Here is a 459983-nt window from a genome sequence, read left to right as displayed (position 1 = left end):
CTTCCCGGGCGTACGGCCCAATCTCTGGCAGATGCAGGCGCTGGGCGACTTGATGTTCGTCGGCAGCTTTTTCGTGCTGGGCGGCAATTTCTGGGACAAGGTCCATGCGCTGTTCGTGCGCAAGGCGCGGGTGGTGGCGGAGTGAACGCAGGTAGAGGACTGATTTGAAGGGTGGTGAATGTCTGGATACGGCGCCGTATCCACACATTCACCCCGCCTCGAACAGTGACACGTCTGGGTAGGGCCCGTGGCCCAAGCGATCGCGCTTCAGCGCAAGCATCAAAGATATGCCGGTCTTCCCCGCAATCGATTCGCCGATAACGGCAAGGTCGTGATGAAACGCCTCGGTTATCGAGTCGATATTGTCTATCGTCAGCTTCCGAACGGGTTGGCGCATGTTGATCTCTGCAAAGCATCTGGAGCCGACAACGCCAGATTTTTGCTTTGCGGGTGTCTAGAGAAATCATCGCTGGCAAAAGTCTGAGCCCAGCGCAGGATTAGTCCTTGATCAGGCGTGCCCGAGCGCGATGGCAAACGACACGACGACCATGCAGGCAAAAGCGAAATTGAGGTTCATGGGGTGTTCATCCTGGTCCTTTTGAAAGTGGGGCCATTCTGCCGGGGTCGGGTCAAAAGAAAAAATTCGGCTTCGTGATTCCAATGATCGAAGCCATTGATACCGGCGTTGTGTTTGCAAGTTTGCTTGGCTAAGCTCGCACAAACCTGCAATGACAAGCATAAACAGGCAAAACCATGCACGATCATTCCGCTTCAGAGCTTCCCTCCCTGCGCCGGCAGAAAATTCTTTTGATCCTCGAACGTGACGGCAAGGTCATGGCGTCCGAGTTGAGCCAGCACTTTGCAGTGTCCGAAGACACCATCCGCCGCGATCTCGCCGAACTCGACAGCGCCGGGCTGGTGCAGCGGGTGCATGGCGGGGCATTGCCGCGGCCGAAAGACACCGGCAAGGATTATTTCACGCGGCTGGAGGAATCCGATGAGGTCAAGGTGCGTCTGGCACAGTTGGCGGCGCAGAAGGTCGAGGACGGGCAGATTGTGCTGTTCGACTCCGGCTCCACCACGTTGCAGGTGGCGCGCTCGTTGCGTGCGGATATCCGCATCACGGCGGTGACGGCGGCGCCGATGACGGCGATTGCCTTGGCCGAATACAAGGACGTCAAAGTGATCCTCGCCGGTGGGCAGTTGAACCCGCGCACGATGTCGGCCGGCGGCCATGAAGCGGTGCGGCTGTTGGCCGGGATCAAGGCGGATCTGGCCTTCACCGGGGTGTGTGCGATTCACCCGGAAGTGGGGATTACCTCGCTGCATTTCGATGAAGTGCCGGTGAAGCAGGCATTGCTGGACAGTGCGGCGCGAGTGATTGCGGTGACCACGGCGGACAAGCTCGGCGCGGTGGAGCCGTTTGTGGTGGCGTCGTGTACGCGCCTGCATACGCTGATTACCGAGCGGCATGTGGCGTCGGGGAGTGTCGAGGATTATCGGCGGCTGGGGATTGCGGTGGAGCAGTTGCCGGACTGAGGTTTGTGCTGGAGCTGCTGGCCTCATCGCTGGCAAGCCAGCTCCCACAATGCCCGTGGCGTACCCAAATTTCATGTACACCGCAAAACCTGTGGGAGCTGGCTTGCCAGCGATGGGGCCAGTCCCGTCAACGCAACTTTTCAAGCATCTGGTAGTACCACATCCCCGCCGCCAACAACGGATTGCCCAGCAAATCCCCCATGGGCACGCGAATGTGCTGGCACTGGGCAAAAGTGTCGAACTGCTCCAGCTGCCCGGTGATCGCCCGGCTCATGATCTCGCCCATGATGTGGGTGGTGGCGATGCCGTGCCCCGAGTAGCCCTGGCAATACCAGACGTTGTCCGACAGCTTGCCCAGTTGCGGGATGCGGTTGATCACGATGCCCATCGCGCAGCTCCACTGGTAGTCGATCTTCACGCCTTTGAGCGCCGGGAAGGTTTGTTCGATGCACGGGCGCAACTCGGCGGCGATGTCTCGCGAGTCCTTGCCGCTGTAGTTGGCGCCGCCGCCGAACAGCAGGCGCCCGTCGGCGGTGAGGCGGTAGTAGTCGAGGACGAAACGGCAGTCGTACACCGCGAGGTCTTCGGGGTTGATCTGCCGCGCCAGATCGCCCAGCGGCGCGGTGGTGACGATGCCGCCCATGGCCGGGAAGATCTTGCCCTTGAGCTGACCCGGTTCGAGCTTGTGATAGACGTCACCGGCGAGCATCACTTGATTGGCGTCGATCTGGCCGTGAGCCGTCCTGACCCCAGGCGTCGCGCCATGGATGATTTCCAGCACTTCACTGTTTTCGAAGATCAGCGTACCGAGACTCTCCGCCGCCCGTGCTTCGCCGATGCACAGATTGAGCGGGTGCAGGTGCATGTTGCGGGTGTTCTTGATCGCGCCGTGGTAGAGGTCGCTTTGCAGCAGGTCACGCACTTGGCTTCGGTCGAGCAGACTGACTTCATCGCCCAGGCCGCGGCGCACGGCTTCCTCGTAATCGTTGCGCAAATCCGTCATGTGACTGGGCTTGTAGGCAGCGTGTAAATGACCGTGTTTGAGGTCGCACTGAATGCCATATTTCGCCACGCGCTGCTGGATGATTTGATGCCCGCGCCAGCGTAGGTGCCAGATGAAATCGTCAACCGCATCACCGAGTTTCGGGCGCATCTGTTTACGCATCGCGCCATCGCCGGAGAGGCTGCCGGTGACCTGGCCGCCATTGCGCCCGGTGGCGCCCCAGCCGATCTTGTTGCTCTCGACGATGGCAACCTTCAAACCTTTTTCGGCGAGTTCGACGGCGGTGGCAACGCCGGTGAAACCGCCGCCGATGATCACCACGTCGACTCGGTGTCGGCCGCGCAGGGTCGGGTAGTCGGTGTCCTGATTGAGGGTGGCGGTGTAGTAGGAATTGCAGCGTTGGCTCATGTCAGTGTCCACACAAAATTCAAATCGGTACGCGATCCCCTGTAGGCGCGAGCAGGCTCACTCCTACAGGGGGATCAGTGGTGAGTCTTCAGGCTTCGGTCAAATACCAGCGCCAATCCTGTTCACCCACCTCGGCCATGAACTGCCGGTACTCGGCGCGTTTCACCGCCAGGTACACGCCGAGAAATTCCTGGCCCAGGGCATCCCGCGCCCACGCAGAATTCTCCAGCGCTTGCAGTGACGTCAGCCAATCGGTCGGCAGAAACTCCTTCGCCTGCGCGTAGCCGTTGCCCTCGACCGGTGCGCCCGGATCGAGATTTTCACGAATGCCGCGATGGATGCCGGCCAGGATCGCCGCTGCGGCCAGGTACGGGTTGGCGTCGGCGCCGCAGATGCGGTGTTCGATGTGTCGGGTATTGGCCGGGCCACCGGGTACGCGCAGGCTGACGGTGCGGTTGTCGACGCCCCAGGTCGGCGCCAGTGGCGCGTAGCTGTTGGCCTGAAAGCGCCGGTAGGAGTTGGCGTTGGGGCAGAACAGCAGCAGCGAATCGAGCAGCGAGGCGAGCATGCCGCCAATCGCCGTGCGCAGCAGCGGGGTGCCGGCCGGGTCCTCGGAGGCGAACAGGTTGCGCCCCTCGCCATCGGCCAGGCTGACGTGCATGTGCATGCCGGTGCCGGCCAGATCATCGAACGGCTTGGCCATGAACGTCGCCTGCATGCCGTGCTTGTGCGCCACGGCTTTGACCAGGCGCTTGTAGCGCACTGCCTGATCCATCGCCTGCAGTGCATCGCCGTGTTCGAGGGTGATTTCCACCTGGCCCGGTGCGTATTCGGAGATCGCCGTGCGCGCCGGAATGCCGTGCAGTTTGCAGGCGCTGTAGAGGTCGGCGAGGAACGGTTCGATCTGCTCCAGTTCGCGCAAACCGTAGACCTGCGTGTGTCGCGGTCGGCCACCGTCGGCATCCAGCGCCGGTTGCGGGCGACCGTTGTGATCGCGTTTGGCGTCGAGCAGATAGAACTCCAGTTCGCAGGCCATCACCGGGTGATAACCCTCGGCCTTGAGACCGTCGATGATCCTGATCAGCAAATGGCGCGGGTCGGCGATGCTGGCGGGCATGCCCTCGGTCGGGTGCATGCTGACTTGCACCGCAGCGGTTGGAATCTGCCGCCACGGCAGGCGCACCAGACTGCCTGCGAGCGGGTAGGCGCGGCAGTCGATGTCGCCGACGTCCCAGACCAGACCGGAGTTTTCCACGTCCTCGCCCTGTACGGTCAGGCCGAGAATGGTGCTTGGCAGCGGGCGGCCGCTTTCATAGACGGCGAGCAATTCCTCGCGGTGCAACAGCTTGCCGCGCGGCACGCCGTTGGCGTCGAGGATAAACAGCTCGATCATGTCGATATCAGGGTTTTGGTCGAGAAACAGGCGTGCGTCTTCAATGGCTGCGAATTTCATGGTCAATCACTCACGAGGGCGCCGCACAGGCGCGCAGATTCGGGCCGGACGCAGGGAGGGCGTCCTGGCAGGGATTTCAAATGCAGATCAGTCAGAGGTGACACAGAACCTGTGGCGAGGGCGCTTGCTCGCGCTGAGGCGCGAAGCGGCTCTCGCTTTTCGATTCAAAGGCAGGGGACTGCTAAGCAGTCCAGCGGGAGCAGGCTCCCTCGCCACAATGCGGATCTTGACTGACTGGCGGAATCAGCAGGCGATATCCGGCGGGCGTGCGGAGTGACGCAGCTTGGAACGGCGCAGGGCCATGGGCAGATTGACGATGCGATTCATGCGCGGCCCCTGTGACAGAGGGCGCACACTGCGGAGACGTTCAACGATTTTAGTTGTTGTGGTGACGTACTCATAACGCGTGTTTCCGTTGGCGGAAAGCGTCGGTGGCGGGGCAATCCCGTCGACCGGTGTGCCCGGATAGTAAGGGGGAACCTCGGGAGCTGTAAACGATGAATGTGAAATATCTTGAACGCCCCGATCATCCGGCATCACCGTCTGGATCGGTCACTCAAACAACCGGCGCTTCAATCCCGAACATCTTGCGCGCCTCGGCAAAACACTTCTCGGCAATCGCCGAACGCGGTTCGGTCTTGCGCATCACCAGCCCCAGCGGGGCCAGCACACTGGCATCCGGCAGGTTCATGAATGACAGGTGTTCGATCGGTGCTTCCAGGCCACTGTCCAGCGGCATGATCGAGCAGCAAAAACCCTGGTGAATCGCCTGCAACAGCTGATAGGTCGAATCGCTTTCCAGGATCGGCTGCGGATTGAGGCCACGGCTACGGAAGCTCAGGTCAATGGATTTGCGGTAATGCATGCCGGTGGTGATCATCCCCAGTGGCAGTTCCGCTGCATCCTCCCAGCTCATTTCATTGCCTTCGAACTGGAAGTGACGGTTGTCGTACAGCAGGCCGACGCGGGTTTCGCCGATCTCGAAAAACTCGAAATAGCTCGGGTTGACGTGGTCGAGATAACACACGCCGAGGTCGAGTTGATTGTTGCCAAGACCGGCGATGATCTCGTCGGAACTCAGCGAGGACAGGCTGAATTTCAGTTCCGGATACGTGCCGGACAACGCCTGAATGTAATTGACTGGATTGAAGTTGCTCAGTGGCACCAGGCCCAGGCGCAAGCTACCGACCAGTTGCCCGCGACACGCCGCCGCTTCGGCGAACAGCCCATCATGTGCCGCCAGCAGCGTGCGCGCCCAGGCCAGCACACGTTCGCCGGCCTGAGTGAAACCTTCGAAGCGCTGGCCCCGATTGACCAACACCAGATCCAGCTCGTCTTCCAGGTTGCGCAGGCGCATCGACAGGGTCGGCTGGGTGATATGGCAGCGGGCGGCGGCCTGGCCGAAGTGACGGGTTTCGTCCAGTGCGATCAGGAACTTGAGTTGTTTGATGTCCACGATGGCACCTGCTCGACGGGAATTTGGATTGAGTATTGACGCAGAGGCGCAAGGCGCGTGAAACGCGCAGGGTGCGACGATCTCATCTGATGGCGCATTCGTCCAATCGCAAGCGTTCAAAGGGCGATGGATCGGCTCTGTCACTCACGGTTCAAGGGGCTCTCAGCGCGGTGAGGTTCCGCGACAGAGCCGCTCGAAAATGTGGTGGCGAGAGTGAAGCGGCAGGTAACCTGTGGCAGCTGGCAAGTCAGCTCGCACAGGTTCTTGGGTGTCATGGGCGCAGGATTCAGCTCAGTACATAGTCCACTGGCAGCAGCATTGGCGGCAGGTCGGTCACGCCCAGTTCGCTGAGGATGTCGCGCTCGATGGTGCGCACCAGCGAGTCGGTCGCGAGGTCGTTTTCGTCGCGGCCGAACGGGTCTTCCAGTTCATCGGCAATCGCGTCGAGGCCAAAGAACGTGTAGCTGACAATCGCCGTGAACAGCGGCGTCAGCCAGCCCAGCGGCTCGGCCATGGCGAACGGCAGCAGGATGCAGAACAGGTAGATCGTGCGGTGCAGCAGCAGGGTGTAGGGGAAGGGCAACGGGGTGTTCTTGATCCGTTCGCAGACCGCTTGCGCCTGGGTCAGGCTGGTCAGGTGGTTGGCCAGCAGCATGTAGCGCCACTCGCTCAGTTCGCCGTTCTGATGCAGGTCGGAGCATTGCTGGCCGACCTGCTGCAGAATCCGCCCGCTGTAATCCGGCACCTGCGCATCGTGTTTCGGTGTGATCCAGGCACTGCTGGCCGCGGCCTCGCTTTCCCGGCGCAACCGCGCATTCAGCGCGTGGGCAAACCCGCAGAGGTTGAGCAGTAACGGTTTGCGCTCGGCGGACTCGCGGATGACATGGGTTTCGCGAATCACCGAGCGAATGTGCACCAGCACATCGCCCCAGGCCTTGCGCGCCTCATACCAGCGGTCGTAGCAGGCGTTGTTGCGAAAACTCATGAAGATCGACAGCGACAGCCCGAGCAAGGTGAACGGCGTGGCGTTGACCTTGGTGAAGTTGCTTGGGTGGAGTATTTCAATCAGGACGATGGCCGACGCCAGCAGGGTGACCATCAGCGTGCGCAGGGCGATGCGTTTGGCAATCGACCCCTTGAGGGTGAAGAGAATGGCGAACTGGTTGACCTTGGGTCGGATGATCATGCTGGACGGTCCCGGTGACGCAGGGTGAGGGCGGTTTCAACCGCCGGTCATGTTCATGAAGCGCACGACCTGGACGTCGTCGTTCACTTCGAAGTTATGCCGGTATGGCTTGAGCTTCATCGCCTCGATGATGGCGTTCTCCAGCCGTTGCGGTTGCCCCGGATGGGCGCGCAGCACCGCTTTCAAGTCCACTGAATGCTCGTTACCCAGACACAGTAGCAGGCGCCCCTCAACGGTCAGTCGCACGCGGTTGCAGGTGCCGCAGAAATTGTGGCTGTGTGGCGAGATAAACCCCAGGCGTATCTGCGGCGCCTCGGCCAGTCGCCAGTAGCGCAACGGGCCCTGGGTCGATTCGGCCGAGTCGATCAGGGTGTAGCGCTCGGCAATCTTCTGGCGTACCTGCGCACTGGAAAAAAACGACTCGGCGCGGCTGTGTTCGCTGATGATCCCCAGCGGCATTTCCTCGATGAAGGCGATGTCGAGCTGGTGGTCGATGGCGAAGCTCACCAGGTCGTTGACCTCTTGATCGTTGCGCCCCTGCATTACCACGACGTTGAGTTTAGTGCGGGTGAAACCGGCCTTGCGCGCGGCATTGATGCCGTTGATCACCTGCGCCAGATCGCCGGTGCGGGTCATTTGTCTGAAGCGCTCGGGGTCGAGGCTGTCGAGGCTGATGTTCAAGCGCTTGACCCCGGCGTCGAACAGCGGCGCGGCGAGTTTGCCCAACTGCGAGCCGTTGGTGGTCATGCACAGTTCGCGCAGGCCGGGCAGGGCGGCGATCTGCTCGCACAGTTTGACCACGCCCGGACGGATCAGCGGCTCGCCGCCAGTCAGGCGAATCTTGCGCGTGCCCAGTGCGACGAAGCTTTGCGCCAGTTGATAGATTTCCTCCAGGGTCAGCACTTGCTGACGTGGCAGAAACTGCATGTCCTCGGCCATGCAATACACGCAGCGGAAATCGCAGCGGTCGGTGACTGACATGCGCAGATAGTCGACGCGGCGGTTGTAACCATCGATCAAGACGCGTTCTGACATGACAGCCTCGCAAGAGTGGAAACCCCTGTCGAAGGGGATTGGCCCGCGCAGGTTAGGGGCTGCGTTGAGTAGCGTCCAATCACTGTTTCTGAACGGCTGATTGATCCCGTCGATGATGAAATGTTTTTCGCCGAATTGGCGTCGTCAGGTTTACAAGGATTGGTGATGAAGGGTTTTTGGCGCTTGAGATACCGGGCTGCATCTTGAGGTGAAGCCCTCCGGTGCGAGCCTGCTCAGGTGCTGTGAACCCCCCCTGAGCAGACTCGCTCCTGCGGCAATGATGGTGCGCCAAAGAGTTACTGCGCGCCAAACATCGCGGTCCAGTAAATCCCCGCACTGCTCTTCGGATCGGTCGCATAGGCCGCGCCGAGCTCCTTGTATTGCGGGTTCATCAGGTTGGCGCAATGGCCAGGGCTGGCCAGCCAGCCCTCGACGACTTTGCCCACGGTGTCCTGGCCGGCGGCGATGTTTTCGCCGACCAGTTGGCCGCTGTACCCGGCGAGTTCCGCGCGATCGCCGGGGGTGCGGCCGTCGCGGTCCTTGTGGTCGAAGTAATTGTTGTTGGCCATGTCACGGCTGTGATCCTGGGAAATCGTGCCCAACGTCGCGTTCCACGCCAGCGGTGTGGCAGCGCTAAAGGCCTGACCACCACACTGACGGGCCTTGCTGCGGGCGGCGTTGAGTTCGCTCAGCAACTTCTGCCCCTCACTCTGCGCATCCCCCAGCCTGGCCGACAGCAACGGCCGCGCCAGCACAATGCGCCAGTCGCGGTCGGCACGGCTGACGCCGACATCGACGAACTGCGGATCGAGCACCACCTGACAGAAACTCTCCTGAATCGCCTTCATCGCCGACGCCGCATCGCGCGGGCCGTTGAGCGTGATTGCCTGGACATTGACCATCGGGTAACTGGCGCTGGCCATGGCCTGTTGCAGATCGACCATGCCCGTGGCCGGCAAACGCAGTCGCGGATCGGCCGACAGCGGCGGCAGTTCAGTGGACGCCTGGCTGCCGCAGCGCTGCGGTTGGCTGCGGTAGCTGTTGATCGACTCGATCAATTGCGACTCATCGGCGGCCATGGCCGGAATGGCCAGCACCAGGCCGACGGACAACGCGGCGAAACGCAAAACGGATGGCATGAAGCGCATGGAAATCTCCCTTGAGCTGAGTGCGCCCATGATGCGCGAAAGGCCCCCGGTGGACGCAATGTCTTTTTCTTCATCCGGCGCTTTTTTCTACGCAACTTTGTCGAAGTATTTGCCGTCTACACTCTCCGAAGACCCCGGAATCCGGGTGTCTCCCCGACGTAACACCTTGCCCGGACCGGGCGCTGCCGGAAGAACTGACATGGGATTGAAAGCGTTGGCTGGCTGTTTCGCGTTAATGCTGTTGACTGGCGTGGCGGGGGCCACCGATCAGGCACCGATCAAGGCGAAGGCTGAAGAAAAAGCCCAGGTGCTCGAAGAGAAAGCCGCCGACCAAGTCAGTGCGGCCCCGGCACCCAGATCCGAGGCCATCACCCCGACCGAAGCCCAGGCGGTTGACCCGGCCGGCGCGGCGCCGCTGGACGATCCGCTCACCTGCCTGGCGCGCAGTATCTATTGGGAAGCCAAGGGCAAGGACACCCCGGAAATGGAAGCGGTGGCGAGTGTGGTGATGAACCGCCTCGGCCACGAAGGGTTTCCCGACACGGTGTGTGCCGTGGTCAAACAAGGCTCGGAAACCAAGAGCTGCCAGTTTTCCTGGTGGTGCGATGGCAAGCCGGATCAAGTCAAGGAAGATAGCGAATACGCCTTGGCCAAGGAAATCGCCGGCAAGGCCCTCAATCGTCAGCTCAAGGATCGCACCCACGGCGCGTTGTATTTCCATGATCGCAACGTCCATCCGAGTTGGGCCAAGGAATACCGCAAGACGGCCGAGACCGGCAAATTCCTGTTCTATAAACCCGCTGGCGGTGATGCGCGTTAGGCACAGACTTCGCGCACGCAATGGCGCAGCCAGCGGTGCGCCGGGTCAGCGTCCATGCGCGGGTGCCAGAGCATGGACACGCTGATCGGCGGCATCTCGAAGGGCAGGGCGAAACTGTGCAGGCCGCTGCGCAGCTTGCTCGTGTGACGTTCCGGCACTGTGGCGATCAGGTCTGATTCACGCACCAGCGTCAGCGCTGCGGAGAATCCACCGAACGAGGTGACGATGTCCCGTGTCAGGCCAAAGGCGAGTAATGCTTCGTCCACCGGGCCGCTGCTGCGCCCGCGTCGCGAGATCAGAATGTGTTCGCCACCGGCAAAGCGTTTGCTGTTGATCTTGCCCGCGCTCAACGGATGCCCCTCACGCACCACCCCGATCCAGTGATCCTGAAACAGAATGCGGCTGTGCAACGTCGGATCCGTGGTGTCGTCGACCACACCCGTCTCCAGGTCCACCCGGCCTTCGCGCAGCGGCGTGCTGTCCTTGTCGGCTTTTTGCACAAAGCGCAGGCGCACCCCGGGCGCCTCTTCGCCAATGCGGGCGAGCAGGGCAGCGGCAAAGGTTTCCACAAAACCGTCGGTGTTGCGCAAGGTGAACGTGCGTTGCAACCGGCCAGGGTCGAGTGTCTCGGCGGGGCGCAAAACCGCCTCGGCGGCCTGCACCAGATGACCGACCCGCTCGCGCAATTCGAGCGCCCGCGGCGTTGGCACCAGGCCACGACCGGCGCGTACCAGCAACGGGTCGCCGGTGGTTTCGCGCAGACGGGCGAGGGCGCGGCTCATGGCTGACGGGCTCAACCGCAGGCATCTCGCGGCGCGGGCGACGCTGCCTTCGCGCAGCAAGACGTCGAGGGTGATCAACAGGTTCAGATCCGGAGCGGTCATGACATGGCGTTCCATGCAGGTATTGAGTGCAAAGCATGCGTCTTGCGCCGTGTATTGTCGAGGCTCAGGCTACGGCGTATCACCCTTGCGCTGCGAGCACGCCATGCCCCGAGAACCCCTGAACCCCACAGCCCGCTGGGCGCTGACCAGCCTGGCACTGTCGATGTTGATGCCGTCTCTGGACACCAGCATTGCCAATGCCGGATTGCCGACATTGGCGGCGGCGTTCGATGCGACGTTTCAACAGGTGCAATGGATCGTACTGGCCTACCTGCTGGCGGTGACCACCTTGATTGTCAGCGTCGGGCGTCTGGGCGATGGCGTTGGACGCCGGCGCTTGCTGTTGGTCGGGATCGGCCTGTTCACCGCCGCGTCGTTGGCCTGCGCACTCGCCCCTGGATGGATCTGGTTGATCGGCGCACGAGCAGTGCAAGGCGTCGGCGCGGCAATCATGTTCGCGTTGACGGTTGCACTGGTCGCCGATGCGGTGCCCAAGGCGCGGGCGGGCAGTGCAATGGGCTTGCTGGCGACGATGTCCGCCACCGGCACCAGCCTCGGGCCGTCGCTGGGTGGGCTGTTGATGGAGCATGTCGGCTGGCCGTCGATCTTTCTGCTCAACGTGCCGTTGGGGTTGCTCAATGCGTGGCTGGTGTATCGCTATTTGCCGGCCGATCGCACTGCCCGCACGCCCGTGACGTTTGATTATGTCGGCTCGGGAGTACTGGTGTTGACGCTGGCGGCCTATGCGCTGGCGATGACGCTCGAAGGTTTCACCCTCGGATTGCTAGTGGTCAGCCTGTGCGGCGCGGGGTTGTTCATCGTGGTCGAGAAGCAAGCCAGGGCGCCGCTGATACGCCTGTCTCTGTTCGCCGACCCGCGACTGAGCAGCAGCCTGGCGCTGACTTTGCTGGTGACGACAGTCATGATGACCACGCTGGTGGTCGGGCCGTTTTACCTGAGTCGCGGGTTGGGCCTGAGCAGTGCCATGGTCGGATTGGCGTTGTCGGTCGGGCCGTTGCTGGCGGCGTTTGGTGGCGTGGCGGCCGGGCGGCTGGTGGATCGCTTCGGCGCGCGGCGCATGGTGCCGCGCGCGTTGCTGGGGCTGGCCGGCGGTTGCGCACTGCTGGCGCTGTTGCCGACGCATCTGGGTCTGCCGGGGTATTTGCTGCCGATGACGCTGGTCGCCGGGAGCTATGCGCTGTTCCAGGCGGCCAACAATACCGGATTGATGGCGGGTGTCAGTCAGGATCAGCGCGGTGTGGTGTCGGCCCTGCTCGGGCTGGCGCGCAATCTCGGATTGATCACCGGGGCGGCGGTGATGGGGGCGGTGTTTGCCCTGGCCACGGGTGGCCCGACCCAGGCACCTGCCGAGGTCATCGGCCGCGGCTTGCACATCACTTTCGCCGTCGCCACAGCGCTGATGCTCATAGCCCTGATCCTCAGTCGCGCCAAGATCAAATGTGGCAGCGGGCTTGCTCGCGAAGAGGCCGGTACAGCCGACATCTCCAGCGACTGAGCCACTGCTTTCGCGAGCAAACCCGTTCCCACAGAAGCACCGCGTGGCGGCAAAAACTGCAACCGCTGTGGTGCTTTGTCAGCTGGCGTGGGTACTGAGAATGCTCGCCACCTGTTGCGGCTGACAATTGAGGTACGGCGACGAGCGCAGCCAGCGCTGGTCGGGGTACCACGAGAACATGAACTGGCCGTTCTTGAGTTTATCGATCACTTGTCGGGCGATCTGCGGCCGTACCGCCGGGCAGCCCTGGCTGCGGCCGATGCGCCCCTGGCGCTTGCTCCACAACGGATTCACGTAACTGGCGGCGTGGATCACGATGGCACGATCGCGGGCCAGGTCGTTGAAGCCCGGTTCGAGGCCGTCCATGCGCAGCGAGTAACCGTGGGTGCCTTCGTAGCTTTCCTGGGTGCGGAACAGGCCGAGACTGGATTGATAACTGCCTTCACGGTTGGAAAACTGCGTGGCGAAGTTTTCCCCGGAGTTGGAGCCGTGGGCGACCAGATCGCGCAGTACCAGTTTTTTCCGGTTCAGGTCGAAAATCCACAAGCGGCGCTCGGTGGACGGTTGCGAATAGTCGATGATGGCCAGATGGCGGGACGGTTTCGCACCGTTGTTGACCGCGCATTGCATGGCGTTCAAGGCACCTTTCAGCGCTTGGGGATTGAGTTCTGGCGCGGCGTGCGCGAGGCTGGTAAAGAGCACCGGCGATGGTTTGCCGGCGGCAAAAACTGGACTGGTCACGGCGACAAGGGTCGCGGTGGTCAACAGAAGTCGGCGCAAAAACGTCAACATTTATAAAGTGTCCTCACTGTCTACATATTTGGCACTTTGGCTCCTGACTCCCAGTCATACCCGACAGACCCCGGATTCGGGCCTGACTGTTCAGCGCACCTGATGTAAGGTTGACCGTCATTGAGACGGCTACGGATTGGAGTAAAGCAGTTGTTCAAAAAGTACGCATGCTACTTGAGCATTTGTTTGCTCGCAGCGCCGTTTGTCGCTTGTGCCGATGAGCCGTTGCCGCCGCTGGAGACATTGCCGACGCCGCCTGCTGAAAGGCCGGTCGAGCCGCAAAGTCCGCTGCAGGCGGTGCTGATCAGTTTGCCGCAGTCGTGCGCGGCGATTGCCGCGCAGCTCAATGGCCCGGCGCTCACGCAATTGCAGGCCTTCTACGAACAGCAGGACTGGATGCCGGTGTGGGCCAGTGACTCCGCACGATTGCCGGCCTTGCACGCGCAATTGCAACTGTTGGCCGACGATGGGCTGAATCCCAAGCGCTACCCGCTTCCGAGCACAGCGCCGCAGGATGGCGAGTTGTGCGCCGACATCGACATCAGCCGCAACTACCTCCAGGCCCTGCAGGATTTGCATTACGGTCGCCTGCTGCAATCGCATTTCGAACCGCTGTGGCATGCCGACGACACCCCGCGCGACCGTCAGGCGGAATTGCTGGCCATCGCCGTACCCGGCATGCACGACATCGCCGGCGCGTTCGATCTGGCCCGTCCGCGTCTGGCGCAGTATCAAAGCCTGCGCCAGCTCTACGCCGTGCAACGGCTCAAAGCGTTGCCGCAATGGCAGTCCGTGGGCAACGGGCCGCTGCTGCGCCCGTCGATGGAAGATAAACGCGTGCCGGAACTGGCGCAGCGGCTGTTCAGCGAAGGCTATCTGACCCACGCCTTAGGCGCGCCGGGCAATGCCTATGACGGCGTGCTGGTCGATGCCGTGAAAAGTTTTCAGGCCAGCCATTCCTTGCAGGCCGACGGGGTGGTCGGGCCGGGGACGATTGCCGAGCTCAACATCAGTTCGCTGAACCGCCGTGAACAGTTGCGGGTCAACCTCGAACGCTTCCGCTGGCTGGCCCAGGACATGGAACCCAATGGCCTGCTGGTCAACGTTGCCGCCGCCGAACTGACTCTGTATCAGGGCGGTCAAGCCGTGTGGCAGACCCGCACTCAGGTTGGCCGCGCCGAGCGCCAGACACCGTTGTTGAAGTCTCGCGTCACGCGCCTGACCCTCAACCCGACCTGGACCGTGCCGCCGACTATCTGGAAAGAAGACAAGCTGCCGGAAATCCGCAAGGACCAGACCTTCCTCAGCCGGCAGAACCTGCAAGTGCTCGATGCCAATGGGCAACCGCTGGCAGCGGCGGACATCGACTGGGACAACCCCGGCAACATCCTCCTGCGTCAGGATGCCGGGCCGCGTAATCCGTTGGGGCAGATGGTCATCCGCTTCCCCAACCCGTTCTCCGTGTACCTGCACGACACGCCGAGCAAGGCGCTGTTCGAGAAAGGGCCGCGTGCCTTCAGCTCCGGCTGCGTGCGGGTCGAGCACCCGATGCAGCTGCGCGACCTGCTCCTGACCCCGGCGGAAAAGGCCCGCACCGACACCTTGCTCGCCACCGGCACCACTCACGAATTTCGCTTGTCGGCGCCGGTGCCGATCCTGATGACCTACTGGACCGCGCAGGTCGATAATGCCGGTCGGGTGCGCTACGCGCCGGACATCTACAGCCGTGACAGCGCGTTGCTGGCGGGGCTGGACCGGGCGCATTGAGCCTCAGCGGGTGTGGCGTTGCCAGAACACCCGCGCCAGCCACGCATCGACGCTCAGCTTGCCGGCACCGGCGAACAGCAGTGGCAGCAGCGCAGCCAGATAAATCGCCGGCAGCTTGAAGTTGCCGAAGCCCTTGTTGGTGATCGCGTAACCCTGCGCCAGTTCGCTCAGCGTCGACCAGTCGGCGGGCCAGTGCACGGCGGCGGTGGCGACCACGGTCACCACGATCAACGCAAGGGCCGAAATCCGTGTGCCGAAACCGCACAGAATCGCCAGCGCGCCGATCAGCTCGGCCCACATCGACAGCTCCCAGTTCAGCGACGCCGGCAGGTGATCGAAGGGAAACGGGAAGCGCGCCTGGATGTCTTCGAACCAGTTCTGCCCGTTGAATTTCTCCAGCCCCGACTCGAAAAACTCCCAGGCGATAAACAGCCGCAGCGTCAGGGGGGCGAGCCAGGTGCCGGCGCGGTCGAGGTTCAGGTGCAGCCCTTTGATGGCGGTTGAGAGGGTTGTGGTCATGATGCATCTCCGGTGAGTCGGGCCAGTTGAATCGACCGGGGTATTTCAGCCTTGAGGTGTATCGGGGATGTGTCGGCGGGGTGGGGGATTTTGCGTGGGGTGTGTCTGCGGCTTCGGGGTATACAGTGCGATACAGTCAAAAGCCCCTCACCCCAGCCCTCTCCCGGAGGGAGAGGGAGCTGACCGGGTTGTCTTGCGTCCTCCATCGACCTGAAAAAACCAGTCGATGATGGATTCACCGAAGCAGATTCAGGTCGGCGTACATCCTCAATATCTCCCGTGTGTGTAGCGGAGGGAGAGGGCGCTGACCGGGTTGTCTTGCGTTCTCCATCGACCTGAAAAAACCAGTCGATCATGGATTCATCCACGCACATTCAGGTCGGCGTGCATCCTCAATATCTCCCGTGTGTATGGCGGAGGGAGAGGGCGCTGACCGGGTTGTCTTGCGTTCTCCATCGACCTGAAAAAACCAGTCGATCATGGATTCACCCACGCACATTCAGGTCGGCGTACATCCTCAATATCTCGCGATCGGCTCCCTCTCCCTCTGGGAGAGGGCTGGGGTGAGGGCATAAGGGCTGGACGCGCACCTCCGGCCCCGTCAGCATGACCTACAAAAAACGGACCAGCCCCATGCGAAGACTTCCCTCACTGGCCGCCCTGCGCACTTTCGAATGCGCCGCCCGTCACGCGCATTTCGGCCGGGCGGCGGCGGAATTGTGTGTCACCGACAGCGCCGTCAGCCATCAAATCCGCCAGCTCGAAGAGCAACTCGGCGTCGCGCTGTTCATCCGCGAAGGCCGGCAGATTCGCCCGACCATCGCTGCCGGACGCCTGATGCAAAGCCTGCAGCAGGCCTTCGAACTGATCGGCGACGCTTGTGATGAATTGCGCGACCCATCCTCGCTCGCGGTGTTGCGTCTGGCCGTCACCGCGGAGCTCGCGCAGAAATGGTTGATGAGCCGTCTCACCGATTTCTATGCGCGTTACCCGCACATCACCTTGCACCTCTATGAACAACCGATCGACGCTGCGGCGCCCGGGGAAGACATTGATCTGGCGATCACCTACGGCACCGGTCCGGTGGACAGCAGTGCGTATTTCGTCCGGCCGCTGCCCGACCTGCAATTTTTCCCGGTGTGCAGCCCCGGACTGTTCAACCAGGGCAACCTGAAAACGCCAAGGGATCTGGCCCGTCACTGCCTGCTGCACGATGATCAGGACGGCAAGACCTGGACCGCCTGGCTGACTAGCCACGCCGGCGATCAGCGGCCGCAACGCCAGTTGTATTTCGCCCATGCCGGGCTGGCCCTGGAAGCGGCGGCGCAAGGGCAGGGCGTGGCGATGGGCGACAACCTCACCGCCCAGGAGGATTTGCAGAGCGGGCGACTGGTGCGACCCTTCGCGTCGAGCATGACCGCCCTCGGTCAATACGCGCTGGTCTGCGAACGGGTGCGTCTGGAGCGTCCGGCGGTGGCGCAGATGCTCGAATGGTTCAACGATCAACTGGCCGATTGATGAGTTGAATTCAACTGTTCCGTAATAATCATCGTTGGCGAGCGCAGCGCCTGCGCCCTTAGCCTGTGGTCATTCCCAACCCGAAGACGAGGTTTGACCATGGCACGTTTGCTCGACTCCACCCCCAAACAGGACGGCTTCCGTCTGCCCGGCGAATTCGAAGCGAAGTCTGGCTGCTGGCTCGGCTGGCCGGAGCGCACCGACGTCTGGCGCAACGGCGCCAAGCCGGCGCAGAAAGTCTGGGTGCAGATCGTCAGCGCCATCTCGCAGAGTGAGCCGGTCACCGTGTGCGCCTCTGCCGCGCAATTCGCCACCGCCCGCCGGCAGTTGCCGCCGCAGGTACGCGTGGTCGAGATGACCTGCAATGACACCTGGTTCCGCGACAGCGGTCCGTGCTTTGTCGTCAACGATCAGAGCGGCGAAGTGCGCGGCGTCGACTTCGAGTTCAACGCCTACGGCGGCCTCGACGGTGGCTTGTATTACCCCTGGGACAAGGACGACCAGATCGCCAGCAAGATCCTCGAAATCGAGCGCTTCGACCGTTACCGCGCGCCGTTGATTGCCGAACTGGGCGGTATCCAGAGCGACGGCCAGGGCAGCATCCTCACCACCGAGCAATGCCTGCTCAACCGCAATCGCAACCAGCACCTGGGCAAGGACGAAGTCACCCGACGCCTCACCGATTACCTCGGTGCCGAACAGGTGATCTGGCTGCCACGGGGCTGCAAGTTCGACGAAACCGACGGCCATGTCGACGACCTCGCCTGCTTCGTGCGTCCCGGCGAAGTGGTGTTGCAATGGACCGACAACCGCGATGACCCGCAGTGGGAAATCTATCAGGAGGCCTACGACATCCTGCGCCGCACCCGTGACAGCCGGGGCCGCGAGTTGATCGTGCACAAACTGCCGCAACCGGACGTACTGGAGTGGACCGCCGAAGAAGCCGAAGGCCTCGATCAGCAGGACAGTACCCACACTCGACAGGCCGGCACCCAAATCTGTGCGTCATACATCAACTACTACGCCGGCAACCGCTCGATCGTGGTGCCGCTGTTCGGTGACCGCAACGATCAGGTGGCACTGGCGACACTCGCCGAACTGTTCCCGCAGCACAAGATCGTCGGCATCGAAAATTCCCGGGAAATCCTGCTCGGTGGTGGCAACGTCGCCTGCATCACCATGCCGCAATACGCCGGCAAGGGGGTGTGATGATGGGCCTGCACAAACTGACTCAAGCGTTAATGCTGGTGCTTGCACCCCTGTGTGTGCAGGCCGCCGATTCCGCCAAACCGGTGGTTAACCTGTACATCTGGGGCGAGTACCTGGCACCGGACACACTGAAGAATTTTGAAGCGAAAACCGGCATTCATGTGGTCGCCGATCACTTTGACTCGCTGGAAACCGTCGAGACCAAACTGCTCACCGGGCGCAGTGGTTACGACCTGGTGCTGACTGCCGGCCAGCACTTGTCGCGGGCCATCGAGAGCGGCGCAATCCAGCCGTTGGACAAGGCGCGGGTGCCGCACTTTGCCGGGGTCGGTGATGAGTTTCGCCAGCACATGGCGGTGTTCGATCCGGGCAATCGCTATGCGGGGATCTACGCCTGGGGCACCACCGGCGTCGGTTACCAGGACGAGGCGATCAAGCAGCGCCTGCCGAATGCGCCGACCGACAGTTGGGCGATGCTGTTCGATCCGGCCGTGGTGGCAAAATTTGCCGATTGCGGAGTCAGTCTGCTCAATGATCCTAACGAAGTGTTCGCCGCCGTGATGAAGTACATGGGCCTGGACATCAACCGGCAGAACCTCGACGACTTGAAACTCGCCGAGCAGCAACTGGCGAAGATCCGTCCGTACATCCGCTACTTCGACAACGACCTGAACATCAGCGACCTGGCCAATGGCAACACCTGCGTGGCGATGTCGTGGAACGGCAATGTGGCGATTGCGGCAGGGCAGGCGGAGGCGGCGAACAAACCGTTCAAACTGAGTTACCACATCCCGAAAGAAGGCACGTTGATCTGGTTTGACGCGATGGTCATTCCCAAGGACGCGCCGCACCCGCAGGCCGGGCTCGCGTTGATGGATTATCTGATGACGCCGGAGGTGATCGCGCCGATTACCGACACCATTCATTACGCCAATGCGATCACGGCGGCGGACGGCCTGGTCAATGCGTCGATTCGCAATGATCCGGGGACGTATCCCCCGGCCGACGTCAGGGCCACGCTGTACAGCAAAAACGACAACGGCAAAGCCTTCAATCGGGCGTTGATCCGGGCGTTCAGTCGGTTGAAGTCCGGGCTGTGAACAGATGACCCTCAACCCGGCCTTCTCCCGGGAGGAGAGGGGGCCGACCGCGATGTCTTGCGTTATCCATCGACCTGAAAAACCGGGTCGATTATGGATTGCCCCATCAAGTCCTGGCGATCATGTATTCAGAGGCGCTATTTCAGGTCGGCGTAAATCTCCAATATCCCCCCCATCAGTTCCCTCTCCCTCAGGGCGAGGGCAGCGGTTTCGGCACCCGCCACAAATACCACGCCGCCACCGTCCGATAGGGGCTCCATGCCAGGCCGGTCTCGATCATCTGCCTGCGCGTCGGCTGCACTTCCAGTCCCTTCAGTCGCCGATAACCCTCGCGCACACCAAAGTCATCTGCCGGCAGCACGTCCATGCGCCCCAGGCCGTAGATCAACAACATCTCCACGGTCCAGCGGCCGACGCCGCGCAAACTGACCAGGCGCTCGATCAGCGCTTCATCCTCCATCACCAGCGCCGTGCTGTAATCCGGTACCACGCCGTCCAGTGTTGCCTGGGCGATCCCTTGAATCGTCGCGATCTTGCCGGCGGAAAACCCGCAACTGCGCAGGCGTTCGAAATCGGTCGCCAGGATCTGCTCAGGTCGCGCAAACGTCTGCCCGGGAAACAACCCCACCAGCCGCCCGACAATCGCGTCCCCGGCCTTGGCATGCAGTTGCTGATAGGCAATCGCCCGCACCAGCGATTCATAGGGATCGCGTGTCGGGTGCGGTTGGTGCAGGCACGGGCCGATGGCCGCGATATGTCGGTGCCAGTCCGGGTCGAGCGCGGCCAGCAACGCGCTGGCCGCCTGGTAGGTGTCGGGCATGCTATTTCAGCAGGCCGTTGACTTCGCCATAGCTCAACGCCATGAGACCGTGGGTGTCGAGCTGGCCTGTGGCGAGAAAGCTTTTCACCAGCCCGCCCATTGCGCCGTAGAGGAACTCGGCGATGCCGGAACCGGCGCTCAAGCGGCGCACGCCGAGTGCCTGCAACTCCGAGGGCGACGGCAGGCCAGCGAAGCCGAGCACGTTGACCGGCAATGGCGTGCCCTTGCAGATCGCCTCGATTTCATAAGCTGCCGTCACCCCCGCCGCAAACAAGCCATCGGCGCCCGCCGCTTGATACATTGCGGCGCGCCGCAGGGTTTCGGCAACGCGGTCTTCGGCCGGTACAAGGTTTTTCAGATAAACATCGGTGCGGGCATTGATGAACAGCTGCACATTGCGTGTGTCGGCAACCTGGCGCGCCCGTTCGATCTTGCGTGCCAGCAGCTCGGGCGCTGCCGAACCGTCTTCGATATTGATGCCCACGGCACCCGCCGCGATCACCGCATCGAGCACTTCGGCGACACGGCCGAGGTCATCGGAATAACCGGCTTCGACATCGACGGTCAACGGCACGCTGATCACCCGGACGATGGATTCCACGGTCGACACCAGGCGGTCGAGGGGCAGGGTGTTGCCGTCCGGGTAACCGTGGGCCCAGGCCACCGCCGCACTGCTGGTGGCGATGGCTTTGCCGCCGAGGTGTTCGACCAGTCGTGCGCCGGTGGCGTCAGCGACGTTGGTCAATATCAGCAGCCCTTGCTGGTGCAACTGGTGAAACGGCGTCGCGAGCGCGTTCATCAAAAATCCTTCTTGTCAGTTGATTCGGTTCGTCACAGTGCCAGTTGTTGCGTGAGCTGTACGGCAGCGTTTTCCAGCCTGAGCAGGAACGCCTTGCGCGGCTGCCCTCCACCATAGCCGGTCAGCGAGCCGTCCGCGCCGATCACCCGATGACACGGCACGACAATCGACAGCCGATTGTGCCCGTTGGCCAGACCGACTGCCCGGCTGGCACCGGGTTTGCCCAAACCTGCGGCGATGGCGCCGTAAGTGCTGGTCTGGCCGTAGGGGATTTGTTGCAGTGCCGCCCACACTTGCCGGGCAAAGTCGCTGCCGGGCGCGTGCAGTGGCACGCTGAAGGCGCTCAGCTTGCCGGCGAAATATGCCGCCAGTTGCTCTTCGATCTGCTGCAAATGCGCATTGTGCCCCGGTGCAACCGCGTAGCCATAACGGTGCTGCAGGTCTTCCACTTCACGGGTCAGCGCCGGGCGGTCGAGAAACTCCAGCAACACCAGCCCACGACGCTCGGCCATGGCGATCATTGGCCCCAGCGGCGTGGTCAGCCGGGTGAACAGCAGCGGTTCACTCTGGGCGGCGCGGCCGGGGGTGATGTGGAATGACTTCTGGAAGGCATCGCGAAAACCACTGAGTGATTCATAACCGGAATCGAACGCCGCGTGATCAATCGACGTGCCCTGACGGATTCCGCCCAGTGCCACGCCCAGCCGGCGTGTGCGCAACCAGGCGTGGAAGGTCATGCCGAAATGCTGTTTGAACCAGCGCCGCAGTTTCAGCGGCTCGATGCTGTGCGCGAGCAGTTGCGCATCGCTCCAGCGCCGCTCCGGATCGGCGTCCACCGCCTTGAGCAAGCGCTGCACCCAGTCCGGCGCGATGGCTGCCGCGTCCAGCGGTTTGCAGCGCAGGCAGGCGCGGTAGCCGGCCGACAGGCACTCATCGGCATGAGCGAAGAATTCGACATTCTCCGGTTTCGGCTTGCGCGCGGTGCAACTGGGGCGGCAGAAGATCCCGGTGGTTTTCACGGCCGTGAAGAACACGCCTTCATAGGCGGTATCGCGTTCGAGCATGGCACGAACCATTTCGGCGTGGGGGGGCAGGACAACGGTCGGTATGTTCATGGCTCGAGAGTAAAACCAGTTTGTCGATGGCTCCACCGAAAAATCGACAGTGAATTTTTTCGATTCTGCACCACAATGACCGGGTCGCTGAATGTGAGGAGCCCAGCCCATGCAGCCGTTTTCGATTCAACATATTGATCACATCGTCCTGCGCGTTGCGGATCTGCCGCGCAGCATCGCGTTTTATGGCCAGGTCTTTGGCGCCGACGTGGTCAAGCGCAACGAGCCGCTGGGCCTGGTGCACCTGCGCGCCGGCACCTCGATGATCGACCTCGTCGACCTGGCCGGCGAGATTGGCCGCAAGGGCGGCGGGGCGGCCGGTGCCGAGCGGCGCAACGTTGACCATTTCTGCCTGCGCATCGAGCCGTTCGATGAAGCGGTGCTGATCGCGCACTTGCAATCTTTCGGCCTGACCGTGGCGAAAGCCGAATCACGCTTTGGTGCCGAAGGCAAAGGCCTGTCGCTGTACTGCTTCGACCCGGATGGCAATCAGGTCGAACTCAAAGGACCGTCCGTGGCTTAAGCCCGTTTCGCCATCAACAGCGCCGAGGCCGCAGCCGACAACAACCCCGCGCAGCAACGATTGAAGATACGTTTGCCGCGCGGCTCGGCGAACCAGCGGCGCATGTGCAGGCCCATGTACGCGTAGGCGCTGATGGCAATCCATTCCAGTAACAGAAACAGCACGCCGAGCACCGCAAATTGCGCCGGCACCGGGCGGGTCGGGTCGACGAACTGCGGCAGAAAGGCCGTGAACAGCAGAATGGCCTTGGGATTGCCCGCTGCCACCAGAAACTCCTGCCGCGCCAACGCGAAGAAGCCCGCTGCTGCACCGGTCACCTGTTGCCCGGCGTCGGGGTTGGCCCGCCACAATTGCCAGGCCAGGTACAGCAGATACGCCGCGCCAGTGATCTTGATCGCCTGGAACAGCCATTGCGACGTCTGCAACACCACCGACAACCCGGCGCCGGCCAGCGCAATCATGCCGGCGAACGCCAGAATCCGCCCGATCCCGGCCGTGCAGGCACGGCGAAAGCCGTAATGGGTGGCATTGCTGACCGACAGCAGATTGTTCGGGCCGGGTGCCATGTTCAGGGCGAAACAGGCGGGCAGAAACAGTGACAGCGTGGCGAGGTCCATGGGCGCGGGCTCCAGAAGCGATTGCGGTTTTTTATCACAGGCTGCAAGCGCGCTACCCCATACAGTCAGGCGCGAGAGTCACGGTACAGCGCCCGACGCTCAGTGAATCTTGTCGAACTTTTGTGAATCGTCTGAACTCTGAAAGGTCGGAGCGTGATGGTTTTCGCAGAAAAAACTGCCTGTCCGGTCAGAAAGGGCGATTGCCGTGTAAGCTTTCGTCCCCAGATGCACACACCCCGCACGGCCCCAGGTGGCCCCACCAAGAGCGATTTACATGCAAGCAAAGGCCCGTGAAGTTTATGTGCCACCGGTGCTGCAAGATCTGCGGGCCGGCACTGCCGAGCTGCACATCGCACTGGAAAAGCGTCTGCCGTTTTTTTCCGATAGCCTCGATATACCTGCGTTCAAGCGCCTGATGGCGGCGTATTACGGCTTTTATGAGCCACTGGAAAGCCTGTTGCAGATCAACGGTTGCGTCCCCGCCGATTTCGATCTCGGCCCACGACGCAAAACCCCGACGCTGCGCGCCGATCTGCAAGCGCTGGGGTGCACTGCCGAAGCGCTCGAACAACTGCCGATGTGCGCTCAATTGCCGGTGATCGACTCCAGCGCCGCCGGCCTCGGCGTGCTCTATGTGCTCGAAGGTGCGACGCTCGGCGGGCAGATCCTGCGCCGGGAAATCGCTACGCGACTGGGCCTGGATGCCTCCAACGGTGCGGCCTTTCTCGATATCTACGGCGCCGCCACCGGTCGCCGCTGGCGGGAGTTCATCGAATACCTGGGCAATCGCCCGATGTGCGCCGAGGAGCGCGCAGCTGTCGTCACGGCGGCACAAACCACATTCAGCTGTTTCGAGCGCTGGCTCGAGCGCCGGGAGGTACTGGCATGACCCCGCAAGACAAAGAAACGTTTGAAGAATTGCTGGCCAACTGCGCCGACGAGCCGATTCGATTCCCCGGCGCGATCCAGCCCCACGGCGTGCTGCTGACCCTCAGCGAGCCGGCGCTGGAGATCATTCAGGTCAGCGCCAACGTTGAATCCATGCTGGCCCGTGCGCCGCAGAGCCTGATCGGCCAGCCACTCGAAAGCCTGATCGGCGCCGCCGAAGCGACGCAAGTGCGCGAGGCCCTGCTGCATCCGGCACTGTCCGACGGACCGCCGCTGCGCTTCAGCGTCAATGGCACCGCGTTCGAAGGTTTGCTGCACCGTCACCAAGGGGTGCTGATTCTGGAACTGGAAATCCACGTCGAAAACTTCCAGCCCCGTAACGTCGCCGGCAAACAGACCCATCTGGGGCGCATGCTTCAGCGCCTACAAGCGGCCACCACGTTGCAGGCGCTGTATGACATCAGCGTCACTGAAATCCAGGCCATGACCGGTTACGACCGGGTGCTGATCTACCGTTTCGAAGAGGAAGGGCACGGCCAGGTCATCGCCGAAGCCTCCGATCCGTCGATGGAGGTGTTCAACGGCCTGTTCTTCCCGGCTTCGGACATTCCCGAGCAGGCGCGTGAGTTGTACCGCACCAACTGGCTGCGGATCATCCCCAACGCCGATTACCAACCGGTGCCGCTGGTGCCGAAGCTGCGCCCGGATACCGGCACGCCGCTGGACCTGAGTTTCGCCACCCTGCGCAGCGTGTCGCCGATTCACTGCCAGTACATGAAGAACATGGGCGTGCTGTCGTCGATGAGCATTTCCCTGCTCAAGGGCGACCGGCTCTGGGGCCTGATCAGTTGCGGCAATCGCGAGCCGCTGCACGTGCCTCACGAATTGCGTGCGGCGTGCCAGACCATTGGCCAGGTGCTGTCGCTGCAGATCAGCGCCATGGAAGCGCTGGAGATCAGCCGCCAGCGTGACGAAAAACTCGAGGCGTTGGCGCTGCTCAATCAGGCGATGATCGATTCGCCGCAGAACGTCTTCGACGGTCTGGCCAATCAGCCGCAGGCATTGATGGCGCTGACCAACGCCGGCGGTATTGCGATCATCGAAGACAAACAGTTGCACCGCTACGGCAACTGCCCGGAACCGGACGACATCCGCGCCTTGCACAAATGGTTGCAGGCGTCCGGTGAGCCAGTGTTTGCCAGTCATCACCTGGCCAGCGTTTATCCGCCGGCGGCGCAGTATCAGCAGGTGGCCAGTGGCATGCTCGCCATGAGCCTGCCGAAACCGGTGGACAACGGCGTGCTGTGGTTCCGCCCCGAGGTCAAGGAAAACATCAACTGGAGCGGTGACCCGCGCAAGCCGCTGGATCTGGAAAACTCCGACGCCGGGTTGCGTCTGCGCCCGCGCACTTCGTTCGAAATCTGGAAAGTCGAGATGGCCGGGATCTCCACCAAGTGGAGCCACGGCGATGTGTTCGCCGCCAACGATCTGCGCCGCTCGGCGCTGGAGAACGATCTGGCCCGGCAAGTGCGCCGAGAGCAGGAAGCAGTGCGCGCTCGCGACGACCTGGTTGCGGTGGTGTCCCACGACCTGCGCAATCCGATGACCGTGATCTCGATGCTCTGCGGCATGATGCAGAAGGCGTTCAGCTCCGACGGTCCGCATACTTCACGGCGGATCTCCACGGCCATCGACACCATGCAGCAGGCTGCCGGACGCATGAACACGTTGCTGGAAGACTTGCTCGATACCTCAAAAATCGACGCCGGGCGCTACTCCATCACCCCGCAGAAACTCGACGTCGGGCAGATGTTCGAGGAAGCGCAGGCGTTGCTTGCGCCGTTGGCGCTGGACAAGGACATCAGCATTTCCTTTGCGGCGGACCCTGATCTGCGCATCCACGCCGACCCGGAGCGACTGTTTCAGGTGCTGTCCAATCTGGTCGGCAACGCGATCAAGTTCACCCCGCGCCTGGGCACGGTGGGCGTACACGCCACCTCCGTTGGCAATCAGATCGTCTTTACGGTGCGAGACAGCGGCGAGGGCATTCCCAAGGAACATCTGCCGCACGTGTTCGACCGCTACTGGACGATGAAGGAAGGCAACCCGACCGGCACCGGCCTGGGTTTGTACATCACCCAGGGCATCGTCGAAGCCCACGGCGGACAAATCGTCGCCGAAAGCGAACCAGGGCAGGGCAGCGAATTCCGCTTCACCGTGCCGCGCCTGGACTGAACACAGCTTTTATGTGGGAGCGAGCTTGCTCGCGAATGGGGTCGTCCTGGCAATGCAGTGTTGAATGACCCTCCGCTTTCTCGAGCAAGCTCGCTCCCACAAGGGATATGTGTGGTCAGGGGCATTTTCTTCAATACCGGGAGCAGGGCGCTGGCTAGGGTGTGCACCTTGTTCCTCGATTTGAAGCAGGTGTGCGATGAGTCTGATTGTATCCATGGCGGCGTTTGCGCTGGCGGCGTCCATCACGCCGGGGCCGGTGAATATTGTGGCGTTGAGTTCCGGGGCGCAGTTCGGTTTTCGTGCCAGTCAGCGGCATGTTGCCGGAGCGACGCTGGGGTTTGTGCTGTTGCTGGTGCTGATGGGCCTGGGTTTGCACGAGGTGCTGAAACTCTGGCCATTCCTGACCCGCGTGGTGCAACTGGCCGGCGTGGCGTTTTTGCTGTTCATGGCGTGGAAACTGGCTGTGGATGATGGACAGTTGAACGCCAAGGATTCCGGGCGAGCGCCATCGCTGCTCTATGGCGCGGTGATGCAATGGCTCAACCCGAAAGCCTGGCTGGCGTGTGTCGCGGGCATGGGAGCGTTTGTCGCCGATGGCGAGGCGCGGCTGGTGTGGCAGTTTGCGGCGGTGTATCTGGTGATCTGTTATCTATCGGTGGGCTGCTGGGCGTATGCCGGGACGTTTTTGCGTGGGTATCTGAGCAACGCGGCGGGGATTCGCGGGTTCAATCGGGTAATGGCGGGGCTGTTGGCACTGAGCGCAATCTACCTATTGCTACCGTAGACCTTGTAGGCGCGAGCAGGCTCGCTCCCTCAGGAGAAGTGTTGAGTTTTAGAGGCAGCGTCAGCCGCGATATTGGCCGGGCGTCGCCGCCAGATGCTGCTTGAACGCGCGCTGAAAATGCGCCTGATCGGCAAACCCCGCTTCCAGCGCCACATCGGCAATCAACTGCCCGCTGCGCAGGCGCTCGCGGGCGAACTGGATGCGCTGGTTGACCACAAAGGCGTGGGGCGTCATGCCGTAATGCTGTTTAAAGGCGCGGATCAGGTATGACGGGGACAGTTGTGCTGCCGCACAGATATCGTCGAGGTTGAGCACCTCGGTGCAGTGTTCGCGGATGAAATCCGCAGCACGTTCCAGTTTGAAGTTCGGCTCGCGCAGAGAGGGGCCGACGGGGTTCAAACGCAGTTGCAGATCACTGAAAAACTCTACCGCTGCGCTCTGTTTGCGCAGCACATCCTGGTGCGGGTCGATCAACGTTTCATAAAGTCCATTCAGCTCATTGAACAGTGCAGCATCGTCGAGGTGAGTGGTGGAAAAACGCCGAAACTCAAGATCACTGGCAAACCCCAACTGATGCTGCAAATCCGTCAGCCACGGTGTTTCGACGTACAGCATCACGTACGACCACGGCTGATCTTCGATCGGATTGCACGCATGCACATCGCCCGGATTCATCAACACCACCGTGCCTGCCGCCACGTCGAACTGCGCCTGCTCGTGCACATACGTGCTGCGCCCGGCGGTGATCGCGCCGATGGAAAAGTGCGCGTGAGAATGCCGCGCATAACAGACCTCGCGGCCATCGGCGATGGCCCGCGCTTCAATGAAGGGCAGGGCTTCGTCGCGCCAGAAACGCGGGGCTTTTTCAGGGTGTTTGGCGGCAGCGTGTTTCATCGTTGTTATTCCCGGCAGGCCAGGGCGCCAGTGTATTAGCTCTGGCCGGCAAAGGCCCGTTCGAGTTCGGCAATGTCGAGTTTTTTCATCTGGAACATGGCCTGCATCGCGCGCTGCGACTTGGCGGTGTCCGGGTCCAGCATCATGTGCATAAAGGCCACTGGCACGATCTGCCACGACACGCCGAACTTGTCCTTGAGCCAGCCGCATTGCTGGGCTTCGACGGGGCCACCTTCGGACAGGTTGCCCCAGAAATGGTCGACTTCTTCCTGATTCTGGCAGTTGACCTGAAACGAAATCGCCTCGCTGAATTTGAACATCGGCCCACCGTTGAGCCCGGTGAAGGTCTGGCCATCGAGCTCGAAACTGACGGTCATCACCGCACCTTCCGGCTTGCCGTGAAATTCCTGGCCGACCTTGCTGTAGTGGGTCAGACCGGTGATTTTCGAATGATCGAAGATCGAGCAGTAAAACTTCGCGGCGGCTTCGGCCTGATCGTCGAACCACAGGCAGGGCGTGAGTTTTTGAAAGCGTTGCATGGCAGTCATCCTCGGCAGGTTAGACACGCAGGATTTACAGCGTAGTCAGTCCTTGGTCGATTGGCGGTGCCGTAGATCGACAATTGCCGAGCATTGGAAATCCCGACGACGGAGACATCGAGCTGCAGACCGGACTTTCTTATCGTGTCTTTCTGTAGTCGTAATGACAAAGTGTTGGGTCGAATTGACTATGTTCGGCTTGTGTCAAATTGACTCGTTATCGTGCAACAAACTGATTCTATTGAATTAAAAATATGGCACGAGACTTGATGTACTCAACTTACCTAAACGAACCGCTCAGGAGTACGCCACCATGCTCACGTTCTTCGAAAGCCCGCTGAACGTTCTGCATCTTTCGAGCAAAATCCTCGTCGCTGGTCTGCTCATGTTGCTGGCCGGCATCTACGGCGCGTATCTCTACAACGGCCACATGCCGATTGCACTGCTGGTGGCGATGCATTCGCTGACCATCCTCGGCCCGACCCTGATCAAGATCGGCTACGTCATGCGCCTGCTGGCGCAGTACCGCGTCCGTGGTCCGCAGATGATCCGGCAAACTGCATAGATCCCACAGGTTTCTGTGGTGCCCACGAATTCCGGGAACAACTGAAATCACTGTGGGAGCTGGCTTGCCAGCGATGGCGGTGGGTCTGGCAGCATTGATGTTGAAAGTTACGGCCTCATCGCTGGCAAGCCAGCTCCCACAATGATGGGTGGTGTTTCTGAAATTTCAGCGGCGCTCGGCAACCATCAGCAACGACTGCGGCAGCTGACTTTGCGGGTGTTGTGGCTCTTGCAGGCTGACGAGTTGGAACCCGGCCATATCAAGTGCATTCAACCAGCTCGACAACGTGCGGAAATACCACGGCATCGGCTGCCACTGGCCCTTGAACCCGGCGAAGGATTCTTCGCGCCAGCCATCCTGATAATCCCCAGCCGCCACAGCCCACGGATGCAGTGTCTGAATGACCAAAACCCCGCCGGGAACAAGCAGCGTATTCATCGCCGCAAGCAGCGGAATAATGTCCTGATGCAGCAATGAAAAATTGGCGCAGATCAGGTCATAGTCGCGACCGATATCGACCTTCCCATCGACCAGCGCTTCGTAGCTCGCAACATGCGCCCGCGCCGCCCGCGCCGCCCTCGCCAAACGCGCCGCTTCAATAAGCCGCGCATCGCCATCCACACCCACCGCATCAATCCCGCGATCCGCCAGCGCCCGCAACAGCCAGCCTTCACCACAGCCGAGGTCGAGCACACGCTGCGGCTGCCGGCCCATGATCGCCAGCAGAATCGCTTGATCGGTAACCTGCTGGCGGCTTTCGATGGCGCCGCTGCGGATCACTTCGATCCAGGCATCAGCGTTGTCGTGCCAGCTCTGCAAAAGGCTGGATTCGGGGGAGGGCATGGCGGTGTCCCAACTGGGAAAAAAATGAGTATGGACGCTGTAGTGTGCGCTTGTGCATTTTGATCTCCCGTCAGGTGGGAGAACAGCAAGAGAGCTGACTAGTGGGGGCTAGACGGGTAAATCGGGATGGCTTGATGAGTTCTGCTCATCAAACGACCGAGGGGCAGAGTGAAAGTGAGGGGGAGAGGACCCCTCACTCATTCCGTGTGTTGGCTACTGCGGGATGCGCAGCTTGTCCAGCAGGCGATTGACCAACAGCTCGTTCAGCATGATCACCTGTTGCAGCGCCAGCAGCGGTTTACGCTCCGGGCCGCCTATCGAGTTGGCGATGTTGCCGGCCATGGAGTGGGCGTAGGAAAGCGACTCACAGGCTTCGACCAACAGGGTTTCTTCATCCAGCGTGGGGTCGACCAGATAGACCGGGCGAAACTTGGGTGAGCTTGGTGGGGCGCCCAGTGCTTCGGGTCGCAGGTAGTAGTCGAGGGCGCGGTCGGTGGCTTCTTTGACCTTTTGCGGGTCAAGCGCGGGGTCGTGAGGGATTGGATCGGTGTCTGGAGGATTGGGGGTGATTTTGAACATGGATGAAACTCCCACTTAGCAATTTAAGGAGCCATCGCACTCGCTACCAAACGAGGGTGGTGGCCATGCGCAGGTTGGTAGACCGGTCTAAGCGGGAAAACCCGGCGCTCCCGAAGGAGCCCCACGCATGGCCACCATATAATTCGAGTTCCCAAAAGGGACCGAACAAGGTGTAGCCATGACGCTTAGAGACGGGCTACCAAACCCGATCACTGTTTTGCAGTGACAGGCAAACGATATAGCCCGGCCCATAGCCGTGTAAGCCGGCGGATTCTGGCGTACGCGTAGGTAACGGCGCAAGGTGTTGTAGGGTGGATGGCGTAACGGTTTGTGTGATTTAAACGCGATAACCGGATGACGTTTACACATGTGCAATGTCGGTTTGTGGCGGCTTTCGGTTTTGCGTGAGTCTGTGAGATTTTTCCCCCTCACCCCAGCCCTCTCCCCCAAGGGGGCGAGGGGGAAAGGGAGCCGATCTTTGTGCTCTTCAAACCTGAGTTCGACGCGGTATTTCAAGTCGGTGCAACTTGCACATTCAGCGCGGTCAGTTCCCTCTCCGCCAAAGGGGCCGAGGGGGAAGGGAGCGGATCTCCATGTAATCCAGAGCCCGAGTTCAACTCGATATTTCAGGTCGGCGTATTCCGAGCAAACAACTCGGTCAGTTCCCTCTCCCTCCGGGAGAGGGTTAGGGTGAGGGCTGTCGGTAATTTCAAATTCTGAAGCGGAGGTGTGACATGAATCGATTGACTGGCGGTTGCCTATGCGGCGATGTCCGTTTCGAAGTGACAGGCCAGCCCTACCGCGTCGGCATTTGCCACTGCCTCGACTGCCGCAAGCGCCACGGCGCACTATTCGGCACCTCGGCCATATTCCCCGAGGATGCGTTGACGGTCACCGGCGAAACCCGCGACTACAACGGGCGCTTTTTCTGCCCGCGCTGCGGTTCTCCGGTGTTCGCGCGTTCGGCAGATGAAGTAGAGGTCAACGTCGGATCGCTCGATGAGCCTAATCAGTTCAAACCTACTTACGAACTCTGGACCATTCGCCGCGAGTCGTGGCTACCGGCGCTGCCACTGGCTCACCACTACGAGCGTGATCGCGAGAGCACAGAGCGTACAGAGGATTAGAGGGGGCAGAAAACTTCTGGGACTTGGAATGGAGTGAGGATTCTTGGCATGTCACATAGTCCCTGTGGGAGCGAGCTTGCTCGCGAAGGCGTCGTATCAGTCGACATCAATATTGAAAGTAATGACGCTTTCGCGAGCAAGCTCGCTCCCACAGGGTGCAGTACATAAACTTACAGATCTTCACCGCGAATAAACGCCAGCAGATCCGCGTTAATCGTTTCGGCCTCGGTCGTCGGCATCCCGTGCGGAAACCCCGGATACGATTTCAGCGTGCCATTGGGCAGCAACTTCGCCGACAACGGCCCCGAGTCCGCATACGGCACAATCTGATCATCCTCACCATGCATCACCAGCACCGGCACCGTGACCTTCTTCAAGTCCTCGGTGAAATCCGTCTGCGAAAACGCCACGATCCCGTCGTAATGCGCCTTCGCCCCACCAATCATGCCCTGACGCCACCAGTTGGCAATAATCCCCTCCGAAGGTGTGGCGCCCGGCCGGTTGTAGCCATAAAACGGCCCGGTCGGAATGTCCCGATAGAACTGCGCCCGGTTCGCCGCCAGTTGTGCCTGGAAATCATCGAACACCGATTTCGGCAAACCACCCGGATTGCTCTCGGTTTGCACCATCAGCGGCGGCACCGCACTGATCAGCACACCTTTGGCAACGTTGGCCTGACCATGCCGGGCGATGTAATGAATCACCTCACCGCCACCGGTCGAGTGACCGACATGCACGACGTTCTTCAGGCCCAGATGATTAACCACAGCCAGCGTATCGTCGGCGTAATGATCCATGTCGTGCCCGTCCCAGACCTGACTGGAACGCCCGTGCCCTCGGCGATCATGGGCAACCACCCGGAAGCCTTTGCCCAGGAAGAACAGCATCTGCGCATCCCAGTCATCGGAACTGAGCGGCCAGCCGTGATGGAAGTGGATCACCGGCGCATCTTTTGGGCCCCAGTCCTTGTAGAAGATTTCGACGCCGTCTTTGCTGGTGACAAATCCCATGTTCGCTACTCCAGACCAATGTGATGGATAACCCGCTCGATGTTCGCGGACCGGTTTCGCGGGTGATGATGGTTGTGCGCTGGCTCAGTGCGAGCCGTTATCAACTGTAGGATCAAAGTCGACCGTTGCATGACCGGTGGTCGCAACATCTGGCTTCACGCGCAAATTAGGCTTTGCTGAAAGGGAAAAGCCGAGGCGTGCGTAGGCATCTGCTGCCACAGCGACGCCCCTTCAGAACACCGTGAGTCTGAGGAAATCCCCCGATGCTGACCCTGAATATCAATGGCAAGGATCAGGAGCTCGATGTCCCGGCGGACATGCCGTTGCTCTGGGTCCTGCGCGATGTCGCGCACCTGACCGGTACCAAATTCGGCTGTGGCATGGCCCAGTGCGGCGCGTGCACCGTGCACGTCGATGGGGCGCCGTTGCGCGCCTGCATTACGCCCGCCACCGCCGTGGCCCACGGCCAGAAAATCCTCACCATCGAAGGCCTGTCCACCGACGGTTCGCACCCGGTGCAACAAGCCTGGGCCGAACTCGACGTGGTGCAGTGCGGTTACTGCCAGTCGGGGCAGATCATGTCTGCGGCGGCTCTGTTGGCGAAGATCCCCAAACCCACCGACAGCGATATCGATCAGGCGCTCTCCGGCAATATCTGCCGCTGCGGCACCTATCCGCGAATCCGAGCGGCCGTGAAACGTGCGTCCGAGATTGGCTGATTGGGAGAGAGACGATGAACAGTCCTGTATCGCGTCGGGGTTTTCTCAAGGGCAGCGCCATGTTGGGCGGTGGCCTGGTGGTAGCGTTTGTCGTGCCCGGCGCCCATAAGTTTGCTTTCGCGGCAGAGAATGAAGGCAAGGTCTTCGCGCCCAATGCGTTCTTGCGCATTGCCGCAGACAACAGCGTCACCGTGTTGCTCGGCCATTCGGAAATGGGCCAGGGCATCTGGACCGGCCTGACCATGTTGATTGCCGAAGAGCTGGACGCCGACTGGTCGACAATCCGCGTCGAACATTCACCGGCCTCGGCGGCGGATTACGGCATGCCGGCGTTTGGCGGCATGCAGATTACCGGTGGCTCGACATCGACGTGGATGGAGTTCGACCGCTATCGTCTGGCCGGCGCCACGGCGCGGCAGATGTTGGTCGAGGCGGCGGCCAAGCGTTTCGACGTCGCGCCTTCAGCGATTCGCACCGAATCGGGTGTGGTCATCGCTGGCGATAAACGCGCGACGTACGGCGAGCTGGCTGACGCGGCCGGGCAACTGCCGGTGCCGGACCCGAAGTCGATCACCTTCAAGGACGCCAAGGACTGGAAGGTCATCGGCAAACCGACCAAACGCCTCGACACCCCGGAGAAAATCACCGGCCGCGCCAAATTCGGCATGGACGTGCAGTTCGAAGGCTTGATGACGGCGATGGTTGCCCGTGCGCCAGTATTCGGCGCGACGGTCAAATCCTTCGAAGGCGCTGAAGCGTTGGCCGTGCCGGGCGTGCACAAAGTGGTGCAGGTGCCCACCGGCGTGGCAGTGATTGCCGAGCATTACTGGGCGGCGAAACTCGGGCGGGACGCGTTGAAGGTCGACTGGAACCTGGGGCCGCACACCGACCTGAGCAGCGCAACCCTGCTGGAGAGTTTCCGCAAACTGGCCGCCACGCCGGGGACTTCGGCGGCTCAGGCCGGAGACGCCAAGGGCCGTTTCGGCAAGGCGGTGAAGAAGATCGACGTTGAGTACAGCGTGCCGTATCTGGCCCACGCGCCGATGGAGCCGTTGAACTGTACGGTGAAGATCAGCGCCGAGAAGTGCGAGATCTGGACTGGAACGCAGTTTCAGACGCTCGATCAAATGGTCGCCGGCAAGATCACCGGACTGAAGCCCGAGCAGGTGGAGATCCACACCGAATTCCTGGGGGGTGGTTTCGGGCGCCGGGCCAACCCAACGTCTGACTTCGTCGCCGAAGCGGTGCAAGTGGCGAAAGCCGCCGCCATGCCGGTGAAAACCGTGTGGTCGCGGGAGGATGATATTCGCGGTGGTTACTACCGTTCGATGTTCCTGCATCAGGCACGGATCGGCCTCGGCGCCGATGGCCTGCCGTCGAGCTGGCAGCATGTGCTGGTCGGGCAGTCGATCATGGCCGGCACCCTGCTGGAAGCGACGATGGTCAAGAATGGCATCGACGCGACCTCGGTCGAAGGCGTGGCCGACAGTCCCTATATCAAAGGTCTGGCCGATCATCAGGTCGATCTGCATTCGCCGCAGACTGGCATCAACGTGCTCTGGCTACGATCGGTGGGGCATAGCCACACCGCGTTTGTCATGGAATCGCTGATTGATGAAATGGCCACAGCGGCGGGCAAGGATCCGGTCGAGTACCGGCGCACATTACTCAAGGAACACCCTCGGCATCTTGGCGTGTTGAACCTGGCGGTGGAGAAGGCCAACTGGAAAGCGCCGTTGCCGGACGGTCACGCGCTGGGCGTCGCGGTGCATGAGTCATTCGGCAGTTACGTGGCGCAGGTCGCGGAGGTGTCCCAGGACAATCTGGCGATTCGCGTGCATCGCGTAGTTTGTGCGGTGGACTGTGGGATTGCGGTGAATCCGCAGAGCATCGCCGCGCAGATGGAGTCGTGCATCACCTTCGGCCTGGGCATGGCGCTGCACAGCAAACTGACGCTCAAGGACGGCGCGGTCGTGCAATCCAACTATCACGATTATCAGGTGCTGCGGCTCAACGAGATGCCGGTCGTCGAGGTGCACATCGTGCCCAGCAGTGACAAACCCGGCGGCATCGGCGAGGCCGGTGTGCCGCCGACCGCGCCAGCGGTGGCCAACGCGGTGTTCGCCCTGACCGGGCAACGCCTGCGCGAGTTGCCGCTGCAACTGTCGGGGGTGTGAGATGAAACGACATCTGTTGTTGGGCTCGGTGATCCTGTTGGGGCTGGGTGGTTATGCCTCTGAGCTGTTCGCCGACGATCAGGAAGCACTGAAGGCGTTCGGCACCGTGCAGAAAGTCTTTCAGAGCCCGCGTTGCCAGAACTGCCACATCCCCGGCGATTCGCCATTGCAGTTCGACGCCGGCATTCCCCATGCGATGAACGTGGTGCGCGGCATGGACGGCAAGGGTGCGGCTGGTTTGCCTTGCGCCACCTGTCACGCGGAAAACAATCCGCCGGCCAGTTACGGCCCGCATGCGCCACCGGGGGCACCGCACTGGAGCCTGCCGCCGGCGGCGCACAAAATGGCCTGGATCGGCCTGCCGCCGGACAAGCTCTGCGCGATGATCAAGGACCGTTCGAGCAATGGCGATCGCGACTTTGCTGCGCTGATCAAGCATGTCAGCGAAGACAAACTGGTGCTGTGGGGCTGGAATCCCGGAGCAGGGCGCGCGCCGGTGCCGGTGCCGCACGATATTTTTGTCACGCAATTCAAGCTGTGGGCCGATGCGGGCGGGCCTTGTCCGGTGGCGGGGATCTGATGAAGTGAACCCCTCGGCGAATTAGCGCTACGCTTAAAAGCATTGTTGCCAATGGAGTGTGCTGATGCTGGTTCCAGGAAAACCTGCGAATGAAACGGCGCGAGTTCAGGCGCTGCACGGTCTTGAACTGCTCGATTCCGCCCCTGAAGAGCGTTTCGATCGACTGACACGGTTGGCAAAACGCTTGTTCAATGTGCCGATTGCACTGGTGACGCTGGTCGACACCAATCGGCAGTGGTTCAAATCGTGTGTGGGGCTGGATGTCAGCGAGACGCCGAGGGATGTTTCATTCTGCGGCCATGCGATTCTTAACGACGGCCTGTTGTTGGTGCCGGACGCCCGCGAAGATGTGCGCTTCCATGACAACCCGCTGGTGACGGGCGCGCCGCACATTCGCTTCTACGCCGGTTACCCTTTGACCGTGCCCAACGGCAATAAAATGGGCACGCTGTGCCTGATCGACACCAAGCCCCGCGACCTCGACGAGGAAGAGCGCGCGTTGTTGCGGGATCTGGCGGAAATGGCCGAGCAAGAGCTGGCCGCTGTGCAGGTCGCGAGCATGGATGAATTGACGTTGTTGTCCAATCGCCGTGGTTTCAAGCAACTGGCGCAGCATGCGCTGGACGCCTGCGCGCGGATAAAGCGCCCGGCGACCTTGCTGTTTTTCGACCTTAATGACTTCAAACAGATCAACGATCTGTATGGGCATGCCGAGGGTGACAGTGCGCTGAAGACCTTTGCCGACGTGCTGCGCATCGCCTTTCGCGAGAGTGATGTGGTCGGGCGTTTGGGCGGGGATGAGTTTGTCGCGCTGCTGACCGGCTCCAGCCATATCGAAACCACGGCGATCATGGCGCGGCTCAAGGATATTCTCGAAGAGCGTAATGCCACGTTGCACCGGGGCTATGCGATTCGCTTCAGTGTCGGGCAGATCGAATACGACGCTGAGCGCCATGAGACCGTGGATCGGCTGCTGGCGGATGCTGATAGTGCGATGTATGTGCACAAGCAGGCCTTGAAGCGTTGTTGATTCGGGCCTCATCGCTGGCAAGCCAGCTCCCACAGGGATCTGCAGTGAACCGGGATTTTGTGAGCACCCGAGAAACCTGTGGGAGCTGGCTTGCCAGCGATGGCGTCCGCACATTCAACATCGTCATCGGCTGACCCACCGCCATCGCGAGCAGGCTCACTCCTACAATAGCGTCGGGTGTTCTCAAAGTCCCGGTTCACCACAAATCCATGTGAGAGCGAGCTTGCTCGCGAAGGCGTCCGGTCAGGCACATCTCTGTTGAATGTGCTGGCCTCTTCGTGAGCAAGCTCACTCCCACAGGTACCTTCGGTGTTCAGAAAATCCCGGTGCACCGTAGATCCGGTGGGCGCTAGCCTGCTAGCGAATGCGTCAGCCCGAACAATACAAATCTATTTGGCAAACAACTGCCCAATATCCTTGAACGCCTTGAACTCCAGCGCATTGCCGCACGGGTCAAACAAAAACATCGTCGCCTGTTCCCCCACCAAACCCTGAAAGCGAATCCCCGGTTCAATCACAAACTTGGTTTCGAGCGACTGCAAACGCTCGGCCAGCGCCTCCCATTCCTGCATACCCAACACCACACCAAAATGCGGCACCGGCACGTCATGCCCGTCGACGGCGTTGGTGTGCGCGGCTTCCTGCGAGGCGTTTTTCGGCGCCAGGTGAATCACCAGTTGATGACCAAAGAAGTTGAAATCGACCCAGTGCTCACTGGAGCGACCTTCTTCCAGACCAAACACCTCGCGGTAAAAGTGCCGTGCGGCGTCAAGGTCATACACCGGAATGGCCAGATGAAAAGGGCTGAGCTGCATAGTGGGATTCTCGATCAGGTTCGGTTGACTGAGTTTAGTGCTGTGAAATGTGATTGAAAGACGATAGTTTTTGTGTCGAGCTCAAATTATTTCGATCAATCGAGGTGTGCATGCTGCGCGAACTCAAAACCTTTCTCGCGGTGGCACGCCACGGCACGTTTGCGGCCGCGGGTTTGCATATTGGCCTGACGCAGTCGGCGGTCAGTGCGCAGATCCGCAACCTCGAAAACGCCTTGGGCATTCGCCTGTTCGATCGCACCGGTCGGCAGGCGACGCTCAATGCGGCGGGGCAGCGGGCGTTGCCGATGGCGCAGGAAATGCTCGCGATCTTCAGCCGCATGGCGGTGGACGACGCGGTCAGCGAGTTTCGCGGCGAGCTGAAAATCGGTGCAGTGGCCACCGCGCAAACCGGCCTGTTGCCGCAAGCCTTGTTGCGTTTGCGCCAGCAGGCACCGGGGCTGGAGCCAAAACTGGTGCCGGGGGTGTCGTTGAATCTGTTGAGTCAGGTCGATGCCGGCGAAGTTGATTTGGCGATCATGATCAAGCCACCGTTCGAGTTGCCCAAGGAGTTGTCGGCGCAGGTGATCCGGCGTGAGCCGTTTGTGTTGATCGTGCCGCCGCAGGTCGAGGGCGACGATCCGCTGCGGTTGCTCGCCGAACGGCCGCATGTGCGCTACGACCGCAATTCTTTCGGTGGGCGATTGGTGACGCGGTTTCTGCGGGAGCAGCGCATAGAGGTCAACGTAGCGCTGGAGCTGGATGAGCTGGAGGCGATCGTGAAAATGGTCGAGTCGGGGCTGGGCGTTTCGTTGTTGCCCAGGGCCGGACTGTGGCTGGAGCATCCGCTGAAGGTCAGGGTAATCGAGTTGGGTGAGCTGACGTTCTACCGCGAGATGGTCCTGCTGCAGCGCTATAGCCAGCGCAATCAACCGATTCAAAAGCTGTTCGCCCAGTGCCTGGAATAACCCCCCAATCCTCCCTGTGGGAGCGGGAGCGCACAAAAAAGCCGGGGCTGCCGAGACACTGATTTGGCTCGTAAAGACTATGGCACTGTCATTTCTGACAGGTGTTTCGCGGTAGGGCGGCGTGTGACAGTAGCTCGCGCGTTTCGAACTGCTGCCTCAAGACTTTCAGATACGCCATTCGCGCAAAGCATTACAGGCAGCGTCTTTCTCAAAGGATGAACCACATGAACAGTCAAGATGGCGCTTCTTCTGTCAACAATGCCGGCGATCTCGATCCAACATTCGGCGTGGACGGTGTTGTAAACGTTCCCATTGCTTCAGGCACCCTCCGGTGCATGGTGGAGGATAACCAGGGCTCTATTGTCCATGGCCTGTGGGTCGGTAACGAAATGTGGTTTTACCGGATTTTCGCCAACGGCAGCCAGGATCTGCAGTTTGGCAGCGACGGGGTCACCCGGTGGGAGTTTGCGCCCGGCAAGCTATCGGTCCCCGTTCAGTTACTCCAACAGGCGGATGGAAAATATGTGGTGATCGGAGCGCTTCGCGACGATCGCTCTGATCAACGACCCAAAGTTGCCATTACCCGATTCAACAGCAATGGAACCCCGGATCTGGTCTTCGGTAACAAGATTCTGCCGTTGCCGGCACAAAACAATCTGTTCACCGAGTTCCCTTCGTACGGATGTTTACAGGCCGACGGGAAAATCCTGGTTGCGGCGTCGTATACCTTGGTCGATGGACAAGACCAATTGGTGCTCAGGGGCAGCCGACTTTATCGACTTCAGGCCAATGGCGAGGCCGATCTGGAATTTGGCGGTGGGCGCGGCTTTGTCGAGGTGCTCATGAACGGGCAGAACACTGAAGTTAAAAGCGTGGTCGTGACCCGCGACGGGAAGATTGTTGTGGGCGGAACCACCGAGCGGGTGCGGGTGGGTTCATATGATCGAAAACAATCAGTCGCCCGGTTTTTGTCAAATGGTGCACTCGACGATACCTTTGGCAGGAACGGCTACTGGGAAGCCGATGGCGACAACGTGATGGGGCGTGTCATTTTTCTTGAAGACAAGCTCATTGTGGTGGGACATGAAGTTGTCAAGCCCAGCGGGTATCGGGTATGTGTCTCCAGGCTGACAGCCGATGGTGAATTTGATCCGACGTTCAATAACGGGATCAGACTGTTGACTGATGTGCCCATGGATGTTCCGGGCTATGTCCTCATATGCAATGCAGTTGCCTTGCAGGCGGATGGAAAAATCATTGCTGCCGGTTACGCCGGGTTCGCCGCACGTGCCTACTGGTTGCGGGTCCAGACCAATGGCCAGCTTGATCCGGACTTCGGAGATCAAGGCTTGCATGTGCATGAGCCTTCTAACCTGATGGGTGGGGTGCTGGTTCAAACCACTACGGGAAGAATCCTCGCCGCCATCGACTCAGCTGTTGCTCCCGCTCCGAGAATCCTCGGCATTCTTGCTTGAAGTTCTTTTGCTTCAACCCATAAAAAACCCGCCAGCAAATGGCGGGTTTTTATGGGACAGGCGAAGATTACTCTTCGATGTTGCCCATGGCGGTGGTGTTGAAGCCGCCGTCGACGTACATGATTTCACCGCTGATGCCCGACGCCAGGTCGGAGCACAGGAAGGCGCCGGCGTTGCCGACTTCTTCGATGGTGACGTTACGGCGCAGCGGGGTTTGCGCTTCGTTGGCGGCCAGCATCTTGCGGAAGTTCTTGATGCCCGAGGCTGCCAGAGTACGGATCGGGCCAGCCGATACGCAGTTGACGCGGGTGCCGTCCGGGCCCAGGGAGCCGGCCAGGTAACGTACGCCAGCTTCCAGCGAAGCCTTGGCCATGCCCATTACGTTGTAGTTCGGCATGGTGCGCTCGGCGCCCAGGTACGACAGGGTCAGCAGGCTGCCGTTGCGGCCTTTCATCATTTCGCGGCCAGCTTTGGCCAGGGCCACGAAGCTGTAGGCGCTGATGTCGTGAGCGATACGGAAACCTTCACGGGTGGTGGCTTCGGTGAAGTCGCCGTCCAGTTGGTCGCCCGGGGCGAAGCCGACGGAATGCACGATGCAGTCCAGGCCGTCCCACTTCTTGCTCAGCTCTTCGAAGACCTTGGCGATTTCTTCATCGCTGGCCACGTCGCACGGGAAGCACAGCTCCGGGCTCGAACCCCAGCCCTGTGCGAATTCTTCAACACGACCTTTCAGTTTGTCGTTCTGATAAGTGAAGGCAAGCTCAGCGCCCTCGCGATGCATGGCGGCAGCGATGCCGGATGCGATGGACAGCTTGCTGGCGACACCGACGATCAGTACGCGCTTACCGGCGAGAAAACCCATGTGTTGCTCCTCTTTCAGGTTATTGCGCAGTGGCTGGTGCCAGAAAAGCGGCTTCCAGCAACTGCTGTGTATACGGATGTTGGGGGGCGGCAAAGATACTTTGCGCGTCTCCCTGTTCGACCACTTGGCCATGCTTGACCACCATCAACTGGTGGCTCAGCGCTTTGACGACAGCCAAATCATGGCTGATAAACAAATACGTCAGGTTGTACTTGGCTTGCAGTGAACGCAACAGCTCCACCACTTGCCGCTGCACCGTCCGGTCGAGCGCCGACGTCGGCTCGTCCAGCAGGATCAGCGCCGGTTTCAGCACCAAAGCCCGGGCAATGGCGATTCGCTGCCGCTGCCCACCGGAAAATTCGTGGGGGTAGCGGTGCCGGGCTTCCGGATCCAGACCTACCTCCTTCAATGCCGCAATAATCGCCGCCTCTTGTTCTTCGGCGGTGCCCATCTTGTGAATCCGCAAGCCTTCGCCAACGATGTCGCTGACGCACATGCGCGGGCTCAGGCTGCCGAACGGGTCCTGAAACACCACCTGCATCTCCCGACGCAACGGGCGAACCTCGTTCTGCGTCAGGCAGTCTAGCTGCTTGCCTTCAAAGCGAATGGCGCCTTTGCTGGCGATCAGCCGCAAAATCGCCAGACCTAGGGTGGATTTGCCGGAACCGCTTTCCCCCACGATCCCCAGGGTCTGACCCTGAGGCAGGCTGAAATTGATGCCGTCCACTGCCTTGACGTAATCCACCGTGCGCTTGAGCAGGCCTTTCTTGATCGGGAACCAGACTTTCAGGTCCTCGACTTCAAGCAGCGGCGCGCCGATTTTATTGCTCGCCGGGCCTCCGCTGGGCTCCGCGCCGAGCAATTCCCGAGTGTACGGATGCTGCGGCGAACGGAACAGCTCTTCGCACGATGCCTGTTCGACGATGCAACCGCGCTGCATGACACATACGCGATGCGCAATTCTTCGCACCAGGTTCAAATCGTGACTGATCAGTAACAGCGACATGCCCAATCGAGCCTGCAATTCCTTGAGCAAATCGAGGATTTTCAGCTGAACGGTCACATCCAGGGCGGTGGTCGGCTCGTCGGCAATCAGCAGTTCCGGCTCGTTGGCCAGGGCCATGGCAATCATCACCCGCTGGCGCTGGCCGCCGGACAATTCGTGGGGCAGGGCCTTGAGGCGCTTGTGCGGCTCGGGGATGCCGACCATCTCCAGCAGCTCCAGGGTGCGCTGGGTCGCGACTTTGCCGGTCAGGCCCTTGTGGATGCCCAGCACCTCGTTGATCTGCTTCTCGATCGAGTGCAGCGGGTTCAGCGAGGTCATCGGCTCCTGAAAGATCATTGCGATGCGGTTGCCGCGAATGTGGCGAATGGTCTTTTCTTTCAGTGCCAGCAGATTCTGTCCGGCGTAATTGATGCTGCCGGCCGGGTGACGGGCGATCGGGTAGGGCAGCAGGCGCAGGATCGAGTGCGCCGTCACCGATTTGCCCGAGCCGGATTCACCGACCAGCGCCAGGGTTTCGCCGCGCTTGATGTCGAAGCTCACACCTTCGACCACGCGGTGGACGCGCTCGCCAAGGCCAAATTCGACGGCGAGGTCGCGCACTTCGATCAGATTGTCCTGATTCATTTCACTTCCTCGGGTCGAAGGCATCGCGAGCGGACTCGCCGATAAACACCAGCAAACTCAACATCAACGCCAGCACGGCAAATGCGCTCATGCCCAGCCACGGCGCTTGCAGGTTGGATTTACCCTGGGCCACCAGCTCACCCAGCGACGGACTGCCGGCCGGCAAGCCGAAACCGAGGAAGTCCAACGCGGTGAGGGTGCCAATGGCGCCGGTGAGGATGAACGGCATGAAGGTCATGGTCGAGACCATCGCGTTGGGCAGGATGTGGCGGAACATGATCGCGCCGTTCTGCATGCCCAGCGCCCGCGCGGCGCGCACGTATTCAAGGTTGCGGCCACGGAGGAACTCGGCGCGCACCACGTCGACCAGGCTCATCCACGAGAACAGCAGCATGATCCCCAGCAGCCACCAGAAATTCGGCTGGACGAAACTGGCGAGAATGATCAGCAGGTACAGCACCGGCAACCCCGACCAGATCTCCAGAAAACGCTGCCCGGCCAAGTCGACCCAGCCGCCATAGAAGCCCTGCAGCGCGCCGGCGATCACGCCGATGATCGAACTCAACACGGTCAACGTCAGGGCAAACAGCACCGAGATGCGGAAGCCGTAGATCACCCGCGCCAGCACATCGCGGCCCTGGTCGTCGGTGCCCAGCAGGTTGTCCGCCGAGGGCGGGGCCGGGGCCGGGACTTTCAGGTCGTAATTGATGCTCTGGTAGCTGTAGGGGATCGGCGCCCACAACACCCACGCATCCTTGGCCTTGAGCAGTTCGCGGATGTACGGGCTCTTGTAGTTGGCCTCCAACGGAAACTCGCCGCCGAAAGTGGTTTCCGGGTAGCGCTTGATCGCCGGGAAGTACCAATTGTTGTCGTAATGCACCACCAGCGGCTTGTCGTTGGCGATCAGCTCGGCGCCGAGGCTCAGGCCGAACAGGATCAGGAACAGCCACAGCGACCACCAGCCACGCTTGTTGGCCTTGAACAGTTCGAACCGGCGGCGGTTGAGAGGGGACAGGTTCATCTCAATGCTCCCGGCTTTCGAAGTCGATGCGCGGATCGACCAGGGTGTAGGTGAGGTCGCCGATCAGTTTCACCACCAACCCCAGCAGGGTGAAGATGAACAGGGTGCCGAACACCACCGGGTAATCGCGGTTGATCGCCGCTTCGAAACTCATCAGCCCCAGACCGTCGAGGGAGAAGATCACTTCCACCAGCAAGGATCCTGTGAAGAAGATGCCGATGAACGCCGACGGGAACCCGGCGATCACCAGCAGCATGGCGTTGCGGAACACGTGGCCGTAGAGCACGCGGTGGCGGGTCAGGCCTTTGGCCTTGGCGGTGACCACGTACTGTTTGTTGATCTCGTCGAGAAAGCTGTTTTTGGTCAGCAGGGTCATGGTCGCGAAGTTGCCGATCACCAGCGCGGTCACTGGCAGCGCCAGGTGCCAGAAGTAGTCGAGGATCTTGCCGCCGACACTCAACTCATCGAAGTTGTTCGAGGTCAGGCCGCGTAGCGGGAACCAGTCCAGGTAACTGCCGCCGGCAAACACCACGATCAGCAGGATCGCAAACAGGAACGCCGGAATCGCATAGCCGACGATGATTGCCGAACTGGTCCACACATCGAAGTGGCTGCCGTGCCGCGTGGCCTTGGCGATCCCCAGCGGGATCGACACCAGGTACATGATCAGCGTGCTCCACAGCCCCAGCGAGATCGACACCGGCATCTTTTCCTTGATCAGGTCGATGACCTTGGCGTCGCGGAAGAAACTGTCGCCGAAATCCAGCTTCGCGTAGTTCTTGACCATGATCCACAGGCGTTCCGGGGCCGATTTGTCGAACCCGTACATGTGCTCGATTTCCTTGATCAGCGCCGGGTCCAGGCCTTGTGCGCCACGATAGGACGAGCCAGCCACCGACACCTCGGCACCGCCGCCGGCAATGCGGCTGGTGGCGCCCTCGAAGCCCTCGAGTTTGGCGATCATCTGTTCCACCGGGCCGCCGGGCGCGGCCTGGATGATCACGAAGTTGATCAGCAGGATGCCGAACAGGGTCGGGATGATCAGCAGCAGTCGCCGAAAAATATACGCCAGCATCTGATTACTCCGTGCCCACAGGGTCGGCTTGCAGTTTGGTTTCGACTTCTATGGCGGGTTTCGCGTCAGGCTTGACCCACCAGGTGTTAATCCCGATGTCGTACTTGGGCGAGACTTTCGGGTGGCCGATGTGGTTCCAGTAGGCCACGCGCCAGGTCTTGATGTGCCAGTTGGGGACCACGTAGTAACCCCATTGCAATACCCGGTCCAGTGCACGGGCATGAGCCACCAGGCTGCTGCGTGAATCGGCGTTGATCAGGGTCTCCACCAATTGATCGACGATCGGGTCTTTCAGGCCCATGGTGTTGCGGCTGCTCGGTTTGTCGGCGGCGGCGCTCATCCAGAATTCGCGCTGCTCGTTACCCGGCGAGTTGGACTGTGGGAAACTGCCAACCACCATGTCGAAGTCCCGCGAACGCACGCGGTTGATGTACTGCGAGACGTCCACGCGACGGATCACCAGGTCGATGCCGAGGTCAGCGAGGTTGCGTTTGAACGGCAGCAGCACCCGTTCGAATTCGGTCTGCGCGAGGAGAAATTCGATGACCACCGGTTTGCCGGTGGCGTCGACCATTTTGTCATCGACGATCTTCCAACCAGCCTCTTGCAGCAATTGATAGGCCTCGCGCTGCTGAGCGCGGATCATGCCGCTGGCATCGGTCTTCGGGTTCTCGAAGGCCTCACTGAACACTTGCGCCGGGAGTTTGCTGCGGAACGGCTCGAGGATCGCCCGTTGCTCGGCGTCAGGCAGGCCAGTGGCAGCCATTTCCGAGTTCTCGAAATAGCTGCGGGTGCGGAAGTAGGCGCCGTTGAACAGTTGTTTGTTGGTCCATTCGAAGTCGAAGAGCAGGCCGAGCGCCTGACGCACCCGCACATCCTGAAACACCGGGCGGCGCAGGTTGAAGACAAAGCCCTGCATGCCGGTCGGGTTGCTGTTGGCGATCTGTTCCTTGATCAAGCGACCTTCGGTAACCGCCGGGATGTTGTAGGCGTTGGCCCAGTTCTTTGCAGTCATTTCCAGCCAGTAATCGAACTGCCCGGCCTTCAGCGCTTCGAGGGCAACGGTGTTGTCGCGGTAGTAATCGGTGGTCATCGTGTCGAAATTGTAGAAACCACGGTTGACCGGCAAGTCCTTGCCCCAGTAATCCTTGACCCGCTCATAGCGCACCGAGCGCCCGGCCTTCACTTCGGCGACCTTGTACGGGCCGCTGCCCAGCGGGATTTCCAGGTTGCCCTTGGTGAAATCGCGACTGGCCCACCAGTGTTTCGGCAGCACCGGCAACTGGCCGAGAATCAGCGGCAACTCGCGGTTGTTGGTGTGCTTGAACTTGAACAGCACTTTCAGCGGATCTTCGGCGATCACTTCGGAAACGTCGCTGTAGTAGCCGCGAAACAGCGGTGAACCTTCCTTGGTCAGCGTGTTGAAGCTGAACACCACGTCCTCGGCACGTACCGGGTGGCCGTCGTGGAAGCGCGCTTCGGGGCGCAGGTAGAAGCGCACCCAGCTGTTGTCCGGAGCCTTTTCGATCTTGCTGGCGATCAGGCCGTATTCGGTGAACGGCTCATCGAGGCTGTGCTTGGTCAGGGTGTCGTAGATTTGCCCGACGTCGTCGGCCGGCACCCCTTTGCTGATGAACGGGTTGAGGCTGTCGAAGCCGCCGAAACCGGCCTGACGGAAGATGCCACCCTTGGGCGCGTCGGGATTCACGTAATCGAAATGCTTGAAATCGGCCGGGTATTTCGGCGGCTCGTTGTACAGGGTCACAGCGTGTTGCGGGGCGGCACAGGCCAGCCCGGCGAACAGCAGACCGCTGGCCTGCACGAGCAGGGCGCGGAACGGTTTCATTGATCTTTCTCCGAAGCACTTCAGCCACCACGCGCTCAGGCCCAGGGTGTAAGGCGGCGTGGTGACAAAGGCCAACCGGTTGCGGTAGGCCAGACGGTGATAATTGAGGTACCAGTTGGGAATGCTGTAGTGCTGCCACAGCAGCACGCGGTCCAGCGCCTTGCCGGCGGCGACCTGTTCGTCGCGGGTGCGTGCGGCGAGCAATTGCTCGAGCAGGTGATCGACCACCGGATTGGCGATACCCGCGTAATTCTTGCTGCCCTTGACCCCGACCTGACTGGAATGGAAGTACTGCCATTGCTCCAGACCCGGGCTGAGCGTCTGGTTGAGCGTCATCAGGATCATGTCGAAATCGAACTGATCCAGACGTTGTTTGTACTGGGCGCGATCCACCGTGCGCAGGCGCGCATCTATGCCGATGCTGTTGAGGTTTTCGATGTACGGCTGCAGGATGCGCTCAAGGTTCGGGTTGACCAGCAGCAGTTCGAAGCTCAGTGGCTGGCCATTGGCGTTTTGCAAGCGTTGACCGTTCGAGCTTCCAGCCGGCCCCGGCGAGCAGGGCCAGGGCCTTGCGCATGGTCTCCCGGGGGATGCCGCGGCCATCGGTCTGCGGCAGGCTGAACGGTGCGGTGAACAGCCGGGCCGGGAGTTGCTCCTTGTACGGCTTGAGCATCAGCCATTCATGGCCGACCGGCAGCCCCGTCGCGGAAAACTCGCTGTTGGGGTAGTAGCTGGTCGTGCGCTTGTAGGCGTCGCTGAACAGCGCGCGGTTGGTCCACTCGAAGTCGAACATCAGGCCCAGCGCTTCACGCACCTTGACGTCGGCAATCGTCGGACGCCGGGTGTTCATGAACAGGCCCTGGCTCGGGGTCGGGATCTGATGCGGGATCTGCGCCTTGATAACATCGCCACGGCGCACGGCCGGGAAGTTGTAGCCGTTGGCCCAGTTCTTCGCCTGGTGCTCGATATAGATGTCGAACTCGCCGGCCTTGAACGCTTCGAAGGCGACGTCGCTGTCGCGGTAGAACTCGACTTCCATGCGATCGAAGTTGTACTTGCCGCGATTGACCGGCAAATCCTTGCCCCAGTAGTCCTTGACCCGTTCGAATGTCAACTGCCGCCCCGGTGTGACGGACGTGATGCGGTATGGCCCGCTGCCCAGCGGCGGCTCGAAGGTGGTGGCCTTGAAGTCGCGGTCTTTCCAGTAATGCTGCGGCAGCACCGGCAGTTCGCCGAGACGCAGGATCAACAACGGATTACCGGAGCGCTTGAGCACGAAACGGATGCGCTGCTTGTTGAGGATGTCGACGCGCAACACTTCCTGCAACGCCGTTCGGTACAGCGGATGACCTTCCTTGAGCAGCAGACGGTAGGAGAACGCCACGTCGTAGGCGGTGATCGGCGTGCCATCGTGAAAACGTGCTTCGGGGCGCAGATTGAACACCACCCAGCTGCGATCTTCGCTGTACTCCACCGATTGCGCGATCAAGCCGTAACTGGATGCGGGTTCGTCACCGGACGGCGAATACTGGCCGGTGCCGACCATCAGCGGCTCGTTCAGCTCGTTGATGCCGTACTGCAGGAAATTCGGCGTGGTGACCGGGCTGGTGCCCTTGAACGTGTAGGGATTGACCGTATCGAAGGTGCCGAATGCCATCACCCGCAACGTACCGCCCTTGGGCGCTTGCGGGTTGACCCAGTCGAAGTGGGTAAATCTGGCCGGGTACTTGAGCGTGCCGAACTGCGCATAACCGTGACTTTCGGTAATCGTCGCGCTTGCGGTTGAGCTCAAGGCCAGGCTGATCAGGAGCAGGAGGAGGGGACGCTTCAAGTCAGATCCGATCCAGGCGGCTTGGGCTTAGTGGGCCGTACAGTAACAGCTTGTCTGGACAGGAAAAAGATGCGGGTTAATGCAGGGTTAATCGTTTGCGCGAAGAGCCCCTCACCCTGACCCTCTCCCGGAGGGAGAGGGGACTGACTGTGGTGTCTGGACGAATTACACCGACGTGCTGCACCGAGTCGAACTCAAGTTCTCAAAAGCCCCTAACCCTCTCCCGGGGGGAGAGGGGACTGATCGTGGTGTTTGGACGAATTACACCGACGTGCTGCACCGAGTCGAACTCAAGTTCTCAAAAGCCCCTCACCCTAACCCTCTCCCGGAGGGAGAGGGGACTGACTGTGGTGTCTGGGCGAATTGCACCGACGTGCGATACCGAGTCGAACTCAAGTTCTCAAAAGCCCCTCACCCTGACCCTCTCCCGGAGGGAGAGGGGACTGACTGTGGTGTCTGGGCGAATTGCACCGACGTGCGATACCGAGTCGAACTCGGATTTTGAACAGCACGGAGATCGGCTCCCTTTCCCCCTCGCCCCCCGTGGGGGAGAGGGCTGGGGTGAGGGGGAACGATCTAAAGCACACCACAAAAACCTGATCCAAAAAAAAGCCCCCGAAAACTCAGGGGCTCTTCTGTCAGTGCGGTTGATAAACCGTGAGCATCTGCCCCGGCTTCAACGCTTTACCCGCACCCGGATTCCAGCGCTTGAGATGCTGCATCTCAACGTTGAAGCGCTTGGCCACGACGTACAGCGTGTCGCCGCGCTTGACCTTGTACTGGGTCTGCTGCGCGCTGTCGTCCTTGCCTTTGCTCTTGCTGTTGGCCGCAATCACGGTATTGACGCGCCCCGACTTGCGAGCCGGCGTGCGCTTGGTGGTGTCTTGCATCACCAGCGTCTGGCCGACCTTGAGGTTCTTGCCGGTCAGCTTGTTCCAGCGCTGCAGATCCTTGACTTCAACCTTGTTGGCCTTGGCGATGGAGCCAAGGTTGTCGCCACGCTTCACGCGATAGGCACGCTTGAGCTGTGCCACTTCCGACGGATCGGCGCCTTCGAACACCGGTTTCAGCGAGCGCGGGCTGATCAGCTCTTCCGGCCGCATGGTCTGCAGGCTGGCGGTCAGCAGTTGCGCCTTCGATGTCGGCACCAGCAGGTGCTGAGGGCCGTCGATGGTGGTGCGCTGCTTGAACGCCGGGTTGAGCTGGAACAGTTCGTCTTCGTCGATGTTGGCCACTGCCGCGACCTTCGACAGGTCCATGCGCTGGTTGATTTCGACGACCTGGAAATACGGTTCGTTGGCGATCGGGTTGAGGTTCACCCCGTAGGCTTCCGGCGCCAGCACCACTTGCGACAGCGCCAGCAGTTTCGGCACGTAGGCCTGGGTTTCCGCCGGCAACGAAGACAGGTTCCAGTAGTCGGTCGGCAAGCCTAGCTTCTCGTTCCGCTCAATGGCGCGGCTGACGGTGCCTTCACCGGCGTTGTAGGCGGCCAGGGCCAGCAGCCAGTCACCGTTGAACATGTCGTGCAGGCGGGTCAGGTAATCCATCGCTGCGGTGGTCGAGGCGGTGATGTCGCGACGGCCATCATAAAAGCGGGTCTGGCGCAGGTTGTAGTAGCGGCCCGTGGACGGGATGAACTGCCACAGCCCCGACGCGTCGGAGCGGGAGTAGGCCATCGGGTTGTAGGCGCTCTCGATCACTGGCAGCAGGGCCAGTTCCAGCGGCATGTTGCGCTCTTCGAGACGCTCGACGATGTAATGAATATAGAGACTGCCGCGTTCGCCGGCATTCTCGAGGAAAGAGGGGTTACTGGCGAACCACAGGCGCTGCTGCTCGATGCGCGGGTTCACGCCCAGGCCTTCTTGCAGCTGGAAACCGCCGCGCATACGCTCCCAGATGTCCTGGGGCACCTGCGGGCTGGGCTTTTCACTCAGCCAGATGGGCTTCTGCTTGGCTCGCGCAGCAATGTTCGGCGTATGGGTCGCTTCAGTCTGCGGAGCATGGCTGGAACAGCCCGCCAGCGTGGCGGACACAGCCACCGCGATGGCTTGCGCCAGGCGGGTCAATGCGTCTGAATTGACGGACTTACGTATGGATGACGACATTGGCTGGAAGTAAGTTCCGGGCAAAAATGTCGGGCGATTCTAGAAAGCGCACCCCCTGCGGTCAACCATTCAGAATTTTTGTACCAGCTGGTGAGTCACTTAGAATTTATCTTTCCAGGCTCGCAGCGCAGCAAATACCTCACTCGGCGCCCGGTTTTGAGCGCCTGCCCGTTCGTCCACTTTTTGTGTAACTAATGTTTCAGTGGTCCGCAAAAACGGGTTGGTGAGCTTTTCCAGAGCCAGGGTCGAGGGCAGGGTCATGACCCCGTTTTGCCGTTGCTGGCTGACTTTTTCCAGACGAGCGGCGATGTCCGGGTTGGTCGGTTCCACCGCAGCCGCAAACTTGAGATTGCTCAGGGTGTATTCATGGGTGCAGTAGACCAGCGTATCTTCGGGCAACGCGGCGAGACGGCTCAGGGAATGGTGCATCTGCTCCGGCGTGCCTTCGAACAAGCGGCCACAACCGGCGGCAAACAAGGTGTCGCCGCAAAACAGCAGACCGTGGTGGTAATAGGCAATGTGTCCCAAGGTGTGACCGGGCACCGCATAGACCGCGAAGTCCCAGCCGAGCACACTGACGCTATCGTTGTCCTTGAGCGCCACGTCACGCGCCGGGATGTTTTCGCTGGCCGGCCCATAGACCGTGGCGCCACTGGCCTGCTTGAGGCGCTCGACGCCGCCGACGTGGTCATGATGGTGGTGGGTGATCAGGATGTCGCTCAGCACCCAGCCCGGATGGGCGTCGAGCCACGCCAGCACCGGCGTGGCGTCGCCCGGATCGACCACCGCACAGCGTTGGGAGCGGTGATCCTGTAACAACCAGATGTAGTTGTCGGTGAACGCGGGCAGGGCACTGATCTGTATCATTGTCGGAATTCGCCAAGCGGAAAACATTGGCGCATCTTAGTAGTTCCTGGCGCGTTGGAGAATGACATGACCGATAAAGCGTTCGCTCAGGCCGATCCGGACTGGCTGGCATTGATCAGCGCCGCACGTGAATGGCTGTCGGGGCCGCTCGGGCAATTTCTGCTCGACGAAGAGCGGCGCATGCTTGAAGACGAGCTGGGTCGCTTCTTCGGTGGTTATCTGGTGCATTACGGCCCGTCCGCGCAAACCCCGCCCTCGGCACCGCAGGTTCAGCGCAACGTGCGCCTTGGCGCGCCGCTGCCCGGGGTCGAGATCGTCTGCGAAGAACAGGCCTGGCCGCTGAGCGAGCATGCCGCCGACGTGGTGGTGATGCAGCACGGCCTCGATTTCTGTCTGTCGCCCCACGGCCTGTTGCGCGAAGCCGCGAGCAGCGTGCGCCCCGGCGGGCATTTGCTGATCGTCGGCATCAACCCCTGGAGCACCTGGGGATTGCGGCATGTCTTCGCCCATGACGCCTTGCGTCAGGCCCGTTGCATCTCGCCTTCGCGAGTGGCCGACTGGCTCAATCTGCTGGGCTTTGCGCTGGAGAAACGCCGCTTCGGGTGCTATCGTCCGCCGCTCGCGTCAGCCAAGTGGCAGGCCCGTCTGGCCGGCTGGGAACGCAAGGCCGGTGACTGGCAACTGTCGGGCGGCGGTTTCTATTTATTGGTGGCACGCAAGATTGTGGTCGGCCTGCGACCGGTGCGTCAGGAACGTCGCGAGCCGATGGGCAAGCTGATTCCGCTGCCGATGGCCAAGGTCAACCGCCGCCGTATCGAACCGTAAACCTTCTTTTTATAAGTGGCCGGACATGCTCCGGCTGCGGCCATCGTCGATCCGTGATTGACGAGGCAGGCATTTATTCTGGATAGACTGGCATGAGCGAAAGCGTCGATAGCGTAGAACTGTTCACCGACGGCGCCTGTAAGGGCAACCCCGGTCCGGGCGGCTGGGGCGCCTTGCTGGTGTGCAAGGGCGTCGAAAAGGAACTGTGGGGCGGCGAGGCCAATACCACCAACAACCGCATGGAACTGCTCGGCGCCATCCGTGGCCTCGAAGCCTTGAAGCGGCCCTGCGAAGTGTTGCTGGTGACCGACTCGCAGTACGTGATGAAAGGCATCAACGAGTGGATGGCCAACTGGAAGAAGCGCGGCTGGAAGACGGCGGCGAAAGAACCGGTGAAAAATGCTGATCTGTGGAAAGAACTCGACGAGCAGGTCAATCGTCACAAGGTCACCTGGAAGTGGGTGCGCGGGCACATCGGGCATCACGGCAACGAGCGGGCTGACCAGTTGGCCAACCGTGGCGTGGACGAAGTGCGCGGCTACAAGCAAAGCTGATTTCGCTTCTGAACCGTGGTGCGGCCATTCGCGAGCAAGCTCGCTCCCACAGGGAAATGCATTCCAGATCTGATGCCCCTTCCCTGAATTGGAATGCATTCCAATGTGGGAGCGAGCTTGCTCGCGAAGGGCGCGCCACGGTCTGACTGAAACACCCCGCCGAGCGTGTTAACATCCGCTTTTTTGCACGATTGACCCCGTTGAGAATTGAACACTGATGGCCACCAGATCCGTTGTACTCGATACCGAAACCACCGGCATGCCGGTGACCGATGGTCACCGGATCATTGAAATCGGCTGTGTCGAACTGATCGGTCGGCGCCTCACGGGCCGGCACTTTCACGTCTATCTGCAACCGGATCGCGAGAGTGACGAAGGCGCGATCGGCGTTCACGGCATCACCAACGAATTCCTCGTCGGCAAACCGCGTTTCGCCGAGGTGGCCGACGAGTTTTTCGAGTTCATCAACGGCGCGCAGCTGATCATCCATAATGCGGCGTTCGACGTTGGCTTCATCAACAACGAATTCGCCTTGATGGGCCAGCACGATCGCGCTGACATCACCCGACACTGCTCGATCCTCGACACCCTGATGATGGCCCGGGAACGTCACCCGGGGCAGCGCAACAGCCTCGATGCGTTGTGCAAACGTTATGGCGTCGACAACTCCGGCCGTGAACTGCACGGCGCCTTGCTCGACTCGGAGATTCTCGCCGACGTCTACCTGACCATGACCGGTGGCCAGACCAGTCTGTCGCTGGCCGGTAACGCTTCCGACGGCAATGGCACAGGAGAGGGTGCGGACAACTCCGCCACCGAGATCCGGCGTCTGCCGGCCGATCGCCAGCCCGCGCGGATCATTCGGGCGACGGAAGAAGAGCTGGCGGCGCATATGGCGCGGCTGGAGATCATTGCCAAATCCGCCGGTGGTCCGGCATTGTGGACGCAGATCGCCGAGGCTGACGCGCAGGCTTGACCCTGTCCCTGTGGTGAGGGAGCAAGCTCTCTCGCCACAAAAGTCAGGTCAGGTGTCATGAAGCCAACTGGCCACCCTCGCCACTTTCGCTGCAACCCTCTACCCTGAGTGCATTGGCAGACATTGATCCGCCGCCTCGGGACACTGAGCCTCATGTACAAAGATTTGAAGTTTCCGGTGTTGATCGTCCACCGCGACATCAAGGCCGACACGGTCGCCGGTGACCGTATCCGTGGCATCGCCCGCGAGTTGGAGCAGGAAGGTTTCAATATCGTTTCGGCCACCGATTACACCGAAGGGCGGTTGGTGGCTTCGACCCATCATGGTCTGGCGTGCATGCTGATCGCTGCCGAAGACGCCAGCACGAACTCCCATTTATTGCAGAACATGGCCGAACTGATCGGCCTGGCGCGGGTGCGCGCACCGGATCTGCCGATCTTTGCCCTGGGCGAACAGGTCACCCTGGAAAACGCCCCGGCCGATGCCATGGCCGAGCTCAATCAACTGCGCGGCATCCTGTATCTGTTCGAAGACACCGTGCCGTTCCTTGCCCGGCAAGTGGCGCGGGCGGCGCGCAAGTATCTGGATGGTTTGCTGCCGCCATTTTTCAAGGCGCTGGTACAGCACACAGCCGACTCCAATTATTCCTGGCACACCCCAGGCCACGGCGGCGGTGTGGCGTATCACAAGAGTCCGGTGGGGCAGGCGTTTCATCAGTTCTTCGGGGAAAATACCCTGCGTTCGGATTTGTCGGTGTCCGTACCGGAGCTCGGTTCGCTGCTCGACCACACTGGCCCCCTCGCTGAAGCGGAAGCCCGCGCGGCGCGCAACTTCGGCGCCGACCACACCTTTTTCGTGATCAATGGCACCTCGACCGCCAACAAGATTGTCTGGCACTCGATGGTCGGTCGCGACGACCTGGTACTGGTTGATCGCAACTGTCACAAATCGGTGCTGCACGCGATCATCATGACCGGCGCAATCCCGCTGTACCTGTGTCCGGAGCGCAATGAACTGGGGATCATCGGCCCGATTCCGCTGAGTGAATTCAGTCGCGAATCGATTCAGGCCAAGATCGAGGCCAGCCCGTTGACCAAGGGGCGTGAGCCGAAAGTCAAACTGGCGGTGGTCACCAACTCAACCTACGACGGCTTGTGCTACAACGCCGAGCTGATCAAGCAGAACCTGGGCAACAGCGTCGAAGTGCTGCATTTCGACGAAGCCTGGTACGCCTACGCGGCGTTTCACGAGTTCTTCGCCGGTCGCTACGGCATGGCCACCTCGCGCAGCGAAACCAGCCCGCTGGTGTTCACCACCCATTCCACGCACAAACTGCTCGCCGCGTTCAGTCAGGCTTCGATGATTCACGTGCAGGACGGCGGGGCGCGGCAACTGGACCGTGATCGTTTCAACGAAGCGTTCATGATGCACATCTCGACCTCGCCGCAGTACAGCATCATTGCTTCGCTGGACGTGGCATCGGCGATGATGGAAGGCCCGGCCGGGCGCTCGCTGTTGCAGGAAACCTTCGACGAAGCCCTGAGCTTCCGCCGGGCGTTGGCTAATCTGCGGCAGCACATTGCCGCCGATGACTGGTGGTTCTCGATCTGGCAACCGCCGGGGGTCGAAGGTATCGACCGCGTGCAGACCGAAGACTGGTTGTTGCAGCCGGAGGCCGAATGGCACGGGTTTGGTGAAGTCAGTGACGACTACGTGCTGCTCGACCCCATCAAAGTCACCCTGGTGATGCCGGGGGTGAACGCCGGCGGTGCGTTGAGCGAGAAGGGCATCCCGGCGGCGGTGGTCAGCAAGTTCCTCTGGGAGCGTGGGCTGGTGGTGGAAAAGACCGGTCTGTATTCGTTTCTGGTGCTGTTTTCGATGGGCATCACCAAAGGCAAATGGAGCACGCTGCTCACTGAATTGCTGGAATTCAAGCGCAGTTACGATGCCAACGTCCGTCTCGAAACCTGCCTGCCGTGCGTTGCGCAACAAGACAGCACGCGTTATCGCGGCATGGGCCTGCGCGATCTGTGCGATCAATTGCATGCCTGCTATCGCAGCAATGCCACGGCCAGACACCTTAAACGCATGTACACGGTACTGCCGGAAATCGCCATGAAACCGGCCCACGCCTATGATCATCTGGTGCGTGGCGAAGTCGAAGCGGTGCCGATAGATGAGCTGGAGGGGCGGATCGCGGCGGTGATGCTGGTGCCGTATCCGCCGGGTATTCCGTTGATCATGCCCGGCGAGCGCTTCACCGAAGCCACCCGCTCGATCATCGACTACCTGAAGTTTGCCCGCACGTTCGATAGCAGCTTTCCCGGTTTTGTCGCTGATGTGCATGGACTGCAACATGAAGATGAAGGCAATGGGCGGTTCTACACCGTCGATTGCGTCAAGGAATGAGGACTTTCCCGAGTATGCAACCGGTCATGAATCCGAAATACCCAGGGCTGTCGGTGCGGGTCGCCGATGAGGGCTTTGCGCCTTATATCTGGGGCAGCGACTTCAGTTTTGAGGTGGTTGCGTATGGGGCCGCGGTGGTCGGCGCACCGGTCGAGCAGTGGCAGGTGACGCCGATCGTGCCGTACCGCAAGTGCTACGGCATCGATCCGGAGGAGTTCAGCGCCTTTCACAATGCACCCGACAGCGCGATCTTCATGGCGTATCTGGATGACGAGCCGGTCGGTCATCTGGTGATCAGTACCAACTGGAACGGCTTCGCCCATATCGACGAGCTGGCGGTGCACGCCCCGGCCCGTCGGCACGGTGTGGCCAAGGCGTTGCTGGATGTCGCGCAGTTCTGGAGCCGCAAAAAGAAGCTGCCGGGGATCATGCTGGAAACCCAGAACAACAACCTCGGCGCCTGTCGGCTGTATGAGCGTTGCGGTTATGTGATTGGCGGTATCGACCATTTGCGTTATCGCGGCATCGATCCGAACACCGCCGAAGTGGCGCTGTTCTGGTATCGATTGTTCGATAATCCGCTGGAGCGCCCGCTCAGCTCGACAGCATCGCCTCGGCTTGTTCCGTGACGATTGCCAGCAGGGTCTGAATCGCAGAAGGCGTGGCCGCGTGTTTGCAGGTCAGCGCGTACAGGCTGATCGGCACTGCCGGTGACAACGGGCACACGTCCAGCCCGCCGGCCCTTGCGCCAAGGGCGGTGAACGGGTCGACGATGGCCAGCCCTTCGCCGGCCTCGACCATGCTGCGCATCATCTGGTGGGTTTGCACCCGGGTCTGGATGCTCGGCACAGGCCGCAGGGCCTGGAGCTTGTTTTCCAGTGCCGGGCTCAGCGGGTCGTGGCCTTCGAGGCCGACCATCGCCTGACCGGCGAGGTCCTGCAGGGAAATGTACTTTTGCTTTGGTTGCAGCCAGCCGTGGGGAGCGAGCAATTGCAGCTTGCCGTGGGCCAGTGGCCGGGCGTGGATGTCGGGGTGTTCGGGGGCGTGCAGGCTCAGGCCCAGATCGCTTTCGCGCAGCAACAGGCTGCGGACGATGTCGCGGGTTGATGCGCCAAGCAAGGTGCACGGTGCGTCAGGCAGGCGCCGGCGCAGGGCGGCGAGGCTTTGTGGCAGTAATTGTTGCGCCAGCGGCGGGGTGCCGATGATGCGCAGGGGCGGGGCGAGGTATTGCTTGAGGCTGCTGGCCAGACGCTGCACTGGCTCCAGCGCTTCATAGACGTGGGCGATTTCCACCTGCAATGCCCGGGCTTCGGGCGTTGCCTGCAAGCGTCCGCGCACGCTGGCGAACAGCATGAACCCCAACTCACTCTCGGCTTCACGCAAGCGCGCTTCAACGTCGGTCAGCGGCAATTGCAGCCATTCGGCGGCCGTGCCCAGGTGACCGGTCTGCAAGAGCGCCTGAATCACTTCGATATGACGTAAACGCATGCGTGAAGTCCATGTTCAGCAGGTGGGGTCAGAGGCTGAATCCTACCCCAACTCTGCGCATATGACTTCTGCTCATAACGAGGTGTTATTGAGCGACGGTTGGCTCGGGTTCGCGGATCAGGGTGATGTCCGACTGAACCAGCAAAAACTCATTGTCACTGAGCTTTTTGACGCGATCGCCAATCGCCAGTTTGTAGGTGGTGACAGGCTCCATGCCGGTGAGACCGTCTGCCGACGGGGTGGATTCCTGGAACTCATGCACGGAATAAACGCGGCCTTCCGCATCTCTTGCATGGAACTGACCGACGAGTACTGCTGCCATCTGCTTAGAACCTCTGGAGATAAAACGCTTGATTTGCGGCTTGGTAGACCTTCATCAAGCCCTGTAAGTTTTCCTACAGAAAAAAAATAATCAGTGCGGAGGAATTTCCCTTGCGCGCTGGTGAAACTGTCATCGAATCATCTATAACTACAGGCTCTTCCCACGGACAGTCGAGAGTCTTCCATGAGCAATGTCTACAACGTCGCTGTAGTCGTCGGCAGCCTGCGCAAAGCATCGATCAACCGCAAAGTCGCACTGGCGCTGGCCGAGCTGGCACCGGCGAACCTCAAACTGAAGATTGTCGAAATTGGCGACCTGCCACTCTATAACGAAGACATTGACGGCGATTCACCGCCGGCAGCCTACAGCACTTTCCGCCAAGAAGTAGGCTCTTCCGACGCGGTGCTGTTTGTCACCCCGGAATATAACCGCTCGGTGCCGGCACCGTTGAAGAATGCGATTGACGTGGGTTCACGGCCGTATGGCAAAAGCGTCTGGAGCGGTAAGCCGGGTGCGGTAATCAGCGTGTCGCCGGGGGCGATTGGCGGTTTTGGCGCCAACCAGCATCTGCGCCAGTCCTTCGTGTTTCTCAATGTGCCGTGCATGCAGCAGCCGGAAGCGTATCTGGGTGGCGCGGGTTCGGCATTTGACGAGGCGGGCAAGTTGAGCGACTCGGTGAAACCATTCCTGCAGAATTTCATCAATGCGTATGGGCAGTTCGTGGAGCAACACAAGAAATAATCTGGTCAGATCGGCGGTAAAACAGAGATCATGTGGGAGCGAGCTTGCTCGCGAAAGGGCCATCAGCCACACCTTTGGTGACTGACAGTTCGCTTTCGCGAGCAAGCTCGTTCCCACATTTTTGTGGTTTGGCTTATTTTCCATTTATTAAGGCTGTCGCGGATGCTCGCTGCGTCACTGATTTTCCTGCTGACCATTACCCTTGTCATCTGGCAACCCAAAGGCCTCGGCGTCGGCTGGAGTGCGACGCTTGGCGCCGTACTGGCGCTGATCTTCGGTGTCGTTCACCTGAGCGATATCCCGCTGGTGTGGCAGATCATCTGGAACGCCACCGGCACGTTCGTCGCGCTGATCATCATCAGCCTGTTGCTCGACGAAGCCGGGTTCTTTGCCTGGGCCGCGTTGCATGTGGCGCGCTGGGGGCGGGGCAGCGGACGCAAGCTGTTTGCCTTTATGGTGTTGCTCGGTGCGCTGGTGTCGGCGCTGTTCGCCAATGACGGCGCGGCACTGATCCTGACGCCCATCGTCATCTCCATGCTGCTGGCGCTGCGTTTTTCACCGGCGGCAACCCTGGCGTTTGTGATGGGGGCCGGTTTTATCGCCGACACCGCGAGCCTGCCGCTGGTGGTATCGAACCTGGTCAATATTGTCTCGGCAGACTTCTTTCACATCGGCTTCAACCGCTATGCGGCGGTGATGGTGCCGGTCAACTTTGTCAGCGTTGCGGCGACGCTGGGCATGTTGCTGTGGTTTTTTCGCCGCGACATTCCGGCGGCTTACGACCCTGAACAACTCGAACACCCAGAAACTGCGATTCACGATAAAGCCACGTTCTACGCCGGTTGGGCAGTGTTGGTAATCCTCCTCATTGGTTGTTTTGCGCTGGAGCCACTGGGCATTCCGATCAGTGCGATTTCCGCGGTGTGCGCCGCGCTGTTGCTGGGCATCGCTGCCCGCGGCCACAAGATTTCCACGCGCAAGGTGATGAAAGAAGCGCCGTGGCAGATCGTGATTTTCTCGCTGGGCATGTACCTGGTGGTCTATGGCCTGCGTAATGCCGGGCTGACCGGGTATCTGGCCGGTTGGCTGGATGTGTTCGGCGAGCATGGCGTGTGGGGGGCGGCGCTGGGCACCGGTGTGCTGACGGCGTTGCTGTCGTCGATCATGAACAACTTGCCGACGGTGTTGATCGGGTTGTTGTCGATTGATGCCAGTCAGGCGAGCGGGGTGGTCAAGGAAGCGATGATTTACGCCAACGTGATTGGCAGTGACCTGGGGCCGAAGATTACGCCGATCGGCAGCCTGGCCACGTTGTTGTGGCTGCATGTGCTGGAGCGCAAGGGGATCCACATTGGTTGGGGGTATTACTTCAAGGTGGGGATTGTGCTGACGGTGCCGGTGCTGTTGATTACCTTGGCGGCATTGGCTCTGCGGTTATCCCTTTAGACCGTGTTGAGCCCTATCGCTGGCAAGCCAGCTCCCACAGGTTTTTTGGTGTGGCTTCGTTAGTGAGCACACAGAAGCCCCCTGTGGGAGCTGGCTTGCCAGCGATGAGGCAGTACAAGCACTACAAAATTTCAGGCTAGCCCCGGCACATTCGGCCAAAGATCCGACACCAGAAACAATCGCTCCGCCTCTTCCCATTCGCCCCGTGCATTCTCGATCAGGCGCACCATCAGTTGCGCCGGGGCCAGGGGTTCCAGGTCATCCAGCCACATCTGCAAGTGTGCGTGGCTCCAGGTCTGGTCCGCCGGATAATGCGCCGGTGCCAGCCAGGCGTGGCGTGGCAGCGGTTGCCAGCGTCCGGCCGGGCGCTGATCGACAAAGGCCGGCCAGTCTTTTTGATGCAGCCAACTGCCACGCAGGTGTTGCGGATGTGCGCCTTTTGGCGGTGCGGCCTCACCGGGCCACGGGTACAGCAGGTATCCGCCCAGCCACAGCTGCGCACTGAACACCCCGATGCCCAGCGTCGCCAACGCCTCGCGGCTTTCCGGACGGGCCGATATCGGCAATTGATGCTCGGCCAGATGTGCCAGTTTGCGGTCCAGCCGGTCATGGCATCCGGGCCCCAGCCACTGCGCCGGATCCCGTCCGTCACCGTGCTGCGGCCCGAGGTACAACTTGATCGCCAGCTCGAGATGATGCACGCCGTCGCGGTCTCGCAGCAGCATGTCCAGTTCGCCGAGGGTGTGGCCTTCGCGGCGGATCGGCAGGTTGGCGGCGATCAATTCGATGCCCGGCGCGTGCTCCACCGCAAACTGCCACAACCGTTCGTAATACAGGCCCAGGCGCCGGGTGCGCGCCTGCGACAGCCAGTGCAGCAAGCCATAACTGTCGCGGTCGAGCTCGCGCAACCAGTGTTCCAGTCGCTGCGGATCATGCACCCAATCGCTGCCGGCCAGCGGATGACGCTGCGGCCACGGCGTGGCGGCGAGCATCGGCGGCGCCAGAATTACCCACGCCAGATCCCGCACTTCCGGATGGCGTAATTGGTGCGGCAGCTGGAGCAAATCGGGAAACAGGATCATCTTGCGAGCATAGCCTGAAACACGAGCACACCCTTGAGGCTGAAAGGATTTTGTCTATCGCAGGCTTTCGCCCATAATCGTGCTTTTCGCGTTTTCGATTGTCCGCAGAGGTCCCATGGAGCAATTTCGCAATATCGGCATCATCGGTCGCCTGGGCAGTTCCCAGGTGCTGGATACCGTCCGCCGACTGAAACGCTTTCTGCTCGATCGTCACCTGCACGTGATTCTCGAAGACACCATCGCCGAAGTCCTGCCGGGCCACGGCCTGCAGACCTCGTCGCGCAAGATGCTCGGCGAAGTCTGCGACATGGTCATCGTCGTCGGCGGTGACGGCAGCCTGCTCGGCGCCGCTCGCGCCTTGGCCAAGCACAATATTCCGGTACTCGGGATCAACCGTGGCAGCCTCGGTTTTCTCACCGACATTCGCCCCGATGAGCTGGAAGTCGAAGTGGCCAAGGTGCTCGACGGCCATTACCTGGTGGAAAACCGCTTCCTGCTGCAAGCCGAAGTCCGCCGGCATGCCGAGGCCATCGGCCAGGGCGATGCACTCAACGACGTGGTGCTGCACCCGGGCAAATCGACGCGGATGATCGAGTTCGAGCTGTACATCGACGGCCAGTTCGTTTGCAGCCAGAAGGCCGACGGCCTGATCGTCGCCACTCCTACCGGCTCCACGGCCTACGCGCTGTCCGCCGGCGGGCCGATCATGCATCCCAAGCTCGACGCCATTGTGATTGTGCCGATGTACCCCCATATGTTGTCGAGCCGGCCAATTGTGGTCGATGGCAACAGTGAGCTGAAAATCGTCGTGTCGAAAAACATGCAGATCTATCCGCAGGTCTCCTGCGACGGGCAGAACCACTTCACCTGCGCGCCGGGCGACACCATCACCGTCAGCAAGAAAGCCCAGAAGCTGCGGCTGATTCACCCGCTCGACCACAACTATTACGAAGTCTGCCGGACCAAGCTCGGCTGGGGCAGCAAGTTGGGTGGTGGAGGCGACTGATGCTCGATCCCGCGCGCAGTTATGACCTGATTGGTGACGTGCACGGATGCGCCCTGACCCTCGAACACCTGCTTGACCGTCTCGGTTACCACAAGCAGGGCGGGATCTGGCGGCATCCATCGCGCATGGCCGTGTTCGTCGGCGACATCATTGACCGTGGCCCGCGAATCCGCGAGGCACTGCACATCGTCCACGACATGGTCGAGGCCGGCCAGGCCTTGTGCATCATGGGCAACCACGAATTCAACGCGCTCGGCTGGAGCACGCCGGCGCCACCGGGCAGCGGCAAGCAGTTCGTCCGCGAACACACACCGCGCCATGCGCGCCTGCTGCACGAAACCCTGAGCCAGTTCGAAGACCATCCGGGGGACTGGCACGACTTCCTCAACTGGTTCTACGAGCTGCCGCTGGTGGTGGATGCCGGGCGCTTCCGCGTGGTGCACGCCTGTTGGGATGCCAGCCTGATCGAACCGTTACGCGGGCTGTTCGCCGATGCGCGCATTGATGAACACTTTCTCCAGGCCTCGGCCGTGCCCGGCAGCTTCGCCTGCACCGTGTTCGATCGCCTGCTGCGCGGCACCGACATGCGCCTGCCGGATGGCTTGACCATGACCAGCGGCGACGGCCTGGTGCGTTCGTTCTTCCGCACCAAATTCTGGGAAGACGACCCGAAAACCTACGGCGACATCGTCTTCCAGCCGGATGCATTGCCAGAGCCGGTGGCGCAGAAGCCGCTGAGCTCCAGCGAAAAAAACAACCTGCTGCGCTACGGCGTCGACGAGCCGTTGCTGTTCGTCGGCCACTACTGGCGCAGCGGCCAACCGGCGCCGATCCGCCCGAACCTCGCGTGTCTCGATTACAGCGCGGTGCTCTACGGCAAACTGGTGGCCTATCGTCTGGATCAGGAAACCCGCCTCGATCCGCATAAATTTGTCTGGGTCGATGTCGAGCGGCCGGAGGTGCTGCAATGAGTGCGGTAGCGGTATTGCGTCTGCCGTTGGCAGTGGACCTGAGCGGTTTCGTCAAACTGCTGCAACGCATGCAGGTGCCGCATCGGGTCAGCGAAGAGGCGGGCGAGCAGGTGCTGTGGGCACCGGCGGAAATCAGCGAGGACGTGCGTTCGCTGTACGAGCGCTTCCCGGCGGGCGATCCCGATCAGCAACTGGAGATCCCGGTGGCGCCGACCTTCAAGCGTCCGAGCTTCGCCGAACAACTCAAACACGCCAAGGCCACCGGATTTATCCTGCTGCTGAGCCTGCTGGTCGGTGGCCTGACCTACCTGGGCGACAACCTCGACACCATCCGCCTGCTGACCTTCCTCGACTTCCGCGTGGTCGGCGAGTACATCCAGTTCACGCCGCTGGCCGACAGTCTGGCGGCGGGGCAGTGGTGGCGCCTGTTCACGCCGATGCTGCTGCACTTTGGCATCCTGCACCTGGCCATGAACGGCATGTGGTACTGGGAGCTGGGACGGCGCATCGAGTCACGTCAGGGCAGCATCAATCTGCTCGGTCTGACCCTGCTGTTCAGCCTGGTGTCGAACTACGCGCAGTTCGCCTGGAGTGGCCCGAGCCTGTTTGGCGGCTTGTCCGGCGTGCTCTACGGATTGCTCGGCCACTGCTGGATTTTCCAGTTGCTGGCGCCGAACCCGGCGTATCGCCTGCCGCGTGGCGTGCTGGTGATGATGCTGGTGTGGCTGGTGATCTGCATGTCCGGGCTGGTCTCGATGATCGGTTTCGGCCAGATCGCCAACGCCGCGCACGTTAGTGGGTTACTCATCGGATGCTTCACCGGTTTGTTGGGCGGTTTGTATAACCGCCGTAAACTGGCCGCCTAAAATTTTCAGTGAATAAAGAGCACGGAGACCCTGATGTCCTCTTTTAACGAAATGATCAACAACATCACCCCGGACATCTACGAGAGCCTGAAACTGGCCGTGGAAATCGGCAAGTGGTCCGACGGCGGCAAACTCACCGCCGAACAGCGCGAGCTGTCGTTGCAGGCGATGATCGCCTGGGAAATCCAGAACCTGCCTGAAGAGCAGCGCACCGGTTACATGGGCCCGCAGGAATGTGCATCGAAGTCGATCGAAGTGCCGAACATCCTGTTCAAGTCGGATGCCATCCATTGATCGAGATTGGCCGCGGTGCAATCAGCAAAATGTCGGCGCGCCTCGACGGGCCGAACGTGCAATATGCGTTTCGCCTGGATGACGTCGAGGTGCCGGTCAATCCCATGATCGGTACCACGGTGCGTCTGGAGTACCTGGGGGCGATTCATTGCACCCATTGCGGACGCAAGACCAAAACCAGTTTCAGTCAGGGTTACTGCTACCCGTGCATGACCAAACTGGCGCAGTGCGACCTGTGCATCATGAGCCCGGAGCGCTGCCACTTCGAGGCCGGCACCTGCCGTGAGCCGGAGTGGGGCCAGAAGTTTTGCATGACCGACCATGTGGTGTATCTGGCCAACTCGTCGGGCATCAAGGTTGGCATCACCCGCGCTACGCAATTGCCGACCCGCTGGCTTGATCAGGGCGCCAGTCAGGCGTTGCCGATCATGCGCGTCGCCACGCGCCAGCAGTCCGGCTTCGTCGAAGACCTGTTCCGCAGCCAGGTGGCGGACAAAACCAACTGGCGCGCGTTGCTCAAGGGCGATGCGGCGGCGGTGGACCTGGCGCAAGTTCGCGATCAGCTGTTTGAAAGCTGCGCCGAGGGCTTGCAAGGTCTGCAACAGCGATTCGGCCTACAGGCAATTCAGACGATTGCCGATGTCGAACCGCTCGAAATCCGCTATCCGGTCGAGCAATACCCGGCCAAAATCGTCAGCTTCAACCTGGACAAGAACCCGATTGCCGAAGGCACGCTGCTGGGGATCAAGGGCCAGTACCTGATTTTCGACACCGGCGTGATCAACATTCGTAAGTACACGGCCTATCAGCTCGCCGTGCATCAATAAGGATTCCAGCATGCGCACCGAACAACCGAAGATGATTTACCTGAAGGACTATCAGGCACCCGAGTACCTGATCGACGAGACGCACCTGACCTTCGAGTTGTTCGAGGATCACAGTCTGGTCCACGCGCAACTGGTGATGCGTCGCAACCCTGAGCGTGGCCCGGGCCTGCCGCCGCTGGTGCTCGACGGCCAGCAACTGGAGTTGCTGTCGGTGACCCTGGCCGACCAGGAACTCGGCGCCGACGACTATCAGCTGACGGAAAACACCCTGACCCTGCAGCCCGCCAGCGCCAGCTTCACCGTCGACACCAGCGTAAAGATCCACCCGGAAACCAACACCGCGCTGGAAGGCCTGTACAAGTCCGGCACGATGTTCTGCACCCAGTGCGAGGCCGAAGGCTTCCGCAAGATCACCTATTACCTCGACCGCCCGGACGTGATGAGCAAGTTCACCACCACCGTGGTCGCCGAGCAGCACAGCTACCCGGTGTTGCTCTCCAACGGCAACCCGATCGCCTCGGGCCCCGGCGAAGACGGCCGGCACTGGGCGACCTGGGAAGACCCGTTCATGAAGCCGGCGTACCTGTTTGCGCTGGTGGCCGGTGATTTGTGGTGCGTCGAAGACACCTTCACCACCATGACCAATCGCAATGTCGCGCTGCGCATCTACGTCGAGCCGGAAAACATCGACAAGTGCCAGCACGCGATGAACAGCCTGAAGAAGTCGATGCGCTGGGACGAAGAGGTCTACGGTCGCGAGTACGATCTGGACATCTTCATGATCGTCGCGGTGAATGACTTCAACATGGGCGCGATGGAGAACAAGGGCCTCAACATCTTCAACTCCAGCGCAGTGCTGGCCCGCGCCGAAACCGCCACCGACGCCGCGCACCAGCGGGTCGAGGCGATCGTCGCCCACGAATATTTCCATAACTGGTCGGGCAACCGCGTGACCTGCCGCGACTGGTTCCAGCTGTCGCTCAAGGAAGGTTTCACTGTGTTCCGTGACGCCGGGTTCTCCTCGGACATGAACTCGGCCACGGTCAAGCGCATTCAGGACGTGGCGTACCTGCGTACCCACCAGTTCGCCGAAGATGCAGGTCCCATGGCCCACGCGGTGCGGCCGGACAGCTTCATCGAGATTTCCAACTTCTACACCCTGACCGTGTACGAAAAGGGCTCGGAAGTGGTCGGCATGATCCACACCCTGCTCGGCGCCGAAGGCTTCCGCAAGGGCAGCGACCTGTATTTCGAACGCCACGACGGTCAGGCCGTGACCTGCGACGATTTCATCAAGGCCATGGAAGATGCCAACGGCGTCGACTTCAGCCAGTTCAAGCGCTGGTACAGCCAGGCGGGTACACCGCGTCTGGCGGTGAGCGAGTCCTATGACGCCGCAGCGAAGACCTACAGCCTGACCTTCCGCCAGAGCTGCCCGGCAACCCCGGACAAGGTCGAAAAACTGCCGTTCGTGATTCCGGTCGAACTCGGCCTGCTCGACAGCAATGGCAATGAGATAGCCCTGCGTCTGGCTGGCGAAGCGTCGGCGCAAGGCACCACTCGCGTGATCTCGGTGACCGAAGCCGAACAGACTTTCACCTTCGTCGACGTCGCCGAACATCCGCTGCCGTCCTTGCTGCGTGGTTTCTCGGCCCCGGTGAAACTGAGCTTCCCGTACAGCCGCGACCAGTTGATGTTCCTGATGCAGCATGACAGCGACGGCTTCAACCGCTGGGACGCCGGGCAGCAGTTGTCGGTGCAGGTGCTGCAAGAGCTGATCGGCCAGCAGCAAAAGGGCGAGAGTCTGGTACTCGATTCGCGGTTGATCACGGCGCTGCGTACCGTGCTGTCCGATGAGTCGCTGGATCAGGCGATGGTCGCCGAAATGCTCTCGCTGCCGGGTGAGGCCTATCTCACCGAAATCAGCGAAGTGGCTGACGTCGAAGCCATCCACACCGCACGCGAATTTGCCCGCAAGCAACTGGCGGACAATCTGTTTGAAGCGCTGTGGCTGCGTTATCAGGCCAACCGCGACCTGTCGAAGCAGACGCCGTACGTGGCCGAGGCCGAGCACTTCGCCCGTCGTGCGCTGCAGAATATTGCGCTGTCGTACCTGATGCTCAGCGGCAAGCCTGAAGTACTGGCCGCCGCACTGGAGCAGTTCGAAAACAGCGACAACATGACCGAGCGCCTGACCGCGCTGGCCGTGCTGGTCAACTCGCCGTTCGAGGAGCAGAAAGCCCTGGCGTTGGCGAGTTTCGCCGAGCACTTCAAGGACAACCCGCTGGTCATGGATCAGTGGTTCAGCGTGCAGGCCGGCAGCACCCTGCCGGGCGGTCTGGAGCGCGTGAAAGCGTTGATGCAGCACCCGGCGTTCACGATCAAGAACCCGAACAAGGTGCGTGCACTGGTGGGTGCGTTTGCCGGACAGAACCTGATCAACTTCCACGCGGCGGATGGTTCGGGCTACCGTTTCCTCGCCGATCTGGTGATCGAACTGAACGGCTTCAACCCACAGATCGCCTCGCGCCAACTGGCGCCGCTGACCCGCTGGCGCAAATATGACAGCGCGCGGCAGGCGTTGATGAAGGCCGAGCTGGAGCGGATTCTGGCTTCCGGTCAGCTGTCCAGCGACGTGTACGAAGTGGTGAGCAAGAGCCTGGCGTAAGCCGGGTTACACCAGACACTGTGGGAGCGGGCTTGCCCGCGATGGCGGCATTAGATTCAACGTCGATGTTGAATGATCTGCCGCTATCGCTGGCAAGCCAGCTCCCACAGTTTTTTGCGTTTGCGTTATTTCAGATCGAAGCGATCCAGCTCCATCACCTTGGCCCACGCCGCCACGAAGTCCTTCACGAACTGTTCCTTCGCGTCAGAGCTCGCATACACCTCGGCCAGCGCCCGCAGGATCGCGTTCGAACCGAACACCAGATCAACCCGCGTTGCCGTCCATTTCACGCTCCCTGTATTACGGTCGCGACCTTCGAACTCGTCCGCCGCCCGTGAGGTCGGCTTCCACTCCACGCCCATGTCCAGCAGGTTGGTGAAGAAGTCGTTGCTCAAGGTTTCCGTGCGGGTGGTGAAGACGCCGTGACGACTCTGCCCGGTGTTGGCGCCCAAGACGCGCAGGCCGCCGACCAGCACGGTCATTTCCGGCGCGGAGAGGGTCAGCAGTTGAGCCTTGTCGATCAGCAGGGCTTCCGCCGAAACGGTGTATTTGCCCTTGCTGTAGTTGCGGAAACCATCGGCGATCGGTTCGAGGAAACCAAACGATTCGACGTCGGTTTGCTCCTGGGTGGCATCGGTGCGTCCTGGGGTGAACGGCACGGAAACCGAGTGCCCGGCGTTTTTCGCCGCTTGCTCGACCCCGGCATTACCGGCCAGCACAATCAGGTCCGCCAGCGAGACTTTCTTTCCGGAAGCTCCGGCATTGAACTCGTTCTGAATGCCTTCGAGGGTTTTCAGCACCTTGTCCAGTTGCTCCGGCTGATTGGCCTGCCAGAACTTCTGTGGGGCCAGACGCAGACGACCGCCATTGGCGCCGCCACGCTTGTCGGAACCGCGGAACGTCGATGCTGCGGCCCACGCGGTGGAGACCAGTTGCGACACCGACAGACCGGACGCCAGCACTTTGCTTTTCAGCGCCGCCGCGTCATTGCTGTCGATCAGCGGGTGAGTCGCGTCCGGAATCGGGTCTTGCCACAGCAGCTCTTCATTGGGCAGTTCCGGGCCGAGGTAGCGCGAGAGCGGGCCCATATCGCGGTGGATCAGCTTGTACCAGGCGCGGGCGAAGGCGTCGGCCAGTTGCTCCGGGTTGGCCAGGAAACGGCGGGCGATCGGCTCGTAGATCGGGTCGAAGCGCAGCGCCAGGTCAGACGTGAGCATGGTCGGGGAGAGTTTCTTGCTCGGATCGTGAGCATGCGGAACGGTGCCGGCGCCAGCGCCGTTTTTTGGTTTCCACTGGTGCGCACCCGCCGGGCTTTTGAACAGCTCCCACTCGAAGCCGAACAGGTTTTCCAGGTAGTTGTTGCTCCACTGGGTCGGCGTGGTAGTCCAGGTCACTTCCAGGCCGCTGGTGATGGTGTCGGCGCCTTTGCCGGTGCCGAAGGCGTTGCGCCAGCCGAGGCCTTGTTCTTCCAGCCCGGCGGCTTCCGGCTCCGGCCCGACATTGTCGGCGGGGCCGGCGCCGTGGGTCTTGCCGAAGGCGTGACCGCCGGCGATCAGCGCCACGGTTTCTTCATCGTTCATGGCCATGCGGGCGAAGGTTTCACGGATGTCGCGCCCGGAGGCGACTGGATCGGGATTGCCTTCCGGGCCTTCCGGGTTCACGTAGATCAGGCCCATCTGCACCGCGGCGAGAGGGTTTTCCAGATTGCGCTCGCCCTGATCGGTGCGGCTTTCCTCTTTGCCGTGCAGATCGGGTTCGGCCACGAGCGTGCCGTCACCGGGTTCCTGCATGGCCGATTTGTCTTTGCCGTAGCGACTGTCGCCGCCGAGCCATTCGCGTTCCGAGCCCCAGTACACGTCCTCATCCGGCTCCCACACATCGGGACGGCCACCGGAGAAACCGAAGGTCTTGAAGCCCATCGACTCCAGCGCGACGTTGCCGGTGAGGACAATCAAGTCAGCCCAGGAAATGTTGCGGCCATATTTCTGTTTGATCGGCCACAGCAGGCGCCGGGCCTTGTCCAGGCTGACGTTGTCCGGCCAGCTGTTGAGCGGGGCAAAACGCTGTTGCCCGGAGCCGGCGCCGCCGCGGCCATCGGCGGTGCGATAGGTGCCGGCGCTGTGCCAGGCCATGCGGATGAACAGCGGGCCGTAGTGGCCGAAGTCGGCGGGCCACCAGTCCTGCGAGTCGGTCATCAGCGCGCGCAGGTCTTGTTTCAGCGCCTGGAAGTCCAGGCTTTTGAAGGCTTTGGCGTAGTCGAAGTCCTTGCCCAGCGGATCGGACTTGGGCGAATGCTGGCTGAGGATCTTCAGGTTAAGTTGATTCGGCCACCAGTCACGGTTCGTCGTACCACCACCGGCGGCGTGGTTGAACGGGCATTTCGATTCGTTTGCCATGTTCGGGTCCTTATCAGGTCTTCTACGGCCGGCTCGTGCCGACTTCGGACTAGTAAGGCTAGACCCGACTGGCGCAGTCAGCTAATAGGCCGACTATTGGGTGTTGATAGTCAGAACCTTTTAGTGCGTGCGCCATGCAGGAGTTGTCGCAGGACGTTGTGCTCAGCTCGATTGTGCGGCTTCGTCGTCCGGCACGTCGTCGAGGATGTCTTCCTGCCCCAGTACTTCAGTGATCACGCTGAAATCCGTCACTTCCACCGCACCAAGCCCATATCCCAATAAGTGGAAGGAGAAGGCCTTGCGCGGCAGCGGGTTGTCGAAGCTGAAATCCATCTCCAGCGGCTGATCCGCAGTGGCGACCATCTCCGACGGCAGCCCCAGTTGCACGTCCTGCTCGAACTCCTTGGCCTTGAGCTGAATGTACGCTGCCTGCTGCGGATCGACCGAGCGCACCGTCAGGCGTACGCGGGTGTGCGAGCCCTTGGGCATTTCCAGGTATTGCGCGCCGATCAGGTTATCGGCCCAGTCATCCTTGATCTGCGCCTGCAGCGGGATGACGTTGTTGCTGCCGAACTGATAGCGATGATTGAGCGGGGTGCGCAGCAACGACAGGTCCAGCGCATCGGCCCGGGCGGCGATCTGCCGGGCCGGGTGACCGCTGTAGTTGCCCTTGAACTTCGCGCTTTCGGCGATGAAGCCGGTGCTTTCGTAATAGCGGCAGCGGCGCGGCATGTCGCATTCGGAGAAAATGCCGTGACCATCGTGATAGCGCAGCTTGCCGTTGGTGAACGACATGATTTCGCGGCCGCTGTCGTAGTCGCGGAACAACGAGCGACCGCTCAGCGCGGACGGCACCGGCAGGTCGAAATAGTCGAGGATCGAAGCGCTCAGATCGACGTGGCCATAGACCCCGGCATTCAGTCGCGGCAGCTGTTCATGCTCCGGCGCCAGGGTCAGGTTGAATCCCCAGGAGGAGGCCAGGCGCACGCCGTCGATGCCGTGGGATTCATCCGACGTGATCATCACCAGGGTGTCCTTGAGCACGCCTTGGCGTTCCAGGCCGCTGAGGAACTGTTCCAGGGCATCGTCGAGATAACCGACGGCGGCCTGTTTCGGCGTTTCGTAACGCTCAAGGTAATCGTCCGGCGCGGAGTAGGGCTGGTGGGTGCCGACGGTCAGCAGCGTCAGCATCCACGGTTGTTTTTGCGTCTTCAGTTGGCCGACATAATCCAGCGCACCTTCGAAGAAGGCCCTGTCGTCCTTGCCCCACGGGAATTCCAGATAGTTGGCGTTGCTGAACCACTCCAGACCATGCGTGGCAGCGAAACCGATGTGCGGCATGATCTTGTCTTTGGCCATGAAACGCAGGCCGGCACCTTGCAGATAATGCGTGCTGAAGCCGTTCTGACGCAGCTGCGCCGGCAGGCACGCCTTATTGCGCTCGTGCTGGGTCAGCATTTCCACGCCTTTGGGCGTACCGTTGTTGAGCTTGTCGTAATCGCCGCAAAGCATCGCGTACAGGCCACGAATGGTCTGGTGGGTGTGCAATACGTAATCCGGCGTGTTCATGCCGCGCTCGGCCCAACGGCTGAGGTTGGGCATGAGGTCTTCCTGATAGTGGCTGCCGATGGCTTCGCGGTTGGCACGGATGTAGGCACCGGGGATGCCTTCCAGGGCGATGATCAATACGTTGCGTGCCTGGCCCGGTGCACTCAGCAGTTTGTGCCCGTTGAGGTCGACATCGGTGAGCCCGGCCATGACCGGCGCGGCTTCTTCGACATCACCGTCGAGCCATTCCTCGGCCTGGATTTGCAGATCGGCGACCTGACTGGCGAGCAACTGATGCGGCAGGTTGTACTGCCGCCACGGATCGTCTTCGTTCGGCCACAGGTTCTGCGCAGCCCAGTGTGCGGCGAACAGCACCACCGGGGCGGCCCAGATGGCGCGAGGCAGAGCCGTGCGCTTCACTGCGCGGCTGCCGAACTGTGTCAGCAGCCAGAACAGCAGCGCCACCAGCAAGGTCACCGCCAATGCCGGATGCGCCATCCCGCCGCCGGTGGAGTTCTCGACGAATTGCGGGTCGATCAGGTAATGCAGATCCGCCGGCGTCGGCAGGCGCCCGACGGCGCTGACCAGTTCCGCCGTGGCCACCGCCAGCAAACCCCAGAACAACAGCACCGGCAATGCCAGCCACCACGCCCGCCGATGCAGCACCACCAGCAGCAGACTGCCGATGGCCAGGTCCGACAGATAACCCAGCGGCGTCGACCAGCCCAGCGCCGCGCGCAGACACACCGGGACGATCAGCACCAGCACAATCAGCGAAAAGAGGCGGGCATGCGGCCGCCGCAGCCAGTGAAAAAAAGCGCTCACAAAAAAAGACCTTCCACGTCATCAAACCGTCAAAAAAGTGTGGGCGATGATACCAAGGGTGGGCGGTCTGATTGCCTTTTTAAACGCACGGCTGATTCGGTGGCGGGGCCGCTCTTGAAGGGTGGGCGGCAGGTCCGAAGCCTTGATGGGCGCGCCTGTCGGAGCGCGTTCGGCTGGTTTGTCGCTGCAGATGTGCGACGGTTTTATTGTTTCAGGCTGTTTACTGGCGGTGATTTCGCTGTAGGTGCTGCGATCTTTTGACTTTGATTTCTTAACGCAAGATCAAAAGATCGCAGTCTCGTTTAGCTCGACAGCGCCGACAGGAATTGCTTTATGCCGGCCCGACAATCGCGTGCTATCCATATGCAATAAAGGTATTTAATTTCTGTTTTTTATAGCGATAAAGTCATGCCTTTCAGCACACCACCCCCTGCTGCGAGGTAGTCATGGCCACACCGTTCAAACGTTCCGCGCTGACTCTGTTGGCCGCTTCCCTGGCAGCGGGCGCGCTGTTCAGCAGCGGCGCCCAGGCTGAAGGCAAGATCAGCATTGCCCAGCAATTCGGCATCGGTTACCTGATTCTCGATGTGGTGCGCGATCAGCAACTGATCGAAAAGCACGGTAAGGCACAGGGCCTCGATATCAAGGTCGACTGGAACAGCATCTCTGGCGCGACTGCGATGAATGAAGCGCTGCTCACCGGTTCACTGGATGTAGTGTCTGCGGGCGTGCCCCCCATGCTGACCGTGTGGGATCGCACCAAGGGCAAACAGAACGTCAAGGCCATCGCCGCCCTCGGCTCAATGCCCAACTACCTGCTGACCAACAACCCGAACATCAAGACCCTCAAGGACTTCAGCGACAAGGACCGCATTGCCGTGCCCGCTGCCGGCGTCGGCTTCCAGTCGCGTACCTTGCAGATCGAAACCGCCAGGGAGTTCGGTGACGATCAGTACAAGAAATTCGACGACATCTCGGTCAGCCTGCCGCACCCGGACGCTACGGCGGCGCTGATTGCCGGCGGTTCGGAAATCAACGCGCATTTCTCCAGCCCGCCATTCCAGTACCAGGCCCTGCAACACCCCAACGTGCACAAAGTGCTGAGTTCCTATGACGTACTCGGCGGCCAGGCCACGTTCAACGTGTTGTACACCACCGAAAAATTCCACGACGAAAACCCGAAAACCTACAAGGCGTTTTACGACGCACTGGCGGAAGCGGAGACGATCATCAAGGCCGACAAACCTGCCGCGGCCCAGGCGTACATCCGCGTCGAGCAATCGAAGCTGCCGCTGGCGTTGGTCGAACAAATCGTCAAGGACCCGGAAATCGACTTCACCGTGGTCCCGCAGCGCACCTTTATCTACGCCGAGAAACTGCAAGAGCTGGGCGTGCTGAAGAACAAGGCGGGGAGCTGGAAGGATTACTTCTTTGAAGAGGCGCATGCTGGCGCGGGGAGCTAAGTGAACGATGAACAATGAGGGGGGCGGGGCTTTCTGGACAGAGTAATGGCCACTCAGTAGCATTCGCGCCCAACGGACTTTCCCTTCGCACGTCGTCCGACGTGGAATGCTCAAGGAATCGACATGCGCGACACCCCCGATGGTCAACGAACGGTCGTGACCCTGGTCAACGGCGAGATTCGCTGTGAAACCCAGATCAGTTTCAGCTCCGTGTCGCTCGTCGATGGCGAGGTGCGGGTGCATACCGCTCAAGGCAATCAACTGGACGTTGCGGTGCCCGGGGCGGACTTTGTTTTGCGTTTTGATCAGGAGGGGGTGCAGCAGATTCCGCTGGCGCAACAGGCGCCGGTTGAAGCGGTGCCTGTCGATGACAGTGTGAAATTGTTTACCTCGAAAACCGTGTGGATCACTCTCGCACTGTTGTTCTTCGTCGGTTCGGTCTTCGGTTGGCTGGGGTTGGTGGTTGCAGGCGGATACTTCGGTTACCAGTGGCGTCAGGTGGCCAGGCGCAAGAAACAGTTGGCCAAGGCAACCGCAGGTGAAACCGTGACCCGTTCCGGCACGGGGATGTCACGGCAAAGCGTGCGCAACGCCTTGGCCCGCAAGCGTTAAGGCGACGCGCACCGGCAACAAAAAAGGGGCGGTCTGATCAACGATCAGGTCGCCCCTTTTTTGTGAACGCGATGTCAGATCAATGCATCTTGCTGTGATCGTGACCTTCCATGTTGGTCAGTGCGCGAACCGGCGCTTTAACTTCAACGGTTTCTTTCTCGCCCTTGGCGTTTTCCACGGTCAGGGTCAGCGGCACTGTTTCGCCTTCTTTCAACTGACCGTTCAAGCCCATCAGCATCACGTGGTAGCCATTCGGATCAAGCTTGACGGCTTTGCCGGCCGGCAGTTCGATGAATTTCACCGGGCCCATGCTCATGACGTCGTTCTTCATGGTCATTTCGTGGATCTGCACATCCTTGGCCACTGGGGTGGCTACGCTGAGCAGCTTGCTGTCGCTGTCGGCGGTGAGGGTCATGAACGCGCCGCTGGCGGACTGGGTCGGTACGGTCGCACGGACCCAGGCGTCGCTGACGGTGGTCTGTGCCGATGCCTGGAAAGCCAGGCCCAGCAGGGACAGACCGAGTACCGCGCGTTTGATGTGATTCATAACAGGTTGCATCAGCAAACCTCCATAACAGTGAGCAAATCTTCTGTGCATTCTTCTGCCGAAAGCGAGGTGGACAGACCCAGGCGCAAGCCGCCATTGGAGTCGTAAACATAGCTGGTGGCCGTGTGCGAGATGGTATAGGTGTCGCCGGCCGGGACTTTCTCGTAGAACACGTCGAATTCCTTGGCCGTGGCCGCGGTTTCCTCAAGCGTGCCGTACAGCGCAACGAAGGTCGGGTCGAAGGCTTTCATGTAGGCGTCGAGGATTTCCGGGGTGTCGCGCTCGGGATCGAGGGTGATGAAGATCACCTGCAAGCGGTCGCCGTCCTTGCCCATCAGCTTCTTGATTTTCGCCGCACGGGCGAGGGTGGTCGGGCAGACTGCCGGGCACTGGGTGAAGCCGAAGAACACCATCGGCATCATGCCGCGAAAGCTCGACAGCGTCATGGTTTCGCCGTCGGTGTTCTTCAGTTTGAAGGTGCGCCCCATGATCTTGTTACTCAAATCCTTGCCGTACTTGTACGACAGTTGGCCGCGGGTGTCGCAGCCGGCGAGCAGGCCGAGCCCGAGCACGCCCATTCCCGCAAGCACCTTGCGGCGAGTCAACAAAGCCGTCATCTAATACCGCCTTTTGCAGCCCGTCAGTCGGCAGGACCGGCGGGGGGTTAACCTTAAAAGCGGCGCATGATACCAAACTGAGGGCAGGCGCCGGCCATGGATCGCCGCACCGCATAGGATCGGGCGACAAAAGGTGTAAGAAAAAGTGACGGGTACTTATTGAATCGTCGCTTCCGAAGCCTGCCAGCCACCGCCCAGCGCGGTGTACAGATTGACCTCCGCCACCAGCTGCGCCAGCCGATCGGTGATCAGGCCTTGTTGCGAACTGAACAGCGAACGCTGGGCATCGAGGAACGTCAGGCTGCTGTCGACACCATTCTGATAACGGTTCTGCGCCAGGTTGTAATAGGTCTGCGTAGCCTCGACCAGATCGCGCTGCGCCTGTAATTGCTGCTGATACGTCGTGCGCGCGGCGAGGCCATCGGCGACTTCCTGAAACGCGGTCTGGATCGACTTTTCGTATTCGGCCACCGCCACGTCTTTCTGCAGTTTCGAATAATCCAGGCTCGCGCGCAGGCTGCCGGCATTGAAAATCGGCAGGCTGATCTGTGGCTGAAAGGTCCAGGCGCCGGAGCCGCTGCCGAACAGTCCGGACAGATCGCGACTCGAGGTGCCGGCATTGGCCGTCAGACTGACGCTGGGGAAAAACGCCGCCCGCGCTGCGCCAATGTTAGCGTTGGCCGCCTTGAGTTTGTATTCGGCCTGAAGAATGTCCGGGCGCCGTTGCAGCAGATCCGACGGCAATCCCGCCGGCACTTGCTGCACCAGTTCGCTGGCCAGCGGCCGGGCGGGCAACGACGCCGGCACGGGCGCACCGACCAGCAGCGTCAGGCTGTTCAGGTCCTGCGCCACCTGCCGCTGATAACGCGCCAGATTGGCCCGCGAACTGTCGACGCTGGTTTTCGCCTGCGCCTGTTCCAGCGCCGACGACTTGCCGGCCTCGCGGTTACGGGTGGTCAGGTGCAGGCTCTGTTCGTCGGCGGCAAGGGTGTCGCGGGTCAGTTCGAGCAACTCCTGATCGGCGCGCCAGGTCAGGTAAGCATTGGCGACGTTGGCCACCAGACTCAACTGCGCACTGCGTCGCGCTTCTTCCGTCGCCAGCCAGCTCTGCAGCGCTTGCTCGCTGAGGCTGCGCACGCGGCCGAAGAAATCCAGTTCATAGGCGCTGATGCCGAGGTTGACCGCGTAGGTCGAGTTAATCAGCGCTTTGCCTTTGGTCACGCTGGAGGGCATACGTTGGCGTGACTCGCTGGCATTGGCCGACACCGCCGGCAGCAGGTCGGCGCGCTGGATGCGGTATTGCGCCTGGAAGGCTTCGACGTTCAGCGCGGCCACGCGCAGGTCCCGGTTGTTGACCAGTGCCGACTCGATCAGCTGTTGCAGGGCCGGGTCGTTGAACAGCGTGCGCCAGTCTTCGTTGGGTGTTGCCGGTTGTGTGGCGGTGGGGTATTGCGCGGCGCTCGGCGATGCCGGGCGCTGGTACTCGGGAATCAGGGAACAGCCGCCCAGCAGCATGGCCATGGACAGCAGGGAAAGTCGCAAGGTAGACATCGAACAGCCTCGTGCATGAAAGAGGGGAGATGCTTGCAAGGAAAACGGGGGGTGATGGGCTTGTGTGTTGAGAAAGATCCTGTGCTGAGAACACCCTGTGACGAGGGGATCTATCACCGTCGGGGCGCGTAGCAGCCCCTCTTTTGGACGATAAAAAGCGCGGCCTGCTTTGCCGTCCAGCGGGGATAAATCCCCTCGCCACCAAGGTACTCACGCAGTTCGAAGTCAGGCCCCGGCCATCCATCGCGCCAGCCCATGCCGGCCACTGACCCCGAGTTTGGCCGCCGCCCGTTTGAGGTACGTCTCGATCGAGCTGTTTTTCACCCGCAGTTTCTCGGCGATTTGCGGCACCGTGCCGCCGGTCAGCAAGCCCAGGCAGACTTCCTTTTCGCGTGCCGAAAGGACGACGCCACTCATCGCCAGGCGCTCATCGAACACCAGCGCCAGCGGTGCCTGATCGAGTTCGGCCTGGGGCAGGCGTGGCTGGCGGGCGAGGGTTTGCCGACTGATGTGCGCATGGCGTTCGATCAGTGGCAGCAGGGTGTCCGAAAGACTTTTGAGAAACGACAGCTCCGGCAGTGAAAACACCCGCCGGGTATGCGGTCGGTAAAACGAAATGACGCAGCGGCGGTTGGACATGCGCGACACCAGATTGCACTGATGCGCATTGTGTTGCGGGTAGCGAGGTTGCAGCGAGGCTCTGAGCTGGATCAGCAGCGAGTCATTCATCTCGATCATCTTCGGCAACAACGGATGGTCATCGGCCCGTTCGAGCGGGTCGGCCGGCGCACAGGTCTGCGGTAAACCGGCACTGCCCAGCGGCTTGATCTCGACCACGCTGGCCTGACGCTCATCCAGCGTCCACTCGCTGAGGTCGACGCCGTCGACCGGCACCAGCGTGTCGACCAGCTGAAACATGTTCGCGGCAAAGTGATCGTCCCCGGTGCTGGCAATCAGCTCACCCAGTTGCCAGTAGAAATGCGGGTTTTCCATATTGCGAATACTGCCGGTCAGATTCATATCCTTGTCATCCCTGGTTCAGAGCCATCACTGAATCGTCTGCCGTCTAAGTAAAAGCCGCCCACGCAGTCATTTCTCCTTGAACATGATCTGGAGCGGGATTTAAGCCTATGGATTTGTCCTACGTCTGTAGGGGAAAACAGGGACACAAAGTGCCATCATTTCGGAAAGTTGGCGCCGGGCTTCTGACGTTATCCGGTACAGATGCCACGCCTTTCGTGACTGTTCGGTCACTGCAAAGCCTTGAAAGCCGGGACTATTAAGCTGCGGTGCGAGCATTGCGCTGGCCGATGGCTGCGCTGGCTTGTGGCATTTTTCCTACAAGTATTTCAGCGTTTCCTCTCCGAACTTTTAGAAGCTTCCTGTCGGATCAGCGGCAACCGGGGCTGACAGGCCTTGGGAGGGTGCTGGGTTGTCCGGGTTTCACGTGTCATGTCGGCGTCGGGGCCGATGCTTGAATAGGCGCAAAATTTCATGAGAAGGACTTTATGCCGCCTATTTCTGCCCCAGCGGTGGACACGCCGTCCGCATCGACCCAGACGTGTCCCCTGACCGCAGCGCAGCTGGACATCTGGCTGGATCAGCTGAGTCGCGGCGATTCGCCGCTGTACAACATCGGCGGGTACCTGGAGCTGAGCGGTCCGCTGGATCCGGCACGGATGCAGGCAGCGCTCGAAGGCCTGGTGGCCCGGCATGACGCCCTGCGCACGGTGCTACTGCCGGGCGCCGGCGTCGATGGCTTGCCGTTGCAGCGGTTTGCCCGCGCATGGCCGGTGCCGATGCCGATTCACGATGTGTCGGCGCAGGCCGACCCGGAGTCGGCGGCGCGGGCATTGGTTCAGGCGCGTATTGATCAGCCCTTCGTGCTGGGCGGCGGCTGCCTGTTCCGTTTTCTGTTGATCCGCCTGGATGATGAGCGCCACTGGCTGTCCGTTCAGGCCCATCACCTGATCATTGATGGCTGGAGCTTCGGCGAAATGTTCAAGTCGCTGGACGATATCTATAACGCGCTGGCGAACGGCCAACCGGCGCCGGCCTCGGCACCGTCCTACCTCGACTTCATCGCCGACGATACGCGCTATCGCGCGTCGCCCCGTTACGCGCTGGACCGCAGGTACTGGCTGGACAAATACCGGCAATTGCCCGAGCCGCTGTTGCTGCCACGCCACCAACCGAGCCGCGCCGGCAAAACCGTTCAGACCCAAGTGTTCACGCAACCCTTGCCGGCGTTGTTGCACGAGCGCATGAAGCAGGTGGCTCGAGGCGTTGGCGCTTCGGCGTTCCATGTGTTGCTGGCGGCGCTGCACGTGTATTTCAGCCGTACGGCGCAGCGTGACGAATGGGTGGTCGGCCTGCCGATTCTCAATCGCGGCGGTGCACGGTTCAAATCCACCCTCGGGCTGTTCGCGCAGATCAGTGCGGTCCACATGGCGTTTGGTCGCCAGCGCACGTTCGGTGAACTGGTCAGGGCGATCCGCGATGAGCTCAGAAAGGATTTTCGCCATCAGCGTTTCCCGGTCAGTGAGATGAACCGCGCCCTGGGCCTGCTGCGTGAGGAGCGCTCGCAGTTGTTCGAGGTGACGGTGTCCTACGAGCAGGGCGCTCACGATTATCGCTACGGTGAGGCGTCGGGGCGGATGATCAAGGCCTCCAACATGGAGGAGGCCACGCCGCTGGCGGTGCACCTGCTGAGCAATCAGGTCAACGACGACGCGCATTTGTACCTGGTTTACAGCGAGGCGTATTTCAGCGCCGAGGAGATCACGGCCCTGGCCGCACGCTGGCTGTTGATTCTGGAACAAGGGCTGGAGGCGGTGAACTTGCCGGTGGCGGATTTCAGTCTGAGCACGCCTGAGGAAGAGGCGCTGCTGCAACAGTGGAATGCGACGCGAGTGAGCTACCCGGCGGTGAGCACGATCCATCAGCGTTTCCAGGCGCAGGTGGCGCAACGGCCGCAGGCGCTGGCGGCGGTGCAGCAAGGGCAATCGCTGACCTATGCCGAGCTTGATCAACGGGCCAACGCGCTGGCTCATCATTTGCTCGACCTTGGTGTGCGCCCGGATGACCGGGTGGCGATCGTCGCCCGGCGCGGTCTCGACACGTTGGTCGGGTTGCTGGCGATTCTCAAGGCCGGCGCCGCCTATGTGCCGCTCGACCCGGCGCATCCGGCCGAGCGCCTGAGCTATCTGCTGGAGGACAGCGCGCCGCGGGCGGTGCTGACCCAGCGTGGTTTGCGCGGGCATCTGCCGGCGTTGTCGGTGTCGGTGATCGAACTCGATCGCCCGAGCTGGCCGGCCACTGATAGTGACGCGCCAAAGGTGCCCGGACTGACCCCGGCACATCTCGCCTATGTCATTTACACCTCCGGCTCCACCGGCCTGCCCAAAGGGGTGATGGTCGAGCACCGGACCCTGTGCAATCTGGTGGATTGGCATGCTGACGCGTTCGATCTGCAGGCCGGCAGCCAGACCTCGAGCCTCGCCGGGTTCGGTTTCGATGCGATGGCCTGGGAAGTCTGGCCGGCGCTGTGCGTGGGCGCGACCTTGCACCTGGCACCCGCCAGCGAGGGCAGCGAAGACATTGGTGCGCTGCTCGACTGGTGGCGGGCGCAACCACTCGAGGTGAGTTTTCTGCCGACCCCGATCGCCGAATACGCCTTCAGCCGCCAGCTCGATCATCCGACCTTGCGCACGCTGCTGATCGGTGGCGATCGCCTGCGCCAGCTCCCGCGCCCGCAATCGTTCGCGGTGATCAACAACTACGGCCCGACCGAAGCCACGGTGGTGGCGACCTCGGGGCGCCTCGCCGCCGGGCAGGCGCTGCACATCGGCAAGCCGGTGAGCAACGCCACGGTGTATGTGCTCGATGATCAGCAACAACCGCTGCCGCCAGGCGTGGCCGGCGAGTTGTACGTCGGTGGGGCCGGCGTGGCTCGCGGTTACCTGAACCGTGCGGACCTGAGCGCCGAACGCTTCCTGCGCGATCCGTTCAGCCGCGAAGCGGATGCGCGGATGTATCGCACCGGCGATCTGGCGCGCTGGCGCAACGACGGCACGCTGGAGTATCTGGGGCGTAACGACGATCAGGTGAAAATCCGTGGCGTACGCATCGAACCGGGAGAAATCGAGAGCGCACTCGCCAGCCATGCGGCGGTGCGCGAAGCCGTGGTGCTGGTGCGCGACGGGCAGTTGTGGGCGTGGTTCACCGAGCAGGCGCCGCTGGACATCAACCAGTTGCACGCGCACCTGAAAAGTCGCCTGAGCAGTGCCATGCTGCCGAGCGCCTACGTGCGTCTACCGGCATTGCCCCTGACCGCCAATGGCAAGGTCGACCGCAAGGCGCTGCCGGCGCCCGGGCCTGAGGACCTGATCCGCCGCGAATATGAAGCGCCGCAAGGCGAGGTTGAAATCGCTCTGGCGCTAATCTGGACGGAAGTGTTGCAAGTCGAACGGGTCGGGCGTCACGACCATTTCTTCGAGTTGGGCGGGCATTCTTTGCTGGCGGTGATACTGATCGAGCGCATGCGTCAGCTCGACTTGAGCAGTGACGTGCGCGTGTTGTTCAGTCAGCCGACCCTCGCCGCATTGGCGGCCTCGGTCGGCAGCGGGCGTGAAGTCGAGGTGCCGGCCAACCGCATCGCTGCCGACTGCACGCACATCACCCCGGCGCTGCTGCCGCTGGTGCAACTGGCGCAGGCGGACATCGAGCGCATCGTCGCCACGGTGCCCGGCGGGGCGGCCAATGTGCAGGACATTTATCCGCTGGCGCCGCTGCAGGAAGGCATCCTCTATCACCACATCACCGCCGCCCAGGGCGATCCGTACCTGCTGCAATCGCAACTGGCGTTCGACAGCCTTGAGCGCGTCGAGGCTTTCGCCGCAGCGCTGCGCGAGGTCATGGCGCGCCACGACATTCTGCGCACGGCGGTGCTCTGGGAGGGCCTGAGCACGCCGGTGCAAGTGGTCTGGCGCGAGGCGATTCTGCCGTTGCAGGAAGTCGAATTCGACCCGGCCAACGGCCCGGTCCTCGAGCAGTTGCATGCGCGCTTCAACGCCCGGCGTTACCGCCTCGACGTCAGTCAGGCGCCGCTGATGCGTCTGGTGTACGCCAAGGATCCGGCGTTGGGTCGGGTAGTGGGGATTCTGCTGTTTCATCACCTGGCGATGGACCACATTGCCCTCGAAGTGATGCGCGGCGAGTTGCAGGCCAGCCTCTGCGGGCAGGTCGTGGAACTGGCGCCGCCGGTGCCGTATCGCAACTACGTGGCGCAGGCGCGCCTGGGTGTCAGCGAGCAGGAGCACGAGACGTTTTTCCGCGAACAACTGGCGGATATCGACGCGCCGACCCTGCCGTTCGGCCTGCAGCAAGTGCAGGGCGATGGTTGCGGCATCGACGAGGCGCAGCAGGCGCTGCCGGCAGAGGTCTATCAGCGTTTGCGCCATCAGGCGCGTCAGGCCGGGGTCAGCGTCGCGAGCCTGATCCATCTGGCGTGGGCGCGGGTGCTGGCGGCGACGTCCGGCCAGTCCAATGTGGTATTCGGCACCGTGCTGATGGGGCGGATGCAGGGCGGCGAGGGCGCCGACCGGGCGTTGGGGGTGTTCATCAACACATTGCCGCTGCGTATCGACGTCGACGCCGGGGTGCTCGACGCTGTGCGCGCTACCCATGCACGACTGACCGCACTGCTCGGGCACGAACATGCGTCGCTGGCGCTGGCCCAGCGTTGCAGCGGAGTCGCCTCACCGGCGCCGCTGTTCAGCGCGCTGCTCAACTACCGGCACAGCGATGAATCGCAACTGCTGGAACCGTCGCGGCAAGCCTGGCAAGGCATCGAAACCCTGGCCAACGAAGAACGCACCAACTATCCGCTGACCCTGAGCGTGGATGATTACGGCAACGGTTTGCGCCTCACCGGCAGGGCCGTGGCGCAGATCGGCGCGCAGCGGATCTGCGGTTATATGCAAGCCGCGCTGAGCGGCCTGGTGCAGGCGTTGGAACAGGCACCGCAACAGCCGCTGAACCGTTTGCCGATCCTGCAGGCCGAGGAGTTGCAACGCTTGCTGATCGCGTTCAACGCCACCGAGGTCGATTGCCCGCTGGAACAGCCGCTGCACGTTTTGTTCGAAGCGCAGGTGCGGTGCAAACCGAACGCTATTGCGCTGCAGAGCGGTGAACGCAGCCTGACTTATCGCCAGCTCAATGAGCACGCCAACCGCCTGGCCCACCACTTGCGCGAACTCGGCGTACAGTCGGATGCGCGGGTGGCGATCTGTGTCGAGCGCGGGCTGGATCTGGTGGTCGGTTTGCTCGGCATCCTCAAGGCGGGGGGCGCCTATGTGCCGCTGGACCCGGACTATCCGCTGGAGCGTCTGAATTACATGTTGCAGGACAGCGCGCCGGTTGCCCTGCTGGTGCATGGCGCCACGCGGCAACTGTTGGGCGAGCCGGGGGTGCCGCTGCTCGACCTCGACCGCCGCACGTGGGACCAGCAACCCGCGAGCAATCTGCAGGTGCCCGGCCTCGGCGCCGCGAACCTCGCCTATATGATCTACACCTCGGGTTCTACAGGCCTGCCCAAAGGCGTGATGATCGAACACCGCAGCGCCTGCAACATGGTGCACTGGGGCTCGGTCATTTCGCCGCCAACCGGGCACGGTGCGCTGCTGCAAAAAGCGCCGTTCAGCTTCGACAGTTCGGTGTGGGAGATCTTCTGGCCGCTGTGTTCCGGCATGCGTCTGGTATTGGCCCGACCGGATGGCAACCGTGATTCGGCGTACGTGGTGCAGACCATTCGCCAGCATCAAGTGACGGTGGTCAAGTTCGTCCCGGCGTTGCTGCAGCAGTTCATCGAACAGGACGACGTCGAGCAGTGCACCAGCCTCACTGATGTCCTCAACGGTGGCGGCGAACTCAGCGCGGCACTGGCGCGGCAGGTGCGTGCCCGGTTGCCATGGGTGCGTTTGCACAACGTCTACGGCCCGACCGAAACCACGGTGGACAGCACCGGATGGACGCTGGAGCCGCACCTGCCGGTGCCGGAGAATCTGGTGCCGATCGGCAAGGCGCTGAGCAACACCCGTCTGTACGTACTCGACGCTTACGATCAACCGGTGCCGCAAGGCGTCAGCGGTCAGTTGCACATCGGCGGGGTCGGCGTGGCGCGCGGTTATCACCGATTGCCCGAGATGCAGGCCGAGCGCTTCATCGACAGCCCGTTTGTGCCAGGCGACCGGCTGTACCGCACGGGCGATCTGGTGCGCTACAACCCGCATGGCGAGCTGGAGTTCCTCGGCCGCAACGACTTCCAGATCAAGCTGCGGGGCTTGCGCCTGGAGCCGGGGGAAATCGAGGCGCGGCTGATCGAACATCCAGCGATCCGTGAAGCGCTGGTGATGGTGCGCGACGAGCGTCTGGTGGCCTGGTACACCGTGCGCTGCGGTGCAGAAGCACCGGGGCTGGAGACCTTGCGCACCCATGTGCTGGCGCGGCTGCCCGAATACATGGTGCCCGGAGCCTTTGTGCGGCTCGACACTTTACCACTGACGCCCAACGACAAGATCGACCGGAAAGCCTTGCCGGAACCGGGGGCGGACGCGCTGATCAACCGGCCTTACGTGGCGCCCGAGGGTGAAGTCGAAACCACGCTGGCACGGATTTGGGGCGAGGTGCTCGGCGTCCATCAGATCGGGCGGCATGACAACTTCTTCGAGCTCGGCGGGCATTCGTTACTCGCTGTAAGCCTGGTGGCGCGCATGCGCCAGAACGGTTTGCACACCGATGCCCGGGCGCTGTTCAGTCAGCCGACGCTGGCTGCGCTGGCGCTCAGCACCACGCGAGAGGCGCAGCAAGTGGTCATCCCGAAAACCACCATCCCGAGCCTCAACCGCAAACGCCGGCTCTAGTCCGGCGCCGTCCACTACGGCTGACATCGAACCTGTGGCGAGGGCGCTTGCTCCCTCGCCACAGGTATTCGGCAACTCGTCGGCAGGGAAGGTGGCTTGTCCCCGCTTCCCATGTCAGCCCCCCATGCCCCGATGTTTTAGTTTTTCCAGGCTGCGCGCAGTTCGCACGGACTCGCGGCTGCGCGCTCATTTTTCTCGTATTTACAGCAGGTTATCCCATGCAATTCAGCGAACTGATGGCTGTTATTTCCACCCATGCGATCCGCCTTCAACAGGAAGATGAAGACCTGGTCATTCTGGGCAGCGACGACGCGCTGGATGATGCGGTGTGGGACAGTCTCGCCGCGCACAAGGCGCAACTGCTGGAACTGGTCGCCCGTCACGGCGGCGACTGGTTGAGCCCGGCGTTTCGCATCACCCCGGACATGCTGCCGCTGGTGACGCTGGATCAGCCGACCATCGACCGTATCGTCGCCAGCGTGCCGGGCGGCGCTGCCAATTTGCAGGATATCTACCCGCTGGCGCCGTTGCAGGAAGGCATGCTGTACCTGCACCTGTCGGCGCCTGCTGGCGACCCCTACGTGTCGCAGGCGCGCTTCGCCTTCGCCAGTCGTGAGCGTCTGGAAGCTTTCGCCGAGGCGCTGCAGTGGATGATCGAACGCCACGACATCCTGCGCACCTCGTTCGTCTGGGAACGCCTGGATGAACCGCTGCAAGTGGTGCAACGCCATGCGTCGCTGCATTGCGAAGAAGTCCGGCTCGATCCGGGTGTCGACGTGCTGACGCAACTGCTCGAACGTCACGATCCGCGCACCTTCCGTCTTGACGTGCAGCAGGCGCCGCTGCTGCGTCTGGTGTATGCGGCGGACCCGGCGAACGGGCGTGTGGTTGCGCTGTTGCTGTTTCATCACCTGATCATGGACCACGTCGCCCTCGATGTGGTGCGTCGGGAAACCCGTGCGCACCTGCTCGGCCAGGCCGCGCAGGTCGGGCCGGCGGTGCCGTATCGCGATCACCTGGCCAAGGCGCGCCTGGGCCTCGACCAACAGTTCCATGAGGCGTTCTTCCGCGAGATGCTCGCCGACATTGACGAGCCGACCTTGCCCTGCGGTTTGCAGGATGTGCAAGGCGATGGCCAGGCCATCGAAGAAGCCTTGCTGATGCTTGAGCCCGAGTTGAGTCGACAACTGCGCGGCCAGGCGCGCCAGCTCGGGGTCAGTGTCGCCAGCCTGATGCACCTGGCGCTGGGCCGGGTGCTCGGCCAGTTGTCCGGGCGCACGGCGGTGGTGTTCGGCACCGTGCTGCTGGGGCGGATGGAGGCAGGCGAGGGCGGCGAGCAAGCGCTGGGCATGTTCATCAACACGTTGCCGCTGCGCGTGGATGTCGGGCAGGACGGGGCGCGCGAGGCGGTGCTGGCGACCCATCGGCGCCTGACTGCATTGCTCGCCCATGAGCAGACGTCACTGGCACTGGCCCAGCGCTGCAGCGCCGTCGCGGTGCCGACACCGCTGTTCAGCGCGATTCTCAACTACCGGCACAGCAGCGCGGAAGACGTCGCCGAGGTCAGCGATCTGGCCCCTGGCGTGCAGGTGTTGGGCGCCCGTGAGCGCACCAACTACCCGTTGACCGTCAATATTGATGATCTCGGTGAAGACTTGCGCATTACCGCGCTGGCGGACGCGGTCCTCGGTGCCGAGCGCATCGCCCGTTACCTGAACACCGCGCTGCACAGTCTGGTGCACGCTCTGCAATCGGCGCCGAATACGCCGCTGCACAGCCTCGATATCCTGCCGGCAGCCGAGCGTGAAAAACTCCTGCATGGCGACCGTTCATTGGCGCCGCGCTTCCCCGAATCACCGCTGATCCACCAACAGTTCGAAGCCCATGCACGGGCCCGGCCCGAAGCGCCGGCGCTGATGTTCGGCGGGCACACCCTGAGCTACGGCGAACTCAATCGCCGCGCCAACCAGCTCGCGCATCACTTGCTGGCGCGCGGTGTCCGCCCGGATGACCGGGTGGCGATTTGCGTCGAGCGCGGCCCGCAGATGATCGTCGGCCTGCTCGGCGTGCTCAAGGCCGGCGCCGCTTACGTGCCGATCGACCCGGCGTATCCGCTGGAACGCATCGCCTACACCCTTGAGGACAGCACCCCGGTGGCGCTGTTGATGCAGGCCGACACCGCCGAGCGCGTGGCCGGTGCCGAGGTTGTGCAAATCGACCTCGACAGTGTGCAACTGCACGCCGAACTGACCAGCAATCCGTACATCCCTGAACTGCTGCCGAGCCATCTGGCCTATGTGATCTATACCTCCGGTTCCACCGGTCTGCCCAAAGGCGTAATGGTCGAGCACCGCAACGTGGTGCGGTTGTTCGCGGCGACCCAGCCGTGGTTCAACTTCAACCCGCAAGATGTCGGGGCACTGTTCCATTCCTTTGCCTTCGACTTTTCGGTGTGGGAAATCTGGGCCGCGCTGGCCTTCGGTGGCCAGTTGCTGCTGGTGCCGCAAGCGGTCAGCCGTTCCCCGGACGACTGCTACGCGTTGCTGTGCCGCAGCGGCGTCACCGTGCTCAATCAGACCCCGAGTGCCTTCCGCCAGTTGATCGCCGCGCAGGGGCGCAGCCCGTTACAGCACTCGTTGCGCGAAGTGGTGTTCGGCGGCGAAGCCCTGGAACCGGGCCTGCTCAAGCCGTGGTATGCGCGGGTCGGCAATGCCGGCACGCGCCTGGTGAACATGTACGGCATCACCGAAACCACCGTGCACGTGACCTATCGGCCATTGGCCGCGGCGGATGCGCATCTGGTCGGGCGCAGCCCGATTGGTGTGGGCATTCCCGACCTGCAACTGTACGTGCTCGACGCCCAACGCGAACCGGTACCCGCCGGCGTCATCGGTGAGCTGTACGTCGGCGGTGCCGGGGTTGCCCGTGGCTACCTCAATCGCCAGGCGCTGACCGCCGAGCGCTTTATTGCCGACCCGTTCAGCGGCCGCACCGACGCCCGTTTGTACAAGACCGGTGACCTCGCACGCTGGACCGCAGACGGCAGCCTCGAATACCTGGGGCGCAATGACGATCAGGTGAAAATTCGCGGTTTCCGCATCGAACTGGGCGAAATCGAAGCGCGTCTTGCGGCCTGCCACGGTGTGCGTGAAGCGGTGGTCATCGCCCGCGAAGACAGCCCCGGTGATCAGCGGCTGGTGGCTTACTGGCTGGCCGCAGAAGACGCCGCGCCGAGTGCCGCGCAATTGCGCGACGCGTTGCTGCTGTCGCTGGCCGACTACATGGTGCCGAGCGCCTTCGTACGCCTCGATGCGTTGCCGCTGACCACCAACGGCAAGCTGGATCGCAAGGCCTTGCCGCAGCCTGAGAGCGATGCGTTCGCCCGGCGCGGTTTTGAAGCACCGTCGGGTGGCGTGGAAACGCTGATTGCCGGCCTCTGGCAGACCCTGCTCGGTGTCGAACAGGTCGGCCGTCACGACAATTTCTTCGAACTCGGCGGCCATTCGCTGCTGGCGGTAAAACTGATCGAGCGCATGCGTCAGCACGATCTGCACTGCGACGTACGCGTGCTGTTCGGCCAGCCAAGCGTGGCGGCACTGGCGGCGACGCTCGGCAGCGGCCATCGCCTCGTGGTGCCGGACAATCGGATCAGCGCCGATTGCACACGGATCACCCCGGACTTGCTGCCACTGGTCTCACTGGATCAAGCCGCCATCGACCGCGTCGTGGCCACGGTGCCCGGCGGCGTCGCCAATGTGCAGGACATTTACGGTCTGGCACCGTTGCAGGCGGGGATTCTCTATCACCACCTGGCGACCAGCGCCGGCGACCCGTACGTGCTGCAGGCGCAGTTCGCCTTCGCGGGTCTGCCACAGATCGAGGCCTTCGTTCGCGCACTGAATGCAGTGATCGCCCGGCACGACATTCTGCGCACCGGCGTGGTCTGGGAAGGCCTGGAAGAACCGCTGCAGGTGGTCTGGCGCGAAGCGCCGCTGGCGCTGGAGCGCGTCGATGCCGACCTGCTCGAAGGCGACGTGCTGGAGCAGATGCAGGCGCGTTTCGATCCGCGTCACTACCGCCTCGACCTGCGCCGTGCGCCTTTGATGCGCCTGGCTTATAGCGAAGACCGCGAACACCAGCGCTGGGTCGGCATCCTGTTGCTGCACCACATCGTCCTCGACCACACCGCACTCGAGGTGTTGCTGGCAGAAATGAGCGACAGCCTGCAACCAGGCGCTCGCGAACTGCCGGCGCCGGTGCAGTACCGCAACTACGTGGCGCAGGCGCAACTGGACGCCAGTGCTCAGGCGCATGAAGCGTTTTTCCGCGACATGCTCGGCGACATCGAAGAACCGACCGTGGCCTTCGGTCTGCAAGACGTGCATGGCGACGGCAGCAGCATTGTCGATACAGTGCAGGCGCTGGACGCCGGCGTTGCCCGGCGCTTGCGCGAACAGGCGCGCCGGCTCGGGATCAGCGCCGCCAGCCTGGTGCACCAGGCCTGGGGGCAGGTGCTGGCGCAAATGTCGGGCCGCGACGAGGTGGTGTTCGGCACGGTCTTGCTCGGGCGCATGCAGGGCGGCGAGGGCGCCGACCGCGCCTTGGGCATGTTCATCAACACCTTGCCGCTGCGGGTCAGCGTCGGGGCGATGGCGGTGCAGGACGGTGTGCGCGCCACCCACGAGCGGCTGGCGCAACTGCTGGGCCACGAACAGGCCTCGCTGGCGCTGGCCCAGCGTTGCAGCGGTGTATCGGCGGCGCTGCCGCTGTTCAGCACCTTGCTCAACTATCGCCACAGCGCGGCACAATCGGCGAGCGTGGCGTGGGATGGCATCGAGGTGCTGAGTTCCCGCGAGCGCAGCAACTATCCATTGGTGATCAGCGTTGACGATCTCGGTGAAGGCTTTGGCCTGACTGTGCAAGCCGTCCCGCAAGTGAATGGCGTGCGGGTCTGCGATTACCTGCAAACCGCGCTGCACAACCTGCTGACAGCACTGGAGCACGCTCCGGCCACTGCGCTGCAGCAGATTTCGGTGATGTCGCCCAGCGAGCGGCAGCGGGTTCTGGTCGGGTTCAACATCACCGGGCGTGAATACCCGCCTGCGCAAACCGTACAGCGTCTTTTTGAAGCGCAAGCGGTGGCCCATCCCGAGGCCCTGGCGGCGGTGCAAGGTACGCAGCAATTGAGCTATGGCGAACTCAACCAGCGCGCCAATCGCCTCGCGCATCACCTGATCGGCCTTGGCGTGCAGCCCGACGACCGGATCGCCCTGTGTGCCCGGCGCAGCCCCGACATGCTGGTCGCACTGTTGGCGATCCTCAAGGCCGGCGCCGCTTATGTACCGGTCGATCCGGCGTACCCGCCGGAGCGCATTGCCTACCTGTTGCAGGACTGTGCGCCGGTGGCGATCCTGGCCCAGGCCTCGACCCGCGACCTGCTCGGTGGCGTACCGCTGATCAATCTCGACAGCGAACGCTGGCAACACCTGTCAGATGCCAATCCGCGGATACCGGCGCTGACGCCGAACCATTTGGCCTATGTGATCTACACCTCCGGTTCCACCGGCCAGCCGAAAGGGGTGATGGTCGAACATGCGACCCTGGAAAACCTCGTGCACTGGCACGTCGAAGCCTTCGACCTGCAGGCCGGCAGTCATACCGCGAGTGTCGCCGGGTTCGGTTTCGACGCCATGGCCTGGGAAGTGTGGCCAGCGCTGTGCGTCGGTGCGACCTTGCACCTGCCGCCGCAGTCGATCGGTAACGAGCACCTGGACGAGTTGCTCGACTGGTGGTGCGCGCAGCCGTTGCAGGTGAGCTTCCTGCCGACACCGGTGGCCGAATATGCCTTCAGCCGTCAGTTGCAGCACCCGACCTTGCGCACGCTGTTGATCGGTGGCGATCGCCTGCGCCAGTTCACGCGCCTGCAAAGCTTCGAGGTGATCAACAACTATGGTCCGACCGAAGCGACGGTGGTCGCGACTTCCGGGCGGGTAGAGTGTGGCCAGCCGTTGCACATTGGCCGGCCGATCGCCAATGCCAAGGTGTACTTGCTGGACGCCGAGCAGCGTCCGGTGCCGGTGGGCGTGGCGGGCGAGTTGTATGTCGGCGGCGCGGGCGTGGCGCGTGGCTATTTGAATCGCCCCGAATTGAGCGCTGCGCAGTTCCTCTTTGACCCGTTCAGCGATGACCCGCAGGCGCGCATGTACCGCACCGGCGATCAGGCGCGCTGGCTGGCCGACGGCAATATCGAGTACCTGGGGCGCAACGACGATCAGGTCAAATTGCGCGGCGTGCGCATCGAACTCGGTGAAATCGAAGCCGCGCTCGGCAGTCACGCGGCGTTGCAGGAAGCTGTGGTCCTGGTGCGCGATGGGCGCCTGATCGCCTGGTTCACCGAGCGCTCGGCGGTTGACATCGAACAGTTGCGCAATCACTTGCAGGCGCGCCTGCCCGACGCTTTTTTGCCCGCGGCTTACGTGCGGCTGGCGGCCTTGCCGTTGACCGCCAACGGCAAGATTGATCGCAAGGCCTTGCCGGAACCGGAGCACGGTGCGTGGCTCAGCCGCGAATACGAGGCGCCACACGGTGCGGTGGAAATCGCGCTGGCGCAGATCTGGATCGACGTGCTGAAGGTCGAGCAGGTCGGGCGCCACGACAACTTCTTCGAACTGGGCGGGCATTCGTTGTTGGCGGTGAGCCTGATCGAACGCATGCGCCAGATCGACCTCGCCGCCGACGTGCGTGTGTTATTCAACCAGCCGACTCTGGCAGCACTGGCCGCCGCTGTGGGCAGCGGTCGTGAAATTGCAGTCCCGGCCAACCGGATCCCGCCAGGCTGCACGCACATCACCCCGGACATGCTGAGCCTGACCGAACTCGATCAGCCGAGCATCGCACGCATCGTCGCCACGGTGCCCGGTGGCGCGGCCAACGTGCAGGACATCTACCCCTTGGCGCCGCTGCAGGAAGGCATTCTTTATCACCACCTGAGCGCCGAACAGGGTGATCCATACCTGCTGCAATCGCGACTGGCGTTCGACAGTGTCGAGCGTCTGCGCACGTTCGGTAATGCCTTGCAGCAGGTCATCGCACGCCACGACATCCTGCGCACCAGCGTGGTCTGGGAGGGACTGTCGAGTCCGCACCAGGTGGTGTGGCGCGAGGCTCCGCTGGTGGTGCAAGCGGTGGCGCTGGACCCGGCGCAAGGTGACATTCTCGAACAGTTGCACGCACGCTTCGATGCGCGCTATCACCGCCTCGACCTCAGCCAGGCGCCGCTGATGCGCATCGTCTATGCCGAGGACCCGACGCAGCAGCGGGTGGTGGCGATTATCCTGTTCCAGCACTTGATCCTCGACCACACCGCGATGGCAGTGGTGGGCGAGGAAATGCGTGCGTTCATGTTCGATCAGGCCGACAGCCTCGGCGCGCCGATGCCGTATCGCAACTACGTGGCGCAGGCGCGGCTGGGCGCCAATGAGCAGGAGCACGAAGCGTTCTTCCGCGACATGCTTGGCGATATCGACGAGCCGACCCTGCCGTTCGGCCTGCACGACGTGCAAGGCGATGGCGGCGACATCGAGGAGGCGCAGCAAACCGTCGATGCCGGGCTGGCACGGCGTCTGCGCGAGCAGGCCCGGCAACTGGGCGTCAGTCCGGCGAGCCTGATGCACGTGGCCTGGGCGCAGGTATTGGGCGTGCTTGCCAACCGCCGCGACGTGGTGTTCGGCACGGTGCTGCTGGGCCGTCTGCAGGGCGGCGAGGGCGCCGACCGCACGCTGGGCGTGTTCATTAACACCTTGCCGTTACGCGTGGACGTCAGCGCAGGCGTGCAAGGCGCGGTCAAGGCCACACACGCACGCTTGACCGCGCTGTTGGCCCATGAACATGCGCCACTCGCGCTGGCCCAACGCTGCAGCGCGGTGTCCGGGGCGCCGCTGTTCAGCGCCATTCTCAACTACCGGCACAGTGCGGCCGAGGCGCAGCCGCGTGACGGTCAGGGTATCTGGGAAGGTGTGCAGTTACTCGGCGGCGAAGAGCGCAGCAACTACCCGCTGACCCTCAGCGTCGACGACCTGGGCGAAGGCTTCGCCCTCGCGGTGCTGGCGCTGACGCAGATCGGCGCGCAGCGCATTTGCGGCTACATGCACACCGCGCTGGAGCATCTGGTGAACGCGCTGGAACAGGCGCCGCAACGTCCGCTCAACCGCTTGCCGATTCTTCCGGTGGAGGAATACGAGCGCTTGCTGGTCGGCTTCAACCCGACAGCGACGGCGTACCCGCGCGGGGCAACGATTCAGGCGCTGGTGCAAGTGCAGGCCGCGCAACAACCAGAGGCTCTGGCGGTGGTGCAGGGCGCGCAGCAACTGACCTATGCGCAACTCAATCAGCAGGCCAATCGCCTGGCCCATCACTTGCTCGGCCTCGGCGTGCAACCGGACGACCGGATCGCCGTGTGCCTGCAACGCAGCCCGCAAATGCTGGTGGCGCTGCTGGCGATCCTCAAGGCCGGCGCCGGTTACGTGCCGGTCGATCCGGCGTACCCGGCGGAACGCATCGCTTACCTGTTGCAGGACAGCGATCCGGTGGCGGTGCTGGCACAGGCCTCGACCCGTGAGCTGTTGGGCCGGGTGCCGGTGATCGACCTCGACCAGGACATCTGGCAGCACCTGTCCGACGCCAATCCGCAACTGCCGACGTTGACCCCGGCGCATCTGGCCTACGTGATCTACACCTCGGGTTCGACCGGCCAGCCGAAAGGCGTGATGGTCGAACATGCGACCCTGGAAAACCTCGTGCACTGGCACTGCGAGGCGTTCGACCTGCGTGCGGGCAGCCACACCGCGAGTGTCGCCGGTTGCGGTTTTGACGCGATGGCCTGGGAAGTCTGGCCGGCGCTGTGCGTCGGTGCGACCCTGCATTTGCCGCCGCAGTTGATCGGCAACGAACACCTCGACGACTTGCTCGACTGGTGGTGCGCGCAACCGTTGCAGGTCAGCTTCCTGCCGACTCCGATCGCCGAATACGCCTTCAGTCGCGAGCTGCAGCACCCGACGCTGCGCACGTTGTTGATTGGCGGCGATCGCCTGCGCCAGTTCCCCCGCGAACACAGCTTTGCGGTGATCAACAACTACGGTCCGACCGAGGCCACGGTGGTCGCGACCTCCGGCCAGATCAATGCCGGCCGGCTGCTGCACATCGGCCGGCCCGTCAGCAACGCCAAAGTCTACCTGCTCGATGATCAGCAACGGCCGGTGCCGGTGGGCGTGACGGGTGAGTTGTACGTCGGTGGCGCGGGGGTGGCCCGGGGTTATCTGAACCGCCGCGACCTGAGCGCCGAACGCTTCCTCGAAGACCCGTTCAGCGACGAACCGCAGGCGCGCATGTACCGCACCGGCGACCTCGCGCGCTGGTTGGCCGATGGCAATATCGAGTACCTGGGGCGTAACGACGATCAGGTCAAACTGCGCGGCGTGCGCGTGGAACTGGGGGAAATCGACACCGCGCTGTCGAGTCATCCGGCGGTGCAGGACGCGGTGGTGCTGGTGCGCGAGGCGCGTTTGATCGCCTGGTTCACGGCGCGCACGGCAGTCGACATCGAGAACCTGCGCCTGCATCTGCAGGCACGCTTGCCGCAGGCCTTGGTGCCCGCCGCTTATGTGCGCCTGTCGGCGCTGCCGTTGACCGCCAACGGCAAACTCGACCGCAAGGCCTTGCCCGAACCGGATCAGGACGCCTGGCTCAGCCGCGAATACGCTGCACCGCAAGGTTCAGTGGAAACCGCGCTGGCGCAGGTCTGGGCCGAGGTGTTGCAGGTCGAGCAGGTCGGGCGTCACGACAACTTTTTCGAACTGGGCGGCCATTCGCTGCTGGCGGTGAGCCTGATCGAACGTATGCGTCAGCTCGGCCTGAGCACCGACGTGCGCGTGCTGTTCAGCCAGCCGACCCTCGCCGCGCTGGCCGCCGCCGTGGGCAGCGGCCGCGAAGTCGAAGTGCCGGCCAACCTGATTCCGAGCGGATGCACGCACATCACCCCGCAGATGCTGACGTTGCTGCAACTGGATCAGCCGAGCATCGAGCGGGTGGTCGCGACGGTGCCGGGTGGCGCGGCCAACGTGCAGGATATTTACCCGTTGGCGCCGCTGCAGGAAGGCATTCTTTATCACCACTTGAGCGCCGCGCAGGGCGATCCGTACCTGCTGCAATCGCGCCTTGCATTCGACAGCCTCGAACGCTTGCAAGCCTTCGCCGCCGCGCTGCGTCAGGTCATGGCCCGTCACGACATCCTGCGCAGCGGGGTGGTCTGGGAGGGCTTGGCGACGCCGGTGCAAGTGGTCTGGCGTGAGGCGCAACTGCCGGTGCAGGAGGTCATCCTCGACCCGGCGGCCGGCGATGTTCTGGCGCAGTTGTACGAGCGTTTCGACGCGCGGCATTACCGCATCGAGCTCAGTCAGGCACCGTTGATTCGTCTGGTCCATGCGCACGACCCGGCCAATGAGCGGGTGGTCGCGATGCTGCTGTTCCATCACATCGCCATGGACCACACGGCGCTGGCCGTGGTGCAGGAAGAAATGCAGGTGATCCTTTTCGGCCACGGCCAGCCACCGCTGCCGGCGGTGCCATACCGCAACTACGTGGCGCAGACGCGCCTGGGCGTCAGTGAGCAGGAACATGAAGCGTTCTTCCGCACGATGCTCGGTGACATTGACGAGCCGACACTGCCGTTCGGTCTGCTTGACGTACACGGCGACGGCAGTGACATCGAAGAAGTGCGCCAGAGCGTGCCCGAAGCCCTGGCCTTGCGCTTGCGTGGCCAGGCGCGGCAACTGGGGGTGAGTGTCGCCAGCCTGTTCCACCTGGCGTGGGCGCAAGTCCTGGCCGCGACTTCCGGGCAGGAGCACGTGGTGTTCGGCACCGTGCTGTTGGGCCGGATGCAGGGCGGCAGCGGTGCCGATCGCGGCCTGGGCATGTTCATCAACACCTTGCCGTTGCGCGTCGATCTGGGCGACACCCCGGTGCGTGCCGGCGTCCGTGCGACCCACGCCCGACTGACCGCGTTGCTCGGCCACGAACATGCGTCACTGGCGCTGGCCCAGCGTTGCAGCGGTGTGGCAGCGCCGGCGCCGCTGTTCAGCGCCATGCTCAACTACCGCCACAGCGTCAGCGAGGAACAGCAGCAGGCCGCTCGCCTGAGCTGGCAAGGCATCCATAATCTTTCCAGCGAAGAGCGCACCAACTATCCGCTGAGCCTGAACGTCGATGACCTCGGCCAGGGCTTTTACCTCACGGCGATGATCCCTTCGCGCATTGGCGCGGCGCGGGTCTGTGGCTACCTGCAACAGGCGTTGTCGGGGCTGGTCGAGGCGCTGGAGCAGACACCGCAGCAGGCGTTGAACCGTCTTCCGGTGTTGCCGGATGGCGAACGTCGGCAACTGCTGTTCGGCCTCAATGCCACTGACGTCGATTACGATCTGGAGCAGACGATTCATGGGCTGTTCGAGGCGCAAGTGCAGCGCTCGCCGCAGGCGCCGGCGGTGGTGGCCGCTGAGCAGTCGCTGACCTTCGCCGAACTCAATGCGCGGGCCAATCAACTGGCGCGGCATTTGCGCGGGGTGGGGGTGCAGGCCGATTCGCGGGTGGCGATCTGCGTCGAACGCAGTCTGGATATGGTGGTCGGGCTGCTGGCGATTCTCAAGGCCGGCGGCGGTTACGTGCCTCTGGACCCGGCTTACCCGTTGGAGCGTCTGGCCTACATGCTGGAGGACAGTGCGCCACTGGCGGTGTTGGTGCAGGGTTCGACTCGCTCGTTGCTCGGTAACGTCACGGTGCCGCTGATCGATCTGGATCAGCCGCACTGGCAATCGCAACCGGCGGACAATCTGTCAGCACCGGAATTGACCCCGCACCACACGGCTTACGTGATTTACACCTCGGGTTCCACCGGGCAACCCAAAGGTGTGATCAACGAACACGCCGGGGTGGTCAACCGCTTGTTGTGGATGCAGGACGCTTATCAGCTGACGGCAGCCGATTCCGTACTTCAGAAGACGCCGTTCAGTTTCGACGTGTCGGTGTGGGAGTTCTTCTGGCCGTTGATGACCGGCGCCCGACTGGTCATGGCAAGGCCCGAGGGGCACAAGGATCCGCAGTACCTCAGCGAAGTGATCGAGCGCGAGCACATCACCACGCTGCACTTTGTGCCGTCGATGCTCGACGTGTTCCTCACCCACGGCGACACCACGCGTTGCAGCGGATTGCGTCAGGTCATGTGCAGTGGCGAAGCCTTGCCGGGCAGCATCGTTCGGCGTTTCAAACAGCAAGTGCCGGGCAGCAAATTGCACAACCTGTACGGCCCGACCGAAGCGGCGGTGGACGTCACCGCGTGGGATTGCGCCGGGCCGCTGGAGCAAACTCCGGACAATACGCCGATCGGCAAACCGATCGCCAACACCCGGATGTACATCCTCGATGCGCAACAACAGCCCGTGCCCCAAGGCGTGGTCGGCGAGTTGTATATCGGCGGCGTGCAAGTGGCCCGTGGTTATCTGAATCGCCCGGAGCTGAGCGCCGAACGCTTCCTCGACGATCCATTTCAAGCAAAAGGACGCATGTACCGCACCGGCGACGTCGCGCGCTATCTGGCCGACGGCAATATCGAATACCTCGGCCGCAACGACGATCAGGTGAAGATCCGCGGCTTGCGCATCGAACTCGGTGAAATCCAGGCCCGCCTGACTCAGGTCGATGGTGTGCAGGAAGCCGCCGTGCTGGCTCGCGAAGACGTACCTGGCGACAAGCGTCTGGTCGCGTATTACACCGGCGCCCGCCTCGAAATCGACGTTCTGCGCAGTCACCTGCTGGAGCATTTGCCGGACTACATGGTGCCTGCCGTGTTCGTGCATCTCGACACGTTGCCGCTCAGCCCCAACGGCAAACTCGACCGCAAGGCGCTGCCGGCGCCGGATCAAGGCGCGTTGCCAACCCGCGAATATGAAGCCCCGGTCGGCGAAGTGGAAGTCACCCTCGCACGCCTGTGGGCCGAACTGCTCAACGTCGAGCGGGTAGGGCGTCACGACCATTTCTTTGAACTGGGTGGTCACTCGCTGCTGGCGGTCAGTCTGATCGGCCGGCTGCGTCAGGAAGGCATGGAAGCCGATGTCAGGTCGTTGTTCGAACATCCGACCCTGGCCGGTTACGCCGCAATTACGGAAAGAATGGAGATCGTCCTGTGAACGTGATCGAACTGTTGGCCACATTGAAGGCTAAAGATATTCAGCTGGCGGTCACGGATGACCAGTTGCGGGTCAACGGCAACAAACAGGCCTTGAGCGATCCGGCATTGCTGGCGCTGTTGCGCGAGCACAAACCGGCGCTGATCGAACTGATCAAGGCCGGGCAATACTCGGCCACCCGACACGGGCAGGTCGAGGTGCCGGCCAATGGCATTGTTCCGGGGACGACACGCATCACACCGGCGATGCTGACCCTGGTCGAACTCGACCAGGCCACCATCGACCGTCTCGTTGAGCAAGTGCCCGGCGGCGCGGCCAACGTGCAGGACATCTATCCGCTGGCGCCGCTGCAGGAAGGCATTCTCTATCACCACGCCAGTGGCGGCGAGGGCGATCCGTATGTCATGCAGTCGCACTTCGCCTTTGCCAGCCGTGAACGCTTTCAGGCGTTCGCCAACGCCCTGCAAAGCGTGATTGAACGCCACGACATCCTGCGCACTGCGGTGTTCTGGGAAGGGCTGGATGCACCGGTGCAAGTGGTCTGGCGTCGGGCCGAACTGCCGATGGAGGAAGTGCTGCCCCCGACAGCCGACAGCGACGTGCTGGCGTACCTGCACGAACGTTTTGACGCCCGGCATTTTCGCCTCGACGTCAGCCGCGCACCGTTGATGCGCCTGGCCCATGCCTGGGACGAAGCCGGGCAGCGGGTGATCGCCACGTTGCTGTTCCATCACATGGCCCTCGATCACTCGGCCCTCGACGTGGTGCGTCATGAAATGCGCGCCTGCCTCACCGGACAATCTGAATCACTCGGGCGCCCGGTGCCGTTTCGCAATTACGTGGCCCAGGCGCGACTGGGCGTCAGCGAAGCCGAGCACGAGGCGTTCTTCCGCGACATGCTCGGCGATGTCGACGAGCCGACGCTGCCCTATGGTCTGCAAGACGTGCAGGGTGACGGCAGCCAGATCGAAGAGTTGAGCGTGCCGGTCGAGGCGCTGCTGGGGCAGCGTTTGCGTGCTCAGGCGCGCACGCTCGGGGTGAGTGCCGCGAGCCTGTTTCACCTCGGCTGGGCGCAAGTGCTGGCGGCGCTCACCGGCAAGCAACAGGTGGTGTTCGGCACGGTGCTGATGGGGCGCATGCAGGGCGCCGAAGCGATTGACCGGGCGCTGGGGATTTTCATCAACACCTTGCCGCTGCGGGTGGATATCGACGGCGAGGACGTGCGTGCGGCGGTCAACGCCACGCACGCTCGGCTGACCACGCTGATGCGCCACGAATACGCGCCGCTGGCCCTGGCCCAGCGGTGCAGTCACGTGGTGGCGCCGACCCCGTTGTTCAGCACGCTGCTCAATTATCGCCACAGCCACGACGTCGCCACGGCCAGTGCGCAAACCCTTGCAGCATGGGAGGGCATCACCACCCTGAGTTCCGAGGAACGCACCAACTACCCGTTGACCCTGAGCGTCGATGACCTCGGTGAGCGTTTCCATCTGACCTTGCTGGCCAGTACGCAAACCCATCCGCAGCGGGTCTGCGACTACATGCTCTGCGCGCTGGAAAACCTTGTGCTGGCGCTGGAGCAGGCGCCGCAGACGCCGGTCAATCAACTGCCGATCCTGCCGGCGGCGGAGCGGGCGCAGGTGCTGCTTGGCTTCAATGCCACGCAGGCGCAAGGCCTGACCGGGTTGACCCTTCACCAGCGTTTCGAGGCACAGGTGGCCGAGCGGCCTGAGGCGTTGGCGGCGGTGTTTGGCGATGCGCAAATGACCTACGCCGAACTCAACCGCGAGGCCAACGTCCTGGCGCATCACTTGATCGACCTGGGGGTAAAACCTGACGACCGTGTGGCCATCGCCGCCCGCCGTGGCCTCGAGACGCTGGTCGGGCTGGTCGCGATTCTCAAGGCCGGCGCCGGTTACGTGCCGGTTGATCCCGCACATCCGGCCGAGCGTTTGCATTATTTGCTCGATGACAGTGCGCCAGTGGCGGTTCTGACCCAGAGCCGTCTGCGTGAGCGCCTGCCGGCTCTGAGCGTGCCGGTGATCGACCTCGACCGCCGCACCTGGCCGCAGTGCGCTACCCATGACCCACAAGTGCCGGGCCTGAGCACTGCGCACCTGGCCTACGTGATTTACACCTCCGGCTCCACCGGTCTGCCCAAAGGCGTGATGGTCGAACACCACACCTTGAGCAATCTGGTCGATTGGCATTGCGCAGCGTTCGACCTGTGCGCGGGTCGCCACACTTCAAGCCTCGCCGGGTTCGGTTTCGATGCGATGGCCTGGGAAGTCTGGCCGGCGCTGTGCGCCGGCGCGACCCTGCATCTGGCACCGACCCATGAGGGCGGCGAAGACATCGACGCGTTGCTTGAATGGTGGCGCGCGCAACCGCTGGACGTGAGCTTCCTGCCGACACCGGTGGCCGAATACGCCTTCAGCCAGAACCTCGAACACCCGACCCTGCGCACGCTGCTGATAGGTGGTGACCGCTTGCGTCAGTTCAACCGCAACCAGCATTTCGACGTGATCAACAACTACGGCCCGACCGAGGCCACGGTGGTCGCGACCTCCGGTCTGGTGCAAAGCGGCGACGCGCTGCACATCGGCAAACCAGTGAGCAACGCCACGGTGTACCTGCTCGATGAACAGCAACGCCCGGTGCCGATTGGCGTTGTCGGCGAGTTGTATGTCGGCGGTGCCGGCGTCGCCCGGGGCTACCTGAATCGCCCGCAGATGACTGCCGAGCGTTTCCTGCGTGACCCGTTCAGCAGTGCGCCGAATGCTCGGATGTACCGCACTGGCGATCTTGCGCGCTGGCGCGAGGACGGCACCATCGAATACCTGGGGCGCAATGACGATCAGGTGAAAATTCGCGGCGTGCGCATCGAACTGGGGGAAATCGAAACCTGCCTCAACCAGTTGCCGGGGATTCAGGAAGCGGTGCTGCTGGCCCGCGAAGACCAGCCCGGCCAGCCACGGCTGGTGGCGTACTTCACCGAACAGGCCCAGGTCGAAGCCTTGCCGGTGGGCGAGTTGCGTGCGCAGTTGCTCAGCCGTTTGCCGGAGTACATGGTGCCGACGGCGTTCGTCCGGCTCGGCGCACTGCCGCTGACCGCCAACGGCAAGGTCGACCGCAAGGCTCTGCCGGCACCGGAGCTGACGGCGCTGTTCACCCGCGAATACGTGGCACCCGAAGGCGAGGTGGAAACCGCACTGGCGCGCATCTGGGTCGACGTGCTGCAGGTCGAGCGGGTCGGGCGTCAGGATCACTTTTTCGAACTAGGCGGCCACTCGCTGCTGGCGATGCGCATGGTTGCGCAGGTGCGTCAGCGGCTGGGGGTCGAACTGGCGCTGAGCGATCTGTTCGCCAATGCCGAACTGGCGGCGGTGGCTGCCGTCCTCAGTGAGGCCGGGCGGTGCACCCAGCCGCAGATGCTGCCGGTGCCGCGCGACGGCGCCTTGCCGCTGTCGTTCGCCCAGCAGCGCCTGTGGTTTCTGGCGCAAATGGAAGGCGCCAACACCGCCTACAACATTCCCGTGGCCCTGCGCCTGCGCGGGCGCTTGCATGACGATGCGCTGCAACGCGCACTGGCGCGGATCGTCGCCCGCCACGAAACCTTGCGCAGCCGCTTCACTCAGTACAACGACGAAGCGCAGGTGCTGATTGCGCCGGTGGATACCGGTCTGTTGCTGCGCGTCGAAGATCTGCGCCAGCACCGGCAACCCGACGAAGCCTTGCAGGCGCTGATTCAGGGCGAAGCGTCGGGGCCGTTCGACTTGCAGGACGATCCGCTGATTCGCGGACGTCTGGTGCGGCTGGCCGACGATCACCATGTGCTGTTGCTGACCCTGCACCACATCATCTCCGATGGCTGGTCGATGGGCGTACTGACCCGCGAATTGATGACGCTGTACCAGGCGTTCAGTCACGGTCAGCCGGATCCATTGCCGCCGCTGACGCTGCAATACACCGATTACGCAATCTGGCAGCGGCGCTGGCTCAGCGGTGAAGTGCTGCAGCGCCAGAGTGAGTTCTGGCAACAGACGCTGGCCGGGGCACCGGCGTTGCTGATGCTGCCGAGCGACCGTCCGCGTCCGGCGCAGCAGGACTACGCCGGCAGCAGTGTCGCGGTGGTACTCGACGAACGCCTCAGCGCCGGGCTCAAGGCGTTGGGGCAGCGGCATGGCGTGACCCTGTACATGACGCTGATGAGTGCCTGGGCAATGTTGCTCAGTCGTTTGTCCGGTCAGGCGGAGGTGGTGATCGGTTCGCCGGTGGCCAACCGCAACCGCGCCGAGATCGAAGGGCTGATCGGCATGTTCGTCAACACGTTGGCCCTGCGCATCGACACGTCGGGTGAACTCAGCGTCGAAGGGCTGCTGGCGCGGGTCAAGGCGCTGACGCTGGCGGCCCAGGCGCATCAGGATCTGCCGTTCGAGCAGGTGGTGGAAATCGTCCGGCCGGTGCGCAGTCTGGCGCACAGTCCGTTGTTCCAGACCTTGCTCAGTTGGGACGGTCTGGAAAGCCCGGCGCTGGCTCTAGGTGACCTGAGCCTGGAAGGTGTGGCCGAACCGAGCCACTTTGCCAAGTTCGATTTGTCGTTGAGTCTGAGTGACGCCGGCGGGGCGATTCGCGGGTCGCTGGAGTACGCCACGGCGCTGTTCGATGAAGCCACAGTGCAGCGCTTTGTCGGGTACTTCGAGCGCTTGTTGCAGGCGATGGTTGCCAACGATCAGGCGGTGCTGGAGCACGCACCGCTGTTGCTGCAGCAAGAGCAGCAGCGCTTGCTGGTCGAGTTCAATGCCACTGACGTCGATTACGATCCGGAGCAGACAATTCATGGGCTGTTCGAGGCGCAAGTGCAGCGCTCGCCGCAGGCGCCGGCGGTGGTGGCCGCTGAGCAGTCACTGACCTTCGCCGAACTCAATGCGCGGGCCAATCAACTGGCGCGGCACTTGCGCGGGGTGGGGGTGCAGGCCGATTCGCGGGTGGCGATCTGCGTCGAACGCAGTCTGGACATGGTGGTCGGGCTGCTGGCGATTCTCAAGGCCGGCGGCGGTTATGTGCCGCTGGACCCGGCGTACCCGCTGGAGCGTCTGGCCTACATGCTGGAGGACAGTGCACCGCAGGCGGTGCTGGTGCAGGGTTCGACGCGCTCGTTGCTCGGTAACGTCACGGTGCCGCTGATCGATCTGGATCAGCCGCACTGGCAATCGCAACCGGCGGACAATTTGTCAGCACCGGAATTGACTCCGCACCACACGGCTTACGTGATTTACACCTCGGGTTCCACCGGGCAACCCAAAGGCGTGATCAACGAACACGCCGCGGTGGTCAACCGCTTGCTGTGGATGCAGGACGCTTATCAGCTGACGGCAGCCGATTCCGTACTTCAGAAGACGCCGTTCAGCTTCGACGTGTCGGTGTGGGAGTTCTTCTGGCCGTTGATGACCGGCGCCCGACTGGTCATGGCAAGGCCCGAGGGGCATAAGGATCCGCATTATCTCAGCGAAGTGATCGAGCGCGAGCACATCACCACGCTGCACTTTGTGCCGTCGATGCTCGACGTGTTCCTCACCCATGCTGAAACTGCACGTTGCGGCGGATTGCGTCAGGTCATGTGCAGTGGCGAAGCCTTGCCGGGCAGCATCGTTCGGCGTTTCAAACAGCAAGTGCCAGGCAGCAAATTGCATAACCTGTACGGCCCGACCGAAGCGGCGGTAGACGTCACCGCGTGGGATTGCGCCGGGCCGCTGGAGCAAACTCCGGACAACACGCCGATCGGCAAACCGATCGCCAACACCCGGATGTACATCCTCGATGCGCAACAACAGCCCGTGCCCCAAGGCGTGGTCGGCGAGTTGTACATCGGCGGCGTGCAGGTGGCCCGTGGTTATCTGAACCGCCCGGAACTGAGCGCCGAACGCTTCCTCGACGATCCGTTCAGCGAACAGCCGAACGCACGGATGTACCGCACCGGCGACGTCGCGCGCTATCTGGCCGACGGCAATATCGAATACCTCGGCCGCAACGACGATCAGGTGAAGATCCGTGGCTTGCGCATCGAACTCGGTGAAATCCAGGCCCGCCTGACTCAGGTCGATGGAGTGCAGGAAGCCGCCGTGCTGGCTCGCGAAGACGTACCTGGCGACAAGCGTCTGGTCGCGTATTACACCGGCGCGGCGCTGGACATCGAGGCACTGCGCCGGCAATTGCTGGAGCATTTGCCGGACTACATGGTGCCTGCCGTGTTCGTGCATCTCGACACATTGCCGCTTAGCCCCAACGGCAAACTTGACCGCAAGGCGCTACCGGCACCGGATCTGAGCGCGTTGACCTCGCGCGAATACCAAGCCCCGGTCGGCGAAGTGGAAATCGCGCTGGCGCAACTCTGGGCCGAATTGCTTAACGTCGAGCGGGTAGGGCGTCACGACCATTTCTTTGAACTGGGTGGTCACTCGCTGCTGGCGGTCAACCTGGTGGCGAAAATGCGCCGCGCCGGCCTGAGCGCCGACATTCGTGTGCTGTTCAACCAGCCGACGCTGGCCGCACTCGCCGCTGCAGTCGGTGGCGAGCCGGACGCGGAAGTGCCGGCCAACCGCATCCCTGCGGATTGCACGCAGATCACCCCGGATCTGCTGCCGCTGGTGACGCTCGACCAGCCAACCCTTGACCGTATTGTCGCCAGCATCCCCGGCGGTGCGGCCAACGTGCAGGATATCTACCCTCTGGCGCCGTTGCAGACCGGCATCCTGTTCCATCATTTGTCTGCCGCTCAGGGCGATCCGTATGTGTTGCAGGCGCAGTTCGCGTTTGCCGATGAACAACGTCTGAACAGCTTTACCCAAGCCTTGCAGCAGGTGATCCAGCGTCATGACATTCTGCGCACCTCGCTGTTCTGGGACGGCCTGCCAGACCCGGTGCAAGTGGTCTGGCGGCAGGCATCGCTGCTCTGTGAAAACGTCGCGCTGGAAGCGGCGGACGTTGATGCTCTGGCGCAGTTGCGCTGCCACTTTGACGCCGGGCATTACCGCATGGCCGTCGATCAGGCACCGCTGATGCGCGTGGTCCACACCTGGGACGCGGCCAATCAACGTGTCGTTGCGTTGCTGCTGTTCCATCACCTGGTGATGGATCACGTGGCGCTGGAGGTGCTGCAACAGGAAATGCAGGCCTTCCTCGTTGGCCAGCCGCAACGCCTGCCCGAGCCGGTGCCGTACCGCAATTACGTGGCGCACACTCTGGCCGGGCTGAGCGATGAGCAGCACGAAGGCTTCTTCCGCGAGATGCTCGGCGACGTCGACGAACCGACCCTGCCATACGGCCAGAACCCGGCCCTGGAAGAACAGGCGCAGAAGGCTCAGCTGACTCTCGATGCCACGCTGAACCACGAGATCCGCCGTCAGGCCCGGCGCCTCGGTGTCAGTGCTGCGAGTCTGATGCACCTGGCCTGGGCGCAGGTGCTGGGGCAATTGTCGGGGCGCGACGACGTGGTGTTCGGCACGGTGTTGCTCGGGCGCTTGCAGGGCGGCGAGGGGGCGGAACGGGCACTCGGGGTGTTCATCAACACCTTGCCGCTGCGCCTTGATTTGCGCGCGCACAGCGTCAAGGGCGCGGCGCTGGCCACGCACCAACGCCTGAGCCAGTTGCTGCAGCACGAACACGCGCAACTGGCGCGCATCCAGCATTGCAGCGCGATGGCGCCGACCACGCCGCTGTTCAGTACGCTGTTCAATTACCGTCACGGCGCCTCGTCGGGCGCGTCTTCTGCCGAAGCCACAGCGGCGTGGCACGGCATGCAATTGCTCGAGGCCGAAGAGCACAGCAACTATCGCCTGACCCTCAGCGTCGATGACTTCGGCGAAGGTTTCAGCCTGACCGCACTGGCCGGTGCCGGCCTCGATGCACGGCGCATTTGCAGCTATTTGCAGTGCGCCTTGCACGCCTTGCTGGAGGCGCTGGAACACGCGCCGCATCAGGGTTTTGAGCACGTGTCGATTTTGCCGGCCGATGAACGCGCACAGCTATTGATCGACTTCAACGCCACCCGCGCCGATTACCCGCAAGGGCTGACGATCGCTCAGCGCTTCGAACAGCAAGTGGCCGAGCGGCCGGACGCGCCGGCAGCGGTGTTTGCCGAGGCCCCCCTGAGTTATGCCGGGTTGAACCGACAGGCCAACGCACTGGCGCATCATCTGATTGCGTCGGGGGTGAAGCCCGACGACCGCGTGGCCATCGTCGCCCGTCGTGGCCTCGATACGCTGGTCGGACTGGTGGCGATTCTCAAGGCTGGCGCCGGTTATGTGCCAATCGATCCGGCGCATCCGGCCGAGCGCTTGAACTACCTGTTGGCGGACAGTGCGCCAGTCGCCGTGCTTACCCAAAGTACGTTGCGCGAACGTCTGCCAGCATTGGCAGTGCCGGTGATCGACCTTGACCGGCACCTGTGGCCAAGCGACCACAGCGACAATCCTGTTCTGCCGGGCCTGACCCCGCAGCATCTGGCGTATGTGATCTACACCTCCGGCTCCACCGGCCTGCCCAAAGGCGTGATGGTCGAACACCATACGCTGAGCAATCTGGTCGATTGGCATTGCGAGGCATTCGAGTTGTGCGCCGGCGGCCAAACGTCAAGCCTGGCCGGGTTCGGCTTCGACGCGATGGCCTGGGAGGTCTGGCCGGCGTTGTGCGTTGGTGCGACCCTGCACCTGGCGCCCACCCATGACGGCAATGAAGACATCGACGCCTTGCTCCACTGGTGGCGCGCACAGCCATTGGACGTCAGCTTCCTGCCGACCCCGGTGGCCGAATACGCCTTCAGCCAGAATCTGCCGCATCCGACCCTGAAAACCCTGTTGATTGGTGGTGATCGTCTGCGCCGGTTCAACGCCAACCAGCCGTTCCGGGTGATCAACAACTACGGCCCGACCGAGGCCACGGTGGTGGCGACCTCCGGAACGGTCGAAGCCGGGCAGGCGTTGCATATCGGCAAACCGGTGAGCAACGCCACGGTGTATCTGCTCGATGAACAGCAACGACCCGTGCCGCTGGGAGTGATGGGCGAGTTGTACGTCGGTGGTGCCGGCGTGGCCCGGGGTTACCTGAATCGTCCGGAACTGACGGCGGAACGCTTCCTGCACGACCCGTTCAGCACGGCGCCGAATGCGCGCATGTACCGCAGCGGCGACCTGGCGCGCTGGCGCGAGGACGGCACCCTGGAATACCTCGGGCGCAACGATGATCAGGTCAAGATCCGTGGCGTACGCATCGAACCGGGCGAAATCGAAACCTGCCTCAACCAGCTCGACGCAATCAGGGACGCGGTGTTGCTGGCCCGTGAGGATGAGCCCGGCCAGCCACGGCTGGTGGCGTATTACACCGAACAGGGCGAGTCGCTGAGCGTTGGCCAGTTGCGCGCACACCTGCTGGCGCAACTGCCGGAGTACATGGTGCCTGCCGCTTTTGTCAGGCTCGATGCATGGCCGTTGACCGCCAACGGCAAGGTCGACCGCAAGGCCTTGCCGGCACCGGATCTGGCCGCGCTGTTGACCCGCGAGTACGCCGCGCCGCAAGGCGAGCCGGAAACCACCCTGGCGCAGATCTGGGCCGAGGTGCTGCAGGTAGAGCGGGTCGGACGCCATGATCATTTCTTCGAACTCGGCGGTCACTCGCTGCTGGCGATGCGCATGGTCGCTCAGGTGCGCCAGCAACTGGGCCTGGAACTGGCCCTGGCCGACCTGTTCGCCAACCCTGAACTGGCGGCCGTTGCCCGGTGCCTGTGCGCAGCGGACGTCAGCAGCCGGGCGCAAATCCTGCCGGTCACGCGTGACGGCACCTTGTCCTTCGCCCAGCAGCGCCTGTGGTTCCTGGCGCAGATGGCGGGCGGTAACTCGGCGTACAACATTCCGATTGGCCTGCATTTGCGCGGGCGGCTCGACGGTGACGCCCTGCAACGTTCGCTGGCGCAGATCGTGGCGCGTCACGAAACCTTGCGCAGCCGTTTCCTGAGCATTGACGATGCAGCGCAGGTCGCTATCGCCCCGGTCGGCAGCGGCATGGTGTTGCAGGTCGAAGACCTGCGCCGGCACCCGCAGGCCGAAGCGACCTTGCAAACGTTGACAGCACAGGAAGCCGCGACAGCGTTCGATCTGCAGAACGATCCGCCGATTCGCGGGCGTCTGGTACGAATGGCCGACGAGCATCACGTGCTGTTGCTGACCGTGCATCACATCGTCGCCGACGGCTGGTCGATGGGCGTGCTGACCCGCGAACTGATGGCGCTGTATCAGGCGTTCAGCCACGGACAGCCCGATCCATTGCCGCCGCTGGCGTTGCAATACGGCGACTACGCGGTCTGGCAACGGCGCTGGCTCAGTGGCGAGGTGTTGCAGCGCCAGAGCGATTACTGGCAGCAGACCCTCGACGGCGCGCCGGCCCTGTTGACCTTGCCCACCGACCGGCCGCGTCCGGCGCAGCAGGATTACGCCGGGCGTCGCGTCGAAGTGCTGCTGGATGCGCGCCTGAGTGCCGGGCTCAAGGCCTTGAGTCAGCGGCATGGCGTCACCTTGTTCATGACCGTGCTCAGTGCCTGGTCGCTGTTGATGAGTCGGTTGTCCGGGCAGGCCGACGTGGTGATCGGCGCGCCAGTGGCCAACCGCACCCGTGCCGAGATCGAAGGCTTGATCGGCATGTTCGTCAACACCCTGGCCTTGCGCATCGTCACCTCCGGCGCACCGAGCGTCGAAGCGCTGCTGGCGCGGGTCAAGGCGGTGACGCTGGCCGCGCAGGCCCATCAGGATCTGCCGTTCGAGCAGGTGGTGGAAATCGTCAGGCCGGTGCGCAGTCTGGCCCACAGTCCGTTGTTCCAGACCACCTTGAGCTGGGACAGCAGCGTCGGGCCGGATCTGGCGCTGGGCGAACTGACCCTGCAAGCGCTGGCCAGCGCCGGCGATGTTGCCAAGTTCGACCTGACCTTGACCCTGGGCGAAGTCGGCGAGGGGATTCGCGGTTCACTCGAATACGCCACGGCGTTGTTCGATGAAGCGACGATCCTGCGTTATGTCGGCTACTTCCAGCGGCTATTGACGGCCATGGTCGGCGATGATCACGCGGTACTGGAGCAGGTGCCGTTGCTGGCGGCGGACGAGCGTCAGCGCTTGCTGCACGACTTCAACGCCACCGCCCGTGACTACCCGCAGGCGCTGACCGTGCACGGGGTGTTCCAGCAACAGGCGGCGGCGCATCCCAAAGCGGTGGCGGCGGTGCATGGTGCGCAGTCGCTGAGCTACTTCGAGCTGAATGCACGGGCCAATCGTCTGGCCCATCACTTGATCGGCCACTGCGTGCAACCGGGGGATCGCGTGGCGATCCTGCTGCCGCGATCGCTGGAATTGCTGGTCGCGCAACTGGCGATTGCCAAGTGTGCGGCAGCTTACGTGCCGCTGGATATCCATGCACCGAGCGAACGTCAGGCATTCATGGTCGAGGACTGTCAGGCCGTGGCGTTGCTGACCCTCAGCAGCGAAGCGATCGACTTTAGCGTGGCGCGCATCGACCTGGATCGCCTGACGCTCAGCGACCAGCCGACGCACAACCCGAATCGGCTGCAGTCCTCGGAATCGCTGGCGTACGTCATGTACACCTCGGGCTCCACGGGCACCCCGAAAGGTGTGATGGTGCCGCACCGTGGCATCGGCCGCCTGGTGCTGAACAACGGCTATGCCGATTTCAATGCGCAGGACCGCGTGGTGTTCGCCTCGAACCCGGCGTTCGATGCCAGCACCATGGACATCTGGGGGCCGCTGCTCAATGGCGGGCGCGTGGTGGTCATCGACCATCAGACCCTGCTCGACCCGCACGCCTTTGGCCGGGAACTGAGCGCCAGCGGGGCGACGATCCTGTTCGTCACCACGGCGCTGTTCAACCAGTACGTGCAACTGATTCCGCAGGCGCTCAAAGACCTGCGCATTCTGTTGTGCGGGGGCGAGCGCGGCGATCCGGCGGCGTTCCGCACGTTGCTGGCCGAGGCGCCGGCGCTGCGCCTCGTGCATTGCTACGGCCCGACTGAAACCACCACCTACGCGACGACCTTCGAAGTGCAGCAGGTGGCGGAAAACGCCGAGAGCGTGCCGATTGGCGGGCCGATTGCCAACACGCAGGTCTACGTGCTCGATGCCCATCAGCAACTGGTGCCCCAGGGCGTGACCGGCGAGTTGTACATCGGCGGGCAGGGCGTGGCACTGGGGTATCTCAACCGTGCGGATCTGACCGCCGAGAAATTCCTCCGTGATCCGTTCAGCGACCAGCCCGGCGCGCTGCTGTATCGCACTGGCGACCTCGTGCGGTGGCTGGCGCCGGGGCAACTGGAGTGCATCGGGCGTAACGATGATCAAGTGAAAATTCGCGGCTTCCGCATCGAACTCGGGGAAATCGAAAGTCGCTTGCTCAGCTGCGCCGGGATCAAGGAAGCGGTGGTGCTGGCGCGCCGCGACGGCCAGGAAAACGCACGTCTGGTGGCGTACTACACCGTCCACGATCAATCCGTAGACAGTGCCGACCTGCATGCGCAATTGCAGGCACGGCTGCCGGAATACATGGTGCCGAGCGCCTGGGTGCAACTTGAGGCTCTGCCACTGAACAACAACGGCAAGATCGACCGCAAGGCCCTGCCGGCACCGACGCAGGCGGCACTGCTCAGCCGGGTCTATGTGGCCCCGGCGGCGCCTTTGGAACAGCGCCTGGCCCAGGTCTGGGCCGAGGTGTTGCAGGTTGCCCAGGTCGGGCGTCACGACAACTTCTTTGAACTGGGCGGGCACTCGCTGTTGGCGATGCGCATGCTGTCGCAGGTACGCCAGCAACTGGGCGTGGAGCTGACATTGGCCGAGCTGTTTGCCAATCCGGAGCTGGCGGCCGTGGCCGAGGTGCTCAGCCGCGCCGGGCGCAGCACGTTGCCGGACATTCTGCCGGCGCCGCGTGATCAAGCGTTGCCGCTATCGTTTGCCCAACAGCGTCTGTGGTTCCTGGCACAAATGGGCGGTGGCCACTCGGCGTACAACATCCCGGTCGGCCTGCGCCTGCGCGGGCGCCTCGATGAAGTGGCCCTGCAACGGGCACTGGCGCGGATCGTCGCACGCCATGAAACCCTGCGCAGCCGCTTCATCCAGCGCGACGACGAGGCGCAGGTGCTGATCCGCGAGGAGCAGAGCGGTTTGCTGCTGCAGGTCGAAGACTTGCGTGAGCACCCGCAGGCCGATGACGCCTTGCGTCGCTTGAGCGAGGCCGAAGCGTCGGCGCCGTTCAATCTGCAACATGATTCGCTGATCCGTGGCCGTCTGGTGCGGCTGGCCGACGATCACCACGTGCTGTTGCTGACGCTGCACCACATCATCTCCGACGGCTGGTCGATGGGCGTGCTGACCCGCGAGCTGGCGGCGCTGTATCAGGCGTTCAGCCACGGCGAAGCCGATCCGCTGCCGCCACTGCTGCTGCAATACACCGATTACGCGGTGTGGCAGCGGCGCTGGCTGAGTGGCGAGGTGCTGCAACGCCAGAGCGATTACTGGCAACAGACCCTGGCCGGTGCGCCGGCCTTGCTGACCTTGCCCACCGACCGGCCGCGTCCGGCGCAACAGGACCACAGCGGCGGCAGCGTCGAGGTGGTGTTGGGCGAGCCGGTCAGTGCCGGGCTCACGGCGCTGTGCCAGCGTCGCGCAGTGACGCCGTACATGGTGATCATGAGCGCCTGGGCGATGACCCTCAGTCGCCTGTCCGGCCAGGCCGATGTGGTCATCGGTTCGCCGGTGGCCAACCGCACCCGCGCCGAGATCGAAGGCTTGATCGGCATGTTCGTCAACACCCTGGCCTTGCGCATCGACACCTCCGGCGAGCCGAGTGGCGAAGCCTTGCTGGCGCGGGTCAAGGCGCAAACCCTGCAGGCGCAGGCGCATCAGGACCTGCCGTTCGAGCAGGTGGTGGACATTTGCAAACCGCTGCGCAGCCTGTCCCATAGCGCGCTGTTCCAGACCCTGTTGAGCTGGGACAACAACGATGGGCCGAGTGTGAAACTGGGTGACCTGACTCTCGAAGGCGTGGCCGGGGCAGGGCACTTCGTCAAGTTCGACCTGTCGCTGACCCTGGGCGCGCACGCAGACGGGATTCGCGGTGCGCTGAACTACGCCACGGCGTTGTTCGACGAGTCGACGATCCGCCGCTTTGTCGGTTATTTCCAGCAACTGCTGACGGCGCTGGTCAGCGATGATCAGACGGTGCTGGCGCAGGTGCCGTTGCTCGACGCGCAGGAACGTCAGCGCTTGTTGATCGACTACAACGCGACCGAGGCCGATTGCCCGCTGGAGCAACCGCTGCACCGTTTGTTCGAGGAACAGGCACGGCTCAAACCGCAGGCGCTGGCGGTGCAGTCCGACGCTGGCAGTCTGACGTACCGCGAGCTTGATCAGCGCGCCAATCAGCTGGCTCATCACCTGCGTGCGCAAGGCGTGCAGCCGGAGGCGCGAGTGGCGATCTGCGTCGAGCGCGGGCTGGATCTGGTGGTCGGCCTGCTCGGGATTCTGAAAGCGGGCGGGGCGTATGTGCCGCTGGACCCGGGTTATCCGGCGGAACGACTGGCCTACATGCTCAAGGACAGCGCGCCGGTGGCGGTGCTGGTGCAGGCGGCGACGCGTTCGTTGTTCGCCGAGTCGGCGGCCGGGCTGATCGAGCTTGATCGCAGCACCTGGCAGCAGCTGCCGGATCATGCTCCGCAGGTGCCGGGCCTGAGTGCTGCGAACCTTGCGTACATGATCTACACCTCGGGTTCCACGGGGCTGCCGAAGGGCGTGATGATCGAACACCGCAGCGCCTGCAACATGGTGCATTGGGGCTCGCAGATCAGTTCGCCAACCGCGCACGGCGCGTTGTTGCAAAAGGCGCCGTTCAGCTTCGACAGCTCCGTGTGGGAAATCTTCTGGCCGCTGTGTACCGGGTTGCGCCTGGTGCTTGCACGGCCCGACGGCAACCGTGATTCGGCGTATGTGGTGCGGGCCATTCGCGAGCACAACGTGACGGTGGTGAAGTTCGTACCGGCGCTGCTGCAAGACTTTATCGAGCAGGACGATGTCAGCCAGTGCACCAGCCTCACCGATGTGCTGAATGGTGGCGGCGAGCTCAGTGCTGCGCTGGTTCGGCAAGTGCGCCAGCGCCTGCCGTGGGTGCGTTTGCACAACGTCTATGGCCCGACTGAAACCACCGTCGACAGCACCGGCTGGACGCTGGAACCGGGCATGTCGCTGCCGGACAGCGTGGTGCCGATCGGCAAGGCGCTGAGCAACACTCGCCTGTACGTCCTCGATGACCATGATCAACCGGTGCCGCAAGGCGTCAGCGGTCAGTTGCACATCGGCGGCGTGGGGGTGGCGCGGGGTTATCACGGCTTGCCGCAGATGCAGGCCGAGCGCTTTATCGACAGTCCGTTCGTGCCGGGGGACCGGCTGTATCGCACTGGCGATCTGGCGCGCTATTGCCATGACGGCAACCTCGAATTCCTCGGCCGCAACGACTTCCAGATCAAGCTGCGCGGGTTACGTCTGGAACCCGGCGAGATCGAAGCGCGGCTGATTGAGCATCCGGCGCTCCGCGACGCGGTGGTGATGGTGCGCGACGAACGTCTGGTGGCCTGGTACACCGTGCGTGCCGGGATCGAGGCGCCAGGTCTGGAAGCCTTGCGCGCGCATGTGCTGGAACGCTTGCCGGAATACATGGTGCCCGGCGCCTTCGTGCTGCTCGATGCGTTGCCGCTGACACCGAACGACAAGGTCGACCGCAAGGCTCTGCCGGAACCGGGTGTGGACGCGTTGATCAGCCGCCCTTACGTGGCGCCGCAAGGTGAAACCGAAACCACCATGGCGCGGGTCTGGGCCGAGGTGCTGGGTGTCGAACAGGTCGGTCGTCACGACAACTTCTTTGAGTTGGGCGGGCATTCGTTGCTCGCGGTGCGGTTGGTCAATCAGCTGCAACGGGCCGGTCTGCAAGTGTCGCTGGCCGAGCTGTTCCAGCACCCGAGCGTCGAGTCCGCCGCTGCGTTGCTGGGGCAGGGCGAGAGCGCGGGGGAACCGGACGGACTGGTCGTGGTGCGCGCCGGGGATCACGGTACGCCGCTGTTCCTGCTGCATGAGTTCAGTGGCCGCGACGTGTACTTCCCGACGCTGGCGCAGCACATTGGCGGGACGTTCCCGATTTACGGCCTGCCCGGTGTGCCGCTTGGACAGCCGCAGTTGCGCACCCTCGAGTGCATGGCTCGGCGCATGGCCGGGATCATCCGTTCGGTGCAGGCGCAGGGGCCGTATCGGCTGGCGGGCTGGTCGTTCGGTGGCGTGCTGGCCCATGAGGTCGCCCAGCAGTTGCTCGGTCAGGATCAGGTGGTGGACTTCATCGGCCTGCTCGACAGCTACGCGCCCAACTCGCTGGCGCAGGACAAGGCGCTGTGGAGTGGCGAGGGGCTGGACAAGCGCCAGTTGCTTGGCCATTGCCGTGGCCGTTCGCTGATGCTCGGTGCCGACGGCGCCAGCGCACTGGCGGCGGTGCAGGCTCTGGAAGACGCCGCCGGCGCAATGGATTTCGATCAGTTGTTCCAGCGGTGCCTGGCGCAGCACTTGACCGATCCGGAGCTGGCCACGGTCAGCGCCGCGGATGCCCGGCATTACTTTGATCGCGAAGCGGCGCATCGCCTGGCACTGGCGCATTACCGGGTCAGCCCGGCGAGCCAGACGATCCATCTGTTCCGCGCTCAGGAGCTGATGGACGGGCAGTCTCTGCCCAGCCCGACGCGGGGTTGGGAAGCGCGGTTCGCCAGCCATTGGCTGCACTGCATCGACATCCCCGGCGATCACCGCACCATGATGAAGGCGCCGCATATCCAGGCGTTGGGGCAGGCCATCACGCAGGCGCTGGACGCCGTGCAACCCCCTGAGCCTGCGCAGTACCAGCCGCTCCTGACGATCCAGAGCGGACACTTGGGACATGCGCCGATTTTCTGTGTGCCGGGGGCCGGTGACAGCGTCACGGGGTTTATTCACCTGACCGAAGCCATTGGCCCGGAATGGCCGATCATCGGCCTGCAACCGCGGGGGCTGGACGGCATCGGCGTGCCGCACAGTCAGGTCGAGGCGGCTGCGGCGTTCTATCTGCAAGCCATCGAGCAGCTATACCCGCAGGGCCCGGTGCACCTGATCGGCCATTCGTTCGGCGGTTGGGTCGCGCATGCCATGGCTGCGCAGTTGCAAGCGCAGGGACGTGAAGTGGCGTCGCTGACGTTGATCGACAGCGAGGCGCCGGGCGGCAACGGCACGGCAGGCAAGCCGTATACCGGCACGGCGGCGCTGCAGCGCTTGATCGACACGCTGCAACTGTCCAGCGGCAAGTCGCTGGGCATTGATCCGCAGGCCTTCGTCAACGCCGATGACGCCACGCAACTGCGCCTGCTGCATGCCGGCATGGTCCGCGCCGGCGTGTTGTCGGAGCGCGCGGCGCCGGATGCGATGCACGGCCCGGTGCGCACCTTCGCCACGGCGCTGCGCACGGTCTATCAACCGCCACTGACCTACACCGGGCCGGTGCGGCTGGTGCTGGTCGATGATCCGACCCTGGACGCGTGGGGCAATCAGCGCGAGCAGGCGGCGATGCTTGAAGGCTGGCAGCGTCATGTCAACGACCTCGCCGTGTGGTACGGGCCGGGCAACCATTTCACGATTCTCAAGGCGCCCAACGTCTTCAGCTTCGCGGCGTGGTGGCATGACGGCTTGGCGGTGCCGGTGGGCAAAGTGTTGTCCTGAATATTGTTTTTTATAAAGGAGCCCGGCCGCCGGCCGGGCTCACCCCTGAACGGACTTGTGGTCATTTATGGAAAAGTCGAAGTTGCGCAAAGTCGGTATGGGATTGGCACTGGCGGCAGTGGCCGGGTTGGTGTTCTACACGGTGCAGGCACCGGCCGAGGCACCGCAGTACCTGACCGCCACGGTCGAGCGGGTTGATATCGAGAACGCGGTGCTGGCCACTGGCGTGCTCGAAGGGATCAAACAGGTGGATGTCGGCGCGCAGGTCTCCGGCCAGTTGAAGTCGCTCAAGGTCAAGGTCGGCGACAAAGTGAAAAAGGGCCAGTGGCTGGCGGAAATCGATCCGCTGGTGCTGCAGAACACCCTGCGTCAGGCCCAGGTCGATGAAGAGAACCTGCAAGCGCAAAAACGCGCGACCCAGGCCCAGCTCAAGCAGACCAAGGCGATTTACGAGCGCTATCAGAACCTGCAGGAGGATGCTTCGATCTCGCGCCAGGATTTTGAAACCGCCGAGTCGAACTATCAGGTGCAGCAGGCCAACCTGATGTCGCTGGAGGCGCAGATCAAAAGCGCACACATCCAGATCGACACGGCCAAGGTCAACCTGGCCTACACGCGGATTGTCGCGCCGATCGACGGCGATGTAGTCGGCATCGTCACCCAGGAAGGCCAGACGGTGATTGCCAACCAGTTGGCGCCGGTGCTGTTGAAACTGGCGGATCTGGACACCATGACGGTCAAGGCGCAGGTTTCGGAAGCCGATGTGATTCACATCGCGCCGGGGCAGGAGGTGTATTTCACCATTCTCGGTGAGGACAAACGCTATTACGCCAAACTGCGCGGCACCGAACCGGCCCCGCAGAATTTCCTTGAGACCCCGGCGGCCGGTACACCCAAGCAAAGCAGCGCGGTGTTCTACAACGCCTTGTTCGAGGTGCCTAATCTCGATCACCGTTTGCGCATCTCGATGACGGCGCAGGTGCGGGTGGTGCTCGATACCGCCAAATCGGTATTGACCATTCCCGTGGCGGCCCTCGGTCCGCGCAACGCCGACGGCAGTTTCCCGGTGCGCGTGCTCGACGCCAAGGGCCACGCCCAGTCGCGCAATGTGCAGACCGGGATCAACAACAACGTCAAGGTGCAGGTCAATGCCGGTCTGGCCGAAGGCGACCGTGTGGTGATCGGTGATCCGGTGACGAATGTGGCGGGGGCCTGAGCATGACGCAGCCACTGCTCCAGCTCAGCGGCATCACCCGCAGTTTCACCGCCGGTGACCGCGAATTCCTCGCCCTGAAGAACATCGACCTGACGATCAACGCCGGGGAAATGGTCGCGATCATCGGCGCCTCGGGCTCTGGCAAATCGACCTTGATGAACATCCTCGGGTGCCTCGATTACGCCACGGCCGGCAGCTACAAAATCAACGGCCAGGAAACCCGCGACCTCGACAATCAGGCCCTCGCCGAACTGCGTCGTGACTATTTCGGTTTCATCTTCCAGCGCTACCACTTGCTGCCGCACCTGAGCGCCATGCACAACGTCGAGATGCCGGCGATTTATGCCGGCACGCCACAGCTGCAGCGCCACGCCCGCGCCCGCGAGCTGTTGGCGCGGCTGGGCCTGGAAGAGCACCTGAGCCACCGGCCGAGCCAGCTCTCCGGCGGCCAGCAGCAGCGCGTGAGTATCGCCCGGGCGTTGATGAACGGCGGCGAAGTGATCCTCGCCGACGAACCCACCGGCGCCCTCGACACCACCAGCGGCAAGGAAGTGATGCGCATCCTGCTGGAATTGCACGCGGCCGGGCACACGGTGATTCTGGTGACCCACGACCCGAAAGTCGCAGCCAACGCCGAGCGCATCATCGAAGTCAGCGACGGCGAAATCCTCAGCGACCGCACGAACGAACGTGACACCACACACCTGCTCAGTGAAGAACCAGTGACCCCCAAAGCCACCGCCACGCGCCGTCTGGTGGCCAGCCTTGGCCTGTTCAAGGAAGCCTTCAGCATGGCCTGGATCGCGCTGGTGTCGCACCGCATGCGCACGTTGCTGACCATGCTCGGCATCGTCATCGGCATCACCTCGGTGGTGTCGATCTCGGCGGTCGGCGAGGGAGCCAAGCGCTACGTGCTCAAGGACATCGCGGCCATCGGCAGTAATACCATCGACGTGTTTCCCGGTCGAAGTTACGGCGACAAGCGCGCCGCCTCCATTGAAACCCTGGTGCCCGCCGACGTCACGGCGCTGAATCAGCTGTACTACGTCGACAGCGCCACGCCGATGATTGGCCGTAGCCTGTTGCTGCGCTATCGCAATATCGACGTGGATGCGCAGGTCAACGGCGTCAGCGACCAGTATTTCAAAGTGCGCGGGATCAGGATGGCCGAGGGCATCGCGTTCAGCGAAAGCGATGCGCGGCGTCAGGCCCAAGTGGTGGTGATCGATCACAACACCCGCCAGCGGTTGTTCGGTGAGGGAGTCGATCCGTTGGGGCAGGTGATTTTGATCGGCAACCTGCCGTGCACGGTGATCGGGGTTGCTGCGGAAAACAAAAACCTGTTCGCTTCAGGCAAGACCCTCAACGTCTGGGTGCCCTATGAAACCGCCGCCGGCCGGGTGCTGGGCCAGCGTTATCTGGACAGCATCAGCGTGCGCATGAAGGACGGACAGCCGAGCAAAGTGGTGGAAGAGCACGTCATCCAGTTGTTGCAGCAGCGCCACGGCACCAAGGATTTCTTCACCAACAACCTCGACAGCGTCTTGCAGACCGTGCAGAAAACCAGCCGCTCGCTGGCCTTGCTGCTGTCGTTGATCGCGGTGATTTCGCTGGTGGTCGGTGGTATCGGAGTGATGAACATCATGCTGGTGTCAGTCACCGAACGCACCCGCGAGATCGGCATCCGCATGGCGGTGGGGGCGCGGCAGTCGGACATTCGTCAGCAGTTTCTGGTGGAGGCCGTGATGGTCTGTCTGTTGGGCGGGGCGATCGGGATTTCGCTGTCCTACGGCATCGGCCATTTGTTTTCGGTGTTCATCAAGGAATGGGAAATGGTCTTCTCCCTCGCTTCGGTGCTCACAGCGGTGATCTGCTCGACCCTGATCGGCATCGTCTTCGGCTTCGTCCCGGCCCGCAACGCCTCGCGGCTCGATCCAATCGAAGCACTGGCCCGTGACTGAATAGCTGATTGCCCCAAGGAGTTGCCGCAGGCTGCGGCAACTCCTTGGGGGATTGCGGATGGGATCAGGCTGCGGTGGAGGCCGAGGTGTCCTGAGGTGAATACATCCAGCGCATCAACGAATGGCGTCCGCTGATCCCCAGCTTGATCGCCGCGCGTTTGAGATAGCTTTCCACGGTGTTGACCTTCAACTGCAACAGCTCCGCCAGTTCCGGGGCGGTACGCCCGGCCAGCAGGCCGACGCACACCTCGGTTTCGCGGTTCGACAGGCTCAGTCCCAATTGCTCCAGACGCTCGGTGAAACGCAGGCGCAGGGTTTGCAGGCCGCTGCCTTCAGACACCTCGGCGGGCGTCGCCGTGTCATGGTTCGTCGGCTGCAGGGCGCTGATGTGTTTTTCCACCATCGGCAGCAGCACCGGCGAGATGTCCTGCAACAAGCTGCGTTCCTGCGCCGAAAACCGCTGCGACTGCGCATTGCGGTACACCGAAATCACGTAGCGAAAACCGTCCTTACGGCGGGTCAGGTGCAGTTGCGAGGCATCGGCCACGCTCGAAGAATCCGCTGCGTGCGGCGCATGGGCCGCCGCGGCGCTGTGTTCGGAGAACAGCGTCTCTGCCAGTTGCGCCGAGTCTTTGACCGGCCCCGGCTCACCACGACTGGCGGCGCGGCTCACCGGTTCGACGCGCATCTGCCGGATGTGCGTGGCGTCCACTGCCAACTGGGTGAGGATCAGGTCATGCAGCATGCGCGGGAAGTGCCGGCTGCCGGTGCTGGCGATCACTTTGCCGATGTGGGGAAACAGGTGTGAATTCATATGCGTCATCCATGAATGTACGTAGAGACAGACTTCCAGCCGCGCCGCCGACGATCTCCCTGAACGGCAAACACGCGCTGCATTGGATCCTATCCTAGTACAACGTTTTAGCGACCGTTTAATGAAGGTGTTATTAGCTCATAACGAGCATCCGTCGCCATTCTTCAAGCGAGCGTGGATTTATCCGCCAGGGTTCGCCTGGATTGTCCTGTTTGAGTTGACGGTGAAACGCTTTTCAACGGATTTATCCTTTTTCGAGCCCCCAGTAATCTGTGCCCAACTTGAACGCAACAACAATTTCCAACATTGAAAAGGGACGCGCAGATGAACACTCCAACCTACAACCGCCTGAACAAAGACGACGCCGTGGTACTGCTGGTCGATCACCAGACCGGCCTGATCTCCCTGGTCCAGGACTTCTCGCCTAACGAGTTCAAGAACAACGTGCTGGCGCTGGCCGATCTGGCGAAGTTCTTCAACTTGCCGACCATCCTCACCACCAGCTTCGAACAAGGCCCGAACGGCCCGCTGGTGCCGGAACTGAAAGAAATGTTCCCCGACGCGCCGTACATTGCCCGCCCGGGTCAGATCAACGCCTGGGACAACGAAGACTTCGTCAAGGCTATCAAGGCCACCGGCCGCAAACAGATCATCATCGCCGGCGTGGTAACCGATGTGTGCGTTGCGTTCCCGACCCTGTCGGCCCTGGCCGAAGGCTTCGACGTGTTCGTCGTCACCGATGCCTCCGGCACCTTCAACACCACCGTGCAACAAGCCGCGTGGAACCGCATGACCCAGGCCGGCGCACAGATGATGAACTGGTTCTCGGTGGCCTGCGAACTGCACCGCGACTGGCGCAACGACATCGAAGGGCTGGGTAACCTGCTGTCGCAACGGATTCCGAACTATCGCAACTTGATGAATGGTTATGTGGCGTTGACGGCTCAGCAGAAGTAAGCCGACACGGTTCAAAGGAAAAGCCTGCTTTGAAAAGCAGGCTTTTTTGTCAGCGGTTGTTGCCGCGCGTCCATAAACCACTAGCGGTCAGTTATGGGAAGGGTGACCTTGGGGTTGCTCGCCCTATCAAAAGCCTGTCTGAACAGTGGGCTTTTGATTCTATTTCGGTTTCAGAAGCACGGGTGAGGCGATTCAAGGCAAGGGGTTGATCATCACTCGAGCGGCTTTACCCGATACGTTTTGTAGAGGCGTTCAACCTCGGGATCATCCAGACTCTCATACGTGATGCCTTCTTTATCCAGGCCATCCAGCCCCTTTATACCGCCAATCATTTCCGGCCACTCCTCACGACTGGAAATGTCGATTACAAACGGCGACAAGTAGCCATCCAGATGGCCTTGAAACGGATCTCGAATCTCGTCGCTGAGTGCCCGCAAATAGTCATCCTTGCTGGTTTTTGCCCAATTGATGGCGAATTTGGTCCGAAAGCACAGCTCCATGTAGACAAGCAGGATCGTACGGCCGTTACCGTCCAGAAAGGGGTGAGCAGAAGCCAGTTGGCCCATTACCTCGCCAGGCCTGGCTCGGAAGCGTTTCTTGTTTGCTGCGAGCTCAAGGGCATATTCGACGGACCTTTTGATAAGGTCGGGACGCTCAAATATCGTGTGATGAGGATCATCCTTCGATCCCTTGAAAACGGCCAGATGGGGGACCAGTTCATTCCTGTCTTTACCCGCCCAAGGGTAAAATCCGGAGAACAGTATTTCGTGTGTTTTGAGGACAGCTTGGTAGTCGATGGGCTTTTTCCTGGCGAGGTAGGCGAGAGCGTCGTCGATACTGGCTTCAAAGGAGAGATGCTCAGATTCCTTTACTTCAATGGGATCTTTGAGTTTGAGCGAGTTTTGAAGATAACCTTCAGTTTCGAAATCGCCGAAGGGATCGAAAGTCATGCGGTGGGCTGCTGTTTACCACGCCTTTTTTCCTGCAGGTAGCGTCCTTGCAGGGCCATGATCTCTGTCTTGCTCAACACGCCTTTTCTTTTGAGGTTAACAAGCAATTGCTCAACACCGTCCAGCTCCACCATGTCACCCGCCAGGCGTGTAATGGTCACTGCCATGCAGCTCAGGTTGTCGCGATCGGCGCTGACCTTGTGTTCTTTGGCGAGCAGGCGAACTTCAGTCGCAACGCTCTCAGTGGCTGATCTAGTCATTTGGAAACCCCTTGTTTTCTCTTTCAGAGCATAGCATGGCGTCATTTCTACAGGCTTGTCAGCCAGTGCTTTACCTGCCCACCAGACTCTGATCGACACCGCAGTTTCATGACCATCGCAAAATCTGTGGGAGCGGGCAACGCAATGCTACCTGCCAAGCGCCACATCGGTCGGCGCATTTTCGACACCCGGCTCGCCCCGCAACGTCTCCGGAACTCCCGCCCAAAGCACCGCCACCGCCAAGCCCGCAATCCCTGCCAGTGTCAGAAACGCAGCACTGTAACCGGCGTCTTGCACGACGAATCCGGCCAGGCCGTTGCTCAGTGCAGCGCCCAGGCCGAAGACGGTGGTCAGGGCGCCGAGGCTGATGTTGAAGTGGCCGGTGCCTTGGGTGAGGTCTTTGACCATGATCGGGAACAGCGCGCCGAACAGACCTGCACCAACGCCGTCGAGCATCTGCACGGCCACCAGCCAGTAAGGGTCGTCGGACAAGGTGTAGAGCACGCCGCGCAGCGGCAGAATCAGGAAACCGGCGAGCAGCAATGGCTTGCGCCCCCAGACGTCGGCTTTCGCGCCGACCAGCATGGCCGCCGGAACCATGACCAGTTGTGCCGCGACGATACAGGCGGAGGTCAGTGGCGTGGCCATTTGCAGATTGGTCAGCGACAGTTTTTGACTGACCAGCGGCAGCATCGCGGCGTTGGCCAGGTGGAACAGCGCGCAGCAAATGGCAAATAACAGCAGCGGTCGGTTGGTCAGCAGCACCGACCAGCCAGAAGGTTGGTGCCGGCCGGCCTCGGCTGGGTCGAGGCCGCGTGCGACGTCATGGTCGATGGCGTCTGCCGCAACGAAGTGAATGGCAATCACGCTGGCGAGTGCCATCGCGGCCATCAGGTAGAACACGGCGACAGGGCCGAACAGGTAGGCGAACAGGCCGGCGAGTAATGCCGCGCAGGCATTGCCGGCATGGTTGAACGTTTCGTTGCGCCCGGTTCGCCGGGTGAATGCGCGCGGCCCGGTCATGCCCAGGGTGATGGCGCAAATGGCCGGGGCGAAGACCGAGGCAGCCGCGGCACTCAGGGCCTGGGTCAACGCGACGAGACTGAAGGAGGTCACGAACGGCAGCAACAGGCAGCTGCCAGTCACCAGCAGCGCGGCGATAGCGATCAATGCACGTTTGGCGCGGGTGTCGTCGACCAGTGCGCCGGCGGGCGTTTGCGTGATCAGCGCGGCGATCCCGGCAATGGTCATGACCACGCCGATGCTGGCCGGGTCCCAGTGATGCACGGCCAACAGGTAGATCGCCAGGTACGGTCCGAGGCCGTCGCGTACGTCAGCGAGGAAAAAATTGAGGCTGTCGAGTGACAGGTTATTGCGCCGATCCAGTTGATTGCTCACGACAGCCTCATTCCCCAGGGTTCGAAATCAGGTTGCTGACCCGCGCCACTAACGTGTCGACGGCGAACGGTTTGGTCAGAACCTGCATGCCCGGGCCGAGTTGACCATTGCCGAGCACGGCGTTTTCAGCGTAGCCAGTAATGAACAAGGTCTTCAGTTTCGGCCGGATTTCCAGGCCCGCGTCGGCCATTTGCCGGCCGTTCATGCCTCCCGGCAAACCGACATCGGTGATCAGCAGGTCGATGTGTGCACTGGAACGCAACGTCTCCAGTCCTTCGACACTGTCGGCCGCCACCAGCACGACGTAGCCGAGTTCACTGAGCACGTCCCGCAGCAGCATGCGCACCGTCGGTTCGTCGTCGACGATGAGGATCGTTTCCCCGGCTTTTGCCAGCGGGGTTGTCATGTTGTGCGTGGCATCGTGATTTTGCTGGGTCTCGCCGCAATAGCGTGGCAGGTAAATGCACATGGTCGTGCCTTGGCCCACTTGCGAGTGCACGCGCACCTGGCCGCCCGATTGTTTGGTAAAGCCGTAGATCATCGACAGCCCCAGACCGGTGCCCTGGCCCAGTGGCTTGGTGGTGAAAAACGGGTCGAAGGCTTTCGCGACGATATCGGCGCTCATGCCGGTGCCGGTGTCCTTCACGCACAGGCACAGGTACTGGCCTTGAGGAATATCGAGGGTACGCGCCGACTCCACTGTCACGGAGCGATTTGAGGTTTCCACGGTGATGCAGCCGCCGTCGGGCATGGCGTCGCGGGCATTGATGCACAGGTTGAGCAGGGCGTTTTCCAGTTGACTGGCGTCGACCAGGGCAGGCCACAGGTCGGCGGCCGCCAGTGTCTTCAGGCGAATACTCGGGCCGACCGTGCGCTGGATCAGTTCGGTCATGCCGACAATCAGCGTGTTGACGTCCGTCGGGCGCGGATCGAGGGTCTGGCGTCGGGAGAATGCCAAGAGTCGATGGGTCAGGGCAGCGGCGCGTTTGGTGGCGCCTTGGGCGGTCACCAGGTACTTGTCGACGTCCTTCAGGCGGCCCTGTGCGATGCGCTTTTCCATCAGCTCCAGCGCTGCCGAAATGCCGGCCAGCAGGTTATTGAAGTCATGGGCCAGGCCGCCGGTCAGTTGCCCGACGGCTTCCATTTTTTGCGACTGGCGCAGTTTTTCTTCGGCCTGCATAAGATCGGCGGTGCGTGCCGTCACGCGTTGTTCCAGGGTGTCGTTGAGCGCTCGCAGTGCGGCGTTGGCGCGGTCTCGCTCGGCTTCGACGTTGCGTCGTTCCTCGACGTCGATGAGCACGCCGGGGAAACGCAGCGGGGTGCCGTCCTCGGCGCACTCGACGCGGCCGTTGGCCTCGATCCAGTTGTATTTGCCATCGGCGCCGCGCACCCGGTATTGATGGGAATAGGCGCCGCCGCGGGCAATTGCCTCGTCGATCGCGCTGATGAGCGCGGCCTGGTCGTCGGGGTGAACGGTCATCGCCACTTGTTCCAGGCTGAGGCCATCGCGACCCAAAGCCGGATCAAGGTTGAACACCCGGGCGAAGGCTTCGTCAACGGTGAAGCAATCGGTCGGCAGGTCCCAATGCCAGGTGCCGATAATGGCGCCGGCGGCGAGGGCCAGTTGCACGCGCTCGATGTTTTCCCGGGCCACCGCTTCGCTGACCCGCAAGCGCTCTTCGGCATCACGGCGCTGGGTGACGTCGCTGAAAAAGATTGCGATCTGGCGATCGGCCGGGGCGCCGACGCGCACCGCGCGCACGTCGAACCAGCGTTCAAAGGTGTTGGCGTAATTTTCGAAATTCGCCGGTTCGCCGGTTTTGGCGACGTGCCCGTAAGTTTCGAACCAGAAGCTTTCCAGATTGGGCGCGAACTCGGTCACCCATTTGCCGCGCAGATTGACCCCGGCCTGACGCTCGAAGGCCGGGTTGGCTTCGACGAAAAAGTAGTCCACCGGGCGATCGTCAGCGTCGAATTTGACCTTGACGATGGCAAACGCCGCTTCGATGGTTTCCAGAATGGTGCTGAAGCGTTCTTCGCTCAGGCGCAGCGCGGTTTCGGCACTGCGCGAACGGGTCAGGTCGAGCATCGCGCCGATCATGCGTTCGGCCTGGCCGTCGGCATTGCGAATCATGTGGCCGCGATCAAGCACCTCGGCGTAAGAACCGTCCTGGCAGCGAAAGCGATATTCGGCGCTCCAGGTCGAGCCGCTGCCGTTGATGGCTGAGCGGATCGAGGCCTCGACGCTTTGGCGATCCTGCGGGTGGATCTGCGCGAACCGCCAGTCAGCGGTCGAGTCGATGGCGGCCGGGGCAATTCCATACGCCTGTTGCAGGGCTTCGTTCCAGATGATCTGGTTGGTGCGCAGATCCCAGTCCCATACCGCGTCGCGGGTGGCCTTGACCGCCAGGCGATAACGCTCCTGGGTTTCGAACAGCGAGCGGCCGGCCAGATGCTCACTGGTGCGGTCGCGCAGGATTTTGACGAAGCCGCCATGGCAATGGTTGTCGTCGTAAAGCGGCATCAACTCGCCCGATGCCCAGAACAGCTGGCCGTCCTTGCGCACATGCCAGCGTTCATCGGAGGCGCGTCCTTCCTGCAGGGCGCGCTGCATCTCCAGCTCGACACGGCCGGCTGCGCGGTCCTCGGGGGTGAAAAAGCGCTCGACACTCTGGCCGAGCATTTCTTCGGCGGTCCAGCCCATGACGTTGACGGCCCCGGTGTTCCACTCGGTGATTTTGCCCAACGGGTCGGTGACGACCATCGCGAAGTCGATCGCGCACTCGAAGATCGCGCGCAGGCGCGCCTCACTGCTGGCCAGTGCTGTGCGGCTCGCGGCCAGTTGCGCGGCGATATCGGGCGGGGCACCGACACCGGCTGCTCCCGAGCCGGTGTCGAGTGCCTGGCGCAGACGCATGACCTCTGCCTCCAGCGCCTCACGGGTAAGAAGTTTCAAAGTGTCCACTGCTCATGCCTTATTGAGGTCAAGGTCTGGGTTCATTCAACGTTCTGCGAACGAGTACGGATCACCCATTGACACGGCGCCTCATGGTTAAGTTGCACCCGTGAAGTTGCGCGTCGGCTGACCTCAGAGCGACTGCCCGTTGTCGAGCCTGTCGAGCAAGGCCTGGCCGCGTTGCCAGAGTGCCTGTTGTTTGGCTGACGGCATGCGATCGAGGTTTTTGTAGAGCATGGCCATGCGCTGATTGCTGCGCAGCCTGTCGCCGTGGCGCATCAGGAAATGCCAGTACAAGGCATTGAACGGACAGGCGTTGTCGGCGGTGCTTTCGCTCACCTTGTACGCGCAATTGGCGCAGTAGTCGGACATCCGCTTGATGTATTGACCGCTGGCGCAGTAAGGCTTGGAACCGAGGTAGCCGCCATCGGCGTGCATGACCATGCCCAGGGTATTGGGCAATTCGACCCAGTCGAACGCGTCCATGTAGATCGCCAGGTACCACTCGCAGATCTGGCTCGGAACGATGCCGGCCAGCAAGGCAAAATTGCCGGTGACCATCAGCCGCTGAATGTGATGGGCATAGGCATGTTTCAGGCTTTGCCCGATGGCCTGGCGCATGCAGTTCATTTGCGTGTCGCCGGTCCAGTAGAACTCGGGCAATGGCCGGCTGTTGCCGAAGACGTTGCCCGCGGCGTAATCGGGCATTTTCAGCCAGTACACACCGCGCACGTATTCGCGCCAGCCAATCAGTTGGCGGATGAAGCCTTCGGCGGCATTCAGGGCTACGCGGCCTGACCAATAAGCTGCCTCGACGTCGCTGCACACCTGGCGCACATCGAGCAGTCCGATATTCAGCGCAGCACTGATGCGAGCATGGAACAGAAACGGTTCGTCGCTGGCCATCGCATCCTGATAGTCGCCGAAACCGGCCAGCCCGAAATCGAGAAAATACTCCCACAACGCCTGGGCATCGGCGTGGGTCACCGGGTAGTTGAAGTCTTCCAGAGAGCCGTAGTGTCCGGTGAAACGTGCTTTCACCAGTGCGCACACTTGCTCGGTGATGGCGTCCGCCGAGAAGCTGAGGGGGTAGGGCGGCTTGACCTGTTTGGGCAGTGATTTACGGTTGTCCGCGTCGAAGTTCCAGGCTCCGCCGACCGGCGTGCCATCGCCATTGAGCAACAGCCCGCTTTTACGGCGCATCTCGCGGTAGAAATACTCCATGCGCAGCTGTTTTTTTCCGGCAGCCCACGCCGAGAATTCGCCGCGAGTGCAGAGAAAACGCCGGTCGCTGTGCCAATGGATCGGCACGCCACAGTCTTTGAGGGATTGCTCCAGACGCCAGTCGCCGGTTTCGGTCAGGTGCACTTCATCCGCGTTCAGGCGCGCCTGCCAGCGCTGCAATTCGCCCGGCACGCTGCCGCTGTTTTGCGCGTCGTCGAGGGTGACGTACTGCACGCGAAAGCCCTGGTTGGCCAACGCCTGCGCGAAGTGGCGCATGGCACTGAACACCAGAACAATTTTCTGCGGGTGATGGGGGACGTGGCTGGCTTCCTCCATCACCTCGACCAGCAGAACGGTATCGCGTTCGCGATCGAGCCCCTGCAACGAGGCGAGATCGAACGATAACTGGTCGCCGAGGACCAGGCACAGCCGGTGGATTGCTTTCATTCGAACGGATTCAGCCTGTTGAGCGGCGATAAAGTTGCCAGCAGTCGATAAAACCTCTGCTCAGATAGTTGTACGAAATTATGTGTTTGTATAGGTTTTTCTGATTAACCGGGATAAACCGGGTAATCGACGTAACCTTGCGCATCGCCGCCATAGACCGTGGCCGGGTTCAGCGCATTGAGTGGCCAGCCATTGGCGATTCGCGCAGGCAGGTCCGGATTGGCCATGAACGGCCGACCGAAGGCCACCAGGTCAGCGAGGCCGGAATCGAGCAACTGCGCCCCGGACTCGGGGGTGTAGCGCCCGGCGTAAATGATTGCGCCGCTGAACGTTTCGCGCACCGCCCGGCGGAAGGTTTCCGGCATGGCCGGGGCATTGTCCCAATCGGCTTCTGCAATGGACAAGTAGGCGATGCCGACGTCTTCGAGCACTTTGATCGCTTCGATATAGGTGCGGTGCGGATCGTCCTCGACCATGCCCAGGTAGGTGCGCGCCTCATCGGTGGTGGTGAACAGCGGGGCGAAACGCACGCCGACTTTTTCCTTGCCGATGCATTCGGCGACACCCGCCACCACTTCGCGCAGAAAACGCAGGCGATTGTGCAGCGAGCCGCCGTACTGATCGGTGCGCAGGTTGCTGTGGACGGAAATGAACTGGTTGACCAGATAACCATTGGCGCAGTGCAGTTCGATGCCGTCGAAACCGGCGTCGATCGCATTGCGCGCCGCCTGGATATACAGCTGAACCAGCTCCTGAACTTCGTCAGTGCTCAGTGCCCGAGGTGCGGAGGGCGGTACCAGTTCGCCACGGCCAGGCGCCGTTTCGATGAACACACTGACCCGGTCGGTGGCCACGGCAGACGCCGACACCGGTGCCGCCCCGTCAGGCTGCAACGCGGTGTGGGAGACACGACCGACGTGCCAGAGCTGGGCGAAGATCACGCCGTCGACGGCATGCACGGCCTCGGTGACTGTGCGCCATCCGGCGATCTGCTCGGCACTGTGGATGCCGGGCGTCCACGCATAACCCTGGCCACGCGGCTCGATTTGCGTACCTTCGGTCACCAGCAAACCGGCACCGGCGCGCTGCCGGTAATACTCGGCCATCAATGCATTGGCGATGTTGCCCGGTTGGCTGCTGCGCTGGCGGGTGAGGGGGGGGCAGGACAATGCGGTTTTTCAGGGTGTGCAGGCCCAATTTGGCGGGTGTGAAGTAAGCGTGGTGGTTCATGGGTTACCTTTCAAGGATTTATTAGACCAGTCAACTATTGGTCGAGCGTAAAAAAAACGCCGTGCATCACGCGCACGGCGTCTGGATCGGTCAGTCATCAGCCGAGCATGTTCAACAGCTTCTCGGCGACGGCAGCGGAGCTGGCAGGGTTCTGACCGGTCACGAGTTGGCCGTCAGCCACCACGTGTACCTGCCAGTCGGCGACCTTGGAATAGTGGCCGCCCAGACGCTGGAATTCGTCTTCGATCAAGAATGGCACGACCTCGGTCAGGCCCACCGCAGCCTCTTCGGAATTAGTGAAACCGGTGACTTCGCGGCCCTGAACCAGCGGCTTGCCATCTGCCTTGACCACGTGACGCAGCACGCCCGGCGCATGGCAGACAAAACCGTGAGGCTTGTTGCTGCGGTCGAAGGCTTCGATCAGGGCGATCGACTGCTTGTCCTCGGCCAGATCCCACAGCGGGCCGTGGCCACCTGGATAGAACACGGCATCGAAATCGTCGGCGCGTACATCGGCCAGACGGCCAGTGTTGGCGAGGGCCTGTTGTGCCGCCGGATCGTTGCGGAAACGGTCGGTTTCGGCGGTCTGGGCGTCGGGCTCATCGCTTTTCGGATCGAGCGGCGGCTGGCCACCGGCCGGAGAAACCAGAGTGACATCGGCGCCGGCGTCCTTGAAGGCGTAGTACGGGGCGGCGAACTCTTCCAGCCAGAAGCCGGTTTTCTTGCCAGTGTTGCCGAGTTGATCGTGCGAAGTCAGAACCATCAAGATTTTCATAGAGCACCCTGGGGTTGATCGGGTGGCGTCGCGGCGCAACGGATTTGCGCAGCGGCGACACCGGGAAATGAGTTGTCGGAGCGCAGCATAGATTCCAATTAGACCAGTCGTCTAGTAATTTTTTCTACGCAGGCTTTTCAATGACAGGTGTGGCAAACTCCCGTTCCATCGAATTAAACGACTGGTCTATTGTTTGGTACTGCACGCCCCATGAAACCGACCTACGACGACACCCGCCAACGTTTGCTCGACACCGGCCACCGAATGATGGCCGAGAAAGGCTTCACCAGTGTCGGCCTCAACGAAATCCTGCAAACCGCCGGCGTGCCGAAAGGCTCGTTCTATCACTACTTCAAATCCAAGGAGTTGTACGGCCAGGCGTTGCTTGAGGATTACTTCGTCGACTATCTCGCCGACATGGAGCGACGCCTGACGCTGCCCGGCCTCAACGCCTACGAGCGGCTGATGGATTACTGGCAGGGCTGGCAGAACCGTTGCACCCTGGAAGGGCATGGCGACGAATGTCTGGTGGTGAAACTCAGTGCCGAGGTCGCCGACTTGTCCGAATCCATGCGCCTCACCTTGCGTGACGGCGCCGAACGCGTGGTCGCGCGCATTGCCCTGTGCATCGAGCAGGGCCAGGCCGACCACTGCCTCCCCGAGGGCGACGCCCGGCATTTGGCCGAGACCCTGTATCAGCTGTGGTTGGGGGCGAGCCTGCTGAACAAATTGCAGCGCACCGGGCAATCGCTGAAGACGTCGATGGCGACCACGCAAACATTGCTCAGCGTTTGACGCTTGCAGGGGCGTGAGCCCTGCCTCGTTACGCGTGAGCGCGAACATGAGGTTGCGCTTGCGCGTCTCTGCAGCTGATGCGGCGAGCCACAGAATTCCAGACCTGTGTCGGTCAGTCCCGAGCGTCCGTCAGGTGCCGGACCTTCAGGTCAGCAGTTCGCTGATCCATCGCGTCTGGCGGTTCAGTTCCTGCACCCTGCCTTCAGGCAATGTTTGCCGGGCCTGGCTGAGTTGGCTCAACGTCTTCTGCTTATGCCGCAGCTTGTGTCGCCACTTGCTCATGAACGCCGGGCTGCGTGCCTGCAGGTGCAAGGGGCCGAAGTACAGCTCTTTGGCGCTGTAGCTCACCGCATCGGCACGTTCGGCGACGATGATTTCGTAGTCGAAGCGGTTCTCGCGCAGCACTTCTTCACTGTGGATCCGGTAGCCGTTGTCCATCAACCATTGGCGCAAGGGCTGCTCGCCGCCGTTGGGTTGCAGGATCAGCCGTTCCTTGCCGCTCAAATGAGTTTTGCCGCGGTCGAGAATGTCGCGGATGGTTTCGCCACCCATGCCGCACAGGCTGACGGCGGTAATCGCGTCTGCAGGCGTGATCGCCGCCAGACCATTGGCCAGGCGTACGCTGATGCGCTGGTGCAGATCGTTGTCGCGCACGGTGCGTTGCGCTGCCTGGAAAGGTGTCGTGGCGACTTCGCCCGCCACGGCGTACGCGATGGCTCCGCGCCGCAGCAACGCCACCGGCAGATAGCCGTGGTCCGAGCCGATATCGGCCAGGTGCGCACCGGCCGGAATGTGTGCGGCCACGCGCTCAAGGCGCATGGACAATGTCTGTTCGTTCAACGGCAACCCCTGTTTACCACGCGCCTGCTGCTGGCTGGCAGGCAAAGGGGTGCGACTCTGGCGAGCAACGCCGAGGCTGTCAAATCCTGCCGACAGAATTGAAGAGCCCCCGACAGCATGGCCGGGGGCTCACACGTCAGCCCGCCAGGGTGGCGTTGTCGATCACGAAGCGATATTTCACATCGCCCTCGAGCATGCGCTCGTAGGCGTCATTGATCTGATCGGCGCGAATCAGTTCGATGTCGGAGACGATGCCGTGTTCGGCACAGAAATCCAGCATCTCCTGGGTTTCAGGAATGCCGCCGATCATCGAACCGGCGATCGTGCGGCGCTTCATGATCAGGTTGAACACGTTCGGCGACGGGTGTGGCGAGGCAGGCGCGCCGACCAGCGTCAACGCACCATCGCGCTTGAGCAGGACGAGGAAGGCGTCGAGATCGTGCGGCGCGGCGACGGTATTGAGGATGAAGTCGAAGCTCTTGGTGTGGGCGGCCATTTCCTCGGCATTACGCGACACCACCACCTCATCGGCACCCAGCTGCCTGGCCGCTTCGCGCTTGGATTCGGAGGTGGTGAAGGCAACCACGTGCGCGCCCATTGCATGAGCCAGTTTGATGCCCATGTGGCCGAGGCCGCCAATGCCGACCACCCCCACTTTCTTGCCTGGCCCGACATTCCAGTGACGCAGTGGCGAGTAAGTGGTGATGCCCGCACACAGCAGCGGTGCGACGGCCGCCAGTTGCGCTTGCGGATGTCGAATGCGCAACACATAGCGCTCGTGCACGACGATGTTCTGTGAGTAGCCGCCGAGCGTCCAGCCCGGCGCGTCCGGCGTCGGGAAGTTATAGGTGCCGATCATGCCGTCGCAGTAGTTTTCCAGACCGCTTTCGCAGTCATCGCAGCGCTTGCAGCTGTCGACGATGCAGCCGACGCCGACCAGATCGCCGACCTTGAAATCCGCGACATGCGCACCGACAGCGGCAACCCGCCCGACGATTTCATGCCCCGGTACACAGGGAAACTGCGTGCCGGCCCACTCGGCGCGCACCTGATGCAGGTCCGAGTGGCAGATGCCGCAGAACGCGATGTCGATCTGCACATCATGGGCTGCAGGCGCGCGGCGGTTGATCTGCATCGGCTCAAGAGGTTTGTCGCCCGCATGGGCGCCGTAGGCTTGTACAAGCATGGGAACATCCTCGATCGGTTGGTCGTATCGGCATTCTTCACGTTCTGGTCGACCGGGCAGTAGTGCATTCCTGTGTAATCCTTGCCTGATCCTGTGCGTGTTTGTGACGTTGCACTGACAGACGATCGCGGTGTTTGCAGGTAACCTGCCGGTTCACTGACTAAAACAAAAGCAAAGCAGGAGTCACTGATGCAACCAATCCGTCTCGGTCTGGTGGGCTACGGCAAGATTGCCCAGGATCAGCACGTCCCGGCGATCAACGCCAACCCCGGATTCCAGCTGGTGTCTGTCGCCACGCAGGGCCAGCCGTGCCCTGGTGTGGAGAATTTTCACACCTTGAGCGAGTTACTGGAACACGGCCCGGAGGTCGATGCCATCGCGTTCTGCACCCCGCCCCAAGGGCGCTTCGCGCTGGTGCAACAGGCGCTCGCCGCCGGCAAACATGTGCTGGTGGAAAAGCCGCCCTGCGCCACGTTGGGCGAGGCCCTGGCGCTGGTCGATCAAGCTGCGGCGAAGGGCGTCAGTGCCTTGTTCGCCTGGCATTCGCGCTATGCGCCCGGCATTGAAGCGGCCCGCGACTGGCTGGCCTCGCGCACCCTGCAAAGCGTGCAGATCGACTGGAAGGAAGACGTGCGCAAGTGGCATCCCGGCCAGACGTGGATCTGGCAACCCGGCGGCCTCGGCGTATTCGATCCGGGCATCAATGCCTTGTCGATCGTGACCCACTTGTTGCCGCACCCATTGTTCGTTGAATCTGCCGAGCTGCGCGTGCCGGACAACTGCCAGTCGCCGATTGCCGCGTCGATCAAAATGGCAGACGCACGGCGGCTCGATGTGCGCGCGGAATTCGATTTCGACCACGGTCACGATGAGTTGTGGAGCATCGAGATTCGCTGTGCCGAAGGCGTTCTGCGCCTGGACAACGGTGGCGCACTGTTGAGCATCGACGGCGTGCGCCAGACCGTGTCGGAAGAGGGTGAGTATGCGGCGGTGTATCGGCATTTCCAGCAGTTGATTGCTGATAAGGCCAGTGATGTGGATGTGCAGCCATTGCGCTTGGTGGCAGACAGTTTCTTTGTGGGGAGTCGGGTGGCGGTCGAGGCGTTTTACGACGCCTGAAGTCAGCGCCGTCAATCGAAAGCCTGCCCGAGGGCAGGCTTTCGTGTTTCCGGGCGCTAGAACTTGATTTTCGTTGCCGGTCCCAGGGATCCCCCCTTGCGTTCGAAAAAGTTTACATCGACCCCTTTAAGACTGCTTTCCAGCCTGGCGAAGTTATCGTCGGAGTACACGTCCGAGAGCAAACGCGTGACAAAGTTGCCGCCCGGTATCCCGGTAAGCTGGGTGTTGAAGGCGAATTCGGTTTTACTCATGTGCGGGTACGGCCAGAAGAACGACGATGAAACCACGCTGTGGACACTGAAGCTCGGGTCGCTGTCCAGGGTCAGCTTGCTGACGAAAGAGCAATGCACGTCGCCGGAAACGAAGATCACCTTGCTGATCTTATTGTTGCGGATGTGTTCGATGATCAAGCGACGCTGTTCGGCAAACGCGCCCCATTTATCGCCGGCATCATTCAACAGATCAGGAAACAACGGGACTGAAGTCACGACGAACTTCACCAATTGGCTACCGTTGCCCAGCCAGTCCAGGAGCGCCTTGAGTTGCGTCTCGCTGACCATGGTTGGAGGCGTTGCGGACAAGTCTCGCTCTGTGCGTGAGTCCATGACGAACCACTCCGAGCAGCCGTCGACGAAGCTGTACCAGAAGTGTGAAAGGGTGCCTTCGATCCGGCCTGCGCCGTCCGCGCTAAAGAGCGGGCTGTGGCTGCTCTGGTAGATTTGATAGGCGTGGATGGCATGGGGATAAAGCGTCACGCGATCCTGCTTGTCGGCATTGGCTGGCCAGTTATCTTCGATTTCATGGTCGTCCAGAATCATGTACGTCGGCACGCGAGCCATCAATTGCTGGATGTAGGTCTGTGAAAACACCGTGCGATAGCGCTCCAGAAACTGATCGAGGCGGGTATCGGGGGCAACGAAGTTGAGGTCATCGGCGTAGATCTGGTCGCCAATCATCAGCAGCGCGTCGACGGGTTTTTTCTTGTCAATCTGTTCGAGTACAGAGCGAAAGACCTTGTCGCCCCGGTCGTCATACCAGAGACCGCCAAACAGGCGCAGCAGGTAGCGACACGAGCCGACCACATAGCTTCGCGACCCCGTGGTGCTGGTGGTGCTGGTTTTGAATGACATGGTGAAGTCAGCGTCCGGTGTCGGCCACTCCAGCAGGCTTGCATTGATCTGTTCAATTTTTTCCAGTTCGGCGTCGGCAAAAAACCAGCCCGCCTGATACTCGTAAACGGTCGACGGGGTCAGGCTGGAGATGGCGAACACACCGGTCATGTCGAAGTTCGGCGACAGTTTGTTGAAGAGCGGATCCGACCATTTCTGGCCGCCGAGCTTGCGCCAGCGTACAACGCCGAAAGCGCGCCGCAGACCGTGCGCGTCCCGCTCGAGTTCGCCACGCAGAAACAAACGTGTCTGATTGGGGTCGGTGAATCCGACGATAGGCCCCACGGTGGGCAGGTTGATTTTCATTTTTCACGCTCGCTGATAGTGATTGTCGAGAGTTCAATCAGGCACAGGAAATCGCGGGGGAACCCCAAAACGTTGGCAGCAGGGCTGAGGGCGATAGGGAACAGTGGTTCCAGCAAAGGCGTCCATGGGTGCTGCGCTCCAGTGAGCTGACTGGCGGGTTTTGCGCACACACTCTCATCCTTGCAACGCTGTGAAGAGCATTATTCCGGACTGCTGACGACCACGGAGAATGGGGAGAGGTACGGTTTAAGCTAGCCCGGATTCCTGCCGTTGCCAGTTGCAAGGGCAGAAAATTTCATCGCTGGCCGGTACCTCTCGCTGATTCAGAAACGCGCAAGCCTGTAGGGCGAGAGGGCGGGTAAATCATTCACCTGATTCAGCGCTGTCGATAACGCCATCTCGACGACCATCTCCGCCGTCACCGCCGCCTGCGTCAGCCCCAAATGCTGATGCCCGAACGCAAGCAACACTTTGCCATCGCAGACCTGGTCAATTACCGGCAGCGAATCCGGCAGCGACGGTCGAAAGCCCATCCACGGCGTGGCGGCTTCAGCGCTCAGATCCTTGCGAAACAAGCCCTGACTCAAGCGATGCAACTGCCACGCACGGGCCATGCTCGGCGAGCGTTCCAGGCCGGCGAACTCGACGGTGCCGGCCAGCCGCAAGCCTTCGGACATCGGCGTCATGATGAACTTGCGTTCCAGCGAGGTGACTGCGAAGGGCAGTCGATTGTGCTCCGTCGGCAGCATCAGGTGGTAGCCGCGCTCGGTGTCCAGTGGCACTGTCCTGCCTGTCAACGCGGCGGTGAGTTTCGCCGAGTGTGCACCGCAGGCAATTAATACGCGGCGCGCGCTCAGGCTACCCGATGCGGTGGCCAGCGATACACCGTGTTCCAGCACAGCGCCGCCCTGTACCTGTTGTTTGACGAAACTCACGCCGCAGGCTTTCGCTGCTTCGACCAGTTCGCCCACCACCCGATACGGATCGATAAAGTGACCGGTGCGCGGGAAGAATAAACCGCCCTGAATCTGTTCGCTAAGCTGAGGCGCCGCGTCCCGGATTACGCTGGCGTGCCAGAAATCCACCGGCACGTGCTGCTGACGCAGGCGCGCCTGAAGCGCTTCGATGGCCTGGCGTGATTCACCTCGTTCGAACACCAGCAAGGAACCGTCGACTTTCAGCAGGTCGGGGCGCTCGATCTCCGTGAGCAAGCGTTGCCAGGCATCGAGGCTGGACTCATTGAGCGCGCGTAATCCAGCGACGGTTCGCCGAAACGGCTCCGGGCGCAGATTCAGCAGCAGTCGCGTGAACCACGGCAGCGCACGCGGCAGGTATTTCCAGTCCAGCCGCAGCGGCCCCATCGGGTCCATCAACATGGCCGGCAAGCGTTTGAGGATCGACACATCGGCAATCGGAAACACCTGCTCGGTGGCCAGATGCCCGGCATTGCCGAACGAGGCACCGTGACCGGGTTCCTGTTGGTCGATGACCACCACGCGCTGGCCCTGGCGCGCCAGACGCAGGGCGCAGGCGACGCCAATGATGCCGGCGCCGACCACGGCGATGTCATGGGAGACGTTATTCGGCATGGATTGACGCTTCCCTTTGGCCATCGAACAGCCGACGCAGATGCAGCGGATTGGCCTGTTTCAATGCGCTCGGCAACAGGCTGTCGGGGAAGTCCTGGTAACACACCGGACGCAGGAAACGCAGGATTGCCGCGCTGCCCACCGAGGTTGTGCGCGCGTCGGAGGTGGCCGGAAACGGGCCGCCATGCACCATCGCATCGCAGACTTCCACGCCGGTCGGCCAGCCGTTGACCAGCAGGCGGCCGGCCTTGCGTTCCAGGGCCGGCAGCAGTGAACGGGCGAGTTCAAGGTCGTCGTCATCCAGCTGCAGGGTCGTTGTCAATTGACCTTCCAGATGCTCGATCACTTGGCGAATTTCAGCGTCACTGGCGCACTGCACAATCAACGACGCCGCGCCGAACACTTCCGCTTGCAGACTGTGATCGGTGAGGAAATCGGCAGCATCGGTGGCAAATACATGGGCCTGACACGCGTTCGGGCCACCGGCGATCTGACCGCTGGCGGCGATCCGGGCGCGACTGTTTTGCGCCAGTGCATTCACGCCAGCCTTGTACGCACTGCAGATGCCCGGCGTGAGCATGGTCTGTGCCGGGCTGTGCTGAAGGCGCTCGGCAACGCGGCCAACGAAGGCATCCAGCGCCGGCCCCTGGCGCGCAATCACCAGCCCGGGGTTGGTGCAGAACTGTCCGGCACCCAGGGTCAGCGAGGCGACAAAGCCTTCGGCCAAGGCCTGCGTGCGTTGGTGCAAGGCCGCCGGAAACAGCAGCACCGGGTTGATCGAACTCATTTCCGCATACACCGGAATCGGCTCGGGCCGTGCCTGCGCGGCCTGAATCAAGGCCAGACCGCCGCTGCGCGAACCGGTGAAGCCGACTGCTTTGATTCGTCGATCACTGACCAGCGCAATGCCCAATTCGCGACCAGAGCCGTATACCAACGAAAACACGCCTTCGGGCAGATCACAGGCTTTAACCGCCCGAGCCACGGCGCGGCCAACCAGTTCGCTGGTGCCGGGATGCGCGCCGTGCGCCTTCACAATTACCGGGCAACCGGCCGCCAGCGCCGACGCCGTGTCCCCGCCGGCTACCGAGAATGCCAGCGGGAAGTTGCTCGCGCCGAACACCGCCACCGGTCCCAACGGGATCTGGCGCTGGCGCAGGTCCGAACGCGGCAACGGTTGACGCTGCGGCTGAGCCGGATCGACCCGCACATCGAGCCATTCACCGGCACGTACGGTGCGGGCGAACATCCGCAACTGCTGACAGGTGCGACCGCGTTCGCCCAGCAACCGTGCACGCGGCAGACCGGTTTCGCTGGTGGCGCGGTCGATCAGTTCATCGCCCAGGCCTTCGATTTCCTCGGCGATGCGCTCAAGAAATTCGCCACGGGCACTCAGGTTCGTCTCGCGATAACGGTCCAGTGCGGCCCAGGCCAGTGCGCAAGCCTGTTCGACATGCTCGGCTGAACCGCCGAAATATGCCGGTTCCAGCGCGGTATCGGTGGCCGGGTCGAGGCCGCGAATGGCGTCGCGATTGCCCGCGACGGTGTGTTGTCCGATCAACATGTGGCCCGTCAGAGTCATGGTGTCTTCCTGATGAATAAGGTGAGGCCTGCCGTGAGGCGCAAGGCGTCACGGCAGGCGAGGGCGCCAGGTCAGGCGAAGTGCTGCTCGGCCGACCAGTTCTCGTACCAGTGGCGGAACAGCGAATACTGGTTTTCCGCGTAACGCCGTTGGGCGTCGCTCAACGTGTCGGTCTCGTTAAAGTGCAGGGTGTATTCCTTGTCACCGTTGAGCACCATCAGGTGTTTGTAATACAGCACCAGATCGCAGCCCTCGTCGAACGAGGACAGCACCGCCAGTGCCGATTCCAGCTCGCGTGCCTGGCGCCGCGCCTTGGCGTCACCCTTGGCCGCTTGCTTGCTCAGGGCGACCAGTTGCAGCACTTCACGGGGCAAGGCGTTGCCGATACCGGTGATCGCGCCGGTGGCGTTGCAGTTGACGAAACCGTGCACCACCTGGGTGTCGACACCGACCATCAGGGTTACGTCGTCATCCTTGGAGGTGATGTTTTCGGCGGCATACCGCAGGTCGGCACCACCGCCGAACTCTTTGAAGCCGATCAGGTTCGGGTACTCGCGGCGCAGTTCGAAGAACAGCTCGGCGCGGGTGGCGAAGCCGTAGTAAGGGCTGTTGTAGATCACCGCCGGCAGGTTTGGCGCAGCTTGCAGGATTGCCGCGAAGTGGGCCTTTTGCGCCGCAGCCGAAGCACCACGGGACAGCACCCGCGGAATCACCATCAAGCCTTGTGCGCCGACGTTCGCCGCGTGTGCGGCGTGGGACACCGCTTCGCGAGTGTTCACCGCACCGGTGCCGACGATGGTCGGAATTCCTGCCGCGACCAGGCGTGCCACGCCCTCCTGACGCTCGGCTTCGGTGAGCAGCGGCCAGTCGCCCATCGAACCGCAATAGACCACGGCGCTCATGCCGATATCGATCAGCTCGCGACCTTTGGCCACCAGCTTGTCGAAGTCCGGTTTGCGCTGGGCGGTGCACGGGGTCATCAGGGCCGGCATGCAACCGGTGAAGATGTTGTCACTCATTGTTTTAACTCCTTGGCACATCATTCAAAGGGAGGTGAATAGTCAACGCGGCGGCTTAGATGCCCCACGCGAACGGGTCTTGTTCGTCGATCAGCAGGGTGCTGTCAGCGGTTATAAAAGCGCGGCCGGTGATGAACGGGCGGATGCGTTCGCCTTCCCATTCGAAGCGGCCTTCGAACTGGCTGCCGGTGATGCTGGCCTGCACCCAGCGCGCACCAGGTTGCAGCTTGTCGTCGGCGGCCAGGCAGGCGAGTTTGGCGCTGGTGCCGGTACCGCAGGGCGAACGGTCGTAGGCCTTGCCCGGGCACATGACAAAGTTGCGGCTGTCGGCGTGGGCATCGTCAGCGAACAGTTCGATGTGGTCGATGACCGCACCGTCTTCGCCGTGAATGCCTTGTTCTTCGAGGGCTTTGAGCATCGCCCAGGTGTAGGCGGTGAGGTGCTCGACGTTGTCCATGCTCAGGGGCTGGCCGTGCTCGGAGACGAGGAAGAACCAGTTGCCGCCATAGGCAATATCACCGCACACGCGGCCGAAACCGGGCACGTCCACCGATACCTGTTTGCGGTAGCGGTAGGCGGGCACGTTGCCCAGGGTCACGTTGCCGTCGTCATGCAACGTGGCGCTGACCGGGCCGACCGGTGTGTCGATCTTGTGCACGCCAGGCTTGATGTGCCCCAGAAACTGCAACGAGTTGATCAGGCCGATGGTGCCGTGGCCGCACATGCCGAGGTAACCGGCGTTGTTGAAGAAAATCACTCCGCACGTGGCGTCCGCCGACACCGGCTCGCAATACAGTGCGCCGACCAGCACGTCGTTGCCGCGCGGTTCTAGCAGGCAGGCGCGGCGCCAGGCATCGTGCTGAGTGCGCAGAGCCTCGCGTTTCTCCACCATGGTGTCGCCGGACAGGGCGGGAAAACCGTGCATCACCAGACGCGTGGGCTCACCGCCGGTGTGGGAATCAATGACGTGTATGCGTTTCATGAAGGTGTCCCGTTGAGTGATTTCAGTAGGCGCCGGCAGGGCGCGCATGCACGGTGGAAGCGGTGTCGGCGACCTCACTTTCCTCGTCGTCCGCTTCAAGGCGCAGCAGGTGCGCCGGTACGCCGGTGGCGGCGCCCCAGTAGTAAATGCCGGTGGCGCAAGCGGCGACGACGAGGGTGTCGAAAGGGTGGGCGAGGATGCCCAGGCCGCCGAAGGTGCCGAGTTTCGACAGCACGATGGTCACCGCGTAGAAGGCGATCAGCCACGCCGACGAGCGCACCTGACGGCTCAGGCTCAGGTGCGCGGTTGGCACGAAACGAGCGCACAGCAAGTAGACGACGAACATCAGAATCTGCAGGCCGAGCAGCCACGACACGGTGTTCCAGCCGGACCAGTAGACGATCAGCGCGGCGATGATGAACGACACCGGCCCGAGCACGCCCATGCACTTGACCCGGAAGGGACGCGGCAGGTCCGGCGCGCTGCGGCGCAACGCGGCGACCGACACCGGGGCCACGGCGTAGCTCAACACCAGGGCAGCGGAAACCACGTTGATCAGCGCTTCCCACGACGGGAACGGCAGGGTCCAGAACACCGACAGGGCGAAGGTCAGCCACAGCGCCGGACGCGGGATGCCGGACTTCTCGTCGATGTGGGTGAAGACCTTGAAGAAGGTGCCGGTCTGCGCCCAGCCGTAGATCACGCGCGGGGTAGCGTTCATATAAATGTTGCCGCAACCGCTCGGCGAGATCACCGCGTCGGCCACCACCAGATACGCCAGCCAGCCCACACCCAGTGCCAGGGCGATGTCGCGGTATGGCAGGGCGAATGCCTTGTTGATGCCGGCCCAGCCGTCGGCGAGCATTTCCGTTGGAATGCCGCCGAGGAACGCGGTTTGCAGCAATACGTAAATGGCGGTCGACAACAGCACCGAGAGGATCAGCGCAATCGGAATGGTGCGCTGGGGATTCTTCACTTCGCTGGCCACCGAGATGATCGGTGTCAGGCCCAGGTAAGCAAAGATCACCCCGCCTGCCGACACCGCCATCTCGATGCCCGACAGGCCGAACGGCGCGAAACCCTGAATCTGAAAGTTTTCCGGTTTGAAGAAGGTGAACAGCACCCCGATCACCAGCAGCGGCACGATGAACTTGAACACGCTGACCAGGTTGTTGGCCTTGGCGAAGGTCTTCACGCTGCGGTAGTTGAGCAGGAAAAACACGCAGAGCAGGGCGAACTGCACCAGCCAGCCGAGGATTGTCGGATCGCCGCTGCCCGCTTTGGTCAGGCCGGGAAACCACGCCGCGGCGTATTGGCGCGAGGCAACCACTTCAATCGCCACCAGACTGGAAAACGCGATCAGGGTGATGAAACCCATCAGGTAACCGAGCAGTGGCCCGTGGGAGTAAACCGGGTAGCGCACCACACCGCCGGCACGGGGCAATGCCGCGCCCAATTCGCAGTAAACGATGCCCAGCAACAATACGGCGAACCCGCCCAGCAGCCAGGAAAAAATCCCCGCCGGGCCGGCAATGGCCGACACATGACTGGCCGCGAACAACCAGCCGGAACCGAAGATCGCACCGAGCCCGATAAATGTGAGGTCGATCAATGAAAGCTGTTTTTTGAACTTGCCTTGGCCTGACATGGCATCGCCTTCTTGTGAGTTATTGGATAGGCAGTTGTGTCACTGGGACGGCCAGACTTTGAACTGATCGACCTTGCGGCGATTGATGTTTTGCACCGGGTTGGATGACGAAATCGGCACAGTCGCGCAGAGCAACGCTGCTGCTCGACAGGCTTTCGGCGATGCTGCAATCTGCGTGCGAACGCCTTGGGCGAGCACTGGCCTGAAGCACCAACGGGGGAGAACTCTTCGATGCAGAGTGCGTTTTCGATGTTGTCGCAAGGCCGCCCGCAAACCCTGGAAGAACTGGTAGCCGGCGCCGCGCTGCTGTTGCCGATGCTCGACGTGATCCCCAGTGCGGCGATTTTCATCAAGGATCTGCAGGCGCGTTATGTCCTCGCCAATCGCACATTGGTGCAGCGCTGTGGCTTGAAGGATTTACGCCCGTTGCTGGGGAAAACCAGCGCGCAGGTGTTCCCCGCGCAACTCGGGCCGGGGTACACCGAGCAGGATCGCAAGGTGCTGGAGGAGGGCTTTGTACTGGAGGATCAGCTGGAACTGCACCTGTACGGCAGTCGTGAACCGGGTTGGTGCCTGACCCACAAGCACCCGTTGTACAACCGCGACGGGCTGATCATCGGGCTGGCGGGGATCTCGGTCGATCTGCAATCGGCCAGTGAAACGCATCCGGCATTCGAGCGCCTGGCCGCAGTCGACGAGCATATTCGCAGCCACTTCAATCGCCGCGTCACGTTGGGCGAACTGACGCGAATCGCCGGTATTTCGGTGGCGCAACTGGAGCGCTACTGCAAGCGCGTCTTTCACCTGACGCCACGACAGATGATTCAAAAGGTGCGTCTGGAACACGCCCATCGCTTGCTGCACACCGATTTGCCGATCACCGACGTGGCGCTGCAATGCGGTTACACCGACCACAGTGCCTTCACCCGCCAGTTCAAGGCCTCTACCGGCTTCACCCCCCGCGAATATCGCCAGGCGACATCGCGCTGAAATCACCGCCTGCATTCCCATGCAGCCCCAACCGTAAGAAATCCAACCTGTGGCCCCGCTGGGCTGCGCAGCAGCCCCAAAACCTGCCCACTCATTCCTTCAGGCATACCGAGTATTCAGATTTACGACTGCTGCGCAGCCGAACGGGGATAAATCCCCTCGCCACAGGTGCTTGCCTGACTTCAGGTCAGCCCGCTCAGAGCAGGACCGTCAGCCAGGCGGAAAGCAGCAGCAACAGCGCCAATACCGCATTCATGCGCTTGAACGCCTGTGGGCTGCCGAACAGCCGTGCACTGCCGACGCCAAGCAGCGCCCAGAACGTCATGCACGGCAACGACACCAGCAGAAATGCCAGCGACAGCACCAGCAAGCGCACGGTCTTGTCACCACCACCGACAAACACACTGACCACTGCCACGGCCATCATCCACACCTTGGGATTGACCAGTTGCAACATCGCCGCACCGAGTACGCTGAACCCTTCATCCTGTGCTTCGGTCGAGTCCAGGGCCGGGGGCGCACTGCGGAAGATCTGCCACGCCAGCCAGCTCAACCAGAGCACGCCCGCCCAGGCCATGGCTTGTTGGACGCGGGGCAAACGCGACAGGGTTTCGCCGGCGCCGAGCCCGACCACCAACACGATCAATGCCGCCGCCGCGCAGGCCCCGAAAATGATCGGCAATGTCGCGCCCAGTCCCCGACGCGAACTGTGGCTCAACACCAGAATATTGGTCGGCCCCGGAGTGATCGAAGCCACGAAAGCAAACAGTAGAAAGGGCAGCAATGACGCCATGATTCGGATTCCTGAATGTGAACACAGGTCTCCATGATCGTCAGCTGGCGTGCGTCAGTCTGGAAGGTTTGAGCAGCGCTTGCGGTAGTCCGCTGGCGTCAGTTGGTAGGCGCGCTTGAACCAGCGGCCCAGGTGGCTTTGATCGGCAAAGCCGAGCACGCTGGCGACCTGCGCCGGCGACTCGCCACGGGCCAGCAACTGACGCGCCTTGGCCAGGCGCAACTGGATCAGATAAGCGTGGGGCGCCAGCCCAAAAGCGGCCTTGAAGGCGCGGGTCAAACGGAAGCGATCGACCTTGCAGGCGTCGGCCAGTTGATCCAGGCCGATGTCATCAAAGGCGTGGGCATGCAGGTAATCCCGGGCCACTTGGGCCACCAGCGGCAGGCGCGGATCGAAATCCTGGCGCTTGCGCCAGTCGAGATGGCGAGTGAGCGAAGCCAACAGGCTGTCGATGGCTGTCTGGCGGACGATGCGCAAGTCGCCGTCATGCAGGGCGTGGAAGGCCTGATTGATCGCCGTGGAGAGGCGCGGGTCCTGGCTCAAGGTATCGGCAAAACCGGGTTGAGTGTTGGCCGGGGCGTCTTCGAACAACGCGTGCAGTTCGCGCTCCAGCCAGTGCGGATCAAGGTACAGCATCGAATAGGTGAACCCGTCGTCCGTGGGGGCCTGACCGTCGTGGATTTCCCCCGGTTCCAGCAAAAAGACCTGGCCCGGCGTACTGCGGTGGCGCACGCGGCGGCAATTGAATTGCTGCACACCTTGCTCGGTCACGCCGACCAGAAAACTGTCATGCCAGTGCGGGTCATAGGCATGCCCCTGAAAATGGGCACGAATCGATTCAATCCCGGTGTCGACATCCTGGGACAGCTCGATCCAGTTGCGTTTATCCACGGCAGGCTCCAGAGATCAGCATGAACGGTGCGGCCCGATAAAATACCGCGCAATGACGACCGGCGTTTAGAAGATTTGTGCAGGTCGACAACGGCGAACGGCTAGACTCGGCAGACTGACGACCTCCTTGCGACAGGTAAAACGCAATGCGCAAAACACGTTTGCCCCGATGCCGCGGGTGGGTCTTGCCGACCCTGATCATCGTCAGCCTGGCGCTGGGCACGGGGTGTTCCAGCCGCAAACACTATCCACCTTCGGGCATTGGCGACAGTTGCTACGCCAAAGCGGTGCCGACGGTGGGCGAAGGCGGTCTGGCGTGGGGTTCGAGCCTGAATATGGCGCGGCAGAAGTCGATGAACAATTGCATCCGGTATGCCGGGCGTTCCGGTGGCACACCGGACACCTGTCAGGTGGTGCTGGCCAAGTGCAGGTAGGGCATTGACATGATTGCTAAAGGCAAATATATAGTTGCCTTAGGCAATCATTCGAGCATGGGTCATGTCCAGCACCGATCTGTTCCAGCACGCCGACATCGTGCGCAGTTTCAACCGCTTCTATACCCAGCAGATCGGCGTGCTGCAGGAGCATCTGCTGCAGAGCGAATACTCGCTGACCGAGCTGCGCATCCTTTATGAACTGGCTTCGCGTGGTGACCTGACCAGCGCCGACCTGCGCCAGATGCTGAGCCTGGATGCCGGCTACATGAGCCGCCTGATCAGCGGTTTCGAGAAAAAGGGCCTGATCCAGAAGGTCCCTTCGCCCACCGATGCCCGCGCAGCTCTACTGCACCTCACCGAGCTGGGCCGGGAAATCCTCGTCCCCCTTGAACAAGCCTCCCGCGAACAAGTGGTCGCCATGCTTGAGCGCCTGACCGAGCCGCAGCAACAACAATTGCTCGGCGCCATGACACTGATCCAGACGCTTTTGCAGAACCACCCGGACTCGACCTACGTGCTACGTGATCCGCAACCCGGGGACATGGGCACGGTGATGCAGCAGCAGGCCGCCCTCTATAGCCGTGAGTACGGCTGGAACTCGGAATTCGAAGCGTTGGTGGCCGAGGTCATCGCGAAATACCTGCGTGACTTCGACCCGGCTTGCGAGCGCTGCTGGATCGCCGAGAAGGACGGCAAGGTTATCGGCTCGGTATTCGTCGTGCGACAGGATGAAACCACCGCGAAACTGCGCATGCTCTACGTTGACGCCAGTGCCCGGGGACTGGGCATCGGCCGTCGCCTGGTTGATGAGTGCCTGCGCTTTGCCCGGCAGATCGGTTACACACGAATGACCCTGTGGACCACCAGCAACCTGACGGCGGCGCGCCAGATTTATCAGAAGGCGGGGTTTGAATTGGTGGAAGAGGAGGCGGTCAACCGTTTCGGCAAGGCACTGGTCAGCCAGACGTGGGCACGTGATTTGTAGGGGCCGATGGCAAACAGCCTGACCGTTCAGGTCGCTTGCGCGACGATGGCCATGTCCGGTTTCAAGCGACGATGGCCGTACAGCGCAACGCCGAGCACGATCAGGCCGGCGACCAGCGCGACGATCGCCCCCTGGCGGGCGCCGAATTCATCCACGACTTGACCTGTTGCCGCTGCGCCCAGCGCGACGCCCACGCCAAGCCCTGAAATCAACCAGGTCAATGCTTCGGTCAGACGCTCGGGCGCAACCATCTGTTCGGCAAGGGTCATTGCCACGATCAGGGTCGGGGCAAAAAACACCCCCGCAACCAGTACGGCCAGTGACAACCCGAGCACATTGCTGGCCCATAACAACGGCACAGTCGTGATGGCCGTCGCCAGCCCGCACAGTAGAAACAGGCGCGATAAAGGCACTTGCAGTTTCATCGCCCCGAACGTCAGGCCGGCGACGCAGGAACCCAGGGCATATGCCGACAACACGATACTGGCGGCGACGGGCTGGCCTTGAGACTGGGCAAAGGCCACGCTGACCACATCAATGGTGCCGACAATCATGCCCATGGCCACCATCAACAGTGCAAGGATGCGAATGCCACCCACGCGAATCATCGACGTCTGTGGCACCCCGGAGGTCGCCCGAACGGGTGGTTCGCTACCCCGCTGACTGACGAAGGCATATACCCCGATGGCCAGCAACAACGCTGTCACCAGTGGTCCAGCCTCGGGAAACAGCGCCACACTCAGACCCACCGCCAGTGGCGGGCCGACAATAAAAGTGACTTCGTCCAGCACCGATTCCAGGGCGTAGGCAGTGTTCAGTTTCGCTGTGCCGCGGTAAATCAGTGTCCAGCGCGCCCGGGACATCGCGGACATGCTGGGCATGAATCCCGACATTACGGCACCCACGAACAGGGTCCAGTCCGGCAACTGCCAGTAGGCACAGGCCGGCAGTGCAAGCAGGCCGGTGCAACTGATTGCCGCAGCGCCCGGGAGTACCTGGCGTTGCCCGAGGCGGTCGACCAGCCGCGAGATCTGTGGCGCCAGCACCGCGAGCGTCAGGGCGAACGTGGCCGCCACGGCGCCGGCCAGCGCGTAATTGTCCCGCATCATCGCCAGCATGGTGATGATGCCGATACCGGCCATGGCCAGCGGAAAACGGGCCACCAGACCCGCCAGGGCAAAACCGTGAGTGCCAGGTTGGGTGAACAGTTCACGGTAAGACTTGACCATCAGCGCACACTCTCCTGGGCCGATTGACTTGCCTGCAATGGCTTCAGCGCTGAAAATGCATACGCTGCGTATGTGAGGGAATTTATTGACGTACGCGACGTATGTCAAATGATTTGAGGAGTGCCTGATGGTTCGTCGAAACCGTGCCGAAATGATCGAAGATACCCGTGCCAGGTTGCTTGCGGCCGGCCGCGAGGCCTTTACGCGGCTGGGTTACGCCCAGGCGTCGATGGACGATTTCACGGCTGGAGCCGGACTGACGCGGGGGGCGCTTTATCACCACTTCGGTGACAAAAAAGGCTTGCTGGCGGCGGTGGTGGAGCAGATCGACGCCGAGATGGAGGCGCGCCTCTCGGCGATTTCCGATGCCGCGCCCGATCAATGGGAAGGTTTTTGGGGACGCTGCCGGGCGTTTCTGCAAATGGCCCAGGAAAAAGATATTCAGCGCATCGTCTTACAGGAAGCGCCCGCCGTGCTTGGGGCGGTGTCGGTGGAAGAGCAACAGCATTGCATCGCTTCGATGCGCGACATTCTGCGACGCTTGCAACTCAAGGGCGTGGTGCGCGAGTTGGACGCGGAGGCGTTGGCACGCCTGGTTTACGGTGCGCTGACCGAGGCTTCGCTGTGGATTGCGAGGGCCGAAGAGGGGACCGAACGCCTGACCCAGTCACTGCAGACACTGGAGTTGATGTTGCAAGGGGTTCGTGTCGATCCCGACCGCTAACGGGCGGTACTGCCAGAACCGATCCTCTCGATGTGACGCAAGGTCACTCGAGAGAGAAAACACTTCCCTGACCTCCGTCATCAGGCTGACAAGTCTGTCGGCCCTTCGCCAAACCCTTCGCTCATTTGCCTGACGGCCGTCACTGCCGAGTACGACTGTGGGTGAGTCGATAGAGCAATTGCGCTGCTGCACCCCGAGGGGTGATTGTTTTAACGAAAGTTCTGGAGTTTATTCGGCGGGCGAAGTATGAGCGCGCGCGAACATTATTGGGCGAGTGCGGAAACAAATTTAGTTACATATTGGAAATAAAAAGAAATATTTGTTTTTTAGCGAAAATGAGATTTTGTGCTTCTGCGTAATGTAATAATTTGAAATAACTACAGATTGGACAATAATCCTGCTCGCCATTAACTTCGCCGCGACTTCGAAGTTCACTAAGTTGTATGAAAAGTGTGGAAATCACGATGTCGATGCCGCGGGCTTTAATGCTCGATTTTGTACCGAATAGTTAAACTAGCCGCTTCGTTAATCGAGCGTTTTGTTGCAGTAAATATTTGGTCGATAGCCTCGTTGTTAAAGGTGGCAGGACAATTTAGTTGCTCTCTTAGTCTTTTGCGTCGAACTTTGATAAGGAATATCAGGCATGACGAAAGCTCCCATCCAAGGTGTCCTACCGGTCGCCATTCTTCCCTACAACATTGACCTTTCTCTGGACACTTCGGCCCTGCGTCTGCAAATCGAACACATCTTGCACACGGGGTGCGACGGCGTGGTCATCGGGCAGATTTCCGAGGTCTCGCGCCTGACGGCCGGCGAGCGTTTCAAACTCGCAGAATTGATCGCTGAACAAACCGGTGATAAGGGCCTGGCAATCATGAGCACGGGGGGTGAAAGTATCGCCCAGGCCGTGGAATATTCGCGCCAGGCCGAGCAGGCTGGTTGTGATGCACTGCTGGTCATGCACCCGTCAATGTGGGCGCTCGATGACGAACAGATGTATGTGTATTTCGCCAATGTGATCGAAAGCGTGCGCATTCCGGTGCTGGTGCATCATGCCAAGTCGCTGGCCAAACGGCCGATGTCGATCGCGGTTCAGGCGCGCTTGCTCGAGACCTTCGGCCCGCAAAAAGTGCAGTTCAAGCCGGAGTCTGCACCAACCGCCCCGAAAGTGTCGCTGCTGCGTGACGCGACTGCGGGTCAGGCACGTATTTTCGAAGGCGACGGCGGCATGATGCTCGTCGACACCTATCAACGCGGGCTGGCGGGCGTGATTCCGGCCACGGAAATCGCCGAGATCACCGTGGCGCTGTGGAACGCATTGAAAGTTGGCGATGACAAACTCGCCAGAGCCATCGGCTACCCGCTGTCCTATTTGATGTGCCATATGATGGCCAGTATCGACTGTTACTTGCAGTTGTCGAAGCACCTGCTCAAACGTCGTCGATTGATGAGTAACACATTGATCCGCCCACCAGTGGATTTCAGCATGGACCCGGAAACCCTTCGCGAAGTCGAAAAGGTTTATGACCAATTACTTGAATTCGTCACCCAGTAATAAGGAAGTTACTCATGAAGCGTTTTGGTTTTTCCATTCAGTTGACCAGTAAAGAAGCCGTTGAGTTGTATAAGAAGTTGCATCGTCAAGTGCCGGAGCAAATTGCCGGCGACCACGGTGTACTTCGCGAAATTGGTCTGCAACGCATGTCGATTTACCTGTTGCCGCCGAACACATTGTTCATGCAGGTTGAAGCCCACGAGCAATTCGACCCGCTGCGTGACTTCAGCCATGCCTTGTCTTTCCACCCGGCGGTGCAGGCATGGGATGACCAGATGCACGGCGAACAGAATCCGCTGTTGAAGCGTATTGCCGGTAACGACACCGAACTCAACTGGTGGCGTCTGGAGCAGGTCTACGACTGGACCGTCGATACGGCAGGCAACCAAAAATGACCGATCGGAGACAGTCATTCGCGTTAATGGATTGCACCTTCCGTGACGGCGGGTTCCAGACCGACTGGCGGTTTTCCGATGCCATGGCCCGGCAGTACTTCGGTACTTGCCTGGCCACCGGCGTGGACATCGTCGAACTGGGTTACCTGAACCTCGATCCGGGTGCCACTACCTCATATACCGGTTCTTACAAGGCGTTGCCCGAGTCTCTGACGGCGCAGCAACGCGAACTGATCAACCCCGGCGCGATGAAAGTGACGGTGATGATCGACGCCGGGCAAATCGTCGGACAATCGCCACAGGCGGCTGCCCGGCTGATAGTGGCGGCCGTTCGGCGCACACCGTTCCGCATTGATATTTTGCGCATCGCCGCCAAGAGCAATGAGGTGCAAGCGAGTCTGGCGCTGGCGCAGGCGCTGGCCGGGCATGGACTGGAAGTGATGCTCAATCTGATGCAGATCGGTGAGTTGCCGGCGGATGAGCTGGCGCGGATCCTGCGCCGTCTCGACGGCGAGCCGCTTGCCGCGCTGTATTTTGCCGACAGTTTCGGGCGCCTGTTGCCGGATCAGGTTCACCGCTTGTTCCGGCAGGCGGCAGAGATGACGGCTTTGCCACTGGGCTTTCACGCCCATGACAACTACGGGCTGGCCGTGGCGAACACGCACGCAGCGCTCGGGGCAGGGGCCAGGTTTGCCGACGGCACCTTCGCCGGTTTGGGCCGGGGTGCAGGGAACGCGCCTACCGAGACCCTGGCACTGCTCAAGTCTGAAGCGCACGCAATGGACGCCTGCGAGCGTTTTCTGGCCGAGCATATCGAGCCGTTGCGAGCGGTGGCGAACTGGGGGTATTCACCGACCTATCGCTGCCAGGCGCGCCACAATGTTCATCCGACTTATGCGCAGAAACTGTTCGAAGGCGCGCCACTGACGTGCCTCGAACGCAACGACATCATCGGCAGGATTGCCGGGCATGTCGGCTCGCACAAATTCGATCTGAACATTCTCAACCAATACACGTGAGCACAGGACAGGCTTATGACCACGTTCAAGCTTGGCGATGTGATGGCGGGCAAGAAGCTGGTGTTCTTCGATTGCGACGGCGTATTGCTCGACTCCAATGGCGTGAAGCTGGCGGCTGTCGATCATGCGCTGGCGCATTATCCGCAGGCGCTGCGCGACCGCTGCAAGGAAAGCTTCAGGCTCAACTTCGGGCGTGCGCGACACTGGCACTTCGAGGCGTTCGAGCGCCTGATCGCCCCTCGCGGGCCGGCCGCCAGAGACTTCGTGGCCGCGAGCATTGCACGTTATGAAGACTACTTGCGCAGCCATTACCGCTGTTCTGCGGTGGTCGCCGGAGCACCGCAGTTATTGGCGTTGCTGCAAGAGCAGGGCGTGACCTGTTTCGTAGTGAGCGGCGGCAAGGAAGAGGAAATTACCGAGGCGTTGGGTGTCAGTGGGATTGATCGCTACATGGCGCGCATTATCGGTTCGCCGACCGCCAAGATAGCCGCGATCAACGCCTTGCTCGAACAGCATGATTGCGCGGCAGCGCAGGCAGTGTTTCTCGGCGACGCGATCGCTGATGCCGAGGCCGCCATCGCCTGCAAAGTGCCTTTCATCTTTGTCAGCGGTCATGCCCTGGTTGACCGTTCTACCCTGAGTGCCCGATGGCCTGCGGGTCATTGGGCGGTTGAGGTGCCTGATCTGCGGCCGGACAACCCGGTTGTGCATTTCGGTGCAGCCTGTCAGACAGTCAAGGAGGATTATTGAATATGAACACCCGCAAACCGTTAAGGATCGCCATCACTGGCGTCAGTCGAGGATTGGGCAAAGCCCTGAGTCATGCGCTGGCTTCGCGCGGGCATCAGGTCTACGGATGCCAGTTGGCCGTTGACGCAACAACCGGCGCACAGGGCAATCCGGTGCTGTTCAACGCGTCGGTCACCGAGCCAGGCGAGATGCAGCAGTTCGCCCACGCGGTCGGTCGCGAAGGCCCGGTGGACATCGTTGTCTGCAACGCCGGCGTGATCACCGAGCGCAAGCCGGCATGGGAAATCGCCGTGGAAGACTGGCAGCGCGTAATGGACGTCAACGTGCTCGGCGTGGTGAATACCCTGCACGCGTTCCTGCCTGCGATGCTCGACCGCCGGCAGGGTCTGTTTATCGCCATCAGTTCGGGCTGGGGACGCTCGGCCTCCTGGGGCCTGGGCCCGTACTGTGCCAGCAAATTCGCGGTTGAAGGGCTGATCGGCTCGCTCATCGCCGACATGCCCGAAGGGGTGGGCGCCGTTGCCCTCGATCCGGGCAATGGGGTGAACACCCAGATGCTGTCCATGTGTCTGCCGGATGAACACGAGCAATACATCTCGCCAGAAAACTGGGCAGAACATGCGGCCGATTACATCGTCGAGCATCTGTATCGGAAGAACATTTCCGGCAGCTGCACGGTTCCGCATCCAGGCCTCTGACGGCCGGCTTCTTACAGGTACGTAGATCATGCTGAACAAAAAACGGGTTGTTGTAACCGGTGGCGGTCGCGATTTCGGCCAGGCCGTGTCGGTCTGGCTGGCGCGTGAAGGTGCTCATGTCGATCTGTGTGCGCGCCAATTGGCCAGCGCCCAGGCAACGTGCGAGATCATTCAGGGCGAGGGCGGTTCTGCCCGCGCCTACCAGTGTGATATCGCCGACGCGGCATCGGTACGCGCCTTCGCCCAGAGCCTGCAGGCAGACGAGCGTCCGATCGACATCCTTGTGCTCAGTGCGGCGCAGTGGCTCGAAGGGATGCTGGGCGAGGCTGACAGCGACGAAGAAATCACCTCGACCATCAACTCCGGCCTGACCGGCTCGATCACCCTGACCCGGGCGCTGTTACCGAGCCTGCGGCGCTCGGATGCAGCTGACATCATGGCAATGGTGTCGGTCTGTGGCGTCCCGCAATTCACCCAGTCCATCGCCCACCCGGCGTTCTTTGCCGCCAAGCATGGCCTGAGCGGTTTTTGCCAGAACATGGCGCATCATCTGGCCAGCGAGCAGATCCGCGTTACCGGGTTCTATCCGCCGGATTTTGAAGTGACCGGGCTGGATGAAACGGTCGACCCTCGCGGCAAGTTGCTCAACGGCCGTTCGATCTGGGAAACCATGCGCTTCGTGCTGACCCAGCCGCGCAGCTGTCACATCGACGCGGTGCATTTCCGCGGCCCGACCCGAGAGAGCCTGCAATGATGCGCATGGCCCCAGCGCGCAGGCAGGCAGCGACGGGTTATCGCCTGGCCGTCGATGACGCGCAACTGCAGCAGACGATGCCAGCCAACATCGCCGCCGGCTTTTTTGCAGCGCACTGCCACCCGGCGGCGTTCTACGATAAATGCGTGCAGCATCTGGCGGTCAGCAGCCTGGCCCCGGATCTGGCGTTCGATGGACGGCAACTGGCTTCACTCAATCAGTTGCCGGCCGACGACGGGCGCGGCTGGGTGGTGCGCCCGGCAGTGTCGCCGTGCTCGCGGGGCTCGGCGGTGCTGGTGTGGGGCGAGGGCATCAGTGCCAGCGAGGCGGCTGCACTGTTGCGCGAGTCGCCGGGGCCGTTCCAGATTCATGTGCACGAACAGGGTTACCCGGTATTCATCAACGGTGTGTTCGACGCTGGCCGGTTCGAGGTCAGTGATGTCTGGCGCTGCCACACCCAGGACCTGGACGGGCGACGGCACCTCACCGCCGTCACCAGCCTGAGCCTGGCGGCATTACCCGTCGAGCTGGTACCGCGCCTGGCAACGCTGGCCAGTCAATTGGGTCTGGTGCACGGGCCGTTGCACGCCGAAGTGCTGATCACACCCGCCGGCCCGCGCCTGGTCAAGCTGTCGCCACGCCTGGCGAGCACCCCCTTGCCAGAGCTGTGCCGTCTGGGTGGCTGGCCCAGCCAGGAGGAGGTGTGGCAACAATGGCCGGGGCATCGGCAGGCAACTCAGTCGCCGGCAGCGGCGGTGGCGGATTACTCGTTTCTGATTACCCGCCCAGGGCGCATCAAGGCCCTGCGCTTCGATCACGAAGTCCGTGCGCTGGCGAGTTTCAGTCACTACTTCGCCGAGCCGGTGCTGGGGCAGGACGTGGCGATGACCACCGACGGCACCACTTACGGCTGTACGGTGTTTTTACGCAATCCTGACGCCGCCGCGCTCGACGAAGACATCGCCAGGCTTCAGGCGCTCAACCGCCAGGGTGCCTTTGAGTTCGAGTAACGCTTAGCCGAACCGGCAATACCTATAAAAAACGCCCAGGGGCTGTCGTCGTGCGATGACCTTCCTGCGGCCTCGCTCAGCCTGAAATTCTGTAGAAAGGGAGTTCACATGAGTTTTGCAACCGATTTGACCAGAAGCCCTTGCAAGCAAAAAATCCATGACGTGGTGGGCATCGGTTTCGGCCCCTCGAACATTTCACTCGCCATTGCCTTGCTGGAAATGGCCCCTGAACTGGAGGTCGCTTTCGTCGACAGTGCGCCCGGCTTCGGTTGGCACAAGGGCATGCTGTTCAAGAACGCGACCATGCAGGTGTCCTTTCTCAAGGATCTTGCCAGTTTTCGCAATCCGCGCAGCCATTTCACCTTCGTCAATTACTTGCACACCAAGGGGCGTATCGCTGCGTTCTCGAATAAAAAAGACTTCTTTCCGGGGCGCCTGGAGTTCCACGATTACCTGAGCTGGTGCGCGGCAGAGTTCAGCGATCAGGTGTTCTACGGCCACCGAGTGGTCAATATCAGTGAAGGTGGTGTGGACGGCGACGGTTCACCGTTGTTCAGGGTCGAGATGCAGGTCGGCGACACCACGACTTCGCTACTCGCGCGTTCGCTGGTGCATTCGCTGGGCCTTGAGCCACAGTTGCCGGGTAACGTTCAGGCCGGTGAGCGCATCACCCACGTTCATCACTTGCTGGCGCACCTGCAAGACACACCGCTGAAACCCGACGGCCACTGCGTTGTGGTGGGCGGAGGGCAGAGCGCGGCTGAAGCGGTGGAATATCTGCTGGAGACGCATCCGGCAATGCGCGTGACGGCGATCATGGCGCGCTACGGTTATACGCCGGCCGATGACAGCCCGTTCGTCAACGAAATCTTCAATGCCGACGTGGTCGATGATTTCCATGCGGCCGCGCCGCATGTACGCAAACATATTCTGCGCACGCACGCATCCACCAATTACTCCGCGGTGGACATGGCGCTGATCGAAAAGCTCTACCGCAACTGGTATGACGATGAGGTCAGCGGCCAGCAGCGCCTGGTGCTCGAACGCATGAGCCGGCTGCAGTCGGCGCAGGTCCAGGACACGCAGGTGCAGGTGACGTTTGCCCGGCAGATGAGTAACGAGGTGCAGACCCTCGCTTGCGATTACCTGGTGTGCGCCACGGGGTTTCGGCCACGTAGCATTGCCAGCGTGTTGAGCCCGGCACTGGCGGCCCGGTTGATCCGCGATGAGGGCATGACCCGCGTTTCGCGTCATTACCGCCTGGCCTTTCAGGGCGACGCCGCGCCGCTGCTGTACTCCACCGGCGTTGCCGAGGATTCCCATGGGCTGAGCGCCACGCTGATTTCCAACATGGCCATTCGGGCCGGAGAGATCGTTGACGACCTCAAAGTCGCGCTGAAGCGGAGGCACTATGAGCAAGCCATTTGATGTGATCATCGTCGGTGCCGGCATCATCGGGGCGACGTGCTTCCAGGTCCTGAGCCAGGCCGGCCAGCGCTGTCTGTTGCTTGATGACAGGCAACTGGGCAGCGGCGTGACAGGGGCGTCCGGTTGCATCGTGCGGGTGGCGCACGCCTCGTTGCAGGCGACCCGTGCTGCAGCGCAGGGTTACCACTTTTACCGGCGTCTGGCACAGGACTCCCAAGGCCAGGTGCCCTTTGCGCAGACCGGTTATCTGCACTTCGCCGAGCCGCATGCCCTGGCGCAAATGCAAGGCTGGCTCGAGCAGGAAGACATTGAAGCGCAACTGCTCGATGCTGCGGCCCTGGCAAAGCGTTATCCGGACTTGCCGATCGCCGCCGGGCAGGCCTTGTTCGAACCCCGGTCTGGCTATATGGAAGCCAGGCCAACGCTGCACTATCTGGTGCGCTCGGCCATCGAGCAGGGCGGCGTGTACCACGATGCGGTGCAGGTTCAGGCGATCCGCGTCGACGCTGCGAGCCGGCGGGCTGTCGGTGTACTGACCTCCAATGGCAATTACGACGCGACCCGGGTCATCGTCGCGATGGGCAATGGCACCAGCGAGTTTCTCATCCGCCAGTTCGGTCATTCGTTCGGCCTCTGGAACCAGCACATCCAGGTCACCCGCTTCAAGGGCGCGGCCGCGCTGCCGACGGCGCCCTGTTTCATCGACGACACCCACCAGCTCAACGGGCGCTGGTGCCCGCTGACCGGGGGCTTCTATGTCGGTTACCCCACCGGGCAGCGAGTGCCGGCCAGTCAGGGCTATGCGGCGCTGGACCAGCGTCACGCGCAATTGACCCGCGAGCTGGGCCAATCCCGGTTCCCCTGGTTGCAGACGGCGTCGGTGGCCGGCGCGTTATGTCACAGCGACTGCTACAGCGAACAACCGATCGGATTGATTGGCGAGCAACCCGGCCTGCCAGGCGGCGTACTGGTGGCCTCCGGCTTCAGTGGCGGTGGTTTCAAGATGGCCCCTTACGTCGCCATGCAACTGGCCGACGCCATTACTCAGGGATAGAGAGACAGCACAATGAAAAAGATCAATATGTTTTCCCCGGCCAAGCGTTTCTACAACGTTGATTCGCGCGTCGTCGAGTTGCCGGGAACCGCGCTCAATCTGATGGGCTGCACATTGGCCCCGGGCCAGGAAAGCCAGCCGCACAACCATTTCGAAGATGAACTGTTCATCTTCACCGAAGGGCACGGTCTGGTCCGGACCGCGCAGGAAACCCTTGAGGTCAACGCCGGCGATGCGGTGCATTGCGCGCGATTCGAGTCGCACACCATCCGCAACCTGAGTGATCGCCAGCCGCTGCACTTTCACTCGCTGTATTGGGACGCGGGACAGTTGCAACCGAGCGAAGCGGAGCCACCTGTGGACACCCTGATTTTTTCCACGCCGCCCACGCCCAACGGGGATTTGCATCTGGGCCACCTGTCGGGGCCCTACATCGCCGGCGATGTGCTCAAGCGCGTGCTGAGCAACAGCGACGCCAAGGTCTTTTATGGCAGTGGCCGTGACGACAATCAGACGTACGTGCTGACGTGCGCAGCCAAGGAAAACACCTCGCCCAAGGCCTGCGCCGACCATTATGCCCAGGCGATTCGCGAGACCTGGCAGGGCTTTGGCATCGACATGGACCTGTTCATCACACCGGACAACCAAGGCGAATACGCTGACTTTGCGCATCATTACTTGCAGCGCCTGCACGATCAGGGCCTGATTTACGCCAAGGACACCCCGGTGTTCGTCGATGACCAGGGCAATGCGCTGCACGAAGCCTTTCTCAACGGCGGCTGCCCGCACTGTGGCGAAAGCAGCGACGGTAATGCCTGCGAAGCCTGCGGCCAGCCGAACCAATGCACCGACCTGACCCAGCCACGGGTCAAACGCGACGGTCGCCAGCCACAGTTGCGCATTGAGACACGCTTGTTTTTCCGCCTGAGTGCCTTTGCTGACGATCTGTCCAAGTACGTGCAGACAGCGAACATGCCGGCGCACGTCTATCAGCTCTGTCACACCATGTTGACCCAGGGGCTGCCGGATATCTGCATCAGCCATCGCAGTGACTGGGGCATTCGCCACCGCTTGCCGTCGATGCAGGATCAGGTGATGTACGTCTGGTTCGAAATGGCCTTCGGGTATCTTTGGGGAGCCAGTGATCTGCCGGTCGCCGGTGCCGATCGCTTCGCCAGAGCGGCCCATTGCTATTCGGGCAGCATGGACATCGTTCACTGCTATGGCTTCGACAACGCTTACTACCACACGCTGTTGTTCCCGGCGGTCTATCTGGCGCTGGGCCTGACGCCACCGCGCCACCATGTGGTCAACGAACTGCTGGACCTCGACGGAAGCAAATTTTCCACCAGCCGTCGCCACCTCATCTGGGGCAAGGATTTTCTCGCCGAAACCGGCAGCGACTACGCGCGCATGGCCTTGATGCTTACCCGTCCTGAAGGCATGCGCAGCAATTTCACCGTGACCCGGATCTGCGCCCGGATCAATGAGTTGTTCCCGGAAAAACTGAGTGCCTGGATGCAGCGTCTGCAAGCACGCCTGGCCGAGCACGGCGGCAAGATCCCCGAGCCTGGTGCCTGGCTGAGTGACCAGAAAAACTACCATGACGAGCTGCGCCAATGGATCGAGGGCTACCGGCAAGCAGCCTCGACGTCGACCTTTTCGCCACTGCGGATGGCCGAGCAGGTCGCGCAGGTCATCGACCGGGTCTCGCGTTTCAGTGCCGCGCAGGATTATCTGCTGAGTGCACCCGGGCAACCGCTGTCCAACCATGCCCGCACGTCGTTGGCATTGCAGGCGCTGACCGCACGTTGGCTGGCCTATGCCACCCATCCGTTGATGCCGGGCCTCAGCGAGCAATTGACTGACCTGCTCAATCTGGCCGAGCGCGAGTGCGATCCACAACAGGCGAGTGCATTCTTCGCCGCAGGCCATGCGCCGGCGCTGCATCTACGGCTTGAACTGCCGCGATTGTCGGCAGAAGCCTTGGCGCGACTGATGCCGGGCCAGACTGGATGAGCCGCGTCATTGCACCACGGCCGGTCGGTATCGTCGGCCCGCTCACCGGGCCGCGTGCGGCCTACGGCGAGTGGTTGCGCCGGGCGGCGCAGGGTAGTGCGCTGCCATTGGTGTGGGCGGACGATGCGGCCGATCCGGTTGCTGCGGTCGATGCGGCGCATCGTCTGTTGGCCGCCGGTGCCGAGGTGGTCATCGGCCATTTCAACAGCGAATGTGCCCGGGCGGCGGGGGCGCTTTACCGCGCCGCCGGGGTTCCATTGCTGCTGCCGGCAGCCACTGCCGCTGATCTGTGCCAGAGCGTGGGGGCATTCCGCCTGTGCGCCAGCGAGGCGCGCCAGGTGATCGTCATGCGCGATTATCTGATGCGCCATTCTCTGCGCATCGCCGACATCTGGAGCGACGGTTCGGCCTACGGCGAACGTCTGGCGGCGGCGTTACGCCCGCACTCGACGCCCGCCACAGCAGAGGTGGCCATCTGCGCGTTGATGGGCTCGCATGTCGCGGTCGCAGGCGAGATCCGTCGACGTGCACGGCCGGGAGCGCTTTACCTGGTGCCCGACGATTGCGTGGTCGACGAGTTCGACGCACTGCTTGCCGGCACCGGGGCGAGCACCTTGTGCCCGCATGCCACCCCGGATTTTGGCCAGTGCGTGGGCCTGGCGCTGGAGCTTGTCGCGGCTGCCTTTTCACGTGGCGAGCCAGTGGCCGCGTACCTGGACAGGCACGCCGATTTTGTTCACCGACAATACCGACCCGCCGACTACACGCTGGTCCGGCGTCAATACCCCGCACTCTGCGAAAACGATACAAGGACGTAATCATGGCTCTGCAATTTTCTGGCGCTGCGCCTGGACTGCCCGGCATCGGCGAGGGCGCTATGGCCCCCGACGATCTCGACCTCATGTTGGCGGCATTGCGCCAGGCCTTGACCCGACCACGGGGAGCGCTGGCCGCGCCCGCCGAGGCGGAACAGATTGCCGAGGCCGCCGAACGAGCGATGGGGCAGTCGATCTGTGAGGCCGGGATTGGTCTGTCTCAAGCGCTTGATGTGTATGCCGGTCTGCTCAGCCAGCAAGGCGTTGCCACTGACCATCCGGGTTATCTGGCCTACATCGGGGCTGCGCCGACCCCGGCCGCCGCGTTGATGGACGGCTTGCTGTCGGCCAGCGGCATGATCGGTTCGGGATGGCTCGGCGGGGCGGGGCTGATCTGGGCGGAAAACCAGGCATTGCGCTGGCTGTCCGATCTGGCCGGTCTGCCGGCCGCCGCCTCAGGCTGTTTTGTCAGCGGCGGCACCGCCGGCAATTTTTCCGCATTGGTGGCGGCGCGGCAGCGTTATCGAGATCGCGTGGGCATGCGTCCGGGGCTGTTGCTGGTGGCGGACGGTGCCCACTCGTCAATCATCGTCAGTGCCCGCTTACTCGATCTGCACGTCGTGGTTGTCGCCTCCGATGAGACGGGCCGTCTGACGGCGACGGCGTTGGCGCGCACGTTGGCAGAGCTTGAAGCCGACGGTCGACTGCAACAGGTGGTGGCGGTGGTGGCGGTGGCCGGTTCGACCAATGCGGGGCTGATCGACGACCTGGCCGGGGTCGGCCAACTCGCCCGACGGCACGGCATCTGGTTCCATGTCGATGCGGCCTACGGCGGCGCGTTTCTGTGCGTCCCGAGTGTGCGAGCGACATTTGCCGGCATCGAACTGGCCGACTCGCTGATCATCGACCCACACAAGGGCCTGTTCGTGCCGTATGACTGTTGTGCGCTGCTCTATGCCAATCCGGGCCCGGTCACAGCGGCGTTTACCCAGGACGCGTCGTATCTGGAGCAGATCAACCAATCGCAGCAATGCAATCCGATGCACTACGCCTTTCACCTGTCGCGCCGGGCGCGGGGCGTGCCGCTGTGGTTTTCGCTGGCGGTGTATGGCAGCGGCGCCTACCGGCACACCCTGGAGCAAATACTCGACCTGAGTGACCGTCTGCGCACGCGAATTGCCTGTCATCCAAGGCTGACGCTGATTCCGGCGTGCGGGTTGAGTGTGATCCTGTTCCGGCGCGAGGGCTGGCAGGCGCGCGATTACGATGACTGGGCGCAGCGCTGTCTGCGTGATGGCATTGCGCTGGTGGTGCCTTCAAGCTGGCAAGGCGAAACGGTGATGCGCCTCTGCATCATGAACACCCGGCTGGATGAGCAACGCTGCGAGGCGTTACTCGCCGACCTGTGAAAGCGGTCGAGGTGAACAGGTCGAACATTGCATTGATGGCGTCAATAACAACCATTAACTCAATGAAGTTCTCATATGAAGAGCGCAGCGTAAGATCGGCTCCACACCCAACCACTGCAACGGAGCACATGATCATGAAACGGCAAACCCTGCTTGGCATCGCTTTCTCGCTTTTCGCACTGAACGCGTTCGCCGCTACCGAAACCGATCCACTGTTCAGCGATGCGGTAGCCGCTGCGACACAAACCGACCCGCTGTTCAGCGATGCCGTCGCCGCCGATGGTTCGGATCATCTGCAGGGCAACCGGGTAGCGGAAGGTGGCGCAGACCGTCTGCTCGAACGCCGCTCGAATGTCTGAGTCGATCGCTGTAACCAACAAAACCCGGCCTCAACAACCGGGTTTTTTTACGCCTGCTCGCGCCACCTATGGCTTCTAGCGGGGAACGTGTCTTAAACAGCAGGCGACGGGACGCCCGTGCGGGTCTGATGGCGCCGTCCGGTTAATCGCTGGTGTCCATGTTGACCATGGTAGCCATGAGCGTCGGGTATTGGCCGGCCTGCTGTTTGCCGATGTACTTCATGGCTGAGCGCAGGTCCTTGTTGCCTTCGACCCGACCCTCTCGTGTGTGATCCTTCATCGACTGCCCGTAAGTCTTGTCGCGTGACATCGCCATCAAGCCATTGACGACAATGTCATTGTCGTCGTGCTTGTGCTTTGACGTCTCTTGACTGGGGTAAGGGAAGTGCCAGAACACCGGTGTGTTATCCAACAGAATGTCGTTCAAAAACGGACTGCAGGTGCCGCACGGTTGCCGCTCGGTATAAACCGCGTGGATCACGGTGCCATCGAGTGCCTGGGCCTGTGCGGGGGTCAGCCGGGCCAATCCCGCTGCGTTGCCCTGGCCGACCATCCAGTTGGGGATACTGAAGCGGTTTAACGACTGAACGCCGCGTATCGCGATCCACACTTGTTTTTCCGAGTGGCACGCGGCGCTCGGCTGCGTGATGATGAACGGGCCCGGAATGCCGCCGTTAAAGGGGTTGGGGACAGTAAAAAAGAAGGTCGCGTAATTGACCAGGGTGAAGTCGGCATTCGCCCCGCGCATGGCGCGCGCGGCCGCCGACCAAGGACTGTTGAGATACGCCTGCACCAGACTTGGGTATCCGTCATAACCGAGCCAAACCGAGTTGAAGGCCAAGGTGAATTCCTTTTCACTAACGGGTAACAGGGCACCATCGCTCCGCTCCAGCTAAGTCGAGGAATCTTGAGCTGTCAATCAGGCCCCTTCATTGCGAAAGGGTTGCCGACGTTTTCATTCGCCCACCGGTTGCCTAGGTACTCTCCGCCGGCTTCGCCAGCGCAATCCCCGCCGCCCCCAGTCGCTTGAGCACCTCGAACAGCAGATCGCTTTTGGTCACCCCGACAATCCTCGGGCTGGCGACGTACCCGGTCACCGTCAAGGTGATGCCGTCCGGCGTCAGCTTGCTGAAGCGCACAAACGGCGCCGGTTTTTCGAGGACGGTTTCGTTCTCGCAGTAGGCGTTGAGCAGCAGGTCCTTCACCTCTTCCGGGTCGATATCCAGCGGAAACACCAACTCCAGAGACGCCACGCCCTGGGCACTGCCACCGAGCGTGACGTTACGCAGGTTCTGCGAGATCAGTTGCGAGTTCGGCACGATCACGATCGAGCGGTCACTGAGCTGGATTTCCGTGGCGCGCACGTTGATGCGGCGGATATCGCCCTCGACGCCGCTGATGCTGATCAGATCGCCGACCTTCACCGGCCGCTCGGTCAGCAGAATCAGGCCCGACACGAAGTTCTTCACGATCTCCTGCAAACCGAAACCGATGCCCACCGACAGCGCACTGACGATCCACGCCAGGTTGGTCCACTTCACGCCCAGCGACGACAGGGTCAGCAGGATCACGAAGGCATAACCGATGTTGGAAAACAGCGTGCTCAGCGACGCACACATGCCGGGGTCCATGTCGGTCTTGGGCAGAAACTCGTTGTCGAGCCAGCGGCGCAGGGCGCGGATCAGCCAGATGCCGATCATCAGCGCCAGCACCGCGTTGAGCAAATGGCCGGGAACGATGTTCAGCTTGCGCAACCCGGCGCCGCCGAGAATCGCCATGATATTGCTCGCCAACTGCCCCAGCGTGGTGCCGATGCCGCCGACAAACAGCGCGATCACTGCCAGCAGCAACAGCCCGGCACGACTGAAACCGGACAACAGAATCGACATCTGATCGAGGCGTCGATCACCCACCCCGAGCAACTGTTTCAGCGCTTTGCCGCTGGCGTGTCTGGGCGAAAATACATGCTCGCAGGCGTCCTTGATCACCTGGATCAACAGGTAGAACCCGGACAGGACGATATACGACCACACCAATTCATAGGTGATGAACCGCGCCAGCGACACGTACCCGGTGAGCAGCGCCATCGCCGCCACGAAAATCGACAGACTGGCGACGGTGAATATCACACCGGAGAACGTGCTGCCCGCCGCCGATGCATCATTGGCGGCGATCATCGCCTTGCGTGCCTTGCTCACCTGCAACAGCATCGTCACCACAATCGCCAGCACCACCATGGCAATCACGCCGCGCCCGGCGAGCACAATCTGACTGCTCATGCCCGTGGCATTGCTGACTTGCACCAGCGTCACCAGCACCAGCAACGCGCAGGACAGAATCCGTGGGAACGGCTTCAGCGCCAGCGCCACCGGATCGGCAATCGCCGGCAGGCGCCACGACGGATGTTGCGTCGACAGCAAGGCTCGGCTCAGCCCGGTGATCAGCACGCAGGCATACACCACTTTTTCGAACTCATCGGAAAACGTCGCCAGCACCGGCGTCAGCGGCGCGTGGCGGGTGAGGGCGTAAAACAGCACATGCAGGGCGATGGCGGTGGTGGCAATGGTCGCAAGGGCTGAAGCGAACGCCAGCGCGCTGCGGCGCAGACGCCCCTCCGGCATGCGATGAATGCAGACCCAGGTCAGCCCGCGTTCGGCCAACCGCCTTCCGTACGTCCAGATCAGCAGCGCCAGCAACACCAACAGCACCGTATAAACGTGCTGCCCTGGCGCCCACACCCTGGCCCAGGTTTCTTCGATCTGCTGCACGAAAAAGCGCAGCCTTTGGCGATCATCCGGCGAAGGGTTGATCAGCGGCGACCAGAAATCCGGGTTCAGCACACTGTCCGTACCCAGGGTCAGCTCGCTCTCCAGCAGCGTGCGCCGGATACCGGCAATCTGCGTGATCAGATCCGCCGCACTCTGCTTCAACGCCGCGAGGCTCTTGAGCGTCGCATCGACCTTGTTCTTCTGCTCCGTCAGCGACGCCCGCTGCGCGATGATATCCGCCTGCTCCGAGGCGATTCCGGTATCCGGCGCCGCCCCCAACACCCCCAGTTGCACCGTCAGTTGCGCCTGCTGCGGCAACAACGCCGTCGACAACTTATCGACATCCAGAATGAATGCCTGCACGCGATCCTGCGGGCCCTCGAGCTGGTTGTAATTGTTCGCGGCAGAAATCTGCTGTTTCAGTGCATCAAGGCGTTGTTGCAGAGCTTGCAGATCACTCTGGGAAATCACCGGCAGCGGCGCGGCGGCGGTCGCCGACGGCGCCGGTAACTCTGCCGCCCACAGCCACGGACTGCCGGGGATGAGCAGGATCAGTACGGTCAACCACAAACACTGCAATGCGTTGCGCATGGGGGCGACGGGCTCGAATGGAACACACAGCCTATGAGGTTAGGTGATTGGGGGAGATGGGGAGGAAAAGTTTCACGGCAGAAGGTGGATCAGCTCGGGTTCAAGCGTGGTGCGGCTCGCGTCGAGCAAGGCAAGCGTGACCGGGAGTTTGAAGCGGCGGCGTCCGGCACTGCCGGGGTTCAGGTAGAGACAGTTTTCGCGCCATTCGATCAGCGGCTTGTGGGAGTGGCCGGTGATCACCAGTTTGATGGCGCTGGTGAGCAGGGCGGGCACGTCGGCGATGTCGTGGGTCAGCAGGGTTGGCCAGCCGTTGAGGTCGAAACTGAGGTGGTCGGGCAGGGCGGCGGCCCAGGGCAGGTCGAGGTCGTTGTTGCCGCGCACGGCGTGCAGTGGGGCAATGGCGGCGAGCTGGCTGAGGATTTCCGGGGCGCCGATGTCGCCGGCGTGGATGATCAGGTCGCTGCCCTCAAGGACGGCGAGGGCTTCGGGGCGCAGCAGGCCGTGGGTGTCGGAAATAATGGCGGTTTTCATGAGGGGGAGCGTAGCAGGCGCGGTTCGGTTTGGGTTGAGGGCCTGCGTTCGGGCAGACACACCGTGTTGCGCTGCGCTGACGATCTTTGGCGTCAGATCGACTCCGGCAGGCCTTGCTGCGCTTTGGCCCGGGCGATGGAAAACGCCTTCGGCAGGCTGGCGCCATTCTTCGCTGCAAGAATCTCGGCCATCACACTGACGGCGATTTCTGCCGGCGTCTTGCTGCCGATGTAGAGGCCGATCGGCCCGTGCAGACGTTCAAGTGACGCTTGAGTCTCACCAAAATGCTCGATCAGCCGTTCGCGGCGCAGCTGGCTGTTGCGCCGCGAGCCGATGGCGCCGATGTAGAACGCCGGGCTGTGGAGCGCTTCGAGCAGAGCCAGATCGTCGAGTTTGGGGTCATGGCTCAAGGCGACGATGCAGGTGCGCAGATCGACCGCGAAGTCGCGGACCACGTCATCGGGCATGCCGACGATACGTTCCACGCCGTCCACCGCCCAGGTCTCGATGTACTCGGGACGCGGATCGCACACCGCCACCTTGAACCCGTTGAACAACGCCATGGTTGCGAGGTACTCGGCCAGCGCCCCGGCACCGATCATGAGCATTCGATAGCCCGGCCCCAGGGTGTTGAGCATCTGCGCACCATCGAAGCTGAATTGTTCGGGCGTCGCCGTGGCTTCGAGCCTGACCTGGCCGGAGGCCAACGTCAGGCGCCGGCGAACCAGTTGCCCGGCGTCCAGTTGCACCAGCAATGCATCGAGTGACTGCCACGCCGGGTTGAATTCGAGGATCAGCTCAAGTGTGCCACCGCAGGGCAAGCCGAAGCGATGCGCCTCGTCGGCGCTGACGCCATAGCGCACCACTTGCGCTGCGCTGTCATTGAAAGCGTTGCCGCCGTGGGCCGTGGTATAGCGGTGGATCAGGTCATCCTCGATGCAGCCGCCGGACACGCTGCCCACCACACGACCGTCGTCGCGCAGGGCCATCATCGAACCTGTCGGGCGCGGTGAAGAACCCCAGGTGCGCGCCACCGTGGCGAGCAACACCCGCTCGCCGGCGGCGAGCCAGTCCCGCGCGGTGCGCAGGACCAGCAAGTCGATGCTTTCCATCAGCGTCTCCTCTTAGCGCATCTGCAGGATGATCGGGCTGCTGCTGGCCGGGTCGGTGTGCTCACGCAGTTTGCCAACTGCTTGCGCATCCACGGCACCGCCCTGATTGCCCCAAGTGGTGCGCATGAAGGTCAGCACGTCGGCGATCTGCTGATCCGACAATTGCTCACGGAAGGCCGGCATGCGATAGGCGTCCGGGACACCGGCCGCCACGACCCGCTGCGAACCGTTGAGGGTGATGTTGATCGCCGAGGCGCTTTCCCTGGCCAGTGCGGAGGTGGCACCGGCCAGTGGCGGCATCCATTCGGCCTGGCCCTTGCCGTCCAGGCCGTGGCACGAGGCGCAGCGTGTCACGTAGGTATGCGCACCGGGTGCGTCCAGACGCGTCGCAGCCGAAACCGCTTGATACTGCCAGGGCTGGCCGTCGCGCTGGGGATCGCCCGGCAACGACTTGAGGTAACGGGCAATCGCCGTCAGATCGTCGTCGGTCATGAACTGCGTGGAGTTGTTGAAGGCCTCGGTCATCGAACCGTAGACCACCGCGTGTTTATTGCGACCTGTCTTGAGGAACTGCACGATTTCCGCTTCGCTCCAGCGCCCAAGCCCAGTGTTGTGGTCATCGCGCAGGCTCGGTGCGTACCAGCCGTCGAGCAAGGCGCCGGCGAGGTACGGCTTGCCGGTCTCATCCAGTGCCTTCTCGTTGAACGCCAAGCCTCGGGGTGAATGGCAACTGCCGCAGTGCCCGGCGCCCTGGACGAGATACGCGCCGCGGTTCCACACCTCATCCTGCGAGGCTTTGGCCGCGTAAGGTTCGGCGTCGACAAACACACCGTTCCACAGTGCAATCGGCCAGCGCAGATTCAACGGAAAGGGAATTGCACTCGGGATGTTCGCCTGTTTCACCGGCGCCACGCCTTTCATGAAAAACGCATACAGCGCACGCACGTCGTCATCACTGAGCTTGGCGTAAGACGGGTAGGGCATCGCCGGATACAGACGGCGACTGTCGGGTGCCACGCCGTGGCGCACCGCTCGGTCGAAGTCTGCAAGGCTGTAGTGGCCGATGCCGGTTTCGGTGTCCGGGGTGATATTGGTTGCGTGGATTGAGCCCAGCGGCGTGGCCATTTCCAGGCCGCCGGCGAACGGCGCGCCGCCCGGCACGCTGTGACAGGCCACGCAATCGCTGAGCCGGGCGACGTATTCACCACGGGCGACCAGCGCCGGGTCGATGTCGGCCACGGCGATTTGATGGGTTTCAAGGCGCGAGACGGGCTCGCGTGTGACATACCAGGCCAGCAGGCCTGCCGCGACCAGGCACGGCACTGCCAGCCAGCCAGCGGTTCTTGCGAATCGGCTGTTATTCATGGACGCTCCGGCGCTGATCAAGTGAAGGTGTGTCGGCTCATGGGCAGGCTGCGCACCCGTTGTCCGGTCAGCGTTGCCACTGCATTGGCGACGGCCGGCGCGACGGCGGGCAGCGGCGGTTCACCGATGCCGCCCATTTTTTCTCCGCTCTCGATGACACGCACGTGAACCCGTGCCATCCGCGCCGGCGGCAGGATCTGATACAGGTCGTAGTTGCGCGCCCGGGGCTTGCCATCCACCCACACAGCCTCTTCCACCAGCGTCTGCGACAGCCCCAGCGCCACCGCGCCATTGACCTGAGCCTCGACGATTGCCGGGTTGACGATGCTGCCCGGGTCAATCGCCTGCCAAATGTCGTGGACCTTGACCTGGCCGTGCTCGATGGACACCTCGGCGATCACCGCCGTCTCGGTGCCGAACGGCGAAGCCATGGCCACGCCGCGCGCACGCTTGCTGCCGTCCTCGGCGGTAAACGGCCCGCGCTTCCAGCCGCCCGAGAGTTCACCCACCGCCTGCAGCAGCGTGGTCAGCCGTTGATTGTCGCGCAGCAGATGCAGGCGCAATTCGAACGGGTCCTTGCCACCCTTGTCCGCCAGTTCGTCGAGGAACGATTCATAGAAAAAATCGTTGAGCGAATTGCCCACTGAACGCCAGTAACCGAGCATCGCCGGACCTTTGGCGTAGATCTGCGCGATCCGCTTGTTGGCGATCGCGTAGGACTTGCCCGACAACCCTTCAAGCGCCGTCGGGTCGAGTTTCTCGCCTTGCTTGCCGGCGAGGGCTTCGGTCGGGCCTTCGGTGGCACTGACCGCTTCGATTGCCAGCGGCCAGCCGTCGTTGTCCAGCGCCGCGCGGAAATTCACCGCCGCCACCGGACGCAGCACGTCACGCAGGAACTCCTCCTCACGACTCCAGATCAATTTGACCGGGCGGCCAACCGCTTTGGCCAGCGCGATTGCCTGGGGATACGGACTGGCCGAGTCGTAGAGGAAGTGCCGACCGAAGAACCCGCCCAGCAATGGCGAATGCAGCGTGATGCGCGACGGATCCAGCCCTGTGCGTTTGGCGATGTCCGCGCGGAACATGTCCGGCGCCTGGTTCGGCAGCCAGACCTCCAGCGAACCGTCCGGATTGAATCGGGCCAGCGCAGAAGGTGGCTCGAGTTGCCCGTGGTTCAGGTATTGGTTGTGGTAGGTGGCGTCGATCCGGGTTTTCGCACTCGCCAGAATGCCGGCCACGTCCCCTTGGTTTTCATCATCCCTGGCGGGGCCTTTGTCTTCAGCCAGTCGCTTGAACCAGGCATCGCTGGAAAAGTCGGCGGGCATCGGCCGCACCTGGCTGTCTGCGGCAGGTTCCTGCCAGTCGACCTGGATGGCTTCCACTGCACGTTTTGCGTGCCACCAACGTTCGGCGACCACCGCCACGGCACCCGGCAGGCGATGCACGGAATGCACGCCTTTCATGGCCTTGACCTGATCCTCGTTGCGCAGGTTGCCCACGGTCATCCCCAGGCGCGGTGCATGCTGGACGGCGGCATGCAGCATGTCGTCGACCTTCAGATCAATGCTGTAGAGCGCTTTGCCCGTGGACTTGTCATAGGCATCGAGGCGCTTCACGGGTTTGCCGATCCAGCGGAACTGACTCGGGTCACGCAGCTTCACAGAGGCCGGATCGGGAACCGGCAGATCCATCGCCTGCCCGGCCAGTTCACCGTAGGCCAGCGAGCGGCCCGACTTGGCGTGCACAACCTTGCCAGGCTCGGTGCTCAATTCGCTCACCGGCACCCCCAGCTTTTGTGCGCCGGCCTGCAACAGCATGGCGCGGGCGAGGGCGCCTAGGCGGCGCATGACCGGGTAACTCAGGCGCACCGACATGCTGCCGCCGGTGATGCGCATGCCGTTTTCCAACACCACGTAGGCTTCGCCGGGCGGTGCGGCTTCGACCAGGAAGGTCGACGGGTCGGCATCCAGCTCTTCACCGACAATCTGTGCCATCGCGGTGAACGTACCTTGCCCGCCCTCCATGAACGGGCAGAGCAGGCGCACGCGATTGTCCGGGCGGATTTCGAGAAACGCCGGGACCTGCGTGCCGCGTTCGGCGGTCGCCGCCGCTGCCGCCGCTTGCACGCGGGTGGCACCCAGCGGCAGACCGAAGCCGAGCACCAGGGCACCGACGGCGGTGCCGGTGAGGAAACGTCGGCGCGACAGATTGACCGGATCGTGCAGAGCCAGGGCCGATGCTTCCAGGGACGGATCAATACGAACGGTCATCAGGCGTCTCCCTTGCCGGCCAGCTCATGCACGGCGGCATGAATAGCGTTGTAGGTGCCGCAACGGCACAGATTGACCATCGCCGCTTCGATCTGTGCGTCACTCGGCCTGGGGTTCTGTTTGAGCAGAGCGGTGGCGGCCATCACCTGCCCGGACTGGCAATAGCCGCACTGGGCGACCTGCAGATCGACCCAGGTCGAGACAACCCGTTTGCCCACTTCATCGGCCTCGATGGCCTCAATGGTGGTGACCTCGCGGCCGACCACACCGGCCACTGGTGTGACGCAAGAGCGCACCACATTGCCGTCCACCAGCACCGAACAGGCGCCGCATTGCGCCAGGCCGCAGCCGTACTTGGTGCCGGTCATGCCCAGGTCATCGCGGATCACCCACAGCAAGGGCGTATCGGCGTCGGCATCGACCTGATAGGTCTTCTGGTTGATTCGTAGTTCCATGGCTCACCCGCTTGATCATCGGTTGACGTGCGTTGTTATAAGCAGTGACACGCAGCGAGGCGTATCACCGGAAAAGTGTGTCGTTCGCTCAACTCGCCGCACTGCCGAGCGTCTCAGCCTCGAAAGGCTGGCCACGCAGCAACGAGATGTCACGGCTGGGCGCGGTGCCGAACAAGCGGCCGTATTCGCGGCTGAACTGCGAGGGGCTTTCATACCCGACGGCAAACGCCGCGCGCGACACGTCCAGACGCTCCATCAACATCAGCCGCCGGGCCTCGTTGAGCCGCAGCCATTTCTGGTATTGCAGTGGACTCATACCGGTGAGCTGGCGGAAATGGTGGTGAAAGGTGGGTGCGCTCATTTGCACCCGCGCCGCCAGTTCATCAATGCGCAGGGCAGCGCTGAAGTTGACCTTGAGCCAGTCGATGGCCTTGGCAATGCGATAACCCTGGCCATCGACGGCGGTGATCTGCCGAAGCCGTGCGCCTTGATCGGTGTGGAGCAGCCGATAGTGGATCTCCCGCAGGATCAGTGGCGCCAGCACCGGGATCGCCTCGGGTTCATCGAGCAATGCCAGCAAGCGATCGAGCGCACCTTCCAGGGTGGATGACATGTTGCCAATCGCGGCGCCTGACGCGGTGGAGGGCTGCCGCTTCGCCGGCAAGCCCACTTTGGTGATGACCTCGGCGAGCATGCTGACATCCAGTTTCAGCACCAGCCCGACGCAGGGCTGTGCAGGGCTGGCACGCAGCACTTCGGAGTTGGCGGGCAAGTCCAGCGAGGTGACCAGAAACCGCGAATGGTCGTAGCGATAGCCCTCGCCACCGACCCACAAACGCTTTTCCCCGCGACCCACCAGAATCAGGCTCGGTTCGACCATGCACACGACCGGGGGCGCCGGTTGATCGCGACGAAACAGCGACAGCCCGGGGATGGCCGTGGCGAAGTCGCCCGGTGCGCTCACGCGCGGGTCAATGTTCAACGCCAATGGAGATTCATGGCGCAGCGGTGTGTCGATCATGGCGGCTCACTCCTGTTGAGCGAACTGTAATCCGCTGCCGAGGTGTTTCCTATCCATCACCCTGCATCCTCAGAGGATCAGGCAAGCATTCAAGAGGAATGCACTAGGGCAGAGGTGGATCGACCGGGAGAATGTGTCGAACTGTTACGGGGGAAGTGCTCATGTGAGCAATCAATTGCTCGCCCCCTGCGCATCACCCCCTCATGTTTTTTGCACCACAGGTAGTTCCCATGACTGTTCTCTCTACAGAAAAACGCGGCTGGAGCGCCGTGCTGGCGATGTCGCTGGCCGCATTCGCCCTGGTCGCTTCCGAGTTCATGCCCGTCAGCCTGCTAACGCCGATTGCCGCTGAACTGCACATCACGGAAGGCCAGGCCGGGCAGGGTATTTCCGTATCCGGAGCATTCGCCCTGATCACCAGCCTGGTGATTGCCGCGGTCGCCGCGCGTGTCGAGCGCAAGAAGCTGTTGCTGTCCCTGACCTTGTTGATGATCGTCTCGGGGACGATCGTCGCGTTCGCGCCGGGCTACCCCTCATTCATGTTCGGGCGTGCCTTGATCGGCATCGCCATCGGCGGTTTCTGGTCACTGTCGGCGGCGACCGCGATGCGCCTGGTGCCGTCCGATCAGGTGTCCCGCGCGCTGGCCATTGTCAATGGCGGTAACGCGCTGGCGACGGTCATCGCCGCACCTGCCGGCAGCTTCCTCGGCTCGTTGATAGGCTGGCGCGGCGCATTTTTCTGCGTGGTTCCGGTCGCCGCGCTGGCGGCCGTGTGGCTGCTGATCAGCCTTCCGTCTTTCAAGGCCGAGCGCCAGGCCGGCAGCGGTAACGCCCTGCGCCTGATGACACGGTTGCCGGTGGCGCTGGGAATGATCGCCGTCAGCGTATTTTTCATGGGCCAGTTCATGCTGTTCACTTACCTGCGTCCGTTTCTTGAAGGAGTCACCGGCGTCAGTGTTTCAACCTTGTCGTTGATGCTGTTGGGGCTGGGACTGGCGGGCTTCATCGGGACCTTTGTGATCGAAAGGTTCATCGGCAACGGCCTCTATCGCACACTGACGATCATCCCGCTGATCATGGCGGCCATCGCACTGGCGCTGGTGAACTTCGGCGCATCGCCGTTGCTGACCGCCGTCCTCCTCGGACTGTGGGGGCTGGTCGCGACTGCCGCGCCGGTTGGATGGTGGACATGGCTGGCGCAAACACTCCCGGATGATGCCGAAGCCGGCGGCGGCTTGCTCGTGGCCATCGTGCAACTGGCGATCGCCGCCGGGGCAATCATCGGCGGCCTGGCCTTTGATCTGAGCGGCTACAAAGCCACCTTCGAACTCAGCGCTACCGTATTGGTCGCCGCCGCCGTACTCGCCTGGCTGGCGGGGCGCAGCGCCACTGAAGTGCACCTGCCCGAATCGAACGCGACAGCCTGAGGCGATCAGCCTCCGCTCAGCGGATCTGCCCGAAGCCGCCGTGTGCGGTTTCGCGCTGTATGCGCAACGGGGCAATCCGGTGGTGTACTACCGAAACTTCCGGCGCTCAGGGGAGCTTGTTCACTCGCGGCGGTTTGTTTCAGAGAGCGAGCGACGGGCGGCGGTGGAAGGGGAGGTTGAGGCGTCTGCAGGCAAGCGAGTGATGGTGCGACACCGCCCTTATTGAGCCAATGAGCGAAGCTTGTACGATCAGCTAATCTTTGAGCACTGTCGGCGCTTATGGCGATTCAAGTGAATGAAAATGAGCTTCAGGGATGACCTCGTCTGTTCAATGGTTTTGGTGGCGCTTGTTCTGGCATACGCCTCGGGTGCCGGGAACACGCTCCACTTAGGCTACTGGTACCTCACGCTGGTACCAGTGGTGACCTTGCTTCCAGGCCTGATTCTACGTGCTCGGGCCCTGTTCCTAACGGGAGCGACAGCCGCAGCGGCTGTTACGCTTCTGGTCTATATGGCGATCATATCCAGCTCGGGCCGTGATGGCGGCCTCGTTGGGCTGGGGCATTTGTTTTCTGTCCCGGGCATGGTCGTTGGCACCAGTGTGTCTGCTTGGTTATTGAGATTCCGTGTGAATGCGACATTGCCGTGGGTCGTCGCGGGCATCGCATTTTTGGGAGCCGGCTTCGGTTTCATCATTGCCCAAACTATTGTGTGCACCACCGCTGTGGACTGCGGTGCATTGTCGATGAGGGTGTGGAATTAGGAAGAGGGCTCCAAAGAGTGGCTTTCAGAGAGCGAAGATTTTGCACTCTCGGCCTGTTTAGATCCTCATTTCCCGGGTTTGGTGTTCTTGCGCGTCTACTTGGGTTCAACGTCAGATGACGACTGCGACTGGCAAATAAATGGATCTTTGTTGGTCCTCCCTAGCCAGGTTGAGCGCTTTGCAAAAGACTTGTCCGCAATTTAACGGTGCGGTCGGACTCAAGTCTTTGAACCGCAAATGTACAAACTGGCGTGTGGGTTGCTAGCGTTTTTAGCGGCAGCTTTCGGCCAAAAGCGGTCGTTGGAGATGTTCACAAAACCGCGGGTAATTCAAAACTTTGATATTGAATGTCTTCAGCGTTATGTAAATTTGCTTTGACGAAGAAAGAATAGGTTTAAGGCCACCCCTGAAAGCCAGCGCTTTCTGGCAAATTTGTAAATGCTTGCACTAGGGGGGATAGGCTCGAGATGGGATTTTTAGATTTTTTTAAATGTTGGCGTTGAAGTACTTGCGCGCCAAGAGCGTGGTAACGTTGATTCATACGAAATTCAGCAACAGTGTTTGTCCAGCCTGCCGATTTTTTACCATTACTCCAACACTTAGCATCGTCTCCAACCCGTGAACAAACACGGTCCTCAACGAGACGGTGAACATCATGAGCCTGAAGAAAATCGCGCTGGTTTTAATGCTTGGCAGTTTCGGTGCACACGCATTCGCCGATAACGCGGACGCGGCGAACATCCCGATCGAGATGTACAGTTCTTCGACAAATCTCGACATTGAGCACGTCATCTCCATCACCGAACCGGCGAACGAATGCGCCCCGGTGCCGGTGCAGATGACCTACGAAGATTCCCATGGCGAGCGCCACGTTCTGCAATATCAAGTGATGGGCACTGGCTGTTCCAGTTGAGTCCGTTGCAGAGAATGGAGGGTCGACACTCCCTATCTGCCGCGCTCAGAGGTTTTTCGCTCCGACGATGTCTTCATCCGATGCCAGCAATTGCGGGATCGACTGCTTAAGAAACTCCACCCAGGTCTTGATCTTCGCATCGACGAACTTGCGCGACGGATAGATAGCGAACAGGTTCAACTCCTCCAGCCGGTATTCCGGCAACACCCGCACCAGGGTTCCCGCCCTCAAACCATCCACGGCCGAAGCAATCGGCTGAATGCCGATGCCCATGCCTTTTCTGATCGCGATGGTCATGCCGTCAGCGGTGTTGATGTGGAAGGGCGATACGGGAATGGTGATGGTTTCCATGCCTTCGGGCCCTTCGAATGTCCAGTTTTCCACCGGCATCACCGTGTTGACGATGCGCAGGCACTCGTGTTCGCAGAGTTCGCCGGGTGTTTGCAGCAGGCCGCGTTTGGCTACGTAGGCGGGCGAGGCGCAGAGGATGCTGTAGGTGATGCCCAGACGTTGCGCGACGAAGCCGGAATCCGGCAGGTCGCGAGCCAGCACGATGGACATGTCGAAGCCTTCTTCGAGCAGATCCGGGACGCGGTTGGTCAGGGTCAGGTCGAACATCACCGTAGGGTGGATTTCGCGATAGCGAGCGATGGCGTCGATCACGTAGTGGTTGCCGATGGCCGACATTGCGTGGATCTTCAAGCGGCCGACGGGCAGGGTCTGGGCGGTGCCGGCTTCTTCGTCGGCTTCGCGCACGTCGTCGAGAATTTTTTCGCAGCGCTCCAGATAGCGTACGCCGGCTTCGGTCAGAGCCAGACGCCGGGTGGTGCGGTTAATCAGCCGTGTGTGCAGACGCGCTTCAAGGGCGGAGATGGCTTTGGAGACGTTGGTGGTGTTGGTGTCCAGCAGCTCGGCAGCGGCAGTGAAGCTGCCGCTTTGGGCGACGGCGATGAAGAAGCGCATGCTTTGAAAGACGTCCATCGGTGTCGTCTCAACAGTCAGTTGGAAAGAGTATAGGGGCGACCTCACAGGAGGCCGCCCCTTTGCCATGTGTCACTTCTTGCGGGGGATGAAACCGGGTACGCCGGTCTCGACCACCGAGTTGAAGCGGATTCGCGTCGTGATCTCTTCCTTGATCTCGCGCATCGCCCGGTGCGGCAAGGTCGCGATATCGAAGTTTTCCTGAATCCGGCTCGGGTTCGCCGAGGTCGTCAGAAACGCCGTGCCCCTCTGCACCGCCCAGGCCAGGGCCACTTGCGCCGGGGTTTTCTGTACGTGCCGGGCGATACCAGTGAGCACGGAATCCTCGAGCACATTCGGCTCCATGCCATGCCCCAGCGGGGCGAAGGCGAGCAGGATGATGCCGTGTTCCTTGCAGAACTCCAGCATCTCCCACTCGGGCAAGTACGGGTGGGATTCGATCTGCACCACCGCCGGTTTGATCCGTGCGGCGGCGACGATGTCCTTGAGCGCATCGAGGGTGATGTCGGAAAGGCCGATGGACCTGCAGCGACCTTCATCCACCAGCGCTTCGAGCGCACGCCAGGTGTCGATCAAATGGGTTTCGCCATCGTAGATCACGTGCCCGAACACGTCCCGTGGGTCCTGATCGTCGCCGGGCTGAAAGGCGAACGGCGTGTGGATCAGGTAGCAGTCGATGTAATCGACCTGCAGACGCTGGCAACTGGCTTCAAACGCTGGTTTCACCCGCTCGGGGCGATGGTTGGTGTTCCACAGTTTGGTAGTGACAAACACGTCTTCGCGGCGGATCTGGCCCGTCGCAAACACCTGCGCAAAGGCCTCGCCGATCTGTGTTTCGTTGCGATAGCGCTCGGCGCAGTCGAAGTGGCGAAAGCCCACTTCCAGCGCGCATTTGACCGCTTCGGTGGTGGTGCTCAAGTCGCGAAACAACGTGCCGAATCCCACGGCCGGCATCAAGCCTGCGCCGTTGTTCAGCGGTAGGCGGGTGTCGCGAAGTTCATCGTGAAAGGCTTCGTAGGTCATGTCGTGTCTCGGGTATCTGCCGTTAAAGAAGGGATGAGGTCTTGCGGGTGGCGAGCTTCTGGTCGAGCACACGCACCGAGTTGCCGCCGAGCGCCACGAACAGGCGCACCGAGTCGAGATAACGCGCGGTCTTCACCTGAATCTGCCCGAGCAGCGCTTGTTGGTAGGCGCGTTCGGCTTCCAGCACTTGCAACAGGCTGGTTTCACCCTGGGTGTAGGCCTGGCGATTGAGCCGCAGGCTGGTGTCGGCGGCGCGCAAGGCGTCGTCCTGCGCCACGTTTTGTTCGGCGCCGTGGTTGAGCGCCTGCAAGGTGTCCGCGACCTGGCCGAAGGACTGAATCACCGTCTGTTGATAGCGGGCGAGTGACGCGTTGTAGCCTTCGACGGCGCCTTCGCGTTCAGCCTTCAAGGTGCCGCCATTGAAGATCGGCGCCGTCAGGCCGGCGGCAAATCCCCAGAGTGCGGCGCCGCCATTGCCCGACGCGGCTTGCATCAGCGAGGCCGACAGCTCGACATGCGGGTAAAGATTGGCGGTCGCGACACCCACCGCAGCGCTGGCGATGTGCAGTTCGGATTCAGCCTGGAGAATGTCCGGGCGGGTACGGGCCATTTCCGAAGGTAGGCTGACCGGGATGTTTGACGGCAGGGCGAATTCGTCGAGGCTGAAGTCCGGCGCAATCCAGTCCGCCGGGCCCTTGCCGGCCAGAATCGATAATGCATGACGCGCCGCATCGCGCTGCTGGGCGAGGGGCGGCAGCAGCGTGCGATCCTGGGCGAGCCGGGTTTCGGCCAGCGAGACTTCGATTTGTGTGGTGCTGCCGCTCGCCTGGGCCCGGCGCACCAGATCGAGGTTTTTCGCATCGTTGGCCAGCAGGGTTTCCACGGCCTGGATCTGCGCGTTGGCCGACGCCAGCAGCAATGCCTGGCTGGCGACGTCGCCGGTCAAGGTCAGCCACGCAGCTTCGTAGCGATGCTTTTGCAGATCGGTCAGCGCTTGCTGCTGTTCGACCGCGCGTTTGTTGCCACCAAAAACATCCAGATCGAAAGCGACCCGTGGCCCTATCCCATAGAAATTCGAGACCACCGGTTGCGGCCCATTGTGGGTGCGCTGGCGCCCGGCCGAGGCAGCGAAATCCACCTGCGGATAAAGCACACCTTCCGCCGCCGCGACTGAAGCGGCGGCCTGACGAAGGGTGGCGTCAGCGGCGGCCAGTTCGAGGTTGCCGTCGATGGCGCGGCGCACAACCTGATCGAGTTTTGGCGAGCGAAACGCCGACCACCAGTCTCCGTTGATCCGCCGGCCCATCGCAAAATGCTGTTCGGCCGCTTGATCGTAATGCTGCGACGGGCTCTCGGCAGGCCGCTTAAAATCAGGGCCGACGGTGCAGGCGGACAACATCACCAACATCGCCAGCGGGGTGAAACGCATAGAAGCTTTCATGGTTCAGACTCCACGTTATCAGTTGGCCGCGACCGGCTTGCGCAGGAACATCACCAGCGGACTCACCACGAGCATCGCCAGCATCAGAATCTTGAATTGGCCCATCACCGCGACGAACGCCGCCTGGTGGGTGATCAGATGGTTGAGGCCTTCGAGCGCCGGCAACGACGTCGGCATGGCCACGCGATAAGGCGTCAGCTGACTGACCAGCGCCGAGTGCATCGCCTGGGTGTTGTTGAAGAAAAAGATCTGCACCACGGCCACGCCGAGGGTGCTGCCGTAGACCCGCATCAGGTTGAAGAAACCGGTGGCTTCCGGGCGCAATTTCGGGTCGATGGTGCTGAACGCGGTCTTGCTCAGCGCCGGCATCAGGATGCCCAGACCGACGCCCTGGATGAACCCGGTGACGGCCACGGGCGTCCAGTCCATCAGCGGCGAATAACCGAGCATCAGCCAGTTGGCGTACACCACCAGCGCGATGCCGGCGGCAACAAACAGCCGAGCGTCGATCCACGCTGCCGCGCGCATCATCAGCAAAAATGCGCCCACCAGTCCGATGCCGCGCGGGACGGTCAGCAACCCGGTAGTGTCCGGCGGATAACCGAGGATTTCATCGAGCATCGGCGAAGTCAGGGCCATGGTCGACAGCAACACGAAGCCCAAGGCGAAAAACATCACCGTCGACAGCATGAAGTTGCGGTCGCCGAACAAACCCTTGCTGAGAAAGTGGGTCTTGCGGGTCAGCGCATGGACGACGAACAAGTACAGGCCGAGGGCGCTGGCCAGCGCTTCGATCCAGATTTCCGGCGAGTCGAACCAATCCAGCCGTTCGCCGCGATCGAGCAACATCTGCAGGCCGATCATGCCGACCGTGAAACTGGCGAAACCGAAGAAATCGAACGTCGGACGCGGGTCTGCTTTCTTCTCGGCGAGCAGCAATGTCACCACCATCAGGATGTACGCAGTCAGCGGCAGGCTGAGGTAGAACATCGGGCGCCAGTCGAAGTACTCGCAGATCAAGCCGCCGATGCTCGGGGCACTCACGATGCCGAACAGCACCAGCGCCGTCCATTTCGGGCCGAAGGCGGGGCGCTTTTCTGCTGGCAACGTCTCCAGGGCGATGGCCATCGACAGCGGTGCAATCACGCCGCTGGCCAGACCTTGCAGGATGCGTGCGCCGATGAATTCCAGCGGTGTGCCGGCCAATGTGCCGAGCCACAGACCGAGGGCGAACAGCACCAGTGCCGTCTGGTAAACCCGCTTCAACCCAAGGCGTCCGGCGAGCCATTGCGCGACCGGCATCGTGATCGCGCTCGCGGCCAGATAAGACGTGAAAATCCACCCGGCCTGATCGTCGGTCATCGACAGACTGCCCTGAATCAACCGCAGCGCGGCGTTCGGCAACGGCAGGTTGGCTGACTGCATGTAGGTGGCGAGCAGTGCGACAAACCGCAGTGCCCGCGCATCGGCTGCTGAGCTGTTCATCACGAATTACCCGCAGACAACAACGACTTGAGCGGATGCCACCAGGGCGAGCGATGCCCGGTGTCGACTTTGACCGTGGCGCTGGTGCCGGAGAACAGCGGCAGGGCAGGGTCGCTATCGTCCAGTTCCAGACGCACCGGCACCCGCTGCACCACCTTCACCCAGTTGCCGGTGGCGTTCTCCGGCGGCAGCAGGGCGAAGTCGGCACCGGCGCCGGGGCTCATGCTGATCACGTGCGCCTTGAGCGGGCGATCCGGGTAGGTAGCGAGGGTGACGGTCGCGGTCTGACCGGGGCGCATGTGGGTCAACTGGGTCTCGCGAAAGTTGGCCTCGACCCAGATTTCCCGGTCGGAAATCAGCGCAAACGCCGGCGCGCCGTTGTTCACGTAATTGCCCACCTGCAAATCATCGACCTTGGCGACGATCCCGTCGTCCGGCGCCGTGACCGTGGCGTAAGACAGATACAGCTGCGCTTCATTGAGCTGAGCCTTGGCCTCGCGCACGGTCGGGTGATTGTCGAGGGCGATGTCCGGATTCCCGTTCAACGCGACGACGGTGTTGGCAATCTGTTGCTCGATGGACGCGATGCGCTGGCGCGAGACCTTCAGGTCGGTTTCGGCGCGCTCGTAGAGGGCCTTCGACACGAACTCGGTGGCGATCAAGGCTTTCTTGCGGGCGAACTCCTTCTGGTCGTATTCCGCCGAGGCTTTCGCCGATTGCAGCTCGGCTTGCTGCTGGCGATAACTGGCCTTGAGCCCGTCGATGCGCAGGCGTGCGTTGGCCAGTTGCGCTTCGGCCCGGTCGACGGCGATCTGCAACGGCTTGGGATCGATTCGAAACAGCACCTGGCCTTTGCGTACTGGCTGGTTGTCGTCGACCGCGATCTCGACCACTTGCCCGGAAATCCGTGCGTTGATCGAGGCCTTGGCCACACGGGCATAGGCGTTATCAGTGGAGACGAAGGGCTCGTTGGCAACGTACTGGCCGTAGCCAATCGCGGCGAGAAGCGCCGGGACGCCGAACATCAACACGGGTCGCAGCTGCTGCTTGAGCGATTTTTTCGGCGGCGCGTCGACGGGGTGAGCGCGGGCTTGTTCTGCGGTGAGATCTAATGGCTGATTCATGAACGGCTCTCTCCAAAGTGCTGGGCGGCGTTGAATGCGGTGCGTCATCAAGTCAGTGCGCGGTGCAGGAGGGGTGCTCTGTTGCCGCTGTTTCGTCGTCGCCAGCCTCGGTTCGAGCGCTGTTACAACAAACCTGCCGATCAAGGAATTTCTGATTCCTTAATTTTGTGCGATGGTGTAAGAATATGAGCGAGTTCATTTCCCCGCAAGGAATTTGTACAACATGGCACAAAATAAACCGACAGAAGGGAAAGGCCGTGGCCGTCCACGGGCCTATGACCCGCAAACCGCGCTGCAACAGGCGCTGGGCGTGTTCTGGAACACCGGCTATTCCGGCGCGTCACTGGACAGCATCGCCAGCGCCGCCGGCATGAACCGCCCCAGTCTGTACGCCGCGTTCGGCGACAAACACGCGCTCTACATCAAGGCTCTCGACCAATACTGGGCCACCGCCCACGCCGCCATGCAGGCCGCGCTGAACGACAGCAGCCTGACCCTGGAACAGGCCCTGACCGGTTTCTACGAAGGGCAACTGGCGATCTATTTTTCCGGCGACGGCCAGCCACGCGGCTGCTTCGCCATCGGCACCGCTACCACCGAAGCGGTCGAGGACCCGGAAATCCGCAACGTGCTGTCCCAGCGCTTGAGCCAGCTCGATGCCGATCTCGAAGCTCGTCTGCAACGAGCGATCGAGTCTGGCGAGCTGAACGGTGATGTGGATGCAGCCGCGCGGGCCATGCTTGCGTCATCGCTGCTGCACAGCATCTCGATCCGCGCCCGTGCCGGTAAATCCCGCGAAGAACTGGCCGGGCAGGCGCGCGATGCGGTAAAGGTGATCTGCAGTTGAAAGGGCTTGAGGACATCCTCACGCAAGGCCTGTCCGTGGTGTTCTGCGGAATCAATCCGGGTTTATTGGCGGCAGCGCAGGGGCATCACTTCGCCGGACGCAGCAACCGCTTCTGGCGCACGCTGCACCTGGCCGGCTTCACGCCCCACGAGTTACTGCCGGAAGAGGACCGCTCGATCCTGCAATTCCACTGCGGCCTGACCGCCGTGGTCGAGCGGCCGACGGCGAGTGCGGATCAATTGTCGGCAGAGGAATTCACCGCAGCCGCCGTCAGCTTGGAGCGTAAGATCGCCCGATACGCGCCGGGCTTCGTGGCGTTTCTTGGTAAGGCGGCGTATACCGGTTTATCCGGCAAGAAGTCGATTGAGTGGGGGTTGCAAGAGGAGACGTTCGGTGGCGCTAAAGTCTGGATTCTACCCAACCCCAGCGGCCGCAACCTTGCATTCAATCAAGCGCAACTGGTGGCGGCGTATCAGCAGCTTCAACGGGTGGCGAGCGTCACGATATAGGCGTTGAACATGTCCGACATCCCCTCGGCGCGAGCGATGAATTCTCTTAGGTGCGCGGTCTGATTAAAAAATCCCTTCCCACTTAATTTAGCGTGTGCAGGCTTGCGTTCGAGCGGACCTGCGGCCCCTGGCGGCGGCTTGACCGTGTTAGGACTGTTATCGAATTGGCACAAATGATTTTACGTGCGGGTGCAAAACGCCTAACTGCAATAGGCTTGAATTGGTCTTTCCTGAACGTCTACTTTGGCCCATAGCTGTCGATCACGAATGGCCGCTATTGGCCGAGGCTGTGTAAAAACGTTTTTCAGCGCGACAGGTACTCAAGCCCGGACTGAGAATCGCGCTTCTACGTAAAATCCGCACCTGCTGACGTGCCGATAAATTTCAGATTCGACGTAAACGCGCACACTCCAATTTTGGCGAAGCGTTTTTACACACTCTGGGCCGAAAGCAGTCACTCGCAAGTGCCTTCCTGCTCATGCTGAAACCTTTTTGATTAGCACCTGCCGCAGATAATGGGCAATCACCACAACGGTGGCCAGGCCCTCTTAAGCATCAGTCATGCACGGGCGTTCCCTGTTCGAAGAAGTGGTTCGAATGCATCGACCAGAGAGTCAGGCAATGGTAGACAGATCCGGGGGGCTTAGTTTAGACGCCGCGAAAAAAGCCCCCACACCGTGGCCAGGTGTGGGAGCCGATTGAACATAGGCTGAAAATTGCCGCACAGATACTGGCGGTTTGCTTCAATGACCGGCGCTTTGGCCTCCATCGACGTGCAGGATTTCGCCAGTGACGAAGTTGGCGCTGTCCAAGTACAGCACCGCTGCGACGATGTCTTGCACTTCGCCCATGTGGCCGACCGGATGCAGGCTGCCTAGAGCGGCGTGGCTTTCCTCTCCATGCATCGGGGTCTTGATGATGCCTGGCGATACAGCGTTAACGCGAATACCGCGCTTGGCGTACTCGATCGCCAGGGATTTGGTCGCGGCGTTCATGCCGCCTTTGGTCAGCGATGCGAGCACCGATGGCACGCCCTCGATAGCGTGATCGACCAGCGTAGTGGTGATGCTGACCACATGCCCACCCTCACCTTGTTTCTCCATCTGGGCAATCGCCTGTTGCGACATATGGAAGAAGCTGCCCATGTTGGTGGCCACGGTGTTTACATACTCTTCACGGGTATAGGCCGTGAAAGGTTTGGCCAGGAAGATCCCGGCGTTGTTCACCAGAGTGTCAATGCGGCCGAAACGCGCTACGCCTTCGCGGATGATTTTTTCGGCAGTAGCCGGATCGGCAATGTCACCTGCGACGGTCAGGATGTCCGGGTCCGATGACGGTTTGATGGAGCGAGAAGTCGCAACCACTTGATAGCCGAGTTTACGAAAACCTTCGACGATTCCTGCGCCCAGACCTTGGGATGCGCCAGTAACCACAACGACTTTTTTTGAATGGCTCATGATAATTCCTCGATAGTTTATGAAAGTTGTTTCAATGGATAAGTAGGGCCATCAGGCTGGCGCCGACTCTCGCGCCATTTGTCTGAGGATCTGTTCGTATTCCTCGACTGACTGCGATCCGGACACCAGATGACCACCGTTCAGCACCATGGCCGGGACCGAGTTGATACCGCGTTGAAGGTAAAAATCTTCTAGCTCACGGATTTCCGTGGCGAACTCGTCGGTGTCCAGTATCTGCCGGGCGCGAGCGGTGCAAAGTCCCGCTTCACCGGCCAGGCGCACCAGGGTTTCGGGGGCACTGGGGTTCTGGCCGTCGGTGAAATACGCCTTGAGCAGGATGTTCTTCAGCGCGAGCTGTTGACCGTCTTGCGCCGCCCAGAACAGCAGCCTGTGAGCATCGAAGGTGTTGTAGAAATGGCTGCGTTTTGCCAGGTCAAACTCAAAACCGATGGCTTTGCCACGGGCGATCACTGAGTCATTGCGCGAGGCAATTTGCTCGGCGCTGCGGCCATACTTGCGCATCATGTGCCTGACTGCGTGTTCACCCTCGGCGGGCATGCCCGGGTTGAGTTCGAAGGGTTTGAACGTCAGCACGACGACAACTTCGCCGGTCAGATTGGCAATGGCCTGTTGCAAGGCCGTGGCGCCAAGCGCACACCAGGGGCACACGACATCCGACACAAAGTCGACTCTGATGAGCCTCATTACTTGGGCTCCACCAGCGACTTGCGGTACTCGGTTGTGGTTATTCCAGCGTAGCCCCAGTTATCGGTATCCACTTCCTCGATCACGATATGCGTCAGGTGCGGATCCTTGTTGAGCACCGTCTCCATGGTTTTGGTGATCTCGGCGATGACCTGAGCTTTCTGTTCTTTGGTAACACCGTCACGGGTAATACGAACGCTGATGAAAGGCATGGGAGAGTCTCCAGTTCGCTCCCCATCGATATGATGAGGCGGCAAGTGGAATGAACTCTAGAAGGTTGCCTTGGATGAATAAATGCGGGTCTGGTCACTTCATTTATGACACAGTGTAATGAATTGAGTCGTTGCCAACCCTTGCAGGCCATGACTCGGGCATTCCACTGTTCAGAGGCTGATTCACTAGCATCCACCTCTGCTTCATAAAACGATGCCGGTGGAACAGCTTCCTGAAATCAACTGCTCGCCACTGCATGATCGACATCGGTATGCTTTCGCGACGTTGCCCAATACTCAGTGTGATTAATATGAAGCGCCATTTTGATGACCTGCAGCTAGGAAGCATCGAGCTATTTTGCCTCGCCTCGGAAACGGGCAGTTTTACTGCAGCAGCGCAAGTAGCAGGTGTGACGCCTGCGGCAGTAAGCCGCTCGATTTTGCGACTTGAGGAGCGTTTGGGATCACGCCTGTTCGTGAGAACCACGCGCAGCATCCGGATGACTGAGCCGGGGCGAGTGTTCTACGAACAATGCCGACAAGCCCTGACTCAACTGGTGGAAGCGCAGCAAGAAGTCATGGGCGCTCAATCGACACCTTCAGGGCGGCTGCGTATCAGTCTTCCGACCACCTACGGGCATCACCGGATCTTGCCGCTTCTGCCGAAGTTTCGAGCGCTTTATCCAGACGTCAGCGTGGATATCCACTTGGGTAACCGAAATATCGACTTTGTAGCGGAGGGCTATGATCTGGCGATTCGGGTCCGGGCTCAACCTGACTCGACGCTGATTGCCCGCTTGCTCGAAGACGCACAACTGGTCGTGGTCGCGACACCTGAATACCTGACCAAAGCCGGCACCCCAACGACGCTGGATGACCTTGTCGCTCACGAGTGCATTCAATTTGAACTGCCCAGCAGCGGTCGAAGCATCTCATGGCTGTTCGACGTCGAGGGGAAACACCGTGAGATCTTCACTGAGGGTAGATATTGCTGTTCGGATGATGTGCTGGGCGGCGTTACCCTGGCCAAACACAGTGCTGGTCTGTTCCAGACTTACAAATTCATTGTCGAGCGCGAATTGGCCGATGGAAGCCTCGTCGAGGTGCTCCAGCCCTACAACGGACGCTCCAGGCCCTACACCCTTCTGTACCCCCATGGACGCTACGTTCCCCAGCGGGTCAGGGCATTCGTCGACTTTCTGCTGCAGTATCGAGCCGACTGGGCGGCGAATTGAACGAGGGAGTGTCAGCCTGCGCTGCCGATTGATCGACCATCTGGCTTGACCACTGGTGATATCGAGGGGTTCAAGCAAACCGAATTTCAAACGCGTGATTCCTGGCGGATCGCCCAAATTGATTGCGAGGATCGTTGTTTGCCGGGATGTTCATCACCTGCTCGGACAGCCGTGTTGTGCCCGAACTCCTGACGCAGCGCGAACCCGGCGAACTGTTCGTGATTCGCAACGCCGGCAACATTGTGCCGGCGTAAGGCCCTGAACCGGGCGGCGTCTCGGCCAGCGTCGAATATGCGGTCGCAGTGTTCGGCGTATAGGACATCGTGATCTGCGGTCACTCGGACTGCGAGGCGATGGGCGCGATTTCACGCTGCACCTGCTTGGATCATCTTCGGCGGTAGCCAGTTGGCTACGGCACTCAGACGCCGCGAAAGAGATTAACGCCGCCCACAATTTCGACGCGCCCCGCGCAAAGCGCGACGGCCTGGTGCGCGAAAACGTGATTGCGCAACTAGCGAACCTGCGAACGCATCCTTCCGTGCACCTCGCGCTCGCAGGTTCGCCTGAATCCGCACAACTGGGTCTACGACATCGAGGCGGGGTGCATCGCTGGTGACGATATTTCTCGCTGTGAAAAAAATCTTAGAAATGCAGGTATAAAAAAGCCCGTCAAGGGGGGACGGGCTGTGAAAAGTCATGAGATACGGTAAAAAGTTTATACCACCACAAGCATTCTGCTTGGAAACCGACACCAAAATTCACGCATAACGGGCTTCAGTTAAAGGAGCGTTTGGTCGGTACTCTTCAGATAACGAATTACCAACTCAGACTCAACTGGGACAGCCGGTGCCCATGACTTGATATTGCAGAACGTGGCGCTCGCCATGGGAATCTTCGTAGATCATCTGCACCGGTACAGGGGCACATTCGTTGGCCAGTTCGGTGATAAAGGTAACGTGTTCGATATCCATATTTGTCGAAGAGCTGTAGGTCTCGACCGGGAGATTCGCCGCGTCCGATTTATCGGCATAAGCGTGCGCACCGAAACTGCCCAACAGTAAATCCGGTGCAATTTTCTTAAAGTTCAGAATGTTCACCGTCTCGTTGAAAACCGTGTTTGTTCACGGGTTGGAGACGATGCTAAGGGTAGGAGCGGCGAGGAAATATCGGCGGGCTGGACAAATACTGTTGATTAATCTCGTATGAATCAGAGTAATGGATGTCCTTGGCGCTTAACGATGCGTATCCCACACCAGGTTCTCATTCCCTACAGGAATGTAGCCTATAAAATTACGCCATTTTCCTTATCTCTGCCCCCGGGGTAGCGTGCTCCCAAGACAAGGAGAATCGCCATGCCCTCGACCCCGACCCGATCCGCAGACAAGTTCGACACTTCCCGCGCCAACGAATACGCCAGACAAAGTTGCATCGCCCTGGCCGGTTACGATGCCTGTCACGATCTGGCTGCGTGCATGTTGGCGGCCACTTTGGGGCCGGTGCGTGGCGCCAAGGTGTTGGTGGTTGGCGCGGGCGGTACGGCGCAGGAAATCATCGCAATGGCCGCGCTTGAGCCGGACTGGTGTTTCACTGCGGTCGATCCTTCGGCACCGATGTTGGAGGCTGCGACGCAGCAGTTGCAGGCCAATGATTTGCTCGGCAGGACGGACGTGCATCTCGGGCATGTCGAGGACTTGCCGGCGCAGGCATCGTTCGACGCGGCCACATTGATCGGTGTGCTGCACCACTTGAATGGCGATGACGCCAAGCGACAGATCCTGCGCTCGGTTCAGGCCCGGCTGAAACCGGGTGCGCCGCTGATTGTGGCGGGCAATCACTACGCCTATGCCAGCCAGCCGTTATTGCTGCAAGCCTGGGGGCAGCGTTGGCGGCAGCAGGGCGCGAGTGCCGAGGAGGTGAGGGCGAAACTCGGGAAGATTTTGCAGGGCGCCGATCCGCCGCATTCCGAGGCGGCGGTTCAGGCGTTGTTGCACGAGGCCGGATTTGGTGAGGCGACGCGGTTCTTCAGCAGCCTTTTCTGGGGCGCGTGGCTGGCGTGTAAAACGCGCTGAGCGGATTGTGTTCGATCCGGTGAACGTCTTGCAAAACCTGCGATCAGGGCTTGTCAGTCGAACTTGACCAGGTCCTTGAAGATCAGTGGCCCCCAGCTTTTTTCTCGCGCCGGCACCAGCCCACACAAATCCAACTACGATCAAGCAACGACAGGTAAGGCGGTCGCTTTTCATCATGGCGAAGTCACTGGAGCGTTAGTGTTATGGGCTTCATCGCTGACGTCTTGATCAACGAGCTGGCTCATCGGATCGGTGTTTGCGTGCTGCGCCTGCTCAGTGGCGGCCGCTTCAAGGGCGAAAGCGGTTTTGCCTGGGGCTGGGCCGTCGCCGTCGGTGGCCTGGTGCTGTTCGCCCCTGTTGTGGCTTTCATCGCCTGGTTGATCTACTCCGGGGGCTGATGAGGGGCGGGCGCTTATGAAGATACCTCTGCGGCAGACCCGACAGGGATCGTAATGTCAGCGATTTAATGTACCCATGACAATTCTTTGATTGTATTGATTTGCCAGTCCTACGATGAGCCTCGACCATCCGCACCGAGGCTCATCATGCACATCGCCATCCTGACCTTTGAAGGGTTCAACGAACTCGATTCGCTCATCGCCTTCGGCATCCTCAATCGGGTACCCGGCTGGCGCGTGTCGATTGCCAGCCCCACGGACAAGGTACGGTCAATGAACGGGCTGACCGTCGAGGCGCAGATGTCGCTGGAGGAGGCCGGTGTGGCGGTGCTCAATCAACCGTTCGTGGCCAACGGCAATGTCGCCACCGCCGGCGGATGTCTGGCTTCGCAGTATCTGGCAGTCTGGTTCATCGCGCGCCTTGCTGGTGTGGACACCGCGTGCGATGCGTTGCGGTACGTGGTGCCGGTGGGGGAGCAGGAGCTCTACATCACGCGGGCGCTGGCGAACATTTCGCCATTTCTATAAAACTGGCCGGGATCAGCTCTCGGTAGTTTCAACCGGTTCTACCGGCGCCTCGGCGGCCATCTTCAAGCGATCGGCCTTGCTGATGTACTTAGGCTTTTTCGGCGCCAGTTTGGCGCTGGCCTTTTTGGCCTTTTCCTTGAACAACTGCTGAAGTTTCTTTTGACGATTCATGGGGCTACCCGGCCTGTAGGTTTAAATATCGACTAGCGAAGGACGTAGACGTGCCACGTTTGCCCTTGCGCTGAAAAAGGGTGGGATCCTGACGTATACGGCGGGTTCAGGCAATGTCGAATCCTCACCGAATCCAATCGTGTGTCAATCACCCCCGGCAAAGCAGTGGCTTGCAGAATCAAACCACTCGAAAGGATCCATCCGCACATTGCGCAGGCCCACTGTTTCCAGGTGCGCGGCGTACAGCGGTTCGGCAAAGTAATTGATCAGGATGGAACGTCGGCGCAAGCCCGCCACGTTGCGGCTGCCGGCATGCAGCAGGTCCACGTCGAACAGCAGAATATCGCCGGCGCTGCCGGAAAGCTGCACGGCTTTCGACTCATCGTGAGCGTCGAGTGGCGGTTCTCCAGGCAGGGGGCGATGGCTGGCGGGGACGATGCGCGTAGCACCGTTCTGTGGGCCGTAATCGTCGAAAAACGCCAGGGCAACCACGCTGTCGCCGGGTCGTTGCGCCGACAGGTCACGGTGCAAGGGTTGATGACCGCCACCCGGAAGGGGTTCACGACCTTCCACCTGCGCAAGGAAGAAGCGTTCGCCGATCAGTTCGCCTACCACTTCCAGCACCTGTGGCAAACGGCACACCGCGCGCACCGTCGGGTCATCATCGAGCAGCGAGTGACGCCAGTCCTGACCGCGGGGCACCGGCCACTGATCGGACGGCAGGACACCTGCATCGAACACACGGCGCAACTCATCCAGCCATTCGGCGGGTATGGCGTGGCGGAGCAGGGCGTAGCCATTAAACAGGGATGCCTGTGCAGGCGGCGATCTTTTGCTCTGAACACGGCGGCGGTCGGTCATGGCGTCCTCGATGCTGTGCAATCGTCCGGGGTGGTACCAATGTGGATCATGGCGGCACTTACCGTGTGGTCGTTGCCATAAGCCCAATCAAGGGGCCCGCCATACGCCACCAGATCATAGATCTCGCTCTCACCCAGTACGCGGCCATTACGAAGGTCATACAGGCGAAAAAACGCCGGGCTCTCCCAGGAGACAAACCAGCTGCGCTCCATCGCATCGTCCGGCGGCGTCTGTGGATGAAGAAAATCCGGCAACACCCAGAACGGCCGAAACATCTGGACCTGAAAGCAACCGTCGGGGCTGATGCTAGCGGTGCCGTAGGGCTTGGCCAGCGCTTTTTCCCACCACTCGGAGGCTGTCCATAGTGCTACGTAGAAAACCAGCAGTCCGAGGACAATCGAGACGATTCGCTGTTGACGTGTCATGACAAGCGCATACCCATTTCTACCGCACGGCGCTCGAAACCAAACTCCGCGTACATCCGCGCCGCCCGTTCATTGAACGGCCAGACCGTCAGGCGCAAGTCCTGCGCATCGTGCGCAAGGGCCCAGTCCTTGATGCGCTGGATCAGTGCGCGGCCAATGCCTTTACCCCAGAACCGTTCGGCGACACACACGGAGCCGATGCGCACGACATTCTGCGGCTGCATTAACGGCCCGACGCTGGCCGACAGGCTGGCGGTAATGAACGCCACGGCCCGGTCGCCCGCGCTGGCGAGCCACACGACCTGGCCCGGCTTCTCGAAAACGCCGGACCAGTGCGGCAAGTCGCGAGAGAAATCTTCGGTCGCAGCCGCGTAAATGTCCGGGCGGGCGGCGTGGTGCACGGCGTTGAGCAGTTGGCCCAGTTCGCACATCGCCAGGGCATCGTCAGCCGTGGCGGTGCGGTAGGTGATGGTTGCTTCCATGATGGTTGAACGCTCCTTGTGTGGGGGACGTGTAGTGCTGATGACTTCCGTTTCGAGTTGCGAATGCTGAAAGCTGAAAATGAATGCCTGGACAATTGGACTGCCGCGCCCATCAGAATCGGCCGGGGCGGCAGTTGCCAAGGTCGACTGAGGCAATGCCGCTGACAATCTCTTCACTGGCGAGGCGCCCGACGATCGCCGCCAGGGTCACACCGGGATGCATCGCGCAAACATACACTCCGCCCACCGTCGGTAGATAGCCGACAATGGGGACGCCGTCGACAGGCACGGGCCGCAAGCCGACGTAAGCGCTTTGCGGTTCAATGGAGGTTACCCCGTGCAGTTCGTGTTGAATGACTTGTGCGGTTCGCCGCGCGATCTCGTCCGGTTGATTGTGCGGGGCATTTCCCAGGTAGTCTTCCGCTGCCAACAACGCCCCGTCTGCATCTTGCCGCACTTCCATCTTGGGGCTGGAGATGATGCCGTTCAACCGATCCGCTTGAGTCTTGAAGCGGATGAAAATGGCCGGGGAGGCGTCTATCGGCAATGAAACGTCGAGCATCTCTGCCAGCTGCACGGTGCCCGTTCCGGCTGCCAGAACGATTACGTCAGCAGCGAAGGGCCCCGCCGTCGTCTCAATGCCCGTAACGTCTGCGCCGCTGAAGGTGAAGCCGCTTACGCGTGTCTGCGTGAACACTGTTGCGCCGTGGGCCTGTGCCCCGACAACCAATGCGCGGGTGGTCTGTACCGCATCGAGGGCGCCTTCTTCGGCGTTATATGATGCTTGGCGTGGAGGGTGGCGCAAGTTCGGCTCACGTTCGAGGATCTCGGCGCGTGACAGCCATGTCGGCGAAGAGGGCTCGTCCTCGGCGCCGGTACCCCAGGACAATGCCCCTGACCAGCGTATCTGCAATTCAGGCAGCTCCGCTTCCAGCCGGCGATAGTCTTCGATGGCCGCGCCACGCAATCGGGCGATCGGATCGTTCCCGGCATGGGCCGTATTGACCCAGGCGAACGAGCGCGCCGTGACCCCCGAGGCGAGTTCTGCGGCCTCGACCAGCGTCACCTGTGCACCCTTGCGCGCAAGGTGATACGCCAGCGACGCGCCCACAATACCCGCGCCGACCACCACCACGCGCTTGCCTGTCCTGTCAGCCATATCAACCTCCCTGTTGTTGACCGGCACACGGTACTACATCCCGACGAAGGCGTGCCTGGCGACCACAAAAAAGCCCGACTGATGCCGGGCTTCCTTTATTCGCAAGGCCTTAAGCTGCCACGTCCTTCCTGCAACAGGTCTTCATGGCTTGCATTTGCACGCCGGGTTCTTCGAGTTTGTCCTTGCCCGGCAACTGATCAGCAGAAGACTAAGATGCCGACCGCTGAGTGATTTGTTTCGGCCCCGCCAGCGCCCAGGCAATCAGGCCGAACAACGGCACAAACACGATCAGCACGATCCACACGCCTTTGTTGCTGGATTTTCCCTCGCTTTTGCGCACCCGGTTGATGGCCCAAAGTTCGATGAGCAGAAGAACTGCCGCCAGTACGATCCACACGGTTTCGATTTGCATTGGCTACCTCCTGATGGTCTTAGGGTTAGGTGACCGGTGCGGTGGCGGGTTCATTTATTTTTTTGCAGGGCTTTGAGTTGTCGGGCCAGTTCGAGTGCCACGCGACCGCTGGCTAAGGTGGGCAACAGCTGGGTGAAGGGGATAACGATCAGGCGGTTTTCGCGCACCGCACGCAGTTGCGACAGCACCGGGTCGTGGGTCAACAGGTAGCGCTTGCGGCTGGCGGGCGACCAGTCGGCATCGGCCAGCAGAATCACGTCCGGGTCGCTGACCAGCAGGGTTTCGCGGCTCACGGTGACCCGGTATTGATTGATCTCGGCGAACAGGTTTTTCGCGCCCGCAGCGTCCAGCAATGTGCTGACGAAACCGCGCCGTCCTTCGCTGTCGAGGCCTTTGACTTCGCTGTCCAGGTAAAACACTGACAGCGGTTTCTGCGTGCCGGCCAAGGCTCGGGCATTGGCGAGGTCGGCCTCCATCGCGGCCAGCAGTGCCTTGGCTTTCGGTTGTTTGTGCAGCAACGCGCCGAGGTTCAGCAGGTCATTGCGCACATGCCCGAAGTAATCCAGCGAATGCCCGTTGCACGCCGATTCCAGCAGGTAGGAACCGATGCCGTTGCGCGCCAGCGCCGAGCGTGAAGTGACGCCGTCACCGAAGGCTGTGGCGAACCCACCGATCACCAGATCCGGCTGTTGCGCGTACAACACTTCGCTGGATGGGTACTGACGTGCGATCACTGGCACGCCGAAATACGCGGTTGGGCGCTGGCCGGCATCGGTGTCGTCCAGATACGCGACGCCCACCAGCGATGATCCGGCATCAAGCGCCAGCACGAGGTCAGCTGCGTGCTGATTCAGCGCGACGATGCGCGCGGGCGGCGAAGCGGAAACCTGCCAGTGCTCGCCGCAGTTGCGCACGTTGTCAGCCATAGCCGCCGATGAGCAGAACAGGGCGCCCAGTGCACACCACAAGAGCTTCATGCGCGCCCCCGGATCAGCAAATCCTCGACTACTTCACCGCCCAGCAGATGCTCCTCGACCAGGCGCTGCACCTCCTGCCGGTTGTGCACGCCGTACCAGCAGCGTTCCGGATACACCGTTACGATCGGTCCGAGATTGCACGGAAACTGGCAATGAGTGCGGGTCAGTAACACGCCGCCCGGTGTCTCGATGCGATCGTGCGCCAGCAGATGCCGGCGCAGGGTTTTCCATAACTGCAAGGCGCCGCGCTGAGTACAGCGCGGGCCGGTGCAGAGGAACACATGGCGCGCGTGATCGGGCACTTGCGACCAGTCCGGATGAGTATCGACGCCGTCGACCTTGGTGATTTCACTCATCAGAAGCGGTACGTGTAGCGAATTTCAGAGGTGAACGGCCGGCCGAGATTATCGACATTGTTCGAACGGCTGGTGACGTAATCGCGGTCGAACAGGTTTTCCATCAGCAGGCTTACACGGTGCTGATGCGCGTGGTCGAGGTAGCGATAAGCATCGGCATCGACCACCGAATAGTTGCCGTACTGCACCTGCTTCGAACTCTTGATATCGCGTATGTAGCGGATCGCACCCCCGGCCCCCCACATACGATTTTCCGACTCATAACCCACCCTTGAGCGGGCGAAGAATCCCGGGATGTCGTTGATGCTCACGCCGCTGCGCGACTCGGTGAGATTGCGCGTCAGGTCCGCTTGCAGGCTCCATCGCTGGGTGAGCGCCAGTTTCGCGTCGGCCTCGAAACCGCGCATGCGGATCTGCCCCTCACCGTTGACCCACTGCATGCCGTCGAGGGTGATCAGGTCGTCGATCTTGCGTTTGAACAGGCTGACGCTGGCGCTGAATTCGCGCTCGAGCAGAAAGCCCTGGTAGTCGACACCGAGTTCGGCGTTGCGGCTTTTCTCCGGCTTGAGGTTGCGGTTGCCGATCTCGTCGCCCGGCTCGTTGACGAACAGCTGCTCGGCATTCGGCAGTTTGTAGGCGCTGCCGTACTGACCGCGCACGGCCCAGTTATCGTTGAGGTCGTACAGTGAGGTGAGCATGCCGACCGTGGCGCCATCGCCGCCGCTCATGGCTTCGTGACGAATGCCGAGGCTCGGGTGCCAGTCGGGCAGGGCGGCGATTTGCGGGCGCAACTGCGTGTAGATCGCGTGGGCTTCGGCCTTGTCGTTGTCGATCACCAGCACATCGTCCTGACCCTTGAACCACTGGTTGTCGGTGCCGAACACCAGGACATGGCCGCCGGGCAATTGCGCCTTGCCTTCGGCCTGTACGCCCCAATCGGTGAAGCCCCAGTAGTCGTTGTGGTTGATGACCTTGGTACCGCCGCCATCCACGTTGTTGACGCGGGTGTAGCGGGTGTCCCAGTCGTTGATGTGGCCTTTGACGAAGTAGCTCACGCGCTCGTTGACGGTCTGTTCGAAGGTCGCCGTGGCGATCTGCTGCACACGGTCGTTGGTGGTGTTGTGGTTGTTCAGCGGGCGGGCGAAATCGAGGTTGGCGTCGGCGTACTGATAGAACAGTTCCAGCCGCGCGTCATCGGCGAACGATTGAATCGCCTTGCCGCCGAAGGTGGTGACTTCGTAGGCACGGTTTTTCTCGCTGACGTTCTTCATGTCGCGGTTGCGGTACGGCTGGTAACCGTCGGAGACGTTGTGGCTGGCATAGGCGAGCAAACCCAGTTCGCCGAAACCGTTGCTGAAGATGTTTTCGACCCGGACGTCTTCGGTCGTGCCGCCAAAGCTGTCCACGCCCAGATTCACTTCGCCGGCGGCTTTGCGCGATTGCGGGCTGCGGGTGACGATGTTTATCACCCCCGAGACCGCCTGGGTGCCGAACAGCAGGCTTTGCCCGCCCTTGAGCACTTCGATGCGTTCGATGGCGTTGGCCGGCAGGGTGTCCAGGTACAGGCCGCCGTACAGACGATTGTTCAGGCGCACACCGTCGAGCAGGATCAGCGTGTCGTCGTTACGGCCGCCGAGCAACGAATAGGTGCCGTAGTCGAACGGGCCGTTTTTCGGCGCCACGTACAGGCCGGGAATGAACATCTGCAGGACGCGGCTGACATCGGCGCCGGGGCCGGCACGTTCGATTTGTTCGCGGGAAACCCTCTCGATTTTGCTGCCGTACTGCGCCATGTCGGCGACGGTGGTGGATTCCACTGACGGCGCGGAAACGATTTGCTGATCGAGTTGCAGTGGCTTGTCGTCGGCCAGCAGCAAAGGGCTGAGCAGGCAGCCGAACAGCAGGGTTGGTGCAGAAGTGTTGAAAGGTCGAATCATTGTCTTCTCGAAAAGGATCTTCGCAGAAGAGCATGCAGGAGAAGGCATCGCGCACAGCCAATACCGGCCCATGCCCGCCCACCGCAGGATTTTGCCAAACGCATTTCAGGCCGGTCTCCGGGCTCGCGCGTATCGAGGCTTTCACCTTCCCATGGCCGTCTGGCCACAGTGGTCTGTCGAAAGCATCACGCGCCTACCGTTGCGGGGGCAGCACCGGACTTGTTCGCAATGAACGTACCGGTTTCCCGTTTCACCCCAAGCACGGCGGCAGGGGGCACCTGAAACAGGCCCGCATCTGAACACTCGCAACAGCGTTCGTCAACTTCTGGCGGGACTTCTGCTCACATCGGTTTCAGCGCCGCGAACTGGCCGCTCAGCCACGTATAGAGCTGTGACACGGCCGGGGTAATCTGCTTGCGATGCGGGCATACCAGGCTCAACGGCGAGGTCTCGCCGGGTTGCTCCGGCAGCAATACAAGCAGGCGACCTGATGCGATGTCGGCGCTGACATCCAGCCAGGATTTGTAGGCGATCCCTTCGCCGTCCAGCGCCCAGCGCCGCACCACGTCGGCGTCGTCGCTGAACAGCGGCCCCGAGACTTGCACGGTCTGATTGCCCAGGTTCCATTTGTCGTAGACCCGGCCAGTCTGCAAATAGAGCAGGCACTGATGATCCAGCAGTTCATCCGGGGTCTGCGGCTGGCCGTGGCGTTGCACGTATTCAGGCGAGGCGACCAGCACCCGCCGGTTCCACGGTGCCAGCGGCAGCGCTACGTAGTTGGCATCCACGTTGGCGCCATAACGAATCGCCACGTCCACCGGGTCGCGAAACAGATCGACCATCTGATCCGACAGCACCAATCGCAAGGTCAGCTCCGGGTGCTGGCGGCGGAACTGCGTCAGCCACGGCAGCAGGATATTGCGCCCCAGATCCGACGGCGCGGTGACTTGCAACACGCCGCGCAAGGTGGCGTTTTCCCCCCGCAAATTGTCCTCGCCCTGCTTGAGGGCTTCGAGCACCGCGTGGGCGGTGGGCAAGTACTGCTCGCCTTCGGCGGTCAGGCGCAGGCTGCGGGTGGTGCGGGCGAACAGGCGCACATCCAGTTCGCGTTCCAGCCGCTTGATCGCGGCAGCGACCTGGCCGGGCAGTAAATCAGCCTCCAGCGCAGCAGCGGTAAAACTGCCCAGCGCGGCGCTGCGGGTGAATAAACCGAGATCGTCGATGCGGATCATTTTCACGCCTGCAGTGAAAGTGTTGGCGCATTCTGCCGGTTTTTCTTTGCCCGAGGGAAGCCGAAGATGGCGGCCAGTGACTGCCACAGCCCTTCAGAATCAGAGATCCCATGAAAGCCATCACCTTTACCCAACACGCCTTGCCCATCGAAGATCCGCAATCGTTGCAGGACACCGACATCCCCGAGCCCACGCCTGGCCCGCGAGACCTGCTGGTGGAAGTGCGCGCAGTGGCGGTCAACCCGGTCGATACCAAAGTCCGCGCCGGCACTTTCACCAAGGAACCGAAAATCCTTGGCTGGGACGCCGTCGGTGTTGTCCGTGCAATCGGCGCCGACGTGACGCTGTTTCAGCCCGGCGATGAAGTGTTCTATGCCGGCTCGATTGCCCGCACCGGCAGCTACAGCGAACGGCATCTGGTGGACGAGCGGATTGTCGGGCACAAGCCGCGCTCGTTGAGTGCCGCCGATGCTGCAGCGTTGCCATTGACCTCGATTACCGCCTGGGAATTGCTGTTCGATCGGCTCGGTGTCGCCGAGGGCGCGGGGCAGGGCCAAAGCCTGCTGATCACCGGCGCAGCGGGTGGCGTCGGTTCAATGCTGGTGCAACTGGCGCGGCGTTTGACCGGGCTCACCGTCATTGGCACCGCTTCGCGCCCGGAAACCGCTGACTGGGTGCGCCAGCTGGGCGCCCATCACGTCATTGATCATAGCCAGCCGATGCTCGCGCAACTGCAGGCGCTGGGCGTGGCCGAGGTCGATTACGTCGCCAGCCTGACGCACACCACGCAGCACTTTGCGCAATTGATCGAAGTGCTGCGGCCGCAGGGGCGTCTGGCGGTGATTGACGATCCCGACAGCCTCGACGTCATGCCGCTCAAGCGCAAATCGTTGTCGCTGCACTGGGAACTGATGTTTACCCGTTCGCTGTACGAAACCGACGACATGATCAACCAGCATCATTTGCTCAACCGGGTCGCGGGGCTGATTGACCAGGGCGTATTGCAAACCACCGTGGGCCAGCACTTCGGGGCGATCAATGCGGCCAACATGCGCCGCGCCCATGCCTTGGTCGAAAGCGGCAAGGCCCGGGGCAAGATGGTGCTTGAAGGATTCTGAATATTCGAACGGGCCATGACGGCCCAGCGAGGAACACATGATGCGCATGAACAAACTGCCCGCGATGTTGGCCATTGCCTCGACTTTGAGCATGCCTTTGGCCCACGCCATCAGCGCTATCCCGTTGCCGCTGAATACGCCGGCCGACAGGGCTTTTGGCACGCTTGAACAAGTCCACGCGTTCTACGACGCCATGCCTACCGGCGTGACGGTCAGCGAAACCGGGCGAATCTTTGTCAACTTCCCGCGTTGGGGCGACGACGTGCCGTTCACCGTCGGCGAAATCCGCGACGGCAAGGTGGTTGCGTACCCGAACGCGGCGATCAATCAGGAGAATCCGCGCGACCCGAGCGATGGCTTGATCAGCGTGCAAAGCGTGGTCGCCGACGGGCAGGGCCGGGTCTGGCTGCTTGACACCGCCGCGCCAGGGTTTGCCGAACCGAAAGCCAGAGGCGCGAAACTGCTGGCGGTGGATCTGGCCAACAACCGCATCGTCAAACGCCTGGTGTTTCCGGACAACGTCATGTTGCCGAGCACCTACGTCAACGACATGCGCTTCGACTTCCGCGCCGGGGCCGAAGGCACGGTGTACGTCACCGACTCGTCGCTGCGTGGCCCGGGTGCAATCATCGTCATGGACATCGCCACTGGCCGCGCCCAGCGCCGGTTGAGCGGAGTGCCGGCAACATCGGTCGACCCGGATTTCGTGCCGGTGGTCGAAGGTCTGCCGCTGACCGTCGCGGGCGCGGACGGCAAGCGCACACCGTTGGGCGTGGCGTCGGACGGCATTGCGCTGTCGGCGGACGGCAAGACCCTGTACTTCACGCCGCTATCCAGCCGCCATCTGTACTCGGTTGCCACCGCGCTGTTGCGTGACGCCAGCGTCAGCGAACAGCAACTGGCCGCTGCCGTGCAGGACCTGGGCGAGAAGGGCGCGTCCGATGGCATGGAAGCCGATGCCGCCGGGGCGGTCTATGCCGGTGACTACGAACACAACGCGATCCGCAAACGCCTGCCGGACGGCCAGTGGCAAACCCTTGTCCACGACCCGCGCCTGCTTTGGCCCGACACCCTGTCGATCGGTCCGGACGGCTATCTGTATTTCATCGCCAACCAGTTGCACCGCCAGCCCGGCTTCCGTGGCGGGCAGGATCAACGGCAAAAACCCTATAGCCTGATGCGTCTAAAAATCGACGCGGCGCCGGCACCGACTCGCTGATCACTCAGCCTTGAATCTGGAGAAATAATGATGACCACGTCCACTGAAATGCTGGTGTCGATCGCCGTGCTCAAGGCCAGACCTGGCCAGGAGCAGGCGCTGAAAGAGGGGCTGCTGGCACTGGTCGAGCCAACTCGCGCGGAACCGGGCAACCTCGACTATGTGTTGTTTGAACTGCGCGACCAGCGCGGCACGTTCTACATGCGCGAGGCCTTCATGCATCAGGCGGCGCTGGATGCGCATTTTGCGATGCCTTACTTCCAGCGCTTTGCCGCCACGGCGGACGACCTGCTGGAAGAACCGTTGCAACTGATCTTTCTTGAACAAGTATCGAGCTGATCGCGCTGTTCCCTTTGGCATCCTTGTAGCGCCCGTTGGCCGTTGAAGCAGCGCAGGCTCCAGGTAACCGGCATGGCTTGCCGACGCTGGGCCCTATATCCTTCGCACTTTGCACGCGAAACGATTAGGGAAGAATTGCATGCCGTTCAGGGTGATGGTGGTCGGGGGCTACGGAAATTTCGGCAGTATCGTGTGCAGGCATCTGGCGCTGATGCCCGATGTGGCGCTGCTGCTCTCGGGTCGCGATCCGCGCAAGTTGCAGCGCAAGGTCGATGAGCTGAACAGTCGGGCGCACACGGCCTGCGAAGGCTGGTGCGGCGATGCGATGGGCAGCGAATTCCAGGCCGCATTGACTGCGCTGAACATTCAACTGGTGGTGCACACCGGCGGCCCGTTTCAGGGACAGTCGTATGCCGTGGCGCAAAGTTGCATTGCCGCTGGCGTGAACTACTGCGACCTGGCCGACTGCCGTACCTTCGTCAACGGCATTGACGTGCTCGACGCCCGCGCTAAGGAAGCCGGTGTGGCGATTCTCAGCGGCTGCAGTTCGGTGCCGACGCTGTCCTCGGCGATCATCGACGAGCAGCGCCAGCGCTTTTCGCGCATCGACTCGATCGAACATGGCATTTCTTCTTCGGCGAAAATGCCCGGCCTGTCGACGGTCGAGGGTGTGCTGGCGTACGCGGGTAAACCGATCAGGCAGCTGCGCAACGGCGAAGTCCATGAAGTGCCGGGATGGCAGGATCTGACCCTGCGCAAAATGCCGCAGCTGGGACGGCGCCTGCTGGCCAATGTCGATGTGCCGGACATGGATATTTTCGCCAGCCGCTATGGCGCACACACCCTGCGTTTTCAGGCCGGCGCCGGACTCAAGCTCGGCGGCGTCGCCAATGCGCTGCTGGCGCAGGCGCTGAAAATCGGCCTGGTTCGCGACCCAGGGGTGTGGGCGGCGAGACTGCATCGGTTGGGCACCCGCTTCGAACGCTTCGGCGATGGTAAAAGCGCGATGTACATCGACGTGCAAGGCCTCGGCGTTGATGGCCAGCCACTGAGCATGACCGCGCAACTGACCGCGCTCAACGACAAAGGCCCGGAAATCCCCAGCTGCGCCGCCGTGGCGCTGGCCGCGAAGATGGCTCAGGGTTACACGCCACAGCCCGGCGCCCGGCCGTGCGTGGGCGAAATCAGTGTCAAGGAATACATGGCCGCCATCAACGACCCGGACAACCTGAGCCTGTCCGTACATTTCTGCACCGGGCAGCACTGAGCATGCTCTATCTGGGGCTGAAATACCTGCACGTGATTGCAGCGGTGTTCCTGTTCGGCTTCGGCATGGGTTCCTACCTCTATCTGATCGCCGCGAGCCGTACGGCCAACCCGCAAGTGATCGCCCACGTGGCGCGGATGGTCGTGCGCTTCGATGCCTGGATCACCACGCCGGCGGGGTTTGTGCAGATCATCAGCGGCTATCTGCTGATGAGGGTTTCGGGGTTGCCCATGACCACCGAGTGGCTGCTGACGTCGCTGATCATCTTCTTTTGTGTGGGGTCATTGTGGCTGCCGGTGCTGGTGCTGCAGAAGCGGCTTGAGATCATGGCATCGACTGCCGACGCGACCGGGCAGGGCTTGAGTGATGACTATCGCCGCGTGTACCGGCAGTGGTTCTGGATGGGCGTGATGGGTTTTGCCGGGATGTTCGTGATCGTGCTGATGATGGTGACCAAGATGACGCCGGTGCAGTTGCTCAGCGTTCTGGCGTAGGTGGCGTCATCTTCAAAAAGCGCTGTTCGTGATCCGCACTCGGCAGCAGGCAGGTGGCGTATTGACCGAACAGCCGATAACGATTCAGCGCGATACGGTCATAGCCCCAGTCGCGCAGTCCGCGAGGCAACACTCGCAGCAGTTGGAGCGGCTGCCAGCGGGTGGGCAATTGGCCAATGACTTCGAGGAACGCATCGGAGCGTTCCCAGACGTGGTGGTCACGGATCACCGCCATGGTGTCGAACTGATCCATCGGTAACCCCGCCCACGCCAGCAGCGCCTGCCCCTCGGGCGACTGCACCGCCGCCAGGCGCACGCGGCGCAGCCGGTCATGGCGAATCAGAAACCGTGCCCAGCCATTGCACAGCTTGCACACGCCGTCGAACAGCACCACGGTTTCACCGGGTTGGAGCAGGGGCGCGGGGGCGGGGCGGGTGTACGAGGCTGGCATCAGGGACGGTCCAGGTGAGACGGGGTGCCCGGATCATACCCGTGGCGCCTCGATCACGTCTGCATCGGCGGAAAATCTGCTGTCGATGCCGCTCGTACTTCAGATTTTCCTGTCGATGACGACAACTAACCCACATTCCTTTGTCGCGAGTCGTTCATGAAGAAGATCGCTGTCCTGATGTTTGCCGTGCTGTTTTTGGCCGGCTGTGCCAACCAGAAATTCAAGCCCGAATACCGCACCCAGATCCACACGGTGAAGATTCTGCCGGTGGCGTGGAAGCCCAAGGAAATCACCTACATGGGCCGTGAACAGGCGTGGGGCGCCGCTGTGGGGGCCGGTGTCGGCACCGGCATCGGTTTGGCCTCCAGTGCGTCCAAAGCCGCGACCGCTGCATTGGGCGGCGCCGGTTTCGTCGCGGGGCTGAAGGCCGGTGACCTGGCGTCGATGTCGACGACCGATGCCATCGTCTACAACATGGAAACCTCTGACATCAATCTCGGCACCCTGGTCAAAAAGAGCTTCGAGGACCAGTTGGCCGCTTCCGGCCGTTTCAAGGTGGTCGGCGACAACGAACCGGCTGATGCGCAGATCGAACTGACGGTGATCAGCTGGGGGTTCTCGCTGACTCAGGGCTTCAGCAGCGTGGTCTACCCGACCATCGCCGTGAGCGGCGTGATGAAACGTGGCGATGAACTGATCTGGCAGCGCAACGAGCCAATCACCCCGTTCAACGGCGCCAACACCTATGGTTACGAGCCGTTGCGTTATCGCACCGAGCCGGAGTTGCTGCGCACGGCGTTGACCGGTGTGTCGCAGATTGTCGGCGGCTATCTGGTCAAGGATCTGAACGAATAGCCGCCGTGTGCGCGTTGATTCGGGCGCTGATCCACTGTCGACTGTAAGCCAGCACGCCTTGCGCGATGGCGGTGGGAAAGTGGATAAATCCGTGGGGCGACGCCGGTAGTAAATACACCTCGACCGGCGCCGCTTGCTGCCAGCGTCTGGCGATGGCCAGCGTGTCGTCCCGCAACGGGTCCAGTTCGCCGGCCAACAGCAGCGCCGGCGGCAAGCCGCTGAAGTCGCCGTACAGCGGTGACAACGGTGGCTGGCGGCGCTCTTCGTCTGTGCGCTCTGGCGTGAGCATGCGCAACGCTTCGACCATGCCGGGACCGTCCAGCACCAGCGTTTCCGGCGGCGCGTTGCGTACGCTCGGCGTGCCGGTCAAATCGTACACGCCGTAATACAGCAACGCGCCGCTGATGCGCTGCAGCAAATCCGCTGAGGGTTGCAGCGCCAGCAACGTCGCTGCCGCCAGATGCGCCCCGGCTGACTCCCCGACTACCACAACCGGCAAACCGGCGAACTCGTCTTCGCTGAGCAACCAGCGTGTGGCGCTCAGACAGTCTTCCAGCAGGCCTTCAATCGGCGTCGACACCGCGAGCCGGTAATCGACCGATACCACCGTGACGTTGCAGGCATTCACGATGGCAACGTTGAAGTTGTCATTCATCTGCGCATTGCCGATGACCCAACCGCCGCCATGGAAATCCAGCACCACGCCTCTGGCCGGGCCTTTGGGCCGGATGATCCGCACGCCAGCGCCGCTCGCCAGGCGTTTGCCTTGCGCGCCGAGCCCCTGTTTGCGTAGCTTGCCGGCGCCCCCCAACTGACTGACCCGCAACAACGCCTGAATCAGCCGAGGCGTGAGGCGATTGCGGATCTTGAAGCGCGGCAACCAGGCGAGCTTCCGGTTGAAGGCGCGCACTTGCGCCAACTCTCGCTCGCCTTGCCGCCAGGGTGTTTCATTACCCAAATTGACGTTCGCCATCAGTGGTTCTTGAGCAGGATGGAAAAATTCAACGCAGCAGCCATACACAGCCACGCCAGGTAAGGAAACAGAATCAGACCGGTGATCAGGTCCAGTTGCAACGCCAGCACCACCATGGCCGCGACCACCAGCCACAGCAGCGTCAGGATCACCATTGCCGCCAACACCTGATGCGCGCCGAAGAACACCGGGGTCCACAGCGTGTTCAAGGCAATCTGCGCCGCCCACAACGCCAGCACGGTCTGACTGCCGGGGATCAGGCTCAAGCGATAGCCGGCCCAGGCCAGCAGCAGGTAAATCAGCGTCCAGGCCAGCGGAAAGGCCCAGTTTGGCGGGGTGAACCGTGGCTTGATCAAAGCGGCGTACCATTCGCCCGGTTTGAACATGATGCCGGTGGTGGCCGCTGCCGCGCAGGCCAGAAGGAAAATGAAAAAGGTCATTGCCAGTCCTTAGCTGAGGTCAGCTGGTTGGGTTTGCCGGGCCATGTCGGCCGTTTAAGAAGGGACGCCTGGCGTCGGTAAAAGTTTGACCGGATCACTGACATTCCCCGTTTTCGGGATGGCGTTGAACTTAAAAGCTGACTGGTGCGTCAGGATAAACAGTTGCCTTCCAATCACACCCACGGGATCCGACCATGCACAACTTTGTCCTCAAATACCTGTTCAATGGCAAGCCGCGTAGCCACGACCTCGAGATCAAGGAGGCTCGACTCGCCGAGCATGAGGCGGCGAGGCACCTGCTGGAACTGCATTACGGCGACGCGGAAAACGGCCTGATCATGCCCTCGGCAGACGCGACACCGGAGCAGATCCTCGAACAGGCCGAGCTGGTCGGCATTACGCAGATTGAGGTCGTTGGCCCGACTCGCTGAGATCAGCGCCGCCCGGCAGCGGGGATTTCGCGCAAGTCGTGATAAACCGCCAGTCCCCGTTGTCGGGCCAGTTCCACCATCTGATCCGCGCCTGCGGACTCACCACCGATGCGCAGTACCGCGTCGCAACGCTGTAACAGCGTTTTCGCGTAGTCGTGAAAATGCGCCTGATACACCTCATCCCCAACGTGCTGCGAGCCGGCCAGTTTTACCAGTGGCAGCGCTACCCATTCGGCCAGCAGTGGAAAATGCCCGGCCTGCAGCAACTCGGCGGCGCACGCCTGCATGGCGTGCAGATTGGCCGCGATGGCAGCGGGATCGTCGCCGGTGCCGGAGCGATAAGGGCCGGCCACCAGAATCATCAGCGCAGGTGAGGGCGGTATGACGGTCTTCAGGTATTGCAGGAGGATGATGGTTTTGCCGTCCATGATCCGCCCGTCGTCGACCATCGCCAGCGCCTGATCAAACGGTAATTCCAGCACTTCGATGTCTTCGCCTTCGTCGGCCAGACCGCCGCCGTCGCTGATGCGGTCTTCGGGATGGTATTCGCCGACAAAGAAATGCAGACGCTCGGTCACTGAGCCCGGGCTCATGAACGCTTCATAGACCTTTCGCACTGAACGCACGCGGTAGCCGGTTTCTTCCTCCGCCTCCAGCCGAATGCGCTCTTCAGGGCTGGCGTTATCCAGCAGCCCGGCAGCGGTTTCGATCAGGTAGCCGTCATGGTCGTTGACGAAGGTCGGGATGCGAAACTGGCGGATGAGGATGACCGAACGTTGCGCCAGGTTGTAGAGCGCGATCGTGGCGCCATTGCCACGGTCATACACCTCACGGCTCAGCGCCTGCCAGCTGCCGTCGCGGCGTTGCAGTTCGAAGTCGATTTTTTTCAGCAGATACCAGTTGTCCGAGAGCAGGTGCTGGGCGACGATTCGAACATTGCGGTGGTTCATGGGCACTGATCCTTGATGACGAGTCGGGAATTAATACCACACCACCGGCAACTCTTTGCTCAAGAGAAAAATTCTGCTCACCCTGCGCCGCGAACCAACGGACGATGCCTGACCCATGAAAACGCTTGTGACCCCGGCAGATCTGGATTACGCCCTGAACGTCATCCTGCAAGATACCCTGCATGACTTGGGCAGCCTGTGTCGGGACCTGCAGGTCACGCCTCGCGACCTGTTGAACCAAGTGGCCATAGCGATGGCCCGGCAGTTCCTGGCCGGCACCCGTGATTTCCACGCGTGCGATGAGGTCATGAATAGTCTGTTCAGCGACATCGTCGACCTGGGCGTGCGCGAAGAAATGCCCGAGCCCGCCTTCTCGATCTACCTCGCATTTGACGCGGGAGAGCATTGGCACACCGGCGACACCCGGGATGTGCTGCCTTGGGAGCGGTGGACGCGGCCTGAACTCGAACGGATTCTTGGTGCACTCGGTGACAATCAGCCCAGGCCTTGATAATCGGCGCAGGCGCCTTTGATTACACCGCCACCTCCAGCCTCAAAAACAACGCAAACAAAACACACCGAAGGACCAGGGGAAGGCTCCCCCCAACCCTGTAGCAGTTGCGTGCCCTGGATTCATGGACAAATCACGCACCCCACGGCCCATTCGCGCAGGCATTTGCGCACAAACCGAAACTGTCATATTCACTATCACTCGCTTATCCATAGTCAGCAGCCCAACGCTTAATCCAATGAGGCTGCACTGTGTTTCAACGTCTTGTCTGTTCGCTGTCCATCCTGAGCCTGTCCATCGCTACCGCCCACGCCGCCGAGTCCGTGCCGCTCGATACGCCGCGCCTGCAAAGCATCGACAACTTCCGTGACATCGCCGGCATCACCACCGCGTATACCACGGCCCACGACGGCACCCTGCGCAGCGGCGTGTTTTACCGCTCCAACGCCATCACGCCGTCGGCAGCGGACCTGGCGACCCTCAACAGCCTCGGCATCAAAGCCGTCTATGACCTGCGCACCCCCAGCGAAATCGCTGCTACCCCCGACACGATGCTGAGTGGCGCCACTTACGAAAATATCGACATCATCGGCAGCACCACCTCCGGTTCGAACATCACCAATATCTCGTTCAAAAGCGCCGCCGACGCCATCGCCATGATGGAGCAGACCAACCGCGCCTTCGTCAGCGATGCCGGCATGCGCGGCCAGTTCGGCACGTTGTTCAACGAACTGGCCAGCGTCGACGCCGCCCAACTGTTCCACTGCACCGCGGGCAAGGACCGCACCGGCTGGACCGCCGCCGTGTTGCAGAGTATCGCCGGTGTCGACGACGCCACGATCATGGCCAACTACCTGGCGACCAACGACTACACCGCCACCCGTGTCGCCGCGACCCTAAAAGCCTTGCCGGCAAGCATGGCCGCGATCTACGAACCACTGCTCGGCGTTCAGGCCAGTTATTTGCAGGCCGGTCTCGATGAGGTCAAAACCGAATACGGCAGCATGGACAACTACCTCAAACAAGGCCTCGGTCTGTCGCAGGAAACGATCTACGTCCTGCGCGGCAAACTGGTCGAATACCACAGCCTGCCGGGTCAGGCCGGGCTGATCGGCAACGCCGCAGCCGGCGCCGAACTGCTCCGGCAGTTACAGAACACTCAACTGTCTGGCACCTACAGCGCCTACAACTATTACCTGCAGTCGGCCATCGACGCCGGCACCCTCGGCGGTGTCGAATCCCAGGTCGGCGGTCAGGTCCACGCCGACGCCGCCAGTTACCTGCTGCGCGAAAACGCGATGATCGAACAAGCCGCCGCACCGTTCGCCAGCGGCAGCGACCTCAAAGTCGGCCGATATCGCCTGTGGAGCACCGCGCTCGCCAGTTACCTCGGCACCGACGGTTCGGCCCACGCCGAGAGCAGTAACGAACACAGCCAGGGCCTGATGGTCGGCATCACCCAGCGCTTCAGCGAACAACTGAGCGCCCGCGGTGGCTTCGGTTACAGCAAAGGTAGCGTTGGCGGCGGGGGCGGCGAAGCCGACACCGACTTCAGCTTCCTCAACCTCGGCGCCCGCTACGGCTTTGCCAGCCTGGAACGTGGCTTGTTCGTCGACGCCAACGCCAGCGCCGGTTACGTCGACTACGACAGCAAACGCGACCTCGGCGGCGGCCTTGGTACTGCCAAAGGCGACACCCACGGCAAGCTCAGTGGCGCGACGTTGGCGCTCGGCTACCGTGCCCCGGTCAACGGCCTGACCTTCGAGCCGAGCCTCGGCTTGCGTGTCAGCCACCTCGACCTGAGCGGCTTCAAAGAGCAGGGCAGCGAACTCTCGCTCGACGTCGACGACAACAAGCAAACCCGCCGCAGCGCCGTCGCCAACCTCAACGTCGGTTTCGCCCCGCTGGCGATGGGCAACTGGCAACTGGTGCCCGGCGTGCAGGTCGGCTACGAACACGTACTCGGCGAGCATCAGGTCGAAAGCCAAAGCCAACTGCTGGGCCTCGACATCGAGCAACGCGCCGCCTTCGACAACCGCGACCAGTTCAGCGGCGGGGTCAACGTCATGGCCAGCCTCGGCGCCCTGAGCCTGGGCGCGCAAGTGGGGGCCAATGGCGGGGGCGACAGCCACGGCTACAGTGGCGGCTTCAAGGCCAGCTACGCGTTCTAAAAAAAACACACACTAACAAGGAGCGAGCAGGCTCGCTCCAATTAGCTTTCCAGCTTATGAGCTGATTAGTCCCGAACTTTGAACTCAGCGGGACTCACCCCATAAGCCCCCTGAAAATACCGACAAAACCGCCCGACATTACTAAACCCGAACCGCAACGCCACCTCCGTCACCGACGCCGAGCCGCGCTGCTTCAACACCTCATAAGCCCGCTCCAGCCGCACCTGCCGCTGATACGCCACAATCGACATCCCGACAAACCGCCGAAACCCTTCTTGCAACGCCCTCTGACTGACATGGCTCAACCGCGCCAGCTCCACACCACTGACCAACTGCTCCGGATGCGCCTGAATAAACGCCATCGCCAACTTCACATGCCGTGGCGCCACACTCGGCGCCGGCCGCCGCAACGCCTCGGAAAAATTGTGCGGCCACGCCTCCAGCACCGCATCAATCAACATCTCGCGCAATCGCGACGGCATCAATGTGCCGCTGTTGATCAACAGATCAAACTCAGTGCCTGTGGCCAGATCGATCAGCGCCTTGATGCCCTGAAAGGCTGCGGTGTTCAGATCAACGCTGGGTTCAAAAGCGATCTTCTCCAGAATCGGTTTTTCCAACAGCGCCGAGAGCCGCTCGGTGAGCTGATGGCGATTGATCGACATCCCGTGATGCGCGTGATCATCGAAGAAACGCATAGAGCGAATGTCAGCCTTGTCGATTGCCAGGCCAACGTGCGACACACCGATGGACTCGGTGGCGTGGTTGAACACGATCTTGCCCGCAGTGGGAATGACGAACGTGATCTCGTCCTGCGGATCGGGAAAAGAAACGCTGAAGTCGCCGTGGTAATGCATGCGCCGAAAACTGACACCGTCATGCCGACCATAGACGCCGCCGATGATGATGCTGGAGGGCGGGGGCGGAGTGTCGGCGTAGCGATTGCCGAAGAGTCTGGAGAAGAGGGCACCGAAGTCGTCGGAACGGAGATTGTCGGAGCGCAGGATGATTTGTTGGCGAAGTGGGGTTGTGGACACCTTGGGGGGGCACCTTGGATTGGGGGCTCTTGGGCAGGGGTGTACGGGTGAGGCGCGAGGAGACTAGCAGACGGCTTATGGCGAGTTTGTGACAGTCAGAAACATGTCGTAACAGCATCGCGCCGCTTTTCAGAACACCCTGCTCGGCAGGCCATGGCCGACATGGCAATCTGCTCGCGAAATGACCCTGTTTGAAATGGCCTGAAAGGCTCTATACAAGTTTATTGGAGCGGTAATGCAACCCGATACGCGAACACTACCCATCACGTTGTCCCCGGAGCTCGATTTCGACCAGAACGCCGCCAGCGCGTTTGGCGAGTCGCTGTCCAGTCAATACATCCAGGCCACGCCATTCCCGCACATCGTCATCGACAATTTCCTGCACCAGGACGTCATTGCCAGTATCCGCACGCACTTCCCGGTCGAGCCGACCCACAACGAAATGATTTACGAGCGTGGCTACAAAGGCCAGCTCAAGCGCCAGATCAGTCCCAACGAATGCAGCCCCTATTTGAAGAGCGTATTCAACACCTTCAACTCCGCGCCGATGCTGCAGTTCCTTGAAAAGCTCACCGGCATCCAGGGCCTGATTCCCGATCCCTATTTCACTGGCGGCGGCCTGCACGAAACCAGGAGCGGCGGCTTCCTCGGTGTGCACTCGGACTTTCGTCTCAACAAAAAGCTTAATGTCGAGCGGCGGTTGAACGTGATCATTTACCTGACGCAAGACTGGCAGGAGGCGTACGGCGGTAATCTGGAGCTTTGGGATGTGGGGATGAAGAAATGCCTGAAAAAAATTCTGCCGGTCTATAACCGTTGCGTGATTTTCAACACGGACAAGGACAGCAATCACGGGCATCCGGAGCCGTTGACGACGCCTGAAGGCATCACTCGTCGGTCGATTGCGCTTTATTACTACACCGCAAGCGGACAAGGGATTGATCCTTCGCAGAGGAACAAAACCCATTACAAGCCACGGCCGAAGGATCGCTGGAGTGTGAAGTACTACCTGAATAAATTGTTCAAGAAGAAGGGGTGAGGTTGTTTTTGTTCAAGGCTAGCGCCAGTCTTTGCGCATCGGGCGGGCAGGGCTGATGATCGTTTTGCTTCCGGCTAGAGCACGCGATCAATTCGGCTCGCTCGCCCCCTCGTCAGTTCTCGTTCCATCAATAGGTTGATCCATGCCCAGAAGCGCCCGACTTCAAAAAAAACTCCATGCACGGTATCTGATGGCGACCGCTGAAGCGGTGGTCGGAGATGACTGCCTTGTCGGAAAACTGTGGGCACTGAACCAAGGTGACAGGTTCGAGCTGAGTGCAGCCTCATTCCATTCTGGGGCTATTGGAAAATACCGCCTGCAATACGTGATAACGAGAGGCCCTGTTCCTGGGCACTGGTTGTACAAAAAGTTTGACCCGGAGGAACTTGTATTATTTTTTACGGCGAAAGACTTTGCCGGCATTTGCCATGGCTGGACGCTGTTCAAGGATTGAAAACATCAGATTTGGCGCTCTGACGGGCAGTTTTTGCACTAAGACCTGAGCAGGCGTTCGTGAACGCCTGCTTCGATCAATGAACCCGCCCGATTGTTGGCGCAAACGCCTGCACTTACGATCAAGCCGCAGTTTCACCACCGCGCACTTGCCTGCCGCCATCCTTCACGCCACCCCTCAGTGCATGCCTGAGTTTCAACGCTGGCCTTTCGACGCAGTAATATGAAATGCCACTCAACAGGAACGACAGGCCCAGTATCTTGGCCACGGTGTAAGCATCGAATGAGTTAATCGGCCATAGACCGTGCAGGAAGTAGATCACCGCATAGTGATTCAGGAACACCCCGTAGCTGATGTTCCCGAGGAATTCGTCAGCCCGGTGATACTTGAGTTTCGTCAGCAGATACACCGCGGGTATGCCGAGTGCAATGCCTGCGGTCACTTCGGCATTGGACGGTCGGCGCTCGATCCAGCCGGCCATGATCGCGATGAAGATCAATGCCGCCGCCACGGCGGTGCCTGCCACGATGGCCAGGCTCTTCGCCTGCGGCTTGTACAGGTAGCTGCCGCACAGAAAGATGAACAGCACCCCCGGCAACAAGCGGTAGCCATACACGTCAGTGTTGATCAGACCAAGGCACGCGGGGATGAACACGGCGACGGACAAGACGAAGGCAACACCCCGCGCTCGATAGAGGATCAGGAAAGGGATCACCAGGTAGAAGCACATTTCCAGTCCAAGCGACCAGGCCGGTGGCAGGATGCCGCTTCCGGTTGCGCCAAACATGTAGAAGCCCAGTGGCACCATTGCCAGGCTCGCAGCAATGTTTTTGAACGTCAGTTCGGCCTCTTGGGGCGAGCCGGGGAACAGGATGTAGAGCACCGCACTTGCCGCGAAGAAGTAGAGCAGGAACTGAGGGTAAAGGCGCAGGATCCTGTCGAGGTAGAACAGACCGACTTTCTCTGGCGCCTGGTAGTTGCGCTCGATCAGCGAAGTCATCACGAAACCGCTGATGATCAAGAAAGAAATCACGGCGATCACGCCCGGGTTCAAGCCCATGAACGTCTTGTTCATATGCGAAACAGCGACCAGCACGGCCAATAGCAGTCGATAAGCGCCCACTTACATCCCCAAAACGACCTTGTATTTGGCGCGTAAATTACGATGTTTCGCGGACGGAGAACAGGGTTTTCTCCGGGATGGCGCGATAACGGTCGGGCAGTCACGTTGCTGTCGGCTGGCGGGCGCTATCGCGAGCAAAGCAATCACCGCGTATCAGCCCCCGATTTACTTACACAACGCATCTGCCACGCGATAACCGTCCACCATGGGTGCTTTGCTGACATCCAGTTCGATGCGGCAACTCTGTCCGGTCTTTTCGCCCCATTTCATTTGGAAGACCTTGCCTTCACTCACTGACAGCAACACTTGGCCGGCCTGGCCGACGACGCCGGCACTGGCGCCTTTTTCGTTGGTGATGGTGGTGCCGAACGGTGGTTGCTTGCCGTCCTTGAGGCGTACGTTGAGCAGCGCTTTTTCCGAGCGGCTGGCGGCGAAGCTGGCTTTGACCACGGCACCGCGACGCGGCACGACGTTGGTCACGCCTTCTTCGATGTCGATGTTGTTGTCCAGCTCGCCGGTGTCCAGTGCCACGCGGTTTTTACGGTAAGGCGTGACGTAGGGAACCAGGGCATACCCCTTGGCGTTGGTCAGCGTGCCGGGCGCGTTGAGGACGCCGACGTTCGGGGTGTCCTTGACTTCGACCAGGGCCACGGTTTCGCCGAGGGTCTGGCCGAATTCGAGGCCATCACTGTGACCGAGCACGGAGCCTGCGGCGCTCACCGAGGTCTGTCGGTAACCGCTGCCGACACTGACGCCCGCGCCGAGCTGGGCGAACGGCGCGCGGTAGCCGATCAGGGCCGAGCCGTTGTTGCCGCCGTTGTCGGAGCGGTTCGCGTTGACGTTGTAGTTGAGGTTGCCGTCGCGCCCGCTCAGGCCGGCACGCTGGTCGAGGCTGCCGTCGTTGTTGCGCGTAACCGTGTAGGTGCCGGTGCTGCGCGTCTGGCCGATGGGCATGGATACGCTGAACACCACTTGGTTGTTCTGGCCAAAGTTGTCGGTCAGGGTCTTGCTGGCGTAGATGCCGTAGGTCACGCCTTTGTATTGGGTGTTGAAGCCCAATTGCATCTGTTTGTCTTCGCGCGAGGTGCCCCAGTAGTTCTGCTTGCTCATGTTCAGGTAGAACGAGCCGTAGCTGTCGAGGGCCTGGTTGATGCTGGCTTCGACTTTGCTGCGCTTGGAGAACGTGTTGAATTCGTTCGGTTCTTGCAGGCGTACCGCTTCATCAAAGTCGCGATAGCCTTCGGTGGAATAGCGATAGCCGGCGAAGCGTACCGAAGTGCCAGTCTCGAATGCCTTGCCGTAACGCACGCCAAAACTCTGGCCTTTCTCTTTGCCGGCCGCGACTCCGGAACCCCTCGGTACATCGGTCTGGGCCTGGGTTACGTCCAGCGAAACGGCGCCCAGACTGCCGAGGCTTTTGCCCACGCCGACGACGCCAGCGCGATAGAAGTCAGCGCCCAACAGACCGCCATACACCGTTAGATCGAACGGCAAACCGTAAGCCAGAGAAGCCTGGGCGAAGGCCGGACGCTGGCCGCCGTCGACAGCGTTGTACTCACCGGCGGTGGCGCTGTAGCGCCAGGTTTTTTCCCGCAGCATGTTCGCCAGCGTGGCGTACGGTTGGGCGAAGCGCCGCTCGCGACCGTCGGCTTCGGTGATGATCACTTCCAGGTCGCCACTGCCCGATGCCGCATTGAGATCGTCGATTTCGAACGCGCCGGGCGCCACATACGTGGTGTACAGCGAGTAGCCGTTCTGGCGCACTTCGACCTTGGCCTGGGTTTCGGCGATGCCGCGAATGATCGGCGCATAACCTTGCATCGAGTCCGGCAGCATGCCCATGTCGGACGCCACCTGGGCGCCGCGAAACGGAATGCTGTCAAACACATCACCCGGGGTGAAGCTTTCGCCCAGGGTCAGCGTGCCCTTGATCGCGGTCAGATCACGCTGTGCATAGGTGTTGCTGCGCTGCCAGTCCTGCTGGCCGTCTTCATCCTGCCGGAACGAGGAACTGGAGCGAAAACGCCAGTCGCCGAGGTTGAATCCGCCGTTGGCGTAGAGGTTGTATTGCGTGCCGTTGCCACGGGCGTCGGACTGCGTGTTGGCCGCCGAGAACTGATAGTTGAGCATCGCCGCGTTGATTCCGCGATCCCATTCCTGCGGAGCGACATAACCCGCGGCATCGCGGCGCAAGGCGATCTGCGGCACGCTGATGTCGAGGGTCAGGCGCCCGGCGTCGAAGCTCACCGAAGCGCCTTCGATCAATTGGGCAAGGTCGATGCACGCGGGGAATGACTCACCCGGGGTCAGGAACGCATCGACCTTGACTCCGAGTTCCTTGAGGAACGCCTCGGACAGACAGGCGCGCACTTCAGCGCTTTTTTCGTCCTTGGCGAAAGTCATGTCGCGGCGGTCAAAAAAACTCTGGTTCAGGCGAATCACCACCGGGTAAGTGCCGGGGCCGATGCTGCCGCTGTTGGCGATGGCGTCCAGGTCGAGGTTGGGCCCGGCGCTGGCGCCACCGAAGGGCTGCATGAAGCTGGCATCAAATTTAGCCGGTTCGTCCGCGCTCGCCGAGCTGCCCATCAGCACCGTGAGAATGGCGACCGACAGATGCAATGGAACAAAAGGCACGGACTGACGATGACGGTTCAGGGCTTCGATTCGCATGACAATACTCAACACTCGGCCGTCACGCGGCATCGGCAGCGTGCAGGCGGGTTCGCAAGAAAAGGGGGCGGTGTTACGGGGCGCTGCTCAAGGCGACTTTTTTCGGCTCGCTGTAACCGCCGTAGTCATTGATGGCGGAGAACACCACTGCGCCGCTGCGAGCGCTGAAACCTGGCAGCGCATAACGCTGGCTGCTCATCGGCGCGACCATCTTCGGTTCATTGACTTCAACGACCTGCGCACCGGCCTCGACTTTTACGCCGATAAAGGACACGTGAAACGCCGACGGGTTGTTGACCACCAGCACCGGTTTGCCTTGTTCCTGCTGCAGACTCCAGCGCAGTTGCGGCGGCGCATCCATTGGGCTGCCCTTGAGGGTGGGCGGGCGATAGAAGACTTTGATCCGCGTGCGCATGGCGATCTTCAAGGTATTGGCGTCAGGCTTGCCGGCCAGCGGGATTTCCTGGGCGTTGAAGTAGAAGACCGATTCGCGGTCTTGCGGCAGATCGCCGGGTACTTTCTGGATGCGCACCATTTGCTCTTTGCGCGGATCGAGGCGAAACAGCGGCGGGGTGGCCACGAACGGGGTGGCGGTGGTGTTGTCGTCAGCCTCGGTGTTGATCCAGGCCTGCACCGCGTAGGCCTCGGCCGTGGTGTTACTCACGGTGATCGAGGCATCGCGTTTGTTGCCGTCGTACACGATACGCGTGCCGCCAAGCATCACACCGGCCTGGCTGAAGCTGCTGAGCAACGTCGCGCTCAGTAACACAGCCAATGCCGATGCAGTTTTGAAGGGGGATATGACTGAGTTCATTGCGTTCATCCTCTTGTCGGCACGGCCACAAAACCGTGGCAAAGGGAAGGGCGCCCGGCGGCAGCAATCGCCGCCGGAGGCTGACCGGACTTACTGGTAGTCGACGGTAAAGGCGGCTTTGGCGTTCGCCGGACCGGAAGTGGCTGTGCCGGTTGCCACGTAGTTGGCGGTGAAGCGCAGCGGTTGGGTCAGGTCCAGATAAGGCGAGGATTCCAGACCCAGTTGCACGTCTTTGCCGGACGCATCCTTGATCTGCACGGCGACGTTGGTGGCCACGCCCGCTTCCGGCAGCAGGCCGATCCACTGGCCGCTGGAACCGGCGTTGCCGCTCAGCGAGAGAAACTTGACCACGGCTTTCTTGCCGGTGACGTTACAACCCGGTGCAGTGGTGTCGATGGTCAGGGTGAAAGCGCCGCCACCTGCCACTTGACCGGCAGAAGCCAGGGAGGTGGCCGGCACACTGCCCAGGCCGACGTCGCCGGCACCGGCCGAACCGTTGAGGTCGGAAACCACTACCGGACAGGTGTTGTCGGTCACGCTGCCGACGAAGTTGATTTCACCGTCGGCGGCCATTGCGGCTTGCGACGCGGCTGCCAGAACCAGGGCCAGGGACAAACCTTTGAGCGCAAAATTTTTCATGATCACTTCCAGATATTGAATAAATGTCCGCAAGCCCGAAGGCCCTGAGACGGATCGACGTCGCCATCCCGTCGGGGGCAGAGCGTGGCGTCTGAGGCTCATTATCTGGACGTTGATGAGAGCGCTATGTAGGGAAAATCCCTTTGCTTGTAGGAAATTTCCCAGCGCTGCTGCGCGATCAATAAGTTGTCGCCAAAAAAAACGCCCCGCCTTTGGCACCGCACGGAATCGGCGATTGCAAAGGGGGAGCGTCGGCAAACACAGGTCGATTTTTTAGCCGGGTTCAACGATAGGTCACGGTGAAACTCGCATGGCCATTGGCGGTACCGGGTTGCGGCGTCGGTCCATCGCCGGTCTGGATATAACGGGCCTTGAGCGGTACTGACGTCACGCCGTTGACGATGCGGTTGAGCTGCACGGGCTGCCCCAGATTCATCGGCGAGCCGTTGTCCTGCAACACCTGGATCGCCACGCCCTGAGCCGTCGAATCGGTCGACAGGCTCAAGACACCGTTGGCCGCGTCGAGGATGGTCGATGTCTTGTCGGCGTCGATCTGGATGTTGGCGAAGTTGCCATTGAAGTAGCCGTTGGTGTTGGACGGGTAGTTATTGCCGGCGATGCAGGCGTTGAGGGTAATGGCGAACGGCTGGGCCTGGGTGGTGGAGTTCTTGCCGTTGAATACGCGTTTTTCCCAAGTGCCCATCGGCACATTGATCTGGTTGCCCGGTGCGGCGGGCAGAGAGCAGCCGGCCAGGGTCACGGTGGCGGTGAAAGTCAGATCGAACATTGGCCCCATATCCGAAGTGCCAGTGGCGACCAGTTGGTTGATGGTGTGGGTACCGGGCGCGATGTCCCCGGTCTTGATCAGCGCATAACGCATCATCGCCTGGCTCATGTTCGCCTGGCTGGGGGCGGTGCGATTCATGTTGAAAGGAATGAATCGGCTGGGGTTGCCCGGCGGCGGAATCCATGCGGCAGCGAAACCGGTCATGTAGATGGCCAGGCCAATACCGGGCACGTTGGTCTGCAGCAAGGCATTGGCCGGCACATCCAGCACGTCCACCGGAATGTTCACCGCCACCGGACCGACCAGTGCCGTGTTATAGGTCGCCGTGCCATAACAGAGCAAGGTGTCACCGAAATTCAGCTGACGCATCGTGCCATTGCTGTTCAACGTGGTGCCGATCGGCACGTCTCGCGGCGCGAACACTGCGCCGCCGGTGAGCGTCAACTGCTTGACCGTATTGTTGCCCGTCGCCCAGGTGCAAGCCGCCATCGCCGGTGCCGCCGTCAACATCAACGCCGTTGCGCCAAGCCCGCCCAGCATCCGTAACCCGATCTTCATGGTATGTGCCCTCCTGAGAAGAAAACGGCCATTCAATGCAGACTGACTGCATCTGGACGTTGTTGGCGTCGGCCAACGAAGGGCGGAATTATCAGGATCACGGGGCACGCACCGAATAGCCGGCTTCCCGCTGGCGTGTAGGAAATTTCCCAGGGATTTACTCCTGAACGTCGGGAGTCGATGGGCGTTTCGGTCAATGCCTTGTATTAGTTCGCGACACAGGGCGCTCACCCGTTGGCGTTGAACGATTCGACACTGGTCTAGGCGAGGGTGGCCAGATGAAAATTGAGGTTTATCCCGGCAGCCTATCCACCGCTCCCCTGATCTCACCCAACAGATAATCGACATCCACCGCCGTGGTCGCAAACGAGGTCACGAAGCGCACGATATTCGGCCCCCAGCGATCATGGTAGAAACCGAACCCGGCTTTGAGCAGTGCGTCGATAATGGCTGGATCGAGCTTGCAAAACAGGATGTTCGCCTCGGTGCCGTCCGGCACTTCAACCCCCCTCAGCCCCACAAGACCACGCGCCAGACGCTGCGCCGCCGCATTGGCCTGACGCGCATTGCGCAGCCACAGATCGTCGGTCAGGTAGGCATCAATCTGCGCCGACAGAAAGCGCATCTTCGACAGCAAATGCCCCGAGCGTTTGCGCCGATAGTTCATCTCGGTGACCAGCGCGGGGTTGAACAGGAGGATGGCTTCGGCGGCCAGGGCGCCGTTCTTGGTCGCGCCGAATGAAAGGGCGTCGACGCCGGCCTTCCAAGTCATCTGCGCCGGCGTGCAGTCCAGCGCCACCAGGGCGTTGGCGAAGCGCGAGCCGTCCATATGAAAGCCCAGGCCATTGGTTTTGCAGACCTCGCCAATGGTGCTGATTTCGTCCAGTGTGTAGAGGCTGCCGACTTCAGTGGCCTGGGTGATGCTGACGCACGCCGGTTGGGTGGTGTGCACATCACCAAGCTTTTCACCGATTCGCGCGCGAAGTCGCTCAACGTCGAGTTTGGCCGACGGGCCGTCGATGGTAAGCAGTTTCGCACCGTCGGAGAAAAACGCCGGGGCGCCGCATTCATCGTTGTTGATGTGGCTGGTCGGGTGGCAATAGATGTTGCCCCACGGCGGCGTCATCGAACTCAGGCACAGGCTGTTGGCGGCGGTGCCGGAGGTGACGAGGAAGACCTCCACTTCGCGTTCGAATATTTCGCTGAGCTTGCGTTTGACCTGCTGGGACAATGGGTCCGAGCCGTATGCGCTCGCCTGTCCACTGCTGTGTTTCATCAGGGCCTGCACGACTTCCGGGGAAGCGCCGGCGATATTGTCACTGGCAAAACTCATTACGGGTGGGCGGTGTATTGCAACGTTCATTGTTCATGTCCTCGACTGCGCGGGCGAGGTGCTTCGCCCGGTTTTGTGCATCCTAGGGACAGACCGGTGGCTCAGGCTTGTAAAAAATTGACGGGCATTCAAGCCCTGAAACGTGAAGGCGCGACACCGTAGGCGTGGCGAAACGCACGGTTGAAATGGCTTTGATCGTAGAACCCCACCGCCTGGGCGACGTCGATGATCGGCAGTGCACTGCGCGACAGCAGTCCGCACGCTTGTTCCAGTCGCAGGCGCAGCAGCCAGGCGTGGGGCGTCATGCCGACGCCGCGTTTGAACTGCTTGAGAAAGGCGAACTGGCCGAGTCCACAAAGTCCGGCGAGGTCGTCGAGGGTAATGCGCTGGTCGATGTGGCTGAAGCAATAGTCCCTGACGCGCGACCATTGCAGGGGCGAAAGTGTTCCCACAATCGCCTCTGGCGTGACTGCCCGCGATTCGCTGAGCAGGCCTTCGGCAATGATCAGCCACTGTGTCTGCACGGCGAGGCTGCCGGGGCCGATGGCCTGTTGCATGGCTTCGTGCAACGTGCGCAGCGTGCACAGCAGTGCTTGGTTTTCCAAGAGCATACCGGCCAGTTGCAAGTCTTTTGGGTGACCGCTGATGTCCTCGCTGATGCGGTTCACCAAGGTCTGTGACAGACGAAAGGTCTTGAGTGTATAGGCGCCGCCACCCTCGGCCGCGCCATCATGAATTTCACCGGGCGGCATCAGGGCAATATTGCCCGGCCCCAACAGAAACGACTCGCCCTTGGCACGGTGGCGCTGAAGGCCTTCCGTCACGAAACCGACGTGAAAGTCGAGGTGGTAGTGGCGGTCGAAACCGGTGTCTGTCAGGCGCGCCGAACCCAGTACCAGGCCGGGCACTTCGGCAACGTGATGATAACGGGCTTGTTCGGTCATGGTGCTGGGGGCCGTGACAGGGAAGGTTCGTGGAGTCCAGAGCCGCTGAGGTAATTGAAGCGCGGGCCCATGCATGTGCGGCGGTCTGGGTTTGCAGGCAGAATAGCGCTTTTGGGTCAGGCTGCCGCGGTTAATGGCGTTACCGGCATTGATCACGCCGGTTGATTCAATCCCAAGGTTAACGTACGGACATCAAATATGGAGCGGGTTCGACTCACCCCGGCGCAATATCACACAGCGGACGGTTACTGGAGCCTTTTCAAGGCGGAGGATGGTTCGCTCTACCTTCTCGTCGAATGTGAAGCGTCTTTTGTGGGCTATCAGGCCATGATCAAGCTCAACGACGAAGAATTACGTGATTACCACGGCCTGGGCTGGCTTTCCATTCAGCACCTGGCTAACCGGATCAACTACTTTGTCAGTGATTACCACGGGCGGCGTATCACCGGGGCTTTGCTTGAAGAAGCCAATCAGGCCGCGAAACGCCAGAGCTGTTGACGCCGCCCCTTGGAATCAGCCCATATGCCCACATAACAGTAGTTCCCCCCACGCCTTCGAGAGGAACGCCAGACCATGACCACTCAAACCGAAACCGCCATTCTCGCCGGCGGCTGCTTCTGGGGCATGCAGGACTTGCTGCGGCGCTATCCCGGCGTGCTGCACACCCGCGTCGGTTATACCGGCGGCGATGTGCCGAATGCCACGTACCGCAACCATGGCGATCACGCCGAAGCGATCGAAATCGTCTTCGATCCTGCGGTGATCAGCTACCGGCAGATCCTTGAGTTCTTCTTCCAGATTCACGACCCGAGCACGCCCAACCGTCAGGGCAACGACCTTGGTCGCAGCTATCGTTCGGCGATTTATTACCTCAGCGAAGCACAACGCGCCATCGCCGAGGACACCACTGCCGACGTCGATGCTTCAAAACTGTGGCCGGGCCCGGCGGTCACCGAAATCGAACCGGCGGGGCCGTTCTGGGAGGCGGAACCGGAGCATCAGGATTACCTCGAGCGCATTCCCAATGGCTACACCTGCCATTTCATCCGGCCGAACTGGAAACTGCCCAAGCGCGCGTGAGCGGCGGGGCTGAAGCACGTTGCAGCGAGAGCCACCGCCGGGGTGGCTCTTGACCGCTCAGCGATCTCGATCAGGATGACGTAGCATGGCGCCCTGAACCTTTGCCATTTCATCGCAAAGGGCAATCGAGCCTATGAAAGGGATTATCGTTGGCGACCTCATCACCTGTTCACACCCTGCGGGCCGTGGCCGATCTCGATTACTTTGATCGCCGGTCGGTTGTGCTGCCTGTCGAGCTCAGCGCACTTGATGCCTGGAACCACATGACCGCCAAGCCGGGGTTGTTCATGCGCCTGGCGTTTCGCGCGAGGGACGCGATTTCCTCGTTATTCGGGGTCAAGCGTATCGGTGGATTCTCAGGCGCCAGACGCGCAACCGTTGCGGTTGGCGATTCTCTGGATTTCTTTCGGGTGGAGCACTGTGCGCCCGACGTGTTGGTGCTGACCGAACGTGACCGGCACCTGGATGTGATGATTTGCCTTTCGATCGACGAGCGAGTGCTCACGGTCACCTCATCCGTCGTTACCCATAACGCCTTTGGGCGTCTGTACATGCTACCGGTGGGGCTGGCGCACAGAGTGATCGTCAATCGGGATCTGCGTCGGTTGAAGCGCACGCTTGAAGCGCCGTAGTGTGCTCGCTCAAGCTGTGCCCGTGGGGGCGGCGCATTCACGGCTGCCCCCTAGCGCAGCAGATGGACGACCATCCCGACAAGCGCACAGGCCAGCAACACCTGGATAACGCCGCGCTTGAAGCGGAACAAGGCAATCGCCGCCGCGATGGCGATCAGTGCCGAGGGCCAGTCGAGGTGGCCGCTGAATCCCGTTGGCCAGAGCACGTGGTAACCGAAGAAACACGCCAGATTGAGGATCACCCCGACGACGGCGGCCGTTATCGCGGTGAGCGGCGCGGTGAACTTGAGTTCGTTGTGGGTCGATTCCACCAGCGGGCCACCGGCGAGAATGAACAGGAACGAGGGCAGGAAGGTGAACCAGGTCACCAGGGCGGCGGCGACGGCGCCCGCGAGAAAAACCTGATCGGGCCCAAATACCTGCGAGACATACGCCCCGACAAAAGCCACGAACGCTACCACCATGATCAGTGGCCCGGGTGTGGTTTCCCCCAGTGCCAGGCCGTCGATCATCTGTGTCGGGGTCAGCCAGCCATAGTGGCTGACCGCGCCCTGGTAAACATAGGGCAGCACCGCGTAGGCACCGCCGAAGGTCAGCAGTGCGGCTTTGGTGAAGAACCAGCTCATCTGGGTCAGCGTGCCTTCCCAGCCAAAGAGCGTGGTCAGGATTGTCATTGGCAGCGCCCACAGTGCGGCGCCGGTCAAGGTAATTGCCAGCAGCTTCAGCCAGTTGAATCGGGCATGATCAGGTGGAGGCGTGTCGTCGTCGATCAACGCCGGGCCGTAGGATTTTTTTGCGGCGCTGTGGCCGCCGGCTCTGAACTTCTCGGGTGCCAGGCGCCCGCCGACGTAGCCGATCACTGCTGCGCCCAGGACGATCAGCGGAAATGGCACATTGAGCGCGAAGATCGCAGTAAATGAGGCTGCCGCAATCGCCCACAGCCAGTTGTTCTTCAATGCCCGCGAGCCGATGCGATGCGCCGCCTGGACCACAATCGCGGTCACGGCGGGTTTGATCCCGTAGAAAATCCCGGCCACCGCCGGCACTTCGCCGAAGGCGATGTACATCCATGACAGCGCGATCAGGATGAACAGCGAAGGCAGCACGAACAGTGCGCCTGCAATCACCCCGCCCCAGGTTCGGTGCATGAGCCAGCCGATGTAGGTCGCCAATTGCTGGGCTTCTGGCCCGGGCAGCAACATGCAGTAGTTCAGCGCATGCAGAAAGCGGCGCTCGGAAATCCAGCGCCGGCGCTCTACCAGCTCCTGATGCATGATCGAAATCTGACCGGCCGGTCCGCCGAAGCTGATGAACCCCAGCTTCAGCCAGAACCAGAACGCCTCGCGCAGGCTGATCGGCTGGGGCGTCGACAATGGCTCGCCGGACGCGGGTACGCAAACCTTATTCATGGGGGCGCTTCTCCGTCACAAACCCGGCCATTTGCGCAATAAGGTCAGGGCTTCACCGCGAAAACGCAAACGCTTTCACGGCTGCCCAGTAACTTTTTGCATGACCGCGGATGGCAGGCGAGACGGCGTTGATCGCGTGTGCGGCGCTGTCCTGATCCTCAGTCGTCCATCGTGCTCAGCACTTCCCCGGTGGCAGCATCTTCGAGCCAGACTTTCAGACGATTGAGGCCCACGTATTTCGAGCGGGCCATGATTTTCTGCCCCGGCTTGCCGTCGAACTTCAGGTCCGCAAACAGAAATTGTCGCGGCAGGCGGTATTCCAGCTGAATGGTGTAGGTGCCCGGCTTGAGCACCGCGCGCTGCGGGGAGTCGTTCTTGTAGTAGTACGTGGAAAAGGGAATGTTGCCGACTTTTTCGTCGTTGATCCGGATGATGTTCAGGTCCGGCTGCAGATCGGCGAAGTGGCGCTGGGGACGGCCGGCATAAGTGTCGGTTTCGACGACGGTATAGCGCGATTCGTCGACCGCCGTGACAGCACCGACGTTGGAATACGCGGGCATTTCCGCACAACCTTGCAGGCATAGCAGGGCGGCGACGAGAGGAAGCAGGATTTTTTTCATCAATGGAACCTGATTGACTTTGATGTTGTACAACCAACAGTGATTTTGCCGGTCCGCTACAGGCGGCCTAGGCGAAGAAAACGTCAACGACAGTCGCTCTCACGCCCGGCCAAAACCAAGGAATGACAGCAGTTTGTTGCCCGCTTTGCGTTCGTAGAAGGGTGTGGTTTGCGTGAGGAAGTATTCGCTCAGCCCCGTCTCGCCGGGACACACGCGACACAGATCAACGGCTTCGCCAGCCGGGGCCGTATCTGCCGCGACGTTCCCCGCTTCGCGCATGACCTGCTCGAAGTCGCCGTCGACCTCAATTCCCACGATCAGGTGCGGTTTTTCATCTAGCGAGGTGTCGTGCATCAGCGCGAGAAAAGCGCGCTTCACGTTGCGGTGTTTGGCCAGTAACTGCTTCAGCGAGTTGACCAGGGTTGACGGGTAATGCGCAGGCTGGCCGAGCAATACGCTGGTTTCTTTTTCGACAGTACGCGAGGTGGCTTTCTGGCCGACTTCATCGCTGAGCAGATTGCGCACTTCTTCGGGGAAAAACTCTTTGCCATAAAGCGACTTGGGATTCAGAAACAGGTGCGCACCCTGGGTCATCTCGAACAGGGCCCTGGCGGGCAGCTCCAGATAACTTTCCTCGCCGTCGATTGATTGTTGCAGCGTTGCCAGCGACGAAAAGAACGGAATGACCGACATGCCGTCCGTTTTCTGCCAATGGGCGATGCTGACGTTGCTGCCGGCCTCGAGATTGACCAGACCGTCCGCTGTGCCCGTCGTGCCGAGGATATAAACCGGTGAGTTCAACAAAGTCTTGAAGAACTCGGGACGATGCGCCGGTTCGTCGGCGGCCAGCCTGAGGCTCGTTTCGAGTGGGTTTTCTGACGGTGTGTCCATGATGTCTGTCCGTGACTCTCTGAAAAATGATCGGCAAAGAACAAGCCAAAGGAACGCAGCGTTACGCAGAGCTTGCTGGTGGGTCAGAGCAGATTCCACGACACGCCGAGGTAAACCCCCATGCCTTCACCCGGTGTCGAACGCGCGGCGTCCAGTCCTTTATCGTCATATCCCGGCGTAACTGTAGCGGCGTAGTGTTGGTTGGTCAGATTGCGCAGGTCCAGCCACGTCTGCCAGTCGCCCTTGGGCGCGTTATAGCCCAGCGTTGCGCCGAACAGCGCGTAGGGATCGGCGTAGTAACTGTTGGCGTAATCCACAGCGACTTTCGACACCAGTTGCGTACTGAGCGCCGCGAAGAAGCCCTGCGGCCAGTCATAGCGCAACTCACCCTGGTAGTAGTGCATTGGCAGCCCCGGCAAGCGGTTGTCGCCGAAGCGATCATCATCGCGATAGTGGAAGTCGCTGAAGGTGTAGGCCTGGCGCAGGCTCAACCGGCGACCATCAGCGGCGGACCAGAGTTTGCTGTTCAGGCTTGCCTCGACCCCTTGGTGAACGGTGGGGCTGGCATTGAGTTCGTAAGGCGTGACGGCGTTGGCGTCCGGCAATACCGACAGCAATTCGTGGCGCACTTGCGCGTAGTACCACGCCAGACTCCACTCACCGGCGGCACTCTCGCCACGTCCGCCCAGTTCAAGGGTGGTGGCGGTCTGGTTCTGCAGTTTGATCGGGTCTTTTTGCGTGCCGGTCGCCGCGCCATTGCCGGCCGGGAAACGCACATTGGAGCTGTAGATCAGCGACCACGGGTGCGGTGCTTCGACCGAGCGGCTGAGGTTGCCGAACAGTTGCAAGTCCGGCGTGACCTGATAGCGCAGGCCGATGCGCGGCGCGTAATCCCAGTCGTTCATGCTGGTTTTGCCGCCGCTTTGCGGCAGGGTCACGGCGCTTTCGCGGCGGGTGTAGATTGCCGCGAGGCCAGCGGTCAGCCACAGGTCATCGGCGATTTTCAGGTCGTTGCCGGCGTGCAGAACGGTGTCCGAACCTTGATAGGTGAAGTTGCGCATGTGTGTGCCCGGCACGTAATTGATGGTGTTCGGAACGGTGGGGATGCGCACGAACTCGCTGGCGCCGTCATTGGGCAGGTGTTTGGTCACGCGCAGGCCAACGGTGCTGCGGCTTTCCATGCCGAAAATCGTGTCACGGCGTTTGTAGTCGAACGTGCCGCTGACGTCGGTATAGGCGACTTTCAAGCGGTTCGGGCCTTCGCGCAAATCCATCGGGTAATCGTGGTAGACGAGGCCGGTCTGAATGCTCGAATCGTCGTCGATGTAGTAGGTAGTCTTGTTGCCGATGAAGGTGCTGCCCGGCTGCTTGCGGCTGTCGTCACGCGCCACATAGGACGGATTGGCCGCGCGAGGCGAGTGTTCGATGGAGTGCTTGGTCACGCGGCCGGCGAGGTCGTTGTCGGTTTCGCGGTAACGGATGTAGAAGCGCGTTTCCAGGTTCGGATTGAAGCGATAGCCGAAGTTGGCGATTACGCCTTTGCTCTCGCTGTCGGTGTGATCCTGATAGCCGTCAGCGTTGGCATCGGTCAGCGACACGTAGTAATCGAAGTCGCCCAATACTTGCCCGGAGCTCACCTGGCGCTGCTGATAGCCGTGGCTGCCGGTGGCGTAGCGCACTTGCAGCTTCGGCGCGTCGTAGCCGGTGTGGCTGACGTAGTCGATGGCGCCGCCCAGCGCCAGAGAGCCCCGGTCAAAGCCGTTGGCACCGCGCAACACTTCAACGTGATCGACCCACAGCGGTTCGAGCAATTCGTAAGGCGTGCCACCGGGGCCCGTCAGCGGCAAGCCGTCGAGCATCGTGTACAGCCCCGACGCGTGCGCGCCCGGCGCCCGGTTGATGCCCGAACCGCGGATGGAAATCTTCACGCCTTCGTTGCCCGCCGACTGCGCATACACACCCGGCTGATACGCCAGCACATCCTGGTTGCTCGCCACGCGACCCTGCAAGGGCTGGCGCATGTCGACCACATTGGTGCCGCCGGGCACCTGTTCGAGGCGGGCCCTGGCCTCTTCAATCGAAGCGTCCGCAGCGTTTTGATCCTGCGCCGAAATCAGCACTTGCCCCAGTTCCAGACCTTGAGTCTCGGCCAGTGCCGGGCAGGCGAGGGCGAGGCCCAGCAGGGCGGCGGGCAGGGATTTGGACGCGGACATCGAGAAAACTCCAGGCAGACGGGAACGGGCAATGAACAGTGCGACGCAAGAAAGATCCAGGGAAACACATGGCGACTGTGCTTTTTTGCCAGGCCATGGCAAACGGCCGGTCATGAACTAACCTCACGTGTCTGGATTGTCCGGTCAATCAACATTTCATTGCGGTCGTGTTTCATGAGGGCTCGGTCATGGCAAAAGACAAAAAGAAGGCCGCCAAGGCGCCTGAACGTCCGAAGTTGAACAACAAGGACTACCTTGCGCAGTTGCGCAAGCTGCACGTCGAACTGGTCAAGTTGCAGGAGTGGGTCATTGCCAGCGGCGCCAAGGTCTGCATCGTGTTTGAAGGCCGCGACGGCGCCGGCAAGGGCGGGGTGATCAAGGCGATCACCGAGCGTGTCAGCCCGCGGGTCTTTCGTGTGGTGGCGCTGCCCGCGCCGACCGACCGTGAAAAGAGCCAGATGCACGTGCAGCGTTACCTGCCGCATTTACCGGCGGGTGGCGAAGTGGTGATTTTTGATCGCAGCTGGTACAACCGCGCCGGCGTCGAGCGGGTAATGGGTTTCTGCACCGAGGAACAGGCCGACAAGTTCCTCAACTCCATCCCGTGGGTGGAGCACACGATCGTCCAGTCTGGCGTGATCCTGCTCAAGTACTGGCTGGAAGTCAGCCCCGAAGAACAGACCCGCCGGCTTGAGGCGCGGATCAACGACGGGCGCAAGATCTGGAAACTGACCCCAATGGATCTCAAGTCCTACAGCCGTTGGTACGACTACTCACGAGCGCGGGACGAAATGTTCAAGCGCTCCGACACCGAACACGCGCCGTGGCTGGTCGCCGATTCCAACGACAAGCGCCGGGCACGCCTGAACATCATCACCGATCTGCTCAGTCGCATTCCGTATGAAGACGTGAAGCGCGAGAAGGTGACGCTGCCCAAACGGCAGAAACCGGGCAACTACGAAGAACCGAACTATCCATACCGGCGGGTCGCAGAACCCTACTGAGAGGGAGGCCACTTGCCGGCGGTCAAGTGGCGCACTGGCTCAGACAACGCTGGCGCGGGTCAGGCTGCTGACGTGTCCGATGCCCGCCGCCTTCAATCGGTCGATCAGGTCATTGCGAGCATTTTGTCCGCCCGCCCGGATGTACTCCAGTTCCGCGGCGGTGATCAACATCACACTGACTAGCTTGACGGGCGATAACGGCATGTCATCGATTTGTGTGGAGAAATCCGCTTGCGGCGCGCCGAGCAGCATGCCGGTCATGTCGTCCTCGGTGACGAAGCTGGCTGGCAACTGATCGCACATGTAGTCCGATTGACTGAAGCCTGGAATTTCGAATGACATCGAGCCATATTTCTCCAGCCGGTGGGTAAGTCCACCGGCGTGCGCCACTTCTCTGGCCAGGTGTTTCAACAATTCGAAAGCCCAGCTGCGTGTGAGTGGATAAACGTCGCCCGTGGCACCGCGCGCATGTTCGGGGATATCTGCGGTTTCGATGAACAATTCCATTTCAAAACCGTTGCCCAGGCCTTCGACACCGTCGAACGGGTCCGACATGCCTTCGGTAGCGAGGATGATCGAATCGGCTCGACGCACCACACGATACGCCTGACGGGTCGATGGCCAGTCCGGGCCGCCCATCAAACTCGGGCTGATCGCGTAGCCCAGAACATCGCTTTCACTGACGCCGACGCTGTTCCAGTGCCGGTCCAGGCATTTCTGACTGGCCTCTCGCAGGGCCAGGTTGGCCTTTTCTGCCTCGCTCAGGTCGTCATAAGAGAAGGTTTCGTAGGGTTCCTCTGTATGTTCCAGTGCTGGAGCAGATTCAGTGACCGGTGTTTTCCGTGAGGCGAAGAGTTTTTTAAAAAATTGCACAGGCGTTCCTTGCGTCATCGTGATGATTTTGCCGCATGGCAGGATCCGGCAGATTCTCGCATCGGATCACATGGATTGGCCAATTGCCTGTAATCAGCCGTTAGGCGGAATTCGCCACAAAGACGTCAAAATCCTCGGGCGCGATGTTGCTTGAAGCGCGTGGCGCAGAGAATTTGTCCGGCAGCGCTTCCATCCGTCGCCCGCGCTGAACCTCGGTGATCTCGCGTCTTTCTACCAAGGGAGTCCTTCACGAGAACACTTTTATGTTCGATCAGCAAAAACAGGCATCCCTCGCGGCATGGCGCAAACTGGCGACACAGGCGCAAATGCGCCTGGACCCGGAGCAGCAGTACGACGAGTTGCTCAAGGCAGCCGATGAAATGGAGGAGCAGGGGCTGATCACCAGTGCCGAGTGGCGGCAACTGGTGCGTGATGCCGGTAGCGTGTTCACTCGCAATACGCCGCGCACAGAGGGTTGAGCTAACACCTGCAGGGGCTGCGGTATTCGACAGACACAGTGATTGGCCGCTCAGGTGACGCGGCCTTTTTTGTGGGCTGGCTGGTCTGTTCTGGACATTTGCAACAGCTGCGCAAACGCCACTTTGTCGATCGGCCGGCTCATGAAATAACCCTGCACTTCATTGCATTGATCCTTGCCGAGTATCGCCAGTTGTTCCTCGGTCTCGACGCCTTCGGCGGTCACCGTCAGACCCATGGCCTTGCCTAGGCCGATGATCGCCTGCACCACTGCGCGATCGTTGGCACCGCTGCTGATCGAGGCAATGAAACGCTTGTCGATCTTGATTCCGTCGAACGGATAGGCGCGCAGATAGCCGAGGGATGAGTAGCCGGTGCCGAAATCGTCCATGTTCAGGCGCACGCCCAGTTCCTTGAGCGCATTCATGGTGGTCAACGCGCAGTCGGTGTCGTTGAGCATCACGTTTTCGGTGATCTCCAGTTCCAGGCGACTGGCCGGGAAGCGGGTTTCGACCAGTATTTCGCGGACATCCTCGACCACGTCGCTGACGGCAAATTGCGCCGGCGACAGGTTGACCGACAGCAGAATGTCCGGCGGCCAGGCCAGCGCAGTTTCGCAGGCTTCGCGCAAAACCCAGCGGCCAAGCGGGACGATCAGATCGGTCTGTTCCGCCAGGGCAATGAACACATCCGGTCCGAGCAACCCCTGAGTCGGGTGCTGCCAGCGCACCAGTGCCTCGACCGAGACGATCTGCTTGCCGTCGACCTTGTAGCGCGGCTGATAGTGCAGGACGAACTCGTTGTGTTTGAGCGCATGGCGCAGGTCATTTTCCATTTGCCGGCGGGTCTGGATCTGGTCGCTCATGTGCGCTTCGAAATAACACCAGGTGTTCTTGCCCTCGGACTTGGCCTGATACAGAGCGATGTCGGCGTAGCGGATCAGGTCGCCGGGCACGTATCCGTGGTGACGGCTGAGGGCGATGCCGATGCTGGCGCCGATGTGCAGCGGATGGTGCTCGAAGACCACCGGTTGATGCAGGCTGCCGATCAGGCGCGTGCAGAATTTGTCGATTTCAGCGTGGCTGTCCATGCCGTTGAGCACCACGACGAACTCGTCGCCACCGAGCCGGGCGACGATGTCATTGTCGCGGGTGCTTTCGCGCAGACGCGTGGCGACCTCTTGCAGCACGGCGTCGCCCGCCGGATGACCGAGTGAATCGTTGATCGGCTTGAAGTTGTCGAGGTCGATCATCAGCAGCGACAGGGCCGGGGCGTGCTCCTTGAGCAGCAGCGCGTCATCCAGATAGCGCGCCAGTTTGTTGCGGTTGGGCAGGCCGGTCAGCGCATCGTGCAGGGACAGGTGCTGGATCTGCGCATGGGCGGCCACTTCGTCAGTGATGTCACTGGCGGTGCCGCGATACCCGACAACGGCGTGCTGGTCGAAGATCGGCCGTGCGGAAAGTCGGCAATGACGTTGCTCGCCGGAGTGATCCCGGTAGGTGCAACGCAGGTCGCTGGTATTGGTTTGCTCGGTCAGTGCCCGCAGCCACAGTTCCAGCGGAGTGGTGTCGCAGAACAGCAGTTGGCCGATGTCCTGGCCTAGCCAAAAATCCTGCGGATAACCGGTCACTTCGCTGAACCGCGCCGATAGATAAGTCAGCGACAGCGCCCGGTCGACTTCCCAGATCCAGTCCGACGCCGCTTCCGCCACCGCCCGAAAACGTTCCTCACTGGCTTCCAGTCCGCGATTGGCGCTTTCCAGTGCGAGGTTCGAGGCTTGCATCACGGCAAAGCTTTGGTCGACATATTGCGAGGAGCGCAACGCATGGCGAAAGAAATACGCGGTGAGCAGCATCAGCACCAGCATGGTCACGCCGAGGGGGGGCAACAATGACCACAACAAGCGCTGACCGGGTTGCTCCAGATCGGCGATCAGGCTGTAACCGGTGTTGTCCAGCGCCACCCTGGGCCTGTCGCGGGCCAGCGTTTCATCCGGGGCGAGGGTCAGATTGCTCAAGCCATAGCCGCTGCCGAGCGCGCGCAGTTTGGTCGGGGTGAGTTTGTCGACAAACACCAACACCGAGGTTTTCCGTGGATCGCCCAACGGCCGCGCATCATTGGGAATGATCGCCGCCGCCGACACCAGCGCCGGCCAGCCTTCGAACAACGAGTAAACGCTGACGGGAATGCTCAAGTCGCTCTGGCCCTGCACCTGTTCGACCAGCGTTGCGGTGGGGATTTGCAGAAATTCGGAGACGTCGCTGTCGAGCAATTGGCCGCGCACCACCGCATACCGGGTATGCTCGCGGTCGAGGACGAACACGCCGTCATAGCCGTCATTGGTGAACAGGGTTTTGCCAACGTTCTGCTCAGTGAACGCCCAGTTGATATCCACCGGGTTGCTCAGATGTTCATAGGCGGTGGTCCAGTTGGCGTAGCTGGATATGTAGTTCTTCGACGCGGTCATGCGGTTTTCAAGGGCGCGGGCCGAGTAAAACCGGGTTTTGCTGATTTCTTCGGTGTCGAGACGATTGGCGATGCCGAGCAAGGCAACGCTCGCGGCGATCACGCCGGCGACGAACAGCGCGCCGACAGCGATGGCCAGGCGCCGGGTCACGGCGTTTTGCCGGGGTGGAAGGGGCGCCGCATAACTGGAAATATCCATGTGCTCGTCCTTGATCCGCAGTCTTCTGAATCTAGAACAATGGCGCGCACGCAATGTTCCGACTCTTCTACGCACTGTCCTCAAAAGCGTAGTGAAGACGGTGCAATTTGCCTCTTCAACAGCGGCTTGCCGATCAGCGGCGATTCCCGAAAGCACAAGACTTCCCGCGTAAAAACCGGATAATGGCCGCCATTCGTTTAGCCGTATTCTGGTAATCCCGCATGGAAATCAAGGTCAATTTTCTCGACAACCTTCGACTTGAAGCCAAGTTCGACGACTTCACGGTGATCGCCGATCAGCCCATTCGCTATAAGGGCGATGGCTCGGCACCGGGGCCGTTCGACTACTTTCTGGCGTCGTCGGCGTTGTGCGCGGCTTACTTCGTGAAGTTGTACTGCGACACGCGCAACATCCCCACGGAAAACATTCGCCTGTCGCAGAACAACATCGTCGACCCGGAAAACCGCTACAACCAGATCTTCAAGATCCAGGTCGAGTTGCCGGCAGACATCTCCGAGAAGGATCGTCTGGGCATTCTGCGGTCGATCGACCGTTGCACAGTGAAGAAGGTCGTGCAGACCGGCCCCGAGTTCGTGATCGAGGAAGTCGAAAACCTCGACGCCGATGCCCAGGCCTTGCTGATGCCGCATGCGGGCTCCGAGGCCGGCACCTGCATTGCCGGCAAGGACCTGCCGCTGGAACAGACCATCGCCAATATGTCGGGGATTCTGGCCGACCTGGGCATGAAGATTGAAATCGCCTCGTGGCGCAACATCGTGCCCAATGTCTGGTCGCTGCATATCCGCGATGCGCATTCGCCAATGTGCTTCACCAACGGCAAGGGCGCGACCAAGGAAGGCGCCCTGGCGTCGGCACTGGGCGAATTCATCGAGCGCTTGAACTGCAACTTCTTCTACAACGACCAGTTCTGGGGCGAAGAGATCGCCAATGCCGAGTTCGTGCATTACCCGGACGAGCAATGGTTCAAGCCCGGCCCGCAAGACGAGCTACCGGCCGAAATCCTCGACGAATACACCCTGAAGATTTACAACCGCGATGGCGAGTTGCGCGGTTCGCACCTGTACGACACCAACTCAGGCAACACCCAGCGTGGCATCTGCTCGCTGCCGTTTGTGCGTCAGTCGGACAATGAAGTGGTGTACTTCCCGTCCAACCTCATCGAAAACCTCTACCTCAGCAACGGCATGAGCGCTGGCAACACCCTTGCCGAAGCACAGGTGCAGTGCCTGTCGGAAATCTTTGAGCGCGCGGTCAAGCGCGAAATCCTTGAAGGCGAAATGGCCCTGCCGGATGTGCCGCAAGAGGTGCTGGAGAAATACCCGAGCATCCTCGCCGGTATCAAGGGCCTGGAAGAACAGGGCTTCCCGGTGCTGGTCAAGGATGCGTCGCTGGGCGGTGAGTTCCCGGTGATGTGCGTGACCCTGATGAACCCGCGCACCGGCGGCGTGTTTGCCTCGTTCGGCGCACACCCGAGCCTGGAAGTGGCGCTGGAACGCAGCCTGACCGAGTTGCTGCAGGGCCGCAGTTTCGAAGGTTTGAACGACTTGCCGCAGCCGACCTTCTCCGGGCAGGCCGTGACCGAGCCGAACAACTTCGTCGAGCACTTCATCGACTCCAGCGGTGTGGTGTCGTGGCGCTTCTTCAGTGCTAAACCGGACTTCGAATTCGTCGAGTGGGACTTCTCAGGCGATGGCGAAAACACCAACGCCGAAGAAGCCGCGACCCTGTTCGGCATCCTCGAAGACATGGGCAAGGAAGTCTACATGGCCGTCTACGAGCACATCGGTGCCAAGGCCTGCCGCATTCTGGTGCCGGACTACTCGGAGATCTACCCGGTCGAAGACCTGATCTGGGACAACACCAACAAAGCCCTGCAATTTCGCGCCGACATCCTCAACCTGCACAACCTGAGCAAAGTCGGCCTGCGCAACCTCGCCCAAGGCCTGGAAAACAGCGAACAGGACGATTACACCGACATCACCACCCTGATCGGCATCGAGTTCGACGACAACACGCCGTGGGGCAAACTGACCATCCTCGAACTGCGCCTGCTGATCTACCTCGCCCTGCAGAAGTTCGAACAGGCGAAGGATCTGGTCGAGGCCTTCCTGCAGTACAACGACAACACCGTCGAACGCGGCTTGTTCTATCAAGCCGTCAACGTCGTGCTGGAGATGGAACTGGACGAGGATCTGCAGCTGGAAGACTACGAAGCCAACTTCCGCCGCATGTTCGGTGATGAGCGCATGGACGCAGCGATTGGTTCGGTCAATGGCAGCGTGCGGTTCTACGGGTTGACGCCGACCAGCATGAAGCTGGAAGGGCTGGATCGGCATTTGCGTTTGATCGAGAGCTACAAGAAGCTGCATTCGGCGCGGGCGAATGTGGCAGGTCTAACTGGATGACAGTTGTCATCCAGGCTTGAGCAGAAAACCTGTGACGAGGAGCTTGCCAGCTCGGCACAGGTTTGCGGCTTAACTGATCGCCTGAAGTCTGATTGGGTTCAACAAACAGTCACGCCGTGGTTGCTGTTCTCCCACGTTTTCTTAAATGACGCTCGCCGATCGCGAGCGTTGTGTAGTTGACGACGCCTGCTGTGGACGGTTCGCCAATACCGGCAGGTTTCGCCAGCTTTTATCGACCGTGCGCCGCGTTGGCCAATGCCCCCGTATCCACCCGCACAAACACCGAATCGCCCACCGCAGTCAGCACATCCCCCGCATACACCTCGCAAATCACCCGGGTCTTGCGCCCGACGTCACCCTCGACTTTCGCTCGCAAACTCAGCGGTACGCCCATCGGTGTCGGCTTGATGAATTTGATGCCGAGGTTGCCGGTCACGCAGTCGATGCGCGGCAGGCTGCCGGGTTCGCGGTTTTCCGTGCGGTAGTGGTAGGCCATCGCCGTCCAGTTGGAATGGCAATCGACCAGCATCGCAATCAATCCGCCGTAGACCAGGTCCGGCCAGCCGCAGTATCTGGCGTCCGGCACATGTTCGGCGAGCACGTGCACACCGTCTGCATGCCAGCGGCTTTTGATGTGCAGGCCGTGGGGATTGCGGTCACCGCAGCCGTAGCAGACGCCTTCGGGGGCCGCGAGGTCTTGCAGGGGGGTGTCGAGTTCAGACATGGGATTGCTCATCCTGGAGTGGGAAGCCCGGTCAGGCGCAGGCGATTGCGTCCGCCGCGTTTGGATTCGTAGAGTGCGGCGTCGCCTTGTTCGATCAGCGCGGTAAGGCTGGCGGGTGGCTGTTCGAACAGGTTGGCGCCGATGCTCAGCGTGACCGCCGCGGGCGTGGGGAAAGTCTGTGAAGTCATGCCGAGAAACTGTTCACGCAGGGCGTTGCCCAGTTCGACGACGCGTTCGCCGGAAGCATCGTTTAGCAAAATGACGAACTCGTCGCCGCCCAGTCGCGCCGTCAGCGCATGGCGTGGCAGCAGCGAGCGGATCATCTCGCTCAAGGCGATCAGCAATCGGTCGCCGGCGGTGTGGCCGTACTGGTCGTTGACCAGTTTGAAGTTGTCGATGTCGATCAGCAGCAGGGCGCCGGGGCATTCGGGCGAGGCTTGCGTCAGCAGGCGCGGTGCGCGTTTTTCAAGGGCGCGGCGGTTGTACAGGGCGGTCAGCGGATCGCGCTCGGCCAGCCGGGCGATCTGTTTTTCCCGGCGATAGCGCTCGGTGCCGGTCATCGACAGGGCGATCAACATAATCGCCATCGTGCCTTCGACCAGCGAAATCTGGATGATCTCGCCGCGAAACGCCGCCAGATCGATCAGCGTGCCGGGGATCACCACGGTCAACGCCTTGGCGACATAGAAAATCCCATGAGCCAGCAGCACGTAACGCAGTTGCACCGCGCCAACGCTCAGTGATTTGCCGTGGGGGCGCAGGAGAAAACTGGCCTTGAGGGTCGAGAGCGCCACCAGCAGCGAGTTGGCCGCGAGCATGACCTTCGACCATAGCGGCCCCTCCGGCAGTAACAACATGACCAGCCAGGCGACGAAAATCAGCGACCAGGTGCGTGACAGCCGCGTCTGGGTGAAGCGTGCGACGCCGAGCAGGAACAGGAAATGCGCGGTCACCAGCAGGCCGTTGGCGAACCAGATGCCGATCAGCAAAAGGCCGTTGCTGCGCAGCAGGGCCAGAGTGGAACCCACGGTAATCGTGGCGAACCCGGCGCTCCAGAACAACAGGGAAGGTTCACGGATGCTGCGCCACTCGATCGCCATATACAGCGCTGCCGCCGCTGCCAGGGCAGTGGAGAGGGTCAACATCGTTGGTGGGTCGAGCGGCATTTCTGGACGAGCCTGTCTGATGGGCGAATAGACGGGCGATTGTAAGCGTTCGGGGCCGTTTTGGCAGGTGGGGTGGCGCGTGCGGTCGCGGCCACACGCACCGCTCGCTCATGACTTGGGCGCGAGCCAGGTGTCCACCACCCGCCGATCCAGTTCTTCCCAATACGCCATGCCCAGCACTCGCGTGGTGTTCAGGCCGCGCAAGTAGCCGCGCAATTGATTGGCGGTGTCCTGAATAAGCTGCGGGTCGGCGACGGTCTTGTCCAGCAGGACGCTTTCGTACTGGACCAGGTACTCGGCCACACGCTCGCGAAAGTCGGGCAATACGGCGTCTCGGATCAGGTCAAACGTTCTCAAAGAGGGTTCCTCATGCATCTTTTTCTAGTTGTAGTGAGTGTGGATCAGTCTGTACGGCGCGCAACTATTGCTAGAAGTAATAGTGACCATCACGAAACGCAAGTTTTGCTTTGTCGGTAATGGGCGGAAAATCACCCCCATCGAACACGCCGCTCAAGGAATTTGCGCGATGAACACATTGACCCGACTGGTTTTGGTCGCCCTGCTGACGGGCGGAGCGGTTGCCGCTGCACCAGCGTTCGCAGACGACGGCCGGTCATGTCACTTGCAGTCCATCACCGGCAGCAGCGCCACGTTGCAGCACTCGCAAACCGTGGGCGTACTGTACAGCGAGAACACCCTGGACAATCTGCAATACCTCGAGCGCTACCACGACATGGCGCTCAACGGCGCCAAGGGTGCGCTGGACTCGCGGATTCGTGAAGCGTTCGTCGATAGCTCCGACCCGGAACTGGCGATTGACTGGCTGGTGAACTCGTTGCAGCAACAGTTTCTGTCAGTGACCGTCTATGACAGCCTCGATGAGCTGGTTCAGGCCCATCCGGACATCGTGGTGAAGCTCGACACCTTCAACCGTTTGATGACCCAACGCAACAGCCTGGTCGAGGCGCGTTTTACCGCACGCTTCTATGACGCCGACCTGCAATACATCGGCAAGGCTGAAGGCTCCGTGGAAAAACAACTGCCCTCGGCCTGGGTGCATCACCAGGCGCCGCCGCAGATCGCCGCGCAGATCGAGAAGCAGCGAGACCTGCAACTCAATGCGTTGAAACAATTCGATGCATCACTCAAGGCGCTGGTGGCTTCGAGCTGAACCGCAAACCATAAATGGCAATGGCGGCGCGGTGGCGCTGCACCGTTGCCGGTTGAACCGACACTTTATTTTCAGGATTACACCCATGCGTTCTTTATTTGTTCCGGCCCTGGCGGTTTCTTCGTTGCTGCTCGCCGGTTGCGCCTCGGCGCCGAACGACCCGACCCTGACCCTGCAGACTGACAAGACGCCTGCGCAGTACGCCGATTGCGTCGTGCCGAAACTGCGAGGCAGTGCGCTCAGCCCGACCGTTTCGCAGACCCAGCGCAGCTACCGCATCGTAGTGCCGAGCAAGGTTTCGGCGGACAACGTGCTGGAGGCCTACAAGGCCGGCAACGGCGGCAAGGTGTTCATTTATGAACGCCACTTGCTGGCCTCGAACTTCCTGCCTTCGAGTTTTGAACGGGCCGCTCAGGACTGCATCTGATTCCGCCCGATCGACGTTTTTGACAGAGCTCCTTTGGTTGGCCGCAACCAACCAATTTTTTGCCCCGTGCCTTCATTCGGTCGCGGGGCTTTTTTTTGCCGGCGGGTTTGCCTGAGGTAACATGCCGCCACCCACTTGTTACGAGCATTGAAAATGGATTCTCACTCGATTCTGGCCTTCACCCTGGTCGCTGCGATTGCCATCGCCAGCCCGGGTCCCGCGACGTTGATGGCAATCAACAACAGCCTGGCGCATGGGCAGCGCAGTACCATCTGGTCTTCGCTGGGCAATGCCAGCGGTCTGTTCTGCCTGTCGGCAGCGGCGATGCTCGGGTTGGGCGCGCTGTTGGCCAGCTCGGAAATGCTGTTCAACGCAGTGAAGTTCATCGGCGCCGGTTACCTGTTCTATCTCGGGGTCAAGCAACTGCTCAAAAAGGGCCCGATGCTGGCGCAGGGCATTGATGGCGAGGCCGGCAAGGCTCGGCCGACCCGCGGCAAACTCTACAAATCGGCCTTCCTGACCGCCGTGACCAACCCCAAGGCCACGATGTTTTTCACCGCGTTGTTCCCACAGTTCATTGATCAGAACGCGGCACTGCTACCGCAATTTCTGATCCTGACCGCCATCTTCATGGCGTTGTCGGTGTCGTCGCTGAGTGTCTACGCCGCATTGGCCTCGCGGGCCAAAGGCGTGCTGACCCGACCGGCGCTGTCGCGTTGGGTCAGCCGGGTGGTGGGCACGACGTTCATTGGTTTTGGTGCGGTGATTCTGACCATGCGCCGCCAGACGGCGTAAGTGCGGACGGCGGTTCAGGCCCACTTGAAGCGCGCCGGGAATCGCGCCACGAAGCAGGTTCCCGCGTCGAGTGTCGAGCTGACCTGCAACGTCCCGTTGTGCGCCGTGGCAATCTGCGACGCGATATACAGCCCCAATCCGAGGCCTTCGCCGCGTTGCCCGGCTTCGGATCGCGAAAACGGTTCGAACAGCAGCGGCATCAGGGCGGCGGGAATCGGCACCCCCTGATTGGTCAGCGAGATCACGATCTCGTCGTTCTGCGCATAAGCCTTGAGGACGATCGGCGTGGCGGTCGAACCGTGCGTCACGGCATTGCCGAGCAGGTTCGACAGTAACTGACTGATGCGCAAGGCATCGCAATGAACACCTGCGGGCAGGTTCAGTGTCGACTCGAAGATGGCGAGGGGATGAGATGCCTGCACCTCGGCAAGGGTCTGTTGCAGGGTCTGCTGCAAGTCATCCACCAGGAAGCGCTGTACCGGAATCCCGCCACCGAGCCGGCCGCGGGCAAAATCGAGGATGTTCTCGATCAGCACGCCCATGCGCGTCGAGCTGTTGCGGATCGCCGCTATCAGATTCAGCGAACGTTTTTCTTCGGTCCTGGTTTCCAGCAAGTCGGCACTCATGCGAATCGCGCTCAGCGGCGTGCGCAGGTCATGCCCGAGCACCGCGATGAACTGTTCGCGCAGGCGCCCCAGTTCGTTGGCGTTGTTCAGCTCGACCTTGGTCGCCTCAAGTCGCTTTTGCGTGTCGAGGTTGATCGCAATCAACTGGGCGAAAAGGGTCAGCGTTTTGGCGATGGCCGGTTCGTCGAGGTTCGCCGGTACGGAGTCGATGGCACACAGCGTGCCGAAAAATTCACCGTTGGCTTTGACGATGGGAATGGAGATGTAGCTCTCCAGTCCATAGGTTTTCGGTGTGTGGTGCAGGGAAAAAACCGGATGCGTGCTGGCCTGGCCGAAGATCACCGGTTGCTGGTGCTGGCGGATTTCGTGACAAATGGTCGACTCCAGCACCAGTTCGCCACCGGGTTTGAGGCCGAAATTGATGGAGTCGTCCACCGCGCAGGCCACCCAGTTTTTGTCAGTGACGCGCGCCACGGCGGCGAAGCGCATCCCGGTCAGGTGCTTGACCATGCTCAGGATCATGGGCACCGCGTCGATGCTGCTGATGGCTTCAACGTCGGATGAGAAGGCAGAGTCGGTCATGGCACGGTGCTTTTAAAGGAGGTCGAAACAGAGACTATCGCTTATTGGCGGCCATGACCAATGGCCGCCAAGGCGAATGTGCGGCGGTTGCAAGACACGTTCGGATTCAGAACGTGTATCTGGCGATCAGCATGTAGCTGCGCGGATTGCCACAGTTGTTGATGGGAGCTCCCACTAGGTGTTGTAACCGATGGACGAGTCGTGTGGCTCAGTCGAGGTCGCTGGCTTGGTGCCGCTCCGGCACCTGCGACGCTTCATCGCCCCAGGTACGGTTGACCCGTTGCCCACGCATCACTGCCGGCCGCTTGGCGATGTCTTCCGCCCAGCGTTGCACATGGGTGTACTCATGCGCCGCAAGGAATTCCGCCGCCGAATAGACATTGTTCCGCACCAGTTGCCCGTACCACGGCCAGACGGCGATGTCGGCGATGGTGTAGCTGTCGCCGGCCAGATAAGGGCTTTCCGCCAAACGGCGGTCGAGTACATCCAGCTGACGCTTGGCTTCCATGGTGAAGCGGTTGATCGGGTACTCCATTTTCTCCGGCGCGTAGGCATAGAAATGCCCGAAACCGCCGCCCAGATAGGGCGCCGAGCCCATCTGCCAGAACAGCCAGTTGAGGGTTTCGGTGCGGCCTGCCGGGTCCTTGGGCAGGAAGGCGCCGAACTTTTCCGCCAGATACAGCAGGATCGAGCCGGACTCGAATACGCGGATCGGCGGTTCAACGCTGCGGTCGAGCAGCGCCGGGATTTTCGAATTCGGATTGATCTCGACAAAGCCGCTGGAAAATTGATCGCCTTCGCCGATGCGGATCAGCCACGCGTCGTATTCGGCCGCGCTGTGCCCCAGTGCCAGCAGCTCCTCCAACAGGATGGTCACCTTGACGCCGTTGGGCGTGGCCAGTGAATACAGCTGCAACGGATGTTTGCCGACGGGCAAGGTCTTGTCGTGGGTCGGCCCGGCAATCGGGCGGTTGATGCTGGCGAACTGGCCGCCGGACGGGGCTTCGTTTGTCCAGACTTGCGGCGGAACGTAGGGGGCTTTGCTCATGTGGGGGCCTCATCGTTGGCGGGCGGAAGTTATCGATAATAGACAGGTTTGATCAAGGTTTACGGCTGCTGTGGCCATTGATCCTTGATGTCAAACCACGGCGCCTTCGACGTCACCTCGACATGCTTCTGTTTTTCCGTGGTGAACGTCGTGTCCAGCGTCCCCAGCGCGACCGAGATCCAGTCGGCGAACTCACCCTGCTGGCGCGACCAGAACAGCGACGAGCCGCAGTGCAAACAGAACTGGCGCGAGACCGCTTCGGAAGATTGATAGGACTTGATCGCTTCGACGCCCCGTACCACTTGCAGATTCTCGCGCAACACGCTGCCATAACTGGCAAATGCCGCTCCGTGGCTTTTGCGGCACTGGCGGCAATGACAATGAGACAGCGCTTTGGGCCGCGAGCGGATCTGGTAATGGACCGCGCCGCACAGGCAACTGCCGCGAAAGGTCTGGGGGGAGGGCGTCAGCATGCGGGTTTTGGCTCCTTGTGAATCAGGGGAAGGTTTCAGCTGTCGGGTGACTGGGCCAGGAATTCACTGATCAACGAGATCACCTGTTGCTGGATCACCTCGCGGGGGCGATCGTTGCCATCGCCGCAGATAATGCCATCACCCGGCACGTCATCCTCAAGCAGCGCCACCGCGCCAGGTTTGCACACCGCCATAAAACTGAAATGGCTGGCGTCGCTGATTTCCACGTAACGCGAAGATTTTGCCGGCAGGCGTTTGGCAAGGTCGGCAGACTCCAGCTGAGCAGGCAGCTCTGGTGACGGCACGCCGGCAGCAATCACCAGTGTCGGTACCGCCAGCGCCGCCAGACTTGCATCGGTCATGCCCCGTGACAGCCCCAGATCCAGGGACACCACGGCAGTGACGCGTTTGTCGCGCAAGTCCGCCGCCAGCCGCGACTTTGAATCCTCGGTGCTGGCGGGGTTCATCTGTTGGTAAACGGTGCAACTGGCCAACTGCGGATGGACCTTGCAGTCTGCGGCAAAACGCTCGGGGTCGAACCGCGCTCCGGCGAGTTCCATGGCGGTCCAGCCGCCGAGAGAGTGTCCCACCACGGCAATTCGAGCCTGCGCGACCGCGCCAAACTTTTCCGGCTGCGCCGCGACGGCGTTGATGGCCCGGCTCAAATCGACCGGACGTTGCCACAACTGTGCCGCCGCTTGCGGGCTGCGGTCGCGGCTGGTTGTGCCGGGGTGATTGACCGCCGCCACGATGTAACCCTGATGGGCGAGTGCGCTGGCCAGCCAGGTCTGGTTGATCCAGTTGCCGCCGTAGCCGTGGGAGAGCACCACCAAGGGATGCTTGCCGCCGGCCGGTGGCGCATCGGGCACGGCCGGGGCGCCGACGAATACCGGGTTGTCGCCGAACAATCGGGTGGCCGCAGTAGTGGCCTCGGCGGGATACCAGACAACCATCTCCAGTGAACGCTGATGACGCGGGTCTGCCAGCGTGGCGGACTGAAAGCCGACAGGATGATCGTCAGCGAGTGCGTGGGGATCAGGCAGGTCAGCAGCAGGGCGCCGAGCGCTGTTTTCATGGTTGTTTTCGTCCTTGATACGTTTTATGGGCGAGCGGCACTTTGACTGAATTCGTGTCCTTGAGCGAGTTTCTTTAGCGGCCCTTCATCAGCGGCCAGTCGTGCAGGCTTTCCTGGTGCTGTGATGGCGCTTCCGGCGTCTTCGCGAACCTGTTCGCGAATGGCCTCGCCACCGATCTGGCAGCTTACCCTGGCCCCGAAAAATCCTGGGTGGCACTGCTCGCTCGGGTCTGATCACTGGCAAATCCATCGAAACTTCGCCGCCGACAACACTGTCCAGACCTTTACACCTTCCGGCCAATGTTCTGCCGGAACAGGCTTATGCACCGGAGAAAGGCGAGGATCGAGATGTCGATGACAGTGGGAGATTTTTCTGGTTGAGCGGCTCAGCCAATGGGGCGTCACGCGGATTTTTGGTTATCCGGGGGACGGCATCAACGGCGTGTTCGGCGCGCTTGCCCGGGCCAAGGGGAAAATCGAATTCGTGCAGGCGCGGCATGAAGAAATGGCCGCGTTCATGGCCTCGGCCCATGCCAAGTTCACGGGTGAGCTGGGTGTGTGCATCGCCACTTCCGGTCCGGGTGCCTCGCACCTGATCACCGGATTGTATGACGCGCGCATGGACCATATGCCCGTGCTGGCGATCGTCGGTCAGCAGGCGCGCACGGCGCTTGGCAGTCACTACCAACAGGAACTCGACCTGGTGTCGATGTTCAAGGACGTCGCCGGGGCATTTGTGCAGCAGGCATCGGCGCCTTCGCAAGTGCGGCATTTGCTCGACCGGGCGGTGCGCACGGCAGTGGGCGAACGCCGTGTGACGGCGATCATCCTGCCCAACGATTTGCAGCAACTCGAATACGAAGCACCGGCCCGCGCACACGGCACCGCGCATTCCGGTGTCGGCTACAGCAAGCCGAAAGTATTGCCTTACGAGGCTGACTTGCAGCGTGCCGCCGAGGTGTTGAACGCCGGGGACAAGGTCGCGATTCTGGTCGGCGCCGGCGCGTTGCAGGCGACCGATGAGGTCATCGCCGTGCCGAAAAACTCGGTGCCGGGGTTGCCAAGGCACTGCTGGGCAAAGCCGCGTTGCCGGACGATTTGCCTTGGGTCACCGGCAGCATCGGCCTGCTCGGTACCGAGCCGAGCTACAAAATGATGAGCGAGTGCGACACCTTGCTGATGATCGGTTCGGGTTTCCCGTACTCGGAATTTTTGCCCAAGGAAGGTCAGGCGCGCGGCGTGCAGATCGACTTGCAGCCCGACATGCTCAGCCTGCGCTACCCGATGGAGGTCAATCTGCTCGGGGATTCGGCGGAAACTCTGGCGGCGTTGTTGCCGCTGCTTGAACAGAAGACCTCAAATAAATGGCGCAAGAAGATCGAGGGCTGGCGCGGCAGTTGGGAGAAAACCCTGGAAAGACGCGCCATGGCCAAAGCCGATCCGATCAATCCGCAGCGGGTGGTGTATGAGCTGTCGCCGCGTTTGCCGGAGCAGGCGATCATCACCAGCGATTCCGGCTCCTGCGCCAACTGGTACGCCCGCGACCTGAAAATCCGTCGCGGCATGCAGTGCTCGCTGTCCGGCGGCCTGGCCTCGATGGGCGCCGCCGTGCCTTACGCCATCGCCGCGAAATTCGCCCACCCGCAGCGCGCGGTGATTGCGCTGGTGGGCGACGGTGCGATGCAGATGAACAACATGGCCGAACTGATCACCGTTGCCAAATACTGGCGGCAATGGGCGAGCCCGAAGTGGATCTGCGCGGTGTTCAACAACGAGGACCTCAATCAGGTGACGTGGGAGCAGCGGGTGATGGAGGGCGACCCCAAGTTCGAGGCGTCGCAAAGCATCCCGGACGTGCCGTATCACTTGTTCGCCATCTCCATTGGCCTCAAAGGGATTTTTGTCGATCGTGACGAAGATGTCGCCGCCGCCTGGGAGCAGGCGCTGGCCTCGGAGGTGCCGGTGCTGATCGAATTCAAGACCGACCCGAACGTGCCGCCGCTGCCGCCGCACATCAAGCTGGAACAGGCGAAAAAATTCGCCACGACCTTGCTCAAGGGCGATCCGGATGAGGCCGGCATCATCGTGCAAGCCGCCAAACAAGTCTTGAGTTCGGTGCTGCCGGGCAAAAAATAAGCGGATACACCCATAACGCTGTGGCGAGGGAGCGTGCTCCCTCGCCACAGGCCGGGCTCAACCGAAGGACGTTTCATTGATCCGCAACTCCGCACACAGCCCACCCTGTGGCCGGTTGTACAACTGCAAGGTGCTGCCGATCTTGCTGACGATCATCTGCACAATCGCCAGGCCCAACCCGGCGCCGTTGGCATGGCCGTGACTATAAAAGCGCTCGAACAGTCGCGCGTAGTCGAGTTCGTTGATGCCGGGGCCTGCGTCTTCGACGCTGATGTACACCGCGCCGGAGTCTTGCGGCTGCACCTGCACGCGCACCTCGCTGCCGGGCGGGGCGAAGTTCAGCGCGTTGGTAACCAGGTTCTGCAGGGCAATGGCCAGGGCCACAGGGTCGGTTTCGACCGGGCAGTGGTGGTCGCTGTCGAGGATCAGTTCTATATCCTTTTCCAGCGCCAGCGGCGCCAGTTCGGCAAGCTCCTCGCGCACCAGTGCGGTGAGTTCCACGGGGCTTTTTTCCGGATGCGCCAGACGCGGTTCGATCCGCGCCATGGTCAGCAACTGGCTGGCGATCCGTGTGGCGCGATCCACCGCGCTGACCAGAAATTCCAGCGCCTCCTCGCGTTGTTGCGAGGTGCCGGCGAGCTGCGCGTTTTGCGCATGGATGCGCAGGATCGCCAGTGGCGTGCGCAGTTCATGGGCGGCATCGGCGATAAAGCGTCGCTCCCGCGCCAGCAGATTGTCGATCTGTTGCAACAAGCGGTTGAGCGCGGTTTGCATCGGTTCGAGGTCGTGGGGCAGGGGGCTCAGGTTCAGCGGTTTGAGGGTTTCGGTGTCACGCCCGCGAATGGTTTGCGCCATGCTGCGCAAGGGTTGCAGTCCCCAGCCGATGGTCAGCCAGATCAACGCCGCCAGCGCCGGCACACCGATCACGCTCGGCCATAGTGTGTGGCCGACGATCCGCTCGATCAGGTCCTGACGAATGTCGTCGCGCTCGCCAACCCAGATCAACAACCCTTGCTGCGAGTCCTTGAGCAGGAACGCACACCAGTCGCGGCCGTTTTCCATCAGGTCGTGGGAACCGAGGGTGGTCGGCGGCGCATTCAGTTCCGGCGCTTCGGCCGAACGCATCAACAATTGCCCGTCACTGCGCCAGACCTGAAACGTCAGCCGCGTTTCGTACGGATGCGCCGCTTCGCCATCGCCGACCCGGCTCATCGCCTCATCGAAGGCCTGATACAGGCGCTTCCAGTCGTTGTCGCCCGGCGCGCGTTGCGCCAGTACGCCTTGCAGCAGGCGCGCACTCTGCGCCAGTTGGGCGTCGTAGACTTCTTCGATTTCATGGTGGCTGTCGCGCAACACCAGCCAACTGATCAGCACATCGCCGATCAGCACCAGAATCAGTACGGGGACCAGAATTCGCGCGCGGATCGAAATCATGACTTGAGCTCCACGACATAACCGACGCCGCGCACGGTGCGGATCAGACCGGTCGAAAGCTTTTTGCGCAGGTTGTGAATCAGCACTTCCAGGGTGTTGCTCTCGACATGGTCCTGCCAGCCATATAGCGCCCGGGACAAGCGCTCGCGGGTGACCACCTTGCCGGGACGCGCCATCAGTTGATGGAGCAGTTGATATTCCATCGGTGTCACCACCACCTCGAGACCCTGCCAGGTGACTTGCTGGCTGACCGGGTCAAGGCACACGCCGGCATGTTCCAGCACCGGTTGGGCGCGGCCCTGACTGCGGCGCAGCAACGCACGAATGCGCGCCTTCAATTCATCGACGTCGAACGGTTTGATCAGGTAGTCGTCGGCCCCGGCATCGAGGCCGGCGATGCGTTCGGCGGTGCCGTCGCGTGCGGTGAGAATCAGCACCGGCAGGTCCTGTTGTGCACCGCGCAGTTGTTGCAGCAGGGCCAGGCCATCAAGCCGTGGCAAGCCGAGGTCAAGCAACAGCAGGTCGAAGCTTTCACTGTGCAGGGCATGCAGGGCGCTGACCCCGTCCTGCAACCAGTCGAGGGTGTAGCCCTCGCTGCTCAAGGCAACACGAATGCCTTGTCCGAGGGCTTGATCGTCTTCAACCAGCAGCAGGCGCATGGGCGGTTCTCAGTGGGCAACAGGGGCGTTGATGGGCGGCATCATGCCGTTGCACAGGGCGCCGTGGCAGTCCGGCCGACGGGAAAGATGTAACCACTCGTTGCCAACTAAGCTTTCACTAAGGTTGCTTTTGCACAGTGAGGCCTTCCTCATCGAGCGAGAGTGTTTCCATGCGCAAACTTCTGCTGTTGTCCCTGATTGCCGCCAGCCCTTTGGCCGTCGCCGGCCCGCAATGCACCACCGCCGAGCGTTCGCAATGGCAAGACCAGAACGCCTTCCAGGCGCAACTCAAAGCCCAGGGTTACCAGATCAGCAAGTTCAAGGTCACTGATGGCAACTGCTACGAGATCTACGGTTTCGACAAGGACAAGCGCAAGGTCGAGATCTACCACGACCCGGTCAGCGGCAAAGCGGTCAAGACCGAGATCAAAGGCTGATGCCGAGCGCGTCCCTGCGCCTGTGGGATCCGCTGGTGCGGCTGTTTCACCTGTCCATCGCCAGCGTCTTCGTCGCCAATTACTTCTTCAATGAAGCGGGTGACGACTGGCATGTCTGGCTTGGCTATTACGCCATGGGCTGGCTGTTGCTACGGATCGTGTGGGGCTTCATCGGGCCGCGCAGTGCGCGTTGGGCGGACTTCTGGCCGACGCCGGCGCGCCTGTTGGCGCACGGGCGGTCGCTGATCGCCGGGCGGCCGGAACATCGCCTCGGGCATTCGCCGATCGGCGGGCTGGTGATGATTCTTATGATGCTGGCATTGTCGACCCTGGGCCTCAGCGGCTGGGCGATGGAAGAAGTCGATGCCCTGTGGGGCGCCGACTGGCCGTTGCAGGTCCACGAAACCGCTGCCGACGGCCTGCTGGTGCTGGTCTGCATCCATGTTGCGGCGGCGCTGTTTGAAAGCATTCTGGTGCGCGACAACTTGCCGTTGTCGATGCTTACCGGACGCCGTCGCCGATTGCCCGACAATGCTGCGCGCTGACAAGGATGTCTGCCAATTGTTAATCCTCTTGTCCTTGCCGCGAGTCCACTATGCGTGCGTTGTCCTTTCGCTTGACATTCATACTCGGCAGCCTGGCCGTGGGCCTGATTTTTCTGGCTGCGTGGCGCAGTCATCCGAGCCATGTGCTGGCACCGTTCGCGCTGGCGACACCGCCGGTTGACGCCGGGCTGCAAGCCCCCGAACCGATGTACAGCAGCCGTTTCGTGTCCTCGGAACTCGACGACTTCGTGCACTCGTCTTCGGTCACCGCGCTGCCCGGTGGTGACCTGATGGCGGTGTGGTTCGCCGGGTCGCGCGAAGGCGCTGCCGATGTGCAGATCCGCACTGCGCGATACGACGCCAAAACCGCGGAGTGGGGCGCCGAACACGTGCTGGCCACGCGTGAATCGACCCGCGACGGCACCCGGCGCTATATCCGCAAGCTCGGTAATCCGGTGATCGCGCTGGCACCGGACCAACGGCTGTGGATGTTTTACGTGTCGGTGTCCGTGGGTGGCTGGGCCACCAGCGCGATCAATGTGATGGTCTCCGATGACTTCGGGCGCAACTGGTCGACGCCACGTCAATTGGTGACCTCGCCGTTTTTCAACATCAGCACGCTGGTGCGCGCCGCGCCGGTATTCCATGCCGACGGTTCGATCGGCTTGCCGGTGTATCACGAGCTCATGGGCAAGTTCGCCGAGTACCTGTACCTGAGTACGGACGGCGCGGTGATCGACAAATTCCGCATCAGCCGTGGCAAGCATTCGTTGCAGCCGACCATTGTGCCGCTGGACGGACACCGCGCCGTGGCCATGTTGCGTTATGCCGGCGACACCCACCACCGCGTGCTCGCCAGCCGCACCGACGACGCCGGGCAGACCTGGAGCGAACCCTATCCGCTGGAACCGGCCAACCCCAACTCTTCGCTGGCGGCGGTGGGCACGGCGGACGACGGTTTGCTGGTGGCGCTCAATGACCTGCGGGACGGGCGTTTCAAGCTCAGCCTGTACGGCACCGATGCCAATCTCAATGACTGGCGCAGCGTCATCGAACTCGATCAGTCGCCCGATCCGCTCGGCCAGCCGTTCGCCCCCGAAGCCTACAAAGCGATCATCGGCGAAGGCTTTCGCGCCTCCAGCGGTGCGCGGCGCCTGCCGTTGGAGCAACGCTTTCTGAGCAATCTCGATTACCGCGTGTGCAAGCCGCAAGGCTGTGACTTCGAGTACGAGTATCCGTACTTCAGCCGTGGCTCGGACGGCCTCTATCACCTGGTGTACTCGTGGAATAACACCTTTATCAAACATGTCAGCTTCAACGATGCCTGGCTGGCGGAGCGCCTGTGATGCTGTTTCTGTGGCAAGCCCATTTGAGTTTTATCCTGCTCGGTTTTGTGCTGCTGAGCACATTGGCGTTGACCCGACGCTGGCGCCCGTGGCTGTTGCCGGTGTTGGCGGCGCTCGGGTTTATCCCGGTCAATGATCTGCCGCTGGCGGCGTATGTGCGCAGTTACACCGATGACCTGGCAATCACCACGCTGGTGTTGCTCGCTTGGGTCAGCCTGCAGCGCCTGGGCGTGGTTCAGCCGTTGCCGACAGTCAGGCGTGTGCAAGTGCTGGTGCTGTTTGCCGGGTTGGCGGCGGTGCTTTACCCGGCAACTCTGGGGCTGACCTATGTCGACCCTTATCGCTGGGGTTTCAATCCACGGCCAATGATTGTGCTGATCGGTCTGACGGCGCTGGCGCTGTTGTGGCTGCGCAACACCCTTGGCGTGGCGATGCTGGCACTCGGCACGCTGGCTTTCGCCCTGCGGCTCAAGGCCTCGGAAAACTATTGGGATTACCTGATCGATCCGCTGCTGGCGGGTTATTGCCTGGTGGCCGGCGCCGCGCTGTGCGTGCGGGAAGTCTGGCGTCTGCTGCGCCCGCTACCCGCCGTACCGACATCTTCAATCTGAATCAGGACACTGAGGTCAATGATGGGCTGGATGCAATCGCGGCGTCTGCGCTATGGCGTGGGTGCGGCAGGTTTGGTGTTTTTACTGCTGGCTTTGCTGCGGCTGGTGTTTGTGCTGGGATTCTCCGGAATCGACATCAGCGAGTTTGTCGACAACCCCCAACTGCGGGAAACCCTTGGCATTGGCTTGCGCTTCGACCTGCGTCTGGCCGTGCTGCTGATGTTGCCGCTGGCGCTGCTGGCCTGGCTGCCGCGCTGGAACCTGGCGCGCGTTGCGTTACTGCGCCGCGTGGCAAGGGGCTATTGGCTGTTGGTGCTGGGCGTTGTCGGGCTGGTGTACATCATCGACTTTGGCCATTACGCCTACCTCGGGGTGCGGATCAACGCCACGGTCTTGCGCTACCTGGAGGACGCGCAGATCTCGCAGCAAATGGTCTGGGAAACCTACCCGGTGCTGTGGATTGCCCTGGGCTGGCTGGCGGTGTCGGGGCTGTGGTTCTACGGATTGCTGCGCCTGGAGCGGGCGACGCTGGCGCAGGAACCTCGGACGATCCGCCGCACTTCGCTGGTCTTGGGCGGTGGGGTGGGGCTGGTCGTGGTGTTGCTGGCGCTGCTTGGCCGCGTCGAAAACCTCAACCTGGAAAACCCGGTGCCGTTGCGCTGGAGCGATGCGTTTTTCTCCGGCAATGGCCAGATTGCGGCGCTGGGCCTGAACCCGGTGCTGTTTCTGTATGACACGCTCAAGGCCGGGCAGGCGCAGTTCGATGAAGCGCAAGTGCGTGCGCATTACCCGGCGGTGGCGCGTTATCTGGGCGTGGATCGGCCGGATGTGCAGACGTTGAACTTTGATCGCCAGCAAGCCGTGCAGCCATATCGCGTTGCCGGGACGCCGAACGTGATGTTCGTCATGCTCGAATCCCTGGGCACCAGCGCGGTGGGCGCCTATGGCAACCCGCTGAATCCGACGCCGAATCTCGATCGGCTGGCGAGCCAAAGCTGGTTTTTCCGGCACTTTTACGTGCCGGTCACCGGCACGGCAAAAACCGTCTGGGCCAGCATTACCGGGGTGCCGGACGTCACCCGCCAGGTCACTGCAACGCGGCACCCGTTGATCACCCGCCAGCACACCCTGATCAACGCGTTCACCGACTATCAGAAGCTGTACATGATTGGCGGCAATGCCGGGTGGGCCAATATCAATGCGCTGATCCAGCAGAGCATCGAGGGTGTGAAGCTTTATCAGGAGCGTGACTGGCGGTCGCCGCTGGTGGACGTGTGGGGGATTTCCGATCTGGATCTGTTCAAGGAAAGCGACCGCATCCTGCGTGAACTGCCCAAGGACCGGCCGTTTTTCGCCTACGTGCAAACCTCAGGCAATCATCGGCCGTTCACCATTCCCAAGGACAATGACGGCTTTCAGATCAGCCAGCTCTCACTGGAACAGGTGCAGGCCGCCGGCTCGCGCAGTGTCGAGCAATACAACGCCGTGCGCCTGCTGGACTTCAATATCGGCAAGTTGATGGAACTGGCCAAGGCCGGCGGCTATTACGACAACACGATTTTTGTGTTCTTCGGCGACCACAACACCCGCATCAGCCAGATCCCGCACATGCCGCCGGCGTTCGAACTGCTGGGGCTGGAGAGCAACCATGTGCCGATGCTGATTCACGCGCCGGGGCTGCTCAAACCCAGGGTTGTCGATGAAGCCGTGGGGCTGACGGATCTGTTGCCGACGGTCGCGGGAATGGCCGGCATCCGGTTCAGCAACGGTGCGATGGGCCGCGATATTCAGCAAGCGGCGCCAGAAGGCGAGCGCGTGGTGCCGCTGGTACTGCGCGAAGGCACGTTCCCGTTGATTGGCGGCGTGACCCGGCATCACCTGCTGCAAATGCAACACGATGGCAACGCACCGACCCTGCATGACCTGCGCTCGCCAACGCCGCTGGACAATGTCGCCGAGCAGCACCCGCAGGAATTTCAGCGGCTGGTGGAATTGACGCGTGGGCTGCACGAAAGTGCGCGGTTGATGTTGTACCGCAATGCGCGCTGAGCCTGGAACTGGCGCGGGGTAAAGTCGCGGACTAGAGTCGCTTCTCTCCGGTCCCGTCGAGCATCCGCCAATGAACAAGACAGAGGGCAGCCAATATCAGTACCGGTGAGACCTACAGGAACGCGGTGAAGATGACCTTCGCCAAAGGTGCGTCACTGGACGAGCCGGCGCGGTTGTTCAATGCCAGCCTGGCGAAGAAACCCTCACCCGTCCCCTGGGGGAGAGGGCCGGGGTGAGGGGGTAAATCCAACTGCACCCACAAATCCCAACCCTTAAACCAATGTACTCGGCGGCGCGCCCAACAACCCCGTCAACGTATTCATGATCGCCTGCTGCCTTGCGCGGTCCGCCAGATACACCGCCTGCGCCGCCGCCACATCCGCCTGGCAATGCGGGCACGTTACCTCTTGCGGATAAATGTATTGCAGGCAACTGCGGCACAGGCTGAGTTGCACCGGTATCCGTCCTTCCTCCGGCGATTGCCGGCCCTGATTGATCCACGCCAGTTTGATCACCTGACCGCTGTCGCTGACGCTGCTGACCTTTTCCCCGGTGTCGATGCGCTCGGTGATCAGGTCGAAACGGCCGACGGCAAACGACTGCTGTGCGGCGTCCTCGACCTTGACGATGCGTTCGCGCAATCCGCGTTTTTCCAGCTCCAGCGTGCGGTAGTGGCAGTAGGGATTGTTGCCGGGTTTGCCCAACAGCGAGTGCGACGTCCAGGTGCAGCCGCCGCGACAGACGTCGTTGTAATAACAACTGCGGCAATAACCCCACATGTCATCGACCGAACGCAGACGCCCGAAGTGCATGCCTTCGCTGTAATGCCAGATGTCATGCAGGCTCATATTGCGCACGTTGCCACCGGAGAAGCCGACCGTGGCCAGCGACGGACAGCCTTTCACTGTGCCGTCCGCCTCCAGCGCCAGCACCGTTTGCCCGGCTGCGCAACCACTCCAGTGCACGCGCTCGTCACCGAAACCGCGCCAGATATGTTCATAGGGGCCGTAGTAGCCGATGTTGTTGCCGACGTTCATCAACAGGCCGCGATCCACGCCTTCGCGATACAGCCGCGCGAGCAATGGCATCACCTCCAGTAGCTGATACGGCTGCAGCAGCAGTTCCGGATGGTCGACGGCATTGCCCATTGCGACGGTGATCTGGATCTGCCAATGGGTCGCGCCGAGTTCGATGATGGTGTCCATCAGTTCGGGCAAATCGGGCAGGGTGGCCGCGCCGATCTGGGTGTTGACGCTCACGGCCAGACCCAGGGCTTTGGCCCGGCGCAGGGTGTCCACCGCTTTGTCGAACGAGCCCGGCACATTGCGCACGGCATCGTGCAACGGCGCGAGACCATCGAGGGAAATGCCCACGCCATTGAGGCCGGCGTCGACCGCCGCCTGCATTTTCGCCGGGGTGAGATTGCGCCCGCCGGTCTGAATCGCGCAGTACATGCCGTGGTCGTGAATTGCCCGGATCAACTGCGTCCAGTCCTTGCGCAGATAGGCTTCGCCGCCGATCAGGGTGATCTCGCGGGTGCCCAGTTCGGCCAGTGCGTCGATCACCTCCAGGCATTCGCGGGTATTGAGTTCGTCAGGTCGGCGATGCCCCGCGCGGGAGCCGCAGTGCAGGCATTTGAGGTCGCAGGCCAGGGTGATTTCCCAGACCACGTGCACTGGCACGTAGCGCTTGAGATCGGTGTCGCTGAGGTAGCGGGCAGGGCGGGCGTCTGACATGGGAAATCCTTACGCACGTACTTGTGCGCGGCACGAATGGATTGACCTTGGTTGTCACAAATCCCGGACGGAATCATCGCTGATCCCGCCCGGGCCTGACAGTTAGCGCGCTTCCAGGCGCGCGATTTCCGCGTTCAGTTGCTCGAGTGCACCACGCAAGACGTCCTCGTGGGCCAGTTGCTGCTCGGCTTGCCGGACCACGGACTTGAGTTGCGCCAGATCACCACTGGCCTGTGCCTGCTGCACCGCCACGGCATACAACGGCAGGTACGGATGCGGTACCGGTTGCGGCTCGACCGTCGGCGCCTGGTGCACGGCGACATGTTTCATCTCGTGCCACTGGCCCTGTTCTTCATAGCGATAATCGACAAAACCGCCGGCCCAGTCGCCGGCCAGAATGCCTTTGAGGTGGAAGGTCTGGGCGATCTGGCTGAGCGGGCCGCTCGGGCTGCCGTCGAGGGTGAGGATGATGTGGTTTTCGACTTTCGACGTCAGCTTGGCCTCGGAATAACTGCCCCAGACCCGCGCACGAAAATTGACGGTGGGCCAGGTGGCCTGAAAGACACTGGCAATCCCGCTGACTTTTTTGTGCACGGTATCGACCAACAGATCGAGGGTCAGAACCGGGGCGCCAAGCATTGAATTGCTGACATTGAGACGGGTGTGAAAAAGTCCGATCGACATGGTGCTACTCCCTTAAATGAATGGCGGATTCAATGAACGGTTTCAGCGACTTTGCAGACGGCTGACTTCGCTCTTCGCCTTTTCCAGCGCGCTTTGCAGTTGCGGTTGTTGATCGAGTTGCTGTTGGGCCAACTTCGCCAGGTTTTTCATCTGGGCCAGATCACCGCTGGCGATGGCGCTCTGAATCGGTGCGGCGTACAGCGGCATGATCGGCGGGTACGGGAGAATCACCGGGCCGGGTTCGAGTGGCGGGTAGAACGAGTCGACCAGATGCACAGGCGCGTTGCTCACCTCATGCCAGCGCTGGCCATCGAAGTATGCATAATTGGCCACGCCGTCCTTCCAGTCGGTGCCGACCACCAAATGCAGTTTGAACGTGACGATCGAGTTGGACCCAGGGCCGCCGTGATTGCCTTGCGCGGTAATCAGGATTTTGCTGACACCGGGCGCCATCACGGTCATGTAGGTGTATTCGCCCCAGACGTCCGCGTGGACGTCGAGCGGTGGGCTAATGGCTTGAGTGATCGCCGCCGTGCCGCTGACTTCTCGTTGTGGCGTGGAAACCAGCAGATTTAGCGAAAGCGTTTGCGCACCGGGCGCGTTTGTACCAATGCGATAGCACACCGGGAACAGGCCGACATGTTGCTGAGTGGAACCGGACATGGTGATTGCCTCCATTGCAATGTGGGAAATGGCCTTAACGTTTTTCCAGACGGGAAATTTCCCGGGCCAGTTTTTCGTACGCGTCCTTCAGGTCTTGCGCTTCAGGCTTTGTCGAGTCGCGCTGTTTCAACAAAGTCTTCATGTGGTGCACATCGCCGCCATCAATCGAACTCTGGATGGCGACGCCATACGGCGGGATGACGTGGGAGGATTGGGACATTTCGCGGGTTTCCTCGCAGGTGTGGCTCTACAGCCCCTTTGGGCAAAGGGGCGCCTTTCCTGACAGCCAGGCAGCAGCGTGCAACTCGGCAAACCCGGCAGGGTCTACCTGGCGTGGCACCGCCTGATCCGTCCGGATCTGTTTAACGCTTGAGGCAGTTCGCGCATGGGCGACGCGGCAGCGTCGATGCAGGCGCCAGCGGCGTCAGCCGAACCCGTCGGGTTTCGCGGGTGGCGCGATTGAATGGGTTTGCCATAACGACAAACAGAAGAAATTCGCCTGTACGTTGGTCATCATTCTTTCCTTGATAGAAAACAACGAAACACAGGGATCAGTTGGGCGCTCGAAAGCGTTGACAAGCGACTGCAATCCTAAAAAACCATCCCTGTTTCTTTACCGGCAATGTCACGGACACCTGTCCGTTTTGTTGGCTGGCATATCGCCAGCCACGCAACCCTAGATCCGATTTCGACGGCCTGCCAGAAAAAGCGCCGAACGGTCATTGGCGCTCTCGGAAGGGACAATGCAGGGGGCGAAATCGTGCGCAGACTCCTTGGTCTATCACTTTGATTTAAAAGAAAGTGATGGCAGTGTTTAGCGATGTTTAAGAGGGCGTGGATCTGTTTGAAATAAAAACTTCAAGCTTAAAAGCCAATTGCAAAACCTCGACGAAAGCAATCGCAAACCGCCAACGCCGACTCTTTGCGATCGCCTTCGTAAAAGACTAATTACCGTCGGCCACTTTGCGTTCGATTTCATCAATTTTGTTTTGCAGCGTCTCGGCGTCCTGCTCTTTCACGCGGGTGGACGAGGGGGTGATGATTTCATCCACGGCCTCAGTGTCATCATCGTGATCTTCAAGATCACGCTCGACTACGTGCACCGGTTTGCCGGACGTATCGGTGGGCGTGGCGTTCGGGGTTTTGCTGTCATCGCTATTCATGGTGCAGACCTCCAGTGGTGTAAACATTGGAGGTGACGTTGCGGTGGGCGTTCGATATTTTTGCGTTGCACTGGAATGAGCGGTGCGCAGAAACTTTGCGCCACAACGATGGCTCGAATCGACTCGATCAACGACTGTCCGGATACCTGACGCCATGTTCCCGAAAAACCTCTTTGCAGCTTTGCTCGGTGTGTCTGTTCTGATAATCGGCGGGGCCGGCCACGCCGCCAGTTTCGACTGCGAGCGCGCCAGTGCAGCCGACGAAAAAGCGATCTGCGCCAATCGCGCGCTTAACGATATGGACGTCAGCATGGCGCTGCTCTACAAGCTCGACCGACGCTTTCTGCCCATGGGCGGGCGTGACGCGTTGATCGGGCAGCAGCACGCCTGGCTGAAAAAACGCAGCCAATGCGCGGCTGATGTGAAGTGCCTGACGGATATCTACCAGCAGCGCATTCAGGTTCTACAGCAGATCATTGATACCCGTGTGGTCACTCAGGGGCCGTTCTAGCACCTTGGTGTCGTCTGAGTGTGCTGCGATGAAACAAGAAAACCGCCGTCCCGGTTGAACGGGGCGGCGGTTTTTTTGATGCATTAAGACTTGTGCTGGCTGTGAGGCCGTCATCGCGGGCAAGCCTGCTCCCACAGGAGGCGGTGTTGCTCACAAACCTGTATTTACACGCAGAACCAGTGGGAGCGGGCTTGCCCGCGAAGGCGTCAGGGGCCACAACGCCTTGCTCGGTGCTGGTCACAGATCCTTGCTATTGAGGCAATTGCAGATTATCCAGCGCGCGGTTCACCGCCAGCTCGCTCAGCATGATCAGTTGCGCAATCCCCAACAGCGTCCGGCGCTGCGCTGCCGGCAACAGGGCGGCGGCGTCATGGGCGATGGTTCTGGCTGAAGCGAGTGTGTCGCTGGCATCGACCAGCAGTTCTTCGTTTTTGAAGTCGGCGGTGACGGCGTACATCCCGCGGCTTCTGCGTGGCAGTGGGGTGGAGCCGGGCGGGCAGAGGTAGTGATCGAGGGCGCGGTCGGCGGCTTCGTGGAGTTTTTTTGAGTCGAGGGATTCGTAGGGGGAGGTGGCGTCGGTTTCGGGCGGGTTTGGCGTTGGTTTGATCATGGTAAAGCTCCTTGAGAAATGGAGCCGTCAACCTTCGCTGCTAAACAAAGAGGTGGCGGCTTGTACGCGGGTTAGCAGACCAGGCTCAAGGATCCCGGCGCACCGAAGTGCCCCACGCAAAGCCGCCATAACATCATGGCGAGACTCGCGAGCCTTGAAAATTGCCGGGCTGCTAAACCCGATCACTGAACAATCAGCGACCGACCCACAATAGAACCCGCACCCAAGACCCACAAGCCGGCCGATTCTGGCGTAGCTGTAGGCAATGGCGCAAGGATGTGTAGCCTGTAAGACGTGTCTGAAGGTGTTTTTTAAACGCAGTGGTTTAAATGCAAAAAATCGCCGCCGAAGGCTGCGATCTTTTGATTTGTCTGCCAGCGACAGAATCAATTCCCCTCCACGCCCTTAGCGGGTGGGAGGGGAATTATGTTTCTCCATCATCCGGTTGTGATGTTTGTTTTGGCGATTTCGTTGATACGGTATGTGGTCAAATTGAATATCCCAAAGCGTAGGCGCCAGGATATGTTACGGAGGGTGATTCCCATGTATGTGTTGTTGAGACAATGAAGGACGTTCTGAAATCGTTGTGTCCTATTACAGAGTCAGGATGCGGATCGTTGGGGGTAGGTGATAACTGGCAAGGGAAAAAAGCTTCCAGTTCTCTGGTCACGATCAAAACATTGAGTGGATAGTAATCATTGTTGTCCCGCCACGTTATGGCGCCAAGGGTGTCGTCGAATTTGATAGTCGACCGATGTATCCGCCTGACCCGACTAACCGTCACCTGAATCTCCACCACATCCCCACTCGCATCCGCAACGGTAATGGTCGTCGTGCCATTCCCCGTCCCGGAAATCCGCCCGTTGGTTGGGTTGGCAACGGCAATCTCCTCATTGGCGGACGTGTAGGTATAGGGCGGGGTGCCTTGCTGCGGAAATCGGTCTGCGTAGGTGCCGACTGGCGGCGTCGGATTGGCGACCAGAAGCTTCTGCAGTTCTTCCCCTACCGCGATCCAGTTGCGGGCGCTGAGCACCACCGGTGTTTTGTCAATAATCAGCTCGGGCAACGCGGAGACTTTCAGGCTGCGCACGGTCGATGTCTGGCCTGAACCGTACAAGGCCTTGGCGGTGAAGGGGTGCTCTGCGACGGTCAGTCCGCTGATCCTGTGGCTCCAGATTCCGCTCAGCGGGTCGGCGCTGGCTTCGCCCTTGTCGGCGGCGCCGTCGAAGATTTGCACCTTCTGACCCGGGGTTGCGCTGCCGGTGAGGATCACGGTGGTGTCACGTGTCGTGCCTCCCTGCGGGATCTCCACGCCTTGGCTGTCTTCGGCCCGGGTGATCACTGGTTGCACGTCGGCGCCTGCCTTGACGGTATAAGAGCGCACCGGAAACCCCACCGCCGTCGCCGCGTTCGCCACCCCGTCAAAATTAACCTTGAGCGTCACCTTCAAGTCACGGCCATCTTTCAAGCCTTTCAGCCAGGCCAGCGGCACCGCCCGGCTCAAGCCTGATGCACCCACGCCCACTTCACCGCGAAGGTCGTCGAACGTCACGGTCTGGTCCTGATTGTCCTTGCCTTCGTACTGCAACCACAGCCGTTCACCTTCGACGTGCGGCCATGCCGCAACGGTGAGCTGGGCGGTGGGCTGTAACAGCGCCACGTCGAGTTCATTGCCGGTCTTGCCATCAATGACCGGCGTCGGCAAACGTGCATCGCCCTCGGTAATTTTCGACACGCTCAGGTTCAGCTCAGGCGATTGGGCAACCTCCGCGTTATTGCTATTCAGGTGCCAGCGAAACACCAGGGGCTTGCCTTGTCGTGCGATCAGAAAAGCCTGGCTCAACAAGGTGTTGGTGCGTTTATTGGCGTTGAACGACACCAATGGAAACCCTGGTGCACCTGCGGGTGGGTTAACTTCCACCAGCTGCGCTTTATCGCCTGGCAGGTGTTCTAAATACTCGACCTGAATGGTCACGCCCTGCGGATACGCCAGCGCGTCGATCGGGCTCACTGCCTTCAGCAGCACCGGCGGCAACAACTCGATAGCCTCTGAGCCGGTAACTTCGGCCACGGCATTTTTCGAAGTGGCGAAGACGTTGCCATTTTTCAGCAATTCGTACTTCGCCCGCACCACGCTGCCGGCGATTACTTTGGCGTTGGGCACCATCAGTTTGTAGGTGAACGGGATCCGCACGACGTCCTGTTCCACACTGTGCAGGGTAACGGTGCCGTTCGACGCGGTGGCGCTGTAGCTCACGCGGATTTTATCGTTGGGTTGCCACAACGGAGCAAAGGTCTGGACCAATACGGTCAGGTCCTTGCCGGCGAGTTTGTCCAGATCGATGGTGCTCGGATCGTCGGTCGGATCGTCCGGATCCTCGGCCAGATCGGGGGCGGCCAAGCGGGTTTCCCGAAGATGCACATCGACCTCCACCGTGCCGGAGTAGGGCGAATCGGTGTCCGGCCCGTTGCCGAGCTGGTCGGTGACGGTGTAGGAAAAGATGAACTTCGGGTTGTCCCCGGCGCTCAGGAACACCGCTTCCTCGACCATCAAGCAGACCCTGGTCGGCTCGGCCGAGGGAATGGGCGGGGCCTCGGCGGCGGTCACGGTGTGCGTGACATCCTGGCCGTTGCAGTTCAATCGGATCTGGTCGTAGGCGCGGCAGTAAGGGTAGGTGAAACATACTTGCACGCCCTGTTTGGCGCGGTCGGCGTCGATGCCGTCGTCGAGCACGTCCTGGGGCAGGATCAGTTGCAGTTCGGAATGGGCGCTATCGCCGGGCGAGCGGTCCTCGATGCCGGGGCGGATGGTGTTGTACAGCAGGGTCAGCTCCGGCGTGGAGGTGCCTTTGTTCTCGCTGATGCGGGTGATGGTGTAAACGAGGGTATTGACGCGATCGGTCAGCAGCAGGCCCTTGGGCAGGTACAGGGTGTGACGGGAATTTTCTTCGCCAGCCAGGACGGTTTTTGTGGCTTCGGTATCGGCGCCGTTGAGCCGCAGCCGAATGACATCGCCTTCTTGCAGCGTGCCAGATTGCGGCGGATCGACGACGATGGTCAGGCCCATGGGCTTGAGGTCGTAGACATGCTTGGGCACACCATAGACAGCACCGACCACCGGGGTGGTGGCTTCTGGAGCGTGGGGAGGGAATAGCGCCAATATGGTGTTGTCGCTGGATTTGGCTGTGGCCATGTTTACGGCTCCTGGACGGTGGGCGGGCAGGAGTTATCAGAGCGCTTTGCGGGGTACAGCGCACCTGTCAGATCTGACAGGTGGGTTGGGGTTTGCGACGAGTGGTCAGGGTGCGGCTAACTGTTAGCGGACAGGTTCGAATCGGGTAAGTCCTAAAAGCAAAAGATCGCAGCCTTCGGCAGCTCCTGATTTTTGCAGGAGTCGCCGAAGGCTGCGATCTTTTGTACTAAAAAACGGGAAAATGTGGTTTGGCCCCGTTTAGTTGTTAGGTTTAATCAGCCATACAAACATAACGCTGGTCGCCCATATCCATCCGTATTGGTACCCCATGGGACGCTACCCGAATTTCCGAAGGTTCCCGTAAGATTGAAATAGTAATGTGAGCCGCCGCCGCCATCTGCAAGCCACGCACCGAAAAGTGCGCTGGGATGATTTTGAATCAAGGGCCATCCCAGCAGGGCCGCCACGTCAGCTCGTTCTTTGGCGTAGAGATCATAAAACGCTCTCATTTCAGCGAGAGTGGCAAGGCGCCCACCTCTTGAAATGCAGTAACTGTGGGCGTTCGGCCATGACCGCCAAGTCGAGTCGTTTCTCAATATGGTTCTGATCCCCCCAACCGTCACCAGGTAAGAAGCTTGTGTACCGTTGGCGTCAGTGATGCTGATTCTTGTGGTGCCATTGGTTCTGCAAGTTACCGTTCCTGTTAGCTCGGTCACACTGGCTACAACAGGGTTTGACGAGATGTATTTGTAGGGACCTATACCACCTGATGCCGCTTGCGTGAAGATTGCCTCTGCCGGCGCGTACAGCGGTGGCCGTCCCTCGGCTACGATGAAGGTCATCAGGTTTAGCGTTTTGTCAGCACCGGGATCAAGGACGGGGAATGGCGGCTCTACTGTCAGTGTTCTGGCCGGCGACGATGCGCCAGAGCCGTACAGCGCTTTGGCAGTAAAACTGTGACTGCCCAAGTCCAGATCTGTAACAGTCAGCCTCCATTCTCCATCTGTCGGACTTGCGAAGGGTTCACCTTTAGATTCGTCACCATCCACTACATCAACTTGTTGGCCCCTTGCGGCTATACCGATGAGAATCACTGAAGTTTCTACTGTGTCGCCGTTGTCCGGGATTTCGATGTTGCTCGGTAAGCCTTTGATTGAGTCTATTGTCGGTTTCACATCCTCCACGGTGCTGACGGTGTAAATGCGCCGAGGAAACCCAACCGCCGTCGCCGCATTCGGCACCCCATCAAAATTAACCTTGAGCGTCACCTTCAACTCACTGCCATCTTTCAAGTCTTTCAACCAGTCCAGCGGCACCGTCCGGCTCAAGCCTGATGCACCCACGCCCACTTCACCGCGAAGGTCGTCGAAGGTCACGGTCTTGTCCTGATTGTCCTTGCCCTCGTATTGCAACCACAGCCGCTCACCCTCGACGTGCGGCCAGGTCGCAACGGTGAGCTGGGCGGTGGGCTGTAACAGCGCCACGTCGAGTTCATTGCCGGTCTTGCCATCCACCACCGGCGTCGGCAAACGCGTATCGCCCTCGTTAATCTTCGACACGCTCAGGTTCAAATCAGGCGACTTGCCTTTCTGTGCATTATCGCGATTCAGGTTCCACCGCAACCGAATTTCCTTGCCATGCCTGGCTGCCAGGAACGCCGGACTTAATACAGTGTTTGTGCGTTTATTATTGTTGAACGGCACCAGTGGAAACTGCGGTGCGCCTGCCGGTGGGTTGACCTCCACCAGCCGCGCTTTGTCGCCTGGCAGAGCGCCCAGATATTCGACCCGGATGGTCACGCCCTGCGGATACGCCAGAACGTCGATCGGGCTCACCGCCGGTTTCAGCAGCACCGGCGGCAACAACTCGATAGCCTCTGAGCCGGTAACTTCGGCCACGGCATTTTTCGAAGTGGCGAAGACGTTGCCATTTTTCAGCAATTCGTACTTCGCCCGCACCACGCTGCCGGCGATTACTTTGGCGTTGGGCACCATCAGTTTGTAGGTGAACGGGATGCGCACGACGTCCTGTTCCACACTGTGCAGGGTAACGGTGCCGTTCGCCGCGGTGGCGCTGTAGCTCACGCGGATTTTATCGTTGGGTTGCCACAACGGAGCAAAGGTGTGGACCAATACGGTCAGATCCTTGCCGGAGAGTTTGTCCAGATCAATAGTGCTCGGATCGTCGTTCGGGTCATCCGGATCCTCGGCCAGATCGGGGGCGACCAGGCGGGTTTCCTTCAGGTTCACATCGACCTCCACCGCGCCGGAATAGGGCGAATCGGTGTCCGGCCCGTTGCCGAGCTGGTCGGTGACGGTGTAGGAAAAGATGAACTTCGGGTTGTCCCCGGCGCTCAGGAACACTGCTTCGTCGACCATGACGCAGATCGTTGTCGGCTCGGCCGAGGGAATGGGCTGGGCCTCGGCGGCGGTCACGGTGTGCGTGACATCCTGACCGTTGCAGTTCAATCGGATCTGGTCGTAGGCGCGGCAGTAAGGGTAGGCGAAACATACTTGCACGCCCTGTTTGGCGCGGTCGGCGTCGATGCCGTCGTCGAGCACGTCCTGGGGCAGGATCAGTTGCAGTTCGGAATGGGCGCTATCGCCGGGCGAGCGATCCTCGATGCCGGGGCGGATGGTGTTGTACAGCAGGGTCAGCTCCGGCGTGGAGGTGCCTTTGTTCTCGCTGATGCGGGTGATGGTGTAAACGAGGGTATTGACGCGATCGGTCAGCAGCAGGCCCTTGGGCAGGTACAGGGTGTGACGGGAATTTTCTTCGCCAGCCAGGACGGTTTTTGTGGCTTCGGTATCGGCGCCGTTGAGCCGCAGCCGAATGACATCGCCTTCTTGCAGCGTGCCAGATTGCGGAGGGTCGACGACGATGGTCAGGCCCATGGGCTTGAGGTCGTAGACATGCTTGGGCACACCATAGACAGCACCGACCACCGGGGTAGTGGCTTCTGGAGCGTGGGGAGGGAATAGCGCCAATATGGTGTTGTCGCTGGATTTGGCTGTGGCCATGTTTACGGCTCCTGGACGGTGGGCGGGCAGGAGTTATCAGAGCGCGTTGTGGGGGAAAGCGCACCTGTCAGATCTGACAGGTGCGTTGGGGTTTGCGACGAGTGGTCAGGGTGCAGCTAACTGTTAGCGGACAGGTTCGAATCGGGTAAGCCCTCAAAAGCAAAAGATCGCAGCTTTCGGCAGTTCCTGATTTTTGCAGGAGTCGCCGAAGGCTACGATCTTTTGCACTAACTACCGAGCGATGATTGTTCCAGTGAAAAGTTTTTTCTGTTCCCGGATTGCCTGTTATGGCTGTAAACCGGGTTCGCTCCATCCTAAATTATCTGCTGTATTTTCAATCTGAAAGACATCTATCGCACGGCTATCAGCGAGACACACAAAAAGGCGCGAGTCGTCTGGGGTGAGGGCAAGCCCATGATAACTACCGGGTGCCGGGATGTTGCGAGTGCTGAAGTTTTTTGTGTCGATCACCAATACCGATTGGCTTGCTCGGGATGGGACATATAGAAAGTCTCCACCTGAACTTAATACGAGGTGCATGGATTGAGCTGTCGGTATGTTCGTGATGGGCTTGTCGTTGCTGGTGTCGATTACCGTCACCCCTGGATACGGGGTATCGCTGTAATGGACGACATATAGGCGGCTGTTATCAGGGCTGAGCGCGCAGTAACTTGCTTTTGGGGTTATGGTGATATTACGCAGCACCTTGAGGGTGGCGGTTTCGATCACCGCGACAGAAGATCCCGGGGTAGTGATACACACGTAAAGAAGTTTCCCGTCATTAGTAAATGTACCTGATGCTGGGTTTTTTAGAGTAGCCAGGCTGCGCGGAAGCTCTGTTGCTGTATTAGTGAGAGAGATTCCATATCCATGAAGGCACCTAAAAAATTCTGTTCCATCTGGCTTGAAAAATATATGTGTCTGGTCCTGCGTGCTTTCTATTGTTTTGACTGTTTTCCCTGTGGCCGCTTCAAGGATGTAGAGCGTGTTTTTTGCATTAAGCACAGCGGTGACATACAGGAATTTGTCGTCTGGGCTTAAAGCAAAATCATACTGGACGGTCCCGACCAAGTATCTGTCTATTACGGTGTTCGAGGCGGTATCAATGACAGCGATGGATTCTGGGGAATCACAACCGACATAGGCCCTCTTGCCATCTCGACTGAAGATGATCGTGTGAGGCTGGGCTACCATCTCAATCCTGCCTACCGGCCCATGAGCCTGAACAACAACCTTAGCGCTTTCTGTTCGACCTGCATGGGTCGCAATCAGGGCGACTTCGCCCGGACGGCTCGAACCTTTAATGTCATTAACGGTGATCAAACCCAAAGCATCGCTAATGAATTCCCGATCACCCGAGCCGCCATCGGCGTATCTGAAGCCATCAGGAAGGGTCAACGTCACTTTTGCATCAGCAATCGGTTGAGCCTCGGAGCCAACGCGAATAACGACTTCTTTCAATCGACCCGCAGGGGCGATGAGGTAAGGGGCGTTGATAAAAAACAGGACCGCAGGAAGTTTCAATATCGTTAAGTTCAGCTCTGTTGAGCGGCCAGCTTGTTGATTGTTGCGATTCAGGTTCCAATGCAGTTCGATCACCTAGCCTTGCCGAGCCTCTAGATACGCCGGACTCAGCACCGTGTTCACCCGCTTATTGGCATTGAATGGCACCAATGGAAACTTCGGCGCACCCGCTGGCGGATTGACCTCCACCAGCCGAGCTTTGTCCACATCAAGGGCCTGGAGGTATTCGATCCGCACCGTCACGCCGTTCGGATAGGCCAGTACATCAATCGGGTCGACCGCCGGTGCCACCAGAAATGGCGGCAGCAGTTCTATTGGGTTGGTCCCTGTCACCGTTGCTTTAGCTGTGTTGGAGTTGGCCACCAGATCACCGTTGGACCTGCGCAACTCGTAGGTTACGGTGACGTCACTGCCAGCGAAAACCTTGTCGTTGGCGACTTCAAGGAACAAGGTTTTCTTCGCGCCGAAAGGATCCGCTTCCACTTTGCCGGAAACGGGTATTACTACATCGGCGGGTTGGCCTGTGTTTGTTGCGGTATAGGTCGCGATGACGTCATCGCCCACGACAAAACGGTTGTCCGCCGTTATCACAACGATCAGCAACGGATTGCCGGCGAGTTTCTCAAGGTCAATGATGCTCGCGTCATCCCCCGGAAAGTCTTCTTTGCGTTCCAGCAGAATCGGCATCGGCAGGCGCGTACCATCCAGATCCTCATCCACGGTCTGCACCGGCGACCACGGCGCATCGGTGTCCGGACCGTTGCCGATCTGGTCGGTGACGGTGTAGGAAAAATGCAGTTTCTGGTCCAGCCGTTTGGCTTTGTCGAGAAATGCGCGATCCACAGTGAAGTGAATGGTGATCGGGACTTCCGAGCCTGGGTTAGGGGGTGGTGGAGCCTCGGTCGGCTTCACCTTGACGGTCATTTGCTCGCCGTTGCATTTGAGGGTAATGCTGTCGTAGGCCCTGCAGTACGGGTATGAAACGCTGACTTGCGCGTTGACGAAATCGGGATCGACGCCATTTCTGATGACATCCGGCAGCAGCAACTCGAGTTCGGAATGGCCGCCGGGGGCGTCGTACCGATCCTTCAGACCCGGACGGATGCGGTTATAGAGTATTTCCAGCGAGGGTGTGGATCTGTCTTGATTGTTACTGGCGCGCGTGACGGTGTAGTACAGCTCGTTGACCTTGTCCGGGTGCAGTCGGCCCTTGGGAATACGCAACGTGGTGCGCACATCCGGATACTCAATGGTTTTGCTGTCCAGTGCAGCCGCCTCTCCCTCAAGCCAAAGCTCCATGACATCCCCGGGGTCCATGGTGCCCTTCAGCGGAGGATCGACGAGGACAACCGCGCCTTCACCGTCATAGGCCACCAGGGGCACACCGATGTGTGCACCTACCACGGGCATGGTTTGGCCGTTGACGATTGGCGGCCTCAGGACGAGGACGGTGTTGTCCGGTGGGGTTGAGGTGGTCATGAATGAGGCTCCTGCGTGGTGGACCGGCAGGAGTTATCAGAGCGCGTTGTGGGGTAAAGCGCACCTGTCAGATCTTACAGGTGGCGACGAGCGGTCATTTATGCGCTTGCGCCAACCGCTGTAGGCGCTACCGCAGCCTGCGGCAGCGCCTACAGGGATTCGGTTCAATCCTTGAGAATGTCGCGATCCTTGGTTTCCGGCAGGAAGAATATGCCGAGTACCGCGGTCATCACGGCAATCACGATCGGGTACCACAAGCCGTAATAGATATCGCCGGTGGCGGCGACCATGGCGAACGCCACTGTCGGGAGGAAGCCGCCAAACCAGCCGTTACCAATGTGATAGGGCAGCGACATCGAGGTGTAGCGGATGCGCGTCGGGAACAGTTCCACCAGCCACGCGGCGATCGGGCCATAGACCATGGTCACGTAGATCACCAGCACGGTCAGCAAGAGCAGCACCATTGGGTAGTTGGTTTTTGCCGGGTCGGCTTTCTCCGGGTAACCGGCGTCCTTGAGTGCGGTGCCGAGGGTCGCGGTGAAGGCATCATTGCGCGTCTTGAAGTCGGCAGCGGGCAGCGCACTGCCTTCGAAACTCTCGACCACTTTGTCGCCAATGCGCACTTGCGCGATGGTGCCGGGTTCGGCAATCACGTTCTCATACGGGATCGCCCGTTTCGCCAGCAGGGTCTTGGCCAGGTCACAGGAACTGGTGAATCGGGCCTTGCCCACCGGGTCGAACTGGAACGAACACTGATCGGGATTGGCGATCACTTTGACCGGGTTCTTCTCCTGGGCGATGAACACGTCGGGATTTCCGTACTGGGTCAGCGCATGGAAGATCGGGAAGTAGGTCAGCGCCGCCAGAATGCAGCCGGCCATGATGATCGGCTTGCGCCCGATGCGGTCGGAGAGGCTACCGAAAATCACGAAGAATGGCGTGCCGATCAGCAGTGAACCGGCGATCAGCAGGTTAGCGGTCTGTGGGTCGATCTTCAGGGTCTGCAACAGGAAGAACAGCGCATAGAACTGCCCGGTGTACCAGACCACGGCCTGGCCGGCCGTGCCGCCGAGCAGCGACATGATCACCACTTTCAGGTTGTTCCAACGGGCGAAGGATTCGGTCAGCGGCGCTTTCGATGCCTTGCCTTCGGCCTTCATTTTCTGGAACACCGGCGACTCGCTCAGTTGCAGGCGGATGTACACCGAGATGATCAGCAGCAGAATCGACAGCAGGAACGGAATGCGCCAGCCCCAGGCTTCGAACGCTTCGGTGCCCAGCGCGGTGCGGCAGGCGAGAATCACCAGCAACGACAAAAACAGGCCCAGCGTTGCGGTTGTTTGAATCCACGAGGTAAAGAAGCCGCGCTTGTTGCGTGGCGCGTGTTCGGCCACGTAAGTCGCGGCGCCGCCATACTCGCCGCCCAGCGCCAGGCCTTGCAGCAAGCGCAGGGTGATCAGGATGATCGGCGCGGCGACGCCAATGGTCGCGTAACCGGGCAGCAAGCCGACGATAGCGGTCGAGATCCCCATGATCACGATGGTGATCAGGAACGTGTGTTTGCGCCCGATCATGTCGCCGAGCCGGCCAAACACAATCGCACCGAACGGCCGCACGGCAAACCCTGCCGCAAAGGCGAGCAGGGCAAAGATGAACGCAGTGGTTTCGTTGACGCCGGCAAAGAAGTGTTTGGCGATGATCGCCGCCAGCGAGCCGTAGAGGTAAAAGTCGTACCACTCGAAAACCGTACCGAGGGACGAGGCGAAGATGACCTTGCGCTCTTCCTTGGTGATGCCGCCGCTGCGCGGTGGACTGCCGGTGGACGTTGTGTAGGTTGTGGCCATGGGTGTTCTCCGTTGTGCTTATTGTTGTAGGCCGGAGTCCCCCGTTACTGCTTATCGCACTCTGGCCTTGTGGCAAATGCCGCCCTTGCGGTCGCATGAAACCTGCACAGTCTGAGCGCCTCGCGGGTGTGCAAGGTTTCCTTGAGCATAATCAGCTTCTGGCAGATATCCACTCACCAGCATCTGCGTCTACGCCTTGACCCAACGCTGGCGGCTCCACGCACTCAACCAGTCGACCACAAACACCAGCACCAGCATCGCCAGAATCACCGTGCTGGCCTGCGCTTCCTGGAACAGACTGAGGCTGACGTACAACATCTGCCCCAGCCCGCCGGCACCGACAAAACCCAGCACGCTGGCCATGCGGATGTTGTTTTCCCAGCGGTACAGAACGTAGGCGAGCAGTTGCGGCGCAAGGTTCGGCAGGGTGCCGTAGCAAAAGGCGAGGAGCGGATTGCCGCCCTGTAAACGAATGGCTTCGGCCGGTTGTGGCGGGGTATTTTCCAGCGCTTCGGCGAACAAACGACCGAGCACCCCAGTGGTGTGCAAGGCGAGGGCGAGGGTGCCGGCGTTCGGGCCGAGTCCGGCGGCGAGCACCATCAGCGCGGCCCAGACCAGTTCCGGAATTGCTCGCAGACCGTTAAGCAGCAACCGTGAAGCACTTTGCAGCGGCCAGCCAAAACGCCCGGCGGCGGGCAGAGCGAGGACGATGCCGAACACCGCCGCGAGCAGGGTGCCGAGGGCTGACATGGCCAGGGTTTCCAGCGAACCATGGAAGATCGCTTTCAGGTACCCCGCGCTCAGGTCCGGGCTGAGGAAACGCTGCACATAGGCGCCCATCTGCTTGAGGCTGGTGGCACTGCCCAGTTTACCAAGGTCCAGGCCCAGGTAGGCGAACGAAGCGATAACGGCCACGCCGATGCCCGCGATCAGCAACAGGTTGATCAGGCGATTCATGTCAGCCTCCAGCGCAGCAAGCGACTGAGCTGATCGGCGCCCAGCACCAATAGCAGGAAGGTCAGCAGAATGCTGGCGACTTCACCGCCGGCGAACATGCGGATCGACAAGTCGATTTGCTGGCCCAGCCCGCCGGCGCCGACAAACCCCATCACCACCGAAGCGCGGATCGCGCATTCCCAGCGATAGACCGTGTACGAAAGCAGTTCCGCCGCGACATTCGGCAGCGTGCCGTAGGCAAACGCTGCCAGCCGACCGCTGCCGGCCTGCAACAAGGTATGCGCCGGGCGCTGGTCGGTGGACTCGAAAATCTCCGCATACACCTTGCCGAGCATGCCGCTGTAGGTGATCGCGATGGCCAGCACGCCCGCCGCCGGACCGAGGCCAACAGCGCGCACGAACAGCAGCGCCCAGACGATCTCCGGCACGCTGCGCAAAAAGATCAGCAGGCCGCGCACCGGCCAGCGCAGCAATCGTCCCAGGCGACTGGGCACGCCACCCTGCGAAGCCGCCGACAGCGACAGGGCGCGACTGGCCAGCAGGCCGGCAGGGATTGCCAGCAATAGCGCCAGGGCCATGCCGGCGGTGGCGATGGCCAGGGTTTGCAGGGTGGCTTTGAGCAGCAGCTGAAGAAACCCTTCGTCATGCGCCGGTGGCCAGAACTGCGCGACAAACCGGCCCATTTCATTCTGGCTGTCGGGGAGCAATACGCCCAGATTTAGCTCGCTGAGCTGAATGCCCGGCCACAGCAAAGCAATCGCCAGCACCGTCAGCAACACACGTGGCCACGCGGCCGGGTCCCGTGAATCGGCCTTCAGCATCGTGGAATCTGCACAGTCAAAGGCACCGCTGCAACGGTCGGTGATTGCAGTTGTTCGTTGGCGTACAGCGCGTCGAGCATTTCCGGGGTGACACGATCGGAAGGGCTGTCGAACAGAATCTGCCCGTCGCGCAAACCGATGATTCGCGGGAAGTGCGACAACGCCAGATCCACCGCATGCAGGCTAGCCACCAGTGTGACGTTGTGCTCACGGGCGTGGCGCGACAGGATCGACAACGTGTGCCCGGCCATCACCGGGTCCATCGCCGACACCGGTTCATCGGCCAACAGGATTTCCGGTGCCTGATACAGCACTCGCGCAATCCCGACACGTTGCAACTGGCCGCCGGAGAGTTGCTGGCAATGGGCGAACAATTTGTCGCCCAGATCCAGCCGCGCCAACGCCGCGCGGGCGCCGGGCACGTCCAGTGGATGCAACAGATTCAGCAGACTTTTACCCAGGCTCCACTGGCCGAGCTTGCCGGCCAGGACCGCCGTGACCACGCGCTGACGCGGCGGCAGCGGCGGTGCCTGATGCACCAGGCCGATGCGCGCGCGCAGGCGTTGGCGTTGGCGGGCAGACAAGTGCCAGGCGCGCTCGCTCAGCACTTCGACGTCGCCGCTACTGGGGCGCAAGGCGGTGGCCAGCAGGTTGAGCAAACTCGATTTACCGGCCCCGGACGGGCCGATGATAGCGACCTGTTCGCCCGCGCCAATCTGCAAGTCGATGCCGCGCAGGGCATCGACTCCGTTGGCGTGGCGCAGACTGCCATGGTTGAGGCGTAGTGTCATTTCAGCAGTTCGGCAGCGCGGGCGGCTTCCTCGATACCCTTGTAGTTCTCCGGCCTGGTTTCAATGAAGCGGCTGGCGGCTTGCAGATCGAGGATCTTCTTCTGCTCCGGGTTGGCCGGGTCGAGGTCAAGGAAGGCTTTCTTGATCTTCGCCGCCAGGGCCGGATCGAGGGTGCCGCGCACGGTCCAGTTGTAATCGAAGTAGGTCGGGGTGGTGGCGAAGACTTTTACCTTGCTGGTGTCGACCTTGCCGGCATCGACCAGTTTCTGCCAGACACTGGCGTTGAGCACACCGGCATCGACTTTGCCCGCCTGCACCCAGGCGACGGTGGCGTCGTGAGCGCCGGAGTAGGCAACGCGGCTGAAATACGCTTCCGGCTTGATGCCATCGTTTTTCAGCATGAAATAACGCGGCATCAGGCTGCCGGAAGTGGACGACACCGAACCGAACGCGAAGGTCTTGCCCTTGAGGTCGGCCAGGCTTTTCACGTTCGGGTCGGCGGTGATGAATTTACTGGTGAACTGCGCATCCTGCTCGCGCTGGACCAACGGGATCACAGGCGTTGTCGCGTCGGTCTTCAAACGCGCCTGCACGAAGGTGAAACCGCCAAGCCAGGCCAGGTCGAGGCGATCGGTCGCCAGCGCTTCAACCACCGCCGGGTAATCGGCCACCGGCACGAACTGCACCTTCATGCCCAATTGCTGCTCCAGATAGGCGCCCAGCGGCTCGAATTTGCGCAGCAACTCGGTCGGGGCTTCATCGGGAATCGCGCTGACCTTCAGCACATCAGCGGCTTGCGCCACCAGCGCGGATAAGGACAGGGCCAGGCCGGCGGTCAGTGCCAGGGTTCGTTTGAGCATGGAATTCTCCGTTTCATGAGCGTCTGAAGGCGATTGGGCCGCCGCAGCAAGATCAACGCGGCGCGCAACGTCAGGGTAGACGAAACGGCGAGGTTATACGCATTCGAGGCGTCAAAGACCAGCATTGGTACTTTGCGATGTTTTACGCGATATAGCTGTAGGCGCTGCGGCACGCGCCTGCCGGTTTGCCTGTGCGCGGGTGCCTTTTCAGTGGTTTGACGTACCGGTGGTTCGCCGGCTGGCGAGTGGAAGTGGCTGGCGCAACGGCGCCGGCCACTGAGTCCGCGCTAGCTCAAGGCGAATCAGCCTTGGCCAGATCGCTCAGCAGCCACTCGGTAAAACTGCGCGCCATCGGCATGTTCTCGCTGTCGCGATGGGTCAGCAGCGCCCAGTTCGGCCCGCGAATGGTCTGTTCAACCATCGGCTGCAACGTGCCGTCGACCCTGGCCTGGCGGCTGAGCAACTGACTGACCAGGGCTATGCCGAGCCCGGAGCAGGCAGCGTCGAGCAGCAATCCCGGATCGGAAAAATTCAACCCCTGATCGCGCTGGCCGAGATCGAGCCCGGCCTCGACGGCCCAATGGCTCCAGTCCATTTCCCGCTCACCATGCAGTGTGGTGCGTTGCTCTGCTGGCAGGGCTAAAACGCTCGGATGACAGGCCGGATAGAGGCGGTCGGTGTGCAGCACTTTGAAGCTGCATTCGGCTTGCGAACTGATGTCGTCACGCACGGCAAGGTCGATGGTCTGGGTGGCCATGTCTGGCACTTCGTCGGTGCTGAAAATCCACAGATCGACTTCAGGATGTCGCGCGCGGAAATCCCCCAGGCGCGGCAGCAGCCAGTGCCGGGCGAACGCCGGCGTGGTGTTGAGCACCAGTTGATTGGGTTTCTGGTATTGGCCCAAACGACGAATGCCCACGGCCAGTTGCTGGAGCATGGACTGGGTGGTGCTGAGCAGATCCTGCCCGGCGTCGGTGAGCGCGACGCTGCGACCGCTGCGGAAAAACAGCGGTTGTTCCAGATACGCCTCAAGGTTGCGGATCTGCTGACTGATCGCCGACTGCGTGAGGTTTAACTCATCGGCGGCCTTGTGAAAACTGCCCAGTCGGGCGGCGGCTTCGAAGCCGCGCAGGGAGCTGAGCGGCGGCCAGTGCTTGAGCATGTCGATAAGTTCCTCTAATCAGTTGTGCGCTAAATCCATCGTTTGTTTGCCTGTTTTTGCGTCCGTAGCATGGTCGCCGTGAACACAATGGCTTAACTAGCGAGGTTTATCATGCAGCACAACGACAATAAAAACAGCGTCTGGATGATGCCGGCAGAATGGGTAACCCATGCTGCGACGTGGATGGTCTGGCCGCACAACCAGGCGTTGTGGGAATCCGGCTGGCGCGTGACCCTGGCGCAGGTGCAGGAGGATTTCGCTGGCGTGGCCAACGCCATCGCCCGTTTCGAGCCGGTGAAACTGGTGGTCGATCCTTCGGCGCTCGCCAGTGCCAAAGCCCTGTGCGGACCGAACATCGAACTGATTCCGTTGGCGGTCAACGACAGCTGGTGCCGCGACTCCGGCCCGAGTTTCGTCTGCCACCCGCAACATGGGCTGGCCGGTGTGAGCTGGCGCTTCAACGCGTGGGGCGGCAAGTCGGCGCACGATCTGGATGAGAGCCTGGCGCGCCGTGCGCTCAATCACCTTGGCCTGGAATGCTTCGGCACACCGCTGAGCAACGAGGGCGGGGCGATTCATGTCGATGGCGAAGGCACGCTGATCACCACCGAATCGGTGCTGCTCAACCCCAATCGCAACCCTGGCGTGAGCAAGGCCGAGATGGAGGAAATCTTCAGTCGCCTGCTCGGCGCGAAGAAAACCATCTGGCTGCCGGGCGATCCGGACTACGTTACCGGCGACATGACTGACGGCCACGTCGATGGCGTTTGTGCCTTCGCCCGGCCCGGCGTCTTGCTGGTGGATGCGACGCGTGATCAGTCTTCGGTTTACGCCGAAGTGGCACGGGAAAACCGTCGTGCACTGGAACTGGCCACCGACGCCCACGGACGCAAGTTCGAGCTGATCGAGCTGTTCGAAGCCACCGACGCGGTCGATACCGAAGCTGAAGTGTTCTGCGCCTCGTACACCAATTTCTACATCGTCAATGGCGCGATCATCATGCCGGCCTACGGCATCGAGGCCGATCACCTGGCGGCGAAAACGCTGGCGCAAGCCTTCCCCGGGCGCGAAGTGGTGCCGGTGCGGATCAATCACCTGGCGCATGGCGGCGGCGGTGTGCATTGCATCACCCAACAACAGCCGGCCTGGCCGGTGGAGGGTTGAACGATGACCTTGTTGACCATCGCCACCACCCAGATGCCGTGCACCTGGGATTTGCCGGGCAACCTCGACCGGGCCGAGCAACTTGTACGCGACGCGGCGCAGCAGGGCGCGCAAGTGGTCCTGTTGCAGGAGCTATTCGCCACGCCGTATTTCTGCATCGAACAGAATCATCAACATATGGCGCTTGCCGAGGAGTATCGCGACAGCCGCGTCCTCGCGCGCTTCGCCGCACTGGCCCAGGAGCTGGGCGTGGTGTTGCCGTTGAGCTGGTTCGAAAAGGCCGGCAATGCCTATTTCAATTCGCTGGCCGTCGCCGATGCTGACGGACGTCTGTCGGGCGTGTACCGCAAGACCCACATTCCCAACGCCGTCGGCTATCAGGAGAAGGAATATTTCAGCCCCGGCGACAGCGGTTTCAAAGTATGGGATACCGCGTTCGGCCGCCTCGGCGTGGGCATCTGCTGGGATCAGTGGTTCCCGGAAACCGCGCGCTGCCTGGCGTTGATGGGCGCTGAAGTGTTGCTCTATCCCACGGCCATCGGCTCGGAGCCGGGCAACGCGGCACTGGATTCCCGCGACCATTGGCAGATGACCATGCGCGGCCACGCCGCCGCCAATCTGCTGCCGGTGGTGGCGTCGAACCGCGTTGGTCGCGAAGTGGCGAGCACCGATCCTCATCTGCAAATGAGCTTCTACGGCTCGTCGTTCATCAGCGATCACAAGGGCCAGTTGCTCGCGGCGGCCGACCGCGACAGCAGCGGCGTGCTTGTCCACTCACTCGACCTTGCCTCCATACGCGAAGAGCGCCTGAGCTGGGGCATCTATCGCGATCGCCGTCCGGACATGTACGGCGCGTTGCTCAGCCAGGATGGCCGCCACCTCCACGCACGCTGGAACACTCAAGGGGTCTGACATGACGACTCAACACAAGCGGTTGCTCGGCGCGATTGGCCTGGCATTGACCTGCGCAATGCCGTCGCTGCACGCCGAAGACAAAACCCTGCGGCTATACAACTGGGCCGATTATTTTGCCGAAGACACGCTGAGCCGGTTCACCGCCGAAACCGGGATCAAAGTGATCTACGACGTCATGGACGGCAGCGAAACCCTCGAAGCCAAGATGCTCTCCGGTGGCAGCGGTTACGACCTGATTTTCCCCGGCGACACCGTGGCCGAGCGTCTGATGCGTGCCGGCAGCCTGATGCCGCTGGATCAATCGAAGCTGACCGCACTGGGCGACATCGAGCCTGGTTTGCAGAAGCTGCGCAGCCATTACGAACACTCCAGCAAAGCCACGGTGCCTTACACTTGGGGCACCATTGGCCTGACCTATAACGTCGAGCAGATCAAACAGCGCGTGGCCGATGCGCCAGTGAACAGTCTGGACATGTTGTTCAAACCGGAGCTGGCGGCGAAGTTCGCCGATTGCGGGATCTCGATGATCGATTCGCCCGATGAAGCGCTGGCAGTGGTGCTCAATTACCTGGGGCGCGATCCGCGCAGTGCGAAACCGGCGGATCTGGCGGCGGCCAGTGAGCTGTTGATGAAGCTGCGGCCGTACATTCGCAAGTTCCAGTCGCAACCGGTGACGGATCTGGTCAACGGCAATCTGTGTCTGTCGCTCGGTTACAGCGGCGACATGACTCAGGCCCAGCGCACCTCGGACAGCGCCGGCAAGCACACACGCTTCCAGTACCGTGTGCCCCGTGAAGGCACCACGGTGTGGATGGACACCATGGCCATTCCGGTCGACGCCCGACATCCGGAATACGCCTACGCGTTTATCAACTTCGTCATGCGCCCGGAGAACATGGCCGCGATCAGTAACTTCACCGGTTACCCGACTTCCAGCGCCAAGGCGCGCTCGGGCGTCGATGCAAGCATGCGCGACAACCCGGACATCTACCTCGACGAGGCAACCTATGCTCGGTTGATTCCGGGCAAGGATATCCCCCAGGCCGACATGCGCGCCCGCATGCGCACCTGGACCAAATTCAAGACGGCCACCGGCCAATGACCCAAGGCCGGCGGGTTGGCCGGCCTTTTTTTACAGGAACTGCAACATGTCGACTCGTCGCGAGTTCATCAAGCAAGTCACGGTCGCCGCAGGTGTCGGCGCAACGTTCATGGGCCTCGGCCTGTCGCCGGGCAAGGTATTCGCCGCTGCACAAGGGCGCTGGTTCATGCCCGATGAGGGGGACAAACACGCGCGCGCCTACATTGCCTTCGGCGCGCAGGATGCAATCTGGGAAGACTTCACTGCGGATGTGCAGGCAGCCCTGGGCCGCGTCGCCCGAGCCATTGCCCGCTTCGAACCGGTTACGGTGTTCTGCCGCAAGCACGAGCGCAGCCTCGCCGAAACACATTGCGGCACTCACAACATCACGTACGTGGCGGCCGCGCTGGATGACATCTGGATGCGCGACATCGGCGCCAACTTCGTGATCGACGACAAGGGCGGTCTGGGCGCGGTGGATTTCAATTTCAACGGTTGGGGCGGCAAGCAGCGGCACAGCAAGGACGCACAGATCGCCGCGCGAGTGGCCGACGACGCGCAAGCCATTTACCAACGCAGCGAACTGGTGGGCGAGGGCGGGGGGATCGAAGTCGATGGCCACGGTACCGGGATCATGACCGAGAGCAGCTGGATCAACGCCAACCGCAATCCTGACTGGAGCAAAGCTGACGTCGAAGCAGAACTGAAGGAGCGTCTGGGCTTGCGCAAAATCATCTGGCTGCCGGGCATCAAGGGCAAGGACATCACCGACGCCCACGTCGATTTCTACGCACGGTTCATCAAGCCTGGCGTCGTCATCGCCAACCTCGACACCGACCCTGAATCCTACGATCACAAGGTCACCCTGGCGCACCTGGAAATCCTCAAGCGCGCCACTGATGCCGACGGGCGCACATTGCAGATCCACACGGTTTCGCCGCCGCTCAAACCGCGCAAAAGCAAGTTCAGCCAGAACAACCCGGACTTTGCCGCTGGCTACATCAATTACTTCGTGATCAACGGCGCGATCATCGCCCCGGAATTCGGCGATAAGGCAGCCGATAAACAGGCCTACGACCTGCTCGCCGAGCTGTACCCGGAGCGTGAAATCGTGCAGCTCGACATCGACGCCATTGCCGCCGGCGGCGGCGGGATTCACTGCGTGACCAGCCATCAACCACAGGCGTGATTGACTCGGAGGCGGATCGGGCCAACTATCGGCGGATAACAACATCACCAATGGGCCCGACCTTGATCGAACGACGCCAATTCAGCGGAGGCATGAAGGGGAAAAACCTCCGCTACCTGAATGAACAATCCGCTGACACCCGCATGACCCGCACCGGTTTCCTGCTGCTCGAACACTTTTCATTGCCGGCCTTCACCCAGGCGCTGGACACGATTGTCACCAGTAACCTGTTGCGCCCGGGACTGTTTTCGTCCCGTACCTTCGGGTTGGGCGAGGGTGAAGTTGTCAGCGATCTGGGGCTGGTGATTCGCCCGGATGCGAAGATGGATCTGGCGGCGTTGCAAGACCTGGATCTGCTGGTGATTTGTGGCGGTTATCGCACCGAACTGCGGGCGAGCGAGGCATTCATCGGTTTGCTGAAAGTGGCGGCGGAACGCGGCATCACCCTGGCCGGGTTGTGGAACGGTTCGTGGTTTCTCGGCCGGGCCGGGTTGCTTGACGGTTATCGTTGTGCGATCCACCCGGAACATCGTCCGGCGCTGACCGAAATCGCCAAGTCCACCCACGTCAGCAGCGAACCCTACGTGATCGATCGCGACCGGCTCACCGCGTCGAGCCCGTCCGGAGCCTTCCACATGGCGCTGGACTGGATCAAGGGCCTGCACGGCAAGGCGTTGGTCGAGGGTGTCGAGGACATTCTGGCGTTCGAAGAGTCGCGCTATCGGCGGATCAAACCGGATGAAAACATCTGCGTCAGTGCGCCGTTGCGGGAAGTGGTGAAACTGATGGACGCCAACCTCGAAGAGCCGCTGGAGCTGGAGCAACTGGCGGTGTATGCCGGCCGATCCCGTCGTCAGCTGGAGCGCTTGTTCAAGGAACAACTGGGCACCACGCCGCAGCGTTATTACCTGGAACTGCGCATCACCGAAGCGCGGCGGTTGCTGCAGCACACTGAACTGTCGCAGGTGGAAGTGCTGGTGGCGTGCGGGTTTGTTTCACCGAGCCATTTCAGCAAGTGTTACAGCTCGTATTTCGGTTATCGGCCGTCGAAGGAAAAACGCCTCGTCAAATAACCGAAGCCGTTACTGACCTGAGTTCACCCCGATATCCCAAGGCGACGTGCTCTTCCAATCACCTGCGTCAGTTCCTTCTCCCTCCGGGAGAGGGCAAGGGTGAGGGGCTTTACAGGTGATCCGCATCAATCACAGCCTTGGCAAACGCCTGCGGAGCTTCCTGCGGCAAGTTGTGGCCAATCCCGCCATTGATCAAGCGGAACTGATACTTGCCGGTGAAGCGCTTGGCGTAATCCTCTGGCGCCGGATGCGGCGCGCCGTTGGCGTCGCCTTCAAGGGTGATGGTCGGCACCTTGATGGACGGCGCGGTGGCGAGTTTCTGCTCCAGTGCGGCGTATTTCGCTTCGCCCTGCACCAGGCCCAGACGCCAACGGTAGTTGAACACGGTGATGTCGACGTGATCGGGGTTCTCCAGGGCCGTGGCGCTGCGGTCAAACGTGGCGTCGTCGAATTTCCACTGCGGCGAGGCCAGTTGCCAGATCAGTTTGGCGAAGTCGTGGGTGTTCTTTTCGTAGCCAGCGCGACCACGGTCAGTGGCGAAGTAGAACTGATACCACCACTGCAATTCAGCCTTGGGCGGCAGCGGGTTCTGCCCGGCGGCCTGATTGCCGATCAGGTAGCCACTGACCGATACCAGCGCTTTCACGCGTTCCGGCCAAAGCGCCGCAACGATGTCCGCCGAACGTGCGCCCCAGTCATAACCGCCGAGCACCGCTTGCTTGATCTGCAGCGCATCCATGAAGTCGATGACGTCACTGGCCAGCGCCGCCGGTTGGCCGTTGCGCAGGGTGTCTTTGGAGAGGAACTGCGTGTCGCCATAACCCCGCGCATACGGCATCAGCACCCGGTAGCCCTTGGCGGCCAGCAACGGCGCGACTTCATCGTAGCTGTGAATGTCGTAGGGCCAGCCGTGCAGCAGGATCACCACCGGGCCGTCGGCCGGGCCGGTTTCGGCGTAGGCCACGTCGAGCAGGCCGGCCTTCACGTGCTTGAGCGGGCCGAAGGGTGAGGGCGCTGAATAGCTGACGGCGGCCGGTTCCGTGGTGTGTGCCTGGGCGGTGCCAAAGGCGCCGAACAACGACACAGCGAGCATCGACAAGCCAAGTGCCGTGGCGGTTTTGCGGGTGTGCGGTGCCATCTTCATGGTGACGTCTCCTTTGCGAGCCTTTGGCCAAGGGGTGCGATTCACCCCTTCAAACCTTGAGTGCATTTGAGCGCGGGGGCGTATCTGGCCTGTGTCGAAGAACGGCGTTGTTGAAAGGCGATGTGTCGCAGCGGGGGGGCGTACACAGTGTGATACACGGCGCGAAACGGCCTGATCATTGGCCCGTATCCGGTCGAAAATAATAAGTCGCTGTTTTAAAACAAAAAATATTTCACATCAGGCTTCACAAACGAAATGAATGTTGGTAAATTGCGCCCCGTTCTCACAGCGAACCTCAACGAGGCGCTGGACAGAGCAGTAGGGGCGTCGCCAAGCGGTAAGGCAGCAGGTTTTGATCCTGCCATGCGTTGGTTCGAATCCAGCCGCCCCTGCCATATTCGAAAAAACGCCAACTTCGCAAGAAGTTGGCGTTTTTTTATGCCTGCGATTTGGTGTATTCGCAGAAGGGCGGGCGAGTACGGCGCCGCAGCACCGTACTCGCCAACCACTCAGTGCGGGGCGCGGGGGATGGTTTTCATCAGGTCTTCAGGGCTGATGTGGCCGACCACGCTGCCCGGTTGCGGCAGGTTGAGAATGTGGCCTTTCATCTTGCCGATGATGTGCATCTCGCACGGCTTGCAGTCGAATTTCAGCGTCAACACTTCATCGCCGTGAATCAGCTGCATCGGTGCCACCTTGGTGCGCACGCCGGTCACGCCTTTGGCCTGTTTCGGGCACAGGTTGAAGGAGAAGCGCAGGCAGTGCTTGGTGATCATCACCGGCACTTCGCCTGGCTCCTCATGCGCTTCGTACGCTGCGTCGATCAGCTTCACGCCGTGACGGTGGTAGAAGTCGCGGGCCTTCTGGTTGTAGACGTTGGCGAGGAAAGTCAGGTGCGAATCCGGGTACACCGGCGGCGGAGTGGTTTCGGCCTTGCGGCGACCACGCGGGTGCGCAGCGACACGAGCGGCGGTCAGGGCTTCGATCACTTCACGGCGCAGGGATTTGAGCTGCGAGTTCGGGATGAAGAATGCCTGAGGCGCATCCAGCTTGATGTCGGTGGCGTGGTATTGCGTGGTGCCGAGCTGGCCGAGCAGATCGCGCAGTTGCTCCAGCGCCTGCTCCGGTTTGTTGGCGACGCCGAACGGGCCGTTCAGGGTAACGCTGGCGCTGATGCCCTCCTCACTGGTGGCGGTCACTTCCAGTTGCTCTTCACGCAGACGCGCCATCCAGCTCAGGGCCACGCGACGCTCGGAGGAGGTTTTCTGCAGCGCCTGTTGCCAGTTGTGGTCGAGGTTACGGTTCAACGGATGGTTCGGGCGCAGTTTGTACAGGCCTTCAGGCATCTCGTTCGGCTCGACGCGGTAGCGGTAGCGCTTCTCGCCATCTTCCTCGAACTCGCCCTTGGCTTCGGCGATGTTGGCACGGAAACCCACCACTTCACGCTTGACCAGTACGTTGAGGCCGTCACCGTTGGACAGCGGCTCGTGGGTCACGACCTGCATGTCGCGTTTGCCGACTTTCTCGACGGTACCCACCGGCAGGCCGGTGAAGGTCGGCGAGTCGAAGGCGCCGATGTCGATTTTGCGATCGGTGACGAAATAATCGGTGCTGCCACGGTGGAAGGTTTTTTCCGGATCGGGCAGGAAGAAGTGCGCGGTGCGGCCGCTGGAGGCGCGGGCCAGGTCCGGGCGGTCTTCGAGCACGTCGTCGAGGCGCTGGCGGTAGTAGGCCGTGATGTTCTTCACATAGCCCATGTCCTTATAGCGACCTTCGATCTTGAACGAGCGCACACCCGCTTCGACCAGCGCGCGGATGTTGGCGCTCTGGTTGTTGTCCTTCATCGACAGCAGGTGTTTTTCGTAAGCGATCACGCCACCCTTTTCGTCTTTGAGGGTGTACGGCAGACGGCAGGCCTGGGAGCAGTCGCCACGGTTGGCACTGCGCCCGGTCTGCGCGTGGGAAATGTTGCACTGGCCGGAGAACGCTACGCACAACGCACCGTGGATAAAGAACTCGATGGCGGCGTCGGTTTCATCGGCGATGGCGCGGATTTCTTTCAGGTTCAGTTCGCGAGCCAGCACCAGTTGCGAGAAACCGGCCTGATCGAGGAACTTCGCCCGCTCCAGAGTGCGGATGTCGGTCTGGGTCGAGGCGTGCAGTTCGATCGGCGGGATGTCCAGCTCCATCACGCCCAGATCCTGAACGATCAGCGCGTCGACCCCGGCGTCGTACAACTGATGGATCAGCTTGCGTGCCGGCTCCAGCTCGTTGTCGTGCAGGATGGTGTTGATGGTGGTGAAGATGCGCGCGTGGTACTTGCGGGCGAATTCCACCAGTTCGGCGATTTCGCTGACTTCGTTGCAGGCGTTGTGGCGCGCGCCGAAACTCGGGCCGCCGATGTATACGGCGTCGGCGCCGTGCAGGATCGCCTCGCGGGCGATGGCCACATCGCGGGCAGGGCTGAGCAATTCCAGGTGATGCTTGGGCAAGGACATAGTTTTTTTAGTCAGGCTGTCACGGTTAGCCGCGCATTCTACCCGCGAAACGTGCGCCCGGCACGTCTGTGCTGCCCGATGGCAGCAGACACGGTGCCCGCCCCAGCGGGAGCGCGCCTGCTCGCGATGGCGCCGGCACATTCAACCTCAACGGAGACTGAACTGAAGCGTGTGCGAGCAGGCTCGCTGCCACAGGGTTGGCGGGTGTGAATCAGGCCTTGGCGGCCATTGCGGTCACTTCTACGCGCATGCCTTCAACGGCCAGCGAGGCAACGCCGACTGCGGCACGCACCGGCCACGGTTTGGCGAAGAAACGCTTGTACACCTCGTTGAACGCGGCGCGGTCGGCCATGTCGGTGAGGTAGATGGTCAGGTGCATGACCCGGTCCATCGAGCTGCCGGCACGCTCCAGGGCGACTTTCAGCGCTTGCAGCGTGCATTCGCTCTGCTCGGTGATGCCGCCCAGTTCCAGGCTGCCATCGGCGCGGGTCGGAATCTGCGTGGAAACCATGATCCCGCCGAAGGTGGCGACGTCCGAGGAAATCGAGTCCGCATCCGGATCGGGCGTGAAGGTGATGTCTTGATTGGCCATGCTGATCTCTTGTTTGAGCGAATGAAGATCGCGCCAGTTTACAGCTTCAGCGTCGACATGGCCCGTTCGCTTACACCGGCTGCGTCGCCGCTTCCGCCGCCATGGTCGCCAGGACACTGGGACGAGCGGACACCCGGTGCGCGTAGGCGGCAAGCGCCGGCCAGTCCGCCAGTTCGATATTGAAGTTCGGCAGCCACGTGAGCACGGTGAACAGGTAGGCATCGGCGACACCGAACGTGCCCATCAGGTAGTCCTGATCCATGAGTTTGCGGTTCAGGTAGTCCAGGCGCTTGAACAGTTTCTCCTTGAAAATCGCCTTGATCGTCGGCGGAATCCGCGCATCGAACAGCGGTGCACTGCCGCCATGGATTTCCGCGTTGATGAAGCTCAGGTATTCCTGCAAACGTGTCCGCTCCCAGGTGCCCGGAGCGGGTGCCAGTTGGGTGGCGGGGACGCGATCAATAAGGAACTGCAAGATGGCCGGGCCTTCGGTCAACACCTCGCCGTTATCCAGCATCAGTGCAGCGACGTAGCCCTTGGGATTGATTTCGCGAAAGTCACGGCCGTCAGCCGTGCGCTTGCTCTGATTGTTGACGCGAATCAGCTCGAAGGGCAGGCCCAGCTCTCGCAACACGATATGCGGGGACAACGAACAGGTCATGGGCGCGAAATACAGTTTCATGGCACTTCCAGTGGATGGGGAGGTGTCAGGATCCGTTGCGCGAGCAGGCTTTCGCAAAGGTCATTTGCAGTGCTAGCGTATGACAAAATCTCATGGATATAGAATTGTCATGGTCGCCAGACTGCCTTCCCTAAATGGCTTGCGAGCCTTTGAGTGCGCCGCTCGGTATATGAGCTTTACCAAGGCCGCCGCAGAACTGCACGTTACGCAAACTGCCATCAGTCATCAGATTCGGCGACTTGAAGACGAGCTTGGCGTGACCTTGTTTTTGCGGCTCAAGGAGGGGCTGGCGCTCACTGAAGAGGGGCAGGCCTATTTGCCCGGCATCCGTGCGGCGTTTCATGAATTGCGCCATGCGACGCAGGCATTGTTGGCGTCGCGTCAAAACACGGTGCTGACCATCAATACCCTGGTCTCCGTGGCCTCCAAATGGCTGCTGCCGCGCCTGCCGTCGTTCCAGCAAGCCAACCCCGATATAGATGTGCGAATCAGCGCCTCCACCGACCTGGTGGATTTTCGCCAGGGCGGCATTGATGCGGCCATTCGTTACGGGCGCGGCGACTGGAAAGGTTTGCGTGCGGATTTTCTTATGTCCGATGAGATTTTCCCGGTGTGCAGCCCGGCGTTGCTCAGCACCTCGAAAGGGCTGAACACGCCTGCAGATTTGCTTGATCGCACCTTGCTGCAAGTCAGTGGCATGACCGCCGGAGACTGGAACCGCTGGCTGAGCGCAGCCGGTGAGTCAGCGACATTGGCTGAAGGGCCGCGGCTGACGTTCGACCTGGCGATGATGGCCGTGCAGGCCGCCGTTGACGGGCAGGGGGTGTGCATCGGGCGTTCGACCTATGTTGCCGATGATCTGCGGGCCGGGCGTCTGGTCGCGCCTTTTGCACTGCGCTTGAAGGATGAGTTGGGGTTCTATCTGGTGACGCCCCATGAAACCGCGGACTCGAAGAAAATCGTCGCCTTGAGGACATGGTTGATGGCGCAGCAGTACCCCGGCGAAATCTTTGTATAAGCCTGTATCAAATCCGATTCGGTATACACGGCGATAACAAACCCCAGGTTTGCGACACATCCGCCCTACAGGCCTGGCTCACAGTAGCGGTCAACCCACCACTACGTTCGAAAGGGCAACATCATGCGCCGTCCACTGTTTCTGGCTACCGCTGCAATACTCGCGTCTTTGATCGGCACCGCACACGCCGCTGACACCCAACCCAAGGCCTGGCAACAAGGCCTGAGCCGCACCGATCTGGTTCGCCAGGACCTCGGTGCAGCCGACCGTGAAGTGATACAGGCGCGGGTCGATTTCGAACCCGGCGTGACCTCACCGCGCCATGCGCATCCGGGCGTGGAAGTGGCGTATGTGATCCGCGGCACTTTTGAATACCAACTGGAGGGTAGGGCGCCCGTGACACTGAAGGCCGGGGATTCGCTGTACATTCCAGAAGGCGTGGCGCACATCGCGCGCAATGTCGGTCAGGACAAGGGGGCGGAACTGGCGACGTATATCGTCAAGAAGGGCGAGCCGTTGTTGATACTCAAGCCCTGAACGAGGGCCAAGACGCAATACCTGCAGGCGCTGCGGCACATTGCGCCTACCGGACGTCGGTCGGTCAATGAAGCGTAGCCACCCGGCGACTCTCGCCAATGCGGATTCTGTCGAGTGCCCGATTCAATGCGTCCAGTGCGTCGAGCAGGGCCTGGGCTTCGGCTTCTCGACCCTGGCCCCAGAGGCGTTCGGCCATTGTGTTCAGGGCTTGAATGGAACGTTCGATGTCTGCGGCGGTGGTGGCCTCTTTGCTGGTCGGCGGTGTCTTCGGCATTCAGGCCTCCTCGTGTGACGTTTGACGGGTCAGGCCGTTGAGCTCTTCATCCGTTTCCGCCGCCTATTGCAGCATATCCTCAGGTGCTTTGCTGCAGTCATTGGCGAGGTCGTCGAGTCGGCGTCGCCTCAACTCCTTGCGGGCAACCCCGTGAAATAAACAGGGACGAATCTCTTTTTCAGCAAAGTCATCCGTCCCTGGTTGCTCAGTGAATGAAAAAATTAATCCCGCTCAACCAGTTCGGTCGCCGAGCGTTCCTTGCGCCGCCGAAGCCAGCTGAACAGCGCGTGTACCGGGTGGAGAAAAGCTGCAAGCACGCCCAGCAGCATGATGATGAAAATGACAATCAACGGGACGCTTTCGTGCGAGAACATGGTGGGGTACTCCTGTAGTCACTATGTCGGAACCCGCAGGTTAGACGCCTGGAATGCGGCTTGCGATGAACGTATGTTCATTTTCGGCGGCTTGAAGTGTGTTATCGCAGGCAGTGGCAAAACGGCCAATCCGCGCAGATGTAACGATCGGTTCGGCGGTCTTTGGTAGCGGGCTTGGCGGTTTTTCGATTCAGGATTGGTTGTGGTCGGCCGATATCAGCCACTCACGGGGATACGATGCCTGCACGCGAGGAGATCGGGCGTTCACCTGAGTCGCGGTGATTCAGGCGCGCGTTAACCCATCGCGGTGCAGTGCAGTAATAAGGATGTTACGTGTTTCGCAAGTTGATAATGCTGGTGCTGATCGCCACGTTGAATGGCTGCATGGCAACCGCCATGCGCATGGATTACGACAAACACCGATGCCCCTACATCGGCCTGCGGTTTGACTGGTGGCTGGTGGGCACCTCCAAAGGCAAGCTGATTCCGTTTTTACTGATCGATGCGCCGTTTTCGCTGGTGGTCGATACGGTGTTTTTTCCCTTCGAATATCAGTACAGCTGCAACCTTTGATTGTCCCGGATCAGCTCGCCTCGAGTGAGCGGGTTTCGAGCGTCCGGGTCAGTTCGGTATTTTCTTGTTGCTCATTACATATGGATATCCGTATATTCGGTTTTCCATATGTAATGAGCGCGCCATGATCACACCCCCTGAAGTCTTCAAGAGCCTGGCCGACGAAACCCGTGTCCGCGCGACCCTGCTGATTGCCGATCAGGGCGAGTTATGTGTCTGTGAGTTGATGTGCGCCCTCGACGACAGCCAGCCAAAAATCAGCCGTCACTTGGCGCAGCTGCGCAGCATTGGTCTGTTGCTCGATCGGCGTCAGGGCCAGTGGGTGTATTACCGCCTCAATCCGGATCTGCCGGCCTGGGTTCACGACATTCTGCAAGTGACGGCCCAGGCCAACGCCGATTGGCTCAAGGGCAACGCCACCCGCCTGCAGAATATGGATGGCCGACCGGTTCGCGAAACCGCCTGCTGCTGAATCTTCCCTCGGAGTGACCCCATGCGAGTCCTGTTCATGTGCACGGCCAACAGCTGCCGCAGCATCCTCTCAGAAGCCCTGTTCAATCACCTGGCCCCGGCGGGATTCGAAGCGGTCAGTGCCGGCAGTTTCCCTAAAGGCCAGGTGTTGCCGCGCAGCCTGACCACGTTGCAGCAGGCCGGTATTTCGATTGCCGGTTTGCACAGCAAAGGCAATGACGCCTTCGAAGGCAATCCGCCGGACATCGTCATCACCGTCTGCGACAAAGCCGCCGGGGAAACCTGTCCGGTGTATTTCGGACCGGCGTTGAAAGCCCATTGGGGGCTGGAAGATCCCTCCGAAGTGACGGGTGACGAAGCGGCGATTGACGCAGCCTTCCGCGCCACGTTGGCGCACATCCAGCAGCGCTGCCAGGCCTTTCTTGATCTGCCGTTCGACAGCCTCAGCCGTGATGAACTGAAAACCGCGCTCGACCGAATCGGCGTGCTTTAAGGAGGATTTATGTCCGAACACCTGCCCAACCTCGATCCCACCCTGTTCGAAGCACCCGGCCCAGCGCTGACCGAAGGGCACAAGCCGCGCATCCTGTTGCTGTACGGCTCGACCCGCGAACGCTCGTTCAGTCGTTTGTTGGTGGAGGAGGCCGCACGCTTGCTGGAGCACTTCGGTGCCGAAACACGCATCTTCAACCCGTCCGGTCTGCCTCTGCCGGACGATGCGCCCGTCGATCACCCCAAGGTACAGGAGCTGCGCGATCTGGTGCTGTGGTCGGAAGGTCAGGTTTGGTGCTCGCCGGAGCGTCATGGCGCGATGTCGGCAGTGTTCAAGGCGCAGATCGACTGGATCCCGCTGGAACTCGGCGCGGTACGTCCGACTCAGGGCAAGACCCTGGCGGTGATGCAGGTGTGCGGTGGTTCGCAGTCGTTCAACGTGGTCAACCAACTGCGGGTGCTGGGGCGGTGGATGCGCATGTTCACCATCCCCAACCAGTCCTCGGTGCCAAAAGCGTACATGGAGTTCGACGACGCCGGGCGGATGAAGGCCTCGCCGTTCTACGACCGCGTCGTCGATGTGATGGAAGAACTGGTGAAGTTCACCGTGCTGCTGCGTGACCAACAAGCGTTTCTGGTTGATCGCTATTCGGAGCGCAAGGAGTCGGCTGAGCAGTTGATGGCGCGGGTGAATCAGCGTTCGATTTGAGCGTGTGGGCCAACCATTGCCAGAAGCCGCTCAGTGGGCATTTGCGTTGTTCGCCCGACGCGCTGAGCCGCCGATAGCGGACGCTCTGAAGCGCGTCCGCCGAGGCCTGCCTTATCAATTCGGCATCAGTACCGTATCGATAACGTGAATCACGCCATTGGACTGCATGACATCGGCAATGGTAATGCCCGCCTTGCCACCTTTGGCATCCTCCACCCACAACTTGCCATCGTGCAGTATCACGGTCAGCGGTTCTCCCTGGACCGATTTCAGCATCACTTTACCGCCGTGCATTTTCGCGTCATTCATCAATTGTCTGGCGGTGTAGGTGCCGGCCACGACGTGGTAGGTCAGGATCTTTGTCAGGTCGGCCTTGTGCTCTGGCTTGACCAGCGTATCGACCGTGCCGGCGGGCAGTTTTGCGAAGGCCTCCTTGGTGGGGGCGAAGACCGTGAACGGCCCTTTGCTGTTAAGCGTATCGACCAGCCCGGCCGCTTTGACCGCTGCAACAAGCGTCGTGTGATCCTTGGAGTTGACTGCGTTTTCAACGATGGTTTTCGTCGGATACATGGCAGCGCCGCCAACCATCACGGTATCGGCGGCAGAGCTGAATCCGGCGCCCAGACTCAACAGTGTGAAGCACGCGATAGCAAGGCGTTTGATGAACATGTGCATGATGCGTCTCCTTGATTTTTCGACCCTTCGAATGAGGGTGTTGAATGTACGGAGCAGGGGCAGGAATGGATGCAACGCAGAGTAAAAAAATTAGACGAATGTTCACTTCAGCTGAAAGCGGTCAGTCGGATGTCACCAAAGACCCTGCGACATTCATGACTCTCCAGAAGCATGTGAATGGGAATAAGTGTTAATTGCGAATGGTTTTGTATAGCATGCGCGGGTGTTTTTGGCGGTTTCACTCCCTGCATTGGCCTATTCGTAAAGGTTTTCTTCTCCATGCGTCGAACCCTGCTTTCCATTTGTGTGCTGCAAGCCTTGTCGTCTGCCTCATGGGCTGAACAAACGGGGGGATCACCCTCAACGCTCGAGCTGGACGCAACCGATGTGATCGGTACGGCGAATTACGAAAGGGCGGACGGCCCGGTGCAGGGTTATCGGGCGACGCGCTCGGCCAGCGCCACGCGTACCGACACGTCGATTCACGAAACCCCGCAATCGATCAGTGTGGTTTCCAGGGATGCGGTCGAGGATCTGGGCGCCACCCGGTTGCAGGACGCGCTGGACTACGCCGGGGGCGTGGGGCGGGCGAACAATTTTGGTGGCCAGGGCCTGACCACGTTTACCGTGCGTGGCTTCACCAGCGGCGAGTTCTATCGAAACGGTTTCCCGATCAACCGCGGCTACCCGAACATGCCGGATGCCAACACAATCGAACGCCTCGAAGTGCTCCGCGGCCCGGCCACCATGCTCTACGGTCGGGGTGATCCTGGCGGCACCTTCAATGTGGTTTCCAAACAGCCGTTGCCCGAGCGCACCGTCACCCTGGGCAGCCAACTCAACGATCAAGGCATGAAGCGCGGCACGCTGGACGCTTCCGGTCCGCTCGACGAAGAAGGGCGCCTGGCCTATCGACTCAACGTCGTGGGCGAGGGCGGCGACACCTTCCGCGATCACGTCGAAACCGAGCGCTACGGCATCACGCCGGTGCTCACCTGGCAGGCAACCGACGCGACCAGGCTGATTTTCGAAGGCGATTTCATGCGAAACAACGCGCCGCTGGATCGCGGCGTTACCCGCTATGCGAAGCAGATCGGTACGGCCACTCGCGACAGTTTTTTCGGCGAAAAAGACGTCGGCAAACTGCATAACGATAACAACATGGCGCAACTGCGTTTCGAGCACATGCTCAACGATGACTGGACCCTGGGTGGCGGTTTCCAGTGGCTCGATGGTTCGCTCAAGGGCAACGCAATCGAGGCCAACGGTATAGCCGATGACGGCCGCACCCTGGGGCGCAACTTCAACTATCGCAAGCTGGAGTGGACCGACAAGGATACCCAGCTCAACCTGACCGGGCACTTCGATACCGCTGGCTTGCAGCACACGTTGCTCACCGGTATCGAGTATGAGGATTACGACTACAAGTCGATCATTCAACGCTCCAGCGGCGCTGTCGGTGCGTACCCGATCGACATCTTCGATCCAGTGTACGGCCAGCCGCGTCCGGCACTTACCCGCACGCCGACTCACGACAAGGAAAACCTCAAGACGTATGCCGCGTTCGTGCAGGATCAGGTGGCATTGACCGACAAATTGAAAGTGCTGGCCGGCGCGCGTTTCGAGCGCTTTGAACATGATTACGAAACCTATGTGCCCGGCGGCAAGAGTTGGCAGGCGAGTGACAATGCGGTGACCCCGCGCATCGGCGTGACCTACGACTTGACCGAGACGTTGGCGGTCTATGCCGACACCGCGCGCTCCTTCAAACCGAACACCGGCGCCAGTCGCCAGGGCGGCGGGTTCGCGCCGGAGAAGGGCAAGTCCTACGAAATGGGGATCAAGTGGGAAGCACTGGATCAGCAGTTGAGTGTCGACGCAGCGGTCTATCAGATCGACAAACGTAACGTGTTGACCACCGACCCGGTGGACTCGACCTTCAGCGTTGCAGCCGGTGAGGTGCGCAGCCGTGGTTTCGACCTCAACGTCGCTGGCAACCTGACCCCCGAATGGCGGGTGATTGGCGGCTACGCCTATGTCGATGCTCAAGTGACCAAGGACAACGTGTTGCGCTCTGGCACGCGCCTGCTGAACATCCCGAAAAACAGCTTCAGCCTGCTGAATATGTATGAGTTCCAGGACGGCGCGCTCAAGGGCTTGGGCCTGGGCACCGGCCTCAAGTACGTCGACGAGCGCGCCGGCCAAACCGCTAACACCGCGTTTTCGATGGGCAGTTACACCGTTGTCGACCTGCTCGGCTTCTACAAGGTCAATGACAAGGTGCGATTCAATCTTGACCTGAAAAACCTGTTCGATCGCGATTATGAAGAAGGCGCATTCGGCAACGTCTACGCTTATCCAGGCGCGCCGCGAACCGTGCAGGTCGGTATTTCCTACACCTTGTAGAAGGGGCGGGCACGAATCTCACATGCCAGAAAAGACACAGCCCTGAATCCTCAGGGCTGTGTCGTTGTTATTCCGTGGCAACTGAACCGTTCTTGCTGTAGCCGCTGCCGGCCTCGGTCAAGTTCGAGTAAAAGATGCAGCCGATCAGCCTCGCGAACAGGCCTAGCGTGTCCGCCAGGTCCGGGTCGTCGAATATCACTGCCCTGGAATCCAATGCACACAGCGCGCCCCAAAGTTGTCCATCGGGCAGGAAAACAGGCGCACCTGCGTAGCTTTCAATCAGGTATTGCTTTACCACAGGACGTGTCGAAAACCTGCCGTCTCGACTTATCTCCGGCACGAAAAGCACTTGGGGATCTCTTCGAAACTCACTGCAAAGGGTGGTCTCGAGTTCCAGTGTGTCGCCGGTGTTGATCCCAAGCTCGATCGGATCGTACGCGGAACAGACAATCCATTCCGTCTCCGTGAATTTTGCGATCGCTGCGAAGCGCGTTCCGGTCATCCGTGTGACGAGCTGCAGAATATTGGTGGTGGCTTCAATTTCAGCGATAGAGGCGCGTTCCTCCGCGCTTAGCAACGCTCTGTGAATAGTGTCACTGAGAGGCATGCATTTTTCTCCGGTAATGAATGATCGAACTGGCAGCTGCTAAACGCCTTTGAAACTGCTCGTTTGATTCCAGACAAAACGGATTCGTTCACTTGAATGGTTTTTGATGGCCAGCATTGTCGTTAACGAGAACTAAAGTACTCGTTAAGGACGGGGCTTGGTCCATCCTGCTCTTCGCATTCAGATGTCTGCGAGGTTTTCTCGCGCCCACTGCTCGGCAGTGGTGACTTGAATGGATTGCTGCTCGTTGAACGTGCCTGCCTTGGGCCAGGCCACGCCTCTGCCTTGTGCGAACACTGCACGGTACTTTTTGATGTGATGGGTGGGGTCTTTTTCCAACTCTTGGATCAGGTGCGCAACCGTCCAGACGTTACGTTTGAAGGGCCGTCCCAGCCCGCGTTCGAGGATGTCCGCCACCTGCCCATACGTCACGGTGTCGCCAGCCAGGTAGACAATTTGATTGCGCAGGCGAGGCTCGAAGAAGACGATTTCTGCTGTCAAGGTACCAATGTCTTGCGGTGTGGTGAGCGTCACGCGGGTTTCAAGACTGCCCAGGGCGTTGACTGTGTCGTTTTCGAAGTCCACCACCTCAAACACCGGCTCGAACAGAAAGCTGGTGAACATACCTGTCGAGATGATGACCCATTCGGTTTTATCCTGAGCGCGCAGCAACTCGCGCACATCGAGCTGGGCATCGAACAGATCCTGGGGACTGCCGCGCCCGATCACCTCAAAGTCGACGCCAAATTGCCAGGGAAAGTAGCGCTTGACGCCCGACTTGAGCGCTGCTGTGGCCAGCTTCATGGGTGTTTCGCGACCGGCGACCATGCCTGCACAGCCGATGACGGTATCGAATCGAGCGAAGACCTCAGCCAGTTGATCGATCGAATCGTTGACCAGGTCTGCGGCAACCATTTGGATGTCCAGACTGCGCAATTCAGCGATTTCTGCTTTCTTCTCCGGTATCTGCGTGTTGATCGTGGCGTCCCTGAGCAGAACGCTGATTCTGGAACCGGGCGCACGTTTTGCCACCTGCGCAAGATTGCGCAGAACCGCGAGGCCAAGTTCGCCGGCACCTAGGACGAGAATTGATTGGGGGGATTGCGGGGTCACTTCGGTCATGATGTCTCCTGAAACCGGTTGCCTGTAAGATCAGCCAATGCTTGCACTATTGGGCAACGCTCGTAAGAAGGCACACGTGTGATACCAGGGGTAGAAATGACCGATCAAGACGTTCTGAGCCAGGCGCAAACTATCTGCCAAACGCTTAGAGAAGATGATGATGGCGTCAGGCGGGAAGTCCTGACTCACGCCGGTAGCCGATGGTCATTGGGCATCCTGCATGCCTTGGGTGTTTACGGGACGATGCGCCATGCCGAGATAAAAAGGCAGATGACCGGTGTGACCCAGCGAATGCTGACCAAGACACTGCGCGCCCTAGAGCGCGATGGTTTGCTGAGTCGGTGCGAGTTCGATGAGATTCCGCCGCGTGTCGAGTACGCGCTGACGCCGCTGGGCATGGAGCTGTTGGTGCGTATGTCACCCATCTGGACCTGGGTCGTCGAGAATGTCGATGACTTCCGCAAAGCGCGCCGCACTTTCGACAGTCAGGACGGCAACAAGCCTTCCTGGCAAATACCTACGCCCATTCCAGCCGATTCCAAAACGCTTTAGCCGGCGGCTGCCTGGGTGCTATGGACACCAGCCGCGCCGTTGGCGATTCGAATGACATCGTTGTTCCAGTACAGCCATTGCGAGCAACGTCTGCAATAATGACGACCACAGCGGTGCGATGGCATATCAAGTGCTCGTGCCGGTATTCGGCATTTGGTTCTGGAGGACTCCATGCGTGACATTATTGACGGCTTTCTGCGCTTTCAGCGCGAGGTTTATCCGCAACGCGTCGAGCTTTTCAAGCAGCTCGCGACGGCACAAAATCCGAAGGTGTTGTTCGTCACCTGCTCGGACAGTCGTGTTGTGCCCGAACTCCTTACGCAGCGCGAACCGGGCGAATTATTCGTCATTCGCAACGCCGGCAACATCGTGCCGTCGTATGGTCCCGAACCTGGCGGTGTCTCGGCCACCGTTGAATATGCGGTCGCCGTGCTCGGGGTACAAGACATCGTAATCTGTGGCCACTCCGACTGTGGAGCGATGGGCGCGATTTCACGCTGCACGTGTCTGGATCATCTTCCGGCGGTCGCTAACTGGTTACGCCACTCGGACGCCGCGAAAGCGATTAACGCGGCGCATGAGTTCGACACACCCCGCGCGAAGCTTGATGGGCTCGTTCGCGAAAACGTGATCGCGCAACTGGCGAACCTGCGTACGCATCCATCGGTGGCTCTCGCGCTGGAGCAGGGGCGCATGAATCTGCACGGTTGGGTCTACGACATTGAGGCGGGGTGCATCGACGCGCTCGATGGCGCAACGCGACGCTTCGTGTCACTTGCTGATTCGCCAACCACCGTTGCGATCACTGCGCGTAACGGCGGACCGATGTAATAGCGTGCAAGAAGGGCTGAAATCGGACGATAACAGCCTGTCGAGCGAGATCCAGAACAGCGTGTTGCGCGGCTTCGCCATGCGCCAGTCTGGTCTCGCCTGAGCGCTGCTACCCTGGCTGGCCCATACCTGCCGGTCATAAATCCCTTGCTCTAACGCCTGATTCATAAAGATAACGACAAGCGTGCCGATACTCCAAAAGTACTCCAGGCCACTGCACACTGTTTTTGGCGATGAGCAAGGAACACCCGATCATGTCTACTCGTCAGAACGCACTCAAAGCATCCGACGTGGCCCTTTGCGCTTTGGTGTGCCTGGCTGGGGTGGCCGTCACGTTCCTGGTACTCGTTCTGTTCGTAGGGTCAGAGCAGCGTACCGTCAGCGTTGCTTTTCAACTGGAGGTCGACGAAAGATTCAGTCGCCTGCAAAGACGCTTTAATACTCAGGTCTTGAAACTGGACGTTGTGAGGCGTTTCTTTATCAACGCCGACGATGTCACTGAAAAGGAGTTTATGGGCTTCGTTACGCCTTTGGTGGAAGAGGATGAAGCCTGTAGCTGGGTACCCAGGGTTCTCGAGAAAGATCTCCCGGCATTTCGCGCCAAGGCACTTCTCAACGGCACCAGTGATTTTTCATATCATGAAATCAACCCCGTGACCGGCGAACGAGTTCCCCTCACCAGCCGGCCGGAACACTGGATATTGCTCTACCTATTGAAGCGCGATGACGTAAAGATCATCCCCGGCATGGATGTTCTCTCGCGCCCGGGGCGCCAGGCCTTGATGAGCAAGGCACGCGAAACACGTCAAATAGTGGTGTCTGAACCGTTGAAAATGACCAACGGCCAGTCGGGGATTTTCTTTGTCGCACCTGTCTTCCGCGAGTCCCCTGAGGCGCCATCGAACGATGATGATTTGCAGGGGTTCGTTGTCTCCACCGTACGCCTGGCTTCTTTGATGGAACAAGGCATTCCATTACCAAGTCTGCAGCGACTGAACGTGACGCTTTCATTGATCGACACGCAGCATCAAGGGGAAACCATTTATCAGAGCTCGGCTCCTGCTGCTCCTTCAGCGCTGTACGAGCAACGGCTGCTGAAAGTAGCCGACCAGAATTACTTGATCCAGTTCAGGCCGAGCTCAACCTTTCTGGTCGCCAATAGTTACGCACTGTCCATCAGCCTGATTATCGTGTTCGGAGCAGGGTTGACGCTGCTGCTGACCTTGATGGTGTACTTGCTGATTACGCAGCGCGCCCGCGCGCTCTCGCTGGTAGATGAACGCACGCAAGACTTGCGTCTGTTGAACATTACCGATCACCTGACCGGAGTCTATAACCGCCGATACTTCGAAGAGTTGATGGAGCGCCTGCTCATCGAGGCTAACGCGCAATACCGCCCTCTGTCGCTGATCATGTTTGACGTCGATCACTTCAAGCACATCAACGACCGCTGGGGCCATCAGTGTGGGGATGACGTTCTGAAGACGTTGTGCACACGAATACGTTCGGCAACACGCAAAACCGATCTGCTGTGCAGAACCGGCGGAGAAGAGTTCGCATTGATCTGCCCGGATACCGAACTGAACGATACAAGGCTGCTGGCAGAAAAGCTTCGAGCGCTGATCAGCACCCAACCCTTTGATGAAATTGGACAGGCAACGTGTAGCTTCGGCGTTGCGACGTGGATTCCATCAGAGTCGTTTGACGCCTTCATTCGGCGTGCCGATACCGCGATGTACCGTGCAAAATCGAGTGGTAGAGACCAAGTCCAGGTTGCCGATACGTAGCACTAGTCGGTCGTTCAAAACCTTTGAACACCACTGATTGCTGAAGTCATCAGGATCCGAAAATAACTCACCGGTCGAAGGGGCGGACGCGTTACTGCCCAAGCGGATCAGTTCATTGGCGAAGCACAGGCCGACGATGATCTGTGCTGCTCCCGCGTACGGGCTTTCGCCCGGTAGCTCGAAGCTTTTCTGCCTGCCGCCGAAGGCATGGGGCTGGCTTGGCTTCCCTACTGGTTGATTCGTGATCGAATGCAGCAGGGCACACTCATAGAGATATGGGGGGATCGGCCTAGAGCAGCCATGGAGTGCTACGTCGTCTGGCCCGCAGCTCAATATCAACCGCTTCGATCTCGCCTTGCGATAGACGTGCTTGTCTGCGAATTGGAGAAAATCCCGCAAGATGGGTAGCGCTAGCGATAGTGGAAGACGACTGTTGCACAGACCATTGACCCAAGGAGATATCACATGACGAAAAACACAAATCGGCTTCTGGCGGCAGTAGTTGCCGTTGGCATGGGATCTGGCTTCGGAGCTGTTACGACGCAGGCCCAAGAGGCAACCACGACCGTCGTACGCATTGCAGAGTTGGAGATCGATCCGGCACACATTGAAGCCTACAAGGTGGCGGTCAGGGAAGAGATGGATGAATCCATCCGCGTTGAACCCGGGGTGCTTGCCATCTACTCGGTTGCGGAGAAGGACAAGCCCAACAGTCTTCGTTTTTTCGAGATTTATGCGAGTGAGGAGGCCTATCGGGCACACATCGAATCACCGCACTTCAAGAAATATGTTGCGATAACGCAGCGCATGATCCTGGCACGCAAGCTGATCGAGACCCAGCCTGTGCAACTCAGTGCTAAAGCGCGACAGCCTGAGTGAAGACGAATGTCACCTCTATCTTGCGAAGGACCTTTACCCATGCAGTTGAATCACTGCGCATCACGCCGAGACGAGCCGCTACATCAGCGACAGGCAGCTTCTTTTCGGTCACTTGATTGACTGCTTGGATTTTGAATTCTGCGGGGTAATGCGAGTTGCTCATGGCACCTCCTAATTGACCTCGGTTTGAGGCATGGAGGTGTCTACGAAACCTGGGGCGGTTCAGGATAAACGTGAGCCATGGCATGGCAAGTGTGCAGAAATCGTGTGCTTGAGACGTTCCTGTGCCGCGGGAATGGATCCTGCGGGCGATACAAGCGAAGCCGTCAATATTGGTTCCTCGGGCAAAGGGCATGAATCCGCTAAAAAGGCGTGTCGCTCCTGTAGTTCTGTACTCGCAATACTTGGAGTCCACCATGATTAGTCATGAGCAAATTGTTCATTTTTCGGAGCAGTTGAGTAAAGGTAAGGCTGAAGCTGAAGCGGCTCGGAACATAATGAAGTTTATGTGCGCGGGCGTCGGTATCGTTCTTCAGGACGAAGGAGTGTCCCCGAGTGTCAAAAGCGCGTTCGAAGCTGCGCAAAGATACTGGTTTGAGGGCGGGAAAAATGAAAGGGAGTTGAATACTGCCAGAGTTAAATGTTGGGATTTTCTGGAAGCGAAAGGGCGCGATGTTGACATTGAGGATAACGAGGATGCTGTCGCAAGAGCTTTGTTTTGCGTCATGTATCCTGACAGAGCTTCCGATGAAGATTTCGTGCAAGAGTCATTTCAGTGGTTTTTCGAGATGATCAATAGGGTTGGCGACTTCAGTCAGGCTTTTGAACCGCTAGCCGCAAAAGTAGCGCTCGACGGAAGGGCGTGACCAAAAAGGGATAAGCGCTGCCTATCACAACTGTGATAGCCCAGTAAAAAAGAGACGGTCATTAGCTGGTCTAAAGTCAAGGGTAAGAATCGCACTAGTTTCGCAGGCACAACTGGCCCGTTCTTTTTGCCAGTTCTCTAACGTTCACAACAGGCGGTAATCGGCCAAAAGTAGCCCACGAGTAGCCAATCAGTGTTACCGCTTATAGTTCTGTTGCGTCCAGTCCCCTCCTAACTGTACCTGTGCACCCGGCCCCGATGCTGCGAGTATTCTTGCACTAACCTAGAACTGTGACGCTGAATTTGATGGACCTTGTTGACGACTTTCCCGAGTTTTTCCTGCCACGCTGCACCCTGCGGCGAATTCATCGACGTGATGTCGATGCGATTTTTGCAGGGCTCTCTAATCCGCAGGTAGTTGCCTGCTACGGCGTGTCTTACGACAGTCTCGAAGCCACGGACGAGCAAATGCGCTGGTACGACGCGTTGCTCGAAGAGCGCAAGGGTATTTGGTGGGGCATAGCCCAGCCGGGTCAGGACGAGTTGGTAGGCGCCTGCGGCTTCAATGATTGGTCTCATGCTGATCGCAGCCTGGAAATCGGTTACTGGCTGATGCCGGAGTACTGGGGGCAGGGGCTCATGCAAGCCTGCCTGCCCACTATTATCCGCTTCGCCTTGGGCACGCTCGGCGTGCACCGCATCCATGCAGATGTTGAGCCGGAGAATCCCGCCAGTTCGCGCTTGCTGGAGCGACTCGGCTTTGTGTTTGAGGGAACTCTTCGGGAGTTGGAGTACAAGCACGAGCGCTTCCTCAGCCTGCACCAATACAGTCTGCTGGCCACTGACCCGGCGGGGCGAGCGTTATTGGCAGACGATACACCGATCTTACGGCCGTCCCGTGGGGCAGATGCGTCTGTGCTCAGTGCTCTGCCTCAGCGCAGCAAAGCCCATTAGGGTTATCCTGCGGAGTGGATGGAAGCGTGGAAGCCGCGCTGACGCTAACCCCTGCGCAACTGGCTGGTCATTACGCGGTGTTGGTCGCGGCGGATGGTTCACATGGGGCTTCTATGGGTTGAAGCGAGCATTTGGAACATTGCTGGGTCGACCCGTCAACCATGAAGGGGGCCACGGGCGGCGCCTCTCAGCCCCTTCAATTCGAGGGCTACACCATGGATGCTATTGCCGACTACTCAAATGAACACCATCGCCGTTGCGTCATGGAACTCTGGGAAACTGTATTCGGTTACGAAACCGCGCATAACACCCCCAGCCTGGCTATCGACAAAAAACTGGCCGCAGCGGATGGCCTTTTCTTTGTGGCCCTGTCAGGACATGAAATTGTTGGCACCGTTCTCGCCGGATACGACGGTCATCGTGGATGGTTGTACTCGGTGGCGGTGCACCCGTCGCACCGCAGAAAAGGCATAGGGATGAATCTAGTCCGTCACGCAGAGGATGCTCTGACCGAGCGAGGCTGCATGAAAGTTAATCTGCAAATCATCAGCTCAAATGAAAGTGTCAAAACCTTCTACGAATCTCTGGGCTACTCGACCGAACCGCGAATCAGTATGGGCAAAAAGATCGAGTCGAATATCGAGATGCCGGGAGAGCAGGCTTGGTAAACGTCCGCTTCGGGTACAGAGTGTGTAAAAACGCTTCGCCAAAATTGAAGTGTGCGCGTCTACGTCAAATCTGAAATTTATCGCCACGTCAGCAGTCAGCAGTCAGCAGTCAGCAGTTGTGGATTTCGCGTAGAAGCGCGATTTCCAGTCCAGTTTTGAGTACCTGTCGCGCGCAAAAACACTTTTTACACAGCCTCGGTCGTAAGCAGACGCCGCCGAATGACTGCTTTTGGCCGGTTTCAGCCTGTCGCGACAGATCAAAATCGAACCAAAAGCGGGCATTTTTAAGGTGATCTTTTGATTCCCCACTGTCTGTCTTATTGCTGCCGTTCAATCAGAATCCATATCCGTGATATCGCTCAAATTGGAAGCTCCCAGGAAGTAGAACAGTCCAGCTGCAACAATGAAGAGCGCAAGCATGTAGAAGATGTAGTGGGGAGGCTGAGTCGCCAATACGATTCCGCAAAGCACCGGCCCCAGCGCCGCGCCGAGGTTGGACAGGTTTTGTGCTCCGTAATACATGCCGCGCAGGTTGTCCGGAGCGATTTTGTCGATGAACATGTACTCGGCGGGGAATACGATGATCTCGCCGACCGTAAAAATGGCTATGGAAATGACCCAGAGCAGGATAGAGGTCGACAGGGCAAAACCCGCCAACCCCAGCATGAACATACTCAGTCCCGCGACCAGCCACAGATTCAGATGCCTGTGAGAGATCTTCCTGCCTATGGAGTATTGCAAACTGATCACCATCAGCGCATTGGTCGCCACAACGGTGCTGATGATCTGGTAGGTGGATTCTGGTGTAGTAGTGACCACCAGATACTGGGAGAGATAAGCGGTGAACTGGCCAAAAACCACCGCACTAAGCAGCCCACCAAGGGTGAAACACACCAACCGATAATCTTGGAGTAACAGTTTTCCCACGGCCAGAAACGGTACTGGTTTCTGAGCTGAATCGGTGGCGTTCAGGTCTCTATTGCCCCAAACGAAATAGATGAAAAAGAATCCTGCTCCAAGCCCGGCTGATAACAGGAATGGCAAGCTGAGATCCAGTTTGGCCATGCCAGCGCCAAGAAACGGGCCGACGGCATACCCGATGTTGGTCAGCGTATATTTGATCGAGAAAACTTCGCTGCGATCAGTGACGAGAAGCAGGCTGCCAAATCCTGATTTAATCGCGATATCAATGACCGCATAAGCCAGGTTGATCAGTACCAGGCAGCTGTAGAACAGCCAAAGTTCGCGAGCCAGAAACGTCCCTAGAAACCCCAGCGTGAACACGCCACTGAAGGCCAGGATCAGCCGGTAACTGGACATCTTGTCGACCAGAAAACCACCGTAAAGACTCAATAACGACCCAATGATCAGTGTGCTGCCTATAACCAGGCCGATATCGGCGACGCTTAAGCTGAAACTGCCGGAAAGGTAAATAACCAGATAGGGCAGGGTAATTGCCCGCGCCAAGGTCAATATCAGGGACGCCGACAGCAGCAAATTTATTGTTGTCGGATAGTTTTTTAGCGTGGCCAGCATCCTTGCCTCATCGTTCAGCAGGTTGTTTTGATAGCGTTTGTCAGTCGCAAAGTGTTGATTGATGCGCGAATCAAGCTTACTGGGGAATTATGTTCTGATTTATGATGTTTTTTATCATATCGACAGAATTCAATTCATGAATGCGGGGCATGCATGTTTTCCTCCGAACGTTTAAAGGGCATTGATGTATTTGTCTGCGTTGCCGACTCCGGCAGCTTTAAAGGCGCTGCCGAGCGGATGAGTCTGACGGCTTCGGCAATCAGTAAAGGGATAGCTCGATTGGAGAGCAGGCTTGGGACTCGGTTGTTCCACCGAACAACTCGAAGCTTGTCACTGACGGATGCGGGGATTGCGTTCTATCGCACATGTACAGGCGTGCTGGCTGAGCTCGAAGAGGCTGAGCTGTCCCTACTTGCCGAAAACACTGAACCTCGCGGCAGGATTCGCATTGACCTTCCAGGTGCATTCGGCCGCCTGCAGGCACTTCCGGTCATTCTGCGGTTTGCCCAGGAACATGCACTGCTGCTGCCGCACATTTCGTTTTCCGACCGTTTCATCGATCCTATCGAGAAAGGTGCCGATATCGTCGTACGCATCGGTGGTTCGGACGTTTGGCCCGCCACATTGGGGCACCGCTATCTGGGCAGTGAGTGGCATATCTTCTGTGCGTCTCCCGCATATTTGAGTAAGCACGGCACGCCCTTGACCGATCGCGACCTGGAAAATCATCAGTGCATCGCTTACGGCTGGGCGGATGGGACGGTTAGCCCTTGGAGTTTTTCAGGACAGCATCCGGGCGAAATTGAACGCAGGGCGATAGCCGCAAAATTCGTTGTGGGAGATGGCGAAGGTTTGGTAATCGCGGTATCGGCGGGATGCGGGATCGCGCAGTTACCGTCATGGTTGATCGAACGTCAGCTTGAAGAGGGGACATTGGTTGAAGTGCTTCCCCAGTTGGCAACCGAAGGCCAGGCGATCAATCTGATTTGGCTAAAGAGCCGTCAGGCGCTTCCCAAGGTCAGTGCATTATTGGAGGCGCTTGCCGCTGGTTTGGTACCGTCTGCTAGCAAAATTCAATGACCGCTTATGGCCGAAAGCGGTCTACTGAGCATTCAATGCTACCGACGCGCTGTGCTTAGTTTGATTTGTTTAGCACCAACTTAACGGTGTCAGAAGGGTAGGGTTGCGGAAATGCCCGAATAGATGCGGAAACGATCCATAGAGAGAGGAGCAAATTTCCTGAATGCCAGAAACGACAAAGCCCTGAATAATCAGGGCTTTGTCGTACATAAGATGGCGGAGGCGATGGGATTCGAACTCATGGACCTGTTACAGTCGACGGTTTTCAAGACCGTTGCCTTAAACCACTCGGCCACACCTCCGTTGCGTTGCGGGCGCCATAATACCTGAATGAAACACACTGTCAAACTCTCTGCATGGCTTGTTACAGAGCGTCTGTTATGATCTTTGCGACTGAACGTTTCAAACCAACAGGAGTGTCGCCATGCGCGAACAGGATTACGCAGTTAATAACAGCGTGCAGGCTGAGCAGCTAGAGGTTAGCCGCGTCCTGCGCAACACTTACGGTCTACTGGCTCTGACCCTGGCTTTCAGCGGCGTGATGGCGTTCGTGGCACAGCAGATGCGTGTGGGCTACCCGAACATCTTCGTGGTGCTGATCGGCTTCTACGGGCTGTTCTTCCTTACCAACAAACTCCGTGACTCCGCGTGGGGCCTGGTGTCCGCGTTTGCGTTGACCGGATTCATGGGTTTCCTGCTCGGCCCGATCCTCAACCGTTACCTGGGCATGCAGGGCGGCGCTGAAGTGGTCAGTTCGGCGTTCGCGATGACCGCGCTGGTGTTTGGCGGTCTGTCGGCCTACGTGCTGATCACCCGCAAGGACATGAGCTTCCTCGGTGGTTTTATCACCGCCGGTTTCTTCGTCCTGCTGGGGGCAACGCTGGCGAGCATGTTCTTCCAGATCAGCGGCCTGCAACTGGCGATCAGCGCCGGCTTCGTGCTGTTCTCGTCGGTGTGCATCCTGTTCCAGACCAGCGCCATCATCCACGGCGGTGAGCGCAACTACATCATGGCGACCATCAGCCTTTATGTATCTATCTACAACCTGTTCGTCAGCTTGTTGCAGATATTCGGCATCATGAGCCGCGACGACTGATCGCCAGACTGGCATCAACAAAAAACCCGCATTTGCGGGTTTTTTGTTGCCTGCTGAAAATGCACCTAGTTGATGACGATGCTGCCATCGGCGTGCTGTTTGTAGACGGTATAAGGCAGTAAAAACGTATCGAGCACCCCGGACGCCGCTGCATCGATGAGGATGCCGAAGTTCGCGTTGTTGTGCTGGAACGTGTCGACACCTTCGCGCACTTCGGCGTTCATCAGGCAGAAGTCGTAGGTCACACCGCTGTAGATCCGTGGCACGGCGCCGCAGTAGCTTTTCTCTCTCTTGAGGCTGTCGGCGGTGTGCTTGTCGCTGCTCACTACGGTTTGCACCGTACCGCAACCATTGAGCACCAACGCCATCAGCATCACTGCATAACATTTCATACCGCCAATCCTTAGCTGGAAAAACCTCAATCTACGCCGAACGTGGAGAAAAAGCACTCAAGCCATCGGCGGCAGCCGGCGCTTGACGGGGGTCTTTTTGACAATCGCGGTATTGGTTTCGGCCAAGGTATTGAGGCGGTCGAGCAGGGTGTCCAGTTGTTCCATCGAACGCACATGCAAGCGGGCAATGAAACAGTCCTCGCCGGTGACCTTGTCGCACTCGGTAAACTCTGGAATCGACAGAATCTGCCGCTCGACTTCCTGCAACTGTCCCGGCAGCGGGCGCACGCGGACGATCGCCTGCAACTGGTAGCCGAAGCATTTGGGGTCAATCTCCACGGTGTAGCCCTTGAGCACGCCGCGCTCTTCCAGGCGACGCAAGCGCTCGGCCACGCTCGGCGAAGACAGGCCGCTGAGTTGCGCGAGCGCCTTGAGTGAGCGCCGCGAATCTTCCATCAAGGCGCCGATCAGGATCTGGTCGATGTCGTCAGTCATAAAAACTCCTGAATTAGGCAACTGAAAGAAACTACCCACTATAAAAAAGGCAGATAGCGAGTTTAGCCTGCTTTATGCGCTGGAGTGGCCCCGGCTCCACTTGGCATACTTTTGCTACAAAAGAGGAGACTGAAATGGACAAGACAATCCGCCGCGGCTCATTTGAAATGACTGCAGCCATGCTGATATCCGGGACGATCGGCTGGTTTGTGCTGGTGTCCGGGCAACCGGTGCTGGATGTGGTGTTCTGGCGCTGCGTGTTCGGCGCCGGCACCTTGCTGCTGATTTGCGCGGCATTCGGTTTTCTGCGCCCGGGCATGCTGACCCGCACGACGTTCCTGCTGGCCGTGCTCAGCGGCGTAGCGATTGTCGGCAACTGGGTGCTGTTGTTTGCTTCGTACTCCCGGGCGTCGATTGCCATCGGCACCGCGGTGTACAACGTACAGCCGTTCATGCTGGTCGGGTTGGCGGCGCTGTTTCTCGGCGAGAAAATCACCCTGCAGAAGCTGTTCTGGCTGGCGATCTCGTTCATGGGAATGTTGGCCATCGTCAGTGCCCACGGCACCCAGGCCGAGAGTGGCGGCGACTATCTGACAGGCATTGCGCTGGCATTGGGCGCAGCGTTTCTCTACGCGATTGCCGCACTGATCATCAAACGCCTGACCGGCACACCGCCGCACCTGATCGCGCTGATTCAGGTCTGCACCGGCGTGCTGTTGCTCGCACCGTTCGCGCATTTCAGCGCACTGCCGCAAGCAGCGACTGCGTGGGCGAGTCTGGTGACGCTGGGCATTGTGCATACCGGTTTGATGTATGTGCTGCTGTACGGCGCGATCCAGAAACTGCCGACGGCATTGACCGGTGCGCTGTCATTTATCTATCCGATTGCAGCGATTTTCGTCGACTGGTTCGCCTTCGGCCATCGCCTGGAGATCCTGCAATGGGTCGGCGTGGCGGCGATCCTGCTGGCGGCTGCCGGCATGCAGCAGGGCTGGGGGTTGAAAATTCGCCGGCTCGCCGCGCAGTAACGCTCAGATGTTCCAGCGCGGTGCGGTTTTCGCCAGGCGCTGGCGCATCTCGGTGATGTTCGCAGCCAGTTGCCGGGTCAACAGTCGATAGCCATCCAGCGCGCTGTAAACCGGCACATCCAGCTTCACCTCCGCCAGTTCCAGAGGTCGATCGAGGCGTTGTGCCGCGCCGGTTTTCAGGGCGCGAGCCATGCCGATCAACTGCACGCGAATCTGCCGGTGTTCAGCCTTTAGCGCCGATTGCAGATGAGCCATGGCTTGCGGGTCGTTGGCGTCCGGACGGGTATTGCCGAGGATTTCCAGGGTGCTGATGCACATGCGCAGATTGCGCTGGATCGCATCGAGTTCGGTCATCGAGATCTTCACTTCCTTGGACACCGACGGCATCAGCGAGCGCAGTTGCACCATCACCGCGCCGAGGCGCGCCATCAGTTTCAGATGTTCATCGGCGCTGACCGGATGGCCGCTGATGATCCGTCCGTACACCGTGGCGCAATCGCGCAGGGCATCGGCCAGGTTATAGCGCCACGAATACACAGCGTACAGCGGCAAGGCAAACGAGAACGCCAGTGCCAGCGCGATGCCGATCAGGATATCGACGCCGCGCCACAAACCGTCCGTGATCGGATTGTCGCCATGCCCGGCGACGATGAACACGGTGATCGCCGAGAGCAGAGCGGTGTAGCCGCCCTTGCCGATGGCGTGATAGGAAAAGAATCCGCAGACCACCGCCATGGCGAAATAGGTCAGCCACGGCATACCGAGCCACGCCTGCTGCGCGACCAGCAGCAAACCGACGCCGGCGCCGATCAAGGTGCCGGTGGCGCGTTCAGCGGCTTTTTTGCCAATGTTGCCGTGATGCTGCAAACCGCCAATCACCACCAGCATGGTCACCGACGCCCACTCGCCGTGGGGCAGGTTGATGCCGGTGGTCAGCAGGATGGTCGCCAGCAACCCCAACGCCACCCGCACCGCGTGGATCACTCGGGCGTGCCGATAGCGCCGGTACGGGTCCAGCAGCGGACGCAGGATTCGGCGCAACAGCGGAGGCAGTCGGTGGGTGCTGAATGTACTCAGTGCAAGGTCCTCGTCAGAAAATGTAATCGGTGGTCAGGAAGCTTGAATCGCGACCGCGAATGATCTCGCTGATCAGGTCCTTGTTGCTGTCCTGGAACTTGGTCGCCACCAGCGTGCGGATCGAAAACACCCGCAGCGCATCGTGTACCGACAGCGTACCTTCGGCGGAGTTCTTGCGGCCGTTGAACGGGTAGGTGTCCGGGCCGCGCTGGCACTGGGCGTTGAGGTTGATCCGCCCGACCTGGTTGGCGAAGGTGTCGACCAGTCGGCCGACGGCCACCGGGTTGGTGCCGAAGATACTCAACTGCTGGCCGAAATCCGATTCCAGCACGTAGTCGATCACGGTGTCGAGGTGACGGTACGGCACGATCGGCACGACCGGGCCGAACTGCTCCTCGTTGTACACGCGCATCTGCGGCGTCACCGGATACAGCACTGCCGGGTAGAAGAACGACTCGCGCGACTCGCCGCCATTCGGGTTGACCACCTCGGCACCCTTGCTGCGCGCATCCGCTACCAGGCCATGCAGGTAATCGACCTTGCCCGACTCCGGCAGCGGTGTTAGCGACACACCGCTGTCCCAGGGCATGCCCGGTTTCAGCGTGGCCAGTCTGGCGTTGAATTTCTCGATAAAGCTGTCGACCACATCTTCGTGAACGAAGAGGATTTTCAGCGCGGTGCAACGCTGGCCGTTGAACGACAGCGAGCCGGTGACCGCTTCGCTGACGGCGTTGTCCAGATCGACTTCCGGCAGCACGATGCCCGGGTTCTTCGCATCCAGCCCCAATGCCGCGCGCAAGCGGTGCGGTTTCGGGTGCAGTTTCTTCAGGTCACTGGCGGCCTTGTTGGTGCCGATGAAGGCGAAGATGTCGATCTTGCCGCTGGCCATCAGCGCGCTGACGGTTTCGCGGCCGCTGCCGTAGATCACGTTGATCACGCCGGTGGGGAAGCTGTCTCGGAAGGCTTCGAGCAACGGACGGATCAGCAACACGCCGAGCTTGGCCGGTTTGAACACCACAGTGTTGCCCATGATCAGCGCCGGAATCAGCGTGGTGAAGGTTTCGTTCAGCGGGTAGTTGTAAGGGCCCATGCACAGCGCGACGCCGAGCGGCACGCGGCGGATCTGGCCGAGTGTGTCCTGTTCCAGCTCGAAACGGCTGGAGCGGCGGTCGAGTTCTTTAAGCGCATTGATGGTATCGACGATGTAGTCGCAGGTGCGGTCGAATTCCTTTTCCGAGTCCTTGAGGTTCTTGCCGATTTCCCACATCAGCAGTTTCACTACGGCATCGCGCTGTTGGCGCATGCGGCCGAGGAAGGCTTCGACATGCTGGATACGTTCGGCGACGCGCATGGTCGGCCACAGGCCCTGGCCACGGTCGTAGGCGCGGACAGCGGCATCGAGTGCGGTCAGCGCAGTGTCGGCGTCGAGCAACGGGGTGCTGCCGAGAATCACTTGTTCGTCGCCGTTCTCGCCGTGCAGATAGACCGGGCTGCGCACTTGGGCGAGCGGGCCGTCCCAGCGGCGCAACTGGCCATCGACGAGGTATTCGCGTTGCTCGACCTGACCGTCGAGGCGGTATTTTTCCGGGATGTCGCTGACAGAAGGGAACAGGTTGCCAAGGATGTTTGCTGTGGTCATGTCGCTACCCCGTGTTGATGTCCGTATGCAGATCAAAAAGTCTCTGTAGGTTATACGCCTGAATGCGCCGGGATTTAAACCCGCGAATGTCACGCGAATGTCACGCAAAGGCGCAGAACAGAGGGGGGCAGCGACACCGCTCAACTTGGGGCCGCTGGCTTTCCAGCGAGGTGGCCGGTACTTTCACGGGCTTTAGTGGCTGACAATTCGCTATCGCTGGCAAGCCAGCTCCCACAGGGTTTTGTGTCTATCGCCGATTCCGACTTCATTCCGGACTGGCCCCGGATGCCCCCTCTCTGTCCCGCAATGCCCTCAACCTGCTGACCTGCCTGCCTTAAGGTGTGCTTACAACAATAAGCGCTGCCACCTTCGAGGAACGTTATGCGGGCAATCCGTCTCACTTTACTGCTGGCGTTAGCCATGACGCTGTTTGGCTGCGGCGAAGAGCCCAAACCCCTGGCCAGCACCCCCAACAACGCCATGCCCAAAGACCCGGCACTGGCACAGATCTACACCAACAGCTGCCAGCTCTGCCACGCCAATCCGGCCGCCAACGCACCGCTCACCGGCGATCGCAAGGCCTGGGAGCCGCGCATCCGGCAGGGCGCCGACACGCTGCTCGACCATGCCATCAACGGCTATAACGGCATGCCGCCGATGGGCCAGTGCGTCGAGTGCTCGGAAGAACAATTCCTGCAACTGATCGGCTTCATGGCCGATCAACCTCTCCCACAATAAGGGCGTGCGCATGACGATGGATCTGACACGGCGTCAGTTGTTGCAGCGGGCAAGTATCGTTGGCGCCTTCAGTGCGCTGGCGACGAACCCGGCCTTGGGCCAATTGATGCGCGCGCCACGACTGATTCCCTGGCGCAACTGGTCGGGCGGGCAGAGTTGCCTGCCGGCGGCACGGCTGGCGCCGAAGAATCTCGATGAGTTGACTCAAGTGATCCGTCAGGCGCAGGGCAAGATCCGCCCCGTAGGCTCGGCGCATTCGTTCAGCGCGCTGGTGCCCACCGACGGCACGCTGTTGTCGCTGAGTTACTTCAACGGTCTGCTCGATCACGACCCGAACACCCTGCAGGCCGAATTCGCCGCCGGCACGCCGATGTCACGCATGGGGCAACCGCTGAAAGACATCGGCCAGGCTCTGCAGAACATGGCCGATATTGATTACCAGACCCTCGCCGGCGCCATCGCCACTTCGACCCACGGCACCGGCAAAACCTTTCAGTCTTACTCGGCGCACGTCTGCGCGATGCAATTGGTCACCGCCAGCGGCGAAGTGCTGGACTGCGACAGCCAGCGCCACCGCGATGTGTTCAATGCGGCTCGCGTGTCTCTTGGCGCCCTCGGTGTGGCAACGAAAATCCGCCTGCAAAACCGCCCGGCCTATCGCCTGCGCGAGCACCAATGGATCGCCAGGACCGAAGAGCTGCTGGAGGACCTCGACAAGAACACCCGGGAAAACCAGCATTGGGAAATGCTCGTGGTCACCCATTCCGACTACGCCTTGTCCATCGCCCTCAACGAAACCAGCGACCCGGCCACGCCGCCGATTCCACCCGAAGAGGAGGGCGGCAACGAGTTTGTCACCCTGATTGAGAAGATCGACAAATATGGCAGCGATTTCCCCGATCTGCGCCGCACGCTGCTCAACAGCCTGCGCCATCTGGCCAGTTTCGAAGATCGCGTGGGCGACTCGTTTGACATCTATGCGAACGTGCGCACGGTGCGCTTCAACGAAATGGAATATTCCGTACCGGCGGAGCAGGGCCCGGCGTGCCTGCGCGAAATCCTCAAGCTGATTCAGGACAAGGACCTGCGCACCTGGTTTCCCATCGAGTACCGCTACGTCAAGGCAGACGACATACCGCTGAGCATGTTCGAGGGGCGCGACAGTTGTTCGATCTCGGTGCACCAGCACTATCAGATGGATCACCACAACTTGTTCGCCGCCATCGAGCCGATCTTCTGGAAGTACAACGGCCGTCCGCACTGGGGCAAGTTGCACACGCTCAATGCGCGCACCTTGCAACCGCTGTACCCGCGCTGGCGCGAGTTTGTCGAGGTGCGCCAGGCACTGGACCCTAGCGGCAAGTTTCTCAACGCGCATCTTTCGTCGATTCTGGGGGTGAACTGATGGCGGTCGATCGACGCAATTTCCTGCTCGGATCATTGGGTGTCGGCGCTTTGTTGCTCGGCGTCGGCGCATGGCTGAGGCCGGGTGATCGCGGCTCGCCTTACAGTGAATATTTCCGTGCGCTGAACCGTGAGCTCAAAGAGAAAGGGCCGATGCGCCCGGTGCTGCTGATTGATCTGGACCGCCTCGATCACAACATTGATGTGGTGATGCAGTCGGTGCAGCGCGGCGGCAAGCAGCTGCGCCTGGTGGAAAAGTCGCTGCCGTCGCCGGGGCTGTTGAGCTACATCGCGCAGCGTGCGGGGACGCAAAAGCTGATGTCGTTTCATCAGCCGTTTCTCAACCACGATGCGGTGACGTTCCCGCAGTCGGACATCTTGCTCGGCAAGCCGCTGCCGGTACGTTCCGCTGCGCTGTTTTATCAAACCCACAAGGGCCCGTTCGATCCGGGCAAGCAATTGCAATGGTTACTCGACAGCCCCGAGCGCTTACAGCAATACCTCGCGTTGGCCCAGGGTCTGGGCACGCGGATGCGGATCAACATCGAGCTGGACGTGGGACTGCACCGCGGCGGCGTCAGTGATGTGAATGTGCTGGGGCAGATGCTCGCGCTGATCAACGCCAACCCGCAGCATCTGGAATTCGCCGGGTTCATGGGCTATGACCCGTTCGTGGGCATGGGCGTGCCGGGGATTCTGGGTTCGCCCGAAGAGCTGTTTGCCAAGGTCATGGTGATTTATCAGCGTTGTGTGGATTTCACTCGCCAGCAATTTCCGGCGTTGTGGCACGACGGTTTGTGCCTGAATACCGCCGGCAGCCCGAGTTATCGCATCCATGAAAACGAAACGCTCAGCAGCGAAGTCTCGGTGGGCACGGCGATGCTCAAACCGACGCACTACGACTTGCCGTCGTTGGTCGAGCACGTGCCGGCAGCCTACATCGCCACGCCGGTTTTGAAGAGCACGGGCGCGGTGAATATTCCGGCGCTGGATGACAAGTCGAGACTGTTCTCGTGGTGGGATCAGAACCAGCGCCAGACCTTTTTCATTTACGGCGGCAACTGGATGGCCGAGTTCGAATCGCCGCCCGGATTGCAAAGCAACAGTGTCTACGGCCGAAGTTCGAATCAGGAGATGGTTAACGGCTCCAGTGCCGTTGGCCTGACAGTCGAAGACCAGGTTTTCCTGCGGCCAACCCAGACCGAAGCGGTCCTTCTGCAATTCGGTGATTTGCTGGCGGTGCGCAACGGCAAAATCGTCGACACCTGGCCTGTCTACACCTGATCCAAAATCCGCAAAAATCCCCCCTGTAGGAGCGAGCCTGCTCGCGATAGCGTCCTGTCAGCTGATATTTATTGTGCTGACACGCCGCTATCGCGAGCAGGCTCACTCCTACATTGGATGTGTGTACACCCACACGCTGTAATGAAGCTTTTATGACAAAAGTTCGGTAGCACATAGCCAGTCCGGTCATGCCTATGTAACGCGCTTGAGGAGCCCGACAGGGCGCTTTTCACAAGCCGAGGCGGGACGCCGGGAGTGAGGCAATGGGGACTATGGAACGCTACTCGAAAGTGGGCATGCAGGAACTCGATCAACGCCTGTCGAAGATCGTTGAAGCCGCGCGCAAGAAGCCGGTGTCGGTGTATCGCTACGGCGCACCGTGGGTCTGGATCGTCTCGCAGGATGACTGGCAGGGCGCCTTGAAAGAGGTCTCCAGTTACATTCCGCCGGGCCATTCGCTGGTGTTGCTGCGCCCGCAGATCGACGATTTGCTCGACGCCCACCAGGGCCTTCTGCACGACCTCAATGCCGAGCCCGGCATGCTCATTCCCGCGCAAACGGTCATGCACATTCTGCTCCTGCAACTGCTGTATTCGGTGCCCAGCGAACAGCAACTTTACGAACAGCTCAATTACAACCTGCTGTTCCGCTGGTTCGTCGGCCTGGGCCTGAACCAGAAAGTCTGGAGCTTCAACGCCCTCAGTCGCGACATCGCCACGCTGCTCAACGAGCCGCGCGCGGTGCTGCTCATTCAAAAAATCATCGGCGAAGTGTTCTGCGGTGCCTTGCTGCAAATGCCCGAGTTCTCCTTGAACTTCGCGCTGTTGCACACGTGGCTGGGCAAGCACGCCTGCGCTTCGACAGCCAGCAATTGACGCCATACACGCGGCGTTCAAAACGCCAACAGGTCATCGCGAATTCAGGGGGTAGTGTGGAACCGATTTTCAAGTCACGGCTGGCGCTGTGGGGCTGGCTGCTGGTGACGGCGGGTGCGCAGCCGGTATTGGCCGAAGAGGCTGGCGAAAGCGCGGCGGCGCAGCGTCTGGTCGACGTCAACGAATACTTCGTGCGTGGCAACACCGTGCTCGATGCGCGGGCGATCGAGGAAGCGGTGTATCCGTTTCTCGGCCCACAAAAAGCCCTGAGCGACATCGAAGGCGCACGGGATGCGTTGCAGAAGGTTTATCAGCAGCGCGGCTATCAGTCGGTGTTCGTCGAGTTGCCGGAGCAAGCCGTGGCCGACGGCATCGTTTATCTGCAAGTCAGCGAAACCAAGGTCGGCCGGGTGCGTGTGGTCGGCGCCAAACACTATTCGCCGCTGGACATCCGCGACAACGTCCCGGCGCTGAAAGAAGGCGAGGTGCCGGACTTCGCCAAGGTCCAGGGCGAGCTGGCGCAACTCAACAGAACCCCGGGCCGGCAAGTGATGCCGTTGGTGCGCGAGGGTCAACGCCCCGGCACCATGGACGTCGATTTGCAGGTCGAAGATCAGAACCCGTGGAGCGCGAGCGTCGGCCTCAACAACGACTACAGCGCCGACACCGAAAAGCTGCGCGCCGTGACCAGCCTCGGCTACAACAACCTCTGGCAGCTCGGCCACAGTATCAACCTGACGTACTTCACCGCGCCGCAGGACACCGATAACGCCAAGGTCTGGTCGGGTTCCTACACCGCGCCGTTGACCGAGCGCTGGAGCGTGCAGTTCTCCGGATACCAGTCCGACAGCAACGTCGCCACCATCGGCGGTAGCAACGTGCTCGGCAAGGGCCACAGCTATGGCGTGTCGGCGATCTACACACTGCCGTCGAGTGGCAACTGGTCGAATTCGCTGTCGGCCGGCATCGACTTCAAGGACTTTGACGAACGCCTGACGCTGTCCGGAGAAAGCGACAAGGTGCCGCTGCAGTACGCGCCGTTCACCTTCGCCTACAACGGCTTCCGTTACACCGAAAAGAGTCAGCTCGGCCTCGGCCTGAGCCTGGTCGCCGCCGCCCGCAGCATCTTCGGCTACGGCAGTTCCGACGAAGATTTCGACTACAAACGCTATCGCGCCAAACCGAGTTTCGCCGTGCTCAAGGGCGATACCAATTACACCTGGACCTTCGACAGCGACTGGCAGAGCGCGAGCAAAGCCGCATTCCAGCTGGCCTCGGGGCCCTTGGTGTCCAACGAACAATTCTCCGCCGGCGGCGCGACCTCGGTGCGTGGCTACCTGGCCGCCGAACGCACCGCAGATGACGGCTTGCTGCTCAGTCAGGAAGTGCGCACGCCGTCACTGGCCAAATACGCCGGCAGCTGGATGCAGGACTGGCGCTTCTACGCCTTTGCCGAAGGCGCGCAGTTGTACCTGCGCGACGAACTGCCGGACCAGGACGCCAGTTACGCCCTGGCCAGTGTCGGCCTCGGCACCCGCGCCAGCCTGAGCAAATGGCTGTCCGGCAGCCTCGACTGGGGCTACCCGCTACTCGAAGGGCCGAATACCTCGAAACAGGAATCGCGCCTGCACTTCAACCTTCAAGCCACTTTCTAAAGGAGCACGTTCATGCAGCGTCTCATTCTTTCGTTGTTGATCTGCCTGGGCTTCGTGCTCCCGGCCACGGCTCAGGCCTGGTGGCAGGACGACTGGCACTACCGCAAACAGATCGCCGTCGACACCACACCGCAAGGCGCCGCGATCAATCAGCCGCTGGGCCGTACCGCGCTGTTGGTGCGCCTGCACACCGGCAACTTCACCTTCGATGGCGTCAAGGAAGACGGCTCGGATCTGCGTTTCGTCGCTGCCGATGACAAGACCGTGCTCAACCACCAGATCGAAAGTTTCGATGCGCTGATGGGCATGGCGCTGATCTGGGTCGATGTGCCGAATGTCGAGGGCGGGCAGCGTCAGGACATCTGGATGTACTACGGCAACCAGAAAGCTCCGGCCACCGGCAACGGGCAACTGACCTTCGACCCGAACTACACCGCGCTGTATCACTTCGACGGCGCCACCGGCACCCCGGCCAAAGACACCACGGCCTACGGCAACACCGCGCAGAGCGCGACCGGCGCGGCAATCGACGGTGTAGTCGGGCGCGCCTTGCAGTTCAGCGGCCAACCGTTGCTGCTGCCGGCCAGTCCATCGCTGCAACATAACGCCGGCAGTGCGTTCACCTTCAGTGCCTGGCTGCGCCTGGATCAGGCCGGCGGCGAGCAACTGATTCTGGCCCGCCGTGAGGGCGCCAACAGCCTGCTGGTCGGCGTTAATCAAGGCGTGCCGTTCGTGGAGATCGACGGCCAACGTGCGCTCGCCACTCAACCGCTGAATCCGGGCCAATGGCAGCATGTCGCGCTGACCGCTGAAGGTTCGAAAGTCACCCTGTACATCAATGGTCGTGAAGGCGCGACCCTCGCTCAGGCAATGCCGGCATTCAACTCGGTAATGGCCATCGGCGCCGATCTGCACGAAGGTCCGTTCCAGCCATTCGCAGGCGCCATAGACGAACTGCGCCTGTCAAAAGTCGCCCGTCCGGCGCCGCTGCTGCTGGCTGATGCCACCTCGCAAGGCGCCGAGTCGAAACTGGTGGCTTATGGTGTCGATGAAGAACAGTCCGGTTTCGGTTTCGGCAGCCTCGGTTTCCTGCTCAACGCCGTGCCGGTGGACGCCTGGGTGATCATCGCGGTGCTGGTGCTGATGATGTTCCAGTCGTGGATCATCATGCTGCGCAAGAACCACACCCTCAGCCGCGTCAGCAAGGCCAACGAAGACTTCCGCGAGCAGTTCGCCAAGGTCGGCACGCGCCTGGAAATGTTCGCCGACGACGCGCAACTCGCCCAGCGTCTGCAGCACTCGCCGCTGTGGCGCCTGTACTCGGTAGCGGTCAAGGAGATCCGCACTCGCCGCGAGCAGGGCGCCGATACCTCGTCGGTTTCCGCTGCAACCATCGAAGCGATTCGCTGCTCGATGGACGGTGTGCGCACCCGCGAGAACCAGGTCCTCAGCTCGAAACTCTCGACCCTGTCCAACGCCATTGCCGGCGGCCCGTACATTGGTCTGCTCGGCACCGTGCTGGGGATCATGGTGGTGTTCCTCGGCACCGCAATGGCCGGCGACGTCAACATCAATGCCATTGCACCGGGTATGGCCGCCGCTTTGCTCGCAACCGCCATGGGCTTGTTCGTCGCCATTCCGGCGCTGTTTGGCTACAACCGCCTGATCACCCGCAACAAGGAAGTCAGTGCCGACATGCGCGTGTTCGTCGACGAGTTCATCACCCGCCTGGCGGAGATGCACGGCGAGAGCCAGTTCAGTGAGTCGTCGCATCGCGGCCATCACGCCAACCATTCCGTACCGGCCTGAGGAGCACTGACATGGCGTCCGTAAATGCCTCCCACGACGATGATGAAGATGCCGCAGTGGACAGCATCAACATCACCCCGCTGGTCGATGTGCTGATGGTGGTGCTGGTGATGTTCATCCTCACCGCCACTGCGCAGGTCTCGGGGATCCAGATCAACCTGCCCAAGGCCAGCGCCTCCGTGTCGCTGTCCGAAGCCAAGACCAAGGCGATTTCGGTCAATGACGGCGGGCAGGTGTTTCTCGACGCTTACCCGGTGACCCTGGCCGAACTCGAAGAACGTCTGCGCATCGAGAAGGCGCAGAGCCCGGATTTCCCGGTGATCGTGCGCGGCGACGCGACGGTGCAGTACCAGAAAGTCATTGAAGTGCTGGATCTGTTGCGCCGGCTTGAACTGTCCCAGGTCGGTCTCGTCACCGGCAAACCGAGTCAGGGCTGAGTCATGACCGCACAACTCCCGATCGAGCCGTTGCCGGTGAAAAGTCCCGTGCGGCGCTACGTGAAGTGGGGCGCCGGGCTGCTGATCGGCGCTGTCGCGGCGTGGTTCCTCTGGCAGTGGGCCAACGACATGAGCGGCATCCGCCGCGAAGCGCCGAAGGTGCCGATGATCATTCCGTTACCGCCACCGCCACCCCCGCCGCCGGAAAAACCACCGGAGCCGGAAACCCCGGTGGAAGAGAAAATCGTCGAGCCCGAACCGACGCCCGAGCCGCAAGAGGTCAAGCCCGAGGAAGAAGCGCCGCCATCGCCGGCGGACGACCTGGCCAATCCGATGCAAATGGACGGCGATGCGCAGTCCGGCAATGACGCGTTCAACATCGGCGCGGGCAAGGGCGGCGGCATGGCCGGCGCGGGTGGCGGGCGTTTGGGCACGGGGACGTACAGCCAGTTCCTCGCTTTCACCTTTCAACGCCTGCTGCGTGAGAACCCGGATCTGCGCAACCTCGCGTTTTCGCTGCAGGCCGATGTGTGGCTGAGCGGCGTCGGCGAGATCACTCGCGTGGAGCTGATCAAGTCCAGCGGCAACCCCGAGATCGACACCCAGGTACTGGCGGCGCTGCGCAACGCGCCGCACTTAAGCGAACGGCCGCCGGCCTCCATGACTTTGCCTGTGCGCCTGTCCCTGCAAGGGCGGCGTCCAGGTTAACCCCATTTATTTATCGCCAAGCATTCAAGCTTTGCCAAAAGGAGTTGTGTGCAGATGATTTCCAATGTGAATCGATTGTCTCTGGCGGTCGGCATGGTCATCGCGACCCTGGTCGGTCAGGCCGCGGCAGCGCCTGCGCCCGCGCCTTCGGAGAACGCCACGATCAATCTGATCCGCTTGCTGGTCGAGCAGGGCATTCTGAAACAGGACAAGGCCGATGCGCTGATCGCCCAGGCGCAGAACGAAGCGAACCAGGCGAAACAGGCGGCGTCCACCGCCGTGGCGGCCGGGCCGGTTGCCGCGCCGGGTGATGTGCGTGTGCAATATGTACCGGCGGCGGTGCGCGACCAGATCCGCGATCAGGTCAAGGCCGAAGTCATGGCCACCGCCAAACAGGAAAACTGGGCCGCGCCGAATACCTTCCCGGACTGGGCCTCGCGCATCAGTTTCGACGGCGACATTCGCCTGCGCGACGAATCGCGCTACTACTCGGACAGCAACAGCAACGAGATCGTCGACTTCGCCAAGCTCAACAACAATGGCCCGTACGACGTTAACCCGAACAGCAGCACCAACCTGCCGCCGCTGCTCAACACTCGTGAAGACCGCACCAACCAGTTCCGTATTCGTGCGCGGCTGGGCATGAAAGCGGTGATCTCGCCGGAATGGACCGCCGGCATTCGCATCGGCACCGGTTCGGACAACAACCCGGTATCGACCACGCAAAGCCTCGGCGGCGGTTTTGCCAAAAAGGACATCTGGCTCGATCAGGGCTACCTGAACTGGAAACCCACCGATGAGCTGACGCTGACCGGCGGGCGCTTCGCCAACCCGTTCATGTCCACCGACATGCTGTATTCCAACGACCTCAATTTCGACGGCGTGGCCGCGATTTTCGACCACAAGCTCAACCGCGACTGGGGCGTGTTCGGCACCGTTGGTGCGTTCCCGGTGGACTACACCAACGACACCGCCAGCAGCAACGGCTTCGACAAGGAAGAGAGCGACAACAAGTGGCTGTACGGTGCGCAGATCGGCGCCAAGTGGGCGATCAACAGCAACAACCGTATCAAGGGTGCCTTGGCCTACTACCGTTTCGACGACATTCAAGGCCAGCGCTCCAGCCCTTGCGAGCCGTGGGCCGGTGCACCGGGCTGCGACAGCGACGGCAGCCGCGCGGCGTTCATGCAGAAGGGCAACAGCGTGTTCCTGCTGCGTGACATCACGCCGAACCCGCTCAACCCGACGACCACGCCGCAACCGCAATTCGTGGGGCTGGCCTCCGAATTCAACCTGCTCGATCTGAACCTGGTCTGGGATGCCGACCTGCCGCAAGACTTCAAGCTGCGCAGTCAGGGCAACTACATCCACAACCTCGCGTATGACGAAGGCGACATGCGCAAGCGCTCGGCCGGGCAGATCGTCAACAACCTCGACAGCGACGGCAACGTCGAAAGTGGCGCCAATGCGTGGATGGTGCAGTTCACCCTCGGCAGCGCGCTGGACCTGAAAAAGCAGGGCGACTGGAACATGTTCGCCGGCTACAAGTACATCCAGCCCGACGCCTTGCCGGACGGCTTCAACGACTCGTCGTTTCACCTCGGCGGCACCAACGCCAAGGGCTATTTCCTGGGCGGCAACTACGGTCTGGCGAAGAACGTTTATGCGACCGGTCGCTGGATGAGCACCGAGGCGGTGTATGGCGCGCCGTTCGACATCGACGTCTTGCAGCTTGAGATCAACACGCGCTTCTAAGGCGCCCGGAGAACGATCATGCACGCACGAGTTTTACTGTTGGGGCTGAGTTTTTTCATTGCACAAGGCGCCCATGCCGAAGGCATGGAAGAGCGCCTGCGCACCCAGTTGCGCAGCACCACCCAGCAGTTGCAGGCCCTGCAAAGTCAGCAGGCCCAGGCCAGCGCCGCGCAACTGGCGGCGCAAAACGAGGCCAGAGCCGCACAGGCGCAGATCAAGCAATTGACCGCCGAACTGGCCAAAGCCAAGGGGCTCGCCGAGCAACTGGCCGGGCAACAGCAGAGCCTTCACAGCCAGGCCCAGGCACAAGTGGCGGCCAGTGCCGAGCAGACCGGCAAGTTCAAAAAGGCCTACGACGAGTTGCTGCTCATGGCCCGCGCCAAAGAGGCAGAACGGTCTAAGCTTCAGGCGCAATTGGCTGAACGTGACACACAAGTGCAGCAATGTTCAGTCAAGAATCAGCAGATGTACGGCGTCGCCAAGCAGATCCTCACCGCCTACGAAAACATCGACGTGGCCGAGGTGATGAAAATTCGCCAGCCCTTCGCGGGCAGCGCCCGGGTCAAGTTCGATGAACTGGCCCAGGGGTTTGGCGACGAGCTCTACAAGACTCAATTCGACGCGCCGCAAGCTGCGCTCACGCACTGATAAACAAGGAAGAAAATATGACTCAATTGATCACCCACGTTTCCCCGCAATCGCTGACCGACGTCCTGCAAGCAGCGGGTTATCGCGTCAACCAGACCGAACAGAACGGCATCGTGCAGTTGCTCAGTGCCAGCCAGGGCATCGGCTATGCCGTGCGCTTCGGCAACCCGGCGGTAGAGCAGGGCAGCTACGTCGATTTCACCTTCAGCTGCGCGCTGCGCGTGCAGGGTGAGTTGCCGCAAGGCGTGGCCGAACAATGGAACGCCACCCGCCGGTTTGCGCGGTTGTCGTTGCAGGGCGAGTTTCTGGTGATGGAAATGGACGTGGTGGTGGCGGCCGGCGTGAGCAACGATCACCTGCGTGGCAATCTGGAATTGTGGGATCGCCTGCTGCAGGAATTCATTGTCTACCTGCGTGATTTCAGCCAGGCCGCGCAAGCCTCGACCGCCAAAGTCGCCGTCGCCGAGCAAGAGGAAGTCGCGCTGTGAAAAAGCCTGCCATGGTGATCGGCGTCGGGGCAGTGGCGCTGTTGGTGGTGGCCGTGGCGCTGGTGCTGCGGCCGGGAAGTGCCCCGGTCGCTGCCCAGCAATCGGCGCCGGTGGTGGCGGTGGCGGCGGTGGCGGCGGGGCCGGCAGTGGCGCGATTGGGCAACCAACAGGTCACGCCTGCGGAGTTGCAGGCCTTGCTGGCAACGGTGCCGCCCGCCACCCGCGAGCAATTGCGCGGCAACCGTGAGGCGCTGGAGCGCTGGATTCGTGCGCGTCTGGCGGAAAAAGCCGTCCTCGAACAGGCCGATGCCCAGGGGTGGGCGCAGCGTCCGGAGGTGGCACGACAGACCCGTGCGGCGACCGAGCAGATTGTCTTTCGTGACTACTTGCGTTCAGTCAGCGAAGTGCCGGCGGACTACCCGAGTGCGGCCGAGTTGCAGCAAGCCTATGACGCCGGCAAAGCCAATTGGCAGACCCCGCCGCTGTATCGGGTCAGTCAGATTTTCCTCGGGGTGAATGACCCGCAGAACCTGGAGAGTGCGCGCAAACAGGCTGCCGAACTGAGTAAAAAGGCTCAGGCGTCACCGGGGGAATTTGCCGCGCTGGCGACTCAGTACTCGCAGGATCGCGCCAGCGCTGAACGTGGCGGCGACACGGGGCTGCAACCGTTGCAGCAACTGGTGCCGGAAGTTCGCGGTGCCGTCGCCCGGCTGAAAGTCGGCGCGGTGTCCGACCCGGTGCAAAGTGCGGCCGGGTTCCATGTGATCAAACTCACTGAACAACAACCGGCGCGTACCGCGACACTGGACGAACTGCGCGATCAACTGACTCAGGCCTTGCGTGCCCAGCGTCAGGAGCAGATCGCCCAGGCGTATCTGGACGGGATGCTCAACACGGCAACGCTGAGCATCGACGGGGCCGAACTGAACAAGGTTCTCGAAACCAAGCCCTAGAAAACCCGTACACCACAACCCCTGTAGGAGTGAGCCTGCTCGCGATAGCGGTGTGTCAGGCAAAGAGATGTCAGGTGTGCCGACGCTATCGCGAGCAGGCTCACTCCTACAGGGGATCTGCGTAATGCCTAAATACAAAGATCGACAGGGAGTCATCAATGTCATTCACCGAACCCGCAGGACGACAGGGCAGCGCCGACTACCGTTGGGCGCAGGAGGCCAGTGAACCCTGGCTGGCGCAGGCCGCGACCATCCCTGCAGAGGTCGCCCGTTACTTTCTGGTCAGCGCCCGCTGCGGCTGCTTCATGCAGGCTGCGCGCAGCCTCAATGTGCGCTCGACCTTGCTGCGCAAACAGCTCGCACAGCTTGAACAGGAATTGCAGCACACGCTGTTCAGCTTTCAGGGCAGCGCCCTGAGTCTCACCCGCGAAGGCCAGCAGCTACAGGCCAAACTGGTCGCGCTGGCCAACGAACGCAAACTCCCGGTGATCGAACAGCCGCTAATTCGCCTGGCCGTCGCCGAATCGATCCTGCATGACATCCTCGGCCGCGACCTGATCGCGTTACTGAGGCGCAACGCCAGCGTGCGTCTGGAAATCATCGCCCTCGACAGCGAACTGTCCCTGCGCGCCGTCAGCGCCGACATCGTGCTCTGGCTGGCCCATGGCGACACACCGTACCCGGGCCCGACCTTTGCGATTTCCAAGCCGCAGCGCCTCGCACGGCTGGACTATCTGCCGCACATCGCCAAACGTTACTCACGCGTCACTGCCCGCCCGGCCAGCGCCGAAGACCTCGCCGATTTCATGCTGGTGCAATGGCAGCACGACCGGCAGATCGGCAGTTTCCAGCCATGGAACCAACTGGTCGAACAGCGTCTGGCCGGCGTGGTGCAGATGCAGTCCTACGAGCTGATGCTGGAAATGATCCGCTGCAGCGCCTGCATCGGTTTGCTCCCGGCGTACATGAGCCGCTTCGACCGGGGGCTGGTCGCGTTGCCGGGTTTGTTTGACGAACCGATGCAGCTGCAGGCGTGGCTGGCGGTCAATGCGCAAACCCAGACAGTGGAAGAAGTGCAGGCACTGGTCGAACTGATCCACCACACCTTCGACGAACGCCACGAATGGTTCCAGCCCTGACCCCAAGCCCTGTAGGCGTGAGCCTGCAAGTGGTTACCGCTGGCAGATGAGGTGATCGGCGGTTTAGAGTCATTGGCCACACATTCGATCCAGGAAGGATCCACCATGCCCGAGCACACTCCCGCCATCAAAATCGAACGCTTCAACGAATCGCACATCGAGGGCGTTACCGCGCTGTACAACGACCCGGCCGTGACCCGGCAGGTGTTGCAGATGCCGTTCCAGTCCACGGAAGTGTGGCGCCAACGGCTAATGGCGGACAACGAGCGGGCGGTGAAGCTGGTGGCGCTGCATCAGGGGCAGGTGATCGGCAATCTGGGCCTGGAAGGCTACTCGCGGATTCGCCGCAGCCACGCCGGCAGCATCGGCATGGGCGTCGCCGTGGCGTGGCAGGGCAAGGGTGTCGGTTCGACGCTGCTGGCGGCGGCACTGGACGTCGCCGACAACTGGATGAACCTGCACCGCGTCGAGCTCACGGTCTACGCCGACAATGAAGCGGCCATTGGTTTGTACCGCAAGTTCGGCTTCGTGGACGAAGGCCTGTTTCGCGACTATGCGGTGCGCGACGGGCACTGGGTCGACGCCCTGAGCATGGCCCGTCTGCGCACGCGTCCCACCGCCTGACTCAATCGCCCAGTGCGAACGCCACTGCCGACTGCGCATGCAGTTCGGTGGTGTCGAGCAGGGGCAGGGCGCTGTGCTCGGGTTTGATCAGCAAGCCGATTTCCGTGCAGCCGAGGATGATCGCCTGGGCACCACGGGCAGTCAGGGACTCGATCACTTGCCGGTAAATCTGGCGCGAGGCCTCGCTGATCACCCCCACGCACAATTCTTCGTAGATGATCCGGTGCACATCCTTGCGTTCGGCTTCGTCCGGCACCAATACCGTCAAACCCCGGGCAAGCAGACGCTGCTTGAGAAAGTCCTGTTCCATGGTGAAGGCGGTGCCGAGCAACCCGACCGTGCGTGCATCAATCTCCAGCGCAGCGCTCGCCGCCGGCTCGGCAATGTGCAAAAACGGAATGTTGATCGCTGCCTGAATCTGTTCGGCGACCTTGTGCATGGTGTTGGTACACAGCACCACGCATTCGGCGCCGCCCGCTTCGAGGCGGCGTGCGGCGTCCACCAGAATCGCCGCCGCATCGTCCCAGCGCCCGGCGTGCTGGGCCTGTTCGACAGGGCCGAAGTCAACGCTGTACATCAGCAATTGCGCCGAGCGCAACGGGCCGAGACGATCACGGACCTGTTGATTGATGAGGCGATAGTATTCGGCGCTGGACTCCCAGCTCATGCCGCCGATCAGGCCGATGGTACGCATTGGACTTCCTCTGATGATGCCCGTTGCAAAAAGTCGGGCGCCGGCAGAGTGTCCATTTGTTCAGCGCCTTGTGCCAGTGCAAAACAACTGTACCGCCGAACCTCTCGCAAAGTGTCACGGTGCCCGCTGGCGAGGTTAAACGTACGCCGGCGCTGCGATCTGTCACTATCGGCTCTTGCAGGTTCTCTCAGAGGAATGTACCGATGAACGACGTACAACAACTGGGCGAAATGCTTCGCCACTATGCCGAAAGCGAAGCGCACAAGAAGCAACTGTTCGAATCCCAATCGGCGGTGTGGACGGCGCGGATTACCGAACTGTTCGGCAATATCCAGCAATGGCTGGAACCGGTACAGGCCCCGCATCTGCTTGAGGTGAACCGCGAAGCGTATGTCGCTTTCGGGCCGAGCACGCCGGTGGAAACCTCGACCTTCAAGACTGAAAAGCTGAGCATCCTGATTGCCGGCAAACCGGTGGAGTTCGTGCCCGATGTGATGGGCAGCGCCGGACAGATTTCCCTGGCGGTGATGGGCCTGACGGCAGCGCGCTATGGCAGCATTTCGCTGGTCGGGTTGCCGGACGGCGAGTGGCAGTGGCGCAAGACCAATGGTCTGAAGGACCCGGACACGTTTGCCTTTGACGCCAACTTTCTTGCGCAGCAATTGCAGAGCCTGATTCCTCGCGATCGCTTTTAAGATCAAGGGCTTACCCCCCTCACCCCAGCCCTCTCCCCCAGGGGGGAAAGGGGGCAGACCGAGTGCTGTTCAAAACCTGAGTTCGACTCGATGTTTCAGGTCTGTGTAGTTCGCATAACTACTCGGTCAGTTCCCTCTTCCCCAGGTGGGTGTGGGAAAGGGGGCAGACCGAGTGCTGTTCAAAACCTGAGTTCGACTCGATGTTTCAGGTCGGTGTAGTTCGCATAACTACTCGATCAGTTCCCTTTTCCCCAGGTGGGTGTGGGGAAAGGGGGCAGACCGAGTGCTGTTCAAAACCTGAGTTCGACTCGATATTTCAGGTCGATGTAGTTCGCATAACTACTCGATCAGTTCCCTCTTCCCCAGGTGGATGTGGGGGAAAGGGGGCAGACCGAGTGCTGTTCAAAACCTGAGTTCGACTCGATATTTCAGGTCGGTGTAGTTCGCTTAACTACTCGGTCAGTTCCCTCTCCCTCTGGGAGAGGGCTAGGGTGAGGGCAACCCGGCTGACACCCCTCACATCTCGAGATTGACCCACCCCGGCTTCGCCACCTCCGGCGCCACCGCTTTCACAGTCTTGCCGGTGGCCATCTCCACCCGCCGCGCCACCTCCGGGTCATCGGCAAACGGCACCATGCTCGCTTCATCCAGACTGTCCGCCGTCTCCCGCCGCAAGCAGTACTCCACCGCCAGCCACAGAAACACCACGCCTAACACATTAAAGAAAATATCCATCAGAACAGGCTCCTTGCCTCAGGCGATCTGCGCTTCACTGCGCGCCAGCGCCACATCGGCCACACGCACCGTGCGCCAGACGTTATAAGCCATCAGCAACATCCCGGTGAGGAAGAACACCCCGCCGGCAAACCGCACGATGAACCCCGGATGACTGGCTTGCAGCGCCTCGACGAACGAATAGGTCAGCGTGCCGTCCTCGTTGATCGCCCGCCACATCAGACCCTGGGTAATGCCGTTGACCCACATCGAGGCGATGTACAACACCGTGCCGATGGTCGCCAGCCAGAAGTGCAGGTTGATCAGCGGCGTGCTGTACATCTGCTCGCGGCCAAACACTTTGGGCACCATGTGGTAGGTCGCACCGAACGTAATCATCGCCACCCAGCCCAAGGCCCCGGCGTGGACGTGGCCAATGGTCCAGTCGGTGTAGTGGGAGAGGGCGTTAACGGTTTTGATCGCCATCATCGGCCCTTCGAAGGTCGACATACCGTAGAACGCCAGCGACAGCACCAGAAAGCGCAGGATCGGGTCGGTGCGCAACTTATGCCAGGCACCGGACAAGGTCATCATGCCGTTGATCATCCCGCCCCAGCTTGGCGCCAGCAGGATCAGCGACATGGCCATGCCCAGCGACTGCGCCCAGTCCGGCAGGGCGGTGTAGTGCAAATGGTGCGGGCCGGCCCAGATGTACAAGGTGATCAGCGCCCAGAAGTGCACGATCGACAAGCGGTACGAATACACCGGGCGGTTGACCTGTTTCGGCACGAAGTAATACATCATCCCGAGGAACCCGGTGGTCAGGAAAAAGCCCACCGCGTTGTGCCCGTACCACCACTGCACCATCGCGTCGGTGGCGCCGGAATACACCGGATAGGACTTGAACCAGTCCACTGGAATCGACAGGTGATTGACCACGTGCAGCATGGCGATCACCAGAATGAACGCGCCGAAGAACCAGTTGCCGACGTAAATATGCTTGGTCTTGCGCTGGACCACGGTGGTGAAAAACACGATGGCGTAAGCGACCCAGACCACCGCCATCCACACCGCGCCGGAGAATTCGATTTCGGCGTATTCCTTGGTGGTGGTGTAGCCCAGCGGCAGGGTGATCAGCATGATCACGATCACCGACTGCCACCCCCAGAAGGTGAACGCGGCGAGCTTGTCCGAGTACAGCCGCACCTGGCAGGTACGCTGCACCGCGTAATAACTGGCGGCGAATTGCGCGCTGCCGGCGAAACCGAAAATCACCAGGCTGGTGTGCAGCGGCCGCAAGCGACCGAAGGTGGTCCACGGCAAGTCCAGATTCATGTCCGGCCATACCAGTTGCGAGGCGATCCATACCCCCATCGCCATGCCCACGACACCCCAGAAAACCGTCGCGATGACAAATTGGCGGACGACCTTGTAGTTGTAAGCCTGTCCGATTGTTGCTGTGCTCATGGTCAGTTCATCCACGGTTGCAAAGTCTTGCCAGGCCACCCTGGTCTGGCACGAGCTGCACTGTAGAAACCCCGCTAGAAACAAAACAGGCTCAGGAATCTTTCATTTGTGCGGATCAGATTGAAGGGCTGACTGCGGCGTTCTGCCGCGCCCTGATATGGTTTTTATGCGTTCAGGTGAATCTGTAACGTGCTGCGCTGCTTCGTCATAGTGCATGCAGAATCTGTAGGAGTGAGCAAGCTCACTCCTACAGCAATTGCGCACAATTCTGATGGGGTAGTTGCTGCATGTACCAATACGATGATTACGACCGCGCACTGGTGTTCGAGCGCGTTGCGCAATTCCGCGATCAGGTCGAGCGCTTCATGGCCGGAGAGTTGAGCGAAGAGGAGTTCCTGCCGCTGCGCCTGCAAAACGGCCTGTACCTGCAAAAGCACGCGTACATGCTGCGGGTGGCGATTCCCTACGGCACCTTGAGTGCCGAACAGATGCGCACCTTGGCAGACATCGCCAGCGATTACGATCGCGGTTACGGCCACTTCACCACGCGGCAGAACATGCAATTCAACTGGATTGAGCTCGCCGAGGTGCCGGACATTCTCGAACGTCTGGCGCAGGTCAACATGCATGCGATCCAGACCTCCGGCAACTGCGTGCGCAACATCACCACCGAGGCATTTGCCGGGGTCGCGGCGGACGAAATGATCGACCCGCGACCGCTGGCGGAAATCCTCCGGCAGTGGTCGACGATCAATCCGGAGTTCCTGTTTCTGCCGCGCAAATTCAAGATCGCCATCTGTTCGGCGAAGCAGGATCGTGCGGCGATCATGATGCATGACATCGGCCTCTATCTTTATCCCGGCCCGGATGGGCAAATGCTGCTGCGGGTGATCGTCGGCGGCGGACTGGGGCGCACGCCGATCCTCGGTCTGCAGATCCGCGAAGGCTTGCCGTGGCAGCATCTGCTGTCCTACGTCGAGGCGGTGCTGCGGGTCTACAACCGCCACGGCCGGCGGGACAACAAGTACAAGGCGCGGATCAAGATTCTGGTCAAGGCCCTGGGCATCGAGGCCTTCGCCAAGGAAGTCGAAGAGGAGTGGCAGCACCTCAAGGACGGCCCGGCGCAGTTGACCGACGCTGAATACGAGCGGGTCGCCAGTGCGTTTGTACCGCCGACCTATCGCACCCTGGCCGATACCGATCTGGACTTCGGCACGCGGCTGGCCGAGAGTCCGGCGTTCGCCCGTTGGGTCGCGCGCAATGTGCAGCCGCACAAGGTGCCCGGTTACACCAGTGTGGTGTTGTCGACCAAGCCGGGCATGGCCGCGGCGCCGGGGGATGTCACCGGGGTGCAGATGCTCGCCGTGGCGGATTGGTCGCAGCGGTTCGGCTTTGGCGAGATTCGCATCGCGCATGAACAGAACATCGTCCTGCCCGATGTACCCAAATCAGACCTCTACGCTTTGTGGCAACTGGCGAGCAAGCACGGTCTGGGCAGCGCCAACGTCGGTTTGCTCACTGACATCATCGCCTGTCCGGGCGGTGACTTTTGTGCGCTGGCCAACGCCAAGTCGATCCCGATTGCCCAGGCAATTCAGGCGCGCTTCGACAACCTCGACTACCTGCACTACCTGGGCGACATCAGCCTGAATATCTCCGGTTGCATGAACGCCTGCGGTCATCACCACATCGGTAACATTGGCATCCTCGGCGTCGACAAGAACGGCAGCGAGTGGTACCAGATCACGCTAGGTGGGGCGCAGGGCAAAAACAGCGCACTGGGCAAGGTTATCGGCCCGTCGTTCAGCGCTGCCGAAGTGCCGCAGGTGATCGAGCGGATCATCGGCACCTTTGTGCGTTATCGCGAGAGTGAGGAATCGTTTGTCGATACCCTGGCGCGCATCGGGCTTGAGCCGTTCAAGGAGCGGGTCTATCCGAAAACGCTGGAGGTGCCGGCATGAATAATCTGTTGCGACTGGAGCAGGGCATGGCGCGGGTTGTGGCGGATGATCCGTGGACGCTGGTACGCGAGCCATTGATGCCGAGGCCCAACGGGTTGTTGATTCTGCCACTGGCACACTGGCTCGAATCGCCTTCGACCCACGCCGTGTGGCTCGGTCCGGACGATGAGGTCGAGAGCCTGGTACCGTGGCTGGCGTCATTGCCGCTGATTGCCCTCGACTTCCCGAGCTTCCGTGACGGGCGTGCCTACAGTCAGGCGTATCTGTTGCGCCGTCGTTTCGGCTGGGCAGGGGAGCTACGCGCAATTGGCGACGTGTTGCGTGATCAGTTGAGCCATATGCGCCAGTGCGGCTTCGACAGTTTTGCCGTGCGCGAGGACAAGTCGGCTGAGGACGCACTCAAGGGACTCGCCGGCATGAGCGTGCTCTACGGCCGCTCGGTAATCGAGCCACGCCCACTGTTCCGAAGACGCTGACATCTTCCTGATAAAGGACTCCTGTGTGGGCTTTGCGTACCGGGGAAACCCTTAGGGCTCCCACGAATCGGGCATTTTTCCTTGGGTCGATGGTGGCCTTTTGGTAGAGTCGCCGTCGCCAGCGGGTTTTCGGCTGGACGATGGAACCGAAGAAGGGAGTCTGATCAGTGAGTCCGGGCAAAAAAATCCTCGGCCTCACCGCGTTGCTTTTGATGCTGACGCTGTGGGCCAGTTACTTTTATGTATTCAAGGAAAACCGTGGCGGTCAGCTCGGCGGTGTCGGCGAAAGCACCGCGTGGTGCGGCACGCCGCCGTCTACCGAAGCGGCGTTGCTGGGCAAGGATCAACTGACCTTGCGCGTCACCAACAACCTGCGCGGCGAGTTCATGCTCAGCGGTTCGCTGGTGGTCTCCGAACGCACTTTCAACCGCTACGACCTCGCTCGCAATGAACTGCGTTTGCGTCTGGAGCCGTTGCAATGGTCCTACGGCGTGACGCCGATCTTTCTTGAGCAAGTCAAGGTTCAACCCCTGAGCCGCAACCTCTCGGCCACCAACAAAAGTGCTTACGCCGAACTGGAGCCACGCCCGATCGGTGTGCAGGGGCAGGTCACCGAATTCCCCTTCGACACCTACCGCTACGGCTACAAACCGGTGCTCTATTACCTCAAGGGCAGCGAGCGCGTCGATCTGCGCTTCAAGAACATCACCACGCTGATGGAGATGTCCAACACCTTCACGCCGATCCAGAAGTACAACCGCGTCGACTACATCAACGAGAAAACCTCGATGATCCGCGACGAGGATTACAAGGCGTACGGGCCGCACGAATGTGCCTTCAGCGTCGAGCGCAAAGGTTCGTTCAAGGTGGTTGTGCTGTTGCTTCTTCTGGTGCTGTGCCTGCCGTTGCTGTTGGTGTTTTACCGTAATGAACCGGGGATCGACTTCCTTGCCACGCTGTTGGGCGCGGCGATCGTGCGGGTGCTGCTGATCGGGCCGGTGCAGGACTTCCAGCTGTACAACATCGACTTCCTGTTGGGGGCAGCGATTTTGCTGGTGGGCACGGTGTCGCTGATCAAGGCGATGCACATCAACAGCCGGCGGGAGATGGCGTTGCGCAGTGGTGAGACTTCGTCCTGGTAACGGGGTGCCCCCCCGAAAAGCCCCTCACCCTAACCCTCTCCCGGAGGGAGAGGGGACTGACCAAGGTGTCTGTGGCCCTGCACCGACGTGAAAGACCGAGTCGATTATGGATTCAAGCCAATCGCTCAAGTCGGCGGAATTCTTGAATATCCCCCGGTCGGTCCCCTCTATCTACCTCTGAAAGAGGGGGCTGACCGAGTTGTCTGTTGTCCTGCACCGACGTGGAAGACCGAGTCGATTATGGATTCAAAGCCAATCGGTCACGTCGGCGGAATTCTTGAATATCCCCCGGTCGGTCCCCTCTATCTACCTCTGAAAGAGGGGAATGCCGAGGTGTCTGTGGCCCTGCACCGATGTGAAAGACCGAGTCGGTTATGGATTCAAAGCCAATCGCTCAAGTCGGTGCATCTCTCGAATATCCCCCAATCGGTCCCCTCTCCCTCTGGGAGAGGGCTAGGGTGAGGGAAGACAATTTCCAGCCGGTCACTTAAGCGCCGGATCGCCCATGTTCATATTCTTCCAGCCCTGCAACAGCATCTGGGGGCATTCTGGCTCAGATTGCTCCAATGCAGCGGATTCTTGAAGTTCACCAATGGCCAAGAGCTCGATGCAGCGTTGCCGGATGCTCGATGTCTTTCAAATGACGCTTGTGATCCGCCGCGCAGCCTTGCGTGAATATTGCGCTGTGCAATCGCAATTACTGAAGTTTTAGCTATACCTGTAACTCCCCCAGGCAAAGTTTTCGGCCTTCTGACAGGAGTTACAGCATGAAGCTAGCAGTGATGATGGGCACTCTGTGCATTGCCACCGTCGCAATGGTGGGTTGTTCCAGCAAAACCGTCGACCCGAAAGAGTACTCAGGATTCCTCAAAGACTACAGCCAGCTCAAGGAGGCCAAATCCCCGTCCGGTGCCGAGGTGATGCGCTGGGTCGATCCAAAGGTGGACGTCAAGAAGTTCACCAGTGTGTACATCGAACCGACTCAGCTCTACCCGAAACCACAACCGACCGCGAAAATTTCCCAACAGACCCTCAATGGCATCACTTCCTACTACGACCAGGCACTCAAGCGTGAAATCGGCAAAGACCTGCCGCTTGCATCCGGCCCCGGCCCAGGTGTGATGGTGGTGCGCGCGGCGATCACCGCTGTCAGCAGCAAGACCGAAGGCCTGCACGGGTATGAAGTGATCCCGATTGCCCTGGTCGCCGCCGCGGTAAGTACCGCCAGTGGTATCCGCGATCAGGAAACCACTCTGGCCACCGAGGCGGTTTTCCTCGATGGCGGCAACAACAAGGTCGTGGCGCAAGTGGTGCGCAAAGGCACCGGCAAACCGTTGGAAAACGACACGCAGGCGATGACGGCAAACGACGTCAAACCCGTGATTGATGGCTGGGCTTCCGACATGCGTCAGTCGTATCTGAAGCTCAAGTCCGCCAAATAACTGCAGCTCACTGCAGGAACTGCCAAAGGCTGCAATCTTTTGATCTCGTTTCAGTCGATCAACATCAAAAGATCGCAGCCTGCGGCAGCGGCTACAGGGGATATTAGGTTCAGCCGTTTTTCTTGGCCTGTTCGCGAACGCGTTCTTCTTGCGCACGCGCTTCAGGGGTGAACTCGGCGCCAAAGTCTTCGGCGGAAAATATCTGGCGGATTTCAATATCGGACTCGCCCGGCATCGGATTCGGGCAGCGCTTGACCCATTCGATGGCTTCTTCTTTTGATTTCACTTCCCAGATCCAGTAACCCGCTACCAGTTCTTTGGTCTCGATGAACGGCCCGTCGATGACCGTGCGTTTGTCCCCGGAGAAATGCACGCGCGCGCCTTTGCTGCTCGGATGCAGGCCATCGCAATCGATCAGGATGCCGGCCTTGACCAGTTCTTCGTTGAAGTTGCCCATGGCGGTGATCAGCTCTTCGCTGGGCATGATGCCGGCTTCCGAGTCGACGCTGGCTTTTACAAGGATCATGAATCGCATGGCGGTTGCTCCGTGGATTGTGGGGATTTGTTGTTTAGTCGAACGGGCCACACTTGAATCGACAGGGTCTCTGGTAAAAGTGCGGAGAATTTTTCACACCGCAGATCCATTGTCGGAGTGAACCTGCTCGCGATAGCGGTGTGTCAGTCAACATTTGCGTATATGAAAGACCGCTATCGCGAGCAGGCTCACTCCTACAGGGGAATGGTTGTGGTTTTGTATACAATTTTTTGTGCACGCACCCAACAATTTCCAACCAGGGCATAGGTCGTCGGACAATTTCGTGGTTAACTTCGGCCTCTTGCATGCTTTCCAATCAAAACATCAGAAGGACTCAAGTCATGGCTCAAGTCACCCTTAAAGGCAACCCGGTTCAAGTCAACGGCCAGTTGCCACAAGCCGGTTCCAAGGCGCCAGCCTTTTCTCTGGTTGCCGGCAATCTGTCCGACGTCACCCTGAAAGACTTTGCCGGCAAGCGCAAAGTGCTGAACATCTTCCCAAGCGTTGACACCCCGACCTGCGCCACTTCCGTGCGCAAGTTCAACGCCCAGGCCAACGACATCGCCAACACCGTGGTGCTGTGCATCTCCGCTGACCTGCCGTTCGCCCAAGCGCGTTTCTGCGGCGCCGAAGGCCTGGAAAACGTCCAGAACCTGTCGACCCTGCGCGGCACCGAGTTCATCGAGAACTACGGTGTGGCCATCGCTGACGGCCCGTTGAAAGGCCTGACCGCCCGTGCCGTGGTGGTTCTGGACGAAAACGACAACGTCCTGCACAGCGAACTGGTCAAGGAAATTGCCGAAGAGCCTAATTACGAAGCGGCGCTCGCCGTTCTGAAATAAGTGTTCTGAAACAAGCGCTTTTACAATTGTTAACGGCCTGGCCCTGTCCAGGCCGTTTTCATTTGTGTATCAGTGTTTTGCCTCACACCTTGAAACGTAAGTTGAAGGTAAATTGCCGGTAAAGCTGCTTTGCTTAATTCCCGTCAGTGCTTATCGTTCAGCCTCCCGTAGAAGAAGCCCACGCGCCCAATGGTTAATCAATCCATGCAATCGTCCCCACGCAACTCTCGTCGCTGGCTGATCAGCCTGCTTGTCTTGTTGGTTATCGCCGTCCTCTGCTGGAAATTCTGGCCGGCCGGTTCAGCCCACAAGGAGGGCGGCGAGAAGGCGGCGGCCGGGCATACCGGGCGTTCGGGGATGATGCGGCCGGGCTTCGGTGGTGGCACCGGGCCAATTCCGGTGCGCGTGGCGCCGGCGGTCACGGGGGACTTCCCGCTGTATTACAAGGCGCTGGGCACGGTGACCGCGCTGAACACCATCAATGTGCGCAGCCGGGTCGGCGGCGAACTGATGAAGATCAATTTCGAAGAAGGGCAGATGGTCAAGGCGGGCGACGTGCTCGCGGAGATCGACCCGCGCCCGTACCAGAACGCCTTGCTGCAGGCCGAAGGCACCTTGCTGCAGAACCAGGCGCAGTTGAAAAACGCCCAGGTCGATGTCGAGCGTTATCGCGGCCTGTACAAGGAAGACAGCATCGCCAAGCAGACCCTTGACACCGCCGAAGCGCTGGTCGGCCAATATCTGGGCACGGTCAAGACCAACCAAGCAGCGGTCAACGACGCGAAGCTCAATCTTGAATTCACCAAAATCCGTGCACCGATTGCCGGCCGGGTCGGTCTGCGTCAGGTAGACGTGGGTAACCTTGTCACCGCCAATGACACCACGTCCCTGGCGGTGATCACCCAGACGCAACCGATCAGCGTCGCTTTCACCTTGCCGGAAAACAGCCTCGAAACCGTGCTCGCCCGCTATCGCAGCGGCGCCAAACTGCCGGCCGAAGCCTGGGATCGCGGCGACACCAAACTGCAGGCCACCGGGGTGCTGCAAAGCCTCGACAACCAGATCGACGTCGCCACCGGCACCCTGAAGTTTAAGGCGCGCTACGAAAACCGTGATCAGGCGCTGTTCCCCAACCAGTTCGTCAATGTGCACCTGCTGGCCGATACCCTGAAAGGCGTGGTACTGGCGCCGTCGGCGGCCATTCAGTTCGGCACCAACGGTACCTTCGTCTATGCGCTGGACGGCGACAAGAAAGTCACCATCCGCCAATTGAAAATCGGCGCCAGCGACGGCGAAAACACAGTGATCACCGAAGGTCTAGCGGCCGGCGACCGGGTGGTACTCGAAGGCACCGACCGCCTCAAGGAAGGCAGCGAAGTGGAAGTGGTCAACGACAGCAATCAGGTGCCGACTACGCCAACCGAACACCTGCAAGGCAAGGCCGCCGCCACGGCGCCGGACGCTGCCGTCACTGACAAGGCCAAGAAGGGCGCATGAACATTTCGCGGCTGTTCATCCTCCGTCCGGTAGCCACCACCCTCAGCATGCTGGCGATTATCCTGGCCGGCCTGATTGCTTATCGCCTGTTGCCGGTATCGGCATTGCCGCAGGTCGATTACCCGACCATCCGCGTCATGACCCTGTATCCCGGCGCCAGCCCGGACGTAATGACCAGCGCCGTGACCGCGCCGCTCGAGCGCCAGTTCGGGCAGATGCCTGGCCTCACGCAAATGGCCTCGACCAGTTCCGGCGGTGCGTCGGTACTGACCCTGCGCTTCAGCCTCGACATCAACATGGACGTCGCCGAACAACAGGTGCAGGCCGCGATCAACGCCGCGACCAACCTGTTGCCGACCGACCTGCCGGCACCGCCGGTGTACAACAAGGTCAATCCGGCGGACACCCCGGTGCTGACCCTCGCGATCACCTCGAAAACCATGCTCCTGCCCAAGCTCAATGACCTGGTCGATACGCGCATGGCGCAGAAGATCGCCCAGATCAGCGGCGTCGGTATGGTCAGCATTGCCGGCGGCCAGCGCCAGGCGGTGCGGATCAAGGTCAACCCGGAAGCGCTGGCGGCCAACAGCCTGAACCTGTCCGACGTGCGCACCCTGATCGGCGCGTCCAACGTCAACCAGCCGAAAGGTAACTTTGACGGTCCGACCCGAGTGTCGATGCTCGATGCCAACGACCAACTGACCTCGCCCAAGGACTACGCCAACCTGATCCTGGCGTACAAGAACGGTGCGCCGTTACGGCTCAAGGATGTGGCGGAAATCGTCGATGGCGCCGAGAACGAGCGTCTCGCCGCGTGGGCCAATCAGAATCAGGCCGTGTTGCTGAACATCCAGCGTCAGCCAGGGGCCAACGTCATTGAAGTGGTCGACCGCATCAAGGCCCTGCTGCCGAGCATCACCGACAACCTGCCGGCCGGCCTCGACGTGACGGTGCTCACCGACCGCACGCAAACCATCCGTGCCTCGGTCACTGACGTGCAACACGAATTGCTGATCGCCATCGCGCTGGTGGTGATGGTGACGTTCCTGTTTCTGCGCCGTGCCAGTGCGACCATCATTCCCTCCGTGGCGGTACCGCTGTCACTGATCGGCACCTTTGGCGTGATGTACCTCGCCGGATTTTCGGTCAATAACCTGACGTTGATGGCGCTGACCATCGCCACCGGTTTTGTGGTCGACGATGCGATCGTGATGCTGGAAAACATTGCGCGTTTCATCGAGGAGGGCGACAGCCCCATGCAGGCTGCGCTCAAAGGGGCGAAGCAGATCGGTTTCACCCTGATTTCCCTGACGCTGTCGCTGATTGCGGTGTTGATCCCGCTGCTGTTCATGGCCGATGTGGTCGGGCGGTTGTTCCGCGAATTCGCCATCACCCTGGCCGTGGCGATCCTGATTTCGCTGGTGGTCTCGCTGACCCTGACGCCGATGATGTGTGCGCGTCTGCTCAAGCGTGAACCGGAAGAACACGAGCAGGGCCGTTTCTATCGGGCCAGTGGTGCGGTGATTGACTGGATGATTGCCGAGTACGGTCGGATGCTGCGCTGGGTGCTCAAACACCAGCCTCTGACCTTGCTGGTGGCCATCGCTACGCTGGGGTTGACCGTATTCCTCTATATGGTTGTGCCGAAAGGCTTCTTCCCGGTGCAGGACACCGGGGTGATTCAGGGCATTTCCGAGGCGCCGCAGTCGATTTCCTTTGCGGCGATGGGCGAGCGTCAGCAGGAACTGGCGAAGATCATTCTGCAAGATCCGGCGGTGCAGAGCCTGTCGTCCTACATCGGGGTTGATGGCGATAACGCCACGCTCAACAGCGGCCGCCTGCTGATCAACCTCAAGCCTCACAGTGCGCGGAATCTGACGGCCACCGAAGTGATCGCGCGCCTGCAACCGCAACTGGACAAACTGGTCGGTATTCGCCTGTTCATGCAACCGGTGCAGGACCTGACCATTGAGGACCGGGTCAGCCGCACGCAGTACCAGTTCAGCATGTCGTCGCCGGACTCCGAGCTGCTGAGCCAGTGGAGCGGGCGTCTGGTCGAAGCGCTGGCCCAACGCCCGGAACTGACGGACGTTGCCAGTGACTTGCAGGACAAAGGTTTGCAGGTCTACCTGTTGATCGACCGCGATGCGGCCTCGCGCCTGGGCGTCTCGGTGCAGAACATCACCGATGCGCTGTACGACGCCTTTGGCCAGCGGCAGATCTCGACCATTTACACCCAGGCCAGCCAGTACCGCGTGGTACTCCAGGCGCAAGCGGGGGAGCAGATCGGTCCGAAAGCGCTCGACCAGATTCACGTCAAAACCACCGATGGTGCGCAGGTGCGCTTGTCGAGCCTCGCCCATGTCGAAGAACGTCAGGCACAACTGGCGATCACCCATATCGGCCAGTTCCCGGCGGTGATGATGTCGTTCAACCTCGCTCCCGGCGTGTCGCTGGGGCATGCGGTCGATATCATCGAGCAGGTGCAGAAGGACATCGGCATGCCGATCGGCGTGCAGACCCAGTTCCAGGGCGCGGCCGAAGCATTCCAGGCCTCGCTGTCGAGTACCTTGCTGCTGATTCTGGCGGCGGTGGTGACCATGTACATCGTGCTCGGCGTGCTGTACGAGAGCTACATCCATCCGATCACCATTCTCTCGACACTGCCGTCGGCGGCGGTCGGCGCCTTGCTGGCCTTGCTGCTCAGTGGCAATGATCTGGGCATGATCGCGATCATCGGGATCATTCTGCTGATCGGTATCGTCAAGAAGAACGCGATCATGATGATCGACTTCGCCCTCGATGCCGAGCGCAACCAGGGTATGGCCCCGGAACAGGCGATCTATCAGGCGGCGCTGTTGCGTTTCCGGCCGATCCTGATGACCACGCTGGCAGCCTTGTTCGGCGCCGTGCCCTTGATGCTCGCCACCGGTTCCGGGGCTGAGCTACGCCAACCGTTGGGTCTGGTCATGGTGGGCGGGTTGCTGGTGAGTCAGGTGCTGACGCTGTTCACCACGCCGGTGATCTACCTGTACTTCGATCGCCTCGGTCGGCGCTTTGGCAAGACCAATGCCGACAGCGAAGAGGTGGCGGTATGAAAGCAGCTACGAGCGTCGAGCCTCAAGCTGCAAGAGAAAAGCAGCAAGGGCCCGGCTACCTGGCTTTTAGCTTGAAGCTTGAAGCTTGGAGCTCTGAGCCATGAATCTTTCTGGTCCTTTCATCAAGCGCCCGGTCGCGACCATGCTACTGAGCCTGGCGATCATGCTGCTAGGCGGCGTGAGCTTCGGTCTGCTGCCGGTGGCGCCGCTGCCGCAAATGGATTTCCCGGTGATCGTGGTGCAGGCGAGCCTGCCCGGCGCCAGCCCGGAAGTCATGGCCTCGACGGTGGCCACGCCACTGGAGCGTTCGTTCGGCGCCATTGCCGGCGTCAACACCATGAGCAGCCGCTCCAGCCAGGGCTCGACCCGGGTCATTCTGCAATTCGACCTCGACCGCGACATCAACGGTGCGGCCCGTGAAGTACAGGCCGCGATCAACGCTTCGCGCAACTTGCTGCCGAGCGGGATGCGCAGCATGCCGACCTACAAAAAGGTCAACCCGTCGCAGGCACCGATCATGGTGCTGTCGCTGACCTCCGATGTCCTGGAAAAAGGCCAGCTCTACGATCTTGCCTCGACCATCCTGTCCCAGAGCCTGTCCCAGGTGCAGGGCGTGGGTGAAGTGCAGATCGGCGGCAGTTCGTTGCCGGCGGTGCGTGTCGAACTCGAACCGCAGGCGCTGAACCAGTACGGCGTGGCGCTCGACGATGTACGCAAGACCATTGCCGAAGCCAATGTGCGTCGACCCAAGGGCTCGGTCGAGGACGGCCAGCGCCTGTGGCAGATCCAGGCTAACGATCAATTGGAGAAAGCCAAGGATTACGAGTCGCTGATCATCCACTACGCCGACGGCGCCGCGCTGCGCCTCAAGGATGTGGCCAAGGTCAGCGACGGCGTTGAAGACCGCTACAACAGTGGTTTCTTCAACGATGACGCCGCCGTGTTGCTGGTGATCAACCGTCAGGCTGGCGCCAACATCATCGAGACGGTCAACGAGATCAAGGCGCAGTTGCCCGCGTTGCAGGCGGTGCTGCCGGCCAGCGTGAAGCTGAACCTGGCAATGGACCGCTCGCCGGTGATCAAGGCTACTCTGCATGAAGCGGAAATGACCCTGTTGATTGCTGTAGCGCTGGTGATTCTGGTGGTGTTCCTGTTCCTCGGTAACTTCCGCGCCTCGCTGATTCCGACATTGGCGGTGCCGGTGTCGCTGGTCGGCACCTTTGCGGTGATGTACCTCTACGGGTTTTCGCTGAACAACCTGTCGCTGATGGCGCTGATTCTCGCCACCGGTCTGGTGGTGGACGATGCCATCGTGGTGCTGGAGAACATTTCCCGGCACATCGACGAAGGCGTCAAACCGCTGCAGGCCGCTTATCTCGGGGCCAAGGAAGTCGGTTTCACCTTGCTGTCGATGAACGTGTCACTGGTGGCGGTGTTCCTGTCGATCCTGTTTATGGGCGGCATTGTCGAAAGCCTGTTTCGTGAATTCTCCATCACGTTGGCAGCGGCCATCGTGGTGTCGCTGGTGGTCTCGCTGACCCTGACCCCGATGCTCTGTGCCCGCTGGCTCAAGCCGCACACACCGGGCCAGGAAAACCGTCTGCAACGCTGGAGCCGGCGCACCAACGACTGGATGGTCGGCAAATACGCCACCAGCCTTGACTGGGTGCTGCGCCATCGGCGCCTGACCTTGCTCAGCCTGTTGATCACCGTCGGGGTCAACGTCGCGTTGTATGTGGTGGTGCCGAAAACCTTCATGCCACAGCAGGACACCGGCCAGTTGATCGGTTTCGTGCGCGGCGACGATGGCCTGTCGTTCAGCGTGATGCAGCCGAAAATGGAAATTTTCCGCCGCGCCGTGCTCAAGGACGATGCGGTGGAAAGCGTCGCCGGTTTCATCGGTGGCACCAACGGCACCAACAATGCGTTCATGCTGGTCCGCCTGAAACCAATCAAGGAGCGCAACCTGTCGGCCCAGAAGGTCATCGAACGCCTGCGCAAGGAAATGCCCAAGGTGCCCGGCGCGCAACTGATGCTGATGGCCGACCAGGACCTGCAGTTTGGCGGTGGTCGCGAACAGACCACGTCGCAATACAGTTACATCCTGCAAAGTGGTGATCTGGGCGAGTTGCGCGAGTGGTATCCGAAAGTGGTCACGGCGCTGCGGGCGTTACCTGAACTCACGGCCATTGATGCCCGTGAAGGCCGTGGGGCGCAGCAGGTGACACTGATCGTCGACCGCGATCAGGCCAAGCGCCTCGGGGTGGACATGAACATGGTCACGGCGGTGTTGAACAACGCCTACAGCCAGCGGCAGATTTCCACGATCTATGACAGCCTCAACCAGTATCAAGTGGTGATGGAGGTCGACCCGAAATACGCTCAGGACCCGGTTACCCTCAAGCAGGTGCAGGTGATCACCGCCGACGGCGCGCGGGTTCCGCTGTCAACGTTCGCCCATTATGAAAGCAGTCTGGAAGACGACCGGGTCAGCCACGAAGGCCAGTTCGCCTCCGAGGACATTTCCTTCGACATGGCCGAAGGCGTGACGGTGGAGCAGGGCAGCGCCGCCATCGAGCGGGCGATTGCCAAGCTCGGTCTGCCGGAAGACGTGATTGCAAAAATGGCCGGTACCGCCGACGCCTTCGCCGCCACCCAGAAAAGCCAGCCCTTCATGATTCTGGGGGCGCTACTGGCGGTGTATCTGGTGCTGGGTGTGCTGTATGAAAGCTATATCCACCCGCTGACGATTCTGTCGACGCTGCCCTCGGCCGGGGTCGGTGCGTTGCTGTCGATCTATGCGTTGGGCGGCGAGTTCAGCCTGATCTCCTTGCTCGGCCTGTTCCTGCTGATCGGCGTGGTGAAGAAGAACGCGATCCTGATGATCGACCTTGCGCTGCAACTGGAACGTCATCAGGGCATGACGCCGCTGGAATCTATTCGCAGTGCCTGTCTGCAACGCTTGCGGCCGATCCTGATGACCACACTGGCGGCGATTCTCGGGGCCTTGCCATTGCTGCTCAGCCGCGCGGAAGGCGCGGAAATGCGCCAGCCGCTGGGCCTGACGATTATTGGCGGGCTGATTTTCAGCCAGGTGCTGACGCTTTACACCACGCCTGTGGTTTACCTCTATCTCGACAAGCTGCGCCATCGCTTCAACCAATGGCGTGGCGTGCGTACTGACGCCGCTCTGGAAACTCCGCTATGACTGACCGTTCGCTTATCCATCTGGCCACTGTTCGCGGTTCGCGCCTGTTGAGTCTGTCGCTGTGCGTGGCGATGCTCAGTGCCTGCGCTGTCGGCCCTGATTACCAGCGTCCGCAGACCGCTGAAATCGCCCAGTACAAGGAGGCCGAGGGCTGGCGTCAGGCCAATCCCAGCGACTCGCTTGCGCGGGGCGCGTGGTGGGAACTGTATGGCGATCAACAGCTCAACGGCCTGATCGAGCAACTCAACAGTTCCAACCAGACGGTTGCTCAATCCGAAGCGCAATTTCGTCAGGCGCAGGCACTGGTGCGCAGTGCACGTGGGGCGTTTTATCCGAGTGTCGACCTGAGTCTGGGTAAAACCCGTTCCAGTCAGGGCACCGGCAGCAGCAGTTCGAGCCTGAGCAGTTCGTCCAGCGGTATTCGTGACACCTACAACGCGCAGTTGGGGGTGAGCTGGGAGGCTGACGTCTGGGGCAAGTTGCGCCGTGGACTCGAGGCCGACAAGGCCAGCGCCCAGGCGAGTTTTGCCGATCTGGCGGCCATGCGCCTGAGCCAGCAATCGGAACTGGTGCAGAACTACCTGCAATTGCGCGTGATCGATCAGCAGAAGCGCTTGCTCGAGGCCACCGTTGCCGCCTACGAACGCTCGCTGAAAATGACCCAGAACCAATACCGCGCCGGCGTTTCCGGACGTGACGCGGTCGCGCAGGCGCAAACCCAGCTGAAAAGCACCCAGGCCGATCTGGTCGATCTGATCTGGCAGCGGGCGCAATTCGAGAATGCGATCGCCGTGCTGACCGGGCAGGCGCCAGCGGAATTCAAGATTGCCGAAACCCAGACCATTCCGAACCTGCCGCAGGTGCCGTTGAGCCTGCCGTCGCAATTGCTGGAGCGCCGCCCGGACATTGCCTCGGCCGAGCGCTCGGTGATCGCGGCCAACGCCAATATCGGCGTGGCAAAGGCTGCGTATTACCCGGACCTGTCCCTGAGCCTGAGTGGTGGTTACAGCAGCAGCACCTCCAAAGACCTGATCAGTCTGCCAAACCGCTTCTGGTCGGTGGGACCGAAATTGACGTTGCCGCTGTTCGACGGTGGCATCCGTTCGGCGGAAGTCGACCGCACGGAAGCGGTGTATGACCAGACCGTGGCCAAGTATCGTCAGACCGTGCTCGACGGTTTCCGTGAAGTGGAAAACTATCTGGTGCAGCTGAAGGTGTACGAAGACGAAGCGGCGGTGCGTCAGGAGGCGCTGGACGCGGCCCGTGATTCCTTGCGCCTGACTGAAAACCAGTACAAGGCCGGGCTGATTGCCTACATCGACGTGGTGGTGGTGCAAGCCACTGCATTGAGCAACGAGCGCAGCGTGTTGACCATCCTGCAGAACCGCCTGATCGCCAGCGTGCAATTGATTGCCGCACTGGGCGGGGGCTGGGATGGCCAACTTGATGTCTCCGACTCCCGCTGACCTGCAGGGGAATGTATTTTCAACCTCCTTCTATAGGCCGGCCCTCGCCCTGGCGGACGATCAAACAAGCGTTTCATCGGGTTGATGGCAATTTGCTCACTTTGTCAGTGCGTTCTTCAGCGCAATCAGTACAATCGCCGCTTTTGCCCGGCCGAGAAAGGACGCTATACCGTCAGGCTGGCTACGAGAATTTCCATGCTCATCGGTAGTTATTCCTACACCCTGGTTTTCATTTCTTTGTGCGTGGCGATTCTTGCCTCATACACCGCGCTCGACCTGACCGGGCGCATTGCCACCTCAAGGGGCCGAGCCGTGCATTTCTGGACGGCAGGTGGTGCGTTGGCCATGGGCGTTGGCGTCTGGTCGATGCACTTTATCGGCATGCTCGCCTTCAAATTACCGATCGACCTGGGCTACGACATCGGGATCACCGCGCTTTCGCTGTTGATTGCGGTGCTGTCCTGTGGTTTTGCCCTGTGGCTGGTCAGTCAGCCCAAGCTGCCGGTGCTGCAACTGATCTTCGGTGCACTGACCATGGGCGCCGGTATCAGTGCCATGCACTACACCGGCATGGCGGCAATGCGCATGACACCGGGGATCGACTACGATCCGACGCTCTTCGGCGCATCGCTGTTGATTGCCGTCGGTGCAAGTGCCGTCGCGCTGTGGATCGCTTTCCGGCTGCGTCAGCATTCGCCCTATGTGCGCCTGATTCGCGCCGGGGCAGCGGTGATCATGGGCATCGCCATCGTCGGCATGCATTACACCGGCATGGCAGCAGCGCAGTTTCCCGAAGGCAGTTTCTGTGGCGCAACGCTCAATGGCCTCAAAGGCAATGGCGTTGACAGCCTGGTACTGATCACCACGCTGGCGGTGCTGTCGATTGCCTTGCTGACGTCGATTCTCGACGCTCGCCTTGAAGCGCGCACCGCCGATCTGGCGCACTCGTTGACCGTGGCCAATCGCGAACTGACGCAACTGGCCCTGCACGACACCCTGACCGGCCTGCCGAACCGCATGCTGCTGGATGACCGGATCAACCAGGCGATCAAGAAAGTCCATGAGCAGGGCGGTTGCTTTGCCTTGATGTTTATTGACCTGGACGGTTTCAAACCGGTCAACGATGCCTTTGGCCATCACATGGGCGATCAGTTGCTGCGCGAAGTGGGCTTGCGTCTGCGTGAGGATTTGCGCAGCCAGGACACGTTGGCGCGCATTGGCGGCGATGAATTCGTGCTGCTGGTGCGCCTGAGCGAGCCCAATGATGCCTTGAGTCTGGCGGCGCGACAGGTCGGCCTGATCGGGCAGTCGTTCCGCGTCGCCGAGCATGATCTGCAGATTTCTGCCAGCGTCGGTATTGCGCTGTACCCGGGCAATGGTCAGAACGCCCAGGAACTGCTGATGAACGCTGACGCGGCGATGTATCACGCCAAGGGCGGCGGCAAAAACGGCTACAGCTTTTTCGATGCGTCGATGAACAGCAACGCGCGCAAACAGCTGCAATTGTTGCAGGACCTGCGTGCGGCACTCGAACACAACCAGTTCAGCCTGTATTACCAGCCGAAGTTCGACGCCGCCAATGGTCATCCGGTCGGCGCCGAAGCGCTGTTGCGCTGGCAGCATCCGTTGCACGGCATGTTGATGCCGGACAAGTTCATTGATCTGGCCGAGAAAACCGGGGTGATCATCGCCATCGGTGAGTGGGTGCTCAATGAAGCCTGCCGGCAGATGCGCGAATGGTACGTGCTGGGCTACACCGACTGGCGCATCGCGGTGAACCTGTCGGCATTGCAGTTCTGTCACGCCGGGTTGGTGCAGAGCGTGGCCAAGGCCCTGGCTACCCACCATTTGCCGGCCAACAGCCTGACCCTGGAAATCACCGAAACCACGGCGATGAGCGACGCCGACGCAAGCATGACCGTGCTGCAAGAGTTGTCCGACATGGGCGTGGACCTGTCGATCGACGACTTCGGTACCGGTTATTCAAGCCTGATGTACCTCAAACGCCTGCCGGCCAACGAGTTGAAGATTGATCGGGGGTTTGTGCGGGATCTGGAGCATGACAGTGACGATGCCGCGATTGTCTCGGCCATTGTCGCGCTGGGTCAGGCGCTGGGCTTGCGGATCGTCGCCGAGGGCGTGGAGACCGGCGTGCAGCAGGATTTCCTCACGCAGTTGGGGTGTGATTCGTTGCAGGGGTATCTACTGGGGCATCCGATGCCGGCAGAGAAGTTCATGCAGAGCATCGTGAGCGCGGAGAAGCTGGCGGCGCTCTGACGTCACGCTGAGCGTTGTTCAAGACAAACACTGTGGCGAGAGAGCAAGCTTCCTCGCCACAAATGCAATACAACTGCGAAAGTCGCGGTACCGGCCGAGCCTTTGACAGAGCCCATGCAAAACCCGCCAATGGCGGTTATTCTTCCCCCCGACTGTTACGTGTGCATTGGGGGGAAGGTCTGCATGGATAAAGTCATTGTGATCACCGGCGGCGGACGCGGCATCGGTGCAGCCACGGCGCTGCTGGCCGCCGAACAGGGCTATCGGATCTGCATCAACTATCAGTCAGACGAGCAGGCCGCACAAAGCGTACTGGAACAAGTCCGCGCGCTGGGTGCGCAGGCTATTGCGGTGCGCGCCGATGTCAGTATCGAAGACGAGGTGATTGCGCTGTTTCACCGGGTCGATACCGAACTGGGCCGGGTCACCGCGCTGGTGAACAACGCCGGCACCGTCGGGCATAAATCGCGCGTCGATGAAATGTCCGAATTCCGCATTCTGAAAATCATGAAGACCAACGTCCTGGCGCCGATCCTCTGCGCCAAGCACGCGATCCTGCGCATGTCGCCCAAGCATGGCGGGCAGGGCGGCAGCATTGTCAACGTGTCATCCGTGGCTGCACGCCTGGGTTCGCCGAACGAATACGTCGATTACGCGGCGTCCAAAGGTGCGCTCGACTCTTTCACCATCGGTCTGTCCAAGGAAGTGGCGGGCGAGGGGATTCGGGTCAACGCTGTGCGTCCGGGTTACATCTACACCGATTTCCATGCGCTGAGTGGCGATCCGGATCGGGTCAGCAAGCTGGAGTCAGCGATTCCGATGGCCCGGGGCGGGCGGCCGGATGAGGTGGCGGAGGCGATTGTCTGGTTGTTGTCGGACAAGGCTTCGTACGCGACCGGGACGTTTGTTGATCTGGGTGGCGGCCGTTAATTCAACGGTGTCTGCACAGGCCCCCTCGCGAGCAGGCTCACTCCTACAGGTGAACGCATTTCAAATGTAGGGGTGAGCCTGCTCGCGATAGCGATAGTTCAAACAACACAGAACTGTCAGAACGACCGCACAATCCGCCCCAGCGTCTCCATCGCCTTCTCCGAGTCCTCGGTCCACGGGCTGCCGTAATTCAATCGGATGCAGTTGCGAAAGCGCTGCGTCGGCGAGAATATCGGCCCCGGCGCAATGCTGATGCCTTGCGCCAACGCCATCTGGAACAACTTCAGCGAATCCATCTGCGGTGGCAATTCCAGCCACAAAAAGTAGCCGCCCGCCGGTTGGCTGACCCGGGTTTGTGCCGGGAAATAGCGAGCAATGGCCGCGAGCATCGCGCTCTGCTGTTCTTCCAGTGCGTAGCGCAGCTTGCGCAAGTGGCGGTCATAGCCGCCATGTTGCAGATAGTCGGCAATCGCCGCCTGTGCCGGCATCGAGGCACAGAGCGAGGTCATCAGTTTCAGCCGTTCGATTTTCTGCGCGTAGCGCCCGGCAGCGACCCAGCCGATGCGGTAGCCGGGGGCCAGGCTCTTGGCGAACGAGCCGCAGTGCATCACCAGCCCTTCGGTGTCGAAGGCCTTGGCCGGTTTCGGCGCCTGCTGGCCGTAATAGAGTTCGGCGTACACGTCATCCTCGATCAGCGGCACCTGATGCCGGCGCAGCAGTTCCACCAGTTCCTGTTTCTTCGCCTCGGGCATGGTTGCCCCCATCGGGTTCTGGAAACTGGTCATGCACCAGCAGGCCTTGATCGGATGTCGCTCCAGCGTCTGTGCAAGCACGCCGAGGTCGATACCGTCGCGTGGGTGCACGGGAATTTCCACCGCTTTGAGTTTCAGCCGCTCCAGCACTTGCAGGCTGGCATAAAACGCCGGGGCCTCGATGGCGACCAGGTCGCCCGGCTCGGTCACCGCTTGCAGGCACAGGTTCAGCGCTTCCAGGGCGCCGTTGGTTATCAGCAGTTCTTCCATCGGCAGCATCAGTCCGCCGACCATGTAGCGCAGGGCGATCTGCCGGCGCAGTTGCGGGTTGCCCGGCGACATGTCGGTGACCACCATGCGCGGGTCCATTTCCCGGGCGGCGCTGGCCAGTGACCGCGACAGGCGTTGCAGCGGGAACAGCGTCGGGCTGGGGAACGCCGAGCCGAAGGGCACGGTGCTTGGGTCCTTGATCGATTCGAGCACCGAGAACACCAGTTCGCTGACGTCGACTTCGGTGGAGTCGTTGACATGGCTGCTGATCACCGGCTCCGAGAACGGACTCGGCGCATGGGTGTTGACGAAGTAGCCGGAACGCGGCCGGGCGCGGATCAGGCCGCGGCGTTCCAGCAGGTAATAAGCCTGGAACACCGTGGATGGGCTGACCCCGTAGGTCTGGCTCGCGTAGCGCACCGACGGCACCCGCTGGCCGGGGCCAAGGACGCCGGAGCGAATCAGTTCAGCGATGTCGTCGGCGAATTTTTCGTAGCGTTTCATCGAGGAGCCTTGGTGCTGGTTGATGATGAGGTGTGTCAGGAGAACTGCCCCTCACCCTAACCCTCTCCCAGAGGGAGAGGGGACTGATTGGGGGATGCTTGCGAACTACACCGACCTGAAAGTGCTTTGCTGAATCCACAATCGACTCACCCTGAAAGTGCTTTGCTGAATCCATAATCGACTCAGCCTGAAAAGTGCTTTGCTGAATCCATAATCGACTCAGCCTGAAAGTGCTTTGCTGAATCCATAATCGACTCAGCCTGAAAAGTGCTTTGCTGAATCCACAATCGACTCAGCCTGAAAAGTGCTTTGCTGAATCCACAATCGACTCAGCCTGAAAGTGCTTTGCTGAATCCATAATCGACTCGGTCTGAAAGTGCTTTGCTGAATCCACAATCGACTCGGTCTGAAAGTGCTTTGCTGAATCCATAATCGACTTGGTCTGTCAGGTCGATGTATAGCGACAGACACCTCGGTCGGCTCCCTCTCCCTCCGGGAGAGGGCTGGGGTGAGGGGAAAGGATTCTAACGGCTCAACGATTCATCGGCGCCACAAACCTGCTTTTCGCCACGCTATAAATCTCGGGCTCATCGCTGTCGGCAATCTTGAAACTCAAGGTCTGTGAACTGCTGGCCGGACGCTCCGTGGTCATCGCCACCGACACCGGCACATCGACAATCTCACCCGGCGCCAGGCTCAGTTCGGTCTTGCCTTGCAACTGGAAACCGTCGCCATCGACCAGGCTCAGGTTGTAGGCCTGGCGTTGCTGGGTCTTGTTGATGACCTTGAGGGTGTAGATGTTTTCGATCTGACCCTGGCCGTTCTCACGGAACAGCCCGCGATCCTTGGTCACGTCCAGCGACACCATCGGCCGTTCGACCAGCGCCATGGCCAGCGCGCCGATCATCACCAGCAGCACCGCGACATAGCCGATCAGACGCGGACGCAGCAAATGGGTCTTGCCCCCCTGCAATTCCCGTTCGGAACTGTAGCGGATCAAACCGCGCGGGTAGTTCATTTTGTCCATGATCGAATCGCAGGCGTCGATGCACGCCGCGCAACCGATGCACTCCATCTGCAGGCCATCGCGGATGTCGATACCGGTCGGGCAAACCTGCACGCACAACTGGCAGTCGATGCAGTCACCGAGGCCGGCCTCGGCGGGTTTCACCTCGCGTTTGCGCGGGCCACGGTTTTCGCCACGGGCCACGTCGTACGAAATTGCCAGGGTGTCCTTGTCGAACATCACGCTCTGGAACCGCGCATACGGGCACATGTGCATGCACACCGCTTCCCGCAGCCAGCCGGCATTGATGTAGGTGGCAGCGGTGAAGAAAAGCACCCAGAACAGGCTGACGCCACCGATGTGCAAGGTCAGCAGTTCTTCGGCCAGCGGCCGGATCGGGGTGAAGTAGCCGACAAAGGTCAGTCCGGTCATCACGCTGATCGCCAGCCACAACGTGTGCTTGGCGGCGCGTCGGGCCAGTTTGTTCAGGCTCCACGGCGCCGCTTGCAGCTTGATCCGCTGGTTGCGTTCGCCTTCGGTGATTTTCTCGCACCACATGAAAATCCATGTCCACGAACTCTGTGGGCAGGTGTAACCGCACCAGACCCGCCCGGCGAACACGGTGATGGCGAACAGACCGAACGCGGCAATGATCAGCAACGCCGAGAGCAGGATGAAATCCTGCGGCCAGAAGGTCGCGCCGAAGATATGGAATTTGCTTTCGGAAAGATCCCAGAGCACGGCCTGACGACCGCCCCAGTTCAGCCACACGGTGCCGAAGAACAGCAGAAACAGAAACCCCGCGCCGCTCATGCGCAACGTGCGGAACAGGCCAGTGAAGCTGCGGGTGTGAATCTGCTTGTCAGTGGAGCCGGCCTTCGCCTTCATCGGGCGACCCGGTACATTTTTTATAGTGGGGCTTGCTTCTACGGTTCGGACGGGAATTTGTTCGCTCATGGTCATTCGCTCATCAGCCTCCATCAGGCCAGCGCACTATGAGCGTCGATCTGTTTGCATAACAGACTCAGGTATTTCAATAAAAAGCGGATCAGATGAGATTCTGTGCAACGCCTGCGACAACTTGAAGCAGCCCGCAAACAAAGGCGCAAACGCCTATATCAGACGTTTGCGCGAGGTGTTGATCAAGGTCAGTCAAATCACCGAACCACTCTCATCAGCCTTCAAGTGCTTGCGACCGTCTCTGGCGCCTGCAACGGTCAATTCGTCGGCTTCTGCTTCGGTGATGTACACGCGCCGGCCCTCTATTTCCACGAACGACATGGCTTTGTCGCTGTCTGTGCGGACTTCCAGGGTGTCGCAAATGCGGATTTCTTCGCCATTCTCGACCGTGAAAAAACACACTTTTTGTTCGGGATTGGATTCATCGACTCGAAGGGGCATGAGGGCAGTCCTTTTTTCAGGGGGGTCTGAAAGGTTAGGGCACAGGCTTCGCCGATCGTTCTGCGCAACTGATTAATGGTCGCCGCTGTCCATCGTTTATCAGCCAATAACAAGGACTCCCTATGAACGCGTGGTGGCATGAAGTGTGGGAAACCCTGCAGGCGGAATTCGCCGACATCGGTGATGCGTCGCAGTTGACGCGGATCACCGTGCGCCTGCTGATGGCAGCGATTCTTGGGGGCATCCTCGGTTTCGAGCGCGAACACAAGGGCAAGGCTGCCGGAGTGCGCACGCACATGCTGGTGGCGCTCGGTGCGGCGCTGTTCGTGCTGGTGCCGCAGACGTCCGGCGCTGAATCTGACGCGATGAGTCGAGTGCTGCAAGGGGTGATTGCCGGGATCGGTTTTCTCGGTGCCGGCACCATCCTGAAAAACCGCGAAGGTGATGAAGGCCACGTGAAAGGCCTGACGACGGCGGCGGGGTTGTGGATGACCGCAGCCATTGGTGTGGCAACCGGGTTGGGCAGAGAGGCGACGGCGCTGTTCAGTACGTTGCTGGCGTTGGGGATCTTCAGCGTGATGCCGCGAATTGTCCGCGTGTTCGAAAAGGACGATGAGCGGAACAGACACCTGTAGGAGCTGCCGAAGGCTGCTCCTACATGAGCCATATCAGCGCGCAGGGAAGAATCAGACGATAACCGGTGGCATCGTCGTCGGCGGTTCTTCCTTGGCCGGTGGCGTGGTGCCTGGCGGTTCCTGCTCGGGCACCGGTTGCGGTTCTGTCTCCGGCAGGGTGGGTTTGTCGATGTTCGGATCAGGCGTTTCGGCCGGAATCGGGATGTTCATCAGGGTGACCTCCGTGTGGCACATGGCGTGAGAAGTGCTTAAGTGGATTGACCACCTTGCGGCGAAAACGATCCGCTTTTTCGCACAGGCAAATCACTGTGAACTTTTCCCGGCGCCAGTCGCTCGGAACCTAGGTGAGTTCATTCCGGGGCAGGCGCTTTGTCGCGCACGCTGATCCGGCACAAGAGCGTCCTTGGGGCGTTAAGGAGAGATGCTCGATGACTGCTGAAAAACCTTCAGAGCTGAGCTACAACCCGCACATGCCGCTGTCGCAGGCGTTGCTGTTGCCGCGCATCGTTATCGAAAACACCATGCCGACCCTCGATGGCGGGCAGTTCGCCGTGAAGTCGATTGCGGGTCGTGAGGTGGTGGTCACCAGCAAGGTCTTCGCCGATGGCCACGACAAGCTGGCGGTACGCATCCGCTGGCGCGAGGAAGGCGAGGAGACCTGGCAAAGCGAAGTCATGGCCGATCAGGGCAATAACGGCTGGCGCGGTCAGTTCCGGCCCGAGCATCAGGGCCGCTATCTGTATTGCATCGAAGCGTGGATCGATCATTTCGCCAGTTTTCAGTACGAACTGGAGAAGAAGCACACCGCCGCGGTGCCCGTCTCCCTAGAGCTGCAGGAAGGTCGGAGCATGGTGCAACAAGCCGCCGAACGCAGCGAAGGCCAGCTCAGCGAGCAGCTGGCGGCGTTGCACCATGAATTGTCCGGGTTGCTCGAAACCGAGCAGGTCGCGCTGTTTCTGCACTCGCGCAGTGCGCAACTGATGGCGCAGGCCGATCACCGCGCCTACCTGAGCGTCAGTCCCGAGTTCCCCGTGGACGTCGAACGCGAGCTGGCCGAGTTTGCCAGTTGGTACGAGCTGTTTCCCCGCTCGATCACCGACGATCCCGCTCGCCACGGCACCTTTAATGATGTGCACGCACGATTGCCGATGATTCAGGACATGGGCTTCGACGTGCTGTACTTCACGCCGATCCATCCGATCGGCCGCGCTCACCGCAAGGGCCGCAACAATTCCCTGACGGCAGCCCCGGATGATCCGGGCAGCCCTTATGCCATCGGCAGCGAGGAGGGCGGTCACGAGGCGATTCACTCGCAACTCGGCACCCGTGAGGACTTCCGCCGCCTGGTCGCTGCTGCCGCCGATCATGGCCTGGAAATCGCCCTCGACTTCGCTATCCAGTGTTCCCAGGATCACCCTTGGCTCAAACAGCATCCGGGCTGGTTCAACTGGCGTCCGGACGGCACGATCAAATACGCGGAAAACCCGCCGAAGAAATACCAGGACATCGTCAACGTCGACTTCTATGCGCCGGACGCGATTCCGAGCCTGTGGGTCGAATTGCGCGACATTGTCATTGGCTGGGTCGAGGAGGGCGTGAAGATCTTCCGTGTCGACAACCCGCACACCAAGCCATTGCCGTTCTGGCAATGGCTGATTGCCGACGTGCGCGCGCTGTACCCGGAAGTGATCTTTCTCGCCGAAGCGTTCACCACGCCGGCGATGATGGCGCGCCTGGGCAAGGTCGGTTACACCCAGAGCTACACCTACTTCACCTGGCGCAACACCAAGGCCGAGCTGGCCACGTATTTCACCGAACTGAATGAATCGCCGTGGCGCGAGTGCTACCGGCCGAATTTCTTCGTCAATACCCCGGACATCAACCCGGCGTTTCTGCATGAGTCGGGGCGCCCGGGGTTTCTGATCCGTGCGGCGCTGGCCACGATGGGGTCGGGCTTGTGGGGCATGTATTCCGGGTATGAGCTGTGCGAGTCGGCACCGGTGCCGGGCAAGGAGGAATACCTCGATTCAGAGAAGTACGAGATTCGCGTCCGCGATTTCACCGCCCCCGGCAACATCATTGCCGAAATCGCCCAGCTCAACCGTATTCGCCGGCAGAACCCGGCGCTGCACACGCACCTGGGGCTGAAGGTCTACAACGCGTGGAACGACAACATTCTGTATTTCGGCAAGCGCAGCGCGGACGGCAGCAACTTCATTCTGGTGGCGGTCAGCCTCGATCCGCACAACGTGCAGGAAGCGAATTTTGAACTGCCGTTGTGGGAAATGGGTCTGCCCGATGACGCCACTACGCACGGCGAAGATTTGATGAACGGGCATCGCTGGGACTGGCACGGTAAATACCAGTTCATGCGCATTGATCCGGGGTATCAGCCGTTCGGTATCTGGCGGATTACGGCCCCTTAAACAATGTGCCAAACAGTGTGGCGAGGGGATTTATCCCCGTTGGGCTGCGAAGCGGCCCCGCTTTTTTTCAGCTGTCACATGTTGTCTGAATTGACGACTGCTGCGCAGCCGAACGGGGATCAATCCCCTCGCCACAGGGGTGACCCTGTGGCATCAGAGAATTCAGCAGGAGTTTCAAATGGCGAAGAAACCCAAGGCAGCCACATTCATCAAAGACCCGCTCTGGTACAAGGACGCGGTGATTTATCAGGTACACGTCAAATCGTTTTTCGACTCCAACAATGACGGCATCGGCGACTTTCCCGGGCTGATCGCCAAGCTCGATTACATTGCCGAACTCGGCGTCAATACCATCTGGCTCCTGCCTTTCTATCCCTCGCCACGTCGTGACGACGGCTACGACATCGCCGAATACCGTGGCGTCCACAGCGATTACGGGACGATGGCCGACGCCAAACGCTTTATCGCCGAGGCGCACAAACGCGGCTTGCGGGTGATCACCGAGTTGGTCATCAACCACACCTCCGACCAGCACCCGTGGTTTCAGCGGGCGCGCAAGGCCAAGCCCGGTTCGGCGGCGCGGGACTTCTACGTATGGTCGGATGACGACCAGAAATACGACGGCACCCGCATCATTTTCCTCGACACCGAAAAGTCCAACTGGACCTGGGACCCGGTCGCCGGCCAGTACTTCTGGCACCGCTTCTATTCGCACCAGCCGGACCTCAACTTCGACAACCCGCAAGTGATGAAAGCCGTGCTGTCGGTGATGCGTTACTGGCTGGACATGGGCATCGACGGCCTGCGCCTCGACGCCATTCCGTACCTGATCGAGCGCGACGGCACCAACAACGAGAACCTGCCCGAGACCCACGACGTCCTCAAGCAGATCCGCGCCGAAATCGACGCCAATTACCCTGACCGCATGCTGCTGGCCGAAGCCAACCAATGGCCGGAAGACACCCAGCTGTACTTCGGTGACACCGATGCCGCAGGTGTCAACGGTGACGAATGCCACATGGCCTTTCACTTCCCGCTGATGCCGCGCATGTACATGGCGCTAGCCCAGGAAGATCGTTTCCCGATCACCGACATTCTGCGTCAGACCCCGGAGATTCCCGCCAACTGTCAATGGGCGATCTTCCTGCGCAATCACGATGAACTGACGTTGGAAATGGTCACCGACAAGGAACGCGATTACCTGTGGAATTACTACGCGGCTGACCGCCGGGCGCGGATCAACCTCGGTATCCGCCGGCGCCTGGCGCCGTTGATGGAGCGTGATCGCCGTCGCGTCGAGCTGCTGAACAGTCTGCTGCTGTCGATGCCGGGCACGCTCGACCCTGTATTACGGCGATGAAATCGGCATGGGCGACAACATTTACCTTGGCGACCGCGACGGCGTGCGTACGCCGATGCAATGGTCGATCGACCGCAACGGTGGCTTCTCCCGCGCCGATCCGGCCAGTCTGGTGCTGCCGCCGATCATGGACCCGCAGTACGGCTATCTGTCGGTCAACGTCGAAACCCAGGCCGGTGATCCGCACTCGCTGCTCAACTGGACGCGACGCATGCTCGCCGTGCGCAAACAGTCCAAGGCGTTCGGCCGTGGCACGCTGAAAATGCTTTCGCCGAGCAACCGTCGGATTCTGGCCTATACCCGCGAATTCACCGACGCCGACGGCAAGCACGAGATCATTCTCTGCGTGGCCAACGTTTCACGCAGCGCACAAGCGGCGGAGCTGGACCTGTCGGCCTACGTCGGCATGGTGCCGGTGGAGATGCTCGGCGGTAACGCGTTCCCGCCGATCGGCCAGCTGAATTTCCTGCTGACCCTGGCGCCGTACGGTTTCTACTGGTTTGCCCTGGCCGCGGAAAACCAGATGCCGAGCTGGCACGTGGAACCGGCGCAAAGCCTGCCGGACTTCACCACGCTGGTGCTGAAAAAGCGCATGGAAGAACTGCTCGAAGCACCTTCGCGCGCGACGCTGGAGCAAGGCATTCTGCCGAGCTGGCTGCAAAACCGCCGCTGGTTCGCCGGCAAGGATGCAGCCGTCGATAAGGTGCATCTGGCTTACGGCGTGCGCTTCGGCGATGCCCAGCATCCGGTACTGCTCAGCGAAATCGAAGTGACCCGCGGCGGGCAGACCAGCCGTTATCAATTGCCGTTCGGCTTTATCTCCGAGGATCAGGTCGGGCCGGCGTTGCCGCAGCAATTGGCTTTGGCCCGTGTACGGCGTGTGCGTCAGGTCGGTCTGATCACCGATGCGTTCAGCCTCGAAGCGTTTATTCGCGCTGTGCTGCAAGGCATGCAGAGCAACACTGTGCTGGAATCGACCGAGGGCGAGATCCGTTTCGCGCCGACACCGCTGCTGGAGACGCTCGGCCTCGGCGCCGAATCGGAAGTGCGCTATCTGTCGGCCGAGCAGTCGAACAGTTCGGTGGTGATCGGCAATAGCCTGGTGCTCAAGCTGATACGCAAAGTCGCTTCTGGCGTACACCCGGAACTGGAGATGAGCGCTTACCTGACCGAGGCCGGATTTGCCAATATCTCTCCACTGCTGGGGTCGGTCATCCGTCGCGATGCCCAGGGCGAGGACAATCTGTTGATGATCGCCCAAGGCTATCTGAGCAATCAGGGCGACGCCTGGGAATGGACACAAAACAACCTCGAACGGGCGCTGCGCGATGAACTCGCCGATGCCATGTCCGAGCAGGAACAGCATTACAACGCCTTGGGCGAGTTGCGCGATTTCGCCGGGATGCTCGGTCAGCGGCTGGGCGAAATGCACAAGGTGCTCGCTGCGCCGACCGACAACCCCGACTTCGCGCCGCAGGTGTCAACTGCCAAGGATGCGCAGGCGACCGGCAAGGATATCGCTGCCCAGGTCGAGCACGCGTTGAAACTGCTCAAGCAGCATCAGGGCGAGCTCAATGCGGCGGACCAGACGCTGGTGAAGACGCTGCTGGACGAGAAAAAAACCATTCTCGGCCACGTGCAGGATCTGGCGAAAAAAGCCGTCGGCGGTCTGCAGATTCGCGTCCACGGCGATCTGCATTTGGGCCAGGTGCTGGTGATCAAGGGCGATGCCTACCTGATCGACTTCGAAGGCGAACCGGCGCGGCCGTTGAGCGAACGCCGAGGCAAGCACAGTCCGTACAAGGATGTCAGTGGCGTGCTGCGTTCCTTCGATTACGCGGCGGCGATGACCATCAACGTGCACAACGTCGATCACAGCGCCGACTCCGAAGCGGCGCGGCATCGTGTTGCGCAACGGTACCTGCGTGAGGCCCGTGAGGCATTTGTCGAGGCATATCGTCAGGCGGCAGCTAGTCTTGAACATGCTTGGCAAGATCCTGAAGGTGCCGATGCCGCACTGGCGTTGTTCGGTCTGGAGAAAGCGGCCTATGAAGTGGCCTATGAAGCCGAAAATCGCCCGACGTGGCTGCCCGTGCCGTTGCACGGTTTGTATGGGTTATTGACGGGGCTTAAACCCTTTTCCGATCTTGGTGGAGAGTAGTCATGAGTTTCTCGAACAAGGAACAGGGTTCAGCGAAAGAAGCACTGCTGCCGGGGGCGAAAGACATCGACGCCCTGGTACGCGCGGAACATCACGACCCGTTTTCGATTCTTGGCCCCCACGGCGATGGCGCCGCTGGGCAGTTCATTCGCGCCTATTTACCGGGGGCGTTGAGCGTGGTGGTGCTGGACAAGGACTCGGGCGAAGAGCGCGGTCCGTTGCAACAGACTGAAACACCGGGGTTGTTCGTCGGTCACTTTGATCAGGCGCGGCCATACTTGCTGCGCACGCGTTGGGCCGGTGGCGAACAGGTCGCCGAGGACCCTTACAGGCTTTGGCCCGTTGCTCGGTGAAATGGACTTGTATCTGTTCGCCGAGGGCAATCATCGCGACCTCAGTGCCTGCCTCGGCGCGCAACTGAAAACCGTCGATGGCGTCGACGGTGTGCGCTTTGCCGTGTGGGCACCGAATGCCCGGCGGGTGTCGGTGGTCGGCGATTTCAACGTCTGGGACGGGCGCCGGCATCCGATGCGTCTGCGTCATCCGTCCGGGGTCTGGGAGTTGTTCATCCCGCGTCTGCAAGCGGGCGAGTTGTACAAATACGAAATTCTCGGGGCCCATGGGATTCTGCCGCTCAAGGCCGATCCGATGGCGCTGGCCACCAGCCTGCCACCGGACACCGCCTCGAAAGTCGCCGCGCCCCTGCAGGTCGACTGGCAGGACCACGACTGGATGAACGGCCGTGGCGAGCGGCAGAAACATTCGGCACCGCTGTCGATCTACGAGCTGCACGCGGGCTCGTGGCAGTGCGAACTGGATGATCTGGGCGAGGTGGCCCGTCAGTACACCTGGCCGGAACTGGCTGAACGCGTGATTCCGTACGTCAAGGAGCTGGGCTTTACCCACATCGAGCTGATGCCGATCATGGAGCACCCGTTCGGCGGTTCCTGGGGTTATCAGTTGCTGTCGCAATTCGCCCCGAGTGCGCGTTACGGTACACCGGAGCAATTCGCCGAGTTCGTCAACGCCTGCCACCAGGCCGACATCGGTGTGATTCTCGACTGGGTGCCGGCGCATTTCCCCACCGATACTCACGGGCTGGCGCAATTCGACGGCACGGCGTTGTACGAGTATGGCAACCCACTGGAGGGGTTCCATCAGGATTGGGATACGCTGATCTACAACCTCGGGCGCACCGAAGTGCATGGCTACATGCTTGCTTCGGCGCTGCACTGGTTGAAGCATTTCCACATTGATGGCCTGCGCGTCGATGCCGTGGCCTCGATGCTCTATCGCGACTATTCGCGCAAGGCCGGCGAATGGGTGCCGAACCGGCATGGCGGTCGGGAGAATCTGGAAGCCATCGACTTCCTGCGGCATTTGAACGATGTGGTGCATCTGGAAGCGCCGGGGGCCCTGGTGATCGCCGAGGAATCCACCGCATGGCCGGGCGTCAGCCAGAGCACCCAGCAGGGCGGGCTCGGTTTCGCCTACAAATGGAACATGGGCTGGATGCACGATTCGCTGCACTACATTCAGCAGGATCCGGTGTACCGCGCCCATCACCACAATGAATTGAGTTTCGGTCTGGTCTACGCCTGGTCAGAGCGTTTCATCCTGCCGATCTCCCACGACGAAGTGGTGCACGGCAAGCATTCGCTGATCGACAAGATGCCCGGCGACCGCTGGCAGAAATTCGCCAACCTGCGCGCTTATCTGAGCTTCATGTGGACCCATCCGGGCAAGAAACTGCTGTTCATGGGGTGCGAGTTTGGCCAGTGGCGCGAGTGGAACCACGATCAGCAGCTCGACTGGTACCTGCTGCAGTATTCGGAACACAAGGGCGTGCAGAAACTGGTGGGTGACCTCAATCGTCTGTACCGCGAAGAGCCGGCGCTGCACGACCAGGACGACGCACCGCAGGGCTTCCAGTGGTTGATTGGCGACGATGCGATCAACAGCGTCTACGCCTGGCTGCGCTGGAGCAAGGACGGTCAACCGGTGCTGGTGGTGGCCAACTTCACACCGGTGCCGCGTCAGTCGTATCGAGTGGGGGTGCCGTTTGCCGGGCGCTGGAGCGAATTGCTCAACAGCGATGCCGACACCTACGCCGGTTCCAATTATGGCAATGGCGGCGGGGCGTTTACCGAAGAAGTGCCGAGCCATGGCCAGTCATTGTCGCTGGAACTGAATCTGCCGCCGCTAGCGGTGCTGATTCTTAAACCGGGGGCTTGATCCAGGCGCCGAAAAACCTGTGGGAGCAAACGTGCTCCCACAGGCATTTTCGGTGATCTGAAAATCACCAGCGCATGCGCACGCCAAGGCTGCCAATCAGCCCATTCAAATCATTGTCATCCACATCGCTGCTGTAATCTGCGCTCACATACAGACTGACCACCGGTGTCACCCGCGCCACCAGGCCCAGGCCCAGCTCGACGGTTGAAGACTTGCGACTGCTGCTGATTTTGTCGACTTGATCCAGGGTCACCGTGCTGCCCGTGTACACCGTGTGCCACAGGTTGGTGCGCACGTAGGGTTCGACCGGCAGACCGTTCAAATCGTAACTGCCTTTCAGGCGTGCGCCGACGCGGCCGCTCCACGCGGTCAGATCGGTGGATGACGCGTTGCCGGAGCCGGCGTAAGGCGTGTCGAGGGTGATGCGTTGATTGATCAATTGCGCCTGGGGTTCGACCACCCAGTTTTCACTCAAGCCAATTGGAAAACCGCCCTCCACCGAGAAGGTCATCGCGTGGCCGTCGGTGGCCTGGCGTGCGCCTTGTTCATTGCGACTGAAACCGCTGACCCGACCACCGCTGGCCGACAGATCGACATGCCAGCCCAGTGCACCGATCAGGCTGTAATAGGCACCGAGGCTCTGACCTTGCAGGTTGAGGGTGTCACGGGTCGGGTCGGACAGGGCGCGGCTGGTGATCACGCCGTTGCCGTTGGCCTGAATCTCGTTGAAACCACCCATCAGACCGATGGTCTGGGTATGGCTGCCGCTTTGCAGGGTCAGCACCGCCGGGCCTTTGAAATCACCGCTGCCGGGTGTGGCGAAACCCGAAGACAGCACATCGGTTTGCGCCTGACGTGCACTGCGTCCATACAACTCGTCCCACGCTGAGGGTGCGAGGTCTTCGGTGATCAGGCGCGTGCCTTGCAGATCGGGCCGTAGACTGAAGCGTTGCGCATTCGGGGTGATCACGGTCGTGGGCAGGGTTAGCACTTGCGCATCCGCGCGATACCAAGGGGTGGTTTCATCCGCCGCAGGACCGGCCTGCGCCTCCATGGATGAGCACAGCAAGATTGAACTCGACACTGTGCAGAAAGTGATTTTGATCTCGTGTGGGGTGATTGAAGTTTTCATGGAGGTCTACCTTGCGGGCGCATGCGATATCTCGATGTGGCGTCTCTCCTACCCCGAACGAGGGGCGACCGAATGGAGCGGGGCGAACCGTGGCCGCTCGATTTCGCGAGTGCCCGAGGGTCGCCCCGGATAGTGTTTCCGGGGGTAGTAAGGTAGAGATAAGGAGAGTCGCGCCCGTACGTCAAGAAATTGAACGATGAGCGGTAGTGGTAAATCGAGAGTCGCAAGCGTTTGTTTTTCTGCACATAACTAAGTGTTTGTTTGCATGGAGAAACGCGATGAAAGTCCCGGGGTAGAGAGGTTCAATTGCCGACGGAAGGTCTACCAGCTGAGGCGAATACCCACATTGCCGACCACGCCGCGCAGGTCATTGCTGTCAATATTGCTACTGTAATCGGTGCTGGCGTAAACACTGACGGCGCGATCGAGCGTTAACACCACGCCCAGGCCCAAGTCCGCCGTCGAGGACTTCTGCTCGGTGGTGATCACGTCATTGTCGCCAAATGTCACCGAGTCGGTGCCGGAAAAGGCCTGCCACAGATTGGCGCGCACATACGGTTCCACCGGCAGACCGCTGACTTGACGAGTTGTATTGCCGCAAGCGCCATTACAAATGCACTTCTACCGCCAGCGGCAAGTGATCTGAGAGGTGCGTCCACGGCTTGTTGCCGAGGATCTGCGGGGCGTGACTGCTGGCATTGCGCAGGTAGATCCGGTCCAGTCGCAGCAATGGAAATCGTGCCGGGTAGGTCTTGGCCGGGCGCCCGTGATGGCGTTCGAAAGCTTCATGCAGGTAGTCACGCCGGGCGAGGGCGGCGTTGCCCTGCAACTGCCAGTCGTTGAAGTCTCCGGCGATGATGACCGGTGCATCGTCGGGTAACGATTCGAGCAACTGGCAAAGCAGTTGCAGCTGCAATTGGCGGTGGCTTTCCAACAGGCTCAGATGCACGCAGATCGCATGGACTTCGGCATGCCCCGGCACATCCAGCACACAGTGCAGCAGGCCACGGCGTTCGGGACCGGTGATCGACACATCAAGGTTGCGGTATTCGCGGATCGGGTATTTGGACAGTAATGCATTGCCGTGATGACCATCGGGGTAGACGGCGTTACGCCCGTAGGCAAAATCGCTCCACATGCTGTCGGCGAGGAATTCGTATTGCGAGGTTTGTGGCCATTCGTTGTAGCGGTTCGAATGCCGCTCGTGTTCGCCGACCACTTCTTGCAAAAACACCAGATCGGCCGAGGTACTGCGCACCGCCTCGCGTAATTCCGGGAGGATGAAGCGCCGGTTCAGCGCGGTGAAGCCCTTGTGGGTATTGACCGTGAGCACCCGCAGGCGATGAATGACTGGCGCGTCGACCACATGACGCTTGGGATCGCTGGACACGTTCGCTCCTCTGAATTCTGTCTTCCTGTACATGCGACTGATACGGGTGGCTGGCAGTTCCTCCAATTGCTCGCGCAAGCACCTGCAGGCGCAGCCTTCGGCAACGCCTACAGGATATTGGGTCGGGCTGAGAGTTTTTTGCAGGGCTCAGACCAAGACGATTTCGTAGGGCAGGCGCATTCTTTCGAGGATCACTGGCGGCAACATCGGCGCAATGCCGATCGCCGGTTCGCCCTTGAGCTGGCTGGCGTAGGCGTGGGTGGCGTGGCTTTTGCGCGCGACGGTCCAGGTGTCGAGGCGCAGTTTGCGCGCGCGTTCCCAGGGAATCAGTGCATGGTCGCGCTCCGGCCAGTGCCAGGCCCAGACCGGTACGTCGTGGAAGGTCGCACCGGCCAGTTCTGCGGCTCTGGCGGCGGCGTGGCCGACCGCTTCGTGATCGTCGTTGCCATCCCCGCGCCAGGTGCTGAACACGGCATCGCCGGGGCGCAGGTAACGGCCGATGAAGGCCACCAGTTCGTTTTCCTTTTCGCGCAGGGCGTTGTCGGTGAAGCCGCCGCGCACCCATTTCAGGCTGTGCATCGGCAAGCCGAGGCGGCGCAAGGCTTCGACACTTTCCTGTGGGCGGAACACGCTCAGGCGTTTTTCCGACCATTGTCGGGAGCCGGGATGGCTGGCACTGCCGTCGGTGATCGACAGCAATTGCAACGGGTGGCCAAGGCCGGCGAGCAATTGCAGCAGGCCACCGCAGGTGACCACCTCATCGCCGGGGTGCGGGGCAATCACCACCGCACGGGCGCCGGCGGGCACCAGGCTATGGGTATTGATGACGGGAATGTTGTCGAGTTGGGCGGCGCTGTTCCAGATTTGCGCCGAGGGACTGTTTTCGCTGAGGGATAACGGTTTCATGGGTGCGACGTCCTTGTTGTGTCTGGCCCTCAGTCGGTGGCGTGGCCGCAATGGCCCGGCGCGTCCGACCCGTGAAGGCGGATTGTTTGCCATGCGACGCTCCGAACCCTGGATTGCCGCGCAGCAGAGTATTGCCCATGAAGTTAAATTCGTCGCGTCGCAGATTGATCTGATCCGGTTTTTTTATTCCAGGTGTGCCAGATGTCGCAGATAGTCACCAAATCCTCCCCGTGCCCGGCTGTCGAGGCGGGCGCTGGTGCGGACCTGCGGGCGATGGCTCCAGGCGATGTTCGCCCCGGACAGTTCCAGCTCGCGTACCAATTGCACGTCTTCGTCGCAAGCCAGCGGTTTAAAGCCTCCGGCCCAGCGATAGGCGTCGGCGCTGATGCCCAGATTGGCACCATGAATGTGCCGATGGCCGTCGCAGGCCCGGTAATGACGGTGGTAACGAATTTGCGCGGCCTCGTCGAAGGATTCGTCCCAGCGCTCGACCGTCACCGTGCCACACACGGCGTCTGCCCCGAGGCCCAACTGCGCCACCAGCCAGTCATCGGCCACACGACTGTCGGCGTCGGTGCAGGAGATCCAGCGTGCGCCGCGCTCCAGCAACATGTGCGCCCCGGCAGCCCGGGCCTGACCGACATTGCGCGCCTCGATGTGCAGGCTCAGCACCGGGTATTGGCTGACGATGTGCGCCGAGCGGTCGGTGCAACTGTCGAGCACCACCAGCACTTCCACCGGTTCGCCAGCGAGCAGTCCGTGCTTGCTGGCGCGCAGGGCGGCGCTGAGGCTCTCGTCGAGCAGCGCTTCTTCGTTGTGTGCGGGAATCAGAATGCCGATCATCGCAAGCCCTCCAATGCTGCGACCGAGCGCGGTTCGCGGCTCCACAGCTCGAGGATGAAATCCGCTTCCTGATGCAGCACCAGGCGCGGCAGATGCAGGTGTTCGTGGATCAGGTCATGGACCTGCCGGGCGTTCAACGGACAGCCTTCGATGGGCGGGCGCCAGTGGCAGGCCAGCAGTTGTCCGTCGGCCGTCAGGGAATCACTGATCCGCCGGATCACTTCTGTCAGATCGGTACGGTCGAGGTAGTAGCCGATTTCGCTAAATACAATCAGGTCGAATTTTTCTTCCGGCCAGTCGCCGGGCAGACGGTTTTGACGGACTTCGGCATGGTCGAACAGGCTCAATCGGGTACGCGCCAGATTCACCGCCGCGTTCGCAGTGTCGCAACACAACAGACGATCGCAACGCCCGGCCAGCTCGGCGCTCAGCTCGCCATTGGCACAACCCGGCTCGAAGATCGCCCGATAGTGCGGACGTGGCAGCGCGGCGAGGGTGATCGCGCGTTTGCGTTGCTCGTACCAACGTTGGCGAAACGCCCACGGGTCGTCGTTGCCGGCGAACAGGCCGTCGAAATAACGATCGTCGACACTCACAGGAACACCACTTCGAAAGGTTGCAGCAGGCGATCAATCACGTAGGGCGCCAACACCGGAGCCAGGCCGGCGTCGGGGTCGCCCTCCAGTTGACTGGCGAAGGCGTGCACCGCATGGCGTTTGCGCGCCACTTCGGCCGGTGTCAGGAGAATCTTGCGCGCCCGGTTCCACGGCACGCCGGCATCTTCCGGCGCGGCCCAGTGCCAGGTCCACACCGGTAATTCATGACAGGTCGCACCGACACGGCGGGCGGCATCGACGCTGGCGCGGCCGACCGCTTCGTGATCGCTGTGGCCATCTTCGCGCCATGTGGTGAACAGCACATCGTCGGCGCGCAAATGACTTTCAATGAAAGCGCTCAGCGCCTGTTCCTGAGCGGCCACCAAGGTGTCGGTGAAGCCACCACGCAGCCACTTCAGACTGTGCATCGGCAAGCCGAGGCGGCGCAGGGCTTCGGCCGATTCCTGCGGGCGCACCACGCTGAGGCGTTCCACCGGCCAGCGTTGCGAACCGGGATGGCTGGCGCTGCCGTCGGTGACGGAAATCAACTGCATCGAACGGCCCGCCGTGGCGAGCAATTGCAGCAAACCACCGCAACCGAGCACTTCGTCGTCCGGGTGCGGGGCGACGATTACGGCGCGTGCACCGGGCGGCACCAGTTCTTCGACGGTTATGCCCGGCACTTCGGCCAAACGGCGTGAACCCTGCCACTGATGCAGTGACGTGCCCTGGCCGACGATCGGATTGCTTCTCATAGCGACCAGACCTCGTCGGCTTGCCGGGTGACCAATTGACCGAGGGCGGCCAGATCGCGTTCGGCGTGGCTTTGACGCAGAAACACCGGCAGGTCGGCGACCAGACCGGCGAAATGCCGATCCTTGCAAAAAGGCCCGGCCCCGAGCGCACGGCCGACTTCGCGGATCACTGACTCGGCCGACTGCTCGACCACGGCGCGGGCACGGCGGGCGAGCAGTTCGGCGTTGGCTTCGGGCTGCGCGTCGATTTGCAGCGCGCTGAAGCGCAACACATCGGCGGCGGCCTGCAACGCACTGTCGACCGCGCCCAGATGGGCGAGGGCGTGAGGTTCTTCGCGTTGTGCGCAGTGCTGGCGCAGCGACTCGGCAAGCTGCCGCGCGGCACCGTACCAGCACGCGGCAATGCCGATCCCGCCCTGCCAGAAGCCTGGCCGTTGCAGGTAGTCGCCAGGACGGCCGATGGCCTGACCCTCGGCGTCTTCGAACACGACTTCGACGCTGCCGGTGGCACCCATGCCCACGGCGTGCCAGCCCTGATCGGTAATGCGCACCCCGGGTTGATCAAGGGCCACGGCCACCAGTTGCTGCTGATCGTTGCTGTCCCACGCCGTGAGCAAGGCATGGCTGAGCACCGAGGCACCGGAGCACCAGGCCTTGCGTCCGTTGAGCAACCCCATGTGCCCGGCGGGGGTGACCTTGACGCGCGCCTGCGGCGGCTCGGCCGCCCACATCCCCCACGTACTGCCGGGTGTTGGCGTGCCGCCCAGTTGCTCGATGATCGCCTGTGCGTCGGTGTGGCCCTCATAGAGTTTGCACAGCCCCAGATCATGTCCGCCGACCTGGGCCAGGCGCTGAAAGCGTTCCAGCGTGTGCCCGCTGCCCGGTAACGGCAGCCGGTCCAGACCGGCCTCGACCATCGCCCGCAGGCAACTGCCGAGGGCGACGGTGTCGGGATAATCCGGCGGGCGGCGGGCAAGGTAGCGTTGCAGATCCATATCAGTCTTCTTCATCACGTTGCAGTTCGAACAGCAGCAGCGAACGGCCGGTGACCGAATATTCATGCCCGAATTCGAAGCGTTCCTGACCACGGATCGACGGCTGATTGGTGTCGATCATGCAGGTCCAGAAACCGCCGTCAGGCACTTCCGGCAGGGTGAAGTTGACGATGTCGTGGTGCGCGTTGACCACCAGCAGCAGGGTTGCGTCGCCACCCTTGCGGCGAATTCCGGTTTCCTGGGCACGGCCATCGAGCAACATGCCCAGGCAACGGTTATGGGCGTCATGCCAGTGCTCGGTGGTCATTTCGGTCGCATCCGGCGCGAGCCAGGTGACGTCCTTGACGCCGATGTCCTCGTTGTATTCACCGACCAGGAAGCGTCCGCGACGCAGGATCGGATACGCCAGACGCAGTTTGATCAGGCGTTTGACGAATTTCAGCAGGGCCTTGCCGTCTTCGCTCAGGTCCCAGTTGACCCAGCCGATCTCGCTGTCCTGGCAGTAGGCATTGTTGTTGCCGTCCTGCGTACGGGCGAACTCGTCACCGGCGACGATCATCGGCGTGCCTTGCGCCAGCAACAGGGTGGCGAAGAAGTTGCGCATCTGTCGATGGCGCAGCGCGTTGATCTGCGGATCGTCGGTCGGGCCTTCGACGCCGTGGTTCCACGACAGGTTGTTGTTGCTGCCGTCCTGATTGTTCTCGTCGTTGGCCTCGTTGTGCTTGTCGTTGTACGACACCAGATCGTTGAGGGTGAAACCGTCGTGGGCGGTGATGAAGTTCACCGACGAATACGGCCGCCGTCCGCGCTGGTTGAACATTTCGCCGGAGGCGGTCATGCGACTGGCGAAGTCGGCGACCTGGCCGTCGTCACCTTTCCAGAACGCGCGCACGGTGTCGCGGAACTTGTCGTTCCACTCGACCCAGCCCGGCGGGAAATGACCCACCTGATAGCCGCCGGGGCCACAGTCCCACGGTTCGGCGATCATTTTCACCTGACGCAGTACCGGGTCTTGGCGGCAGGCAACGAGGAAGCTGTGACGTTCGTCGAAACCGTCGTGATAACGGCCGAGGATGGTCGCCAGGTCGAAACGGAAACCGTCGACGTGCATCTCGCTGGCCCAGTAGCGCAGCGAGTCGGTGACCATTTGCAGCACGCACGGGTGGCTCAGGTCCAGCGTGTTACCGGTGCCGGAATCGTTGATGTAGAAGCGCTTGTCGTCGGGCATCAGCCGGTAGTACGAGGCGTTGTCGATACCGCGCATCGACAGGGTCGGGCCTTGCTCGTTGCCCTCGGCGGTGTGGTTGTAGACCACGTCGAGGATCACTTCGAGGTTGGCTTCGTGCAGGTGCGCGACCATTTCCTTGAATTCGGCGATCTTGCCGCTGGCAAGGTAACGTGGGTCCGGGGCGAAAAACGCGATGCTGTTGTAGCCCCAGTAGTTGGTCATGCCCTTGTGCAGCAAGTGCTGGTCATTGACGAACGCGTGGATCGGCAACAGTTCGACCGACGACACGCCGAGCTTGCGAATGTGCTCGAGCACGTCATCGACCATCAGACCGGCAAAGGTGCCCCGCACGTTTTCCGGCACCGACGGATGACGCATGCTGATGCCGCGCACGTGGGTTTCGTAAATGATGGTTTTGTCCCACGGCACGCTCACGCGGTGATCGTTGCCCCAGGTGTGCGCCGGGTCGATGACCTTGCACTTGGGCACGAAGGGCGCGCTGTCGCGTTCGTCGAAACTCAGGTCGGCATCGGGGTGGCCGATGGTGTAGCCGAACAGCGCTTCGGACCATTTCAATTCGCCGACCAATTGCTTGGCGTAGGGGTCGATGAGCAATTTGTTGTGGTTGAAGCGATGACCATTGGCCGGGTCATACGGGCCGTACACGCGGTAACCGTAGATCATCCCCGGATGTGCATCGGGCAGATAGCCGTGGTAGATCTCGTCGGTGTATTCCGGCAGCTCGATGCGTTCGATTTCGACTTCGCCGGTATCGTCGAAGATGCACAGTTCGACCTTGGTGGCGTTGGCGGAAAACAGCGCAAAGTTCACCCCCAGGCCATCCCAGGTCGCACCGAGCGGGAAGGGCAGACCTTCACGGATTCTGGACGGCTCGGCGTGCGCGGCGGGCTCGGCTTTCTTTGGACTGGACATGATTGCTCCTGCAAATCGGGTTGGTTCGAATAACTGATCAACTGTGGGAACAGCATCTGTGGCGAGGGGATTTAGCGAAACGTCGCACCGCCCCGATCAGCTGCAAAGCAGTCGCAAAACCAGTGCACGCGGGATGTCTGACACATCACCGTTGCTGTTTTGGGACCGCTGCGCGACTCATCGGGGACAAATCCCGTCGCCACAGGTTTCTCTCCCTGACAGGGGTATTTGAGGTTTCTTGAGGACGAGTTGGCCCTCGGTGGCGAGCGAACTCGCCACACGGTCGTTCAATTCAATAATCCGGGTGTGTCAGTTGGCCGGGGGCTTGCGTGGGGTCCGGGGCTTTTTCTCGGCGGCTTTTTCACCCGGCGGCACGACCTTGGCGGCGCTGGCCGGCTTGGCTTTAGCTGCCGCTGGTGTCTTGGGCTTGGCCGCCGGGGCCTTGGTGTCAACGCCTTTGCCGGCGGTTTTGCTGCTGGCGGCTTTCGGCGATTTCTTCGGCGCCAAAGCCTCGGCTTCAGCCAGCTTGCGTGCCATCTCCCAGTGGCGTGCTTCGTGACCTTCAGGTTTACCCTCTGATTCCCAGATCTGATAGGCGAACTCGCGGATGCGTTTATCGTCGGTACTCATCGCAATGCTCCTGAACTGAACTCGTCGTTACGTTAAGTGTTGGATAAAGAGATTGACCGGGACATCCCCCAGCGCTTCGCTGACATTCAGCTCCCTGTTTTTTGTGACTGCGGCGCTTTGAAAAAGTCCCTTCAGGTTTGTGTCGGAGGCGGCGAACGGTAAAACAACCCGCGTATCGCCCCAGCGCAGCGCATTGACCTGAGGGATAGCACCGTTTTCCAGCAGCGCCGCGCAGCGCACCGGGACGATCACGATGGCGTACGTCCCTTGGTGTTCACGGGCAAACGCCAGCACGTTGTGCGCCTGACTGCCGAGCACCTCCAGCGCCTGATAACGACCCCGGCGAAACAGCTCGGCATGCTCGGCACGAAGATTGAGCACCTCGGCGATCAACGCCTGCTTGATGCGCCCGTCACGCCAATTCGACAGCATTTGCTCAACCGGTGCAGGTGCCTGCAACGCCTGCGCCCGCGCGGCGTAATCCACCGGCCGACGGTTGTCCGGATCGACCAGGCTGAAGTCCCAGAACTCGTTGCCCTGATACAGATCCGGCACCCCCGGCACGGTCATGCGCAGCAAGGTTTGCGCCAGACTGTTGAGCGCGCCGGCCGCAGCGATGTTGTTGACGGTCTTGATCAGCGCCGCACGCAACAGCTCTCCTTCATCCCCCGTCAGCAGTTTTTCGGTGAAGGACCGGGCGGCGTGCTCATAGCTTTCGTTCGGTGCGCTCCAGCTGCTTTGCAGCTTGGCCTCGCGCAAGGCTTTCTGTTGCCATTGCCAGATGCGTTTGGCGTAGTCGGCGAAACCCGCCTGATCGCCTTCGCGCAGTTCCAGCGGCCAACTGCCGAGCAACGCTTGGTAGAGGATCAGTTCATCGCCGGTCGAGGGCTGTTGATCGTCGCTGCGCACCGGCCGGGCGAGGGCGCGCCACAGCTCGATCTGCTCGGCGTACCAATGGCTGCGTTCGCTGAGCACGGCGAGCCGTGCGCGGGTGTCTTCACCACGTTTGTGATCGTGGGTGGCGGTGGCCAGCAGGTTGTCGGGGAATTCGGCGAAGCGTTGCTGATTGACCGCGTGGAAATCGCTGAGCGGTGCACTGAACTGCTCGGTGTTGTAGCCGACGTCATTGCGCGACAGCAGCACCGCCGAGCGGTACAGCGCGGTGTCTTCCACGGCTTTGGCCGCCGCCGGCGAGGTCAATTGCTGGAAGCGTACGCACGCATGCTTGAGAATCTTGCGCGAGCGCCCGCGGGGTTTGCGCCGCCACGGCGTGCCACCGAGCCATGCGGCCACACAGTCGAGCACCGGCCAGTCGCCTTCGCCGAGGGTCTGCCGGGCACCGTCCATGGCCTGCTGGAAAAACACCTCATCCTGCGCGGAGCGGCCCATAGCGCCAATGTAAGTGCGGTACACCGGAAAGTGCACGATCAACGCCTGCAACACCCGGCGGATCGCGCCGAGGGTCAGGTCACGCGTCATCAGGTCATCGCGGGCCACCTGCAGCAGGGCCTGGGCAACGCTTTCAAAGTCACTGGCCAGCGAGCCGTTGAGGATCTGCTGGCGCGCCAGTTGCGCTTCTTCGATAAACGCGGCGGGGCGTTCGGTGCGCCGTTGCCACAACTCACCGAGGACGTGTTCGCCGTCCGGATCGTGTTGCAGCAGCGACAACTGGTTCATGAACTCGTAACCGGTGGTGCCGTTCACGGCCCAGTCACGGTGTAGGGTTTCGCCGGCACCGAGGATCTTCTCGACGTAGATCGGCAGATGCCGGCCCGGCGCGAGCAGGTCGAGGCGCCGGCGCAGCTTGCGGCAATAACCCCGGGGATCGGCGAGGCCGTCGATGTGGTCGATGCGTAAACCGTCGATCAGGCCTTCGCCGATCAACTGGAAAATCTTGCCGTGGGTGGCGTCGAACACCGCCGGACGTTCGACGCGCAGACCGCCGAGTTCATTGATGTCGAAAAAGCGCCGCCAGTTGATGTCATCGGCAGCGGTGCGCCAACTGGCGAGCCGATAGCTTTGTCGTTCGAGCAATTGATGCAGCCTTTGGAAGCCCGCTTCAGTGGTCGAGTCGTAAGCCTTGAGGTTGTCGTGAATCGCTGCAAGGATCGACGGCTCAGTCGCCAGTTCTCGCAGCTCGTCTTTCAACGGCATGGCCAGCGCATGGGCGTCGCTTTGGTAACTGAGGGTACTGAACCGCTCGGCCAGAGACCTCAGGGCTTGCGGCGACTTGAGCAGCTCGGCGTAATCGCTCGGGCAGATCGGGAAGTGATGATCATAGTGTTCGACGTAAAAGCTGCCGCGCTGCGGATTGAACAACAGTTTCAGCGTGCCTTCCTGCAGGGCGACGCCGTAGTCGCTGCCAAGAAACGGCAGCAGCAGCTGGCCTTCCATGAGCGGGTCCGGCGAATGCCACTGGATGTCGAAGAACTCGCCGTAAGGGCTCAAGCGTCCCCATTCGAGCAAGTCCAGCCACCACGGATTGTCGCTGCCGCCAACGGCCATGTGGTTGGAGACGATGTCGAGGATCAGCCCCATGTTGTGTTCGCGCAGGGTGCTGACCAGACGCCGCAGCGCCGGTTCGCCGCCGAGTTCCGGATTGACCTGGGTCGGGTCGACCACGTCGTAGCCGTGCATTGAACCGGCCCGGGCCGCGAGCAGGGGCGAGGCGTAAATGTGGCTGATGCCGAGGCGGGCGAAATACGGCACCAGCGGCACCGCTTGCTCCAGGGTAAAGCCTTTATGAAATTGCAGGCGCAGGGTTGCGCGCAATGGCTGGATTTGCGTCGGGCTCATTGGTCACGCTCGGCGGCCTGGAGACGCGCGCAGGCCAGCAGTTCCAGGCGTCGTGCGGCGTCGGCAGCGTCAAGTAACGCTTCGCTGGTGGCGGGCAGACGCCGCGCCCAGTTCGGGTGGGTGTCGATCGTCCCAGGCAGGTTGGCCTGTTCATTGATGCCCAGTGCATCTTCGAGGGGCAACAACACCAGGGGCGCGCGGGTGTGGCCGAGGAAGCGCACGCTGGCATCGACCACTTGATCGGCTTCGTGGGATTCCTCGCGGAAGTTCTGCGGGTCCTGGCTCAACGCATTGCGCAAACCTTCACGCTCGCGCTGGCGGTGATGACGCCATTCGATTTCGCCGTTGGCATCGACGAAACCCAGCCGTGCGTTCCAGTCGATGTCGCGGCCATGCCACCAGCCATTGAGTGTCGGCAGGTCGTGGGTGCTGGTGGTGGCCAGCGCATTGTCCGGCCAGTCGAGAATCGGTTTGAAGTAGGTGTTGTCCTGTTCGAACAGCAACACACGCATGCCGAGCATCGAGCGTGCGCTGAGTTTTTCGCGCAGACCGTCGGGCACGGTGCCGAGGTCTTCGCCGAGGACGATGGCCTGATGGCGATGGGATTCGAGGCTCAGCAGGCGCAGCAGATCGTCCACCGGGTAATACAGGTAGGCGCCGTCGGCAGGCGCTGCGCCGTTGGGGATCACCCACAGGCGTTGCAGGCCCATCACATGGTCGATGCGCAGGCCGCCGGCGTGGGCGAAATTGGCCCGCAGCATGTCGATGAACGCACGGAAACCATTGCGGATCAGCCCTTCGGGCGAGAACGCGGAAATCCCCCAGCCCTGTCCGGAGCGGTTGAGAATGTCTGGCGGCGCGCCCACGGTGAGCGAGGCGAGCAGTTCATCCTGAAAGCTCCAGGCCTGACTGCCGGCGCCGTCGGCACCGACCGCCAGATCGGCAATCAGGCCAATGCTCATGCCAGCACTGCGCGCTGCGGTTTGGGCGCGTTCGAGGCAGCGGTGGATCAGCCATTGGCAGAACGCGAAGTAGCCGATGCGCTCGGCGTATTCTTCGGCAAACGCTTCCAGCGCGGCGCCGCGCGGGTCGTGCCAGTGCTCCGGCCATTGCCGCCAGTCGAGGCTCTCACCACGGGCGGCGCGCATTTCCTGAATGGCTTCGAAGCGGCAGTGGTTTTCCAGCGCTTCGCCACCGGCATGACGGAAGCTGGCGAAGTCCGGGTGCAACGGGTGATCACCGGCGATGAAACCGTCGTACAACGCTTGCAGCAGCTTATGCTTGGCCTCGGCGGCGCTCGGCCAGTCGATCAGTTTCAGGTCTTCGAGGTGCGCGAACTGCTCCGCCAGACCTGCAGCGTCAATCGCATCGCGCAGCGCCCGTTCGCCGAGAATCGCCCCCGGTGCGGCATACAGCGAATTGAGGAACAAGCGACTGGACGGCGAATAGGGACTGTAGCGGCCAGTGTCGGCGCTGAACATCGCATGCAGCGGACTGATCGCCAGGGCGTCGGCACCGCGTTCGCCGGCCACCCGCGCCAGCTCTTCCAGGGCCTGGGTGTCGCCGAAGCCGCCATCGCCGGGCCGGCGCAGCGAATACAGCTGCACGCTCAGGCCCCAGGCACGGGGGATCGGGTTTCCCAGCGCATCGCCGACGCTGTAGCAGCGCTCCGGCGCCACCGCCAAGGTGAAGAATTGATCGTCGATGTGCACTCGCTGATAACCGACCGGAATCAGCCCGGGCAAAATCGCTTCGCCATCGAGTTTGAGGGTCAGCCGGGAACCGTCCTCGAGGTGAATTTCACACGGGGTGTGGGGCGCGAAATAGCGCGCCAGATCAAGCCCGACACCGACGTCGCTGGTCAGCAGCGGCGGCAGGTGGCGGTCTTGCTGCACTTGTTGCAGCTCCAGCAGGCTGGCGTCGATTTCCTGCGCGGTGCTGGCCGGGTGGCCCAGGCCGATCAGGACATTGCGCAGCACCGCCGGGGCGACTTTTTGCGGGCGTCCGTTGGCGTCGATCCAGTCGACGGCGAGGCCGGCCCGGCTGGCCAGAATTTCCAGTTGCGCATCGCTCATAGGCGCTCTCCATCCAGAGGTTGCAAAGGGGTTGCGGCCGTGAGGCTGACAAGCGCGCAATACGCGGGCAACAGGCCCGGATCCGACAGGGCGACGGCGGGTGGTTGCTGAAACAGCCACACGGTGTCGCTCTGTGCAGGGTTGACCACTGGCGTATCGCTGAGGTTCAGGTCAATTCGTAGCTCGCTGCCATTGCCCAGGCGCCAGCGCGCACTGACCGCTGCGTGACCGAGTATGTGCGCGCCAAGCGCCTGGGTGCCGGACAGGTTCGGGATGATGTATTGATGGCGCAATTGCAGCAGTTGGCGGTACAGCGCCAGGGTTTGCTGTTGCAGTGCGGTGCCACTGCCGATCAGCCGTGGCTGCGACGCGTGGAAGGTCTGTTCGGCGTTGGGGTCGGGGATCCGTTCACGCTGATGGGGATCGGTAAACGCGCTGAAGGCGGCGAACTCATTGCGCCGGCCCTCGCGCACCAGATCTGCCAGCTCACCGTGATGGCTGGTGAAAAACAGGAACGGTTGCTCGGCGGCAAACTCGTCGCCCATGAACATCAGCGGAATCATCGGTGACAGCAGCAACAGCACGGTAGCGGCTTGTACCGCACGCGGATCGGCCAGTTGATGCAGACGCTCGCCAAAGGCGCGGTTGCCGATCTGGTCGTGGTTCTGCAGGAACAACACGAATGCCGTGGAGGGCAGGTGTTCGCTGGGCTCGCCTCGGGGTTCGCCGTGACGGGTGATGTGGCCCTGAAAGACAAAGCCCTGACTCAGGCAGCGGGCCAGTTGCTCGGTGGGTTGCAGCGCGTAGTCGGCGTAATAGGCGTCGGTCTCGCCGGTCAGCAGCACGTGCAGGGCGTTATGGCCGTCGTCGTTCCATTGGGCGTCGTAGTCGTATTCGAGCAGGCTGGACTGGTTGAGCTCGTTTTCCACGGTCAGCCAGACATGCCGCGTCGAGTCGATCTGTTGGCGGATACTCCGGGCCATCTCACTGAGAAAGTCCGGGTCTTCGATGGCATGCACGGCGTCCAGGCGCAAGCCGTCGAAACGGTATTCGAGGAGCCACATCAGCGCGTTTTCGATAAAGAAGTCACGCACTTCGTTGCGTCGAAAGTCGATCGCCGCCCCCCACGGGGTGTGCTTGTCCTCGCGGAAGAAGCCCTTGGCGTAGCGGTGCAGGTAATTGCCATCGGGGCCGAAGTGGTTGTAGACCACATCAAGAATCACCGCCAGACCGTGGCCGTGGGCGCTGTCGAATCAAATGCTTGAGTTGTTCCGGACTGCCGTAGGAGGCTTGCGGCGCGTAGGGCAGAACGCCGTCGTAACCCCCAGTTGCGATCACCGGGAAACTGCGCCAGCGGCATCAGTTCGATGGCGGTGATGCCCAGGGCGGCGAGGCGAGCCAGATGCTGCTCGACTTCGGCAAAGCCACCCAGCGCACCGACGTGCAACTCGTAAATCACCGCTTCACTCCACGGCCGACCCTGCCAGTCACCGTGTCGCCATGCGTACGCCAGCGGGTCGACCACCACACTGTGGCGGTGAATATCGCCATCCTGCGCCCTGGAGGCCGGGTCGGGCACCTCCAGTTCGCCATCAATGTTGTAGCGGTATCGGGTGCCCGCCGGACAACGGGCCTTGATCACGAACCAGCCGTCTGCCTGTGGCAGCATCGGCAGGGATTGTCCGTTGTCCAGTTCGACACTGACGTAAAACGCATCCGGGGCCCACAGCGCAAATTGCGTGTGTTCGGCATCCTGCATGATCGCGCCGTGGGGCCAGGTTTCAGGGGACCGTAACGGCATTGTCAACGCTTCCTTTTATTTGTGGTGGGCTTTACCCAGCGCCTTGGCGACCAGTTGCTCATACAGTTCGGCGTAGGGTTCAACCGCCTTGCACCAGTTGAACGGCGCGGCCATGGCCCGGCAACGCATGGCATTGAGCAGTTCCGGGAAGGCAAACACCTTGAAGGCGCGGCTCAGGGCTTCGCGATAGCTGTCGGCGGTGGACTCGTCGAAAAGGAAACCGGTCACGCCGTTTTCAATGGTGTCGGCCAGGCCACCGGTATTGCGCGCCACCGGCAGTGAGCCGAAGCGCTGCGCATACATCTGGCTCAGGCCGCAGGGCTCGTAACGCGAAGGCATCAGCAGGAAATCGCTGCCGGCAAACATGCGACGGGCGTCGGTTTCATTGAAGCCGATACGCACGCCGATCTGGCCGGGGAAACGCAGCGCCAGTTCGCGCATGGCTTGCTCTTCTTCCGGTTCGCCACGGCCGATGATGGCGATCTGGCCACCTTGCTGGACGATGTATTCGGACACCGCTTCGGTCAGGTCCAGACCTTTCTGATAGACCAGACGCGAGACCACGGCGAACAGCGGGCCGGTGGAGTCGTTCAGGCCGAACAACGCACGCACATGCGCGGCGTTGACAGCCTTGCCTTCCCAGTCGCCGATGGCGAACGGCGCGAACAGGTGCGGATCAGTGGCCGCATCCCAGCTCTCGTCAATGCCATTGGGGATGCCGCTGAGCAAACCTTGCTGGGTCTTGGCGGCGAGGAAGCCGTCGAGGCCGCAGCCGAAGTCCGGGGTGGTGATTTCCTGCGCATAGGTGGCGCTGACCGTGGTGATGTGGCTCGAATACGCCATGCCGGCCTTGAGGAACGACATCTTGCCGTAAAACTCCATGCCTTCCTGTTGCAGGGCATGGGTGGGGATACCGAGTTCCGGGCAGGATCCGAGGCTGGTCACGCCTTGATACGCGAGGTTGTGAATGGTGAACAGCGTCGGCGTGCGCTGCCCGCGCCAGTGCATATAAGCAGGCGCCAGACCGGCGGGCCAGTCATGGGCGTGCACCAGATCCGGGCACCAGTGGATTTGTGCGAGGTTGGCAGCGATGTCGGCAGCGGCCAGACCCAGACGGGCGAAGCGAATGTGGTTGTCCGGCCAGTCGCGACCGTTATTGGCTCCGTACGGCGAGCCTTCGCGCTCGTAGAGTTCGGGGCAGATCAGAACGTAAATCACCAGCCCGTCAGGCATGTCCATGCGGCCGATCTTGCACGGGGGTAGCGCGGCATGCCCGCCGAGTTCGCCGATGATGTGGATCGGGTTTTCGCTGTGCATCACTTGCGGGTAACCGGGGATCAGCACGCGCACGTCGTGCAGGTGCGCCATGGCGCGGGGCAGGGCGGCAGAGACGTCACCCAGACCGCCGGTTTTCACCAGGTCGGCGATTTCCGAGGTTACGAACAACACTTTCTTCTTGTTGGGATTCTGGCTCGCTAACGGAGTCAGTGTCTTGGTGCCGGGGACGTTGATCGTTCGGCTGCCGGGAACGCTGACAGTGCTCGCTTCACCAATTGACTGAGCACGCTCTCCCTGAATATCCAATGCCGCACTGATCATATGACTCTCCCGTCTTGTTGATCTGATTCTTGTCTTGAACAAGTGATGTCCATGACCACGTCCTGTGGCTGGGCGCAAACGCGCCACGCATCGGTGAGCAAAGCTACCCAACACGCGCAAGCAGAATGGGTGACGAGGCCATTGCAAGGAATGAACCAGCCGTGTTCGCCCTGCCTTTCAGATGACCTGCCGCCTTCAGCAAAAGTTTCGATTATTTTGCTGTGATGTGACCGGCCGGTCTGGCCCCGCGAAAACCAGTCTAGGCCAGATCCTAGAGCGGGCCAGAGCAAATGGGTAAATTGTTCGACAATCGGTTTGCCGCGAACGGTAACCCTCGTTTAAGAGGGCAAACGCACCGACGAAGTGCAGTTTTTTTTGCAGGCAAGAGCCAAAACGGTGACTGGGTGGTCACGATTATGTGCTAGCGGGAAAGGCGGGCGCACTGTTGTGGTGCGTGCATTTTGTTGATGGGGTGGTTGTTCTGGCCCCATCGCGAGCAGGCTCCGTCCCTACAAGAAAAGGTATTTCAAATGTAGGAGAGAGCCTGCTTGTGATGGCGATGGCCAGCTCACAACAGGACCAACAGATCAGACTCAGTTCAACAGGCGAATCGGCTTGCCCGCCGCCCACGCTTGAATGTCCTCGATCATCTGCGAAAAGAACTGTTCATAGTTTTGCCGACTGACATAACCCACATGGGGCGTCGCCAGCACATTGTCCAGTGTGCGAAACGGGTGCAGGGCCGGCAGTGGCTCCTCATCGAACACGTCCAGCGCCGCCCCGGCGATGCGTTGTTTTTGCAGCGCCTTGATCAGTGCCGCTTCATCGACGATCGGCCCGCGTGCCGTATTGACCAGCAGCGCCGTCGGCTTCATCCGGTCCAGCGCCTGGGCATCGACCAGCCCGCGACTGCGTTCACTGAGCACCAGATGCACCGACAACACGTCGGCCTGCTCGAACAGTGCCTGCTTGCTCACATACGTTACGCCGGCCTGCTGTGCGCGCTCAGCTGTGAGGTTCTCGCTCCACGCGATTACCCGCATGCCAAACACCTGGCCAAATTGCGCCACGCGCTGGCCGATGCTGCCCAGGCCAAGAATACCGAGGGTCTTGCCGTGCAGGTCGCCACCCAGACCCTGCTGCCAGTGGCCGGCGCGCAGGGAATTGGCTTCCTTCAGCAGATTGCGCGTGGCGGCCATGATCAAGGCCCAGGTCAGTTCCGGCGCCGCGTGTTTGTAGCTGTCGGTGCCGCAGACGCGGATTCCCCGTTTGGCCGCCGCCGGCATGTCCAGCGCGGCATTGCGCATACCACCGGTCACCAGCAGTTCGAGGTGGGGCAGACGGTCGAGCAGGTCTTCGTCGAAGCGCGTCCGCTCGCGCATCACGCAGATCACCTGGTACTTGCCCAGACGCTCGGCGAGTGTGGCATTGTCCGCCGGGTAGTCATGCTCGAACGTCACCTCACCCACGCTTTCGAGTACCGACCAGTCAACCACGTCGCGGGCGACGTCCTGCCAGTCATCGATCACTGCAATCTGCACCGCCATCAGCCTTACCTCATCAACGAACGGGATTGGTTGTATTCAGCCAGCCGAGCAGGGCTTTGTGGAATTGCGCCGGCTCTTCCATTTGTGGCGCATGGCCCATGCCGGGAAATTCCACCAGGGTCGACTGCGGAATCAGTCGAGCCACGTGTTTGCCGAGCACGTCATAGTGACCGATCTTCGCTTTGACCTCCGGTGACGCAAGGTCCTTGCCGATGGCCGTGGTATCCGAGGTGCCGATCAGCAACAGGGTCGGCATCTTCAAGTCCTTGAATTCGTAATACACCGGCTGGGTAAAAATCATGTCGTAGATCAGCGCTGAGTTCCAGGCGACTTGCGTCTTGCCCGGTCCTTTGCTCAGGCCGGCGAGCATATCCACCCAGCGGTCGAACTCGGGTTTCCAGCGGCCATCGTAATATGTCGTGCGCTCGTATTCACGGATGCCCTGGGCGCTGACCTTCAGTTCGCGCTGATACCACTGATCCACGGTGCGATAAGGCACACCGAGGGCTTTCCAGTCTTCCAGGCCGATCGGATTGACCAGCGCCAGTTGCTCGACCTGCTCAGGGAACAACAAGGCATAACGGGTGGCAAGCATGCCGCCGGTGGAGTGGCCGAGCAGGGTGGCTTTCTGGATGCCCAAGGCTTTGAGCAACTGCTGGGTGTTGGTTGCCAGTTGCTGGAAGCTGTATTGATAGTGGTCCGGTTTGCTGGAGGTGCAGAAGCCGATCTGGTCCGGGGCGATGACCCGATAACCAGCCTCGCTCAAGGCCTTGATCGAACTGTCCCAGGTGGCGGCGCAGAAGTTCTTGCCGTGCATCAGCACCACGGTGCGACCATTGGCCTTGCCGTGGGCGGCGACGTCCATGTATCCCATTTGCAGGGATTTGCCTTGGGACTGAAAGGCGAAGTGTTTAAGCGTGTAAGGGTATTCGAAAAGCCTTGCAGCTCCGGGCCGTAGGCCGGGCCTTCGACGGGCGCGGCCTCAGGGGCGGCGTGCGCGAGCAAAGGCATCGCGGCGCAGAGGAACAGGCCGGGCAGCCAGCGGGAAAGCGTGACGGACATAAGGGCAAACTCCATGAAAATCGGCCGATGCTGGAACGGCGGGATTAGGGCGACGTTAAACACAGGCAATGGCCGCGCTCGATGGTTCACCCGAGCCAGCCCAGGGTCAGCAAGGCCAGCACCGCATAACGCGCACCTTTGGCCAGGGTGACAATGAGCAGGAAACGCCCGAGCGGTTCGCGCATCACGCCGGCAATCAGGGTCAGCGGGTCGCCGATGATCGGCAACCAGCTGAGCAGTAACGACCAATGACCGTATCGCTCATAGTGCTTGCGCGCCCTGGCCATGTGCTCGGGGCTGACCGGAAACCAGCGCCGCCCCTGAAATCGTTCGATGCCACGCCCCAGCCACCAGTTCACCAGCGAACCCAGCACATTGCCCAGCGTCGCCACGGCGAGCAAACCCCATAGCCAGTAACGCTCGCTGACAATCAACCCGACCAGCGCCGCCTCGGACTGTAACGGCAGCAACGTCGCCGCGCCGAATGCGGCAAGGAACAGCCCGAAGTACGCAGCGCTCATCAATGGGCCGGGTAGTCCGCCACCACCACGTCAGCGCCGTCCTTCTTCAGACCGATCACTTGGTAGGCATCGCTCATGCCATCCATTTCCATGCCCGGCGAGCCCATCGGCATGCCCGGTGCGGCAACGCCGAGCAGATCATCACGCCGGGTCAGGGCCAGCACTTGCTCGGCCGGCACATGGCCTTCGACGAATTTGCCGTTGATGATTGCGGTGTGGCAGGAGGCCAGACGCGGTGGCACGCCATGTTGTTGCTTGAAACTGCTCATGTCCGCTTCGACGTGATCGTCGACTTTGAAGCCATTGGCTTCGAGGTGGCTGATCCACTTCTTGCAGCACCCGCAATTGGCGTCGCGATGGACTTCGATCGGAATCAGGTCGGCGGCCTGAGCCAGGGAGGAGAGGAACAGGGCGCTCAGGGCGAGCAGACGCAGGTGGGTTCGCATGACAGGGCTCTCGCTTCGCGGTGGCAGTCAAAAAGAATGCATTTTGACCGTTTTTTATCGCCTGGCATCAACGCAATGTTTCCAGTTGTTGCGAGGCACACGGGGAGGATTATCGCCGATCACCGCTGACAGGTTGCTGAGCGCAAGATGACAAAGTTGTCAGGTGGCCGGATCCGGAGAGGTGTGGGCCTGCTCGCAAATGCGCTCGCTCAGACACTGAAACAGCGACTGAGCGATTGCTTTCGCGAGCAAGCCCGATCCCACAGCGGGCATCTGACTGACAGACAACCCGTAAAGGCGTGCAGCTATCAGCGGACCTTGAAGCGGCCCATGATGGCGCTGACGCGGCTGTCGGCTTCCAGCAACTGACGGGTGTTGAGTTCGCTGGCGTGGCCGCTCTGTACCAGCTCTTCGACCATGTGGCGGATCTGCACCATGCTGCGATTGATCTCTTCGGTGACCGCACTTTGCTGTTCGGCGGCCGTGGCGATCTGGGTGCTGAGGCTGTTGATATGGCTGACCGAGCCGGCCATTTCGTCCAGACCGGAGTTGACCCGAGCGGTGGCATCTGCCGCCGACTGACAACTGGCCTGGGTGTTTTCCATGGCGCTGACCGACGAACTCACCCCTTGGGTCAGGCGGGTCAACATCTCGTTGATCTTCCGAGGTGCTGGCCTGGGTACGAGCGGCGAGGGCGCGGACTTCGTCAGCCACCACCGCAAAACCACGACCCTGTTCACCGGCGCGGGCCGCTTCGATGGCAGCGTTGAGCGCCAGCAGATTGGTCTGCCCGGCAATCGCACCGATCACCCCGAGAATCTCGGTGATGCGCTGGGCGTCCTGCTGCATGTTCTCGACTTTGTTAGTGGCACTGGCCACTTCGTCGATCAACGCCACCACACTGTTGGTCGCTTCACCCACGACAACGCGTGAACGGTCGGCGTTTTCGTTGGCGCGCTGGGTGAACGCCGCCGTTTCAGCGGCATTCTGCGCGACGCTTTCGGCGGTCGAGCTCATTTCGGTGATGGCGGTAACGGTCTGGTCGGTTTCCGAAGCGTGACGCAACAGGATCTGGCTGGTATGCGCCGAGGTCCGTTGCAGGTCGTCGAGGCTCGAAGCCATTGCACCGGTGGCCTGCGTCACTTCGCCGATCATGTTTTGCAGGTAGGCGATAAAGGTGTTCACCGAATGGCCAATGGCGCCGAGTTCATCTTCGGCGCGAATGGTGATGCGGCGGGTCAGGTCGGCGTCACCGCTGGACAGCAAGTCGATGTTGGCTTTCAGCGCTTTCATGCGCTGGACCAACTGACGGATTGCATAAACCTGCAACAGCACCAACAGGATCACCAGTGGTATCTGCAACAGGCTCAGGCTGCTGAGGACATCGTCGCGTTGCGCGGTGAGCAGTTTGGTCGGCAGGGCGGTGGCCAGGAACCATGGTGTGCCTTCGATGGGGCGCATGAAGAAGGTGCTGGCTTCACCGTTGTTGTCGAACTCCACGCGTTGCGCCTGATCACGGTTTTGCAGGCCGGCCTTGACCTGGCTGGCGAAGGTCGAGCTGCCGGCCAGTTCGCTGATGTTTTTCAGCACGATCGGGCCATTGATGCGCGAACTGTTGCTGATGATTTTGCCGTCAGCTTCGACGATCAGCATTTCGGCGTTGAGGTCCTTTTCCTTGCGGGCCACCAGGATCATTAAAGAAGCCGAGGGTCACGTCGATGGTCGACACCCCCCAGGCGGCGCCGTTTTTCTGGATCGCCATGGCGCAGTTGGTGCGCGGTTCGGCGCTGGCGTCGTCCTTGTAGGCCGCTGCCCAGGCGCACTGACCGCGCGCAGTGGCCATGCCGCCCTTGTACCAGCTCTGGTCGTAATAGTTGGGGGCCGCATCGCTGTTCCAGAACGTGTTCACCGCCAGTTTGCCCGAGGCGTCACGGTGCCAGAAGGTGCTGAACTTATTGCGCCCGGCTTCACGCTGGCCAGGTAGCGGCCAGATCCCGCCGCCGAAGACCTTCAGCTCGCCGTACTGATCCACCAGGCCCGGCAACACCGTGTCGATGGCCGCGCTGTCGAGCAGCGGAATGGTCTGGGTGATGCTGCGCTGTTGCGCCTGCACCTTGTTCAGCTCGCCCTGAATCTGCTCGGCGACTTCGGCGATACGGTTGAGCACCACCTGTTCTTCGGTCTGCCGCAGCTTGGGCGCGACCAGTTGGCTGATACCGACCACGGTCAGCACCGACAACAGCAGGATGAACAGAACCAGCAACAGCGTGTAGCGAGCCTGAATAGTACGAAGTGCGGGCATGGAAACCGGTCCTTGAGCTGCGATTCTTATTGTGGGTTCGGGAAAAAAAACGGCGGGCTTTCTTACGTATCGTCGGGTCCGCTCGAAGCTTTAGGTACTTTCGTACAAGAACCTGCATGGCCGACCGGTGGTGCGTATCGAAACGGATACAAGAAAACTGGCCAGCGCGTTTGTCAGAGCAAAAAGCCTGGTGAAAATTATTCGGTTGAAGCCTCAAGGCCATGGCTTTTCGGCGTGACGCCGGTTTGTATCGAGTTTGTACGAGAATTGTAAAAACCTGATAAAAAAGGTTGGTGCCATTACTTTGCCCGCCGATACTTCCACGCACTAAAACAGGTCATCAAGGACATTCCTCATGCGCGACATTCAAGGAGCACAGTCATGACTATTGGCTACACGGGCGCCTGGCAAAGCAAGGCGGGCCTGTTGGTTCAGGACACCGGTGTGCGCGGCAAACCGGTTTCGCAAAACGCCAGGGTCAAGCAGATGCTCGCGCTGGTCGGCAACGATCCAAACGCACTGAACATCGCCGAAATGGATCGGCAAAAGCTGCACAAGAACGTCAAGGGCTTCGACCCGGAAAACGTCTCGGCGAAACAATTGGGCAACCTCGACGTGCATTCCTGCGCGGCAAAGGTCTGATTACCGATCTCACCGCCATGACTCTGCTCAACGCGGGCGACAAGTTCGACCGCTTCGGTGTGCAGAAAGACCCGGACGCCAAGTTCAATGCCCTGGAGTACTTCGCGACTCAGCTGGACACTATCCAGAGCAACAGCATCAAGGGCGATAAATACGCCGCAGGCTTGATCCCCGAATACAAAAAAGCGATTTACGTGCTGCAGAACCTCAAGAGCCTACGGCATGGGCAACGGGCGAACGGCACCGACGGACAAAGGCGTCAGCGCCAAGGCGTGATCCTCGACAGTGGCCCGTTCCTGTCACGAACGGGCCAGGTCTTGCTGTCAGACGTCGTCGGGTTTTTGCTGAAGCCGATCCTGCAGGCGTTGCATCAGTGGGCAATGCAACTGCAGCGCACGGTCGCTATGCCCGCGGTGGAACAACGCCAGCCACCCGTCGCAGTGGCCATCGCCGGGCGCCAGCCCAGTGAAGACAAAGCCGATACTCGCCAGTCTGTCGACATCCAGCGCAAAGTGCCGAGACAATCCAAGCCTGAGCGAAACCAGCCAGTGCGCCGGCAACTCGCGCAATTGTTTGAGCAATCCCGGTTTGAGCTTTTCCAGCACCAGGTCATGCCGACTGGCGCCATGACCGACATGAATCGGTGCGCCGCGCCAATGTGGCAATGGCTCTTCGACCCCTAGCTCATTGCTCAGGTGCAGCATGAACGCCTCATGTTGCATCGGCCACGTCAGGTCGGGCAGCGGACGTTGATAGCCGGGAATGTTCTGGAAACCGACAACGATGGATTCCCGTGTCGGGGGGGCGAGCGGTGACGGCACATAGTCGGGCAGCAATCCGGTGTTATGAAACCCCAGGCTGTGTGCCATGCGCTGTGTGTAGGGGTGACAAGTGACCTGCTTGATGGACAGATAGCGACAACCCAGGGCTTGCGCGTGCACCCGCAACTGCTCGCCCAGACGGGTGGCGATATTCTGGCCGCGAAAGTCAGGGTGGACGACGCTGACCGCAAGTTCTGCACCCTGACCAACGTTTTCGCGCAACAAGGTGGCATGCCCGAGGATCTGCCCGTCGACTTCTGCAACCAGCGAGTGCCAGCGCTGGCGGCTGTGGTGCTGGCTGATCATGTGCGGCAGGTAGACATCGGGTTGCGCGTATTGGTCGCCATACACTTGCCGGATCAGGCCGCTGACCGCCGTCGCATCGGCGTCGCGATAGTTACGGAGAATTAGCGGCTCCATCAGGCAGACTCCGCTGCATCATGTTGATAGTCACGCAGGTCCAGCACGCGCAGGCATTTGCCCGAACGGGGATGCCGCGGCAGGTCCTCGAAGGTGCAGTGCAGAATCCGCAGTTCCAGCAACTGATCCTTGCGCAATTGTTCGATCAACGGATACAGCTCGATGAGTCCGGCTTCCAGCGTCCGGTTAGCCTCGGCCACCGCTGGCGACGGGTGATTCGCCACCCATTTCAAGGTGAGCACGTCCTTGTGCATCGCCTGCTCAATGACCAGTTGCCAGGTGTCACTGCCCACATCGCGCCGGACACGCTCGCCGATTTCCCCCGGCATCAGCGACAAAATCCCGACCCGCACCCGTTCACTGCTTGCGCTGCGGCCCTTGAGGGCGAACTTGCGCATGGCCGTGCCTGCCGGTTCGCGCCAGCAGGCGCGGTCGCCCACCGGATAACGAATCACCGGCATCAAGCGGCGGGTGAGGTTGGTCAGCACCAACAGGCCGATGCGCTCGCAAGTGTCGATGACCTCACCGGTCTGCTCGTCGATGATCTCGACGATGCTGTGGCCGTCGCACATCCGATGCTCGCCCTCGCTGCAGTCACGGTGGCTGGCGCCGATCAATCCGGCGTCGACACTGGCGTAGCCAATGGAGGCGATGCGTGCGGCGGGAAACGCTTGCCGGAGAATTGTTCGCTGCGCGGCAAACAGGCTTTCACCTCCGTAGAGAATGGTCTCGACCTCGGGCAGCGTTTGCCCGCGCCCGCTCAGCCAACTGGCGAACGTGAGCAACTGCGCGGGCACACCTGCCAGCACATTGATCCGTTGTCGGGGAATGGTTTCGGCCAGTGCAGCCAGATCGACGCTGCCGGTGAACGGAAACTCGGTGATGTCGGTATCGACATGCTGCAACGCATCGTGAGTGAACAGGAAACTGGCGTACAGGTCACCGCAGAAAAACAGATTGGCAACGCGGTCACCCGGATTGAATTGCGCGGTCAGGCTTTGACCGAAGTCGGTCACGAACGCGCGCCATTCTTCGCGCTCGTAAATCGACAGTTTGCCGGCACTGGTCGAACCACCGGTCTTGAACACCAGCGCGGATGCCATGGGGCCGGTCAGGACGGGCCAATGGTCGAGCCTCTGGCTTTCGCGCCAGTATTGCAGTGGATCCACCACGGGTACGTTATCCAGCGAGTCATCGGATGCGCTGATAGCCGCCAGATGTTTGCGGTAAAACGGCGAACACTGGCGCGCGAACTTGATCAGTTCGCGTAGTTGGTCAGTAGTTTTCACGGTTATTGCTCTGAAGTTGTCTGGTTTTAGTTCAGGTGTACAGGTGAATAAGAACTAACGGCGCGCATCAATCACCGCGGCGGTTTTGCCACTGTGGGCGTTACGGGTGAACTTTCCGGGTACACAGATTTCAACTTCCATCACTAACAAACCGCTCTCGACAAGGGTCGTTAAAGTTGAATAGTCCGCGAGCCGCGCAAGTACTTCCGACGACGTCAGTTCGCTGCGCAACTGCAGGCGATCCCTGCCGTCGGGGGCGTGGTCGAGGACTCATTGAAACAGGCACCTGCAGACGCTGCGTCGATTCGCTCAGGGAAATGAAATCGCTGCCAATGCGTATCAGCTTGCCGTGACGTTGCAACAATTCGAAGCGTGGCGATCTCAGGCCGCACGCGCACGCCCCGTCGACCCAGCGTCCGCTGTCACCGATGTCATAGCGCGTGATGGAATGACCTTCGCGGCCGTGCGAGGTGAACACCAATCGGCCGGTCTCGTTGCCCTTCACCGGAACGTCTTGCGCAAACTCAACGATTTCCAGTTGCTGGATATCGCTCATCAAATGAAACACGCCGTCGGCGCTGGCCGCGCAGGCGTGGCCGAGTGGCCCGGCATCCACGCTGCCGTACACCGCCGAGCGCACACTTGAAACGCCGCAGTCTTGCAGCAGTTCACGGGTGTGTCCGCTCAGGTGCTCACCGCCGAGAAACACTTTGGCGACCCCGCCGTAGGCCCGCAGATGCTGGCCTTCATTGAGGAACAGCCGGTGTACCGTGCTCGGCATGCCGATCAACACCGTCACCCGCTGCGCGATGATCAGTTGCGCAATGTCCCGGTAATCATCATCGCCGGGCGCACCCATCGGCAGGTGCGTGACCTGCAACAGTTCGAGGACTTTGGCAAAGCTGAAGAAACCGCCGTACATTGCGCCACTGAAGAACAGGTTCATCACCCGGTCGTGCACCGGATCAAGACCGGCGGCGAACAGGCCGTCAGCGGTCGCGCGCATTTGTCGTTGAAAATCGCGATAGCTGAAACCCGCCAGCGCCGGGGTGCCGCTGGTGCCGCCCGAGCGGAACAACAGCTGCGCCTTCGGGTTGATCGGTTGGGCGGCAAACGCCTCTTTAGTCATGATGGGCTGCGCGCCTTGCAGCGCCGGCGCGGGCTGGCAATCAAGGCTGGCCTGTGCGGACAGTGCAGTCTGCGACAGGCTGACCGACACGCGACGGCTCAGGCGCTGCAACGCGTAGACACCATCGTGGGGCTCGCCGGCATAACCGTCGTGAATCGCCGCGACCGGGGCAATGCGGGTCACGCCGGCGCTGATCAATGTCTGCGCCAGTTCGGCGATCTCGGCGTCCTCGCAGACCACTGCGCAGCTTTGCAAGACGTTGCGCCAGGTCAGCAGGGTCGTGCCGAGCAGCGAGCGCGGCACGGGCTTGAGCAGCACACTGCGAAACAACGGGGACGGGCCGAGTTGACGATCATGGCTCCAGATCACCCGCCAGCCGGGGCCGCTCCAGGTCTGCCCGGTCTTGCCGGCAAAGCTTTGCCCCAGCCGCTCCATCTGTACGTGCGTGGTGATTTGCGCCGCTTCCTGCACGGTCGGCACCAGGGCTGGCCAGTGTTCGGCGCGGCGTGTGAAGGCCTGGGCGAGGCGGGCACCGATGTCACGCAGGACTGCCGGATCGTCGCTGTCGACCAACAGCCATTGCGGACTGGAACAGGCTTGCTGATCGAGTCGGCAGACTTCGTCAGCCACGGCCTCCAGTGCCTGCGCGGAAGCGGCGCTGGCGGTCAGGTAGACAAAGCTGATGCGATGGCCCCAATCGATCCAGCGACAACCGAGCGGGAGCTGCTGTCGTATGGCTTGCAACGCCGATTCGCCGCCCCAGGCCGCGACGCCATTGGCGTGTCGGCACAGTGCGCCGATTTGCGCGGTGGTCACCGGCAGCACGGCCACGTAACCGGCGAGCTGCCCGCTCGGATCGCATTGCAGCAAGGCGTGGAGCAGGCGTGCGGTCAGCCCTTGATCGCTGCTGCTCGGGCGCAACCAGTTGACGTTCCCCGCGAGCAGGCCTTCGATCACTGCGCAAAATGCCAGCAACGGCGCATTGCCCGGGGTGATGTGCACCACCAGGCCCAAGGGGCTCCAGCGTTCGAAACGCGGTAGCCGGTAGTCGAAGCGGTGCAGCGAGTGCGGCTGCATACCGAGTTCGTGCTCGAGTTTGCCGCACAGCGCTTCAGCCTGGCAGAACTCGATCAACCCCTGGCGTTGCTCGGCATCGAGCGGCAGATCGGTGTCGCGCAGTTGTTCGGCAAACCGTTGCGCCGCGTCGATGATCGTGGCACTTGCCAGGGGGGCACTCAGTTGTCGCGGCAGGTTTTCAAGCAGTGACGCCAGCGCCTGATCGAGGCTGTCGGGTGTGCACAGGTGTCCGTCAAGTAAATACATTTCAATGACTCCCTAACAATTCGGCCGCGGCCATGGCACAGCTTCTGCTGGCCGTGGTGCCGGCGCGGCCATGTAATTCAAACCAGTCGGTGGAAAGCCCGCAGCCACAGCTGGAGCCCGGATGCAGAGTGGCGAGATCGCTCATCACCACGGCGTGGGCGGGGCTGGAGGAGATGTAGGGCGAAACGAAGCCCAGCAGTCCACGTTCGCCGTAGGGCAAGACGCAAAAATCTGCGGGATTGCGCACGTAGACCCGCGAATAGACCGGCACATGGAAACGGTGGTGGGCGCATTCGATATAGGGCACGGCATGCTCGACTGCGCCGTAGCCGTCGCGACAATTCGCCAGGTCGATCCCCAGTTGTCGGTGAATCTGCGCATACAACTGCGCCCGTGGAATTTCCTGTGCCGCCCGGGTTTTCCAGCCACCGCCGAAAAACGCCAGCGAGCGGGCCGGCAGGCGCAGGTCGGCGATAGCGGTGGCCTGCATCTGTTGCAGGGTCTGCCAGAGGAACGCCGGGAAGCCGAAAATCCTTACCGGCAAGCCTTCTTCGGCAAAGGCTTGCAGGGCAGCGATGACGCCGAACAGATCGAATTGATGTCCGTTGCCGGTGCGTCGCAGGGCGTAACACACGCGATTGACCGGGGCGAAGCTGCACAGGAACTGGTCGGTGTAAGAGGTGCCGAGGGCGACGCGCTCTTCCGGTTCGTAACCCAGGGATCGCCACAGGTAATTGCATGGCGTGTCGGGCGTGTGCCAGTGGTAATGATGAAAAATGCGCGCAACCATGAACTGGGCAGCGGTAAGGCTGCGCTCGTCGTAACGCATGCGGCTTTTCTCGCCGCTGGTGCCGGAGGAGGTGAGTTCCAGGGCCGTTTCGCCGGTGGCGCTGAGCAGCAATTGCCGTTTGAAAAAACTGGCGAAGATCGGTGGCAGGCGCGACCAGTCATCGAGGTTGTCCAGGTCGTTGATCTGCAGTCCGTTAGCGTTCAACCAACGCGTGTAACCGGGGGTCTGCTCGCTGTGAAACCGGCTGATTTCGGCCATGGCGTGTTCGAAGAGACCCGATGGCACGGAATTCGGGCAATAGGGCGCCGCTGACGCGCAAAGCGCATCGCTGAGAGGTAAACCGGTCATGTTCGAGCCTTATGGAGTTGATGCGGGAGTGGGACGTGTTGTTGGAGAGGAAGCCCAGCAGCAGGGGCAGGGCCAGCAGGCCGCCGCCGGCCGCCCAAAGGGCAAACAGTGACAGGCTGTTACCCCCGCCAGACGCGGCAATCAGCGCGCCGCCGGCGCCCATCACGGTAATGGAAAGCATGCCGATCAGCGCCGAGACCAGGCCTTTGCTGTCCTCGCTGCAGAACAGGGCCAGCCGATACAGCGCCGCATTGCTCATGCCCAGGCCCACCGCATACAGCGCGAGACTGGCGACGACGGCTTGCAACCCGGCACCGAGCTGGCTGCATACGATCAGCGCGCCCAGACCGAGACAAAAAGGCCACAGCGCCAGGCTGACCAGGCGCGGTAGCGGCTGGGTGAGCAACAGCCGGTCAAGCAACAGATTGCCGACGATGACCGCCGCGAAAACCGGGATTTGCCATAGCCCGTACGCCAGGGGCGTCAGGCCTTGCTGCTGCATCAACAACACCGGTGCAAGGCCGATCCAGGCAATCAGTGGCAGGCTCATCAGGCCCAGGGCGAGGCTGGCGGCGAGAAAGCGGTGGTTGCCCAGCAATGCCTGATAACGCTGCCGGGTATGGCGCCAGGAGAAAGGAATGCTTGCCAGGCGTTTACCGTCACGGCGCAGCGCCCCCACAGTTTCCGGCATGAAGGCATACAACCCGAGCCAGGCCAGCGCGGCGACCAGGCCAAGCATCAGAAACAGTTCGCGCCAGTCGAGCCATTCCAATAGCAGGGTGCCAACCAGCGGGCCGAGCAACGGAGACAGCAACGCGACGTTGCCGAGCAAGGCCATCAGGCGTACGGCGTCGGCCTCGCAGAAGACTTCCTGAAGGGCGGGGTAACTGACGGCGACGACAAAACCCAGGCTCATGCCTTGCACCAGCCGCAGCAGGTTGAACGCTTCTATGCTGCCGGCAGCGAACGCCGCCGCGCAGGCCGCGCTGAACAGCGCACAACCGGCCAGTAACATGCGCCGCCGCCCCAGTTGATCGGACAAGGGGCCAATCAGCCCTTGCAGGCAGACACCGCCGAGCAAATACAGATTGAACGCATAGGGAACATGACGGCTATCGGCATTAAACGTATGGATGACCTTCAACATGGCCGGCATGATCATGTCACTGGCCATGTAAGTGGTCAGTTCAAACAAGGTCAGTGCCAGACAGAATCCGAGCGCTCGTGTGGGAGGGATGTTTATCAAAATTCTCTGCATATGCTTTCTGGTTCATCAAGTTAAACAGCAAGAGTGCAGAGAGTAAGGGGCGGCTATGTGGGTTTATATGGATTTGGTGTGACGGTATATATCTATAGTTTGCGTATTTTTACTTTGGGAGGAGGTATTACAGTTGATGGCGAATCGTCCTACTGGTTTTGCAGATACTTTACGCAAAATGCGCCTACATTGCGTAAGCGCATTGAATGGCGGGAAATAATTGGACTCGGGTTATATCAGAAGTTCGTCACTTAACGATGTTGATAATAGCCAGGGCCGCCCTGGTAATAACGGTGATGGTCATCGTGCCAGCCGCCGTGGGGGAAGATGATGCAGCCACTCAGGGTCAGCAGGGCAAGAACGGGAATCAGCCAGGTGATTCGACGCAGCATTTCAAAAATCCTCATGGTTACGCCGTCATGAAGCCAAAACTCTTCATCGGCTGTAACATGAGACCCCGAATGTCGCGGCGCATCCCCGTAAAAGGGTAAGCGCATGGCATGCAAACGGATACAAACCGGATACATTCCAAAGGTTCAGGAAACCGCAATGACCCAGAAGCAACGCTTGATATATTCGATTCTGATCGCCGTGTCTGTGCTGGTGATCATGCTTGGCCTGTCCTGGCTGCAGAACGCCGGGAAGATCGACGAGAAGACATTCCAGTACATCGCCATCGGCGTGGCGGTGGTTGTGGTGGTGATCAATGGTGTGATGCGCCGCAAGGTCAAGCCTTGACGGCGATCGCCGCGCCTTTCAATCGTTGTTGAGGACGGCTGCAGCCTGTGGATGCAGGCTGTAACTCTTGTCGGCGTTGAAGGTAATCACACCTTCAGCGCACAGGCGCTTGAGGACTTCGCGCACACTGAGGAAGGACAGCGGAATATCCAGATCCAGCAATTGGGTATGGACCCCGCGCACGCCCAGACGACGATCGGTCTGCGCGGCGACCAGCAGGGCGTCGAGGACTTTGAGGCGAATCAGGCTGGTGCGCAGCCCGAAACTTTTCAGCAGCAGGCGGATTCGCTCGTTACCGTGACGGTCGACACGTGGCCCGAAATCGCTCGCGTGGGGGCTCATGGAAGCTCCTTGTTGCGCCTGGCTACCGTCCGTTGGTAGTTGCGAGTTGTACATGCGATGGCTCCTTTCAGAGTCTGATCGGGAGGGTTATTGGGGCGTTCTCTAAACAAGACGTATCAGCACGACAAATCATGAAAGAAAAAATGTGGAAAATTTGTCGGAAATTCGTTCTTTCCTTGTAATCACGGCCTATATCCGCTGTCACGCGGGCTAAATTTTTTTCTCCGGCTTCGTTTCTTGCTCAGGCTCATTGCGCGTGGACGCGTGGGTGTTTTCAGAGCGGAGCGTAGCCTGTGTCGTTTTCCACGGTTGGCGTGATCCGCTCTTCGGCATTTCGATCAGGAGCGAGCGTGATTATTTCCAGGCAATTAACCGGACGGAAGCAGCTGCAAGCTTCGAGCTGCAAGCGGCAAGTTGAACATTCGGAATCACGGGACGGGTTGTGCTTTGACTCGAGGTTTGTTGCCAGAAGCTTGCAACTCACCGTCGCCGGTATGTTTCTCGGGCTGAGCTTGTCGGCCCATGCGTTCAGCCCGGCCACTGCGGCCAGTGCCGATATTCGGCGCACCGGATTTGGCGTGCCGCACATCCGCGCCGAAAACGAACGCGGCCTCGGTTTCGGCATTGGCTATGCCTACGCGCAAGACAACCTGTGCCTGCTGGCCAACGAAATCGTTACGGTCAACGGTGAGCGTTCGCGCTATTTCGGCCCTGAGCAGTTGACCGTCGAACAGCGCGAGAACCGTGTCAGCGATATGTTCTTTACCTGGCTCAATACGCCGGAGGCGGTGCAGGCTTTCTGGCAGGCTCAGCCGACCCCGGTGCGTGACCTGGTCGAAGGCTACGCCGCCGGTTACAACCGCTATCTGGCCGAACGCCGGCAGCAGGGCCTGCCGCAGCAATGTCAGGGTGAATGGGTACGTGACATCGCTGCGCAGGATGTGGTCAGGCTCACTCGTCGTTTGCTGGTCGAGGGCGGTGTCGGTCAGTTTGCCGAGGCATTGGCTGGCGCCACTCCGCCGCAAGCGACTGCCGCCATCAACCACGACTCACGGGCTTATCAACTGGCCGATACCCGCCAGCAGCGTTTTGCCCTGGATCGCGGCAGTAACGCCGTGGCGGTGGGCAGCGAGCGCTCGTTCAATGGCCGCGGAATGCTGCTGGCCAATCCGCATTTCCCTTGGGTCGGCGGCATGCGCTTCTATCAGATGCACCTGACCATCCCCGGCAAGCTCGACGTGATGGGCGCCGCGTTGCCGGGGCTGCCGATGATCAACATCGGTTTCAACCAGCACCTTGCCTGGACCCATACCGTCGACTCGTCGAAGCACTTCACCCTGTATCGCCTGCAACTCGACCCGAAAGATCCGACGCGCTACCTGCTCGATGGCCAATCGCTGCCGATGAGCAAGCAAACCGTGACTGTTCAGGTCAAACAGGCCGACGGCCAGGTTTCCGCTGTGACACGTGACCTCTACAGTTCGCAGTTTGGACCGATTGTGCAATGGCCGGGCAAGCTCGACTGGGACCATCAGTACGCCTACAGCCTGCGCGATGCCAACCTCGAAAACGATCGCGTGCTGAATCAGTGGTACACGATGAATCAGGCGACCAGTCTTGAGCAACTGCAAGCGTCGGTGCACAAGATTCAGGGCATTCCCTGGGTCAATACGCTGGCCGTGGATGACAAGGGGCAGACGCTGTACATGAACCTGTCGGTGGTGCCGAACGTCAACGCCGAGAAACTGGCCAGGTGCAGCGATCCGCGCATGGGTACGCAAATGATCGTGCTCGATGGCAGCCACAGCGCGTGTGCCTGGGACATTGATCCGAACGCAGCGCAGAAGGGTATTTATGCCGCCAGCCAACTGCCACAACTGTTGCGCAAGGATTTTGTGCAGCACTCCAACGACTCCGCCTGGCTGGCCAACCCGGCGCAACCGCTGACGGGGTTCTCGCCACTGATCAGCCTGGAAGGGCAACCGCTGGGCTGGCGTTCACGCTATGCCCTGGCGCGCCTGGGCAATCCGGGTCAACAAGGGCCGTTGGGGGTGAAGGATTTGCAGCACATGGTGATGGACGATCAGGTGTATCTGGCGACCCAGGTGCTGCCGGATTTGCTGAGGTTCTGTGCCGGCGACCTCGGTGCCGATGCGCAAGCGTTGCAACCGCTGTGCGCCAGCCTCAAGGCCTGGGACGGGCGAGCCAATCTGGATTCGCGCCTGGGCCTGGTGCACTTTCAGAACATTATGCAAACGCTGCAGAAATCCTCCGATATCTGGCGCGTGGCGTTTGATCCGAAGGATGCCCGCCACACGCCGCGCGGATTGGCTGTCGAGCAGCCAGCGGTGGCCAAGGCGCTGCGTGAAGCGATGCTGGCATCGGTGGTGATGACCAACAAAATGGGCCTCAAACCGGATACGCGCTGGGGGGATATCCAGGTGGTCAGCAGTGGCGGGCAGCAGACGCCGATCCATGGCGGGCCGGGAACCCTGGGCATCTACAACGCGATCCAGAGCGTGCCCCGGGAAGACGGCAAGCTGGAAGTGGTCAGCGGCACCAGCTATCTGCAAGTGGTGACGTTCGACGAGAAGGGCCCGCACGCCCAGGGGCTGTTGGCGTTCTCGCTGTCCAGCGACCCGGCGTCGAAGTATTCCCGTGATCAGACCGAAGCGTTTTCGAAGAAGCAATGGAGCGTGCTGCCGTTTACCGAACAGCAGATCAAGGCTGATCCGCAGTATCAGGTGCAGAACGTCAGTGAGGCGGCAGACAAAGGCGGGGAGGTAGCAGCCCGGTAACGGCTGTCGTTGTTGCGTCAGACTTGAAGGCCGCCTTCCACGGAAGTGCGGCCTTCAGTTTTTTGGCGGTTGCTGTGGGATCGGGTTGATCACCGGATTGCCCTCCTTGTTGCGGGTCAGATAGACCGGCAGCACTTTCGGCAGCGAGCCGGCCAGATTGTTCAGCTCTTTGATGTTGTAAATGCCGCCCACCCGAATCAGCCCGGTGTTGCTGTCGGCCAGCATCAAAGGCGTGTTGAGGTAGCGGTTGATCAGCGGCAGGGCTTCATTGAGCGTCAGGTTGTCCAGCACCAGTTTGCCGCTGCGCCAGGCCAGTGCGGTGTCGTTGGGGTAGGTCTGGCTGATCTGTGGCATGTAGTCGCCGTGTTTGTAACGTGCCTGCATCGACGGCCCAAGGCGCAAGCCATCGCCTGGCAGTGCGGTATTGCTGCTCACCAGCACCGAGCCCTCGATCAGGTTGACCCGCACCTGGTCTTGATACATCCAGACATTGAAACGCGTGCCTGTTACCCGAATCCTGCCTTCGCCTGCGCGAACGACAAACGGGTGCTGCGTGTCATGACTGACGGAAAAAAACGCTTCACCTTTTTTCAGGGTGACGCGCCGTTCGTCCTTGTAGTTGCTGAAGGTCAATTCGGTGTTCAGGTTCAGCTCGAGCTGGCTGCCATCGCTCAGGGTGACCTGGCGCACCGTGTCGGTAGCGGCGTAATGCTGGTAACTGTCGGGCACCCAGCCCAGGTTCCAGCCGGCATAAGCCGCCAGCGGCAGAGCCAGGGTGCAGAGACCGGCGACGACCGCGTATTGCCGCCATGACCGCGGCGGCTGGCGAGGCGCAACATCCACGGCAGTCTCGGGGCGCGGCAGGTGCTCGGCGACTTCCCAGATTTCCAGCATCGCCTCGTACTCGAACGCGTGCAGGGGATGCGCATCACGCCATTGTTCGAAGGCGCGACGCTCCTGGTCCGTGCAGTCGGCCGCGTGCAGACGCATGCACCACTGCGCGGCGGCATCGGTGATCGCATCGTATTCGGTTTCCGAGAGAGTGTCTTGGGTCATTGACTCGTCCTGATTTCGCACATTCTAACCTTGACCGGAAGTTGCCGAGAACCTGCGTTATGGCAACTACCCATCAAAGTGGAACTTATTTTTCGCTCCGGCGCCCAAAAAGCGGGACACATTGGAAGACTTAGCCATAAATGGAGTGAAAAAATGATCAAGAACACTTTCGCCGCAGTGATTGCTGCTGCCACGTTGCTTACTGCGGGTGCCGCGATGGCGGACAGACCGGGCGCAGGCTGGGTGACCATCGAAAAAGCCATTGAAATCGTCAAGACCAAGGCCGGTTATGTCGAGGTCTACGAGATCGAAGCCGACAACGACGGTTACTGGAAAGGCGAGGGGCGCAAGGCCGATGGGGCCGTCTACGAGTTCCGCATCGACGGTGCCTCTGGCAATGTGCTGCGGGATCAGAAGGATTGATTCCCTACGCCGCCAATGGAAGCGCAGGTTGTTAAACCTGCGTTTTTTTTTGCGTAATCAGGGCGTGATCGCCGGCGGCGGATCGAGCTGGCGACCCATTTCGCAAATCAGGTGGGCGATCGAATCGGCATTGCGCAAAATCACGTCGATGCGTATGTCCGATGAACCCTGATCAAGGAACGCCGTGCGTGCCTCGTCAAGCGTCGGGCTCGAGGTCAGATCGAGAATGATTTTGCTCAAGTCTTTGCCGCCAGGGACCTGATCCAGGTTCACATAGGTGTTTCTTGTTCTGCTCCAGTGTGAAAACAGTTCGTCCCTGGGTGTGGCCAATGAAAGCGCCCGACGCTGGAAGGATTGCAGATCGTGTCGCATCGACAACCCCAGCAGCGTGACGGTCGAAATCAGATCGGCAAACGGTCGGCGCGACTCCAGCGAGGCAATGTCTTCAGCCTTGCAGAACTGGTGGGCGAGCTCGTGAATCAATGTCGCCGCCTGAGCGTGAGCATCGACATCGAAAGGCTGAGTCATTACCGCGTTGTAGCGATCCAGAGCAGGGTTGAAGAAGTGTTCGGTGAAATGCACCCGTTTGCGCTGATCGTTATTGAGCACGAATGCAATGATTGATGAGTAGGTGGTGTTCGAACCGACGACGAAGCGGTCGGTGTTCATCAGGTCGTCATCCGGGTCCACCAGTGCGTTGCAAATGGGCACGATCGCATTGTGGATTTTTTTCAATAGCCTGGTATCCACTTGCTGCACACCAAAAAAATCTCTGAAGAACGCCTCCAGTCGAAGACTCGGGGCATTGTTTTTCAAGAGCGCCAGATTGTGCAAACTGTTGAAGGCGTAGAACCGCGCCAGGTCGACGGCCTGCTGGATAGCCTGAGCTTTTCGTGGGTGCTGTGCCTGAATGTCCTTCATCCCGACGGCCTCGATGTTCAGAACCGCCCGACGCTCTCGCTCGAGTCTGTAGGGCTCGTACAGTCTGGAGACGACTTTGCCGAAGTGAGCGGTATGGCGGTCGGCAGCGATCACCAGGTGCGTACCGTGCATTCTTAACGACGGGCCAGGCGTGGCACCGTTGACCAGTTGCCAGACGGCGCCGGGTTGTTCGACACCATAGACTTTGCCTCCGACGGTGGCGTAGCTTTGTCCGCTTATGCTGTCTTCGTAAACCCCGGTCCTGCGATTGTGCTTGAGGTCTGCGAGGGCCACCGCGTGGGTTTCGAATGACTGCAACTCGGTGCGCAGCGGGGAAGTCGTGCGCATGTGATGCCATGTCGGTGCTTGCGCGGCGGACGGCGACGTCGCGTCTTCAACGGCTGGCGCTTCGACCCTGGCTGGCACGTCTTCGGCGTCCTGCAGACTCTCGCGACTCAAACTCAGCATCTGCACGGCGCCGCCAATGAACGCCTGCAAGGCCTGTTTCCAGTGGTGGTCCTGGAGGGCTTCGGCCGAATCCTTGAAGTCTTTGTAGGCTTGCCAGAGAAACGTCACGTAAGACAACTTGCCCGGCAACAATCTGGACAGCAGGTGGATGCCCTTGCTGAACAGATTCTTCGCAGCCTCCCAGTCATCTTGCGCCGCAGGGAGGGACTGACAGCCGAGAAAGCGCTGCAGCAGCGCAAGGTTGTCAGTGAACAATCGTGCCAGCAGGTTGCCCTGAACAGGGATCCCGACGTGGACCATTTCACTGGTTTCGCCAACGCTGGATTGCAGCAGCCGTTGAAACACAGCCTGCTGCTCCGTTGGCAAGCGGCGCAGCAGCAGGTCCTGCAAGGCCCCCGGTTTGTTCAGGGCGGCGATCAGCCCCTGCGGTTCCTCGAATTCATGGAACACCTCGTCGGCATACAGTGAATAAAGCACTAGCGGGCCTTGATCTCCGTTACCCGGTCCAATCACGTACAGGCCCGGAACTTCCACGGCCGTCACTCCGGCCGTCTTGGCCAGCGACAACGGTGCGACAAGCGCATGCGCACCCTCGACCGTCGCGCGTGCAACGCCGTCGGGCATGTCGAACACCTGACAGAGGTAGTCGAATGCCTTGGCGGACAATCGCTGTTGCAGTTTCAATCCGTGGGCGTGTTGCAGCAATTGCCAGGGCAGTTGCCGAAGGAAGCGCTGCTTACGCACTTCGGCACTGTCACTGCCGGGCGCGAGCATCTTCGCTACCTGTTGGCTGTAGGTGGTGGAAATGTCCAGCGACAGCAGCAAGCGCCGCACAGCGTTTTGATCAAAGCCTTGGGGTAACGCCTGCGTGGTGGTGGAGGTGACCTTGAATCCGGTGCCCTGAGCCACGTTGATATGGTTCAGGGCAAACTCGCTAAGCGGGCGTGGGGGCCCTGCCAGGGCGAGGTTGGGAGTGATCCTGATCTGTTTGGGCTCGAGCCGGTTACCGGGAAAGCGTTGATCGAGCAGCGTCTTCAAGCGTCGGTCTACGTAGTTGGCAAGGTCGGGAAGGTCAGTGAGGTAATCCTTGTGATCGGTGACACTGTGGCGCCATTGCTCGAGCAGCTCCAGATGCCGTTGTTGATCCTGTGGCGACGCCATGCCCAGCCAGGCAGGCAGCGACTGCTGCTGGTCAATGGCCTTGCCCAGTTGAAGGGTGCGCAGCAGGTTGGTGTCGATCACGGTTTTTTTCAGCGTCGTCAGGACCGATGCCAGGCGGCTGTCGCCGTGCAGGCGCTGGCGAGCCTGATCGCAGCGCGCAAGAAAATACTCGATCGCCGATTGCATCGAATGTCGGGACACATCGCCTTTGATCAGTTGCAGTGCACCCAAGGTGTAGTCCTGGTGGAACTGACGATCTTTCGGGGCAAGGTTTTCGACGAGGGCAAGGCGTCCCACACTGGATTTCAGTCGCTGGTTCAGCACTCGTCGTGCATCGACGACGTCGGCAAAAACCTCAAGCCCCGTCGCGGGTGTCCACAGCACGGCGTGCCCCGAGTGTGCCGCATCGAGGCCGCCGCGTTCGGTCAGCATCACGCAGTGTGCCAGCGGCAATTGCGTCTGCCCTGAGGCACTGTCGAGGGTCAGCGACCAGGCATCTGGCCGGAAGCCGTTGAGCGAGCCCCGGTTATCGCGGTTGGCGTGCTCGGTGGTGAATACCGTATCGACTATTGCCTTGATGTCGGCCCTGAGCGAGCCACTCAGCACCCGCAACTGCGCCTCCCCCGTGATCCCTTCCACCCAGCCGGCGGCGAGCAGTGGTTGCAGATTTTCAAGGTACCGGCGCTGCTCGGTCACAACGGCACTGGGCTGAACCCGGAACGCGCCGGCGAGCAAGGCTTCGCGGTTGGCAAGGGTGCGTACCCGCTCGCGGGTTTTTTCCGCCAGCACCTCGGACGCCTGTTGAACCCCGGGCAGTGCCGGGCGGGTGGACCAGCGTTCGCCGGTGTTCAGTTCCAGCAAGCGTTCATGGATCATCGAGCGAATATCCAGCGCCTTGTCGAACAGTGCATGGATATCGACGGTGCCATCGCTGAGGCTGAACACCTGCAAGGCGAATTCGATGTTCTTGCGTTGCTTGGTAATGATCGCCTCGAACAGCACGGCGAAGGTCTCGCCGGCGAGACTTTCTCCGCTGACATGCGGGTTGCCGAAGCCAATGAAGCGTTTGCGCTCTTCCAGGCTCAGCAGACCGAACAGTTCGTCCTCATGGCCGGGCGCGAGAAACTTGCTGTGCACGGTGTCCTTCAGATCGTTGTAGTCCTGGAGCACCTGCAAGCCCATGCTCGGGGTGTAAAGAAAGGCGTTGGCATGGCTGATCATCAGCGAGCCCGCCAGTTCGACGTAATTGGGTTCGTACTCCCACAAACGCACGTTTTCCAGGATCGGACGGCCGCCCGGCAGGCTCGCGGGACTGATCATCTGGTGCAGGGTGGCAAACTGGCTGGCAGTGAGGATTTCGCTTTCGCGTTTGATCATCAGGTCGGCCCGAGCCTGTTCCGTCAGGGCCTTGGCGAAAAAGACGCGGCGCGGCGAACCGTCGGCGGAGGGTCCATCCCAATAGCGTTCCATTTCGCGAAACAGCCACATCACCAGTTTGCCCGCCACTTCCTTGAGGGCGGCTTCCCAGGTGGCCTGGTCACCGCTGGCAGGGTCATGGCCCGGATTGGAGAACTCGTGCAACCGGTTCGCCGGCCAGTCACGGTGATACAGCCTCAGCACCGCTTCACTCAGACTCATTGAGTCGTGCCAGTGTTTACCGGTCTCCGGGGCGCTGCCGTCGGCCTGCACAACGCTATAGAAGCTGACGCGCGACAGCGTCTGCTCAATGTTGGGGAAGTGCGGGCTGAGCCGGCCATCGAGAATCTTCTCCAGCAACGAGGCCAGAGACGGCAGTTGTTTCAACTCATCGAGCATGGCTTCGGCGTTCAGTTGCTGGGCCGCCTGAATCGCGGCGCCCTGATGAGCAAAAATATCGCCTTCGATGGTTTCGTAGCTCAGCGTCAGGCGACTGTGTGCGGTCACCTGCCGGCGCTGGGCCAAGGCCAGAAACGCGAACATGTCGTCATCTTCATCCGTGCTTTCCAGATGGTTGCGCAACGCTGTCTGCAGGGCCGGGAGGCTGTCGTATTTCTTGATGCCGCCGTACGGGGTATAGAGGATGGCACCGCAGTCGTCCGGCGTTGCACTGAGGATGAACACCCCGGCCAATGTCAGGGCGGGCAGGGTGCCTGCCTTGATCTGAACGCTTTGGGCAAGCATCGGTGGCGACTGTTGGCTGCGCAGTGCCTGGGTCACCAGCGTGACATGGGCCAACCAGTCGAAATCTTTGTCGTTCAGGCCGTGGGTCTTGCCGAGTTCTGCCCTCAGTCCCTTGTATTTCAGGGCTTCGGGAAATAACAGCGCAGCGACGGGATTGAGCATCTTCAAGTCTCTTTGCGGGGCGCACTGATGAGCGCCGTCAGAAGGAGGCACGAGACTAGGAGGGGGGCGCGATTCACAGGTGGTAGATAGTTATTGCACGTTGCAGGTAAATGTCTGTCAGGCGGGTGCGCGGCGGGCACGCTCGCGATGATCGCGGCGTTATTGAGGGTTGACAGGCGGCAGCCCGGGCATGGTTAATCGACTGGCAAATTGTCCATACGCTGTTGTTCCCTCCAATAATCATTCTGGAGCTTCAGATGTCTGCGCCACACGATCATGTGTCCTCTGCTGCCTCGTCGTCGGTATCGCTCGATGCGCTGACGCAACTGCTTGAAACGATTTTCCTGCGCCACGGCACGTCTGACGAAGTGGCCCGGGTGCTGGCCGCCAACTGCGCCAGTGCCGAGCGCGATGGTGCCCATAGCCACGGTGTCTTCCGGATTCCCGGGTACGTCTCGACCCTGAAAAGCGGCTGGGTCAATGGCCATGCCGTGCCGCAGGTGGAAGACGTGGCTTCCGGGTTTGTCCGGGTCGACGCCGGCAACGGGTTTGCCCAGCCAGCATTGGCCGCCGCCCGGTCATTGCTGGTGGAGAAGGCGCGCCAGGCGGGGATCGCGGTGTTGGCGATTCGCAACTCCCATCACTTCGCCGCACTGTGGCCGGATGTCGAACCTTTTGCCGATGAAGGCCTGGTCGCGCTGAGTGTGGTCAACAGCATGACCTGCGTGGTGCCGCACGGCGCCGACCGCCCGCTGTTCGGCACTAACCCGATCGCCTTTGCCGCACCGCGCGCCGGTGCCGCACCGATTGTCTTCGACCTCGCCACCAGCGCCATCGCCCATGGCGATGTGCAGATCGCCGCGCGCAAGGGCGAACGATTGCCGGCAGGCATGGGTGTGGACAGCCTCGGCCAGCCGACCCAGGACCCCAAAGCGATTCTTGAAGGCGGCGCGCTGTTGCCATTTGGCGGGCACAAGGGCTCGGCGCTGTCGATGATGGTGGAACTGCTGGCAGCGGCGCTGACGGGCGGCAACTTTTCTTTCGAGTTTGACTGGTCCGGGCACCCCGGCGCGAAAACCCCGTGGACCGGGCAATTGCTGATCGTCATCGACCCGAGCAAGGCGGCCGGGCAGAGTTTTGCCGAGCGCAGCGAGGAGTTGGTGCGGCAGATGCACGGTGTCGGGCTCAAGCGTTTGCCCGGTGATCGTCGACACGCCCAGCGCGCCCGTTCACTGGCCGAAGGCATCCTGCTGGATCAGCAGACGCTGGCGCAGTTGCGCGAACTGGCAGGACAGTAATTTCGCTGCGCGCAAGAAAAAGGCGAGCCCTGAGGCTCGCCTTTCGTTGTCTGCCCGTTGCTTAACGGCGGCCCAGCAACAAGCCGACTACCAGACCGAAACCGGCCGAGATGGCCACGGTCTGCCACGGATGGCCGCCGATGTAGTTCTCGGTGGCATCGACCGCCGGTTTGGTGCGATCGCGCACGCTCGATACCGAGTCCAGCGCCTGCTGCAGTTTCACAGCGATTTGTCCGCGCAGGGTTTCCGCTTCTTCGCCGATCAGTGAAGCGCTGCTTTTGAGCAGTTTGTCCGACTCTTCGATCAGAGCCTGAAGTTCGCTGAAGGCTTGATCCTTGATTTGGTCTTCGGCAGCTTGCACGGCGGATTTCCGGGCCATTGGGTGACTCCTTGCAGTTGAATGGACAGTGATCAATGGAGTATGGCGGTACTTGAAAAGTTGCACCGAATTTCTCCTGGAAGAAAAACCAGCGCCGGAGATTTACACCAAGCGTGTAAGATGTCGCCATTTTACGCAGCAGGATAATTCCCCATGAGTTTCAATCTGGCCGACAAATCCCTCGCCGAGCGCGCCGCGCTGGAAGACGAGAAATCCCGTCTGTTCGAACTCTGGCAGAACAATCTGGGCAAAGCCAAAGGCGAAGCCGCACGGTTGTTCGGTGAACGTGCCAAGCGCAAGGGGAAGTGGGCCGAATGGGTCCGCGCGGAACTGGACGGCATGTCGCCACCAGAGTTCGCCAACATGGTACGCAGTGAGGTCAACCGTTTGATGGCTGCCAACAAGTAAGCAGCCTTAATCGCGGGCGAAACAGCGAACAATCGCTTCACGCACTTTCACCACCACCGGGTCGGTCTGGGCGTTGGTGCGCCAACCCAGTTCAATCGGATAACGCGGCAAGGCCAGTGGGCAGGGCAGCACGCTCAGCCCACTGAGCGCCGCGATGCTCCGGGCTGCATGTGCCGGAATCGTCGCCACTGCCTGACTGCCCGTGAGCAGATACGGCAGCGCGGCAAAATGCGTGGTCGAGGCACAGACGCGTCGACTCAGGCCCAGCGCGGCCAGGCCCTCATCGGTAATGCCGATAAAGCCGCCGGACGACACCAGCAGGTGCTCGCGGGCGACGAACGCCTCCAGGTCCATTTGCGGCTGGCCGGGCACCAGACTCGCAGGATCGACCAGACAGGCATAACCGCCTTCACCCAATACCTGACGGCTAAGCAGACGTTCGGCAAAGCCGCCAGCGGTGATCGCCAGATCAAAATGGCGCTCCATCAGCGCCCGGCCGACGATCTGACTGTGGGTCTGACGGAAAATCAGCCGCAGTTTCGGCGCACTGTGGGCGATTTCCTCGATCAGGCGCCGGCCGTAGGCAATTTCGAAATCATCCGACAGGCCGATCGTCACTGAGCGGCCCTCGTAGTGCTCGGTGGTCGGGTCGATCATGGCCAGGCTCTGCCGACACTTGTTCAGTGCCTCGCTGACCACCGGTTTCAACTGATCGGCCTTGAGCGTCGGCGCCAGTCCGCGCCCGGTGCGCACGAACAATTGATCACCATAGACTTCACGCAAGCGGCGCAATGCCGCGCTGACGGCCGATTGGGTGACGCCCAGCCGCAGCGCCGCGCGGCTGGCACTGGATTCTTCATGCAGGGCTTCGAAGACTTTCAGCAGATTGAGGTCGACGGCAGCGATATTCATTTGGCTCATATCATTCAGCAGTGAACGGGGCTTTATTCATGATCGCGTGGCGCCGGACAATCAGCAACCTCTGAACCTGATGGAGTCACGGCGATGCCCAAATCAATTGTTGCTGCCTTGCAGATCGGCGCCTTGCCCGGTGGTAAAGGCGAAACCCTGGAACAGATCCTGAGCTGGGAAACCGCGATTATCGAATCCGGCGCAGCCCTGGTGGTGATGCCCGAAGCGTTGCTCGGTGGTTATCCGAAAGGCGAAGGCTTCGGCACGCAACTGGGCTATCGCTTGCCGGAAGGCCGTGAGGCTTATGCGCGGTATTTCGCCAACGCGATCAATGTGCCGGGCGCCGAAACCGAGGCCTTGGCCGGTCTGTCGGCGCGCACCGGCGCCCATCTGGTCATTGGTGTTATCGAACGTGCGGGCAGTACGTTGCATTGCACGGCCCTGTTTTTCGATCCGCAAGCCGGGCTGCTGGCCAAGCACCGCAAGCTGATGCCGACCGGCACTGAGCGCCTGATCTGGGGCAAGGGCGACGGCTCGACGCTGCCGGTGCTCGACACCCAGGTCGGCAAGCTCGGCGCGGTGGTGTGTTGGGAAAACATGATGCCGCTGCTGCGCACGGCGATGTATGCCAAAGGCATCGAAGTGTGGTGCGCGCCGACGGTGGATGAGCGGGAGATGTGGCAGGTCAGCATGCGTCACATCGCCCATGAGGGCCGCTGTTTTGTGGTCAGCGCCTGTCAGGTGCAGGCGTCGCCGCAGGCTCTGGGGGTGGAGATTGCGAACTGGCCGGCGGATCGTCCACTGATTGCCGGTGGCAGCGTGATCGTCGGGCCAATGGGCGATGTGTTGGCCGGGCCATTGCGTGGCGAGGCCGGGTTGTTGACCGCCGAAATCGACACCGATGAACTGGTTCGCGCCCGCTATGACTATGACGTGGTCGGCCATTACGCCCGACCGGATGTGTTCGAACTGTCCGTTGACGAGCGAGCGAAACCCGGCGTGCGCTTCACCTCATGATTTGCCGCTGGCCGCAGACCTTCAGGGGGTGCGCTGTTGCAGCCATTGCTCGCGGGTGATTTCCCAGATTTCCCGAGGCAGGCGGCCGGCGACAAAATCGTCTTCATCGGTTCGGATCAGGCGCATGCCGGCGCGCTCGGACAGCCTGCGCGAGCCGAGGTTCGGCGCGGCTTTCGGCACGCGCATCAGCGGGCGATTGAGCGTTTTGAACCAGTAATCGGTTACCGCCACGCTGGCTTCAGTCATCAAACCCTGACCTTGCCACGCCGGCGCCAGCCAGAAGCCACGATGATTGTCTGGTTGATCCATCAGGCTGATAGCGCCGATCAACTGTTGCGGTGCGCGCTGGAGGCGAATCGACCAGTGCCACTCCTGGCCCGCCGCCACCGCTGGCAAGGCGATGTCACGCAAATAGCTGAGCGCACCATCCTCCGGGTAGGGCCAGGGAACGGCAACGTTCAGATAGCGCACGACCTCCCAGTGCGGGAACTGGCGTTGCACGGCTTCGGCGTCCTCCAGTTGCAGTGGGCGCAGGATCAGCCGTTCGGTGTACAGCGTCGGTGTGTCTTCCATAAACCAGCGGCCTCCATGAGTGTTCTGGACGAACGCGCAGGCTAGCGCATTTTTACCAGGTCGCGGCACTGGCCTTGGGCAGGCTGAGCTTGCCACTGTCGACGAAACGCATGGTGCCGAATAAACCGCCGGCAAGTTTGCCGTGCAGCACGTAGGGCAGGTTATCGAGGGTTTGGGTCTGGCTCAGGCCCAGGGTCTGGCGCAACACCGAGAACGCGGAAATGCTCACCGGCACGCTGACGATGGTTTCGGAAAAACGCGGGATCGAACCGCTCTGATCACTGACCCCCGACGCCAGTGAATGGCCGTTGACCTCCAGATCCAGGGCAATGCCGTTGTAGTCGATGGCGGTTTCGTTGGGGTTCTGCACGCGCAACTTGATCGCGAAGCGCACTTCCAGATCCTGGCTCGGCAACGGTTCGAGGCCGACCACGTTGATGTTGACCGGATCGCGGTTGGGAAACAGCGCGCAGGCACTGAGGGACAGCAGGAGCAGTGACAGAATGACAGCGTGGACGCGGCGCATAAGCGGTCTCTCAACAAAAAAGGGCTGAACCGTCGCCGGCTCAGCCCTTTTTCAAGGCGTAGCGTTCAGCGGTTCAACTGTGCGACAGCCACAGGTTGGCCAGGTTCACCTTTGGCCGCAACATCGGGGTTTTCCATGACCTGAAGAATAGAAGCTTCCGGGTCGAAGTCGTCTTCTTCCAGCTCGATGAATTCTTCTGGCAGAAAGATGTTCAGCACGATTGCGCACAATGCGCCGACGGTGATTGGCGATTCGAAGATGTTGCGCAGTGCCTGTGGCAGTTCGCGCAGCACTTGCGGTACGGCGGCGATGCCCAGGCCCATACCGATTGAGATCGCCACGATCAGCATGTTGCGCCGATGCAGGCCCGCCTCGGCGAGGATCTTGATCCCGGCCACCGCCACGGTGCCGAACATCACCAGCTCGGCGCCGCCGAGCACCGGTTTCGGCATCAGTTGCAGCACCGCGCCAATCATCGGGAACAGCCCCAGCAGCACCAGCAGGCCGGCGATGAAAAACGCGACGTATCGACTGGCCACGCCGGTGAGCTGGATCACCCCGTTATTCTGCGCAAAGGTCACCATCGGCATGCTGTTGAACACGGCCGCCATGGCCGAGTTCAGGCCGTCGGCGAGCAGGCCGGATTTGATCCGGCGGATGTACAGCGGGCCTTTGACCGGTTGCCGCGAGATCATCGAGTTGGCCGTCAGATCGCCTGCGGCCTCCAGCGGCGACACGAGGAAAATCACCGCCACCGGCACGAACGCCACCCAGTCGAAGTTGAAACCGTACTTGAACGGCACCGGCACGCTGACCAGCGGCACCTCGGGCAGGCTGGCAAAATCCACCGTGCCCATCAGCCACGCGACCACGTAACCGAGGGTCAGGCCAATGACGATGGCACCCAGACGCAGGAAGGGCACATCGACGCGGTTCAGCACGACGATGGTGCCCAGCACCAGTGCCGCGAGGAACACATGGCTGGCTGCGCCGAGATCCGCTGCACCGAAACCGCCAGCGATGTCGGTCATCGCCACTTTGATCAGAGACAGGCCCATCAGGGTGATGATGGTGCCGGTGACCACCGGGGTGATCAGCATGCGCAATTTGCCGATGAACTGGCTCAGCACCACCTCGATAAACGCGGCGAAAAAACACACGCCGAAGATCGTCGAGAGGATTTCATCGGTGCCGCCGCCCCGCGCCTTGACCATGAACCCGGCGCTGAGAATCACGCTGATAAAAGAGAAACTGGTGCCTTGCAGGCACAGCAGGCCCGACCCGACCGGGCCGAAACGTTTGGCCTGCACGAAGGTGCCGAGGCCGGAAACGAACAGCGCCATGCTGATCAGGTAGGGAATTTCGCTGTGCAGGCCGAGGGCACCGCCCATGATCAGGGTCGGCGTGATGATGCCGACGAAGCTGGCCAGTACGTGTTGCAGCGCGGCGAACACAGTGGCGGTGAGGTGCGGGCGATCGTTGAGGCCGTAGATCAGGTCGTTGTTGCGCGGGGTTTTTTCAGAGGCGGTCATGGTGGTTTGCGTGCCGCGAGGCGGGGCCGGGTCAGAAAATGGAGGCGCAGGATGCCGGAAGCGGTCGGCGAGGGCAACGAGCAATAACTGCCTGAAAGGTCAGGTTTTATTGGGGGAGGTGCTTATCGGCCCAACCTGACACACCGCATTGTGGCGCGGGAGCGTGCTCGCGCTCGGCGGCGCAGCAACCGTAAATGGGTGCATGGCTGAAAAAAACCAGGGGCCGCTGCGCAGCCCGGCGCAAGCAAGCTCCCGCGCCGCACGGGGGCTGTGTGTCAGGAGAAGGCCGCGAGCAAATCCTCCTCAAACGCCTTTTGCGCATCCCCCGGCACCTGTGCGCGATGCCGGGCCAGATGAAACGCCACCTCAAAACTCAACTCTCCTTCACGTACCGGCCGCAACAGGCCTCTGTCTTGCCAGCTGCGCGCATAGTGTTCGGGCAGATAGCCCACGTGTTTGCCGGACAGGATAAAGGCCAGCGTGCCTTCCACCTGTTCCGAGCGCGCCGAACAGACCTTGCCCTGAAACGGCTCGTCACTGCGCAAAAAACGGTACGGGTGATCGACCCGGTCACAGGCGGCCAAGGCCTCGTCGCCGGGCGAAGCGTCGGTGAATAACGGGTGCCCCGGTGCACAGTACAAATGCTGGGTTTCACTGAACAACTGGCGATAGTCGAAAGCGCTCTGTGCCTGAGAGAAGTAACCGATCGCCAGATCCAGCCGTTGTTGCAGTAACAGGCGCTCCATCTCACCGGGCATCGCGCTGATCAGCTCGATGCGCACCGATTCGTCGCGTTCGCGAAAACGCCGGATCGCCACAGCCACGCGTTGCAGCACGGATTGATCGACCGCCTCGGAAATGCCCAGTCGCACCTCGCCAATCAGCCGCCCGGCGACGCCGTTGGATTGATGGCGAAAGGTTTCGATCGACTCGAACAGGCTACGGATGGCAATCAACAATTGCTCACCCTTGGGCGTGACGCTGAAACCCGCCTTGCCACGGCTGCACAGGCGATAGCCCAGGCGCGTTTCCAGCCTGGCCATTTGCTGGCTGATGCTCGACTGGCTCAGGCCCAATTCACCTTGCGCGGCGCTGAATCCGCCGCACTCGACCACGCTGACAAACAGGCGCAGCAACTGCAGATCAATATCGTGAAGCTGGCCGAGCATCACATTACTCCGGGGTAAAGTCAGGATAATTATTTCGCTATTTTTCTAATGTATCCGAAGGCGCATCCTGCCACCACTTCCTCCGGTCAGGTGTTCGTCATGGCTCCCGTGTTCAAGCTGTGTTTCCCCGCGCTGTTGTTGTCCGTGGTCATCCATGCCCAGGCCGAGGACAAAACCCTCAACCTCTACAGCTGGGCCGATTACGTGCCGCCGCACACCCTGCAGCGTTTTGAGCAGGAGACCGGCATTCACGTGCGTTACGACACTTTCGATACCTCCGAGGTGCTGGAAACCAAATTGCTCACCGGTGGCAGCGGTTATGACGTGGTCGTGCCGTCCTCCACTGTGTTGGCGCGCGGATTGGCTGCCGGCGCGTTGAAAGAAATCCGCCACGACGGACTCAAGGGTTACGCCAATCTGGACCCGGATCTGCTGGAAAAGCTCGCCGCCGTCGATCCCGGCAATCGCTACGGCGTGCCGTACACCTGGGGCACGCTCGGCCTGGGCATGAACGTCGAGGCGGTGAAACAGCGGCTGCCAGATGTGCCGCTTAACAGTCTCGACCTGCTGTTCAAGCCCGAATACGCCAGCAAGCTCAAGGATTGCGGCATTGCCATTCTGGATTCGCCGCAGGAAGTCATCGGCCTGGCACTGCATTACCTCGGGAAAGATCCCTACAGCACCGAGCGCAATGATCTGGCCGCCGCCCAGACGCTACTGCAGAAATTGCAGCCGTCAGTGTTGTACGTCGCCACCGGCCGGCAGATCAACGATCTGGCCAGCGGCAACGTGTGTCTGGCGCTGACCTATAACGGCGACGCGAGCATGGCCGCCGATCAGGCCCGTAAGGCCGGCAAGCCGTTCGATGTTGCCTACCGTATTCCACGGGAGGGCACGCTGGTGTGGCAGGACAACCTGGCCATCCCCAAAGACGCGCCGCACCCGGACGCTGCGCGAGCATTCATCGAATTCATGCTGCGCCCCGACTCGGTGGCCGAGCTGACCAATACGCTGTTCTTCGCCACCGCCAACCAGGCCGCGACGCCGCTGGTGGATGAAGCCGTGCGCAGCGACCCCGACATCTACCCGCCGGCCGCCGTGCGCGAACGGCTGTACGCCGACCGCAGCATGAGCCTCAAGGACATGCGTCAGCGCACCCGTTTGTGGACCACTTTCCGTAGCCATCAATAACACCAGGAGTGAACCGAGATGGACGTGCCCATGCAAAACGATCAGGCCATCACGCGCGACAGCCTCTACGGCACTGCCGCCGAAAGCACCTACGCCGGGATCACCAGTTTCATGCGCCGACGCTACAGCCGCGACTTGCGCGGCGTTGACGTGGCGGTCAGCGGTGTGCCGTTCGACACCGCCACCAGCAACCGCCCCGGCGCGCGTTTCGGCCCGCGCGGGATTCGCGCGGCGTCCACCGGGATTGCCTGGGAGCGCCACTGGCCGTGGACGTTCGATCCGTTCGATCATCTGGCGGTGATCGACTATGGCGACTGCGACTTCGATTACGGTTCGCCGCACAGCATTCCAGAAAGCATCGAAGCCCATGCCGAACACATCCTCAATGCCGGCAGCGCGATGCTGACCTTCGGAGGCGATCATTTCATCAGCTATCCATTGCTCAAGGCGCATGCACGCAAGCATGGCACGCTGTCGTTGATCCACTTCGATGCACACAGCGACACCTGGCCGGACGAGGCGGGCAAACGGGTCGATCACGGCACCATGTTCTGGCACGCGGCGCGGGAAGGGTTGGTCGATCCGGCGCGCTCGGTGCAGATCGGGTTGCGCACGACCAACGACGATCACATGGGATTTCAGGTGCTCGATGCGCGGCAGGTGCATCGGCGTGGCTGCGAGGCGATTGTCGAGGCCATCCGCGCCCGGGTGGGCGATAACCCGGTGTACCTGACGTTCGACATCGACTGCCTCGATCCGGCCTTTGCGCCAGGCACCGGTACGCCGGTGTGCGGCGGCTTGAGTACGGTGCAGGCGCTGGAGATTCTGGGCGGTTTGCGCGGGATCAATCTGGTCGGCATGGACGTGGTGGAAGTGGCCCCGGCCTACGATCATGCCGACCTGACCTCACTCGCCGCAGCGACCCTGGCGATGGAAATGCTCTGCCTCTATGCGGCCCGACACAAAGTCGACGTCTGACACCCTGTAGAGACGGGTACATCCTTTACACCTGTTAAACGTAAAGGATGTAGCCGGTCTTTATCCCCACTGCCTGCTTCCACCACTGAATGCCGTTGTTCATCCAGGCTCCTGCCATTTCCTGGCACCAGCCTCTGCTAAGCTGCGCGCACCTTTCCGTGCAGAGCCTGAACATCGTGTCGCGTACCACTCGTCTTTTGACTTTGCTGCAGGTTTTGCGCGGCAAGAAACGTGCGGTGACCGCCGCGAGTCTGGCGGCCGAGCTGGAAGTCTCCGAGCGCACGCTCTATCGCGACATCGCCGAGCTCACCGCGCTCGGTGCGCCGATTCATGGCGAGGCGGGCATTGGTTATGTGTTGCGCAGTGGTCTGTTTCTGCCACCGCTGATGCTCAATGCCGACGAGACCGAGGCCATCGTGCTGGGGCTGCGTTATGTCGATCAGCGTGGCGACGAGGTCTTGGGCAAGGCCGCCGCAGACGCCTTGGCCAAGATTGCCGCAGTGCTCGATCCGCAGGCCCAGGAGGCGCTGCGCAATCCGACGGTGATGCCAGGACCGCCGGGTTACGGGTTTCCTCAGAATGCCGTGGCGTTGAATGTGTTTCGTCACGCGATCCGCGATCAGGCCAAGTTGCATATCGACTATGCCGACGCCCGCCAGATGCCCAGCCAGCGACTGATCTGGCCATTAGCGCTGGGGTTTCTCAATGAGGTGCGGATCATCGTCGCCTGGTGTGAGTTGCGCAGCGCCTACCGTACGTTCCGAACCGACCGCATCAGCGCTGCCAGTGCGCAGGGCGAGCGCTATCCGGGCCGACGCAGCGATTTGCTGCGCACTTGGCGCGAGCAAATGAAACTGGATGAAAGCGGACGCTTCACTGCTGACAAAAACTGACGCAGGGCTGCTTTAGGATGGCGCCAGAACCCGACAAAAAAGGAGCTGCAATCATGTCCCATCCCGTCTCTACCCTGGCCCCGGCCATCGCGGCGTACCTCGACGCGGCCAACGCGCGTGACACCAGCCGCGTCGCCAGTTTCTTTGCCGAGGATGCCAACGTGTTCGATGAGGGTCAGCATCAGGTTGGTCCACGCGCCATCGCGCAATGGATGCAGGACACTGCGCAACGCTATCAGCCTCGGGTCGAGGTGCTGGACGTCCAGCAGCGCACCGGCAAGGTGCTGGTACACGGCCTGATCAGCGGAACGTTTCCTGGCAGTCCGGCGCAATTGCGCTACACGTTCCGTCTCAACGAACAGGGCAAAATCGCGCGGCTGGATATTTCCCTGTAGCCATCGTGGCATACTGCCGCGCATGACTTTCGACTCTCCGCTCAGCGCCTGGCAGCACGCCATCGAACACAAGGGCTTCATCCAGGATGAGGCGCAGGAACATGCCGTGTTCGCCCTGCAAAAATGCCATGAAGCCCTGCACGCCGGTGCCCGTTCGGTCACCGGCGTTTATCTGTGGGGGCCGGTCGGGCGCGGCAAGACCTGGCTGATGGACCAGTTCTATCAGAGCCTGCGGGTGCCAGCGCGGCGTCAGCATTTTCATCACTTCATGGGCTGGGTGCATCAGCGCTCGTTCCAGTTGACCGGGATCGCCGATCCGCTGCGGGCACTGGCCAGGGAACTGGCAGCGGAAGTTCGTGTGCTGTGCTTCGATGAGCTGTTCGTCAATGACATTGGCGATGCGATCATTCTCGGCCGCCTGTTTCAAGTGATGTTCGATGAAGGCGTGGTGGTGGTCTGCACCTCCAATCTGCCGCCGGACGAGCTGTACGCCGATGGCTTCAATCGCGACCGGTTTGTCCCGGCGATTGCGGCGATCAAGGCGCATATGCAAGTGGTTGCGGTCAACGGTGCCGAGGATCATCGCCTGCACCCGGGGGCGATCGAGCAACGCTACTTTGTCGCCACGCCTGGCTCGGCCAGCGCCTTGGGCGATGTCTTTCAAGCCCTGACGGCCGGGCAAACGGCCCATCCGGAACCGGTGGCGGTTGGTCATCGTGTTCTGGACGTGGTGCAGGCCAGCGAGAGCGTGCTCTGGTGCCGCTACGCCGACCTCTGCGAGCAGCCTTTTGCCGCGATGGATTTCATCGCGCTGTGCGACAACTATCGGGCTATTCTGTTGGGCGACGTGCCGAACCTCAGCGCTCGCAAACGCGAGGGGCGCATCGCCCGCGGTACCGAGGACGGAGCCGAGCGGGTCGTGGCGGGCGACCGTGAGCTGCCGCAATTGTCGGTTCATGACGACGGTGTGCGGCGTTTCATCGCGCTGGTCGACGAGTGCTACGACCGCAAGGTGCCGCTGTTTGTCGAGGCACAGGTGCCCATGGACGCGTTGTATACCGAGGGTTATCTGGAGTTTCCGTTCCGCCGAACCCTCAGTCGCTTGCAGGAGATGCAGTTGCAACGCTTCGCCGAAGCCTGAAGTGAGGAGGGCGCAATCATGCCGCAACCGCTGTCCCACCATCTGCTGACCCAGGCCTATCAGAATGCCTGGGCCAATCACCGCCTGGCCAAGGCCTGGTCGCAACTGCCCGACACCGAGCTGGCAGCGCCGCGAGTGAGCTTCTTCCCGAGCATTCGTCTGACCCTCAATCACATCCTCACCTGCGACTGGTTTTACGTCGATGCGCTGGAACGTGAGCTACGAGGCGCCGAGCCGCATCCCGATTGCTACGTGTTTTTCAATCAGGACGAGCCCTTCACCGACGCCGCAGCACTGCATGAGGAGCAGACCCACGTTGACCGGCGCCTGATCGCCTATTGCGAACAACTGCGCGATGCCGATCTCGGCCGGATCGTCACCATCGCCCGCGACACGCCGCAGCACGACAGCCGCTTGCGCCTGCTGTCGCATCTGTACGAACACCAGATTCATCATCGCGGCCAGGTGCATGCGATGCTCAGTGGTACATCGGTCAAGCCGCCGCAGCTGGACGAGTTTTTCTGCGCCGGTGAGGCCCGGCTGCGGGCGCAGGACTTTGCCGAACTGGGGTGGACGGAAGAACTGATCTGGGGCCATTGAATGGCACGGCACAAAGCCCAAGATCGGCGCATGCGGCAGTGCTTGCAGGTCACACGGTGCAGGCGCTGCCGAATCTTTGGTTTTTTATAATTGCCGACCTGCACACGTCCGCGTTAAGGTCGAGTCAGCCTTTCAGCCCGCCCTTTGCGTGCCGGGGCTCATCATGTGTTTGGGGATGGAAATGGATTCCGCAGAAATTCTTGTACTTCAGGCCAGTTACAGCAATCCACTGCACGCCGAAGCCATCGGCATTGTGCTCAATCATTACGCCGAAGACCCGATGGGTGGTGGTCAGCCACTCGATCCCGACTTGCTGCGTCGATTGCCCGCAGAACTTGCCCGCCGTCCGCACGCCTTCAGCGTGCTGGCGTTCGTGGGCGGTGAGCCGGCCGGGTTGGTGAACTGCTTCGAAGGATTTTCCACGTTCGCCTGCAAGCCACTGGTCAACGTGCATGACGTGGCAGTGGTGAGTCAGTTTCGCGGTCTGGGGCTGAGCCAGAAAATGCTGCGCAAGGTCGAGGAAATCGCCCGCCAGCGTGGCTGCTGCAAGATCACCCTGGAAGTGCTGGAAGGCAACGCCGTAGCCCAGAATGCCTACAGCAAGTTCGGTTTTACGCCGGGCATGTTCAACCCCGATCACGGGCGCATGCTGTTCTGGATCAAGACTCTGCAGGCATAAAAAAAGGCGCCCGCCATGGGCGCCCAACTGTCTTCTCCCGGGCCAGAGCGGAGCCACGGGAGGTCCATCGGTTGCTCGGTAAACCTCAGTTGCGATAAGACTCGGTGGCTTGCGCCGTCTGATCGGCGGGAACGCGAATCTCTCTGGCGTCGGCGTCGTTCGCCTGCGCGCTTTGCGTGGTGTGGACCGGGAAGTGGTCGAAGTAGTGACGCATGCGCTCGGCGCCGCCTTCGGCAAAGGCGCTGGCTGATCCGAGGGCAAGCAGCCCGGCAAGTAATACGGTGGTGATTTTCATGGTGCCTCCTACTGAACAAGTCGGAGCCGTTCATCCATGAAACAGAACTCGGGACTGAGTCTGTGGGCGGTTAATTAACTCGGGGTTAACACCGTTGACGGGAGGGGTAAGGCGCAGGAGAGGGCGGGGGCTGCGAGCATGAAAAAGGGGCCGGTTTCGGCCCCTTTTTTCGGGTTACTTCTGGACGATATCCGCCGGGGCGGGATCGGCTTTTTTCGGCTTCATCAGGCTGAAGTCGATCAGCGAGCGCTGTTCCGTCTGATACGGATCGCCGATCAGCAAAGGGCGAGCCTTGAAACTGTCACTGACCAGGCTCTTGCTGCGGTCCAGCTCATCGAAGTTCAGCCCGGCCATGTCGGCCCAGGTGTGGATCAGGTGCGAGCTGCTGTAAGGACGATCCAGGTCCGCCGCGAAGTTCCAGTCATGGTTCTCGCGCCATTTCGGCGAAGCCCAGGCCATGAACGGAATGGTGTACATCGGTGCGGTCGGCTTGTTTTCGTTACGCCCCAGGGTGTTGTGGCCGACCGAGTCGAACACGTCTTCACCGTGGTCCGACAGGTACAGCAGGAAGCCGTTCGGATCGGACTTTGCGTAATCCTTGATCAGACTCGACACGACAAAATCGTTGTACAGCACGGCGTTATCGTAGCTGTTGTAGGTCGGGACCTGGTCGTCACGCACACCGGCCGGTACACCGTTGCGATCCTGGAACTTGTCGAAGCTCGGCGGATAGCGGTACTGGTAGCTCATGTGAGTGCCGAGCAGGTGCACGACGATCAATTTGCGCTGCGCCGGATCGTTCAGGGCCTTGTTGAACGGCTCGATCACGTCGCCGTCGTACTGGGCGGCGTTCTGGTTGCGGTTGTTGTTCAGGTACACCTGCTCGTCGGCCTGTTCGGAGAAGGTCGTGAGCATGGTGTTGCGCTTGGTCATGGTCTGCTGGTTGGTGATCCAGAAGGTCTTGTAACCGGCCTGTTTCATCATGCTGACCAGCGACGGCGTCGTCAGGTACAGATCCGGGTGTTCTTCGTCAGCGAAGGTCAGCACCTGCTGCAACGCCTCGATGGTATAGGGGCGCGGGGTGACGACGTTATCGAATACCGCCAACTGATCCTTGAGCTTGTCCAGTTCCGGCGTGGTTTTACGCGGATAGCCGTAAAGGCTCATGCGCTGACGGTTGGTCGATTCGCCGATCACCAGCACCAGGGTCTTCGGCTGATCGGCCGAGGCATCCTTGAGGTTTTTCAGCGGCGGGATCTTGCTCACGTTGTGCAGCATGCCCTGCATGTCGGCGAGGGTATCCAGATAACGGTGATAGGCCACGGCCATCTGCCATGGCACGGCTGGCTCGATGCGGGTTTCGAATTTCTCGAAGCCTTGTGCGAAGGAGCCCATGCGTATCGTCTGTTTGACCAGCGGGTAGCCGACCACGGCGATGACGATGGCGACGGCCGCCACCAGAGCGCGACCACGGGGCATGTACACCGGACGCAAGCGAGTCCACAGGAAATAGGCGAACGCGGTATGGGCGAGGAACGCGACCACCATCCACCAGGCAAAATACTGAGTCATGTATTCGCCGGCTTCGGACACGTTCGACTCGAACATGATGAAGATGACGCTCTGGGAGAATTCCTGCTGATAGATGAAGAAGTAACCCAGACTGGCCATCGAACAGGCCCACAGCACCAGGCCGATCAAGGCGGCCAGCAGTTTCGTGCGCTTGGGGAACAGCAGCATCGGTGCCAGCCAGAGCGCGCTGGTGAAGAACGCTTGGCGGAATCCGCTGAAGCCGGAGGTGCCGGTCAGCTGGATCAGCAGTTGGGTGATGCCGGAAAAATACCAGAAGAATACAAACAGCCAGATAAAACCGGCCCAGTCGAAATCTGTCGCAGTCGTTTTGCTGCGTTTGAACAATGCCATTCGGCGCTCCAGCTGACTCGTTTACAACCACCGCCGGGACATTCATAAAGCCGACGAACGAAGGCCATACGCGAAGGTACGGCCAGAATGGAGGCGGAGTATTACGAAGAGAATGTGAAAGTTTTGTGAGTTGGCGAAAGCGGCCGGGGTAGAGCGTAGGGAACCGCGGTGGCGGTTCCCGAGAAAAGAGGGATCAGGCGTGTGGGTGACGCTGAACGACCGGCACCGGTTTCGACTGCAGGCCGTGGGCCATCTGCAGTTGGGCCAGTTCCTGCTTCAACTGGTCGCGCTCGTCTTTCAACTGACGCAATTCATCGCGACGGATTGTCACGTACAGGGTTTGTGGCGGCATTGCTGTGTGTACTGTGCCCATTGCTCACCTCGCAAATGGCGTGTCTCAACTGTAAGTAGCCCCCGGTTTCGAGGTGCTCTCTTACTATCGGCGCCGATTTTGATTTCTTTTGCCTGTGAATGGAACTTTTTTATTTTTCATGGTCGGTGTGTCTTCGGCAGGATTCGGGGCGTTATCAGTCTGGATCGGGCACAATGCCCGGAAACTTCATCGCAACGCTCTGGACTAACCTCCATCAGTCGCGTTGGGCTATAACCAATGACACACATTTATTTGTAGTAAGGAGCATCAGCACATGCAACTCGGGATTATTGGACTGGGCCGCATGGGCGGCAATATTGCGCGGCGTCTGATGCTCAACGGTCACACCACCGTTGTTTACGACCGCAATACCGCTTTCATCGACAACCTGGTCGCCGAGGGCTCCACCGGCGTCGCCGACTTGCCGGCACTGGTTGCCGGCCTGGCCAAACCGCGCGCGGTCTGGGTCATGCTGCCGGCCGGCGCGCCGACCGAAGACACCATCAACACCCTGAGCACTTTGCTCGAAGCCGGCGACACCATCATCGACGGCGGCAACACCAACTATAAAGATGACATTCGCCGCGCCAAGGCCTTGGCCGAGAAGGGCCTGCACTACATTGACGTCGGCACCTCCGGCGGCGTCTGGGGCCTGGAACGCGGTTACTGCATGATGATCGGCGGCGACGCCGAAACCGTGCAGCGTCTCGATCCGCTGTTCGCCGCACTGGCGCCGGGCATGGGCGACATTCCGCGCACCAAGGACCGCAAGTCCGAGGATCACCGCGCCGAGCACGGCTATATCCACGCCGGTCCTGCCGGTGCCGGGCATTTCGTGAAGATGATCCACAACGGTATCGAGTACGGCATGATGGCGGCCTTCGCCGAAGGCTTCGACATCCTCAAGACCAAGTCCAGCGAACGTCTGCCGGAAGATCAGCGTTTCGATCTGAACGTGGCCGACATCGCCGAAGTCTGGCGCCGTGGCAGCGTGGTTTCATCGTGGTTGCTCGACCTGACCGCTGATGCGCTGGCGAGCGATCCTAAGCTTGACGGCTTCTCCGGTTCGGTAGCGGACAGCGGCGAAGGCCAATGGACCATCGAGGCTGCCATGGAACAAGCGGTGCCGGTCCCGGTGCTGTCCAACTCGCTGTTCTCGCGCTACCGCTCACGCGGCCAGGGCACTTTTGGCGACAAGATTCTTTCGGCCCAGCGCTTCGGCTTCGGCGGCCACGTGGAGATACCGAAGAAATGACCCATACGATCCGCAGAAAATCCAAGGCAGAACCCGCACCACCGACCACGCTGTTTCTGTTCGGTGCCCACGGCGACCTGGTCAAGCGCTTGCTGATGCCGGCGCTGTACAACCTCAGTCGCGACGGCTTGCTTGACGAAAATCTGCGGATCGTCGGCGTTGACCACAACGCCATTACCGATGAAGCCTTCGCGCAAAAGCTCGAAGACTTCATCCGTACCGAAGTGGCGGCGAAGGTCGGCAAGGGCGATCAGATGCTGGATCCGGCCTTGTGGGCCAAGCTCGCCAAAGGTATCAGCTACGTCCAGGGTGATTTCCTGGACGACAGCACTTATTCCGCGCTGGCGGCGAAAATTGCCGACAGCGGCACCGGCAATGCGGTGTTCTACCTGGCCACCGCGCCGCGTTTCTTCAGTGAAGTGGTGCGCCGACTGGGCAGCGCCGGTTTGCTTGAAGAAACTCCCGAAGCGTTCAGAAGGGTGGTGATCGAGAAGCCGTTCGGCTCCGACCTGCAAACCGCCGAAGCGCTGAACGCCTGTTTGCTCAAGGTAATGTCCGAGAAGCAGATCTATCGGATCGACCATTACCTGGGCAAGGAAACCGTGCAGAACATTCTGGTCAGCCGGTTCTCCAACAGCTTGTTCGAAGCGTTCTGGAACAACCATTACATTGACCACGTGCAGATCACCGCCGCCGAAACCGTCGGCGTTGAAACCCGTGGCAGTTTTTACGAGCACACCGGCGCACTGCGCGACATGGTGCCCAATCACCTGTTCCAGTTGCTGGCGATGGTTGCCATGGAGCCGCCGGCCGCGTTCGGTGCCGATGCGGTGCGTGGCGAGAAGGCCAAAGTGGTCGGGGCGATTCGCCCGTGGACCGTCGACGAGGCGCGAGCCAATTCGGTGCGAGGCCAGTACAGCGCCGGCGAAATCGACGGCAAGGCGTTGAACGGTTATCGCCAGGAAGCCAATGTTGCGCCGGACAGCACCACGGAAACCTATGTCGCGCTCAAAGTCATGATCGACAACTGGCGCTGGGTCGGCGTGCCGTTTTACCTGCGCACCGGCAAGCGCATGAGCGTGCGCGACACTGAGATCGTCATTTGCTTCAAACCGGCGCCGTACGCGCAGTTCCGTGACACCGAGGTCGACGAACTGCAGCCGACCTACCTGCGTATCCAGATCCAGCCCAACGAAGGCATGTGGTTCGACCTGTTGGCCAAACGCCCGGGACCCGCGCTGAACATGGCCAATATCGAACTGGGCTTCGCCTACAAGGATTTCTTCGAGATGCAGCCGTCGACCGGTTACGAGACGCTGATCTACGACTGCCTGACCGGCGACCAGACCCTGTTCCAGCGTGCCGACAACATCGAGAATGGCTGGCGCGCCGTGCAACCGTTCCTCGACGCCTGGCAGCAGGACGCGAGCGTGCAGACCTACGCCGCCGGTGAAGATGGCCCGCAAGCCGCCAATGATCTGCTGACTCGCGATGGTCGCGTCTGGCATGGTCTGGGATGAGTCACTCGATCCGCTTTTTGCTCAGCGACATGGATGGCACGCTGTTGCTGCCTGATCACAGCCTGAGCCAGCGCACCATTGACGCCGTGCGCTCGTTGCGCGAGGCCGGCGTGTTGTTCAGCCTGGCGACCGGGCGCCCGCCGAAGGCCATGTTGCAGCAGATCGAAGCCTTGGGCGTCGATCTGCCGACCGCGGCGTTTAATGGCGGCACCCTCGTCAATCCTGACGGCAGCTTGCTGGTGGCGCATTACCTGCCAGCGCCGACGGCGTTGATTGCCCTGGCAACGTTCGCCGATCAGCCGGAGGTCGAAATCTGGGTGTTCAGCGGTGGCGACTGGCTGCTCAAGGACCCTCACGGCCCGATGGTGCCGCGCGAACAACACGGCCTCGGTTATCCGCCGGTGGTGGTCGAGAGTTTCGAGCCGTACCTGGAGCGCATCGACAAGATTGTCGCCACCAGCCACAACACGGATCTGCTGATCGAGCTTGAGGCGCGTCTGCAGGAGCAGGTTAACGGCATGGCGCAGGTCTCCCGTTCGCAACCGGTGTATCTGGACGTAACGGCGCTGGAAGCCAACAAGGGCAGCGCGCTGGCGACCATTGCCGCGCATCTTGGTATTGCGCTGGAACACACTGCTGCGATTGGTGATGGCGGTAACGACCCGGCGATGTTCCAGTGTGCCGGGCTGTCGATTGCCATGGGGCAGGCGGAAGAAGCGGTGAAGCGGCAGGCCGATGTGATTACCGGGCCAAACACTGAAGATGGTGTGGCGCAGGCCATCGAGAGATACATCCTCCCGCGCTGAACAAACGCAAAAACTACTGTAGGAGCGAGCGGGCTCGCTCCTACAGATTATTCGCTGTGATTACAGCCAGTAGCTCACGGCATACCAGCCCAGCAACCCCATCACGAAGGTGTACGGCAACGCCATCCACACCATCCGCCCGTACGACAGGCGCACCAGCGGTGCAATCGCCGACGTCAGCAGGAACAGGAACGCGGCCTGGCCATTGGGCGTCGCCACGCTCGGCAAGTTGGTGCCGGTGTTGATCGCAATCGCCAGCGTCTCGAAATGCTCGCGGCTCATGTGGCCGGCGAGGAATGCCTGCTTCACTTCGGTGATGTAGATGGTGGCGACAAACACGTTGTCACTGATCGCCGACAACAGGCCGTTGGCAATGAACAGCATGCCGGGTTGCTGATCGGCCGGCAGCGCCAGCACCCACTCAATCAGCGGTGCGAACAGTTGTTGGTCGTGAATCACCGCCACCACCGCAAAAAACACCACCAGCAACGCGGTAAACGGCATCGCGTCCTTGAATGCACTGCCCAGACGATGCTCGTCGGTGATCCCGGTAAACGCGGTGATCAGCACGATCACCATCAAGCCGATCAGACCGACTTCCGCCACGTGAAACGCCAGACAACCGATCAGAATCAGCGCCGCGGCACCTTGCACCAACAGTGCAGCGCGTTGGCGCGCCGTGCGCTCGGCGTTGTCTTCGGCGGCGTAGTTGGCCAGGACGGCGCGCACGTTATCAGGCAGCAGCGTGCCGTAACCGAACCAGCGCAGCTTCTCCAGCAACACACAGGTCACCAGACCCGCCGCCAGCACCGGCAGCGACACCGGCGCGACTTTCAGGAAGAACTCGCCGAAGTGCCAGCCCATCTCATGGCCGATCAACAGGTTCTGCGGCTCACCGACCAGCGTGCACACGCCGCCCAGTGCGGTGCCGACCGCGCCGTGCATCAACAGGCTGCGCAGAAACGCACGAAACTGTTCCAGATCTTCGTGATGCAGCTTCGGCAGGTTCTGGTCGTCGCCAAACTCACTGTCCTGACGCGGGTCATTGCCTGAGGCGACGCGGTGATACACCGAATAAAAGCCTACTGCGGCGCTGATGATCACCGCCGTCACGGTCAAGGCATCGAGAAACGCCGACAGAAACGCCGACAAAAAGCAGAACATCAGCGCGAGGATCGCTTTCGAACGCACGCCGAGCAACAGTCGCGAGAACAGGAACAGCAACAGATCCTTCATGAAGTAGATGCCCGCCACCATGAACATCAGCAGCAGGATTACCGGGAAGTTGTGCACCAGTTCATCGTAAAGCGCCTGCGCGGTGGTCATCTTCAGCAACAGCGCTTCGATCAGCAACAGGCCGCCAGGCATCAGCGGATAGCACTTGAGCGCCATGGCGAGGGTGAAGATGAACTCGATCACCAGCAACCAGCCTGCGGCGACCGGACCCACCGTGAACAGCACGAGGGCGTTGAGAATCAGGAATCCGACGATGGTCGCCTTATACCAGCGTGGCGAGTGCCCGAGAAAATTATGCGCGAACGCCTGGGCCATTGAACCGGACATCGGTTGCTCCTTGTATTTAGAAGCGAGCAAGTTGCCGGATGTGTCTGACAAGTTCAAGTCGTGAATGGCGAAACACGTTCCTCAATACCGTAGGCGCTGCCAAGGGGGCATTACTGATTGAGGTATCGCGCAACCATTGCCCGGTAGTTGCCATCCAGCGAATAACCGCCGACGAGGAGTGCACCATCCGCCTGCACGGCCAGCGAATTGGCGGTGTCCAGGCTGCGGCCCAGGCGCGTGCGCAACCAGCCGCGACCTTCACCGAAACTCGGATCGAGATGACCGTCAGGGCAGTAGCGGGCGACGATGAAATCAGCCTCGAACCCGCCGATGGTCGCGCCGACCGCAATCAGGCGGCCGTCGGCCATGCGCTGCGCCGCGCTCCACTGACAACCGCTGGAGCCGATTTCCAGCAGCTGTGGCAGGCCGGCGTTGTGGTGCTGGTCGGGGCGTCCGTTGGTGTGCAGGCTGAGCGCCAGGCAACGGATCGGATCGCGGCTGCTGCCGAAACAATGCAGCGCTTCGGCGGATTCCAGCACCTGACTGACCAGTGCACTTTTGCCGTGGGCCTTGAATGCAAGGAAGCCGTCCACTGCGAAACGTTCGTCCAGACGACCATCGGGCAGGTAACGCGCCAGCAGGCCTTCCTGAGGAAAGTCGATGGAGCCGGCGACCACGATACGTCCGTCGTCCTGCAGCAGCAGGCTACTGAGCCAGGTATTGAGCAAGAGATGCCGGATCATGACAAAGCCTCGACCGTTGAACGACTGGTCCAGGCGCCCGTCGGGCTTGAGGCGGATCAATATGCCGGCATGGTCGGCGAGTTCGAAGTGATGATTGGCGATCAGCAGGATATGCCCGTCTGGCTGGACCGCGAAGTCGCAGGCCTCGGCGCCCGGTACGCCCGGTGGCAGCCAACTGTCGCGGGTGCCCATGGACAACTCGCCTGGCAGACGGACGATTTGCCGGCCGTTATCGCCGAAGGACTGCTGCAGATGACCGTGGGTATCGAACAAGGCGAGGGCGGGCAAGGTGCGATGGCTGTTTTCATAATGCAGGCCGGCCAACAGGATGCGCCCGTCAGGCAGCGTCTGCACCTTGCTGGCGGAGGCTTCGAAGCCTGAGGCAAACGCGTCGATCACGCTGCCCTGATGACCGAAGGTCAGATCGGCGGAGCCATCGGCGAGCAAACGTGCCAGGCCGAAGCGGCTGCCTTCGGCGATGCCGACTTTCGCCGCCACAAGGATTCGGCCTTGGGCATCCAGTGCGACACCCTGTGTCAGGCTGGACAGGCTGCCGGCAAAGTACACCTGAGCGACACCGCTGCCAGCGAATGTCTTGTCGAGTTGACCGGCATTATTCGATAACGTCGGGAGGGCATAGGCGTTCAGGCTGGACATGCACGCTTCTCCTTGCGAGTTGACCAACGCCGCGAGCCGGCCGGCAAACTGCATGAGCGGAACATTCAATCCCTGAACAGCAGGAAGTACAACTGTAAGAACTAACAGGTGGAGGGTCACACTGTGCCAGAACAGTGTCTTTTTGAACCAATAGCAAGCCTGCCAAGCAGTTACGCTTGAACCCGTTGCAAAAGTTGTACAGGCGTACGCGAAATTAAATCGCTATGGCAACTAACAGGAAGCGGGCGGATAACTGAAAAGTTATCCGCAGCATCCCGCTATCAATGTGGCATCGACCAGGATTGCAGCATGTAACCTTCTTCGCTCAGTTCGGCGCGAGCCTGTTGCAGCAGTTGCTCGAGTTGGGCCGGGTCGGAGTAGGCGCTGCTCGGAATCTGTTTGCGGCCGATGTGCGAGTTGGTGCGGTCGATAACGGTCAGGCTCAGTTCGCCATTGCCGTCTTGTGGAGCCCAGGCCACGCATTGAAAAGGTTTAAAGGCGTGGTTGGCAATCAAAAGAGCTTCGTTGATACGGAGCGGGGCGGTCATGGGGTCTTCTCTCTGTAGTGCCCAATCAAGTGATATGCCGTCGGTTGGGCTTACCGTTCGGCTGGTTACTTGTACTGATGCACGCAACCCTCTGACAGGTCACACATGTCACAAAGAAATTTCAACTTTCTTTCATATCGCTGGTTTTATGAGTGCTTTTGTAAGCTGGATGAAAGCTTCATGGCACAAATCAGTCGATAGCTAACTAACAAAGCCGCTGCTTATAACTAGTTCGCCTGTACGCCTATAAGCAAACGATACAAGGTCCTGTCAAATTCTTGCTAATGTTACAGCCAGGTCTGCCAAATGACTGTTTTTAAAACCTTTTCCTAAAATTTGGCGCCAAGGAACAGTCATGAGCGAAGCGCCTGCGTTACGACGTTTACTGGTGGTCGATCCTTGCGACGACTGTCACCGATTATTGCCCGGTTTACGCGCGGTAGGGTGGGATGTCGATAGCTGTACCCTGGAAAATGCTGCCGACCGCAGTTGTGATGTCGGCTTGCTGCGCTTGCAGCCTTTTCACCTCGAGCGACCCGAAGCCGTCAAGGAACTGATCAGCCGCAGTGGCACCGAATGGATTGCCGTGCTGAATCAGGAAGTTTTGCGGCTGCAGAACGTCGGCGACTTCGTTTGTGAATGGTTCTTCGATTTCCACACCTTGCCGTTCGATGTGTCGCGGGTCCAGGTCACTCTTGGCCGCGCCTTCGGCATGGCGCGCTTGCGCGGGCAGGGGACGATTCATGTCGACCAGCCCGAACACGAATTGCTGGGTGACAGCAAACCGATCCGCGAGCTGCGCAAGTTGCTCAGCAAACTGGCACCGACCGAATCGCCGGTCTTGATTCGCGGCGAAAGCGGTACCGGTAAAGAACTGGTCGCGCGCACCTTGCACCGTCAGTCTCAGCGTCACAGCAAACCGTTTGTGGCCATCAACTGCGGGGCGATACCCGAGCACTTGATTCAGTCCGAGCTGTTCGGTCACGAGAAAGGCGCCTTCACCGGCGCGCATCAGCGCAAGGTCGGGCGCATCGAAGCGGCCAACGGTGGCACGCTGTTTCTCGATGAAATCGGTGACCTGCCGCTGGAATTGCAAGCCAATCTGTTGCGCTTCCTGCAGGAAAAACACATCGAACGCGTGGGCGGCAGTCAGCCGATCCCGGTCGACGTCCGGGTGTTGGCGGCGACCCACGTTGATCTCGAAGCCGCTATCGAGAAAAAACGCTTTCGCGAGGACCTGTATTACCGCCTCAACGTGCTGCAAGTGGTCACGGCGCCGTTGCGCGAACGCCACGGCGATCTGTCGATGCTGGCCAACCACTTTTCCCACTTCTACAGCCACGAAACCGGCCGACGCCCGCGCAGTTTCAGCGAAGATGCGTTGATCGCGATGGGCAAGCATGACTGGCCAGGCAATGTGCGGGAACTGGCCAACCGCGTGCGTCGCGGTCTGGTGCTCGCTGAAGGCCGGCAGATTGAAGCCCGCGATCTGGGACTGATCAGCCAGCACTCGATCGCCACGCCGATGGGCACCCTGGAAGATTACAAGACTCGCGCCGAACGCCAGGCGCTGTGCGATGTGTTGAACCGGCATAGCGATAACCTGAGCGTTGCGGCCAAGGTACTGGGGGTTTCACGGCCGACGTTTTATCGCCTGCTGCATAAACATCAGATTCGCTAGACGCCGAAGATCAAAAGATCGCAGCCTGCGGCAGCTCCTGCATGAGAGATGTGTAATCTCTGTAGGAGCTGCCGCAGACTGCGATCTTTTGCTGTGGCTTTAGAAGTAGTACGGGAATTTCAGGCTAAAGGAAAAGTCCGGGGCATCGTCGGTCAGACCGATCGACAGGTTTGGAACAATGGTCAGGTTGTCGGTGGCTGCAATGGTCATGCCGACGTTGAAGTAACCGGCGTTGGCGTCGCTGGACACCACCGATTGCCAATCGCCGCCATCCTGTTTCAGCTTGCTCTTGCGCTGCACCAGGTCAGACATCGAGAACGACATACTCATCTTCTCGTTCAGCGCAAACGCGACACCGGCGCCGATCTGGAAGCTGTCGCCGATCTTCACCTTGCCCGGGTTTTTCTGGTTGACGGTGGAGCTGATGTCGTCAAACGATTCCTCCAGGTTGTGGGTGTAGGACAAGCTGCCGAACAGCACGGCCGGATCGAACGTCTTGACCAGCGAGATCCCCGGGGTGACCGACCAGACGCCGTTGCCCGTCGGCAGGGTGTCCGGCACGAACAGGTTGGAGTTGGCGTCGGTCTGGCGCAGTTTGATCCCGAACGGATCCTTGCCGGTAGGCGCCTTGACGCGCAAGGTGACCACGGCATCCGGCGTGTTGACCGACTCGTCGAGGAACTTGTAGGCGATGCCGAAGTTGACGTCGCCGATGGTTGGATCGCGATCAACGTCCTGTTCGGTGGTGACGTTGGATGCGCCGCCATTGCCGCCGCCGGACTGATAAGTCGAACTGCGGTAGACCACCGGCACGTTCAGGTCGAACTGCCAGCGGTTGTCGAAGTTGTAGCGACCCGTGAGGTCGAGGGTCCAAGTGTCGGCCTTGATCCGGTCCAGGTTGATGTTGCCGAGAAAGATCGAGTCCAGTGCCAGGAAGCCGTTGAGGATCAACTGACGGGTGTCGTAGCGCGAATAGGTGATGCCGGTTTCAACGCTGAATTTGCCCCCGCCGAAGAAGCCGCTGGCCTCGTCGTACAGGTTGGACACACTCTGTGCCGGTTGCGAATCGTCTGCCAGCGATTGCCCGTAAGAAGCACCACTGCCCCCAGCCGCGCCCCCCGACGCTGCGGCGGCACCGGTACCGGTAGCCACTTTGGGATTGCCTTTCATGTCAGACGGCGACTTGGCCAGACGTTTGGGTTGCGGTGCCGCCGGCTGGTCTTCGACCTGGCGGACCCGTTGTTCGAGCACCGCCAGGGCCTTTTGTTGTACTTCGTAGCGTTGCTTCAGCTCCAGAAGCTCTTGTTTCAGGGCCTCTACGTCGGCGTCCGGTGCCGCTTGCAGCATTGCTGCAGGTAGAAGTGTGCTCAAACATACAGCGGCACGCAGTGATACTGATCGATACATGAATAAGCCGTCCCTTTAAGCCCAATGATCGAGACTCAGCGTAGTTCAATATCCGATATTGCGTAGTGCCCTGAGTTGAGTCAGGTTGCAGTCCAGTGCACCGGCGCTCATACCGTTATTGTTCAGGACGACGTTGAGTTGAGTCATGTTGTTGACCACGTTGGCACTGCCCAGCAAGCGCGTGTTCTGCAGCAAGCCACCCTGAGCGACTTGTTGCAGCGCCGTGCCCTGGTTTCCCGAGGCCTGGATCGCCATCTGCACGCCACTGCCGGAGGCCGAAACGGCGACGCTGCCGGCGGCGTTGCTGGCACCGATGGTCTGCCCGGCCATCAGGGCCTGGCCTTGTGCGGGCGCCAGTGGTGGAGGGGTGTTGGCTTCTTTTACATTGATGGCCACATTGTTATTGGCGGTGTTGCCGTCACCGGCGGCGCGTACGCTCTGGGTCACGCCCTGGCTGCTGTTGAGGCCGGCGCCACCGGAGATCGTGCCGGTACCCGCCGCGAGGGTGCTGCCGTTGCCGTGTTCCTTGATCGTTTGCACATAGAATTCAGGTTTTACCGTTGCAGCTTGAAGTTGCATCGAGGTCGAAGCCCCGATCAGATCGCCACTGGCGTTGCGCCAGGTACTGCTCATGACAATGCCGAAGCTGATAATCCGCCCCGGCATGACGTAACGACCACGTAGTTCGGACAACTCCTTGTCCTGTATCTCGATAGGTTTGAATCCTGCATTGGCATAGCCTGACGCACTCGCTGCCAGGCAGGCGGCGGCCAGCCAGTATGAGGTTTTCATTTGCTGCTCCCGGGACATCCAGCCCCATTCTTTATAATCGGCGATTAAAAGAAGTCGCTCTGTATGAACCCGAAGTCCATCAATTCAGCATCTTTGACCGGGTTGAAGCCATCCAGCTTGTTCTTGGCCGTCAGCGGTACAGGAGGGCTACGCAAGGCGTTGGCCTTGTCATATCCGGGACCGACGATGGCGAAAACGATGCCGTTCCAACCTTTGACAAAGTCATCATGTTTGTAGCGTTTATGGCCGAGTACCGGGTCTCCGATGTAAACCCAATCCTTGTCCGAACGCTGCAGCACGACGAAATGCTTGTAGCCGCGAATTTCCATCAGTACCACCACCGGGATGGTTACAGCGTCGAGTTTTTCCGGTGGGATCTTGTAGCCCCTGGCGCGCATGCCGATGCTTTCTATGTAGCGCTTCATGTCGAGCATGGAAAACCCTTGAGTACGAACAAGGTCCTGGTCTGCGTTGACCAGCATGCCTTTGATGATGTGCTCCTCATCGACGTCGAGCCAATAGGCCTGGCGTAACACCGTTGCCAGTGCGGCAGCGCCGCAGCTGAAATCGGTTTTCTGTTCGACAATGTCGGCAAACTTGCGCTCACGAATGCTTTGCACGTCCTTGTAGATCAGCGTGCCACCGGGCAGGGCAGCCACGGGCATCTGACCGGCCTGAGTCAGGCCACAGACACAAAGCAGAGCGAAAAGGGCAGTTTTACGCATGATCGATACGCCTTTGCGGACTGAGGAAAAGCCCCGTTTCCGGGGCTTTCGTTTCGATCGCGATTACATGCAGGCTTTGCAACCTGCAGCGATGGACAGCGAGTTGCTTTGTTGGTTGCCAACACCTGCGGCGTTGTTGTAACCAGCGTTGCCGGAGAAGTTGTTACCAACGTTGGAGATGTTTGCATTGTTGGTCACAGGGTTTTTCCAGCCGTCTGGGGTCAGCACTTGTTGCGTGGTTACACCAGCGAGACCGAAGATGCCGACAGCTTCAAAGGTCGCTTTCTGATCTTTGCTGCCGCCGTAGCCGCCATTACCACGGTCGTTGTCGCCATAACCGCCACCACCATGGCCTTTGTCGCCTTCGATGGTCGCTTTGCCAGCTGCCACGAATGCGCCGGCAGCGGTGAAGGTGCCTCTCAGAGTATCGGTTTTGTAGGTTTGAGTGCCGTTGTTGGACACAGTCAACCCAGTGGAGCTTTGGTTGGCAGCGGCAGCAGCGTTAGCTACACGACCACCGGATACAGCGATGGCCAGGTTGTTTTTCTGTTGGTTAAAGTTGCCGGCACTGTTGTTCACACCGATGTTGCCGGAACCACCGTTACCCACGTTGTTGAGGCTGGCATTGTTGGTTGTGGAGTAGTTGGCAACCGCGTTGTTGTTGTTGACCTGAGTCGCGCTGGAAACGGACACGGCACTGCCGAAGATGAAGCTTTCGTCGGCAGTTGCCAGTGCAGCGGCGTTGTCTTGTTGGTTGCCATCCCCGGCGGTGTTGTTCATGCCGACGTTGCCGTTGGTGCCATTGGCGGAGTCGCGAACGGAGGCATCATTTTTGGTGCCTTGGTTGCCAACCAGGTTGCCATCGCTGTTCTGCGTGTCGAGTACGGCAGCACCAGCGCCGGCGCCGATTTGCAGAAGTTGTTCCAGGGTAGGGCCTTTTGGTTCATGGTTGCCATGACCATTGCCGTGCCCGTTACCATGATCGTCATCACGACCGCCTGCCTGTGCTGCGATTGCCATCACTGCTGCAAGTGCGAAAACCAGTGGTTTGAGAGCCATTGTAGGTTTCATGGTGTTTCTCCATCGTGCTTATTAGTTGGTTAAGTGTTGGTACTTTCTAATTGCACTGCTTTTGTTGTTTGGGTCAGTCTGCGACCCGGATGCTCAGGGTGTTAGCCATTCGGTTCCCCACCCCGGCACTCTGGTTCACCTGGATTACCCCTCGGCTGCCGGTGAAGGCCTGATCACTTGTCGTGACCTGGCGACTGCCGGATGAGGTACCAGTTGCTCCTGAGCTCGGTAAAAGCGCCACGTTCTGTTGTGAAAGGGCACTGTCGTCAACGCTCTGCGGGGCAGCACTGATGCTGACGCGTGTCACGTTGGCCATCTGGTTGTTGGCACCGGCACCCTGGTTCACACCCAGGATCCCGTTACCATTACTGAAAGAATTGCCGCCAATGGTGGTGCTGGCGTTCATCGACGGGTTGGCAGGTGTATCGAGTGTTTGCCTGACGATGGTCGTAGCGCTGGCATTGGTGCCGATAGCGATCGCCTTGGTGTTGGTCTGTTGCATCTGGTCGCCGGCGGCCTGGTTAACGTTGAAGTTGCCGCGGTACTGGATACCGGTGTCCTGAATGTCGGCGTTGTTCACTGAAACGGGATCGGCGGCCATTGCACCGGCACAGCCGAAAAGGGCAAGCAGCAGAAGGGAATGATTCATCTCATTGGCCTCCAGCCATGCGGGTCAGCGGTGCCAGACCGCTGCTCAGCGAGCGATTGATCGTGTTGGAAATCGTGCCGCCGCCACCGCCGCCGTGTCCGCCACTCATGCCTGGCAGGCCGTTGGGGTTGGTCAGTACGTTCATGCCGGGCATGTCCGAGTTCGGCGTGATCACATTGCTGCGAATCGAACTGCCGCTGGCGACACTGGCAAACTCACCGTCATTGAGTTCGGTGCTGGTCATCGCCTGATTGATTCGACTGGAAGGGTTGGCATTGACCGTGGTTGGATAGGGGTCTTTGCCGCCGCTGCGCCCGATGGGAATGGGCTGGACGTCGCGGTTGAGAACGATCACGCCATTGCCTTCGGCCTGAACGTTGAAACTGATGAATGTGCTGGCTGCCGATCCAATCAGCAGAAGGCAGGTCAGGCCTTTATTGAAGTTCCCCACGGCGGCAATTCCTTCTTCAGTGGGCTGGCTCTTGTCAGCGTTGGGAAGGAGAGAGCGAAAGCTGTGCCGCTTTTGAATTGTTTTTTAAATTCAATGGGTTGTGAGAAAGGTGTGCGCTAATGACACATAATCTGTTTCAACGCTGATACAGTCACCCGGCTGTGAGGTCGTCTGTTGGCGCCATAAAGCTCTGGAACAAGGGTTTGCGCGGAGGTGTTTCACTGGTGTAACACCTCGTGTGACAAAGCGAAGAATGCCGCTGAAACGGCCACTTTGCACTCGGGCGAGTGTTTCAGGAACGGACACTTTGCCCTCAGAACAGGGAGAACCAACAGGGGAAAGGCGCGCGTTAAGCCGGGTCAGGCAGCCAGTAGATCCGCCACCGCAGCAAAGGCCTGGGCCTGACGCCCGGCCCAATCGCCCTGAATCACCTGATAGCGCTGATGATGGGTTTGCAGCCAATTGTGCGTGGCTTGGTAAAACGCCAGGCGCTGGTCCAGATCCGGCTGACAGCGCTGGCCGTCGTCGGTCCAGTCGATGTGTTCCGGGGACAACAGCAGGTGCAGATCGTAATGCCGGGCCAGCAGTTCCGGTTCCAGCCAGTCCGGGCAATCGCCGAACAACGTCTGGCTCCAGAGGATATTGCTCAGCAGGTGGGTGTCGAGAATCAGCAGCGAGGGGCGTTGCGCACGCGCCTGATCTTCCCATTGCAACTGGCCTCGAGCGATCTGGGGAATATCGCTCAAGCGGGTGTCACGCGGATTCTGCTCGATGAACCAGCGTACATATTCGTCCACCCGCACGCCGCCGAACTGTTGTTGAAGGCCCGCTGCCAGCCAGCTCTTGCCGGTGGATTCGGGGCCGGTCAGCACCACCACTTTCATGGGCGCAACGCCGGGTCGGCGCGCCATTCGCGAAAGCCCTGAACCGCAATCAGCGTGAACAACCCGTAGAGGGCCGCCGTGAGGTACAGGCCTTTATAAAGAAAGAGGCCGACGAAAATCACGTCGAGCACAAACCACAACACCCAGCATTGCAGACGTTTCTGCGCCATCCACAGTTGCGCCACCAGGCTGAAACCGGTGAGCGCTGCGTCGAGCCACGGCTGTGCAGCGTCGGTCCAGTGGGCCATGGCGGCGCCAAGCAGCCCGCTGCCGACGGCGCCGATGCTCAGGCCGATCAGCAGCGAACGTCGATCAAGACGTCTCACTTCACGGCCATCGTGCATCGTCCCGGCCCGGGTCCATTGCCACCAGCCGTAGACTTGCAGCGCGGCGTAGATCACTTGCAGCAACATGTCCGAGTACAGCTTCACGTCATAGAAGATCCAGCTGTACAGCAGCACCATGACCAACCCGATCGGCCAGCACCATGGATTCTGTTTGACCGTCAGCCAGACGGCGATCACGCCGAGGGCGGCGGCAAACAGTTCAAGCCCGGACATGTGGGTTCCTTGGAGGAATTGAGGAGGGGGCGGATTGTACCCAAAAACGCTGTTGGCGGATTAAACGTCGCCCCACGAAGTTCTGTGTGAACCAAGCTGCTGGCGATGGTGATGGTGGTCTGTCAGACACTGAATGGGTGTCTGACAGAGCTGATGGCTAACAGGCTGACGCCCTCATTGTGATTGCGGTCAGACGCGGAACTGGCGCAGCAACTGGTTCAGTTGTTCACTCAACTGCCCCAGCCTCACACTGGCCACGCTCGACTGTTCTGCCGCCAGCGCCGTGCTATGGGATAACCCGGCCGCCTGAGTCACGTTCTGATTGATGTCCTCGACCACGTGCGCCTGTTGCAGGGTGGCGCTGGCGATCGAGGCATTCAGGCCATTGAGATTGCGCAAGGCCTGGCCGATGGCATTCAGACTTGCCCCAGCCAGTCCGGCCTGCTCAATGGTCAGCTGCGACGCCTTGCTGCTGTCGCCGATGACCTTGACCGCTGCCTCGGAATGATTCTGCAAGCGCTCGATCATCGACTGGATCTCTGCGGTCGACTTCTGCGTGCGCTGAGCCAGCAGGCGCACTTCATCGGCCACCACGGCAAAGCCGCGACCTTGCTCGCCGGCCCGCGCTGCTTCGATGGCGGCGTTGAGGGCGAGGAGGTTGGTCTGTTCGGCAATCGAGCGGATCACCTCCAGCACGCTACCGATTTGTGTACTCTCGGCGGCGAGGGTGCGAATCACCTCCACGGCCTGGTCGATGGTGCCGGATAGCCGGTCGATCTGCTGCAAACTGCCGTCGATGTTGATCTGGCCCTGTTGCGCCTGTGCTTCGGCGTCACGCATTTCGGCAGCGGCATGCTCGGCGTTTTTCGCCACATCCTGCACGCCGTAGGTCACTTCGTTGATCGCGGTGGCTACCAGCTCCATCTGCTGCGACTGCTGCTGGCTACGTTGCTGCGCCTGCGTGGCATCGTTGCCCAGCTCGCTGGACGACTGGCCAAGGGCACTGGCCGACACCTGCAAGTCGCCGATCACTCGGCGCAGTTTGGCGGTGAACGCGTTGAAGTGATGCGCCAGCTCAGTGACTTCATCCTTGCCGTGAGTATCGAGGCTACGGGTCAGATCGCTTTCGCCACTGGCGATGTTGGCCATGGCGTTCACGGTTTCCTGCAGCGGACGAACGATGCTGCGCGCGATAAGGATCACCAGCAGCGCCATGATCACGGCGATCACCAGGCCGATGACCGTAGCTTTGATCACTTGGCCCTGGAATTCCGCCTGAACGTCGTCAACGTAAACCCCGGAGCCGAGCACCCAACCCCACGGTTCGAACAGTTTGACGTAGGAGGTCTTGGCCACCGGCTCGCTCGCACCGGGTTTCGGCCAGCGGTAATTGACCATGCCGGCGCCTTTGGATCGGGCGATGGCGACCATCTCGTTGAACACCGCAAAGCCGTCCGGATCGCGGATCGCCGAGAGGTTCTGGTCTTCGAGTTTCGGGTTGGTCGGGTGCATGACCATCACGGGCGTGAGGTCGTTAATCCAGAAGTAATCGCTCTGGTCGTAGCGCAAGCCACGGATGGCGGTGAGCGCCTGCTTCTGCGCGGCCTCTTTGCTCAGGGTGCCGGCCGTTTCAAGGTCGTGGTAATAGCTCAGCAGGCCACTGGCGGTCTGCACCACGTGTTGGGTTTTCTGGGCTTTGGCGTGATACAGGTCGTCGTGGATCTGCTTGAGCATCAACACGCCCAAGGTCAGCAACATGACCACCGCCACAATCAAAATGAGCCACAAGCGTCGGCTGATCGACACACTGCGCAAGCTGTTCATAACGCTGTCACTCCGGATTCTTTTTCTTGTAATAAAGCACCGCCAGCATCCAACCACGATTTCGTGGGCGGGCATACGCGACCCAAGTCGAATAACGCGACAGCGCTATTAGGGCTTGTCTGTTAGGATTTCGGCCCCGCGCGTGAAAACCTGAATCCAAGTTGATATTTCACGGAATTTTGACCGTTTCGTGTAGATCCTGTGCGCGCGGAATCGGTACAGCCATAAACAGCTACGCTGAACGCAGTGAACCAAAAAATACTATCGGAGCATGCCGGCGTGCATCGCTCTTTGGGGGATTGATGGATCTTTGGACGGCCTTGCAGGCACTGATACTAGGCGTTGTAGAAGGGCTTACGGAGTTTTTGCCCATTTCCAGTACCGGACACCAGATCATCGTTGCCGATTTGCTCGATTTCGGCGGCGAACGGGCCATGGCGTTTAACATCATTATCCAGCTCGGCGCGATTCTCGCGGTGGTCTGGGAGTTCCGGCGCAAGATTGCCGACGTGGTCATCGGCTTGCCGACCCAACCGAGTGCACGGCGCTTTACCGCCAATCTGCTGATCGCCTTCCTGCCGGCCGTCGTGCTCGGGGTGGTGTTTGCCGACCTGATCCACGAATACCTGTTTAACCCGATCACCGTTGCGACGGCGCTGGTGATCGGTGGCCTGATCATGTTGTGGGCGGAAAAGCGTCAACATCAAGTGCATGCCGAAACGGTCGACGAAATTACCTGGAAAGACGCGTTGAAAGTCGGCTTCGCCCAGTGTCTGGCAATGATTCCCGGTACGTCGCGTTCTGGCTCGACCATCATTGGCGGGCTGTTGTTCGGCCTGTCGCGCAAGACCGCGACCGAGTTTTCGTTCTTTCTGGCCATGCCGACCATGGTCGGTGCCGCCGTTTACTCGGGCTACAAGTACCGTCATCTGTTTGTGCCGGCGGACGTTCCGGTGTTCGCCATCGGCTTCGTCACGGCGTTTATTTTCGCCATGATCGCCGTGCGCGGCTTGCTCAAATTCATCGCCAGCCACAGCTATGCGGCGTTTGCCTGGTACCGGATTGTCTTCGGTCTGGTGATTCTGGCGACCTGGCAGTTCGGCTGGGTGGACTGGTCGGCCGCCAAACCATGAGTGACTCTCGCGCACGTCGCCCGGAGGGTCGTCCGTCAGGCGGCAGTATCCAGAACCTGAAGCTGAAACTGCTGGTTTTGGCGATCATCTGCGCGTTGCCGCTGTTCGGTTCGCTGTCGATGTGGCTGCACGGGATCTCGCTGGTGCCACTGACCGCCTATGGTGTGGTCAGTGTGCTGGCGTTCTTCATGTATTGGGCGGACAAGCGCAAGGCACGCGCCGATGCATGGCGCACGCCGGAAAACATTCTCCACGCCGTGGAACTGGCCGGCGGCTGGCCGGGCGCGTTGATTGCCCAGCAAGTGCTCCGGCACAAGACGCGCAAAGTGTCGTTTCAGATTCTGTTCTGGGTGATTGTGGCATTGCACCAGGTGTTCTGGATCGACCAGTTGTTCCTCGGCGCGAACCTGCTTTCATTGTTCTGAGAATCAGCCAATCCCCTACAGGATTGGCGTCAAAGCAATAATCCGATTCGGGTTTTCTTGGGCAACTTACTCACCACCAGTTGATGCGAACGCATCAGCAATCCCTGCAGTTCCTCCGCACCCAGCGGGTAGGGCGGGCGCATGATGATCCACTGCGCCCGCGCCAGATACGGCGCCGGGTGAATGCCAGGGCGGTCGCAATGGCCGAGGAACAGATCCTTGTCGACCTTGAATGCCAGCGAATCGCCGCGCAAACCCTGCAGGGCGAACATCTTGTTACCGGCAATCGAGAACACCCGCACGCCGCCCCATTTGTAATCCTCTCGAGCGCCCGGCAACGCCAGGCAGAACGCTGCCACGTCGGCTTCGCTCATCTTTCCCTTGCTCATAACAACCGCTCCCCACAGGCATTGAACGATTCGACCAGGTGGTCGATCCACGCGCGCACCGCCGGCATCACCCCGCGTCGATGCGGGTACACCGCTTGCAGCCAGCCGCCGGGCAACGACCATTCGGGCAGCAGTTGCACCAGCGAGCCGTTCTGCAGTTCCTCTTCGCAGTACATCATCGGCAGCAGGGTGAAACCCTGGCCGGCCAGCACGCAGGCCTTGCGCACTATAAAGTCGTCGATACCCAGCCGTGCCTCCATATTCAACTCGAAACTTTTGCCGTGCTGGTCGAGCAGGCGCACATGGACCAGGCGATCGGCTTCCAGTGCGCCGAGCACCGGCAGGTTCTTCAAATCCTGCGGATGGCTGATCGACTGCCGCTCGGCGAACGCCGGGCTCGCCACCACGACTGTCTGCGCCTGGCGCAGGCGCCGGGTGACCAGCAGCGGGTCTTCGTCACCCGATTCGCGTACTCGTAGCGCGACATCGAAGCCCTCGGCCACGAGGTCCACCCGCCGGTTCAGCAGGACCACTTCCAGCTGCACCTGGGGGAATTTGCCGAGAAAATCGCTGATCACCCACGGCAACATTTCCCGCGCCAGACCGGTCGGGCAGGACACCCGCAGGCGCCCACGCGGTTCGCTGGACATGCTGGCGACGGCTTCATCGGCCATTTCCGCTTCCAGTAACATGGCCTGGCAGTGGCGCAGATAGCGTTCGCCAACCGCGGTTAGGTTCAACTGGCGCGTGGTGCGTTGCAGCAAACGTGCGCCCAGGCGTTCTTCAAGTTCGGCAATGCGTCGCGACAGGCGCGACTTGGGAATGCCCAACAAACGGCCGGCCGCCGCAAAGCCACCGGCTTCGACCACTTTGGCGAAATAGTAGAGATCGTTGAGATCTTGCATGGTGATATCCAACTGTTCTATCAGTGGGACGAACTATCGCATTGTCGGCGGCTAATCATCTATTGGTTTCTTCCGTAGGATTGTCTCCATTCCGTCGCCACCGGCGATTCATTCCAGGAGATTCCACATGAAACTGCTGCATATCGATTCGAGCATTCTGGGCGACAACTCGGCTTCCCGTCAGTTGAGCAGCCAAGTCGTCAAAGCCTGGCAAGCCGCCGAGCCAACTGCTGTGGTGACTTACCGTGACCTCGCCGCTGACGCCATCAGCCACTTCTCGTCGACCACCCTGGTTGCCGCCGGGACGACTGCAGAACTGCGCAACGCCGCACAACAGCACGAAGCCGAACTGAGCGCCTCGACCCTGGCCGAGTTCATCGCTGCTGACGCCGTGGTGATCGCGGCACCGATGTACAACTTCACCGTGCCGACCCAGCTCAAGGCCTGGATCGACCGTGTTGCCGTCGCCGGCCAGACCTTCCGTTACACCGAAGCCGGCCCTGAAGGCCTGTGCGGTGGCAAGAAAGTGGTGATCGTTTCCACCTCCGGCGGCATTCATGCTGGCCAGGCCAGTGGCATCGCCCACGAAGAGTATCTGAAGCTGGTGCTGGGCTTCCTCGGCATCACCGATATCGAAATCGTCCGCGCCGAAGGCCTGGCGTATGGTGAGGAAGTGCGCAACAACGCCATGACCGCCGCTCAAGCGAAGATCAGCGAGCAACTGTTTGCCGCCGCGTAAGGCTTGCGTAAAGAACAGCTGATGTTCAGGCAAGGCCCAAAAAACTCTGTATTCTGGTTCCGCAAGGGCTAGGTACGGAGTTTTTTGTTTCTGACTGTTGCATAATCTGGCCCGGGTTATGCAATCAAACGATCAACGTCTGCGTGCAACGCCGCGCCGGATCACCGAACCTCAGGGTTTCGGGCGTGTCGGAACATAAAGGATCTTTCGCTTGAGTAACACAGGGTGGGCCATCCCATGATGCGTCTTTGTGCAACGTTACTGATTTGCCTGCTTGGCAGCCTCGGTTCAGTGCATGCCGCGCCCGGGCGACACCCCGTATGGAGTGTCGGTTACCACGAGATGACATTCCTCGATCCGCTGGACCTGCAACCGATGCGCGCCATCGCGTTCTATCCTTCCAGCGATCGTGAGCACACCAGCCTGCTTGAAGGCTACAAGGTCGAGGCTGGCGAAGACACCAAGGTCGCCATTGGCCGCTTTCCGATGTTGATGCTGTCCCACGGCAACACCGGCACCCCCATCGCGCTGCATGACCTGGCCACCTCGCTGGCTCGCAAGGGTTTTGTCGTGGTCGCGGTGATTCATCCCGGCGACAACTCCAAAGACCACAGCCGACTCGGCACGTTGAGCAACCTCTACGGGCGGCCGATCCAGATTTCCGAAGCGATCACCGCCACCCTCGGCGACCCGATGCTTTCGCCATTCGTGAATGCCGATCAGGTCGGCGTGATTGGTTATTCGGCCGGCGGCGAGACCGCGTTGATCCTCTCTGGCGCGCAGCCGGATCTCGATCGTCTGCGCCGTTACTGCCTGGAACGCCCCGACGACCGCGATGCTTGCAACACTCAGGGCGAGCTGATCGTCGATCGCGATGACTTGCAGCCAGTGGCCGATTCGCGCGTGCATGCGCTGCTGCTGATGGCGCCACTGAGTCTGAAGTTCGGGCGCCACACCCTGGCGGACGTACATGTGCCGGTGCTGCTGTACAGCGGTGATGGCGACAAACTGGTGGCTTTCGACAAAAACGCCGCCGCCCTGGCACGCAAACTGCCGACCGCCCCGGACTTCAAACTGCTAGCGGGGGCAGGGCACTTCGTGTTCATGGCGCCGTGCAACGAAGAGCAGATCCGCGCCATGCCGGCGCTGTGCACCGACGCCGACGGCGTGGATCGCGAAGACATCCACCGCAACCTGATCTCCGAAGCCGGGCAATTCTTCTCGCGCACGCTGGGCAAGCCGAGCCGGGCGGGGATGCAAACGGCGGATCAATGATCCTGGTCCTTTGCACGCTCATTGCTACAGGGGGCCGTCCAGTCAAGACATCGCCCGGCGCTTGAGCAGCAAGGTCAACCCCAGCCCGGTCACCGACAGTAGCGCTGCACTGAAGAAAATCCACGAATACCCCAAATTCAGCGCCACCGCGCCCATCAGCGGCCCGGCAATCGCCAGCGCCAGATCGAAGAACACCGCGTACGCGCCCAACCCCGAACCCCGGCTGGAGTTGGGCACCTGCTTGATCGCTTCAACACCCAGTGCCGGGTACACCAGCGACAAGCCAAAACCCGCCAGGCCCGCCCCGATCAACGCGAACGCGGTGGACGGGGCCAGCCACAACAGCACCAGGCCAACGGTTTCGATGGTCATGCAGGCAATCGCCGAATTGAATCCGCCAAAACGGCTGATTGCCGAAATGAACAGCAGCCGCGACACGATGAAACATACGCCAAACACCGTCAGGCAATACGCCGCGCCGCTCCAACCCCGATTGAGGTAATACAGAGTGATGAAGGTAGTCAGCGTGCCGTAACCGATAGACGCCAGACTCAAACTGGCGCCAAACGGTGCAATGCGCCCGAACACTGCCCAAAAAGGCAGCCGTTCACCGCGCACCACCGGCACTGAGGGTTTATTGCGGATCAGCACCAGAGCGCCCGCCGCCAGTACTGACAGCGCGATGCCGAGGCTGGCAAAACCGTAATCGGCGACCATGACCACGCCCAGCGGCGCGCCAATCGCAATCGCGCCGTAGGAGGCAATGCCGTTCCAGCCGATAGACCTTGCGGTGTGCTCGGCACCGAGCTGGCCCATGCACCAACTGATGGTGCCGACCCCGATCAAACCCTGCGCGACCCCGAGCAATAGGCGTCCGACAATCAAAATCAGCAGGCTCGGCAGCGGGTAGTCTTGCAGCAACGACGAGATCAGCGTCAACAAGCCACTGAGCGCAATCCCCGACAAGCCATAAACAATCGCGCGTTTGGTGCCGATGGTGTCCGACATGCGTCCGGCCATTGGCCGGCTGAGCAGGGTGGCCAGGTACTGTGAGCCGATCACCAGCCCCGCCACAATGGCGCTGAACCCCAACTGTTCATGGACGTAACCGGGCAACACCGCGATCGGCAGGCCGATGCAGAGGAAAGCGATAAAGGTATAGAACACGATGGAGACGATCTGCAGGGTGATCGCCATGGTGCTCTGCGGGGGCAGTTGCTGCGCAGACATGAGGACTCGTTCGCGGGCGGCGGTGGGAGAGTCGGCATGATGGCTTGGCGCTGGAACAAAAGGAAGCAGGCTAACTATTTTCCTGGCTATCCCGATTGTTGCTGATAGCCTGCTCGCGATTGTGTCGGTACTCGCATAACTACTGGCTCTGGAATGCAAAAAGCCCCGTCACATGGACAGGGCTTTTGCTTGAGGCTCGCGGCTTAACGCTGGCAGCTGCTCTTAGAGCACCACACCCTGACTACGCAGGTAGTCATCGTAAGTGCCGCTGAAGTCAGTCACGCCATTCGGGCTCAGCTCGATGATGCGCGTGGCCAGGGACGATACGAACTCACGGTCGTGGCTGACGAAGATCAGCGTGCCCGGGTAGTTTTCCAGCGCCAGGTTCAGCGCCTCGATCGATTCCATGTCCAGGTGGTTGGTCGGTTCGTCCATGATCAGCACGTTCGGCTTTTGCAGGATCAGCTTGCCGAAGAGCATGCGACCTTGCTCACCACCGGAAATCACCTTGACCGACTTGAGGATCTCGTCGTTGGAGAACAGCATGCGGCCCAAAGTACCGCGAATCATCTGCTCGCCCTGAGTCCACTGACCCATCCAGTCGAACAGGGTCACGTCGTCTTCGAAGTCGTGCGCGTGGTCCTGAGCGTAGTAGCCCAGTTCCGCGGCGTCGGTCCACTTGACGCTACCGGCATCCGGGGTCAGTTCATTGACCAGGGTGCGCAGCAGGGTGGTCTTGCCGATACCGTTCGGACCGATGATCGCTACGCGCTCGCCGGCTTCAACCTGGAAGCTGAAGTCTTTGAACAGTGGCTTGCCGTCGAAACCTTTGGCCATCTTTTCGACCATGACCGCCTGGCGGTGCAGCTTTTTGTTCTGCTCGAAACGGATGAACGGGCTCACGCGGCTGGAAGGCTTGACCTCGGCCAGTTGGATCTTGTCGATCGCCTTGGCGCGGGAAGTGGCCTGTTTGGCTTTCGAGGCGTTGGCCGAGAAGCGGCTGACGAACGATTGCAGCTCGGAAATCTGCGCTTTCTTCTTGGCGTTGTCCGACAGCAGTTGCTCGCGGGACTGGGTCGCCACGGTCATGTACTCGTCGTAGTTGCCCGGGAACAGGCGCAACTCGCCGTAATCCAGGTCAGCCATGTGCGTGCACACGCTGTTCAGGAAGTGACGGTCGTGAGAGATGATGATCATCAGGCTGTTACGCTGGGTCAGGATGTTTTCCAGCCAGCGAATGGTGTTGATGTCCAGGTGGTTGGTCGGTTCGTCGAGCAACAGCACTTCGGGATCGGAGAACAGGGCCTGAGCCAGCAATACGCGCAGTTTCCAGCCTGGCGAGACTTCGCTCATCGGGCCGAAATGCTGTTCCAGTGGAATGCCCAGACCCAGCAGCAGTTCACCAGCGCGGGATTCGGCGGTGTAGCCGTCCATTTCGGCGAACTCGGTTTCCAGCTCGGCCACGGCCATGCCGTCTTCTTCAGACATTTCCGCCAGCGAGTAGATGCGGTCGCGTTCTGCCTTGACCTTCCACAGCTCTTCGTGACCCATGATCACGGTGTCGATCACGGTGAATTCTTCGTACGCGAACTGGTCCTGGCGCAACTTACCCAGACGCACGTTCGGCTCGAGCATGACCTGGCCGCCGGACGGATCAAGATCGCCGCCGAGGATTTTCATGAAGGTCGACTTGCCGCAACCGTTGGCGCCGATCAGGCCGTAGCGGTTGCCCGCGCCAAATTTGACCGAAACGTTTTCGAAGAGCGGCTTGGCGCCGAACTGCATCGTGATGTTAGCTGTAGAGATCAAGAGTTTTTCCTGCGAAGCATTCTTAAATTGCGAGGGTGCGGCCGGAGCGCTGGGCCCGAGTCGAAGTGCGCTGAAGCGGGACAGTCCCGTCATCAACCAAGGGGGGCGCGTAAAGTTTGGCGGCGATTGTACTGGTCTGGCTCTTTAAACGATAGGGCGATGATGCCGCGGCTGCTGTTTGGCTGATTCAGCGGACAGTTTTTCACAGATGAGGTTCACCATCGGTTACAAAGTATGGCTAAAATGCCATCCATTCGCCCGGCGCCCACTCCGGCGTCGGCTCAAGGACGTGCCATCTGTTTCCAGACCACTGCATAAGACGCCCGGCCCCGAGCCGCCAGGTGCGCAGTTTGTTCACTTCTGACGTGTGACGATTTCCGTGAAACTCATCATTGCTGCTATTTATGTCATTTCCATTGCATACGTTCACCTGCGGGGGCGTGTGCGTCACAAACTGGGTCGGCAACTGAGCGATCATTCGACCTTCCTCGCACCGATCAACTGCTTCCTTTATTTGTTCTCGAAGATCCCCGGCAAGCCTTACCTGAATCCGGCGGAGTTTCCTGATCTCAGCCCGTTGCAGGCGCATTGGCAGGAGATCCGCGAAGAAGGCCAGAATCTGTTGCGTGCCGGCGAGATCAAGCGCTCCAACCAGTACGATGACGTCGGTTTCAACTCGTTCTTCAAAAGCGGCTGGAAGCGTTTCTACCTGAAGTGGTACGGCGAAAGTCATCCATCGGCGATGAAGCTGTGCCCGCGCACCACAGAACTGGTGCAAAGCATCGGCTCGATCAAGGCGGCGATGTTCGCCGAACTGCCGCCGGGTTCGAAACTGGTGCGACACCGCGACCCATATGCCGGTTCTTACCGCTATCACCTGGGCCTGGATACGCCCAATGACGCCGGTTGCTACATCAACGTTGACGGTGAGAACTACCACTGGCGCGACGGCGAGGCGGTGGTGTTCGATGAGACGTTCATCCATTACGCCGAAAACGCCACGGACAAGAACCGCATCATCCTGTTCTGCGACATCGAGCGCCCGATGAAGTACCGCTGGGCGGCGGCGTTCAACCGGTGGTTCAGCCGCACGGTAATGTCGGCGGCGGGCGCCCCGAATGATGCCGGCGACAAAACCGGCGGCATCAACCGTCTGTTTACCAGAATCTACAAGATTCGCCTGCGCGGCAAAGAGCTGAAAAAACGCAACCGCATGCGGTATTACCTGGAGAAATGGGCGATTTTCGCTGGCTTGCTGGCGATCTTCATCCTGATCTGAAGACCGCGGCGCCTGTGGGGCCGCCTTCGCGGGCAAGCCCGCTTCGACAGGGGCTGGTGTGATGCGCAGAACTCATTCACACCGCCAGAACCTGTGGAAGCGGGCTTGCCCGCGAAGGGGCCCTGACCATCGGCGCAAATGATCAAGAAGCCTTCTTGGTCTTTTTCGCCGGGGCCGCCTTGGCCGGCTTCGCTGATTTTGCCTTGGGTTTTGCCGCTGCTTTCCCACCCAGACTGCGTTTGAGCAGCTCGGTCAAGTCGATAACATCCGCCGTTTTGCGCTCCTCTTCGCCACCCACAGTCTCGACATCCTCGATCTTGCCTTCATGGGCTTTCTTCTCGACCAGCGCCATGATCTTGGCTTCGAACTCGTCCTTGTAGTCTTCGGGCTTCCAGTCTGCGCTCATGTCTTCAACCAGGCGCCTGGCCATGTCCAGTTCGCCCTTGGCCAGTTGCGGCTTGGTCACTTCGCTGCCCAGATCCAGCTCGTCGAGCCCGCGGACTTCCTGCGGCCAGCGTAACTTCACCAGCACCAGTGCCGACTCCAGCGGCATCAGCGCGGCCAGATACTGGCGCGTATGCAGCACCACCCGAGCGAGGGCGACTTTGTTGGTCTTGCTCAGGGTTTCACGCAGCAGCGCGTAGACCTTGCCGCCCCGTTTGTCCGGTGCCAGGTAGTAGGGCGTATCGATGTTTTGCAGGGGAATCTGATCAGCCTCGACAAACGAGAAAATATCAATGGTCTGGGTGGACACCGGGTGCGCCGAGCGAATTTCCTCCTCGCTGAGCACCACATACCGACCTTTTTCGTAAGCCACGCCCTTGACGATATGGTCTTTGGTGACCTCTTTGCCGGTCACCTTGTTCACGCGTTTATAGCCCACCGGGTCCATGCTGCGGCTGTCGAGCCAGTCAAAGTCGACGCCTTGCGAGGCGGTCGCCGACACCAGCGCGACCGGGATGTGAACCAGACCGAAACTGATCGCGCCTTTCCAGATTGCCCGAGCCATGGTGTGTTCTCCAAGTGATGATCAGGTGACCTTGCGCGCGCCACGAAAGTTTCCGCTGACTGCGCTTCAGCAGGCGCAGCAGTCAAGTCGTGTTACATGTTGTTTAAAGCGGACGGGTTAACAAATCCGAACCCTGAGCGTAGCGTGGACTCGAACGCTGCAACCCCAGCCCATTCCCTGCGCATCGAGAGGCTGCTTCATGAACCGCTTTCTGCTTGGCATCGTTGCCTTGGCTCTCAGTGCCGGCCTGGCTCACGCTGAAGCCCCGAGGCCATCCGCGCCGTTGCTGCTTGCGCAAAGTCCTGCCGGCAACAGCAACAATCCCTATAACAGCCCGATTCGCCGGGCCAACCCCAACAGCATGCAGGGCACCCAGCCCAGTACGCCGCCCATGCGCGGGCCGAACACCGTACCGACACCGCGTCAGCCCACCGTAGAGAACCGCGGTATCGGCAACGGCCAGCCGATTCGCTCAGTGCCGGCCACGCCACCCACGTTCATTCCCAACCCGCCCTCGCGGGATACCGGCAGCAACCGTTGAACGGCAGGACCGCGTTCTGTCAGCCTTTCAAATGACAAAAGGAATCGTGCATGTTGCGTAAAACCCTTTTAGCCAGCCTGTGCGCCGGCGCGCTGATCAGCGTCCCGGTACATGCCGCCGCCCCCAAGGCGCTGCAAAGCGAACAGGGCAGTCTTGAAGTCACCACTCTGGCCCAAGGGCTGGAGCATCCCTGGGCGCTGGCCTTTTTGCCTGATCGGCAGGGCGTGCTGGTGACTGAGCGGCCGGGCAACCTGCGGGTCGTCGCGGCCGATGGCATGCTGTCCGCGCCCATCGACGGGGTCCCGGAAGTCTGGGCCAAGGGGCAGGGCGGTTTGCTCGATGTCGTGTTGTCGCCGGACTTCAAGGCCGACCGGCTTGTGTATCTGTCCTACGCCGAGGGCGGTGCTGAAGGGGGCAAGGCCGGGACGGCGGTCGGGCGCGGGCGCTTGTCGGAGGACCTGAAGACCCTCAAGGACTTCAAGGTGATCTTTCGTCAGGAGCCGAAGTTGTCGGTGGGCAATCATTTCGGCTCGCGTCTGGTGTTCGATCGCGACGGTTATCTGTTTATCACCCTGGGCGAGAACAACGATCGGCCGACCGCACAGGACCTCGACAAATTGCAGGGCAAGATCGTACGTCTTTATCCCGACGGCAGAGTGCCGGACGACAATCCATTTGTGGGCCAGTCCGGCGTGCGCCCGGAGATCTGGGCCTATGGCATTCGTAACCCGCAGGGCGCGGCACTCAACCCATGGACGGGCACCCTGTGGGAAAACGAGCACGGGCCTCGGGGTGGCGATGAGGTGAATATCATCGAACGCGGGAAAAACTACGGTTGGCCGTTGGCGACCCACGGCATCAACTACTCGATGCAACCGATTCCCGAAGCGCAGGGTGAAACCGCTGAAGGCACGGTCGCGCCGCATCATGTCTGGGAAAAATCGCCGGGCGTCAGCGGCATGACGTTCTACGACGGTGACCGCTTCAAACCGTGGCAACACAACGCGTTTATCGGTGCGCTGGCGACCCAGGAGCTGATTCGCCTGCAGTTCGATGGCGACAAGGTGGTGCATGAAGAGCGGTTGCTGGGCGAGCTGAAACAGCGGATTCGCGATGTGCGCCAAGGGCCGGATGGTTACTTGTATGTGCTGACGGATGAAGAGAATGGATCGCTCTACAAACTCGGCCTGAAGTAACACCTCCCAAGGAGGCAATCCACCTAACTGTGGCCAGGGGATTTATCCCCGTTGGACTGCGCAGCGGTCCCCAGCTTATTACAGGGGGCTGCTACGCGATCCAACGGGGATAAATCCCCTCGCCACAAAAGCAATCCTGCTCATTGCTCGCGGGTATACAACACCACCGCCGCCCGCAACTTGCCCCGGCCAAACCGGCACATCTTCTCGAACTCGCCATGACTGACCGGTACATGCTGGCAGTCGATGGGCTGCCGATGCTGGCTGTGATCGACATCGGGGTCATGCAGGTAAACGAAATCCTCGTCGCAGTCGGTCACCACCACCCAGTGCGGCGACTTGGAGCGGGTCAGCCGGTAGCTGCTGATCAACACCAGAGGCTGCCCGCCCGTATCCAGCAAGCGGGGTAGATCCAGCGGTGTACCGATCAGACACTCGACATCGGTCTCGGTCAGCTGCGCGGTGAATTCCTCATGGACCAGGCGCATGACGTCTTTTTTATGCGCATCGCGCACGCCGTCGAGAAACAGGGGACCTGCCAGGCTGACTTGCAAGCGCACGCGAAAGCCGCGGCGCCACGCGGCCAGCGCCAGACCTTGCGGGCTGCAGCCACCGTGCCCGGAGGTCATGAACACTGTGGTTGCTTCACGCCAGAGCTGCAATTCTTCGCGTCGCTCCAGCAAGCGCTGCGATTGCAAAGCGCCCATGGCCATCAATAGACAGGCCGGGCCGCAAGTGAACTCGGTGGTTTGCGGGTAGTAGGGCACCTTTATGTTGCGTGAGTCGCGATGCTGAAGAATGCGTTTTTCCAGGCGCAAGGCGTCGGCATGGTCTTCGTAGTAATCATGAATCAGGGCAAAGCGCCGGTAGCCGTTACGTTCGTACAGGGCAATGGCGGCGGGGTTGTCGATCCGCACCTCAAGACGCAGGTAGGCACAATCGTGTTCCAGGGCGATGGCTTCGATGCGTTGCAGCAGTTGCTTGCCCCATCCGCCGCCGCGCGCCTCGCTGGCGATCGCGATGGAGTACAACCGCGCCAGCGACGTGCCGCGATGAAACAGGACCAAGGCGTAACCGAGCAATTGGCCTTCGCGCTCCGCCACGAGCAACTGACCATGGGCGCGAGTAATCATCCACTGAAAACTGCGCGCCGTGAGCCGGTCCGTGGTGAAACATTGCATTTCCAATGCCAGCAGCGCCGGCAAATCTTCAACTACCGCCAGACGAAAAACAGCACTCATATGACCACCGTAAAAGTTGCGTAACGAAACGGGACTTTCGAAAAACTTCGTGCTTAATAGAAATGGTCTTGTTCTCCAACGGATCAATCTCTATGTCAGCGGTACAGGGTCATTGGCGCGAAGTATCCGAGCAAAGTTTGCCGGCGGCAACTTATTTAAATTCAACGGCGAGAACTTCCAGTCAAGTGCTGATCATTGTCGAACGCAAGGAAGACTGGGCCTCGTATTTTCCCAGCGAAGGCATCGTCACCGCCCAGGAATATCTGGAACAGACCCGCGAAGCCGAACCCGGCAAGCGGGTGCAGGTGATCAATCTGTGCCGCAGTTACAAGTACCTGGGCCACGGTTATTACTGCTCGCTGTTGGCCGAAGCCCGCGGGCACAAGGTGATTCCGTCAGTACGCACGATCAGTGAACTGACCCGGAAGTCGCTGTACGGGCTGGCACTGGACGACCTGGATAAAACCCTCGAAAAAGCCCTCAGTCATCATCTCTACAGCGATACCGAAGGCTTTACCCTGACCCTGTATTTCGGCCGGACGCATATCGAGCCGCTGCAGGATTTGGCCCGGCAGTTGTTTGAAGTGTTTCCGTGTCCGATCCTGTTAGTGGAGTTCGGTCGAACTAACGGCTGGCACATCGAAGGTATAAAATCCGGCGCTTTGCATAAGTTGCGCGATGATCAGGAAGATCAGTTCGCCAATGCGCTGGATGGCTTCAGCCGTAAAATCTGGCGTGTTCCGCGTTCTCCGCAAGTGGCGCGTTATGACCTGGCGATCTTGCACGATCCGCAAGAAGCCTTGCCGCCTTCCAACGCCAAAGCGCTGGAGAATTTCGTCCGGGTCGGCAAGACCATGGGCATTGATGTCGAACTGATCGAGCGCAAGGACTATGCGCGCCTGGCCGAGTACGACGGTTTGCTGATCCGCGAAACCACCAGCGTCGACAACCACACTTACCGCTTCGCCAAAAAGGCTGAAAGCGAAGGGCTGGTGGTGATGGATGACCCGACGTCGATTCTGCGCTGCACCAACAAGGTCTACCTGACCGACTTGCTCAACAGCCATCAACTGGGCATGCCCGCCACCGAAATTCTCTACAAGGAGCGACCCGAAGACTTCGAGCGGGTGGGCGAGCGCCTCGGGTTTCCCTTGGTGCTGAAGATTCCCGATGGTTGTTTTTCCCGTGGTGTGATCAAGGTCGAGAGCCAGCAAGCCTTGCTCGAAGCCACCGCCGAACTGTTCGAGCACTCGGTGCTGTTGCTGGCCCAGGAGTTTTTTTACACCGAGTACGACTGGCGCATCGGCGTGCTCAACCGCAAACCGATCTTCGCCTGCCAGTACTTTATGTCCAAGGGCCACTGGCAGATCTATAACCACAAGGCCAAGGGCCAGGACGTCAACGGCGAGTGCCGGACGCTGGCGGTGCACGAGGCGCCCCGGGCAGTGGTCGAGCTGGCGGTGAAGACGGCCAACCTGATTGGCGACGGTCTCTACGGCGTCGATCTGAAACAGGCCGGCGACAAGGTGGTGGTGATCGAAGTCAACGACAACCCCAACCTCGACGCCGGCATCGAAGATGCGTATTTGCAGGATGATCTGTATTCACTGGTACTGGAAGAGTTCGTGCGACGGCTGGAACTGAAGCGTCGCGGCCAGGCCTGGTGACCTGCCGATGATCAACAGTTTTGCGTTGAGCCACGGCGCCTTGCAGCGGGTTGAACGACTGGACGCCGAGGTGATGCTGTTCAGCAACCCGGACGCCGCCGAACGCGACTTGCTGCACAGCCATTTCAAGGTCGACGAGCACGCGCTGGCCTCGGCGCTGGATCCGGACGAGGTATCGCGGATCGAGTTTCACCCCGATCATCTGTTCCTGATCTGGAAGCGCCCGGAGAACTATTCTGGCGGTGGCAGCCTGGCGTTTGAGGTGTCTTCATGCGGTCTGCTGTTTGCGCCCGGGCAATTGCTGGTGATTGCCACTGACGACACACCCTTGCATGGCCTCGGTTCCCGGCAGCCGTTGAACACCCCGCTGGATGTGTTGCTTGATCTGCTGTTCAACAATATTCATCACTACCTGGGGCACTTGAAGGTGATCAAACTGGTCGCTCGCGAGTTGCAGCAGAAATTCAATGCTTCGATGCAGAACCAGCATCTGATTCAGATGTTCAATCTCAGTGAGAGCCTGATTTATTACATCAACGCCTTACACAGTAATGGCGCGGTGCTGACGCGGTTGCGCAATCATGCCGAGAAGCAGCATTTCGGCAGTGAGGCGATCGGGTTGATTGATGATCTGATCATCGAGAACAACCAGTGCTACAAGCAGGCGGAAATCTACTCGACGGTGTTTTCCGGGCTGATTGATGCGCGGGGCAATTTGATGAACAACAGCATGAATAATCTGTTGCGCAAGCTGACGTTGATCAATGTGGTGTTTTTGCCGTTGAACCTGGTTGCGAGCATTGGCGGGATGTCGGAGTTCAGCATGATGACGGCGGGGACGCCCTGGTGGGTTTCTTATCCTTTGTTTCTTGGGGTGATGGTGTTGGGGGCGGGGGGGATGTTGCTTGGGCTTCGGCGGTTGGCCCGGTGATCTTGGCGGCCTTTGGGCCGACCATGCTCTGGTTGGGGGGGGTGAGTATCCGTTGCTTCGGGTGTGGCGGCTGGCGGTTTCGCCCTTACGGCGACTCACTTTTTTGACAAACGCCTCAAAAAAGTAAGCAAAAAAGGGCTTGCCCCGGCGTTCGGCCCGCTCGCTTGGGCTCGGGGTTCCTTCGCTCCGGGATCCATCCGGGCGCATCGCCTCCGGTTTGCTTCGCTGCACCTCCTCTCGATGTGTTTGGCTTCGCCAAACGGCGCTGCGCGCCTGCCCCCCGGATGAATCCCTCCACTCAGCCTGCCGAAGGGGCCTGAAGATCAAGATCAAGATCAAGATCAAGAGCAGGCGAGCTGACACTCGGCCTAGTGGCTGGTTCGGTGATTGTCGGAGACAGCCTGATGGGGGCTGGCAGCCGACCAGGCTCGGTGGGTGTGCTTGTTTCCTGTAGGTGTGCCGAGGGTTGCGATTTTTTGATTTTGTTTTTCAGAGGCAAGGCTAAAAGGATGCAGTCTTGCGCAGTGCCTGCTTCGCCCTGTGGTTTCCACAGTCCCGCATTTGGCCGAACCGCCACGGTGATGCCTTGTTATAGTTCGGACCTCTCTTTCTGTCCGGTAAAGGATCACTGCCATGTCTCAATACTCCGCCTTCAGCGTCGAACTGGCCGACAATATCGCTCATGTGCAGATCAATCGTCCGGAGAAGATCAATTCGATGAACGCGGCGTTCTGGAGTGAGATCGTCGAGATTTTTCAGTGGGTCGATGACACCGATGAAGTGCGCGTGGTGGTGCTCAGTGGCAACGGTAAACATTTTTCCTCCGGTATCGACCTGATGATGCTCGCCGGCGTCGCCAATGAACTGGGCAAGGACGTCGGCCGTAATGCGCGCCTGCTACGCCGCAAGATTCTCGCCTTGCAAGCCTCGTTCAACGCGGTCGACAACTGCCGTAAACCGGTGCTGGCGGCGATTCAGGGCTATTGCCTTGGCGGGGCGATCGACCTGATCGCGGCCTGTGACATGCGTTACGCTGCCGAAGACGCGCAGTTCTCGATCAAGGAAATCGATATCGGCATGGCCGCCGATGTTGGCACGTTGCAACGGTTGCCGCGGATCATCGGAGACGGCATGCTGCGTGAACTGGCTTACACCGGTCGCACCTTTGGTGCTGATGAGGCGCGCAGCATGGGCTTGGTCAATCGTGTCTATGGCGACAAGGACGCGTTGCTCGAGGGCGTGTTCGACATCGCTCGCGAGATTGCAGCCAAGTCGCCGATTGCCGTCACAGGCACCAAGGAAATGATCAGCTACATGCGCGACCATCGCATCGACGATGGCCTTGAATACGTTGCCACCTGGAACGCCGCCATGTTGCAATCCACCGACTTGCGCGTGGCCATGGCCGCCCATATGAGCAAACAGAAACCTGAATTTCTGGATTGAGAAACCATGACATCTCGCTGGACCACTGCAGTACTGGACACCGATCATCCCGGCGGCTGGGCCGTGGCACGCAGCCCTGAAGGGTTTTTGTTCGATGACAACGGCGCGCTGTTCCCGCGGGAATGGCTCAAGCGTCAGGACTTGTCGATACTCGCCGAACACGGCATTGGCCATCTCGATGGCGAGCCGGTGTACCTGCTGGAGTTGCACAGTGTCAGCGAGGTGCCGGGGTGCAACTGGAAAGGTCTGCGGGCGTTCATGCTCGATGGCGATCACACGGTCTACAAGGTCTTGGGTTATGCCGCACAGATCGGCACCTGGGCGCGGGAGCATCGTTTTTGCGGCAATTGCGGGCAGGCCATGACGCAGGTGCCGCGGGAGCGGGCGATGCATTGCCAGCCGTGCGAACTGCGCAATTACCCGCGCATTTCGCCGAGCATGATCGTGCTGGTCACCCGGGGCGACGAGGTCCTGCTGGCGCGCTCACCGCGTTTCGTCACTGGGGTCTACAGTACGCTGGCCGGATTTGCCGAGCCGGGGGAGTCGGCCGAGGATTGCCTGATTCGTGAAGTGCGCGAAGAAGTGCAGATCGAGGTCAAGAACATTCAGTACATGGGCAGCCAGTGCTGGCCGTTTCCGCATTCGATGATGCTCGGCTTCCATGCCGAGTACGCCGGTGGCGAGATTGTCTGCCAGGAAGACGAGATCGAAGACGCCCAGTGGTTTAACGTGCACGATTTGCCGCCATTGCCGGCGTCCAAATCGATTGCCCGTTACCTGATCGACGTCTACGTGGCGCGGCGCTTAGGCCACGCTGAACCAGTGCTGCCAGGCTAGGCGCACGGTCAGACCCAACACCACGGTGATGAACACCGGACGGATGAATTTGGCGCCACCGCTGATTGCGGTGCGCGCGCCGAAGAACGCGCCGACCATCACCGACAGGCCCATGCTCAGGCCGATGATCCAGTCCACTTGCCCGGAAAACACGAACACCGACAGCGCCGCAATATTGCTGACGAAGTTCATGCTGCGCGCCACGCCGCTGGCCTTGACCAGGTCGATCGGGTAGAGCAACAGGCTGCTGACCGTCCAGAATGCACCTGTGCCCGGACCGGCCACACCGTCATAGAAGCCGAGACTGAAACCCTGGCTCGATTGCCATTTCTTTTTGATCGGTGCGTCGCTGTCCAGTGGCGCTTTCGGTGTGCCGCCGAACAACAGGTACAGGCCGCAGGCAAACACGATCACCGGGAGCATTTTGTTCAGCCATTCCGCCGGCAGGTAATGGGCGACGATCGCACCGGTCAGCGCACCGACCAGTGTGCCGACGATGGCGTGCGTCCACTGCCGAGGGTGGAATAGCTTGCGCCGGTAGAAAGTGAAACTGGCGGTGGCCGAACCGAAGGTCGAACTCAGCTTGTTGGTGCCCAGCACCAGGTGCGGCGGCAGGCCGGCAGTCAGCAGCGCTGGCGTGGTCAGCAGGCCGCCACCGCCGGCAATGGCGTCGATGAAACCGGCGATGAATGCGACGAGGGCAAGAATGGCGAGGGTGGTGAGGTCAACGCTGAGTTCGAAAGGCATGGAATCGGCTTATTCGGCAGGGCGCAGACGGGCTGCGGGGAAGGGCTGACATGTTACTCATTTCCAGTTGTTGCGGCGACCCATAAGGCCCGATCGCTGGCAAGCCAGCTCCGTCAGGTTTCGGCATGTCCGCCATATGTGTGTGCGCTAGAGATCCCTGTGGGAGCTGGCTTGCCAGCGATGAGGGCTGAACAGCCACAGGCTATTGAACTGTTGCCCAACCAACACCGCGACAACAAATCACCCTCCAACCATGCAACTCCATCAGTCTCAAGCCCAATAAAAACGGGCATTTGCACGCTGGCACGCTTGCTGCTCTGACACCTTGACCTTCCCAATGTCCCGAGGACACGCCAATGAGCAAGCACGCGGTGAAATTCGCCTACTGGGTACCGAACGTCAGTGGCGGGCTGGTGGTCAGCAAGATCGAGCAGCGCACCGACTGGGGCATCGACTACAACCGCAAACTGGCGCAACTTGCCGAGGCGGCAGGTTTTGAGTATGCGCTGACACAGATTCGCTTCACCGCCGGCTATGGCGCTGAGTTCCAGCATGAATCGGTGGCGTTCAGTCACGCGCTGCTGGCCGCCACCCACACACTCAAGGTGATCGCGGCCATTCTGCCGGGGCCGTGGCAACCGGCCCTGGCGGCGAAACAGCTGGCGACTATCGACCAGCTCACCAACGGCCGTATTGCCGTGAACATCGTCAGTGGCTGGTTCAAGGGCGAGTTTCAAGCGATTGGCGAGCACTGGCTGGAACACGACGAGCGCTATCGGCGTTCCGAGGAATTTATCCGTTCGCTGCGCGGGATCTGGAGTGAGGACAACTTTACCTTCCGTGGCGACTTCTACCGGTTTGACCATTACAGCCTCAAACCGAAACCGCTGGGGCGTCCGGAGATCTTCCAGGGCGGCAGTTCACGGGCAGCGCGCGACATGGCGGCGCGGGTGTCGGACTGGTATTTCACCAACGGCAACAGTGTCGAAGGGATCAAGGCCCAGGTCGATGACATTCGCGGCAAAGCCGCGGCGAATAATCACTCGGTGAAGATCGGCGTCAATGCCTTCGTCATTGCACGTGACACCGAAGCAGAGGCGCGGGCCGTGCTGGCGCAGATCATTGATCAGGCCGATCCGGAAGCGGTGAATGCCTTTGGTGACGCCGCAAAGCAGGCGGGCAGGGCCTCGCCGGAAGGTGAGGGCAACTGGGCGAAGTCGACCTTTGAGGACCTGGTGCAATACAACGACGGCTTCAAGACCAACCTGATCGGCACGCCGTTGCAGATTGCCGAGCGGATTGTGGCGTTGAAAGCGGTGGGCGTGGATCTGGTGCTGGCGGGGTTTCTGCACTTTCAGGAGGAGGTGGAGTATTTCGGCAGACGGGTGTTGCCGCTAGTGCGCGAGCTTGAGGCCGAAAAGACGGCCGCCATCGCCTGAATCCAACAAATCTCCTGGAGGCGTGAGCCTGCTCGCGATGGCGGCGTGTCAGTCAACATTCAGGTTGAGTGTTCAGACGCTGTCGCGAGCAGGCTCACTCCTGCAATTGGATCTGCGTGAACTTACAGACCGAGGTCTGACAGCCCCGGATGATCATCCGGGCGTCGGCCCAGCGGCCAGTGGAACTTGCGTTCGCTTTCCTTGATCGGCATGTCGTTGATGCAGGCATAACGCTGGAACATCAGGCCATGCTCATCGAACTCCCAGTTTTCATTGCCATAAGAGCGGAACCAGTTGCCGGAGTCGTCATGCCATTCGTAGGCGTAGCGCACAGCGATGCGGGTGTCCGAGTAGGCCCAGAGCTCCTTGATCAGGCGATAGTCCAGTTCCTTGGCCCATTTGCGGGTCAGGAAGGCTTTGGCTTCTTCGCGGTTGTTGGCGAATTCGGCGCGGTTGCGCCATTTCGTGTCGAGGGTGTAGGCCAGCGACACTCTTTCCGGGTCGCGGGAGTTCCAGCCATCCTCGGCCAGGCGAACTTTTTCAATCGCCGATTCACGGTTGAAGGGGGGTAATGGCGGACGTACCTGGGCTGCAGTAGACATGTTCAGTCTCCCGATCTCATTAATAGTTAAACAACGTGTCCGGCTTATTTAAGGCGTTACAGGTCCAATAACTTACGCGCCATGCATTGCGCATTATCAGCGGCACTGTGATCACCCATCACAAGCGCTACGGTAATGGCACCGTCAATCAGGATCAGCAATTGTCTGGCCAGCAATTGCGGATCTTCGGCGCCATGTTCGGTACACAGCTCGCACAGGTAGTCGAGCAGCTTCTGTTTGTGGTCTTTGGCGACCTGGCGCACCGGGTCCTGAGGATCACCGGTCTCGCCACTGGTATTGATAAAGGCACAGCCACGGAAGCCTTCCGAGGCGAACCAGCCCTTGAGTACGGTAAACAGGTTGATCAGGCGCTTGGCCGGGGTTTCGGCCTGATCGACAGCATTTCGGTACCAATGCATCCAGCGCACATCGCGGCGTTGCAAAGCGGCGACGGTCAGCTCCTCCTTGTTGGCGAAGTAGCGGTAGATGCTTTTTCTGGAGACGCCGGCGGTTTTCACCAGCAGATCCATCCCGGTGGCAGCGATGCCACTCTTGTAGATCAGCTTTTCGGTGACATCCAGAATGATGTCGCGGGTCGAGGTGTCTGTGATTTCGTTCATGCGGCCAACAGTAGAACGATCGTTCTCCTTGGTCAAGTGTTGTTTTTTGATCGCTTTCGCGAACAGGCTCGCTCCCACAGAGGATTGCATTTCAAATGCAGGAGCGAGCTCGCTCGCGAAGGCTTCATTACAGACACTTACGAGACCCGAACCGAGTGATGGTGTAAGCTCTCGGGTTCTTCGGATTCGACCCATTGCGAGCCCTATGCCGTTGCTTTTCAAACGCTCTCTGCTGCCCAAACTGCGCAGCTTCCCGCTGACCGCCGAGGCCGTGACCATTCTGTCCGGCGCCGCCGAGTTTCGTCGTAGCCTGCTGGAGAAAATCGCCACGGCGACCCGGCGCATCTACATCGTCGCGTTGTATCTGCAACAGGACGAGGCCGGTCAGGAAATTCTCGATGCCTTGCACGCCGCCAAACTCAAGCGCCCAGAGCTTGAAATTGCCGTGGTGGTCGACTGGCTGCGGGCTCAGCGTGGCCTGATCGGCGCGGGCAAACAGCCGGGGAATTCGGCGTGGTATCAGGAAATGACCCGCACGCACCAGAGCGAAGTGCCGGTCTACGGCGTGCCGGTGCAAACCCGCGAGCTGTTCGGCGTCCTGCATCTGAAGGGCTTTGTCATCGACGATTGCGTGGTCTACAGCGGCGCGAGCCTGAACAACGTCTACCTGCACAAGTTCGAAAAGTACCGGTTCGACCGTTACCATGTGCTGCACAGCCGCGAACTGGCGGACTCGATGCATCACCTGGTCAAGCATGGCCTGATCGAATCCAAGGCTGTGCATCGCCTCGACCTGCCGAACCTGCCGACCACCCGCAGCCTGCGCAACGACATAGGCGACCTGCGCAGCCGGCTCAAATACGCGACTTACGACACTGCAGCCGGCAGCACGGCGCACACCGGTCTGTCGGTGAGTCCGTTACTCGGCGTGGGCAAGAACAACCCGCTGAACCGGGCGATCCTCGAGTTGATCGCCAGCGCGCAACAGCAACTGACGATCTGTACGCCGTACTTCAACCTGCCGCTGGGAGTGATTCGCGAGATCAACCGTGCGTTGGCCCGTGGCGTGAAGATCGACATTGTGGTCGGCGACAAAACCGCCAATGACTTCTACATCCCGCCAAGCGAACCGTTCAAGGTGATCGCGGCGCTGCCGTATCTGTACGAGATCAGCTTGCGCCGCTTTGCCAAGCGGCATCAGCGCAACATCGACAGCGGCCAGTTGAACCTGCACCTGTGGCGGGATGGCGACAACACCTATCACCTCAAGGGCATGTGGATCGATCAGCGTTATACCTTGCTGACCGGCAACAACCTCAATCCACGGGCGTTCCGTCTCGACCTGGAAAATGCGCTGCTGATTGATGACCCGCAAGGCGAATGGCTGGCACCACGGGCGAAGGAACTGGAGGAGATTTTCCGCAACACCACGCGAATTGCCAGCTTCCAGAACCTGGAGACCTTGCCGGAGTACCCGGCGGCGGTGGCGAAGTTTTTGAAGCGGGTGAGCAGGGTGCGGATCGAGCGGTTGCTCTACCGGATTTTGTAAACCTTCAGGTTATTCAGGGCGGTTGAAACCGCTATCGCGAGCAGGCTCACTTCTACAGGGGAATGCATTCCAACTGGAGGAGTGAGCCTGCTCGCGATGGGGCCCTGAAAGCCTCCACATCAAATCAGTTCAGACCCAGCTTGCCACGCAACGTGGAAAGGTCTTCCGCCAAGGTATTGACCGGGCCAACCAGCGCCTTGCGGTCGTTGTCTTTGACTTTGTCATACGTCTCGAAACCACCGTCCCTGGTCTTGTATTTGGCGAGGATCTTGTCCACGGTGGCAAAATTCTTGTCGACTTTGGCGACAAACGCCTTGTCCTGTTTCTCGATCTGCGGACGGAACAGGTCGACGATTTTCTTCGCACCGTCGATGTTGCCCTGGAAGTCGTACAGGTCGGTGTGGCTGTAGCGGTCTTCTTCACCGGAGATCTTGGTCGCGGCGACTTCTTCGAGCAGCGCGGCGGCACCACCGACGACTTTTTCCGGCGGGAAGGTCAGGCCGGCGACGCGGGTTTGCAGGTCTTTCACATCACTGTCCAGTTTGTCCGCCAGGGCGCTCAGACCTTCGGTGCTCTTCTCCGAGAACAGCGAGTATTCGAGGCGATGGAAACCGGTGAAGTCTTCGGCCTTGACGCCTTTTTCGTGGTCGTCGACCCGGGAGTCGATGGACGCATCGAGGTCGCTGAACAGCTCGGCAATCGGTTCGATCGACTCGTAGTAGACGCGGGTCGGCGCGTAGAGCTTTTGCGCGGTGGCCAGATCGCCTTTCTTCACCGCATCGGTGAATTGTCTGGTGTGGCTGCCCAGCTCATCCAGCTGCTCGGTGACGTAGATCTTGTAGTCCGACACCGGGCCGACCAGATCCAGCGGCGCGGTCGCGGCGAACGCCGACAGTGGGGTGTTGAGCAAACCGAGGGTCAGCAGTAACGCGAGTGGCGACTTTTTCATGGAGCGGCTCCGAGGTTTTTTATGGTTAGGCAGCTGTTTTGGGTTGGGTGGCGTTGAGCAGCGAGCGACCGATGAAGTCCTTGTCGCCGGTGACACCCGGCAGGGTGAAGAAGTAACCGCCGCCGACCGGTTTGAGGTATTCCTCCAGCGGTTCGCCGTTGAGCCGGGTCTGTACGGTGATGAAGCCTTTTTCCAGGTCGGCCTGGTAGCAGATGAACAGCAGGCCCATGTCGAGCTGGCCGTTCTTGTTCACGCCGTTGGAGTAGTTGAACGGCCGGCGCAGGATCAGGTTGGCCTGGCTCGCGGCGGTGCGCGGGTTGGCCAGGCGAATGTGCGCGTCGAGCTTGGTCAGCTTGCCTTCCGGGTCTTTGCTGTAATCCGGGACCTCGGTTTCGTGCCGGGCGCCCATCGGTGCGCCCGTGGTCTTGACCCGGCCGATGATGCTTTCCTGTTCTTGCAGCGGCGTGCGGTCCCAGCGTTCGACGAAGTTGCGGATGATCCGCACTGCTTGATAGCTGCCATGCGCCGCCCAGGCGGGTTCATCGCTGCCTGGTTGCACCCAGACAATCGTGTCCATCGCCTTGGCGTCGTTGGAATCGGGGTTGGCCGAGCCGTCGCGAAAACCGAGGAAGTTGCGCGCCGATTGGGCAGGCACTCCCGGTTTGGCCGGGGCTTGCGGCGGCACGCTGCCTTCCTGCTTCCAGCGCACCAGCAACAGATCCGGCAGGTTCTTGACGATGTCGCGCAGCGCGTGAATGTTAGTGTCGGCGGTGTTCGAGCAGAACTGCAGGCCCAAGTCGCCGTGGCAGCAATCGGCCTCCAGCGCATCGTTGGGGAAACCGACCATGCGTTGCAGGCGCTTGGGTTTGGCGGCGGCCAGACCAAAGCGCTCATCGAACAGCGAGTCACCTACCGACACGGTGATGGTCAGGTTGTCCGGGGTCACGACCGGGCCGAGGATGCCGGAATCCGGCGGCGGCAGTTTCGGGTCGATCTGCGCCACCGGGCCGCCCGTCATCAGGAACGCGATGCGTTCGTTGAGGGTGCGGAACAGCCGCTCGAGGTCTTCGCGATCGCTGGCCAATACGTCAAAGGAAACGAACATGCCGGACGCCGGACGCGGGGTGACGATGCCGGTCTGGTGCACACCATGGAAATCGTGACGGTCTTCGGTCTTGTCGCTGCTCGGCGCTTCGGTGACTTGCGCCGGCGCCGCAGCCATGGCGGGGCAACTCAGGGCCGAACCGGCCAGTGCGACACCGGCGACACCCATGCCCATCAGGAGGCGGCGACGTTGCAGATCGAGGTTTTGCAAATCTTTCATCGGTATTCGTCTTCTGCTTACAGGCCGGAGAGGCCGAGGGCGGGATCAATGCCATCCAGGGCGTGGGCAAGTGCCCTGGCCTTGTCGGCGATCTGTTTACGTTGTTCGCCGCTGACGGTGTCGTAAGTGGCGTAGCCGTCCTTGACCTTGAAGCTGCTCAGTACGGTGTCGAAATCGCTCAGCGCGGCATCAATTTTCGGCAGCAGATCCGGCGCCGATTTCGTCAGCATCGGCCGCAGCAGCTCGGCCACTTTGTGTGCGGTTTCCAGGTTGCTGGCGAAGCCGTTGAGATCGCCGTGGCTGTAGCGTTCCTCTTCACCGCTGGCGGCGCGCACGTCAGCCAAGGTGTTGAGGTTGCGCACCACGATGTTGACCAACTGCTCCGGCAGCAGTGACTGGGCCAGCAGTTGTTGTTTGAGGGTGCTGACGTCGCCCAGCAGACGCTCGGCCACCGGGTTCAATCCGTCGAGGCTGCGTTGCTGGAACAGGGCGTATTCCACGCGGTGGAAGCCGACGAAGGCCGGGTCCTGCTCGCGTTTTTCGAAATAATCGGCGCGGGCGTTGATGCTGTTGTCCAGTTCGGCCAGGCGTTGCGCCGCCGGTGCCAGACGCTGATAGGCGGCACGGGCTGGCAGGTACAACGCCTGCGCCTGACTCAGGTCGCCGCTGGCGATCGCCTGATTCAGCGCCGTGACGGCTTTGATCAGCGCACTGCTTTGGCTGGCCAGATACACGCGAAACTCCGACAGCGGCCCCACGAAAGCCACCATCGACGGTCTGGCTTTGGCGGCGGCATCCGATGCGGCGGTTGGCGTTACGTGCAGCACGCCGCGCGGGTTGCTCAACAGCCCGCAAGTGATGGCGTAGTCGCCGGGTTGCAGGTTGGCGTTGATCACCTGGCTCAGGCCCGGCGCGATGTTCTCGCGCTCTTCGATCACCAGCACGCCGTCGAGGATTTCCCATTCCACCGCCCGGTCGGAGCGGTTGACGATGCGGAAACTGGCACGGCCGGCCGGTACGCTCAGCTCGTTCGGATCGCAGCTGCGGGCGTTGATGTTGACCACCACTTCGTCATGGTTGTGCTGACGCTTGGCCGCGGCCATTTTCGAGGCGTAGTAGAACAGGCCTCCGGCAGCGATCATCACGACCACCGAACCGGCCACCGCCCAGCGCAAGGCGCGGGGAGGCGAGGCCTGAGGAGTATTAGGCTTTGACATGGGTGCCCTTATTGGCTGGAAACGGAAGACGATTTGCCGGCTGACTGGGTGCCGGAGGGCGCGGCGGGCAGGAAAAACATCACCAGTGCCACCAGCAGATAGATCAGGTACGCGCCGAGGGTGCTGACGGTCGGCGCATCCTGATAACCGAACATGCCGGCCAGCACCGAGCCCAGCGGGCCATCCATCGGCAGCGTCGCGCTGAAGTCGAAGAGCACGGTCTGCAGGTGGTTCCATACGCCGGCTTCATGCAGCGCCTGTACCGAGTTGGCGAGGATGCCGGCGGCGACCACGAGGATGAACAGCCCGGTCCACTTGAAGAACGCCGACAGGTTCAGGCGCATGCTGCCGCTGTAGATCAGGAAACCGACGACGATGGCTAAAATCAACCCGAGCAGGGCGCCGATCGGCGCGCCCGGGCCTTCGCTCTGCTGGAACACGGCGAGCAGGAAAAACACGGTTTCCAGGCCTTCACGGGCCACGGCAAAGAACACCATGGCGATCAGTGCGATCACCTGGTGCCTTGAAGACGTCAGCGCTTGGTCCAGCGAGGCTTGCAGCGAATGCTTGATTGAGCGCGCGACCTTGCGCATCCAGAACACCATCGAACTGAGAATGCCCACGGCCACCAGCCCGACTACGCCTTCGAACAGTTCCTGCTGCTTTTGCGGGAACTCGGCACTGACCAGTTCCAGACCACCGCCCACCAGCAGGGCGAGGGCGGCGGCGAGGAATACGCCGATCCATACGGCGGGCATCCACTGGCCACGACCGGTTTGTTGCAGGTAGCTGGCGATGATGCCAACGATCAGCGCGGCTTCGATGCCTTCACGCAGCATGATCAGAAAGGGAACGAGCATTCGGTGTCCACTAAGTCATTCGAAGAGGTTACAAGTTGTAACATAATGACAACCATTCTCACATGACAATGATTGACATAAACCTGAACGCAAGCTGAACAACCTGTTTTTTGCCACGCACAAATCCCTGTGGGAGCGAGCTTGCTCGCGAAGGCGGCTGACCGGTCGACATCTCTGTGACTCACCCAACGCTTTCGCGAGCAAGCTCGCTCCCACAGGGGATCTGAGTCGTGTTTGGGTTAAGATGCCCGTCCCTCGAAAACAACAAGGCTTGCCTCGCTCCATGTCGGAAAAAGACACCATC

381 protein-coding genes, 2 tRNA genes, 16 pseudogenes and 1 riboswitch (2 of these 400 cut by a window edge) are annotated in these 459983 nt (G+C 61.0%); of the genes and pseudogenes, 185 read left to right on the top strand and 214 right to left on the bottom strand.

Annotated features, from left to right (window positions below):
• The 3 genes from ACXX9E_RS22170 to ACXX9E_RS22160 all read left to right on the top strand — a co-directional run.
• On the top strand, positions 1-145 hold the final stretch of the coding sequence (locus ACXX9E_RS22170) for a transporter suffix domain-containing protein (RefSeq protein WP_336346418.1). Its footprint begins 371 nt before the window's first position; 145 of the gene's 516 nt are visible here — the last part of the coding sequence; the start codon falls outside the window, past its left edge; the stop codon is at positions 143-145.
• A gap of 102 nt (positions 146-247) precedes the next feature.
• Positions 248-484: a hypothetical protein gene (locus ACXX9E_RS22165; RefSeq protein ID WP_458556198.1), complete on the top strand. Its 237-nt coding sequence runs from the start codon at positions 248-250 to the stop codon at positions 482-484.
• 269 nt (positions 485-753) lie between these two features.
• Positions 754-1539, top strand: a complete 786-nt coding sequence (locus ACXX9E_RS22160) for a DeoR/GlpR family DNA-binding transcription regulator (RefSeq protein WP_458556197.1) — start codon at positions 754-756, stop codon at positions 1537-1539.
• A 127-nt stretch (positions 1540-1666) separates the two neighbouring features.
• Here ACXX9E_RS22160 and ACXX9E_RS22155 read toward each other — a convergent pair whose 3' ends face one another.
• The 6 genes from ACXX9E_RS22155 to ACXX9E_RS22130 all read right to left on the bottom strand — a co-directional run bounded on the left by ACXX9E_RS22155 (position 1667) and on the right by ACXX9E_RS22130 (position 9228).
• Entirely contained in the window at positions 1667-2950 is a 1284-nt protein-coding gene (locus ACXX9E_RS22155; protein ID WP_123462716.1) for an NAD(P)/FAD-dependent oxidoreductase, read from the bottom strand.
• A gap of 88 nt (positions 2951-3038) precedes the next feature.
• A complete protein-coding gene (locus tag ACXX9E_RS22150; protein WP_458556196.1) occupies positions 3039-4403 on the bottom strand; it encodes a glutamine synthetase family protein in 1365 nt (454 codons plus the stop codon).
• A 556-nt stretch (positions 4404-4959) separates the two neighbouring features.
• Positions 4960-5859: a LysR family transcriptional regulator gene (locus tag ACXX9E_RS22145; RefSeq protein ID WP_222832639.1), complete on the bottom strand. Its 900-nt coding sequence runs from the start codon at positions 5857-5859 to the stop codon at positions 4960-4962.
• 286 nt (positions 5860-6145) lie between these two features.
• Positions 6146-7045, bottom strand: coding sequence for a bestrophin family protein (locus ACXX9E_RS22140; RefSeq protein WP_128614378.1), 900 nt, complete (start codon positions 7043-7045; stop codon positions 6146-6148).
• 36 nt (positions 7046-7081) lie between these two features.
• Positions 7082-8080 (bottom strand): GTP 3',8-cyclase MoaA, encoded by a 999-nt coding sequence (gene moaA, locus ACXX9E_RS22135; RefSeq protein WP_458556195.1) that lies wholly within the window; start codon positions 8078-8080, stop codon positions 7082-7084.
• A gap of 296 nt (positions 8081-8376) precedes the next feature.
• Positions 8377-9228 (bottom strand): CAP domain-containing protein, encoded by an 852-nt coding sequence (locus tag ACXX9E_RS22130; RefSeq protein WP_458556194.1) that lies wholly within the window; start codon positions 9226-9228, stop codon positions 8377-8379.
• A gap of 199 nt (positions 9229-9427) precedes the next feature.
• Between ACXX9E_RS22130 and ACXX9E_RS22125 the strand changes: the two genes are divergently transcribed.
• Positions 9428-10048 (top strand): cell wall hydrolase, encoded by a 621-nt coding sequence (locus tag ACXX9E_RS22125; RefSeq protein WP_267804565.1) that lies wholly within the window; start codon positions 9428-9430, stop codon positions 10046-10048.
• Here ACXX9E_RS22125 and ACXX9E_RS22120 read toward each other — a convergent pair.
• Positions 10045-10932 (bottom strand): LysR family transcriptional regulator, encoded by an 888-nt coding sequence (locus ACXX9E_RS22120; RefSeq protein WP_458556193.1) that lies wholly within the window; start codon positions 10930-10932, stop codon positions 10045-10047. The two genes, ACXX9E_RS22125 and ACXX9E_RS22120, sit on opposite strands and share 4 nt — an antisense overlap.
• Positions 10933-11035: 103 nt before the next feature.
• Between ACXX9E_RS22120 and ACXX9E_RS22115 the strand changes: the two genes are divergently transcribed.
• Positions 11036-12448 carry an MFS transporter gene (locus ACXX9E_RS22115; protein ID WP_458556192.1) on the top strand — a complete coding sequence of 471 codons (1413 nt, stop codon included), beginning with the start codon at positions 11036-11038 and terminating at the stop codon, positions 12446-12448.
• 78 nt (positions 12449-12526) lie between these two features.
• Here ACXX9E_RS22115 and ACXX9E_RS22110 read toward each other — a convergent pair whose 3' ends face one another.
• Complete coding sequence (locus tag ACXX9E_RS22110) at positions 12527-13240, bottom strand: murein L,D-transpeptidase catalytic domain family protein (RefSeq protein ID WP_123462733.1); 714 nt, start codon at positions 13238-13240, stop codon at positions 12527-12529.
• Positions 13241-13390: 150 nt separating this feature from the next.
• Here ACXX9E_RS22110 and ACXX9E_RS22105 point away from each other — a divergent pair, with 150 nt between their 5' ends.
• On the top strand, positions 13391-15007 hold the full coding sequence (locus ACXX9E_RS22105; protein ID WP_458556191.1) for a L,D-transpeptidase family protein: 1617 nt from the start codon (positions 13391-13393) through the stop codon (positions 15005-15007).
• 3 nt (positions 15008-15010) lie between these two features.
• Here ACXX9E_RS22105 and ACXX9E_RS22100 read toward each other — a convergent pair whose 3' ends face one another.
• The gene (locus ACXX9E_RS22100; RefSeq protein WP_222832645.1) at positions 15011-15526 is read right to left on the bottom strand and encodes an HvfX family Cu-binding RiPP maturation protein; all 516 of its coding nucleotides are present in this window, start codon (positions 15524-15526) and stop codon (positions 15011-15013) included.
• Between the two features lie 633 nt (positions 15527-16159).
• On the opposite strand from ACXX9E_RS22100, the gene ACXX9E_RS22095 reads away from it, so the two are divergent.
• The 3 genes from ACXX9E_RS22095 to ACXX9E_RS22085 all read left to right on the top strand — a co-directional run bounded on the left by ACXX9E_RS22095 (position 16160) and on the right by ACXX9E_RS22085 (position 19353).
• Positions 16160-17044 carry a LysR substrate-binding domain-containing protein gene (locus ACXX9E_RS22095; RefSeq protein ID WP_429540783.1) on the top strand — a complete coding sequence of 295 codons (885 nt, stop codon included), beginning with the start codon at positions 16160-16162 and terminating at the stop codon, positions 17042-17044.
• A gap of 99 nt (positions 17045-17143) precedes the next feature.
• Positions 17144-18253, top strand: a complete 1110-nt coding sequence (gene aguA / locus ACXX9E_RS22090) for an agmatine deiminase (RefSeq protein ID WP_458556190.1) — start codon at positions 17144-17146, stop codon at positions 18251-18253.
• 2 nt (positions 18254-18255) lie between these two features.
• Positions 18256-19353 (top strand): extracellular solute-binding protein, encoded by a 1098-nt coding sequence (locus tag ACXX9E_RS22085; RefSeq protein ID WP_123462743.1) that lies wholly within the window; start codon positions 18256-18258, stop codon positions 19351-19353.
• Between the two features lie 190 nt (positions 19354-19543).
• Here the strand turns inward: ACXX9E_RS22085 and ACXX9E_RS22080 are convergent, their stop codons facing one another.
• Genes ACXX9E_RS22080 through ACXX9E_RS22070 form a run of 3 tightly spaced genes read right to left on the bottom strand, consistent with a single transcriptional unit; the run spans position 19544 to position 22087 of the window.
• Positions 19544-20173: a DNA-3-methyladenine glycosylase family protein gene (locus ACXX9E_RS22080; protein WP_128615577.1), complete on the bottom strand. Its 630-nt coding sequence runs from the start codon at positions 20171-20173 to the stop codon at positions 19544-19546.
• Position 20174: 1 nt separating this feature from the next.
• On the bottom strand, positions 20175-20972 hold the full coding sequence (locus ACXX9E_RS22075; protein WP_458556189.1) for an isocitrate lyase/PEP mutase family protein: 798 nt from the start codon (positions 20970-20972) through the stop codon (positions 20175-20177).
• Between the two features lie 32 nt (positions 20973-21004).
• Positions 21005-22087: a bifunctional transcriptional activator/DNA repair enzyme AdaA gene (locus ACXX9E_RS22070; RefSeq protein ID WP_186744153.1), complete on the bottom strand. Its 1083-nt coding sequence runs from the start codon at positions 22085-22087 to the stop codon at positions 21005-21007.
• Positions 22088-22196: 109 nt separating this feature from the next.
• Here ACXX9E_RS22070 and ACXX9E_RS22065 point away from each other — a divergent pair, with 109 nt between their 5' ends.
• Positions 22197-22610: a VOC family protein gene (locus ACXX9E_RS22065; protein WP_123462751.1), complete on the top strand. Its 414-nt coding sequence runs from the start codon at positions 22197-22199 to the stop codon at positions 22608-22610.
• On the opposite strand, the gene ACXX9E_RS22060 is transcribed toward ACXX9E_RS22065, so the two are convergent.
• The gene (locus ACXX9E_RS22060; RefSeq protein WP_458556188.1) at positions 22607-23227 is read right to left on the bottom strand and encodes a LysE family translocator; all 621 of its coding nucleotides are present in this window, start codon (positions 23225-23227) and stop codon (positions 22607-22609) included. The genes ACXX9E_RS22065 and ACXX9E_RS22060 overlap by 4 nt on opposite strands.
• Positions 23228-23501: 274 nt before the next feature.
• Between ACXX9E_RS22060 and ACXX9E_RS22055 the strand changes: the two genes are divergently transcribed.
• The 3 genes from ACXX9E_RS22055 to ACXX9E_RS22045 all read left to right on the top strand — a co-directional run bounded on the left by ACXX9E_RS22055 (position 23502) and on the right by ACXX9E_RS22045 (position 27134).
• Positions 23502-24116, top strand: coding sequence for a biliverdin-producing heme oxygenase (locus ACXX9E_RS22055; RefSeq protein WP_322374908.1), 615 nt, complete (start codon positions 23502-23504; stop codon positions 24114-24116).
• Positions 24113-26350 carry an ATP-binding protein gene (locus tag ACXX9E_RS22050; protein WP_458556187.1) on the top strand — a complete coding sequence of 746 codons (2238 nt, stop codon included), beginning with the start codon at positions 24113-24115 and terminating at the stop codon, positions 26348-26350. Before ACXX9E_RS22055 ends, ACXX9E_RS22050 begins: the two co-directional genes overlap by 4 nt.
• A 196-nt stretch (positions 26351-26546) precedes the next feature.
• The gene (locus ACXX9E_RS22045) at positions 26547-27134 is read left to right on the top strand and encodes a LysE family translocator (RefSeq protein WP_458556186.1); all 588 of its coding nucleotides are present in this window, start codon (positions 26547-26549) and stop codon (positions 27132-27134) included.
• 60 nt (positions 27135-27194) lie between these two features.
• On the opposite strand, the gene ACXX9E_RS22040 is transcribed toward ACXX9E_RS22045, so the two are convergent.
• Positions 27195-28028 (bottom strand): helix-turn-helix transcriptional regulator, encoded by an 834-nt coding sequence (locus tag ACXX9E_RS22040; protein ID WP_458556185.1) that lies wholly within the window; start codon positions 28026-28028, stop codon positions 27195-27197.
• 35 nt (positions 28029-28063) lie between these two features.
• Positions 28064-28567 carry a VOC family protein gene (locus ACXX9E_RS22035; protein ID WP_122844415.1) on the bottom strand — a complete coding sequence of 168 codons (504 nt, stop codon included), beginning with the start codon at positions 28565-28567 and terminating at the stop codon, positions 28064-28066.
• 313 nt (positions 28568-28880) lie between these two features.
• Here ACXX9E_RS22035 and ACXX9E_RS22030 point away from each other — a divergent pair, with 313 nt between their 5' ends.
• Positions 28881-29132, top strand: coding sequence for a transmembrane sensor/regulator PpyR (locus tag ACXX9E_RS22030; protein WP_457237283.1), 252 nt, complete (start codon positions 28881-28883; stop codon positions 29130-29132).
• A 165-nt stretch (positions 29133-29297) separates the two neighbouring features.
• Here the strand turns inward: ACXX9E_RS22030 and ACXX9E_RS22025 are convergent, their stop codons facing one another.
• A complete protein-coding gene (locus tag ACXX9E_RS22025; protein ID WP_458556184.1) occupies positions 29298-29975 on the bottom strand; it encodes a class I SAM-dependent methyltransferase in 678 nt (225 codons plus the stop codon).
• 213 nt (positions 29976-30188) lie between these two features.
• Complete coding sequence (locus ACXX9E_RS22020) at positions 30189-30554, bottom strand: DUF6124 family protein (RefSeq protein WP_458556183.1); 366 nt, start codon at positions 30552-30554, stop codon at positions 30189-30191.
• A gap of 734 nt (positions 30555-31288) precedes the next feature.
• Between ACXX9E_RS22020 and ACXX9E_RS22015 the strand changes: the two genes are divergently transcribed.
• Positions 31289-31681, top strand: a complete 393-nt coding sequence (locus tag ACXX9E_RS22015) for a GFA family protein (RefSeq protein ID WP_458556182.1) — start codon at positions 31289-31291, stop codon at positions 31679-31681.
• A 170-nt stretch (positions 31682-31851) separates the two neighbouring features.
• On the opposite strand, the gene ACXX9E_RS22010 is transcribed toward ACXX9E_RS22015, so the two are convergent.
• Positions 31852-32691: an alpha/beta fold hydrolase gene (locus ACXX9E_RS22010; RefSeq protein WP_180699112.1), complete on the bottom strand. Its 840-nt coding sequence runs from the start codon at positions 32689-32691 to the stop codon at positions 31852-31854.
• A 263-nt stretch (positions 32692-32954) separates the two neighbouring features.
• On the opposite strand from ACXX9E_RS22010, the gene ACXX9E_RS22005 reads away from it, so the two are divergent.
• The 4 genes from ACXX9E_RS22005 (at position 32955) to ACXX9E_RS21990 (ending at position 37197) form a co-directional block, all read left to right on the top strand.
• On the top strand, positions 32955-33410 hold the full coding sequence (locus tag ACXX9E_RS22005) for a (2Fe-2S)-binding protein (RefSeq protein ID WP_003224136.1): 456 nt from the start codon (positions 32955-32957) through the stop codon (positions 33408-33410).
• Between the two features lie 14 nt (positions 33411-33424).
• Positions 33425-35587 (top strand): xanthine dehydrogenase family protein molybdopterin-binding subunit, encoded by a 2163-nt coding sequence (locus ACXX9E_RS22000; RefSeq protein WP_458556181.1) that lies wholly within the window; start codon positions 33425-33427, stop codon positions 35585-35587.
• Between the two features lies 1 nt (position 35588).
• Complete coding sequence (locus tag ACXX9E_RS21995; protein WP_186748758.1) at positions 35589-36167, top strand: hypothetical protein; 579 nt, start codon at positions 35589-35591, stop codon at positions 36165-36167.
• Positions 36168-36231: 64 nt separating this feature from the next.
• Complete coding sequence (locus tag ACXX9E_RS21990; protein ID WP_123462778.1) at positions 36232-37197, top strand: GGDEF domain-containing protein; 966 nt, start codon at positions 36232-36234, stop codon at positions 37195-37197.
• A 389-nt stretch (positions 37198-37586) separates the two neighbouring features.
• Here the strand turns inward: ACXX9E_RS21990 and ACXX9E_RS21985 are convergent, their stop codons facing one another.
• Positions 37587-38012 (bottom strand): VOC family protein, encoded by a 426-nt coding sequence (locus ACXX9E_RS21985; protein WP_186748532.1) that lies wholly within the window; start codon positions 38010-38012, stop codon positions 37587-37589.
• Positions 38013-38122: 110 nt separating this feature from the next.
• Here ACXX9E_RS21985 and ACXX9E_RS21980 point away from each other — a divergent pair, with 110 nt between their 5' ends.
• Together ACXX9E_RS21980 and ACXX9E_RS21975 are read left to right on the top strand one after the other, a co-directional pair.
• A complete protein-coding gene (locus tag ACXX9E_RS21980; RefSeq protein WP_267800653.1) occupies positions 38123-38977 on the top strand; it encodes a LysR family transcriptional regulator in 855 nt (284 codons plus the stop codon).
• Between the two features lie 224 nt (positions 38978-39201).
• Entirely contained in the window at positions 39202-40452 is a 1251-nt protein-coding gene (locus ACXX9E_RS21975; protein WP_458556180.1) for a hypothetical protein, read from the top strand.
• 67 nt (positions 40453-40519) lie between these two features.
• Here ACXX9E_RS21975 and fabI read toward each other — a convergent pair whose 3' ends face one another.
• The 8 genes and pseudogenes from fabI to gloB all read right to left on the bottom strand — a co-directional run bounded on the left by fabI (position 40520) and on the right by gloB (position 51689).
• On the bottom strand, positions 40520-41314 hold the full coding sequence (gene fabI / locus ACXX9E_RS21970) for an enoyl-ACP reductase FabI (RefSeq protein ID WP_003202751.1): 795 nt from the start codon (positions 41312-41314) through the stop codon (positions 40520-40522).
• Positions 41315-41333: 19 nt separating this feature from the next.
• Positions 41334-42944, bottom strand: a complete 1611-nt coding sequence (locus ACXX9E_RS21965) for an ABC transporter ATP-binding protein (protein WP_458556179.1) — start codon at positions 42942-42944, stop codon at positions 41334-41336.
• A gap of 1 nt (position 42945) precedes the next feature.
• Positions 42946-43965: an ABC transporter permease gene (locus tag ACXX9E_RS21960; protein WP_064587187.1), complete on the bottom strand. Its 1020-nt coding sequence runs from the start codon at positions 43963-43965 to the stop codon at positions 42946-42948.
• Between the two features lies 1 nt (position 43966).
• Complete coding sequence (locus ACXX9E_RS21955; protein ID WP_458556178.1) at positions 43967-45040, bottom strand: microcin C ABC transporter permease YejB; 1074 nt, start codon at positions 45038-45040, stop codon at positions 43967-43969.
• Between the two features lie 4 nt (positions 45041-45044).
• Positions 45045-46886, bottom strand: coding sequence for an extracellular solute-binding protein (locus tag ACXX9E_RS21950; protein WP_458556177.1), 1842 nt, complete (start codon positions 46884-46886; stop codon positions 45045-45047).
• Positions 46883-48717 (bottom strand): annotated as a pseudogene (locus ACXX9E_RS21945) (extracellular solute-binding protein). The gene ACXX9E_RS21950 and the pseudogene ACXX9E_RS21945 overlap by 4 nt, the downstream one beginning before the upstream one ends.
• Positions 48718-49355: 638 nt before the next feature.
• Complete coding sequence (locus tag ACXX9E_RS21940; RefSeq protein ID WP_123462791.1) at positions 49356-50822, bottom strand: transglycosylase SLT domain-containing protein; 1467 nt, start codon at positions 50820-50822, stop codon at positions 49356-49358.
• Between the two features lie 99 nt (positions 50823-50921).
• Positions 50922-51689: a hydroxyacylglutathione hydrolase gene (gene gloB, locus ACXX9E_RS21935; RefSeq protein WP_123462793.1), complete on the bottom strand. Its 768-nt coding sequence runs from the start codon at positions 51687-51689 to the stop codon at positions 50922-50924.
• Positions 51690-51755: 66 nt separating this feature from the next.
• Between gloB and ACXX9E_RS21930 the strand changes: the two genes are divergently transcribed.
• The 5 genes from ACXX9E_RS21930 (at position 51756) to ACXX9E_RS21910 (ending at position 57082) form a co-directional block, all read left to right on the top strand.
• Positions 51756-52514 (top strand): class I SAM-dependent methyltransferase, encoded by a 759-nt coding sequence (locus tag ACXX9E_RS21930; protein WP_123462795.1) that lies wholly within the window; start codon positions 51756-51758, stop codon positions 52512-52514.
• Positions 52515-52606: 92 nt separating this feature from the next.
• Positions 52607-53068 carry a ribonuclease HI gene (rnhA, locus tag ACXX9E_RS21925; RefSeq protein WP_003224162.1) on the top strand — a complete coding sequence of 154 codons (462 nt, stop codon included), beginning with the start codon at positions 52607-52609 and terminating at the stop codon, positions 53066-53068.
• 217 nt (positions 53069-53285) lie between these two features.
• Complete coding sequence (gene dnaQ / locus ACXX9E_RS21920) at positions 53286-54044, top strand: DNA polymerase III subunit epsilon (protein WP_123462797.1); 759 nt, start codon at positions 53286-53288, stop codon at positions 54042-54044.
• A 153-nt stretch (positions 54045-54197) separates the two neighbouring features.
• The gene (ldcA, locus tag ACXX9E_RS21915; protein WP_458556176.1) at positions 54198-56453 is read left to right on the top strand and encodes an Orn/Lys/Arg family decarboxylase; all 2256 of its coding nucleotides are present in this window, start codon (positions 54198-54200) and stop codon (positions 56451-56453) included.
• A gap of 14 nt (positions 56454-56467) precedes the next feature.
• The gene (locus ACXX9E_RS21910; protein ID WP_123462801.1) at positions 56468-57082 is read left to right on the top strand and encodes a GNAT family N-acetyltransferase; all 615 of its coding nucleotides are present in this window, start codon (positions 56468-56470) and stop codon (positions 57080-57082) included.
• Here ACXX9E_RS21910 and ACXX9E_RS21905 read toward each other — a convergent pair.
• Together ACXX9E_RS21905 and ACXX9E_RS21900 are read right to left on the bottom strand one after the other, a co-directional pair.
• A complete protein-coding gene (locus ACXX9E_RS21905; RefSeq protein ID WP_458556175.1) occupies positions 57048-57941 on the bottom strand; it encodes a LysR substrate-binding domain-containing protein in 894 nt (297 codons plus the stop codon). The genes ACXX9E_RS21910 and ACXX9E_RS21905 overlap by 35 nt on opposite strands.
• An 85-nt stretch (positions 57942-58026) precedes the next feature.
• On the bottom strand, positions 58027-58263 hold the full coding sequence (locus ACXX9E_RS21900; RefSeq protein WP_064587205.1) for a hypothetical protein: 237 nt from the start codon (positions 58261-58263) through the stop codon (positions 58027-58029).
• A gap of 183 nt (positions 58264-58446) precedes the next feature.
• Between ACXX9E_RS21900 and ACXX9E_RS21895 the strand changes: the two genes are divergently transcribed.
• A complete protein-coding gene (locus ACXX9E_RS21895) occupies positions 58447-59004 on the top strand; it encodes an NADPH-dependent FMN reductase (RefSeq protein ID WP_123462805.1) in 558 nt (185 codons plus the stop codon).
• A 162-nt stretch (positions 59005-59166) separates the two neighbouring features.
• A complete protein-coding gene (locus tag ACXX9E_RS21890) occupies positions 59167-60450 on the top strand; it encodes an arsenic transporter (RefSeq protein WP_123462807.1) in 1284 nt (427 codons plus the stop codon).
• 131 nt (positions 60451-60581) lie between these two features.
• Here the strand turns inward: ACXX9E_RS21890 and ACXX9E_RS21885 are convergent, their stop codons facing one another.
• Positions 60582-61532, bottom strand: a complete 951-nt coding sequence (locus ACXX9E_RS21885; RefSeq protein WP_336346440.1) for a DUF1853 family protein — start codon at positions 61530-61532, stop codon at positions 60582-60584.
• 115 nt (positions 61533-61647) lie between these two features.
• Here ACXX9E_RS21885 and ACXX9E_RS21880 point away from each other — a divergent pair, with 115 nt between their 5' ends.
• From ACXX9E_RS21880 to pepN, 6 genes are read left to right on the top strand one after another with little or no spacing between them, the layout of a single operon-like run.
• Complete coding sequence (locus ACXX9E_RS21880) at positions 61648-62538, top strand: NAD(+) kinase (protein ID WP_003224174.1); 891 nt, start codon at positions 61648-61650, stop codon at positions 62536-62538.
• Positions 62538-63509: a metallophosphoesterase gene (locus tag ACXX9E_RS21875; protein WP_458556174.1), complete on the top strand. Its 972-nt coding sequence runs from the start codon at positions 62538-62540 to the stop codon at positions 63507-63509. The genes ACXX9E_RS21880 and ACXX9E_RS21875 overlap by 1 nt, the downstream gene beginning before the upstream one ends.
• Positions 63506-64375: a rhomboid family intramembrane serine protease gene (locus ACXX9E_RS21870; RefSeq protein WP_186748543.1), complete on the top strand. Its 870-nt coding sequence runs from the start codon at positions 63506-63508 to the stop codon at positions 64373-64375. Before ACXX9E_RS21875 ends, ACXX9E_RS21870 begins: the two co-directional genes overlap by 4 nt.
• Positions 64376-64408: 33 nt before the next feature.
• Positions 64409-64669 carry a YeaC family protein gene (locus tag ACXX9E_RS21865; RefSeq protein WP_123462815.1) on the top strand — a complete coding sequence of 87 codons (261 nt, stop codon included), beginning with the start codon at positions 64409-64411 and terminating at the stop codon, positions 64667-64669.
• The gene (locus ACXX9E_RS21860; protein WP_186748544.1) at positions 64666-65496 is read left to right on the top strand and encodes a DUF2797 domain-containing protein; all 831 of its coding nucleotides are present in this window, start codon (positions 64666-64668) and stop codon (positions 65494-65496) included. Before ACXX9E_RS21865 ends, ACXX9E_RS21860 begins: the two co-directional genes overlap by 4 nt.
• Before the next feature lie 10 nt (positions 65497-65506).
• Positions 65507-68164, top strand: a complete 2658-nt coding sequence (gene pepN, locus ACXX9E_RS21855; RefSeq protein WP_123462817.1) for an aminopeptidase N — start codon at positions 65507-65509, stop codon at positions 68162-68164.
• A 125-nt stretch (positions 68165-68289) separates the two neighbouring features.
• Here the strand turns inward: pepN and katG are convergent, their stop codons facing one another.
• Complete coding sequence (gene katG / locus ACXX9E_RS21850) at positions 68290-70560, bottom strand: catalase/peroxidase HPI (protein WP_123462819.1); 2271 nt, start codon at positions 70558-70560, stop codon at positions 68290-68292.
• Positions 70561-70722: 162 nt separating this feature from the next.
• Entirely contained in the window at positions 70723-72933 is a 2211-nt protein-coding gene (locus ACXX9E_RS21845) for an LTA synthase family protein (RefSeq protein ID WP_458556173.1), read from the bottom strand.
• A gap of 446 nt (positions 72934-73379) precedes the next feature.
• Here ACXX9E_RS21845 and ACXX9E_RS21840 point away from each other — a divergent pair, with 446 nt between their 5' ends.
• Both ACXX9E_RS21840 and ACXX9E_RS21835 read left to right on the top strand, forming a co-directional pair.
• The gene (locus ACXX9E_RS21840; RefSeq protein WP_336346443.1) at positions 73380-74396 is read left to right on the top strand and encodes an ABC transporter substrate-binding protein; all 1017 of its coding nucleotides are present in this window, start codon (positions 73380-73382) and stop codon (positions 74394-74396) included.
• A gap of 123 nt (positions 74397-74519) precedes the next feature.
• Entirely contained in the window at positions 74520-75008 is a 489-nt protein-coding gene (locus ACXX9E_RS21835; protein ID WP_267800741.1) for a hypothetical protein, read from the top strand.
• 79 nt (positions 75009-75087) lie between these two features.
• Here ACXX9E_RS21835 and ACXX9E_RS21830 read toward each other — a convergent pair whose 3' ends face one another.
• From ACXX9E_RS21830 to ACXX9E_RS21815, 4 genes are all read right to left on the bottom strand, one after another.
• Positions 75088-75567, bottom strand: a complete 480-nt coding sequence (locus ACXX9E_RS21830; RefSeq protein WP_128615983.1) for a copper chaperone PCu(A)C — start codon at positions 75565-75567, stop codon at positions 75088-75090.
• Complete coding sequence (locus ACXX9E_RS21825) at positions 75567-76172, bottom strand: SCO family protein (protein ID WP_186748641.1); 606 nt, start codon at positions 76170-76172, stop codon at positions 75567-75569. Before ACXX9E_RS21825 ends, ACXX9E_RS21830 begins: the two co-directional genes overlap by 1 nt.
• A 156-nt stretch (positions 76173-76328) precedes the next feature.
• The gene (locus ACXX9E_RS21820; RefSeq protein WP_123462836.1) at positions 76329-77723 is read right to left on the bottom strand and encodes an efflux transporter outer membrane subunit; all 1395 of its coding nucleotides are present in this window, start codon (positions 77721-77723) and stop codon (positions 76329-76331) included.
• A gap of 225 nt (positions 77724-77948) precedes the next feature.
• Positions 77949-78743 carry a helix-turn-helix transcriptional regulator gene (locus tag ACXX9E_RS21815; protein ID WP_267800747.1) on the bottom strand — a complete coding sequence of 265 codons (795 nt, stop codon included), beginning with the start codon at positions 78741-78743 and terminating at the stop codon, positions 77949-77951.
• A gap of 488 nt (positions 78744-79231) precedes the next feature.
• Here ACXX9E_RS21815 and ACXX9E_RS21810 point away from each other — a divergent pair, with 488 nt between their 5' ends.
• The 5 genes from ACXX9E_RS21810 to ACXX9E_RS21790 all read left to right on the top strand — a co-directional run bounded on the left by ACXX9E_RS21810 (position 79232) and on the right by ACXX9E_RS21790 (position 119879).
• Positions 79232-85645 (top strand): non-ribosomal peptide synthetase, encoded by a 6414-nt coding sequence (locus tag ACXX9E_RS21810; RefSeq protein ID WP_458556172.1) that lies wholly within the window; start codon positions 79232-79234, stop codon positions 85643-85645.
• A 218-nt stretch (positions 85646-85863) separates the two neighbouring features.
• Complete coding sequence (locus ACXX9E_RS21805) at positions 85864-98877, top strand: non-ribosomal peptide synthetase (RefSeq protein WP_458556171.1); 13014 nt, start codon at positions 85864-85866, stop codon at positions 98875-98877.
• Positions 98874-116702, top strand: coding sequence for a non-ribosomal peptide synthase/polyketide synthase (locus ACXX9E_RS21800; protein WP_458556170.1), 17829 nt, complete (start codon positions 98874-98876; stop codon positions 116700-116702). The genes ACXX9E_RS21805 and ACXX9E_RS21800 overlap by 4 nt, the downstream gene beginning before the upstream one ends.
• 67 nt (positions 116703-116769) lie before the next feature.
• Positions 116770-117918, top strand: coding sequence for a macrolide transporter subunit MacA (gene macA, locus ACXX9E_RS21795; protein WP_458556169.1), 1149 nt, complete (start codon positions 116770-116772; stop codon positions 117916-117918).
• A 2-nt stretch (positions 117919-117920) separates the two neighbouring features.
• Positions 117921-119879: a MacB family efflux pump subunit gene (locus ACXX9E_RS21790; RefSeq protein ID WP_186748144.1), complete on the top strand. Its 1959-nt coding sequence runs from the start codon at positions 117921-117923 to the stop codon at positions 119877-119879.
• Between the two features lie 64 nt (positions 119880-119943).
• On the opposite strand, the gene ACXX9E_RS21785 is transcribed toward ACXX9E_RS21790, so the two are convergent.
• On the bottom strand, positions 119944-120693 hold the full coding sequence (locus ACXX9E_RS21785) for a response regulator transcription factor (RefSeq protein WP_458556168.1): 750 nt from the start codon (positions 120691-120693) through the stop codon (positions 119944-119946).
• 324 nt (positions 120694-121017) lie between these two features.
• Here ACXX9E_RS21785 and ycaC point away from each other — a divergent pair, with 324 nt between their 5' ends.
• Complete coding sequence (ycaC, locus tag ACXX9E_RS21780) at positions 121018-121650, top strand: isochorismate family cysteine hydrolase YcaC (protein WP_458556167.1); 633 nt, start codon at positions 121018-121020, stop codon at positions 121648-121650.
• Positions 121651-121862: 212 nt separating this feature from the next.
• On the opposite strand, the gene ACXX9E_RS21775 is transcribed toward ycaC, so the two are convergent.
• The 7 genes and pseudogenes from ACXX9E_RS21775 to ACXX9E_RS21745 all read right to left on the bottom strand — a co-directional run bounded on the left by ACXX9E_RS21775 (position 121863) and on the right by ACXX9E_RS21745 (position 130890).
• Positions 121863-122600 carry a Fic family protein gene (locus tag ACXX9E_RS21775; RefSeq protein WP_458556166.1) on the bottom strand — a complete coding sequence of 246 codons (738 nt, stop codon included), beginning with the start codon at positions 122598-122600 and terminating at the stop codon, positions 121863-121865.
• Complete coding sequence (locus tag ACXX9E_RS21770; RefSeq protein WP_458556611.1) at positions 122597-122860, bottom strand: hypothetical protein; 264 nt, start codon at positions 122858-122860, stop codon at positions 122597-122599. The genes ACXX9E_RS21775 and ACXX9E_RS21770 overlap by 4 nt, the downstream gene beginning before the upstream one ends.
• A 147-nt stretch (positions 122861-123007) precedes the next feature.
• Positions 123008-124258 (bottom strand): MFS transporter, encoded by a 1251-nt coding sequence (locus tag ACXX9E_RS21765; protein WP_458556165.1) that lies wholly within the window; start codon positions 124256-124258, stop codon positions 123008-123010.
• 7 nt (positions 124259-124265) lie between these two features.
• Positions 124266-127175, bottom strand: a complete 2910-nt coding sequence (locus ACXX9E_RS21760) for a PAS domain-containing hybrid sensor histidine kinase/response regulator (protein ID WP_422495736.1) — start codon at positions 127173-127175, stop codon at positions 124266-124268.
• A gap of 171 nt (positions 127176-127346) precedes the next feature.
• Positions 127347-128885 (bottom strand): cryptochrome/photolyase family protein, encoded by a 1539-nt coding sequence (locus ACXX9E_RS21755; RefSeq protein WP_128616140.1) that lies wholly within the window; start codon positions 128883-128885, stop codon positions 127347-127349.
• Between the two features lie 104 nt (positions 128886-128989).
• Positions 128990-130115 (bottom strand): annotated as a pseudogene (locus ACXX9E_RS21750) (alkene reductase).
• Positions 130116-130212: 97 nt separating this feature from the next.
• Complete coding sequence (locus ACXX9E_RS21745) at positions 130213-130890, bottom strand: type 1 glutamine amidotransferase domain-containing protein (protein ID WP_186748148.1); 678 nt, start codon at positions 130888-130890, stop codon at positions 130213-130215.
• A gap of 210 nt (positions 130891-131100) precedes the next feature.
• On the opposite strand from ACXX9E_RS21745, the gene curR reads away from it, so the two are divergent.
• The gene (gene curR / locus ACXX9E_RS21740; RefSeq protein ID WP_458556164.1) at positions 131101-131685 is read left to right on the top strand and encodes a TetR family transcriptional repressor CurR; all 585 of its coding nucleotides are present in this window, start codon (positions 131101-131103) and stop codon (positions 131683-131685) included.
• A gap of 144 nt (positions 131686-131829) precedes the next feature.
• Here curR and ACXX9E_RS21735 read toward each other — a convergent pair whose 3' ends face one another.
• Both ACXX9E_RS21735 and ACXX9E_RS21730 read right to left on the bottom strand, forming a co-directional pair.
• Positions 131830-132525, bottom strand: coding sequence for a tRNA (adenine(22)-N(1))-methyltransferase (locus ACXX9E_RS21735; protein ID WP_458556163.1), 696 nt, complete (start codon positions 132523-132525; stop codon positions 131830-131832).
• A gap of 136 nt (positions 132526-132661) precedes the next feature.
• Positions 132662-133711 (bottom strand): NAD(P)-dependent alcohol dehydrogenase, encoded by a 1050-nt coding sequence (locus tag ACXX9E_RS21730; RefSeq protein WP_458556162.1) that lies wholly within the window; start codon positions 133709-133711, stop codon positions 132662-132664.
• Positions 133712-133900: 189 nt separating this feature from the next.
• Here ACXX9E_RS21730 and ACXX9E_RS21725 point away from each other — a divergent pair, with 189 nt between their 5' ends.
• Positions 133901-134830 (top strand): Gfo/Idh/MocA family protein, encoded by a 930-nt coding sequence (locus ACXX9E_RS21725; RefSeq protein WP_458556161.1) that lies wholly within the window; start codon positions 133901-133903, stop codon positions 134828-134830.
• Positions 134831-134886: 56 nt separating this feature from the next.
• Here the strand turns inward: ACXX9E_RS21725 and ACXX9E_RS21720 are convergent, their stop codons facing one another.
• The 6 genes from ACXX9E_RS21720 to ACXX9E_RS21695 all read right to left on the bottom strand — a co-directional run bounded on the left by ACXX9E_RS21720 (position 134887) and on the right by ACXX9E_RS21695 (position 143125).
• Positions 134887-136305: an alkaline phosphatase D family protein gene (locus ACXX9E_RS21720; RefSeq protein WP_422495731.1), complete on the bottom strand. Its 1419-nt coding sequence runs from the start codon at positions 136303-136305 to the stop codon at positions 134887-134889.
• Between the two features lie 323 nt (positions 136306-136628).
• Positions 136629-137894, bottom strand: coding sequence for an NAD(P)/FAD-dependent oxidoreductase (locus tag ACXX9E_RS21715; RefSeq protein WP_458556160.1), 1266 nt, complete (start codon positions 137892-137894; stop codon positions 136629-136631).
• Entirely contained in the window at positions 137884-139476 is a 1593-nt protein-coding gene (locus ACXX9E_RS21710) for an aldehyde dehydrogenase (NADP(+)) (protein ID WP_458556159.1), read from the bottom strand. Before ACXX9E_RS21710 ends, ACXX9E_RS21715 begins: the two co-directional genes overlap by 11 nt.
• A 71-nt stretch (positions 139477-139547) precedes the next feature.
• A complete protein-coding gene (locus ACXX9E_RS21705) occupies positions 139548-140495 on the bottom strand; it encodes a dihydrodipicolinate synthase family protein (RefSeq protein WP_123462877.1) in 948 nt (315 codons plus the stop codon).
• Between the two features lie 55 nt (positions 140496-140550).
• Positions 140551-141477 carry a 4-hydroxyproline epimerase gene (locus tag ACXX9E_RS21700; RefSeq protein WP_458556158.1) on the bottom strand — a complete coding sequence of 309 codons (927 nt, stop codon included), beginning with the start codon at positions 141475-141477 and terminating at the stop codon, positions 140551-140553.
• 22 nt (positions 141478-141499) lie between these two features.
• Complete coding sequence (locus tag ACXX9E_RS21695; protein WP_186748155.1) at positions 141500-143125, bottom strand: APC family permease; 1626 nt, start codon at positions 143123-143125, stop codon at positions 141500-141502.
• A 231-nt stretch (positions 143126-143356) separates the two neighbouring features.
• Here ACXX9E_RS21695 and ACXX9E_RS21690 point away from each other — a divergent pair, with 231 nt between their 5' ends.
• Positions 143357-144115, top strand: coding sequence for an AraC family transcriptional regulator (locus ACXX9E_RS21690; protein WP_123462881.1), 759 nt, complete (start codon positions 143357-143359; stop codon positions 144113-144115).
• 196 nt (positions 144116-144311) lie between these two features.
• On the opposite strand, the gene ACXX9E_RS21685 is transcribed toward ACXX9E_RS21690, so the two are convergent.
• A complete protein-coding gene (locus ACXX9E_RS21685; protein WP_123462883.1) occupies positions 144312-144908 on the bottom strand; it encodes a LysE family translocator in 597 nt (198 codons plus the stop codon).
• A 54-nt stretch (positions 144909-144962) separates the two neighbouring features.
• Positions 144963-145799, bottom strand: coding sequence for an AraC family transcriptional regulator (locus tag ACXX9E_RS21680; RefSeq protein WP_123462885.1), 837 nt, complete (start codon positions 145797-145799; stop codon positions 144963-144965).
• 146 nt (positions 145800-145945) lie between these two features.
• On the opposite strand from ACXX9E_RS21680, the gene ACXX9E_RS21675 reads away from it, so the two are divergent.
• Together ACXX9E_RS21675 and ACXX9E_RS21670 are read left to right on the top strand one after the other, a co-directional pair.
• Positions 145946-146233: a hypothetical protein gene (locus ACXX9E_RS21675; protein WP_123462887.1), complete on the top strand. Its 288-nt coding sequence runs from the start codon at positions 145946-145948 to the stop codon at positions 146231-146233.
• 64 nt (positions 146234-146297) lie between these two features.
• Complete coding sequence (locus ACXX9E_RS21670) at positions 146298-147221, top strand: bifunctional helix-turn-helix transcriptional regulator/GNAT family N-acetyltransferase (protein ID WP_422495725.1); 924 nt, start codon at positions 146298-146300, stop codon at positions 147219-147221.
• A 26-nt stretch (positions 147222-147247) separates the two neighbouring features.
• Here the strand turns inward: ACXX9E_RS21670 and ACXX9E_RS21665 are convergent, their stop codons facing one another.
• The gene (locus ACXX9E_RS21665; protein WP_458556157.1) at positions 147248-148450 is read right to left on the bottom strand and encodes an MFS transporter; all 1203 of its coding nucleotides are present in this window, start codon (positions 148448-148450) and stop codon (positions 147248-147250) included.
• A 127-nt stretch (positions 148451-148577) separates the two neighbouring features.
• Between ACXX9E_RS21665 and ACXX9E_RS21660 the strand changes: the two genes are divergently transcribed.
• From ACXX9E_RS21660 to ACXX9E_RS21595, 14 genes are all read left to right on the top strand, one after another.
• Positions 148578-149174: a TetR/AcrR family transcriptional regulator gene (locus ACXX9E_RS21660; RefSeq protein ID WP_222832701.1), complete on the top strand. Its 597-nt coding sequence runs from the start codon at positions 148578-148580 to the stop codon at positions 149172-149174.
• A gap of 643 nt (positions 149175-149817) precedes the next feature.
• The gene (locus tag ACXX9E_RS21655) at positions 149818-150729 is read left to right on the top strand and encodes a dihydrodipicolinate synthase family protein (RefSeq protein WP_458556156.1); all 912 of its coding nucleotides are present in this window, start codon (positions 149818-149820) and stop codon (positions 150727-150729) included.
• Between the two features lie 14 nt (positions 150730-150743).
• Complete coding sequence (locus ACXX9E_RS21650; RefSeq protein ID WP_128616192.1) at positions 150744-151124, top strand: L-rhamnose mutarotase; 381 nt, start codon at positions 150744-150746, stop codon at positions 151122-151124.
• On the top strand, positions 151121-152143 hold the full coding sequence (locus ACXX9E_RS21645; RefSeq protein WP_447808589.1) for a hydroxymethylglutaryl-CoA lyase-like TIM-barrel protein: 1023 nt from the start codon (positions 151121-151123) through the stop codon (positions 152141-152143). Before ACXX9E_RS21650 ends, ACXX9E_RS21645 begins: the two co-directional genes overlap by 4 nt.
• Before the next feature lie 15 nt (positions 152144-152158).
• On the top strand, positions 152159-152893 hold the full coding sequence (locus ACXX9E_RS21640) for an HAD family hydrolase (RefSeq protein WP_123462901.1): 735 nt from the start codon (positions 152159-152161) through the stop codon (positions 152891-152893).
• 2 nt (positions 152894-152895) lie between these two features.
• The gene (locus ACXX9E_RS21635) at positions 152896-153591 is read left to right on the top strand and encodes an SDR family oxidoreductase (RefSeq protein WP_259741288.1); all 696 of its coding nucleotides are present in this window, start codon (positions 152896-152898) and stop codon (positions 153589-153591) included.
• Positions 153592-153619: 28 nt separating this feature from the next.
• Positions 153620-154345: an SDR family oxidoreductase gene (locus tag ACXX9E_RS21630; protein WP_123462906.1), complete on the top strand. Its 726-nt coding sequence runs from the start codon at positions 153620-153622 to the stop codon at positions 154343-154345.
• On the top strand, positions 154342-155355 hold the full coding sequence (locus ACXX9E_RS21625; protein WP_458556155.1) for a hypothetical protein: 1014 nt from the start codon (positions 154342-154344) through the stop codon (positions 155353-155355). Before ACXX9E_RS21630 ends, ACXX9E_RS21625 begins: the two co-directional genes overlap by 4 nt.
• A gap of 108 nt (positions 155356-155463) precedes the next feature.
• Positions 155464-156783 carry a lysine N(6)-hydroxylase/L-ornithine N(5)-oxygenase family protein gene (locus ACXX9E_RS21620; RefSeq protein ID WP_128616186.1) on the top strand — a complete coding sequence of 440 codons (1320 nt, stop codon included), beginning with the start codon at positions 155464-155466 and terminating at the stop codon, positions 156781-156783.
• On the top strand, positions 156767-157837 hold the full coding sequence (locus tag ACXX9E_RS21615; RefSeq protein WP_458556154.1) for an NAD(P)/FAD-dependent oxidoreductase: 1071 nt from the start codon (positions 156767-156769) through the stop codon (positions 157835-157837). The genes ACXX9E_RS21620 and ACXX9E_RS21615 overlap by 17 nt, the downstream gene beginning before the upstream one ends.
• Before the next feature lie 12 nt (positions 157838-157849).
• Entirely contained in the window at positions 157850-159856 is a 2007-nt protein-coding gene (locus ACXX9E_RS21610; RefSeq protein WP_458556153.1) for a class I tRNA ligase family protein, read from the top strand.
• Positions 159853-160674: an ABC transporter substrate-binding protein gene (locus ACXX9E_RS21605; RefSeq protein WP_186748162.1), complete on the top strand. Its 822-nt coding sequence runs from the start codon at positions 159853-159855 to the stop codon at positions 160672-160674. The genes ACXX9E_RS21610 and ACXX9E_RS21605 overlap by 4 nt, the downstream gene beginning before the upstream one ends.
• Before the next feature lie 2 nt (positions 160675-160676).
• The gene (locus ACXX9E_RS21600; protein WP_458556152.1) at positions 160677-162080 is read left to right on the top strand and encodes a pyridoxal phosphate-dependent decarboxylase family protein; all 1404 of its coding nucleotides are present in this window, start codon (positions 160677-160679) and stop codon (positions 162078-162080) included.
• A gap of 134 nt (positions 162081-162214) precedes the next feature.
• The gene (locus ACXX9E_RS21595; RefSeq protein ID WP_123462919.1) at positions 162215-162439 is read left to right on the top strand and encodes a hypothetical protein; all 225 of its coding nucleotides are present in this window, start codon (positions 162215-162217) and stop codon (positions 162437-162439) included.
• 142 nt (positions 162440-162581) lie between these two features.
• On the opposite strand, the gene ACXX9E_RS21590 is transcribed toward ACXX9E_RS21595, so the two are convergent.
• The 8 genes from ACXX9E_RS21590 to ACXX9E_RS21555 all read right to left on the bottom strand — a co-directional run bounded on the left by ACXX9E_RS21590 (position 162582) and on the right by ACXX9E_RS21555 (position 172552).
• Positions 162582-163280 carry a hypothetical protein gene (locus ACXX9E_RS21590; protein ID WP_123462921.1) on the bottom strand — a complete coding sequence of 233 codons (699 nt, stop codon included), beginning with the start codon at positions 163278-163280 and terminating at the stop codon, positions 162582-162584.
• Positions 163281-163413: 133 nt separating this feature from the next.
• The gene (locus ACXX9E_RS21585; RefSeq protein ID WP_458556151.1) at positions 163414-165798 is read right to left on the bottom strand and encodes a DUF3772 domain-containing protein; all 2385 of its coding nucleotides are present in this window, start codon (positions 165796-165798) and stop codon (positions 163414-163416) included.
• 72 nt (positions 165799-165870) lie between these two features.
• Positions 165871-166329, bottom strand: a complete 459-nt coding sequence (locus tag ACXX9E_RS21580; protein WP_458556150.1) for a metallophosphoesterase family protein — start codon at positions 166327-166329, stop codon at positions 165871-165873.
• 92 nt (positions 166330-166421) lie between these two features.
• The gene (locus tag ACXX9E_RS21575) at positions 166422-167441 is read right to left on the bottom strand and encodes an XdhC family protein (protein WP_458556149.1); all 1020 of its coding nucleotides are present in this window, start codon (positions 167439-167441) and stop codon (positions 166422-166424) included.
• Positions 167442-167453: 12 nt separating this feature from the next.
• A complete protein-coding gene (locus ACXX9E_RS21570; RefSeq protein WP_267800814.1) occupies positions 167454-168806 on the bottom strand; it encodes a c-type cytochrome in 1353 nt (450 codons plus the stop codon).
• A 17-nt stretch (positions 168807-168823) separates the two neighbouring features.
• Positions 168824-171076 carry a xanthine dehydrogenase family protein molybdopterin-binding subunit gene (locus ACXX9E_RS21565; RefSeq protein ID WP_458556148.1) on the bottom strand — a complete coding sequence of 751 codons (2253 nt, stop codon included), beginning with the start codon at positions 171074-171076 and terminating at the stop codon, positions 168824-168826.
• On the bottom strand, positions 171076-171531 hold the full coding sequence (locus tag ACXX9E_RS21560) for a (2Fe-2S)-binding protein (protein ID WP_123462932.1): 456 nt from the start codon (positions 171529-171531) through the stop codon (positions 171076-171078). Before ACXX9E_RS21560 ends, ACXX9E_RS21565 begins: the two co-directional genes overlap by 1 nt.
• Before the next feature lie 88 nt (positions 171532-171619).
• The gene (locus ACXX9E_RS21555) at positions 171620-172552 is read right to left on the bottom strand and encodes an AraC family transcriptional regulator (RefSeq protein WP_123462934.1); all 933 of its coding nucleotides are present in this window, start codon (positions 172550-172552) and stop codon (positions 171620-171622) included.
• A gap of 230 nt (positions 172553-172782) precedes the next feature.
• Here ACXX9E_RS21555 and ACXX9E_RS21550 point away from each other — a divergent pair, with 230 nt between their 5' ends.
• The 3 genes from ACXX9E_RS21550 to ACXX9E_RS21540 all read left to right on the top strand — a co-directional run bounded on the left by ACXX9E_RS21550 (position 172783) and on the right by ACXX9E_RS21540 (position 175655).
• Positions 172783-173979 carry an MFS transporter gene (locus ACXX9E_RS21550; protein WP_458556147.1) on the top strand — a complete coding sequence of 399 codons (1197 nt, stop codon included), beginning with the start codon at positions 172783-172785 and terminating at the stop codon, positions 173977-173979.
• Positions 173980-174274: 295 nt separating this feature from the next.
• The gene (locus ACXX9E_RS21545; protein WP_422495710.1) at positions 174275-174742 is read left to right on the top strand and encodes a hypothetical protein; all 468 of its coding nucleotides are present in this window, start codon (positions 174275-174277) and stop codon (positions 174740-174742) included.
• Between the two features lie 655 nt (positions 174743-175397).
• Entirely contained in the window at positions 175398-175655 is a 258-nt protein-coding gene (locus tag ACXX9E_RS21540) for a DUF2790 domain-containing protein (protein WP_422495709.1), read from the top strand.
• Positions 175656-175700: 45 nt separating this feature from the next.
• Here ACXX9E_RS21540 and ACXX9E_RS21535 read toward each other — a convergent pair whose 3' ends face one another.
• The 5 genes from ACXX9E_RS21535 to ACXX9E_RS21515 all read right to left on the bottom strand — a co-directional run bounded on the left by ACXX9E_RS21535 (position 175701) and on the right by ACXX9E_RS21515 (position 181709).
• Complete coding sequence (locus ACXX9E_RS21535; RefSeq protein WP_422495708.1) at positions 175701-176636, bottom strand: LysR family transcriptional regulator; 936 nt, start codon at positions 176634-176636, stop codon at positions 175701-175703.
• A 72-nt stretch (positions 176637-176708) separates the two neighbouring features.
• Complete coding sequence (locus tag ACXX9E_RS21530; protein WP_422495707.1) at positions 176709-177659, bottom strand: aldo/keto reductase; 951 nt, start codon at positions 177657-177659, stop codon at positions 176709-176711.
• 22 nt (positions 177660-177681) lie between these two features.
• On the bottom strand, positions 177682-179100 hold the full coding sequence (locus tag ACXX9E_RS21525) for an efflux transporter outer membrane subunit (RefSeq protein WP_458556146.1): 1419 nt from the start codon (positions 179098-179100) through the stop codon (positions 177682-177684).
• Positions 179101-179118: 18 nt separating this feature from the next.
• Entirely contained in the window at positions 179119-180585 is a 1467-nt protein-coding gene (locus ACXX9E_RS21520) for an MFS transporter (protein ID WP_458556145.1), read from the bottom strand.
• Positions 180585-181709 (bottom strand): HlyD family secretion protein, encoded by a 1125-nt coding sequence (locus tag ACXX9E_RS21515; RefSeq protein WP_422495704.1) that lies wholly within the window; start codon positions 181707-181709, stop codon positions 180585-180587. The genes ACXX9E_RS21520 and ACXX9E_RS21515 overlap by 1 nt, the downstream gene beginning before the upstream one ends.
• 223 nt (positions 181710-181932) lie before the next feature.
• Here ACXX9E_RS21515 and ACXX9E_RS21510 point away from each other — a divergent pair, with 223 nt between their 5' ends.
• Together ACXX9E_RS21510 and mug are read left to right on the top strand one after the other, a co-directional pair.
• On the top strand, positions 181933-182556 hold the full coding sequence (locus ACXX9E_RS21510; RefSeq protein WP_422495703.1) for a TetR/AcrR family transcriptional regulator: 624 nt from the start codon (positions 181933-181935) through the stop codon (positions 182554-182556).
• Entirely contained in the window at positions 182553-183065 is a 513-nt protein-coding gene (mug, locus tag ACXX9E_RS21505; RefSeq protein WP_422495702.1) for a G/U mismatch-specific DNA glycosylase, read from the top strand. Before ACXX9E_RS21510 ends, mug begins: the two co-directional genes overlap by 4 nt.
• A gap of 743 nt (positions 183066-183808) precedes the next feature.
• Here the strand turns inward: mug and ACXX9E_RS21500 are convergent.
• The 3 genes from ACXX9E_RS21500 to ACXX9E_RS21490 are packed head-to-tail and all read right to left on the bottom strand — an operon-like array spanning position 183809 to position 185439.
• The gene (locus ACXX9E_RS21500; protein ID WP_123464157.1) at positions 183809-184522 is read right to left on the bottom strand and encodes an SDR family NAD(P)-dependent oxidoreductase; all 714 of its coding nucleotides are present in this window, start codon (positions 184520-184522) and stop codon (positions 183809-183811) included.
• Positions 184523-184573: 51 nt separating this feature from the next.
• Entirely contained in the window at positions 184574-185227 is a 654-nt protein-coding gene (locus ACXX9E_RS21495; protein ID WP_123464159.1) for a DsbA family oxidoreductase, read from the bottom strand.
• Positions 185227-185439: a tautomerase family protein gene (locus ACXX9E_RS21490; protein WP_123464161.1), complete on the bottom strand. Its 213-nt coding sequence runs from the start codon at positions 185437-185439 to the stop codon at positions 185227-185229. The genes ACXX9E_RS21495 and ACXX9E_RS21490 overlap by 1 nt, the downstream gene beginning before the upstream one ends.
• Before the next feature lie 311 nt (positions 185440-185750).
• Between ACXX9E_RS21490 and ACXX9E_RS21485 the strand changes: the two genes are divergently transcribed.
• On the top strand, positions 185751-186674 hold the full coding sequence (locus tag ACXX9E_RS21485; RefSeq protein WP_128614283.1) for a LysR family transcriptional regulator: 924 nt from the start codon (positions 185751-185753) through the stop codon (positions 186672-186674).
• 146 nt (positions 186675-186820) lie between these two features.
• Positions 186821-187384: pseudogene (locus ACXX9E_RS21480) on the top strand (carbonic anhydrase); the annotation flags it as partial.
• A 120-nt stretch (positions 187385-187504) separates the two neighbouring features.
• Here the strand turns inward: ACXX9E_RS21480 and ACXX9E_RS21475 are convergent.
• Positions 187505-187762 (bottom strand): DUF2790 domain-containing protein, encoded by a 258-nt coding sequence (locus ACXX9E_RS21475; RefSeq protein WP_458556610.1) that lies wholly within the window; start codon positions 187760-187762, stop codon positions 187505-187507.
• Between the two features lie 264 nt (positions 187763-188026).
• Between ACXX9E_RS21475 and ACXX9E_RS21470 the strand changes: the two genes are divergently transcribed.
• The 3 genes from ACXX9E_RS21470 (at position 188027) to ACXX9E_RS21460 (ending at position 189669) form a co-directional block, all read left to right on the top strand.
• On the top strand, positions 188027-188743 hold the full coding sequence (locus ACXX9E_RS21470) for an SAM-dependent methyltransferase (RefSeq protein WP_458556144.1): 717 nt from the start codon (positions 188027-188029) through the stop codon (positions 188741-188743).
• Positions 188744-188946: 203 nt separating this feature from the next.
• The gene (locus tag ACXX9E_RS21465) at positions 188947-189141 is read left to right on the top strand and encodes a hypothetical protein (protein ID WP_458556143.1); all 195 of its coding nucleotides are present in this window, start codon (positions 188947-188949) and stop codon (positions 189139-189141) included.
• 147 nt (positions 189142-189288) lie between these two features.
• On the top strand, positions 189289-189669 hold the full coding sequence (locus tag ACXX9E_RS21460) for a type 1 glutamine amidotransferase family protein (protein ID WP_458556142.1): 381 nt from the start codon (positions 189289-189291) through the stop codon (positions 189667-189669).
• A gap of 12 nt (positions 189670-189681) precedes the next feature.
• Here ACXX9E_RS21460 and ACXX9E_RS21455 read toward each other — a convergent pair whose 3' ends face one another.
• The 10 genes from ACXX9E_RS21455 to ACXX9E_RS21410 all read right to left on the bottom strand — a co-directional run bounded on the left by ACXX9E_RS21455 (position 189682) and on the right by ACXX9E_RS21410 (position 197681).
• Positions 189682-189840 carry a DUF2986 domain-containing protein gene (locus ACXX9E_RS21455; protein WP_123464171.1) on the bottom strand — a complete coding sequence of 53 codons (159 nt, stop codon included), beginning with the start codon at positions 189838-189840 and terminating at the stop codon, positions 189682-189684.
• Positions 189841-189984: 144 nt separating this feature from the next.
• The gene (locus tag ACXX9E_RS21450; RefSeq protein ID WP_458556141.1) at positions 189985-190701 is read right to left on the bottom strand and encodes a phytanoyl-CoA dioxygenase family protein; all 717 of its coding nucleotides are present in this window, start codon (positions 190699-190701) and stop codon (positions 189985-189987) included.
• Positions 190698-191126 (bottom strand): hypothetical protein, encoded by a 429-nt coding sequence (locus ACXX9E_RS21445; RefSeq protein WP_458556140.1) that lies wholly within the window; start codon positions 191124-191126, stop codon positions 190698-190700. Before ACXX9E_RS21445 ends, ACXX9E_RS21450 begins: the two co-directional genes overlap by 4 nt.
• Positions 191123-191608, bottom strand: coding sequence for a GNAT family N-acetyltransferase (locus ACXX9E_RS21440; RefSeq protein ID WP_458556139.1), 486 nt, complete (start codon positions 191606-191608; stop codon positions 191123-191125). Before ACXX9E_RS21440 ends, ACXX9E_RS21445 begins: the two co-directional genes overlap by 4 nt.
• Positions 191609-191720: 112 nt before the next feature.
• Positions 191721-192767, bottom strand: coding sequence for an NAD(P)/FAD-dependent oxidoreductase (locus tag ACXX9E_RS21435; RefSeq protein ID WP_458556138.1), 1047 nt, complete (start codon positions 192765-192767; stop codon positions 191721-191723).
• A 208-nt stretch (positions 192768-192975) separates the two neighbouring features.
• Positions 192976-193179, bottom strand: coding sequence for a PLD nuclease N-terminal domain-containing protein (locus ACXX9E_RS21430; protein ID WP_123464179.1), 204 nt, complete (start codon positions 193177-193179; stop codon positions 192976-192978).
• A 50-nt stretch (positions 193180-193229) separates the two neighbouring features.
• Positions 193230-194156, bottom strand: a complete 927-nt coding sequence (locus tag ACXX9E_RS21425; RefSeq protein ID WP_458556137.1) for an ABC transporter substrate-binding protein — start codon at positions 194154-194156, stop codon at positions 193230-193232.
• On the bottom strand, positions 194153-194512 hold the full coding sequence (locus tag ACXX9E_RS21420) for a (2Fe-2S) ferredoxin domain-containing protein (RefSeq protein ID WP_458556136.1): 360 nt from the start codon (positions 194510-194512) through the stop codon (positions 194153-194155). The genes ACXX9E_RS21425 and ACXX9E_RS21420 overlap by 4 nt, the downstream gene beginning before the upstream one ends.
• Complete coding sequence (locus tag ACXX9E_RS21415) at positions 194512-196449, bottom strand: TonB-dependent receptor plug domain-containing protein (RefSeq protein WP_458556135.1); 1938 nt, start codon at positions 196447-196449, stop codon at positions 194512-194514. The genes ACXX9E_RS21420 and ACXX9E_RS21415 overlap by 1 nt, the downstream gene beginning before the upstream one ends.
• Before the next feature lie 91 nt (positions 196450-196540).
• Positions 196541-196746, bottom strand: a riboswitch (cobalamin riboswitch).
• 44 nt (positions 196747-196790) lie between these two features.
• A complete protein-coding gene (locus ACXX9E_RS21410; RefSeq protein ID WP_422495691.1) occupies positions 196791-197681 on the bottom strand; it encodes a LysR family transcriptional regulator in 891 nt (296 codons plus the stop codon).
• Positions 197682-197791: 110 nt separating this feature from the next.
• On the opposite strand from ACXX9E_RS21410, the gene ACXX9E_RS21405 reads away from it, so the two are divergent.
• From ACXX9E_RS21405 to ACXX9E_RS21385, 5 genes are all read left to right on the top strand, one after another.
• On the top strand, positions 197792-198799 hold the full coding sequence (locus tag ACXX9E_RS21405) for a zinc-binding alcohol dehydrogenase family protein (protein ID WP_186748238.1): 1008 nt from the start codon (positions 197792-197794) through the stop codon (positions 198797-198799).
• A gap of 40 nt (positions 198800-198839) precedes the next feature.
• A complete protein-coding gene (locus tag ACXX9E_RS21400; RefSeq protein ID WP_458556134.1) occupies positions 198840-200018 on the top strand; it encodes an L-dopachrome tautomerase-related protein in 1179 nt (392 codons plus the stop codon).
• Positions 200019-200048: 30 nt separating this feature from the next.
• Positions 200049-200357: a putative quinol monooxygenase gene (locus ACXX9E_RS21395; RefSeq protein WP_123464377.1), complete on the top strand. Its 309-nt coding sequence runs from the start codon at positions 200049-200051 to the stop codon at positions 200355-200357.
• Positions 200358-200496: 139 nt separating this feature from the next.
• Positions 200497-201624 carry a saccharopine dehydrogenase family protein gene (locus ACXX9E_RS21390; protein WP_458556133.1) on the top strand — a complete coding sequence of 376 codons (1128 nt, stop codon included), beginning with the start codon at positions 200497-200499 and terminating at the stop codon, positions 201622-201624.
• 2 nt (positions 201625-201626) lie between these two features.
• Positions 201627-202118, top strand: coding sequence for a DUF2269 family protein (locus tag ACXX9E_RS21385; protein ID WP_123464196.1), 492 nt, complete (start codon positions 201627-201629; stop codon positions 202116-202118).
• On the opposite strand, the gene ACXX9E_RS21380 is transcribed toward ACXX9E_RS21385, so the two are convergent.
• On the bottom strand, positions 202102-202569 hold the full coding sequence (locus ACXX9E_RS21380; protein WP_186748242.1) for a thiol-disulfide oxidoreductase DCC family protein: 468 nt from the start codon (positions 202567-202569) through the stop codon (positions 202102-202104). The two genes, ACXX9E_RS21385 and ACXX9E_RS21380, sit on opposite strands and share 17 nt — an antisense overlap.
• A 156-nt stretch (positions 202570-202725) precedes the next feature.
• Between ACXX9E_RS21380 and ACXX9E_RS21375 the strand changes: the two genes are divergently transcribed.
• Complete coding sequence (locus ACXX9E_RS21375) at positions 202726-203424, top strand: hypothetical protein (RefSeq protein ID WP_186748243.1); 699 nt, start codon at positions 202726-202728, stop codon at positions 203422-203424.
• Here the strand turns inward: ACXX9E_RS21375 and ACXX9E_RS21370 are convergent.
• Complete coding sequence (locus tag ACXX9E_RS21370) at positions 203405-204397, bottom strand: alpha/beta hydrolase fold domain-containing protein (protein ID WP_186748244.1); 993 nt, start codon at positions 204395-204397, stop codon at positions 203405-203407. The genes ACXX9E_RS21375 and ACXX9E_RS21370 overlap by 20 nt on opposite strands.
• Entirely contained in the window at positions 204397-204837 is a 441-nt protein-coding gene (tspO, locus tag ACXX9E_RS21365) for a tryptophan-rich sensory protein TspO (RefSeq protein WP_186748245.1), read from the bottom strand. The genes ACXX9E_RS21370 and tspO overlap by 1 nt, the downstream gene beginning before the upstream one ends.
• Before the next feature lie 194 nt (positions 204838-205031).
• On the opposite strand from tspO, the gene ACXX9E_RS21360 reads away from it, so the two are divergent.
• Complete coding sequence (locus ACXX9E_RS21360) at positions 205032-205268, top strand: hypothetical protein (protein ID WP_123464205.1); 237 nt, start codon at positions 205032-205034, stop codon at positions 205266-205268.
• A 2-nt stretch (positions 205269-205270) separates the two neighbouring features.
• Here the strand turns inward: ACXX9E_RS21360 and ACXX9E_RS21355 are convergent, their stop codons facing one another.
• Positions 205271-206218, bottom strand: a complete 948-nt coding sequence (locus tag ACXX9E_RS21355; protein WP_186748246.1) for an NUDIX hydrolase — start codon at positions 206216-206218, stop codon at positions 205271-205273.
• 115 nt (positions 206219-206333) lie between these two features.
• On the opposite strand from ACXX9E_RS21355, the gene ACXX9E_RS21350 reads away from it, so the two are divergent.
• The gene (locus tag ACXX9E_RS21350; RefSeq protein WP_123464209.1) at positions 206334-206729 is read left to right on the top strand and encodes a hypothetical protein; all 396 of its coding nucleotides are present in this window, start codon (positions 206334-206336) and stop codon (positions 206727-206729) included.
• 251 nt (positions 206730-206980) lie between these two features.
• Positions 206981-208900, top strand: a complete 1920-nt coding sequence (locus tag ACXX9E_RS21345; protein WP_458556132.1) for a tyrosine-protein phosphatase — start codon at positions 206981-206983, stop codon at positions 208898-208900.
• 65 nt (positions 208901-208965) lie between these two features.
• On the opposite strand, the gene ACXX9E_RS21340 is transcribed toward ACXX9E_RS21345, so the two are convergent.
• Positions 208966-209937 (bottom strand): AraC family transcriptional regulator, encoded by a 972-nt coding sequence (locus tag ACXX9E_RS21340; RefSeq protein WP_458556131.1) that lies wholly within the window; start codon positions 209935-209937, stop codon positions 208966-208968.
• A gap of 235 nt (positions 209938-210172) precedes the next feature.
• Between ACXX9E_RS21340 and ACXX9E_RS21335 the strand changes: the two genes are divergently transcribed.
• Together ACXX9E_RS21335 and ACXX9E_RS21330 are read left to right on the top strand one after the other, a co-directional pair.
• A complete protein-coding gene (locus ACXX9E_RS21335; RefSeq protein WP_222832742.1) occupies positions 210173-210976 on the top strand; it encodes a 2OG-Fe(II) oxygenase in 804 nt (267 codons plus the stop codon).
• Positions 210977-211166: 190 nt separating this feature from the next.
• Positions 211167-211430, top strand: a complete 264-nt coding sequence (locus ACXX9E_RS21330) for a hypothetical protein (protein ID WP_123464216.1) — start codon at positions 211167-211169, stop codon at positions 211428-211430.
• Between the two features lie 121 nt (positions 211431-211551).
• Here ACXX9E_RS21330 and ACXX9E_RS21325 read toward each other — a convergent pair whose 3' ends face one another.
• From ACXX9E_RS21325 to ACXX9E_RS21295, 7 genes are all read right to left on the bottom strand, one after another.
• Positions 211552-212553, bottom strand: a complete 1002-nt coding sequence (locus tag ACXX9E_RS21325; protein WP_458556130.1) for an acyltransferase family protein — start codon at positions 212551-212553, stop codon at positions 211552-211554.
• A 165-nt stretch (positions 212554-212718) separates the two neighbouring features.
• Positions 212719-215223 carry a fimbria/pilus outer membrane usher protein gene (locus tag ACXX9E_RS21320; protein ID WP_458556129.1) on the bottom strand — a complete coding sequence of 835 codons (2505 nt, stop codon included), beginning with the start codon at positions 215221-215223 and terminating at the stop codon, positions 212719-212721.
• 73 nt (positions 215224-215296) lie between these two features.
• Positions 215297-216037 (bottom strand): fimbrial biogenesis chaperone, encoded by a 741-nt coding sequence (locus ACXX9E_RS21315; protein WP_457237415.1) that lies wholly within the window; start codon positions 216035-216037, stop codon positions 215297-215299.
• Positions 216038-216127: 90 nt separating this feature from the next.
• Positions 216128-216676 (bottom strand): fimbrial protein, encoded by a 549-nt coding sequence (locus ACXX9E_RS21310; RefSeq protein ID WP_123464224.1) that lies wholly within the window; start codon positions 216674-216676, stop codon positions 216128-216130.
• A gap of 283 nt (positions 216677-216959) precedes the next feature.
• Positions 216960-218021, bottom strand: coding sequence for a fimbrial protein (locus ACXX9E_RS21305; protein WP_123464226.1), 1062 nt, complete (start codon positions 218019-218021; stop codon positions 216960-216962).
• Between the two features lie 292 nt (positions 218022-218313).
• Positions 218314-219384, bottom strand: coding sequence for a threonine aldolase family protein (locus ACXX9E_RS21300; RefSeq protein ID WP_458556128.1), 1071 nt, complete (start codon positions 219382-219384; stop codon positions 218314-218316).
• A 98-nt stretch (positions 219385-219482) separates the two neighbouring features.
• The gene (locus ACXX9E_RS21295) at positions 219483-220298 is read right to left on the bottom strand and encodes an AraC family transcriptional regulator (protein ID WP_458556127.1); all 816 of its coding nucleotides are present in this window, start codon (positions 220296-220298) and stop codon (positions 219483-219485) included.
• A 198-nt stretch (positions 220299-220496) separates the two neighbouring features.
• Between ACXX9E_RS21295 and ACXX9E_RS21290 the strand changes: the two genes are divergently transcribed.
• The 3 genes from ACXX9E_RS21290 (at position 220497) to ACXX9E_RS21280 (ending at position 222010) form a co-directional block, all read left to right on the top strand.
• On the top strand, positions 220497-220796 hold the full coding sequence (locus tag ACXX9E_RS21290; RefSeq protein ID WP_458556126.1) for a hypothetical protein: 300 nt from the start codon (positions 220497-220499) through the stop codon (positions 220794-220796).
• 75 nt (positions 220797-220871) lie between these two features.
• Positions 220872-221378 carry a peptide-methionine (S)-S-oxide reductase MsrA gene (msrA, locus tag ACXX9E_RS21285; RefSeq protein WP_123464229.1) on the top strand — a complete coding sequence of 169 codons (507 nt, stop codon included), beginning with the start codon at positions 220872-220874 and terminating at the stop codon, positions 221376-221378.
• Positions 221379-221527: 149 nt separating this feature from the next.
• Positions 221528-222010: a DUF2867 domain-containing protein gene (locus ACXX9E_RS21280; RefSeq protein WP_458556125.1), complete on the top strand. Its 483-nt coding sequence runs from the start codon at positions 221528-221530 to the stop codon at positions 222008-222010.
• A gap of 50 nt (positions 222011-222060) precedes the next feature.
• Here ACXX9E_RS21280 and chrA read toward each other — a convergent pair whose 3' ends face one another.
• From chrA to ACXX9E_RS21260, 4 genes are all read right to left on the bottom strand, one after another.
• Positions 222061-223419 carry a chromate efflux transporter gene (gene chrA, locus ACXX9E_RS21275; protein WP_123464233.1) on the bottom strand — a complete coding sequence of 453 codons (1359 nt, stop codon included), beginning with the start codon at positions 223417-223419 and terminating at the stop codon, positions 222061-222063.
• Between the two features lie 158 nt (positions 223420-223577).
• The gene (locus tag ACXX9E_RS21270; RefSeq protein ID WP_128614948.1) at positions 223578-224039 is read right to left on the bottom strand and encodes a hypothetical protein; all 462 of its coding nucleotides are present in this window, start codon (positions 224037-224039) and stop codon (positions 223578-223580) included.
• Between the two features lie 99 nt (positions 224040-224138).
• The gene (gene sseB, locus ACXX9E_RS21265) at positions 224139-224930 is read right to left on the bottom strand and encodes an enhanced serine sensitivity protein SseB (protein WP_458556124.1); all 792 of its coding nucleotides are present in this window, start codon (positions 224928-224930) and stop codon (positions 224139-224141) included.
• Positions 224931-225013: 83 nt separating this feature from the next.
• Positions 225014-227143 carry a TonB-dependent receptor family protein gene (locus ACXX9E_RS21260; RefSeq protein WP_458556123.1) on the bottom strand — a complete coding sequence of 710 codons (2130 nt, stop codon included), beginning with the start codon at positions 227141-227143 and terminating at the stop codon, positions 225014-225016.
• A gap of 188 nt (positions 227144-227331) precedes the next feature.
• Here ACXX9E_RS21260 and ppk2 point away from each other — a divergent pair, with 188 nt between their 5' ends.
• A complete protein-coding gene (gene ppk2 / locus ACXX9E_RS21255; RefSeq protein ID WP_336346499.1) occupies positions 227332-228147 on the top strand; it encodes a polyphosphate kinase 2 in 816 nt (271 codons plus the stop codon).
• A gap of 39 nt (positions 228148-228186) precedes the next feature.
• Here ppk2 and ACXX9E_RS21250 read toward each other — a convergent pair whose 3' ends face one another.
• Positions 228187-229020, bottom strand: coding sequence for a suppressor of fused domain protein (locus ACXX9E_RS21250; RefSeq protein ID WP_458556609.1), 834 nt, complete (start codon positions 229018-229020; stop codon positions 228187-228189).
• A gap of 263 nt (positions 229021-229283) precedes the next feature.
• On the opposite strand from ACXX9E_RS21250, the gene ACXX9E_RS21245 reads away from it, so the two are divergent.
• A complete protein-coding gene (locus ACXX9E_RS21245) occupies positions 229284-229499 on the top strand; it encodes a hypothetical protein (protein WP_123464244.1) in 216 nt (71 codons plus the stop codon).
• A gap of 50 nt (positions 229500-229549) precedes the next feature.
• Here the strand turns inward: ACXX9E_RS21245 and ACXX9E_RS21240 are convergent, their stop codons facing one another.
• Positions 229550-232162 carry a bifunctional diguanylate cyclase/phosphodiesterase gene (locus ACXX9E_RS21240; protein WP_458556122.1) on the bottom strand — a complete coding sequence of 871 codons (2613 nt, stop codon included), beginning with the start codon at positions 232160-232162 and terminating at the stop codon, positions 229550-229552.
• A 221-nt stretch (positions 232163-232383) separates the two neighbouring features.
• On the opposite strand from ACXX9E_RS21240, the gene ACXX9E_RS21235 reads away from it, so the two are divergent.
• On the top strand, positions 232384-234588 hold the full coding sequence (locus ACXX9E_RS21235) for an OsmC domain/YcaO domain-containing protein (protein ID WP_128615104.1): 2205 nt from the start codon (positions 232384-232386) through the stop codon (positions 234586-234588).
• Positions 234589-234817: 229 nt separating this feature from the next.
• Here the strand turns inward: ACXX9E_RS21235 and ACXX9E_RS21230 are convergent, their stop codons facing one another.
• From ACXX9E_RS21230 to ACXX9E_RS21220, 3 genes are all read right to left on the bottom strand, one after another.
• Positions 234818-235312 (bottom strand): PaaI family thioesterase, encoded by a 495-nt coding sequence (locus tag ACXX9E_RS21230; RefSeq protein WP_128615103.1) that lies wholly within the window; start codon positions 235310-235312, stop codon positions 234818-234820.
• Between the two features lie 8 nt (positions 235313-235320).
• Positions 235321-236478 (bottom strand): GGDEF domain-containing protein, encoded by a 1158-nt coding sequence (locus ACXX9E_RS21225; RefSeq protein ID WP_186748263.1) that lies wholly within the window; start codon positions 236476-236478, stop codon positions 235321-235323.
• Positions 236479-236586: 108 nt separating this feature from the next.
• A complete protein-coding gene (locus ACXX9E_RS21220) occupies positions 236587-236835 on the bottom strand; it encodes a hypothetical protein (protein ID WP_128615102.1) in 249 nt (82 codons plus the stop codon).
• Between the two features lie 169 nt (positions 236836-237004).
• Here ACXX9E_RS21220 and ACXX9E_RS21215 point away from each other — a divergent pair, with 169 nt between their 5' ends.
• The 3 genes from ACXX9E_RS21215 (at position 237005) to ACXX9E_RS21205 (ending at position 238871) form a co-directional block, all read left to right on the top strand.
• A complete protein-coding gene (locus ACXX9E_RS21215; protein ID WP_458556121.1) occupies positions 237005-237649 on the top strand; it encodes an ATPase in 645 nt (214 codons plus the stop codon).
• An 85-nt stretch (positions 237650-237734) separates the two neighbouring features.
• Positions 237735-238076, top strand: coding sequence for a YajG family lipoprotein (locus ACXX9E_RS21210; protein WP_123464260.1), 342 nt, complete (start codon positions 237735-237737; stop codon positions 238074-238076).
• A gap of 153 nt (positions 238077-238229) precedes the next feature.
• A complete protein-coding gene (locus ACXX9E_RS21205; RefSeq protein WP_123464262.1) occupies positions 238230-238871 on the top strand; it encodes a LysE family translocator in 642 nt (213 codons plus the stop codon).
• 14 nt (positions 238872-238885) lie between these two features.
• Here ACXX9E_RS21205 and ACXX9E_RS21200 read toward each other — a convergent pair whose 3' ends face one another.
• The 4 genes and pseudogenes from ACXX9E_RS21200 to ACXX9E_RS21185 form a co-directional block, all read right to left on the bottom strand.
• Positions 238886-240079 carry a GAF domain-containing sensor histidine kinase gene (locus tag ACXX9E_RS21200; protein ID WP_458556120.1) on the bottom strand — a complete coding sequence of 398 codons (1194 nt, stop codon included), beginning with the start codon at positions 240077-240079 and terminating at the stop codon, positions 238886-238888.
• A 208-nt stretch (positions 240080-240287) separates the two neighbouring features.
• Complete coding sequence (yghU, locus tag ACXX9E_RS21195; RefSeq protein WP_186748267.1) at positions 240288-241127, bottom strand: glutathione-dependent disulfide-bond oxidoreductase; 840 nt, start codon at positions 241125-241127, stop codon at positions 240288-240290.
• A gap of 59 nt (positions 241128-241186) precedes the next feature.
• Positions 241187-241600, bottom strand: a complete 414-nt coding sequence (locus ACXX9E_RS21190; protein WP_267800906.1) for a GFA family protein — start codon at positions 241598-241600, stop codon at positions 241187-241189.
• Between the two features lie 35 nt (positions 241601-241635).
• Positions 241636-242675: pseudogene (locus ACXX9E_RS21185) on the bottom strand (alpha/beta hydrolase family protein).
• A 348-nt stretch (positions 242676-243023) separates the two neighbouring features.
• Between ACXX9E_RS21185 and ACXX9E_RS21180 the strand changes: the two are divergent.
• Positions 243024-244811: pseudogene (locus ACXX9E_RS21180) on the top strand (thiamine pyrophosphate-requiring protein).
• Between the two features lie 57 nt (positions 244812-244868).
• On the opposite strand, the gene ACXX9E_RS21175 reads toward ACXX9E_RS21180, so the two are convergent.
• Together ACXX9E_RS21175 and ACXX9E_RS21170 are read right to left on the bottom strand one after the other, a co-directional pair.
• Positions 244869-246245, bottom strand: a complete 1377-nt coding sequence (locus ACXX9E_RS21175; RefSeq protein WP_422495669.1) for an ATP-binding protein — start codon at positions 246243-246245, stop codon at positions 244869-244871.
• Positions 246242-246904 carry a response regulator gene (locus ACXX9E_RS21170; RefSeq protein ID WP_123464275.1) on the bottom strand — a complete coding sequence of 221 codons (663 nt, stop codon included), beginning with the start codon at positions 246902-246904 and terminating at the stop codon, positions 246242-246244. The genes ACXX9E_RS21175 and ACXX9E_RS21170 overlap by 4 nt, the downstream gene beginning before the upstream one ends.
• A 170-nt stretch (positions 246905-247074) precedes the next feature.
• Between ACXX9E_RS21170 and ACXX9E_RS21165 the strand changes: the two genes are divergently transcribed.
• From ACXX9E_RS21165 to ACXX9E_RS21140, 6 genes and pseudogenes are all read left to right on the top strand, one after another.
• Entirely contained in the window at positions 247075-247341 is a 267-nt protein-coding gene (locus ACXX9E_RS21165; protein WP_123464277.1) for a PepSY domain-containing protein, read from the top strand.
• Positions 247341-247886, top strand: coding sequence for a cytochrome b/b6 domain-containing protein (locus tag ACXX9E_RS21160; RefSeq protein WP_458556119.1), 546 nt, complete (start codon positions 247341-247343; stop codon positions 247884-247886). Before ACXX9E_RS21165 ends, ACXX9E_RS21160 begins: the two co-directional genes overlap by 1 nt.
• A gap of 50 nt (positions 247887-247936) precedes the next feature.
• Complete coding sequence (locus tag ACXX9E_RS21155) at positions 247937-249232, top strand: sialidase family protein (RefSeq protein ID WP_458556118.1); 1296 nt, start codon at positions 247937-247939, stop codon at positions 249230-249232.
• Positions 249232-249843, top strand: coding sequence for a hypothetical protein (locus ACXX9E_RS21150; protein WP_422495668.1), 612 nt, complete (start codon positions 249232-249234; stop codon positions 249841-249843). The genes ACXX9E_RS21155 and ACXX9E_RS21150 overlap by 1 nt, the downstream gene beginning before the upstream one ends.
• A 21-nt stretch (positions 249844-249864) precedes the next feature.
• On the top strand, positions 249865-251892 hold the full coding sequence (locus ACXX9E_RS21145) for an LTA synthase family protein (RefSeq protein WP_458556608.1): 2028 nt from the start codon (positions 249865-249867) through the stop codon (positions 251890-251892).
• An 86-nt stretch (positions 251893-251978) separates the two neighbouring features.
• A pseudogene (locus tag ACXX9E_RS21140) lies at positions 251979-252083 on the top strand (DUF1801 domain-containing protein); the annotation flags it as partial.
• A gap of 81 nt (positions 252084-252164) precedes the next feature.
• Here ACXX9E_RS21140 and ACXX9E_RS21135 read toward each other — a convergent pair.
• The 5 genes from ACXX9E_RS21135 to ACXX9E_RS21115 form a co-directional block, all read right to left on the bottom strand.
• Positions 252165-253628 (bottom strand): GDL motif peptide-associated radical SAM/SPASM maturase, encoded by a 1464-nt coding sequence (locus ACXX9E_RS21135; RefSeq protein ID WP_123464286.1) that lies wholly within the window; start codon positions 253626-253628, stop codon positions 252165-252167.
• 102 nt (positions 253629-253730) lie between these two features.
• Positions 253731-254312, bottom strand: coding sequence for a DUF1842 domain-containing protein (locus ACXX9E_RS21130; RefSeq protein ID WP_458556117.1), 582 nt, complete (start codon positions 254310-254312; stop codon positions 253731-253733).
• 42 nt (positions 254313-254354) lie between these two features.
• The gene (locus tag ACXX9E_RS21125) at positions 254355-254975 is read right to left on the bottom strand and encodes a DUF1842 domain-containing protein (protein WP_458556116.1); all 621 of its coding nucleotides are present in this window, start codon (positions 254973-254975) and stop codon (positions 254355-254357) included.
• Positions 254976-255009: 34 nt separating this feature from the next.
• Positions 255010-255195, bottom strand: coding sequence for a DUF1843 domain-containing protein (locus tag ACXX9E_RS21120; RefSeq protein WP_128615464.1), 186 nt, complete (start codon positions 255193-255195; stop codon positions 255010-255012).
• Between the two features lie 724 nt (positions 255196-255919).
• On the bottom strand, positions 255920-256138 hold the full coding sequence (locus ACXX9E_RS21115) for a hypothetical protein (protein ID WP_123464294.1): 219 nt from the start codon (positions 256136-256138) through the stop codon (positions 255920-255922).
• A gap of 190 nt (positions 256139-256328) precedes the next feature.
• Here ACXX9E_RS21115 and ACXX9E_RS21110 point away from each other — a divergent pair, with 190 nt between their 5' ends.
• Positions 256329-256649, top strand: coding sequence for a lysozyme inhibitor LprI family protein (locus tag ACXX9E_RS21110; protein ID WP_458556115.1), 321 nt, complete (start codon positions 256329-256331; stop codon positions 256647-256649).
• A 250-nt stretch (positions 256650-256899) separates the two neighbouring features.
• Here the strand turns inward: ACXX9E_RS21110 and ACXX9E_RS21105 are convergent, their stop codons facing one another.
• From ACXX9E_RS21105 to ACXX9E_RS21055, 11 genes are all read right to left on the bottom strand, one after another.
• Positions 256900-257259, bottom strand: coding sequence for a DUF6124 family protein (locus ACXX9E_RS21105; protein WP_322373985.1), 360 nt, complete (start codon positions 257257-257259; stop codon positions 256900-256902).
• A 487-nt stretch (positions 257260-257746) separates the two neighbouring features.
• Positions 257747-260452: an immunoglobulin-like domain-containing protein gene (locus ACXX9E_RS21100; protein ID WP_458556114.1), complete on the bottom strand. Its 2706-nt coding sequence runs from the start codon at positions 260450-260452 to the stop codon at positions 257747-257749.
• Between the two features lie 275 nt (positions 260453-260727).
• A complete protein-coding gene (locus ACXX9E_RS21095; protein ID WP_458556113.1) occupies positions 260728-263472 on the bottom strand; it encodes an immunoglobulin-like domain-containing protein in 2745 nt (914 codons plus the stop codon).
• A gap of 285 nt (positions 263473-263757) precedes the next feature.
• Positions 263758-265071, bottom strand: coding sequence for a YncE family protein (locus tag ACXX9E_RS21090; protein ID WP_458556112.1), 1314 nt, complete (start codon positions 265069-265071; stop codon positions 263758-263760).
• On the bottom strand, positions 265072-266475 hold the full coding sequence (locus ACXX9E_RS21085; RefSeq protein WP_458556111.1) for a hypothetical protein: 1404 nt from the start codon (positions 266473-266475) through the stop codon (positions 265072-265074).
• 164 nt (positions 266476-266639) lie between these two features.
• Entirely contained in the window at positions 266640-268319 is a 1680-nt protein-coding gene (locus tag ACXX9E_RS21080; protein ID WP_123464302.1) for an MFS transporter, read from the bottom strand.
• Between the two features lie 189 nt (positions 268320-268508).
• Entirely contained in the window at positions 268509-269276 is a 768-nt protein-coding gene (gene phnE / locus ACXX9E_RS21075; protein ID WP_458556110.1) for a phosphonate ABC transporter, permease protein PhnE, read from the bottom strand.
• Positions 269273-270097: a PhnE/PtxC family ABC transporter permease gene (locus ACXX9E_RS21070; protein ID WP_458556109.1), complete on the bottom strand. Its 825-nt coding sequence runs from the start codon at positions 270095-270097 to the stop codon at positions 269273-269275. The genes phnE and ACXX9E_RS21070 overlap by 4 nt, the downstream gene beginning before the upstream one ends.
• Entirely contained in the window at positions 270091-270888 is a 798-nt protein-coding gene (locus tag ACXX9E_RS21065) for a phosphonate ABC transporter ATP-binding protein (protein WP_458556108.1), read from the bottom strand. Before ACXX9E_RS21065 ends, ACXX9E_RS21070 begins: the two co-directional genes overlap by 7 nt.
• Positions 270885-271748: a putative selenate ABC transporter substrate-binding protein gene (locus tag ACXX9E_RS21060; protein WP_128614322.1), complete on the bottom strand. Its 864-nt coding sequence runs from the start codon at positions 271746-271748 to the stop codon at positions 270885-270887. Before ACXX9E_RS21060 ends, ACXX9E_RS21065 begins: the two co-directional genes overlap by 4 nt.
• Positions 271749-272040: 292 nt before the next feature.
• Positions 272041-272910 (bottom strand): LysR substrate-binding domain-containing protein, encoded by an 870-nt coding sequence (locus ACXX9E_RS21055; RefSeq protein ID WP_458556107.1) that lies wholly within the window; start codon positions 272908-272910, stop codon positions 272041-272043.
• Positions 272911-273021: 111 nt separating this feature from the next.
• Here ACXX9E_RS21055 and ACXX9E_RS21050 point away from each other — a divergent pair, with 111 nt between their 5' ends.
• From ACXX9E_RS21050 to souR, 5 genes are read left to right on the top strand one after another with little or no spacing between them, the layout of a single operon-like run.
• Entirely contained in the window at positions 273022-274074 is a 1053-nt protein-coding gene (locus tag ACXX9E_RS21050; protein ID WP_458556106.1) for an agmatine deiminase family protein, read from the top strand.
• 3 nt (positions 274075-274077) lie between these two features.
• Entirely contained in the window at positions 274078-274986 is a 909-nt protein-coding gene (gene aguB / locus ACXX9E_RS21045; RefSeq protein ID WP_458556105.1) for an N-carbamoylputrescine amidase, read from the top strand.
• Position 274987: 1 nt separating this feature from the next.
• Positions 274988-276091, top strand: a complete 1104-nt coding sequence (locus tag ACXX9E_RS21040) for an extracellular solute-binding protein (protein WP_458556104.1) — start codon at positions 274988-274990, stop codon at positions 276089-276091.
• A gap of 46 nt (positions 276092-276137) precedes the next feature.
• Complete coding sequence (locus tag ACXX9E_RS21035; RefSeq protein ID WP_458556103.1) at positions 276138-277259, top strand: agmatine deiminase family protein; 1122 nt, start codon at positions 276138-276140, stop codon at positions 277257-277259.
• A gap of 50 nt (positions 277260-277309) precedes the next feature.
• Positions 277310-278332, top strand: a complete 1023-nt coding sequence (souR, locus tag ACXX9E_RS21030; protein WP_222832779.1) for a transcriptional regulator SouR — start codon at positions 277310-277312, stop codon at positions 278330-278332.
• 109 nt (positions 278333-278441) lie between these two features.
• Here souR and ACXX9E_RS21025 read toward each other — a convergent pair whose 3' ends face one another.
• Positions 278442-279476 (bottom strand): alpha/beta fold hydrolase, encoded by a 1035-nt coding sequence (locus ACXX9E_RS21025; protein WP_186747950.1) that lies wholly within the window; start codon positions 279474-279476, stop codon positions 278442-278444.
• A 320-nt stretch (positions 279477-279796) separates the two neighbouring features.
• On the opposite strand from ACXX9E_RS21025, the gene ACXX9E_RS21020 reads away from it, so the two are divergent.
• A tRNA-Gln gene (locus ACXX9E_RS21020) sits at positions 279797-279871 on the top strand.
• Between the two features lie 114 nt (positions 279872-279985).
• On the opposite strand, the gene ACXX9E_RS21015 is transcribed toward ACXX9E_RS21020, so the two are convergent.
• The 3 genes from ACXX9E_RS21015 to gstA all read right to left on the bottom strand — a co-directional run bounded on the left by ACXX9E_RS21015 (position 279986) and on the right by gstA (position 283248).
• Positions 279986-281974, bottom strand: coding sequence for a peptidase U32 family protein (locus ACXX9E_RS21015; protein ID WP_123464336.1), 1989 nt, complete (start codon positions 281972-281974; stop codon positions 279986-279988).
• 211 nt (positions 281975-282185) lie between these two features.
• Entirely contained in the window at positions 282186-282566 is a 381-nt protein-coding gene (locus ACXX9E_RS21010) for a RidA family protein (RefSeq protein ID WP_123464338.1), read from the bottom strand.
• A 70-nt stretch (positions 282567-282636) separates the two neighbouring features.
• Positions 282637-283248, bottom strand: a complete 612-nt coding sequence (gene gstA, locus ACXX9E_RS21005) for a glutathione transferase GstA (RefSeq protein ID WP_458556102.1) — start codon at positions 283246-283248, stop codon at positions 282637-282639.
• Positions 283249-283357: 109 nt separating this feature from the next.
• Here gstA and ACXX9E_RS21000 point away from each other — a divergent pair, with 109 nt between their 5' ends.
• Positions 283358-284266 carry a transcriptional regulator GcvA gene (locus ACXX9E_RS21000; RefSeq protein ID WP_447808799.1) on the top strand — a complete coding sequence of 303 codons (909 nt, stop codon included), beginning with the start codon at positions 283358-283360 and terminating at the stop codon, positions 284264-284266.
• Positions 284267-284389: 123 nt separating this feature from the next.
• A complete protein-coding gene (locus ACXX9E_RS20995) occupies positions 284390-284803 on the top strand; it encodes a cupin domain-containing protein (RefSeq protein ID WP_458556101.1) in 414 nt (137 codons plus the stop codon).
• Between the two features lie 64 nt (positions 284804-284867).
• Here ACXX9E_RS20995 and ACXX9E_RS20990 read toward each other — a convergent pair whose 3' ends face one another.
• Together ACXX9E_RS20990 and ACXX9E_RS20985 are read right to left on the bottom strand one after the other, a co-directional pair.
• Positions 284868-285077, bottom strand: a complete 210-nt coding sequence (locus tag ACXX9E_RS20990; RefSeq protein WP_458556100.1) for a hypothetical protein — start codon at positions 285075-285077, stop codon at positions 284868-284870.
• Positions 285078-285298: 221 nt separating this feature from the next.
• Positions 285299-285451: a hypothetical protein gene (locus ACXX9E_RS20985; protein ID WP_177490665.1), complete on the bottom strand. Its 153-nt coding sequence runs from the start codon at positions 285449-285451 to the stop codon at positions 285299-285301.
• 333 nt (positions 285452-285784) lie between these two features.
• On the opposite strand from ACXX9E_RS20985, the gene ACXX9E_RS20980 reads away from it, so the two are divergent.
• The 4 genes from ACXX9E_RS20980 to arsH all read left to right on the top strand — a co-directional run bounded on the left by ACXX9E_RS20980 (position 285785) and on the right by arsH (position 287696).
• Complete coding sequence (locus ACXX9E_RS20980; protein ID WP_458556099.1) at positions 285785-286024, top strand: YceK/YidQ family lipoprotein; 240 nt, start codon at positions 285785-285787, stop codon at positions 286022-286024.
• 124 nt (positions 286025-286148) lie between these two features.
• Entirely contained in the window at positions 286149-286496 is a 348-nt protein-coding gene (locus ACXX9E_RS20975) for a metalloregulator ArsR/SmtB family transcription factor (RefSeq protein ID WP_458556098.1), read from the top strand.
• Positions 286497-286517: 21 nt separating this feature from the next.
• Positions 286518-286988, top strand: a complete 471-nt coding sequence (locus tag ACXX9E_RS20970; RefSeq protein ID WP_128615851.1) for an arsenate reductase ArsC — start codon at positions 286518-286520, stop codon at positions 286986-286988.
• A 9-nt stretch (positions 286989-286997) separates the two neighbouring features.
• Positions 286998-287696 carry an arsenical resistance protein ArsH gene (gene arsH / locus ACXX9E_RS20965; RefSeq protein WP_458556097.1) on the top strand — a complete coding sequence of 233 codons (699 nt, stop codon included), beginning with the start codon at positions 286998-287000 and terminating at the stop codon, positions 287694-287696.
• 114 nt (positions 287697-287810) lie between these two features.
• Here the strand turns inward: arsH and ACXX9E_RS20960 are convergent, their stop codons facing one another.
• The gene (locus ACXX9E_RS20960) at positions 287811-288371 is read right to left on the bottom strand and encodes a fasciclin domain-containing protein (protein WP_458556096.1); all 561 of its coding nucleotides are present in this window, start codon (positions 288369-288371) and stop codon (positions 287811-287813) included.
• A gap of 279 nt (positions 288372-288650) precedes the next feature.
• On the opposite strand from ACXX9E_RS20960, the gene ACXX9E_RS20955 reads away from it, so the two are divergent.
• A complete protein-coding gene (locus ACXX9E_RS20955) occupies positions 288651-290777 on the top strand; it encodes a TonB-dependent siderophore receptor (protein WP_458556095.1) in 2127 nt (708 codons plus the stop codon).
• Positions 290778-290844: 67 nt separating this feature from the next.
• Here ACXX9E_RS20955 and ACXX9E_RS20950 read toward each other — a convergent pair whose 3' ends face one another.
• Positions 290845-291384, bottom strand: a complete 540-nt coding sequence (locus ACXX9E_RS20950) for a GAF domain-containing protein (RefSeq protein ID WP_123464351.1) — start codon at positions 291382-291384, stop codon at positions 290845-290847.
• A gap of 180 nt (positions 291385-291564) precedes the next feature.
• Positions 291565-292506 carry an aromatic alcohol reductase gene (locus ACXX9E_RS20945; RefSeq protein WP_458556094.1) on the bottom strand — a complete coding sequence of 314 codons (942 nt, stop codon included), beginning with the start codon at positions 292504-292506 and terminating at the stop codon, positions 291565-291567.
• Positions 292507-292602: 96 nt separating this feature from the next.
• On the opposite strand from ACXX9E_RS20945, the gene ACXX9E_RS20940 reads away from it, so the two are divergent.
• From ACXX9E_RS20940 to ACXX9E_RS20930, 3 genes are all read left to right on the top strand, one after another.
• Positions 292603-293058, top strand: coding sequence for a winged helix-turn-helix transcriptional regulator (locus ACXX9E_RS20940; RefSeq protein WP_186747959.1), 456 nt, complete (start codon positions 292603-292605; stop codon positions 293056-293058).
• A gap of 171 nt (positions 293059-293229) precedes the next feature.
• Positions 293230-293889, top strand: a complete 660-nt coding sequence (locus ACXX9E_RS20935) for a carbonic anhydrase (protein WP_123464354.1) — start codon at positions 293230-293232, stop codon at positions 293887-293889.
• A 254-nt stretch (positions 293890-294143) separates the two neighbouring features.
• Positions 294144-295676 carry a diguanylate cyclase gene (locus ACXX9E_RS20930; RefSeq protein WP_458556093.1) on the top strand — a complete coding sequence of 511 codons (1533 nt, stop codon included), beginning with the start codon at positions 294144-294146 and terminating at the stop codon, positions 295674-295676.
• Between the two features lie 72 nt (positions 295677-295748).
• Here ACXX9E_RS20930 and ACXX9E_RS20925 read toward each other — a convergent pair.
• A pseudogene (locus ACXX9E_RS20925) lies at positions 295749-295856 on the bottom strand (DMT family transporter); the annotation flags it as partial.
• 27 nt (positions 295857-295883) lie between these two features.
• On the opposite strand from ACXX9E_RS20925, the gene ACXX9E_RS20920 reads away from it, so the two are divergent.
• Both ACXX9E_RS20920 and ACXX9E_RS20915 read left to right on the top strand, forming a co-directional pair.
• Positions 295884-296084, top strand: coding sequence for a type 2 periplasmic-binding domain-containing protein (locus tag ACXX9E_RS20920; RefSeq protein WP_458556607.1), 201 nt, complete (start codon positions 295884-295886; stop codon positions 296082-296084).
• Between the two features lie 57 nt (positions 296085-296141).
• Positions 296142-296555, top strand: coding sequence for a putative quinol monooxygenase (locus ACXX9E_RS20915; protein WP_458556092.1), 414 nt, complete (start codon positions 296142-296144; stop codon positions 296553-296555).
• 31 nt (positions 296556-296586) lie between these two features.
• Here the strand turns inward: ACXX9E_RS20915 and ACXX9E_RS20910 are convergent.
• Positions 296587-296718, bottom strand: a pseudogene (locus ACXX9E_RS20910) (transposase); the annotation flags it as partial.
• A 253-nt stretch (positions 296719-296971) separates the two neighbouring features.
• Here ACXX9E_RS20910 and ACXX9E_RS20905 point away from each other — a divergent pair.
• The 3 genes from ACXX9E_RS20905 (at position 296972) to ACXX9E_RS20895 (ending at position 299042) form a co-directional block, all read left to right on the top strand.
• Positions 296972-297421, top strand: a complete 450-nt coding sequence (locus ACXX9E_RS20905) for a hypothetical protein (RefSeq protein ID WP_322374769.1) — start codon at positions 296972-296974, stop codon at positions 297419-297421.
• A gap of 305 nt (positions 297422-297726) precedes the next feature.
• Positions 297727-298374 (top strand): GNAT family N-acetyltransferase, encoded by a 648-nt coding sequence (locus ACXX9E_RS20900; protein WP_322374768.1) that lies wholly within the window; start codon positions 297727-297729, stop codon positions 298372-298374.
• Positions 298375-298589: 215 nt separating this feature from the next.
• Entirely contained in the window at positions 298590-299042 is a 453-nt protein-coding gene (locus tag ACXX9E_RS20895) for a GNAT family acetyltransferase (protein ID WP_458556091.1), read from the top strand.
• 330 nt (positions 299043-299372) lie between these two features.
• On the opposite strand, the gene ACXX9E_RS20890 is transcribed toward ACXX9E_RS20895, so the two are convergent.
• Entirely contained in the window at positions 299373-300578 is a 1206-nt protein-coding gene (locus ACXX9E_RS20890) for an MFS transporter (RefSeq protein WP_458556090.1), read from the bottom strand.
• Between the two features lie 153 nt (positions 300579-300731).
• Here ACXX9E_RS20890 and ACXX9E_RS20885 point away from each other — a divergent pair, with 153 nt between their 5' ends.
• Entirely contained in the window at positions 300732-301658 is a 927-nt protein-coding gene (locus tag ACXX9E_RS20885) for a LysR family transcriptional regulator (RefSeq protein WP_222832796.1), read from the top strand.
• Positions 301659-301872: 214 nt separating this feature from the next.
• Here the strand turns inward: ACXX9E_RS20885 and ACXX9E_RS20880 are convergent.
• Positions 301873-301960: transfer RNA gene (locus ACXX9E_RS20880), tRNA-Ser, on the bottom strand.
• Between the two features lie 122 nt (positions 301961-302082).
• Between ACXX9E_RS20880 and ACXX9E_RS20875 the strand changes: the two genes are divergently transcribed.
• Positions 302083-302754: a Bax inhibitor-1/YccA family protein gene (locus tag ACXX9E_RS20875; RefSeq protein WP_123469141.1), complete on the top strand. Its 672-nt coding sequence runs from the start codon at positions 302083-302085 to the stop codon at positions 302752-302754.
• A 65-nt stretch (positions 302755-302819) separates the two neighbouring features.
• On the opposite strand, the gene ACXX9E_RS20870 is transcribed toward ACXX9E_RS20875, so the two are convergent.
• Entirely contained in the window at positions 302820-303146 is a 327-nt protein-coding gene (locus ACXX9E_RS20870) for a YceK/YidQ family lipoprotein (RefSeq protein WP_123469139.1), read from the bottom strand.
• Between the two features lie 57 nt (positions 303147-303203).
• Entirely contained in the window at positions 303204-303641 is a 438-nt protein-coding gene (locus ACXX9E_RS20865; protein ID WP_123469137.1) for an Lrp/AsnC family transcriptional regulator, read from the bottom strand.
• A 134-nt stretch (positions 303642-303775) separates the two neighbouring features.
• Between ACXX9E_RS20865 and ACXX9E_RS20860 the strand changes: the two genes are divergently transcribed.
• Complete coding sequence (locus tag ACXX9E_RS20860) at positions 303776-304669, top strand: DMT family transporter (protein ID WP_322374753.1); 894 nt, start codon at positions 303776-303778, stop codon at positions 304667-304669.
• A 3-nt stretch (positions 304670-304672) separates the two neighbouring features.
• Here the strand turns inward: ACXX9E_RS20860 and ACXX9E_RS20855 are convergent, their stop codons facing one another.
• Entirely contained in the window at positions 304673-305713 is a 1041-nt protein-coding gene (locus tag ACXX9E_RS20855; protein ID WP_177490684.1) for an FUSC family protein, read from the bottom strand.
• Between the two features lie 46 nt (positions 305714-305759).
• Positions 305760-307385 (bottom strand): NADP-dependent glyceraldehyde-3-phosphate dehydrogenase, encoded by a 1626-nt coding sequence (locus ACXX9E_RS20850; RefSeq protein ID WP_128616167.1) that lies wholly within the window; start codon positions 307383-307385, stop codon positions 305760-305762.
• A 381-nt stretch (positions 307386-307766) separates the two neighbouring features.
• Here ACXX9E_RS20850 and ACXX9E_RS20845 point away from each other — a divergent pair, with 381 nt between their 5' ends.
• The 14 genes from ACXX9E_RS20845 to ACXX9E_RS20780 all read left to right on the top strand — a co-directional run bounded on the left by ACXX9E_RS20845 (position 307767) and on the right by ACXX9E_RS20780 (position 321902).
• Positions 307767-308123, top strand: a complete 357-nt coding sequence (locus tag ACXX9E_RS20845; RefSeq protein ID WP_458556089.1) for a c-type cytochrome — start codon at positions 307767-307769, stop codon at positions 308121-308123.
• 76 nt (positions 308124-308199) lie between these two features.
• On the top strand, positions 308200-309528 hold the full coding sequence (locus ACXX9E_RS20840; RefSeq protein ID WP_458556606.1) for a D-arabinono-1,4-lactone oxidase: 1329 nt from the start codon (positions 308200-308202) through the stop codon (positions 309526-309528).
• Positions 309529-309602: 74 nt separating this feature from the next.
• Positions 309603-310811, top strand: a complete 1209-nt coding sequence (locus tag ACXX9E_RS20835; protein WP_458556605.1) for a DSD1 family PLP-dependent enzyme — start codon at positions 309603-309605, stop codon at positions 310809-310811.
• A gap of 263 nt (positions 310812-311074) precedes the next feature.
• Complete coding sequence (locus tag ACXX9E_RS20830) at positions 311075-311686, top strand: transposase (RefSeq protein ID WP_411353433.1); 612 nt, start codon at positions 311075-311077, stop codon at positions 311684-311686.
• Positions 311687-311742: 56 nt separating this feature from the next.
• Complete coding sequence (locus ACXX9E_RS20825) at positions 311743-313341, top strand: ShlB/FhaC/HecB family hemolysin secretion/activation protein (protein ID WP_458556088.1); 1599 nt, start codon at positions 311743-311745, stop codon at positions 313339-313341.
• A gap of 12 nt (positions 313342-313353) precedes the next feature.
• A complete protein-coding gene (locus tag ACXX9E_RS20820) occupies positions 313354-315150 on the top strand; it encodes a DUF2341 domain-containing protein (protein WP_458556087.1) in 1797 nt (598 codons plus the stop codon).
• Between the two features lie 11 nt (positions 315151-315161).
• A complete protein-coding gene (locus ACXX9E_RS20815; protein ID WP_007915482.1) occupies positions 315162-315587 on the top strand; it encodes an ExbD/TolR family protein in 426 nt (141 codons plus the stop codon).
• 3 nt (positions 315588-315590) lie between these two features.
• Positions 315591-316295 carry an energy transducer TonB family protein gene (locus ACXX9E_RS20810; protein ID WP_123469117.1) on the top strand — a complete coding sequence of 235 codons (705 nt, stop codon included), beginning with the start codon at positions 315591-315593 and terminating at the stop codon, positions 316293-316295.
• 54 nt (positions 316296-316349) lie between these two features.
• Positions 316350-318050, top strand: coding sequence for a putative porin (locus tag ACXX9E_RS20805; protein WP_458556086.1), 1701 nt, complete (start codon positions 316350-316352; stop codon positions 318048-318050).
• 18 nt (positions 318051-318068) lie between these two features.
• A complete protein-coding gene (locus ACXX9E_RS20800; protein ID WP_123469113.1) occupies positions 318069-318698 on the top strand; it encodes a DNA repair protein in 630 nt (209 codons plus the stop codon).
• A 17-nt stretch (positions 318699-318715) separates the two neighbouring features.
• A complete protein-coding gene (locus ACXX9E_RS20795; protein ID WP_186747976.1) occupies positions 318716-319186 on the top strand; it encodes a YbjN domain-containing protein in 471 nt (156 codons plus the stop codon).
• Positions 319183-320139, top strand: coding sequence for a peptidylprolyl isomerase (locus ACXX9E_RS20790; protein WP_458556085.1), 957 nt, complete (start codon positions 319183-319185; stop codon positions 320137-320139). The genes ACXX9E_RS20795 and ACXX9E_RS20790 overlap by 4 nt, the downstream gene beginning before the upstream one ends.
• Before the next feature lie 158 nt (positions 320140-320297).
• On the top strand, positions 320298-321278 hold the full coding sequence (locus ACXX9E_RS20785; RefSeq protein ID WP_128614496.1) for a LysR family transcriptional regulator: 981 nt from the start codon (positions 320298-320300) through the stop codon (positions 321276-321278).
• Between the two features lie 105 nt (positions 321279-321383).
• Positions 321384-321902 (top strand): GNAT family N-acetyltransferase, encoded by a 519-nt coding sequence (locus tag ACXX9E_RS20780; protein WP_458556084.1) that lies wholly within the window; start codon positions 321384-321386, stop codon positions 321900-321902.
• A gap of 1 nt (position 321903) precedes the next feature.
• Here the strand turns inward: ACXX9E_RS20780 and ACXX9E_RS20775 are convergent, their stop codons facing one another.
• On the bottom strand, positions 321904-322596 hold the full coding sequence (locus ACXX9E_RS20775) for an aspartate/glutamate racemase family protein (RefSeq protein WP_222832804.1): 693 nt from the start codon (positions 322594-322596) through the stop codon (positions 321904-321906).
• Between the two features lie 203 nt (positions 322597-322799).
• Here ACXX9E_RS20775 and ACXX9E_RS20770 point away from each other — a divergent pair, with 203 nt between their 5' ends.
• Positions 322800-323291 (top strand): hypothetical protein, encoded by a 492-nt coding sequence (locus tag ACXX9E_RS20770; RefSeq protein ID WP_186747979.1) that lies wholly within the window; start codon positions 322800-322802, stop codon positions 323289-323291.
• A gap of 516 nt (positions 323292-323807) precedes the next feature.
• Here ACXX9E_RS20770 and ACXX9E_RS20765 read toward each other — a convergent pair.
• Together ACXX9E_RS20765 and ccoN are read right to left on the bottom strand one after the other, a co-directional pair.
• Positions 323808-324026 (bottom strand): hypothetical protein, encoded by a 219-nt coding sequence (locus ACXX9E_RS20765; RefSeq protein WP_422495960.1) that lies wholly within the window; start codon positions 324024-324026, stop codon positions 323808-323810.
• 18 nt (positions 324027-324044) lie between these two features.
• A complete protein-coding gene (ccoN, locus tag ACXX9E_RS20760; RefSeq protein ID WP_123469203.1) occupies positions 324045-325472 on the bottom strand; it encodes a cytochrome-c oxidase, cbb3-type subunit I in 1428 nt (475 codons plus the stop codon).
• A 287-nt stretch (positions 325473-325759) separates the two neighbouring features.
• Between ccoN and nirA the strand changes: the two genes are divergently transcribed.
• From nirA to ACXX9E_RS20740, 4 genes are all read left to right on the top strand, one after another.
• A complete protein-coding gene (gene nirA / locus ACXX9E_RS20755) occupies positions 325760-327433 on the top strand; it encodes a nitrite reductase NirA (protein WP_458556083.1) in 1674 nt (557 codons plus the stop codon).
• A complete protein-coding gene (locus ACXX9E_RS20750) occupies positions 327430-327909 on the top strand; it encodes a DUF934 domain-containing protein (RefSeq protein ID WP_458556082.1) in 480 nt (159 codons plus the stop codon). Before nirA ends, ACXX9E_RS20750 begins: the two co-directional genes overlap by 4 nt.
• Positions 327910-328076: 167 nt before the next feature.
• On the top strand, positions 328077-329051 hold the full coding sequence (locus ACXX9E_RS20745; protein WP_123469094.1) for a hypothetical protein: 975 nt from the start codon (positions 328077-328079) through the stop codon (positions 329049-329051).
• 767 nt (positions 329052-329818) lie between these two features.
• Entirely contained in the window at positions 329819-330493 is a 675-nt protein-coding gene (locus tag ACXX9E_RS20740) for a DUF3313 domain-containing protein (protein WP_422495957.1), read from the top strand.
• Positions 330494-330602: 109 nt separating this feature from the next.
• Here the strand turns inward: ACXX9E_RS20740 and ACXX9E_RS20735 are convergent, their stop codons facing one another.
• Positions 330603-331028, bottom strand: a complete 426-nt coding sequence (locus ACXX9E_RS20735) for a YciI family protein (RefSeq protein WP_186746820.1) — start codon at positions 331026-331028, stop codon at positions 330603-330605.
• 341 nt (positions 331029-331369) lie between these two features.
• On the opposite strand from ACXX9E_RS20735, the gene tpx reads away from it, so the two are divergent.
• From tpx to ACXX9E_RS20700, 7 genes are all read left to right on the top strand, one after another.
• Complete coding sequence (gene tpx / locus ACXX9E_RS20730) at positions 331370-331870, top strand: thiol peroxidase (protein WP_123469088.1); 501 nt, start codon at positions 331370-331372, stop codon at positions 331868-331870.
• A gap of 189 nt (positions 331871-332059) precedes the next feature.
• A complete protein-coding gene (locus ACXX9E_RS20725) occupies positions 332060-333367 on the top strand; it encodes an MdtA/MuxA family multidrug efflux RND transporter periplasmic adaptor subunit (protein WP_458556081.1) in 1308 nt (435 codons plus the stop codon).
• Positions 333364-336465 (top strand): MdtB/MuxB family multidrug efflux RND transporter permease subunit, encoded by a 3102-nt coding sequence (locus tag ACXX9E_RS20720; RefSeq protein ID WP_222832811.1) that lies wholly within the window; start codon positions 333364-333366, stop codon positions 336463-336465. Before ACXX9E_RS20725 ends, ACXX9E_RS20720 begins: the two co-directional genes overlap by 4 nt.
• A 100-nt stretch (positions 336466-336565) precedes the next feature.
• Entirely contained in the window at positions 336566-339673 is a 3108-nt protein-coding gene (locus ACXX9E_RS20715) for an efflux RND transporter permease subunit (RefSeq protein ID WP_186746826.1), read from the top strand.
• Positions 339670-341139: an efflux transporter outer membrane subunit gene (locus ACXX9E_RS20710; protein WP_458556080.1), complete on the top strand. Its 1470-nt coding sequence runs from the start codon at positions 339670-339672 to the stop codon at positions 341137-341139. Before ACXX9E_RS20715 ends, ACXX9E_RS20710 begins: the two co-directional genes overlap by 4 nt.
• Before the next feature lie 195 nt (positions 341140-341334).
• Positions 341335-343416 (top strand): putative bifunctional diguanylate cyclase/phosphodiesterase, encoded by a 2082-nt coding sequence (locus ACXX9E_RS20705; protein WP_222832812.1) that lies wholly within the window; start codon positions 341335-341337, stop codon positions 343414-343416.
• A gap of 183 nt (positions 343417-343599) precedes the next feature.
• A complete protein-coding gene (locus tag ACXX9E_RS20700) occupies positions 343600-344346 on the top strand; it encodes an SDR family oxidoreductase (RefSeq protein WP_123469077.1) in 747 nt (248 codons plus the stop codon).
• Between the two features lie 116 nt (positions 344347-344462).
• Here the strand turns inward: ACXX9E_RS20700 and mapR are convergent, their stop codons facing one another.
• From mapR to ACXX9E_RS20685, 3 genes are all read right to left on the bottom strand, one after another.
• Complete coding sequence (gene mapR, locus ACXX9E_RS20695; RefSeq protein ID WP_008087199.1) at positions 344463-345872, bottom strand: GntR family transcriptional regulator MpaR; 1410 nt, start codon at positions 345870-345872, stop codon at positions 344463-344465.
• A 532-nt stretch (positions 345873-346404) separates the two neighbouring features.
• Positions 346405-347835 carry a cytochrome c oxidase accessory protein CcoG gene (gene ccoG, locus ACXX9E_RS20690; protein ID WP_123469201.1) on the bottom strand — a complete coding sequence of 477 codons (1431 nt, stop codon included), beginning with the start codon at positions 347833-347835 and terminating at the stop codon, positions 346405-346407.
• 195 nt (positions 347836-348030) lie between these two features.
• Entirely contained in the window at positions 348031-348279 is a 249-nt protein-coding gene (locus tag ACXX9E_RS20685; protein ID WP_128614270.1) for a DUF3203 family protein, read from the bottom strand.
• Positions 348280-348401: 122 nt separating this feature from the next.
• Here ACXX9E_RS20685 and ACXX9E_RS20680 point away from each other — a divergent pair, with 122 nt between their 5' ends.
• Complete coding sequence (locus ACXX9E_RS20680) at positions 348402-348914, top strand: MgtC/SapB family protein (protein WP_186746830.1); 513 nt, start codon at positions 348402-348404, stop codon at positions 348912-348914.
• Positions 348915-348965: 51 nt separating this feature from the next.
• On the opposite strand, the gene ACXX9E_RS20675 is transcribed toward ACXX9E_RS20680, so the two are convergent.
• Positions 348966-349124 carry a hypothetical protein gene (locus ACXX9E_RS20675; protein ID WP_177490452.1) on the bottom strand — a complete coding sequence of 53 codons (159 nt, stop codon included), beginning with the start codon at positions 349122-349124 and terminating at the stop codon, positions 348966-348968.
• Positions 349125-349342: 218 nt separating this feature from the next.
• Between ACXX9E_RS20675 and ACXX9E_RS20670 the strand changes: the two genes are divergently transcribed.
• The 3 genes and pseudogenes from ACXX9E_RS20670 (at position 349343) to glgB (ending at position 357096) form a co-directional block, all read left to right on the top strand.
• Positions 349343-351340 carry an alpha-1,4-glucan--maltose-1-phosphate maltosyltransferase gene (locus ACXX9E_RS20670; protein WP_267801789.1) on the top strand — a complete coding sequence of 666 codons (1998 nt, stop codon included), beginning with the start codon at positions 349343-349345 and terminating at the stop codon, positions 351338-351340.
• Between the two features lie 178 nt (positions 351341-351518).
• Positions 351519-354861 (top strand): annotated as a pseudogene (treS, locus tag ACXX9E_RS20665) (maltose alpha-D-glucosyltransferase).
• 2 nt (positions 354862-354863) lie between these two features.
• Positions 354864-357096: pseudogene (gene glgB, locus ACXX9E_RS20660) on the top strand (1,4-alpha-glucan branching protein GlgB).
• A gap of 64 nt (positions 357097-357160) precedes the next feature.
• On the opposite strand, the gene ACXX9E_RS20655 reads toward glgB, so the two are convergent.
• The 21 genes and pseudogenes from ACXX9E_RS20655 to ACXX9E_RS20555 form a co-directional block, all read right to left on the bottom strand.
• Positions 357161-358228, bottom strand: a complete 1068-nt coding sequence (locus ACXX9E_RS20655; RefSeq protein WP_458556079.1) for an autotransporter domain-containing protein — start codon at positions 358226-358228, stop codon at positions 357161-357163.
• 321 nt (positions 358229-358549) lie between these two features.
• Entirely contained in the window at positions 358550-358843 is a 294-nt protein-coding gene (locus ACXX9E_RS20650) for an autotransporter outer membrane beta-barrel domain-containing protein (protein ID WP_458556604.1), read from the bottom strand.
• Positions 358836-359618, bottom strand: a complete 783-nt coding sequence (locus tag ACXX9E_RS20645) for an endonuclease/exonuclease/phosphatase family protein (protein WP_186746840.1) — start codon at positions 359616-359618, stop codon at positions 358836-358838. Before ACXX9E_RS20645 ends, ACXX9E_RS20650 begins: the two co-directional genes overlap by 8 nt.
• A 147-nt stretch (positions 359619-359765) precedes the next feature.
• On the bottom strand, positions 359766-360524 hold the full coding sequence (locus ACXX9E_RS20640; protein ID WP_458556078.1) for a PIG-L deacetylase family protein: 759 nt from the start codon (positions 360522-360524) through the stop codon (positions 359766-359768).
• A 183-nt stretch (positions 360525-360707) separates the two neighbouring features.
• Positions 360708-361367: a glycosyltransferase family 2 protein gene (locus ACXX9E_RS20635; RefSeq protein ID WP_128614263.1), complete on the bottom strand. Its 660-nt coding sequence runs from the start codon at positions 361365-361367 to the stop codon at positions 360708-360710.
• Positions 361364-361963, bottom strand: coding sequence for an SAM-dependent methyltransferase (locus tag ACXX9E_RS20630; RefSeq protein WP_422495950.1), 600 nt, complete (start codon positions 361961-361963; stop codon positions 361364-361366). Before ACXX9E_RS20630 ends, ACXX9E_RS20635 begins: the two co-directional genes overlap by 4 nt.
• Positions 361960-362718 (bottom strand): PIG-L deacetylase family protein, encoded by a 759-nt coding sequence (locus tag ACXX9E_RS20625; protein WP_458556077.1) that lies wholly within the window; start codon positions 362716-362718, stop codon positions 361960-361962. The genes ACXX9E_RS20630 and ACXX9E_RS20625 overlap by 4 nt, the downstream gene beginning before the upstream one ends.
• Positions 362715-363713, bottom strand: coding sequence for an acyl-CoA dehydrogenase family protein (locus ACXX9E_RS20620; protein WP_458556076.1), 999 nt, complete (start codon positions 363711-363713; stop codon positions 362715-362717). The genes ACXX9E_RS20625 and ACXX9E_RS20620 overlap by 4 nt, the downstream gene beginning before the upstream one ends.
• A 1-nt stretch (position 363714) precedes the next feature.
• Entirely contained in the window at positions 363715-365874 is a 2160-nt protein-coding gene (gene glgX, locus ACXX9E_RS20615; protein ID WP_123469053.1) for a glycogen debranching protein GlgX, read from the bottom strand.
• A 309-nt stretch (positions 365875-366183) separates the two neighbouring features.
• A complete protein-coding gene (locus ACXX9E_RS20610) occupies positions 366184-366504 on the bottom strand; it encodes a DUF2934 domain-containing protein (RefSeq protein ID WP_458556075.1) in 321 nt (106 codons plus the stop codon).
• Between the two features lie 27 nt (positions 366505-366531).
• The gene (locus ACXX9E_RS20605; RefSeq protein WP_458556074.1) at positions 366532-369300 is read right to left on the bottom strand and encodes a malto-oligosyltrehalose synthase; all 2769 of its coding nucleotides are present in this window, start codon (positions 369298-369300) and stop codon (positions 366532-366534) included.
• A complete protein-coding gene (gene malQ, locus ACXX9E_RS20600) occupies positions 369297-371375 on the bottom strand; it encodes a 4-alpha-glucanotransferase (RefSeq protein ID WP_458556073.1) in 2079 nt (692 codons plus the stop codon). Before malQ ends, ACXX9E_RS20605 begins: the two co-directional genes overlap by 4 nt.
• Positions 371372-373176 (bottom strand): annotated as a pseudogene (gene treZ / locus ACXX9E_RS20595) (malto-oligosyltrehalose trehalohydrolase). Before treZ ends, malQ begins: the two are co-directional and overlap by 4 nt.
• Positions 373177-373191: 15 nt before the next feature.
• Positions 373192-374775 carry a glycogen synthase GlgA gene (glgA, locus tag ACXX9E_RS20590; protein WP_422495943.1) on the bottom strand — a complete coding sequence of 528 codons (1584 nt, stop codon included), beginning with the start codon at positions 374773-374775 and terminating at the stop codon, positions 373192-373194.
• Positions 374776-375368: 593 nt separating this feature from the next.
• Positions 375369-376322 carry a D-2-hydroxyacid dehydrogenase family protein gene (locus ACXX9E_RS20585; protein ID WP_458556072.1) on the bottom strand — a complete coding sequence of 318 codons (954 nt, stop codon included), beginning with the start codon at positions 376320-376322 and terminating at the stop codon, positions 375369-375371.
• 13 nt (positions 376323-376335) lie between these two features.
• Positions 376336-377384 (bottom strand): annotated as a pseudogene (locus ACXX9E_RS20580) (alpha/beta fold hydrolase).
• Positions 377385-377470: 86 nt separating this feature from the next.
• Entirely contained in the window at positions 377471-377905 is a 435-nt protein-coding gene (locus ACXX9E_RS20575; protein ID WP_222832828.1) for a YqaA family protein, read from the bottom strand.
• Positions 377905-378351, bottom strand: a complete 447-nt coding sequence (locus ACXX9E_RS20570; RefSeq protein WP_128614491.1) for a DUF411 domain-containing protein — start codon at positions 378349-378351, stop codon at positions 377905-377907. The genes ACXX9E_RS20575 and ACXX9E_RS20570 overlap by 1 nt, the downstream gene beginning before the upstream one ends.
• Before the next feature lie 650 nt (positions 378352-379001).
• A pseudogene (locus ACXX9E_RS20565) lies at positions 379002-379188 on the bottom strand (methyl-accepting chemotaxis protein); the annotation flags it as partial.
• A gap of 381 nt (positions 379189-379569) precedes the next feature.
• Positions 379570-379644 (bottom strand): annotated as a pseudogene (locus ACXX9E_RS20560) (hypothetical protein); the annotation flags it as partial.
• Between the two features lie 340 nt (positions 379645-379984).
• Positions 379985-380653 (bottom strand): PDC sensor domain-containing protein, encoded by a 669-nt coding sequence (locus ACXX9E_RS20555; protein ID WP_458556071.1) that lies wholly within the window; start codon positions 380651-380653, stop codon positions 379985-379987.
• Positions 380654-381034: 381 nt separating this feature from the next.
• Between ACXX9E_RS20555 and ACXX9E_RS20550 the strand changes: the two are divergent.
• Positions 381035-381571: pseudogene (locus ACXX9E_RS20550) on the top strand (hypothetical protein).
• A 47-nt stretch (positions 381572-381618) separates the two neighbouring features.
• On the opposite strand, the gene ACXX9E_RS20545 reads toward ACXX9E_RS20550, so the two are convergent.
• The 6 genes and pseudogenes from ACXX9E_RS20545 to ACXX9E_RS20520 all read right to left on the bottom strand — a co-directional run bounded on the left by ACXX9E_RS20545 (position 381619) and on the right by ACXX9E_RS20520 (position 389065).
• Positions 381619-382536 (bottom strand): GNAT family N-acetyltransferase, encoded by a 918-nt coding sequence (locus tag ACXX9E_RS20545; RefSeq protein ID WP_128614415.1) that lies wholly within the window; start codon positions 382534-382536, stop codon positions 381619-381621.
• Entirely contained in the window at positions 382536-383825 is a 1290-nt protein-coding gene (locus ACXX9E_RS20540; protein ID WP_458556070.1) for a phenylacetate--CoA ligase family protein, read from the bottom strand. The genes ACXX9E_RS20545 and ACXX9E_RS20540 overlap by 1 nt, the downstream gene beginning before the upstream one ends.
• A gap of 54 nt (positions 383826-383879) precedes the next feature.
• Positions 383880-386277: pseudogene (locus ACXX9E_RS20535) on the bottom strand (aldehyde dehydrogenase family protein).
• A gap of 1 nt (position 386278) precedes the next feature.
• Positions 386279-387325 (bottom strand): LuxE/PaaK family acyltransferase, encoded by a 1047-nt coding sequence (locus ACXX9E_RS20530; RefSeq protein WP_458556069.1) that lies wholly within the window; start codon positions 387323-387325, stop codon positions 386279-386281.
• A complete protein-coding gene (locus tag ACXX9E_RS20525) occupies positions 387261-388673 on the bottom strand; it encodes an MFS transporter (RefSeq protein WP_458556068.1) in 1413 nt (470 codons plus the stop codon). The genes ACXX9E_RS20530 and ACXX9E_RS20525 overlap by 65 nt, the downstream gene beginning before the upstream one ends.
• A 251-nt stretch (positions 388674-388924) precedes the next feature.
• Positions 388925-389065 carry a hypothetical protein gene (locus ACXX9E_RS20520; RefSeq protein ID WP_007918111.1) on the bottom strand — a complete coding sequence of 47 codons (141 nt, stop codon included), beginning with the start codon at positions 389063-389065 and terminating at the stop codon, positions 388925-388927.
• A gap of 157 nt (positions 389066-389222) precedes the next feature.
• Between ACXX9E_RS20520 and ACXX9E_RS20515 the strand changes: the two genes are divergently transcribed.
• A complete protein-coding gene (locus ACXX9E_RS20515) occupies positions 389223-389411 on the top strand; it encodes a hypothetical protein (protein ID WP_123469017.1) in 189 nt (62 codons plus the stop codon).
• Between the two features lie 18 nt (positions 389412-389429).
• Here the strand turns inward: ACXX9E_RS20515 and ACXX9E_RS20510 are convergent, their stop codons facing one another.
• Positions 389430-389807 carry a fe2+ zn2+ uptake regulation protein gene (locus ACXX9E_RS20510; RefSeq protein WP_128616413.1) on the bottom strand — a complete coding sequence of 126 codons (378 nt, stop codon included), beginning with the start codon at positions 389805-389807 and terminating at the stop codon, positions 389430-389432.
• Between the two features lie 419 nt (positions 389808-390226).
• On the opposite strand from ACXX9E_RS20510, the gene pvdQ reads away from it, so the two are divergent.
• The gene (gene pvdQ / locus ACXX9E_RS20505) at positions 390227-392551 is read left to right on the top strand and encodes a bifunctional acylase PvdQ (RefSeq protein ID WP_458556067.1); all 2325 of its coding nucleotides are present in this window, start codon (positions 390227-390229) and stop codon (positions 392549-392551) included.
• Positions 392552-392605: 54 nt separating this feature from the next.
• Here pvdQ and ACXX9E_RS20500 read toward each other — a convergent pair whose 3' ends face one another.
• Positions 392606-393607 (bottom strand): FecR family protein, encoded by a 1002-nt coding sequence (locus tag ACXX9E_RS20500; protein ID WP_186746871.1) that lies wholly within the window; start codon positions 393605-393607, stop codon positions 392606-392608.
• A 153-nt stretch (positions 393608-393760) separates the two neighbouring features.
• Between ACXX9E_RS20500 and ACXX9E_RS20495 the strand changes: the two genes are divergently transcribed.
• Entirely contained in the window at positions 393761-394030 is a 270-nt protein-coding gene (locus ACXX9E_RS20495; protein WP_128616414.1) for a PepSY domain-containing protein, read from the top strand.
• A 57-nt stretch (positions 394031-394087) separates the two neighbouring features.
• On the opposite strand, the gene ACXX9E_RS20490 is transcribed toward ACXX9E_RS20495, so the two are convergent.
• Complete coding sequence (locus ACXX9E_RS20490) at positions 394088-398902, bottom strand: hypothetical protein (RefSeq protein WP_458556066.1); 4815 nt, start codon at positions 398900-398902, stop codon at positions 394088-394090.
• Between the two features lie 257 nt (positions 398903-399159).
• Between ACXX9E_RS20490 and ACXX9E_RS20485 the strand changes: the two genes are divergently transcribed.
• Positions 399160-400200, top strand: coding sequence for an Ldh family oxidoreductase (locus tag ACXX9E_RS20485; RefSeq protein WP_128616415.1), 1041 nt, complete (start codon positions 399160-399162; stop codon positions 400198-400200).
• A 61-nt stretch (positions 400201-400261) separates the two neighbouring features.
• On the opposite strand, the gene ACXX9E_RS20480 is transcribed toward ACXX9E_RS20485, so the two are convergent.
• Positions 400262-400579 carry an ElaB/YgaM/YqjD family protein gene (locus tag ACXX9E_RS20480; protein ID WP_123469003.1) on the bottom strand — a complete coding sequence of 106 codons (318 nt, stop codon included), beginning with the start codon at positions 400577-400579 and terminating at the stop codon, positions 400262-400264.
• A gap of 153 nt (positions 400580-400732) precedes the next feature.
• On the opposite strand from ACXX9E_RS20480, the gene ACXX9E_RS20475 reads away from it, so the two are divergent.
• Positions 400733-400987, top strand: a complete 255-nt coding sequence (locus tag ACXX9E_RS20475; protein WP_038363082.1) for a hypothetical protein — start codon at positions 400733-400735, stop codon at positions 400985-400987.
• Between the two features lie 6 nt (positions 400988-400993).
• Here ACXX9E_RS20475 and ACXX9E_RS20470 read toward each other — a convergent pair whose 3' ends face one another.
• Positions 400994-401908, bottom strand: coding sequence for a LysR family transcriptional regulator (locus ACXX9E_RS20470; RefSeq protein ID WP_447807439.1), 915 nt, complete (start codon positions 401906-401908; stop codon positions 400994-400996).
• Between the two features lie 84 nt (positions 401909-401992).
• Between ACXX9E_RS20470 and ACXX9E_RS20465 the strand changes: the two genes are divergently transcribed.
• Positions 401993-402916 carry a carbon-nitrogen hydrolase family protein gene (locus ACXX9E_RS20465; RefSeq protein ID WP_458556065.1) on the top strand — a complete coding sequence of 308 codons (924 nt, stop codon included), beginning with the start codon at positions 401993-401995 and terminating at the stop codon, positions 402914-402916.
• A 21-nt stretch (positions 402917-402937) separates the two neighbouring features.
• On the opposite strand, the gene ACXX9E_RS20460 is transcribed toward ACXX9E_RS20465, so the two are convergent.
• The 4 genes from ACXX9E_RS20460 to ACXX9E_RS20445 form a co-directional block, all read right to left on the bottom strand.
• Positions 402938-403489, bottom strand: a complete 552-nt coding sequence (locus ACXX9E_RS20460) for a GNAT family N-acetyltransferase (protein WP_267801850.1) — start codon at positions 403487-403489, stop codon at positions 402938-402940.
• Positions 403490-403541: 52 nt separating this feature from the next.
• A complete protein-coding gene (locus tag ACXX9E_RS20455) occupies positions 403542-404015 on the bottom strand; it encodes an LEA/WHy family protein (RefSeq protein WP_128613710.1) in 474 nt (157 codons plus the stop codon).
• Between the two features lie 65 nt (positions 404016-404080).
• Complete coding sequence (locus ACXX9E_RS20450) at positions 404081-405547, bottom strand: nucleobase:cation symporter-2 family protein (protein WP_186746877.1); 1467 nt, start codon at positions 405545-405547, stop codon at positions 404081-404083.
• A gap of 275 nt (positions 405548-405822) precedes the next feature.
• The gene (locus tag ACXX9E_RS20445) at positions 405823-406716 is read right to left on the bottom strand and encodes a LysR family transcriptional regulator (RefSeq protein ID WP_123468991.1); all 894 of its coding nucleotides are present in this window, start codon (positions 406714-406716) and stop codon (positions 405823-405825) included.
• A gap of 99 nt (positions 406717-406815) precedes the next feature.
• On the opposite strand from ACXX9E_RS20445, the gene ACXX9E_RS20440 reads away from it, so the two are divergent.
• The 7 genes from ACXX9E_RS20440 to ACXX9E_RS20410 all read left to right on the top strand — a co-directional run bounded on the left by ACXX9E_RS20440 (position 406816) and on the right by ACXX9E_RS20410 (position 412593).
• Positions 406816-407907, top strand: coding sequence for a polyamine ABC transporter substrate-binding protein (locus ACXX9E_RS20440; RefSeq protein WP_186746882.1), 1092 nt, complete (start codon positions 406816-406818; stop codon positions 407905-407907).
• 18 nt (positions 407908-407925) lie between these two features.
• Positions 407926-408885: an agmatinase gene (speB, locus tag ACXX9E_RS20435; RefSeq protein ID WP_123468989.1), complete on the top strand. Its 960-nt coding sequence runs from the start codon at positions 407926-407928 to the stop codon at positions 408883-408885.
• A 176-nt stretch (positions 408886-409061) separates the two neighbouring features.
• Positions 409062-409778: a helix-turn-helix transcriptional regulator gene (locus ACXX9E_RS20430; RefSeq protein ID WP_123469197.1), complete on the top strand. Its 717-nt coding sequence runs from the start codon at positions 409062-409064 to the stop codon at positions 409776-409778.
• A gap of 53 nt (positions 409779-409831) precedes the next feature.
• Positions 409832-410173: a nuclear transport factor 2 family protein gene (locus tag ACXX9E_RS20425; RefSeq protein WP_123468987.1), complete on the top strand. Its 342-nt coding sequence runs from the start codon at positions 409832-409834 to the stop codon at positions 410171-410173.
• 22 nt (positions 410174-410195) lie between these two features.
• Complete coding sequence (gene zapE / locus ACXX9E_RS20420) at positions 410196-411314, top strand: cell division protein ZapE (RefSeq protein ID WP_186746886.1); 1119 nt, start codon at positions 410196-410198, stop codon at positions 411312-411314.
• A gap of 18 nt (positions 411315-411332) precedes the next feature.
• Positions 411333-411914, top strand: coding sequence for a DinB family protein (locus tag ACXX9E_RS20415; protein ID WP_186746888.1), 582 nt, complete (start codon positions 411333-411335; stop codon positions 411912-411914).
• A 181-nt stretch (positions 411915-412095) separates the two neighbouring features.
• Positions 412096-412593, top strand: a complete 498-nt coding sequence (locus tag ACXX9E_RS20410; RefSeq protein ID WP_186746890.1) for a GNAT family N-acetyltransferase — start codon at positions 412096-412098, stop codon at positions 412591-412593.
• 85 nt (positions 412594-412678) lie between these two features.
• Here ACXX9E_RS20410 and ACXX9E_RS20405 read toward each other — a convergent pair whose 3' ends face one another.
• The 3 genes from ACXX9E_RS20405 to ACXX9E_RS20395 all read right to left on the bottom strand — a co-directional run bounded on the left by ACXX9E_RS20405 (position 412679) and on the right by ACXX9E_RS20395 (position 415184).
• Positions 412679-412888, bottom strand: coding sequence for a hypothetical protein (locus ACXX9E_RS20405; protein WP_186746892.1), 210 nt, complete (start codon positions 412886-412888; stop codon positions 412679-412681).
• A gap of 174 nt (positions 412889-413062) precedes the next feature.
• A complete protein-coding gene (locus ACXX9E_RS20400; RefSeq protein ID WP_458556064.1) occupies positions 413063-414811 on the bottom strand; it encodes a phosphoethanolamine transferase CptA in 1749 nt (582 codons plus the stop codon).
• Positions 414812-415004: 193 nt separating this feature from the next.
• Positions 415005-415184, bottom strand: a complete 180-nt coding sequence (locus ACXX9E_RS20395) for a DUF6026 family protein (RefSeq protein WP_123468977.1) — start codon at positions 415182-415184, stop codon at positions 415005-415007.
• A gap of 274 nt (positions 415185-415458) precedes the next feature.
• On the opposite strand from ACXX9E_RS20395, the gene gnd reads away from it, so the two are divergent.
• Genes gnd through ACXX9E_RS20380 form a run of 3 tightly spaced genes read left to right on the top strand, consistent with a single transcriptional unit; the run spans position 415459 to position 418765 of the window.
• On the top strand, positions 415459-416439 hold the full coding sequence (gnd, locus tag ACXX9E_RS20390) for a phosphogluconate dehydrogenase (NAD(+)-dependent, decarboxylating) (protein WP_123468975.1): 981 nt from the start codon (positions 415459-415461) through the stop codon (positions 416437-416439).
• Complete coding sequence (gene zwf / locus ACXX9E_RS20385) at positions 416436-417959, top strand: glucose-6-phosphate dehydrogenase (protein WP_123468973.1); 1524 nt, start codon at positions 416436-416438, stop codon at positions 417957-417959. Before gnd ends, zwf begins: the two co-directional genes overlap by 4 nt.
• Positions 417956-418765 carry an HAD family hydrolase gene (locus ACXX9E_RS20380; protein ID WP_458556063.1) on the top strand — a complete coding sequence of 270 codons (810 nt, stop codon included), beginning with the start codon at positions 417956-417958 and terminating at the stop codon, positions 418763-418765. The genes zwf and ACXX9E_RS20380 overlap by 4 nt, the downstream gene beginning before the upstream one ends.
• A 60-nt stretch (positions 418766-418825) precedes the next feature.
• Here ACXX9E_RS20380 and nhaB read toward each other — a convergent pair whose 3' ends face one another.
• The 3 genes from nhaB to ACXX9E_RS20365 form a co-directional block, all read right to left on the bottom strand.
• Positions 418826-420328, bottom strand: a complete 1503-nt coding sequence (nhaB, locus tag ACXX9E_RS20375; RefSeq protein WP_186746906.1) for a sodium/proton antiporter NhaB — start codon at positions 420326-420328, stop codon at positions 418826-418828.
• A gap of 110 nt (positions 420329-420438) precedes the next feature.
• Positions 420439-421728, bottom strand: coding sequence for an NHL repeat-containing protein (locus tag ACXX9E_RS20370; RefSeq protein WP_186746908.1), 1290 nt, complete (start codon positions 421726-421728; stop codon positions 420439-420441).
• 281 nt (positions 421729-422009) lie between these two features.
• Entirely contained in the window at positions 422010-422276 is a 267-nt protein-coding gene (locus ACXX9E_RS20365) for a hypothetical protein (RefSeq protein ID WP_123468967.1), read from the bottom strand.
• 355 nt (positions 422277-422631) lie between these two features.
• Between ACXX9E_RS20365 and ACXX9E_RS20360 the strand changes: the two genes are divergently transcribed.
• Complete coding sequence (locus ACXX9E_RS20360) at positions 422632-423957, top strand: sigma-54 dependent transcriptional regulator (RefSeq protein WP_016983762.1); 1326 nt, start codon at positions 422632-422634, stop codon at positions 423955-423957.
• 99 nt (positions 423958-424056) lie between these two features.
• Here the strand turns inward: ACXX9E_RS20360 and fapF are convergent, their stop codons facing one another.
• From fapF to ACXX9E_RS20315, 9 genes are all read right to left on the bottom strand, one after another.
• Positions 424057-425364, bottom strand: a complete 1308-nt coding sequence (fapF, locus tag ACXX9E_RS20355) for a fibril amyloid transporter FapF (protein WP_186746911.1) — start codon at positions 425362-425364, stop codon at positions 424057-424059.
• Between the two features lie 45 nt (positions 425365-425409).
• Positions 425410-426156 carry a fibril amyloid subunit FapE gene (gene fapE / locus ACXX9E_RS20350; protein ID WP_267801880.1) on the bottom strand — a complete coding sequence of 249 codons (747 nt, stop codon included), beginning with the start codon at positions 426154-426156 and terminating at the stop codon, positions 425410-425412.
• 44 nt (positions 426157-426200) lie between these two features.
• Positions 426201-426881, bottom strand: coding sequence for a fibril amyloid maturation endopeptidase FapD (gene fapD / locus ACXX9E_RS20345; protein WP_186746915.1), 681 nt, complete (start codon positions 426879-426881; stop codon positions 426201-426203).
• 63 nt (positions 426882-426944) lie between these two features.
• Positions 426945-427952, bottom strand: a complete 1008-nt coding sequence (gene fapC / locus ACXX9E_RS20340) for an amyloid-like fimbrin subunit FapC (RefSeq protein WP_186746918.1) — start codon at positions 427950-427952, stop codon at positions 426945-426947.
• A 73-nt stretch (positions 427953-428025) separates the two neighbouring features.
• Entirely contained in the window at positions 428026-428601 is a 576-nt protein-coding gene (fapB, locus tag ACXX9E_RS20335; protein ID WP_128615491.1) for a fibril amyloid subunit FapB, read from the bottom strand.
• A 1-nt stretch (position 428602) separates the two neighbouring features.
• Complete coding sequence (gene fapA / locus ACXX9E_RS20330) at positions 428603-429052, bottom strand: functional amyloid chaperone FapA (protein WP_458556062.1); 450 nt, start codon at positions 429050-429052, stop codon at positions 428603-428605.
• Positions 429053-429411: 359 nt separating this feature from the next.
• A complete protein-coding gene (locus tag ACXX9E_RS20325; RefSeq protein WP_128615494.1) occupies positions 429412-429936 on the bottom strand; it encodes an AAA family ATPase in 525 nt (174 codons plus the stop codon).
• Positions 429933-430496 carry a nicotinamide riboside transporter PnuC gene (pnuC, locus tag ACXX9E_RS20320; RefSeq protein WP_458556061.1) on the bottom strand — a complete coding sequence of 188 codons (564 nt, stop codon included), beginning with the start codon at positions 430494-430496 and terminating at the stop codon, positions 429933-429935. Before pnuC ends, ACXX9E_RS20325 begins: the two co-directional genes overlap by 4 nt.
• A 189-nt stretch (positions 430497-430685) precedes the next feature.
• On the bottom strand, positions 430686-432320 hold the full coding sequence (locus ACXX9E_RS20315; RefSeq protein WP_458556060.1) for a methyl-accepting chemotaxis protein: 1635 nt from the start codon (positions 432318-432320) through the stop codon (positions 430686-430688).
• 302 nt (positions 432321-432622) lie between these two features.
• Here ACXX9E_RS20315 and ACXX9E_RS20310 point away from each other — a divergent pair, with 302 nt between their 5' ends.
• Positions 432623-433453 carry an undecaprenyl-diphosphate phosphatase gene (locus ACXX9E_RS20310; RefSeq protein WP_186746925.1) on the top strand — a complete coding sequence of 277 codons (831 nt, stop codon included), beginning with the start codon at positions 432623-432625 and terminating at the stop codon, positions 433451-433453.
• Positions 433450-433878, top strand: a complete 429-nt coding sequence (locus ACXX9E_RS20305; RefSeq protein ID WP_458556059.1) for a DUF1294 domain-containing protein — start codon at positions 433450-433452, stop codon at positions 433876-433878. Before ACXX9E_RS20310 ends, ACXX9E_RS20305 begins: the two co-directional genes overlap by 4 nt.
• Before the next feature lie 29 nt (positions 433879-433907).
• On the opposite strand, the gene ACXX9E_RS20300 is transcribed toward ACXX9E_RS20305, so the two are convergent.
• Both ACXX9E_RS20300 and ACXX9E_RS20295 read right to left on the bottom strand, forming a co-directional pair.
• Positions 433908-434267, bottom strand: coding sequence for an MmcQ/YjbR family DNA-binding protein (locus ACXX9E_RS20300; RefSeq protein WP_422495924.1), 360 nt, complete (start codon positions 434265-434267; stop codon positions 433908-433910).
• Positions 434264-435172, bottom strand: a complete 909-nt coding sequence (locus ACXX9E_RS20295) for a LysR substrate-binding domain-containing protein (protein WP_123468941.1) — start codon at positions 435170-435172, stop codon at positions 434264-434266. Before ACXX9E_RS20295 ends, ACXX9E_RS20300 begins: the two co-directional genes overlap by 4 nt.
• A gap of 127 nt (positions 435173-435299) precedes the next feature.
• Here ACXX9E_RS20295 and ACXX9E_RS20290 point away from each other — a divergent pair, with 127 nt between their 5' ends.
• Positions 435300-435911: an FMN-dependent NADH-azoreductase gene (locus ACXX9E_RS20290; protein ID WP_123468939.1), complete on the top strand. Its 612-nt coding sequence runs from the start codon at positions 435300-435302 to the stop codon at positions 435909-435911.
• A 237-nt stretch (positions 435912-436148) separates the two neighbouring features.
• A complete protein-coding gene (locus ACXX9E_RS20285; protein WP_123468937.1) occupies positions 436149-437186 on the top strand; it encodes an alpha/beta hydrolase family protein in 1038 nt (345 codons plus the stop codon).
• 42 nt (positions 437187-437228) lie between these two features.
• Here the strand turns inward: ACXX9E_RS20285 and ACXX9E_RS20280 are convergent, their stop codons facing one another.
• The gene (locus ACXX9E_RS20280) at positions 437229-438416 is read right to left on the bottom strand and encodes an MFS transporter (protein ID WP_322374689.1); all 1188 of its coding nucleotides are present in this window, start codon (positions 438414-438416) and stop codon (positions 437229-437231) included.
• Positions 438417-438638: 222 nt separating this feature from the next.
• Entirely contained in the window at positions 438639-440225 is a 1587-nt protein-coding gene (locus ACXX9E_RS20275) for an ABC-F family ATPase (RefSeq protein ID WP_123468932.1), read from the bottom strand.
• A 379-nt stretch (positions 440226-440604) separates the two neighbouring features.
• Between ACXX9E_RS20275 and lpxO the strand changes: the two genes are divergently transcribed.
• Positions 440605-441504 carry a lipid A hydroxylase LpxO gene (lpxO, locus tag ACXX9E_RS20270; protein ID WP_422495921.1) on the top strand — a complete coding sequence of 300 codons (900 nt, stop codon included), beginning with the start codon at positions 440605-440607 and terminating at the stop codon, positions 441502-441504.
• A gap of 142 nt (positions 441505-441646) precedes the next feature.
• Here the strand turns inward: lpxO and ku are convergent, their stop codons facing one another.
• Entirely contained in the window at positions 441647-442513 is an 867-nt protein-coding gene (gene ku, locus ACXX9E_RS20265) for a non-homologous end joining protein Ku (RefSeq protein ID WP_123468930.1), read from the bottom strand.
• Positions 442514-442712: 199 nt separating this feature from the next.
• Between ku and ACXX9E_RS20260 the strand changes: the two genes are divergently transcribed.
• Positions 442713-443054: a hypothetical protein gene (locus ACXX9E_RS20260; RefSeq protein WP_322374687.1), complete on the top strand. Its 342-nt coding sequence runs from the start codon at positions 442713-442715 to the stop codon at positions 443052-443054.
• A gap of 50 nt (positions 443055-443104) precedes the next feature.
• Positions 443105-444250 (top strand): PQQ-dependent sugar dehydrogenase, encoded by a 1146-nt coding sequence (locus tag ACXX9E_RS20255; protein WP_458556058.1) that lies wholly within the window; start codon positions 443105-443107, stop codon positions 444248-444250.
• A gap of 140 nt (positions 444251-444390) precedes the next feature.
• On the opposite strand, the gene ACXX9E_RS20250 is transcribed toward ACXX9E_RS20255, so the two are convergent.
• Complete coding sequence (locus ACXX9E_RS20250) at positions 444391-445491, bottom strand: GNAT family N-acetyltransferase/peptidase C39 family protein (RefSeq protein ID WP_458556057.1); 1101 nt, start codon at positions 445489-445491, stop codon at positions 444391-444393.
• Positions 445492-445583: 92 nt separating this feature from the next.
• Here ACXX9E_RS20250 and ACXX9E_RS20245 point away from each other — a divergent pair, with 92 nt between their 5' ends.
• The 4 genes from ACXX9E_RS20245 (at position 445584) to nudC (ending at position 450372) form a co-directional block, all read left to right on the top strand.
• A complete protein-coding gene (locus ACXX9E_RS20245) occupies positions 445584-447158 on the top strand; it encodes a RimK family ATP-grasp domain-containing protein (RefSeq protein ID WP_123468922.1) in 1575 nt (524 codons plus the stop codon).
• Positions 447159-447165: 7 nt separating this feature from the next.
• Positions 447166-448089, top strand: coding sequence for a magnesium transporter CorA family protein (locus ACXX9E_RS20240; protein WP_123468920.1), 924 nt, complete (start codon positions 447166-447168; stop codon positions 448087-448089).
• Between the two features lie 633 nt (positions 448090-448722).
• A complete protein-coding gene (locus ACXX9E_RS20235) occupies positions 448723-449535 on the top strand; it encodes a crotonase/enoyl-CoA hydratase family protein (RefSeq protein WP_128615627.1) in 813 nt (270 codons plus the stop codon).
• Positions 449536-449541: 6 nt separating this feature from the next.
• Positions 449542-450372, top strand: coding sequence for an NAD(+) diphosphatase (gene nudC / locus ACXX9E_RS20230; RefSeq protein WP_123468914.1), 831 nt, complete (start codon positions 449542-449544; stop codon positions 450370-450372).
• On the opposite strand, the gene ACXX9E_RS20225 is transcribed toward nudC, so the two are convergent.
• Complete coding sequence (locus ACXX9E_RS20225) at positions 450340-451119, bottom strand: TSUP family transporter (RefSeq protein ID WP_123468912.1); 780 nt, start codon at positions 451117-451119, stop codon at positions 450340-450342. The genes nudC and ACXX9E_RS20225 overlap by 33 nt on opposite strands.
• Before the next feature lie 356 nt (positions 451120-451475).
• Between ACXX9E_RS20225 and sfnG the strand changes: the two genes are divergently transcribed.
• Positions 451476-452558: a dimethylsulfone monooxygenase SfnG gene (sfnG, locus tag ACXX9E_RS20220; RefSeq protein WP_222832855.1), complete on the top strand. Its 1083-nt coding sequence runs from the start codon at positions 451476-451478 to the stop codon at positions 452556-452558.
• A gap of 122 nt (positions 452559-452680) precedes the next feature.
• Here the strand turns inward: sfnG and ACXX9E_RS20215 are convergent, their stop codons facing one another.
• Positions 452681-453160 (bottom strand): nuclear transport factor 2 family protein, encoded by a 480-nt coding sequence (locus ACXX9E_RS20215; RefSeq protein ID WP_123468908.1) that lies wholly within the window; start codon positions 453158-453160, stop codon positions 452681-452683.
• 56 nt (positions 453161-453216) lie between these two features.
• Entirely contained in the window at positions 453217-453780 is a 564-nt protein-coding gene (locus ACXX9E_RS20210; RefSeq protein ID WP_128614592.1) for a TetR/AcrR family transcriptional regulator, read from the bottom strand.
• Between the two features lie 205 nt (positions 453781-453985).
• Here ACXX9E_RS20210 and pssA point away from each other — a divergent pair, with 205 nt between their 5' ends.
• Positions 453986-455329, top strand: a complete 1344-nt coding sequence (gene pssA / locus ACXX9E_RS20205) for a CDP-diacylglycerol--serine O-phosphatidyltransferase (protein WP_128614593.1) — start codon at positions 453986-453988, stop codon at positions 455327-455329.
• Between the two features lie 124 nt (positions 455330-455453).
• On the opposite strand, the gene efeO (ACXX9E_RS20200) is transcribed toward pssA, so the two are convergent.
• The 4 genes from efeO (ACXX9E_RS20200) to efeU are packed head-to-tail and all read right to left on the bottom strand — an operon-like array spanning position 455454 to position 459679.
• Positions 455454-456278, bottom strand: coding sequence for an iron uptake system protein EfeO (efeO, locus tag ACXX9E_RS20200; RefSeq protein WP_222832856.1), 825 nt, complete (start codon positions 456276-456278; stop codon positions 455454-455456).
• 25 nt (positions 456279-456303) lie between these two features.
• Entirely contained in the window at positions 456304-457602 is a 1299-nt protein-coding gene (efeB, locus tag ACXX9E_RS20195; protein ID WP_123468902.1) for an iron uptake transporter deferrochelatase/peroxidase subunit, read from the bottom strand.
• 17 nt (positions 457603-457619) lie between these two features.
• Complete coding sequence (efeO, locus tag ACXX9E_RS20190) at positions 457620-458819, bottom strand: iron uptake system protein EfeO (RefSeq protein ID WP_458556056.1); 1200 nt, start codon at positions 458817-458819, stop codon at positions 457620-457622.
• A gap of 8 nt (positions 458820-458827) precedes the next feature.
• The gene (gene efeU, locus ACXX9E_RS20185) at positions 458828-459679 is read right to left on the bottom strand and encodes an iron uptake transporter permease EfeU (protein WP_123468900.1); all 852 of its coding nucleotides are present in this window, start codon (positions 459677-459679) and stop codon (positions 458828-458830) included.
• Positions 459680-459962: 283 nt separating this feature from the next.
• Between efeU and ACXX9E_RS20180 the strand changes: the two genes are divergently transcribed.
• Positions 459963-459983, top strand: partial view of an AraC family transcriptional regulator gene (locus ACXX9E_RS20180; RefSeq protein WP_267794657.1) — the 5' end (the start) only. Its footprint extends 996 nt past the window's final position; the window shows 21 of its 1017 coding nt (coding positions 1-21); its start codon is at positions 459963-459965; its stop codon lies off the right edge, out of view.

This window comes from Pseudomonas sp. GNP014, assembly GCF_054344005.1.
Note: the sequence above shows the minus strand (reverse complement) of the source record. Positions and strands in the feature narration are given on the sequence as shown.

Bases quoted from the DNA above. Each gene is read 5' to 3' on its own strand.
- ACXX9E_RS22160 (WP_458556197.1), top strand. From the start codon at position 754: ATGCACGATCATTCCGCTTCAGAGCTTCCCTCCCTGCGCCGGCAGAAA.
- ACXX9E_RS22155 (WP_123462716.1), bottom strand. From the start codon at position 2,950: ATGAGCCAACGCTGCAATTCCTACTACACCGCCACCCTCAATCAGGAC.
- ACXX9E_RS22150 (WP_458556196.1), bottom strand. From the start codon at position 4,403: ATGAAATTCGCAGCCATTGAAGACGCACGCCTGTTTCTCGACCAAAAC.
- ACXX9E_RS22140 (WP_128614378.1), bottom strand. From the start codon at position 7,045: ATGATCATCCGACCCAAGGTCAACCAGTTCGCCATTCTCTTCACCCTC.
- moaA (WP_458556195.1), bottom strand. From the start codon at position 8,080: ATGTCAGAACGCGTCTTGATCGATGGTTACAACCGCCGCGTCGACTAT.
- ACXX9E_RS22130 (WP_458556194.1), bottom strand. From the start codon at position 9,228: ATGCGCTTCATGCCATCCGTTTTGCGTTTCGCCGCGTTGTCCGTCGGC.
- ACXX9E_RS22125 (WP_267804565.1), top strand. From the start codon at position 9,428: ATGGGATTGAAAGCGTTGGCTGGCTGTTTCGCGTTAATGCTGTTGACT.
- ACXX9E_RS22120 (WP_458556193.1), bottom strand. From the start codon at position 10,932: ATGACCGCTCCGGATCTGAACCTGTTGATCACCCTCGACGTCTTGCTG.
- ACXX9E_RS22115 (WP_458556192.1), top strand. From the start codon at position 11,036: ATGCCCCGAGAACCCCTGAACCCCACAGCCCGCTGGGCGCTGACCAGC.
- ACXX9E_RS22110 (WP_123462733.1), bottom strand. From the start codon at position 13,240: ATGTTGACGTTTTTGCGCCGACTTCTGTTGACCACCGCGACCCTTGTC.
- ACXX9E_RS22100 (WP_222832645.1), bottom strand. From the start codon at position 15,526: ATGACCACAACCCTCTCAACCGCCATCAAAGGGCTGCACCTGAACCTC.
- ACXX9E_RS22095 (WP_429540783.1), top strand. From the start codon at position 16,160: ATGCGAAGACTTCCCTCACTGGCCGCCCTGCGCACTTTCGAATGCGCC.
- aguA (WP_458556190.1), top strand. From the start codon at position 17,144: ATGGCACGTTTGCTCGACTCCACCCCCAAACAGGACGGCTTCCGTCTG.
- ACXX9E_RS22085 (WP_123462743.1), top strand. From the start codon at position 18,256: ATGGGCCTGCACAAACTGACTCAAGCGTTAATGCTGGTGCTTGCACCC.
- ACXX9E_RS22080 (WP_128615577.1), bottom strand. From the start codon at position 20,173: ATGCCCGACACCTACCAGGCGGCCAGCGCGTTGCTGGCCGCGCTCGAC.
- ACXX9E_RS22075 (WP_458556189.1), bottom strand. From the start codon at position 20,972: ATGAACGCGCTCGCGACGCCGTTTCACCAGTTGCACCAGCAAGGGCTG.
- ACXX9E_RS22070 (WP_186744153.1), bottom strand. From the start codon at position 22,087: ATGAACATACCGACCGTTGTCCTGCCCCCCCACGCCGAAATGGTTCGT.
- ACXX9E_RS22065 (WP_123462751.1), top strand. From the start codon at position 22,197: ATGCAGCCGTTTTCGATTCAACATATTGATCACATCGTCCTGCGCGTT.
- ACXX9E_RS22060 (WP_458556188.1), bottom strand. From the start codon at position 23,227: ATGGACCTCGCCACGCTGTCACTGTTTCTGCCCGCCTGTTTCGCCCTG.
- ACXX9E_RS22055 (WP_322374908.1), top strand. From the start codon at position 23,502: ATGCAAGCAAAGGCCCGTGAAGTTTATGTGCCACCGGTGCTGCAAGAT.
- ACXX9E_RS22050 (WP_458556187.1), top strand. From the start codon at position 24,113: ATGACCCCGCAAGACAAAGAAACGTTTGAAGAATTGCTGGCCAACTGC.
- ACXX9E_RS22045 (WP_458556186.1), top strand. From the start codon at position 26,547: ATGAGTCTGATTGTATCCATGGCGGCGTTTGCGCTGGCGGCGTCCATC.
- ACXX9E_RS22040 (WP_458556185.1), bottom strand. From the start codon at position 28,028: ATGAAACACGCTGCCGCCAAACACCCTGAAAAAGCCCCGCGTTTCTGG.
- ACXX9E_RS22035 (WP_122844415.1), bottom strand. From the start codon at position 28,567: ATGCAACGCTTTCAAAAACTCACGCCCTGCCTGTGGTTCGACGATCAG.
- ACXX9E_RS22030 (WP_457237283.1), top strand. From the start codon at position 28,881: ATGCTCACGTTCTTCGAAAGCCCGCTGAACGTTCTGCATCTTTCGAGC.
- ACXX9E_RS22025 (WP_458556184.1), bottom strand. From the start codon at position 29,975: ATGCCCTCCCCCGAATCCAGCCTTTTGCAGAGCTGGCACGACAACGCT.
- ACXX9E_RS22020 (WP_458556183.1), bottom strand. From the start codon at position 30,554: ATGTTCAAAATCACCCCCAATCCTCCAGACACCGATCCAATCCCTCAC.
- ACXX9E_RS22015 (WP_458556182.1), top strand. From the start codon at position 31,289: ATGAATCGATTGACTGGCGGTTGCCTATGCGGCGATGTCCGTTTCGAA.
- ACXX9E_RS22010 (WP_180699112.1), bottom strand. From the start codon at position 32,691: ATGGGATTTGTCACCAGCAAAGACGGCGTCGAAATCTTCTACAAGGAC.
- ACXX9E_RS22005 (WP_003224136.1), top strand. From the start codon at position 32,955: ATGCTGACCCTGAATATCAATGGCAAGGATCAGGAGCTCGATGTCCCG.
- ACXX9E_RS22000 (WP_458556181.1), top strand. From the start codon at position 33,425: ATGAACAGTCCTGTATCGCGTCGGGGTTTTCTCAAGGGCAGCGCCATG.
- ACXX9E_RS21995 (WP_186748758.1), top strand. From the start codon at position 35,589: ATGAAACGACATCTGTTGTTGGGCTCGGTGATCCTGTTGGGGCTGGGT.
- ACXX9E_RS21990 (WP_123462778.1), top strand. From the start codon at position 36,232: ATGCTGGTTCCAGGAAAACCTGCGAATGAAACGGCGCGAGTTCAGGCG.
- ACXX9E_RS21985 (WP_186748532.1), bottom strand. From the start codon at position 38,012: ATGCAGCTCAGCCCTTTTCATCTGGCCATTCCGGTGTATGACCTTGAC.
- ACXX9E_RS21980 (WP_267800653.1), top strand. From the start codon at position 38,123: ATGCTGCGCGAACTCAAAACCTTTCTCGCGGTGGCACGCCACGGCACG.
- ACXX9E_RS21975 (WP_458556180.1), top strand. From the start codon at position 39,202: ATGAACAGTCAAGATGGCGCTTCTTCTGTCAACAATGCCGGCGATCTC.
- fabI (WP_003202751.1), bottom strand. From the start codon at position 41,314: ATGGGTTTTCTCGCCGGTAAGCGCGTACTGATCGTCGGTGTCGCCAGC.
- ACXX9E_RS21965 (WP_458556179.1), bottom strand. From the start codon at position 42,944: ATGAATCAGGACAATCTGATCGAAGTGCGCGACCTCGCCGTCGAATTT.
- ACXX9E_RS21960 (WP_064587187.1), bottom strand. From the start codon at position 43,965: ATGAACCTGTCCCCTCTCAACCGCCGCCGGTTCGAACTGTTCAAGGCC.
- ACXX9E_RS21955 (WP_458556178.1), bottom strand. From the start codon at position 45,040: ATGCTGGCGTATATTTTTCGGCGACTGCTGCTGATCATCCCGACCCTG.
- ACXX9E_RS21950 (WP_458556177.1), bottom strand. From the start codon at position 46,886: ATGAAACCGTTCCGCGCCCTGCTCGTGCAGGCCAGCGGTCTGCTGTTC.
- ACXX9E_RS21940 (WP_123462791.1), bottom strand. From the start codon at position 50,822: ATGTCGTCATCCATACGTAAGTCCGTCAATTCAGACGCATTGACCCGC.
- gloB (WP_123462793.1), bottom strand. From the start codon at position 51,689: ATGATACAGATCAGTGCCCTGCCCGCGTTCACCGACAACTACATCTGG.
- ACXX9E_RS21930 (WP_123462795.1), top strand. From the start codon at position 51,756: ATGACCGATAAAGCGTTCGCTCAGGCCGATCCGGACTGGCTGGCATTG.
- rnhA (WP_003224162.1), top strand. From the start codon at position 52,607: ATGAGCGAAAGCGTCGATAGCGTAGAACTGTTCACCGACGGCGCCTGT.
- dnaQ (WP_123462797.1), top strand. From the start codon at position 53,286: ATGGCCACCAGATCCGTTGTACTCGATACCGAAACCACCGGCATGCCG.
- ldcA (WP_458556176.1), top strand. From the start codon at position 54,198: ATGTACAAAGATTTGAAGTTTCCGGTGTTGATCGTCCACCGCGACATC.
- ACXX9E_RS21910 (WP_123462801.1), top strand. From the start codon at position 56,468: ATGCAACCGGTCATGAATCCGAAATACCCAGGGCTGTCGGTGCGGGTC.
- ACXX9E_RS21905 (WP_458556175.1), bottom strand. From the start codon at position 57,941: ATGCGTTTACGTCATATCGAAGTGATTCAGGCGCTCTTGCAGACCGGT.
- ACXX9E_RS21900 (WP_064587205.1), bottom strand. From the start codon at position 58,263: ATGGCAGCAGTACTCGTCGGTCAGTTCCATGCAAGAGATGCGGAAGGC.
- ACXX9E_RS21895 (WP_123462805.1), top strand. From the start codon at position 58,447: ATGAGCAATGTCTACAACGTCGCTGTAGTCGTCGGCAGCCTGCGCAAA.
- ACXX9E_RS21890 (WP_123462807.1), top strand. From the start codon at position 59,167: ATGCTCGCTGCGTCACTGATTTTCCTGCTGACCATTACCCTTGTCATC.
- ACXX9E_RS21885 (WP_336346440.1), bottom strand. From the start codon at position 61,532: ATGATCCTGTTTCCCGATTTGCTCCAGCTGCCGCACCAATTACGCCAT.
- ACXX9E_RS21880 (WP_003224174.1), top strand. From the start codon at position 61,648: ATGGAGCAATTTCGCAATATCGGCATCATCGGTCGCCTGGGCAGTTCC.
- ACXX9E_RS21875 (WP_458556174.1), top strand. From the start codon at position 62,538: ATGCTCGATCCCGCGCGCAGTTATGACCTGATTGGTGACGTGCACGGA.
- ACXX9E_RS21870 (WP_186748543.1), top strand. From the start codon at position 63,506: ATGAGTGCGGTAGCGGTATTGCGTCTGCCGTTGGCAGTGGACCTGAGC.
- ACXX9E_RS21865 (WP_123462815.1), top strand. From the start codon at position 64,409: ATGTCCTCTTTTAACGAAATGATCAACAACATCACCCCGGACATCTAC.
- pepN (WP_123462817.1), top strand. From the start codon at position 65,507: ATGCGCACCGAACAACCGAAGATGATTTACCTGAAGGACTATCAGGCA.
- katG (WP_123462819.1), bottom strand. From the start codon at position 70,560: ATGGCAAACGAATCGAAATGCCCGTTCAACCACGCCGCCGGTGGTGGT.
- ACXX9E_RS21840 (WP_336346443.1), top strand. From the start codon at position 73,380: ATGGCCACACCGTTCAAACGTTCCGCGCTGACTCTGTTGGCCGCTTCC.
- ACXX9E_RS21835 (WP_267800741.1), top strand. From the start codon at position 74,520: ATGCGCGACACCCCCGATGGTCAACGAACGGTCGTGACCCTGGTCAAC.
- ACXX9E_RS21830 (WP_128615983.1), bottom strand. From the start codon at position 75,567: ATGCAACCTGTTATGAATCACATCAAACGCGCGGTACTCGGTCTGTCC.
- ACXX9E_RS21825 (WP_186748641.1), bottom strand. From the start codon at position 76,172: ATGACGGCTTTGTTGACTCGCCGCAAGGTGCTTGCGGGAATGGGCGTG.
- ACXX9E_RS21820 (WP_123462836.1), bottom strand. From the start codon at position 77,723: ATGTCTACCTTGCGACTTTCCCTGCTGTCCATGGCCATGCTGCTGGGC.
- ACXX9E_RS21815 (WP_267800747.1), bottom strand. From the start codon at position 78,743: ATGAATCTGACCGGCAGTATTCGCAATATGGAAAACCCGCATTTCTAC.
- ACXX9E_RS21810 (WP_458556172.1), top strand. From the start codon at position 79,232: ATGCCGCCTATTTCTGCCCCAGCGGTGGACACGCCGTCCGCATCGACC.
- ACXX9E_RS21805 (WP_458556171.1), top strand. From the start codon at position 85,864: ATGCAATTCAGCGAACTGATGGCTGTTATTTCCACCCATGCGATCCGC.
- macA (WP_458556169.1), top strand. From the start codon at position 116,770: ATGGAAAAGTCGAAGTTGCGCAAAGTCGGTATGGGATTGGCACTGGCG.
- ACXX9E_RS21790 (WP_186748144.1), top strand. From the start codon at position 117,921: ATGACGCAGCCACTGCTCCAGCTCAGCGGCATCACCCGCAGTTTCACC.
- ACXX9E_RS21785 (WP_458556168.1), bottom strand. From the start codon at position 120,693: ATGAATTCACACCTGTTTCCCCACATCGGCAAAGTGATCGCCAGCACC.
- ycaC (WP_458556167.1), top strand. From the start codon at position 121,018: ATGAACACTCCAACCTACAACCGCCTGAACAAAGACGACGCCGTGGTA.
- ACXX9E_RS21775 (WP_458556166.1), bottom strand. From the start codon at position 122,600: ATGACTTTCGATCCCTTCGGCGATTTCGAAACTGAAGGTTATCTTCAA.
- ACXX9E_RS21770 (WP_458556611.1), bottom strand. From the start codon at position 122,860: ATGACTAGATCAGCCACTGAGAGCGTTGCGACTGAAGTTCGCCTGCTC.
- ACXX9E_RS21760 (WP_422495736.1), bottom strand. From the start codon at position 127,175: ATGCGTCTGCGCCAGGCACTCGACACCGGCTCGGGAGCAGCCGGTGTC.
- ACXX9E_RS21755 (WP_128616140.1), bottom strand. From the start codon at position 128,885: ATGAAAGCAATCCACCGGCTGTGCCTGGTCCTCGGCGACCAGTTATCG.
- ACXX9E_RS21745 (WP_186748148.1), bottom strand. From the start codon at position 130,890: ATGAAAATCTTGATGGTTCTGACTTCGCACGATCAACTCGGCAACACT.
- curR (WP_458556164.1), top strand. From the start codon at position 131,101: ATGAAACCGACCTACGACGACACCCGCCAACGTTTGCTCGACACCGGC.
- ACXX9E_RS21730 (WP_458556162.1), bottom strand. From the start codon at position 133,711: ATGCTTGTACAAGCCTACGGCGCCCATGCGGGCGACAAACCTCTTGAG.
- ACXX9E_RS21725 (WP_458556161.1), top strand. From the start codon at position 133,901: ATGCAACCAATCCGTCTCGGTCTGGTGGGCTACGGCAAGATTGCCCAG.
- ACXX9E_RS21720 (WP_422495731.1), bottom strand. From the start codon at position 136,305: ATGAAAATCAACCTGCCCACCGTGGGGCCTATCGTCGGATTCACCGAC.
- ACXX9E_RS21715 (WP_458556160.1), bottom strand. From the start codon at position 137,894: ATGCCGAATAACGTCTCCCATGACATCGCCGTGGTCGGCGCCGGCATC.
- ACXX9E_RS21710 (WP_458556159.1), bottom strand. From the start codon at position 139,476: ATGACTCTGACGGGCCACATGTTGATCGGACAACACACCGTCGCGGGC.
- ACXX9E_RS21705 (WP_123462877.1), bottom strand. From the start codon at position 140,495: ATGAGTGACAACATCTTCACCGGTTGCATGCCGGCCCTGATGACCCCG.
- ACXX9E_RS21700 (WP_458556158.1), bottom strand. From the start codon at position 141,477: ATGAAACGCATACACGTCATTGATTCCCACACCGGCGGTGAGCCCACG.
- ACXX9E_RS21695 (WP_186748155.1), bottom strand. From the start codon at position 143,125: ATGTCAGGCCAAGGCAAGTTCAAAAAACAGCTTTCATTGATCGACCTC.
- ACXX9E_RS21690 (WP_123462881.1), top strand. From the start codon at position 143,357: ATGCAGAGTGCGTTTTCGATGTTGTCGCAAGGCCGCCCGCAAACCCTG.
- ACXX9E_RS21685 (WP_123462883.1), bottom strand. From the start codon at position 144,908: ATGGCGTCATTGCTGCCCTTTCTACTGTTTGCTTTCGTGGCTTCGATC.
- ACXX9E_RS21675 (WP_123462887.1), top strand. From the start codon at position 145,946: ATGCGCAAAACACGTTTGCCCCGATGCCGCGGGTGGGTCTTGCCGACC.
- ACXX9E_RS21670 (WP_422495725.1), top strand. From the start codon at position 146,298: ATGTCCAGCACCGATCTGTTCCAGCACGCCGACATCGTGCGCAGTTTC.
- ACXX9E_RS21665 (WP_458556157.1), bottom strand. From the start codon at position 148,450: ATGGTCAAGTCTTACCGTGAACTGTTCACCCAACCTGGCACTCACGGT.
- ACXX9E_RS21660 (WP_222832701.1), top strand. From the start codon at position 148,578: ATGGTTCGTCGAAACCGTGCCGAAATGATCGAAGATACCCGTGCCAGG.
- ACXX9E_RS21655 (WP_458556156.1), top strand. From the start codon at position 149,818: ATGACGAAAGCTCCCATCCAAGGTGTCCTACCGGTCGCCATTCTTCCC.
- ACXX9E_RS21650 (WP_128616192.1), top strand. From the start codon at position 150,744: ATGAAGCGTTTTGGTTTTTCCATTCAGTTGACCAGTAAAGAAGCCGTT.
- ACXX9E_RS21645 (WP_447808589.1), top strand. From the start codon at position 151,121: ATGACCGATCGGAGACAGTCATTCGCGTTAATGGATTGCACCTTCCGT.
- ACXX9E_RS21640 (WP_123462901.1), top strand. From the start codon at position 152,159: ATGACCACGTTCAAGCTTGGCGATGTGATGGCGGGCAAGAAGCTGGTG.
- ACXX9E_RS21635 (WP_259741288.1), top strand. From the start codon at position 152,896: ATGAACACCCGCAAACCGTTAAGGATCGCCATCACTGGCGTCAGTCGA.
- ACXX9E_RS21630 (WP_123462906.1), top strand. From the start codon at position 153,620: ATGCTGAACAAAAAACGGGTTGTTGTAACCGGTGGCGGTCGCGATTTC.
- ACXX9E_RS21625 (WP_458556155.1), top strand. From the start codon at position 154,342: ATGATGCGCATGGCCCCAGCGCGCAGGCAGGCAGCGACGGGTTATCGC.
- ACXX9E_RS21620 (WP_128616186.1), top strand. From the start codon at position 155,464: ATGAGTTTTGCAACCGATTTGACCAGAAGCCCTTGCAAGCAAAAAATC.
- ACXX9E_RS21615 (WP_458556154.1), top strand. From the start codon at position 156,767: ATGAGCAAGCCATTTGATGTGATCATCGTCGGTGCCGGCATCATCGGG.
- ACXX9E_RS21610 (WP_458556153.1), top strand. From the start codon at position 157,850: ATGAAAAAGATCAATATGTTTTCCCCGGCCAAGCGTTTCTACAACGTT.
- ACXX9E_RS21605 (WP_186748162.1), top strand. From the start codon at position 159,853: ATGAGCCGCGTCATTGCACCACGGCCGGTCGGTATCGTCGGCCCGCTC.
- ACXX9E_RS21600 (WP_458556152.1), top strand. From the start codon at position 160,677: ATGGCTCTGCAATTTTCTGGCGCTGCGCCTGGACTGCCCGGCATCGGC.
- ACXX9E_RS21595 (WP_123462919.1), top strand. From the start codon at position 162,215: ATGAAACGGCAAACCCTGCTTGGCATCGCTTTCTCGCTTTTCGCACTG.
- ACXX9E_RS21585 (WP_458556151.1), bottom strand. From the start codon at position 165,798: ATGCGCAACGCATTGCAGTGTTTGTGGTTGACCGTACTGATCCTGCTC.
- ACXX9E_RS21580 (WP_458556150.1), bottom strand. From the start codon at position 166,329: ATGAAAACCGCCATTATTTCCGACACCCACGGCCTGCTGCGCCCCGAA.
- ACXX9E_RS21575 (WP_458556149.1), bottom strand. From the start codon at position 167,441: ATGGAAAGCATCGACTTGCTGGTCCTGCGCACCGCGCGGGACTGGCTC.
- ACXX9E_RS21570 (WP_267800814.1), bottom strand. From the start codon at position 168,806: ATGAATAACAGCCGATTCGCAAGAACCGCTGGCTGGCTGGCAGTGCCG.
- ACXX9E_RS21565 (WP_458556148.1), bottom strand. From the start codon at position 171,076: ATGACCGTTCGTATTGATCCGTCCCTGGAAGCATCGGCCCTGGCTCTG.
- ACXX9E_RS21560 (WP_123462932.1), bottom strand. From the start codon at position 171,531: ATGGAACTACGAATCAACCAGAAGACCTATCAGGTCGATGCCGACGCC.
- ACXX9E_RS21555 (WP_123462934.1), bottom strand. From the start codon at position 172,552: ATGATCGACACACCGCTGCGCCATGAATCTCCATTGGCGTTGAACATT.
- ACXX9E_RS21550 (WP_458556147.1), top strand. From the start codon at position 172,783: ATGACTGTTCTCTCTACAGAAAAACGCGGCTGGAGCGCCGTGCTGGCG.
- ACXX9E_RS21545 (WP_422495710.1), top strand. From the start codon at position 174,275: ATGAAAATGAGCTTCAGGGATGACCTCGTCTGTTCAATGGTTTTGGTG.
- ACXX9E_RS21540 (WP_422495709.1), top strand. From the start codon at position 175,398: ATGAGCCTGAAGAAAATCGCGCTGGTTTTAATGCTTGGCAGTTTCGGT.
- ACXX9E_RS21535 (WP_422495708.1), bottom strand. From the start codon at position 176,636: ATGGACGTCTTTCAAAGCATGCGCTTCTTCATCGCCGTCGCCCAAAGC.
- ACXX9E_RS21530 (WP_422495707.1), bottom strand. From the start codon at position 177,659: ATGACCTACGAAGCCTTTCACGATGAACTTCGCGACACCCGCCTACCG.
- ACXX9E_RS21525 (WP_458556146.1), bottom strand. From the start codon at position 179,100: ATGAAAGCTTCTATGCGTTTCACCCCGCTGGCGATGTTGGTGATGTTG.
- ACXX9E_RS21520 (WP_458556145.1), bottom strand. From the start codon at position 180,585: ATGAACAGCTCAGCAGCCGATGCGCGGGCACTGCGGTTTGTCGCACTG.
- ACXX9E_RS21515 (WP_422495704.1), bottom strand. From the start codon at position 181,709: ATGAATCAGCCATTAGATCTCACCGCAGAACAAGCCCGCGCTCACCCC.
- ACXX9E_RS21510 (WP_422495703.1), top strand. From the start codon at position 181,933: ATGGCACAAAATAAACCGACAGAAGGGAAAGGCCGTGGCCGTCCACGG.
- ACXX9E_RS21500 (WP_123464157.1), bottom strand. From the start codon at position 184,522: ATGAGCCATTCAAAAAAAGTCGTTGTGGTTACTGGCGCATCCCAAGGT.
- ACXX9E_RS21495 (WP_123464159.1), bottom strand. From the start codon at position 185,227: ATGAGGCTCATCAGAGTCGACTTTGTGTCGGATGTCGTGTGCCCCTGG.
- ACXX9E_RS21490 (WP_123464161.1), bottom strand. From the start codon at position 185,439: ATGCCTTTCATCAGCGTTCGTATTACCCGTGACGGTGTTACCAAAGAA.
- ACXX9E_RS21485 (WP_128614283.1), top strand. From the start codon at position 185,751: ATGAAGCGCCATTTTGATGACCTGCAGCTAGGAAGCATCGAGCTATTT.
- ACXX9E_RS21470 (WP_458556144.1), top strand. From the start codon at position 188,027: ATGCCCTCGACCCCGACCCGATCCGCAGACAAGTTCGACACTTCCCGC.
- ACXX9E_RS21465 (WP_458556143.1), top strand. From the start codon at position 188,947: ATGGGCTTCATCGCTGACGTCTTGATCAACGAGCTGGCTCATCGGATC.
- ACXX9E_RS21460 (WP_458556142.1), top strand. From the start codon at position 189,289: ATGCACATCGCCATCCTGACCTTTGAAGGGTTCAACGAACTCGATTCG.
- ACXX9E_RS21455 (WP_123464171.1), bottom strand. From the start codon at position 189,840: ATGAATCGTCAAAAGAAACTTCAGCAGTTGTTCAAGGAAAAGGCCAAA.
- ACXX9E_RS21450 (WP_458556141.1), bottom strand. From the start codon at position 190,701: ATGACCGACCGCCGCCGTGTTCAGAGCAAAAGATCGCCGCCTGCACAG.
- ACXX9E_RS21445 (WP_458556140.1), bottom strand. From the start codon at position 191,126: ATGACACGTCAACAGCGAATCGTCTCGATTGTCCTCGGACTGCTGGTT.
- ACXX9E_RS21440 (WP_458556139.1), bottom strand. From the start codon at position 191,608: ATGGAAGCAACCATCACCTACCGCACCGCCACGGCTGACGATGCCCTG.
- ACXX9E_RS21435 (WP_458556138.1), bottom strand. From the start codon at position 192,767: ATGGCTGACAGGACAGGCAAGCGCGTGGTGGTGGTCGGCGCGGGTATT.
- ACXX9E_RS21430 (WP_123464179.1), bottom strand. From the start codon at position 193,179: ATGCAAATCGAAACCGTGTGGATCGTACTGGCGGCAGTTCTTCTGCTC.
- ACXX9E_RS21425 (WP_458556137.1), bottom strand. From the start codon at position 194,156: ATGAAGCTCTTGTGGTGTGCACTGGGCGCCCTGTTCTGCTCATCGGCG.
- ACXX9E_RS21420 (WP_458556136.1), bottom strand. From the start codon at position 194,512: ATGAGTGAAATCACCAAGGTCGACGGCGTCGATACTCATCCGGACTGG.
- ACXX9E_RS21415 (WP_458556135.1), bottom strand. From the start codon at position 196,449: ATGATTCGACCTTTCAACACTTCTGCACCAACCCTGCTGTTCGGCTGC.
- ACXX9E_RS21410 (WP_422495691.1), bottom strand. From the start codon at position 197,681: ATGATCCGCATCGACGATCTCGGTTTATTCACCCGCAGCGCCGCGCTG.
- ACXX9E_RS21405 (WP_186748238.1), top strand. From the start codon at position 197,792: ATGAAAGCCATCACCTTTACCCAACACGCCTTGCCCATCGAAGATCCG.
- ACXX9E_RS21400 (WP_458556134.1), top strand. From the start codon at position 198,840: ATGCGCATGAACAAACTGCCCGCGATGTTGGCCATTGCCTCGACTTTG.
- ACXX9E_RS21395 (WP_123464377.1), top strand. From the start codon at position 200,049: ATGACCACGTCCACTGAAATGCTGGTGTCGATCGCCGTGCTCAAGGCC.
- ACXX9E_RS21390 (WP_458556133.1), top strand. From the start codon at position 200,497: ATGCCGTTCAGGGTGATGGTGGTCGGGGGCTACGGAAATTTCGGCAGT.
- ACXX9E_RS21385 (WP_123464196.1), top strand. From the start codon at position 201,627: ATGCTCTATCTGGGGCTGAAATACCTGCACGTGATTGCAGCGGTGTTC.
- ACXX9E_RS21380 (WP_186748242.1), bottom strand. From the start codon at position 202,569: ATGCCAGCCTCGTACACCCGCCCCGCCCCCGCGCCCCTGCTCCAACCC.
- ACXX9E_RS21375 (WP_186748243.1), top strand. From the start codon at position 202,726: ATGAAGAAGATCGCTGTCCTGATGTTTGCCGTGCTGTTTTTGGCCGGC.
- ACXX9E_RS21370 (WP_186748244.1), bottom strand. From the start codon at position 204,397: ATGGCGAACGTCAATTTGGGTAATGAAACACCCTGGCGGCAAGGCGAG.
- tspO (WP_186748245.1), bottom strand. From the start codon at position 204,837: ATGACCTTTTTCATTTTCCTTCTGGCCTGCGCGGCAGCGGCCACCACC.
- ACXX9E_RS21360 (WP_123464205.1), top strand. From the start codon at position 205,032: ATGCACAACTTTGTCCTCAAATACCTGTTCAATGGCAAGCCGCGTAGC.
- ACXX9E_RS21355 (WP_186748246.1), bottom strand. From the start codon at position 206,218: ATGAACCACCGCAATGTTCGAATCGTCGCCCAGCACCTGCTCTCGGAC.
- ACXX9E_RS21350 (WP_123464209.1), top strand. From the start codon at position 206,334: ATGAAAACGCTTGTGACCCCGGCAGATCTGGATTACGCCCTGAACGTC.
- ACXX9E_RS21335 (WP_222832742.1), top strand. From the start codon at position 210,173: ATGCAACCCGATACGCGAACACTACCCATCACGTTGTCCCCGGAGCTC.
- ACXX9E_RS21330 (WP_123464216.1), top strand. From the start codon at position 211,167: ATGGCGACCGCTGAAGCGGTGGTCGGAGATGACTGCCTTGTCGGAAAA.
- ACXX9E_RS21320 (WP_458556129.1), bottom strand. From the start codon at position 215,223: ATGCGAATCGAAGCCCTGAACCGTCATCGTCAGTCCGTGCCTTTTGTT.
- ACXX9E_RS21315 (WP_457237415.1), bottom strand. From the start codon at position 216,037: ATGAACTCAGTCATATCCCCCTTCAAAACTGCATCGGCATTGGCTGTG.
- ACXX9E_RS21310 (WP_123464224.1), bottom strand. From the start codon at position 216,676: ATGAAAAATTTTGCGCTCAAAGGTTTGTCCCTGGCCCTGGTTCTGGCA.
- ACXX9E_RS21305 (WP_123464226.1), bottom strand. From the start codon at position 218,021: ATGAAGATCGGGTTACGGATGCTGGGCGGGCTTGGCGCAACGGCGTTG.
- ACXX9E_RS21300 (WP_458556128.1), bottom strand. From the start codon at position 219,384: ATGAACGTTGCAATACACCGCCCACCCGTAATGAGTTTTGCCAGTGAC.
- ACXX9E_RS21295 (WP_458556127.1), bottom strand. From the start codon at position 220,298: ATGACCGAACAAGCCCGTTATCATCACGTTGCCGAAGTGCCCGGCCTG.
- ACXX9E_RS21290 (WP_458556126.1), top strand. From the start codon at position 220,497: ATGGAGCGGGTTCGACTCACCCCGGCGCAATATCACACAGCGGACGGT.
- msrA (WP_123464229.1), top strand. From the start codon at position 220,872: ATGACCACTCAAACCGAAACCGCCATTCTCGCCGGCGGCTGCTTCTGG.
- chrA (WP_123464233.1), bottom strand. From the start codon at position 223,419: ATGAATAAGGTTTGCGTACCCGCGTCCGGCGAGCCATTGTCGACGCCC.
- ACXX9E_RS21270 (WP_128614948.1), bottom strand. From the start codon at position 224,039: ATGAAAAAAATCCTGCTTCCTCTCGTCGCCGCCCTGCTATGCCTGCAA.
- sseB (WP_458556124.1), bottom strand. From the start codon at position 224,930: ATGGACACACCGTCAGAAAACCCACTCGAAACGAGCCTCAGGCTGGCC.
- ACXX9E_RS21260 (WP_458556123.1), bottom strand. From the start codon at position 227,143: ATGTCCGCGTCCAAATCCCTGCCCGCCGCCCTGCTGGGCCTCGCCCTC.
- ppk2 (WP_336346499.1), top strand. From the start codon at position 227,332: ATGGCAAAAGACAAAAAGAAGGCCGCCAAGGCGCCTGAACGTCCGAAG.
- ACXX9E_RS21245 (WP_123464244.1), top strand. From the start codon at position 229,284: ATGTTCGATCAGCAAAAACAGGCATCCCTCGCGGCATGGCGCAAACTG.
- ACXX9E_RS21240 (WP_458556122.1), bottom strand. From the start codon at position 232,162: ATGGATATTTCCAGTTATGCGGCGCCCCTTCCACCCCGGCAAAACGCC.
- ACXX9E_RS21235 (WP_128615104.1), top strand. From the start codon at position 232,384: ATGGAAATCAAGGTCAATTTTCTCGACAACCTTCGACTTGAAGCCAAG.
- ACXX9E_RS21230 (WP_128615103.1), bottom strand. From the start codon at position 235,312: ATGTCTGAACTCGACACCCCCCTGCAAGACCTCGCGGCCCCCGAAGGC.
- ACXX9E_RS21225 (WP_186748263.1), bottom strand. From the start codon at position 236,478: ATGCCGCTCGACCCACCAACGATGTTGACCCTCTCCACTGCCCTGGCA.
- ACXX9E_RS21215 (WP_458556121.1), top strand. From the start codon at position 237,005: ATGAACACATTGACCCGACTGGTTTTGGTCGCCCTGCTGACGGGCGGA.
- ACXX9E_RS21210 (WP_123464260.1), top strand. From the start codon at position 237,735: ATGCGTTCTTTATTTGTTCCGGCCCTGGCGGTTTCTTCGTTGCTGCTC.
- ACXX9E_RS21205 (WP_123464262.1), top strand. From the start codon at position 238,230: ATGGATTCTCACTCGATTCTGGCCTTCACCCTGGTCGCTGCGATTGCC.
- ACXX9E_RS21200 (WP_458556120.1), bottom strand. From the start codon at position 240,079: ATGACCGACTCTGCCTTCTCATCCGACGTTGAAGCCATCAGCAGCATC.
- yghU (WP_186748267.1), bottom strand. From the start codon at position 241,127: ATGAGCAAAGCCCCCTACGTTCCGCCGCAAGTCTGGACAAACGAAGCC.
- ACXX9E_RS21190 (WP_267800906.1), bottom strand. From the start codon at position 241,600: ATGCTGACGCCCTCCCCCCAGACCTTTCGCGGCAGTTGCCTGTGCGGC.
- ACXX9E_RS21175 (WP_422495669.1), bottom strand. From the start codon at position 246,245: ATGATTTCGATCCGCGCGCGAATTCTGGTCCCCGTACTGATTCTGGTG.
- ACXX9E_RS21170 (WP_123464275.1), bottom strand. From the start codon at position 246,904: ATGCGCCTGCTGCTGGTTGAAGACGATCAAGCCCTCGGACAAGGCATT.
- ACXX9E_RS21165 (WP_123464277.1), top strand. From the start codon at position 247,075: ATGCGCAAACTTCTGCTGTTGTCCCTGATTGCCGCCAGCCCTTTGGCC.
- ACXX9E_RS21160 (WP_458556119.1), top strand. From the start codon at position 247,341: ATGCCGAGCGCGTCCCTGCGCCTGTGGGATCCGCTGGTGCGGCTGTTT.
- ACXX9E_RS21155 (WP_458556118.1), top strand. From the start codon at position 247,937: ATGCGTGCGTTGTCCTTTCGCTTGACATTCATACTCGGCAGCCTGGCC.
- ACXX9E_RS21150 (WP_422495668.1), top strand. From the start codon at position 249,232: ATGCTGTTTCTGTGGCAAGCCCATTTGAGTTTTATCCTGCTCGGTTTT.
- ACXX9E_RS21145 (WP_458556608.1), top strand. From the start codon at position 249,865: ATGGGCTGGATGCAATCGCGGCGTCTGCGCTATGGCGTGGGTGCGGCA.
- ACXX9E_RS21135 (WP_123464286.1), bottom strand. From the start codon at position 253,628: ATGTCAGACGCCCGCCCTGCCCGCTACCTCAGCGACACCGATCTCAAG.
- ACXX9E_RS21130 (WP_458556117.1), bottom strand. From the start codon at position 254,312: ATGTCGATCGGACTTTTTCACACCCGTCTCAATGTCAGCAATTCAATG.
- ACXX9E_RS21125 (WP_458556116.1), bottom strand. From the start codon at position 254,975: ATGTCCGGTTCCACTCAGCAACATGTCGGCCTGTTCCCGGTGTGCTAT.
- ACXX9E_RS21120 (WP_128615464.1), bottom strand. From the start codon at position 255,195: ATGTCCCAATCCTCCCACGTCATCCCGCCGTATGGCGTCGCCATCCAG.
- ACXX9E_RS21115 (WP_123464294.1), bottom strand. From the start codon at position 256,138: ATGAATAGCGATGACAGCAAAACCCCGAACGCCACGCCCACCGATACG.
- ACXX9E_RS21105 (WP_322373985.1), bottom strand. From the start codon at position 257,259: ATGATCAAACCAACGCCAAACCCGCCCGAAACCGACGCCACCTCCCCC.
- ACXX9E_RS21100 (WP_458556114.1), bottom strand. From the start codon at position 260,452: ATGGCCACAGCCAAATCCAGCGACAACACCATATTGGCGCTATTCCCT.
- ACXX9E_RS21095 (WP_458556113.1), bottom strand. From the start codon at position 263,472: ATGGCCACAGCCAAATCCAGCGACAACACCATATTGGCGCTATTCCCT.
- ACXX9E_RS21085 (WP_458556111.1), bottom strand. From the start codon at position 266,475: ATGACCACCTCAACCCCACCGGACAACACCGTCCTCGTCCTGAGGCCG.
- ACXX9E_RS21080 (WP_123464302.1), bottom strand. From the start codon at position 268,319: ATGGCCACAACCTACACAACGTCCACCGGCAGTCCACCGCGCAGCGGC.
- phnE (WP_458556110.1), bottom strand. From the start codon at position 269,276: ATGAATCGCCTGATCAACCTGTTGCTGATCGCGGGCATCGGCGTGGCC.
- ACXX9E_RS21070 (WP_458556109.1), bottom strand. From the start codon at position 270,097: ATGCTGAAGGCCGATTCACGGGACCCGGCCGCGTGGCCACGTGTGTTG.
- ACXX9E_RS21065 (WP_458556108.1), bottom strand. From the start codon at position 270,888: ATGACACTACGCCTCAACCATGGCAGTCTGCGCCACGCCAACGGAGTC.
- ACXX9E_RS21060 (WP_128614322.1), bottom strand. From the start codon at position 271,748: ATGCTCAAACGAACCCTGGCACTGACCGCCGGCCTGGCCCTGTCCTTA.
- ACXX9E_RS21055 (WP_458556107.1), bottom strand. From the start codon at position 272,910: ATGCTCAAGCACTGGCCGCCGCTCAGCTCCCTGCGCGGCTTCGAAGCC.
- ACXX9E_RS21050 (WP_458556106.1), top strand. From the start codon at position 273,022: ATGCAGCACAACGACAATAAAAACAGCGTCTGGATGATGCCGGCAGAA.
- aguB (WP_458556105.1), top strand. From the start codon at position 274,078: ATGACCTTGTTGACCATCGCCACCACCCAGATGCCGTGCACCTGGGAT.
- ACXX9E_RS21040 (WP_458556104.1), top strand. From the start codon at position 274,988: ATGACGACTCAACACAAGCGGTTGCTCGGCGCGATTGGCCTGGCATTG.
- ACXX9E_RS21035 (WP_458556103.1), top strand. From the start codon at position 276,138: ATGTCGACTCGTCGCGAGTTCATCAAGCAAGTCACGGTCGCCGCAGGT.
- souR (WP_222832779.1), top strand. From the start codon at position 277,310: ATGGGCCCGACCTTGATCGAACGACGCCAATTCAGCGGAGGCATGAAG.
- ACXX9E_RS21025 (WP_186747950.1), bottom strand. From the start codon at position 279,476: ATGAAGATGGCACCGCACACCCGCAAAACCGCCACGGCACTTGGCTTG.
- ACXX9E_RS21015 (WP_123464336.1), bottom strand. From the start codon at position 281,974: ATGTCCTTGCCCAAGCATCACCTGGAATTGCTCAGCCCTGCCCGCGAT.
- ACXX9E_RS21010 (WP_123464338.1), bottom strand. From the start codon at position 282,566: ATGGCCAATCAAGACATCACCTTCACGCCCGATCCGGATGCGGACTCG.
- gstA (WP_458556102.1), bottom strand. From the start codon at position 283,248: ATGAAACTGTATTTCGCGCCCATGACCTGTTCGTTGTCCCCGCATATC.
- ACXX9E_RS21000 (WP_447808799.1), top strand. From the start codon at position 283,358: ATGGTCGCCAGACTGCCTTCCCTAAATGGCTTGCGAGCCTTTGAGTGC.
- ACXX9E_RS20995 (WP_458556101.1), top strand. From the start codon at position 284,390: ATGCGCCGTCCACTGTTTCTGGCTACCGCTGCAATACTCGCGTCTTTG.
- ACXX9E_RS20990 (WP_458556100.1), bottom strand. From the start codon at position 285,077: ATGCCGAAGACACCGCCGACCAGCAAAGAGGCCACCACCGCCGCAGAC.
- ACXX9E_RS20985 (WP_177490665.1), bottom strand. From the start codon at position 285,451: ATGTTCTCGCACGAAAGCGTCCCGTTGATTGTCATTTTCATCATCATG.
- ACXX9E_RS20975 (WP_458556098.1), top strand. From the start codon at position 286,149: ATGATCACACCCCCTGAAGTCTTCAAGAGCCTGGCCGACGAAACCCGT.
- ACXX9E_RS20970 (WP_128615851.1), top strand. From the start codon at position 286,518: ATGCGAGTCCTGTTCATGTGCACGGCCAACAGCTGCCGCAGCATCCTC.
- arsH (WP_458556097.1), top strand. From the start codon at position 286,998: ATGTCCGAACACCTGCCCAACCTCGATCCCACCCTGTTCGAAGCACCC.
- ACXX9E_RS20960 (WP_458556096.1), bottom strand. From the start codon at position 288,371: ATGCACATGTTCATCAAACGCCTTGCTATCGCGTGCTTCACACTGTTG.
- ACXX9E_RS20955 (WP_458556095.1), top strand. From the start codon at position 288,651: ATGCGTCGAACCCTGCTTTCCATTTGTGTGCTGCAAGCCTTGTCGTCT.
- ACXX9E_RS20950 (WP_123464351.1), bottom strand. From the start codon at position 291,384: ATGCCTCTCAGTGACACTATTCACAGAGCGTTGCTAAGCGCGGAGGAA.
- ACXX9E_RS20945 (WP_458556094.1), bottom strand. From the start codon at position 292,506: ATGACCGAAGTGACCCCGCAATCCCCCCAATCAATTCTCGTCCTAGGT.
- ACXX9E_RS20940 (WP_186747959.1), top strand. From the start codon at position 292,603: ATGACCGATCAAGACGTTCTGAGCCAGGCGCAAACTATCTGCCAAACG.
- ACXX9E_RS20935 (WP_123464354.1), top strand. From the start codon at position 293,230: ATGCGTGACATTATTGACGGCTTTCTGCGCTTTCAGCGCGAGGTTTAT.
- ACXX9E_RS20930 (WP_458556093.1), top strand. From the start codon at position 294,144: ATGTCTACTCGTCAGAACGCACTCAAAGCATCCGACGTGGCCCTTTGC.
- ACXX9E_RS20920 (WP_458556607.1), top strand. From the start codon at position 295,884: ATGGGGCTGGCTTGGCTTCCCTACTGGTTGATTCGTGATCGAATGCAG.
- ACXX9E_RS20915 (WP_458556092.1), top strand. From the start codon at position 296,142: ATGACGAAAAACACAAATCGGCTTCTGGCGGCAGTAGTTGCCGTTGGC.
- ACXX9E_RS20905 (WP_322374769.1), top strand. From the start codon at position 296,972: ATGATTAGTCATGAGCAAATTGTTCATTTTTCGGAGCAGTTGAGTAAA.
- ACXX9E_RS20900 (WP_322374768.1), top strand. From the start codon at position 297,727: ATGGACCTTGTTGACGACTTTCCCGAGTTTTTCCTGCCACGCTGCACC.
- ACXX9E_RS20895 (WP_458556091.1), top strand. From the start codon at position 298,590: ATGGATGCTATTGCCGACTACTCAAATGAACACCATCGCCGTTGCGTC.
- ACXX9E_RS20890 (WP_458556090.1), bottom strand. From the start codon at position 300,578: ATGCTGGCCACGCTAAAAAACTATCCGACAACAATAAATTTGCTGCTG.
- ACXX9E_RS20885 (WP_222832796.1), top strand. From the start codon at position 300,732: ATGTTTTCCTCCGAACGTTTAAAGGGCATTGATGTATTTGTCTGCGTT.
- ACXX9E_RS20875 (WP_123469141.1), top strand. From the start codon at position 302,083: ATGCGCGAACAGGATTACGCAGTTAATAACAGCGTGCAGGCTGAGCAG.
- ACXX9E_RS20870 (WP_123469139.1), bottom strand. From the start codon at position 303,146: ATGAAATGTTATGCAGTGATGCTGATGGCGTTGGTGCTCAATGGTTGC.
- ACXX9E_RS20865 (WP_123469137.1), bottom strand. From the start codon at position 303,641: ATGACTGACGACATCGACCAGATCCTGATCGGCGCCTTGATGGAAGAT.
- ACXX9E_RS20860 (WP_322374753.1), top strand. From the start codon at position 303,776: ATGGACAAGACAATCCGCCGCGGCTCATTTGAAATGACTGCAGCCATG.
- ACXX9E_RS20850 (WP_128616167.1), bottom strand. From the start codon at position 307,385: ATGACCACAGCAAACATCCTTGGCAACCTGTTCCCTTCTGTCAGCGAC.
- ACXX9E_RS20845 (WP_458556089.1), top strand. From the start codon at position 307,767: ATGCGGGCAATCCGTCTCACTTTACTGCTGGCGTTAGCCATGACGCTG.
- ACXX9E_RS20830 (WP_411353433.1), top strand. From the start codon at position 311,075: ATGGGGACTATGGAACGCTACTCGAAAGTGGGCATGCAGGAACTCGAT.
- ACXX9E_RS20820 (WP_458556087.1), top strand. From the start codon at position 313,354: ATGCAGCGTCTCATTCTTTCGTTGTTGATCTGCCTGGGCTTCGTGCTC.
- ACXX9E_RS20815 (WP_007915482.1), top strand. From the start codon at position 315,162: ATGGCGTCCGTAAATGCCTCCCACGACGATGATGAAGATGCCGCAGTG.
- ACXX9E_RS20810 (WP_123469117.1), top strand. From the start codon at position 315,591: ATGACCGCACAACTCCCGATCGAGCCGTTGCCGGTGAAAAGTCCCGTG.
- ACXX9E_RS20805 (WP_458556086.1), top strand. From the start codon at position 316,350: ATGATTTCCAATGTGAATCGATTGTCTCTGGCGGTCGGCATGGTCATC.
- ACXX9E_RS20800 (WP_123469113.1), top strand. From the start codon at position 318,069: ATGCACGCACGAGTTTTACTGTTGGGGCTGAGTTTTTTCATTGCACAA.
- ACXX9E_RS20795 (WP_186747976.1), top strand. From the start codon at position 318,716: ATGACTCAATTGATCACCCACGTTTCCCCGCAATCGCTGACCGACGTC.
- ACXX9E_RS20785 (WP_128614496.1), top strand. From the start codon at position 320,298: ATGTCATTCACCGAACCCGCAGGACGACAGGGCAGCGCCGACTACCGT.
- ACXX9E_RS20780 (WP_458556084.1), top strand. From the start codon at position 321,384: ATGCCCGAGCACACTCCCGCCATCAAAATCGAACGCTTCAACGAATCG.
- ACXX9E_RS20775 (WP_222832804.1), bottom strand. From the start codon at position 322,596: ATGCGTACCATCGGCCTGATCGGCGGCATGAGCTGGGAGTCCAGCGCC.
- ACXX9E_RS20770 (WP_186747979.1), top strand. From the start codon at position 322,800: ATGAACGACGTACAACAACTGGGCGAAATGCTTCGCCACTATGCCGAA.
- ACXX9E_RS20765 (WP_422495960.1), bottom strand. From the start codon at position 324,026: ATGGATATTTTCTTTAATGTGTTAGGCGTGGTGTTTCTGTGGCTGGCG.
- ccoN (WP_123469203.1), bottom strand. From the start codon at position 325,472: ATGAGCACAGCAACAATCGGACAGGCTTACAACTACAAGGTCGTCCGC.
- nirA (WP_458556083.1), top strand. From the start codon at position 325,760: ATGTACCAATACGATGATTACGACCGCGCACTGGTGTTCGAGCGCGTT.
- ACXX9E_RS20750 (WP_458556082.1), top strand. From the start codon at position 327,430: ATGAATAATCTGTTGCGACTGGAGCAGGGCATGGCGCGGGTTGTGGCG.
- ACXX9E_RS20740 (WP_422495957.1), top strand. From the start codon at position 329,819: ATGAAGCTAGCAGTGATGATGGGCACTCTGTGCATTGCCACCGTCGCA.
- ACXX9E_RS20735 (WP_186746820.1), bottom strand. From the start codon at position 331,028: ATGCGATTCATGATCCTTGTAAAAGCCAGCGTCGACTCGGAAGCCGGC.
- tpx (WP_123469088.1), top strand. From the start codon at position 331,370: ATGGCTCAAGTCACCCTTAAAGGCAACCCGGTTCAAGTCAACGGCCAG.
- ACXX9E_RS20725 (WP_458556081.1), top strand. From the start codon at position 332,060: ATGGTTAATCAATCCATGCAATCGTCCCCACGCAACTCTCGTCGCTGG.
- ACXX9E_RS20720 (WP_222832811.1), top strand. From the start codon at position 333,364: ATGAACATTTCGCGGCTGTTCATCCTCCGTCCGGTAGCCACCACCCTC.
- ACXX9E_RS20715 (WP_186746826.1), top strand. From the start codon at position 336,566: ATGAATCTTTCTGGTCCTTTCATCAAGCGCCCGGTCGCGACCATGCTA.
- ACXX9E_RS20710 (WP_458556080.1), top strand. From the start codon at position 339,670: ATGACTGACCGTTCGCTTATCCATCTGGCCACTGTTCGCGGTTCGCGC.
- ACXX9E_RS20705 (WP_222832812.1), top strand. From the start codon at position 341,335: ATGCTCATCGGTAGTTATTCCTACACCCTGGTTTTCATTTCTTTGTGC.
- ACXX9E_RS20700 (WP_123469077.1), top strand. From the start codon at position 343,600: ATGGATAAAGTCATTGTGATCACCGGCGGCGGACGCGGCATCGGTGCA.
- mapR (WP_008087199.1), bottom strand. From the start codon at position 345,872: ATGAAACGCTACGAAAAATTCGCCGACGACATCGCTGAACTGATTCGC.
- ccoG (WP_123469201.1), bottom strand. From the start codon at position 347,835: ATGAGCGAACAAATTCCCGTCCGAACCGTAGAAGCAAGCCCCACTATA.
- ACXX9E_RS20685 (WP_128614270.1), bottom strand. From the start codon at position 348,279: ATGCCCCTTCGAGTCGATGAATCCAATCCCGAACAAAAAGTGTGTTTT.
- ACXX9E_RS20680 (WP_186746830.1), top strand. From the start codon at position 348,402: ATGAACGCGTGGTGGCATGAAGTGTGGGAAACCCTGCAGGCGGAATTC.
- ACXX9E_RS20675 (WP_177490452.1), bottom strand. From the start codon at position 349,124: ATGAACATCCCGATTCCGGCCGAAACGCCTGATCCGAACATCGACAAA.
- ACXX9E_RS20670 (WP_267801789.1), top strand. From the start codon at position 349,343: ATGACTGCTGAAAAACCTTCAGAGCTGAGCTACAACCCGCACATGCCG.
- ACXX9E_RS20655 (WP_458556079.1), bottom strand. From the start codon at position 358,228: ATGAAAACTTCAATCACCCCACACGAGATCAAAATCACTTTCTGCACA.
- ACXX9E_RS20640 (WP_458556078.1), bottom strand. From the start codon at position 360,524: ATGAAACCGTTATCCCTCAGCGAAAACAGTCCCTCGGCGCAAATCTGG.
- ACXX9E_RS20635 (WP_128614263.1), bottom strand. From the start codon at position 361,367: ATGATCGGCATTCTGATTCCCGCACACAACGAAGAAGCGCTGCTCGAC.
- ACXX9E_RS20625 (WP_458556077.1), bottom strand. From the start codon at position 362,718: ATGAGAAGCAATCCGATCGTCGGCCAGGGCACGTCACTGCATCAGTGG.
- ACXX9E_RS20620 (WP_458556076.1), bottom strand. From the start codon at position 363,713: ATGGATCTGCAACGCTACCTTGCCCGCCGCCCGCCGGATTATCCCGAC.
- glgX (WP_123469053.1), bottom strand. From the start codon at position 365,874: ATGTCCAGTCCAAAGAAAGCCGAGCCCGCCGCGCACGCCGAGCCGTCC.
- ACXX9E_RS20610 (WP_458556075.1), bottom strand. From the start codon at position 366,504: ATGAGTACCGACGATAAACGCATCCGCGAGTTCGCCTATCAGATCTGG.
- ACXX9E_RS20605 (WP_458556074.1), bottom strand. From the start codon at position 369,300: ATGAGCCCGACGCAAATCCAGCCATTGCGCGCAACCCTGCGCCTGCAA.
- malQ (WP_458556073.1), bottom strand. From the start codon at position 371,375: ATGAGCGATGCGCAACTGGAAATTCTGGCCAGCCGGGCCGGCCTCGCC.
- glgA (WP_422495943.1), bottom strand. From the start codon at position 374,775: ATGATCAGTGCGGCATTGGATATTCAGGGAGAGCGTGCTCAGTCAATT.
- ACXX9E_RS20585 (WP_458556072.1), bottom strand. From the start codon at position 376,322: ATGGCGGTGCAGATTGCAGTGATCGATGACTGGCAGGACGTCGCCCGC.
- ACXX9E_RS20575 (WP_222832828.1), bottom strand. From the start codon at position 377,905: ATGAGCGCTGCGTACTTCGGGCTGTTCCTTGCCGCATTCGGCGCGGCG.
- ACXX9E_RS20570 (WP_128614491.1), bottom strand. From the start codon at position 378,351: ATGCGAACCCACCTGCGTCTGCTCGCCCTGAGCGCCCTGTTCCTCTCC.
- ACXX9E_RS20555 (WP_458556071.1), bottom strand. From the start codon at position 380,653: ATGCCCGCACTTCGTACTATTCAGGCTCGCTACACGCTGTTGCTGGTT.
- ACXX9E_RS20545 (WP_128614415.1), bottom strand. From the start codon at position 382,536: ATGGAGCCGCTAATTCTCCGTAACTATCGCGACGCCGATGCGACGGCG.
- ACXX9E_RS20530 (WP_458556069.1), bottom strand. From the start codon at position 387,325: ATGGCCGAAATCAGCCGGTTTCACAGCGAGCAGACCCCCGGTTACACG.
- ACXX9E_RS20525 (WP_458556068.1), bottom strand. From the start codon at position 388,673: ATGCAGAGAATTTTGATAAACATCCCTCCCACACGAGCGCTCGGATTC.
- ACXX9E_RS20520 (WP_007918111.1), bottom strand. From the start codon at position 389,065: ATGCTGCGTCGAATCACCTGGCTGATTCCCGTTCTTGCCCTGCTGACC.
- ACXX9E_RS20515 (WP_123469017.1), top strand. From the start codon at position 389,223: ATGACCCAGAAGCAACGCTTGATATATTCGATTCTGATCGCCGTGTCT.
- ACXX9E_RS20510 (WP_128616413.1), bottom strand. From the start codon at position 389,807: ATGTACAACTCGCAACTACCAACGGACGGTAGCCAGGCGCAACAAGGA.
- ACXX9E_RS20500 (WP_186746871.1), bottom strand. From the start codon at position 393,607: ATGACCCAAGACACTCTCTCGGAAACCGAATACGATGCGATCACCGAT.
- ACXX9E_RS20495 (WP_128616414.1), top strand. From the start codon at position 393,761: ATGATCAAGAACACTTTCGCCGCAGTGATTGCTGCTGCCACGTTGCTT.
- ACXX9E_RS20490 (WP_458556066.1), bottom strand. From the start codon at position 398,902: ATGCTCAATCCCGTCGCTGCGCTGTTATTTCCCGAAGCCCTGAAATAC.
- ACXX9E_RS20485 (WP_128616415.1), top strand. From the start codon at position 399,160: ATGTCTGCGCCACACGATCATGTGTCCTCTGCTGCCTCGTCGTCGGTA.
- ACXX9E_RS20480 (WP_123469003.1), bottom strand. From the start codon at position 400,579: ATGGCCCGGAAATCCGCCGTGCAAGCTGCCGAAGACCAAATCAAGGAT.
- ACXX9E_RS20475 (WP_038363082.1), top strand. From the start codon at position 400,733: ATGAGTTTCAATCTGGCCGACAAATCCCTCGCCGAGCGCGCCGCGCTG.
- ACXX9E_RS20470 (WP_447807439.1), bottom strand. From the start codon at position 401,908: ATGAGCCAAATGAATATCGCTGCCGTCGACCTCAATCTGCTGAAAGTC.
- ACXX9E_RS20465 (WP_458556065.1), top strand. From the start codon at position 401,993: ATGCCCAAATCAATTGTTGCTGCCTTGCAGATCGGCGCCTTGCCCGGT.
- ACXX9E_RS20460 (WP_267801850.1), bottom strand. From the start codon at position 403,489: ATGGAAGACACACCGACGCTGTACACCGAACGGCTGATCCTGCGCCCA.
- ACXX9E_RS20455 (WP_128613710.1), bottom strand. From the start codon at position 404,015: ATGCGCCGCGTCCACGCTGTCATTCTGTCACTGCTCCTGCTGTCCCTC.
- ACXX9E_RS20450 (WP_186746877.1), bottom strand. From the start codon at position 405,547: ATGACCGCCTCTGAAAAAACCCCGCGCAACAACGACCTGATCTACGGC.
- ACXX9E_RS20445 (WP_123468991.1), bottom strand. From the start codon at position 406,716: ATGCTCGGCCAGCTTCACGATATTGATCTGCAGTTGCTGCGCCTGTTT.
- ACXX9E_RS20440 (WP_186746882.1), top strand. From the start codon at position 406,816: ATGGCTCCCGTGTTCAAGCTGTGTTTCCCCGCGCTGTTGTTGTCCGTG.
- speB (WP_123468989.1), top strand. From the start codon at position 407,926: ATGGACGTGCCCATGCAAAACGATCAGGCCATCACGCGCGACAGCCTC.
- ACXX9E_RS20425 (WP_123468987.1), top strand. From the start codon at position 409,832: ATGTCCCATCCCGTCTCTACCCTGGCCCCGGCCATCGCGGCGTACCTC.
- zapE (WP_186746886.1), top strand. From the start codon at position 410,196: ATGACTTTCGACTCTCCGCTCAGCGCCTGGCAGCACGCCATCGAACAC.
- ACXX9E_RS20415 (WP_186746888.1), top strand. From the start codon at position 411,333: ATGCCGCAACCGCTGTCCCACCATCTGCTGACCCAGGCCTATCAGAAT.
- ACXX9E_RS20410 (WP_186746890.1), top strand. From the start codon at position 412,096: ATGGATTCCGCAGAAATTCTTGTACTTCAGGCCAGTTACAGCAATCCA.
- ACXX9E_RS20405 (WP_186746892.1), bottom strand. From the start codon at position 412,888: ATGAAAATCACCACCGTATTACTTGCCGGGCTGCTTGCCCTCGGATCA.
- ACXX9E_RS20400 (WP_458556064.1), bottom strand. From the start codon at position 414,811: ATGGCATTGTTCAAACGCAGCAAAACGACTGCGACAGATTTCGACTGG.
- ACXX9E_RS20395 (WP_123468977.1), bottom strand. From the start codon at position 415,184: ATGGGCACAGTACACACAGCAATGCCGCCACAAACCCTGTACGTGACA.
- gnd (WP_123468975.1), top strand. From the start codon at position 415,459: ATGCAACTCGGGATTATTGGACTGGGCCGCATGGGCGGCAATATTGCG.
- zwf (WP_123468973.1), top strand. From the start codon at position 416,436: ATGACCCATACGATCCGCAGAAAATCCAAGGCAGAACCCGCACCACCG.
- ACXX9E_RS20380 (WP_458556063.1), top strand. From the start codon at position 417,956: ATGAGTCACTCGATCCGCTTTTTGCTCAGCGACATGGATGGCACGCTG.
- nhaB (WP_186746906.1), bottom strand. From the start codon at position 420,328: ATGTCCGGTTCAATGGCCCAGGCGTTCGCGCATAATTTTCTCGGGCAC.
- ACXX9E_RS20370 (WP_186746908.1), bottom strand. From the start codon at position 421,728: ATGTCCAGCCTGAACGCCTATGCCCTCCCGACGTTATCGAATAATGCC.
- ACXX9E_RS20365 (WP_123468967.1), bottom strand. From the start codon at position 422,276: ATGACCGCCCCGCTCCGTATCAACGAAGCTCTTTTGATTGCCAACCAC.
- ACXX9E_RS20360 (WP_016983762.1), top strand. From the start codon at position 422,632: ATGAGCGAAGCGCCTGCGTTACGACGTTTACTGGTGGTCGATCCTTGC.
- fapF (WP_186746911.1), bottom strand. From the start codon at position 425,364: ATGTATCGATCAGTATCACTGCGTGCCGCTGTATGTTTGAGCACACTT.
- fapE (WP_267801880.1), bottom strand. From the start codon at position 426,156: ATGAAAACCTCATACTGGCTGGCCGCCGCCTGCCTGGCAGCGAGTGCG.
- fapD (WP_186746915.1), bottom strand. From the start codon at position 426,881: ATGCGTAAAACTGCCCTTTTCGCTCTGCTTTGTGTCTGTGGCCTGACT.
- fapC (WP_186746918.1), bottom strand. From the start codon at position 427,952: ATGAAACCTACAATGGCTCTCAAACCACTGGTTTTCGCACTTGCAGCA.
- fapB (WP_128615491.1), bottom strand. From the start codon at position 428,601: ATGAATCATTCCCTTCTGCTGCTTGCCCTTTTCGGCTGTGCCGGTGCA.
- ACXX9E_RS20325 (WP_128615494.1), bottom strand. From the start codon at position 429,936: ATGAAAGTGGTGGTGCTGACCGGCCCCGAATCCACCGGCAAGAGCTGG.
- pnuC (WP_458556061.1), bottom strand. From the start codon at position 430,496: ATGTCCGGGCTTGAACTGTTTGCCGCCGCCCTCGGCGTGATCGCCGTC.
- ACXX9E_RS20315 (WP_458556060.1), bottom strand. From the start codon at position 432,320: ATGAACAGCTTGCGCAGTGTGTCGATCAGCCGACGCTTGTGGCTCATT.
- ACXX9E_RS20310 (WP_186746925.1), top strand. From the start codon at position 432,623: ATGGATCTTTGGACGGCCTTGCAGGCACTGATACTAGGCGTTGTAGAA.
- ACXX9E_RS20305 (WP_458556059.1), top strand. From the start codon at position 433,450: ATGAGTGACTCTCGCGCACGTCGCCCGGAGGGTCGTCCGTCAGGCGGC.
- ACXX9E_RS20300 (WP_422495924.1), bottom strand. From the start codon at position 434,267: ATGAGCAAGGGAAAGATGAGCGAAGCCGACGTGGCAGCGTTCTGCCTG.
- ACXX9E_RS20295 (WP_123468941.1), bottom strand. From the start codon at position 435,172: ATGCAAGATCTCAACGATCTCTACTATTTCGCCAAAGTGGTCGAAGCC.
- ACXX9E_RS20290 (WP_123468939.1), top strand. From the start codon at position 435,300: ATGAAACTGCTGCATATCGATTCGAGCATTCTGGGCGACAACTCGGCT.
- ACXX9E_RS20285 (WP_123468937.1), top strand. From the start codon at position 436,149: ATGATGCGTCTTTGTGCAACGTTACTGATTTGCCTGCTTGGCAGCCTC.
- ACXX9E_RS20280 (WP_322374689.1), bottom strand. From the start codon at position 438,416: ATGTCTGCGCAGCAACTGCCCCCGCAGAGCACCATGGCGATCACCCTG.
- ku (WP_123468930.1), bottom strand. From the start codon at position 442,513: ATGGCTCGGGCAATCTGGAAAGGCGCGATCAGTTTCGGTCTGGTTCAC.
- ACXX9E_RS20260 (WP_322374687.1), top strand. From the start codon at position 442,713: ATGAACCGCTTTCTGCTTGGCATCGTTGCCTTGGCTCTCAGTGCCGGC.
- ACXX9E_RS20255 (WP_458556058.1), top strand. From the start codon at position 443,105: ATGTTGCGTAAAACCCTTTTAGCCAGCCTGTGCGCCGGCGCGCTGATC.
- ACXX9E_RS20250 (WP_458556057.1), bottom strand. From the start codon at position 445,491: ATGAGTGCTGTTTTTCGTCTGGCGGTAGTTGAAGATTTGCCGGCGCTG.
- ACXX9E_RS20245 (WP_123468922.1), top strand. From the start codon at position 445,584: ATGTCAGCGGTACAGGGTCATTGGCGCGAAGTATCCGAGCAAAGTTTG.
- ACXX9E_RS20240 (WP_123468920.1), top strand. From the start codon at position 447,166: ATGATCAACAGTTTTGCGTTGAGCCACGGCGCCTTGCAGCGGGTTGAA.
- ACXX9E_RS20235 (WP_128615627.1), top strand. From the start codon at position 448,723: ATGTCTCAATACTCCGCCTTCAGCGTCGAACTGGCCGACAATATCGCT.
- nudC (WP_123468914.1), top strand. From the start codon at position 449,542: ATGACATCTCGCTGGACCACTGCAGTACTGGACACCGATCATCCCGGC.
- ACXX9E_RS20225 (WP_123468912.1), bottom strand. From the start codon at position 451,119: ATGCCTTTCGAACTCAGCGTTGACCTCACCACCCTCGCCATTCTTGCC.
- sfnG (WP_222832855.1), top strand. From the start codon at position 451,476: ATGAGCAAGCACGCGGTGAAATTCGCCTACTGGGTACCGAACGTCAGT.
- ACXX9E_RS20215 (WP_123468908.1), bottom strand. From the start codon at position 453,160: ATGTCTACTGCAGCCCAGGTACGTCCGCCATTACCCCCCTTCAACCGT.
- ACXX9E_RS20210 (WP_128614592.1), bottom strand. From the start codon at position 453,780: ATGAACGAAATCACAGACACCTCGACCCGCGACATCATTCTGGATGTC.
- pssA (WP_128614593.1), top strand. From the start codon at position 453,986: ATGCCGTTGCTTTTCAAACGCTCTCTGCTGCCCAAACTGCGCAGCTTC.
- efeO (WP_222832856.1), bottom strand. From the start codon at position 456,278: ATGAAAAAGTCGCCACTCGCGTTACTGCTGACCCTCGGTTTGCTCAAC.
- efeB (WP_123468902.1), bottom strand. From the start codon at position 457,602: ATGAAAGATTTGCAAAACCTCGATCTGCAACGTCGCCGCCTCCTGATG.
- efeO (WP_458556056.1), bottom strand. From the start codon at position 458,819: ATGTCAAAGCCTAATACTCCTCAGGCCTCGCCTCCCCGCGCCTTGCGC.
- efeU (WP_123468900.1), bottom strand. From the start codon at position 459,679: ATGCTCGTTCCCTTTCTGATCATGCTGCGTGAAGGCATCGAAGCCGCG.